The 461,373-nt window shown below is 41.4% G+C and carries 388 protein-coding genes, 18 tRNA genes, 1 other RNA gene and 13 pseudogenes (1 of these 420 only partly in view); 199 read left to right on the top strand and 221 right to left on the bottom strand.

All coding sequences use genetic code 11. From position 1 onward, the window contains the following. The 10 genes from P4S60_RS06125 to pyrC form a co-directional block, all read right to left on the bottom strand. Nucleotides 1-878 carry the 5' portion of a hypothetical protein gene (locus P4S60_RS06125; RefSeq protein WP_337115360.1) on the bottom strand. Its footprint begins 127 nt before the window's first position, so the window shows 878 of its 1,005 coding nt (coding positions 1-878); its start codon is at nucleotides 876-878; its stop codon lies off the left edge, out of view. A gap of 56 nt (nucleotides 879-934) precedes the next feature. After that, nucleotides 935-2,194: a tetratricopeptide repeat protein gene (locus P4S60_RS06120; RefSeq protein WP_063705917.1), complete on the bottom strand. Its 1,260-nt coding sequence runs from the start codon at nucleotides 2,192-2,194 to the stop codon at nucleotides 935-937. Between the two features lie 11 nt (nucleotides 2,195-2,205). After that, the gene (locus P4S60_RS06115) at nucleotides 2,206-2,823 is read right to left on the bottom strand and encodes an energy transducer TonB (RefSeq protein WP_063705919.1); all 618 of its coding nucleotides are present in this window, start codon (nucleotides 2,821-2,823) and stop codon (nucleotides 2,206-2,208) included. Beyond that, nucleotides 2,823-3,227: an ExbD/TolR family protein gene (locus tag P4S60_RS06110; RefSeq protein ID WP_054551557.1), complete on the bottom strand. Its 405-nt coding sequence runs from the start codon at nucleotides 3,225-3,227 to the stop codon at nucleotides 2,823-2,825. The genes P4S60_RS06115 and P4S60_RS06110 overlap by 1 nt, the downstream gene beginning before the upstream one ends. Nucleotides 3,228-3,241: 14 nt before the next feature. Then, nucleotides 3,242-3,766 carry a MotA/TolQ/ExbB proton channel family protein gene (locus tag P4S60_RS06105; protein ID WP_036967538.1) on the bottom strand — a complete coding sequence of 175 codons (525 nt, stop codon included), beginning with the start codon at nucleotides 3,764-3,766 and terminating at the stop codon, nucleotides 3,242-3,244. Continuing rightward, complete coding sequence (locus P4S60_RS06100) at nucleotides 3,766-5,130, bottom strand: MotA/TolQ/ExbB proton channel family protein (protein ID WP_063705921.1); 1,365 nt, start codon at nucleotides 5,128-5,130, stop codon at nucleotides 3,766-3,768. Before P4S60_RS06100 ends, P4S60_RS06105 begins: the two co-directional genes overlap by 1 nt. A 6-nt stretch (nucleotides 5,131-5,136) precedes the next feature. After that, nucleotides 5,137-5,907, bottom strand: coding sequence for a DUF3450 domain-containing protein (locus P4S60_RS06095; protein ID WP_063705924.1), 771 nt, complete (start codon nucleotides 5,905-5,907; stop codon nucleotides 5,137-5,139). Nucleotides 5,908-6,381: 474 nt separating this feature from the next. Further along, nucleotides 6,382-6,996 (bottom strand): response regulator transcription factor, encoded by a 615-nt coding sequence (locus P4S60_RS06090; protein WP_337115359.1) that lies wholly within the window; start codon nucleotides 6,994-6,996, stop codon nucleotides 6,382-6,384. 434 nt (nucleotides 6,997-7,430) lie between these two features. Next, a complete protein-coding gene (locus tag P4S60_RS06085) occupies nucleotides 7,431-7,640 on the bottom strand; it encodes a cold-shock protein (RefSeq protein ID WP_036967526.1) in 210 nt (69 codons plus the stop codon). Between the two features lie 340 nt (nucleotides 7,641-7,980). Further along, a complete protein-coding gene (pyrC, locus tag P4S60_RS06080; RefSeq protein WP_105173968.1) occupies nucleotides 7,981-9,027 on the bottom strand; it encodes a dihydroorotase in 1,047 nt (348 codons plus the stop codon). 190 nt (nucleotides 9,028-9,217) lie between these two features. On the opposite strand from pyrC, the gene P4S60_RS06075 reads away from it, so the two are divergent. Further along, complete coding sequence (locus P4S60_RS06075) at nucleotides 9,218-11,590, top strand: EAL domain-containing protein (protein WP_337115358.1); 2,373 nt, start codon at nucleotides 9,218-9,220, stop codon at nucleotides 11,588-11,590. A 58-nt stretch (nucleotides 11,591-11,648) separates the two neighbouring features. Here P4S60_RS06075 and P4S60_RS06070 read toward each other — a convergent pair whose 3' ends face one another. Beyond that, nucleotides 11,649-13,928, bottom strand: a complete 2,280-nt coding sequence (locus P4S60_RS06070; RefSeq protein WP_337115357.1) for an acyl-CoA dehydrogenase — start codon at nucleotides 13,926-13,928, stop codon at nucleotides 11,649-11,651. Nucleotides 13,929-14,096: 168 nt separating this feature from the next. Between P4S60_RS06070 and P4S60_RS06065 the strand changes: the two are divergent. Beyond that, a pseudogene (locus P4S60_RS06065) lies at nucleotides 14,097-15,948 on the top strand (M2 family metallopeptidase). A 56-nt stretch (nucleotides 15,949-16,004) separates the two neighbouring features. Here the strand turns inward: P4S60_RS06065 and P4S60_RS06060 are convergent. The 11 genes and pseudogenes from P4S60_RS06060 to P4S60_RS06010 all read right to left on the bottom strand — a co-directional run bounded on the left by P4S60_RS06060 (nucleotide 16,005) and on the right by P4S60_RS06010 (nucleotide 26,550). Further along, nucleotides 16,005-16,793, bottom strand: a complete 789-nt coding sequence (locus P4S60_RS06060) for a putative porin (protein WP_062564210.1) — start codon at nucleotides 16,791-16,793, stop codon at nucleotides 16,005-16,007. A 220-nt stretch (nucleotides 16,794-17,013) separates the two neighbouring features. Then, the gene (locus tag P4S60_RS06055) at nucleotides 17,014-17,388 is read right to left on the bottom strand and encodes a PH domain-containing protein (protein WP_054551567.1); all 375 of its coding nucleotides are present in this window, start codon (nucleotides 17,386-17,388) and stop codon (nucleotides 17,014-17,016) included. Nucleotides 17,389-17,390: 2 nt separating this feature from the next. Continuing rightward, nucleotides 17,391-18,299, bottom strand: coding sequence for an ABC transporter ATP-binding protein (locus P4S60_RS06050; protein ID WP_337115356.1), 909 nt, complete (start codon nucleotides 18,297-18,299; stop codon nucleotides 17,391-17,393). After that, nucleotides 18,296-19,114: an ABC transporter permease gene (locus P4S60_RS06045; protein WP_337115355.1), complete on the bottom strand. Its 819-nt coding sequence runs from the start codon at nucleotides 19,112-19,114 to the stop codon at nucleotides 18,296-18,298. Before P4S60_RS06045 ends, P4S60_RS06050 begins: the two co-directional genes overlap by 4 nt. A 114-nt stretch (nucleotides 19,115-19,228) precedes the next feature. Further along, nucleotides 19,229-20,407: a cystathionine beta-lyase gene (locus P4S60_RS06040; protein ID WP_054551570.1), complete on the bottom strand. Its 1,179-nt coding sequence runs from the start codon at nucleotides 20,405-20,407 to the stop codon at nucleotides 19,229-19,231. Between the two features lie 19 nt (nucleotides 20,408-20,426). Beyond that, on the bottom strand, nucleotides 20,427-21,344 hold the full coding sequence (gene nudC / locus P4S60_RS06035) for an NAD(+) diphosphatase (protein WP_337115354.1): 918 nt from the start codon (nucleotides 21,342-21,344) through the stop codon (nucleotides 20,427-20,429). Nucleotides 21,345-21,458: 114 nt separating this feature from the next. Then, nucleotides 21,459-22,253 (bottom strand): glucosamine-6-phosphate deaminase, encoded by a 795-nt coding sequence (nagB, locus tag P4S60_RS06030; protein ID WP_337115353.1) that lies wholly within the window; start codon nucleotides 22,251-22,253, stop codon nucleotides 21,459-21,461. Between the two features lie 210 nt (nucleotides 22,254-22,463). After that, nucleotides 22,464-23,595: pseudogene (gene nagX / locus P4S60_RS06025) on the bottom strand (transmembrane glucosamine N-acetyltransferase NagX). A gap of 63 nt (nucleotides 23,596-23,658) precedes the next feature. Next, nucleotides 23,659-24,771, bottom strand: a complete 1,113-nt coding sequence (gene nagA / locus P4S60_RS06020) for an N-acetylglucosamine-6-phosphate deacetylase (protein ID WP_337115352.1) — start codon at nucleotides 24,769-24,771, stop codon at nucleotides 23,659-23,661. After that, nucleotides 24,771-25,685, bottom strand: a complete 915-nt coding sequence (gene nagK, locus P4S60_RS06015) for an N-acetylglucosamine kinase (RefSeq protein ID WP_138601672.1) — start codon at nucleotides 25,683-25,685, stop codon at nucleotides 24,771-24,773. The genes nagA and nagK overlap by 1 nt, the downstream gene beginning before the upstream one ends. A gap of 370 nt (nucleotides 25,686-26,055) precedes the next feature. Beyond that, the gene (locus P4S60_RS06010; RefSeq protein ID WP_337115350.1) at nucleotides 26,056-26,550 is read right to left on the bottom strand and encodes a LabA-like NYN domain-containing protein; all 495 of its coding nucleotides are present in this window, start codon (nucleotides 26,548-26,550) and stop codon (nucleotides 26,056-26,058) included. A 155-nt stretch (nucleotides 26,551-26,705) separates the two neighbouring features. Here P4S60_RS06010 and P4S60_RS06005 point away from each other — a divergent pair, with 155 nt between their 5' ends. Both P4S60_RS06005 and P4S60_RS06000 read left to right on the top strand, forming a co-directional pair. Then, the gene (locus P4S60_RS06005; RefSeq protein WP_337115349.1) at nucleotides 26,706-27,320 is read left to right on the top strand and encodes a hypothetical protein; all 615 of its coding nucleotides are present in this window, start codon (nucleotides 26,706-26,708) and stop codon (nucleotides 27,318-27,320) included. Then, entirely contained in the window at nucleotides 27,317-28,069 is a 753-nt protein-coding gene (locus P4S60_RS06000; protein WP_337115348.1) for a DUF3307 domain-containing protein, read from the top strand. The genes P4S60_RS06005 and P4S60_RS06000 overlap by 4 nt, the downstream gene beginning before the upstream one ends. 53 nt (nucleotides 28,070-28,122) lie before the next feature. On the opposite strand, the gene P4S60_RS05995 is transcribed toward P4S60_RS06000, so the two are convergent. Next, complete coding sequence (locus P4S60_RS05995) at nucleotides 28,123-29,571, bottom strand: DEAD/DEAH box helicase (protein ID WP_337115347.1); 1,449 nt, start codon at nucleotides 29,569-29,571, stop codon at nucleotides 28,123-28,125. Between the two features lie 172 nt (nucleotides 29,572-29,743). After that, on the bottom strand, nucleotides 29,744-30,586 hold the full coding sequence (locus P4S60_RS05990) for an isopenicillin N synthase family dioxygenase (protein WP_054551580.1): 843 nt from the start codon (nucleotides 30,584-30,586) through the stop codon (nucleotides 29,744-29,746). 238 nt (nucleotides 30,587-30,824) lie between these two features. Between P4S60_RS05990 and P4S60_RS05985 the strand changes: the two genes are divergently transcribed. Beyond that, nucleotides 30,825-31,712 (top strand): MBL fold metallo-hydrolase, encoded by an 888-nt coding sequence (locus P4S60_RS05985; RefSeq protein ID WP_337115346.1) that lies wholly within the window; start codon nucleotides 30,825-30,827, stop codon nucleotides 31,710-31,712. A gap of 7 nt (nucleotides 31,713-31,719) precedes the next feature. Here P4S60_RS05985 and P4S60_RS05980 read toward each other — a convergent pair whose 3' ends face one another. The 5 genes from P4S60_RS05980 to aspS all read right to left on the bottom strand — a co-directional run bounded on the left by P4S60_RS05980 (nucleotide 31,720) and on the right by aspS (nucleotide 35,744). Beyond that, a complete protein-coding gene (locus P4S60_RS05980; RefSeq protein ID WP_337115345.1) occupies nucleotides 31,720-32,424 on the bottom strand; it encodes an alpha/beta hydrolase in 705 nt (234 codons plus the stop codon). Between the two features lie 28 nt (nucleotides 32,425-32,452). Further along, complete coding sequence (locus tag P4S60_RS05975) at nucleotides 32,453-33,040, bottom strand: GNAT family N-acetyltransferase (protein WP_337115344.1); 588 nt, start codon at nucleotides 33,038-33,040, stop codon at nucleotides 32,453-32,455. Between the two features lie 31 nt (nucleotides 33,041-33,071). Further along, nucleotides 33,072-33,662 (bottom strand): pentapeptide repeat-containing protein, encoded by a 591-nt coding sequence (locus tag P4S60_RS05970; protein ID WP_337115343.1) that lies wholly within the window; start codon nucleotides 33,660-33,662, stop codon nucleotides 33,072-33,074. Then, a complete protein-coding gene (locus tag P4S60_RS05965; protein WP_337115342.1) occupies nucleotides 33,659-33,865 on the bottom strand; it encodes a hypothetical protein in 207 nt (68 codons plus the stop codon). Before P4S60_RS05965 ends, P4S60_RS05970 begins: the two co-directional genes overlap by 4 nt. A gap of 109 nt (nucleotides 33,866-33,974) precedes the next feature. After that, nucleotides 33,975-35,744, bottom strand: coding sequence for an aspartate--tRNA ligase (gene aspS / locus P4S60_RS05960; protein ID WP_337115341.1), 1,770 nt, complete (start codon nucleotides 35,742-35,744; stop codon nucleotides 33,975-33,977). A 227-nt stretch (nucleotides 35,745-35,971) separates the two neighbouring features. Here aspS and P4S60_RS05955 point away from each other — a divergent pair, with 227 nt between their 5' ends. Both P4S60_RS05955 and P4S60_RS05950 read left to right on the top strand, forming a co-directional pair. Next, on the top strand, nucleotides 35,972-36,820 hold the full coding sequence (locus P4S60_RS05955; protein WP_166339428.1) for a DUF72 domain-containing protein: 849 nt from the start codon (nucleotides 35,972-35,974) through the stop codon (nucleotides 36,818-36,820). 22 nt (nucleotides 36,821-36,842) lie between these two features. Continuing rightward, a complete protein-coding gene (locus P4S60_RS05950) occupies nucleotides 36,843-37,337 on the top strand; it encodes a M48 metallopeptidase family protein (RefSeq protein WP_337115340.1) in 495 nt (164 codons plus the stop codon). Between the two features lie 118 nt (nucleotides 37,338-37,455). On the opposite strand, the pseudogene P4S60_RS05945 reads toward P4S60_RS05950, so the two are convergent. From P4S60_RS05945 to P4S60_RS05930, 4 genes and pseudogenes are all read right to left on the bottom strand, one after another. Then, nucleotides 37,456-38,471, bottom strand: a pseudogene (locus tag P4S60_RS05945) (DUF5924 family protein). 132 nt (nucleotides 38,472-38,603) lie between these two features. Beyond that, nucleotides 38,604-38,906 carry an immunity protein TriTu family protein gene (locus P4S60_RS05940; RefSeq protein ID WP_337115339.1) on the bottom strand — a complete coding sequence of 101 codons (303 nt, stop codon included), beginning with the start codon at nucleotides 38,904-38,906 and terminating at the stop codon, nucleotides 38,604-38,606. A 75-nt stretch (nucleotides 38,907-38,981) separates the two neighbouring features. Then, on the bottom strand, nucleotides 38,982-39,260 hold the full coding sequence (locus tag P4S60_RS05935) for a hypothetical protein (protein WP_337115338.1): 279 nt from the start codon (nucleotides 39,258-39,260) through the stop codon (nucleotides 38,982-38,984). A 244-nt stretch (nucleotides 39,261-39,504) separates the two neighbouring features. Then, the gene (locus P4S60_RS05930; RefSeq protein ID WP_054561772.1) at nucleotides 39,505-40,185 is read right to left on the bottom strand and encodes a DUF3334 family protein; all 681 of its coding nucleotides are present in this window, start codon (nucleotides 40,183-40,185) and stop codon (nucleotides 39,505-39,507) included. A 118-nt stretch (nucleotides 40,186-40,303) separates the two neighbouring features. Between P4S60_RS05930 and cmoA the strand changes: the two genes are divergently transcribed. From cmoA to P4S60_RS05905, 5 genes are all read left to right on the top strand, one after another. Beyond that, the gene (gene cmoA, locus P4S60_RS05925; RefSeq protein ID WP_058585302.1) at nucleotides 40,304-41,029 is read left to right on the top strand and encodes a carboxy-S-adenosyl-L-methionine synthase CmoA; all 726 of its coding nucleotides are present in this window, start codon (nucleotides 40,304-40,306) and stop codon (nucleotides 41,027-41,029) included. 27 nt (nucleotides 41,030-41,056) lie between these two features. Further along, entirely contained in the window at nucleotides 41,057-42,025 is a 969-nt protein-coding gene (cmoB, locus tag P4S60_RS05920) for a tRNA 5-methoxyuridine(34)/uridine 5-oxyacetic acid(34) synthase CmoB (RefSeq protein ID WP_337115336.1), read from the top strand. A gap of 201 nt (nucleotides 42,026-42,226) precedes the next feature. Beyond that, complete coding sequence (gene purM, locus P4S60_RS05915; protein WP_063705981.1) at nucleotides 42,227-43,279, top strand: phosphoribosylformylglycinamidine cyclo-ligase; 1,053 nt, start codon at nucleotides 42,227-42,229, stop codon at nucleotides 43,277-43,279. After that, on the top strand, nucleotides 43,279-43,926 hold the full coding sequence (gene purN, locus P4S60_RS05910) for a phosphoribosylglycinamide formyltransferase (RefSeq protein ID WP_337115335.1): 648 nt from the start codon (nucleotides 43,279-43,281) through the stop codon (nucleotides 43,924-43,926). The genes purM and purN overlap by 1 nt, the downstream gene beginning before the upstream one ends. After that, complete coding sequence (locus P4S60_RS05905) at nucleotides 43,871-44,674, top strand: DUF3108 domain-containing protein (protein WP_337115334.1); 804 nt, start codon at nucleotides 43,871-43,873, stop codon at nucleotides 44,672-44,674. The genes purN and P4S60_RS05905 overlap by 56 nt, the downstream gene beginning before the upstream one ends. A gap of 15 nt (nucleotides 44,675-44,689) precedes the next feature. On the opposite strand, the gene P4S60_RS05900 is transcribed toward P4S60_RS05905, so the two are convergent. After that, nucleotides 44,690-45,454, bottom strand: coding sequence for a class II glutamine amidotransferase (locus tag P4S60_RS05900; protein ID WP_337115332.1), 765 nt, complete (start codon nucleotides 45,452-45,454; stop codon nucleotides 44,690-44,692). 336 nt (nucleotides 45,455-45,790) lie between these two features. On the opposite strand from P4S60_RS05900, the gene fadE reads away from it, so the two are divergent. The 4 genes from fadE to P4S60_RS05880 all read left to right on the top strand — a co-directional run bounded on the left by fadE (nucleotide 45,791) and on the right by P4S60_RS05880 (nucleotide 51,633). Beyond that, nucleotides 45,791-48,247, top strand: a complete 2,457-nt coding sequence (fadE, locus tag P4S60_RS05895) for an acyl-CoA dehydrogenase FadE (protein WP_337115331.1) — start codon at nucleotides 45,791-45,793, stop codon at nucleotides 48,245-48,247. Nucleotides 48,248-48,446: 199 nt separating this feature from the next. Then, on the top strand, nucleotides 48,447-50,372 hold the full coding sequence (locus P4S60_RS05890) for a S9 family peptidase (protein ID WP_337115330.1): 1,926 nt from the start codon (nucleotides 48,447-48,449) through the stop codon (nucleotides 50,370-50,372). Nucleotides 50,373-50,675: 303 nt separating this feature from the next. Further along, entirely contained in the window at nucleotides 50,676-51,113 is a 438-nt protein-coding gene (locus tag P4S60_RS05885) for a SulA-like leucine-rich domain-containing protein (RefSeq protein ID WP_063706205.1), read from the top strand. A gap of 40 nt (nucleotides 51,114-51,153) precedes the next feature. Then, entirely contained in the window at nucleotides 51,154-51,633 is a 480-nt protein-coding gene (locus tag P4S60_RS05880; protein ID WP_062564233.1) for a YchJ family protein, read from the top strand. A 31-nt stretch (nucleotides 51,634-51,664) separates the two neighbouring features. On the opposite strand, the gene P4S60_RS05875 is transcribed toward P4S60_RS05880, so the two are convergent. Continuing rightward, nucleotides 51,665-52,495 (bottom strand): alpha/beta hydrolase, encoded by an 831-nt coding sequence (locus tag P4S60_RS05875; RefSeq protein ID WP_337115329.1) that lies wholly within the window; start codon nucleotides 52,493-52,495, stop codon nucleotides 51,665-51,667. A 2-nt stretch (nucleotides 52,496-52,497) separates the two neighbouring features. After that, the gene (locus P4S60_RS05870; RefSeq protein WP_337115328.1) at nucleotides 52,498-53,142 is read right to left on the bottom strand and encodes an alpha/beta fold hydrolase; all 645 of its coding nucleotides are present in this window, start codon (nucleotides 53,140-53,142) and stop codon (nucleotides 52,498-52,500) included. Nucleotides 53,143-53,504: 362 nt separating this feature from the next. On the opposite strand from P4S60_RS05870, the gene P4S60_RS05865 reads away from it, so the two are divergent. Further along, nucleotides 53,505-54,392 carry a LysR substrate-binding domain-containing protein gene (locus P4S60_RS05865; RefSeq protein ID WP_054551603.1) on the top strand — a complete coding sequence of 296 codons (888 nt, stop codon included), beginning with the start codon at nucleotides 53,505-53,507 and terminating at the stop codon, nucleotides 54,390-54,392. A gap of 55 nt (nucleotides 54,393-54,447) precedes the next feature. Beyond that, on the top strand, nucleotides 54,448-55,212 hold the full coding sequence (locus P4S60_RS05860) for a YdcF family protein (protein ID WP_337115327.1): 765 nt from the start codon (nucleotides 54,448-54,450) through the stop codon (nucleotides 55,210-55,212). Between the two features lie 6 nt (nucleotides 55,213-55,218). Here the strand turns inward: P4S60_RS05860 and P4S60_RS05855 are convergent, their stop codons facing one another. Beyond that, a complete protein-coding gene (locus tag P4S60_RS05855; protein WP_337115326.1) occupies nucleotides 55,219-55,971 on the bottom strand; it encodes a Nif3-like dinuclear metal center hexameric protein in 753 nt (250 codons plus the stop codon). Nucleotides 55,972-56,121: 150 nt separating this feature from the next. On the opposite strand from P4S60_RS05855, the gene P4S60_RS05850 reads away from it, so the two are divergent. After that, nucleotides 56,122-56,499, top strand: a complete 378-nt coding sequence (locus P4S60_RS05850) for a hypothetical protein (RefSeq protein ID WP_063706001.1) — start codon at nucleotides 56,122-56,124, stop codon at nucleotides 56,497-56,499. A 31-nt stretch (nucleotides 56,500-56,530) separates the two neighbouring features. On the opposite strand, the gene P4S60_RS05845 is transcribed toward P4S60_RS05850, so the two are convergent. Beyond that, a complete protein-coding gene (locus tag P4S60_RS05845) occupies nucleotides 56,531-57,007 on the bottom strand; it encodes an HPP family protein (protein WP_337115325.1) in 477 nt (158 codons plus the stop codon). Between the two features lie 98 nt (nucleotides 57,008-57,105). Between P4S60_RS05845 and P4S60_RS05840 the strand changes: the two genes are divergently transcribed. Then, nucleotides 57,106-57,648 (top strand): TetR/AcrR family transcriptional regulator, encoded by a 543-nt coding sequence (locus P4S60_RS05840; protein WP_337115324.1) that lies wholly within the window; start codon nucleotides 57,106-57,108, stop codon nucleotides 57,646-57,648. A 54-nt stretch (nucleotides 57,649-57,702) separates the two neighbouring features. Here P4S60_RS05840 and P4S60_RS05835 read toward each other — a convergent pair whose 3' ends face one another. The 7 genes from P4S60_RS05835 to P4S60_RS05805 all read right to left on the bottom strand — a co-directional run bounded on the left by P4S60_RS05835 (nucleotide 57,703) and on the right by P4S60_RS05805 (nucleotide 68,706). After that, nucleotides 57,703-60,885 (bottom strand): amidohydrolase family protein, encoded by a 3,183-nt coding sequence (locus tag P4S60_RS05835; RefSeq protein WP_337115323.1) that lies wholly within the window; start codon nucleotides 60,883-60,885, stop codon nucleotides 57,703-57,705. A gap of 106 nt (nucleotides 60,886-60,991) precedes the next feature. Continuing rightward, complete coding sequence (locus P4S60_RS05830; RefSeq protein ID WP_337115322.1) at nucleotides 60,992-61,816, bottom strand: M90 family metallopeptidase; 825 nt, start codon at nucleotides 61,814-61,816, stop codon at nucleotides 60,992-60,994. A 90-nt stretch (nucleotides 61,817-61,906) separates the two neighbouring features. Continuing rightward, nucleotides 61,907-64,444: a diguanylate cyclase domain-containing protein gene (locus P4S60_RS05825; RefSeq protein WP_337115321.1), complete on the bottom strand. Its 2,538-nt coding sequence runs from the start codon at nucleotides 64,442-64,444 to the stop codon at nucleotides 61,907-61,909. Then, on the bottom strand, nucleotides 64,327-64,812 hold the full coding sequence (locus tag P4S60_RS05820; protein ID WP_337115320.1) for a two-component regulator propeller domain-containing protein: 486 nt from the start codon (nucleotides 64,810-64,812) through the stop codon (nucleotides 64,327-64,329). Before P4S60_RS05820 ends, P4S60_RS05825 begins: the two co-directional genes overlap by 118 nt. Nucleotides 64,813-64,943: 131 nt before the next feature. After that, the gene (locus P4S60_RS05815) at nucleotides 64,944-65,600 is read right to left on the bottom strand and encodes a CatA-like O-acetyltransferase (RefSeq protein WP_442961474.1); all 657 of its coding nucleotides are present in this window, start codon (nucleotides 65,598-65,600) and stop codon (nucleotides 64,944-64,946) included. Nucleotides 65,601-65,736: 136 nt separating this feature from the next. Further along, nucleotides 65,737-66,777: a Leu/Phe/Val dehydrogenase gene (locus P4S60_RS05810; RefSeq protein WP_063706017.1), complete on the bottom strand. Its 1,041-nt coding sequence runs from the start codon at nucleotides 66,775-66,777 to the stop codon at nucleotides 65,737-65,739. 402 nt (nucleotides 66,778-67,179) lie between these two features. Further along, on the bottom strand, nucleotides 67,180-68,706 hold the full coding sequence (locus P4S60_RS05805; RefSeq protein WP_063706019.1) for a fumarate hydratase: 1,527 nt from the start codon (nucleotides 68,704-68,706) through the stop codon (nucleotides 67,180-67,182). A gap of 181 nt (nucleotides 68,707-68,887) precedes the next feature. On the opposite strand from P4S60_RS05805, the gene pabB reads away from it, so the two are divergent. From pabB to P4S60_RS05790, 3 genes are all read left to right on the top strand, one after another. After that, nucleotides 68,888-70,231 carry an aminodeoxychorismate synthase component I gene (pabB, locus tag P4S60_RS05800; protein WP_337115318.1) on the top strand — a complete coding sequence of 448 codons (1,344 nt, stop codon included), beginning with the start codon at nucleotides 68,888-68,890 and terminating at the stop codon, nucleotides 70,229-70,231. A gap of 17 nt (nucleotides 70,232-70,248) precedes the next feature. Beyond that, nucleotides 70,249-70,827 carry an NUDIX hydrolase gene (locus tag P4S60_RS05795; RefSeq protein ID WP_337115317.1) on the top strand — a complete coding sequence of 193 codons (579 nt, stop codon included), beginning with the start codon at nucleotides 70,249-70,251 and terminating at the stop codon, nucleotides 70,825-70,827. Nucleotides 70,828-70,927: 100 nt separating this feature from the next. After that, nucleotides 70,928-72,304, top strand: coding sequence for an L-serine ammonia-lyase (locus P4S60_RS05790; RefSeq protein WP_337115316.1), 1,377 nt, complete (start codon nucleotides 70,928-70,930; stop codon nucleotides 72,302-72,304). A 44-nt stretch (nucleotides 72,305-72,348) separates the two neighbouring features. On the opposite strand, the gene cysB is transcribed toward P4S60_RS05790, so the two are convergent. Continuing rightward, nucleotides 72,349-73,326 (bottom strand): HTH-type transcriptional regulator CysB, encoded by a 978-nt coding sequence (gene cysB / locus P4S60_RS05785; protein WP_063706027.1) that lies wholly within the window; start codon nucleotides 73,324-73,326, stop codon nucleotides 72,349-72,351. Nucleotides 73,327-73,624: 298 nt separating this feature from the next. Here cysB and P4S60_RS05780 point away from each other — a divergent pair, with 298 nt between their 5' ends. Then, on the top strand, nucleotides 73,625-74,383 hold the full coding sequence (locus P4S60_RS05780; protein ID WP_119852041.1) for a hypothetical protein: 759 nt from the start codon (nucleotides 73,625-73,627) through the stop codon (nucleotides 74,381-74,383). A 26-nt stretch (nucleotides 74,384-74,409) separates the two neighbouring features. Here the strand turns inward: P4S60_RS05780 and P4S60_RS05775 are convergent, their stop codons facing one another. After that, nucleotides 74,410-75,702, bottom strand: coding sequence for an NCS2 family permease (locus tag P4S60_RS05775; protein WP_337115315.1), 1,293 nt, complete (start codon nucleotides 75,700-75,702; stop codon nucleotides 74,410-74,412). A 121-nt stretch (nucleotides 75,703-75,823) separates the two neighbouring features. Here P4S60_RS05775 and P4S60_RS05770 point away from each other — a divergent pair, with 121 nt between their 5' ends. Beyond that, the gene (locus P4S60_RS05770) at nucleotides 75,824-76,288 is read left to right on the top strand and encodes a sel1 repeat family protein (RefSeq protein WP_119852042.1); all 465 of its coding nucleotides are present in this window, start codon (nucleotides 75,824-75,826) and stop codon (nucleotides 76,286-76,288) included. 23 nt (nucleotides 76,289-76,311) lie between these two features. On the opposite strand, the gene P4S60_RS05765 is transcribed toward P4S60_RS05770, so the two are convergent. From P4S60_RS05765 to dnaQ, 10 genes and pseudogenes are all read right to left on the bottom strand, one after another. Beyond that, nucleotides 76,312-77,034, bottom strand: a complete 723-nt coding sequence (locus P4S60_RS05765; protein ID WP_337115314.1) for a helix-turn-helix domain-containing protein — start codon at nucleotides 77,032-77,034, stop codon at nucleotides 76,312-76,314. A 216-nt stretch (nucleotides 77,035-77,250) separates the two neighbouring features. Further along, nucleotides 77,251-77,327, bottom strand: a tRNA-Asp gene (locus P4S60_RS05760). Nucleotides 77,328-77,377: 50 nt separating this feature from the next. Further along, a tRNA-Asp gene (locus tag P4S60_RS05755) sits at nucleotides 77,378-77,454 on the bottom strand. A gap of 31 nt (nucleotides 77,455-77,485) precedes the next feature. Beyond that, nucleotides 77,486-77,562 (bottom strand) — tRNA-Asp (locus P4S60_RS05750). A 37-nt stretch (nucleotides 77,563-77,599) separates the two neighbouring features. After that, a tRNA-Asp gene (locus P4S60_RS05745) sits at nucleotides 77,600-77,676 on the bottom strand. A 30-nt stretch (nucleotides 77,677-77,706) separates the two neighbouring features. Then, nucleotides 77,707-77,783: transfer RNA gene (locus tag P4S60_RS05740), tRNA-Asp, on the bottom strand. 41 nt (nucleotides 77,784-77,824) lie between these two features. Next, a tRNA-Asp gene (locus tag P4S60_RS05735) sits at nucleotides 77,825-77,901 on the bottom strand. Nucleotides 77,902-77,928: 27 nt separating this feature from the next. Then, nucleotides 77,929-78,005 (bottom strand) — tRNA-Asp (locus P4S60_RS05730). 98 nt (nucleotides 78,006-78,103) lie between these two features. Next, nucleotides 78,104-79,476, bottom strand: a pseudogene (locus tag P4S60_RS05725) (TIGR03503 family protein). Between the two features lie 30 nt (nucleotides 79,477-79,506). Next, nucleotides 79,507-80,197, bottom strand: a pseudogene (gene dnaQ / locus P4S60_RS05720) (DNA polymerase III subunit epsilon). A 68-nt stretch (nucleotides 80,198-80,265) separates the two neighbouring features. Between dnaQ and rnhA the strand changes: the two are divergent. Further along, nucleotides 80,266-80,733, top strand: a complete 468-nt coding sequence (gene rnhA, locus P4S60_RS05715) for a ribonuclease HI (protein WP_337115313.1) — start codon at nucleotides 80,266-80,268, stop codon at nucleotides 80,731-80,733. A 90-nt stretch (nucleotides 80,734-80,823) separates the two neighbouring features. After that, complete coding sequence (locus P4S60_RS05710; RefSeq protein ID WP_337115312.1) at nucleotides 80,824-81,687, top strand: MBL fold metallo-hydrolase; 864 nt, start codon at nucleotides 80,824-80,826, stop codon at nucleotides 81,685-81,687. Here the strand turns inward: P4S60_RS05710 and P4S60_RS05705 are convergent. Further along, nucleotides 81,658-82,416: a class I SAM-dependent methyltransferase gene (locus P4S60_RS05705; RefSeq protein ID WP_119852048.1), complete on the bottom strand. Its 759-nt coding sequence runs from the start codon at nucleotides 82,414-82,416 to the stop codon at nucleotides 81,658-81,660. The two genes, P4S60_RS05710 and P4S60_RS05705, sit on opposite strands and share 30 nt — an antisense overlap. Nucleotides 82,417-82,469: 53 nt before the next feature. Here P4S60_RS05705 and gloB point away from each other — a divergent pair, with 53 nt between their 5' ends. Beyond that, nucleotides 82,470-83,243 carry a hydroxyacylglutathione hydrolase gene (gene gloB, locus P4S60_RS05700; protein WP_337115311.1) on the top strand — a complete coding sequence of 258 codons (774 nt, stop codon included), beginning with the start codon at nucleotides 82,470-82,472 and terminating at the stop codon, nucleotides 83,241-83,243. 147 nt (nucleotides 83,244-83,390) lie between these two features. Continuing rightward, nucleotides 83,391-84,977 carry a LysM peptidoglycan-binding domain-containing protein gene (locus P4S60_RS05695; protein ID WP_337115310.1) on the top strand — a complete coding sequence of 529 codons (1,587 nt, stop codon included), beginning with the start codon at nucleotides 83,391-83,393 and terminating at the stop codon, nucleotides 84,975-84,977. Nucleotides 84,978-85,033: 56 nt separating this feature from the next. On the opposite strand, the gene speB is transcribed toward P4S60_RS05695, so the two are convergent. The 5 genes from speB to P4S60_RS05670 form a co-directional block, all read right to left on the bottom strand. Further along, the gene (speB, locus tag P4S60_RS05690) at nucleotides 85,034-85,957 is read right to left on the bottom strand and encodes an agmatinase (protein WP_063706052.1); all 924 of its coding nucleotides are present in this window, start codon (nucleotides 85,955-85,957) and stop codon (nucleotides 85,034-85,036) included. A 3-nt stretch (nucleotides 85,958-85,960) separates the two neighbouring features. After that, nucleotides 85,961-87,874, bottom strand: a complete 1,914-nt coding sequence (gene speA / locus P4S60_RS05685; protein WP_063706054.1) for a biosynthetic arginine decarboxylase — start codon at nucleotides 87,872-87,874, stop codon at nucleotides 85,961-85,963. Nucleotides 87,875-88,167: 293 nt separating this feature from the next. Continuing rightward, entirely contained in the window at nucleotides 88,168-88,596 is a 429-nt protein-coding gene (locus tag P4S60_RS05680) for a hypothetical protein (protein ID WP_337115309.1), read from the bottom strand. Between the two features lie 79 nt (nucleotides 88,597-88,675). Beyond that, complete coding sequence (locus P4S60_RS05675) at nucleotides 88,676-89,137, bottom strand: GNAT family N-acetyltransferase (protein WP_105174581.1); 462 nt, start codon at nucleotides 89,135-89,137, stop codon at nucleotides 88,676-88,678. Nucleotides 89,138-89,603: 466 nt separating this feature from the next. Next, nucleotides 89,604-90,581, bottom strand: a complete 978-nt coding sequence (locus tag P4S60_RS05670) for a transposase (RefSeq protein WP_337115308.1) — start codon at nucleotides 90,579-90,581, stop codon at nucleotides 89,604-89,606. A 311-nt stretch (nucleotides 90,582-90,892) separates the two neighbouring features. Here P4S60_RS05670 and cysZ point away from each other — a divergent pair, with 311 nt between their 5' ends. Beyond that, on the top strand, nucleotides 90,893-91,603 hold the full coding sequence (gene cysZ / locus P4S60_RS05665; RefSeq protein ID WP_442961498.1) for a sulfate transporter CysZ: 711 nt from the start codon (nucleotides 90,893-90,895) through the stop codon (nucleotides 91,601-91,603). 71 nt (nucleotides 91,604-91,674) lie between these two features. Here the strand turns inward: cysZ and rlmM are convergent, their stop codons facing one another. The 12 genes and pseudogenes from rlmM to hemA form a co-directional block, all read right to left on the bottom strand. Next, the gene (rlmM, locus tag P4S60_RS05660) at nucleotides 91,675-92,760 is read right to left on the bottom strand and encodes a 23S rRNA (cytidine(2498)-2'-O)-methyltransferase RlmM (RefSeq protein WP_337115306.1); all 1,086 of its coding nucleotides are present in this window, start codon (nucleotides 92,758-92,760) and stop codon (nucleotides 91,675-91,677) included. A gap of 9 nt (nucleotides 92,761-92,769) precedes the next feature. Next, nucleotides 92,770-93,138, bottom strand: a complete 369-nt coding sequence (locus P4S60_RS05655; RefSeq protein ID WP_063706069.1) for a DUF423 domain-containing protein — start codon at nucleotides 93,136-93,138, stop codon at nucleotides 92,770-92,772. Continuing rightward, nucleotides 93,135-93,779 carry an alpha/beta family hydrolase gene (locus P4S60_RS05650; protein WP_337115305.1) on the bottom strand — a complete coding sequence of 215 codons (645 nt, stop codon included), beginning with the start codon at nucleotides 93,777-93,779 and terminating at the stop codon, nucleotides 93,135-93,137. The genes P4S60_RS05655 and P4S60_RS05650 overlap by 4 nt, the downstream gene beginning before the upstream one ends. A 1-nt stretch (nucleotide 93,780) precedes the next feature. Beyond that, complete coding sequence (locus P4S60_RS05645) at nucleotides 93,781-94,677, bottom strand: transcriptional regulator GcvA (protein WP_063706073.1); 897 nt, start codon at nucleotides 94,675-94,677, stop codon at nucleotides 93,781-93,783. 100 nt (nucleotides 94,678-94,777) lie between these two features. Further along, complete coding sequence (kdsA, locus tag P4S60_RS05640; protein ID WP_337115304.1) at nucleotides 94,778-95,632, bottom strand: 3-deoxy-8-phosphooctulonate synthase; 855 nt, start codon at nucleotides 95,630-95,632, stop codon at nucleotides 94,778-94,780. 9 nt (nucleotides 95,633-95,641) lie between these two features. Continuing rightward, nucleotides 95,642-96,895 (bottom strand): DUF819 family protein, encoded by a 1,254-nt coding sequence (locus tag P4S60_RS05635; protein ID WP_337115303.1) that lies wholly within the window; start codon nucleotides 96,893-96,895, stop codon nucleotides 95,642-95,644. A gap of 15 nt (nucleotides 96,896-96,910) precedes the next feature. After that, nucleotides 96,911-97,738, bottom strand: coding sequence for a tetratricopeptide repeat protein (locus P4S60_RS05630; protein WP_337115302.1), 828 nt, complete (start codon nucleotides 97,736-97,738; stop codon nucleotides 96,911-96,913). A gap of 131 nt (nucleotides 97,739-97,869) precedes the next feature. Continuing rightward, the gene (locus tag P4S60_RS05625) at nucleotides 97,870-98,244 is read right to left on the bottom strand and encodes a SirB2 family protein (protein WP_337115301.1); all 375 of its coding nucleotides are present in this window, start codon (nucleotides 98,242-98,244) and stop codon (nucleotides 97,870-97,872) included. A gap of 21 nt (nucleotides 98,245-98,265) precedes the next feature. Then, entirely contained in the window at nucleotides 98,266-99,804 is a 1,539-nt protein-coding gene (locus tag P4S60_RS05620; RefSeq protein ID WP_337115300.1) for a DUF3369 domain-containing protein, read from the bottom strand. Between the two features lie 45 nt (nucleotides 99,805-99,849). Then, entirely contained in the window at nucleotides 99,850-100,692 is an 843-nt protein-coding gene (prmC, locus tag P4S60_RS05615) for a peptide chain release factor N(5)-glutamine methyltransferase (protein WP_337115299.1), read from the bottom strand. 2 nt (nucleotides 100,693-100,694) lie between these two features. Continuing rightward, a pseudogene (gene prfA, locus P4S60_RS05610) lies at nucleotides 100,695-101,779 on the bottom strand (peptide chain release factor 1). Between the two features lie 7 nt (nucleotides 101,780-101,786). Continuing rightward, the gene (gene hemA / locus P4S60_RS05605; RefSeq protein WP_063706087.1) at nucleotides 101,787-103,043 is read right to left on the bottom strand and encodes a glutamyl-tRNA reductase; all 1,257 of its coding nucleotides are present in this window, start codon (nucleotides 103,041-103,043) and stop codon (nucleotides 101,787-101,789) included. A 223-nt stretch (nucleotides 103,044-103,266) separates the two neighbouring features. On the opposite strand from hemA, the gene lolB reads away from it, so the two are divergent. The 16 genes from lolB (at nucleotide 103,267) to P4S60_RS05525 (ending at nucleotide 109,968) form a co-directional block, all read left to right on the top strand. Next, nucleotides 103,267-103,713, top strand: a complete 447-nt coding sequence (gene lolB, locus P4S60_RS05600; RefSeq protein WP_337115298.1) for a lipoprotein insertase outer membrane protein LolB — start codon at nucleotides 103,267-103,269, stop codon at nucleotides 103,711-103,713. A 2-nt stretch (nucleotides 103,714-103,715) separates the two neighbouring features. After that, entirely contained in the window at nucleotides 103,716-104,582 is an 867-nt protein-coding gene (gene ispE / locus P4S60_RS05595; protein ID WP_063706092.1) for a 4-(cytidine 5'-diphospho)-2-C-methyl-D-erythritol kinase, read from the top strand. A gap of 79 nt (nucleotides 104,583-104,661) precedes the next feature. After that, nucleotides 104,662-105,609, top strand: a complete 948-nt coding sequence (locus tag P4S60_RS05590) for a ribose-phosphate pyrophosphokinase (RefSeq protein ID WP_063706094.1) — start codon at nucleotides 104,662-104,664, stop codon at nucleotides 105,607-105,609. Between the two features lie 151 nt (nucleotides 105,610-105,760). After that, nucleotides 105,761-106,369: a 50S ribosomal protein L25/general stress protein Ctc gene (locus P4S60_RS05585; protein WP_337115297.1), complete on the top strand. Its 609-nt coding sequence runs from the start codon at nucleotides 105,761-105,763 to the stop codon at nucleotides 106,367-106,369. 19 nt (nucleotides 106,370-106,388) lie between these two features. Continuing rightward, nucleotides 106,389-106,973: an aminoacyl-tRNA hydrolase gene (pth, locus tag P4S60_RS05580; RefSeq protein ID WP_082874093.1), complete on the top strand. Its 585-nt coding sequence runs from the start codon at nucleotides 106,389-106,391 to the stop codon at nucleotides 106,971-106,973. 34 nt (nucleotides 106,974-107,007) lie between these two features. Continuing rightward, on the top strand, nucleotides 107,008-108,099 hold the full coding sequence (ychF, locus tag P4S60_RS05575) for a redox-regulated ATPase YchF (protein WP_063706100.1): 1,092 nt from the start codon (nucleotides 107,008-107,010) through the stop codon (nucleotides 108,097-108,099). 633 nt (nucleotides 108,100-108,732) lie between these two features. Further along, nucleotides 108,733-108,809 (top strand) — tRNA-Met (locus P4S60_RS05570). 60 nt (nucleotides 108,810-108,869) lie between these two features. Beyond that, nucleotides 108,870-108,954 (top strand) — tRNA-Leu (locus tag P4S60_RS05565). Nucleotides 108,955-108,990: 36 nt separating this feature from the next. Further along, nucleotides 108,991-109,065 (top strand) — tRNA-Gln (locus P4S60_RS05560). Between the two features lie 4 nt (nucleotides 109,066-109,069). After that, nucleotides 109,070-109,146, top strand: a tRNA-Met gene (locus tag P4S60_RS05555). Between the two features lie 87 nt (nucleotides 109,147-109,233). Beyond that, a tRNA-Leu gene (locus tag P4S60_RS05550) sits at nucleotides 109,234-109,318 on the top strand. A 40-nt stretch (nucleotides 109,319-109,358) separates the two neighbouring features. Then, nucleotides 109,359-109,433 (top strand) — tRNA-Gln (locus P4S60_RS05545). A 71-nt stretch (nucleotides 109,434-109,504) separates the two neighbouring features. Then, nucleotides 109,505-109,589, top strand: a tRNA-Leu gene (locus tag P4S60_RS05540). A 40-nt stretch (nucleotides 109,590-109,629) separates the two neighbouring features. Further along, nucleotides 109,630-109,704: transfer RNA gene (locus tag P4S60_RS05535), tRNA-Gln, on the top strand. 66 nt (nucleotides 109,705-109,770) lie between these two features. Then, a tRNA-Leu gene (locus P4S60_RS05530) sits at nucleotides 109,771-109,855 on the top strand. Nucleotides 109,856-109,893: 38 nt separating this feature from the next. Further along, nucleotides 109,894-109,968, top strand: a tRNA-Gln gene (locus P4S60_RS05525). A gap of 194 nt (nucleotides 109,969-110,162) precedes the next feature. On the opposite strand, the gene P4S60_RS05520 is transcribed toward P4S60_RS05525, so the two are convergent. Then, nucleotides 110,163-111,332 carry an FAD-dependent oxidoreductase gene (locus P4S60_RS05520; protein ID WP_337115296.1) on the bottom strand — a complete coding sequence of 390 codons (1,170 nt, stop codon included), beginning with the start codon at nucleotides 111,330-111,332 and terminating at the stop codon, nucleotides 110,163-110,165. Nucleotides 111,333-111,590: 258 nt separating this feature from the next. On the opposite strand from P4S60_RS05520, the gene miaB reads away from it, so the two are divergent. From miaB to lnt, 5 genes are read left to right on the top strand one after another with little or no spacing between them, the layout of a single operon-like run. Continuing rightward, on the top strand, nucleotides 111,591-113,036 hold the full coding sequence (gene miaB / locus P4S60_RS05515) for a tRNA (N6-isopentenyl adenosine(37)-C2)-methylthiotransferase MiaB (RefSeq protein WP_337115295.1): 1,446 nt from the start codon (nucleotides 111,591-111,593) through the stop codon (nucleotides 113,034-113,036). Nucleotides 113,037-113,085: 49 nt separating this feature from the next. Then, on the top strand, nucleotides 113,086-114,138 hold the full coding sequence (locus P4S60_RS05510) for a PhoH family protein (RefSeq protein WP_337115294.1): 1,053 nt from the start codon (nucleotides 113,086-113,088) through the stop codon (nucleotides 114,136-114,138). Beyond that, nucleotides 114,135-114,590: an rRNA maturation RNase YbeY gene (ybeY, locus tag P4S60_RS05505; protein ID WP_036967379.1), complete on the top strand. Its 456-nt coding sequence runs from the start codon at nucleotides 114,135-114,137 to the stop codon at nucleotides 114,588-114,590. The genes P4S60_RS05510 and ybeY overlap by 4 nt, the downstream gene beginning before the upstream one ends. 22 nt (nucleotides 114,591-114,612) lie before the next feature. Beyond that, nucleotides 114,613-115,497 carry a CNNM family magnesium/cobalt transport protein CorC gene (corC, locus tag P4S60_RS05500; protein WP_063706110.1) on the top strand — a complete coding sequence of 295 codons (885 nt, stop codon included), beginning with the start codon at nucleotides 114,613-114,615 and terminating at the stop codon, nucleotides 115,495-115,497. Next, a complete protein-coding gene (lnt, locus tag P4S60_RS05495; protein WP_337115293.1) occupies nucleotides 115,478-117,031 on the top strand; it encodes an apolipoprotein N-acyltransferase in 1,554 nt (517 codons plus the stop codon). The genes corC and lnt overlap by 20 nt, the downstream gene beginning before the upstream one ends. 38 nt (nucleotides 117,032-117,069) lie before the next feature. Here the strand turns inward: lnt and P4S60_RS05490 are convergent, their stop codons facing one another. The 4 genes from P4S60_RS05490 to P4S60_RS05475 form a co-directional block, all read right to left on the bottom strand. Next, on the bottom strand, nucleotides 117,070-117,996 hold the full coding sequence (locus P4S60_RS05490) for a hypothetical protein (RefSeq protein ID WP_337115292.1): 927 nt from the start codon (nucleotides 117,994-117,996) through the stop codon (nucleotides 117,070-117,072). A gap of 354 nt (nucleotides 117,997-118,350) precedes the next feature. Next, entirely contained in the window at nucleotides 118,351-118,827 is a 477-nt protein-coding gene (locus tag P4S60_RS05485) for an FKBP-type peptidyl-prolyl cis-trans isomerase (RefSeq protein WP_063702316.1), read from the bottom strand. Beyond that, nucleotides 118,824-121,226 carry a Lon protease family protein gene (locus P4S60_RS05480; protein WP_138624700.1) on the bottom strand — a complete coding sequence of 801 codons (2,403 nt, stop codon included), beginning with the start codon at nucleotides 121,224-121,226 and terminating at the stop codon, nucleotides 118,824-118,826. Before P4S60_RS05480 ends, P4S60_RS05485 begins: the two co-directional genes overlap by 4 nt. Nucleotides 121,227-121,295: 69 nt before the next feature. Then, nucleotides 121,296-121,754 (bottom strand): zinc ribbon-containing protein, encoded by a 459-nt coding sequence (locus tag P4S60_RS05475; RefSeq protein ID WP_054551664.1) that lies wholly within the window; start codon nucleotides 121,752-121,754, stop codon nucleotides 121,296-121,298. 186 nt (nucleotides 121,755-121,940) lie between these two features. On the opposite strand from P4S60_RS05475, the gene leuS reads away from it, so the two are divergent. The 13 genes from leuS to lipA all read left to right on the top strand — a co-directional run bounded on the left by leuS (nucleotide 121,941) and on the right by lipA (nucleotide 134,649). Further along, a complete protein-coding gene (leuS, locus tag P4S60_RS05470; protein WP_337115291.1) occupies nucleotides 121,941-124,529 on the top strand; it encodes a leucine--tRNA ligase in 2,589 nt (862 codons plus the stop codon). A gap of 1 nt (nucleotide 124,530) precedes the next feature. Beyond that, entirely contained in the window at nucleotides 124,531-125,019 is a 489-nt protein-coding gene (locus tag P4S60_RS05465; RefSeq protein ID WP_063702311.1) for an LPS-assembly lipoprotein LptE, read from the top strand. After that, nucleotides 125,019-126,059 (top strand): DNA polymerase III subunit delta, encoded by a 1,041-nt coding sequence (holA, locus tag P4S60_RS05460; RefSeq protein ID WP_337115290.1) that lies wholly within the window; start codon nucleotides 125,019-125,021, stop codon nucleotides 126,057-126,059. The genes P4S60_RS05465 and holA overlap by 1 nt, the downstream gene beginning before the upstream one ends. 12 nt (nucleotides 126,060-126,071) lie before the next feature. After that, nucleotides 126,072-126,707, top strand: coding sequence for a nicotinate-nucleotide adenylyltransferase (gene nadD, locus P4S60_RS05455; RefSeq protein WP_337115289.1), 636 nt, complete (start codon nucleotides 126,072-126,074; stop codon nucleotides 126,705-126,707). Nucleotides 126,708-126,763: 56 nt separating this feature from the next. Then, nucleotides 126,764-127,081, top strand: a complete 318-nt coding sequence (rsfS, locus tag P4S60_RS05450) for a ribosome silencing factor (RefSeq protein WP_063702304.1) — start codon at nucleotides 126,764-126,766, stop codon at nucleotides 127,079-127,081. Nucleotides 127,082-127,108: 27 nt separating this feature from the next. After that, the gene (gene rlmH, locus P4S60_RS05445) at nucleotides 127,109-127,579 is read left to right on the top strand and encodes a 23S rRNA (pseudouridine(1915)-N(3))-methyltransferase RlmH (protein ID WP_036967350.1); all 471 of its coding nucleotides are present in this window, start codon (nucleotides 127,109-127,111) and stop codon (nucleotides 127,577-127,579) included. Nucleotides 127,580-127,587: 8 nt separating this feature from the next. Continuing rightward, on the top strand, nucleotides 127,588-129,468 hold the full coding sequence (gene mrdA, locus P4S60_RS05440) for a penicillin-binding protein 2 (protein ID WP_337115288.1): 1,881 nt from the start codon (nucleotides 127,588-127,590) through the stop codon (nucleotides 129,466-129,468). Further along, nucleotides 129,465-130,571 (top strand): rod shape-determining protein RodA, encoded by a 1,107-nt coding sequence (gene rodA / locus P4S60_RS05435; RefSeq protein WP_337115287.1) that lies wholly within the window; start codon nucleotides 129,465-129,467, stop codon nucleotides 130,569-130,571. Before mrdA ends, rodA begins: the two co-directional genes overlap by 4 nt. Continuing rightward, the gene (locus P4S60_RS05430; RefSeq protein ID WP_337115286.1) at nucleotides 130,571-131,338 is read left to right on the top strand and encodes a septal ring lytic transglycosylase RlpA family protein; all 768 of its coding nucleotides are present in this window, start codon (nucleotides 130,571-130,573) and stop codon (nucleotides 131,336-131,338) included. The genes rodA and P4S60_RS05430 overlap by 1 nt, the downstream gene beginning before the upstream one ends. Nucleotides 131,339-131,392: 54 nt before the next feature. After that, complete coding sequence (locus tag P4S60_RS05425) at nucleotides 131,393-132,553, top strand: serine hydrolase (RefSeq protein ID WP_063702297.1); 1,161 nt, start codon at nucleotides 131,393-131,395, stop codon at nucleotides 132,551-132,553. Between the two features lie 182 nt (nucleotides 132,554-132,735). Continuing rightward, a complete protein-coding gene (gene ybeD, locus P4S60_RS05420) occupies nucleotides 132,736-133,014 on the top strand; it encodes a DUF493 family protein YbeD (protein ID WP_054551674.1) in 279 nt (92 codons plus the stop codon). Between the two features lie 19 nt (nucleotides 133,015-133,033). Further along, a complete protein-coding gene (gene lipB / locus P4S60_RS05415) occupies nucleotides 133,034-133,687 on the top strand; it encodes a lipoyl(octanoyl) transferase LipB (RefSeq protein WP_337115285.1) in 654 nt (217 codons plus the stop codon). Next, nucleotides 133,684-134,649: a lipoyl synthase gene (lipA, locus tag P4S60_RS05410; RefSeq protein WP_063702293.1), complete on the top strand. Its 966-nt coding sequence runs from the start codon at nucleotides 133,684-133,686 to the stop codon at nucleotides 134,647-134,649. Before lipB ends, lipA begins: the two co-directional genes overlap by 4 nt. 58 nt (nucleotides 134,650-134,707) lie before the next feature. On the opposite strand, the gene P4S60_RS05405 is transcribed toward lipA, so the two are convergent. After that, nucleotides 134,708-135,301 (bottom strand): TetR/AcrR family transcriptional regulator, encoded by a 594-nt coding sequence (locus P4S60_RS05405; RefSeq protein ID WP_337115284.1) that lies wholly within the window; start codon nucleotides 135,299-135,301, stop codon nucleotides 134,708-134,710. A gap of 175 nt (nucleotides 135,302-135,476) precedes the next feature. On the opposite strand from P4S60_RS05405, the gene P4S60_RS05400 reads away from it, so the two are divergent. Continuing rightward, nucleotides 135,477-136,496, top strand: a complete 1,020-nt coding sequence (locus tag P4S60_RS05400) for an MBL fold metallo-hydrolase (protein WP_337115283.1) — start codon at nucleotides 135,477-135,479, stop codon at nucleotides 136,494-136,496. A 126-nt stretch (nucleotides 136,497-136,622) separates the two neighbouring features. Further along, complete coding sequence (locus P4S60_RS05395) at nucleotides 136,623-138,248, top strand: M28 family metallopeptidase (RefSeq protein ID WP_337115282.1); 1,626 nt, start codon at nucleotides 136,623-136,625, stop codon at nucleotides 138,246-138,248. 62 nt (nucleotides 138,249-138,310) lie between these two features. Here the strand turns inward: P4S60_RS05395 and P4S60_RS05390 are convergent, their stop codons facing one another. From P4S60_RS05390 to fabB, 4 genes are all read right to left on the bottom strand, one after another. Then, nucleotides 138,311-142,807, bottom strand: a complete 4,497-nt coding sequence (locus tag P4S60_RS05390; RefSeq protein ID WP_337115281.1) for a FimV/HubP family polar landmark protein — start codon at nucleotides 142,805-142,807, stop codon at nucleotides 138,311-138,313. A gap of 321 nt (nucleotides 142,808-143,128) precedes the next feature. Then, nucleotides 143,129-144,145, bottom strand: a complete 1,017-nt coding sequence (locus P4S60_RS05385) for an aspartate-semialdehyde dehydrogenase (RefSeq protein WP_337115280.1) — start codon at nucleotides 144,143-144,145, stop codon at nucleotides 143,129-143,131. A 32-nt stretch (nucleotides 144,146-144,177) separates the two neighbouring features. Further along, on the bottom strand, nucleotides 144,178-145,299 hold the full coding sequence (locus P4S60_RS05380; protein ID WP_337115279.1) for a 4-phosphoerythronate dehydrogenase: 1,122 nt from the start codon (nucleotides 145,297-145,299) through the stop codon (nucleotides 144,178-144,180). A 145-nt stretch (nucleotides 145,300-145,444) separates the two neighbouring features. Next, complete coding sequence (fabB, locus tag P4S60_RS05375) at nucleotides 145,445-146,659, bottom strand: beta-ketoacyl-ACP synthase I (RefSeq protein ID WP_337115278.1); 1,215 nt, start codon at nucleotides 146,657-146,659, stop codon at nucleotides 145,445-145,447. A gap of 180 nt (nucleotides 146,660-146,839) precedes the next feature. Here fabB and mnmC point away from each other — a divergent pair, with 180 nt between their 5' ends. The 4 genes from mnmC (at nucleotide 146,840) to P4S60_RS05355 (ending at nucleotide 152,066) form a co-directional block, all read left to right on the top strand. Next, nucleotides 146,840-148,888 carry a bifunctional tRNA (5-methylaminomethyl-2-thiouridine)(34)-methyltransferase MnmD/FAD-dependent 5-carboxymethylaminomethyl-2-thiouridine(34) oxidoreductase MnmC gene (mnmC, locus tag P4S60_RS05370; protein WP_337115277.1) on the top strand — a complete coding sequence of 683 codons (2,049 nt, stop codon included), beginning with the start codon at nucleotides 146,840-146,842 and terminating at the stop codon, nucleotides 148,886-148,888. A 126-nt stretch (nucleotides 148,889-149,014) separates the two neighbouring features. After that, nucleotides 149,015-149,650, top strand: a complete 636-nt coding sequence (locus tag P4S60_RS05365; RefSeq protein WP_337115275.1) for an SDR family oxidoreductase — start codon at nucleotides 149,015-149,017, stop codon at nucleotides 149,648-149,650. A gap of 93 nt (nucleotides 149,651-149,743) precedes the next feature. Beyond that, on the top strand, nucleotides 149,744-150,580 hold the full coding sequence (locus P4S60_RS05360; RefSeq protein ID WP_337115274.1) for a substrate-binding periplasmic protein: 837 nt from the start codon (nucleotides 149,744-149,746) through the stop codon (nucleotides 150,578-150,580). A gap of 7 nt (nucleotides 150,581-150,587) precedes the next feature. After that, entirely contained in the window at nucleotides 150,588-152,066 is a 1,479-nt protein-coding gene (locus tag P4S60_RS05355) for a methyl-accepting chemotaxis protein (RefSeq protein ID WP_337115273.1), read from the top strand. On the opposite strand, the gene P4S60_RS05350 is transcribed toward P4S60_RS05355, so the two are convergent. Then, nucleotides 152,056-152,829 (bottom strand): sulfite exporter TauE/SafE family protein, encoded by a 774-nt coding sequence (locus tag P4S60_RS05350; RefSeq protein WP_337115272.1) that lies wholly within the window; start codon nucleotides 152,827-152,829, stop codon nucleotides 152,056-152,058. The two genes, P4S60_RS05355 and P4S60_RS05350, sit on opposite strands and share 11 nt — an antisense overlap. Nucleotides 152,830-153,034: 205 nt before the next feature. Between P4S60_RS05350 and P4S60_RS05345 the strand changes: the two genes are divergently transcribed. Further along, entirely contained in the window at nucleotides 153,035-153,751 is a 717-nt protein-coding gene (locus P4S60_RS05345; protein ID WP_337115271.1) for an enoyl-CoA hydratase/isomerase family protein, read from the top strand. Nucleotides 153,752-153,835: 84 nt separating this feature from the next. Here the strand turns inward: P4S60_RS05345 and P4S60_RS05340 are convergent, their stop codons facing one another. The 10 genes and pseudogenes from P4S60_RS05340 to ssrA form a co-directional block, all read right to left on the bottom strand. Continuing rightward, nucleotides 153,836-154,243, bottom strand: a complete 408-nt coding sequence (locus P4S60_RS05340) for a hypothetical protein (protein WP_337115270.1) — start codon at nucleotides 154,241-154,243, stop codon at nucleotides 153,836-153,838. Nucleotides 154,244-154,253: 10 nt separating this feature from the next. Further along, nucleotides 154,254-154,490: a hypothetical protein gene (locus P4S60_RS05335; RefSeq protein ID WP_337115269.1), complete on the bottom strand. Its 237-nt coding sequence runs from the start codon at nucleotides 154,488-154,490 to the stop codon at nucleotides 154,254-154,256. Continuing rightward, entirely contained in the window at nucleotides 154,456-155,793 is a 1,338-nt protein-coding gene (locus P4S60_RS05330; RefSeq protein ID WP_337115268.1) for a DUF2235 domain-containing protein, read from the bottom strand. The genes P4S60_RS05335 and P4S60_RS05330 overlap by 35 nt, the downstream gene beginning before the upstream one ends. A 330-nt stretch (nucleotides 155,794-156,123) precedes the next feature. Beyond that, the gene (locus P4S60_RS05325; RefSeq protein ID WP_337115267.1) at nucleotides 156,124-156,405 is read right to left on the bottom strand and encodes a hypothetical protein; all 282 of its coding nucleotides are present in this window, start codon (nucleotides 156,403-156,405) and stop codon (nucleotides 156,124-156,126) included. A 153-nt stretch (nucleotides 156,406-156,558) separates the two neighbouring features. Beyond that, nucleotides 156,559-157,038, bottom strand: a complete 480-nt coding sequence (locus P4S60_RS05320; protein WP_337115266.1) for a YagK/YfjJ domain-containing protein — start codon at nucleotides 157,036-157,038, stop codon at nucleotides 156,559-156,561. Nucleotides 157,039-157,408: 370 nt separating this feature from the next. Then, nucleotides 157,409-157,726, bottom strand: coding sequence for a hypothetical protein (locus P4S60_RS05315; protein WP_337115264.1), 318 nt, complete (start codon nucleotides 157,724-157,726; stop codon nucleotides 157,409-157,411). Nucleotides 157,727-157,735: 9 nt separating this feature from the next. Further along, nucleotides 157,736-157,963, bottom strand: coding sequence for a helix-turn-helix transcriptional regulator (locus P4S60_RS05310; protein ID WP_337116826.1), 228 nt, complete (start codon nucleotides 157,961-157,963; stop codon nucleotides 157,736-157,738). A 118-nt stretch (nucleotides 157,964-158,081) separates the two neighbouring features. After that, a complete protein-coding gene (locus tag P4S60_RS05305; RefSeq protein WP_337115263.1) occupies nucleotides 158,082-159,095 on the bottom strand; it encodes a hypothetical protein in 1,014 nt (337 codons plus the stop codon). Continuing rightward, a pseudogene (locus P4S60_RS05300) lies at nucleotides 159,088-159,859 on the bottom strand (tyrosine-type recombinase/integrase); the annotation flags it as partial. The gene P4S60_RS05305 and the pseudogene P4S60_RS05300, both read right to left, overlap by 8 nt. A 242-nt stretch (nucleotides 159,860-160,101) precedes the next feature. Then, nucleotides 160,102-160,460, bottom strand: a transfer-messenger RNA (tmRNA) gene (gene ssrA / locus P4S60_RS05295). A 278-nt stretch (nucleotides 160,461-160,738) separates the two neighbouring features. On the opposite strand from ssrA, the gene P4S60_RS05290 reads away from it, so the two are divergent. After that, nucleotides 160,739-162,364 carry a FapA family protein gene (locus P4S60_RS05290; protein ID WP_337115262.1) on the top strand — a complete coding sequence of 542 codons (1,626 nt, stop codon included), beginning with the start codon at nucleotides 160,739-160,741 and terminating at the stop codon, nucleotides 162,362-162,364. Here P4S60_RS05290 and rnt read toward each other — a convergent pair. Next, the gene (rnt, locus tag P4S60_RS05285; protein WP_337115261.1) at nucleotides 162,348-163,028 is read right to left on the bottom strand and encodes a ribonuclease T; all 681 of its coding nucleotides are present in this window, start codon (nucleotides 163,026-163,028) and stop codon (nucleotides 162,348-162,350) included. The two genes, P4S60_RS05290 and rnt, sit on opposite strands and share 17 nt — an antisense overlap. Nucleotides 163,029-163,244: 216 nt before the next feature. Here rnt and P4S60_RS05280 point away from each other — a divergent pair, with 216 nt between their 5' ends. Further along, the gene (locus P4S60_RS05280) at nucleotides 163,245-164,123 is read left to right on the top strand and encodes a flagellar protein MotY (protein WP_054561850.1); all 879 of its coding nucleotides are present in this window, start codon (nucleotides 163,245-163,247) and stop codon (nucleotides 164,121-164,123) included. Nucleotides 164,124-164,144: 21 nt separating this feature from the next. On the opposite strand, the gene P4S60_RS05275 is transcribed toward P4S60_RS05280, so the two are convergent. Next, on the bottom strand, nucleotides 164,145-165,050 hold the full coding sequence (locus P4S60_RS05275) for a DMT family transporter (protein WP_337115260.1): 906 nt from the start codon (nucleotides 165,048-165,050) through the stop codon (nucleotides 164,145-164,147). 406 nt (nucleotides 165,051-165,456) lie between these two features. Between P4S60_RS05275 and P4S60_RS05270 the strand changes: the two are divergent. Then, nucleotides 165,457-166,660, top strand: a pseudogene (locus P4S60_RS05270) (aromatic amino acid transport family protein). Between the two features lie 58 nt (nucleotides 166,661-166,718). Here P4S60_RS05270 and ggt read toward each other — a convergent pair. Both ggt and P4S60_RS05260 read right to left on the bottom strand, forming a co-directional pair. Continuing rightward, nucleotides 166,719-168,377 (bottom strand): gamma-glutamyltransferase, encoded by a 1,659-nt coding sequence (gene ggt / locus P4S60_RS05265; protein ID WP_337115259.1) that lies wholly within the window; start codon nucleotides 168,375-168,377, stop codon nucleotides 166,719-166,721. A 76-nt stretch (nucleotides 168,378-168,453) separates the two neighbouring features. Continuing rightward, nucleotides 168,454-168,999 carry a GNAT family N-acetyltransferase gene (locus P4S60_RS05260; protein ID WP_337115258.1) on the bottom strand — a complete coding sequence of 182 codons (546 nt, stop codon included), beginning with the start codon at nucleotides 168,997-168,999 and terminating at the stop codon, nucleotides 168,454-168,456. A gap of 49 nt (nucleotides 169,000-169,048) precedes the next feature. On the opposite strand from P4S60_RS05260, the gene P4S60_RS05255 reads away from it, so the two are divergent. Next, complete coding sequence (locus P4S60_RS05255) at nucleotides 169,049-169,417, top strand: hypothetical protein (RefSeq protein ID WP_054551695.1); 369 nt, start codon at nucleotides 169,049-169,051, stop codon at nucleotides 169,415-169,417. A 33-nt stretch (nucleotides 169,418-169,450) separates the two neighbouring features. On the opposite strand, the gene P4S60_RS05250 is transcribed toward P4S60_RS05255, so the two are convergent. After that, nucleotides 169,451-171,679 (bottom strand): TonB-dependent receptor, encoded by a 2,229-nt coding sequence (locus P4S60_RS05250; RefSeq protein ID WP_337115257.1) that lies wholly within the window; start codon nucleotides 171,677-171,679, stop codon nucleotides 169,451-169,453. 526 nt (nucleotides 171,680-172,205) lie between these two features. Between P4S60_RS05250 and P4S60_RS05245 the strand changes: the two genes are divergently transcribed. From P4S60_RS05245 to P4S60_RS05235, 3 genes are all read left to right on the top strand, one after another. Then, nucleotides 172,206-172,799, top strand: coding sequence for a helix-turn-helix transcriptional regulator (locus P4S60_RS05245; RefSeq protein ID WP_337115256.1), 594 nt, complete (start codon nucleotides 172,206-172,208; stop codon nucleotides 172,797-172,799). A gap of 204 nt (nucleotides 172,800-173,003) precedes the next feature. Beyond that, nucleotides 173,004-173,846 carry a VOC family protein gene (locus P4S60_RS05240; protein ID WP_337115255.1) on the top strand — a complete coding sequence of 281 codons (843 nt, stop codon included), beginning with the start codon at nucleotides 173,004-173,006 and terminating at the stop codon, nucleotides 173,844-173,846. Beyond that, nucleotides 173,846-173,998, top strand: a complete 153-nt coding sequence (locus tag P4S60_RS05235; protein WP_167350228.1) for a hypothetical protein — start codon at nucleotides 173,846-173,848, stop codon at nucleotides 173,996-173,998. Before P4S60_RS05240 ends, P4S60_RS05235 begins: the two co-directional genes overlap by 1 nt. Before the next feature lie 42 nt (nucleotides 173,999-174,040). Here the strand turns inward: P4S60_RS05235 and P4S60_RS05230 are convergent, their stop codons facing one another. The 8 genes from P4S60_RS05230 to rlmE form a co-directional block, all read right to left on the bottom strand. Continuing rightward, nucleotides 174,041-174,985, bottom strand: coding sequence for a general glycosylation pathway protein (locus P4S60_RS05230; RefSeq protein ID WP_337115254.1), 945 nt, complete (start codon nucleotides 174,983-174,985; stop codon nucleotides 174,041-174,043). 199 nt (nucleotides 174,986-175,184) lie between these two features. Next, a tRNA-Leu gene (locus tag P4S60_RS05225) sits at nucleotides 175,185-175,269 on the bottom strand. A 76-nt stretch (nucleotides 175,270-175,345) separates the two neighbouring features. Further along, nucleotides 175,346-175,693, bottom strand: coding sequence for a preprotein translocase subunit SecG (gene secG, locus P4S60_RS05220; protein ID WP_337115253.1), 348 nt, complete (start codon nucleotides 175,691-175,693; stop codon nucleotides 175,346-175,348). Nucleotide 175,694: 1 nt separating this feature from the next. Continuing rightward, on the bottom strand, nucleotides 175,695-176,444 hold the full coding sequence (tpiA, locus tag P4S60_RS05215; RefSeq protein ID WP_337115252.1) for a triose-phosphate isomerase: 750 nt from the start codon (nucleotides 176,442-176,444) through the stop codon (nucleotides 175,695-175,697). Between the two features lie 69 nt (nucleotides 176,445-176,513). Continuing rightward, on the bottom strand, nucleotides 176,514-177,869 hold the full coding sequence (glmM, locus tag P4S60_RS05210) for a phosphoglucosamine mutase (RefSeq protein ID WP_337115251.1): 1,356 nt from the start codon (nucleotides 177,867-177,869) through the stop codon (nucleotides 176,514-176,516). Further along, on the bottom strand, nucleotides 177,862-178,710 hold the full coding sequence (gene folP / locus P4S60_RS05205) for a dihydropteroate synthase (RefSeq protein WP_337115250.1): 849 nt from the start codon (nucleotides 178,708-178,710) through the stop codon (nucleotides 177,862-177,864). Before folP ends, glmM begins: the two co-directional genes overlap by 8 nt. Nucleotides 178,711-178,839: 129 nt before the next feature. Then, nucleotides 178,840-180,780: an ATP-dependent zinc metalloprotease FtsH gene (gene ftsH, locus P4S60_RS05200; protein WP_337115249.1), complete on the bottom strand. Its 1,941-nt coding sequence runs from the start codon at nucleotides 180,778-180,780 to the stop codon at nucleotides 178,840-178,842. 66 nt (nucleotides 180,781-180,846) lie between these two features. Further along, nucleotides 180,847-181,476 carry a 23S rRNA (uridine(2552)-2'-O)-methyltransferase RlmE gene (gene rlmE / locus P4S60_RS05195; RefSeq protein WP_337115248.1) on the bottom strand — a complete coding sequence of 210 codons (630 nt, stop codon included), beginning with the start codon at nucleotides 181,474-181,476 and terminating at the stop codon, nucleotides 180,847-180,849. Nucleotides 181,477-181,565: 89 nt separating this feature from the next. Here rlmE and yhbY point away from each other — a divergent pair, with 89 nt between their 5' ends. After that, nucleotides 181,566-181,862 carry a ribosome assembly RNA-binding protein YhbY gene (gene yhbY / locus P4S60_RS05190; RefSeq protein WP_105174620.1) on the top strand — a complete coding sequence of 99 codons (297 nt, stop codon included), beginning with the start codon at nucleotides 181,566-181,568 and terminating at the stop codon, nucleotides 181,860-181,862. 107 nt (nucleotides 181,863-181,969) lie between these two features. Here yhbY and P4S60_RS05185 read toward each other — a convergent pair whose 3' ends face one another. Continuing rightward, a complete protein-coding gene (locus tag P4S60_RS05185; protein WP_337115247.1) occupies nucleotides 181,970-183,121 on the bottom strand; it encodes a serine hydrolase domain-containing protein in 1,152 nt (383 codons plus the stop codon). Nucleotides 183,122-183,236: 115 nt separating this feature from the next. Here P4S60_RS05185 and P4S60_RS05180 point away from each other — a divergent pair, with 115 nt between their 5' ends. The 6 genes from P4S60_RS05180 to P4S60_RS05155 all read left to right on the top strand — a co-directional run bounded on the left by P4S60_RS05180 (nucleotide 183,237) and on the right by P4S60_RS05155 (nucleotide 188,989). After that, nucleotides 183,237-184,043, top strand: coding sequence for a hypothetical protein (locus P4S60_RS05180; RefSeq protein ID WP_337115246.1), 807 nt, complete (start codon nucleotides 183,237-183,239; stop codon nucleotides 184,041-184,043). A gap of 166 nt (nucleotides 184,044-184,209) precedes the next feature. Next, nucleotides 184,210-185,049, top strand: coding sequence for a MipA/OmpV family protein (locus tag P4S60_RS05175; protein WP_063700084.1), 840 nt, complete (start codon nucleotides 184,210-184,212; stop codon nucleotides 185,047-185,049). Then, a complete protein-coding gene (locus P4S60_RS05170) occupies nucleotides 185,039-185,440 on the top strand; it encodes a DUF3019 domain-containing protein (RefSeq protein ID WP_337115245.1) in 402 nt (133 codons plus the stop codon). Before P4S60_RS05175 ends, P4S60_RS05170 begins: the two co-directional genes overlap by 11 nt. A 13-nt stretch (nucleotides 185,441-185,453) precedes the next feature. Beyond that, nucleotides 185,454-186,161, top strand: coding sequence for a response regulator transcription factor (locus tag P4S60_RS05165; RefSeq protein WP_337115244.1), 708 nt, complete (start codon nucleotides 185,454-185,456; stop codon nucleotides 186,159-186,161). A gap of 12 nt (nucleotides 186,162-186,173) precedes the next feature. Next, the gene (locus P4S60_RS05160; protein ID WP_337115243.1) at nucleotides 186,174-187,463 is read left to right on the top strand and encodes a sensor histidine kinase; all 1,290 of its coding nucleotides are present in this window, start codon (nucleotides 186,174-186,176) and stop codon (nucleotides 187,461-187,463) included. A gap of 173 nt (nucleotides 187,464-187,636) precedes the next feature. Next, the gene (locus tag P4S60_RS05155) at nucleotides 187,637-188,989 is read left to right on the top strand and encodes a sodium-dependent transporter (RefSeq protein ID WP_337115242.1); all 1,353 of its coding nucleotides are present in this window, start codon (nucleotides 187,637-187,639) and stop codon (nucleotides 188,987-188,989) included. Between the two features lie 31 nt (nucleotides 188,990-189,020). Here the strand turns inward: P4S60_RS05155 and P4S60_RS05150 are convergent, their stop codons facing one another. Further along, a complete protein-coding gene (locus tag P4S60_RS05150) occupies nucleotides 189,021-189,461 on the bottom strand; it encodes a GNAT family N-acetyltransferase (RefSeq protein ID WP_442961497.1) in 441 nt (146 codons plus the stop codon). 66 nt (nucleotides 189,462-189,527) lie between these two features. Continuing rightward, a complete protein-coding gene (locus P4S60_RS05145; RefSeq protein WP_337115240.1) occupies nucleotides 189,528-190,271 on the bottom strand; it encodes a sporulation protein in 744 nt (247 codons plus the stop codon). Nucleotides 190,272-190,492: 221 nt separating this feature from the next. Between P4S60_RS05145 and P4S60_RS05140 the strand changes: the two genes are divergently transcribed. The 3 genes from P4S60_RS05140 to P4S60_RS05130 all read left to right on the top strand — a co-directional run bounded on the left by P4S60_RS05140 (nucleotide 190,493) and on the right by P4S60_RS05130 (nucleotide 192,982). Then, nucleotides 190,493-192,064 (top strand): cation:proton antiporter family protein, encoded by a 1,572-nt coding sequence (locus tag P4S60_RS05140; RefSeq protein WP_337115239.1) that lies wholly within the window; start codon nucleotides 190,493-190,495, stop codon nucleotides 192,062-192,064. 283 nt (nucleotides 192,065-192,347) lie between these two features. Next, complete coding sequence (locus tag P4S60_RS05135) at nucleotides 192,348-192,629, top strand: hypothetical protein (protein WP_063700098.1); 282 nt, start codon at nucleotides 192,348-192,350, stop codon at nucleotides 192,627-192,629. A 137-nt stretch (nucleotides 192,630-192,766) separates the two neighbouring features. Next, entirely contained in the window at nucleotides 192,767-192,982 is a 216-nt protein-coding gene (locus P4S60_RS05130) for a DUF3820 family protein (protein ID WP_062564309.1), read from the top strand. Between the two features lie 112 nt (nucleotides 192,983-193,094). Here P4S60_RS05130 and P4S60_RS05125 read toward each other — a convergent pair. The 6 genes and pseudogenes from P4S60_RS05125 to ilvY all read right to left on the bottom strand — a co-directional run bounded on the left by P4S60_RS05125 (nucleotide 193,095) and on the right by ilvY (nucleotide 198,601). After that, nucleotides 193,095-194,340 (bottom strand): annotated as a pseudogene (locus P4S60_RS05125) (ATP-binding protein). Between the two features lie 6 nt (nucleotides 194,341-194,346). Further along, on the bottom strand, nucleotides 194,347-195,039 hold the full coding sequence (locus tag P4S60_RS05120) for a response regulator (RefSeq protein ID WP_063700102.1): 693 nt from the start codon (nucleotides 195,037-195,039) through the stop codon (nucleotides 194,347-194,349). A 14-nt stretch (nucleotides 195,040-195,053) separates the two neighbouring features. Next, nucleotides 195,054-195,440, bottom strand: coding sequence for a DUF3019 domain-containing protein (locus tag P4S60_RS05115; protein WP_337115238.1), 387 nt, complete (start codon nucleotides 195,438-195,440; stop codon nucleotides 195,054-195,056). Between the two features lies 1 nt (nucleotide 195,441). Further along, complete coding sequence (locus tag P4S60_RS05110) at nucleotides 195,442-196,275, bottom strand: MipA/OmpV family protein (protein WP_337116825.1); 834 nt, start codon at nucleotides 196,273-196,275, stop codon at nucleotides 195,442-195,444. A gap of 168 nt (nucleotides 196,276-196,443) precedes the next feature. Next, nucleotides 196,444-196,997, bottom strand: a pseudogene (locus tag P4S60_RS05105) (GGDEF domain-containing protein). A gap of 701 nt (nucleotides 196,998-197,698) precedes the next feature. Continuing rightward, nucleotides 197,699-198,601 carry an HTH-type transcriptional activator IlvY gene (gene ilvY, locus P4S60_RS05100; RefSeq protein ID WP_337115237.1) on the bottom strand — a complete coding sequence of 301 codons (903 nt, stop codon included), beginning with the start codon at nucleotides 198,599-198,601 and terminating at the stop codon, nucleotides 197,699-197,701. A gap of 146 nt (nucleotides 198,602-198,747) precedes the next feature. Between ilvY and ilvC the strand changes: the two genes are divergently transcribed. The 4 genes from ilvC (at nucleotide 198,748) to P4S60_RS05080 (ending at nucleotide 204,399) form a co-directional block, all read left to right on the top strand. Beyond that, nucleotides 198,748-200,220 (top strand): ketol-acid reductoisomerase, encoded by a 1,473-nt coding sequence (gene ilvC / locus P4S60_RS05095; protein WP_063700109.1) that lies wholly within the window; start codon nucleotides 198,748-198,750, stop codon nucleotides 200,218-200,220. 143 nt (nucleotides 200,221-200,363) lie between these two features. Continuing rightward, nucleotides 200,364-202,277: a methyl-accepting chemotaxis protein gene (locus P4S60_RS05090; protein ID WP_337115236.1), complete on the top strand. Its 1,914-nt coding sequence runs from the start codon at nucleotides 200,364-200,366 to the stop codon at nucleotides 202,275-202,277. A gap of 84 nt (nucleotides 202,278-202,361) precedes the next feature. After that, on the top strand, nucleotides 202,362-203,546 hold the full coding sequence (locus tag P4S60_RS05085; protein ID WP_337115235.1) for a tetratricopeptide repeat protein: 1,185 nt from the start codon (nucleotides 202,362-202,364) through the stop codon (nucleotides 203,544-203,546). Beyond that, the gene (locus P4S60_RS05080; RefSeq protein ID WP_337115234.1) at nucleotides 203,488-204,399 is read left to right on the top strand and encodes a M28 family peptidase; all 912 of its coding nucleotides are present in this window, start codon (nucleotides 203,488-203,490) and stop codon (nucleotides 204,397-204,399) included. Before P4S60_RS05085 ends, P4S60_RS05080 begins: the two co-directional genes overlap by 59 nt. Here the strand turns inward: P4S60_RS05080 and P4S60_RS05075 are convergent, their stop codons facing one another. Then, the gene (locus P4S60_RS05075) at nucleotides 204,400-204,717 is read right to left on the bottom strand and encodes a GIY-YIG nuclease family protein (RefSeq protein ID WP_119852111.1); all 318 of its coding nucleotides are present in this window, start codon (nucleotides 204,715-204,717) and stop codon (nucleotides 204,400-204,402) included. A gap of 117 nt (nucleotides 204,718-204,834) precedes the next feature. Between P4S60_RS05075 and P4S60_RS05070 the strand changes: the two genes are divergently transcribed. After that, the gene (locus P4S60_RS05070) at nucleotides 204,835-205,197 is read left to right on the top strand and encodes an outer membrane protein assembly factor BamE (RefSeq protein WP_063700119.1); all 363 of its coding nucleotides are present in this window, start codon (nucleotides 204,835-204,837) and stop codon (nucleotides 205,195-205,197) included. A 42-nt stretch (nucleotides 205,198-205,239) separates the two neighbouring features. On the opposite strand, the gene P4S60_RS05065 is transcribed toward P4S60_RS05070, so the two are convergent. Then, nucleotides 205,240-205,566: an RnfH family protein gene (locus tag P4S60_RS05065; protein WP_063700122.1), complete on the bottom strand. Its 327-nt coding sequence runs from the start codon at nucleotides 205,564-205,566 to the stop codon at nucleotides 205,240-205,242. Then, nucleotides 205,563-206,003: a type II toxin-antitoxin system RatA family toxin gene (locus P4S60_RS05060; RefSeq protein ID WP_054551726.1), complete on the bottom strand. Its 441-nt coding sequence runs from the start codon at nucleotides 206,001-206,003 to the stop codon at nucleotides 205,563-205,565. Before P4S60_RS05060 ends, P4S60_RS05065 begins: the two co-directional genes overlap by 4 nt. A gap of 133 nt (nucleotides 206,004-206,136) precedes the next feature. Between P4S60_RS05060 and smpB the strand changes: the two genes are divergently transcribed. Continuing rightward, nucleotides 206,137-206,616, top strand: a complete 480-nt coding sequence (gene smpB / locus P4S60_RS05055) for an SsrA-binding protein SmpB (RefSeq protein ID WP_063700124.1) — start codon at nucleotides 206,137-206,139, stop codon at nucleotides 206,614-206,616. Nucleotides 206,617-206,669: 53 nt separating this feature from the next. On the opposite strand, the gene P4S60_RS05050 is transcribed toward smpB, so the two are convergent. Further along, nucleotides 206,670-207,275, bottom strand: a complete 606-nt coding sequence (locus P4S60_RS05050; RefSeq protein ID WP_063700129.1) for a peroxiredoxin C — start codon at nucleotides 207,273-207,275, stop codon at nucleotides 206,670-206,672. Nucleotides 207,276-207,556: 281 nt separating this feature from the next. Between P4S60_RS05050 and P4S60_RS05045 the strand changes: the two genes are divergently transcribed. Continuing rightward, the gene (locus tag P4S60_RS05045) at nucleotides 207,557-208,438 is read left to right on the top strand and encodes an NAD-dependent epimerase/dehydratase family protein (protein WP_337115233.1); all 882 of its coding nucleotides are present in this window, start codon (nucleotides 207,557-207,559) and stop codon (nucleotides 208,436-208,438) included. A 55-nt stretch (nucleotides 208,439-208,493) separates the two neighbouring features. On the opposite strand, the gene fadR is transcribed toward P4S60_RS05045, so the two are convergent. Continuing rightward, nucleotides 208,494-209,207, bottom strand: coding sequence for a fatty acid metabolism transcriptional regulator FadR (gene fadR, locus P4S60_RS05040; protein ID WP_054561887.1), 714 nt, complete (start codon nucleotides 209,205-209,207; stop codon nucleotides 208,494-208,496). A 268-nt stretch (nucleotides 209,208-209,475) separates the two neighbouring features. On the opposite strand from fadR, the gene nhaB reads away from it, so the two are divergent. Next, the gene (gene nhaB / locus P4S60_RS05035; protein ID WP_063700133.1) at nucleotides 209,476-211,056 is read left to right on the top strand and encodes a sodium/proton antiporter NhaB; all 1,581 of its coding nucleotides are present in this window, start codon (nucleotides 209,476-209,478) and stop codon (nucleotides 211,054-211,056) included. 75 nt (nucleotides 211,057-211,131) lie between these two features. Here nhaB and tyrA read toward each other — a convergent pair whose 3' ends face one another. The 6 genes from tyrA to ffh all read right to left on the bottom strand — a co-directional run bounded on the left by tyrA (nucleotide 211,132) and on the right by ffh (nucleotide 216,131). Continuing rightward, nucleotides 211,132-212,265, bottom strand: coding sequence for a bifunctional chorismate mutase/prephenate dehydrogenase (gene tyrA / locus P4S60_RS05030; RefSeq protein ID WP_337115231.1), 1,134 nt, complete (start codon nucleotides 212,263-212,265; stop codon nucleotides 211,132-211,134). A gap of 295 nt (nucleotides 212,266-212,560) precedes the next feature. Next, nucleotides 212,561-212,920: a 50S ribosomal protein L19 gene (rplS, locus tag P4S60_RS05025; RefSeq protein WP_063700138.1), complete on the bottom strand. Its 360-nt coding sequence runs from the start codon at nucleotides 212,918-212,920 to the stop codon at nucleotides 212,561-212,563. Nucleotides 212,921-212,953: 33 nt separating this feature from the next. After that, nucleotides 212,954-213,721, bottom strand: a complete 768-nt coding sequence (gene trmD, locus P4S60_RS05020; protein WP_063700141.1) for a tRNA (guanosine(37)-N1)-methyltransferase TrmD — start codon at nucleotides 213,719-213,721, stop codon at nucleotides 212,954-212,956. Beyond that, nucleotides 213,721-214,254 (bottom strand): ribosome maturation factor RimM, encoded by a 534-nt coding sequence (gene rimM, locus P4S60_RS05015; protein WP_063700143.1) that lies wholly within the window; start codon nucleotides 214,252-214,254, stop codon nucleotides 213,721-213,723. Before rimM ends, trmD begins: the two co-directional genes overlap by 1 nt. Before the next feature lie 17 nt (nucleotides 214,255-214,271). Beyond that, the gene (gene rpsP / locus P4S60_RS05010) at nucleotides 214,272-214,520 is read right to left on the bottom strand and encodes a 30S ribosomal protein S16 (RefSeq protein ID WP_337115230.1); all 249 of its coding nucleotides are present in this window, start codon (nucleotides 214,518-214,520) and stop codon (nucleotides 214,272-214,274) included. A gap of 234 nt (nucleotides 214,521-214,754) precedes the next feature. Then, nucleotides 214,755-216,131, bottom strand: coding sequence for a signal recognition particle protein (gene ffh / locus P4S60_RS05005; protein ID WP_337115229.1), 1,377 nt, complete (start codon nucleotides 216,129-216,131; stop codon nucleotides 214,755-214,757). 243 nt (nucleotides 216,132-216,374) lie between these two features. Between ffh and P4S60_RS05000 the strand changes: the two genes are divergently transcribed. The 3 genes from P4S60_RS05000 to P4S60_RS04990 all read left to right on the top strand — a co-directional run bounded on the left by P4S60_RS05000 (nucleotide 216,375) and on the right by P4S60_RS04990 (nucleotide 219,513). Continuing rightward, a complete protein-coding gene (locus tag P4S60_RS05000; protein WP_063700149.1) occupies nucleotides 216,375-217,178 on the top strand; it encodes a cytochrome C assembly family protein in 804 nt (267 codons plus the stop codon). 61 nt (nucleotides 217,179-217,239) lie between these two features. Then, nucleotides 217,240-218,508, top strand: a complete 1,269-nt coding sequence (locus P4S60_RS04995) for an HlyC/CorC family transporter (RefSeq protein ID WP_337115228.1) — start codon at nucleotides 217,240-217,242, stop codon at nucleotides 218,506-218,508. 165 nt (nucleotides 218,509-218,673) lie between these two features. Then, a complete protein-coding gene (locus P4S60_RS04990) occupies nucleotides 218,674-219,513 on the top strand; it encodes a mechanosensitive ion channel family protein (protein ID WP_063700152.1) in 840 nt (279 codons plus the stop codon). Between the two features lie 44 nt (nucleotides 219,514-219,557). Here P4S60_RS04990 and P4S60_RS04985 read toward each other — a convergent pair whose 3' ends face one another. Next, a complete protein-coding gene (locus P4S60_RS04985; RefSeq protein ID WP_063700155.1) occupies nucleotides 219,558-220,166 on the bottom strand; it encodes a transglycosylase SLT domain-containing protein in 609 nt (202 codons plus the stop codon). 135 nt (nucleotides 220,167-220,301) lie between these two features. After that, nucleotides 220,302-221,876, bottom strand: coding sequence for a glutamate--cysteine ligase (gshA, locus tag P4S60_RS04980; protein WP_337115227.1), 1,575 nt, complete (start codon nucleotides 221,874-221,876; stop codon nucleotides 220,302-220,304). A gap of 392 nt (nucleotides 221,877-222,268) precedes the next feature. On the opposite strand from gshA, the gene P4S60_RS04975 reads away from it, so the two are divergent. Then, complete coding sequence (locus tag P4S60_RS04975) at nucleotides 222,269-223,816, top strand: methyl-accepting chemotaxis protein (RefSeq protein WP_337115226.1); 1,548 nt, start codon at nucleotides 222,269-222,271, stop codon at nucleotides 223,814-223,816. Between the two features lie 60 nt (nucleotides 223,817-223,876). Here P4S60_RS04975 and clpB read toward each other — a convergent pair whose 3' ends face one another. From clpB to rluD, 3 genes are all read right to left on the bottom strand, one after another. Then, nucleotides 223,877-226,453, bottom strand: a complete 2,577-nt coding sequence (clpB, locus tag P4S60_RS04970; protein WP_337115225.1) for an ATP-dependent chaperone ClpB — start codon at nucleotides 226,451-226,453, stop codon at nucleotides 223,877-223,879. Between the two features lie 98 nt (nucleotides 226,454-226,551). Beyond that, nucleotides 226,552-227,274: a peptidoglycan editing factor PgeF gene (gene pgeF, locus P4S60_RS04965; protein WP_337115224.1), complete on the bottom strand. Its 723-nt coding sequence runs from the start codon at nucleotides 227,272-227,274 to the stop codon at nucleotides 226,552-226,554. A 5-nt stretch (nucleotides 227,275-227,279) separates the two neighbouring features. Then, nucleotides 227,280-228,257, bottom strand: coding sequence for a 23S rRNA pseudouridine(1911/1915/1917) synthase RluD (gene rluD, locus P4S60_RS04960; protein WP_239963327.1), 978 nt, complete (start codon nucleotides 228,255-228,257; stop codon nucleotides 227,280-227,282). A gap of 129 nt (nucleotides 228,258-228,386) precedes the next feature. Here rluD and P4S60_RS04955 point away from each other — a divergent pair, with 129 nt between their 5' ends. Further along, nucleotides 228,387-229,145 (top strand): outer membrane protein assembly factor BamD, encoded by a 759-nt coding sequence (locus P4S60_RS04955; RefSeq protein WP_054551747.1) that lies wholly within the window; start codon nucleotides 228,387-228,389, stop codon nucleotides 229,143-229,145. Between the two features lie 58 nt (nucleotides 229,146-229,203). Here the strand turns inward: P4S60_RS04955 and P4S60_RS04950 are convergent, their stop codons facing one another. Next, nucleotides 229,204-229,542 (bottom strand): P-II family nitrogen regulator, encoded by a 339-nt coding sequence (locus P4S60_RS04950; protein ID WP_054551748.1) that lies wholly within the window; start codon nucleotides 229,540-229,542, stop codon nucleotides 229,204-229,206. A gap of 138 nt (nucleotides 229,543-229,680) precedes the next feature. On the opposite strand from P4S60_RS04950, the gene P4S60_RS04945 reads away from it, so the two are divergent. Both P4S60_RS04945 and P4S60_RS04940 read left to right on the top strand, forming a co-directional pair. Beyond that, nucleotides 229,681-230,229, top strand: a complete 549-nt coding sequence (locus P4S60_RS04945) for a GspH/FimT family pseudopilin (RefSeq protein ID WP_337115223.1) — start codon at nucleotides 229,681-229,683, stop codon at nucleotides 230,227-230,229. A 72-nt stretch (nucleotides 230,230-230,301) separates the two neighbouring features. Next, nucleotides 230,302-230,841, top strand: coding sequence for a GspH/FimT family protein (locus P4S60_RS04940; RefSeq protein ID WP_337115222.1), 540 nt, complete (start codon nucleotides 230,302-230,304; stop codon nucleotides 230,839-230,841). Between the two features lie 6 nt (nucleotides 230,842-230,847). Here P4S60_RS04940 and P4S60_RS04935 read toward each other — a convergent pair whose 3' ends face one another. The 17 genes from P4S60_RS04935 to murJ form a co-directional block, all read right to left on the bottom strand. Beyond that, nucleotides 230,848-231,273, bottom strand: a complete 426-nt coding sequence (locus P4S60_RS04935; RefSeq protein WP_337115221.1) for a type IV pilin protein — start codon at nucleotides 231,271-231,273, stop codon at nucleotides 230,848-230,850. A gap of 152 nt (nucleotides 231,274-231,425) precedes the next feature. Continuing rightward, nucleotides 231,426-234,635 (bottom strand): pilus assembly protein, encoded by a 3,210-nt coding sequence (locus P4S60_RS04930; protein ID WP_337115220.1) that lies wholly within the window; start codon nucleotides 234,633-234,635, stop codon nucleotides 231,426-231,428. Between the two features lie 11 nt (nucleotides 234,636-234,646). Further along, a complete protein-coding gene (locus P4S60_RS04925; RefSeq protein ID WP_233999198.1) occupies nucleotides 234,647-235,159 on the bottom strand; it encodes a pilus assembly PilX family protein in 513 nt (170 codons plus the stop codon). Between the two features lie 431 nt (nucleotides 235,160-235,590). After that, nucleotides 235,591-236,235, bottom strand: coding sequence for a hypothetical protein (locus P4S60_RS04920; protein ID WP_337115219.1), 645 nt, complete (start codon nucleotides 236,233-236,235; stop codon nucleotides 235,591-235,593). A 155-nt stretch (nucleotides 236,236-236,390) separates the two neighbouring features. Further along, the gene (locus P4S60_RS04915; protein ID WP_337115218.1) at nucleotides 236,391-238,028 is read right to left on the bottom strand and encodes a pilus assembly protein; all 1,638 of its coding nucleotides are present in this window, start codon (nucleotides 238,026-238,028) and stop codon (nucleotides 236,391-236,393) included. Nucleotides 238,029-238,171: 143 nt separating this feature from the next. After that, complete coding sequence (locus P4S60_RS04910) at nucleotides 238,172-238,615, bottom strand: VWA domain-containing protein (protein WP_337115217.1); 444 nt, start codon at nucleotides 238,613-238,615, stop codon at nucleotides 238,172-238,174. A gap of 15 nt (nucleotides 238,616-238,630) precedes the next feature. Then, on the bottom strand, nucleotides 238,631-239,095 hold the full coding sequence (locus P4S60_RS04905) for a pilus assembly PilX family protein (protein WP_442961496.1): 465 nt from the start codon (nucleotides 239,093-239,095) through the stop codon (nucleotides 238,631-238,633). Between the two features lie 5 nt (nucleotides 239,096-239,100). Then, nucleotides 239,101-240,090 carry a PilW family protein gene (locus P4S60_RS04900; protein ID WP_337115216.1) on the bottom strand — a complete coding sequence of 330 codons (990 nt, stop codon included), beginning with the start codon at nucleotides 240,088-240,090 and terminating at the stop codon, nucleotides 239,101-239,103. 1 nt (nucleotide 240,091) lies between these two features. Beyond that, nucleotides 240,092-240,646, bottom strand: coding sequence for a type IV pilus modification protein PilV (gene pilV, locus P4S60_RS04895; RefSeq protein WP_188726661.1), 555 nt, complete (start codon nucleotides 240,644-240,646; stop codon nucleotides 240,092-240,094). 180 nt (nucleotides 240,647-240,826) lie between these two features. Next, entirely contained in the window at nucleotides 240,827-241,537 is a 711-nt protein-coding gene (locus P4S60_RS04890) for a LytR/AlgR family response regulator transcription factor (RefSeq protein ID WP_337115215.1), read from the bottom strand. Continuing rightward, nucleotides 241,534-242,559: a sensor histidine kinase gene (locus P4S60_RS04885; RefSeq protein ID WP_337115214.1), complete on the bottom strand. Its 1,026-nt coding sequence runs from the start codon at nucleotides 242,557-242,559 to the stop codon at nucleotides 241,534-241,536. The genes P4S60_RS04890 and P4S60_RS04885 overlap by 4 nt, the downstream gene beginning before the upstream one ends. A 38-nt stretch (nucleotides 242,560-242,597) precedes the next feature. Beyond that, nucleotides 242,598-243,527, bottom strand: coding sequence for a 4-hydroxy-3-methylbut-2-enyl diphosphate reductase (gene ispH, locus P4S60_RS04880; protein WP_337115213.1), 930 nt, complete (start codon nucleotides 243,525-243,527; stop codon nucleotides 242,598-242,600). After that, nucleotides 243,527-243,967, bottom strand: coding sequence for an FKBP-type peptidyl-prolyl cis-trans isomerase (fkpB, locus tag P4S60_RS04875; protein WP_188726664.1), 441 nt, complete (start codon nucleotides 243,965-243,967; stop codon nucleotides 243,527-243,529). The genes ispH and fkpB overlap by 1 nt, the downstream gene beginning before the upstream one ends. Then, nucleotides 243,964-244,464, bottom strand: a complete 501-nt coding sequence (gene lspA / locus P4S60_RS04870) for a signal peptidase II (RefSeq protein ID WP_188726665.1) — start codon at nucleotides 244,462-244,464, stop codon at nucleotides 243,964-243,966. Before lspA ends, fkpB begins: the two co-directional genes overlap by 4 nt. A gap of 9 nt (nucleotides 244,465-244,473) precedes the next feature. Beyond that, nucleotides 244,474-247,299 carry an isoleucine--tRNA ligase gene (ileS, locus tag P4S60_RS04865; protein ID WP_337115212.1) on the bottom strand — a complete coding sequence of 942 codons (2,826 nt, stop codon included), beginning with the start codon at nucleotides 247,297-247,299 and terminating at the stop codon, nucleotides 244,474-244,476. Between the two features lie 25 nt (nucleotides 247,300-247,324). Further along, nucleotides 247,325-248,251 (bottom strand): bifunctional riboflavin kinase/FAD synthetase, encoded by a 927-nt coding sequence (gene ribF / locus P4S60_RS04860; RefSeq protein WP_119853389.1) that lies wholly within the window; start codon nucleotides 248,249-248,251, stop codon nucleotides 247,325-247,327. A gap of 72 nt (nucleotides 248,252-248,323) precedes the next feature. After that, the gene (gene murJ / locus P4S60_RS04855; protein WP_337115211.1) at nucleotides 248,324-249,904 is read right to left on the bottom strand and encodes a murein biosynthesis integral membrane protein MurJ; all 1,581 of its coding nucleotides are present in this window, start codon (nucleotides 249,902-249,904) and stop codon (nucleotides 248,324-248,326) included. 243 nt (nucleotides 249,905-250,147) lie between these two features. Between murJ and rpsT the strand changes: the two genes are divergently transcribed. Then, nucleotides 250,148-250,408: a 30S ribosomal protein S20 gene (rpsT, locus tag P4S60_RS04850; protein ID WP_036967030.1), complete on the top strand. Its 261-nt coding sequence runs from the start codon at nucleotides 250,148-250,150 to the stop codon at nucleotides 250,406-250,408. Nucleotides 250,409-250,505: 97 nt separating this feature from the next. On the opposite strand, the gene P4S60_RS04845 is transcribed toward rpsT, so the two are convergent. Next, on the bottom strand, nucleotides 250,506-250,889 hold the full coding sequence (locus P4S60_RS04845) for a response regulator (RefSeq protein ID WP_054561914.1): 384 nt from the start codon (nucleotides 250,887-250,889) through the stop codon (nucleotides 250,506-250,508). A gap of 151 nt (nucleotides 250,890-251,040) precedes the next feature. Between P4S60_RS04845 and P4S60_RS04840 the strand changes: the two genes are divergently transcribed. The 4 genes from P4S60_RS04840 to smrA all read left to right on the top strand — a co-directional run bounded on the left by P4S60_RS04840 (nucleotide 251,041) and on the right by smrA (nucleotide 252,822). Next, nucleotides 251,041-251,229, top strand: coding sequence for a hypothetical protein (locus tag P4S60_RS04840; RefSeq protein WP_337115210.1), 189 nt, complete (start codon nucleotides 251,041-251,043; stop codon nucleotides 251,227-251,229). 23 nt (nucleotides 251,230-251,252) lie between these two features. Then, nucleotides 251,253-251,483, top strand: a complete 231-nt coding sequence (locus P4S60_RS04835) for a hypothetical protein (protein WP_337115209.1) — start codon at nucleotides 251,253-251,255, stop codon at nucleotides 251,481-251,483. 100 nt (nucleotides 251,484-251,583) lie between these two features. Then, nucleotides 251,584-251,829: a hypothetical protein gene (locus P4S60_RS04830; RefSeq protein WP_054551958.1), complete on the top strand. Its 246-nt coding sequence runs from the start codon at nucleotides 251,584-251,586 to the stop codon at nucleotides 251,827-251,829. Nucleotides 251,830-252,240: 411 nt separating this feature from the next. After that, nucleotides 252,241-252,822 (top strand): DNA endonuclease SmrA, encoded by a 582-nt coding sequence (smrA, locus tag P4S60_RS04825; RefSeq protein WP_337115208.1) that lies wholly within the window; start codon nucleotides 252,241-252,243, stop codon nucleotides 252,820-252,822. 72 nt (nucleotides 252,823-252,894) lie between these two features. On the opposite strand, the gene P4S60_RS04820 is transcribed toward smrA, so the two are convergent. After that, nucleotides 252,895-253,029 carry a hypothetical protein gene (locus P4S60_RS04820; protein WP_268237242.1) on the bottom strand — a complete coding sequence of 45 codons (135 nt, stop codon included), beginning with the start codon at nucleotides 253,027-253,029 and terminating at the stop codon, nucleotides 252,895-252,897. 97 nt (nucleotides 253,030-253,126) lie between these two features. Then, on the bottom strand, nucleotides 253,127-254,047 hold the full coding sequence (locus P4S60_RS04815; RefSeq protein WP_337115207.1) for a 2-hydroxyacid dehydrogenase: 921 nt from the start codon (nucleotides 254,045-254,047) through the stop codon (nucleotides 253,127-253,129). A gap of 123 nt (nucleotides 254,048-254,170) precedes the next feature. Between P4S60_RS04815 and P4S60_RS04810 the strand changes: the two genes are divergently transcribed. Beyond that, nucleotides 254,171-255,889 carry a lysophospholipid acyltransferase family protein gene (locus P4S60_RS04810; protein ID WP_337115206.1) on the top strand — a complete coding sequence of 573 codons (1,719 nt, stop codon included), beginning with the start codon at nucleotides 254,171-254,173 and terminating at the stop codon, nucleotides 255,887-255,889. Between the two features lie 55 nt (nucleotides 255,890-255,944). Here the strand turns inward: P4S60_RS04810 and dapE are convergent, their stop codons facing one another. Together dapE and P4S60_RS04800 are read right to left on the bottom strand one after the other, a co-directional pair. Further along, complete coding sequence (dapE, locus tag P4S60_RS04805) at nucleotides 255,945-257,123, bottom strand: succinyl-diaminopimelate desuccinylase (protein ID WP_337115205.1); 1,179 nt, start codon at nucleotides 257,121-257,123, stop codon at nucleotides 255,945-255,947. Nucleotides 257,124-257,193: 70 nt separating this feature from the next. Next, nucleotides 257,194-258,612 carry an MATE family efflux transporter gene (locus tag P4S60_RS04800; RefSeq protein WP_337115204.1) on the bottom strand — a complete coding sequence of 473 codons (1,419 nt, stop codon included), beginning with the start codon at nucleotides 258,610-258,612 and terminating at the stop codon, nucleotides 257,194-257,196. 234 nt (nucleotides 258,613-258,846) lie between these two features. Between P4S60_RS04800 and P4S60_RS04795 the strand changes: the two genes are divergently transcribed. From P4S60_RS04795 to P4S60_RS04750, 10 genes are all read left to right on the top strand, one after another. Next, a complete protein-coding gene (locus P4S60_RS04795) occupies nucleotides 258,847-259,500 on the top strand; it encodes an OmpW/AlkL family protein (RefSeq protein ID WP_105174647.1) in 654 nt (217 codons plus the stop codon). Nucleotides 259,501-259,833: 333 nt separating this feature from the next. Beyond that, nucleotides 259,834-261,816: a CapA family protein gene (locus tag P4S60_RS04790; RefSeq protein ID WP_337115203.1), complete on the top strand. Its 1,983-nt coding sequence runs from the start codon at nucleotides 259,834-259,836 to the stop codon at nucleotides 261,814-261,816. 239 nt (nucleotides 261,817-262,055) lie between these two features. After that, nucleotides 262,056-263,948, top strand: a complete 1,893-nt coding sequence (locus tag P4S60_RS04785; protein ID WP_337115202.1) for a hypothetical protein — start codon at nucleotides 262,056-262,058, stop codon at nucleotides 263,946-263,948. Continuing rightward, complete coding sequence (locus P4S60_RS04780; RefSeq protein WP_337115201.1) at nucleotides 263,948-267,061, top strand: poly-gamma-glutamate biosynthesis protein PgsC/CapC; 3,114 nt, start codon at nucleotides 263,948-263,950, stop codon at nucleotides 267,059-267,061. The genes P4S60_RS04785 and P4S60_RS04780 overlap by 1 nt, the downstream gene beginning before the upstream one ends. Then, nucleotides 267,048-269,312: a hypothetical protein gene (locus tag P4S60_RS04775; protein ID WP_337115200.1), complete on the top strand. Its 2,265-nt coding sequence runs from the start codon at nucleotides 267,048-267,050 to the stop codon at nucleotides 269,310-269,312. Before P4S60_RS04780 ends, P4S60_RS04775 begins: the two co-directional genes overlap by 14 nt. Continuing rightward, a complete protein-coding gene (locus tag P4S60_RS04770) occupies nucleotides 269,302-270,045 on the top strand; it encodes a hypothetical protein (protein ID WP_337115199.1) in 744 nt (247 codons plus the stop codon). The genes P4S60_RS04775 and P4S60_RS04770 overlap by 11 nt, the downstream gene beginning before the upstream one ends. Then, complete coding sequence (locus P4S60_RS04765) at nucleotides 270,030-274,304, top strand: hypothetical protein (RefSeq protein WP_337115198.1); 4,275 nt, start codon at nucleotides 270,030-270,032, stop codon at nucleotides 274,302-274,304. Before P4S60_RS04770 ends, P4S60_RS04765 begins: the two co-directional genes overlap by 16 nt. Continuing rightward, entirely contained in the window at nucleotides 274,294-278,142 is a 3,849-nt protein-coding gene (locus P4S60_RS04760; protein WP_337115197.1) for a poly-gamma-glutamate synthase PgsB, read from the top strand. Before P4S60_RS04765 ends, P4S60_RS04760 begins: the two co-directional genes overlap by 11 nt. Then, the gene (locus tag P4S60_RS04755; RefSeq protein ID WP_337115196.1) at nucleotides 278,087-278,374 is read left to right on the top strand and encodes a hypothetical protein; all 288 of its coding nucleotides are present in this window, start codon (nucleotides 278,087-278,089) and stop codon (nucleotides 278,372-278,374) included. The genes P4S60_RS04760 and P4S60_RS04755 overlap by 56 nt, the downstream gene beginning before the upstream one ends. A 246-nt stretch (nucleotides 278,375-278,620) precedes the next feature. After that, entirely contained in the window at nucleotides 278,621-279,865 is a 1,245-nt protein-coding gene (locus P4S60_RS04750; RefSeq protein ID WP_337115195.1) for a DUF642 domain-containing protein, read from the top strand. Between the two features lie 61 nt (nucleotides 279,866-279,926). Here P4S60_RS04750 and P4S60_RS04745 read toward each other — a convergent pair whose 3' ends face one another. After that, nucleotides 279,927-280,457: a thioesterase family protein gene (locus P4S60_RS04745; RefSeq protein WP_063700236.1), complete on the bottom strand. Its 531-nt coding sequence runs from the start codon at nucleotides 280,455-280,457 to the stop codon at nucleotides 279,927-279,929. Nucleotides 280,458-280,566: 109 nt separating this feature from the next. Between P4S60_RS04745 and P4S60_RS04740 the strand changes: the two genes are divergently transcribed. Next, nucleotides 280,567-281,055 (top strand): hypothetical protein, encoded by a 489-nt coding sequence (locus tag P4S60_RS04740; RefSeq protein WP_337115194.1) that lies wholly within the window; start codon nucleotides 280,567-280,569, stop codon nucleotides 281,053-281,055. Between the two features lie 67 nt (nucleotides 281,056-281,122). Here the strand turns inward: P4S60_RS04740 and tyrR are convergent, their stop codons facing one another. From tyrR to bcsE, 3 genes are all read right to left on the bottom strand, one after another. Beyond that, nucleotides 281,123-282,679: a transcriptional regulator TyrR gene (gene tyrR, locus P4S60_RS04735; protein ID WP_054561931.1), complete on the bottom strand. Its 1,557-nt coding sequence runs from the start codon at nucleotides 282,677-282,679 to the stop codon at nucleotides 281,123-281,125. A 95-nt stretch (nucleotides 282,680-282,774) separates the two neighbouring features. Beyond that, a complete protein-coding gene (gene bcsG / locus P4S60_RS04730; protein ID WP_337115193.1) occupies nucleotides 282,775-284,355 on the bottom strand; it encodes a cellulose biosynthesis protein BcsG in 1,581 nt (526 codons plus the stop codon). A 169-nt stretch (nucleotides 284,356-284,524) separates the two neighbouring features. Next, the gene (gene bcsE, locus P4S60_RS04725; RefSeq protein ID WP_337115192.1) at nucleotides 284,525-286,150 is read right to left on the bottom strand and encodes a cellulose biosynthesis protein BcsE; all 1,626 of its coding nucleotides are present in this window, start codon (nucleotides 286,148-286,150) and stop codon (nucleotides 284,525-284,527) included. A 121-nt stretch (nucleotides 286,151-286,271) separates the two neighbouring features. Here bcsE and bcsR point away from each other — a divergent pair, with 121 nt between their 5' ends. The 12 genes and pseudogenes from bcsR (at nucleotide 286,272) to P4S60_RS04665 (ending at nucleotide 306,155) form a co-directional block, all read left to right on the top strand. After that, nucleotides 286,272-286,499 carry a BcsR/BcsP family cellulose biosynthesis protein gene (gene bcsR, locus P4S60_RS04720; RefSeq protein ID WP_063700244.1) on the top strand — a complete coding sequence of 76 codons (228 nt, stop codon included), beginning with the start codon at nucleotides 286,272-286,274 and terminating at the stop codon, nucleotides 286,497-286,499. Further along, nucleotides 286,496-287,218: a cellulose biosynthesis protein BcsQ gene (bcsQ, locus tag P4S60_RS04715; RefSeq protein ID WP_063700246.1), complete on the top strand. Its 723-nt coding sequence runs from the start codon at nucleotides 286,496-286,498 to the stop codon at nucleotides 287,216-287,218. The genes bcsR and bcsQ overlap by 4 nt, the downstream gene beginning before the upstream one ends. After that, nucleotides 287,208-289,873 (top strand): annotated as a pseudogene (bcsA, locus tag P4S60_RS04710) (UDP-forming cellulose synthase catalytic subunit). The gene bcsQ and the pseudogene bcsA overlap by 11 nt, the downstream one beginning before the upstream one ends. Beyond that, nucleotides 289,870-292,119 (top strand): cellulose biosynthesis cyclic di-GMP-binding regulatory protein BcsB, encoded by a 2,250-nt coding sequence (bcsB, locus tag P4S60_RS04705; RefSeq protein ID WP_337115191.1) that lies wholly within the window; start codon nucleotides 289,870-289,872, stop codon nucleotides 292,117-292,119. The pseudogene bcsA and the gene bcsB overlap by 4 nt, the downstream one beginning before the upstream one ends. Further along, a complete protein-coding gene (bcsZ, locus tag P4S60_RS04700; RefSeq protein WP_337115190.1) occupies nucleotides 292,119-293,234 on the top strand; it encodes a cellulose synthase complex periplasmic endoglucanase BcsZ in 1,116 nt (371 codons plus the stop codon). The genes bcsB and bcsZ overlap by 1 nt, the downstream gene beginning before the upstream one ends. Continuing rightward, nucleotides 293,225-297,037: a cellulose synthase subunit BcsC-related outer membrane protein gene (locus P4S60_RS04695; protein ID WP_337115189.1), complete on the top strand. Its 3,813-nt coding sequence runs from the start codon at nucleotides 293,225-293,227 to the stop codon at nucleotides 297,035-297,037. The genes bcsZ and P4S60_RS04695 overlap by 10 nt, the downstream gene beginning before the upstream one ends. 244 nt (nucleotides 297,038-297,281) lie before the next feature. Beyond that, complete coding sequence (locus tag P4S60_RS04690; RefSeq protein ID WP_188726689.1) at nucleotides 297,282-298,712, top strand: peptide MFS transporter; 1,431 nt, start codon at nucleotides 297,282-297,284, stop codon at nucleotides 298,710-298,712. 116 nt (nucleotides 298,713-298,828) lie between these two features. Beyond that, nucleotides 298,829-301,552 (top strand): metallophosphoesterase, encoded by a 2,724-nt coding sequence (locus P4S60_RS04685; protein WP_337115188.1) that lies wholly within the window; start codon nucleotides 298,829-298,831, stop codon nucleotides 301,550-301,552. Nucleotides 301,553-301,867: 315 nt separating this feature from the next. Continuing rightward, complete coding sequence (gene hppD, locus P4S60_RS04680) at nucleotides 301,868-302,914, top strand: 4-hydroxyphenylpyruvate dioxygenase (protein WP_337115187.1); 1,047 nt, start codon at nucleotides 301,868-301,870, stop codon at nucleotides 302,912-302,914. A 155-nt stretch (nucleotides 302,915-303,069) separates the two neighbouring features. Continuing rightward, the gene (gene fahA, locus P4S60_RS04675) at nucleotides 303,070-304,383 is read left to right on the top strand and encodes a fumarylacetoacetase (RefSeq protein WP_063700260.1); all 1,314 of its coding nucleotides are present in this window, start codon (nucleotides 303,070-303,072) and stop codon (nucleotides 304,381-304,383) included. A 150-nt stretch (nucleotides 304,384-304,533) separates the two neighbouring features. Next, the gene (locus tag P4S60_RS04670) at nucleotides 304,534-305,685 is read left to right on the top strand and encodes a M23 family metallopeptidase (RefSeq protein ID WP_337115186.1); all 1,152 of its coding nucleotides are present in this window, start codon (nucleotides 304,534-304,536) and stop codon (nucleotides 305,683-305,685) included. A gap of 62 nt (nucleotides 305,686-305,747) precedes the next feature. Next, nucleotides 305,748-306,155, top strand: coding sequence for a bactofilin family protein (locus P4S60_RS04665; RefSeq protein WP_337116824.1), 408 nt, complete (start codon nucleotides 305,748-305,750; stop codon nucleotides 306,153-306,155). Here the strand turns inward: P4S60_RS04665 and P4S60_RS04660 are convergent. Next, nucleotides 306,152-306,628, bottom strand: a complete 477-nt coding sequence (locus tag P4S60_RS04660; protein ID WP_063700265.1) for a hotdog fold domain-containing protein — start codon at nucleotides 306,626-306,628, stop codon at nucleotides 306,152-306,154. The two genes, P4S60_RS04665 and P4S60_RS04660, sit on opposite strands and share 4 nt — an antisense overlap. 440 nt (nucleotides 306,629-307,068) lie before the next feature. Between P4S60_RS04660 and P4S60_RS04655 the strand changes: the two genes are divergently transcribed. From P4S60_RS04655 to P4S60_RS04640, 4 genes are all read left to right on the top strand, one after another. Beyond that, nucleotides 307,069-308,241: a multidrug effflux MFS transporter gene (locus tag P4S60_RS04655; protein WP_337115185.1), complete on the top strand. Its 1,173-nt coding sequence runs from the start codon at nucleotides 307,069-307,071 to the stop codon at nucleotides 308,239-308,241. A 223-nt stretch (nucleotides 308,242-308,464) separates the two neighbouring features. Next, nucleotides 308,465-310,306, top strand: a complete 1,842-nt coding sequence (locus P4S60_RS04650; RefSeq protein WP_337115184.1) for a S8 family serine peptidase — start codon at nucleotides 308,465-308,467, stop codon at nucleotides 310,304-310,306. Between the two features lie 98 nt (nucleotides 310,307-310,404). Next, nucleotides 310,405-311,037: a LysE family translocator gene (locus tag P4S60_RS04645; protein WP_063700271.1), complete on the top strand. Its 633-nt coding sequence runs from the start codon at nucleotides 310,405-310,407 to the stop codon at nucleotides 311,035-311,037. A gap of 8 nt (nucleotides 311,038-311,045) precedes the next feature. Further along, on the top strand, nucleotides 311,046-311,510 hold the full coding sequence (locus tag P4S60_RS04640) for a methylglyoxal synthase (RefSeq protein ID WP_337115182.1): 465 nt from the start codon (nucleotides 311,046-311,048) through the stop codon (nucleotides 311,508-311,510). Nucleotides 311,511-311,542: 32 nt separating this feature from the next. Here P4S60_RS04640 and yegD read toward each other — a convergent pair whose 3' ends face one another. The 6 genes from yegD to P4S60_RS04610 all read right to left on the bottom strand — a co-directional run bounded on the left by yegD (nucleotide 311,543) and on the right by P4S60_RS04610 (nucleotide 319,319). Then, a complete protein-coding gene (gene yegD, locus P4S60_RS04635) occupies nucleotides 311,543-312,910 on the bottom strand; it encodes a molecular chaperone (protein ID WP_337115181.1) in 1,368 nt (455 codons plus the stop codon). A gap of 67 nt (nucleotides 312,911-312,977) precedes the next feature. Then, complete coding sequence (locus tag P4S60_RS04630; protein ID WP_337116823.1) at nucleotides 312,978-313,817, bottom strand: DNA ligase; 840 nt, start codon at nucleotides 313,815-313,817, stop codon at nucleotides 312,978-312,980. Between the two features lie 62 nt (nucleotides 313,818-313,879). Next, a complete protein-coding gene (locus P4S60_RS04625) occupies nucleotides 313,880-314,536 on the bottom strand; it encodes an HAD family hydrolase (protein WP_337115180.1) in 657 nt (218 codons plus the stop codon). Nucleotides 314,537-314,585: 49 nt separating this feature from the next. Then, nucleotides 314,586-314,885, bottom strand: coding sequence for a hypothetical protein (locus P4S60_RS04620; protein ID WP_054551791.1), 300 nt, complete (start codon nucleotides 314,883-314,885; stop codon nucleotides 314,586-314,588). 109 nt (nucleotides 314,886-314,994) lie between these two features. Beyond that, the gene (locus P4S60_RS04615) at nucleotides 314,995-317,256 is read right to left on the bottom strand and encodes a TonB-dependent receptor (protein ID WP_063700278.1); all 2,262 of its coding nucleotides are present in this window, start codon (nucleotides 317,254-317,256) and stop codon (nucleotides 314,995-314,997) included. 368 nt (nucleotides 317,257-317,624) lie between these two features. After that, nucleotides 317,625-319,319 (bottom strand): mechanosensitive ion channel family protein, encoded by a 1,695-nt coding sequence (locus tag P4S60_RS04610; protein WP_337115178.1) that lies wholly within the window; start codon nucleotides 319,317-319,319, stop codon nucleotides 317,625-317,627. A 156-nt stretch (nucleotides 319,320-319,475) separates the two neighbouring features. Between P4S60_RS04610 and P4S60_RS04605 the strand changes: the two genes are divergently transcribed. Continuing rightward, complete coding sequence (locus tag P4S60_RS04605) at nucleotides 319,476-320,024, top strand: HdeD family acid-resistance protein (protein ID WP_188726699.1); 549 nt, start codon at nucleotides 319,476-319,478, stop codon at nucleotides 320,022-320,024. A gap of 23 nt (nucleotides 320,025-320,047) precedes the next feature. Here the strand turns inward: P4S60_RS04605 and P4S60_RS04600 are convergent, their stop codons facing one another. Next, a complete protein-coding gene (locus P4S60_RS04600) occupies nucleotides 320,048-320,920 on the bottom strand; it encodes a mechanosensitive ion channel family protein (protein ID WP_063700282.1) in 873 nt (290 codons plus the stop codon). A 198-nt stretch (nucleotides 320,921-321,118) separates the two neighbouring features. Between P4S60_RS04600 and P4S60_RS04595 the strand changes: the two genes are divergently transcribed. The 6 genes from P4S60_RS04595 (at nucleotide 321,119) to P4S60_RS04570 (ending at nucleotide 328,305) form a co-directional block, all read left to right on the top strand. Further along, the gene (locus tag P4S60_RS04595) at nucleotides 321,119-321,328 is read left to right on the top strand and encodes a hypothetical protein (protein WP_337115177.1); all 210 of its coding nucleotides are present in this window, start codon (nucleotides 321,119-321,121) and stop codon (nucleotides 321,326-321,328) included. 216 nt (nucleotides 321,329-321,544) lie between these two features. Next, nucleotides 321,545-323,683: a M3 family metallopeptidase gene (locus P4S60_RS04590; RefSeq protein ID WP_337115176.1), complete on the top strand. Its 2,139-nt coding sequence runs from the start codon at nucleotides 321,545-321,547 to the stop codon at nucleotides 323,681-323,683. 147 nt (nucleotides 323,684-323,830) lie between these two features. After that, on the top strand, nucleotides 323,831-325,258 hold the full coding sequence (locus tag P4S60_RS04585) for an amidohydrolase family protein (protein WP_337115175.1): 1,428 nt from the start codon (nucleotides 323,831-323,833) through the stop codon (nucleotides 325,256-325,258). Nucleotides 325,259-325,356: 98 nt separating this feature from the next. Further along, entirely contained in the window at nucleotides 325,357-326,214 is an 858-nt protein-coding gene (locus tag P4S60_RS04580) for a carboxylate/amino acid/amine transporter (protein WP_337115174.1), read from the top strand. A 35-nt stretch (nucleotides 326,215-326,249) separates the two neighbouring features. After that, nucleotides 326,250-327,479, top strand: a complete 1,230-nt coding sequence (locus tag P4S60_RS04575) for a glycerophosphodiester phosphodiesterase family protein (RefSeq protein ID WP_337115173.1) — start codon at nucleotides 326,250-326,252, stop codon at nucleotides 327,477-327,479. Between the two features lie 88 nt (nucleotides 327,480-327,567). Further along, on the top strand, nucleotides 327,568-328,305 hold the full coding sequence (locus tag P4S60_RS04570) for a dienelactone hydrolase family protein (protein WP_337115172.1): 738 nt from the start codon (nucleotides 327,568-327,570) through the stop codon (nucleotides 328,303-328,305). Here the strand turns inward: P4S60_RS04570 and P4S60_RS04565 are convergent. Next, nucleotides 328,302-329,213, bottom strand: coding sequence for a LysR family transcriptional regulator (locus P4S60_RS04565; protein WP_337115171.1), 912 nt, complete (start codon nucleotides 329,211-329,213; stop codon nucleotides 328,302-328,304). The genes P4S60_RS04570 and P4S60_RS04565 overlap by 4 nt on opposite strands. A gap of 134 nt (nucleotides 329,214-329,347) precedes the next feature. On the opposite strand from P4S60_RS04565, the gene P4S60_RS04560 reads away from it, so the two are divergent. The 3 genes from P4S60_RS04560 to P4S60_RS04550 all read left to right on the top strand — a co-directional run bounded on the left by P4S60_RS04560 (nucleotide 329,348) and on the right by P4S60_RS04550 (nucleotide 331,117). Then, complete coding sequence (locus P4S60_RS04560) at nucleotides 329,348-330,034, top strand: type 1 glutamine amidotransferase domain-containing protein (protein ID WP_337115169.1); 687 nt, start codon at nucleotides 329,348-329,350, stop codon at nucleotides 330,032-330,034. A 177-nt stretch (nucleotides 330,035-330,211) separates the two neighbouring features. Then, the gene (locus P4S60_RS04555; protein WP_337115168.1) at nucleotides 330,212-330,736 is read left to right on the top strand and encodes a rhomboid family intramembrane serine protease; all 525 of its coding nucleotides are present in this window, start codon (nucleotides 330,212-330,214) and stop codon (nucleotides 330,734-330,736) included. A gap of 21 nt (nucleotides 330,737-330,757) precedes the next feature. Beyond that, on the top strand, nucleotides 330,758-331,117 hold the full coding sequence (locus P4S60_RS04550; protein WP_337115167.1) for a 2OG-Fe(II) oxygenase: 360 nt from the start codon (nucleotides 330,758-330,760) through the stop codon (nucleotides 331,115-331,117). Nucleotides 331,118-331,163: 46 nt separating this feature from the next. Here the strand turns inward: P4S60_RS04550 and P4S60_RS04545 are convergent, their stop codons facing one another. Further along, entirely contained in the window at nucleotides 331,164-332,183 is a 1,020-nt protein-coding gene (locus P4S60_RS04545) for an endonuclease/exonuclease/phosphatase family protein (protein ID WP_337115166.1), read from the bottom strand. A gap of 8 nt (nucleotides 332,184-332,191) precedes the next feature. Beyond that, entirely contained in the window at nucleotides 332,192-332,566 is a 375-nt protein-coding gene (locus tag P4S60_RS04540) for an STAS/SEC14 domain-containing protein (RefSeq protein WP_337115165.1), read from the bottom strand. A 111-nt stretch (nucleotides 332,567-332,677) separates the two neighbouring features. On the opposite strand from P4S60_RS04540, the gene yghU reads away from it, so the two are divergent. Both yghU and P4S60_RS04530 read left to right on the top strand, forming a co-directional pair. Beyond that, nucleotides 332,678-333,517, top strand: coding sequence for a glutathione-dependent disulfide-bond oxidoreductase (gene yghU / locus P4S60_RS04535; RefSeq protein WP_063529842.1), 840 nt, complete (start codon nucleotides 332,678-332,680; stop codon nucleotides 333,515-333,517). Nucleotides 333,518-333,553: 36 nt separating this feature from the next. Then, nucleotides 333,554-334,870: an MFS transporter gene (locus P4S60_RS04530; RefSeq protein WP_337115164.1), complete on the top strand. Its 1,317-nt coding sequence runs from the start codon at nucleotides 333,554-333,556 to the stop codon at nucleotides 334,868-334,870. 15 nt (nucleotides 334,871-334,885) lie between these two features. Here P4S60_RS04530 and P4S60_RS04525 read toward each other — a convergent pair whose 3' ends face one another. Next, entirely contained in the window at nucleotides 334,886-336,808 is a 1,923-nt protein-coding gene (locus P4S60_RS04525) for an alpha/beta hydrolase family protein (protein WP_337115163.1), read from the bottom strand. A 266-nt stretch (nucleotides 336,809-337,074) separates the two neighbouring features. Here P4S60_RS04525 and P4S60_RS04520 point away from each other — a divergent pair, with 266 nt between their 5' ends. Further along, entirely contained in the window at nucleotides 337,075-337,461 is a 387-nt protein-coding gene (locus P4S60_RS04520; RefSeq protein WP_337115162.1) for a hypothetical protein, read from the top strand. A gap of 54 nt (nucleotides 337,462-337,515) precedes the next feature. Here the strand turns inward: P4S60_RS04520 and P4S60_RS04515 are convergent, their stop codons facing one another. Beyond that, nucleotides 337,516-339,438 carry an alpha/beta hydrolase family protein gene (locus tag P4S60_RS04515; RefSeq protein WP_337115161.1) on the bottom strand — a complete coding sequence of 641 codons (1,923 nt, stop codon included), beginning with the start codon at nucleotides 339,436-339,438 and terminating at the stop codon, nucleotides 337,516-337,518. Nucleotides 339,439-339,626: 188 nt separating this feature from the next. Here P4S60_RS04515 and P4S60_RS04510 point away from each other — a divergent pair, with 188 nt between their 5' ends. Then, nucleotides 339,627-340,226 (top strand): FMN-dependent NADH-azoreductase, encoded by a 600-nt coding sequence (locus P4S60_RS04510; protein WP_337115160.1) that lies wholly within the window; start codon nucleotides 339,627-339,629, stop codon nucleotides 340,224-340,226. A gap of 55 nt (nucleotides 340,227-340,281) precedes the next feature. Here P4S60_RS04510 and P4S60_RS04505 read toward each other — a convergent pair whose 3' ends face one another. Both P4S60_RS04505 and P4S60_RS04500 read right to left on the bottom strand, forming a co-directional pair. Next, nucleotides 340,282-340,743, bottom strand: coding sequence for a hypothetical protein (locus P4S60_RS04505; RefSeq protein WP_337115159.1), 462 nt, complete (start codon nucleotides 340,741-340,743; stop codon nucleotides 340,282-340,284). After that, nucleotides 340,740-341,027, bottom strand: a complete 288-nt coding sequence (locus P4S60_RS04500) for an EF-hand domain-containing protein (RefSeq protein WP_337115158.1) — start codon at nucleotides 341,025-341,027, stop codon at nucleotides 340,740-340,742. The genes P4S60_RS04505 and P4S60_RS04500 overlap by 4 nt, the downstream gene beginning before the upstream one ends. Before the next feature lie 169 nt (nucleotides 341,028-341,196). Between P4S60_RS04500 and P4S60_RS04495 the strand changes: the two genes are divergently transcribed. Continuing rightward, nucleotides 341,197-342,693 (top strand): cryptochrome/deoxyribodipyrimidine photo-lyase family protein, encoded by a 1,497-nt coding sequence (locus P4S60_RS04495; RefSeq protein WP_337115157.1) that lies wholly within the window; start codon nucleotides 341,197-341,199, stop codon nucleotides 342,691-342,693. Beyond that, nucleotides 342,683-342,847: a DUF2256 domain-containing protein gene (locus P4S60_RS04490; protein WP_337115156.1), complete on the top strand. Its 165-nt coding sequence runs from the start codon at nucleotides 342,683-342,685 to the stop codon at nucleotides 342,845-342,847. The genes P4S60_RS04495 and P4S60_RS04490 overlap by 11 nt, the downstream gene beginning before the upstream one ends. Here P4S60_RS04490 and P4S60_RS04485 read toward each other — a convergent pair. The 3 genes from P4S60_RS04485 to P4S60_RS04475 all read right to left on the bottom strand — a co-directional run bounded on the left by P4S60_RS04485 (nucleotide 342,821) and on the right by P4S60_RS04475 (nucleotide 351,591). After that, complete coding sequence (locus tag P4S60_RS04485) at nucleotides 342,821-348,769, bottom strand: DNA repair ATPase (protein WP_337115155.1); 5,949 nt, start codon at nucleotides 348,767-348,769, stop codon at nucleotides 342,821-342,823. The two genes, P4S60_RS04490 and P4S60_RS04485, sit on opposite strands and share 27 nt — an antisense overlap. A gap of 63 nt (nucleotides 348,770-348,832) precedes the next feature. Next, nucleotides 348,833-350,920 carry an SPFH domain-containing protein gene (locus tag P4S60_RS04480; RefSeq protein ID WP_063700320.1) on the bottom strand — a complete coding sequence of 696 codons (2,088 nt, stop codon included), beginning with the start codon at nucleotides 350,918-350,920 and terminating at the stop codon, nucleotides 348,833-348,835. Between the two features lie 56 nt (nucleotides 350,921-350,976). Next, nucleotides 350,977-351,591: a DUF1449 domain-containing protein gene (locus P4S60_RS04475; RefSeq protein WP_337115154.1), complete on the bottom strand. Its 615-nt coding sequence runs from the start codon at nucleotides 351,589-351,591 to the stop codon at nucleotides 350,977-350,979. A 245-nt stretch (nucleotides 351,592-351,836) separates the two neighbouring features. On the opposite strand from P4S60_RS04475, the gene P4S60_RS04470 reads away from it, so the two are divergent. After that, complete coding sequence (locus P4S60_RS04470; RefSeq protein WP_337115153.1) at nucleotides 351,837-352,265, top strand: OsmC family protein; 429 nt, start codon at nucleotides 351,837-351,839, stop codon at nucleotides 352,263-352,265. 126 nt (nucleotides 352,266-352,391) lie between these two features. Next, entirely contained in the window at nucleotides 352,392-353,183 is a 792-nt protein-coding gene (locus P4S60_RS04465; RefSeq protein ID WP_337115152.1) for a putative porin, read from the top strand. 65 nt (nucleotides 353,184-353,248) lie between these two features. Here the strand turns inward: P4S60_RS04465 and P4S60_RS04460 are convergent, their stop codons facing one another. Beyond that, nucleotides 353,249-354,739: a dipeptidase gene (locus tag P4S60_RS04460; RefSeq protein WP_337115151.1), complete on the bottom strand. Its 1,491-nt coding sequence runs from the start codon at nucleotides 354,737-354,739 to the stop codon at nucleotides 353,249-353,251. 156 nt (nucleotides 354,740-354,895) lie between these two features. Between P4S60_RS04460 and P4S60_RS04455 the strand changes: the two genes are divergently transcribed. From P4S60_RS04455 to P4S60_RS04435, 5 genes are all read left to right on the top strand, one after another. Next, complete coding sequence (locus P4S60_RS04455; RefSeq protein WP_138558837.1) at nucleotides 354,896-355,042, top strand: DUF2986 domain-containing protein; 147 nt, start codon at nucleotides 354,896-354,898, stop codon at nucleotides 355,040-355,042. 369 nt (nucleotides 355,043-355,411) lie between these two features. After that, nucleotides 355,412-355,963 carry a hypothetical protein gene (locus P4S60_RS04450; RefSeq protein ID WP_105181132.1) on the top strand — a complete coding sequence of 184 codons (552 nt, stop codon included), beginning with the start codon at nucleotides 355,412-355,414 and terminating at the stop codon, nucleotides 355,961-355,963. Then, on the top strand, nucleotides 355,963-358,830 hold the full coding sequence (locus P4S60_RS04445; protein ID WP_337115150.1) for a prolyl oligopeptidase family serine peptidase: 2,868 nt from the start codon (nucleotides 355,963-355,965) through the stop codon (nucleotides 358,828-358,830). Before P4S60_RS04450 ends, P4S60_RS04445 begins: the two co-directional genes overlap by 1 nt. An 85-nt stretch (nucleotides 358,831-358,915) precedes the next feature. Then, nucleotides 358,916-359,605, top strand: coding sequence for an AraC family transcriptional regulator (locus P4S60_RS04440; RefSeq protein ID WP_337115149.1), 690 nt, complete (start codon nucleotides 358,916-358,918; stop codon nucleotides 359,603-359,605). After that, nucleotides 359,493-359,774 carry an AraC family transcriptional regulator gene (locus tag P4S60_RS04435; RefSeq protein WP_337115148.1) on the top strand — a complete coding sequence of 94 codons (282 nt, stop codon included), beginning with the start codon at nucleotides 359,493-359,495 and terminating at the stop codon, nucleotides 359,772-359,774. The genes P4S60_RS04440 and P4S60_RS04435 overlap by 113 nt, the downstream gene beginning before the upstream one ends. Nucleotides 359,775-360,089: 315 nt before the next feature. On the opposite strand, the gene P4S60_RS04430 is transcribed toward P4S60_RS04435, so the two are convergent. Together P4S60_RS04430 and P4S60_RS04425 are read right to left on the bottom strand one after the other, a co-directional pair. Beyond that, nucleotides 360,090-362,222, bottom strand: coding sequence for a TonB-dependent receptor (locus P4S60_RS04430; RefSeq protein ID WP_337115147.1), 2,133 nt, complete (start codon nucleotides 362,220-362,222; stop codon nucleotides 360,090-360,092). A 104-nt stretch (nucleotides 362,223-362,326) separates the two neighbouring features. Beyond that, complete coding sequence (locus P4S60_RS04425; RefSeq protein WP_062565077.1) at nucleotides 362,327-363,178, bottom strand: universal stress protein; 852 nt, start codon at nucleotides 363,176-363,178, stop codon at nucleotides 362,327-362,329. A gap of 267 nt (nucleotides 363,179-363,445) precedes the next feature. Here P4S60_RS04425 and P4S60_RS04420 point away from each other — a divergent pair. Next, nucleotides 363,446-364,637 (top strand): annotated as a pseudogene (locus P4S60_RS04420) (MFS transporter). Nucleotides 364,638-364,676: 39 nt separating this feature from the next. On the opposite strand, the gene P4S60_RS04415 reads toward P4S60_RS04420, so the two are convergent. After that, on the bottom strand, nucleotides 364,677-364,868 hold the full coding sequence (locus tag P4S60_RS04415; RefSeq protein ID WP_054551820.1) for a helix-turn-helix transcriptional regulator: 192 nt from the start codon (nucleotides 364,866-364,868) through the stop codon (nucleotides 364,677-364,679). Beyond that, nucleotides 364,865-365,293: a hypothetical protein gene (locus P4S60_RS04410; RefSeq protein WP_105174683.1), complete on the bottom strand. Its 429-nt coding sequence runs from the start codon at nucleotides 365,291-365,293 to the stop codon at nucleotides 364,865-364,867. The genes P4S60_RS04415 and P4S60_RS04410 overlap by 4 nt, the downstream gene beginning before the upstream one ends. Before the next feature lie 238 nt (nucleotides 365,294-365,531). On the opposite strand from P4S60_RS04410, the gene P4S60_RS04405 reads away from it, so the two are divergent. The 4 genes from P4S60_RS04405 to P4S60_RS04390 all read left to right on the top strand — a co-directional run bounded on the left by P4S60_RS04405 (nucleotide 365,532) and on the right by P4S60_RS04390 (nucleotide 372,967). Then, nucleotides 365,532-368,780 carry an nSTAND1 domain-containing NTPase gene (locus tag P4S60_RS04405; RefSeq protein WP_337115146.1) on the top strand — a complete coding sequence of 1,083 codons (3,249 nt, stop codon included), beginning with the start codon at nucleotides 365,532-365,534 and terminating at the stop codon, nucleotides 368,778-368,780. A gap of 23 nt (nucleotides 368,781-368,803) precedes the next feature. Beyond that, the gene (locus tag P4S60_RS04400; protein ID WP_138556586.1) at nucleotides 368,804-369,175 is read left to right on the top strand and encodes a DP-EP family protein; all 372 of its coding nucleotides are present in this window, start codon (nucleotides 368,804-368,806) and stop codon (nucleotides 369,173-369,175) included. Between the two features lie 155 nt (nucleotides 369,176-369,330). Further along, nucleotides 369,331-370,311: a GGDEF domain-containing protein gene (locus P4S60_RS04395; RefSeq protein WP_337115145.1), complete on the top strand. Its 981-nt coding sequence runs from the start codon at nucleotides 369,331-369,333 to the stop codon at nucleotides 370,309-370,311. A gap of 136 nt (nucleotides 370,312-370,447) precedes the next feature. After that, nucleotides 370,448-372,967: a TonB-dependent receptor plug domain-containing protein gene (locus tag P4S60_RS04390; protein ID WP_337115143.1), complete on the top strand. Its 2,520-nt coding sequence runs from the start codon at nucleotides 370,448-370,450 to the stop codon at nucleotides 372,965-372,967. A 63-nt stretch (nucleotides 372,968-373,030) separates the two neighbouring features. On the opposite strand, the gene P4S60_RS04385 is transcribed toward P4S60_RS04390, so the two are convergent. Next, nucleotides 373,031-373,912 (bottom strand): dioxygenase family protein, encoded by an 882-nt coding sequence (locus tag P4S60_RS04385; RefSeq protein ID WP_063700341.1) that lies wholly within the window; start codon nucleotides 373,910-373,912, stop codon nucleotides 373,031-373,033. 231 nt (nucleotides 373,913-374,143) lie between these two features. Between P4S60_RS04385 and P4S60_RS04380 the strand changes: the two genes are divergently transcribed. Genes P4S60_RS04380 through P4S60_RS04370 form a run of 3 tightly spaced genes read left to right on the top strand, consistent with a single transcriptional unit; the run spans nucleotide 374,144 to nucleotide 376,966 of the window. Beyond that, nucleotides 374,144-375,661: an ATP-binding protein gene (locus P4S60_RS04380; RefSeq protein ID WP_337115142.1), complete on the top strand. Its 1,518-nt coding sequence runs from the start codon at nucleotides 374,144-374,146 to the stop codon at nucleotides 375,659-375,661. Between the two features lies 1 nt (nucleotide 375,662). Further along, nucleotides 375,663-376,358, top strand: a complete 696-nt coding sequence (locus P4S60_RS04375; RefSeq protein ID WP_119852195.1) for a response regulator — start codon at nucleotides 375,663-375,665, stop codon at nucleotides 376,356-376,358. 59 nt (nucleotides 376,359-376,417) lie between these two features. Then, a complete protein-coding gene (locus P4S60_RS04370; RefSeq protein WP_337115141.1) occupies nucleotides 376,418-376,966 on the top strand; it encodes a hypothetical protein in 549 nt (182 codons plus the stop codon). On the opposite strand, the gene P4S60_RS04365 is transcribed toward P4S60_RS04370, so the two are convergent. The 4 genes from P4S60_RS04365 to P4S60_RS04350 all read right to left on the bottom strand — a co-directional run bounded on the left by P4S60_RS04365 (nucleotide 376,963) and on the right by P4S60_RS04350 (nucleotide 380,409). Beyond that, a complete protein-coding gene (locus tag P4S60_RS04365) occupies nucleotides 376,963-377,871 on the bottom strand; it encodes a tetratricopeptide repeat protein (protein WP_337115140.1) in 909 nt (302 codons plus the stop codon). The genes P4S60_RS04370 and P4S60_RS04365 overlap by 4 nt on opposite strands. 63 nt (nucleotides 377,872-377,934) lie before the next feature. Then, on the bottom strand, nucleotides 377,935-378,672 hold the full coding sequence (locus P4S60_RS04360) for a hypothetical protein (protein ID WP_337115139.1): 738 nt from the start codon (nucleotides 378,670-378,672) through the stop codon (nucleotides 377,935-377,937). Between the two features lie 94 nt (nucleotides 378,673-378,766). Then, nucleotides 378,767-380,053 (bottom strand): Rid family hydrolase, encoded by a 1,287-nt coding sequence (locus P4S60_RS04355; protein WP_337116822.1) that lies wholly within the window; start codon nucleotides 380,051-380,053, stop codon nucleotides 378,767-378,769. Nucleotides 380,054-380,067: 14 nt separating this feature from the next. Beyond that, complete coding sequence (locus tag P4S60_RS04350; RefSeq protein ID WP_337115138.1) at nucleotides 380,068-380,409, bottom strand: hypothetical protein; 342 nt, start codon at nucleotides 380,407-380,409, stop codon at nucleotides 380,068-380,070. 107 nt (nucleotides 380,410-380,516) lie between these two features. Between P4S60_RS04350 and P4S60_RS04345 the strand changes: the two genes are divergently transcribed. Beyond that, nucleotides 380,517-381,416 carry a LysR family transcriptional regulator gene (locus P4S60_RS04345; RefSeq protein ID WP_337115137.1) on the top strand — a complete coding sequence of 300 codons (900 nt, stop codon included), beginning with the start codon at nucleotides 380,517-380,519 and terminating at the stop codon, nucleotides 381,414-381,416. Here the strand turns inward: P4S60_RS04345 and P4S60_RS04340 are convergent. After that, complete coding sequence (locus P4S60_RS04340) at nucleotides 381,413-382,765, bottom strand: magnesium transporter (protein WP_337115136.1); 1,353 nt, start codon at nucleotides 382,763-382,765, stop codon at nucleotides 381,413-381,415. The two genes, P4S60_RS04345 and P4S60_RS04340, sit on opposite strands and share 4 nt — an antisense overlap. 261 nt (nucleotides 382,766-383,026) lie before the next feature. Here P4S60_RS04340 and P4S60_RS04335 point away from each other — a divergent pair, with 261 nt between their 5' ends. The 4 genes from P4S60_RS04335 to P4S60_RS04320 all read left to right on the top strand — a co-directional run bounded on the left by P4S60_RS04335 (nucleotide 383,027) and on the right by P4S60_RS04320 (nucleotide 389,798). Continuing rightward, the gene (locus P4S60_RS04335; protein ID WP_337115135.1) at nucleotides 383,027-385,126 is read left to right on the top strand and encodes a cadherin-like domain-containing protein; all 2,100 of its coding nucleotides are present in this window, start codon (nucleotides 383,027-383,029) and stop codon (nucleotides 385,124-385,126) included. Between the two features lie 29 nt (nucleotides 385,127-385,155). Further along, on the top strand, nucleotides 385,156-385,785 hold the full coding sequence (locus tag P4S60_RS04330; RefSeq protein ID WP_337115134.1) for a hypothetical protein: 630 nt from the start codon (nucleotides 385,156-385,158) through the stop codon (nucleotides 385,783-385,785). Nucleotides 385,786-386,077: 292 nt separating this feature from the next. Next, nucleotides 386,078-388,735, top strand: a complete 2,658-nt coding sequence (locus P4S60_RS04325) for a porin (RefSeq protein WP_337115133.1) — start codon at nucleotides 386,078-386,080, stop codon at nucleotides 388,733-388,735. Continuing rightward, nucleotides 388,728-389,798 carry a cytochrome-c peroxidase gene (locus P4S60_RS04320; RefSeq protein ID WP_337115132.1) on the top strand — a complete coding sequence of 357 codons (1,071 nt, stop codon included), beginning with the start codon at nucleotides 388,728-388,730 and terminating at the stop codon, nucleotides 389,796-389,798. The genes P4S60_RS04325 and P4S60_RS04320 overlap by 8 nt, the downstream gene beginning before the upstream one ends. A gap of 36 nt (nucleotides 389,799-389,834) precedes the next feature. Here P4S60_RS04320 and P4S60_RS04315 read toward each other — a convergent pair whose 3' ends face one another. Both P4S60_RS04315 and P4S60_RS04310 read right to left on the bottom strand, forming a co-directional pair. Continuing rightward, nucleotides 389,835-390,833, bottom strand: coding sequence for a helix-turn-helix domain-containing protein (locus tag P4S60_RS04315; protein ID WP_337115131.1), 999 nt, complete (start codon nucleotides 390,831-390,833; stop codon nucleotides 389,835-389,837). Further along, nucleotides 390,817-391,734, bottom strand: coding sequence for a GGDEF domain-containing protein (locus P4S60_RS04310; protein WP_337115130.1), 918 nt, complete (start codon nucleotides 391,732-391,734; stop codon nucleotides 390,817-390,819). The genes P4S60_RS04315 and P4S60_RS04310 overlap by 17 nt, the downstream gene beginning before the upstream one ends. A gap of 284 nt (nucleotides 391,735-392,018) precedes the next feature. Between P4S60_RS04310 and P4S60_RS04305 the strand changes: the two genes are divergently transcribed. Beyond that, nucleotides 392,019-394,319, top strand: a complete 2,301-nt coding sequence (locus P4S60_RS04305) for a TonB-dependent receptor plug domain-containing protein (protein ID WP_337115129.1) — start codon at nucleotides 392,019-392,021, stop codon at nucleotides 394,317-394,319. 58 nt (nucleotides 394,320-394,377) lie between these two features. Then, nucleotides 394,378-396,318, top strand: a complete 1,941-nt coding sequence (locus P4S60_RS04300) for a phytase (protein WP_337115128.1) — start codon at nucleotides 394,378-394,380, stop codon at nucleotides 396,316-396,318. 58 nt (nucleotides 396,319-396,376) lie between these two features. On the opposite strand, the gene P4S60_RS04295 is transcribed toward P4S60_RS04300, so the two are convergent. The 3 genes from P4S60_RS04295 to P4S60_RS04285 all read right to left on the bottom strand — a co-directional run bounded on the left by P4S60_RS04295 (nucleotide 396,377) and on the right by P4S60_RS04285 (nucleotide 399,609). Beyond that, nucleotides 396,377-397,963 carry an L-lactate permease gene (locus P4S60_RS04295; RefSeq protein WP_337115127.1) on the bottom strand — a complete coding sequence of 529 codons (1,587 nt, stop codon included), beginning with the start codon at nucleotides 397,961-397,963 and terminating at the stop codon, nucleotides 396,377-396,379. A 93-nt stretch (nucleotides 397,964-398,056) separates the two neighbouring features. After that, the gene (locus P4S60_RS04290; RefSeq protein WP_337115126.1) at nucleotides 398,057-398,641 is read right to left on the bottom strand and encodes a YqaA family protein; all 585 of its coding nucleotides are present in this window, start codon (nucleotides 398,639-398,641) and stop codon (nucleotides 398,057-398,059) included. 59 nt (nucleotides 398,642-398,700) lie between these two features. Continuing rightward, on the bottom strand, nucleotides 398,701-399,609 hold the full coding sequence (locus P4S60_RS04285) for a GGDEF domain-containing protein (protein WP_337115125.1): 909 nt from the start codon (nucleotides 399,607-399,609) through the stop codon (nucleotides 398,701-398,703). A 235-nt stretch (nucleotides 399,610-399,844) separates the two neighbouring features. Here P4S60_RS04285 and P4S60_RS04280 point away from each other — a divergent pair, with 235 nt between their 5' ends. Together P4S60_RS04280 and P4S60_RS04275 are read left to right on the top strand one after the other, a co-directional pair. Continuing rightward, a complete protein-coding gene (locus P4S60_RS04280) occupies nucleotides 399,845-401,077 on the top strand; it encodes a TMEM143 family protein (RefSeq protein ID WP_337116821.1) in 1,233 nt (410 codons plus the stop codon). Nucleotides 401,078-401,218: 141 nt separating this feature from the next. Further along, nucleotides 401,219-403,258 (top strand): S9 family peptidase, encoded by a 2,040-nt coding sequence (locus tag P4S60_RS04275; protein ID WP_337115124.1) that lies wholly within the window; start codon nucleotides 401,219-401,221, stop codon nucleotides 403,256-403,258. 33 nt (nucleotides 403,259-403,291) lie between these two features. Here P4S60_RS04275 and P4S60_RS04270 read toward each other — a convergent pair whose 3' ends face one another. After that, a complete protein-coding gene (locus tag P4S60_RS04270) occupies nucleotides 403,292-404,422 on the bottom strand; it encodes an ROK family transcriptional regulator (protein WP_337115123.1) in 1,131 nt (376 codons plus the stop codon). Nucleotides 404,423-404,577: 155 nt separating this feature from the next. Between P4S60_RS04270 and fucP the strand changes: the two genes are divergently transcribed. The 8 genes from fucP (at nucleotide 404,578) to P4S60_RS04230 (ending at nucleotide 414,232) form a co-directional block, all read left to right on the top strand. After that, a complete protein-coding gene (gene fucP, locus P4S60_RS04265) occupies nucleotides 404,578-405,867 on the top strand; it encodes an L-fucose:H+ symporter permease (protein ID WP_337115122.1) in 1,290 nt (429 codons plus the stop codon). A 59-nt stretch (nucleotides 405,868-405,926) separates the two neighbouring features. Then, complete coding sequence (locus tag P4S60_RS04260; RefSeq protein WP_370626045.1) at nucleotides 405,927-406,298, top strand: hypothetical protein; 372 nt, start codon at nucleotides 405,927-405,929, stop codon at nucleotides 406,296-406,298. Next, a complete protein-coding gene (locus P4S60_RS04255; RefSeq protein WP_337115121.1) occupies nucleotides 406,298-406,726 on the top strand; it encodes a hypothetical protein in 429 nt (142 codons plus the stop codon). Before P4S60_RS04260 ends, P4S60_RS04255 begins: the two co-directional genes overlap by 1 nt. Nucleotides 406,727-406,761: 35 nt before the next feature. After that, nucleotides 406,762-407,517: a substrate-binding periplasmic protein gene (locus P4S60_RS04250; protein WP_337115120.1), complete on the top strand. Its 756-nt coding sequence runs from the start codon at nucleotides 406,762-406,764 to the stop codon at nucleotides 407,515-407,517. Between the two features lie 3 nt (nucleotides 407,518-407,520). Beyond that, complete coding sequence (locus P4S60_RS04245) at nucleotides 407,521-409,737, top strand: tetratricopeptide repeat protein (RefSeq protein ID WP_337115119.1); 2,217 nt, start codon at nucleotides 407,521-407,523, stop codon at nucleotides 409,735-409,737. A 149-nt stretch (nucleotides 409,738-409,886) separates the two neighbouring features. Then, on the top strand, nucleotides 409,887-411,770 hold the full coding sequence (locus tag P4S60_RS04240; protein ID WP_337115118.1) for an acetate--CoA ligase: 1,884 nt from the start codon (nucleotides 409,887-409,889) through the stop codon (nucleotides 411,768-411,770). Nucleotides 411,771-411,875: 105 nt separating this feature from the next. After that, nucleotides 411,876-413,543 carry an asparagine synthase-related protein gene (locus tag P4S60_RS04235; RefSeq protein ID WP_337115117.1) on the top strand — a complete coding sequence of 556 codons (1,668 nt, stop codon included), beginning with the start codon at nucleotides 411,876-411,878 and terminating at the stop codon, nucleotides 413,541-413,543. A 119-nt stretch (nucleotides 413,544-413,662) separates the two neighbouring features. Beyond that, the gene (locus tag P4S60_RS04230; protein ID WP_337115116.1) at nucleotides 413,663-414,232 is read left to right on the top strand and encodes a DUF2799 domain-containing protein; all 570 of its coding nucleotides are present in this window, start codon (nucleotides 413,663-413,665) and stop codon (nucleotides 414,230-414,232) included. On the opposite strand, the gene P4S60_RS04225 is transcribed toward P4S60_RS04230, so the two are convergent. Together P4S60_RS04225 and P4S60_RS04220 are read right to left on the bottom strand one after the other, a co-directional pair. After that, nucleotides 414,218-415,900, bottom strand: coding sequence for a sensor domain-containing diguanylate cyclase (locus P4S60_RS04225; protein ID WP_337115115.1), 1,683 nt, complete (start codon nucleotides 415,898-415,900; stop codon nucleotides 414,218-414,220). The genes P4S60_RS04230 and P4S60_RS04225 overlap by 15 nt on opposite strands. A 115-nt stretch (nucleotides 415,901-416,015) precedes the next feature. Continuing rightward, the gene (locus P4S60_RS04220) at nucleotides 416,016-417,329 is read right to left on the bottom strand and encodes a DASH family cryptochrome (protein ID WP_337115114.1); all 1,314 of its coding nucleotides are present in this window, start codon (nucleotides 417,327-417,329) and stop codon (nucleotides 416,016-416,018) included. 235 nt (nucleotides 417,330-417,564) lie between these two features. Here P4S60_RS04220 and P4S60_RS04215 point away from each other — a divergent pair, with 235 nt between their 5' ends. Next, nucleotides 417,565-419,220 (top strand): hypothetical protein, encoded by a 1,656-nt coding sequence (locus P4S60_RS04215; RefSeq protein WP_337115113.1) that lies wholly within the window; start codon nucleotides 417,565-417,567, stop codon nucleotides 419,218-419,220. Nucleotides 419,221-419,229: 9 nt separating this feature from the next. On the opposite strand, the gene P4S60_RS04210 is transcribed toward P4S60_RS04215, so the two are convergent. After that, nucleotides 419,230-420,522 (bottom strand): sensor histidine kinase, encoded by a 1,293-nt coding sequence (locus P4S60_RS04210; protein ID WP_337115112.1) that lies wholly within the window; start codon nucleotides 420,520-420,522, stop codon nucleotides 419,230-419,232. Next, nucleotides 420,522-421,202 (bottom strand): response regulator transcription factor, encoded by a 681-nt coding sequence (locus P4S60_RS04205; protein ID WP_337115111.1) that lies wholly within the window; start codon nucleotides 421,200-421,202, stop codon nucleotides 420,522-420,524. Before P4S60_RS04205 ends, P4S60_RS04210 begins: the two co-directional genes overlap by 1 nt. 124 nt (nucleotides 421,203-421,326) lie before the next feature. On the opposite strand from P4S60_RS04205, the gene P4S60_RS04200 reads away from it, so the two are divergent. Further along, nucleotides 421,327-421,863 (top strand): hypothetical protein, encoded by a 537-nt coding sequence (locus tag P4S60_RS04200; RefSeq protein ID WP_337115110.1) that lies wholly within the window; start codon nucleotides 421,327-421,329, stop codon nucleotides 421,861-421,863. On the opposite strand, the gene P4S60_RS04195 is transcribed toward P4S60_RS04200, so the two are convergent. From P4S60_RS04195 to P4S60_RS04155, 9 genes and pseudogenes are all read right to left on the bottom strand, one after another. After that, nucleotides 421,852-422,223 carry a glycoside hydrolase family 97 C-terminal domain-containing protein gene (locus P4S60_RS04195; protein WP_337116820.1) on the bottom strand — a complete coding sequence of 124 codons (372 nt, stop codon included), beginning with the start codon at nucleotides 422,221-422,223 and terminating at the stop codon, nucleotides 421,852-421,854. The genes P4S60_RS04200 and P4S60_RS04195 overlap by 12 nt on opposite strands. Before the next feature lie 9 nt (nucleotides 422,224-422,232). Next, nucleotides 422,233-423,863: pseudogene (locus tag P4S60_RS04190) on the bottom strand (glycoside hydrolase family 97 catalytic domain-containing protein); the annotation flags it as partial. A gap of 80 nt (nucleotides 423,864-423,943) precedes the next feature. Next, on the bottom strand, nucleotides 423,944-426,748 hold the full coding sequence (locus tag P4S60_RS04185; RefSeq protein WP_337115109.1) for a TonB-dependent receptor: 2,805 nt from the start codon (nucleotides 426,746-426,748) through the stop codon (nucleotides 423,944-423,946). A 186-nt stretch (nucleotides 426,749-426,934) separates the two neighbouring features. After that, nucleotides 426,935-429,901, bottom strand: a complete 2,967-nt coding sequence (locus P4S60_RS04180) for a carbohydrate-binding protein (protein WP_337115108.1) — start codon at nucleotides 429,899-429,901, stop codon at nucleotides 426,935-426,937. 101 nt (nucleotides 429,902-430,002) lie between these two features. Further along, entirely contained in the window at nucleotides 430,003-431,865 is a 1,863-nt protein-coding gene (locus tag P4S60_RS04175) for a glycoside hydrolase family 13 protein (RefSeq protein ID WP_337115107.1), read from the bottom strand. A 65-nt stretch (nucleotides 431,866-431,930) separates the two neighbouring features. Continuing rightward, nucleotides 431,931-433,208 (bottom strand): alpha-amylase family glycosyl hydrolase, encoded by a 1,278-nt coding sequence (locus tag P4S60_RS04170; protein ID WP_337115106.1) that lies wholly within the window; start codon nucleotides 433,206-433,208, stop codon nucleotides 431,931-431,933. A gap of 263 nt (nucleotides 433,209-433,471) precedes the next feature. Next, complete coding sequence (locus P4S60_RS04165) at nucleotides 433,472-433,945, bottom strand: VOC family protein (RefSeq protein WP_063700397.1); 474 nt, start codon at nucleotides 433,943-433,945, stop codon at nucleotides 433,472-433,474. Nucleotides 433,946-434,084: 139 nt separating this feature from the next. Next, nucleotides 434,085-437,645, bottom strand: a complete 3,561-nt coding sequence (locus P4S60_RS04160; protein ID WP_337115105.1) for an ImpA family metalloprotease — start codon at nucleotides 437,643-437,645, stop codon at nucleotides 434,085-434,087. Nucleotides 437,646-437,789: 144 nt separating this feature from the next. Then, entirely contained in the window at nucleotides 437,790-439,040 is a 1,251-nt protein-coding gene (locus P4S60_RS04155; protein ID WP_337115104.1) for an MFS transporter, read from the bottom strand. 251 nt (nucleotides 439,041-439,291) lie between these two features. Between P4S60_RS04155 and P4S60_RS04150 the strand changes: the two genes are divergently transcribed. The 3 genes from P4S60_RS04150 to P4S60_RS04140 all read left to right on the top strand — a co-directional run bounded on the left by P4S60_RS04150 (nucleotide 439,292) and on the right by P4S60_RS04140 (nucleotide 443,437). Further along, the gene (locus P4S60_RS04150) at nucleotides 439,292-441,661 is read left to right on the top strand and encodes a TonB-dependent receptor domain-containing protein (protein WP_337115103.1); all 2,370 of its coding nucleotides are present in this window, start codon (nucleotides 439,292-439,294) and stop codon (nucleotides 441,659-441,661) included. A 119-nt stretch (nucleotides 441,662-441,780) separates the two neighbouring features. Then, on the top strand, nucleotides 441,781-442,701 hold the full coding sequence (locus P4S60_RS04145; protein ID WP_337115102.1) for an alpha/beta fold hydrolase: 921 nt from the start codon (nucleotides 441,781-441,783) through the stop codon (nucleotides 442,699-442,701). A 43-nt stretch (nucleotides 442,702-442,744) separates the two neighbouring features. Then, on the top strand, nucleotides 442,745-443,437 hold the full coding sequence (locus tag P4S60_RS04140) for an ATP-dependent Clp protease proteolytic subunit (protein ID WP_337115101.1): 693 nt from the start codon (nucleotides 442,745-442,747) through the stop codon (nucleotides 443,435-443,437). 14 nt (nucleotides 443,438-443,451) lie between these two features. On the opposite strand, the gene P4S60_RS04135 is transcribed toward P4S60_RS04140, so the two are convergent. The 3 genes from P4S60_RS04135 to P4S60_RS04125 all read right to left on the bottom strand — a co-directional run bounded on the left by P4S60_RS04135 (nucleotide 443,452) and on the right by P4S60_RS04125 (nucleotide 446,368). Continuing rightward, nucleotides 443,452-444,819 (bottom strand): alkaline phosphatase PhoX, encoded by a 1,368-nt coding sequence (locus P4S60_RS04135; RefSeq protein ID WP_337115100.1) that lies wholly within the window; start codon nucleotides 444,817-444,819, stop codon nucleotides 443,452-443,454. Nucleotides 444,820-444,931: 112 nt separating this feature from the next. Next, complete coding sequence (locus tag P4S60_RS04130; protein ID WP_166339157.1) at nucleotides 444,932-445,585, bottom strand: hypothetical protein; 654 nt, start codon at nucleotides 445,583-445,585, stop codon at nucleotides 444,932-444,934. 15 nt (nucleotides 445,586-445,600) lie between these two features. After that, complete coding sequence (locus P4S60_RS04125) at nucleotides 445,601-446,368, bottom strand: MipA/OmpV family protein (protein ID WP_337115099.1); 768 nt, start codon at nucleotides 446,366-446,368, stop codon at nucleotides 445,601-445,603. Nucleotides 446,369-446,816: 448 nt separating this feature from the next. Here P4S60_RS04125 and P4S60_RS04120 point away from each other — a divergent pair, with 448 nt between their 5' ends. The 4 genes from P4S60_RS04120 (at nucleotide 446,817) to P4S60_RS04105 (ending at nucleotide 449,473) form a co-directional block, all read left to right on the top strand. After that, entirely contained in the window at nucleotides 446,817-447,713 is an 897-nt protein-coding gene (locus P4S60_RS04120) for a sensor histidine kinase (protein ID WP_337115098.1), read from the top strand. A 3-nt stretch (nucleotides 447,714-447,716) separates the two neighbouring features. Then, a complete protein-coding gene (locus P4S60_RS04115; protein ID WP_337115097.1) occupies nucleotides 447,717-448,352 on the top strand; it encodes a response regulator transcription factor in 636 nt (211 codons plus the stop codon). 88 nt (nucleotides 448,353-448,440) lie between these two features. Then, entirely contained in the window at nucleotides 448,441-448,911 is a 471-nt protein-coding gene (locus P4S60_RS04110) for a DUF4920 domain-containing protein (RefSeq protein ID WP_054551863.1), read from the top strand. After that, nucleotides 448,904-449,473, top strand: coding sequence for a PepSY-associated TM helix domain-containing protein (locus P4S60_RS04105; RefSeq protein WP_337115096.1), 570 nt, complete (start codon nucleotides 448,904-448,906; stop codon nucleotides 449,471-449,473). The genes P4S60_RS04110 and P4S60_RS04105 overlap by 8 nt, the downstream gene beginning before the upstream one ends. Nucleotides 449,474-449,530: 57 nt before the next feature. Here P4S60_RS04105 and P4S60_RS04100 read toward each other — a convergent pair whose 3' ends face one another. Both P4S60_RS04100 and P4S60_RS04095 read right to left on the bottom strand, forming a co-directional pair. Then, complete coding sequence (locus P4S60_RS04100) at nucleotides 449,531-450,340, bottom strand: hypothetical protein (RefSeq protein WP_337115095.1); 810 nt, start codon at nucleotides 450,338-450,340, stop codon at nucleotides 449,531-449,533. 98 nt (nucleotides 450,341-450,438) lie between these two features. Further along, the gene (locus P4S60_RS04095; RefSeq protein WP_054551870.1) at nucleotides 450,439-450,888 is read right to left on the bottom strand and encodes an Lrp/AsnC family transcriptional regulator; all 450 of its coding nucleotides are present in this window, start codon (nucleotides 450,886-450,888) and stop codon (nucleotides 450,439-450,441) included. 99 nt (nucleotides 450,889-450,987) lie between these two features. Between P4S60_RS04095 and P4S60_RS04090 the strand changes: the two genes are divergently transcribed. Then, nucleotides 450,988-451,578 (top strand): LysE family translocator, encoded by a 591-nt coding sequence (locus P4S60_RS04090; protein ID WP_337115094.1) that lies wholly within the window; start codon nucleotides 450,988-450,990, stop codon nucleotides 451,576-451,578. Between the two features lie 59 nt (nucleotides 451,579-451,637). Here P4S60_RS04090 and P4S60_RS04085 read toward each other — a convergent pair whose 3' ends face one another. Together P4S60_RS04085 and P4S60_RS04080 are read right to left on the bottom strand one after the other, a co-directional pair. Then, the gene (locus tag P4S60_RS04085; RefSeq protein WP_337115093.1) at nucleotides 451,638-452,819 is read right to left on the bottom strand and encodes a hypothetical protein; all 1,182 of its coding nucleotides are present in this window, start codon (nucleotides 452,817-452,819) and stop codon (nucleotides 451,638-451,640) included. Nucleotides 452,820-453,075: 256 nt separating this feature from the next. Further along, the gene (locus P4S60_RS04080; RefSeq protein WP_337115092.1) at nucleotides 453,076-453,747 is read right to left on the bottom strand and encodes a penicillin-insensitive murein endopeptidase; all 672 of its coding nucleotides are present in this window, start codon (nucleotides 453,745-453,747) and stop codon (nucleotides 453,076-453,078) included. Nucleotides 453,748-453,892: 145 nt separating this feature from the next. On the opposite strand from P4S60_RS04080, the gene P4S60_RS04075 reads away from it, so the two are divergent. The 5 genes from P4S60_RS04075 (at nucleotide 453,893) to dps (ending at nucleotide 457,403) form a co-directional block, all read left to right on the top strand. Next, on the top strand, nucleotides 453,893-454,546 hold the full coding sequence (locus tag P4S60_RS04075) for a hypothetical protein (RefSeq protein WP_337115091.1): 654 nt from the start codon (nucleotides 453,893-453,895) through the stop codon (nucleotides 454,544-454,546). Then, entirely contained in the window at nucleotides 454,531-455,040 is a 510-nt protein-coding gene (locus tag P4S60_RS04070; protein ID WP_337115090.1) for a GGDEF domain-containing protein, read from the top strand. Before P4S60_RS04075 ends, P4S60_RS04070 begins: the two co-directional genes overlap by 16 nt. A gap of 108 nt (nucleotides 455,041-455,148) precedes the next feature. Continuing rightward, a complete protein-coding gene (locus P4S60_RS04065) occupies nucleotides 455,149-456,159 on the top strand; it encodes a substrate-binding domain-containing protein (RefSeq protein WP_337115089.1) in 1,011 nt (336 codons plus the stop codon). 79 nt (nucleotides 456,160-456,238) lie between these two features. Further along, nucleotides 456,239-456,658, top strand: coding sequence for a CBS domain-containing protein (locus tag P4S60_RS04060; RefSeq protein ID WP_337115088.1), 420 nt, complete (start codon nucleotides 456,239-456,241; stop codon nucleotides 456,656-456,658). 226 nt (nucleotides 456,659-456,884) lie between these two features. After that, nucleotides 456,885-457,403: a DNA starvation/stationary phase protection protein Dps gene (dps, locus tag P4S60_RS04055; protein ID WP_063700453.1), complete on the top strand. Its 519-nt coding sequence runs from the start codon at nucleotides 456,885-456,887 to the stop codon at nucleotides 457,401-457,403. Between the two features lie 60 nt (nucleotides 457,404-457,463). Here the strand turns inward: dps and corA are convergent, their stop codons facing one another. From corA to P4S60_RS04030, 5 genes are all read right to left on the bottom strand, one after another. Next, nucleotides 457,464-458,420 carry a magnesium/cobalt transporter CorA gene (gene corA / locus P4S60_RS04050; RefSeq protein ID WP_337115087.1) on the bottom strand — a complete coding sequence of 319 codons (957 nt, stop codon included), beginning with the start codon at nucleotides 458,418-458,420 and terminating at the stop codon, nucleotides 457,464-457,466. A 121-nt stretch (nucleotides 458,421-458,541) separates the two neighbouring features. Continuing rightward, nucleotides 458,542-459,771 (bottom strand): serine hydrolase domain-containing protein, encoded by a 1,230-nt coding sequence (locus tag P4S60_RS04045; protein ID WP_337115086.1) that lies wholly within the window; start codon nucleotides 459,769-459,771, stop codon nucleotides 458,542-458,544. A 28-nt stretch (nucleotides 459,772-459,799) separates the two neighbouring features. Further along, nucleotides 459,800-460,414 carry a hypothetical protein gene (locus tag P4S60_RS04040; RefSeq protein WP_337115084.1) on the bottom strand — a complete coding sequence of 205 codons (615 nt, stop codon included), beginning with the start codon at nucleotides 460,412-460,414 and terminating at the stop codon, nucleotides 459,800-459,802. A gap of 31 nt (nucleotides 460,415-460,445) precedes the next feature. After that, nucleotides 460,446-460,658, bottom strand: a complete 213-nt coding sequence (locus P4S60_RS04035) for a helix-turn-helix domain-containing protein (protein ID WP_054560716.1) — start codon at nucleotides 460,656-460,658, stop codon at nucleotides 460,446-460,448. Between the two features lie 167 nt (nucleotides 460,659-460,825). Continuing rightward, on the bottom strand, nucleotides 460,826-461,209 hold the full coding sequence (locus P4S60_RS04030) for a hypothetical protein (protein ID WP_337115083.1): 384 nt from the start codon (nucleotides 461,207-461,209) through the stop codon (nucleotides 460,826-460,828). Nucleotides 461,210-461,373 lie beyond the last annotated feature (164 nt).

Genomic DNA, 461,373 nt, shown 5'->3' with positions numbered 1-461,373 from the left:
TGATAATGGATCCCCACATCAGTTTCCATCATTACTTGCCAAAAGTATTGCTCGCCTTCTGATAATTCACGTTTATTTTTCTGCGGATCAATGAATTCTAACTGCCAATCAAAGCCATCGTGCTGATGTTCTTGGGTAAAATAGCTCATTACTAATGGTTTTGTATGTGAATCAGTTAAAGGTAGTAAAAAATCAGCACTGTGAGGCTGCTTTAAAGCCAGTTGTATCTCGCTAAGCCAATCTAACGGTGGTTTAGTCACACCACTAAAGTAATTTAATTTACTCTGATACCAATCTTTCCCATTCGCCAAGCCAACCAACCCCAGTTTTGTGCGCGGCTTATATTGCGTTAAATATTGATTAAGTTTATTGAGCGCTGTTTGAACGTGGTTATCATTGTTATTTAAATGAGCTGTAACCATATTATGCAACAAGGTTAATTCGATTTTATTCAGTTTGAGATTACTTTGCTCAGCCGCGATTAAACGAGTTTCAACCAATTCTAACCAGGCAGCTAATCCCTGCTCACTGAAATCACCTTGTAGACGAGCGTTGCTAATAACATCACGTTGAATTGGCCATACAAAATAACGTTCAGGGTAACGCTCAGCAATGATCAGATAGTTCAATTGCGCTTGTTGAGAGTCAGTTAACTTTGTACCTTGTAGCCCTTTATAAGCTAGGTGTCGTGCCTGTAAATAGCTCTCAGAGAAAGGCCAACTTGTTACCTTGCTATGTTCATTTTGGTTAGATAATAAATTATTAATGTTACGAAGTTCTTGCTGTCCTTCGTGAACCGTGGTGAATTTTGTAGTTTGCTCAGAGCAAGCTATCAGCATCACACTGGCGACAAGTAATAATACGATCTGTCTTAGCATTATAAAATTCCATAAAAAAAGCCCCAAAGGGGCTTTTTAATTTAAAACAACATCAATTAGATTTTCACGCCATTACGGTTCGCTTTATCTTTGATGAAGGTTGACCAGCTCTTCGCGAATTTACGCGTACGCGGATCATCCATTGCTTTAGTGATAGCGTTGTAAGCTTGCTTATACTTCTCTTGGTAGTAGTAAGCTTCAGCTAAGTCAGAGTAGATAGTTCCTTTTTTATCAGAACCAAGCTCTAACGCCTTGTTCAAACGAACAACGGCTGCACTATAGTTTTGCGATTGTAAAAGTAATGAACCAGCTTTGCGGTAAAGCTCTGCATCGTCATCAAATTTAGCCGCTTCTTCATAGTATTTAGCTGCTTTTTCAATATCTTTTGAGCGGTGGTAGTTAGATGCCACTGCACTGATATTTTGCTTGTTACGCTTAACTTTGTTTTCGTTGATTGCCTTTTCAAGCACTACAGCTGCTTTGTAAGGAATATCGTTTAACGAATAAAAGTTAGAAAGTACTTTGTATTCAACTTCGTTTTCAAAATAGCCATTTTTATAGGCAACTTCCATGGTCGCAAGACCTTTCTTGAAGTCTTCGGTTTGTAGGTAATATTTACCTAAACCAACCCAGGCTTTTTTGTCTTCAGGCCAAACACGAACAATCTCTTCAGCTACTTCTACCATGTTTTTGTACTGTTTAAGTTCAAAATAGGCAGCTAGCTTTAATTGGTAAGAGGCTTTAGCAGGCTCTTTTGCCAATTCAATTGCTTTGTTTGCAGCAGGAAGTACGTCTTTATAAAGTTTTAACTCGTAGTTTGCTTGCGCAATACGTGTATAAACTTTGTCGTCTTCCTCACCTGTGAAGTCCATCCAAGCTGCATAAGCTTCTTTCGCTTTTGCATATTGCTCTGTACCTGCGTACATATCACCTAATAGTTTTAGGCCTTGCTCTTGGTCAGCAAAGTTTAAAACGTCAGGTTTAACAGCTGCTTGAACGTGCTTGATAGCTAACTGGTACTGCTCTTTTTGAGCGTACATTTGACCTAAATAACGGTCAACAGTCGCTTTGTCAAAGTCATCTGATGCATCAATTTCTTTAAGTAATGCAATCGCTTCGTCAAGCTTTTCTTCATTATACAAGTCAAACGCTTTAATTACTTTCTTACCAACGCGCTCACCCATAACTTTAGTTTTTGCTTTCTTACGCGCTTCAATCTTCGCGTAATCTGGCGCAGCTAAAGCAGGTGCAGTGAATGCCACACCTGATAGTGACATAAGAAGCGCAAGAGCAGTTACTTTAGATAAATTTCTCATTACTCGCCTCCTTAGTTGCCTTGGTTAAGTTTAAAGTCTAACTGAACCTGAAGACCCGGTTGTCTTTGTGGCTTACCATCAATAACTTTAGGACGGTATTTCCACTTAGATAACGCACGCTTAGCTTCACGGTCGAAGATACGTTTAGGATCAGCGTCGATCACTTGAATATCTTCTACACCACCAACTTCGTTGATAGTGAATGAAAGTTGTACCCAACCTTCTTTACCATCACGCGCTGCTTGCGTTGGGTATTTTGGTTCAATACGAACGATAGGTGTCGCGTCACCATCACGTCCAAATGCACCTGGACCACTTAGGCCACCAGCTGTGCTACCCACATCGATGCTTGGCATATTAAATGACAAACCACCAGTGTTCGGGTTGCTGTTTTCCGGCTGAGGCGGCTGCGGTTTAGGCGGCTGCTTTGGCGGTGGCGGAGGCGGAGGCGGAACACGCTTCCTCTCCTGCACCTTAGATTCAGGCGGATTCGTCATAATTTCGACTACGATCTGTTCTTTTTGTTCAGTCGCACGATCAGCTCCACCGGAGATGAGGTACGCCATGAAGTAGAACAAGCCGAAAGTAACTGCCCCACCTGCAATCAGTGAAAACAGAAAACGAATCATTACTGATCTCCAGCTATTGAAATTTTAAGGTTATCACCCGTCGCTTTGATCTGGTCCATAACTTTAACTACTACGCCGTGTTTTGCTTCTTTATCAGCTTGCAAAATTACAACTTCAGTAGGTTGTTCTGCTAATAAACTTTCAAGCTTAGCTGATACACGCTCAACGTCTACTTGTTGTTTATCAATCCAGATCGCACCGTCAGCACGGATAGCAACAAAAATGTTTGCATTTTTTTGCTTCGTAGCTGCAGCTGCTTTAGGTTTATTGACTTCGATACCAGCCTCTTTAACGAACGATGTAGTTACGATAAAGAAAATAAGCATGATAAATACGATGTCAAGCATTGGCGTCATGTCAACCGCTGCTTCTTCTTCTTCACGAAAACGTTGTTTACGTGCCATATTTAATTCTCTCTCTAGTGATGAGGCATGCTATCTACAAGTTTAGCTTTCGCCATTCTCGCTCTTGCCTCAAGGCGTGAGCTAAAGAATACTCCAGATAGTGCCGCAACCATTCCAGCCATTGTTGGGATTGTTGCCATTGAAATACCTGATGCCATTAAACGTGCGTTACCTGTACCTTGAGTAGCCATGGTTTCGAAAACCGCGATCATACCCGTTACAGTACCTAGTAAGCCGATTAAAGGACAAATAGCTACCAATGTCTTAATCAACAACATACGCTGATCTAATTTTTCAGACGCTTCAGAAATCCATGCTTCACGGATTCTGTGTGCGTACCAAGACGTAGTGTCTTGGCGGGCATCCCACTGAGCTACGATGTCCTTCGTCATACGAGGAAACTCAGCTAGTAGGAACCAATAGCGCTCAATCATTAAAACCCACATAAGAAAGAGTGCTATCGCGACCACGTATAAAACCTGGCCGCCTGTGCCAACAAAATCCCTGATAGATTCCCAGATCTCCATCAGGACTAGCATTAGGCTTTCTCCTTCTCCGCGTGAGCAGCGATGATACCTGCGCTTTGCTCATCAAGGACATGTAGAACCGACTTACTACGACCCGCAACGATTGAGTGAAGTAGGATAAGTGGTAGAGCTGCAATTAGACCTAACGCTGTAGTTACAAGTGCTAGAGAGATATTACCAGCCATGATCTTCGGATCACCTGTACCGAACAATGTGATTGTTTGGAACGTAAGGATCATACCGATTACCGTACCTAGTAGACCTAGTAATGGAGCGATTGCTGCCAAGATCTTGATAATGTTGATACCAGCTTCGATGCGAGGCGTTTCACGTAGGATTGCTTCGTCAAGTTTAAGCTCAAGGTTTTCAACGTCTTGATTCTTGTTGTCAGCGTAAACCTTAAGAATACGACCCAGTGGGTTGTTTGTATTCGGAGTAGAAAGGTTTTTAAGCTGGCTCTTAATCTTAGTGCTAGTAAGCGCAAGATCAATGAAACGAACGATGAAGATAAGTAGACCAACAACAAGTAATACTGTGATGATGTAACCTACTTCAGCACCTTGCTCGTAGTATTCCATTAACGATTTCTTCTGCGTGTTGATACGTAAGATCGCGCCACGAGTCGGGTCGATGTATACGCCAGCGTAGTTGTCTGCAGAAGTCTTTTCTAAATCGCTGATACCAGCTAGGATGTAGCTATCAGGTTGCTTACCTAGAGGTTGGATCGCTTTAGTTTCTGGAGAGTAGATTAAATAACCGTCGTCAGTTACTAAGTTGAAGTTACCGATACGCGTTACTTTCTTCACAGAAGATGAACCGTCAAGACCTGCAACTTCAGTTTCGAAAGTTGAAACTTTAGCTGATTCAGTCATTTCAGTTTGAAGAGAAATCCAAAGCTCTTCTAATTCACGTACAGTTGGAAGTTCTTTCGCTGCAGCTAGTGAACGAAGTACTTCAGCACGTCCTGGTTTTTCAGCAGAAACAAGTGATGCTTCGATTGAACCGATTGCATCAGCAGCTGCACGACGTACAACACCGAACATCTCACCTAACGTACCTTGAGCGTTTAAAAGAGCTTGCTCTTTTTCAGCTAAAGTATTTTCGTTTTGTGCATATTCTTTAGATAAACGATCACCACGTGCTTTTTCAGCAGCTAGGTCGCTTTTCGCTTTGTTAAGTAACGCTTGCTTGTCAGCACGAGCTGAAAGGAACTCTTGTTCACGTTGCTTGTTTAATTTGCCTTCAGAGATACGTTCTTGCTTAACTTGCTCAAGAATTTTGTCTAAAGCATCAGTGTTTGCGTGTGCATTAAGCGCGGTACCTGCAGAAACAGATAGTACTGCTGCAACAGCAAAACCTTTAAATAGTTTCTTCATTATTGATTACTCCGCGCCGAAGATTGGTAGTTTAACAAGTTCTAATGTCGCTTGTTTACGCGCCATACGGATAACTTCTTTAACAGGTTTTAGGTATTCTTCACCTAATTCTTTCCACTGCTTAGTGTTGTTATCCCACACCCACGCGTGCTTAAGGTCAAAAGACTGAGCTACGTAAGTGATACGACCTAAACGACCGAAGTCAACGTTGATGCTCTTACCATCGATCTCAAGAGTACCTTGAGAAGCAGTTACAGCTGAGCTGTATGCAGTTTCAACAGTGTAAGCTTCAAGAACTTGGCGGAATTTTTCAGATGTAGTAACTGATGCTGACGCCATGATGTCACGAAGTCTTTCAACACGTGTTAAACGGTTTTCAAGATTGAACGGAACGTCCGCTTTGATGAATTGCTCAAGCGTATCGATCATGCGATACATCAAAGGCACAACGTTTTGTTTCGTGTTATCGATAGTTGCGATTTGACGGTCAAACGATTCGATTGAAGCGTTTTGGTCAGCGACCAAACGTGCTACGTGATCGTTATAAACCTTCATTAGCTCAGTTTCGTCAACAACGCTACGGTACTCAGCGATTAGCTCTTGAGTTTGACCATATACATTGTCAATTTTAGTTTGAGACTTAACAGCAGCCTTTTGAATTTGTTGACCTGCATCTTGCACATCTTTCAAAGGATCTGCAATCACATTGCTGCTTGCAAATGCAAAAGCGCCAACCAACGCTGATGCTACAAGACTCTTTCTGATTTTAACAGACATAGTTCCCAACCAATTAAGTAATGTTACTTTTATAATTTAATTACCCTCCGAAGAGGACAACCCTGATATCTTTTAATAGATATCAACCCTCCAATAATGCTAAATGCATCAGAGTCTGTCAACTTGATGTTCGGCTTTCATCGGAAAAATTTGGTGACTCGTCGTTGAGATGAAAATAACCAAAACAACGAATTAACAAAAATATAACAGAGGTATTCAACTGCTACTTCTATAGCCCTTTACTGGCGAACATTGCATTCATGTTAGGTTCAAGCTTAAACATAAATGTAACATTTTATGAAAACAGAAAGAGCTTAAGAAAAATGAAAAAAAAATTCAGTTTATTCATCTAAAAAATCTATTTTGCAGAATTTTTATGCACCGAGCTTACATTACTGCTCAATATGCAGGCAAAACAGACATTAAACACAAGAATGAGAGAGTTGAATTCTCTCACCGCTATGGGTGAGAGAATTAAAATACAGCGCGGTCTTTTACCAGCTTTGCAAGTGAGATAATTGAATCAACTTCAAGCTTTTCAAATATTTTCGCTTTGTATGTACTTACCGTTTTGTTACTAATGAAAAGCTTTTCACCAATATCTTTGTTCGATAAGCCTTGGAGTAAATAATTCATCACCGCGAGCTCACGTTCTGTTAGTAACTCATCGATGTCTTTTTCAGAGGCAATAAGATGCTCTTGCGGAAAGAATGTATAACCACGCAAAATCATTTCAACAGCAGAAGAAATATCTTCAAGACTTTCAGCCTTATTAACAAATCCCTGTGCGCCTAGTTTCGCAGCTGTGCGGATGATGTGTTTGTCTTGCTTTGCAGATAAAAACAATACTTTGCCAGTAAAGCCACTACTGACTGCACGCTTATATAAGCTAAAGCCATCGGAGTCTTCTAACTCGATGTCTAAAATCGCTAGCGCTACATTATTACTTTTTATAAACTGCAATGCTTCCTTTTGACTTCCAACAGCTTGTACTTCATTCACCAGAGTAGACTTTGCAAGTACCATCTTAATTGCTGTTGCCACCATCGGGTGGTCGTCTACCAAAAGTATATTGTTTCCTATGCTCATCGATTAGCAAACCTTCATTATATTTCATCAAACAAGTATAAGTTACTCAGCATTTTTTCCACATGTGGATAGGTTAAGTTTAGCGGGTTATTTCTAGATTGGTGAAAAATAACTGTAAACTTTCCTTCGCGGTTAACTTTCATGTTTGATCAAAACTACTAACTAAACATAACAGCTGATGTCATGTTAAATAAAATCCCATCGGTACAGCATATAATACTTTAGTTATGGAGAGTAGCTTTTAGGGCATAGATCGTGAACTTCTAGCTTAAGGGCTGACTAAATTAGTCATTTTCAATGCCTTTGGAGGAATATAATTTCGGTACAATTAGAGTGATATATGGTGAAGGGTAAACGTGGGGTTGTTAGGTATTAAAATGAATTTTGGTGAAACAGAAACTGTTTCACCAAAATGCTAAGTTTCACATAAATAATTATGCTACTTCTACGTTCTCAGCTTCAGGGCCTTTTTGACCTTGTTTGATGCCGAAAGATACTTGCTGACCTTCGCTAAGAGTGCGGAAGCCTGTACCTGTGATAGCGCTGAAGTGTACGAATACGTCAGGGCCATTTTCTTGTTCAATAAAACCGAAACCTTTAGCTTCGTTGAAGAACTTAACTTTACCAGTAACCGTGTTTGACATACCAAATTTTCCTGTAAGTCAATTATTAAAATTCAGCCAATATGGCTCTATCCTCCCTGAGTGAATGCCCAATAAACTTGGGGTAAAGTACAGGAAGAACCAATAACCAAACCGGTAACCGTACAGCCGCACATTATCCGTAAATTCAATACGCAAAAACTCAAAGCAATTTAAGACTAACACATTAAATAGTTTTTAGCTCTAATAATCGAAAATAATTTTAAGGTCAACCGCCTAAACAAAAATATATGACAGTACTATTTATAAACAATTAATATTCAATGAAAAAAGCCCATCAAATTGATGGGCTTTTAATTCTAAATTTATCGCTTGCTAAAACTTATTTAACTTGCCAATCCATTTGCGCTTCAGCTTTGATTGGTACTACTTCTGAATCACCTAATTTATAGCTTGCAGGTACTGTCCAGCTCTCTTTTACCAGTGTGATCGTATCTTGGTTACGAGGCATTCCGTAAAAGTCTGGGCCAAAGTGGCTTGCGAAACCTTCAAGCTTATCTAAAGCACCGGCTTCTTCAAAAGCCTCTGCATAAAGTTCAATAGCTGCGTGAGCAGTATATGCACCAGCACAACCACAGGCCGCTTCTTTTTTGTCTTTATAATGCGGTGCAGAGTCAGTACCTAAGAAGAATTTTTTGCTACCGCTTGTTGCAGCACCAATTAGCGCTTGCTGATGAATGTTACGCTTTAGAATAGGCAAGCAGTAATAATGTGGGCGAATGCCCCCCGCCAACATATGATTGCGGTTATAAAGAAGGTGATGAGCTGTAATGGTCGCAGCTACATTCTCTGGTGCATTATTCACAAACTCAACCGCATCTTGTGTGGTGATGTGCTCAAGCACAATCTTAAGGCTAGGAAAGTCATTTACTACGTCCGCTAGAATTGTTTCTAGGAAGACTTTCTCACGGTCAAAAATATCGATTGATGAATCAGTTACTTCACCATGCACTAATAGCAACATACCCACTTCTTGCATTGCTTCAAGTACTGGGTAAATGTTTTTGATTGATGTCACACCTGAATCTGAATTGGTCGTCGCGCCAGCTGGGTACAACTTAGCAGCAACAATTTTACCTGTTGCTTTCGCTTTTTTGATTTCTTCTGGTGTTGTTTTATCTGTTAGGTATAGCACCATTAATGGCTCAAAGTTACCTTGCGGGCCCGCAGCTTTAATTCGCTCATAGTAAGATAACGCAGTGTCTGTACAGGTTGCCGGTGGAACAAGGTTAGGCATGATGATCGCGCGGCCCATGTATCGGCTTGCATCACGAACGGTATCAACGAGTTGCTCGCCATCACGTAAATGAATGTGCCAATCATCAGGGCGTGTAATTGTTAGAGTTTGCATCGAATTTAAATCTGACATTGCTGGTTTCCACGGCTAAAGTTAGGGGGATAGCGTAAACGTTGAGCAAATAACCTCGCTTATTCACTCAAGTCCATATTCAGGTGCCTAGTTTACACCAGTTCCAGTTTTTTTGAAAATAACTTTGTGGATAGTTTGATAGTAGGTTAACGTAATAAATTAATACAACATTTCGGTTACCTTTTAATCTATGCCTAAGAGTTTAGACGCTGCTTTTGCACTTGAGGTCAAAACAGACCAACTACATATTATTAATCAGTTTTCATCATCTGTGATGCAATTAGACACAGTTGAAGAATTGTTAGAATATGTCACGTCTGAAGTGGTAAGCCGCTTAGGCTTCATAGAGTGTGTCATTTACTTAGCAGACGATAAAACGCGTACCCTCAAAGAAATGGCGTCTATTGGCACAGCAAGCAGCCATGATACATATCATATTGACCGTACAGAAATCAGCTTTGATCAGGGTATTACTGGGTATGTCGCAAGCACTGGTAAGCCGTTAATGATTGGCGATGTCAGTCAAGATCCGCGTTATATCGCAGATTCTCGCCCTGCTCTTTCTGAGCTTTGCGTACCATTAGTTTACAAAGAAAAAGTTCTGGGTGTCATTGACTGTGAGCACCCACAAAAACATTATTACAATGATGCGCATTTAGAGATTTTATCAACAGTGGCGCATCTATTAAGTGCCAAGATAAATCAAGTTCGCACCGTAGAAGACTTACAGCAAACCGTGATGCAGTTAAACGACGCGCAAAAACTTGAACGCTGCATGCTGCAAATCGCTAACTTAACCTATCAATCAAGCGAGCTAGATAGCTTCTTTGAGTCTTTACATGGCATTATTACCTCTTTGCTGAGGGCAGATAACTTCTTTATTGGCCTATATGACAAGCAACTAGATGTGCTTGATTTAGTTTATATTATCGAAGAAGGCGTGCGTTCTAACGCGCATAAGAAAATATCGAAAGAACAACTAAAAGACACCGCATCTTATTATTTATTAAACATCGACCAATCCTTACTTTTTACGAAAGAAGAGTTTCAACAGCACATTGATGCAGGTCATTTTAAAATGGTTGGTCGTCAGGCCGAATCTTGGCTGGGTGTGCCATTTAAAGTAAATGAGCGTATTAGTGGTGTTATCGCTGTACAAAGTTATAGTAAAAGCTATCACTATGACGAACATGATCGTGCCTTACTTACGTATGTGAGCCGCCAAATTAGCATGGCGATAGACCGTCAATTATCAAGACAAGAGCTTGAGCACCGTGCTCTTCACGACGAATTAACCGGTCTTGCCAATCGCTCGTTGTTAATTGAGCGTATTAAACATGCCATTCTGCGTCTGGCAAGAGCAGATAAACGTCACCAACATGCCCTGCTCTATCTAGACTTTGACCGCTTTAAAAGTATCAATGATTCATTAGGTCATGAGGTTGGCGACCACTTTTTAGTAAAAATCTGTGAGTTGATCTTAGGTACCATTCGCAATACCGATACCTTTGCCCGTTTGGGGGGCGATGAATTTGCCATATTTATGGAAAACATCACCGATAAACAGCAAATTAATGATGCCCTTGAACGCATTCAACAGGTTCTCGCTGAGCCCCTCGATATTGATGGTCATTTATTGCAAGCATCAACCAGTATTGGTGTTGCGTTTTGTGAAAGCAGTCGCGATCAAGCTTATAAGCTATTGCAACATGCCGATGCAGCAATGTACGAGGCGAAGTCATCAGGTCGAGGCAAGGTTAAGTTTTTCAACAATACCATGCGTAAAAAACTTAAAAATCATGCTGATATAGAAAATGATTTACAACATGGTATTGAGCATAACGATTTTGAACTCTACTACCAGCCAATTTTTACCATTCAAGATGCACAGGTTGTTGGTTTTGAGGCGCTTGTGCGCTGGCATCACCCAAGTAAAGGCTTTGTCTCACCAAATGATTTTATTCCCGTTGCTGAAGACACAGGCCAGATTATTAATCTAGATTTACATTTGCTTGAGCTTGCTGCAAAGCAAATCGCAAAGTGGACGAGTGAAGGTAAAGCTTTCGGCAGAATTACCGTGAATGTATCATCACGTCATTTTGCAAGCCTCGACTTTGTGGCACAAATTCATGCCTTGTACTCTAAATACAGGCTTCCTTTGGGCTCGCTGTGCTTAGAAATTACCGAGTCAGGACTAATTGGTAATTTAGAGCTGGCTACAAAAATCATAAAAAGCCTTGAGCCTCTTGAAGTAAAACTATGTTTAGATGATTTTGGTACTGGCTACTCTGCGCTTGGTTACTTACACCAATTACCTATCCATATTTTAAAAATCGATAAAAGCTTTATCGATCATTTACATAAAGCACATAACCCCTTGGTTGATGCCATTTTATCGTTAGCCCAATCGTTAAAGCTCGATGTTGTTGCTGAAGGAATTGAAACAGAAAAACAATTAGCAATCTTAAAGCAAACTCAATGTAAGTTTGGTCAAGGCTTCTTAAAAGCGAAACCTATGCCAGCCAGCGAAGCAGAAAAAGTCATCACTCACGGATTGGTATAAGCTAATATAAAAAAGCCTTGCAAATGCAAGGCTTAGTTTATTTATACTTTACAATAAGTTACAGCTCGCCGGGAGCAAAGTTATCTACGGCTATTGCTTTTTTCCGTAGTTCATTGGCTTGATTCATACGCTCTGCAACGGTTTCGTTAATCAAGTTTTTCTCTTTTGCTTCGGCAATTGCGCCCTCAAGTTCAAGGTTTTTCGCAATAGTGCCTTCTTTTTGCCATTTACGAAGCTGCTTAAAGTCTTCATGAGTATCAATCATGGCTAAAAAGGCATTTTCCATGACACCCGTGCCTGCATTTTCATCGACATAACAAAGATGGGTTAATCTGTCTCTAAAGACCCCAGGTTTGCTCATGTGCTCACACATTGTTTGAGCTAACTCATCGCTTGGACGGTGGTAATGATTACCTAGTGGGAAGACAATACGTTTTAGTAAAAAATTAACCACAGGATTAGAGAAGTTTTTAAAGAAGCCATCGAATGCCTGACCAATGCAGAATAACGAATGCTCTACGGCATATTGCACAAAAGGTAGGTCCGCTTGCTGGCGTCCTTCATCTTCATAACGTTTCAGTACACATGAAGCAAGATATAAGTGGCTAAGCACATCACCTAAACGAGCCGAAATCATCTCTTTACGTTTTAACTCACCACCTAACACTAACATCGCAACGTCAGTACAAAACGCTAAACCACGGCTCATGCGGCTTAACTGTTTGTAGTAAACAGTGGTTGCGCCACATACAGGGGCTTTAGCGAAGTAACTGCGCGTTAAACCGTGCACAAATGCCATACCTGCATTACTACCTGCAAATAAAATATGTTGCAGCAGTAATGAGTCGAATTCTTTCAAGGCAACATCATGGTCTTCCATTGCAGCCGCTTCCATCTCTTTTAAAACAAACGGATGACAGCGAGTGGCGCCTTGACCAAATATCATCAAATTACGAGTCAGAATATTTGCACCTTCAACGGTAATCGAAACTGGGATCCCCATATAGCCATGGGCTAAATAGTTATTCGGCCCGACTTGAATACCTTTACCCGAATGAATATCCATAGCATCGTTCATAACTGTACGACCCATTTCAGTCATATGGTACTTAGCTATGGCGGTAACCACAGACGGACTGAGTTTTAAATCAATCGCCCCTGCAGTCATTAACCGTGTCGCTTCTAAGGTGTAAGTTAAACCACCTATGCGAGCAAGCGCCTCTTGAACACCCTCAAATTGGCCAATCGACACACCAAATTGTTGGCGTACGGTTGCATAGGCAGATGTCATTCTTGAAGCCAAGTGGCCAGTTGCTGTACTAAGTGCCGGTAACGAAATACCACGGCCAGCACTTAAACATTCAACTAACATACGCCAGCCTCGACCAGCGCCTTTTTCACCACCAATGATCCAATCAAGCGGAATAAACACATCTTTACCGTACGTTGTACCATTCATAAATGCCATATTTAAAGGGTAATGACGCTCACCTGTTTGAACACCTTCATGGTCTGTTGGAATAAGCGCACATGTAATACCAAGCTCTTTTTTATCACCTAATAAGCCCTCAGGATCGTACATTTTAAATGCAAGACCCAGCACGGTGGCAATTGGCGCAAGGGTTATGTAACGTTTTGACCAGTTAAGTTTTAAACCAATCACTTCTTCACCGTCATGCATGCCTTTACACACTACGCCTGTATCAGGAATACTGCCTGCATCAGACCCAGCCTCAGAGCCCGTTAATGCAAAACAAGGCACATCATCACCCTTAGCTAGGCTTGGCAACCAACGCTCTTGTTGCTCTTTAGTTCCATAATGAAGAAGTAATTCGCCAGGACCTAAGCTATTTGGTACCATTACGGTAACCGCGACGGTTAAACTCTTAGTGGCAATTTTCGATACGATGGTTGAATTTGCAATCGCCGAAAACTCGCGACCACCAAATTTTTCAGGAATGATTAACGCAAAGAACCCTTCTTTTTTTAGGTAGTCCCAGACTTCTTTTGGTAGGTCTTTATCTTTTTGCACGATTTGATAATCATCAAGCATGGCTAACAAGGTTTCGACTTGCTCGCCCATAAATGCGCGTTCTTTTTCGCTGAGTTCAGGTTTAGGAAAACGATGCAGTTTTTGCCAATCTGGGTTACCACTGAATAGTTCACCATCCCACCAAACATCACCCGCTTCCATAGCTTCACGTTCTGTTTGCGATAACGGCGGCAAAACTTTTTTAAACATACTAAACGTAGGTCGTGTGACAAGATTGATGCGAATGTCTTTCACCGCAAAAATTACAATCACAGCAACCAGTAACAGAATGATTACGGTCGTCATTGTGCAATCCTTTTATTTTAATTAACTGGTTCAAGTATGACTGATCGTGCCATAAATACAACGTAAGCGGCTCTTACCTAGGTTGTTTTTACCGATGCAGTTTGTTGTTTACTAAGACACTGCTATTATGCATGGGCAATAAATAACAATAAACTTCTAGGGAACGTTATGAAAAAGACTCCATTTAAGCTCAGCATGAGCGCACTTATGGTCGCAAGTGCACTAGCACTTACTGGCTGTAATGATGACAGTCGCGAGCACTAAAACAACGACTGCTGAAGTCAAATCAAGCCAAGTAACAGCACAAGATGCTGCTAAATTTATCACCGATACTGAAAAAGAATTAAGCGCGCTTTATTTAGAAGCAAGCCGTGCTGAATGGATTTATGCCAACTTCATCACCCATGATACTGCTGAACTATCTGCTGAAGTAAATCGCAAAATGACTGAAGCTGTTGTTCGCCTTGCTAATGAAGCCGCAAAATTCGATAGCTTAGAGCTTGATTACGATGCACGTCGTAAACTCGATAAACTTAAACTAGCGCTCACCTTACCTGCGCCACAAGATGCTGAAAAAACAGCTAAGCTCTCACAGTTAGTCGCTGAGCTTGGGGGTATTTACGGTAAAGGTAAATACTGTAAAGAAGATGGTAGCTGTTTAAGCCTTGGCGAGATGACTGCCAAAATGGCAACGAGCCGTGATTACAATGAATTGCTTGATTTATGGCAAGGCTGGCGTCAAGTTTCAAAACCTATGCGCCCGCTTTATGAGCAACAAGTTGCACTCACCAATGAAGGTGCAAAAGAGCTAGGTTATGCAGATACAGGTGCGATGTGGCGTAGTAAATACGACATGCCAGCCGATGATTTTGCGAAAGAACTCGACCGCATTTGGGGCCAAGTTAAACCACTTTATGATTCATTACATTGTCATGTTCGTGCCAAGCTAGGTGAAAAATATGGCGAAGATAAAGTACCACAAGACCAACCTATCCCAGCACACCTTTTAGGCAATATGTGGGCACAAACGTGGGGTAACATCTACGATGTTGTTGCGCCAGAAAATGCCGATCCTGGTTATGACGTAACTGAACTATTAGCTGAGCACGATTACGACGAACTTAAAATGGTACGTGGTGCAGAGAAGTTCTTTACATCAATGGGCTTTGCACCACTACCAGATACCTTCTATGAGCGCTCACTTTTCACTAAACCACAAGACCGTGATGTACAGTGTCATGCATCAGCATGGGATATCGATAGCAAAGATGACCTACGCATTAAAATGTGTATTCAACGTACAGGTGAAGAGTTCTCAGTTATTCACCACGAGCTAGGCCATAACTTCTATCAACGCGCATATAAAGATCAGCCTGTTTACTACCAAGAAAGTGCGAACGATGGTTTCCACGAAGCAATTGGTGACACCATTGCGCTTTCTGTTACACCGGGTTATTTAAAAGAAATTGGTTTATTAGACGAAGTGCCTGATGAGTCAAAAGATATTGGCCTGTTAATGAAAATGGCATTAGACAAAGTAGCATTTATTCCATTTGGTTTATTGGTAGACCAATGGCGCTGGAAAGTTTTCTCAGGTGAAGTAACGCCAGAGAACTACAACAAAGCGTGGTGGGAATTACGTGAAAAATATCAAGGTGTCCAAGCGCCTATCGCACGTAGCGAAGCAGACTTCGATCCAGGTGCCAAGTATCACGTACCAGGTAACACGCCTTACACACGTTATTTCTTAGCGCACATTTTACAATTCGACTTCCACAGAAGTTTATGTGAAATTGCCGGTAACAAAGAAGCGATTCACCGTTGTTCTGTATACAACTCTGCTGAGGCCGGTGAAAAACTAAATGCAATGTTAGAGATGGGCTCAAGCCGCCCATGGCAAGAAGCTCTTGCGACGATCACTGGTAAAGAAGAAATGGATGCAACAGCAATCTTAGATTACTTTGCACCGTTACAAAAATACCTTGATGAGCAAAATAAAGACCGCCAGTGCGGTTGGTAATGATAAAAACGAAAAAGCCCGCATTATGCGGGCTTTTTATACCATCAAATTAATGATTAAAACTGTAAGCTTACGTTTGCAAAGTATGCATCGTAATCTGAGTCATCCCAGTTGTTTGCATAACCAGCTTTTAAGCCTACGTTTTTGTTAAAGAAGTGCTGTGCACCAAAGCTGTAGTCATCTTCTTTATTAAACGTTACAAATGCTGACGTTGCTTTAGAGAAGTAGTAGTTAGAACCTAGTTCCCAAGAGCTACCGCTATCGTCTGTATCTGAGATTGTACCTTCAATTGTTAGGTAGTTACCTTGTTGAAGATCCATGAAGTATTTTGCATTTACTGCACGGTAATCAAACTCATCGTCAGCTGTGAATGTGAAGCCTAAGTAATCAGTGCTGTTAAGCTGGTGATTGTATTTAAGGTCGAACATTACAGTGTTGTCACCGTCTTCTACGTCGATAAATGTTGCTTTAAGAAGAAGGTTAGGATTAAAGAAGTAACCTGCAGATACATTGAATAAATCAGTATCTGAACCGTAATCGTAGTTGCTATAACCCGCACCAAATACAAAATCTTGTACGAAGTATTCACCACCGATGTTAGTTACATCACCAAAATCATCATCAGCGTACGAACCAAACACGTTGGTTGTTCTGTTGATGTATTCAAACTGGTCGTAAGGACCCATTGTTTTCTTTGGTGCGAAGTAATACGTTGAATCAACGCTTACTGTGTCGTTGCCATCGGTGTCCATGTACCCTAAATGGCTAATTGATTGGTAACTATCCGCAGCAGTCGCGGCAGTTGACAGAAGCATACTCGAAATAATAACTGCTAACTTTTTCATAAACAGATTTCCCTATTAACATTGTTTCATTGCTGTTGAAAACTAGCCTGATGGCTAAGTTGGGCACATGCTAACGCGAGAAAACTGAATGGAAACTTAACTAAGCGTTTGTTTTTACTTGATTAATTGTAATAAAGTGTCGGCAAATGTAAAGAAAAAGTTGGCCGAAACTTGCGTCTCTAAGCCAACTTTTAATAAAAAAATAAAGCTTGTCAGTACCTTATAAAGCGAATTGACTTATAATTCTATAAACCTCATTAATGTTATCTCCTGCTTTAAAGTCTTTGCTGATTGGCGTTGGATCTGAACCAACCCAAATTTTTAGTTCAGCATCCAGATCAAAATGCCCAGCACTTTCTTTACTAAACTTAGTAATTTTTGAGTAAGCAATACTCAGCATTTCAACTTTAGAGCCAGTAACACCTTGTTTATCAATAATAATTAATCTTTTATTGGTAAAGATGAACATATCACGAATGACTTTATAGGCTTTTTGTACTGTTTCACCATCAATCAGGGTATTAGCAAGCAGCTCTTCTAAATCATCATTATCGACTTCACTTGCGTTACCCATTAATCCGCTTAATAAACCCATAATTAGCTCTCCTTATTAAAAATTTGATTTTCGAGTGTGTGACCATTCACTAGTTGACGATACTGCCAACCTTGTTGATAACAAAAGTGTAGAAGATTGATATCAAAAGGCTCAGCGGTTTTTTCAAACTCGATCACATATTCTTTTGCTTGGCTCATATAAACATGATGTACATGGGCAAGGCTTGCAAGCTGTGCTTCTACATCATCATAGTTTTGATTTAACTGCAGTGTAATAAAGTGTTTATTATCTTGCGTGCTAGAACGGGCTTGATGCTCACTTAACACCCCTTTATCGAGGTGTAAAACCCCAGAGCATAAACGCTCAAGCTCAGTTAAGTCATGGGAGCTTAAAATAAATGTTGCTTCGTTACTTAAAGAACTTACCAGCTCCCTTACCTCACGAGCATGAATTGGATCAAGGCCTGCAGTTGCTTCATCAAGCATCACTATTTCAGGTGAACCAATTAATGCCTGTGCAATCGTCACTCGCTTACGCATACCATGAGAAAGGTCATCCGGTCGCTGCTTAGCCACTTCTGACAAACCAACCAGCTCTAAAACACGAGCCGTTTCTTTTTTACGAACTGCACCACTTAGCCCTTGTAATTGACCATAAAAGTTAAGTTGATGCGCAATACTAAAACGAGGATCAAGCTGAGCATCTTGCGGTAACGCGGTTAGCTTGCCAAATAACGCCGCGCTGCACGGGGTATGCCCCATTACCGATAGCTTTCCTGAACTTGGTAATATATAGCCACATAACAAACTGAATAACGTTGTTTTACCCGCACCATTAGGACCAACTAGCGCAACCGGTGCCCCTTTGTTTATCTCAAAGCTAACGTTATCGAGCGCTCGTTTAGCCCCGTAGTTTTTTGACAAGCCTTGTGCTTGAATTAAAACGGTCATAATGAGCTCCTCGCAAAAATTCGTTCACCAGCAACCAGTAGCACAGCCGTTTGTAAAACTGGTAAACCAAGAGCCAATGTGACACCTGCACGCTGACCTGCCATTAAATCAAGTTGATAGCCCGGAAATATGTAATTTAAAACCTCAAATGCAGGCCATTGCCATGTTAGTAAGCCAATCACAATATTACCGCCAGCAAAGAACAAAATAGCCAATACAAACGCAAGACGCGATGAACGGGCAAAGGTATTCAAAAAGCTCATCAAAGCAATAAATGGCATAACTGCAACAAGTAAATAAAATAACAACATAAAGCTTCGCGATAAGCCAGAAAGCAGCAAACTTGGATCACGATAGCCAAGCATTGCAACCGTTGCCATCAAGGTAACAAACAACAATGCTGCTAAAATGAGTAGCTGCCCTAAAAAGCGGCCAATGATGATTTCTGAACGAGTCGCTCTAAGTGATAAAAAGCGTAACGTACCTCGTTGTCTGTCGCCCACTGTTTGGTCACAACATAGAAACAAACAAAAGCTTGGGAAACTAAATAAAGCAATCAGCCAATAAACGGCAAGTTCAGATTCAGGCCAATCAAGTAATTTACTGATGCCAATGGCGCCAAATGCCTGCCTAGCAAAGTCGGCAAAATCAGGTGAGCTAATTAAGGTCACAGATTGGGCAATGGGATAACGTAAAATAAGTAGCCAACAAATGGCAAAAGCGGCAACCGCCAACAAACCACGTTTGGTTAGAAATAGTCGCACCAGCTCAAATTGGGCAATTTGTGCAAGACGTTTAGGATGTAACTGCGTCACTCATAATCCTTAATGAATTTTATTATTAGAATTACACTAAGTTGAAACAGCTTGAATTACCAGAAAAAAAGACCCGACAAGCGGGTCTTATGTAACAAAGTATAAACTTTTAATCTAGAGGTGGCTTTCGTACACTGCAAGCGCTTGGTCAAGATCGGCTAGTAAATCGGCCACATCTTCAAGGCCAATGTGAAGTCTTATTACTGGGCCTTGCGACCAACCTGTTTCAGAGCGAAGCCCTTTCATGCTCAGGTTTGCCGTGACTAAGCTCTCATACCCGCCCCATGAAAAGCCCATTTTAAAATGGTGCAAGCTATCTAAAAACGCATCAATCGCTTGTTGATTTCCCTGCTTCATTACAAATGAAAATAAGCCGTTGCTGCCATCAAAATCTCGTTTAAAGAACTCATGACCCGGGCACGTTGCAAAAGCCGGATGGCGAATATGATCAACCAATGGGTGTGTTTCAAGCCATTTAGCCACTTCGATAGCGGCTTGTTCATGCTGTTTTAAACGCACAGCCATAGTACGCAGACCACGTAGTGCTAAATAGGCATCATCCGCAGAGGTACATTGACCTAATAGGTATGAATTTTCGCGAAGGGTTGGCCAATACTTTTTATTGGCAACCGCCACCCCCATCATCACATCAGAGTGACCCACGATGTATTTTGTTGCAGCTTGAATACTAATATCAACGCCATGCTCAAGCGGTCTAAAATGCAGGCCATTACCCCAGGTGTTATCTAGCATGGTCATTACACCACGCTCATTTGCCTTAGCAACCATGGCTGGCACATCTTGCACTTCCATGGTGATTGAGCCAGGTGATTCTAAAAACAATACGCGAGTGTTATCTTTAATAAGCTCACTAATTCCTGCGCCAATTCCCGGCGGGTAATAGGTTGTTTCAATGCCTAATCCAGCCAGTATTTTGTCGCAAAAATCACGGGTCGGCTCGTAAGCAGTATCCACCATTAAAATATGATCGCCTGTTTTTACAAACGAGAGTAGCGCATTGCTGATTGCAGCCGCACCTGATGGATATAGCGCACAGCCTTCGCCGCCCTCAAGTTCAGCAATCGCTTCTTGCAGAGCAAAGTGTGTCGTCGTACCGCGGCGACCATAAAATAACGTTTTGTCACCTCGCTTCTTCGCCGCTGCTTTTAAATCAGCCACCGAGTCGAACACCACTGTTGATGCGCGTTGCACCACAGGGTTCACAACTCCTTGTGTATATGCTTTTTTACGCCCTGCAGAGACGATTTGGGTATTTTTATTTGTCTTTGTCATAATTTGTCCAAGCTGTGCTTTACAGGTTGCGCCAGTGCTCAACCAAAAATCGAGAAATAGAATCTTGTCGGGTTAGTTTAAGATGGCTGCCCTGCTCATGCCATTGGCCGAATTCATTAAGTTCAGCACGGCTAAACCATCTTGCATCGTCTAACTCATCTTTATCTACTTGAATATCTTCTGAAACCGCTGTGGCCATAAAGCCAAACATAATTGATGATGGAAATGGCCAAGGCTGTGACGCGATATATTGAATATCTGTCACTGCAACACCAGCTTCTTCCATAACTTCGCGGGCAACGGCCTGCTCTAGTGTTTCACCTGGGTCAACAAAACCAGCAAGAGTTGAAAAAACACCGTCAGGCCAGCTTGCCTGACGGCCTAGCAAGCAGCGTTCAACTCCGTCTGAAAAGGTTTTAGTAACGATCATTATCACGGCAGGATCGGTTCGCGGAAAAGTTTGATGCTGGCAAGTTTGGTTCTCACATAAACGTGAATGCCCTGCTTCAACCATGTTATTTTCATGACCACAACGACCACAAAAACGGTGCGTTGCGTGCCAAAAACACAAGCCCCTTGCCAGTGCGGCAATCGAACCTTGTTTTAGCTCAACTTGTGGGCCTAACTTGCGAATATCAACAAATTCAGCGCCATTGAGCATAGGGTCAATGAGCGAGTCTGAAACATGGCTGACATCTAAAGCAAAATGAGCCACATCATCGTCGTCTAAACCCAATAAAATGCCTTTTGATAAATCGAGATGATCCACTTGAGATAAGCGTAAATAACACACTTCAGGACTGTCTTTAACAAATAAACTTTGATTGTTATTGACCAATAACCAGCGACTCTGAGAATTCATTTGAGCCTTTAACCACTTTGGATCTTTACGGCGATTTGATGCACGGTCCAATGGCATTTGAGAGTAATTCAGCATGGCATTCCTTGAAAATAGTTTACTCGCTAAAACTACCATAAGCGGATGATAAACCCAATTTATTACAGGCATAAAAAAAGCCCAAACTGGGCTTTTTTATTCTCTCTCACAATTTTACAAGGTCGCTAGGTGCGCTTGTAGTTTTTGGTTCTCAGCTTCAATATGCTGATAGAACTCTAAATCTTCTAATTTACTTGCTGCAGCTTTATCAATGATGATCACCGCATCTTTATGAAGTTGCAGTGCTGAAGCTGGGCATTTAGCCATTAACGGGCCTTCCACCATGGCATGAACAGCATCCGCTTTACTTGCACCCGTTGCCAAAAGCACAACTTTCTTGGCTTCTAAAATAGTGCCAATACCCATCGTGATTGATAAATGTGGTTGATATTCGCCTTCATCAAAAAATCGCGCATTGTCTTCAATCGTCGCTTTCGTCAGTGTTTTTACACGGGTGCGTGATGTCAAACCTGATGAAGGTTCGTTAAAACCGATGTGACCATTACGGCCAATACCAAGTAGTTGTACGTCAACACCACCAGCGTCTGTGATTTTTTGCTCATATTCAGTACAAGCAACAAGCGGATTTACTGCATCACCCGGCGGTACATAAGTGTTTTGTTTGTCGATATCAACATGGTTAAACAGCTGCTCATTCATAAAGTAACGGTAACTTTGTGGATGCTCGCCTGTTAAGCCTAAGTATTCGTCTAAGTTAAATGTTGTCGCTTGGCTAAACGAAATATCGCCAGCTTTATTTTTTTCGATCAGTTGTTGATACAAAGCAACAGGTGTTGAACCTGTGGCAAGACCAAGAACCGAGGCTGGTTTTTTTAGTAATTGTTTCGCAAAGATGTTGGCACCATACGCTGCAACTTGGGCTGCATCATCAAGAATCACTATTTGCATATCGATTAGCTCTAATTATAAGTTGGAAAAAAATGGGACCTAAAACCCAACCCCACGTGCAATCGAGCTGGGTTTTAGATCAAACCACTGCCAGGATACGATGCAGTAGCTATAACCATTATGACAACGCTGTCATTATCACTTCTAGTTTTATCTTTGTAAAGTAAAAGTGAATAAAAAATTACTCTTTCTGTTAGTGTTTAATAATTATCAAACACTAACAAAGATCTTACGGCGATACATCCAATGCAATACAAGCATTTGTACTGCCAATAACGCAATGACCGCCATCAGGGGTTGCCACGCCTCTGGCACAGCTCGAACCACCCCACCAAATACGCTTTGGCTGACATAGCCCCAATTCACAAGACTTGACGCTAAATAAATAATAATCGAGTTTGCACCTATGATCACAAATGGATACGCGGCGCGTTGCCCCGGTAAAATATCAACCAGTGCATAAAAAACGGCGAGCAATATGGCACTCCAGCCAACGGTTACAAGCACAAATGAGCTGGTCCAAAGTTCTTTATTTACTGGGAACTGTAAATCCCATAACCAACCTAAGCATACACTAACCACACCTGCGGCGAACAATAAGGCGGTCATTTTCCACTCGCCAATTTGCTGAGCTCGAGCCACTAATTGACCTGCAAACACACCCATTAATGCATTGACTATCGCAGGGATATTCGACAACACACCTTCTGGGTCTACCACACGGTTTTGATAACTAATACCCGGTAGTAAGTGCGCATCAAACCATGCATTCCAACTTCCTGCCGCTGAAAGGTCGCCAGCACTGCCACCCGGCACTGGAACAAAACAAAGTAGTAGCCAGTAACCCACTAAAATAGCCAGCTGCGGTAATAATTTGTGTTCGTAAACTGGTATGCCAAACCAACATTGCACAGAAGAACCACGCAATAGCGATGCGGCCAAGCACACTGGCATAGCGAATTTCATCCAACGCCATTGGCATCCCTGTGCCCCAGCCGTGGTTATACAAAATACCTAATAAACACAATAGTAAAAGACGTTTACCCGCCTTACGGTAATACACTTTGCGCTCATCAAACGATAAATGGTCAATACGTTTTGGGGCTAACCCCATCGCCACACCAGATAGAAATATAAATAATGGGAAAATAAGATCGTAAAATGTGAAGCCATGCCAAACGCTGTGCACAGTGTGTGCTTCAAAAACTTTCCAGCCAGTCCAGCCAGTTAAAACGAAGAGCGGCGCGAATAGTGACTGTCCGCCTAATATCCAAAACATATCCATGCCGCGCAGTGCATCAAGCGATGCCAAACGTTTTCTTGTTGGTTGTGTTGTTGTCATTGTATTACCTTAAATAGAAAAAGCCCCGCGATACAACGGCGGGGTTTTTACCAGGGAAGCTTGTTATAGCGCTTTTCCAGCAATAAAGGTGGCTTGTACATTTTGCTGCGCGTCTAACACCACAAAGTCAGCGTCAAACCCGCTCAGTAAGCGACCTTTTTTATGTAAACCTAAATATTGTGCAGGATAAAGTGATGCCATACGTAAGCTCTCAGCAAGGCTAACATCCAATGTGTTCACTGTGTTGCGCACCGCACTTGCCATATCAAGTACGCTGCCTGCTAATTCACCGGTCGTTGAATTTAATCGATCGCCAGTACGAATAACTTTACGACCATCAAAGAAATCAAACTCCATGTCATCAGTCCCCACAGGTGGCATTGCATCTGTGACTAACATTATTTTTCCGCGCTGTTTGGTGCGAATTGCTAATTTTGCTGATGATGGGTGTACATGGTGACCATCAACAATTAAGCCGCACCAGCTGTTATCATCCCAAAGCGCAGCACCCACAACACCCGGCTCTCGTGATGTAAATGCTGACATGGCATTAAATAAGTGGGTAAAACCATCAGCCCCTGCAGCAAGTGCTGCATTGGTGGTCGCAAAGTCTGCATTGGTGTGGCCAATTGATACTTTTACACCACACTCAACCAAGCGCGCGATATCATCAGCACTGACATTTTCAGGCGCTAGGGTTACCATTTTAATCCCTAAGTCTTGGCGGGCATAAATTGCAAACTCTTGCTCTGTAATAGGTCGAATAAATTGCTCGCTGTGGGTGCCTTTTTTAGGTAATGAAAGGTGTGGCCCCTCGAAGTGCACACCCATTACGCCCGGAACACCTTCAGCAATTGCTTGTGCAGTGGCATCGGCCGCTTTTGCCATGACTTCGACTTGGTCAGTGATCAGGGTTGGCATAATCGCAGTTGAACCAAACTGACCATGTGCTTTGGCTATTCTATCTAAGCAATCTGGCGTTTGTTCAGCGTTAAAAAACGCCCCGCCACCGCCATTCACTTGTACATCAATAAAACCGGGGGCCACTAAACCCGTTAATGCAACGGCATTAGCATCTGCTTCAACACGCTTAAACACACCATTATCGACGCTAAAATACACATCAGATAAAAATTCGTCACCGGTAAACAATGAACTTGCATGATAAATCGTCATTACAAACTTACCTCTTGGTTTTGTTCAAGCACAGATTGCTGAGCAAAATACACAGCGCCCATTTCCGGTGGTTGAATAGGAGATTCAACGCGTTTCGCAATATCCTCTGCAAGCCACTTATTTAATGGCTCGGCTAAACCGCCAATCATAGATAACCGTGGCGGGTTATTCTCTAATAAACGCTGAGCTAATTTACTGACATAATCAGCACCCTCTTTAACAATCGAAACCGCAACTTTGTCATTGTTATTGGCTGCTTCAAATACATAGCGGGCTAATTTGGCAAAACTACTCGAAGGCTGACCAGACATTTGTTCAACAATCGCCATCGCATTGTCAGCTGCAAAATGCTCGGTGATCACGTTAGTTAGGTTTGTTGCTTCGCCTAGGCCATCAAGGTCTAACAAGGTCGCTTTTATTGCTTCAAGACCCATCCAGGCACCACTGCCTTTATCGCCTAGAGCAAAGCCATGACCGCCAAAGTTAGTTGTGCGACCATTTACACATGAGAAACCACATGAGCCAGTTCCTGTGATGATCACCGCACCATCACTCCCTTCGTGTGCGCCAATACAAGCTGTATGTAAGTCGGTGGTGAGGAACATTTGTTTGAATGGATGCTCCCATTCCATAATCTTGTCGTACAAACTTGGTAAGTTTACGCCAGCTAAACCTAAGCCGGCATAAAGCTGATGAACGGTTTCAAGCGGTAAACCCGCATCACGAAGTGCTAATTGTGTTGAGACCATAATTGATTCGAGAGTACGTTCCAAACCATGTAATGGATTTGCAGGACCACCTAGGCCAGTTCCTAATACACCTTGTTTAACAGAGTAGATAGTTGCTCGACATTTCGTTCCGCCACCATCGATACCAATAAACAATTGGTCCTCATTCACACTCTTCGCCATCATTTAACGACCCCTAGCCTTCGTTTAGTTTTTGTCTAAATCGCATTATTTTTCTTATCAGAATGCGAAATCATCTCAACCTTTGTTGATTTAATGTTACACAAGAAATGACAGCGTTGTCATTATATTTTTTATAAAAATTCGTATAACTTTCATATTTATTTTTAATTTATTGAATTAAAACGCTTTATTTAACAGACAAGAAAATTAGAAACCACATCAACAATGTCCTATAACACCTTTATTTATGCTTTTTTGCATAATTTAGTGCGTTGTGCGTGACTATTCCTTTATTTATCATCAAGTGTAGCTAATGTTAGCTTAGCCGAAATAATACTTTAGTTAAACATTTTATTTTTATAGGAATATTTTTTTACCTTGATAGTAGCAGTGAATCATCAATACAATGAAATTCAGCGGCAGCTTGCTTTAAAATATCAGCGGTAAGGTGCTCTGCTCCATAGACATCACACGGTAGCTGATACTTATTCGCTAAGTGACCAAGTAATAATGCAAAATCACCATCACCCGAAAGTAATACCATTTTATCGAGCTGCTTGGCATGCTCTAGCATATCAATGGTAATGCCAACATCCCAATCCCCTTTCGCACTGCCATCTTTACGCTGAATAAAAGGTTTTAGTTTTACCTCAAAGCCTATTGCGCGCAAAATATTTTGAAACTGCGATTGCTTTTCATCCCCTCGGTAAATTGCATACGCAATGGCGCAATCGATTTGGTAGTGTTCGCTCATTTGTGCCCAAAAGGCATTGTAATCAAAATTTTTCTTGTAGCTTTCTCTACAGGTGTAATAAATGTTTTGTACATCTACAAAAATACCGACTCTTGGCTTATCAACTGCTGACATAACTTTTCTGTTTTTAGTGATTTGTGTTCACTGTAGCATATCTAGGTTGATATTTACGAAAAAGTAACCTAAATTGGTTACATAAAACAAAGTAACCAAATTTGGTTACTTATCGCGATGTAACTAAATTAAGTTACTTAATCTAAGGGATCATAATGATTGCGGTGATCAGCGGTGATTTAATTAAATCACAAAAAATTCCACAGCAAGAATACGACGCCATGCTTTATCAGCTTGATCAAAGCTTGCGCTTTGTTGCAAAGCGCTTTAATGCAAGCTTTACCATTTACCGAGGTGATGCGTTGCAAATACAGCTAACAGAGCCAGAGCTTGTATGTCATGCAGCCATCTTGTTGTATTTGCAAATGAAAGCAGCCAATTACGAGCTGCGACAAAGCTTAGCCATTGGCTCACTCGACAACCCCCGCGCCGATATTAAAACAGCCACAGGCAGTGCTTATACCTTATCTGGCCGTGGTTTAGATAACATGAGCCAGCAACGCTTAGTGTTAAATATTGAAAATAACACCCTTGAAGAAGCCTTTGCGCTTAATATTGCGCTTGTCGAAGTCCTGCTTGAAAAAATGAGTCAAAAGCAGGCCAATGCCCTGTTTTATTATTTAACCGCCGAGAACAACAGCCATGCAGAGCTTGCCAAAGAGCTTAATACAAGCCGAGAGAATGTCACTAAGTTACTCAACCTAGCTCATTATCAACTTATCGAGCGCTTTATAAATTACAGCCAAACCACACTCAAAGGATTGTTATGACCAGTTTTGCTCTATTACTCACCGCATTAGTACTGGGCCACTTACTTGCAGACTTTTATTGGCAGCCGATGAGCTGGGTACAAGACAGAAACAACCGTCACTTTCGTGCTAGTAAACTCTATTTGCACGTATTAACACACGGCGTGACCTCTTTAGCTGTGCTCACACTGTGGGAATACACCTACGGCTGGCAAGAGCTCTCTCGTGTATTGTTAGCAACGGTTGGGATTATGCTAAGCCACTATGTTATCGACTTGGCAAAGTCATATTCAAGTAAAGGCGTAGTGCCGTTTTTACTCGACCAGTTGGCGCATCTTGTTGTGATTATAATGCTAAGCGTTTGGCTTAGTGATAAGAATGAATTTTATAGCTTAGCGTGGCAAAAGCTGATTGCCCTCGATACATTGTTTGTTATTGCAGCTTATATATTAGTGCTTAACCCAAGCTCTGTGTTTATTCGCATGATGCTAGAGAAAATCAATATTCAGATAAACAATGAAGGCAGTATTCCTGCCGCGGGACATTTTATTGGCTTGCTCGAGCGAGTGTTAATGTTGAGCTTTATCTTGTTAGGTGAATACGGCGGCGTGGGCTTTCTACTGGCGGCCAAATCTATCTTTCGATTCGGTGATTTAAAAGAAAGTAGCGAAAAACAACTTACTGAGTATGTCATGCTGGGCACTTTGTTAAGTGTCACCGTGACACTCTTTATTGGTGTCGCCACCTTATATTGCATTAAACTCGTTTAATCGCTTAGAAAAACAAAAAACGCGCAATTGCGCGTTTTTTGTTTTTACTGCTATTAACTATCCGCAGCAGGCTTACGTCTTGGGCGAGATGGCCCCGATACACGCTGACGATTACCCGCAGGTTTATTACCTGCTGGTTTGGTGTTATTTGATTTATTCCCGTTGTTAGCGCCTTTTTGGTTTTGGCTTTGCTCTTTACCCTTACCCTGCCACTTACCTTGTGAAGGACGCTTTTGCGATTTAGGTTTTGGCTTTTGTGCAGGTTTTGCTGCACCTTGACCATCTTGAGCTGGTGCTTTTGGCTTTTTCGGTTTCTTTGGCTTTTTCGGCTTGATTGGACGCGTATCTAGCGGCTTTTCAGCAACCGGTTTGCTTGGCTCAAAACCTGCTTCGGTTGCACGCGGAATAAGCTCACCAATAAAGCGCTCAATACCATATAAATCGTCGGCATCATCTACTGTTACAAACGAAATAGCATGACCTGATGCACCCGCTCGGCCTGTACGGCCAATACGGTGTACGTAATCTTCATAAATATTCGGTAGATCGTAGTTAACAACGTGAGGTAGCTCAACAATATCAAGACCACGGGCAACGATATCGGTTGCGACTAGTACGCGCACTTCACCCGATTTAAAGCCTTCGAGTGCTTTAACGCGAGCGCCTTGCGATTTATTCCCGTGAATGGCAGCGCCGACAATATCATCGCGTTCAAGCTGCTTAACTAAACGATTCGCACCATGCTTAGTACGGCAAAATACTAATACTTGCTGCCAATCGTTAGTACGGATCAGGTGGCTAAGCAATGCTGTTTTACGTGATTTATCTAGCGCATAAACAGATTGAGTAACCGTTTTAGCTGTGGTGTTTTTTGCCGCGACTGAAATTTCAACGGGGTCGTTAATGAGCCCTTTTGCAAGTTCACGAATTTCATCAGAGAACGTCGCTGAGAACATCAGGTTTTGACGTTTAGCAGGCAATTTAGCAATGATACGTTTGATGTCATGAATAAAGCCCATATCAAGCATACGGTCTGCTTCATCAAGGATCAGCACTTCTAAATCATCAAACTTAACAGCATTTTGATTGTGCAGGTCTAATAAACGACCCGGCGTGGCCACTAAAATATCAACACCTTTACGAAGGCGCATCATTTGTGGGTTAATTTTAACGCCACCATAAACAACAAATGAGCTAACATTTGAATGCTTAGCATATTGCTCAACATTTTCGCTTACTTGTAGAGCCAGCTCGCGAGTTGGAGCCAATACTAATGCGCGTACTTTGTTGCCACCCGCTTTAGGGCCCTTTGACAAACGCTCGATTAACGGCAGTGTAAAACCTGCTGTTTTACCTGTGCCAGTTTGCGTCGCGGCCATAACATCACGGCCTTCAATGATCGCAGGGATAGCTTGTGATTGAATAGGCGTAGGCGCTTCATAGCCCTTTTCTAAAACTGCATTTACTAAAGCTGGTGATAAACCTAACCCATCAAAACTCATACTATCTCTCTTTAAAAAATTCAGCCGATTCGGCGAAGTGCGCGCATTATACCTAGGATAGTCAATAATGCATGGAATTATTTGCAAACTAGTACTTAATAGTGAACTTAGCCGATTTATTTAAGGCATAAAAAAAGCGGCTCAAATGCCGCTTTATTCTTATAGCTAATCTTTACTTAACACCAAGTTCGCGTAAACGCTCTTGTAAGTAGCTGTCTGCTGTGTAGCGCTCAGAAAGCACAACATCAGGACGCGGGTGTAAGAATAGTGGTAACGAAATACGTGATTTTGTTGACGCTTTACCCGTTGGGTTGATCACGCGGTGAATCGTTGATGGGAAGTAACCACCTGACGCTTCTTGTAACATGTCACCAATATTGATGATCAGGTTACCAAAATCACATGGTACGTCTAACCAACCACCATCTGTTTTTTGTACTTGTAAACCAGGCTCATTTGCCGCAGGTAACACAGTTAGTAAGTTGATGTCACCATGCGCTGCTGCACGGATTGCACCTGGCTCTTCATCACCTGTCATTGGAGGGTAATGCAGAATACGCAGGAGTGTTTGCTCAGAGTTAGCAATCATATCTTTAAGGTCGATAGAGAACTTAGCACGCACCTCTTCTGGTGCTTCAGCTTGAACCCAGCTTAATAATGTTGCTGCAAACTCATTCGCTAAGCGGTAGTACTCACGAATTTCTTCTTCTAGCTGTGCTGGAACACGACCTTTTGGATAAACGTGGTAGTACTCTTTAATATCTTTAACGGTAAAGCCTTTTGCAACTTCTGACACTGATGGTGGGAAGTAACCATCTTGTGTTTCTTTTGAAAATAAAAACTCGTGCTTTTGCTCAGAATTAAAGAATTCTTGCCAATTTTTGTAAATAGACTCAACTAATGACTGAGGAATTGGGTGATTTTTTAATACACCGAAACCTGTGTTTCTTAGTGACTCAACAAATTGAGCGGCCGCATCGCTCGCTTTATAATCAACGGTAGGTAAATGTTGCATTTGTCTTTTCCAGTGAATAAGGTTCTAGAAGTCTGTGCTAAGCATAGCATTTCTTCATTATAGCGCTTCGCGAGGATAGAGAAACACAGGCAAAAACATAAGGACTTATGTCCGCCCTACCTTGCTTAGCTCCTTAACTTTGATGCAGATCAACTAAGCCTTTAAGTAGTATAATATGTACTATTAGCTAAACTTTGATATGGTTAGTTAGACACATTTCAACGCTAAAGGATCGCTAATGTTCAAAAGTCTGCAAATCTTACTTTTCAGTGCGCTCATATTCGTTACCAATCAGGCCATCTGTGCAGAACCAGCAAACTATAAAGTCGAAAATATTAAAGACAACGTATATCGCTTTAGTGCTGGCCATTACCACAGCGCTTTTATGATTGTTGATAACCTTGCCTTGGTGACTGTTCCTATTAATAGCGATGCCGCAAAATACTTAAAAAGCTATATCAAAAAAACCTTTAACGCCGATATCAAGTACATGTTGTACAGCCATAGCCATGTTGACCATGCAATGGGCGGTAATGAGCTAATCGATAACAACACAACGGTCGTCGCTCATCAATTTGCAGCTGAGGACCTTAAATTAAATAAAGTGCCTACTGCCCTGCCTGATCTTACATTTACCGATACACTCAAAGTCGATTTAGGTGATAGCTACGTGCAACTGAAATATTATGGGCCCAATAATGGCCGTGGTAATGTCAGTATGCGTTTTATGCCTGCCAATGTACTTTATGTTGTTGATTGGATTGTACTTGGCCGCATGCCATATAAAAATCTGATTGGTTACGATATTAACGGCATGCTGCATTCAACTAAAGCGGTGTTAAATGAACCCACATTTGCTGCATTTATAGGTGGCCATGCAGATACTGGCAACCGCGATGATGTTGTCTCGTACTTACACTATATTCAAGACTTACACACTACCGTGCGCGATGGCATGTTAAAAGGTAAGAACCTTGCGACCTTACAAAAAGAAATAAGCTTGCCACAATACAGCCATTTAAAAATGTACCAGCAATGGCTACCACTAAATATTGAGGGTGTGTATAACAACCTTGTCGAGATGGGCTATTTTAATTTTCGCACGGATATTAATGCCCAGTTTTAGCTGAGCATCAAAAGCGAGATAAAAACGCGTTAAGTTCTTTACTCATGCGTGCTACAAGCGCTTTTGGGCCACCATCATACATGTCGCTATGGCGCGAATCTTTAAGCTTAATTTGCGTCACTGGGTATACTGCGAGCTCTTGCGGCGTTAGCAATACGTTGTCATCTGCTGGAAAATCGCTACCGCGTAGTGTCAGTACAGCAATATTTTTGTTTCGCGGGATCAGCATACGGCGGTGATCAAGGGTGATCAGCCTAGCTACCTTAGCGGGATAAATAGCGGCATATAATGCTGCAATATCTCCCCCATTTGAGTGCCCAAATAAAGTGAGCTGATTAAAGTCATACGCAGGATAACGCTTTGCAAGTTCTACGGCTAAAAATTCAAGGGTTTGTACACCACGGTGCCAGTTTTCCATGCGTGTGGTCATGTAGGGTGGCTCAAGGTTTAAACTCGGATCACCTTTTAACTCATGAGCCACTTCAACCGTTAAATAACCATGCTGATGAAAGGCCTGCTGGGCAAATTGATAGTCTGTATGCGCCATGCCATAGCCTGCTCCAATAAACGCCACTGGGCATTTTTTCTTTATCGTGCATTCGCTATCGGCTACTGTAATGGTCATCGGAATATGGCGGGTGCGCTCAGTATCAAACAGTGTCTGTGTTTGATTTGCAAGGGCTGTTTGCCCGCTTAGAGTTAAAGCGAGCATTAGCGCCGCCTTTTTAATATCTATCATTTTATAACTGCGCTAATTTGAATTCTAGGCTACGTTTAACCATCGGCCACTCACCATCAATAATTGAAAACACCACAGTATCGCGGACGCATCCATCGGCCATAATTTGGTGATTACGAAGAACCCCATCTTGTTTCGCCCCTAAGCGAGCAATGGCATTGCGCGAAGCTTGATTATGCCAATGGGTACGAAACTCAACAGCAATCACATTAAGTGTTTCAAATGCATAACTCAGTAGCAGTTTTTTACACTCAGTATTAACCCCAGTTCGCTGAAAGCGCTTGGCATACCAGGTATAGCCAATTTCTAAACGGTGGTTTTTACTGTCGATATTACAAAAGCGAGTTGAGCCTATCACCTCATCGGTGTGTTTATCGATGACAGCAAATGGTAATGCGCGACCAAGTGACTGTTGTTCAAATGCCATACTTAAGTAATCGTCAACACGTTCTTCATTGGGCACCGAGGTAAACCACAGCTCCCAAAGCTTTCCATCTGAAGCAGCGTTTACTAAAGCATCACGATGTTCCAGCGTTAACGGTACTAATTTTACAAATTGACCTTCCAAAGAGATGGGACTTAAATCCATAACTTTCCTTAACCCTAATAAGCAAAAATAGTTAATCCACCAGCTCTATATCGAGCCCTGCTAATAAATCCAAAGCTGCATAACGTTCAAATTTGGCCTTGCTGATATTGTTTACTGTTACATCAATGGCGAAATGGCTGGCACCAATAAAATTAGCTTTACTGAGGTTGGTTTGTTGAAACAAGCTGTCACGAAAGTCCGTATCAGTAAAATCAGCAGATGATAAATCAGCATGTCTAAAATCAACATCTTTGGCTAAACAGCTACGCATTTTTAAACTCTTTAAACTAAGTTCAAAAAAGCTGCTGTGGCTAAGTTCACAGCCCACAAAACTCACTGGGGCACGGCTGGCGAGTAGCGGCCAATCAACATCAGTAAAGCGAACACTGGTTAATTTACACTGTTTAAAGCTTACTTCTTCAAGCGAGGTGTATCTAAGCCCAAGCGCAGCTAAATTACAGTTTTTAAACTCACACTCTATGAACCGACAGTTTTCAAACTGACTATTGCTAAAGTCACAGTCGATAAATTCACATTGCTCAAATTCACAATGCGAAAATGTTTGCCCTGCTAGGTTTACTTCAAAGGTGTGTTCAAAATAAAGCGAATGGCTTGCGATCACGCGGTGGTCTCAATATCTTTTTTAAGCGCAAGTACTGCAATAAAAATAAGACCAAACAATGGAATTAGCGCTAGTAACCCACCAATAACGGCCACCACGATTGGTGTTGAGGTTTTGCGCTTACCTAAGTAATAGCTAATAGCGGCAAACAGTGGGATTAAAATAACAATTATTTGCCCGATTAAAGTTCCACTAATATTCATTTTCTCTCCTTGAAGAACATACTAAATATTTATTTAAACACAAAAAAACCCTAAGGCATACACCTTAGGGTTATTATTCATTAAGTCTTATAATTCAGGTTATTATGAATTATTCAGCGTCTTTCGCTACAACATTAATTGCAAGCTCAGTTAATGCATCTGCATTTGCTTTGCTTGGTGCATCTGTTAATAAACATGATGCTTGAGTTGTTTTAGGGAAAGCAATAACGTCACGAATGTTATCAGTACCGCATAACAGCATAACTAAGCGATCAAGACCAAACGCAAGACCTGCATGCGGTGGTGTACCGTATTTAAGTGCGTCAAGTAAGAAACCAAACTTGTCTTGTTGCTCTTGCGATTCGATACCTAAGATTCTGAATGCTGTTTCTTGCATTTCTGCATTGTGAATACGTACCGAACCACCACCAACTTCGTAGCCGTTTAATACCATGTCGTATGCATCTGATAGTGCACCAGCTGGGTTTGCTTCAAGCTCTTGGGCAGAAATACCTTTCGGTGCAGTGAATGGGTGGTGAACCGCATGCAATGTACCTTCGTCGTCTTCTTCGAACATCGGGAAGTCAACAACCCATAATGGTTTCCAGCTATCTAGATCAGTAATGCCTAAATCAACACCAATCTTAAGACGTAACGCCCCCATTGCTTCGTTTACAACGTTGCGCTTGTCAGCACCAAATAAAATGATGTCGCCAGATTGTGCGTTAGTACGCTCAAGTAATTGGTTGATCACTTCTTCGTTTAAGAACTTAGCGATTGGTGATTGTACACCTTCAACGCCCGCAGCACGGTCGTTCACTTTCATCCATGCTAGGCCTTTCGCGCCATAGATACCGATGAATTTAGTGTAATCGTCGATTTGTTTACGAGAAAGCTCAGCACCGCCTGGTACAGTTAATACCGCAACACGGCCTTTTTCGTCATTAGCAGGACCAGAGAATACTTTAAACTCAACGTCTTTTACTAAATCAGCAACGTCAACAAGCTGCATTGGGTTACGTAGGTCTGGTTTATCAGAACCATATAAACGCATTGCTTCGCTGTAAGGCATTACTGGGAAGTCGCCTAAGTCAACGTCTAATAATGATTGCCACATTTCACGGATCATTTTTTCAGTCATTGCACGCACTTGATCAGAGCTCATGAATGACGTCTCTAAATCGATTTGTGTGAATTCAGGCTGACGGTCAGCACGTAAGTCTTCGTCACGGAAACATTTAACAATTTGATAGTAACGGTCAAAGCCCGACATCATTAATAATTGTTTAAATAACTGTGGTGACTGAGGTAAAGCGTAGAAGCTACCTTTATGAACACGGCTAGGTACTAAGTAGTCACGAGCACCTTCTGGTGTTGCTTTTGTTAATACCGGTGTTTCGATATCTAAGAAACCGTTGTCATCTAAGAAACGACGCACAAAGCTGCTCGCTTTTGCACGAAGTTTGATACGGTCGCTCATTTCAAGACGACGTAAATCTAGGTAACGGTATTTTAAGCGGCGCTCTTCAGAGTTTTGCTGATTAAAGTCAAGTGGTAATGGCTCTGAACGGTTGATGATAGTTAAGCTTGTGCCTAAAATTTCAACTTCACCTGTTGCCATGTCTTTATTTACTTGACTATCAGGGCGTGCGCGAACAACACCTTTTAACTGCACACAAAACTCTTGACGTAGTTTATTCGCAGTATCCATTAATCCTTCTACTTCAGGATCAAAAACAACTTGTACTAAACCTTCTCTGTCACGTAAATCGACGAAGATAAGGCCACCAAGGTCACGGCGTTTGTTGATCCAACCACATAGTTCAACTTCTTGATCTACGTGAGATTTATTTAGCTGTCCGCAATATATAGAGCGCATAGTATTCCTGTCAGTTAAAGACTTATAGCCGCCTGCTCTTAAGAGTTCGCTATTTTGAGAGCAAAAGCCACTATACAAAGTAATCATTTAAGGCAGAGCATTATACCCAAACCATCTCAAAATGCGAGTGCCAGCAGTGCCTGTCGGGGGCTAAATATATACCCCGACTTCTGAGCAAACATTTCTTTTGATACACTAGCTAAAGTTTAAATTTATTGGTTGATTTAATGCTGTATTTAGGTTGTCCGCAGTGGTCTAGCACCGCATGGAAAGGAAATTTACTCTCTAGTCACTGTAAAAGCGCCGACATGCTCAGTGAGTATGCGCAATGCTTTAACTCAGTCGAAGGCAACACCAGTTTTTATGCTGACCCAAGTCATGAGTCATTATTGCGCTGGCATGATGCGGTACCTGAAGACTTTAAATTTACTTTTAAGTTTCATCGGCGTTTTAGCCACGAATTACAACTGACGAATATAACTAGTGAGCTTAATGCATGGCTAAACTTATTTGAGCCAATTTTTGCTAAAACGGGGCAAATCATGTTACAGCTACCCCGCGCCTTTGGACCAGATGCCCTACCCCTTCTTGCTAATTTTATTGCACAACTCCCCAAACAACTTAGTTACGGTGTAGAAGTACGTCACCCCGGCTTTTTTAATAAAGATGATGCTGAGATTCGTTTAAATCAGCTGCTAATTGAAAATAATATAGATCGCATCAGCATGGATACCCGCGCTTTGTTTGCTGTTCCCGCCGATACCGATGCACTCATTGATGCGCAAAAGAAAAAACCTTATTTACCTGTGCATGCCATTGCAACAGGAAATCAGCCTATGCTGCGCTTTGTGATTGCCAGTCTTGAACATGAATACAAGTCGTATTACCAGCCATGGCTGAAAAAAGTAAAGCAATGGCTTGATGAAGGTAAATCACCCTATTTGTTTTTTCATACCGCAGATAATCGCCAGTCACCACTTTTAGCAAGACAGTTTTGCCAAGATTTAGGTTACAATCACCCCGTGCTTGCGCCTTTTATGGGTGAACGCGAAGCAAGCCAAAGCAGTTTATTTTAGCGCCCGATTTATCAGAGAAAACATGAAAGATTACAGCCGTTATTTTCAAGGTTACCCGCCCCACATCATTGAGCAAGTGTTACAGTTATTTAATGGCGACAGGGCCGCAAAATACCTAAAGGGCAAATACCCTGATGCCCATAGCATTACCAGCGATAAAGCTTTATACAATTACGCCACTGAGCTGAAAAAGCGCTATCTTAAAAATGCCCTGCCATTTGGCCGTGCTGCATTCAAAAAACAAGGCGATATGGTCATGAATGCCTTAGGCACCCATACTTTCCGTATGCAAGGTAAAACCCGAAAACACGACCTTGCCATTAATAGCGACCTACTTCGCGCACCTGAGCCACTTCTCAAAGCACTCGTCGTACACGAGCTAGCTCATTTTAAAGAAAAAGACCACAACAAAGCGTTTTACCAATTATGCTGCCATATGGAGCCGCAATACCATCAACTAGAACTGGACTTAAGAATATTCAGTGTGTTGGTAGGTGAAGGGAAGAATCCGTATTAAATCTATCAGCTATCCAAAACATAAACCTGGGGAATGAATGTTAAGCTCTTGTTGTTCAAAACACTAATAACTATCCCCCATCTCGATCAGCTAAAAACTGACGGCTGAAAGCTGACAGCTAAACTTCTGAAACCTCAAACCTTCTTTGCCCTATCAGCTGCCCAGACTCGGTCACCACTTTAACGACCCATTTTCCTGCAGCATTAGCAGGGAAATTCGTTTTATGGCTCCACGCTCGATAGCCCTCTTTACGACCACCAGAAATATCCAAGGCTATGCGGTCAACTTCTTTTCGATTATGCACCCAGACGTGGAAGATTTTTTCATTTAAACCTCGCGGTGCTTTTACCGCACTAAAACTATATAGACCGTTTTCATGCAAGCTATGCTCAGTGAGTTCTGTTATTGGCGAAAGCGGTTTACGAGCTTGTTCATCAAGCTGATACGACATGCTCATATCGGTTAAACGCAGTGCCGCAGGTGGCACAAAGCTACGTAATTGCCAAAGCCCAGCACCTAATGCACAAAGCAATAACACCAACAGCGGGAAACGCCACCATTTTGCATTCGGCATCAAATTGCCAAGACTAGGGACCGTTAAAATAACAGCCGTGATCAGTGCAATTTCAAAACTTTGGCTGGTTGTTAACTTTAATAAAATAGGTAAGGTAACCGATAGCACGACAAACAAAGAAAAGCTATGAAACACACTAAACCAGACACTGTGCCTTGCAAGCTTTTTGTAATAGAGGGGTCAACAACAGAAACGAACGCACAAAGTATAATTAAGGCGGTAAACGCGGCCTGACCATGGTCCCAAGTAGTCACCGCCAAGAAAAATGGTAAAGCAAAAAACAAACTTTCTTGCTGCACAACTTGCAGCGCAAATCGCATCACGTTGGGCGACACCGCCACACCAAAACGCTCCTCTACTTTATCTCTTAGCCAGTTATCTATTAACAACCACAACCAAGTGACTAATAACAAAATAGAGATAAGCTGCGAAAACGATTCTTTTCTTTCAACAAAGACATAGCTTGCCACACCACTGCAAAAAGCTAACACCGCCATCAACCCCGGCCGCTTCTGCATCATGAAAACAAATTTAGTTATAAAGTTTTTTAAGTAATTCATGTAATCATCAAATCCATTTAAGGCTTTATGAGTAAAGCATAAATTGGATGAATGTAGGCTTTAAAACGAGCTTTAAGTTCAAAGCTTTAAACTGTAAGTTTTGAGCCAAGACTAGTTACTCAACTACATCGATTATGAAGGTTCGTAAATAACAATTTGACTCAACCACCAGTTAAGTTCATCGTCAATTTGCCATGCCTCACATGAATTCAGATGTTTTAAAATTACCAGCTTATCAGACTGACAACTAACTGCTTTTAATACAAGGTTACCATTTTCCCAAAGTGTTGCCCTTGCTATAAGGCCATTGCCCTTAATTTCAATGTATTGAGCTTTAGTTGGCTCACCCAATTGAGCAGAAAAAACCACCTTGAGATTTTCAATTGTCAAAATTTTAGATTTTGAATTTCTCCAATTTTCTAATTCTTGTAGCACTATTTTCCTCAACCTAAGAATGTAAGCAATTGCTACCAAGCACTATTTTTTATACCAAGGTAGCTTACAAGGCCCTTAACCTAATGAGTCAAAGCAAATTTCCGTGTAACTCTCATGTGAAATACCAAGGTTAAATTTTCCATACTCAGCTTGATTAGATTCGCTATCTTCAAGCCAAAGTTGTTTTGCCTCTAACAAATCAGAAATATTATCAATCTCTCGGACTCCATTAAGTACAACATGTAAAGTCTCCGATTGAGTTTGGAATGTCACAAACACTTGAAACTCACTCCCAGTGCGTTTTAACTTTACTTCATCGACTATAACATCTTGATATATTCTATTAAATTTCAATTCAACTGCCTATTGAGTTATTTCAATAAATTAATCTATGTATTACACACCAAAACATTAACTTAACGAAAGCTGCAAACCATATTTCAAACTTAGGGCTTAGTCCCCTCAATTGAATTTCAGCGTTGAAATAAACTCAACATAAAACACTAAGTTCTATAGCCTTTTAAAAACAAAAAAGCGCGGTCTGACCCGCGCCTCTGTTTTATCTGACGGCTGATAGCTGACAGCTCAAGTCGTTAGGTTACAAACCAAGCTCTGCCATAAAATCATCATCTGCATCGTCTGCTTGTGATGATGCTTTTTGCTTTTCAGCTTTTTGTTTGGCTTCGTTTTCGATGATGTCATCTGGGTCAACCGCTTCTGAAATATCAAAATCATGTAGTTTGATAAATTCAGTTTTATCCATTGCCAGTTCTAGATAGAAGATATTTTGCTTCGCTGTAGTGAAGGTCACACGGCGTGCTTGTGGTCTATCCATAGTGGTATCGACAGAGATTTGCACTTGCTTATTAATCGCCATCATCTTCGGTTGGTTTTGCGTGATTGAAGTATGCAGCTGGTCGCGTACTTTTGACGTAAAGTCACCAACGATTTGGTTCATCAGCTCGCCGAGTACGTTTGCCACATCATCTGATAAATGGCTTTGTGCAATTTCGTCCTCAGGCATACCCATGTTACGCATATAGTCATGGTAAATTTCCATGGCTGCTTGCGCTGTGAAGTTTGTTACCACAAGACCGGTAAAGCCACCATCGAACAATACAAAACAGCCAATATCTGGGCGCATACAGGTGCGGGTGATTTTTTGAACCATAGCAGAATAACTAATACTGTTACCGCTTGCTGAAGACAGAACTCCAGTCACTGAATGACACAGAGTTGATAAGATATCTTCTGTACTGATCACTTTGCTTTTTGTCATTAAACTTCTCTTTTTTGTACTTGTTATTGATAATTCTAGCCAAGCTACTGAATTTATCACTGACTATCCAGTTAAAAATGCTAAAATAGCGGTATTATTTTTTAAAGAGACTGTTCACGTGACGCAAAAAGACAGTATTTATGCCACTGAGCAAGCGGTTAAAGACTTTAGCTTTGACCAACATGTAGTAGAAGTTTTCCCTGATATGATCCAGCGCTCGGTGCCAGGTTATGCAACTATTGTTAGCACCATGGGTAAGCTGGCTGGTGAGTACGCGCAAAGCAATTCAAACCTATACGACTTAGGCTGTTCTCTTGGTGCTGTAACGTTAAGTATGCGCCGTAATATTCGCACTGATAACTGTAATATTATTGCCGTCGATAACTCAGAAGCGATGGTTGAGCGCTGTAAATTACATTTACAAGGTTTTCGCTCTGAAGTACCAGTCACAGTTACACTAGGTGATATCAACGATTTAGCTATCGAGAATGCCTCTGTGGTCGCGATGAACTTTACACTACAGTTTATTCCACCTGAAAAGCGCCAAGCGGTGCTTGAAAAGATTTACGCAAATTTAAAACCAGGCGGTGTTTTGCTGCTGAGCGAAAAAATTAGAGGTGAAAATGAGCAATGCGATAATTTGCTCATTGATTTACACCATGATTTTAAACGTCATAACGGCTATTCGGAGCTTGAGATCAGCCAAAAGCGTACGGCTATCGAAAATGTCATGCGCCCTGATCATTTATCTACCCACTTAAACCGATTAAGTGAAATTGGTTTTAGCCAAACACAAGTGTGGTATCAATGTTTTAACTTCTGCTCGATGATTGCAATCAAGTAATCATCACAACGATATAAAGAGTATTTCATGTCTCAATGGTTTAACCAATTTTACGTCGCGATTGCACAAAGCCCGCTTAGTCACTGGCTCGAAACTTTGCCTGGTCAATTAAAGCACTGGGAACTCGAAGCCAGCCACGGCGATTTACCAAAATGGCAAAAAGTGCTGAAAAACTTACCTGAAGTAAGCACAAACCATGTAAACCTTCAGGATAAAGTACAAATTGGCACCGGTGATGAGCTATCTGAAGGTCAGCAAAAACAGTTAACGCATTTATTAAAGCGCATGATGCCATGGCGTAAAGGGCCATTTAGCTTACACGGTATCGAAATTGATACTGAGTGGCGCAGTGATTGGAAATGGGATCGTTTACTGCCTCATATCGAACCCTTAAAAGGCCGCACAGTGCTTGATATTGGCTGTGGCTCGGGTTATCACTTATGGCGCATGCGCGGTGAAGGCGCTAATTTTGTAGTGGGCATTGATCCATCCGATTTGTTCTTATGCCAATTCCAAGCGATAAAGCATTATCACCAAGATGAAAACGTGCATTTATTGCCGTTAGGTGTTGAAGCTCTGCCTGAGCTAAAAGCATTCGATACAGTATTTTCAATGGGTGTTTTATATCATCGTCGCTCACCTATCGACTTTTTAGCGCAATTAAAAGCACAGCTTCGCCCAGGGGGTGAGTTAGTCCTTGAAACACTGGTTGTTGAAGGTGATGAGCACACAGTTTTAGTGCCAACTGACCGCTATGCGAAAATGCGTAATGTATGGTTTATCCCAAGCACCGCGGCATTAAAACTATGGATGGAGCGCGTTGGCTTTAAAGATGTACAAGTTAAAGACTGTGCAATCACAACGCTTGAAGAGCAACGTAAAACCCAGTGGATGGAAAACGAATCACTGGTCGACTTTTTAGACCCAAATGACACCAGCAAAACCATTGAAGGTTACCCTGCCCCTCTTCGCGCTATTTTAACAGCGAAAGCCTAACAAATAGTAAGAAGTTTCTAGTTACAAGGTAGAAGGGTCATTTGCTTGATACTTTTGCCTTGTTACTTGAAAGCAAAAAAACCGGACAACTGTCCTTGTCAAGTCGGTTAAAGTGATTTTTCAACTAGCCGCGCCAGTGCAATTGTTGTAAAATACGCGCGTTTCTAAGCAACCCACATGCAACTTTTTTGAGGAAAACCTGTGAGCGAACAAAAACAGTCTCTTAGCTATAAAGACGCGGGCGTAGATATCGATGCCGGTAATGCACTTGTTGAGCGTATTAAAGGCGTAGTTAAAAAAACCAGACGTCCTGAAGTAATGGGCGGTATCGGTGGTTTTGGCGCACTTTGCGAACTACCAACTGGCTATAAAGAGCCTGTACTGGTTGCTGGCACTGACGGTGTTGGTACAAAACTACGTTTAGCAATCGATCTTAAAAAGCACGACACAGTGGGTATCGACCTTGTTGCTATGTGTGTAAACGACCTTATTGTACAAGGTGCAGAGCCACTATTTTTCCTTGATTACTATGCAACGGGTAAATTAGACGTAGATACTGCGGCTGATGTTGTAACAGGTATTGGTAAAGGCTGTGAGCTTTCTGGCTGTGCATTAATCGGTGGTGAAACTGCTGAAATGCCAGGTATGTACGACGGCGAAGACTACGACATGGCTGGTTTCTGTACTGGTGTTGTAGAAAAATCAAAAATTATCGACGGTACTAAAGTTGCTGCAGGCGACCAATTAATCGCTCTTGCATCAAGTGGTCCTCATTCAAACGGCTTCTCATTAATTCGTAAAGTTCTTGAAGTATCTGGCGCAGACACGAGCGCTGAGCTTGAAGGCAAAACACTTGGCGATCACCTTTTAGAGCCAACTCGCATCTACGTTAAACAACTACTTGAGCTATTCAAGCAGGTTGACGTACACGCGTTATCTCACATCACGGGTGGTGGTTTCTGGGAAAACATCCCGCGCGTACTTCCTGAGTCTGCAAAAGCAGTGATCAAAGGTGACAGCTGGGAATGGCCTGTAGTTTTCAACTGGTTACAAGAAAACGGCAACATCACAACACACGAAATGTACCGTACATTCAACTGTGGTGTTGGTATGATTTTAGTTGTTCCAGCAGACAAACTTGAGCAAAGCTTAACAATTCTTAAAGATCTTGGCGAAAATGCATGGCATATCGGTGAGATCCAAGATGCGAAAGCAGGCGAAGAGCAAGTAGAAATTTTAGGTGGTCGTGACTAATGACCCCTTGTCGTCTTGTTGTATTAATTTCTGGTAGCGGTTCTAATCTTCAAGCCATCATCGACGCGTGTGCGCGTGGTGAAATAAAGGCCGAAATCGCCGCTGTAATTAGTAATAAAGCCGACGCCTATGGCCTTGAGCGAGCAAAAAATGCAGGTATACAAACACGTGTACTTAGCCATAAAGATTTTGACTCGCGCGAGGCCTATGATGCTGAGTTAATGGACATTATTGACAATTTTGAACCAAATCTAGTTGTATTAGCTGGTTTTATGCGTATTCTTACACCTAGCTTAGTGCAAAAATTTAAGGGAAAAATGTTGAACATTCATCCTTCTTTGTTGCCTAAGTACCAAGGGCTGAATACCCACCAACGAGCGATAGATGCAAACGATGACGTTCATGGTGTTAGTGTTCACTTTGTCACAGAAGAACTAGACGGCGGTCCCGTTGTTCTTCAAGCCAAAGTGCCGGTACTCGAAAACGATACCGCAGAGACACTCGCACAACGTGTTCATCAGCAAGAACATATAATCTATCCATTGGTGGTCAAGTGGTTCAGTGAACAACGACTCAAGATGGAAGCAGATTATGCAGTTTTTGACGAAAAGAAACTTCCTGCACACGGCGCGCACTACCCAGAATAAAAATCTAAGTGCCCTACTCGCTTGTGTGGGCACTTTATTACTTCCTACCAGTGTTTTAGCTGGCGACCTCACTCAATATGAAGCCAAATACGATGTACTTCGTAAAGGCGAAACCCATGGTAAAGCAGTACGCGAGCTGAAAAAAGCCGCAGACGGTAACTACGTGATCACTTATCACAGTGAAATCGAATGGATGATTTTTTCAGACTCACGAAAAGAAACATCTAAATTTACGTACCATGATCAAAAAATTTCTCCACTAAGTTACACCATGGAACGTTCGGGCACCGGGCCTGATAAAGAATACAGCTTAAAATTTGATGCAGCGCAAAAGCAAGTTCAAAGCAGCGAAAGTAAATATCCATTGAAGCTGGATTGGTCAGATGATTTTCAAGATTCTCTGTCTTACCAAGTGCAAGTACGCGAAGAGCTAAAGCAAGGTAAAACACAATTATCGTATCCATTGATTGATAAAAAAGGCAACCTTCGCAATTACGACTTTGAAGTTATCGGCACAGAAATGATTTCGCTACCTGTTGGTAATGTAGAAGCAATTAAAGTTAAACGTTTATACGATAACGATAAACGTCAAGCACTTGCTTGGTTTGCCCCAGAAATGGACTACATGCTAGTTCGTATGTGGAAAGGTGAAAAAGGCGTAGAGCAATTTGAAGTGCAACTTAATTCATTTACCGTGACCACGCCAGTCGCCGTAACAAATGAAGTGAGTAACGAAGCGCCTGAGTAGCGCTTCATCTTTTATTTAAATCTTTTCGCCCATTTTAAAAAGTGAAAACTCACCGGGCTCCATTTTCTGCCAGCGTTCATCATTGGTGAGTGGCCTTGTTGCAATCACAGTAACCACATCGTTCGGTGTGGTTTCTTTTTGAAAATCAATCACCATGTCTGCATCAATTAATGTCGCTTTGCCAAACGGTGCACGGCGAGTGATCCAATGTAAGTTATTGGTGCAATAGGCTAAAACATAAACTCCATCAGTAAGCAGCATATTAAATACGCCTTTTTCACGCAGTGTGTGGGCAAGCTTGGCAGCATAACGAAATACAGACGCCATATTCGATGGGCGTTTAGGGTATTTTTCGCGAATTTTATCGAGCAGCCAACAAAACGCCAGCTCACTGTCGGTATTGCCAACAGGTCGATAGTAATCTGGTTTTAAATCATGATAATTCGATAGTTGCCCGTTGTGGGCATACGTAATCTCGCGTCCCCATAACTCACGAGTAAATGGGTGGGTGTTTTCAAGGCACACTCGACCACGGTTTCCTTGGCGAATATGGCTTATCACTGAAATACTTTTTATTGGATACGCTTTAACTAACTTGGCAATTTCTGATTGGCAACTTGGCTCTGGATCTTTAAATGTACGACAGCCTTTACCTTCGTAAAAAGTGATGCCCCAGCCATCTTTATGCGGGCCAGTATTACCACCGCGTTCTAATAATCCTGAAAAACTGAAACAAATATCCGTTGGTACATTGGCCGACATGCCAAGCAACTCACACATAGAACTCTTAACCTATAAAACTAATCGAAGGAAGGCATGATGGGCTGATCCCTGCCTGTGCTCATTGTTAAACATAGCGTTAAAGATGGCAACTGCTATGCTGAGATTTTCAGAACTATCTGAGCAATTCACAACTAATCGCCAGTATAACGGCGCTGATTATAAGTAATTACTCAACAATTCCTCACTCGCTGTAAATGTTTTTGCACTGATAGCCATTTTTAAATGAATAAAACTCGTTACACTGACTGTTTTAATCCCTGTTCCCCTCTTGATAATTCGCTTTTCAAGCGCTACTCTAAAAGAGGTGGTCTGACCTCTATTAAGGAATAATCAATGACTCTCATATTTTTACTTGGTTTACTCGTGCTGCTTAGTATTGCGAGTTACCACAGAGCAAGCTGGAATACCTGCTTAGGTATTGCCGTTGCGACTTTACTTGTTGGCACATTTGCTGGCGCGTTTGGCGCAATTAGTTGGCTACTATTCTTACTTATCGCTGTGCCACTTTCTGTGACTGGCGTTCGTCAACAATACATCATCAAACCTATCTTCGCTGCTTTCAAAAAAGTAACCCCGACGATGTCGGAAACTGAAAAATCAGCAATCGATGCCGGTACTACGTGGTGGGAAGCGGATCTATTTTGCGGTCGTCCTGACTGGAACAAATTACACCAATACCCAGCACCTAAACTGACTATCGAAGAGCAAGCGTTTATTGATGGTCCAGTTGAAGAAGTGTGTAGCATGCTAGATGACTGGCACGCAACTCACGAACTAACTGATTTACCGCAAGATGTTTGGCAATATCTAAAAGATAATAAATTCTTTGCCATGATCATCAAAAAAGAATACGGCGGTTTAGAGTTTTCTGCTTATGCACAATCGTGTGTACTACAAAAACTAACAAGTAAATCAACGTTACTTTCATCTATCGTAGGTGTACCTAACTCATTAGGTCCGGGCGAATTACTTCAGCACTATGGTACTAAAGAGCAAAAAGATCATTACTTACCGCGCTTAGCAAGTGGTCAAGAAATTCCATGTTTTGCTTTAACATCACCAGAAGCCGGTTCTGACGCAAGTGCAATTCCTGATTACGGTGTTGTTTGTAAAGGTCAGTGGAATGGTGAAGAAGTTGTCGGTATTAGCCTAACATGGAACAAGCGTTACATTACTCTAGCTCCAGTTGCGACTGTACTTGGTCTTGCATTTAAACTACAAGATCCTGACGGTTTACTAGGTGATGACAAAGAGCCTGGTATTACCTGTGCGCTGATCCCTACAGATACTCCTGGAGTAGAAATTGGCCGTCGTCACTTCCCGCTAAACGTTCCATTCCAAAATGGTCCTACTCGCGGCAAAGACATCTTCGTACCACTTGATTACATCATTGGTGGCCCGAAAATGGCTGGTCAAGGCTGGCGTATGCTTGTTGAATGTTTATCTGTTGGTCGTGCAATCACCTTGCCGTCTAACTCAACAGGTGGCATTAAAACAATTGCGCTTGCAACAGGCTCTTACAGCCGTATTCGTCGTCAATTCCGTTTACCAATTGGTCAAATGGAAGGTGTTGAAGAATCAATGGCAAAACTTGCAGGTTACGCATATAGCTCTGATGCTGCTGTTAGCATGTCTACAGGGGCTGTTGACCTTGGTGAAAAACCATCGGTTGTATCTGCGATTATCAAATACCACTTAACTGAGCAAATGCGTGAAGCGACTATTCACGGCATGGATGTTCATGGTGGTAAAGGCATCATGCTTGGTCCAAACAACTACTTAGGCCGTGGCTACCAAGGTGCGCCAATTGCTATTACCGTTGAAGGTGCAAACATCTTAACACGTAACATGATCATTTATGGTCAAGGTGCAATTCGTTGTCATCCATTCGTGTTAACTGAGCTAGGTGCTTGTGCAATTGAAGACCGTGAAGAAGCGCTTGCAGTATTCGATAAGGCGTTAATGGGTCACGTTGGCTTTACTATTTCGAATCTTGTTCGTACTAAGTGGTTAGCACTAACGAATGCTCGCTTCACAAGTACACCATACAAAGACGAAACCGCTGAGTTTTATCGCGTTGCGTCACGTTTCAGTGCATCATTAGCATTAATGTCAGATATCAGCATGGCGGTATTTGGTGGTTCACTAAAACGTAAAGAGCGTATCTCTGCACGTTTAGGTGACTTACTAAGCTACTTATACCTTGTATCTGCAACACTTAAACGTTACAACGACGAAGGCCGTAAAAAAGAAGATTTTGCGCTTGTTCAATGGAGCTGCCAAGATCACCTTTACCACTGCCAACGTGCACTCGCTGACTTAATCAATAACATGCCATCTGCACCACTACGTGCAATGCTAAAAATCATGTTATTCCCATTCGGTCGTCCAGTTCGTAAGCCTACTGATAAGCTTGAGCATAAACTTGCTCACTTATTACAAGTACCGAGCGAAACTCGTAATCGTTTAGCTAACTACATTTACCTTAAAAACGAGCCGCTTAACTTAGTTGGTCGTCAAGAGCAAACGCTGAAAGACATTCTTGAAGTTGAGCCTCTGTTTGACAAGGTATGCCGTGAAAAAGGCGTGAAACTGCCTTTCTTCCAGCTTGATAAAGTAGCGCAAATGGGCCTAGAGGCAGGTATTTTAAGCCAAGCTGAAGCCGACAAACTAGCTGCTGTTGAAAAAGCCCGTCTTGACGTTATTAACGTTGACGACTTTGACCCAGCAGACTTAGTTGCAGGTAAAGTAGCCCGCGGCGAGAGCAATAAAAAAGCTGACGCCGCTTAAGATAGCAAAACAATTCCAATTGTTATGAAAAACCAAACCAGCGCAAATTGCGCTGGTTTTTTTGTTTATAAACCCTCTAGCGCATTCCTTGTCCCTAATTAGTTACATGATTTGTAACAAATATCGAACTGGTAAAACTTGCGTTTATATAATGAACAGGCAAGACTCTATAGCGAAAAATAGATAAGGAATAATTACAATGAAACCGAGTTTTCAACTAGCAGCCGTGGCATGTGCACTCAGCCTTGCACTTGCAGGATGTTCACAATCAACCCAATCAACTAGCACCACCGAAAGCGTGCAACAAAGCCAAACTGTTAAACAGTATGATGCTGAAACCTTTTTTGATACAACCTCAATTATGGGCAGTAGTTTTTCACCAAAAGGCGACAAAATACTCGTTAGCAGTGATGAAAGCGGCATTTATAGCCTGTATGAAGTAGATATAAAAACCGCCAAAAAAACCCGCTTAACAGACTTTGAAGACAGTACTTATGCAGTGGCTTATTTCCCTAAAGATGAGCGCGTACTATTTACTAAAGACTCTGGCGGTAACGAGCGTTATCACATCTACGTTCGCGAAACAGACGGCACAGTTAAAGATCTTACGCCAGGTGAAGAAACCCGTGCAGGATTTGCAGGCTTTACTGAAGATGCGAAACACTTTTTTATAACCAGCAATCAGCGTGATGCTAAGTTTATGGACCTATATCGTGTTGATGCTAACAGCTATGAAGTAACGCCTGTTTATCAAAATACTATGGGGCTAGATGTCGGCGCAATCAGCCCTGACGGCCGCTTTATTGCTTTATCGAAAAACAATTCGAACAAAGACAGCGATGTGTTCATTCTCGATACGCGTAAGAAAACACTGAAACCAGAGCTTATTACCCGTCATGACGATGACGCTAAGTATGGCCCAGAAACCTTCTCAAGAGACAGTAAATCATTATATTACTCAACCGATGCCAAAGGTGAATTTGCAGAGGTGTGGCGCTATGACTTAACGACCGGCGAGCACAGCCCTGCCCTCAAAGATGAGTGGGATGTGAGTTTTATTTACTTCTCTAAATCTGGCCGTTATCAAGTAAGCGGTGTTAATGCTGACGCAAGCACTAAAGTGTCGATAATTGATACCACCACAGGTAAAGGTATTGCCATGCCATCGCTGCCTGCTGGTAACTTACGTGGTGTGAACTTTTCAGCTGATGAAAAGACCATGGCGTTTTATTTAAATTCAGATACCTCGCCAAGTAACCTATTTGTGTGGCAACTCGGTGAATCAAAAGCTAAACAATTAACCAACACATTAAGTGATGCAATTGATCAAAATGACTTGGTTAAAAGCACTATTGTGCGCTTTAAAAGCTTTGATGGTTTAGAAATCCCTGGGGTTTTATATAAGCCTAAGCAAGCTAATAGCAACAACAAAGTACCAGCTTTAGTTTGGGTGCACGGCGGCCCTGGAGGCCAAAGTCGCACAGGATATAGTGCAATGCAGCAGCATCTAGTCAATCATGGTTATGCCATTTTTGCAGTTAATAACCGTGGCAGCTCAGGCTATGGTAAAACCTTCTTCCATTTAGATGATAAAAAACATGGCACTGATGATTTACAAGATATCGTATACGGCAAAAAGCATCTACAAAGCCTCGATTGGGTCGATGCTGACAAAATTGGCATCATAGGGGGTAGTTACGGTGGCTTTATGACCGCCGCCGCACTTGCCTTTGAACCTGAAGAGTTCAAAGTAGGTATCAACATCTTTGGTGTAACAAACTGGGTTAGAACCTTAAACTCGATTCCACCATGGTGGGAAAGCTTTAAAAAGGCGCTGTATGACGAAATGGGCGACCCTGCTACAGACGGTGAACGTCACCGTGCAATTTCGCCACTATTTCATGCTAAAAACATCACCAAGCCATTAATGGTGATCCAAGGTGCTAACGACCCTCGCGTTTTACAAGTTGAAAGCGATGAGCTCGTTGCCGCAGTGAAAGCAAATGGTGTGCCTGTCGAATATGTATTATTTGATGATGAAGGCCATGGTTTTACTAAAAAGGAAAACCGCATAAAAGCTTCAAACGCATATCTTGAGTTTTTAAATACTTATTTAGATAAGTAGCAAGATTGCAAAGATAAAGAGCCGGTATTTATACCGGCTTTTTTATGCAAAACACTTGTATAGAAGAAAAATGTAGCGTCTTATACAGTACTGTACAAAACACTGTATGAGTTAGATGCTAAATTTTTTAGCTTTTTCATTCTGCAATCCAAAACCATAACTAAATGTTTAATAAGAACTAAATTATTTTAATTAAAATAAAACTGAATCATTGGTTAAAAAATAGCAAAAAAGTACTTGCGCAAAAACACTGTATAAACTACTGTATACACATACTGTATAAACAACCAGTGAGTGAAAGTTATGTTACAGCCAATTACCTTAAGAACAGTTAAAAGCTACCAACAAGATAACGACAAAGCGTCTGTTAATTTAATTCAAATTGAAGACGAAATATCAGCAACCTTTGAGCTATTAAAAGTATTACATCATTACAATAGCCAAAATGCATGGACACTATTAATTGCCCCTGATCATGTTCCTAGCAAAGCATTATTAGATTCGTGTTCAATTGATACCAGCAAACTACTTGTGATCAGACAAAAGCATTTAGTAAACCTTGAGTACGTACTTAGCTCAGCATTACATAACGGTAACTTTGCTGCTGTGATCACATGGACAGATATTGTAAACAATCATCAACTTGATTCGATGAACTTAAACCTTGATCAGGCATCAGCTAAGTTTTATTGCTTTACAAAAAGCGCTCAATTAAACAATTTAGTACCGCAGCCACAATAGGCTTGTTAAAATAACAATTTACATTTTTAGGTAAGTTGTTATGACATCACTCACACACTCCCTTTGTCCTTGTGGCAGCGAATCGACTTACGAGCTTTGCTGCCAGCCTTTTCATACCGGTGCAAGCCAAGCTGATACCCCAGAGCAACTTATGCGTTCTCGTTTTAGTGCATACGCGCTAAAAGATGCAAAATATGTATTTAGTACTTATGCACAAAGCCAACAAGCCGCGAACCCGGTTCGCGAAATTAAAGATTTTGCTAATAGCTGCCGTTTTACCAAACTCAGTGTTTTAGAGACTGAACATAACGAGCAAGAAGGCTTTGTAGAATTTAAAGCAAATTACTTTTACCAAAACTTGTATTGTGAGTTACACGAAAAGTCGCGTTTTATTAAAGAAGATGGCTTATGGCGTTACCTAGATGGCGATATAACACCAGTTGCAGATATTAAAATTGGCCGTAATGATGAATGCCCTTGTGGTAGCGGCAAAAAATATAAAAAGTGTCACGCTCTTTAATTGCTCTTATACCAATCCGCTTACTTAAGTATTATTGCGGGTTGGTATTAGTCTGGTAAATCCAGTCTAAGGCTTGGGTAATCGTTGTTGGGAATGCAGTTGCATGGCGTGCCTGAGGGATAACAAATAAATTCGTTGTAACCAGCGCGCCACTTTGTTTATTAATTTTAGCTGCTAATTGCCTTGCGCCCGACACCATTTGTTCACCTTCGCTTTCTTCAAGTTCACCCACTGCGATGTAAACTTTTGTTGTGATGGCAGCTGGTTTTACAGCCATAGCTAATATTGAGTTTTCTTTAAACCACACAGAAGGACTGCCGATAATATAATTTGAAAAAAGCGAAGGCTCAGTAAATAAAGTATAGGCTGCAAATAAACCGCCAAGCGAGTTACCGACTAACGTGCTTTTTTGGGTTGTTCTGAAGTCAGCCTCAATATAAGGTAATACGGTATGTTTTAGGTAATTTAGATACTGACTTGCTCCGCCAGTTTTACGTTGCCAATTTTTATCTTCAAATGGCGTGTAGTCATAAATACGGCTATTAAGCCCCGGCACACCTTTTTGATACCCTACTGCTACGATAATCACTTCTTCCATCACCCCCGAATTCATCATGAAGCGACTGACGCCAGAGGCAATTGGCATACTGTAGTTTGCATCTAACAGGTAAACAACGGGGTAGCGCTTCTGGTTTTGCTTTTGGTAGCTGCGTGGCAATTTAATCGTAATAGGGTATTCGTTTTCGGTATGTTTATCTTTAAGTAACACAGTATTAGTACGTGGCAAAGTAAACGGCTCAGCATGACTTACAGAACTCACGCTCAAAACACTGATCACAAAAACGAGCAATATATAAGGCATAGTTAATCCTTTAGCCACTTCTTAATTGGTAACAGCCACTCATCTTTTGGTTTATAAAATGCGCCATGGGAGAGCCCTGTATTAATGCTTATTTCTTCGAACTTAGTTACGTCACTTCTATCAATTAAAAATTGGCAAGAGCCAACCTGATCTGAGCGCTCAAAGATAGAATACACCTTGCCATAAGCCTTAACTGATGTGTGATCTTTTATAAGGCCTGCACAACCTGCCAATATAATTAAGTTGATATTTGTACGTTTAAGTTCATTGGCTGCTAGGATCGACAATGCCCCACCCCGTGAAAAACCGACCAAACTAATGTTCGACTCAGCAACACCGGCACTGATCAATGCTACAACATCTGCAGCGAGCTTTTTCGCAAACGTAAATGGCTCAGTGTCTTTTGGCCTGTGATAGGCAATTAAATGATAGCTCTCATCTGCCAGTGCTTCTTTTACTGCAATAAAGTCATAAACACCAAAGGTTTTGTGAACAGGCTTAGGGTTTGTCCCTTCAACAATAAAACCATGTGAATAAAAAACATAGTGACCATGCGGGTCAATCTCTGTTGGAAACTGACTGTAAATAGTACCCGCAAAAGCAGGAAAAACCCAACAAGCCCAGAGTAAAAGTACAGTTCGTAACACAAGCATCCCTTTAAAAAATCACAATACACTCATTAGAAGATACTAACATGTTAAAAAATAATACCTTAGTGAAAAGTCAGCCCTATTTTTAGTCATTAGAATCCAGGATTAAATTAATGACCAGATGCTTTAAAACATTTAAAACAGCAAGTTTCAACTTGAGGTAAATTCATGGAATTTCAAAATCAACCTGCAAATATTTTTATGACAACGCTGTCAATTAATTATAAAAGGGCGTATTGTAAAAAAGAAGATAAAATAACCATCACTTTTAGACGTCTAGACGTTGAAAAAACAAATTCTAAGGCGTAGTATGTTCGTAATCTGAGTTGGACTCACATTTTTCATGAGATTTTTTAAAGATGATTGATATAAAGCACCTAAAAACCATAGCGACCCTCAAAGAAACAGGCTCTTTAGTCAATACCGCCCGTGAGTTATTTTTAACTCAATCGGCTTTATCGCATCAAATTAAAGATCTTGAGAATAAGTTAGATTGCCAACTGTTCGAACGTAAGACACAGCCTGTGCGTTTTACTCCGCAAGGTATGCTACTTCTTGAGCTCGCCAATGAGGTGTTGCCACGAGTTGAAGCGACAAAGTGTCGTTTAAAAGAAAGCCTTAACCAACCAATTTCAAATTTACGTTTAAGTGTTGAGTGTCATGCCTGCTTTCATTGGTTGCTACCAACCATAAAAGAATTTAATAACTTTTGGCCTGATATTAAAATTGATTATGAGCGCGGCTTTAGTTATGACGCCATTCCAGATTTAATTAATGATGAGTTAGATCTTGTGCTGACTTCCGATATTCGTGAACCCGATCAGCTTGAGTATGCTCACCTATTTGATTTTAAATTAAAACTAATCGTTGCACCGGATCATGAATTGGCAAAAAAAGCCTATGTCACCGCCCTTGATTTAAAGAACGAAACAATTATTTCGTACCCTATTCCGCGTGAGCGCCAAGATATATTCAAACATTTTATTCAAAATGCACGCTTTGATGGCACGCTTAAAACGGTTGACCAAGGCTTATTGATATTCCAATTAGTGAGTGCAGGTATGGGGGTTGCAGCATTACCAGACTGGCTAGTCACTCCTTATGAAAGCCAAGGACTCATTAAGTCTATTCCGTTAGGTGCGCTAGGCCTTACTCGCCCTATGTATTTAGCGATGAAAAAGAATATGAAAGATAACCCTGTTTATCGTCACTTTTTAAATACGTGTAAGCAAAATAACGGTCGCTAAAACAAGGCAAAATAACTAACATAGCTGCATCTATTACAAACAATAATGTTGATACATGTTTGAAATTAAAAAGATCATTGGCTCTTTATTAATGCCCTTGCCGTTGCTCGGGCTGCTTACTTTAGTGATGGTATTTTTAGCCATTGCCCATAAACGCAAAGCACTCTATTTTGGCTTTGTTAGCATTTTAACTTTAATGCTGGTAAGCACGCCATTTATTGGCCAGTCACTGATAGCTGCAAGCAATAACCCTGCATGGCAATTTAACCAAGCAAAACACCCTAAACTTGATAATATAGTGGTACTTGGCTGCTCTATAATGCCCAACTCGCGCCTTCAAGCAAACCACCAGTTAGGCGATTGTGCGCTTGCTCGATTACTTGAAGGTGTTAAACTTGCCCACCACTACCCAAATGCCACCCTCTATGTATCAGGAGGCGGCTTTGCTAATGCCACCAATAGCCAGCTCATGTTTGAGACAGCAAAAGCGCTTGGTATATCAGCAACTAGAATTAAACAAAACCCTCTCGCCATGGACACCGCAGAAGAGGCGAAGCGACTTGCCATTTATTTAGTCGATAGAAAAACAGCGCTTGTCACCTCAGCCAGCCACATGCCGCGAGCGAAAGACTTATTTAATGCACAAGGTGTTGACGTAATCCCAGCGGCAACCGACTTTCAAGATTTTAGTCAGTATCCAACATATAAGCAGTTTATACCTGATGACAATGTACTTGTTGCCGTTACCAGAGTCGCTCATGAAAAAATTGGCAGTGCTTGGGTGAGTGTGCGCCGCTGGATTGATCCAGAGGCGCTGTAGACTTAATCAGACTGGATTGTCGATATCGATAAACGTTACATCAAAACCATGCTGTTCAGCTAAAAGCTCGCCTAAGGCTTTAATGCCATACCGCTCAGTCGCATGGTGCCCTGCTGCAAAAAAATCGATACCTTGCTCGCGTGAGCTATGAATTGTTTGTTCAGAAGCCTCACCAGTGAGATAAGCATCAATCCCTTGGGCTGCCGCTAAATCAATATACCCTTGTCCGCCACCGGTGCACCAAGCGATGGTGTCGATTTTCTCTTTTCTTACCAAGCTTGTTAATGGTGCACGATTAAGTACTTGGGTAATTTTGTTGGCAAACTCTTCACCACTTAATGGGGTTTTTAAGCGCCCTTTTACCGGCACACTATTTGGACCTGATTCAAGCCCAGCAGTGAATTCAATATCAAGTAACTTTGCCAGTTGCGCGTTATTACCAATTTCAGGGTGTATATCTAACGGTAAATGATAGCCATATAAGTTAATATCATTATTTAAAAGCGCAGCAATGCGGCGCTTTTTCATCCCCGTGATTGGCTGCGACTCGCCTTTCCAGAAATAGCCATGATGCACCAGAATTGTATCTGCATTTTCTGCAATCGCAGCATCAATCAATGCTTGGCTTGCTGTGACACCTGTCACTATTTTTTTTACTTCACTCGCCCCTTCAACTTGTAATCCGTTTGGACAAAAATCAGCGATTGAATCAGGTTTAAGAATGTCGTTTAATAATTGAGTAAATTGTTTGCGTTGCATATGGAAATCGTCCTTCAACCCTTTATTTTGTGCAAATTTTGGCGTTTATGGGTGAAAAATGGAAGGAAAATCGCAAAAAATTGAAAAGTAAGCTGAAAATAGGTATAAATATATATTCTTAATCTGTGTTTACAACGTATAGGGTCTCTGATGAGCAAACTAGACAAAACAGAAGTGTTAAATGCCTTCGAAGCAGCATACGAAGCAGCGAATGGTAAGAAACCTGAAATCACTACAAAACCTGGTTGGTATAGCATCGATGGTGGCAAAAACTTGCGCCTTGCTGATGTTGCAGCGCTGACTGAAGAGCTCACTTCTGGTAAAACAGCTGAGCCTAAAGCAGAAGAAGCACCAAAAGCACCAGCGAAAAAAACCAAAACTAAAACCGCTGCACCAGCTAAAACAGCTAAGAAAGCACCGTTTACTGTTGTTACAGCAAACGATGATGGTTACAAAGCTGAAGAGCTTTGGATTGTTAACCTAGCTGAAAAAGACCACGATTGTCGTTTACCGCGTGGTGTTGTGTAATTTAATTACACTCATTCATTTTAAAAAACCGCTACTCGTTAGCGGTTTTTTTATGGCTGTTCACTTGGCTCGTTATAATCCATTGACTAAAGCTGCCAAACAACACAATAAATACCGTTCCAATTAATACGGGCATCACTAAAAAATCCCAGCTTTGCATAGATTGCATTATCAAAATTGGGTTTGCGCCTGCCGCTGGATGTACGGTATCTGTCAACATCATTAGGCTAATTGCCAGTCCTGTTGCTATAGCAATTTCAACAGGCCCTACACCGACATAATTTACAAATACAACACCGATTAATGCAGTCAAAAGATGCCCACCAATAACATTTTTCGCTTTCGCAAGCGGACTGTGTGGCACACCAAATACCAACACGGCAGTTGCACCAAACGGTGCCATCAACCACACACCGTAATGTCCTAGTTGCTGTAAATAGGCCAACACAAAAATTGCCATACAAGCAAATACACCCGCGATTGCCGCTTTAGTTACTTTATTATCCATTACACCCCCAAAGTAGACCGATCTGTCTACCTTGCAAATGGTAGATAATTCGGTCTACTTCTGTCAAGCTATCATTAGTCACCCAATGAGGCCTTGTTATGGATAAACGAACACATATTATTATGACCGCCCTGTCACTTTTTTATCAAAAAGGCATTCATAGTGTGGGAATAAACGAAATTATTAGTGTGGCCGGTGTCGCTAAAAAAACCATGTACCACCATTTCGCAAGTAAAGATGAATTGATACTCGCGTGCCTTAGTGAGCGACATACCCGATTTTTAAATTGGTTAACGCATGCCACCAGCAAGCTAACCACTGTTGAAGCATTTAAAGTAGCGTTGATAAGCTGCCATGAAGCTTGGTTTAACTCTGAAGTAACTGAATTAGGTGATTTCAATGGCTGTTTATTTATTAACACTGCTGCTGAGTTTGCTGATCTGGCCAGCCCAATTAACCAAGCCTGCAAAGAGCATAAAATGGCAGTCCAGCAGTTAATTAAACAGCGTTTATCAAACTGTAATAACATGGAAAGTTCGCAGCTAGACTCGCACAGCCACTATTTGATGACGCTTGTAGAGGGCATGATCTGCCAAGCAAAGCTAGTTGGAATTAAACATTTTCCTCATTTAAAACAATAAATTAACAATAAAAAAGCGGCACAATGGCCGCTTTCAGTTTAGATTTACGCTATGTTAGATTTTTTCAAAATATAACTTTTCGCGTTTTTTCTCACCCACTTCGTTCATGGTGGCAGCATCAAATAGACGACCATTGATCATGGTGTAATCGATTTTATCTGTATCACGAATGTTAGTTAGCGGGTTACCGTCAATAACGATTAAATCGGCAAGTTTACCCGGTTCAAGAGAACCGATGTTGTTATCAAGACCAATGTATTTAGCAGGATCTAACGTTGCTGCACGAATTGCTTGAAGTGGTGTCATACCACCTTGCGCAAACATCCAAATTTCCCAATGTGCCGCTAAACCCTCACGTTGACCATGAGCACCTAGGTTTACTAAAACACCTAAGTCTTGCAGCTCTTTGGCAACACGCGCATTGTTAAAGTGGTTATAGTGATGATCGGGCGCCTTAACACGACGCATTGAACGAGGTAAAAGCTGATTCTTTGGTACAAACTTACTTAAGCGTGGGTGATTCCACACATCCGTCTTGTCGTACCAATAATTTTCACCCCAAATACCACCGTATGCAACACCCAGTGTCGGCGTGTAACCTACATCACTTTGTGACCAAAGCTGGCGAATATCATCGTAAATATTGGCAACAGGAATTGAGTGTTCAATACCCGTATGACCATCAACGACCATAGTTAAGTTGTGTTGCAGTAATGAACCGCCTTCTGGCACAACCATCATTTCAAGTTCACGACCTGCTTCAATAACTTGCTGGCGCTGTTCACGGCGTGGTTGGTTATAGGATTTAACGCTAAACGCGCCCACTTTCTTTAAGCGCTCAAGATGGAACTTAGCATCTTCTAACGAATCAATATGCGACGTGTAACCTGGCATATTCGCACCATATAAAATGGTACCCGTTGAGAAAATACGAGGAGCGACAATCATGCCCGCTTTTTGCATTTCGCTTGCAGCAAAAATCTCAGTGGTGTCGTTTGATGGATCGTGAATCGTTGTCACGCCTAACGCTAAGCCCGCTAAGTTCTTCCAGTTTTGCTGTGGAATAATCTCATCGCTACCTTGCGAGCCGTGAGCATGCGCATCAACAATACCCGGCATAATCGTCTTACCAGTTACATCAATTACTTCTGCACCTTTAGGAATAGCAACACTGTCTTTACTACCAACCGCTTTAATATGCTTACCATCAGTAACAATAACGCCGTTTTCAATAACCTGCTCACCGTTCATGGTGATAATGCGTGCGCCAGTTAATGCAAATACTGATTTAGGCTCCGCCATGGTTTTTGTAAAACCAATGTTATCGCCACTTTTAACTTTAAAATCAGTCTCAGCATTTTGGTTAATATCAAATAAACCCGCTAGGCTTGCATGATATAACTCAGGGCCTAAGCTCCAATAAAGTTTATCGCTTGTGCCACTCCAGCTGATATTTTCACCCGCACGAACAGAGAGCTGCTCAATTGGGAATTGGCTATCTTTCGGGCCAATATTAATGGTTTTACCACGCTCAACAAATGGCGTAACAAATACTTTGAAACGCTCTGCAAACGCTAAGTACTCACCATCTGGTGATACTCTAAACTCTGTTGCATGCTCTGACTCATAAAGTTTGCGAACTTGTTTTGATTCAAGCTCAACAACGCTCAATGTTGGTTTTGGCCAAGGGCTCATCACATAAATACGGTCGTTTGCTGCACCAAATTGCGGCTGATAACCTGATTTAGTGATAAGTGTTGAATCACCGCCTATGGCACTTACTGAGTAAATACCCGGCTCTAATGACCATGTTGGGTTAAGAATACTGCCGCCGGATGCTTTACGATAAACAACTGTTTTACCATCTGGGCTAAATGTTGGCTCTACGTATTTACCCGGCTCTTTGGTAAGGGTATCGCCACGGCCACCGCGTGAAGACACAACACGTACAGAGCCCTGTTCGTTATCATCCCATGTGGTGTAAACAATCTTCTTACCATCTCGAGAGAACTGCGGGAATAATTCAAAGTGGTCGTCTTGCTTAGTCAGACGCTTTACTTTGCCAGACTCTAAATCACGCTTATAGATATGACCAAGCGCTTCAAAAATAGCCGTTTCACCATCAGGTGAAATTTGTACATTACGCAGCATTTTCACATCAAAATTATCGCTGTCGATGTTTTGTGTAAAACGCACGGCTTTTTGAATTTGCTTATTAGTTTCAACTTTAAATGGAATAGTCGAGACAGACTTATCATCCACATCTAGCTTATGAATTGACCCACCCGCCCAAAAGACCAGTTGTTCGTTATCTGGTGTCCAAGCAATTGTTGGGTATACACCATGAATAGCCCATGTCTCTTGCATATCGCGCTCAAGCTCGCCATACAGCTTGGTATGCTCACCAGTGTGAAGATCATATAAGTACAAGCTTGTTTGGAAATCATCGCGCTTGATATACGCAAGTTTTTTACCATCTGGTGAAGGTGTCGGTCGAATAGCCCCACCCATGCCATCAATAATTGTTTCAATCTCGCCGGTTTCACGGTCGTAGCGTTTAATTTTATAAATGCCCGCTACAGAATCTTTAGAGTAATGGAATGTTTTACCCGGCGTTGCATCATGCGAGAAATAAACATAACGACCATCAGGTGAGAACATCGGCTCGCCTAAGTCTTTTTGGTCGTTTTCACGTGCAGTTAGCTGTACACCTTTACCACCCGCTTTGTGGTAAAGCCATACTTCACCAGCACCTAAAGAGCGGCTTGCAGTAAAGTGCTTACGTGCTACTAAGTAGTCGCCATCAGGGCTCCAAGCAGGACTATTTAACAAACGAAATGTTTCGTTCGTGACTGCTTTTTGGTTTTCACCGTTTAAATCCATAACCCAAATGTTGTCGCCGCCACCTTGGTCTGAAGTGAATGCAATGTGCTTACCATCTGGGCTAAAGCGTGGTTGCATTTGCCATGCAATATCACTGGTTAATTGCGTTGCAGTGCCACCTGACATTGGCATTGTATAAATATCGCCAAGTAGGTCAAACACCACTGTTTTACCATCAGGGCTAATATCTACGTTCATCCACGTGCCCTGCTCAACACTAATTTTAGCGTCTAGGAATTGGCCTTTTGGTGCGTCCACCTGCCATTTGTCATCATTTGCTTGCTCTGCTACTACTTGCCCTGTAAGAGCAAGTGAAATCGATACAGCCAGCACTGTATGAAGCATTTTCTTCATTGAAATCTCACTTATTATTGTTTTGCTTATATGCACACTTTTAGGATTGCACCAAATAGCATAGCAAGATTCCAGCAATTCGTGTTAAACAAACGTAAATAGTCGACTAATGCCACGCAATTGGATCAAACTGATAAAAGCCAACCAGTAAATGATAAATTTCAGGGTCAAACTGCCTGAGTTCGGCGGGTTTTTCTAAAAAGGTTTCGGTAATAACAGCAAAAAACTCTGCTTCGTTTGTCGCACCATAGCTATGAATAACATGAGGCATACCATAAGCTAAATGGGTTTTGAGTTGATTAAAGGCACGGCTAAATACTTTCGCCCACTTTTGGTAATCTTCGTTACTCGAAAGTAATGGCGTGCCCGTGGTTTTGCCGGTTTCTTGGTCGAGCTGATGGGCAAATTCATGAAATACCAAATTATGACCATCACTTGGTAAGCGGTTTCCCTCAAGTACATCATGCCAGCTCAATACCAAGGTTCCGCCTGGCCATGATTCACCTTGGCGAACGGTATTGTGATAACTGACAAGCCCAGCATTATCACGGGAGGTTTGCGGGGCATAATACGCACTGGGGTATAAAAGGATCTCTTTTACATTACGATACAATGGCCACGGTTTATTGAGCACTAAAACACAGGCATCGGCTGCTACAATCAACTTCATTGCATCATTAAGCTTAAGGCCATCACAACCAATAAAGCGTTTTTCATTTAAAAACCAAACGATATGACGTTCTAGCTTTTCGCGGTCGGCATCCGTCATCTTTCGATAGATGGGCATATAGTTTAACAGCAAATTTTTTTGCTGAGCATTGAGGGTATTATTGAGGTATTTTTTCTGCCAAAAGTGATTACGGATGTCGTCCCAGCGCCAGTAACACACAACAAAAATTATTAAAAAAAGTATCAAAACCAGGTTAAGCATTACTATCGCCTAAAAAAACAATCTTGATACTTTAATGTGTGCAAACAAAAAAAGATCAATTGTTTACACACATTTTTATTTTAACGCTGATTATTCAAGCGCAATACAGCCTTGATTATAAATAAAAATTTGGTTTCGACCGTTATTCTTCGCATTGTATAAAGCGTTGTCAGCATGTGATAGCAAGCGGTCATAATCAGCAACTTGCGTATTATCCGCTACACCAAAACTCACCGTCACAGAGAGTCCTTGCGCTAATTCGGAGAAATCGTAACCCGCTATCTCTAAACGGATAATTTCGCACAGTCTTGCGGCTTCTTCAGCGTTTTTGTAAGGGAACAACAGGGTAAATTCTTCACCGCCCCAACGCGCCGCATAGCCTTCATCAGGGAAATTCATACGCAGCAAACGAGCGATTTCACAAATCACTTTATCACCAATCAAGTGCGAGAAATTGTCATTAATCAGTTTGAAGTGATCAATATCCATAATCGCAATACTGAGTGTTTTATTATCACGTTGGAACTGATTAAAGTTTTCAGACAACCACATATCAAAAGCACGTCTGTTCGGTAATTGCGTTAATTGGTCATGATTCGCTAAATGAGCAAAGGCATCGGCTTGCGTTTGCAAATCATGCATTTGCTGTTCAACTTTTTCAGTTAACTCAATTTCAATGCGCTTGTAATGATATAAGCGGTATTTATAAATCACATAAGCAGTAAAGAGCACAGCAATTAATATAAATAACTTAAAGCTGGTTTTTTGCCAAAAATAAGGGGCAATTTTAAAACGCAGTACTTGCTCATTATTTTGCCAATCACTATTTGGGTACCCTGCGCGCACTTTAAAGGTATAGTCACCCGGCGGTAAATTGGTGTATTCGGTAATGGCCAAACGTCCCCTGTCTACCCATTGTTGATTGTAACCACTTAATTGAGTTTGGTAGTTTAACCGCCCCGGCATGATAAAACTAAGCCCTGCGTAATTAAACGAAACTCGAGAAACACCAGCAGGTAAGCTCAATACTTCATTGCCAACGGGTAAAGTCATAGGTTTGCCATCGACTTCGAAGCTTTCAATAACCGTCGATAAGCGTCGTCTACTAGCTTCTTTTAAGCGCTCTGGTGTCGCAATAGCGACACCTTTGGCTGTAGCAACCCATACTTGTCCATCTGAATGAAGTACAGCAGCAGGGTTTGAACCGCCATTCGCTTGCGCGCTTAGCATGCCATCGCCTTCATCATAAAGCTGCATCGAAACACTCATTGGCTTAATTTTTTCAGGGTTATCTAATAGTGCAACCAGCTGAGCTTTGTTCACTTGAATTACACCACGGTTACTGGTTAGCCACAATGAATCACCTTGCTCAATAACTTGGAACAGCTTATCAACCGGTAAACCTTGGTCTCGACCAAACAAGCTCATTTTATCTGTACTGAGATTGTAACGAACAAGGCCTCTATCGGTTGCAAGCCACATTTTATCGCCATCTAAGTAAAAGCCGAATGCATACTCAGTGCTGAACTGCTTTGGAAACTCAAGAGTTTTAAATTGCTTAGTAGCCGGGTCATAAATGGACACACCCACTCCCGTGCCGACCCACAACCTGCCATGGTCATCCTCGACAAGGGCCATAATAAAATCACCAATTAAGCCATCTTCTGTGGTGAATAATTCAGTTTGCCCAGCAGGGTCAATTTTGGTTAAACCACCGGCCGTGCCTATCCATAAGTTATCCGCTTTATCAAAAAACACAGCGCGAACTTCGTTGCTGATCAGTCCATTACTGCGGTTTTTTACTGGGTAAATTTGTCCATTAACCACTTTCATTAAACCCGCAGTGTAAGTACCTACCCATACTCCGCCCTGCTTATCTTCAGTTAAACTTAATACGGATAGCGGATCTTTTTCATAGGCTTGAATAAGGGTGGTGAGCTTGCCATTTTCAATACGATTTAAGCCATTACTACTGCCCACCCATAAGCTGCCATCAGAATGTGATAACACGGTACGCACATAGTCAGATGCAAGCCCACGGCTTTGACTCCAGTTTGTAAATGGCGCTTCACGCAAGCGAAATAATCCCGCATTTGTACCAACCCAAATACTTTTTTCGCGGTCTTGCAGTAATGATAAAATACGGTTGTTGGGTAAGCCATCATCTGCCGCTAAGTTTTCAAGGCCTAAACTGCTGAGTCTGAACACCCCTTTATTGATGGTGCCAAACCACAAATCGCCCTGCGCATCTTCCAGTAAGCTGGCAATTGATTCGTTGTTAAGGACGGGGTTAATAGCAACAAACTTATCGTTTTGCTTTTGCCATGCCCCTTTTTCAGTGCCGACAATTAAAGTGCCTGACTCAGTTAGTAATAAGGTAAACACAGAGGCATTTGGAAGCCCAGAGTATTCACTGACCTTACTAACTTGCTTATTCTTTATTCGATAAAGACCATCACTGGTTGCAGCCCAAATCACGCCAGTGTTGTCTTGTAAAAGACGATAGGCGCTTAGCTTATCAAGCAGTTTTTGCTCAGTGGCAGTTTCAGAGGCTCGATACACAATACCTTGTCCTTCAAGTGCCAGCCATAGCTCACCTTGTTCAGTAACGAGCGCGTGATTAACCATGGCTGATGAACTTGGTAATGCTCGCCACCCCCTTGTGAACGAAGCGCAATACCGCCACGAGCACCCACGATATATAAATCGCCATTCTCCATCGGGATCAGGCTACGTAAGCCAGAATCAGGTAAGCCAGGAATTTCTGTTCGAGTAAAAAGTTTAAACTCACGACCATTAAAACGGGCAAGCCCTTCCCAGGTCGCTATCCAAATGTAACCATCTTTGGTTTGCGTAACGCCATTAATGCTATTGTGAGGAAGGCCAGCGCGCGTACTCCAAGTCTCGGTAAAATAATCACTTAAAGAAAGGCGTGCAGAATCAGCAAAAGCGCTGAAACACAAGAAAAGAAAAATACAACTAACTACCCGCACCATAAAACTAAAACCCTGATATTTATTATCGTTCTATTCAGTGATGTAGCTCTGTGAAGCCAAAGTCATCCCTAACTTCAGATAATACTACATTAGTTGCAATTCTTACTCACTTTAATGACATTTAGCAACAATCAATTACAAAAATTCGCAATTTTTTCTTGCAAAATTTTCACAAATCTCGCTACATGTAAACCATCCATTAAAGCATGATGCACATCAATTGAAAGCGGCACTTTGCCAGTTTGTGAGTCATACTGACCAAACACAAACTTAGGAATACCAAGGCCATGCCCCTCACTCACCGCATGGGTAAACCCAGTAAAGTTTAACCATGGAAGTACTGAGATATGAATAAGATCAGGCTGTCCTTCTGTTGCAGCAAATGCATCAGAGAAAAATGGTTTTGCTTTACTTGTTTTACCCACAGCAATCGCGTGTTTAGAAAAATCTTCCATCGACGCCTGTTTTTCAAAATAACTAAAGCGAAATGTTTCATCTTCTGCAAGCTCTACCACACTGCCTCTTACAGATGACAGTTGTACCGGCAACGAATCAATTATACGTTGGCGCATTGGTGCATAGTCATGACATGCTTCAAGCGTTAGGTAAACATAGCTGTGAAAGAACGAATACGGTTCTGCTTTGCACTTGTTGTAAAGAGCCGCCATGTCGAGTGAAACACATACATTAAAATATGGCAGAGAAAATTCTTTGAAAAAAGCGAAATGCTGTTTACGAGGCCAAGTATCAAGATTGATTGGGGTTATTTCACAAGGCTGAGTTTTCATTAGGCGTCCTCGAGATTTAAAAACCGAGTGTACCGAGATAGTGAGCCTTCGTCATTTTGTTGCGATAAATAACAGAGACAAAAAAAGGTGCGATCTGCGCACCTTTTTTAACTGTAAATTTAGCTGGTTTACTAAATTATAAGCCGTTTTCGATGATTTCTAATGCTAGTTCATCGGCAATTAAATGCGTCGATTTTTGTTCTTTTTCAGAACGTGCGAAGATTTCAGTTAACGTATCGTAGATACCTTCAACGTGCTTAGTTGATGCTTCTGCACTATAACCTTCTGGTGCTGTTTCGTAGTAAACGTTGATGATACCACCTGCGTTAATTACGTAATCTGGTGCGTATAAGATACCTTTTTCGCGGATGATCTCACCGTGACGAGACTCTGCTAATTGGTTATTCGCACAACCAGCGATAATTGTTGCTTTTAGACGCGGGATAGTCGTGTCGTTTACCGTTGCGCCAAGAGCACAAGGTGCATACACATCAACGTCTAAGTCGTAAATTTCATCAATACCCACAGCCGTTGCATTGAAATCATTTACAACGCGCTCAACAGCTTGCTCGTTGATATCTGTCACAAATAATGTTGCGCCCGCTTCATGTAGGTGTTTACAAAGGCCGTATGCCACTGCACCTAAACCTTGCACAGCTACTTTGATACCAGCAAGGTCTTGATGACCACGTTGATGTTGTAAAGCTGCTTTAATACCTAAAAATGTACCATACGCTGTAAATGGTGAAGGGTTACCACTTTTACCTTCAAGACCTAGCACATAGTTCGTTTCTTTATTCATGATAGCAACATCATCACAGGTGATGTTTACGTCTTCAGCTGAATAGTAGCTACCGCTTAAACGCTCTAATTGACGACCAAATGCACGGAAAAGTTGCTCTGATTTAATTTCTTTTGCATTACCGATGATCACTGACTTACCACCACCAAATGGTAAACGTGCCACAGCATTTTTGTAGGTCATACCTTTTGATAAACGAAGTGCATCAGTAACAGCATCTTCATCAGTTGTGTAGTCCCACATTCTGCAGCCACCAACCGCTGGACCTAACTTGGTATTGTGAACCGCGATAATAGCTTTTAGGCCTGATTCTTTATCTGAACAAAACACCACTTGTTCGTGGTTATCAAAGTCGACTTTATTAAATACAGCCACAGTTAAATACTCCGAAATTTTCTTACCCTAAGGGGTGTGAGCGCTGAAAGTGCCGAGACTTTATCACTTCGCATGCTCGCTTGCTACTAAATGAGATGATAAAACTAAGCAAAGTTCTCAGGCCGAAATAACAACTCAAAAACCAACACTTTATGGAAAAAATATACCAGTCAATGTACGCATTAAGCATTGTTAATTCAAAACAAAATATTAACACCACAAACTTTATTACGTGAACGTAAAGGTAAAGTATAGCGTAAAGAAAAAGTGACAAGAAAAATGTGCCGAGAAAGCCAAGTAAAATCGGCTTTTAAAGAGATGTTGGAGAAATAGCTGAGACTGGTCAGATCAGAAAAAAACGGCGCAGTTGCGCCGTTTTTTATTAAAAGACTTACAAAATGGTTATTTTAATTTGCCATCAAGTTCTTCGATTTTTGCTTTCCAAATAGCTGGGCCTTGCGTATGCGCATTTGCACCTTCACTATCAACAGCAACCGTTACTGGCATATCTTCTACTTCAAACTCGTAGATTGCTTCCATACCTAAATCTTCGAATGCGACAACGCGTGCTTTCTTGATTGCTTTAGATACAAGGTAAGCTGCACCACCTACCGCCATTAAGTAAATAGACTTATTGTTCTTGATTGATTCTACTGTAGCAGGACCACGCTCAGCCTTACCAATCATACCGATGATGCCCGTTTTTTCTAACATCATATCAGTGAATTTATCCATACGCGTTGCAGTTGTAGGGCCAGCAGGACCTACCGCTTCATCACCCACTGCATCTACAGGGCCAACGTAGTAGATAAACTTGTTATCAAAATCAACGCCTTCAGGTAAACCTTCACCTGATTGAATCATATCTTGTAAACGTTTATGTGCGGCATCACGACCCGTTAAAATAGTACCAGACAGAAGAACCGTTTCACCCATCTTCCATTCTTGCGTGTCTTCTTTAGTCAGTGTGTTTAAATCAACGCGACGTGTACCTTCACCTACTTCAAATGTAACTTCTGGCCAATCTTCTAGTTTAGGCGCTTTAAGATCAGCAGGGCCTGAACCATCTAACGTGAAGTGTACGTGACGAGTTGCTGCACAGTTCGGGATCATTACCACTGGTTTTGATGCTGCGTGAGTTGGTGCCGTTTTGATTTTCACATCAACTACGGTTGTTAAACCACCAAGACCTTGAGCACCAATACCTAACTTATTAGCACGTTCGAAGATATCGATACGCATTTTTTCTTCAGTTGTTTCAGCGCCACGCTCAATCAGCTCGTGAATATCAACCGGATCCATTAATGATTCTTTCGCTAGTACCGCGGCTTTTTCTGCAGTACCACCAATACCTATACCTAGCATGCCAGGTGGACACCAGCCCGCACCCATCGTTGGTAATGTTTTCTCAACCCATGCAGCCACATCATCAGATGGGTTAAGCATAACCATTTTCGTTTTATTTTCTGAGCCGCCGCCCTTCGCTGCAACCATTACCTCAACTTCGCCACCTGGCACTAAGTCGATATGAACAACTGAAGGTGTATTGTCTTTGGTGTTTTTACGCGTACCAGCTGGGTCTGCAACAATTGATGCGCGTAACGGGTTATCTGGGTTTAAGTATGCGCGACGTGTACCTTCATCAACCATTTGCTGTACAGTCATGTCTGTTTTATCCCACTTAACATCCATACCTACTTTTACGAAACAGGTAATGATACCTGTATCTTGACATAGCGGACGTTTACCTTCAGCAGACATACGAGAGTTAATTAAAATTTGCGCAATGGCATCTTTTGCCGCTTTGCTTTGCTCTTTGTTGTAAGCTTTTTCTAAGGCTTGTACGAAATCGAGAGGGTGATAAAAAGAAATGTATTGCAATGCATCTTCAATGCTATCAATGAAGTCTTGCTGACGAATTGTACTCATTACGGGTTCCTTAAGTTTTTATCGCGTAGCGCTGTACGTGATCCTGAGTAAACCGGTGACGAAGATTTACTCTACGGGTTAGTCATGGCATCACTATAAAGGAAATCATAACGCTGCCAATCAAATTTAACTTATGATACCCTCCTCGCCCGTTTCGGGCTAGTTATTCAGGGCAATGTAGATGATAAACGATGAAAATTTGTGCATTAAATTAGATTTAAGCGGTGATTGTATCGCGCTATTTAGTCATTTTGCTCATTTACCCCATGCTGTGTTGCTCGATTCAGCCAATAGCGAGCATGTAAATAGCCGCTTCGATATCATTGCCATTGCGCCATTAAAGCGATTAGAAGTGCGTGAAAATACATGCTTTGTCGACGGCAAGGCGCAATCAAGTGATTGTTTTAGCTTGATGAAAGCAGGTCTTCAGGAATTTAATCACACAGCAAACCCTAACAGTCTGCCTTTTACAGGTGGTTGGCTTGGCTATTTTGGTTATGACTTAGGCCGCGTGATTGAAACTATGCCAAATCATGCCGAAAACGACATTAACATGCCGCAAATGGCTGTTGGACTTTATCCTGATGCTCTTATTTTTGATAAGCAACAGCAAAGCTGGTTTTACGTTTGTCAGCCAAATCAAAATCGCTTAGCGCTATACCAGCAGCACCTAAACGAAACGCCAGCAAGTGCAGAGTTCGCGCTACAAAGCGACTGGCAGTCAAATATGAGCAAAGCCAGCTACAGCGAAAAATTCGAGAAAATTCAAGCTTATTTAAAAAGTGGTGACTGTTACCAGATCAACCTTGCGCGACGATTTAAAGCCGAATTTTCAGGTTCAACATGGCAAGCCTATAAACAACTTCGAGAAGCGAATAAAGCCCCATTTTCAAGCTATATAAATCACCCAAATGGCGCTATTTTATCTATCTCCCCTGAGCGCTTTATTTCTATAAATCAAGGTCAAATAGAAACCAAGCCCATTAAAGGAACACTCCCTCGTTTGGCTGACCCTGAACAAGACCAAGCACAAGCAACCCGTTTACAACAATCTGAAAAAGACCGCGCAGAAAATGTCATGATTGTTGATCTGCTGCGCAACGATTTAGGCAAAGTGGCTCGTCCAGGTAGTGTCACCGTACCCTCGCTATTTGCCATTGAAAGCTTTCCAGCTGTACATCATTTAGTAAGTACTGTGCGCGCAGAATTAGCGGATGGCAAAGATTCCGTTGACCAAATTCATGCCGCTTTCCCGGGTGGTTCAATTACCGGAGCACCGAAAATTCGCGCTATGGAAATTATTGAAGAACTCGAACCACATCGCCGTAGTGTGTACTGCGGCTCAATTGGCTATTTGAGTGCCTGTGGCAACATGGATACCAGTATCACAATTCGTACTTTAGTGTGTCATCAAGGTGCAATTTATTGCTGGGCTGGCGGTGGCATTGTGGCTGATTCAAAGGTCGACTTGGAGTACCAAGAAACTTACGATAAAGTAAATAAAATACTGCCTTTATTAAAGTAAAAGTTGAAGTCACAACCTTGAATAGCCAGCAAATAATTGCCCGTTTTAGTTTAAGTCAAACCACAGAGCCCCCAGCGACCATTCGCTTTAATGCCGAAAAGCGTGCCAGTGCCGTGATGTTACCTTTGCTAGATATTAATGACGAAGCGCATTTGTTGCTGTGCAAACGACCAAGTTATTTACTTCATCACCCTGGGGAAATTTGCTTACCAGGTGGAAAGTATGAAGAGCAAGATGACACGTTAATGCACACAGCCCTTCGAGAGCTCAATGAAGAGCTTAATATTGGCACACATCAAGTGACTGTCCACGGTAAATTACACCAGTACGCGACCCTGACTGGTTTCACTATTGAGCCTTTTGTGTGTACCCTCAGCAAAGGGACAACATGGCAAGCAGATCCCAACGAAGTTGCTGCCAGCTTTTTACTGCCTTTATCTTATTTGAGTAACCAACAAAATTGGCAGCCCCTTCCCTTTGAGCGAAATGGTAAAACCATTACATTGCAAGGTTTGATGACCCCCCATGGCCTGCTTTGGGGAGCAACAGCGAGCATTATTAATAACTTTATAAAACAGCTCGCCCTACCAGTTTAATTATCCTGCTTTTAGGGTTACACAGACACGTTTAAACGTTATTATGTGGCACCGTTCAAAGGCAGGTAGTATGCCGTTAAAGGAAAATGAGTAGCAAATTATGATCAGTGCATTCGATATGTTTAGTATTGGTATTGGCCCATCGTCATCTCACACTGTTGGCCCAATGCGCGCTTCGCGTTTATTTGTAAACGAATTAGAAGAAAAAAACTTACTTGCAAACGTCACCGATATTAAAGTTGAGCTGTTTGGCTCACTCGGTCAAACAGGTATTGGCCACGGCTCAGGTAAAGCCGTGATCTTAGGCCTTGCCGGCTATGATCCAGAAACCATTGATGCTGATTTAGTTGACGATATTCTGGCAAAAATCGAAAAAGAACAGGTTATTTACTTAAACCAAAGCCATAAAGCCAATTTCCCTAAGCAAGGTGCGATTGTATTCCATCGTCGTAAAACACTACCAAAGCACTCAAATGCGATGGAAATCATTGCGAGTCAAAATGGCGAAAAGCTATTCAGTAAAGTGTATTACTCAATCGGCGGCGGATTTATCGTAACTGACGAAGAATTCGAGAACGAAAAACAAAAAGCACTCGAAATACGCGAGGAAAATCCTGCACCTTATCCGTTTAACACAGCTAAAGAGTTATTAGAGCTATGTCGTGAATCAGGGTTTAGTGTATCAACACTTATGATGCACAACGAAAAAACCCTGCGCGGCGAGAAAGACATCAAAGATGAGCTGTTTAATATTTGGCAAGTAATGAAAGCCTGTATTGAACGTGGCATGCGCACAGAAGGGATTTTACCTGGTGGTTTAAAAGTAAAACGCCGTGCACCTAGCCTCCACCTTAAATTAAATATTGAGGTAAACAATGACCCACTACGTGCGATGGACTGGGTTGATTTGTTTGCCCTTGCAGTAAACGAAGAGAACGCGGCCGGTGGCCGTGTAGTTACCGCACCAACCAATGGTGCTGCGGGCATTTTACCTGCGGTATTAATGTATTATCACACTTTCATAAAAGAAGTAGACCGTGATATTGCGACCCGTTACTTATTAACAGCTGCAGCCATTGGTATTTTATATAAAAAGAATGCGTCAATTTCTGGTGCTGAAGTAGGTTGCCAAGGTGAAGTGGGCGTTGCTTGCTCAATGGCAGCGGGCGCCCTAACTGAAATCATGGGTGGTAATGTTGTGCAGGTTGAAAACGCCGCTGAGATTGGTATGGAGCACAATCTAGGTCTAACCTGTGACCCAGTAGGTGGCCTTGTGCAAGTACCATGTATTGAACGTAATGCGATGGGCGCTATTAAAGCAATCAATGCATCACGCCTTGCAATGCGTGGTTCTGGCGAGCAAAAAGTGACCCTTGATAAGGTAATTAAAACCATGCTCGACACTGGTAATGATATGAAAACAAAATACAAAGAAACCGCTCGCGGTGGCTTAGCAGTTAATATCATCGAGTGTTAATTTTCCGCACAATAAAAAGCCGCTTTAAAGCGGCTTTTTTATTTCTATTTTACTGGTAACTCTATGTTTTCGAAGAGCTTATCAACATCTTCTTGGTTGCGTAATAAGCTTGCTCGCTCAACCAGCTCTTTGGTTAAGTGTGGTGCAAATCGTTCAATAAAATCATACATATAGCTACGTAAAAAGCTGCCTTTTCTAAAGCCAATCTTGGTTGTGCTCGCTTCAAATAAATGGCTTGCATCTATACACACTAAATCAGTGTCTGTTACTTGGTCTATTGCCATCGATGCGACAACGCCCACACCTAGGCCTAAACGCACATAGGTTTTGATTACATCAGCATCCGTTGCAGTAAATACGATATGTGGCTCAAGCCCATGAGCATTGAAAGCTTTATCTAATTCAGAGCGGCCAGTAAAACCAAACACATATGTTATCAGCGGGTATTTAGCCACATCGGCAACCGTTAAGTTATCAGCCTTTTGCGCAAGTGGGTGTGTTTTTGCCACTACGATACTGCGATTCCAGTGATAGCACGGCAACATAACTAAATCAGAGTATAAATGCAGTGCCTCAGTCGCAATGGCAAAATCAGCGTCGCCTCGTGCTGCTGCATCAGAAATCTGCTGTGGCGTACCTTGATGCATATGCAAAGACACTGCCGGGTACTTTTTCATAAAGCCTTGAATAACATTAGGTAATGCATAGCGTGCTTGTGTGTGCGTGGTCGCGATATTTAGTTTACCTTGATCCGGTAAGGTATGTTCATTGGCAACCGCTTTGATACCCTCAACCTTTGATAGTATCTCCCGAGAAATATTAATGATTTCGTTACCAGCACTAGTTACATGCGTTAAGTGTTTGCCACTACGACCAAAGATCTGCACACCAAGTTCATCTTCAAGCATACGAACTTGTTTCGAGATCCCCGGTTGCGAGGTAAATAAACTTTCTGCTGTTGCAGAGACATTCAATTTATGATTTTGGACTTCGACTATATATCTGAGTTGTTGTAGTTTCATGGCTGCATTGTAAACGTTGTTATTGTTTATTTATAAAGGCTGCAAAGCACAATGCCAAGTGATATTTCATCGCGCTATACATTTATATCGATTGTTTCTAAGGCTAACACATTAAATTACGGCTCGGTAGCCGTGTTTACACGCAAAATATTCAATAAAGGTGCTAGTTTAGCGCTATACTCATTATAAAGTAGTAACCATCGGAAGTTTATTCTAGATAACTAACCGCAAAGCTGTTCAGATCTAATCTTTTTAATGTAATATAAAAAAATTAGATAGTTAAAACTGAGATTTAGTAATGATTGTTTCTATCATCATCATGCTCATTGTTGCATTAATCGTCATTGCACTGTGGGTAAGTGCGGTGCAACAACATAAAGAAAAGCAAGAAGCAGAGCGCCGTAAAGAGTTAACAAAGTTAAAGAAAATCATTGAAGAAGCAGAAGATGTTTTGCTTAACAGTGCTAATATTCCTATGTCTGAAAACATCCTGCGTATTCTCCAGCGTCGTATTTATGATGCTCTAGCAGGTATGGTCGAACTTTCTCCAAGCTCAAAAGAGTTAAAAAATCGCTTAAAAGAATCTAAAGAACGTTTAACCTCGCCAATAGAAGCAAATAACAGTGAGGCACTGGTGTTACCGGATAACGACAAGCAACTGATCGCCTTAATCCAAGGTATTAAAAAATTACGAGCAGTACTTCGCTCAGAGCATGGTAAAGGTAAAGTTGATAGCCAAGTATTTGTTGCAGAAGATAAACGCCTTGAAAAATTGCAGTTAAGGATCAATGTAGAAAGCCAAATCAAACGTGGTTTATCTGCTCGATCGGCAAACATGGTGGGATCAGCTAGACAATATTTTGAAAAGGCGCTTGCTACCCTATCGGGTGTAAGCTACAGCGATGAATATGTGAGTGCGAAACGACAAGAAGTTGAAAATTACTTAGAAGCGATTAGCTCTGAATTGAAAGCATCTAATGCAACGTCATTGAAGAAAAAAGCAGAACAAGAGCAAGACGATTTAGACGTGTTATTCGCACCAAAGAAAAAGTGGTAAACCACTTTTTCTTTGCTTTGAGCTGATTAAGATAAAAACGCAAACTTAACGATAAATAATGCTGTTAATACCCACACACTTATACTGATTTCATCTTTTTTACCACATACCAACTTCACCGCAGTATACGAAATAAAACCCAGTGCAATACCGTGCGCAATCGAGAACGTTAACGGTGTCATCAATAATACCACACTCACCGGAATGGCATCTGTCATATCATCCCAATTGACCAGCTTTAAGTTTTGCATCATTAAAACCGCAACATACAAAATCGCACCTGCCGTTGCATAAGCTGGGATCATACCGGCTAGTGGTGCAAAGAACATCATTAACAAGAAACAAATGCCTACAACCACCGCGGTAAGACCTGTACGGCCGCCCACAGATACGCCTGCTACTGATTCAATGTACGACGTCGTTGTTGACGTACCAAGCATTGAGCCTGCAATGGTTGCTGTGCTGTCTGCACTTAATGCACGACCTAAGCGAGGCATTTTACCTTGCTCATCAGCAAGCCCTGCTTTTTGCGTAACAGCAACTAAAGTGCCTGAGGTATCAAACAAATCAACAAATAAGAAAGCAAAAATCACTGTTAGCATTGAGATTTCTAATGCTGATGCAAAATCTAATTGCATAAAGGTTGGCGCAATTGAAGGTGGCATTGACATAATACCTTGGTATTGCACAAGGTCTAAACCAAGGGCGATAGCCGTTACCAATAAAATACTAATTAGCACGCCACTTTTCATGTCGCGATATAAAAGAGCCGCAATCACAAAAAAGCTAAAAATGGCGAGTAAAGGACCCGGCGCTGTGATGTCGCCTAACTGCACTAGCGTTGCAGGGCTTGCTACGATAATCCCCGCATTTTTCAATGCAATAAGCGCTAAGAAAGCACCGATACCTGTGGCAATGGCACGCTTTAATACCAGTGGAATGGCATCAATGATCCACTCTCGCACCTTAAATAGGCTTAAACATAAAAAGATACAGCCAGACATAAATACTGCGCCAAGGGCAGCTTGCCAAGTGTGGCCCATCCCAAGCACGACACCATAGGTAAAGAAAGCGTTTAAGCCCATACCTGGCGCCAATGCTAATGGGTAGTTAGCCCATAAACCCATGATAAAACAGCCGATTGCAGCTGCAATACAGGTTGCAACAAATGCCGCACCTTGATCCATTCCTGCTTCTGCTAACATGGCTGGGTTAACAAATACAATGTAAACCATGGTAATGAATGTTGTAATACCAGCAATAGTCTCGCGGCGCACAGAGGTGTTGTTTTCAGTGATTTTGAAAAGTCTTTCGAACATGTTGAACTTTAAGTTGAGATTAATTGGCTAATTTTATCATATTTTATCTCAATAAGAGGACATTTTACCTTGCAATGTTCTAAACTAATAAGGTCTTTTATTTCAAGAAAATAACTAAACTATGTCTGATAATTCGCCAGTAGGCTTAGATTTAGAGCAACAGCTTGATAATGTACTTGCCTTTATTACCCAACCCGATAAAGGGTCGGCGCCAGATAAAAGTACTCAATCTGTTGAAAACGTACTAAACAAAGCTTTATATTATTTAAAAAATGAACAGCCTCCCCTTGCTGCGAAATGGATGCGCCTCGCTGCTATGGCAGGTAACCATAGAGCACAATTTTATATGGGACTGTTTTTCATCAAAGGGCAAGGTGTTCCACACAGTGTTTTTCATGGCGCGGTGTGGCTAAGTCTGGCAAGTAGCCAAGGTTATGAACCTGCAACCGCTGCACTTGATGACCTGAGAAAACACATCAGTACGCGCAGATTACATGATGCGCAAAGCTATGCAGCGACCTTATACGAACAAATCCACCAGCAACAGTTTGCGCATTTAATTCCTCGCGATCCTGACGCCAGCTAACACGCGTCAGGTTCTACAACTCATTAATGCTGTCTTGTCAGTTTACTCTCAAATGTGATGAGCCCTGCACCAACTACAAGCAATAAGATACCTATAAACTCAAGCCATACATGGCCTTTATGAGGCTTGATAACGGGTGTTTTTGAAGTCAGGCTATACAAACGCCTTCCTTGCTCGTCAGATTCTACAAACGAAAAACCTTTATAATCCGCTGAGATAATAAATTTAAAATCATGCCTGCTAATCATTTCTCGGCGTTTTGCATCTATTTTCTCGCTGCTTTGTTCTACGAGTAGCGTTCGCCAATCATGAAAAATGCCATCTGGTTCATTATCTTTCACTACACCATATGATTTGTACTCATAGAACTTTGTATTGAATAGCTTTTCTTGATGCCCTAAATAAAACATGGCACAGCCTAGCGCACTTAATAGTATGGCAATATAGATCAATGAGCGCTGTTTAATGAATTGCTTATTACTTTGTTGCTTATACCAAGCTTCAATGTCAGGCACATTAATCAATCTCGCTTTATCTACAGAATGTTTTAATGGCTCCATAAAGTCGCAAATTGTTAGATTGAGCGCCGTTAATATTGAACGAAATGTGTCATTAGAAGGCACTGATTTATCGTTCTCAAGTTTTGAAAGGTAACTTTGCTCTATTCCAACTTGCTCTGCAAATTCTGGTTGGCTTAGTTTCAGCTCACTGCGATAGTGTCTTAGTTGTGTTCCGAATGTACTCATAACGCATTTCCTTTTTGTTGTGGAGCCGCCATTCTTTGCTATTCATTCAGATATAAAAAGCTGAATAAATAGGAATAATGAAGAATATTAGCAAGATAGGATGAAAGATACGAGATACGAGATACGAGATACGAGATACGAGATACGAGATACGAATAAGAAAATAGTAAGGTGTAATGTAAAGACTTATCTAATCATTTGCTTGAGGAAAACAAATGGCGGAGTGGACGGGACTCGAACCCGCGACCCCCGGCGTGACAGGCCGGTATTCTAACCAACTGAACTACCACTCCGCAGTGGTATGTGCATGGGGTAATGCACTTAATTTGTTTATGATATCAAATGGCGGAGTGGACGGGACTCGAACCCGCGACCCCCGGCGTGACAGGCCGGTATTCTAACCAACTGAACTACCACTCCGCAGAGATATCATTGTTATTACTTAATTTGTTGGCGGAGTGGACGGGACTCGAACCCGCGACCCCCGGCGTGACAGGCCGGTATTCTAACCAACTGAACTACCACTCCGCGATACAAATTTTGTAATAAAATAGCGCTTAAATAGTGGCGGAGTGGACGGGACTCGAACCCGCGACCCCCGGCGTGACAGGCCGGTATTCTAACCAACTGAACTACCACTCCGCAGTATCTAATGCTATTTATTTTTCCTATTGGCGGAGTGGACGGGACTCGAACCCGCGACCCCCGGCGTGACAGGCCGGTATTCTAACCAACTGAACTACCACTCCGCAAAGGAAAATGTTTTACAACCATAAGTTGTGCAAGTAATTGGCGGAGTGGACGGGACTCGAACCCGCGACCCCCGGCGTGACAGGCCGGTATTCTAACCAACTGAACTACCACTCCAGCGCATACTTACAAATTGTCGAAAATTGGCGGAGTGGACGGGACTCGAACCCGCGACCCCCGGCGTGACAGGCCGGTATTCTAACCAACTGAACTACCACTCCGCATTTTCGTTGCTGACTGAGTCTCCCCTGACAGCGGCGTGAATAATACGAATCACCCTCTAGTTCGTCAAGGGGTTTTTTGTATTTTTACAGGTTTTTTAGTCATCTGACATCGAAAGGTTTAAAATTTCACCTGATTTGTCATTTTTTGAGCCGTTTTTGCCAACTTCATTTTCATTCGTTGCTTGCTCATCATTTTCGGTTTGATTTTTTTCTTTAAAAACGGTAAAGAGATTTTAAATTTCAGTGGTTTCTTCTGAACAAAAATTCTAATTGCCAGCCAACCCAATAAAAGTACGGTTAAATTTCCAACAACAATTAAGATCACCATGAGCATGGTGGACGCTTTTTGTTCTTCTTCAATAATTCGTTGTTGCTCCGCTTGCGCTTCTAAATCGATTTCAGGGCGAACAATTTCTGGTACAGCTTCAATTGGTCGCTCAATTTCAAATTTATACGTCGGTAACGTAGCCATAAATTCACGGTCATTTATATTGCTACCAAATACAGAAAGCTCAACACTGTATCGTCCCCAATCATAGTTTTTAATAGCAAGCTCTCGTGTTTGCGATTTATCTGCATCTAAAGAGAACATTTGCTCTTCATTATTGGGGTAATAAATTTTCCCTTGAATGAGCACGGTTTCTGGTTTGACGATTTCAGGGTTCAGCGAGATTGTTAAAATATGATCATCGTCATCTTGCTCAGCAAGTGCTATTTCATAATCAAAAGGCGGCTCATGCACCACAATTGGCTTTTGTACTACGGTACGCTTTAATATAGGCGTTTCTATATAAAGCTCTGGCTGCCACTCCCCTGCCGGAAAGACCAGCTTAAATTCACCAGTAAACACCCCATCAAGCGGACGCTCATCAAAGCCACGGCCATCATCTTTAAAGTCAGTGACACTTTGCGTACCGGCACCAAAGTTTGCGAAATCACTGTTATTAGTGCTGACAAAATCAACATGCAAACTGATTACATCACGAAACTGGCCAACTTTAATCGGTTCACCGTCATTTAATACACGGCCCGTCAGTTTTATAGTCTCACCACGAAACAGCATAGGCGGGAGTGGATCAACATTAAGCTCTATTTCACCCAGCACCATAATACGGCTATCTGGTAAGATACTGCCGACCACTTGCCAAGGGCCAGGCATAGGATTGCTAATGGTGATCAAGTCATAGCTCAGTTCATCATGCCAATCGAGGTCATTATTTTTAACTGAGTCAGTCGCGTAATACTTAGTACCATCAGGGCGAACTAACACCACAGCAGGGGCACCGCGCTTACGAAAGAAGAGTAAGGTAACTTTATCGATTTTATGATCGATACGAAAACGGTTCTCTAGCAGGGGAATTTCATTTTGCACTCCATCACGTTCTAATGGGGTTATTTTATCTTGCTCGTTGGCAAATCCCGTGAAGGGAATTAAACACACTAATCCTGCTAGCAGCTGTTTTCTCATTTTATTACCTTATTCTGCACGCCATAGGCATTAGCCACCCTTTGCAACCAAGTCTAAACGCTCTTCGTGAGCGGCGTGCTCTTGTTCTGTTGCTCTTAATACCACAAGCGGTGCTCTATCTGCACTTAGTCGGCGAATACCACCCAGTTGTTGAGTTGAGCCTTCATCTTTATTTTGATTAAGATTCAGCTTTACTTGCCCACCGGTCATTGACAGGTAAACATCAGCTAGGATCTCGGAATCCAGTAATGCGCCGTGTAAAGTACGCTTTGAGTTATCAATATCGTAACGGCGGCAAAGCGCATCAAGGTTATTCTTTTGACCAGGGTGCAAGTCACGCGCCATTTTTAATGTATCAAGTACACTACATACATCGGCAGTATTCGGAAAACCTTGATTTAACAATGCAAACTCATTGTCCATGTGGCCGATATCGAACAGCCGCGTTATGAATAACAAGCTCTGCACCACGAATATACTCTAAAAACTCATGGGCAATTTGGTGGTACAAAGGTTTATCACGCAAAAATTCATTGGTGATACCATGTACGTCTATTGCTTCTTCTTCTATTTCACGTTGCGGATTGATATACACATGAAAGTTGTTGCCAGTTAGACGGCGATTTACAAGTTCAACACAACCGATCTCAATGATGCGGTGGCCTTGCTTTGGGTCAATACCCGTGGTTTCTGTATCTAAAACTATTTGTCTATGTGCCATATCGTCTTAAGCCTGACTCTGGTATCTTTCTATATTCACTTTATTGTACACAATATCAAGGTAAAACAGTGCAGAAAACCGTAGAGATTTACACCGATGGATCATGTTTAGGAAATCCAGGGCCTGGAGGGTATGGCATCGTGATGCGATACAACGGCCACGAGAAGCAATTAAGTCAAGGCTATACCCTAACAACAAATAATCGGATGGAAATGCTCGGAGCTATCGTTGCACTAGAAACCCTCACCCGCTCTTGTCACGTCATTCTGACGACCGATAGCCAATATGTGAAACAAGGTATTGAGTCATGGGTTGAAAATTGGAAAAAACGCGGCTGGAAAACTGCGGCTAAAAAACCAGTTAAGAATGTCGATTTATGGAAACGACTCGATGTTGCCTGCCAACAACACAGCGTAGAATGGCGCTGGGTAAAAGGCCATAGCGGTAATAAATACAATGAGATTGTTGACGATCTTGCCCGTGAAGCAGCTGGCAGCGATCAATTACTTGAAGACACAGGTTACGACGGTAATTAAAAGTACCTTGAAATAAACTTGGCGCAGGCCGTTTTATATTTTTGTTATATGCTATAAGATTTGGCTATAACGAAATATAAAGGATTCATTATGGCTCTGCGCATTCACTCTTTTTTTCATCAACAAAGCGCCACACTCTGCTACTTAGTATGTTGCGAAAGCACTAAAAATTGCTTATTGATTGATGCGCCAGCTGATTTTGATATGCCAAGTGGTGAGTTAAGTTTTACCACCGCCAATGAGATCATCAGCTATATAAAGACCGAGCAGCTGACATTGCAATGGCTCCTTGAAACCCATGCCCATGCTGACCATATCACCGCAGCAAGTTATATAAAGCAGCAATTACAAGACACACATCCTTGTAAGCTCGGCACGGGTGAAGGCATCACTCAAGTGCAACAGCACTTTAGCCAGCTTTATAATCTTGATATGCCATGTAATGGTGAACCTTTTGATGCTTTATTTGCTGATAAAGCACAATTTCAGTTAGGTGATTACACAGTAGATGTGATTGCCACACCGGGCCATACCCCTGACAGCGTGTGTTTTCACATTGATGGCAATGTATTTGTTGGTGACACCTTCTTTATGCCAGACAGTGGCACAGCCCGTTGTGATTTCCCCGGCGGTAGCGCGAGCGAGCTATATGATTCACTACAACGAATTTTAGCGTTTCCTGACGATACGCTACTTTGGATGTGTCATGACTACCAACCTGATGGGCGCCCGCTGGCGAACAAAACCACGGTTAAAGAGCAGCGCGAGCAAAACATTCATTTAAAAGGCGATAAGCAACGTTTTATTGAAACTCGGGAAGGCCGCGATGCAACCTTAGCAGTACCAAAGCTGTTGCACCCTTCTATTCAATTAAATATTCGTGCAGGCCAGTACCCAAGCAAAACAGATACGCAACAACACTATTTAGCCATCCCGCTCACAGTGCTGCTTTGATGTTTGCCTGAGCCCAGCTCCTTTTACCGGCGAAAATTGCGGCCTTGCATGCCATTTAGGTTTAATTGGTGTAAGCGGGGCCACACGTTTTCGAGCCACCAGCAAATACACACTGCCCATTGGCTTTAAATATTGTTGACCAAAACTGCGCCACGCAGCAAAACGCGATAAACGGTTACCTCTTGCAAGCGATGAATGGATAAATCGCTCATCCGAAATAATTTCAAAACCCAATAGATTCAACCAATCTTTTACTCGCGATGGTGTGAAAAAGCGCCCTGTCCACGGTAGCTTTTGGCGGCTAAAAGGTAATAATTGCGCCAATCCACATAAGCTAAACGGATTAAAGCCTGTGATCACGATGTAACCACCGGGGATCAAAGTACGATGCGCTTCGCGTAAGATATGGTGCGGATCAGAATGATATTCTAAGCAATGCGATAATATGCAAGCATCAACACTGTGCTCATAAAAAGGCAGCTCATCGACATCCGCAATTACACCGGTAAATAACCCCTGCTCTGCGACACAAACTTGATGCTTAATAGGACTTTCACTGGTGGCCAGCTCGCCACTTAAATTACCAAGTTTAAGCATGTGATAGCCAAACATACGTGGCAGCCATGGCGTTAGCTTACGTTCAATTTCAGCACGTAAATAGTCACCATGAGGGAACTGCTGCCAAGAGTATGGCTTAGGACCTTCTTGAAAACTAAGGGCTGGTTTCATTTTCTGAGCTCGTTATACTGTGTGTTAACTGTCACTTTATAGAGCAATTAAACATGGTGCAAGTTAAAGCAATTAAAGCCTTTTCTGATAATTACATTTGGTGCATCAGCAATGAAGCTGAGCAAACAGCCTGGGTCGTTGACCCCGGTCAAGCTGAACCCGTTTTAAATTATCTAAGCGAACATAACTTAACACTTCGCGGTATTTTGATAACCCATTATCACTATGATCACACTGATGGCGTGGCTGCACTGGTAAAAGCATTTCGTGACGTTCCCGTTTACGGACCAAGACACAGCCCTTTTAAAGGCATTACTTATGGTGTATCCGAGGCGGATAAAGTCACTGTGTATGATTACACCTTTACCGTGCTTGCGACACCTGGCCATACCCTAGACCATGTTTGTTACATTAATGACGAATTAAGCTTTACTGGCGATACCTTATTTAGTGCTGGCTGCGGACGATTATTTGAAGGCAGCGCTGAGCAAATGTGGCACTCGCTCTGTAAATTAAGAGCTCTGCCCGATGAGTGTAAAATCTACTGCACTCATGAATACACGCAGGCTAACTTAGCTTTTGCAAAGGCCGTTGAACCAAATAACGAATACCTTCTCAGCTACAGTGATAAAGTAGATAGACTGCGAGAAAGCGGCAAAATAAGCTTGCCAACTCAATTAGGTGTTGAAAAACAAATAAATCCATTTTTGCGCAGCAACGTAGTAACGATTACTGATGAGCTACCAAATGAGTTAAAAATTAGTTTGGATCTGAATGAACCTTGGCAACGCTTTGCAGGTCTCAGAGCCTGGAAAGATAAGTTTTAAAAAAACGTAAATGTCAGCAGTTACAATTTTGTATATTTAGATCAGCATCTTGCAATAATAAGCTGACATAAACTGGTCATAAAGTGGCAATATGTTCTCAGAGCAGGTAATATTCGCCGAGTTTTTTTACCTGATGTATGGGTATATATGTATAAGTCTCCTTTAGTTTTATCACTTGCGCTGATTTTAAGTGGCTGTCAATTAACAGCTTCTGATTCAGCAAGTACAGATGTTGCAAGCAATAATGTTGAGCAACAATTAGACGGCGCAAGTCCGAGCGACATCAATGATGCATTGATGATCAACGCTCAATATCAACAATTAACCGATATTGATGAGCCGCCTCCTGTATTTGATGATGTATGGGAACGTATTCGTTATCAGCTTTCGATTGATGTGCCACAAAACCGCCCGGTTGTTGCTGAGCGTAACTATTATGCGCGTCATCAGGCCTATTTAGATCGCATCTCTAAGCGTGCTGAGCCTTACTTATACTTTATTGTAGAAGAAGTCGAAAAGCGTCAAATGCCTATCGAAATTGCGCTTTTACCTATTGTTGAAAGTGCGTTTGACCCATTTGGTTATTCACACCGCAGTGCCTCTGGTATTTGGCAATTTATGCCACAAACCGGTGAACGTTTCGATTTAAAGCAAAACTGGTGGTATGACGGTCGCCGTGACATTGTGCAATCAACCCGTGCAGCGCTTGATTACTTATCATATTTACACAAAACCTTAGAAGGCGATTGGTTAAATGCCATTGCGGCCTATAACTCAGGTGAAGGTCGTTTACTGCGTGCGATTAAAAAGAACCGTAAAAAGCATTTACCTACGGATTTTTGGTCACTTGATTTACCAAAAGAAACAACCTCATATGTACCTAAACTGTTAGCCCTGTCTGATCTAGTTAAACGCGACGATGAGTTTGGTGTAAAGTGGCAACCAATTATTAATGCTCAAGTTGTTGAAGCGGTTAATGTAGGAAGCCAAATAGACTTAGCACTTGCCGCTGATATGGCAGATATTAGCTTAACAGAGCTTTATCGTTTAAACCCTGGTTTTAATCGCTGGGCGACAGATCCGAATGGCCCACACTTTTTATTATTACCGTCTGATAAAGTTGAAGCGTTTTCTGACAAACTAGCTAAAACCGAGCAAAAAGACCGCCTACGCTGGCAGCAATATGTGGTCGCTCGCGGCGACAGTTTATCTGTGATTGCGAAGAAGTTTTCGACAAGTACAAACGCGATTAAAACCCTGAATAAGCTTTCATCGAATACTATTCGTGTTGGTCAGCAATTACTTGTGCCATTAAGCGACGGTGAGATAAATAGCCAGCATTTACCAAAATCAGTGCGTATAGCGGCTAATAAAGCAACACGTAAAAAACTTAGCCATAAAGTGGCAAGTGGTGATACATTGTGGGATATCAGCCGTGAGTACGATGTGACCATAGCTGAACTTGCAACATGGAATAAGCTGAAAAAAGACGCTGTACTGCGTGTTGGTCAAAAGCTAACTGTGTACAAAGAAGAAAAGTCACAACTTGCTGCTACACAAATCAAAGAGCGCACCATTACTTATAAGGTTCGCCAAGGTGACTCATTAGCACGCATTGCCGCTAAGTTTAATGTGTCTGTAGAAGATATAATTAAATGGAATTCATTAGCTGGGCAAAAATACATTCAACCTGGGCAAAAACTGAAGTTAAAGGTTGATGTACGAAGCGCATAATTGCTTCATCCAATATCAAAAAAAGAGCGCCTAATGGCGCTCTTTGTCTCTCTCATTTAGTATTTATGCTTCAATGCCCATAAGTGTAATAACTCATTAGCAATGGTCGCTGCAGCAATCGCTGTTAGTTCACTTTGATCATAAGATGGTGATACCTCAACTACATCCATACCGACCATATTAATGCCCTTCAATGCACGAAGAACTTTGAGTACTTTATCGCTGGTTAAGCCACCACACACTGGTGTGCCTGTCCCTGGAGCGAATGCTGGATCAAGGCAGTCAATATCAAAGGTTAGATACACAGGTAAGTCACCCACGCGCGCTTTGATTTGCTCAGCGATATCTTGTGCAGGTAAATCATTTGCAGCCATTGCGTCAATCACTGCAAACTCATGTTTGCTCTGATCAAAGTCAGTACGAATACCGATTTGAATACTGTGATCAACATCAATCAGCCCTTCCATCGGCGCATGATAAAACATGGTACCGTGATCATAGCGCGAGCCATTGCTATAAGTATCTGTGTGGGCATCAAAATGAACTAATGCCATTTTACCGTGTTGCTTAGCATGGGCACGCAGTAGTGGTAAAGTCACAAAGTGGTCACCACCTAAGCCCAATAATGTTTTACCTTGACGAAGAATTTGCTCAGCGGCTAATTCTAACTGCGCGGTAAAATATTCTGGGTCACCTACTGGGTAAGTAAAATCACCTGCATCAGCTAATTTTAAACGCTCAAACAACGGAAACGTCCACGGGTACTTGGTTTCTTCCCATGCTAGGTGCACTGAGGCACGACGAATTGCGTCAGGGCCTAAACGTGCACCAGGACGACCTGAGGTCGCCAAATCAAAGGGTAAACCTAACACCACTACATCGGCATCGATTGCTGTGATGTTCTGCACCATCGGCTGACGTAAAAACGTCATTCCGTTTGAATATAATGAATGATCTGTGTGGTCAAACAATGTCGACATTGCTTATAACTCTTCTAAATAAGTGTAACCATTTAAGCCAGTTTGCAGCTCATCTAATACGCTTTGCTGTTCAGTTTCTGGCAGTTTTGCCGCCACCAGCTGGGCGTAAGACTGCTGGAAGCTTTCTACATCTAAATGTACGTAACGCATCATGTCAGCAACGGTATCACCTTCGTTGATTTCGGTGATTTGCGCTTGACCTTGCTCATCCATTTTCACAATTGCACTGTGCGTGTCGCCAAATAGGTTGTGCATATCACCTAAAATTTCTTGGTACGCACCGACTAAGAAAAAGCCCATTAAATACGGTTTTTCTTCGCTAAATGCTGGCACAGGTAATGTGCTTTCAATACCTTGACCGTCAACATAGTGCTCCATCGCACCGTCTGAATCGCACGTAATATCAAGTAAAACGGCACGCTTTTGTGGTGCTTCTGTTAAGCCACTTAACGGTAAAACAGGAAACACTTGGTCAATACCCCATGCATCCGGTAATGACTGAAACAATGAAAAGTTCACAAAAAACTTATCGGCTAAACGTGCATTTAATTCATCAATAATCGGGCGATGAAAACGGTTTTTGTTATCCATATGTTTGTTAAGTTCATAACATACACGTAAGTTAACTTGCTCCGCCCATGCTCGCTCTGTTAAATCTAACAAACCAAGTGCAAATTGATTATGTGCCTCAGCTAAATCGCCTTGGCTATCATGATAAATTTCGATTAATGCACGGTCGTCATTGTCATCACTTAACTGCTGCCATGATGTCCACATGTTTTTTAATAATAGTGGTGCATCAGCGGCTGGTGCTTGAATGTCTTCTGGTACATAGCTTTCGGTGCCAATAACATTCGAAATCAATACAGCATGGTGCGCTGTTAACGCACGACCTGACTCAGAAATAATGCGCGGCATTGGCTGCTCATATAACTTACAGGTATCACCAATGGTGTATACGATGTTATTAGCGTATTCACTTAGGCTGTAGTTCATTGAGTTATGTGACTGGCTACGAGTGCCGTCATAATCTACCGCTAAACCGCCACCCACATCTAAGCAATCAATTTGTGCACCTAACTTGCGTAACTCACAGTAAAAACGCGCAGCTTCACTCACACCTAAACGAACATCGCGGATGTTTGCCATTTGCGAGCCTAAGTGAAAGTGTACAAGTTGGATCAGATCAAGTTGATCAGACGCTTTAAGGCGATTAACCACACTGAGTACTTGCGATGCCGACAAACCAAATTTTGATTTTTCGCCACCACTTGCTTGCCACTTGCCCTTACCTTGCGACGCTAAACGTACGCGAATACCAATACGCGGCTTTACGTTTAACTCTTTAGCTTGGCTAAGCACCATGTCTAGCTCAGACAGTTTTTCAAGAACAATGTAAACCTTGTGACCTAGCTTTTCACCAATCAGTGCTAAACGAATGTATTCTTGGTCTTTGTAGCCATTACACACAATGACAGCACTGGTTTTTTCTGCCATTGCTAGTACAGTCAATAGCTCAGGTTTACTGCCCGCTTCTAGACCCAATTGCTTCTTTTCAATATCAGCTTGGCTTGCAACAATTTCTTCAACAACTTCACGCTGTTGGTTTACTTTAATTGGGTATACAAGCAAATAGTCTTTCGGATAACCATAATTTTCAATCGCCGTGTTAAATGCCTGACATAAGCTATGTACACGATGATGTAAAATTTGTGGAAAACGAACCAACGCAGGCAAGCTTAAGCCTTTGTCTTGTAATTGCTGTGCGATATCGATTAGTGCAATGGTTTGCTCTGGGGCATGGGCCTTTGGCGCAACATACACATCACCTTGATCATTAATACCAAAGAAACCTTGGCTCCAATGACGAACATTGTAACTCGTGCGAGCTTGTTCTAGTGATGTTGTCTCTTTCATCTATCTTTCTCTTTTATTTTAGTAGTGCCGAATTCGGCAAGGGTTGTTGCCGCGCATTAAAAGGAAAATAGTGATTCAAGTCCAACAAGAATTTTTACTCGTAACGAGTGATTTTTGATGTGAAAAACTAATCGATAAACCCCCAATTTTATTAGGGTTTAATTTAGTTGTTAGATTTTAAAATTCCTCTAGATGGACAGGCACTTAATATGGCAAATGAGCAATTTTTTAAAGGACAGTCACTGTAAAAATATATGTTAGTGAAATCCATCTTCATTTCAGTGGACTGCATTTCAGTGGACAGGCACTATTTTTGTGATTTCATCAGCCTTTGAAGAGTTTGACCCTAGTTGCCTCCACGCTTCATATTGCTCATTGTCATGCCACGTAATACCGATGTACTCTTGCCAATTTTCGAAGTCTGTTGTGCGGTATTTTTCAACACCACAGCCTCCTGCGCCAAAAGCAGTACGGCAAATTTTTACTGTAAGATAAGTACCGTCAAAATTCAGCTGTGATTGCTTATTGTTGCAAACACTCAAGGGACGTGTAGGAAATATAAAAATTACTTTTGTTTTGATGGTTCCATTATGATTCAAGACACCATTGACGGAATGACATGAGTTTAAGTAGAGCTTAGTACTACCAACCGTAAGGTCGGCTTGCTTATGCTGAGTAGTAATGGATTCCTGTGATTTATCACCACAAGCAGCAATCAACAAAGCAGTAGCAAAGCATATGATTTGTAAGGAGTATTTAAAAATTATGATGTCCTCACTAAAACATGGCTTAGTAGCTATATTACTGGTTAAGCCCTAACTCCATGAATAAGCTTTGTGGGTTTTCGCTGTAATTACCAAACGGACCACAACGATTGAAACCTAAGTTTTCGTATAAGCTGATTGATTCTGTTTGCTTAGGACCTGTTTCTAATCGGATTAACGGAATTTGCTGCTCACCAGCGTGATGCAAGAGTATTTGCATAATTCTACGTGATAACCCTTTACCACGGTAACTTGGTTTTACATATAGACGGCGGATTTCACCGTATGGAGGATTGCCTTCTTGCATCACGATAGCGCCACAAGCAACAATACCATCTTCATTTTTCAAGCCAATAGCATATACATTGGGTTCAGCAAGTTCTTCAACACTTAAGGATTGAGCGGTGGCAACAGGATATAATGAGTTTATGAGTCGGTCTATATCAGAAAACACGTGTACTACTTCTGGATCATGTGGATTTAAATCGACTAACTGCATAAAACTCCCATTTTTATATGTCGCTTTTGTTAATGATGTTAACAATAATATAGGATCTTAGTCTGATCCTCTACTGTTGTTTTCAATATTCATTTTTATAGGTACTTTCAGACCGCCATACTATCGCTTAGTTCAACGCTATGTAACTGAAAAAACGCCCAGTTGATAAAAATTAAAGTCCAACCTACACCATCCTATTGAGGATTAATGCTTTCTCCTGATAAATTTTATCAGGACAGTCATTTAAATTTTTAAGGTAACTAAAAAGGACAGGCACTTAAAAATAAAAGCCTTAGAGTTGAAATGAAGTTCATCTAAATTTCAGTTGAAAGTGACTTTGCAGAACCGCTTATTTAGAAAGTAATGATTTATTCTAAAACTTTAGGACATATTCCAATATGTATTAGCAATTCTAGACATACCAAAGCGGTGAACTTCAATCCACCTTACAAAAACGACATAGAAATTAGCTAGCAAACAATAATCGACTATTTGTACAATTACTTCGTCGCTTACGAGCAGTTTTACTGCAATAACGTTCAATAGCCCCGACTCGACCTGCAGCTCCATGAAATAAATTTTCAAACTGAGTTGTGAGCGTTAACCATTTTTCAGATTCGAAATTCAGCCTTTCAAGGATAGGAGGTAAATTGTGTTCAATATATCCAGGCTTATCCATGCTAATACAACGCCCTGTTTGCTCCACGAGTAACAGGTATGACTTTAACTCAAAAGGTATTCCCTTTGATTTATACTTACTCATACCACCAATAAAACGAGCTAGTAATTTAGGTTGCTTTGACTCCTTCGCGCTCTGGCATCGCTTTTTAAAGCTGGTATAGTCAGATTGTTCTGGGGTGCTCGCAGCTTTAGCACGAACAGGGTTTAAATCAACATAAGCCATGCAGGCTAAAAGCGCCGACTCATCAAGTAATGCTTGGCTCTTAAATCGCCCTTCCCAGAAATGACCTGTACACTCGTCTTCTTTATTCGCACGCCTGGCAATATATTCATTAAGCATTCGCATGAACCAACTAATGCTCGAAAGACGCGCTCTGTATTCTGCAACCTCTTTCTTTAAGAAGACTTGTTGGCCGTCACTTAACGGTTGACCATAGAGGAATTTTCGACCTAAAGGCGTTGCTTTATTGAGCTTAAACCAACGCAAAAGAATGGCCTTATCAGATAACCTATTTGCTTTTTTATCATCAACATAAAGCACAACATGAGTATGATTGCTCATCACCGCATAAGCACATACATCTATACAAAATACCTTCGCAAGAAAAAGTAGTCGCTCTTCGACCCATCCTCGGCGGTGTTCATATGATTTACCTGTGAGTGCGTCTTCCCCACAAAGATAAGCGCGTCTAACGCAACGGGAAACACAATGGTAATACTTGGTGTTCGACAAACAGATTTGCCGCTTCCTTGCTAAAGCCATCGTCCACTCCTTGAACTGATAATTTGAAATGCATTAGCTGTAACTAAAGTGTAGACAAAAAATTTTGTGCTGCAAGGGCACTTAAATCTAGAGACTATCTATTTAAATTTACTGCAAGAACACTTAAATATAGTGGCTGTCCATTTAAATTTACTCCACTAGATTTCAACTGAGAACTGGGCTTAAAGTGACTGTCCATGTAAAGAGTTAAACACTTTGTTACGGAAAAAAGCTGTTCAAATATCGTCAAAACCCTATACTGCGAACAACAAGAAAAAAGATGAGGTTTTCTCGTGCAGTTCACTCAAGGTATGGAATACTTCTTTTCTGGCTTTAAATTAATTAGCCAAAAGGGGTTGAAACGTTTTGTACTTATTCCTTTAACAATCAATGTCCTGCTTTTTGGTAGTTCGCTGTTCTTTTTGTATGGCTGGCTCACCGATGGCTTTGCTTACATGAACTCGTTATTACCCGAATGGCTTAGCTGGCTCGAATGGTTAATGTGGCCGATTGCCGTGTTGGTAATTTTATTCAGTTACAGCATGCTCTTTACGGTTATAACGAATTTTATTGCGGCCCCATTCAACGGCCTGCTCAGTGAAAAAGTCGAGCTTTACTTAACTGGGCAAAAAATTAATGACGACAGCCTTTTCGATACAATGAAAGATGTGCCACGTATGCTCGGCCGTGAGTGGACAAAACTGTGCTATTACCTGCCACGTGCCATAGGCTTTTTTATTTTACTGTGGATTTTACCTGTGATCGGGCAAGTTTTATGGGTGCTATTCACCTGTTGGATGTATGCGGTGCAATACGAAGACTATGCGTTCGATAACCATAAAATTAGCTTTAATGAAATGAAAGACGACTTAAAGCAAAAGCAAACACTTTCTTATGGTTTTGGTTTAGCTGTCATGATTTTAACTGCTATCCCATTCGTAAACCTAATTGTTATGCCCGTTGCTGTTTGCGGTGGCACACGATTATGGGTCGATAATTACCGTAGTAAATACCGCTCGTAAATTCGCTGTTTAGATACCTAATAAAAAGGCCAATAGCTCACACTATTGGCCTTTTTAATTTTGAACTAATGTTAACTGTAAAGGCTCTGTGGGACCTTAGTTACATTTAAATGTACCGTGACTTCTTCACGGTCATGGTATAAATGTTTGGCTTGTAATTCGTAACTTACACCATACTTTTCAAGCTCTTCTTTAATCATTTTTAAACACTCATAAACACTATCAAAGCGCTTTTTCATCGGTAATTTAAGATTAAAAATAAGCTCTTTAGCGAAAGCGTTCACCGCCCAATCAATCATTAAGTTTGTCACTTTTGCCGGCTTTTCCACCATGTCACAGACTAACCAATGAATATTGCGCTTTTCTGGGCGATATTTAAAACCATCTACCCTAAAGTGTTTAACCTGCCCTGTTTCCATCAAGTCATCATTCATTGGGCCATTGTCAATTGCACTTACAAACATGCCACGGCGCACCAGTTGATAAGTCCAGCCACCTGGGCAAGCACCTAAATCAACCCCTCGCATTCCTGGTTGCACACGGTCTTCAACTTCATGGGGTGGAATAAATACGTTAAAGGCTTCATCAAGTTTTAGCGTCGAGCGGCTCGGCGCATCACTCGGCATACGTAAACGCGGAATACCCATAAAAAATGGCGAGTTATTAAATGTATACGAGTAGCCAACATAAGCACTGTCGTTTGCTAAAAATAACACATGCATAACAGGCTTTTTCTCAGCAATTTCGCGTGTCACTTTAGAGCGTTTTTCAAGTGACTTTTTCAGTGGCGTTGAAATCTTTTTACAAAACTTACTCAGCTCTTTACCTTCGTTGGTATCGGGTGTTTCTACACGTAAGTCGCCACACACAGGAAAGTCGACGGCAGCATCAACAATGGAACTAACGCGGTCTTCAAGTGGCATGTTATCGACTAAGGTGCCAGTAAACCATTGGCGCGCAAATACCATATTTTTGAAATCTACTTTTTTGATGATTTCATCGCCGTGACTCGCATCAAAGCATTCGTAAACAACAATACCCGTATTTGGTTTTGTTTTTACGTAACCTGCAAATCCTTGTTCAGCAGCCTGAAAAGTAATTTCAGCAGCGGCATCATTTTCAAAACCACTGCGACAATAAATAACTACACTCGACATAGATAACCCTTAAAACTTATATCGTGCGGCTTGAACTAATAAAATAGCCCAACCAATAATAAAACAAACGCCGCCAATTGGGGTGATAGGCCCAAGCCATTTCATGCCCGTTAATGCGAGTAAATACAAACTACCGCTAAATAACACGGTACCCGCGATAAAAAAACCACCAGCCCAATTTAAGTTCATGCCCCACTTAATTAAGATAGCAATTGCTATCAATGCAAGGCCATGCACCATTTGGTACTCAGCGGCGGTTTTAAAAATTCCAATCGCATACTCAGAAACACGGCTTTTTAAACCATGAGCAGCAAAGGCGCCAAGCATCACCGAAAGCATGCAAAATAAGCTGCCAATCATTAAATATAGTTTGATCATTGTGCATCTCCAGCCACTAAATTCATAATAAACTGCGCAGTATAATCCGCAGCTTGCTGTAAGTTTTCTTGCTCTGTAATGCCACTTTTTTTACGTGGTTTTAATGAGTGGTCACCATCTTTGAGAAATTTAATCTCTGGCGGGTTAACCATTTCAAGGTCAGCCAGTTCTTGCTGAGAGCCAAATGTATCGCGTTCACCTTGCAGAACTAAAAATGGGCATGGCATATCAACAAAATGCTCTATGCGCAGTTTTTCGGGTTTACCTGGTGGATGAAACGGATAGCCAAAAGCCACAACACCAGTAATATTAGCCAAACCCTGTTCAGTACAAAGCATTGAAGCCATACGTCCACCCATAGATTTACCACCTATAAATAGCGGTAGCTCTGGTTGGCATTCAGCTAAAACCTCTGCAAAGTAGGCAAGTAGTTTAGGAGCGCGCTCGGGTGGTCTACGCTTGCCTGTTTCTTTTGCAATTTGCATATACTGAAAATCAAACAGCGCTACATCAATATCATGCAGACTAATCAAGTTAGCCATTGTTTGCATAAACTCAGAATCACTGCCTGCCCCTGCACCATGGGCAAATATAAACTGTGCACGCGCCTTGCCCGTTGCACTTTTAAACCACTGTAACATGTTAATACTCTTGTTCTTGCTCTACTAAGCTCAACATCCAGTCTTTGAAAGACACTATTTTGCCAAGCTCTGTTTGCGATTCGCGGATCACTAAATAGTACGCATTTTTACTTTCTAACGAGTGATTAAATGGAATGACGAGTCGACCCGCATCAATATCTGGTTTTGCTAAAACGCTATTACCAATCGCAACACCCTGCCCATGCACCGCAGCTTGTAATACCATCGATGAGTGACTAAAAATTGGCCCTTGGTTAACTTGTACATTGCGCACACCTGCTGTTTTCATCCACGTTTTCCAATTTTTACGGGTGGTATCATGCAACAAGGTATGATTTGCCAAATCGCTGGGTTGATTAAGCGGCTTAGGGCCTGTTAACAACAATGGGCTACATAATGGCACTAAGTATTCAGTGTGCAGCTTATAAGTCTGCACGCCACTCCAGTGGCCACGGCCATAATAGATAGCAATATCTACATCGTCAGAAAGTGAATTTTCATCCTGATCTTGTGCTTTAATTCGCACGTCGATTTCTGGGTGTAATTCATTAAATAAACTAAGCCTGGGTACTAACCATTGAATTGCAAAACTTGGCGTTAAACTTACCGTGAGTGACCCTTTCGCACCTCGGGCTAGTAGTTTTTCTGTGGCATCAATCAGCTGAGTAAAAATTTCTTTTATATCTAAAAAGTAGCCTTGGCCCTCTTCGGTTAAAAGCAAAGAACGATTCTTACGTAAAAACAGCTTTAAACCTAAATGCTCTTCAAGGGTTTTAATTTGGTGGCTCACCGCGGCCTGCGTTACATATAGCTCTTCTGCCGCTTTGGTAAAGCTCAAATGGCGGGCAGCGGCTTCGAATGCTTTTAATGCATTTAAAGGAGGTAAACGACGAGACATAAACACCAAGCTTAGAATTAGTTTTTCTTATGCGTCGATTATAGCGATACAAATAAAAAAAGGCGACCATGGTCGCCTTTTTCATACTTAAATACTTATATCATAAATCGCTTGCTCTGGTATCGAGTGGTGCAAAGCTCTTAACTAAGTCATCAACCGCTTTCATTTGCGATAAATAACCTTCTAGCTTGCTTAGTGCTAGTGCACATGGACCGTCACATTTTGCTTCATTCGGATTAGGGTGCGCTTCAATAAATAAACCTGCAATGCCTAATGCCATACCACTGCGAGCAAGTTCTGCAGCTTGTGCACGGCGACCATCTGCAGAGTCAGCACGGCCTCCTGGGCGTTGTAATGCATGCGTTGCATCAAAGATAACCGGCGCCATAGGCTTCATGTCATCCATACCAAGCATATCAACCACAAGGTTGTTATAACCAAAGCTCGTACCACGCTCACACAGTGCAACATTGTTGTTGCCCGCTTCATTAAACTTCTTAATGATATGACGCATTTCGTGTGGTGCTAAAAACTGTGGTTTTTTCACATTGATGATGGCACCCGTTTTTGCCATAGCAACAACTAGGTCAGTTTGACGAGCAAGGAATGCCGGTAACTGAATCACATCAACCACTTCAGCTACAGGAGCAGCTTGATGCGGCTCATGTACATCAGTGATCAGTGGCACATTGAAAGTAGATTTAATTTCTTCAAATATTTTTAAACCTTCTTCCATACCCGGACCACGGTATGAATTAATTGAAGAGCGATTCGCTTTATCAAAAGACGCTTTAAACACGTATGGAATGTTTAGCTTTGATGTTACTTCTACGTAATGCTCAGCAATACGCATCGCTAAATCACGTGATTCAAGTACGTTCATACCGCCAAACAAGACAAATGGTTTATCGTTGGCTAATTCAATCTCGTTAATTTTAATTAACTGGTTGTTCATTTCTATTCCTTAAGGTGCAACAGCTTGTAGCATTAATCCACAAATATAAGCCATATAGGTACCAACACCATAGCCCAAAACAGCCAGTAATACACCTACTGGCGCAAGAGACGGATGGAATGCTGATGCAACAACAGGTGCTGATGCTGCGCCGCCTACATTTGCTTGAGAGCCTACTGCCATATAAAACAGCGGTGCTTTAATTAGTTTCGCGACGATTAACATTAGGCTTGCATGGGTAATCATCCAAATCAGACCCAGTACAAAGTACATTGGTGAATCAAAAATCGCAGTGATATTCATGTGTAAACCAATTGAAGCAACAAGAATATATAAAAAGCTTGATGCTACTTTTGACGCGCCAAAGGCTTCAATATGGCGAACTTTAGTAAACGATAAACTAATACCAATTGTGGTTGAGATAACGATTAACCAAAAGAATTTACTGTTTAAACTATACTCTTGTGCCCAAGGGAAGTTAGCCCCAAAAAACGGACCTAAAAAGTCGGCACAAAAGTGCGCAAGACCCGTAATACCAAAAGCAATCGCGATAATCGTCATGTAGTCATTCAAGGTTGGCATACGCGCATGCTCAGCATGATATTTTTCTACGCGTTCTTTAAGCTCTTCAATGGCACGCGTATCTGCGCCCGTTTTTGCATCAATCGCTTTATGGTTTGCAGCCATTAATAACAATACGGCCATCCATAAATTCGCCACAATTACATCAACGGTGACCATTGCAGAGAAAATATCACCGCCTACTTCAAACATTTCTTTCATTGATGCTTGGTTTGCACCGCCACCAATCCAACTACCAGCAATAGTCGTCATACCGCGCCAAACCGCATCAGGGCCATGCCCACCCACCGCTTCTGGGTAAACGGCACTCATCACTAAAATAGCAAGAGGTCCACCAATAACGATACCCATGGTACCCGTTAAAAACATGATTAATGCTTTTGGACCCAGATTAAGAATCGCTTTTAAATCAATACTGATGGTAAGCAATATTAAGCAAGCTGGCAGTAAATAGCGCGACGCCACAAAATAAACATTTGAAGAGTGACCATCAACAATACCAAAGGTATTGAGTAACGAAGGTAAAAAATAGCAAAGCAATAACGCTGGTACATATTTATAAAATTTTTGGAACGCAGCATTATTACTGTGAGAGGTTTTAAAAATAAACCCCAAAATAACGGCAAGCAAACCAAGTACGACTGCGTCATTGGTAATTAGCGCACTGTGGGCGTCAGTCATAAATGTTCCTTTAAATTAGTGGTGTGTATTATTGTTGTCTTCAATTTCAGCAATTTGATGCTGAATAATCTCAATTGCGGGATCATCTGGGCACTCATTAACAAAGTACTGCAGATCATCACGCGCCATTTTTGGGCAATCTAACTGATTAAGTAAATAGCCTCGGTCACGACGTTCGTACGGATCGTCACCTAACAATTCCATCAGCATTTCAACGCAATGCAACGCATGGCCAAATTTGCTTTCGCTGATAAACGACCATTTTTGCTGAGCTAAATACAGTTTATACAGCTCTTCATCAAAAATAAGTTCTAACGGCTCTTGCTCATCACCATTTTCTTCACAGGCATTCTCTGGCGTTATGTACCAACTCTGCTGACCTGTGCTTGGCTCAATTAAGTAGCCTTCTTCATCACTCATACCAACATGCACATGCACTTCGCCTTGGCTAAGCGTGACAGTGGCATCCAATTCAGCATGCTGTAATAAATGACACAGTAAAATCGCCAGCGTGGTTTGCGTACCGCCGCGCATGGTAATGGTGTAGCTAAAGCTATTTAATGTGTACTCAGGCACTTTTAAGCTAGATGAGCTAAACAGCCATTGCTGGTAAAAGGTATCAAGTAAATTATCGAGACGCTCATGGGGTTCTTTAAATTCAGCACAAAGGGCTGTTACCCTGTTCTCAAGCTCATAAAGCGTGTCATAACAGGCTGTTAAATCAGCTTGTTGATCCCACTTTAATTCTGCGTCGATACAACGATAAAGCACTTTAGAAGAAAATGTGTCAAAGGCCTCTTCTTGATAGGGTTCATTTTGATCTTCAAACCAAGGGGTGGTCATTTATACTGCTACATCTCTTTCAAAAACGAACAGCTAGTTTACCTACTTTTGCCCTAAGTTACCAATACTGAGCGATGAGATATAAAAAAGCGGTACGACAGCACAGGCCATCAAATACCGCTGAGGGATTCTTATAAAAGAAGTGCAGTTTTAGCAGACGCTAAATAACCAATTGCTAATAAAATAAGGGTGGTTATAGCAAGTAGTACTACTTTCGCGGTTTGTGCGCTCTGCTTAGCTGCAACAATGCCCAGCACAATATAAGCAATAACTAAGATTATCTTTTCTAATAACCAAGATTGCTCAAGTGGGTTAAACCCTGCCATCACAATCAATACAACTGCCGATACTAGCAATAAAGTGTCGATACTGTGACTACCAATAAACACCACTTTATTTTTTGCCAGAGCGCCCGTCTTTAAACGTGAAAATGAACGAACGTAAAATAAGATAATACTCAACACGGCAAATAACATGTGAGTATGTTTTACTGCTAAATAATCCATATGCCCCTAATTTTATTTTAATTAATCTGGATAACGTACAAGTACGTCTTCTATTTCTTTCACGCGCTGATTAAACACGTCAATCAGCTTAGGATCAAATTGTTTGCCCTGTTGTGAGTTAATTTCTTTTACTACATCATCAAGAGACCATGGTTCTTTGTAGCAGCGCTTATGACGTAGTGCGTCAAACACATCGGCTAAAGCCACAATACGACCCGCAATAGGAATATCCTCGCCTTTTAGACCTTTCGGATAGCCTGAACCGTCCCAACGCTCATGGTGCGATAATGCAATAATAGCCCCAGTATTAACGATGTCACGATTTGAGTCTTTTAAAATTAAATGACCTTTTTCAGCATGCTGTTGCATGATAGCCCATTCTTCACCAGTCAGTGGCCCAGGCTTATTTAAAATGGCATCCGGAATACCTACCTTGCCAACATCATGCAGTGGCGCTGCCAAGCGAATAAGTTCGGCTTCGCGTTTAGTTAAGCCATAACCCATCGCCAGCTCGTAACAAATATGCGAAACGCGTTTTACATGGTTACCTGTTTCTGTTGAGCGTTGCTCCAGCGCTTCGCTCAGTCTAAAAACTAATTCTTGTTGTGTTGCTTCTATTTCAGATTGTAGCTGCACATTTTCATAGGCCAACTGTACATTTTGCGAGAAAATTTCAATTAAATGGCGCTGAGTATCGGTCAAATGCTTCGGAATACCTGAAATAAATAACATCGAGTTGTGGTTACATTCACTACAGCAATAAGCAAATAAATAGTTTTCACGATAAACAATGGTTTTTTCGCTCAGTGCTTGTTGGCAAGCTTGCAGCTGCTCGTCGCTAAGTACTTCTTCAATTGCTTTACCTTCACTGCGCTCAAACTCACCACTACCCGAAAACACGACAAGCTTTTTTTGGTTATCCAACGGATTACTCGCAACTAAGCTTGTTGCATACATGGCCTGATCGACAGTACCCAGTAATGAGGTGAGTTGTTGCATCACCCCTTCAATAAAGCTTTCAAGTGAATGGGTCGAGAAAATATCGCGCGATGCTTTAATAATTTTTTCAAGGCCTTGGCGAGATTGTTCAATCGATAAAATATCGCGATAAGAACGTAAGCTCGACATCACCACAGTGAACAGTTTTTGTGCTGTCAGTTCAGTTTTTGATTTGTAGTCATTGATATCGTAATTAACGATAACTTGACGCTCTGGCGCTTGCCCAGGCTGGCCTGTACGAAGAATGATACGAATGTGATTATTTTTTGCGGTTTCGCGAATAAACTTAGCGACTTTGAGGCCTGCATCGTCGGTTTCCATAACCACATCGAGTAGTACGATAGCAGCATCTGGATGCTGTTGAATAACCTGCTTAGCTTCTTCACCTGAATAAGCACTAATAAACTCTAAACGTTTATCTTGAAATTCAAAGTCACTCAACGCAAGCTTTGTTACGGCATGTACTTCTGGCTCGTCATCGACGACGATGACTTTCCAACTACCCTGAACCACCTCATTTACTTCATCAAGTGCTTCATCCGAAAACAAAAAATCATCCATTGTATGGGATCCTCAAAGGCTATGTACGCACAGTGCACTTCATTATTATTTAAGCCATTGTGCTAACGTTACACGGTCATTACCGCCAAGATCTTTAATTGTAAGTATATGGCTATACGACATTTGTGCAAAAAAATCTTGAACCTTCACACTTTGTTTGTAGCCATGTTCAATTAAAAGATAGCCATTTGTTGCTAAATAGTCACGCGCGATAGTAATAATTTGTTTAATATCAGCCATACCGTCGTCATCTGCAACTAATGCAGAGAGCGGTTCAAAGCGCACATCACCTTGGTTTAAGTGCTCATCATCCTGTTCTATATACGGTGGATTGCTGACAATTAAGTTAAACTTTTGCGTATTTACGGCGCTAAACCAATTACTCAAGGCAAAATTAGCATTGTTGATTGCAAGTCGCTGTTTATTTTCTTTAGCTAATTCGACAGCATCAGCCACCCTATCAACCCCTGTCACCTGCCAATTTGGCATTTCACTGGCCAATGCCAAGGCAATTGCCCCTGTCCCGGTGCCCAAATCAAGCACGTTTGCATCAGCAGGTAATTCAAGACCTAAAGCATATTCAACTAACGTTTCGGTATCGGGTCTTGGAATTAAAGTCGTTGGGTTGACCTTTAAAGGAAGGCTCCAAAATTCACGAAAACCCACAATATGCGCGACAGGTTCACCATTTAAACGGCGCTGGCATGCTTGCTCAAAATCGAGCTGTTGCTGTTCGGTGAGTTGTTTTTCTGGCCAGGTAAATAAGTAACTGCGAGGTTTATCTAGAATGGATAATAACAGGACTTGTGCGTCTAGTTTTGCACTGTCGCTGCTTGACGTTAGTAACGCCGTCGCAGCAACAATGGCTTGTTCGATGCTTTGTGGCACGATTATTCATCGCCCATCGCAGCAAGTAAGTCAGCTTGGTGTTCTTGCATCAGTGGTTCAATTACACAGCCTAAATCACCCGCTACCACTTCATTTAAGCGATAAATGGTTAAATTAATACGGTGATCGGTGATACGACCTTGCGGGTAATTGTATGTACGAATACGCTCAGAACGGTCACCACTCCCTACGAGGTTACGACGCTCTGATGCTTCAGCCGCTTGGCGCTTTTCATCTTCAGCTTGTTGTAAACGTGCACCAAGTACAGACATCGCTTTAGCACGGTTTTTATGCTGTGAACGCTCGTCCTGACACTCAACAACCACACCTGTTGGGATGTGAGTAATACGAATTGCCGAGTCCGTTTTATTCACGTGCTGACCACCGGCACCCGATGCACGGAACGTATCGACTTTAATATCCGCTGGGTTAATCTCAATTGCTTCTGCTTCAGGAATTTCAGCCATAACTGCAACTGTACAGGCTGATGTATGTACACGGCCTTGCGACTCAGTCTCTGGTACACGTTGTACACGGTGCGCGCCCGATTCAAACTTCAAACGACCATACACACCTTCACCTGAGATATGTGCAATCACTTCTTTGTAACCGCCGTGTTCACCTTCGTTAGTACTCACTACCTCTACTTTCCACTTTTTAGTTTCTGCGTAGCGGCTGTACATACGGAATAAATCACCTGCGAAGATAGCGGCTTCATCACCACCGGTACCCGCACGAACCTCTAAATAGACGTTATTATTGTCTTTAGGATCTTTTGGCAGCATTAGAATTTGGATTTCGTCTTCTAAAGCGGTAATTTGTGCTTTTGCTTCTTTATATTCTTCTTGCGCCATTTCACGCATGTCAGGATCAGAGTCTTTTAGCATTTCTTCAGCCGTAGCAACATCATCTTGTGCTTGTTGGTAAGCTAAAAATGCTTTTACGATTTCTTCTAATTCTGAGTATTCTTTAGATAAGGCACGAAAGCGATTTTGGTCGCTGATCACAGAGGGTCGCTTAGCAGCGCTTGCACTTCCTCATAACGCTCTACTAAGGTTTCTAACTTTCTATAAACAGACTCTTTCATTTAACGACTATTCCTGATCAATACCTAACATTTTCTTTAATTGGCTTAACTCGGCTGCTTCACCTTTTTTAGCAGCATCTTGAATGGCACGGGTAGGTGCGTGCATCAAGCGGTTGGTCAGTTTATTTGCCAACTCGAGTATAACTTTCTCTGCCTCTTTACCTGCTTGTAGCTGGCCAAGGGCTTTTTCGACAAGTTCTGACTTAATATCTTGTACATCGTTGCGATAATGGCGAATTAAATCCACCGAATCGAGTGAACGCAACCACATAGCAAATTCATCGGTACGTGAGCGAATAATAGCTTGCGCTTGCTCAGCAGCCTGCTCACGGGCGGCGATATTCTCGCTTACTATGGCTTGTAAGTCATCAACTGAATACAAATAGGCGGCATCTAGTTCGCCTACTTGGCTTTCGATATCACGCGGTACCGCAATATCAATAAATAACATTGGCTTGTGGCGGCGCTTTTTCAGCGCTTGTTCTACCACCCCTTTACCAATGATTGGCAAAGTACTAGCGGTTGAACTAATAACAATATCAGCGTCGTGTAAACGCTCAGGTAGCTGTGCAAGTGCAATAACATCCGCATTAACGTCGCTTGCTAGGGTTTTAGCGCGTTCAATGGTGCGGTTTGCCACCGTTATTTTTTGTGGATCGTTTTGGTATAAATGCTTAGCAACCAATTCTATGGTCTCACCCGCACCAATCAGCAGAACATTGGTTTTATCCAACTTGCCATAAATGTGCTTAGCAAGATTAACCGCAGCATAAGCAACCGATACAGCACTGGCTCCTATGTCGGTTTCGGTACGCACTTGTTTTGCCACTGAAAAGGTTTTTTGGAACAAGCGATCAAAGGTCACACCAATGGCATCGTGAGTTTTGGCATTATGGTAGGCTTGTTTTATTTGCCCCAAAATTTGCGGCTCGCCGAGTACTAACGAATCAAGCCCACATGACACCCGCATTAAATGGTTAATTGCTTCATTACCTTCATGGTAATAGGTGTTACTGCTCAGTTCTTGTTCATCCAAACCATGGAAACTGGCTAACCAGTGCAACAGGGTTTGGGAATTACGCTCGGCAAGGCTACAATAGATTTCAGTTCGGTTGCAGGTCGAAACAATAACCGCTTCATTAAAATGCGCGTGACCGCTTAATTGCTGTAACGCCTCAGACATTTGCTCAGGCGAAAACGCGACTTTTTCGCGTAATTCTACGGATGCGGTTTTGTGATTTATACCAAGTGCTACGATGGTCATATGTACCAAATATTGCTAAGCCCAGCTGTAAAGGCATTAATTTTACCAAAAATCAGCGGAATATGGAAAGTAAGGAACGACATTTGATTAAACAATATTTGATTTTATTCATGTTTTTTTATTTATTGGTGGTTGTGCGCAAAAAATTTCAACCGTTGATTACATTTATCCTGACTGGAAAAGCCGATTAGAACAACATGCACAGTGGCAAGTACAAGGAAAAATGGCGTTTATTAGTACCGAACAACGTCAATCGGCCAACCTAAACTGGCAGCATGATGAACAACAAAGTGACATGGTGCTTACCAGCTTTATTGGCACCCGTATTTTATCTTTAAAACAAAATGCCAACGGTGCCGAGCTTGAATATGACGGCGATGTGTATACCGATCGCGATGCCTCAATGTTGTTATATCGGTTAACCGGTTTTTCAATTCCTCTAGATAATGCCGCAAAATGGCTAAAAGGCACCGTCGAAAACGACCAAGCCAGCTATGATGAGCAAGGTCGATTAAAAAGCCTTATTTGGCAAGCTCACAATGGTCAAAAGTGGCAAATCACCTACTCAGATTACATTAAGCAAGATGGCTATTGGCTTCCTGTTAAGCTCAGCCTCAAAAACCAAAAAATCCGTATTAAAATTCAACTTAATGATTGGCAGTTAAATTAACCATGACGCACGTATCAACCGCTCCGCTAACATTAATAGCACCAGCAAAACTAAATTTATTTCTTCATATTAATGGTCGCCGTGAAGATGGCTATCATGAACTTGAAACCCTGTTCACTTTTTTAGAGTATGGTGACGAGCTTACATTTACTGTCACTAACGACTCAGAAATTAAAGTAACAGGTGATACAAACGGCATTGAGCTTGAAGATAACCTTATATATAAAGCCGCTCGTTTATTACAACAGTACGGTGATTGTAAACACGGCGTGCGTATCGAATTATTAAAGCGCTTGCCGATGGGCGGTGGTGTTGGCGGTGGCTCATCCGATGCAGCAACAACCCTCCTTGCCCTAAATAAGCTATGGGGCTGTGATTTAACGCTGACAGAATTAGCAGAACTTGGGGTGAAATTAGGCGCTGATGTGCCGGTATTTATTAATGGCCACACTGCCATAGCCCACGGTATTGGTGAGCAACTCGAAAATGTTGAGTTACCACCAAGCTGGTTTTGTGTCATTCATCCTGGGGAGCATGTTAGCACCGCAAAAATTTTCACCCACCCTGATCTAAAACGCGATACACCTAAGCTAAAAGCAGACTGGCAAACAGAAAATTTAGGCAATGATTGTGAGGCTTTGGTTAAAAAGCTCTGCCCCGAGGTTGAAAAAGCCCTGCAGTGGTTGCTAAAATACGCCCCGTCAAAGATGACTGGTACAGGCGCTTGCTGCTTTGCTGAGTTTTCAACCGAGGCACAAGCACAACAAGTTTTAGCTCAGTTACCAGAAAAATGGACAGGTTTTGTTGCAAGTAGTGCTACACTTTCACCTGCTCATACAGCATTAAATGCTCACTTTGAAATGAAGTAACGTACAAGTAAATGTTAACCTGCTTTGGTGCCTACCATAGCCTGTTAGTCCCAAAATTCAGTGCCTGAGGAACCCTACCGTGCCTGACATGAAGCTCTTCGCTGGTAACGCAACACCTGAGCTAGCTCAAAAAGTTGCAAAACGTTTGTATATTGAATTAGGCGATGCTGTTGTTGGCCGTTTTAGTGACGGTGAGATCAGTGTTCAAATTAATGAAAATGTTCGTGGCTCTGACGTTTTCATCATTCAATCAACCTGTAACCCTACTAACGATAACTTAATGGAGCTTATCGTTATGGTTGATGCCCTACGTCGTGCATCTGCTGGACGTATTACCGCAGTTATCCCTTATTTTGGTTACTCACGTCAAGACCGCCGCGTGCGTTCTGCGCGTGTACCAATTACAGCTAAAGTAGTTGCAGATTTCCTTTCAAGTGTTGGTGTTGACCGCGTTCTTACGGTTGATTTACACGCAGAACAAATCCAAGGTTTCTTCGACGTACCAGTTGATAACGTATTCGGTAGCCCAGTACTACTAGAAGATATGAAAGAGCGCGACTTCGAAGACGTAGTTGTTGTTTCTCCTGATATCGGTGGTGTTGTTCGTGCTCGTGCAATCGCTAAGCTATTAAACGACACTGACCTAGCAATTATCGACAAGCGTCGTCCACAAGCAAACGTTTCACAAGTAATGCACATTATTGGTGACGTTGAAGGTCGTGACTGTATCATCGTTGATGACATGATCGATACCGGTGGTACTTTATGTAAAGCAGCAGCGGCGCTTAAAGAGCATGGTGCAAAACGCGTATTTGCTTACGCTACTCACCCAGTACTTTCAGGCAATGCAGCTGAGAACATCCGTAATTCAGTGATTGACGAAGTTATCGTGACTGACTCAATTACACTGTCTGATGAGCTTAAAGCAATTGATAAAATCAAAGTGCTTACGCTTGCAGATATGCTTGCTGAAACAATCCGTCGTATCAGCAACGAAGAATCTATTTCAGCGATGTTTGAACACTAATCAACATCACTGTGATACTGAAAAAGCACCGCCTAGGTGCTTTTTTTGTAGTCGTTATTTATTTTCCCCGAAAGGGGTGGTATGATAGCGCGCCTTTTGGCTAGGGACCTTGGTCGCAAAGGCCCTAAGACTATTAATTATTGGAGACATTATGTCAACTTACACATACAATGCAGAATTACGTACAGAAACAGGTACTGGTGCGAGCCGCCGCCTACGCCGTGAAGATAAAGTTCCTGCAATCCTTTACGGTGCTGACAAAGAAGCTGCATCAATCGTTCTTGCACACAAAGATATGATCAAAGCGCAAGAAGACGAAGGTTTCTACACGCACATCCTTACTTTAAACATCGGTGGCGAGTCAGTTGAAGCTATCCTTAAAGATATTCAACGTCACCCGTTCAAGCCTAAGATCACTCACTTAGACTTCCAACGTGTAGATGCTTCTCACAAACTTCATACTAAAGTGCCAGTACACTTCATCGGTGAAGAGAAAGTAACTAAAGCAGGTAACACTGTTGTTCACCAATTAACTGAAATCGAAATCACGTGTCTTCCTAAAGCACTTCCTGAGTTCGTTGAAGTTAACGTTTCAGGTTTAGTAGCTGGTGATTCAATCCACCTTTCTGACCTTAAACTTCCTTCAGGTGTTTCATCTGTTGAGCTAGCTAAAGGCGCTGATCACGATCAGTCTATTGTTACTGTTAAAGCTAACAAAGCTGCTCCTGCTGAAGAATCTTCAGAAGACGCTGCAGAATAATTTTTAAGGTGTAAACACCTTGAATTCTATTCAAATGCTTGTGGGCCTGGCTAATCCAGGCCCCGAATACGCAAACACACGCCATAATGCAGGTGCTTGGTTCATTGAAGAACTGGCTGCACGCTATAACTGCACACTCAAACATGATCCTAAATATCACGGCCTCACCGGCAAAGTGATTATTCAAGGCCAAGAATTTAAATTACTGATCCCTACAACTTATATGAATTTAAGTGGTAAGGCGGTGAGTAGTCTCGCAAATTTCTTTAAAATCCCTGTAGAAAACATTCTCGTTGCTCATGACGAAATGGATCTTGAACCTGGGGTTGCAAAACTTAAAAAAGGTGGCGGCCACGGCGGTCACAATGGTTTAAAAGATATTATTGCGAAAATGGCAAACCAAAAAGATTTCATGCGCCTTCGCATTGGCATTGGTCATCCAGGTCACCGAGAAATGGTAACCGGTTGGGTACTTGGTAAAGCTGCGAAAGATGATCAAGAAAAAATGGACGCCGCCGTTGACGAAGCAGTTCGTTGTATGGAAATACTTGCAAAAGATGGTGTGTTAAAAGCACAAAACAGACTACATTCATTTAAACCTTAATCCGTTTTAATGAAATTACACAAGGTATCTTACTATGGGTTTTAAATGTGGCATCGTTGGCTTGCCAAACGTTGGTAAATCAACACTATTTAATGCACTAACTCAAGCGGGTATTGAAGCCGCTAACTTCCCTTTCTGTACCATTGAACCAAATACAGGTGTGGTACCGGTTCCTGATGCGCGCCTAAATGACTTAGCCGCTATCGTAAATCCTCAGCGTATTTTACCAACGACAATGGAATTCGTTGATATTGCCGGTCTAGTAAAAGGCGCATCTAAAGGTGAAGGTTTAGGTAACCAGTTCCTAGCAAATATTCGTGAAACAGATGCAATTGGTCACGTGGTTCGTTGTTTTGAAGACGAAAACATTGTTCACGTTGCTGGCACAATTGACCCTGCTGATGATATCGATGTAATTAACACCGAATTAGTTCTTGCTGATATGGACAGTGCTGATAAAGCACTCGTGCGTAACGCTAAAAAAGCGAAAGGTGGCGACAAAGACGCTAAAGAACAAAATGCAGTGTTAGAAAAAGTAAAAGCGCACCTAGATGAAGGTTTAACGTTACGTTCATTAGCACTAACAAAAGAAGAAAAAGCGGCGATTAAGTCTCTTAACTTCTTAACGATTAAGCCGACGATGTACATTGCTAACGTGGCAGAAGATGGGTTTGAGAATAACCCTTACCTAGATAAAGTACGTGAAATTGCCGCTGCTGAAGATGCCGTTGTTATTCCAGTATGTGCTGCGATTGAATCTGAGCTGTCTGAGCTTGAAGAAGAAGATAAATTAGAATTTATGGCTGACTTAGGCTTAGAAGAGCCAGGTCTTAACTTAGTGATCCGTGGTGGTTACGAGTTACTTAAATTACAAACTTACTTCACTGCTGGCGTTAAAGAAGTACGTGCATGGACAATCCCAGTCGGTGCGACTGCGCCACAAGCCGCTGGTAAAATCCACACTGACTTTGAGCGCGGCTTTATCCGTGCACAAACAATTGCTTTTGACGACTATGTCGCGTTTAAAGGTGAAAGTGGTGCAAAAGAAGCGGGTAAAATGCGTCAAGAAGGTAAAGAGTACATCGTTAAAGACGGCGATGTGATGAACTTCTTATTTAACGTATAAGCCATTCGCTTATTCGATTTTAAAAGGCTCGTTTTTACGGGCCTTTTTTATTGCCTAAATATTCCCTAAAGCTCCCTAAAACATGATGGGCGATGCCTCCTTGCCTCCAAACGCTCTCTTTCATGATGCAGCGTGAATTTATGCAAAACTGTAAATCGTATTTTTAAACAGCCTAAAGAATAATGAGTGATCACGACAGTTAATAGAGGATAGTTTTCAAAGCTCACAACCCATTTTGCAAACTGCTAACTGCTCGATTAGCAAATTGTGGGTATTTTAGAAGTAAAAACTAGGCCGATTAATCGCAAATTTGCCTGTATAAAATCATTCGCTTTTCATTTTTTGCAGTTAAACACGTTAAAAAAACACACTTACTAATTTTGAAACTTGATTTTTGTATGAGAATCAAGCAACTTTAAATGTGCGTTTTAAAACTCTTATTATGCATTTGGGAATTAAACTCATAAATTGCAGTCAAAAAAACAGCAATTTAAATGAAATTTAGCCACTTAGCTTAATTTTAATGCAAACAAACACTGATAAGCATTTTTTTGCAAAAAAGGTGTTGACGGATTTAGGTCATATCAGCATAATACGCCCCGCACTCAGCGATGAAGTGCTAACAAAAAAGATGGCTAAGTAGCTCAGTTGGTTAGAGCACATCACTCATAATGATGGGGTCACAGGTTCAAATCCCGTCTTAGCCACCATTCTTTTTGTTGCTCAATGAAGAGTTTAAAATAACTACCAGTACTTTTAGTACGAATGATGCGGGAGTGGCGGAATTGGTAGACGCGCTGGATTTAGGTTCCAGTAACTTCGGTTGTGAGAGTTCAAGTCTCTCCTTCCGCACCATGTTCTTGATGAGAACTAAAACTATCAAGCTTTTGTTGGGATATCGCCAAGCGGTAAGGCAGCAGGTTTTGATCCTGCCATTCCCAGGTTCAAATCCTGGTATCCCAGCCACGATGGCTAAGTAGCTCAGTTGGTTAGAGCACATCACTCATAATGATGGGGTCACAGGTTCAAATCCCGTCTTAGCCACCATTCTTCTTTTAGAATGGCTCTGCAGGAGTTAAAGCTGCGCTCAATGAAGAGTTTAAAATAACTACCAGTACTTTTAGTACGAATAATGCGGGAGTGGCGGAATTGGTAGACGCGCTGGATTTAGGTTCCAGTAACTTCGGTTGTGAGAGTTCAAGTCTCTCCTTCCGCACCATGTTCTTGATAAGAACCAAAACTATCAACTTATTCTTTGTTGGGATATCGCCAAGCGGTAAGGCAGCAGGTTTTGATCCTGCCATTCCCAGGTTCAAATCCTGGTATCCCAGCCACTTTCTTAAAGTGATAAAGAATGCTCAATGAAGAGTCTAAAATAACTACCAGTACTTTTAGTACGAATGATGCGGGAGTGGCGGAATTGGTAGACGCGCTGGATTTAGGTTCCAGTAACTTCGGTTGTGAGAGTTCAAGTCTCTCCTTCCGCACCATGTTCTTGATAAGAACCAAAACTATCAAATTATTCTTTGTTGGGATATCGCCAAGCGGTAAGGCAGCAGGTTTTGATCCTGCCATTCCCAGGTTCAAATCCTGGTATCCCAGCCACTTTCTCTACCAAGAAAGTGAATAAGAAAGCTCAGGCTAAGAGTTAAAATTAGCAAACCCTATGATGCGGGAGTGGCGGAATTGGTAGACGCGCTGGATTTAGGTTCCAGTAACTTCGGTTGTGAGAGTTCAAGTCTCTCCTTCCGCACCATGTTCTTAAGTAGAACTAAAACTCTTCAAGTTTAGCGTTGGGATATCGCCAAGCGGTAAGGCAGCAGGTTTTGATCCTGCCATTCCCAGGTTCAAATCCTGGTATCCCAGCCAACTACTTACTTCCCTTTCAAGTTTCAAGTTTCAAGTTTCAAGTTTCAAGTTTCAAGTTTCAAGTTTCAAGTTTCAAGTTTCAAGTTTCAAGTTTCAAGTTTCTCAAAGTATATTCGATAGTTTTTAGCATAAAAAAAACGGGCTAATTTTCATTACCCCGCTTCTTTGTCTTTTGTACGATTAATTTTTTACGATTAACTTAATGTTCCGCTGATCGCATACTTTAAAACCCAATTTTTTGCAGGGCCTGTGTTATTAGCAAGCTTTAGAAACTTACTGCGAACCCAACTTAATGGCTTTATCTCGTTTGAAAAACCAAAATAACACGCATCCATCATGCTCATCATTAGTAAATTAGCGTGACGGCGTTTTTTCTCGTAGCGTTTTAATAACGCTTGCAGACCAGCATCAGGTTGATCTACCAAAATATCTGCCAGTGCTACAACATCTTGAAAGCCTAAGTTCACACCTTGCCCAGCAAGCGGGTTAATTGTGTGCGCTGAATCACCCACTAAAACTAAACGTCCGTGCGAATAATCATTGGCGTGTTGGCGTGCAAGTGGAAAAACAGCATGCTCAAGCAGTTCAAAGTCGCCCGGTAGTTCAGGAAAATGCGCAATGAGGTTTGCTTTGAGTTGCTCATTCGACAATGTTTGCCACTGCTTTAAAACCGCAGCATCGTGATAACAAATTAAATTAGCATAAGGCGCTTGCATCGGTAGAAACGCTACGGGTCCGGTTGGCGTAAATTGTTGCCACGTTTTTACTTGCTGCGTGGCATCTAACTTAATTAATACGCCCATGCAGTGCTGACCATATTGCCACCCCGTCACACCTAAGCCAGCTTTGCTTCGCAATTGTGACTGTCCACCGTCTGCTGCAACAACTAAATCGGCGGAATATTGAGTATCGCCATAATGTAAGGTGATTGAATCAGCCGTTTGTGTAATATCCGTGATGGCTGACGTTTGCTCTATCACTTCGATGTTGTATTTTGAAAATTGCTGCCAGAGACTTGCTTGAATTAAATTATTTTCGATTAAATGACCTAAGTGCGTTTCGCCAATTTCATGGCAATCAAACAATAAATTCTCACCTTGTTGTTGGTAGGCTTCAAGTTGTTGATAAGGCGCAATGCGATTTTGTCTTAGCAATGGCATGGCACCAAGGTCATCGAGTAAATTTTCTGAAAAACGATTAATAGCCGAAATGCGAATATCTACCTTATCTGAGCTAAGAATATGATCGGCATCGATAAGGTGCTTTTCAATTACGGTGACATCCCTACCCTGTTTTGCCAGTTTTACCGCTGTAGCAGCACCGACCATGCCACCACCGACAACAATTACCTTATTTTTATTCATTTAATATTCGCTCATTTGGCTATTTAAATACGCGACAAATTGTAACGTAATTCAATAATCAGTGTCAGTGCATTTACTGCTTAAGAATTTCAAAACAGTGACTTGTTTGATTTCACACCACAAAGATAAAAACTATACTTGGATCTGTGCGGGTATCCAGCTAAAATACGCGTCCTTTAAGTCGGCATACTTGCCACTTAATCCTGTTTCTAACACATTTTTGTGTCACTACCGAATTGAAAACGAGGCTATATTTCAATGAGTAAAAAGCTGCATATTAAAACCTGGGGTTGTCAGATGAACGAGTACGACTCTCAGAAAATGGCTGATCTACTAGATGCGACTAACGGCTATCAGTTAACTGAAGAAGCTGAAGACGCTGACGTGATCCTACTCAATACCTGTTCAATCCGTGAAAAGGCACAAGAGAAAGTATTCCATCAGCTAGGCCGTTGGAAACTATTAAAAGACGACAAACCAGAGTTAATCATTGGTGTTGGTGGCTGTGTTGCATCGCAAGAAGGTGACTCAATTCGTCAACGTGCGCCGTTTGTTGATGTAATCTTTGGCCCGCAAACATTACACCGCTTACCTGAAATGATTAAGCAAGTACAAAGTGGCGATAGCACATCGGTCGTTGACGTTTCATTCCCAGAAATCGAAAAATTCGACCGCCTTCCTGAGCCAAAAGCTGAAGGTCCTTCTGCATTTGTATCAATTATGGAAGGTTGCTCTAAATACTGTACATTCTGCGTGGTACCTTACACTCGTGGTGAAGAAGTAAGTCGTCCACTTGATGACGTTTTACTTGAAGTCGCACAACTTGCAGAGCAAGGTGTACGTGAAGTAAACCTACTTGGCCAAAACGTAAATGCGTATCGTGGTGAAACACACGACGGCGAAATTTGTTACTTCTCTGACTTATTACGTTATGTAGCAGCGATTGACGGTATTGACCGTATTCGTTACACCACTTCACACCCTGTAGAATTTACACCAGATATCATCGATGCTTATGCTGATGTGCCTGAGCTTGTTGATCACCTACACTTACCAGTGCAAAGTGGTTCAGACCGTATTCTTAACCTTATGAAACGTGGTCATACTGCAATAGAGTACAAATCGACAATTCGTAAGTTACGTAAAATTCGCCCTAACCTAAGCATGTCATCAGATTTCATCATTGGTTTCCCTGGCGAAAGTAAAGCTGACTTTGAAGCAACTATGAACCTTATCAATGATATCGGTTTTGATATGAGCTTTAGTTTCATCTACAGTGCGCGACCTGGTACGCCTGCTGCTGATTTACCAGATGACGTAACAGAGCAAGAGAAAAAAGAGCGTTTATACGTATTACAAAACCGCATCACGCAAATGGCGCAGCAAATTAGCCGCCAAATGTTTGGTACTGAGCAACGTATCCTAGTTGAAGGTCCTTCTAAGAAGAACCCAATGGAATTACGTGGCCGTACTGAGAACAACCGCGTAGTTAACTTTGAAGGCCCTCATTCAGTGATCGGTCAATTCGTTGATGTTCGTATCACTGAAGCGCTGCCAAACTCTTTACGTGGTGAATTAATTCGTACAGAATCAGAAATGAACTTACGTCGCGATGTGGCACCTTCAGCAATTCTAAGTAAAGCAGCTGAAGCAGAGGCCGTCGCGGCCCCTAACGAAATTGGCGTTGCTACTTTCGTACCTTAGGGTGACACTTGGTGCAGGCACCGCCTGCACCCATCAATAGGAAGCAATTTTGAGCAATCAGTTAAAAACATTAGAGATTTATTTAGAACCCGCCGACAACAAACGCCTTTCATCTTTATGTGGTCCGTTTGACGAGAACATTAAGCAAATTGAGCGCCGCATCGGTGTCGAGATTGCTCACCGTGATAATTTCTTCAGAGTAACCGGTAAACTGCACCTTGCAGCAGCGGCTGTTGAGATACTAAAAAACCTCTATATTGACACTCAACCGATTCGCGGCCTGATTGGCGAAATTGAACCTGAAGCAGTGCATTTGGCTATTAGCGAGTCAAATGCCTTAGAACAAGATGAAAACCCAGGTGTATACGGTAAAGACATCGTCATCAAAACTCGCCGTGGTGTAATTAAACCACGTAACGACAACCAAGGCGTGTATGTCGCGAATATACTTCATCACGATATAACATTTGGAATTGGCCCTGCTGGTACAGGTAAAACCTATTTAGCGGTTGCTGCGGCAGTTGATGCCTTAGAGCGTCAAGAAATTCGCCGTATTCTACTCACCCGTCCGGCGGTTGAAGCAGGTGAAAAGCTAGGCTTCTTACCGGGTGACTTAAGTCAAAAAATCGACCCGTATTTACGCCCTTTATACGATGCATTATTTGAAATGCTGGGTTTTGAGCGAGTCGAAAAACTGATTGAGAAAAACGTGATTGAAGTAGCGCCCCTTGCCTACATGCGTGGTCGTACACTCAATGATGCGTTTATCATTCTTGATGAAAGCCAAAATACCACTGCTGAACAAATGAAAATGTTCTTAACCCGTATCGGTTTTAATTCAAAAGCAGTGATCACCGGCGATATCACGCAAGTCGACTTACCGCGCGGTGCTCGCTCTGGCCTTCGTCATGCTATCGAAGTATTAAACGGTGTGGATGAAATTAGCTTTAATTTCTTCCAATCACACGATGTCGTGCGTCACCCGGTTGTTGCCCGTATCGTTGAAGCGTACGAGCGCAATGATGAAGCAGAACGATTAAAGCGCGCTGAAAAGCAACGTGTTAAAGAAGCACAAGCAAACCAACAAGAAGCAAACTCGTGACTGAATTAGATTTACAAATAGCCTGTGAGTTTGACAACTTACCAAGCTTTGAACAATTTCAACTTTGGGCTGATAAAGCCCTCAGTCATTATCGTGAAGACGCGGAACTGACTATTGTGATCAGCGATGAAGCACAAAGTCAGCAGCTCAATAATGATTACCGTGGCAAAGATAAACCGACTAATGTCTTATCTTTTCCATTTGAAGCACCACCGGGTATTGAGTTACCTTTAGTGGGTGATTTAATCATTTGTCCGGCCATTGTTTTAGCCGAGTCAATTGAGCAAGAAAAGACCTTTCACGACCATTTTGCCCATATGGTTATTCATGGATGCTTGCATTTACTTGGATTTGACCATATAAAGGACGAAGATGCACTCGAAATGGAAAGCATAGAAAAGCAATTACTTGCCGATCTGAACATCGCTGACCCATATCGAGACGATATTTAAATTTACGGAGCAATTAGACGCAATGAGCGACGACAACTCGCAAACTAGCCAGGGTTCTTCTGGCAAAACGTGGCTGGGCCGCATAGCCCAAATGTTGCAAGGGGAACCCCAGAATAGAGAAGAGCTGGTAGAAGTAATTGCCGATGCGCAAGAACGCGACCTTATCGACCCTGAAACCAAAGAAATGATTGAAGGGGTACTAGGTGTATCAGAGCTAAAAGTGCGGGATATCATGATCCCTCGCTCACAAATGGTAACCTTAGAGGTTGATACACCTTTAGAAGAGCTATTACCTATGATGGTTGACTCAACACACTCACGCTTTCCTGTGGTGTGTGAAGACAAAGACCATGTAGAAGGTATTCTCCTAGCAAAAGATTTATTACCGCTTATCTTAAACAAAGATGAGCAGTTACCTTCATTACGTGGCTTTCTACGCCCAGCTGTCGTTGTGCCTGAAAGTAAACGTGTAGACACGCTGCTTAATGAGTTCCGTCAACAGCGTTACCATATGGCTATCGTTATTGATGAGTATGGTGGTGTGTCTGGCCTTGTGACCATCGAAGATATTCTCGAAATCATCGTGGGTGAAATCGAAGACGAACACGACGAAAGCGAAGAACAACAAGATATTCGCCAAGTTGCTAAACACGTTTATGCGGTGCAAGCACTAACAGAAGTTGACGACTTCAATGAATATTTTAAAACCGGTTACAGCACTTCAGATGCTGACACCATAGGGGGTATTGTTTTACACGCATTTGGTCATATGCCAAGCCGTGGTGAAACAATCGAGGTAGAAGGCTTACAGTTTAAAGTCACTAACTCTGATAACCGCCGCATCTTACAATTGCAAGTCACCATTCCAAAGGCTGATGATAACGACAGTGAAGAAACTGCTAACTAACCTAAGCCACCTTGCAAAAGATAAAAAAGCCTGGCTCGCACTTGTTGCGGGCCTCTTTTTAACCTTAAGTTACGCTCCCTATAACCTTTGGTTTTTAACCTTTCTATCTCTTGGTGCTCTACTCTACTGTATTAATCCACTGGCAAACGGTAAATTAGCCGCAAAACAAAGTGCTAAATATGGCTTTTTATTTGGTTTAGGCTGGTTTGGTGCGGGTATTAGTTGGGTGCATGTCTCTATAGCAACCTTTGGTGGCATGCCATTAATCGCATCGATGTCGTTAATGGTGTTGCTATGTGCTTATTTAGCTCTGTATCCTGCATTAGCCGCTTGGCTGACTACACGTCTTGCTAAAGGCCCATACAGCTTTATCTGTTGGTTACTTGCCTCTGTAGCCACTACAGAGTACTTACGTGGCACATTGCTGACAGGCTTCCCATGGTTGAGCTTTGGTTACACACAAACCGATAGCCCACTCAATTTTTTAGCCCCAGTAATTGGCGAGTTTGGTATTACGCTGGTATGCGTGCTTATTGCTTTTGCTTTATATCGCCTAGCTAATAAAGATGGCAAACCTCTTATCGCCTCTGTAGTCCTCCTAGCAGGCTTATATGCGATTGCAAGCAGCACTCAGCTACATCACCAAGACAAAACCATAAAAACTGTACTGGTGCAGGGTAATATTAAACAGCATCTTCGCTTTGAGCCGTCTGAGTTTTGGACGACGATGAGCAAATACCAAGATATGACTCGCCTGCATTGGAATGCTGATTTAATTGTCTGGCCAGAAGCTGCGGTTCCAGAACTTGAAGCATTATCAACCGAGTATTTAACCGGCCTTGATAGTGCTGCCACGTTTAATAACACCGCACTTATTACCGGCATTGTTGACTATCAATACGACACGCGTAACATTTTTAATACACTAATCGTGCTGGGTAAAAAAGAGCATGATGACAGTGAAGGCCACTATCAATATTTAGGTAAAAACCGCTATCAAAAGCATCAGTTATTACCCATTGGTGAGTTTGTGCCATTCCAAGACTTCTTACGCCCTATCGCACCACTGTTTGATTTGCCTATGTCATCCTTCACTCGAGGTGATGAAGTGCAAAACAATTTACGCGCAAATGGCCTAAATATCTTACCGGCTATTTGCTATGAAATTGCCTTTGCTGATTTAGTTCGTGGTAATTATCGCAGTGACTCCGACATCTTATTCACGGTGAGTAACGATGCATGGTTTGGTGACTCGCATGGCCCGCATCAACATATGCAAATAGCGCGTATGCGCGCCCTAGAGTTACAGCGCCCGCTAATTCGCGTGACGAATAATGGTATTAGTGCCGTTTACGACCCCATCACTAAATCACAATTGGCTATGTCGCAATTTAAAGCGGATGTACTCGAAGCCAATATCTCGTTAATTAAAGGCGATAGCATTTATAGCCAATATGGCAATTGGCCGGTATGGATTGTAGTGATATTACTCGGTGCTGTTGGTGTGCTTGTTAGGGTTAAAAACAACAAATAAAAGTTTAGACGACAGTTAAAGTGTGGTAACTCCACTCTTTAACTTATAACGCTAGCATTGATAAGTGTATATTTTGTTATTTCCCTTCGTTTTGGTTTCCACAACTCGGCAACTAACTCCCCCTCTAGTGAACTGGAGTATCTTTCAAACTTGGCGTGTTCATTTCTTTCGCTCTCATTTTTATCTTCGCTCTTAGCATTGGCAAATATAAAATCATGACCACTAATTTCGTCGTGGTTCAAAGGAATTGAGTTTTTAAATCCATCTCGCCCACCTAAAATATTAAATGACTTAATTACTGGATTTAGTGTTACGCTAATAAAGCCATTTAGGCTTTTAGCAAAATCATCACTATAAAAGTTTATACGAACATATAGCTTTAACTTATTCATATTTGGAAACTTAATTGTTCCCTTAGTTGGTAATAAAATTTTTGCTAAAGCTGATGTCTCACCCGCAAAATAAAAGTCATAAACATCATTTCTAAAATAACTGGCAAGCAAAAAGTCATAGGGACTTCCCTTGACTTCAATCTCCTTTCCTAACGGGGAATTATCATTTGCATTGGTATTAGTTTGTTTAGGGGTTGATATATTACGTTGAGAACTTTGCCCATTTTTAAGCATACTCTTTTCAGAAGCACGCGTTATTACACGTACTAACTCTTTGCGGTATTCATAGAGAAGGTCTAAATCAAAAAGTTCATCATTACTAAGCTCAGACAAAGAAACATTAACTATTGGCTCATCATACCGATCTTCAATGTAGTGAGTATCATATTTTAATGCTGTCTCATTAATCATATCGACTACAATAACAGCTTTAGTATCAGAGTTAACGATTAGCCTTGCAATCTTGTCTGTTTGATGTTGAGAGCAATTATTGCAGATTTCAACTTCTGCCTGACCAAAAGCAGACAAAGATATTCCCGAAAAAATAATAGACAATAATATTAGTTTGTACATTCAAAAATCCTTTTATTAATGCAACTTTAAAATAACTAATTAAAAGAAATAACCTCATTTTCAGAAGGTTTTCTAAGGGCTATAGGAGTTCATTTTAAAAAATGAGATGAGGCTTTACTACTTCAACATAAACGAAAAACCCAAGAAAGGTACATTTAAGTTTGTACAGCTATTGAACAATTTTGTCAACGCAAGATTAGCTAGCTATTACACTGCAACGTGCATGTTCGAAAGAGCAAATTACTTTAAAAGTTTCAGCACTTTACCTTCAATAATGTTTGCGTTGAGGTTAATCTGTTCAACTACTTTAGCAGGCAATTAAAAAAGGCTTCATGATGAAGCCTTTTTTACATTTTAAGATTCTATCTTTATCAGCTCTACATCAAATATCAGTAGCGAGCCTGCTGGAATGCTGCCTGCACGTTTACGGCCATATGCAAGCTGTGGCGGGATATAAAAGGTAAACTTATCCCCTTCGCTCATAAGTTGTAAGCCTTCGGTCCAGCCTGCAATCACTTGATTTAAACCAAAGCTAATTGGCGAATTTCTTACCACTGAGCTGTCGAAAACACTGCCATCCATAAGCGTGCCATGATAGTGAACCTTTACTTTACTGGTTGCACTTGGCTTTGCGTCATTACCTGAACTTTGCTCAATTTTGTATTGCAGCCCAGATGCGGTTTCATGAACATCATCGGCTTTGCCATTATTCGCTAAAAAATCCGCGGCAAGCTTCTCATTTTCAAGCGCTTGAAGCTTCGCTTTTTTACTATTTTTAAAAATTAAAAAGCAAAAAATACCAATGATCAGTAAAAGTATTAAATTAATCATTCTGCGTCCTTCTCATCATCATTATCGCCATTTACGATATCCGCAATATTGGCAAGCCTTGCTAACGCAAGTGCATTAATAGAGCCTTCTGGATAACCTTCTGCGGTCATTTCGCCTGCATCTTTATCCATTAATAAACTCAGTGCTTGATCAACGGTTTCAACGGCATAAATGTTAAAGCGCCCTTTTTCAACGGCATCAATCACTTCATCATCAAGCACTAAATTAACTTGATTTGACTTAGGAATAATCACCCCTTGCTCGCCGGTTAGGCCACGCATTTTACAAAGCTTAAAGAAGCCTTCTATTTTCTCGTTGACGCCACCAATTGATTGCACATCACCATGCTGGTTAATTGAACCAGTCAGTGCAATAGATTGGCTAATAGGTAAGTTCGTAATAGCTGATATCAGCGCGCATAGCTCTGCTAATGAAGCACTATCTCCATCAATATAGCCATAGCTTTGTTCTATCGCGATATTGGCACTGAGCGTTAGACTAAATTGCTGAGCATATTTATTGCCTAAGTAACCGGTTAATAGCATCACCCCTTTTGAGTGAATGGCTTTACCCAGTTCAGCTTCTCGTTCAACGTCAATTACGCCATCTGCACCTGCGTACACAGTGGCGGTAATACGTGCAGGGGTACCAAATGAAGTATCACCAATGTGCAGCACAGTTAAACCATTTACTTTCCCCACTGCATGTCCTTCGGTTGCAATTAAAATTTGCCCCTCTTTGATATCACTCAGCATGGTTTCTGAAATTTGTCCGGTGCGGTATTGCTTGCCTACAATGGCTTCATCTATGTGATGAGCATCAATCATAGTTTGCCCATCTTGCTTGGCATAAAAACTCGCTTCTGCCACTAATTCCAATACATCAGCAAAACGAGCTGAGAGCTTATTGTGATGCTCAGCTTGGCGGTAACTAAACTTCAATAGTCTTGCCATCGCTGCTTCATTTGCAGTGCAATTAAGGGTTTGCTGGCAATATTCAGTCACCTTGGTAATGAACTGATATTGCAGTTTATCGCTACTTGGCAAGTAGTAATCAAAGTCAGCAAGGACACGGAATAACTCAGCAAACTCTTCGTCATATTCACCTATCGTGTAATAAAGGTCGCGAGAGCCTAGCAGCACTATTTTTACATCAAGAGGTATAAGCTGCGGACGTAGCGTAAAACTACTTCCTACAGAGCTGTCTTGATAGGGTAAGTCGTTTTTAATTTGATGCGTTTTTAAAGACAGTTTTAGGCCATCCCACACTTGTGGGTTCGCCATGACTTTCTCGGCATCCATAATCAAATAGCCACCATTGGCACGATGCAGTGCTCCAGGCTGAATTGAGCGGTAACTGGTAATAAGCGAGCCTTGCGAAGTCGCATATTCAATTTTACCGAAAATGTTACCAAAGGTTGGGTTCGGCTCATACACCACAGGGGCTGCATCGCCCTCTTTGTATTCCACGAGAATATTTGGCGCGAAGAAGTCCGTTAGCATTCCTTTACGGTCAAAATCTTCTTTGTTTTCGTCGTTGTCATCGTCGTCAAGCCACTCAAGAACTGCATCAATAATTTCTTCGCGGATGTCTTTTAAGTAACGTAATACACCAATATGCGTGGCGTATTTATGCTCAAGGGCTTTAATAAGTGGTTTCGTAGCAAGCTCTGCGGTAGATTTTTTAAGATTACGCAGTTTTTCAGATGATTCACGTTTCCAACGAGGTAGCTCTATCAATGCTTCGATTAATGCGTCTTCAAGTTTTTCAATAACCTCATAAAACTCAATACGTAGAGGCTCTTCTAGGGCTGAAAATTCATTGTCGCTCAGTTGTTTACCATTAACTAAAGGCGCAAATCCAACAACACCGTTTTCTTCAATCAGCGCAACACTTTGCTCAAGAGCAGCAATTTCAACAGCAGTAATTGCCGCATCATAGGTATCGTTAAACTCACGGTCGATTGATTTTTTCTTGCGCTGATAACCCGGGTTATCAAAAGCTGCTGGGAATGTATCGAGTACTTCGTCGATAAAAGAGTCTATATCGTCAGCTAATTGCTTCGATTGACCGGCTTGCATAAATAACGCGATTGGCTCACGGTGGTCGTCATAGTTATTTACATATAACCACTCACTAGGCGTTGGTCGGTCTTTTGAATGGGCGGTCAGTTTGTCTTTTACTAAAGTGTATCGACCGTGAGCAGCTTCACCCATCACATAAACATTATAACCAGGTAACTCCATGCCCAGTGAAAAGTCGAGGGCACTTTGCGCACGTTGCTGGCCAATAAATGGCAACGCTTCTGGATATGGGTTTTGCATACACGTGGCAACATGACTCGCCGCAATCTCAGGTGCTAACGCAGAAACAGGTAGTGGGATTAGTTTTTTTGTCATTCTAACTTCTTATTTCCCAGTCTTGACTGGGCATTATAGGTAACGCCCAGCACAAGCTTGCGTCACTGATTAAGGTTGTAATGCCTTACGGCGAAAATAAATACCGCCACATTCAGTACAAGGAGTAATTTGCGTAGCATGGTAAACATCGTAACTATGTTGACAATTTTTACATACTAATGTGCCCATGGCTATCCATTCTCCTTCCTGATAAACACCATTGTGTTGAAAATCTTGGTTTAAGGCTTGCCATTCGAGCTGAGTTTTATCTTCAATGTGCGATAACTCGTACCAAAGCGACTCTTTAAGCTCGAGCCATGCGAGTGAATCATAGTGACTGTCGTTTTCTTTGATGTGGTCGATATCGCGTTGTAAATAGTCACGATACTGATTTAATTTTTCTTGCCCTAAATCTTTAAGTGCCTGCTCTGATTCAACAAATTTCTCCATTGCATCCTTGAGCTCATGATCTTTTACGTCTTTAAGCCAAGCACTCAAATCACTCAGCCAAGATTTATAATCTGCCATCGTTTACTCCTTCAAAAGTGATGAAAAATCAACCGTTATTCTAGTTGAGTATAGGTTAACCTGCCCTGAAAATATATTTCCTTGGAAAATTAACAAAAGCGCCTATTTGCCGCTGTGATTAGCATGTATTTTGGGTTATCCTTATCGACAATTTTTTATTAATTTGCAAGAAGTCTGGAATCGTAGATGCAAGAGCAATATAACCCGCAAGACATTGAGTCAAAAGTACAAGCCTACTGGGAAGAAAACCAAGTATTTAAAGTCACTGAAGATGAGAGCAAAGAAAAGTATTACTGTCTATCTATGTTCCCATACCCAAGCGGCCGACTCCACATGGGTCACGTTCGTAACTACACCATTGGTGACGTAGTATCACGCTTCCAACGCTTGCAAGGCAAAAACGTAATGCAACCTATGGGTTGGGATGCGTTTGGTCTACCAGCTGAAAATGCTGCAATCAAAAACAACACGGCCCCTGCTAAGTGGACTTACGAAAACATCGATTACATGCGTAACCAGTTAAAGCAACTAGGTTTTGGTTACGACTGGGATCGTGAAATCGCAACATGTCACCCAGAATACTACAAGTGGGAACAATGGTTCTTCACTAAGCTTTACGAAAAAGGCTTAGTTTACAAAAAGATGTCAACAGTTAACTGGGATCCAGTTGACCAAACAGTACTTGCTAACGAGCAAGTAATTGATGGTCGTGGTTGGCGTTCAGGTGCGATTGTTGAGCAAAAAGAAATTCCACAATGGTTCATCAAAATCACTGATTACGCACAAGAGCTATTAGACGATTTAGATAAGCTTGATCACTGGCCTGAGCAAGTTAAAACCATGCAGCGTAACTGGATTGGTCGTTCTGAAGGTTTAGAAATCGAATTTAAGCGTGCTGATAACGAAGACACATTCAGTGTTTATACAACGCGTCCAGATACCTTCATGGGTGTGACGTATGTAGCGGTTGCTGCCGGTCACCCGATTGCACAAGAAGCCGCTAAAAACAGCGACGCTGTAGCAATGTTTGTTGATGAGTGTAAAAACACGAAAATCGCAGAAGCAGACATGGCGACCATGGACAAAAAAGGCATTGCAACAGGCTTTTATGCAATTCATCCATTAACAGGTAAGCAAGTACCAATTTGGGTCGCTAACTTCGTATTAATGGATTACGGCTCAGGCGCTGTTATGGCTGTTCCGGCGCACGACCAACGTGACTACGAGTTCGCAACAGCGTATGGCCTTGAGATTGCTCAAGTTATTGCGCCAGCTGAAGGTTCAGAAGAAAGCGTTGATTTAGACAACCAAGCATTCACTGAAAAAGGCGTGTTAGTTAACTCTGGTGAGTTCGACGGCCTTGAGTTTGAAGCAGCGTTTAATGCCGTTGCAGACAAACTAGAAGCATTGGGTGTAGGTGAGCGTAAAGTGAACTTCCGTCTACGTGACTGGGGTGTTAGCCGTCAGCGTTACTGGGGCTCTCCAATCCCAATGTTAAGCGACGAAAATGGTAATGAGCTTGCTGCAACAGAAGACATGCTACCCGTTCGCTTACCAGAAGACGTGGTAATGAATGGTGTTACTTCACCAATCAAAGCTGATCCTGAGTGGGCTAAAACAACTGTAAATGGCGCGCCGGCATTCCACGAAACAGATACCTTCGATACCTTCATGGAATCGTCTTGGTACTACGCTCGTTACTGTAGCCCACGTTTTGACGAAGGCATGATTGAACCAGGTGCAGCAAATTACTGGTTACCAGTAAACCAATACATCGGTGGTATTGAGCATGCGATCTTGCACTTACTTTACTCGCGTTTCTTCCACAAATTATTACGTGACTTTGGTTTAGTAACCTCTGATGAGCCATTTGAGCGCTTACTATGTCAAGGCATGGTATTGGCAGATACTTTCTATCGTAAAGATGAGAAAGGCGGTGATATCTGGATTTCACCAACAGACGTACAAACTGAAACAGACGACAAAGGTCGTGTTGTTAAAGCGTGGCACAAAGAAGATGGCGAGCCAGTATTCTCTGCAGGCATGAGCAAAATGTCGAAATCGAAAAATAACGGTATCGACCCACAACAAGTTATCGCCCAGTACGGTGCAGATACAGTGCGTTTATTCATGATGTTTACAGCGCCACCAGAGCAAACTCTTGAATGGTCTGATTCAGGTGTTGAAGGTGCAATGCGTTTCTTAAAACGTATTTGGAAATACGCTGTTGATGTTGAAACAGTAGGTTATCAAGTGCTTGATAAATCAGCGTTAAATAACGACCAAAAAGTACTTCGCCGTGAACTTCATAAAGCAATTGCAAAAGTGACTGATGACGTTGAGCGTCGTCAAACATTCAACACTGCAATCGCTGCAATCATGGAAATTTCGAACAAGTTACTTAAAGCACCACTTACAGATAAGCAAGATGTAGCAATTGCTAACGAAGCACTTGAAGCATTACTTATCATGCTTGCGCCTATCACACCGCACATGTGTCACCAATTATGGCAAGACCTTGGCAAAGAAGGCGATATCTTAGATGCAGCATGGCCAGCAGTTGATGAATCAGCACTTGTTGAAGATGAAAAGCTAATCATCGTACAAGTTAACGGTAAGCTACGTGCTAAGCTAACAGTGCCTGCAGATGCAACTAAAGAGCAAGTTGAAGCATTAGCATTTGCTGAAGAAAACGTGACTAAGTTCACTGATGGCGCGACTATCCGTAAAGTAATTTACGTACCAGGCAAACTACTTAACGTGGTTGCTAACTAAGATGGCAGCGCTTCACGCACTGAAAAACGGACTAGCCCTTGCGCTAGTCTGTTTACTGCTGACAAGTTGTGGCTTTCATTTAAAGAAAGCCTCTAACTTGCCTGACGACTTAAAAGTCATCACCCTTGTTGGCGATGATGAAAAGTCAGCGCTTTTCGAATTAGTTGAAAAAGAGCTTATTGCGAGCAAAGTTGAACTTAACCAAGGTGGTAAACACCCTGAGTTAAAGATCCACAAAGACCGTTTAGAGCGTCAAATTTTGTCATTATTTGATAATGGTCAGGTTGCTGAGTATGAACTTGCCTACAGTGTAAGCTATACCTTGAAGCGCCCAGGACAAAAAGCCATTAATCAAAGCTTTGAATTGTATCGTAACTACCAAGACGACCCAGACAATGCCCTTGCCAAAGCAAAAGAGCTTGATTTGCTATTAAGCGAAATTCGTAAGCAAGCAAGTCGTCGTATCGTTCGTGAGTTATCACAACTGTAATGCGTTGTTATGCAAACCAGCTTCCTAGCCAGTTAAAAAAAGGCTTAGCGCCTTTTTATATGGTATTTGGTGAAGAGCCTTATCAAATTGCGCAGTGCGTCATGCAAATACGCCAAGCAGCTAAACAACAAGGCTTTGACGAAGTCATTAAATTTACCTTAATGCCGGGTTTTGACTGGCAAGAAATTGTTGCTCAATACCAAAGTATGTCACTATTCAGCGCTCGTACCTTAATCGAGTTTGATTTAAACGAACAAAAACCAGGTACGCAAGGCAGTCAAATCTTTAAGCAACTTGTTGAGCTTGCTAATCCCGATACTATTTTGGTTTTAAAAGGTGCCAAAGCCAGTCAAGATATACAACGCGCCGCTTGGTTCAAAGCCTTAGATAAACAAGGTTTATTTGTTCCGTGTTATCCGCTTACGGGTAACCACCTAAGCCGTTGGTTAGATGAACAGTGTTATCGTCTAAACTTAAATCTTCACAACAACGCAAAACAAAGCTTACTTGATGCCACTGAAGGTAACTTACTTGCCTGCCACCAAGAATTAGAAAAACTGTCTTTGCTTTATGGTAGCGAACTGATTGACCAGCAAGCTGTGATGCAAGGACTACTTAACCAATCAAAGTTTGATATTTTTGATTTAAGCGATGCTTTATTGAGTGGTCATGCTGATCAAGCGGTTAAAGTGATGACAAAACTGGCTGCCGATAACACTGAAGCCATGAGTATTTTTTGGGCCATTAATAAAGAAGCTGCTAACTTACTGGCAATGCAACACGGCCGTTTAAACGGTGCCAATATGGCTGATTTATACAAGCAGTTTAATATTTGGAAAAACCAACAAGCCGCTGTGCAGCAAGCTTTAAATCGCTTAAATATTAATACCCTCGAACAAATAATAAAGCATTTAGCGCAGTTTGATGCGGCGTATAAGCAAGGTAATTTGGTTGCTCCTTATCAAGCATTAATGCAAATATGCTTAGTGTTTTGCCAACCTGTGGCAATGCCATTACCTTGTCATCCGAACCTTGATTAAGAGTAACCATTGATGATTGCTATTTTCGGTGGCACCTTTGATCCAATTCACTTAGGTCATATTAATATGGCCGAGCAATGTGTTCAGCAGTGTCAACTCGATACCCTTTATTTTATGCCTTGCGCTATTCCTGCCCATAAAGCAAAACCTGGGATCAGTGATGAGCACCGTATTAACATGCTAAAGCTCGCCATTGAAAACAATCCACACTTTGCCATCGATTACCGTGAGCTAAACCGAGAAGGTGCGTCGTACTCGCTATTAAGCCTTGAAGAACTGCGCGCAGAAAACCCATCAGCACCGATTATGTTTTTAATTGGTATGGACTCATTCAATACCCTAGATAAATGGTTTAAATGGCAAGAAATTGTCAAGCTTTGTCACCTTGTGGTGTACCAGCGTCCGGGGCAACACTGCCAAGTAGATGGTGAACTCGCTGCCTATAAAGCTCATGCCTTTACGGAGCAGCTCAGTCAACTACAACACGCCCCTGCTGGTAAGTTATTCTTTTTAAATGGCTTACAAGTAAATGCTGCGTCTAGTGAAATCAGAAAAAAGTTACAATTAAATGCTACCGCAGCGGAACTTTTACCTACTGCTGTCAGTCAATACATTGCGCAGCATCATCTTTACCAAACAGATGAATAAATACTGCCTACGTGATAAAATAACAAATTACGATTATTTATTTTTGAGAAAACACTTTGGATTCTAAACAACTACTCGCATTTGCCCTTGATAAAGTCGACGATATGAAAGCCCGTGATGTGGTTCAGCTTGATGTTCGTGGTAAATCTGACATTACCGATTACATGTTAGTATGCTCTGGTAACTCTAAACGTCACGTGCAATCAATTGCAGCTCACGTTGCTAAAGAAGCACGCCATGCAGGTGAAGAACCTCTCGGTTACGAAGGCCAAAACGAAGGTGAATGGGTGCTTGTAGACCTAGGTGATGTGGTTGTGCATGTTATGCAAGACCAAACTCGCGACTTCTATGATCTAGAGAAACTTTGGGGTTAACCCTTAGCAAGGACATAGGTAACCATTTTGAAAATACAATTGATTGCTGTTGGCACCAAAATGCCAGCATGGGTTGAAACCGGATTCACTGAATATCAACGCCGTTTTCCGCGTGATATGCCTCTTGAACTAATTGAAATCCCCGCAGGTAAACGTGGTAAAAATGCGGATATCAAACGTATTTTACAACTTGAAGGCGAAAAGACCCTTGCTGCTATCCCTAAAGGCAACCGCATTGTAACGCTAGAGGTAACCGGTAAACCAATGGATACCCATCAGCTGGCAAAAAGTATGGAAAAATGGCAACTTGATGGCCGTGATGTCAGCTTGCTGATCGGCGGCCCTGAAGGCTTAGCGCCTGAGTGTATCGCAGCCTCAGAGCAAAAGTGGTCATTATCCAACCTAACACTACCGCACCCTTTAGTGCGTATTATTGTTGCTGAAAGCCTATACCGTGGCTGGAGCTTGAATAACAACCACCCTTATCATCGCGAGTAGTAAAGCCAATGCGAAAACACAGACCCACAATTCGAGATCACTCGGCTGAAGCTAATTTATTTGCCCGCCGAGCATTTGTGGGTTTTGTGTTTGTTACACTGTTAATTGGCGTGTTGCTATCAAATTTATACAACATCCAAGTTATTGAGCATCAAGATTATCAAACCCGCTCGAATGATAACCGAATCAAAGTCATTCCTATCGCCCCTAACCGTGGCCTTATCTATGACAGAAATGGCGTGTTATTGGCAGAGAACAAGCCGGTTTATAATTTAGAAGTGATACCCGAAGAGGTTGATAACCTAGAACAGGCACTGAGCGAAGTTGAAAAGGTTATTGAAATTAGTGAGCAGCAAAAAGCTGACTTTTTAGATGACATTAAGCACAACCGCCGCTTTAAAAGCCAAGTATTAAAAGCCCGTTTAGATGAAACCGAAGTTGCAAAATTTTCGGTTAATCAGCATAAGTTTCCAGGCTTTAGTATCGAAGCGCGTCTAGCTCGCTATTACCCATATGGTGATACCCTCACCCATGCCTTAGGTTATGTGGCCAAACTCAACAAAAAAGAGCTCACCAAACTGGAAGCAGAAGACCAAGCAACCAACTACCGCGCAACGCACGACATTGGTAAGCTAGGTATCGAAAAATATTACGAAGAACTCCTTCATGGTGTGGTTGGCTCACAGCGCGTTGAAGTTAATAATCGCGGTCGAGTAATTCGTACTTTAAGCCTCACTCCTCCAGAGCCAGGTCACGACTTAGTACTAACTCTGGATATTGGCCTACAGCAAATTGCTCAGCACGCATTGAAGGATATGCGTGGCGCCATCGTGGTACTAGACGCTAAAGATGGTGGTGTTTTAGCCATGTATTCCAACCCAAGTTATGACCCTAACTTATTTGTGCATGGCATCAGCAGTAAAGATTATAAAGAGTTATTAAATCCTGACCGACCACTTATCAACCGGACTACCCAAGGTCGCTATGCCCCAGCCTCAACGGTTAAGCCTCATATGTCAATTCTTGCCCTTGAAGAAGGATTGGTAACCGAGCAAACACAAATATGGGATCCGGGCTTTTTCCAAATTCCCAACGTAGAGCACAAATGGCGTGACTGGAAACGTTGGGGGCATGGTCATGTTGATGTTTATCGTGCCATTGAAGAATCATGCGATACCTATTTTTATGATGTAGCTTATCGACTTGGTATTACAAAAATCAGCGACTTTATGTCGCAGTTTGGCTTTGGCGAGCTATCGGGTATTGATATTCATGAAGAAACTGCCGCCATTATGCCTTCTAGAGAATGGAAAGAAGCACGTTTTAGAGAATCATGGTGGCGCGGTGATACGATTTCAGTGGGTATCGGCCAAGGCTATTGGACCGCCACACCGATGCAAATTGCTAATGCTACCAACATCTTAGTGAATCGAGGTTTAGATCACCCACCACATCTTGTGCAGGTAGCGAAAAAAGAAGACGAAGTAACACAGATCAACAATGATGAGAAACCACCTTTGGTACTCAAAAACCCTCATCATTGGCAAATTGCACTAGATGCCATGCACAACACCGTGCATAAAGTCACCGGCACCGCCCATAAAGCATTTAAAGGAGCAAATTACGACCCAGCAGGTAAAACGGGTACTGCTCAGGTTGTAAGTATTGCTCAAGGTGAGCGTTATGATGCTAAGTCACTTAAAGAGCGTCAGCGAGATAACGCTATCTACGTTGGCTTTGCTCCTTATAAAGACCCACAAATTGTGGTCTCTGTGGTGGTTGAAAACACCGGTGGTGGTAGTACGGTTGGTGCGCCAATTGCGCGTCAATTGATGGATTACTACTTTTCAGCTAACCCAATACAAATTGCCCAGAGTGATGCGCCATGATCCCATTAAATAAAAAGCGTTCAATATGGCAGCGCCTACACCTAGACTTACCGCTACTTCTAGCTCTGATGACGATGATGGTAGCCAGCCTTGCCATTGTATACAGTGCCAGCGGCCAAGACTCAGCGATGATGATACGCCACTCAACACGTATGTTTGGCGCTATCCTAGGCATGTTTATACTCGCGCAATTTTCACCTAATACATTAAAAAGCATGGTTATCCCTCTTTATTGCATCGGCCTTTTGATGCTCGTAGGGGTGTTGTTATTCGGGGTAAGTTCAAAAGGTGCTCAGCGCTGGCTTGATTTAGGTGTGACCCGTTTCCAGCCCTCAGAATTAATGAAAATTGCCGTGCCTATGATGGTTGCTTGGTATATTGGTCGCAACCATTTACCGCCTCGACCGCTGCACTTAATTATTGGTTTTGTGATTGTGATGGTGCCCACCATTTTAATTAAAGAGCAACCCGACTTAGGTACATCTATCTTGATTGCCAGTTCAGGTATTTTTGTATTGTTTTTATCTGGTCTTAGTTGGCGCTTGATTGGCTTTTTATCAGCCACAGTGGCATTAGCAGCTTGGCCGTTTTGGCATTACGTGATGCTTGATTATCAAAAGCAACGAGTATTGACCTTTTTAGATCCTGAAAGCGATCCGCTTGGCTCTGGTTACCACATTATTCAATCGAAAATTGCAATTGGCTCGGGAGGAATTGAAGGGAAAGGCTGGCTGCAAGGTACGCAATCGCAACTAGAGTTTTTACCTGAGCGTCATACCGATTTTATCTTTTCTGTACTAAGCGAAGAGTTTGGCCTGTTTGGGGTCTGTTTATTATTGTGTATGTACTTATTTATCATTGGTCGTGGGTTGTATATCGCAGTGAACGCTCAAGATGCGTTTGGTAAACTACTTGCTGGCGCATTAACACTGACCTTCTTTGTTTATGTATTTGTTAATATTGGCATGGTATCGGGTTTACTACCGGTTGTTGGTGTTCCGTTACCTCTGATAAGTTATGGTGGCACCTCAATGGTGACCTTAATGGCCGGATTTGGCATTATCATGTCAATCGCCACCGATAAAAGGATGCTTTTAAAATAATGACACAGCGAGTCAACTTCTTACTTATTGCGTTATTTTCTGTGCTGCTAGCAGCATGTAGTTCATCTTCGCAACAAGGCCGTTATGCCATGGAGCATGATGCAGCCCCGCTTCGAAAACCGACCGAGTTGGAAATGCAAGATGCGATTGTCACTGCGGTTGTTAAAAGTGCAAGCGCTAGCCGTCCTTACGAGGTTCGCGGTAAACGCTACACGCCGATGCTAGATGAAACTGGCTATGCAGAAGAAGGCATTGCTTCGTGGTATGGTCGAAAGTTTCACAATTATCACACCTCAAACGGCGAAGTGTACGATATGTTTGCGATGACAGCCGCCCATAAAACGCTGCCGCTACCAAGCTTTGCCAGAGTAACAAATTTAGATAATGGAAAATCAGTGATTGTTCGCGTCAATGACCGGGGCCCATTTCATGATGACCGTATTATCGATTTATCTTATTCTGCGGCCTATAAATTAGGTTATTACCGACAAGGTACAGCCCGTGTTAAGGTTGAGGCTGTTACCCTTGCCAGTTCTGCCCCTCGTTTAAGCTACATACAGGTTGCAGCGGGAAGTACTCTTGCTAATGTTGAGGCGCTCGCGTTTCAACTTCGTCAGCAATATCATGTGCCAACAAACATTGTTGAAAAAGACGGGATCTATCGATTACGTCTCGGTCCAATAAAAGATGCCGCAGAAGCACAAGCAGTTTTAGAGAAGCTAAAACAAAACCAATTTCAGAACGCGTTCTTGCTTTACAGTGAGTAAGGCCTTTAGAATAGGTCAACGCGACATGTTTAACTTTAACCATTAATGAGTACGATGAAATCTATAAAATATAAAATCTTAAGTGGCGTTTGTGGCCTTGTTTGCACTGCTAGCGTATTTTCAGCAACAGCCCAAATCATCCCTGCCCCACCTCAAGTTAATGCGAAAGGTTACTTCCTGGTTGATTTCACCACAGGTAAAGTGATTGCCGAAGGCGAAGCAGATACCAAATTAGCACCGGCTAGTTTAACCAAAATGATGACCAGTTATGTAATTGGTACAGAAATCAAAGCAGGCAATATTGCGCCAACTGATATGGTTACTGTAAGCGAAAAAGCGTGGGCAAAAAATTTCCCTGAGTCATCAAAAATGTTTATCGAAGTGGGTAAGCAGATCAGTGTTGATGACCTTAACCACGGTATTATTATTCAATCAGGTAACGATGCTTGTGTCGCAATGGCTGAGCACATTGCTGGAAGTGAAAGTGCATTTGCTGATTTAATGAATGCCCATGCAGAAAAGCTTGGTATGACGAATAGTCACTTTATTAACAGCCACGGCTTAGATACTAACGAGCACTACACAACACCACGCGATATGGCAACATTAGGTGCGGCTCTTATTCGTGATGTTCCAGATGAATATGAAGTATACGCACAAAAATCATTTACGTTTAATGGCATCAAGCAATACAACCGCAACTCATTGTTGTGGGATGAAAGCATGAATGTTGATGGTATTAAAACAGGCCATACATCAGAAGCAGGCTACAGCTTAGTTAGCTCAGCAACAAAAGATGACATGCGTTTAATCGCGGTAGTGATGGGCACAGAAAGCGAGCGTGCACGTAAAGTTGAAAGCAAAAAGCTATTAAACTACGGTTTCCGCTTTTTCGAAACAATCACACCATACAAAGCAGGCGACAGCTTTGCTGAGCAACGTATTTGGATGGGTAACAAAGAAAACGTATCGCTAGGTATCCTAGAAGATACGCCAATTACTATTCCACGTGGCCAACGTAAAAACTTAAAAGCGAACTTCGAGCTTGATAAAACATTAGAAGCACCGCTTGCTAAAGGCACGAAAGTAGGCACGCTTTTCTTACAACTTGAAGGTGAAGAAATTGCACAATATCCACTAGTTACACTAGAAGAAGTGGAAGAAGGCAGCTTCTTTAGCAAGATTTACGATTACCTACGTTTACAAATTCAGTAATCAGGTCATAAAGTTTATAAACGCCTTGCATCGCAAGGCGTTTTTTTTGTCTGAAAAATGATAGAATGCGCCCCATATCAGTCGCGCTGGGTCGAGTGCGTCGTAATCTAAGTTTGCTTAATATCAAGAAATGGTAGAGATCACTTCTATTAAGCACACGCATTGTTTGAGGAGTCACCGTCGTGGTTCAACCTGTAAAGAATACTAAGTTTGACGAGTATTTAGATTTCCCTTGCCCATTCACATTTAAAATCATGGGCTTAGCAAACGTAAATCTGACGGATCAGATCCTAGAAAAGCTGCAACCAATTGCACCGGGCGACTATGCGCCAAAGGTTAAACCAAGCAGCAAGGGTAATTACGAATCTGTAACGCTTGTAGCAACTGTTACAAGTAAAGAGCACATTGAAGAAATTTATAACGTGATCAGCAACATCGATGACGTACGTCACATGCTATAGGCCGATTACGGAGTAACTCGTGAGCGAAAGAGAATTAATCGTTCGTCAATTAGGGCGTCAGCGTTACATGCCAATTTGGCAAAAAATGCAATCTTTTACTGACACCCGTGATGAGCACACTGCCGATGAAATTTGGCTTGTAGAGCACGAGCCTGTATTTACGCAAGGCCAAGCTGGTAAAGCTGAGCACTTATTAAATACTGGTGATATCGAAGTCATCCAAGTAGACCGTGGGGGTCAAGTAACCTACCACGGACCGGGTCAGCAAATGATGTATGTGCTGTTCAACTTACGCCGTTTAAACATTGGTGTAAGAGAGCTGGTAACCTGGCTTGAAGAGTGCATTATCGACACGTTAAAAGACTATGACATTGATGCCTACGCAAAAGCAGATGCACCGGGTGTTTACGTTAACGATAGCAAAGTTGCTTCATTAGGTCTTCGCGTTCGCCGCGGTTGCTCTTTCCACGGTTTAGCACTTAATGTAAACATGGATCTAAGTCCATTTTTACGTATTAATCCATGCGGCTATGCTGGCATGAACATGGTGCAAACAACAGACCTTAGCGGTCCGCAAAACCTCGAGCAAGCAGGTGCAGGGCTTGTAAAACACATGATTAAAAAGCTTAATGCTACTGTGGTTAAGCACACTGAAGGGTTTGAAAACGAATGAATAAACCAGTCAAAATGGAACCGGGCGTAAAGCTGCGTGATGCAGAAAAAATGGCGCTGATCCCAGTTAAAGTTTTACCGACTGAAAAGAACGAAATGCTGCGTAAGCCAGAGTGGCTAAAAATTCGCTTACCAAAATCAACCGAGCGTATTGATGGTATTAAACAAGCGATGCGTAAACATGGTTTGCACTCAGTGTGTGAAGAGGCATCATGCCCTAACCTATCTGAATGTTTCAACCACGGTACAGCGACTTTCATGATTTTAGGTGCAATTTGTACTCGTCGTTGCCCGTTCTGTGATGTTGCCCACGGCCGTCCATTAAAGCCAGATGCAGCTGAGCCTGAAAAGCTTGCACTGACTATTAAAGACATGAAGCTGAGCTATGTTGTAATCACGTCAGTAGACCGTGATGACTTACGTGATGGCGGTGCACAGCATTTTGCTGATTGTATTCGTGAAATTCGTAAGCATAATCCAAATATCACAATTGAAATCTTAGTACCTGATTTCCGTGGTCGTATGGACAGAGCCCTTGATATCTTAATTGAGACGCCACCAGATGTATTTAACCACAACCTAGAAACAGCACCGCGTTTATACAAATTAGCGCGTCCAGGTGCTGATTATAAGTGGTCACTTGAGCTATTACGTCGTTTTAAAGAAGCGCACCCAAATGTGAAAACGAAGTCTGGCTTGATGGTGGGTCTTGGTGAAGAGATCAGTGAAATCGAAGAAGTGTTACGCGATTTACGCGCACACAACGTTGATATGCTTACCGTAGGTCAATACTTACAACCTTCTAAGCACCACTTGCCGGTTAAACGCTACGTGCCGCCAGCAGAGTTTGATGGACTAAAAGAGTATGCAGATGAAATTGGCTTTACACATGCAGCTTGTGGCCCATTTGTTCGCTCAAGCTACCATGCTGACCAACAAGCAGCTGGTAAAGAAGTGAAATAAGCCTTCTTACAGATGTCAAAAAGCCCGCATTAAGCGGGCTTTTTTATGTTCCAAAATATCAGCGCCCATAACGCGCTAAGAACATTTTCACGGTTTCGCTTATCACTTTGTTGTCTGAGTCACCTTCTTGGCGCTCAAAGCCATACAACAACGGATAAAAGATCAGCGACTTTAACTGATAAACAAACTGTTTTGCCGCAAACTCAACATCATCAATCGTTAACACCTGCGCTTGCACACCCGCTTCTAAAAACGCCACCAGATCTTGCATACAGCCCATGTTATTACTGGCTAATGATTTTGCTAAATCAGGTTGCTGTAACATTTGCATAAAAGCGACTTTCGCTACTTTTAAAAACTCTTCAGAGGTGAGTAACGCGACTTCTTGTTCAGCAATGCGTGTTAATTGCTCAGCAATTGGCAAAGCAGCATCAAACACCACCGCTTGCTCTTGGCGAACTTTTTCAAACATAAACACTAGAATAGCTTGAAACAACACATCTTTATTTTCAAAGTGATTGTATACGGTGCGCTTTGAGGCACCCGCTAAGCTTGCAACCTGATCCATACTTGTATGCTCAACACCCTGCTGAAAAAACAATGTTTCAGCTGCATTCAAAATATCTAATCGTTTTCTCTGTGATAATTTCATGGACCCCTCCGGTAAGGGTTACTAGTGTAACGCAAAAATAAAAAATGCACTAGATAGTTTACTTTTATAGCAAACCATGAAAAACTACACCGTGTAGTTTACTTATGGTGACGATATGAAATTTCTAAAATGGCTCGCAATCGCCACTCTATGCATCGTGATAGGAGTGTTTATTATGAATAATCAATTAGCCGCTGAAGGCGTGAGTGATAACAGCCACTCTGCGCAATTATCTGATGGCAAGTTCCACAATAGTGCTGAAGTAGAAAGACCAAGCTTTAAGAAAACGCTAGGTATCTTCAAACGCTTTATTACTGAAAAGAAAATTGATGCAGAGCCAAAGGGCGAGCTGCCTATGCATTCTATTTCTCACGCTCAGCTTGAGCGTTTATCAAATGACACAGTGCATTTTGTAAAGCTAGGTCACTCCTCTATTTTAGCGAAAGTGTATGGCGAATACTGGCTATTTGATCCAGTATTTTCAGAGCGCGCTTCGCCTTTCTCATTCATGGGTCCAAAGCGCTTTCAGCCAACACCTATCAGCATTGCAGAGTTACCTAATATTGCCAAGGTGTTTATTTCACACAACCATTATGACCACTTAGATAAAGCAGCAATTAAACAGCTTGTTGATAAAACAGATTCTTTTTATGTGCCTTTAGGAGTCGAAAACGACCTGAAAAAATGGGGCGTTGATGAACAAAAAGTGCATAGTTTTGATTGGTGGCAAGAGCAAAATATGGCTAATAGCCAAATTGTATTTACACCAACCCAGCACTTCTCTGGCCGAGGTTTAACAGACGGCAATAAAACCCTTTGGGGCTCTTGGGCTATTAAAGTAAATGACAAGCGCTTTTATTTTAGCGGTGACTCTGGCTATTTTGCTGGCTTTAAAGAAATTGGTCATCGTTATGGGCCATTTGATATCACCTTTATTGAAACCGGCGCTTACGACAAAGATTGGGCTGACATTCATATGACACCAGAACAATCAGTGCAAGCCCATCTCGATTTACAAGGTGATGTGATGGTGCCAGTGCATAATGGAACATTTGATCTCGCCTTTCATGCTTGGTATGACCCACTTAAACGTGTCGCTAAAAAAGCAGGACAGGAGCAAGTATCGCTGAGTACTCCGCTAGTTGGGGAGGTTTTTAAGATTCAAGATACCGCGATTGATAAAGCGTGGTGGTAAAATTGTCAGGGTGAAAGGTGCATTATTATCCTTTCATCCTGAATAATTAGTTATTTGTAGACTCTTTCTGGACAGCCCCCTTCTCGTCCCATATAGTGAAACCCTGTGCAATCAACCAGAAAAACTATGACAACTCACCTTAAGTATGCAAGTTTAGCACTTGCAGTTGGTTTATTCGGTTGCTCTGAGCAACCAACATCAAGCGCTGATGCAACAAGCGCAAGCAGCCATGAAACCGTTAACATTGCCAATGTACGCTCACATATTAAAACCCTCGCCTCTGATGAATTCTTAGGCCGCGGCCCTTTAACTGAAGGCGAAACACTAACCATTAATTATTTAGCCGACGAGTATAAAAAACTCGGCTTAAGCGGCAGTTTTAATGGCGAGTTTTTACAGCCAGTTACTATGGCAAAACTCACTCCAGATCAAAACATGACCTTAAAAGTAGGTGATTTAAGTTTTAATGCTGGCAGTGATTTTACCGCCCGTACGCAGCAAATTAACCCTGAGATCAATATCGATGGCTCTGATGTTGTGTTTGTTGGCTACGGTATTAATGCACCTGAATATAACTGGGATGACTTTGCAGATATTGATGTAAAAGACAAAACAATCATTGTACTTGTTAATGATCCAGGTTTTGCCACCCAAGACGACGCGCTTTTCACTGGTAACGCTATGACCTATTACGGTCGTTGGACTTACAAATATGAAGAAGGTGCACGACAAGGTGCAAAAGCGGTATTTATCGTTCACGAAACAGCTCCTGCCGCATACCCTTGGGGTGTTGTAGAAAGCTCAAACACAGGTAGTAAATATACCTTAATCGACCAAGATAAAAATGCTTCTGACATCCCTGTAATGGGCTGGATTGATGAGCAGGCGGCAAATGAAATTTTTGCTCAAGCGGGTCTTGATTATCAAACCGAAAAAGCCAACGCACTAAAAGCTGACTTTAAACCTGTCGACTTAAAAGCCAAAGCAGCCCTAACACTGAAAAGCGATATCTCTCAAGCGCAATCGCATAATGTTGTTGCAACGCTTAAAGGTAGCGAAACCCCTGATGAGTACATTGTGATTGGTGCACACTGGGATCATTTTGGTACCAAGCAAACTGATGAAGGCGTGAAAATCTACAATGGTGCTGTTGATAACGCATCAGGTAGCGCAGCAACGGTAGAAATAGCCCGTATTCTTACTGAAATGCATAAGAAAAAACCATTTAAACGCTCGATTATCTTTGCCAACTTTACGGCTGAAGAAACTGGGCTTATTGGTTCTGAGCAATTCGCTACTGGCGAAATTGTACCAACCAAGCAAATGGTCGCACTGCTTAATATTGATGGTATGAACGTACTTGATGGCGTTGACTACATATTACAATACGGTAAAGGCATGTCTGAAATGGAAGACTACCTTGCAGATGCAGCGAAAGCACAAGGTCGTCATGTAAAAATGGACCCTCGTCCTCAAAATGGTTTGTTCTTCCGCTCTGATCACTTCTCTCTAGCTAAGCAAGGCGTGCCTAGCTTACTATTTATGAGCTTAGGTGATACAGATCCTGATTACATCGCCCATAAATATCATAAAGAAGCTGACGACTATTCAGCAGATTGGTCTATGGGCGGTGTTGAGCAAGATATTGAACTGATTGTTGATATTGCTGCCAAACTTGCTAATAACGGCGATTGGCCTAAGTGGAAAGCCGAGTCGGATTTCAAAACTCGTCGCTTACAAGACAAGCAATAATATTCGCTTAGATATAAAAAACCGAGCTAGATGCTCGGTTTTTTATTGGTTAGTTTTACTTATTACTCGTTAATTTTAGCTTTAAGTGATTGTGCTTCTTCTTGCACTTCCTCTGGGCCATTGGCAATAACATCTTCAATGGCTTGCAGTGCTGCATCAAAGTCATCTATTTCGATATATGCTCGTGCTAAATCCAGTTTTGCTGAGTAACCACCACTTTCGGCATCAACATCAGTTGGGTTATCGCCGGCAAGTAAATCATTAAAATCACTTAACCCTACATCCATATCAATATCATCATAAGGTTCATGGTCGAGTGCTTCATCATCACTTTGCTCAAGTAGCGAGTCGATATCGACAAACTCATCATCAGTAGGTTGTTGCGCTTGTTGCGCCTCTTCTATGTGCTCTACTTCAGGTTCAACTGGCTGCTCGCTTTCACCCTGTAAATCTTCATTTAACAGCGCATTAAAATCAACATCGAACTCACTGGCATCACTGATATCAGCTTCGTCTGGCTCTGCTAATTCATTTAACAGCGCATCAAAGTCGGTTTGAGTTAAGTCAGCCATAAAATCATCATCGATTTCATCGTCTGACATTTCACTCAAGTCAGTCTCATCGGCTAAATTTGACTCTAAATCAGCAATTGTTTGCTCAGCTGCTGTCGTATCATCAAGCTCAATATCGTCTAATTCGAATTCTGGGAAATCCTCTAATTCGTCTTGACTATCAGCCACTTCAGCATCAATCGGCTCTTCAGTCTGTTGTACTGATGGCGCTTCGTTTTCTGTAGAAGAGAGTAAATCATCTTCAGGATCAAGCATATCTTGTTCTGTGAATTCATTATCAAGCAAGATCTCATCATCAAAATCATCGTCTAGCTGATCAAGCTCATTACCCGTTGCTAATGAATTAGCAAGGTCTTGCTCTGCCTGACTTAACTGTAATGGTGCATCTTCATCTAACTCACTAGAAGTGGCTTCATCAGACTCATCCAATTCAAAACCAGCTTCATCTAGCTCAAGCTCTGGGTACTCTTCTAACTCTTGGCTAGGCGTTACCATATCTTGTTGCAGAGGCTCCTCTTCGCCTGCTAAATCAAACTCATCCGTTAAGTCTTCATCGGCTAGCGGATCATCGCCTAAATCAATTTCAACCTCTTCAATATCTTGTTCAGGCTCATCAATTGACCAATCTGGTGCTGCGACATAATCGTCTTCTTCACCGATTTCACTTAATAACTCATCGACGCTTTTCAGTGATGGATCATCAAATTCATCAAGACTGTCATCTTCATCTAATAGCTCGTCGCTATCTTCGTTAAATTCATGATTTAGTGCCTCATCAATATCAACTTCGTCAGTATCATCTGCTTCATCAACTAACTCTGAGGCAACTGATTCAACATTTAAGTCATCAATTGCTTGATCTGCGTCGGCTAAATCTTCAAGAGACTCTTGCAGGTTTTCATCATGCTCAGTATTGATGTTCTGCTCGTGGCTTAAATCAGAAATTTGCGCTTCGGTATCTTGTTTCAGCTCATTTGTTTGTTGAATAAGCTCTTCAAGCTCGTCATCAGAGTCTGAATCGTGTTCATCAATAGAATCTTCTTCTAATAATGAATCAATATCAGTCACATCTAATTCATCATCTTGCTCAAGCATGTCTTGAATATCATTGTCATCAACATCTAAGCCATCTTCATCCAAAAGTTCAGGCTCTTGCGGCTCTGCACCAACATCGTCAAGAAGTGAGTCGATATCCTTGGTATCGAAATCATCACTTAGCTCATCTTCGTCGATTAAATCGTCTGCGCTTGGCTCTTCTGCTAATTCTTCAGTTAATTCTTCAACAACCTCTTCAGGTTCTTGTATTTCTTCAGGCTGATGCTCTTCTTGTGCTTCATCTAAGAGTGAATCAATGTCATCTGCATCAAGCTCGTCTTCGTCGATTAAATCGTCTGCGCTTGGTTCTTCTGTTAACGCTTCAAAAAGCTCTTCAGGTTCTTGTATCTCTTCAGGCTGATGCTCTTCTTGCGCTTCATCTAAGAGTGAATCAATGTCATCAACATCAAGGGCATCATCAAGCTCGTCTTCGTCGATTAAATCGTCTGCGCTTGGTTCTTCTGTTAACGCTTCAACAAGCTCCTCAGATTCTTGTATTTCTTCGGGCTGTTGCTCTTCTTGCGCCTCATCTAATAATGAATCAATGTCATCAACATCAAGGGCATCATCAAGCTCGTCTTCGTCGATTAACTCATCTGCATTTGGTTCTTCGACTGATGCTTGTTCTTCTTGAACGTCATCTAATAACGAGTCAATGTCATCAACATCCAGTGCATCATCAAGATCATCATTTTCTAATGCATCGTTCTCTTCAGCTGCTGGCTCTGCTACTTGCGCTTCATCAATTAAGCTATCGATATCAAGATCATCTTCATCAATGAGCTGATCTGCACTTGGTTCTTCGACTGATGCTTGTTCTTCTTGAACGTCATCTAATAACGAGTCAATGTCATCAACATCCAGCGCATCATCAAGATCATCATTTTCTAATGCATCGTTCTCTTCAGCTGCTGGCTCTGCTACTTGCGCTTCATCAATTAAGCTATCGATATCAAGATCATCTTCATCAATGAGCTGATCTGCACTTGGTTCTTCGACTGATGCTTGTTCTTCTTGAGCTTCATCTAATAACGAGTCAATGTCATCAACATCCAGCGCATCGTCAAGATCATCATTTTCTAATGCATCGTTCTCTTCAGCTGCTGGCTCTGCTACTTGCGCTTCATCAATTAAGCTGTCGATATCAAGATCATCTTCATCAATGAGTTGATCTGCACTTGGTGCTTCGGCTGATGCTTGTTCTACTTGAACGTCATCTAATAACGAGTCAATGTCATCAACATCCAGCGCATCATCAAGATCATCATTTTCTAATGCATCATTAAGATCTGAGGATGGCTCTTCGGTTTGCGCTTCATCAATTAAGGTGTCGATATCGAAATCATCTTCGTCAATAAGTTCAGCTTCAACGTTCGTGGCTGATGCGTCATTATTTTCATCAAGTAAATCATCGATATCGTCTAGATTAACGTCTTGATTAGAATCAGTATTGTTTTGCTCATCAATTAAGCTATCAATGTCAAAATCATCTTCCACATCATCTTCTGCCAGCTCTTCACTAAGCGCTGCCATTTCATCATTAGCGTTATCTAACGAGTCATCGTCAGTATCAAAAAGGTCGTCAATGTCATCAGCACTTAAAATATCACCAGACAAATCTGCCTGTGGCTGTTCAACATCTAGGTCTATTTCATCACCTAAACTGTCATCATCAGTTTGATCGAAATCTTGCTGTAAAAATGCATCTAAATCATCATCGTCGCCAGCCGTAGTTGATGATTCATCATTAAATTCGATGTCATCACTTAATAAACCCTCTAACTCATCTTGGTTTAAAATACTGTCATCTTCATCAAAGCTATCATCAATGCTGTCATCGAAAATAATGTCGTCATCTGGCAGCATATCTTGATCTAAGTCGTCATCTAAACGCACACTTAAATCATCGTGGTCTTCAATTGGTTCAGGTACTAGAGGGTCGGTTTCGACCATAGGTTCTAAATCGTCATTAGCCTTAAACGTTGGGCTTTGAGGTAAAAACTCATCGTCATCGCTGGCACTCGTATCATCACTAGAGCTATTGCGTTTTTTCAAAAACATTACAACGGCAGCAATGATCAGTAATGCAGGAATAAACATTAATGCACCGAGAACAAATGGGTTGCTCAGTAAACTCGAAATGCTAAACCCACTGTCCTCTTCAATCTTTTTTGCTTTTTGCTGCTCGATAATTTCATTTTGTTTAGTGATCAGCTCTTTCAGTTGCTTTTGAATTTCACTGTCTTGACCAAGTTGGTCTCGAACAGTTTCAAGCTCTTTAGAAATACCGGTAAGTTGCTTTTTTAGCTTGTTGTTCTCAGCTAAGATTTCTTCAACGTTTTCAACCGATGATTTAAACTGCTTTTGAAGCTCTACTAGTTGCGTGCCCTGCTCTGTTTTAATGGTGTTGATTTCTTGTTTAAGCTCTTGTTTTGCTTCGTCTACATCAACTTTGCGAGCTTGAGTTACTTTCTTTTGCGATTCATTAATTTCAGCAGTGGTCAGTGTGCCGTTTTTCTTTTTCTCCCATAGCTCATCATCTTGTTCAGAACGTGCTTTTGCTAGCGTCGGATTGACCGCTCGAATCTCGGAAATAGTTGGGATTTTTAGGTATGCGCCATCACGCATGTGATTCAAGTTTTGGTCTAAAAATGACGATGGGTTTTTTTCATACAGAGCTTGCATGACCTGATAAATACTGACAGAGTTGTCTGGGCGAATTTTAGCGGCAATGCGCCATAGTGTATCGGTCGGCTTAATTGGACCAATTGAGCGCCCCTGCGCACCGTAATCGACACCTTTAGGGCCTTTAAGTGTGGAGCCTTCATCAGAGTATGTCGGTGTTACCACCAATGCAGACGCTAATATGAAGAGTGTTGCTAAACCGCGCATGCTGATCCTTTATGTTTTAAATGTTAACGCAGCAACCTTGGTTGCTTAAACATCAAGTAATTCTTGCAGAATTGATTCTTAATTATGCTTTCTTGCAAGCTCTATTCCAGCTGCAAACTATAACTTAGTTGCCTTGCAATATCTATTGCAACACCTTGATAGTAAATAGCTTAAATATTAGCGGCTGAGAGACTTTTTTATTGTTATCGTTAAGTTTATACGCTTTTACAACGTATGCGGCAATAATTTGGCAGTGAATTCACAAAAAAAGCGGCAAATTGCCGCTTTCTGTCAAAATTAGCTCAGCCTAAATCATCAGATTTATAAATAATTTGCGATTAGCTCTTCAGCAATCTGCACACTATTTGTAGCTGCACCTTTGCGCGTATTATCACTTACAACCCACATATTTAAACCATGTGGATGCGAAATATCAGCACGTAAACGACCTACGTATACAGTATCGTTACCACTTGCATCTGACACAGCCGTTGGGTAATCCGCTAAGTCTTCGATAAACTCTACACCAGGTGCATCGTTTAATAACTGTTTAACATGTTCGATATCTACTGGCATACGCGTTTCAATATTAATCGCTTCACTGTGACCAAAGAACACGGGAACACGAACACAGGTAGGGTTAACCACAACACTGTTATCACCTAAGATTTTTTGTGTTTCATTAACCATTTTCATTTCTTCGCGGGTATAACCGTTATCTTCAAAGCTGTCGATTTGTGGGATCACGTTAAAAGCAATTTGTTTAGGGAAAACGGCATTATCCATTGGGCGCGCATTCATTAAGTTTGCTGTTTGCTTGGCTAGTTCATCAACCGCTTCTTTACCCGCACCCGATACGGCCTGATATGTTGATACGTTAATACGGTCAATGCCATAAGCATCATAAATTGGTTTTAACGCCACCAGCATTTGAATCGTTGAACAGTTAGGGTTTGCAATGATGTTGCGATTTCTGAAATCCGCCAAGCTTGATGCATTCACTTCAGGAATAATGAGTGGCACATCGTAGTCATTACGAAAGTGTGAGGTATTATCAATGACTACACAGCCGGCTTCAGCCGCAATCGGTGCGTATTTTTCAGAGACACTGCCGCCCGCTGAAAATAAACCAATGTGAGCTTGGCTAAAATCAAAACCTTCAACATCGATTACTTCAATGCTCTCACCGCGAAATTGAATTTCTTCACCAGCACTACGGCTGCTTGCAAGTAAAAATAATTGGTCTACCGGAAACTTACGATCTTCTAAAGTTTCGATAATTTGACGACCCACTAAACCTGTGGCACCTAATACGGCTACATTAAATTTTTGCGACATGTGTTTTCCTCTTTTGAATAAAGCAAATGGCTTTATTCGTTAATTCTAAATCCCAGTGCAGCTAATGCGCCTTCACATGCACTGTTGGCAGCCACCGACAACGTACTAAACTCGCGTCGTGGCGGGTAATTCTTACGTAAACTATCAAAGCCTTCGCTTGCTAATTTACTTCGTAAAATGCCATCGTCGCGACGCACATCATAAATCAAGTGCACTAAGCGACCTATATCGTTTAGGTTAAAGGTTTCACCTAACGTGACAGAGTGGCTAATTGGCTCAGGCAAAAAGTCGTCCAGAGACTTAAGCGCCGCGATACCTTCAAGCTCACACACTTGCTGATACAGTATTTGTGTACCGCGGGCTTTGCCTTCAAGTGTATGCCCTGCAATATGCACACTGGCATAACGTACATAATCAAGCAGAGGTGTCAGTATATTGGGTTCGTTTTCCCAAACATCAAGCACGCAGTCTAATTTTGCGCCTTGTTTAAACAATGCAAGCAATGCTTGGTTATCAATCACATCTCCACGGCTTGCATTGATAATCGTCATGCCCTGCTTAAGCGCTTTTAAGCGCGTTTCGTCGAGCATGTGCAAGGTTTTATGCGGCCCTTGCTTAACTAATGGGACGTGAAAAGTCACAATATCAGCTTGAGCTAGTAATGTGTCTAACTCAATATGCTCTGCAAGCTCACCGGCTTCATATTTGGGTGGATCACACAACAGTACATTCATGCCAAGCAAGCTTAACTTATCACGTAAACAGCTACCAATACTGCCAACGCCCACTATGCCGATGGTTTTGCCTTGTAATGAATTGGCGTTTTCTTGGCTCAAGGCATATAAGCTACTAATTACATATTCCGCTACCGCCACAGCATTACACCCTGGGGCGCTGCTAAATGCGATATTTCGCTCAGCAAGTAACTCGGTATCAATGTGATCAACACCTATGGTTGCTGTGCCCACAAATTTTAATTTATCTGCTTGAGTGAGTAAGGCTTTATCTACATTGGTAACAGAGCGGGTTAACAAAATATCGACCCCGACTAGCTGCTCGGGTTGAAGATTACGGCCATCAAATCGCTCAACATCACCAAAATCGGCAAAGTACTGCTCAACCAATGGCATATTTTGATCTGCAAGAATTTTCATTTGTGTGTCCGAGAGGCAGAAAGTGGCGCTATTGTAGCGAATTTATCAGTATTCGGATAGGTAACAACTAAGACGATTTTGGGGTAATTTATAACAAATGAAAAAGCCGAGCTATTGCTCGGCTTTAAGCAAATACTGGAGAGGTTTAACCTTTATATTTGCTCATTACTAATGTGGCGTTAGTGCCACCGAAACCGAAGCTGTTAGACATAACTGTATTTAGTTCAACGTCTTTACGCTCAGTTACGATATTTAGACCTGCAGCTTGCTCATCTAGTTCATCAATGTTGATAGATGGAGCAACAAAGTTATGCTCAAGCATTAATAGCGAGAAGATTGCTTCGTGAACACCTGCTGCACCTAAAGCGTGACCTGTCATCGCTTTGGTTGCACTGATCATTGGCGAGTTACCACCAAATACTTCTTGAATAGCACCTAGCTCTTTCACATCACCAACAGGTGTTGAAGTACCGTGAGTATTTAAGTAATCAATGCCGCCTTCAAGACCTTGCATTGCTTGCTTCATACAACGTACAGCGCCTTCACCTGATGGAGCTACCATGTCGTAGCCGTCAGATGTTGCACCGTAACCTGTGATTTCTGCATAGATGTGCGCGCCACGAGCAAGTGCATGCTCAAGTTCTTCAACAACAACAATACCGCCACCAGCAGAGATAACAAAACCATCACGGTTTGCATCATAGGTACGTGATGCTTTCTCAGGTGTTTCATTGTACTTAGTAGACAATGCACCCATTGCATCGAATTCCATTGCGAGTGTCCAGTGAAGCTCTTCACCACCACCTGCAAAGATGACGTCTTGCTTACCTAGTTGAATTTGCTCAACCGCATGACCGATACAGTGTGCAGATGTTGCACATGCAGAACTTAGCGAGTAGTTAACACCTTTGATTTTGAATGGTGTTGCAAGGCACGCCGAAGTCGTGCTCGCCATAGTACGTGGTACCATGTAAGGACCAACACGTTTTACGCCTTTTTCACGTAAAATGTCAGCGGCTTCAACTTGCCACTTAGATGAACCACCACCTGAACCCACTAATAAACCAGTGCGCTCGTTTGAAACTTGATCTTCACTAAGGCCTGCATCTGCAATCGCTTGTGCCATAGAGATATAAGCGTATGCCGCTGCATCGCCCATAAAGCGCATAGCTTTACGATCAACAAACTCTTTAACATCAATATCGATTTTGCCAGATACGTTACTACGTAGGTTGTAGTCAGCAAACTCTTGGTTGAACGCGATACCACTACGGCCTTGTTTTAATGATTCTAATACTTCTTCTTTGTTGTTACCGATGCTTGAAACAACACCGATGCCCGTAATAACGGCTCTTCTCATGGGTAATTACCTTAGCTCTATACTAAATTGTGTTCTATTTTACGCTGAAATTACTCTCGAAGTGGTCAGCTTTCTAGCGTACACATGTACTCTGAATGTCTAGCTTATAAATAACGCCAGACTATTTCAAAGAAAACACGTAAAATAATGAAAAAAAGTTTGTAGTTAATTAGTTAAACCATGATCAAAAACGCACATATTCATTTTAATCACCTTGGTACCCCTGTCGCCGATCAGTTTGACGATGTTTATTTCTCTAATGATGATGGCTTAGCCGAATCACATTATGTGTTTTATCAACAAAACCATATCCCGCAACGATTACAAAATCATGACCGTAACCACTTTGCAATTGCTGAAACAGGCTTTGGTACCGGGCTTAACTTTTTAAATACATGGCAACACTTTGCAGCTCACCTTGATAGGCAGCATGCAGAGCAAAAAGTTCAAAATCAACACGACCATAGTGGTAAAAAAAGTGTTACCCGCCTGCACTTTATCTCTTTTGAAAAGTTCCCTATTAAGCGTGATGACCTAGCTCAAGCACTCAAAGCCTGGCCTAATTTAACTGAATATAGTGAGCAACTAATTGCTCAATACCCAATTAATTTGGCCGGCTGCCATCGCCTTGAATTTGCAGGTGGCAAACTAATACTCGACCTTTACTTTGGTGACGTGCAAGACAGCATTGATGCCATGAGCTACCCAAGCGAAGGGGTTGTTGATGCGTGGTATTTAGATGGCTTTGCACCAAGTAAAAACCCAGATATGTGGCAACAGAGTTTGTTCAACAAGATGCGTGCTATCTCAAGAGAAAATGCCACACTCGCCACTTTTACGGCCGCAGGCTTTGTCAGAAGAGGACTCATCGAAGCAGGCTTTAGCATGAGTAAAGCTAAAGGCTATGGTAAAAAACGCGAAATGCTGATTGGCGAGCTAACTGAGCCTAATGAGCAACAATCAGGGCCTGCCTATTTTGCTCATCAGCAAAGTGAATTGAGTAATGTGGCTGTTATTGGCGGTGGTATTGCCAGTAGCAGTGTACTGTATTCACTGGCAAAAAGAGGCCTAAAAGCCACGCTTTTTTGCCAAGATGAAGCGCTTGCCATGGGCGCTTCTCACAATGTACAAGGGGCTGTTTATCCACATTTGCAAGCGAAGAACTCACCGCACAGTGAAATGTTCGCTCATAGTTTTTTATATGCGATGCGTCTATACCAACAATTACTTGATGATGGTTTTGACTACCCTCACCAGTGGTGTGGTGTATTACAACATGCGGTTAAACAAGGCCTAGCTGATAAACATCAAAACCTTGCCGATAAAGAACTTTGGCCAGCTGAATTATTGCGTAATGTAAGCGCCGAAGAAGGCGACGAAATTGCCGGCGTGGATACGGGCTACTCAGGGGTATTCTTTGCAAAAGGCGGCTGGGTAAATCCACCAGCCCTGGTTACTGCACTATTTAATGCGGCAAATTCGTTAACTGCGACTACCAATAATAAAATGGACAGTCACTTTAATTGCCATATTGAAAAGCTCGAGAAAACCGCTGATGGCTGGTTATTACACACAAAAGAGCAAACATTCGGACCATTTAGTGATGTGATTAATTGCACAGGTGAACACAGTGACCAGTTTAGCCAAACTCACGCACTGCCTGTTGTTGGTGTGCGCGGCCAAGTCTCGCATGTGCAAGCAAGCGAGCAGTCAAAACGCCTAAAGACCGTGCTTTGCCATAAGGGCTATTTTACTCCTGAATATCAGGGCCATCATTGCATGGGCGCAACCTTTGAAAAAAACTCAAAAAGCCGTGAAGTTAAAGAGCAAGACAACCACACCAATCGCGAACAACTATTAAGTTTTTACACAGACAGCGAGTTTGCAACGACCTTAGGTGAAATAACAGCGGCAAAAGCAGCTGTAAGATGTACCTTCATCGACCATCTACCTATGGCTGGTGAGTGGGCTGAACAAAGTGATTATGTAAGTGCGTTTGCTAATTTAAGATTAGGTAAGCGATATCAGTACCAAGCGTTATCGAAACCTCAGCAAGGCTTGCATCTTCTCACTGGCTTTGGCGCAAGAGGCCTGTGCAGTGCCCCTCTATGTGCTGAGCATTTAATTGCTTGTTTAAACAATGAACCAAGACCATTTAGCGAACGCGTGAACCAAGCTATCCACCCCGGCCGTTTTATTGTTCGCGACCTAATTCGCAATAAAGTTTAAGGATTGGATGGGGCTTTAATTAGCCCCGTTATTTTTCTTGATTACAATTTCGTTTTTAGTTTCCCCTTTAAAAATAAATTCACACCCCAAGGTCTTTAGTAACACAGCAATTAGAAGGAGTTTGATATGAAGACCTTAATCATTGGCGCAACGGGCCAAATAGGTAAAATGACCACCGAAAAAATGCTGGCAAGCGGTCATGATGTAGTGGCTCTGGTTCGAGATAAAAGCAAACTGAGTACACTTGAAAGTAATAATTTAACGATTGTAGAGCAAGACCTCGAAAACGATTTTAGTCGAGCTTTCGAGGGTGTTGAACAAGTGATTTTTAGCGCGGGTTCTGGCGGCGCTACAGGTGCAGATAAAACCTTACTGATTGATTTATGGGCTGCAGTCAAAGCGATTAATTATGCGGTAGATGCCAAGGTTAAGCACTTTATTATGGTCAGCTCTATTGGTGCTGATGCCCCAGATAATATTGAAAGCAGTATAAAACCGTATTTAGTTGCTAAGCACATGGCTGACCAACATTTAATCAATAGCGAATTAAATTACAGCATTGTCAGACCGGGCACGCTATTAAATGATGCAGCCACGGGGCTATTAACCACCACGCGCCCTGCAACGCGCCAAGATGCGGTGATCAACCGTGAAGATGTAGCAGATACCCTGCTATACCTTGCTGAACATACACCGAAAAAACCACAAGTGTTTGAATTGTTTAATGGTGATAAGTCAATCGACAGCCTGCTAAGCGATTAATTAGGTATGAATACGTATGCATAAGAAATAAGATTGAGAAAGCGCGTAAAGCACTTTAGTTTATTGTTTACATAATAATAACAAAGGTGCTTTATGCGTCATTTTGCTTTTCTTTTTTGCTTTGCTTTTACGTCGGCTTGTTTTGCCGCGCCGGTAAAAGTTCAAAGCTACAGTGGCGATACCTCCCTTCCCCACAAATTATTGATCAGCGCCATTGAACGGGCTGACTTAGAGTATGTTCACCCTTACGAAACCAATAAAGATATCTCTAACGCACGTATCTTAAACGATGTAAAAAACAACCAGCTGGATGTGATGTGGAGCATGACATCAACTCAGTTAGAGCAAGATTATAAAGCCGTTTATATACCTTTGTTTCGTGGCTTACTTGGCATGCGAGTCGCGATTGTGAAAGCACAAAATCGCGAACTGTTTAGCTCGGTAACTAGCTTACAAGATTTAAAACGTTTTACCGCTGGGCAAGGTAAAACCTGGCCAGACACTAAAATATTAAAAGCAAATCAACTACCCGTTGTTACCACATTAAAATACCCTAATTTGTTCCCAATGCTTGAAGGCGAGCGCTTTGATTACTTCCCACGCGGTGTTAATGAACCTTGGGATGAAATTGCCAATCACTCAGAGCTTAATCTCACTGTTGAGCCGCACTTGGTGATTAAGTACACCGCACCACTTTACTTTTTCGTCAACAAAAACAACCACACGCTACATAAAAAGCTAAATGATGCCCTAAACGAGATGATTGCTGATGGCACATTTAACGCCATGTTTTTGGCAGACAGCCAAGTACAAACGGTTTTATCAAAAGCCAACTTAAGCTCGCGTCGCGTAATTGAGCTAGATAACCCAACGTTATCGTCGAACACACCTAATAAAAATAGCCCTTTGTGGTTTAACCCATTTCAATGAGCGCACAATGAAATCATTAAAATATAAAATGACCTTGGCACTGTCTTTGTGCCTTTTACTGAGCGTGATCTTCGTGATCAGTGCAAACTACCTGCTCGCAAAGTCGAGTCAAACAGAACAATGGCAAGACGACATCAAGGCCCTTAATGAGCAAATGCAGGTTATTTTAGCCGAGCCGGTATTCTCTTATGATGAGCAGTTAATCAATCAGATTATTAAAGCCTTTTCGCAAAACAAACATGTACATAGCATTTCAGTGACAGATCATCGCAATAAGCCACTGGCCGCTATTACAAAACAAAGCAATAACGCATCGGTTAGCAAAACTATTGATTTGCACTATTTAGATAATTTAATTGGTCACATAAAAATTGGTTACTCACAGCAAGCACTGCATAGCACCATTGCTGAGTCGACACGCACCATGTTTATTACCTTGCTGATCTCTTTTATCGCCTTGGGTGCGGTGATTATTTATATCGTGCGACTGTTGGTGATAAAACCAATCGATAGCGTAAATAGCCTTGTTGATGAAATTGTCAAAGGTGAAGGCGACCTTACAAAACGTATTAGCTACCAATCTAATGATGAAATTGGCTATTTAGTTGATGGGTTCAATCGATTCATAGCGCAAGTACAAGAAATCATCACTGAGCTAGGCAGTACAGCCAGCGAGCTTGAAATGATAGCCAGTACAGTAAACGAAGCATCTGTGCGCTCTAAAAACGAAGCGGAGCTTGAATATAACCGCACTGATTCAGCAACCAATGCGCTTAGTCAGTTGAGTGAAGCAACCAAAGAGATTGCGCAAGGAGCCAATCAAACTGCGCAGCAAACCACCGACGTTCATCGCTTATGCCAACAGGGCGAACAAAATATGAATGCAAATGGCAACATGGTTGACGAATTAGCTGCACAACTCGACCATACATCAAACGTAGTTAAACAATTAAATGCCAGCAGTAATGAAATTAGCCAAGTGCTCGATGTTATAAAAAGTATTGCTGAGCAAACCAATTTACTGGCTCTAAATGCTGCTATTGAAGCGGCTCGTGCTGGTGAATCCGGCCGTGGCTTTGCTGTAGTAGCCGATGAAGTAAGAGCGCTTGCTAGTAAAACCTATGATTCAACGTCTGAGATCGAGTCGATTATTGTATCGCTACACAATAATACCTCTGATTGTGTAACCGCAACGGAGCAAAGTAAGTCACTCAGCGATAAAGTGAGCCAAGCGAATCAAAAAAGCCAAGCGGTGTTTAAAGATATTGCTAAACAAATCAATACCATTAATCAAATGAACGAGAGCGTTGCAGCAAGTTCTGAAGAGCAAACCAGTGTTACCGCTGATATCTTAAATACTATGCAGCTTATTAACCAAGGCGCTAAGAGCCTATCGCAGGAAGCTCAGCACCTTGATAACACCATAGGCCAACTCAATGAATTAGAACGCGGCATTGTTGCCAAACTGGGGTTGTTTAAATACTAAAAGTCATGACTCCCTGCCACGCAAGTTGCAGGGAAAGCACCGTTAACACTAAACGAAAAATCTTTTTAAATTTATCTGACGAAATGCGGTGCAATAACTTAAGGCCAAGCCATGTACCTATAGCACCGCTCAATATCATGAGCATAACCAGTGGCAACCACTGCCAAAATGCAAAGCCCACAGCCCCATATAAAATTGCTTTTAAGGTATGTTGTACTGTCATGCAGCTTGAAAAAGTGGCGGTAAATTTAAGCTTATTATAATTATTGACATATAAGCAGCTGCCAACCAAAGGTCCACTTGCCCCTACAAACATCGATATAAACGTAGTCCAAAGCCCTGCGAGAACGCGCCATAACTTTGAGGTTTCTCTGAGCTTTGGCGTTACACCCCAAAGTAAATAGAGCACAAAGGCAGCGACCACTATTTTCATTAATTCAAGGGGAATTGATGTGACAATCGTTGAGGCAACCAGCGCACCTATGACTCCTCCTAAAGAGAAGTACACGAACATAGCACCATCAATATGTTTAAACGTAAACAAAAAGCGGTTTGCATTAGAGCCTAGCTGCACTAACCCATGAACAGGAATAACCACACTCATAGGAAGCATAGATGCCATGATCACCAGCAGCATTAATCCGCCACCCGCACCAAAAGCTGCTGAAATCATTGATGTAAAGCCCGCAACCACAATGAGCATGATTGCGCTGATCGGACTTAATAAATCTCCACCCAAAAACTGCCAACTGATCAAATCCATTGTTACGCTTAAAATAGTGTGTTTGAGCTAACGCTATCATGGCTCGCCACTATTAGCGACAATTCGAAAAGCCCTTTCGACTAAAAGACCATATCAACCAAAAGAGAAGTGCCCCTAAATTTACAACTGGTCAGACTTGTGGTTTATTTTGTTAAACCTATGGGTTATAACTATGCCCACAACACAATAAAATTGAAGGCACAGCATGACACTGATGAATGTAAGTACACAAGGATCTGTTGCTATCTTAACTATGACAACAGCTGAAAATCGCCATAATCCTGCTTTTGCAGAGGCTTTTTTAACTTGCCTTGACGAAATCGAACGTAATCCTGAACACAAAGCACTCGTGATCACTTCAAGCAGCGAAAAATCATGGAGTTTGGGCATAGATACAGATTGGCTTATGCCGGCATTAAAAACACAAAAATTTGCAGAAGTAAGTGGCTTTATGCACTCGATGGATGCGGTATTTAAACGCTTATTACTGTTCCCAATGCCAGTAATCGCGGCGATAAATGGCCACGCATTTGGTAATGGCGCCATTTTATCGTGCGCTTGCGATTTTAGGTTTATGCAAAGCGATCGTGGTTTCTTCTGCTTCCCAGAAGTCGACTTATCAATCCCGTTTTTACCAGGTATGCTCGCCTTTATTAAAAAAGCCATTCCAGACTATCGTTTTAACGAGATGATGCTAACAGGCCGCCGCGTTACCGCAGGCGAACTTGCCACGGATCATGTAATTGAACAAGCTTGCCCAAACAACGAGGCTTTATTTAATACCGCCCTCGAATTTGCCAGCCAGTTCGATAAAAAACGCGCTATTTTCGCAGAGCACAAAAAGCGCCTACACAAACACATCATCGACACCATTGATACCGAAAACAAACCGATTATTGATGCCGTTCAGTTGATTGTTTGATAAATAAAAAACCCTTAAGTTACAACTTAAGGGCTCTTATCTTAACCTATTATATTAAGTTACTTTTTAAGGCCTAAGTAATATTTAGCCTTTATCATGTTGCTTAAGTTTGAGCCTCGAATACGAGACTACTAAAATAGCTAAAGTAAACGTAATAACAACAAAAAAATAAAACAGCGAAATATCTAACACAGGGCTGACTTCCAGATAGTCAAGATCATAAGAACAGGCCTTTTCATTATATCTTTCGGCTAAAATAACTAGGAATTTGTGCCCATCAATCAATGCTGTATAGTTGCCCACACAAAAAGCTAAATAACCGATTACAATTGCTATTGGCTCTGTGATTGTTCGAGTCGCTTTCTCGTTACCTATAGTAAATCCTGCAACAGCTAGACTAACGATCCCAAAGTAGTTCCATAATTTATCAACTTGAGAGTATTGGGCCTGAAACATTTGGAAAATTTCTACCATATTAACTGAATTATCCATTTATAACCCCTTAAGCAACACGCGTTACTTTAAGTTGAATACTTCCTTGGTTATTAAGGTACAGAGACCAAACATCATTTGGAAAAGCATAAAAATACCCTGAAGATTCAACTTTTAAAGCGTTAGGTTTATTTTGATGCCTAGGAAGCGCAACATACTGATGCGGATGAGGACTACCATCATTTGGTACTGCTTTTTCTTGGTTTGAATCATTAGAAATACAGCCCACAGCTATAAACCAAGGCATATGCTCTACACGCTTGGTTCCCCAAAAATCTGTAGATTCTATTTTCTGTTGCTTGCTTAAATTTGCGCTCTGTCATCCCCCAAATAGACGATGCAAATCTAATAATATCGCCAGCTGTTAACTTGCCATCTTCTGTCCCTAACCAGTCGCACACATCTTTGCTATCTTGCCAACATCCTTCAGATTCAAATATATATTGCTGCCCTTTTTCCATATAAATATAGGTAGGAGTCCAATGCTGTTTTGCAAAGATATTTACTTGTGAAGATTCATTTTTTGCTAATTTTATTGTTGGCCAATATTCAGGATGCTCTATAGGCGAGACTGCTTGTCGTTGAAACACACTTTCATGGAAGTACGCTTGGTTTTCAGCAACAACACAGTCTATATTTCGAGGTCTTGATCTAAACTTAGCAAAAATGCCTTTATAAGAGTTGTGTAGCACACCTGCGGGATTTGGCTTCAATTGCTCAAATATGCCGTCTCTAAAAACTAATCCAGCTTCGGCTGCTTCGGTTAACATCCATTCAAGTGTTATATCTGATAAGTCAGTATTGCTGTATCCACCACCCACATCAGAGTGCACGCCCGGAAACCATTTTTCTTTAACGTCACGATCACTTGCATACTCAGTCCAGCGAGTAACACAAAAGCTACTCCTTTTTTCATCCATAGCCATTGCATGCCTTGCAATATTTATATGTTCGCCAAGCGTAGTATCGTGGAAACGCCATGAGGCCGGATTATCTAATAAGTTAAAAAGTTCCATATCATTAGGAATACCTAGCGCCCCTACGGTATCCCATACACCCATAAAATGAATCGGTAGAGCAGCTTTCTGATTTAAAAACTGGCTGGGTTTAATAGTTTCAACACCTGATTTATAGTTATCAAAATGCTTATGAACATACTCCCATTGTTCCTCACTTTTTTTGATTTTGCTAAAATCAAGCAAGCCTTTGTTAAGTAGCCCACCTAAACTTCTTGCTGTAAATGCGCCGCGACTAAAACCAAATATATAAACCTTATCACCATCGCAATAGTTATTTGCCAACCAGTAATAAGCACTACAAATATGGCGTTTAATGCTTTTTCCTAACGCTCCATCAATAATCGAATCTTTTAAGCCGCTCTCTTCACCACCAAGCCCTGGGTGGTAATATGTTTTTTGTGAATCCCCCATGCCATCTTCTTTTGCTAGAGCATGGTAAAGCTTTACAACATTTGTAGGTGCGGGTATGCCGTTATCTTCTTGGCGAGGGTTATTCCAAGTTCCATCACAACAAATAATTAAATTAGCCATCAGTACATCCTTGTATGTTCATTTGTCTAACTTATCTAGGCAACGGCCTCTATAAAGTCAAAATTTAACCACTTCAATAATGTAATTTAGGAATTTTCTGAGAAGGTACTTTTATGAGGAAACAGTTTCACATTCTTAGTTCAACTGTTGTAACCGGTTGTTTTTTTGGAATAAAAAAGGCTGCTCTGAGAGCAGCCTTTTTCATATGCTGGGGTCATCCAAACCAACAACATAAACCATTAACTTAAATGATTTTTTATTTATAGATAAATAAAGTGTTACTTAGGGTGGTACATTAACTACGTTAAAGCCGTAAAGTTGTATTTAAAACTATTCAGAATCTACGCATTTAAATGTTAATTCAGCATTCAATGGCGTCCATCCTCTAGCCCCATGTGTTTCCCAACTTATTTCTTCCATAGTTTTACTAGTAGATGCGCAATACTCTATTGCCTTTTTAATTGATAACTCCTTTACATCAGACCAGCTTGGGAATTGCCCTCCCATTTCCGAACTAACTCTAAATTGATTTTTACCAACAGGAAGCACATTACTAACTGAAGAACAACCTACAACTGTCAGTAAACAAAAGATAGCCATTGAGAGTCTCATATTTTTTCCTTTTTAAAAGCAGTATCCATAATTCTCACATATTATCCAATAAAGACCTTTTATTAAAGTCATCAAAAAACCATGAAAACTATTCACAATAGTTCATATCCTGTCTTTTATCTGTCTTTTACTGAATTTAAAGAACGTTATTATTTATTTAAATCTTAACCGACTCGTTCCATAATTTTTAGTCTGACTAGGTTTATACCCCTTACCTCTTGTCTTTGCCAAGTAGGAAATACGCCACACAGCGAGTTGAATAGATGTATTACAATCTCGCTTTAAATTGTAGTAACAGCGCTTAGGCGTGTATTCAGAGCCTTGTAAATTGGTTTCCCATACGTCTTTCACTTTAATGAGTATATCGTGAGGGTGACGCACTTTGTGACCATCTAGCATAAGGGCATAGTGATAATGTTGCTGCTTTGCGGTTTCCATTTCACGACACCAAACAAAGCCAACACGTTTAAGATTATATTTACGCTTTAGCCACTTAAATAATATCCGATTGAATTTGCTCACAACCTCATTATTGTCAGTGTATTTGTATAATCGGAGATCAAAACGAATTAAATGTACTTTGCTGTGGTAGTTGAGCATAGCATTTACTTGCCCAATCATCCGTTTTGCCATGTGTGAATATATTCCACTATGTTTACCATTGACCCAAAACACTCTTTTATTCACTTCAAGGTAACGGGTATTCATTATGTAAGGCATGGGCTTCACTAAAGGATATTATTAATTACCTAGTGGCAAGTTAGTTAACACTATCATGTTAAGTAAGGCTATTTGTTAGGATTAATTGAGTAGCTTTCATTATTCTTGGGTAAAAATCCTAGAAATGACGTTTTATAAAAGCTTTTTAATATTAAACCTAATACCTTATTGAAAGTGCTTACTAACATTGTTGTTAGGCTGGGTAATAGCGTTTATGATAAAAAAGCTGGTGGCGCAATGTCGAAGTTAAGCCACCAGCTGGATTAAGAGAGTCGCTTAGAAATTAATTTTCTTGGTGGCTTCTTTCATTTTTATAAGCTTCAATTTGCTCATAGCTCATAGATAAAATATCCACGGGGTGAGAAGGTATTTTACCTGTAAATGGACAAGGTACTCGGCCATGTTCTAACGTAAATTTATACCCTTTATACTTGAGTGTTGAAATAAGGCTGTGTAGGTTGTGAATACCAACATATCTCGCTAAACGCGTATTTAGCTTTATGCCTTGAGTTATTACACATAACACATAACTTAGCTGATTGTGATAGCTTTCAGGTGCTGGTAAACCAAGCTCAATACATTTATCGGCATGTATCATCATAGTAACCTCCTAAAATTTCACTGAGCGATTGGCAACGAGGTCATGAACCAAGTCTTTTAGTTGCTGTTCAGAGTAACCAGCAATCATAGCTTGTATGATCTTGTTACATTCGCTTTCAACAAATCCTACTGTTCGTGAACCAAGGCTAATTGGTGAAGGGAATAAGCCTTCATTTAGGCGGTTGTAAAGTGTAGATTTAGACCAACCCGTCTTATTCAATACTTCTGGACGACGAATAATTTTAAAAAGTAATTTGTGCTCATTTGGGTATTCCTATGTTTATTGAACCCCTACAGAATATCCCTGAGCTTAATTAGAAGGGTGGCTAGCCAATTATTTGTTTGGCTAGCCATTCTTAGATTTTATATTTTTTTATCAAGTGCCTGTATGCTGTTGTGATATCTCTATCTAAATTACTAATAAGCAATTTGTTCTCATTTTGATCAATACCTAAATCATCAACCAAAGTCTGTATAGCTTCTTTGATTTGATAAGAGTTTGGTTTATTAGCTCTTTCATATATTGTAGATTTTTTAGAGAGTAGTAAGGCCATAAGTCCAAGCGAATCAATTAGTGATTGCTCTGGGGTTCTGAGCTTAAGTTCTACCGATTGCTCTGATTCATCTTTATCACCCACCTCCAAAGAACTTAAAAACCTGTTAATCTCTGATGTTCTAAAAACAAAATCATAATCGTGTTCATCTAACCCTCCTGATGGATAATAGTTTGATTTAGCAAACTGATCTCGGGATAAGAACTTTCTTCGCTTTTCTTTTAAATCGTTTCTAAAATCATCTATTTCATCAGACGTCATATTGGATTTATCTAATGAGTCTTCAGCCTTTTGACAATATATTTTAGAACCTTCCATGTATTCGTTTAAATCAAAGCTAGTATGTAGTTGAGCGAGGACACCATTTTTTTCAAGGTAAACACCTTCCAAACCGACTAAAGTAACCTCTAACCCAGACGTCATTTTTTGACAATAAAACTCTAAGTCGATAGCTTCAGAGCCGGCTAATGTTAAATCCCACACACCGCTAATATTTTGTATTTTTGTGTTATCTATCTTTATAAACTTGTCATCTTCAAAGTAACTTTCCCCATTTTCTGGAGCAATATATGGCTGCTCTAGCTCTTCACCAATTATATCTTTTGTGAAAGTAATCAAAGATATGTCTGCTTTACTGATAAATTTACCCAAACAAGCTTGTGCCCCATTTACTAAGTTGACAGAAATTACAATATGCTTATCTAAAGCCAACCGAAAGAGGTCAGGAATGGTAACAGGTTCATTTAGTGATTTTGAAATATAGTCAACAGTCTCGTTCAACGTTAGCCATTCCTTTAACTTAAATAACTTACTCATTAAAATTCATCACCTTGTGATCGTTATAATAGTTTTTTACACTAAAACCAGCTTTATGTGATATGTGGTTACTCCACCACTCCATCATTACACGCCTGCGCTCTAAATAATCAGCACGGTTATAAGCTCGCCTAACTTCATTTTTATCAATATGGGCAAGTGCGGCTTCTACCACATCAGTATCAAAGCCATGTTGATTTAGTGTAGTGCTGGCTAATGCCCTTAATCCATGCGCCACCAGCCGCTTTTCATACCCCATTCGATTAAGCGCCATATTCGCTGTTTGCTCGTTTATATGGCTACGTGGGTTTCTATCTGCTGGAAATAAGTATTCTCTATGGCCGCTTAATGGCTTTAATCGCTCTAAAATCTCTAAAGTTTGCTCAGTAAGTGGTACTAAGTGTTCACGTTTTTTCTTCATCCGTTCGGCTGGGATTGTCCAAAGCTTGTTATCAAGATCTATTTCAGACCGTTTAGCGCCTGCTGCCTCGCTTGGGCGCACCATGGTATGTAGTTGCCATTCAATTAGGTAACGAGTCACAAGCTTAATACTGGCATAGCTAATATCTTTCATTAACTGTGGCAATTCTTCAGGCGTAATCGTTGGCATGTATTGTTTTTGGGGCTTTTGAAAAGCAGAGCGTATACCTGCCAAAGGATTCGCATGTATAAGCCCCGTATTAACCGCAAAAGTCATTATTTCGTTAAGCCTTTGGCTTAACAGTCTCTAAGCTACCCTTGGCGGCTATGGGCTTTAATACCTCTTATTATCCTTTGCCTTTGCTTGCTTTACTTGCGTATCCGTTAGCGGTGTGACTATTTTTGGCATCTTTGTACCACCAATTTTGATTTAAAAGCCCTTGTGGTACTTCCGATGGTACATAAAGTTGTGGATTTTATAAACTGTTAAAAACCCTTACTGGAACTACATGTAGGCTATACAGTTGATTATCAGTGAATTTTAGGCAAAAAAAAGACGCCTAAAAGGCGTCTTAGTTCTTTGAAATGGTGGAGCTGGGGGGATTTGAACCCCCGTCCGAAAAGCCTCGACCTTTGGTACTACATGCTTAGTATCGTCTTTTAGTTAACCTTATACAGCTCGGACGAACACGATCTGCAAAGGCGAGGCCGCTTTGTTTTAGCCCTTCAACCCCGGCCAGGGTTTCCGTAGCGAGTCCGTGTAGGGTGACACTTCAGAACCGGGTCCACAGACATACACCGGAGAAGTGCTAGCGGGCTATTATGCCGCTAGAGCGTAGTTATCGTCGTTTGCGATTACTTTAAATTGCGGCTTTTTTACGAGGCCAACCGCACCTCGACATGCACCTCGGGCGTCTTGAATTCCGTCGAATCCTAATCAGCCCCTGAATTTGGTATCTCATTCAGAGTGTTCGTGCAGTATAACTGAGTAGCCTATTCAGACTCAAGGCATTAATCAGGAAATTTTTGCTAAGTGCCTTTGAATGCTGAATTTTCAAGCAAGAAAAATCAGTTTTTATACATATTTTTACATTTAATGCATACATTATCTTAACATAGTACAAAAGTTGTGCTGAAATAGGAAACGTTGTTACCCTTCTTCAAAAATAACCTGTAACAACACATAACTATAATAACAGGCAGTTTTTTACAGGGCTTTTCAGATGTCGATGTTTTCATTCGATGAACAAAGTGGCTATGTCTCTTTGTGTGAGCATCCTCGGGATGCGGGTTTTCCTACTACGAGTTCTCAGTTAATTGAACTACTTGAGCAGTCTCCTTATGCCTGCTACGAATATATTGATGCCAATATCGGTAAGTTATTTATACCTAGCAGCCAATATCAAAGCCAATCTTTAGTGGTTGCTAAAGCGGTTGATGCTCACCTCGAAGTAAAGGTCGATGCTAAAAACATGGTGGTTGAAGCAAGCCTAACAACAGCCCGTGGCGGTAAGATTGTCAGCATGGATATGGCGCAAGAGGTGCTTGCACAGGCGGGGGTGATTAAAGGCATTAGTTTACGTGCACTCGATACCTTTTTAGGCCAACAATTTAAGCAACCACCCGGCGCCCATTACACCGCAATTGTTGCCCATGGCAGAATGCCTAAAGAAGGCACTGACGCTAAATTCGTGCGCTTATGCTCAACAGCACAAGACCGCGTTCTTAGCCCGCAAGCGACCTCTGGCGGTAAAGTCGACATGCGTAATTTAGGTGCCATTATTACCGTTAAACCTGGCACGCCATTAATGCAACGAGTCCCTGCAACACCCGGAGAAGATGGTTTTACGGTGTTTGGTGATGTGATGGCTGCTAAGCCTGGTAAAGACTTACCTCTTGAGCCATTCGAAGGAACGCGCATTGATCCAAATAATAGCGATATGTTGATTGCCGATGCTAAGGGCGTGCCTGTTGCCCTACCCCGCGGTATGCGCGTGGACGACGTATTGTGTTTTCATCATGTAGATGTGAGTACGGGCCATGTCGAATTTGATGGCAGTGTTATTATTAGTGGTGATGTAAAAGATGGTATGCGCGTCAAAGCAACGGGTGATATCACGGTATTAGGCTTTGTTGAATCAGCCACAATTGAAAGTAAAAGTGAAGTCACCGTTATGCTTGGGGCTGTTGGCAGAAAACGTGAAAACGTCGAAAACTTTACCTGTAACATCACGGCTTCGCGCACTATTTCAGTGGGTTATGCTCAATACTGCCATATAAAAACAGAGCAAGATCTATTCATTGAACGCCAAGCTTTGCATTGTGATTTAAGTGCTCGCCGCCTTATTCGAGTTGGTAAAGCCAATAATCCACGGGGCAAAATCATTGGTGGTAATATTTTAGATGCGATGCGAATTGAAACCGGTGAGCTCGGTGCGCCATCAGGCACTAAAACACGGGTTTTCATTGCTCAGTACTGGCATGATTTACGCCAAAAGCAGCAGCAAATTAATGACTTTGAAAAGTTGTTAGCGACAAAAGCAGCAGCTCTACAACAAGCTCGCAAAAAGGCCAATAAAATACCTGACCCAGCCCAGCGTGCGCATTATATTAAAAAGATAACTGCCAGCGAACAGCAGATTAAAATTAAAACAGCCAGCACGAAGAAAAAGAAACACTTAGTTAAAATTAAGATTGCGCGCTTATTAGCAACAAGCCGCTTAAAAGTGAATGAATTAATGCATCCAGGGGTGGAGCTTAAGATAGCACAAGAGAGTAAACAGTTTTCACGTATTTACCCTCCTAACATGGTGCGTTTTTTTGAAGGTAAGATCACTCAGTCGTTTTAGCGGCTGAGTCTTGCTCTTCTTCACTTGCTTCAGTTTCAGGCAATGGCCAACCGCCGAGTTGTTGCCAGCGATTAACGATTAAACAAAACAGTTCTGCTGTGCGCTCGGTATCATAAAGTGCTGAGTGAGCTTGCTTATTGTCAAACTCAATACCGGCTGTTCTACATGCTTTAGCTAGCACTGTTTGTCCTAGTGCAAGACCCGCCAATGATGTGGTATCAAAGCTAACAAATGGATGAAATGGCGTGCGTTTAATTTTACAACGCTCAATGGCGGCATTTAAAAAGCCGTGATCAAACGCGGCATTATGTGCTACAACCACTGCACGCTGACAACCTGCTGCTTTTTGTGCCTTGCGCACGACTTTACAGATTTCTTTAATCGCTTCTTCTTCAGGCACTGCACCACGCGCCGCAGAGAATGGATCAATACCATTAAACTCAATGGCCGCTTGTTCGATATTCGCGCCTTCAAATGGCTCGACATGAAAATGCACTGTATGATCAATACTTAACACGCCGTCGTCATCCATTTTAAGGACAGATGCAGCAATTTCTAATAACGCATCGGTCTCTTTATTAAAACCTGCGGTTTCAACATCAATCACAACAGGAAAAAAGCCACGAAAGCGTTTTGCGAAAAGAGTTTGTTCAGTATTTTCCATAGTCTTCTTGGTTTGCCAGTGTAAGCTGGCTATTATGTCAAAAACCACGGCTACTCTGCTAGAGTAAATAGTGTGAAATCGCAGATTCTTACTGAGTTTTTAGGCACATTACTTGCTTTATATTAATCAGCTAGCCCTGTGTTTGGTATGCTGATGCAATTAAACACAAAAATTGCCAATTATTTGGCATTGATGATTTGTTGGAGAATTACCGTGATGAAGCTTTCATTACTTCCTTTAAGCCTAGGCCTATTAACCTCAGTTGCAAGTATAAATGCGCATGCAGCCATGCGTGAGTATACTGCTAATGCTGATATGTCGAACTGGCAAATGGTTAAAACATCTCGCTTAGAATGCCAATTAAATCATGAAGTTCCTTACTATGGTGAAGCAATTTTCAGCACCACTGCCAGTAAAAATAAAGACGTAAACTTTAACCTTGATATGGTTGTACGCCCAGACAACTACAGTATTGCTGGTCTAAAAGCCGTACCACCTAGTTGGCGTGCTGGTATGCCTGCTCGAGACTTAGCGAATATGAAACTATTACGCAAGTTTGACGGCGAGCTTGGCAACAAAACTGCTTGGGAAATGCTGACCGAACTTGAAAAAGGTTACCAACCGACATTTTATTACCAAGACTGGCAAAACAGTGCCGATAAAATTGCCGTTGGTTTATCGAGTGTCAACTTTAAGCAAGCCTATTGGGCGTTTTTACAGTGCCGAGATGCAATGCTGCCTTACAGCTTTGAAGATATTTCGTTCACAGTGATGAACTATGAGCCTAATACCAGCAAACTGACTAAATCATCACAAAAACGCTTAGATAAAATTGGCGAATACTTAAAGTACGACACCAACATCGAATCTATTTCAATATCATCTTACACCGACAGCTACGGTGGTCGCTGGAACAACCTCGAATTATCAAAAAAACGCGCTAAAGCGATTAAGGATTACATTGTTAGCTTAGGGGTTGATGAAAGCAAAGTAGATACCGATGGTTACGGTGAAAAGCGCCATGTTGCCAGCAACGACAACATTTTAGACAGAAACAAAAACCGTCGTTTAGTCATACAAATTGCAAAAATGTAGCCGCTGCAGCGGCTACTAACCTTAACTCATTTCTACCGACTTCACGCCTTTAAAGCGCTTAAGCCACTTATCGCCGAACTGAAAAAACGCGAGGCTAATCATAATGATGGTCGCGCCAACAATCAGAGCTTGGTCAATGGGCTCATCATTAAACAAACCACCTAAAGCAATTGCAAAACTTGGTGTGATCAAGGTTGTTAATGCGACCGTGCTCGCGTTCAATTTCTGCAATACATGAAAATACGCCAGCGCACCAATTAATGAACCAAACACGCCTAAGTAAACAATTGAGTACAGTGATTTTGCACTCCACATCTGGCTATTTAGTTGGCCATCTACAAGCAACCAAGTAATAAAAAACAGTGGGGTTACAAAAACCAACGCACCAAATGTGGTGGCCATTGGATGAATAGCAATTCTTACCCGTTTGATCATCACACCGCTCAAACTAAAAAAGCACACCGCCATAAATACATATAACAGACCACTAAGCTGCTCTACCCCACCTTGAATATGGCGTTGGCTTACTAAAAATAAACCGATTAAAGCACAGCCAAGTGCGCCAAGCTTAATGGCGCTAAACTTAGGTTCATTCAAGATCTTTTGCGCAAGTAAGCCCGATAAAATTGGCGCAAGGCCAAACATCAGTGATATTAACCCTGAAGGCACTGTTTTAGCAGCCATGTAGCTTAATAACATGCCGCCAAAAATACCTATGCTTGAATAGCCATAAAGGAATAAAGCACGGCGATGCCAAGGCACTCGGATATTGGCAACAGCAACGACAAACGAAGCCAACACCAGCCCCACCAGCATGCGTAAAAACACAGCCAGAGTCGGCGCTACCGTTTCACTACTCCAAACAATACCCAGTGGGGTTGTTGACCAAATCACCACCATTAAAAAATATGAGGCTTTAACAGGCACAAGCTTATTCCTTTAAAAAGGCGAAAAAAGCGGAAGAGAATTTAAAAGGGAAATAACCAACCGCTTAGAACGCGGTTAGTAAAACTTACTTAATTAACCGCAGCACATAACAGACCATACGACTGATGAGGTCAGGCGCATACAATTGTTTGTTGGTCGTTGGTTTAGCTGCATCATGGCATTTAATAAAGTAAGTTGAAGAAGCTTAAGAATCCGCCTAAATGATGATTTTGTCAACACGAATACCCATGCTATTTGGCAAAAAATTTTTTGCTGATTTCAACAGCCTGTTTGCACATGTAAATCATAGGTTACATTTAATTTCTTTGATTTATAACAAAACTATTTAAGTTTTGTTAAACAAGTTATATCTTGCTTGCCTCTCACGAAGTTTAAGGGGCAAAAAGTGCTTAAAAATAAAACAATAGGTAGCATGTTAATTGTTGCTGGCACCACCATAGGTGCAGGGATGCTGGCATTGCCTATCGCCTCCGCAGGGCTTGGTTTCACAACAGCGATATCACTTATCTTACTTACATGGGTTTTAATGACCTACACAGCATTACTGATGTTAGAGCTACATCAATATGCCGACAGAGATGCAACCCTCAATACGTTAGCTAAATCATGGTTAGGTAAACGTGGGCAATGGGTCGCTAACTTTTCAGTAATGTTTTTATTTTACGCATTATGCGCTCGCGTATATCGCAGGTGGCGGTGCGCAATTACAAGAAAAGCTCAACAATGGTTTATCGCTTTCTTTAGCGCCGCAAGTTGGTTCAATTATTCTGGCTATTGTGATTGGTACTGTGGTGACACTTGGAACCAGCAAAGTCGATAAACTTAACCGCGTACTGTTCACGATTAAAGTGTGCGTATTAGCCAGCTTATTTTATATGCTGACACCTTATGTGCATGGCCAACACTTACTTGAAATGCCGATTGAACAAGGTCTAATTTTATCTGCAATCCCAGTGGTGTTTACCTCGTTTGGTTTTCATGGCTCTATTCCGTCGATTGTGAAATACGTGGGTTTAGATATCAAAACACTTCGTAAAGTAATGGTAGCAGGTGCGGCGCTGCCTTTAGTAATTTACATTTTTTGGCAATTACTTAGCCAAGGTATGATGAGTCAAAGTGACTTACTACAAAGCCAAGGGTTACCCGGTTTTGTAAGCAGTGTTGCTAGCATTGCTCACAGCCCACACGTTGCCACTGCTGTGAACATTTTTGCTGATTTAGCATTAGCCACGTCTTTCTTAGGGGTGAGTTTAGGTTTATTCGACTTTTTTGCTGATGCATTTAAAAAAGGTGATGGCAGTAAAGATCGTATCAAAACAGCCTTGATCACCTTTATTCCACCGCTAGGCTTTGCGCTATTCTATCCACAAGGGTTTATTATGGCACTTGGCTACGCCGCCATTGCGCTGGTTATTTTAGCGGTGTTTTTACCGGTTGCTATGGTCTATAAGCAACGAAGCAGCAAACCTGATGCGGGTTACCAAGTTAAAGGCGGTAATATTGGCTTAGCACTGGCCGCCCTGTTTGGTGTGCTTATTATTAGTGCTCAAGGTTTACAAATGGCGGGGCTTATTCCAGCGATTGGTTAAACAGCTCATCAAAAAAAGCACCCGAGGGTGCTTTTTTTGTGTCTGGTTTAAAGCTTAATTAAAACACCATCGCCTTACCACGGCCAGATGCTTCAGAGGCCGCATCTAACTTACCGTCTTTATTGATGATCACATGCATATCACCAAAATGGCGTTCATCAAGTGTATAACCCATCTTCTCAAGCGCTTTAACAACCTTTGGTTCAAGACCTGTGTGGTATCTAATCACATTTTTAGGCCATAACTGGTGATGAAAACGTGGGCTGTCTACCACTTGTTCTGCAGTCATATCAAATTCAACCGCATTTAAAATAGACTCATACACAGAGCTAATAATCGTGGTGCCACCCGGAGAGCCAGTTACCATTTTAACTTTATTATCTTGAAGTAGAATGGTCGGTGTCATTGAGCTTAACATACGTTTATGTGGCTGAATTTCGTTAGCTTTGCCACCAATTGCACCAAATACATTCATCACACCCGGCTTGGCACTAAAGTCATCCATTTCATCATTCAAAATAAATCCTGCGCCCGATACAACCACGCCGCTACCAAAACTTAAGTTGATGGTCGTGGTATTCGCTACAGCATTGCCCCACTTATCTAGAATAGAAAAATGCGTTGTTTGCTCACTTTCGTGTAAACCTGGTTTGATGTTCTCAGTTGTCGAAATGGCATCTGGGCGAATTGTACTTGCACGATTGCTAAGATAATCATCTGCAAGTAGAGCTATTTTTGGCACCTCATAAAAATCTGGGTCACCTAAATATTCAGCTCTGTCGGCAAATACGCGTTTACCTACTTCAGCCAAAATATGAACATAGGTGGTCGAGTTGTGCTCAAGTGTTCCTTTCGGCTTTGCCAAGTCATACATTTTTAGCCATTGTAAAATAGCAATACCACCTGAACTTGGCGGTGGCGATGTGAGCACTTCGTAACCGCGCCAATTACCTTTAATCGGTGTACGCGATTTAGCTTGATAAGCTTTTAAGTCTTGCTCAGTAATAATACCGCCGTGTTGCTTCATAAACGTCGCAATGATCTTCGCTGTCTCACCTTCGTAGAAACCTGCTTTACCTTGATCACGAATACGTTTCAGTGTGGCGGCAAGTTCCGGCTGTTTAAATACCTTATTTGCTTTGGCATCAGCAAAGTAATCGGCAAAGTTAATGTTTACCGATTTTTTGGCCATTCGCGTAATGTAACGCTCGATACTCGCAGCTAGCTTAGGATGCACAATAAAGCCCTGCTCGGCTAATTTAACCGCAGGCTCTAGCAGGGTCTTCCACTCTAAACTGCCGTGCTTTTGATGTGCAAGCCACATACCAGCAACACTGCCCGGTACACCACTTGCGTGAATACCGTACACTGACATGTTATCAATAACATCGCCTTTATCATCAAGGTACATATCGCGATGAGCGGCTGTTGGCGCCGTTTCGCGGTAATCTATAAAATCACCTTTGCCATCTTTTTGGATCAGCATAAAGCCACCGCCACCGATATTTCCGGCTTCTGGTAAAGTAACCGCTAATACAAACTGTGCCGCTATTGCCGCATCAACGGCGTTACCGCCTTGCTCTAAAATAGCCCGTGCCGTATCACTGCTGTAGCTATCTGGCATAGCGACGGCCGCTTGTTTTGCAAAGCTTGCCGGATGAAAGAATATTGCGGTTACGATCAACAGATGTGCCGCGTATTTGACTAAATTTGCCATGGTACTTCCTTTTTCTTGATGTTATTTTGACCATTTAGACATGTGTAACCCTTAAGGTCAATTAGTTACGATTAACTTAGCTAAGCTGCTCTTTAGGGCATGAATAAAGTACTGCAGGTAATTCACCATGCTCATCTTTATGGTTGTAGTTTTTTACAAACTTAAGCCCCAGCTTTTCCATCACCTTTATTGAGCCCAGGTTATCTTTAAGTGCTGTGGCACTGAGCGACTTTACTTCCTCTGGCTCGCTAACTGCTTTGGCAATGGCAAGTGCGGCCTCTGAAGCATAACCTTTACCCCAGCTCATTTGTTTAAAGCGCCAGCCAATTTCTAAATCACTAAAATCAGGCTGTTCAAAAAAGCCCATGGGCCTGACTAATACCCAGCCTATAAAAGTATTGCTCTCGATGATATTTACTTGCCAAAGCCCCCAGCCTTTTTGCTCATTTCGATACGCATTCAAGCGTGGAATAAACACCTCTTTAATGCTCTGCATAGTGGATACTTTGCCGCGAGTGAGATGTTTCATAACTTCAGGGTCGTTATCGAGCTCATAAAGTAGCTCGGCATCATTTTCATCCATTAACCGAAAACTTAATCGTGCTGTTCTAGCTATATTCATTTTTTATTGCTTATACTGCTTAAGAGTTGATTAACCATTAGAGAAAAATATGAACAAATTAGCAAGCTTAGTTTTATTAGGCTGTATTGCCTTAACAGGTTGTGATGACGCAGAGCAAGCCAAAAAAGATGCCAGCGAAGCAAAAGAGGAAGTAAAGCAAGCCCTAAATGATGCTTGGAGCGACGTAAAAGACGCCACCAATGAGTTTAATGACGACTCACTGCAAGAGTTACTCGAAGAGAGTAAAAAGATGGGCTTAAGCATGTATGATGATGGTAAAGAAATTGCCTTAGATGCATGGATTGAGAGTAAAGAAGCGGCTGGTGAGCTTTCTGAAAAAACCAAGCAAAAAGCAAAAGAACTGGCTGAAGAATTAAGAGAAGCGCGCGAAAAACGCGAGCAAGAGAAAAACAATTAAAAAGAAGGGCAAGTATTTACTTGCCCTTTTTTGTTAGTGATTAAAGCTCAAATTCTTTTTGAATTTTAAGCCAAATTCACTACGGTCATTGCTGCGCATTACGCCAACAAAACCTGATTGTTGTAAACGACCAACATCGTATACTTCGTTTAACACGTTCTCACCGTAAAGAGTCACTTCAAAGTCACCGTTCGGGTTTAAGTAAGAGATGTTGAAACCCACTAATTCACGCGAGTCAATATGTTCACTTTGGTTGTAAACTGATTGACCTTGCATATCGTCGCGGTATGAGTAGTTAGCGTTTACTGCCACTGTGCCACCGTTACTTAAATCAATGAAATAAGAAGGTGCGACCATCACAGTCCAACGTGGTGTTAGTGCTGGTGAATCACCTTTACCAATACCTAATACGCCGTCATCTACTTCTGTGATTTCTGAATCTAAATAACCAATTGCGCTACGTAGCGTAAAGTCATCTGTAAACGCAATCGTTGTCTCAAGCTCGATACCTTGTGCTTTAGACTCACCCGCATTTTCTACGATAGTAACGAAACCGCCACCTGCAGTTGGATCTGAGAATGGTAATGCCAGGTCTGTGTAGTCAGTAACAAACACCGCAAGCATCATAGATACATCTTCATGTACCTGACCTTTAAGGCCTAGCTCATAGTTAATAGCTTTTGTTTCATCGAAAGAAACAAATTGATCAGGACCACCAAATGGACGCGGTGGGAAACCGCCTGTTTGATACCCTTTTTGGATTTGGCCATACACGTTCATGTTATTGCTAAGCTGGTACGATGCATTTAAATCCCATGTTACCGCATCAAAATCAGCACTTACGTATTTACGTGTCGCAAACGTTGGGAATAAGGCATCGGCCTCTTTTTTATCTTTCGAATAACGTAGACCACCGCCCACAGTTAAATCGTCGCTTAGGTCATAGCTTGCATTGATGTAAGCCGCGTATGAGTTAGTCTCTTGGTTGATATCAAAGTAACCGTAATCACCAAAAGACGCAGTAGTACCGTCATTCAAAAGGCCATCTGGTGTGTTGAATGGGCTAAATACAAACGGACCAGAACTTGTGAAGCCATCTTCATTAAAGAAGTATAAGCCAGACACAAAGTCCATGTTATCGAAGCTACCATTTAACTGGATTTCGAATGAATATTGATCTGCACCGCCTTCTTCTGGGAATTCAGATAAGTTAAGGGCAACAGCGTCATCATCAAGACCCCCTTCATATTCTGAACTACGGTAGCTAGTGATGAACTTAGCTGTATAGGTGTTATTGATATCCCAATCAGCGGTTAAAGACGTACCCCAGCCTGAATAAGCCGTCGACTCAATACCCTCTACTGTTGTTGCTAAATCATCAGGATCGCTTGGTAACATGTTTTCTGTAAGTAATGGGAAATCACCATTGAATGGGTCATTCGGGTCAAGTGGCGCTGTTAGTTCAATTGTGTATGGTGATTGGCCTGATTCGTTATCAACTCCATCAATTGAAAACACAAAAGATAAATCGCTGCTTGCTTGCCATTTAAGCGCCATACGACCGCTTAACTCTTGCTCTTCACCAATTTCTTTTTCTGGATTAGCAAGGTTAATCGCTTCACCTACACCATCGCGTTGCTTATATGACACGCTAGCCGACATGCTTACAGTGTCGGTAAGGCTGTTATTAAAGTAAACGTCACCGGCTAAACGACCACGGCTACCTACTTTCGCCGTTGTCGTTACAATGCCTTCGTCACCAGGTTGCTTAGTAATAATATTTACTGCGCCACCTAAAGTGTTACGACCATACAAGGTACCTTGTGGACCACGTAACACCTCTACACGCTCAACATTTGGTAATGATAAGTTTGAGCCCATTTGACGACCAAGGTATACACCGTCTAAGTAAACACCTACACCCGGATCTGTTGTTATCACATGGTCTTGTAAACCAATACCACGAATAAATACTGATGCATGAGCCGCATTACCTACACCATAACGGGTGATGTTTAGATTAGGTACGTATTTACCGATGTCTTCTAGGTTGCTCATGTTTGCTTTATCAATCAGGTTTTCACCGATTGATGTCACCGCTGTTGGCGACTCAAAAATGCTTTCTGTACGCTTGCGCGCTGTTACTTCGATTTTTTCGAAAGCATCTTGTTTAGCAGAGGTTTTTTCTTGCTCAGCAAAGGCTGAAGTAGATAATGCAGCAACAATAGCTACAGTTAACTGTGAGAGATGACGTAATTTCAATTAAAACTCCAAAGGATACCGTGTGTGTGTATTTTTACCCGTAAATTTCAGGCATAAAAAAAGACGCTTAGGTATAAGCATCTTTCCTCTGGAGGGGTATTATATGTCAGTTTTGTGAAAATATGTATAATTATTTTAATTTTTATCAAAAACTGTATAAATAAACCACATCACCTCCGTATTTTCGAATTATAAGCTACTAAATCCTTTGCAAATTAGTAAATAAAAATAAATGTTTAGCTCTGTATTACCGCTATAAACTTACTTGTTAACACAATTAAAATGAACAAAAAGTGAACGTTATTTTTGTTGTTTTACAATAAAGTAGAAACAAATTTCAGAAATTTCTCAGCTTCCAAAGAGTACCTACCTCAGGTAATGTTTAATATCGTGCTGCCAAGTTAGCAAAAGCTAACTAAACAAAAATGTGCGCAAAATTTTCCTCTGTTGGAATTTCATTTTTTAAACGTAATAATCAGCAACACAATTTACTTGTTATCATTTACCGATAGTTTTTGGCGTGAATATGGATTTTCTTTTTAATAAAAACGCGGCTGATTCTCTGTCATCAGCTTCAATTCTTCCTTACTGTATTGCGAATGATGAGAGAACATTGTTGCTCAATTACGACTCTTTAGACACACTGACCAATCGCGAATTAATTAGTGAGTTTATGAAAACCCATGGTTACCACCACCTCGTTATTTTTAATATGCCTCATAGAGCCGATGTGCTGCCCTTAAAAGATTGGCCCAAACTAAAAGGGTTATTTTTTAAAAACACCAAAACAGATATTTTTGAACAAGGGCTGCAAGAAATTAAAAAGGGGTCACTATGGTTTCCAAGAACGGTGAGCGATAAATGGATGAGAGAAATGCTCGAAACTGAGCAAAAAAATCAAATTCAATCAAACAACTTAACGTTTAAAGAATCTAAAGTACTGCACTTGCTTTCTTCTGGCGCGACCTGCCCTCAAATCGCCGATACTTTATTTATTAGCGAAGCGACGGTGCGAGTTCATTTGCACAAGATTTACCAGAAGATTAATGTCAAAAACAAACAAAAAGCCTTACAGTGGTGCGAAAGAAATATAGATAAACTCAATAAGCTTGCGGGCTAAATTGCAATTAAGTTGTAACTTGGTACAGCCTCATAATTCTGTTTCCATCCTTGCTCCTAAGTTACTCTATACAGCATTGCTTAAAGCTTTAAGTATTTTTGCAAAATAAATTTTAACTCTTAGCCTTTTGAGATAATAGTTTTTGATTGAATAATAAATAATGGTCTATGCTTTTATTTGACCCCATTTTGCAAGGAGCAAACTTTGAAATTACTCACCCCCTTACGTGCTGCAATTTTAATGGCAGTCACAGCGGTCTCATTGACTGGTTGCCAGCTTACCTCAAGTGAACTACCTGCTATCAGTAATTCAGGAACAAAAAACTCAGGCCACGTTGTGTGGCATGATTTGATCACACCTAATTTGGCACAATCTCAAGCATTTTATAGCAGCGTGTTTGGTTGGCAATTTCAAGCCATTAACGACAGCTACACGCTAGCATCATTAGACGGAAAATTAATTGCTGGTATGGCAGAACTTGATAATAAACAAAATGCCAGCCATTGGCTGAGCCTTATCAGTAGCAAAGATATCGCTGCTGTCAGTGAAAAAACTATCAAAGCCGGAGGTAAAGTATTAGTAAGCAGTACCGAAATTAAAGGGCGTGGCACTATTGCTGTATTAGAAGACCCACAAGGGGCTGTGTTTTCACTGATCAATACTGTAAATGGTGACCCTGAAACCGAGCAAACTGATAACGGCTGGATTTGGCAAGAAGTATGGAGTGATAACCCAGAGCAAAGCAAAGCCTTTTACCAATCACTTGGTAATTATTCTGCACAAAGTAAACCGCTAAATAATGGCAATTACAGTTACCTAGCCTTAAATGGCACACCTGCGATTGGCTTTGTAAAAAAACCAGATGCCGAGATTGGTAACACATGGGTGAATTACATTAAAGTAGCCGATGTTGATGCAACCCTATTAAAAGTAACCGCCGCAGGCGGCATAGTCCTAATGGCACCAAATGACAAAATAAGAAGTGGCAGCGTCGCCATTATTCGTGATCCAGCAGGTGCTGGTATTGTAATTCAGGAGCAAATGTAATGAATAAAAAAATGATTCGCTTAGCTGCTCTTGCGGCTGCAATGTTAGCTTTAAATGCCTGCACTCCCTATGCAAGCCTTGATATTAATGCGCCGTTTAAAGTGGGCCCTGTGTACGTTAACCCAAGTATAGGCATTGGCGGTACACTCTAATCAATTTCAGGGCGCTGGGTTTTAAGCAAAGCGCCCTATTCATTAGTGTTTTAATTTTAAGCGCTGTACCTGAGTCAGCACATCTTCAGCCTTGGCACCTAGATATACATAGATTGCAAGAGCAACTAATAAACCAACAACAGCAAACATCATTAATACAGCAGGTATAACGTACTCAGTTTGCCCGAGCGCTGCTTTAAACATGGTTAGTAAGGCTTCTATCGATACTGCAATCAAAATTGTTGAGATAAAGCGTGTGATCGTACGTCTCGTTGAGCTGTGGCGAAAAATATCCTTATGCATGAGAATTTCTTCTTCTAGAATAGTTTTGCCTAAATCGAAAATGGCCAACGCTAACGTAACAAAAATAATAATGGTAAAAGGTTTAAGCGGATCAGCCTGAGTATCTTCGCTTAAGACTAAGTCCACCATTCCAGCAAATACTTTATATAACAAATAGAACACCAAACAGAATAAGCAACCAACAATCAAGCCATAACCTACCTTAAAGTACGGTGTCATTCGTGCTCGCTTTATGTCCCCCATAATAAATTCAATCAGTTCAGTTAGACACACATCGATGACTAAGAACTGCTGCTGATTATTACCTGCAGGAATTGTTTTAATAACTGAAATACACAGGTGCTTTGTCGCCGTGGAAATATACGGCGATGTAAAATGTGGTTCCGGCGTAGCAGAAGCGAGTAAAAAATAAGGTCGAGCGCTTAAATCCTGCCCTGCACCAATATGACTGAGTTTCTTTTTATATTGACGTTTAAAGCAAACATTATCACCTTGTTGAATACCTTGTTCGTTTAAACAATATTGTAATTCGAGAAATGGATATTGATTGACTAACTGTTGATATTCTTGCTTATTAGTTAAAGACGCTTGAACACTGGCGAGTATAGAAAGCAGTAAATTATGAATAAGCACTTGTTGCTCTTCATAGCGTTCTATAGCACTTAAATAACTCATTCTGGCCATTTTGCTTCCTTAAAGTAATGGGATACCAACTCAAGTTAAGCAAGGAAGACTCCAAGTTTGATTTTCAATATAAATCAACAACTTGAATTCAGGCAGGCAAATAAAATTAGAATAAAAGCACTATAAAGGTGCGTATTGCATTTTATATGGCACTAAAACGAAAAAAGCCGTAACTCACTGAGTTACGGCTTTTTAATTTTGGTGCGGATGGGGGGACTTGAACCCCCACGGCCGAAGCCACCACCCCCTCAAGATGGCGTGTCTACCAATTCCACCACATCCGCATACAATTCTGTATGTTGTTAAGCTTATCGTTTACCTGAGGAGTGAAAACTGCTTAACAGTAATTAGCAAAGCTAATTACTTAGGTACGTCAGACGCTTTTTCTTCTGTTGCAGGCACATCAGTTTGTGCTGGCGTTACAGATTCAACAGCTGGCGCAGCTTCTAGGTTTTCCCACTCATCAGTCTTTTTAATTTGACCTGCTGTAAGGTTACCTAGAACAATACTTAGTACGAAGAAGATCGTTGCTAAGATTGTTGTTGTTTTAGTCATGAAGTTACCAGCACCCGATGAGCCAAACACTGTTGCAGAAGCACCTGCACCAAATGATGAACCCATATCTGCGCCTTTACCTTGTTGGATTAAAACCATACCAACTAATGCTAAAGCAACGATTAAATAAACTACTAATAAAATTTCGTACATCTTATACGGTCCCTTTTGCACTTTCACAGATAGCAGTAAATGAATCTGCTTTAAGACTTGCGCCACCAATAAGGCCGCCGTCTATATCTGGTTGTGCAAATAATAATTCGCTATTTTTTTCATTCACGCTACCACCATATAAGATGGTTAGTTGCTGTGCTATATCGCTATCCACAGAAGCAATTTTCTCACGGATAAACTTATGTACAGCTTGCGCTTGCTCAGGAGAGGCAGTCTTACCTGTGCCAATGGCCCAAACGGGCTCGTATGCTACCACAGAATTCTTCAGTGCTGCTACACCTAATTTGCTAATTACAGCATCAATTTGTGCTGCAACCACTAATTCAGTTTCATTTGCTTCACGTTGCTGTTCACTTTCACCCACACAAAGAATAGGAGTTAAGCCAACTTGCTGCGCTCGAGCAAATTTATCTGCAACAACCTCATCTGATTCACCGTAAATGCTACGACGTTCAGAATGTCCCACTAACGTATAAGTTGCGCCTAAGTCTTTTACTAACTGAGCATCTACTTCACCCGTAAATGCACCGGCTTGATTTTCAGAGACTGTTTGCGAACCAAACGTAACGTTTTGCTGCTGCAAAGAACTCAACAATGGGAATGGTGGAAACACCACTATATCCAGTTCATCCGATTGAACATTTTTGATAGCAGTTGATAACTGTCCAACAAGCTCTAAAGAGCCGTTCATTTTCCAATTACCTGCAACCATCGGCTTACGTGTTGCCATAATTCCACTCCACATTAGAAAGCGGGCAAGATACTAACTCGACTTGCCCTAAGTTACAAGAGGTTATTGTTATACCTGAGTTTGTTTGCTCACAGTTTCGACAACTTCGGCTATTTTACGTGCGCTATCAAGAACGACTTTCTCCTGTTCAGCTTCAACCATTACTCGCACAACAGGTTCTGTACCTGATTTACGAAGTAATACACGACCTGTATCACCTAGCTGCTCTTCAACGTGCGCTACCATATCGATAACGGCTTGGTCTTGCGTTGGATCAGTCCCTTGAGGGTAGCGCACATTAATCATTTTCATTGGGTACTTTGTAAAACCAGCCCCGAGGTCTTGCAACGTTTTATTTTGTGCAACCATCGCAGCTAACACTTGTAAGCTTGAGATAATGCCATCACCGGTGCTGATCAAATCAAGGTTTAACACGTGACCTGAGCTCTCACCGCCGATTTTCCAGCCTTTTTCTTGCAGTAGCTCCATCACGTAGCGGTCACCGACCTTACTACGAGCAAATTCAATTCCTCGGGCTTTTAAGGCATTTTCAAGGCCCATGTTTGACATTACCGTACCAACGACACCACCCCCTAACATATCGTCATTTGCAGCTTGGCAAGCAATGATATAAACAATGTCATCACCATCAAATACACGGCCATTATGGTCAACCATCATTACGCGGTCACCATCACCGTCATAAGCAATACCGACATCCGCATTGTGTTCTAATACCTTACGCTTAAGGGTTTCAACGTGGGTTGCGCCACACTCAAGGTTAATATTTACCCCGTTTGGCTCGCAGGCATGACAGATAACATCTGCGCCAAGCTCACGCATTACAGAAGGTGCGATGTTATAAGTGGCACCATTTGCACAATCGAGCACAATTTTTAAGCCCTCAAGCGATAAGCCTTGTGGGAACTGGCTTTTACAAAACTCAATGTAGCGGCCATCTGCTGTCTCTAATCGACGAGCTTTACCAAGCTTATCAGAAGCTACACAGGTCATTGGCTCATCCATCATAGCTTCAATTTCAAGCTCGACTTCATCTGCAAGCTTTAAACCTCGACCACTAAAAAACTTGATACCATTATCATGGTAAGGATTATGAGATGCACTGATAACAATGCCTGCTTCAGCACGGAACGTTTGCGTAAGGTAAGCCACTGCCGGTGTCGGCATAGGGCCTAATAATACAACATCAATACCCGCGACGATTAAACCTGCTTCAAGTGATGTTTCGAGCATATAGCCAGAGATACGAGTATCTTTACCAATAATGACTTTTTTGGTACCAATTTTTGATAAAACACGGCCTGCAGCCCAACCTAGCTTTAGAGCAAATTCAGGAGTGATTGGGAACTCCCCCACCATGCCACGCACACCATCTGTGCCAAAATACTTTCTTGTGTTACTCATTTGAAATTCCTCGTTCACATGCTTGCCAAACCGCTAGCACGTCAGCTGTTTCTTGTACGTCATGAACACGAATGATTTTTGCACCATTTTGTGCTGCAATCAGTGCACCAGCAAGGCTTCCTGCTAAGCGTTCATTCGTGTCTCTATTTAATAAATTACCGATCATTGATTTACGAGAAAGACCTGCTAAAACTGGTAAATTGAACTCATTAAATAGATTAAATTCTTTAAGTATTTGATAATTATGAGCCAAAGTTTTACCAAAACCAAAACCTGGGTCTAAAATAATACGTTGTTGCTGAATACCCGCTTGCTCACACGCGGCTAAACGCTCGGCGAAGAACTCATTAATATCAGCAAACAAATCATCATAGTGTGGATTACTTTGCATCGTACGGGGCTGACCTTGCATATGCATTAAGCAAATTGTTACCTCTGGGTATTGGGCCAATACCTCAATCGCCCCTGGTTCTTGCATTGCTCTAACATCATTGATGATATCAGCTCCTGCAATAATCGCTTGGCGCATCACTTCGCTTTTGCTGGTATCAATAGAAATAATACAATCGCTGGTTGCTCTAAGGGCTTTAACTAATGGAATAACGCGTTCGAGCTCATCTTCAAGAGATACATCAGGTGCTCCAGGGCGGGTTGACTCACCACCTATATCAATTATTTTTGCGCCTTGATTTAATAACGTTTGAGCTTGTTTGACAGCGCTGTCTAGTTGGCAATAACTACCACCATCAGAAAAAGAGTCTGGAGTGACATTTAAAATCCCCATCACGACTGGGGAGTCGAGGTGTAATGTACGACCTCGAGGTAAGTTAAGAACGGTCATTGAACACCTATGCTATTAATTAGCGTCAATTGCGCATTTATTATTCTAGATAACAGTTTGAAAATTGCGCATTTTTATGTAATAAAAAAGCCCCGACTAGCGGGGCCTTTCTGTGTCTAATTGTACCGACTATTCGGCTTTGTCATCAACATTTGTTTTTGTTTCTGACGTTTGTTCTGACTCTTTTGCCTCACTTTCCACTACTTTAGAAGTAGATGTGGTTGGCTTTTTATCATCAGAACGACGATCATGAACATCACGTGGCTCACGTACAGGCTGACGTGCCATTAAGTCATCAATTTGACCCGCATCAATCGTCTCGTACTTCATCAGTGCATCTTTCATCGCATGTAAGATATCAATGTTATCTTTAAGGATTTGCTCTGCACGTTGATAGTTACGGTCTGAGAATAAGCGAACTTCACTATCGATTACTTTTGCAGTTTCATCAGACATGCTCATAGCACGGCTACCGCCGCCACCCATGTACATTTCGTTTTGATCTTCAGCGTAAAGTAATGGACCTAGTTTTTCACTTAGACCCCACTGAGTAACCATTTTACGAGCAATATCTGTTGCACGTTCAATATCGTTACTTGCACCTGTGGTAACTTTATCATCACCGTAGATAAGAGCTTCAGCAATACGACCACCGTAAAGGCTAGAAATCATTGACTCTAAAAGCTCTTTAGAGTGGCTCACACGGTCTTGCTCAGGCAAGTACATAGTTACACCAAGTGCACGACCTCGAGGAATGATAGACACTTTATAAACTGGATCATGTTCAGGCACCATGCGACCAACAATCGCGTGACCAGCTTCATGGTAGGCAGTCATTTCTTTTTCTTGCTCACTCATCACCATGGTCTTGCGCTCTGCGCCCATCATGATTTTATCTTTTGCAGCATCAAACTCAGCCATGCTTACAACGCGTTTGTTACCACGTGCTGCGTACAAAGCGGCTTCATTTACTAAGTTTGCAAGATCAGCACCAGAGAAACCTGGCGTACCACGTGCAATTACCGCTGCTTCTACATTGTCGCCTAACGGCACTTTACGCATATGAACTTTAAGAATTTGTTCACGACCACGGATATCAGGAAGACCAACAACAACTTGACGGTCAAAACGACCTGGTCGTAATAACGCAGGGTCTAATACATCTGGGCGGTTCGTTGCAGCAATTACGATAATACCTTCATTACCTTCAAAACCGTCCATTTCAACAAGCATTTGGTTAAGTGTTTGCTCACGCTCATCATGACCACCACCCATGCCTGCGCCACGTTTGCGGCCTACTGCATCGATTTCATCGATAAAGATGATACAAGGTGCTGCTTTTTTAGCTTGTTCGAACATGTCACGTACGCGTGATGCACCGACACCAACGAACATTTCTACGAAATCTGAACCAGAGATTGTGAAAAACGGCACTTTTGCTTCACCGGCTACCGCTTTAGCAAGCAAGGTTTTACCGGTACCAGGAGGACCTACCATTAACACGCCTTTCGGAATGCTACCACCCAGCTTCTGGAACTTAGATGGGTCACGTAAGAAGTCAACCAGTTCAGTTACATCTTCTTTCGCTTCATCACAACCCGCTACGTCAGCAAAAGTCGTTTTAACTTGGTCTTCGCTCATCAGGCGCGCTTTACTCTTACCGAAAGACATCGCACCTTTACCGCCACCGCCTTGCATTTGACGCATGAAGAAAATCCATACACCAATAAGCAGTAACATTGGGAACCAAGAGATTAAAATGCTGGCAAGGAAAGACTGCTCTTCAGGCTTAACACCTTTAACATTTACATTGCTTTTTAAAAGATCATTCAAGATGTCTTTGTCATACATTGGCATGATAGTTTGAAAGCGCTCACCATTTGTTTTGGTACCCGAAATCGTACCTGTGGTGCTCTCAATAGAAACTTCTTGAATAGCGCCACTACGAGCGTCGCTAACAAATTGAGTGTAACTTGTTTGGCGATCAGCTTGATCACCACCGTTAAAGCTCTGAAACACTGACATTAGCACTACTGCAATGACCAGCCAGAGTATTAGATTTTTCGCCATATCGCTCAAGGAGTTAACCTCTTGTATCCAATTAATTTAAATTCTACTTAACGCAGCACAACTGTACTACAGTTTGTAGCCTGTCGCCACTATATAAACTTCGCGAGAACGGGCACGCGATGCATCAGGCTTTCTAATTTTGACCGCTTTGAAGCTATTACGTACTTCTTGCAAGTATTGATCAAATCCTTCGCCTTGGAAGACTTTGACACAAAATGCACCATTTTTCTTTAGAACTTGGTGGCACATGTCTAATGCCAATTCAACTAAATACATGCTACCCGCTTGGTCTACCGATGTATTACCGCTCATATTCGGTGCCATATCTGAAAAAACTACATCAACATTTTTCCCATCGATGCGGGTTAAAAGTGCATCAAGCACAGCTTCTTCACGAAAGTCACCTTGTAGGAAATCAACACCTGCGAGTGAGTCCATAGGTAAAATATCACAAGCAATAACTTGGCCTTTATCACCAACCTTTTCAGCTAAATACTGTGACCAACTTCCCGGCGCAGCACCTAAATCAACCACTGTCATCAATGGTTTGATTAATTTATCTTTGTTTTGAATTTCGTCTAATTTGAATACCGCACGAGAACGCCAACCTTTCTTTTGCGCTTCGTGAACATAAGGATCGTCGAAATGTTCCTTCAGCCAACGCTTAGAACTGGCTGAATGTTTTTTATTTGCCATAAAATTAATACGTAACTAATTAGTAATATTCTCTAGATGGCGTTAGAATACCCTTAATTCAAGCCATATTCAGCAAAATTTGTAACATCATGAAATTATCGAACAAACAAAAGCAGTTTTTAAAAGGTCAAGCACACAGTTTAAAACCTGTTGTTTTACTTGGTGCAAACGGTTTAACCGAAGGCGTTTTAGTTGAAATTGAAAACGCGTTAAATATCCACGAGCTAATCAAAGTAAAAGTACCTACTGACGAGCGCGAAACTAAAGCATTGATTTTTGATGCGATTGTTCGCGAAACTGGCGCAACTAAATTACAAACAATTGGTCACACAATTGTATTGTATCGCCAAAGCGAAGAGAAAAAGATTCAATTACCACGCGGTTAACTTTCGCCTGAGTAATCCCTAATCATAAAAAAGCCAGCTAAAATGCTGGCTTTTTTATTGGCAAAAATAATTTTGCACGAATTTGTAACTAAACGTTTTGACTCGCACTATTTTTGTTCTCGGGTGTACTTAAGTACCCGGTTGATAAACTCGGTAGTTAATTCATTGATCAAACCCGTTTCTGCATTTAGCACTAAGCTAAAACCTATATTCAGATGCGGAAATACCACAATATCGTCGCGATACCCCTGTACCCAACCACTATGGTAATACAGCACTTCATCATCATAGTTATATACACGCCAGCCTAGCCCGTAATAAGCATCTTTAACATGTTCACGCCAAACTCTACGACGAGTCTCTTTTTTAGTGTGGGTATAAGGACGTGTTTGTTTAATTAATGCTTCTAACGGTAATACATCTGGGTACTGCCCTAACTGCGCATTCAACCAGATAGCCATATCATTTGCGCTAGCATTCACTCCCGCAGCTGCGGGGACTTTGTAATAGTTCTTCTTTAATCGTGATGTATACCAACGTTTTCGGCCGCGTACATGAGGGTGTGCGTAGTTATCGTCTTTAACCATCTCATCAAAGCCTACACTGGCATCGACCATTTTCAATGGCGCAAAAATATATTCAGAAATCCAATGTGAGTAATCCATCTGAGTTGATTGAAAAATGACAGAGTCAATCAAACTGAACATCACATTTTGATACCCATAGCATTCGCTCGGTTTACAGATAGGCTCGACGGTTAATAGTTGCGCAACGATATCTGGGTAACTCATCCGCGATTCGATTAAGTTATCGTACGCATTAGGGACCAAGCCACTAGAATGACTGAGTATATGGTAAATTTTTAAATCATCTTTATAAGCAGTGTTAGCAAAAGCGGGAATAAACTTACTAATAGGATCATCAATATTAAATTCCCCTTGTGCAGCCAGCTTTGCAGTTAAAGAACCCGCAAAGGTTTTTGAAACTGACGCTAACCGAAACCGGGTATGCTTATCAACATTGCGACCATTTTCAATTTTTGTTCGCCCGATGCCACGAATAAAATCATCCTGACCAATATTAACAATTGCCAGAGATCCGCCCGGAATTCCTTTACTGCGTAGTTTACGGGTAAGGTGTTTATTGTAATCAGCAACGAAAGTTTGCCATTGTTTATCACTCGAAGCAGCTTCACTACTCATTGAGAGCAGTAATAAAGAACAAAGGAAAAAAGGTATTAAAGATAAGCTGTACTTCATTATTTATTTTTTTAAGTCTGATTAGGAAGTTTCTGATCACATATTATCATGAACTTTTGTCTCGACTAACGTACAATACGCTTAATCTTAAATATTTATGGGTAGATTAATCTTTATGCGCTTATTTGTAGTTTTGTTTTTTACTTTAATTTCAGCTGGTTGTGCTCTAAAACCTGAACCTGCGCCATTACTTGCTATGCCAAAAAAACCTAGCTTACAGAGCCAACGTTTTCAAGTTGAGTATCAAACAGAGCATGCGGCGCCTAAAGTAAAGTCAGTACAATTACCTGCACATGCTGTAAGTAAAAACCAAACTGTGAGCATCGTTGCTGATAAAACCAGTGTCACTGATACACTTTATTCGCAAATCACTGAAGCACTGACAGCAAAGCAATTAAAGGTTGTCGCTGAAGGCGTACAAGCTGACTATACCCTATCAATTCATCAGTTAGACCTTGAGCTCATTGAAGACACAGAATACAAATTGGTGAAACCCGAAAAACCATTGCCTTTATTCGAGGAAGTGGCAAAACAGTTCCCTGTTCAGCAATGTGCAACGATTTTAGGTCAGGTAAGCATGCGCCTTACCCACAAAAAAACCGGTGACGTTGTTTGGTTTGCAAAATCATCAATAGATAGCGCAAGCTTTCACCGTGAACCGTTAATTTATAGCTTTGAACAACAGCAACTAATAAAGAATGAATTAGAAGTTGCGAGTTTTGTGCACGAGCAAAACTCTGAACAAGCTCGTATGGCGCGTGTTAATCAAGACGTAACGATTCCAGCTTACCAAACGATTACACGAATGAACGCCTTTAAAAAAGAGCAAGGTCCCTGTAACCGAACAGAAATTAGTGCACTTACACCTATGATGCAGTATTACTTGAGCAGCATTTTAATCGATAAAATAAAAGTTCAGTAGTTTGAATACGCTGTTTGTCTGCCCATAGGCAAGCAGCGCCCCTCTTTGAATTCGTAACACTTTCTTACACTTCCAATTTCTGCCACTACATTTTTTTACAGATTACAGGAACTCCTTAACAATATACTATAAGCTATTACCCTTTCTCACAGACAAGGATGCAACGTTGCGAGTTTACAGTGCCCTATTATTGACGTGTTTAACCCTGCTTAGCGCTACAAGCCAAGCAAGTAACCGCTATTATGCAGACAATACTTTAGAACCAAGCCAAGGCTTTGCATGGGACTGGGGCATAGGTTTAGGGTACTACATTGAAGATTCTTACCTTGTAGGCATGGACTCTTACAATGATGGCATAGAGCCAGACGTTCACCTCGCCGTTTCTTACGACAGCTTTTACCTCGATTACGATCAAAGCCAACTCAGTGGTGGTTTAACCTTAGGTTACAGCGTTATCGATAAATTTGAATGGGGCTTAGATATTGTCGGTACTAATATTCAATCAGGCTTTGATGAAACAGGCTTAAACATTTACGGCAATGATGTCATTAAAGAACTCGAAGGTATTAGAACGCGCGACTACGATTTTGATGTAGGTCTTCGTTTATCGCGCCGTTTTGAAAACTCGCAAATTTCATTTGAGTACTTACATGACGTGTCGGGGGCACACAATGGCTGGGTAATGAATTCGTTTTTTAGCCAGATTATCCCTTGGCGGAATTGGGAGTTTCGCTCTGGCGTTGGTTTAAGTGCCTACTCAGAAGACTTTACAAATTACTACTTTGGCATTTCAGACTCTGAAGCCTTGGCCACTCGCCCTGTATATAGCCCAGATACCTCTTACAGTCTTATTTTTGAATTTCATGCAGAGTACCCAATTAACAGACATTGGGTGTTTTTAACTGGTTGGTTATCGACTTGGTTTTCAAACGATATTCACCAAAGCCCTATTATCTCTCAAGAGTATCAGCATAAAGCCAAGGTAGGCGTGCGTTATGTTTTCTAAGTATTACTTGTGCTTTACCTTATTACTGTCAGGGCCATTGCTAGCAGGGCAACAGCCAGAAGGTGAGAAAAAAGCTGAAAATGCACTCATTGCCCTGCCCGATACGTGCGTTGCACTACGAGAGGGCAGAAATTGCTATGCTGAGGTTGATATAACTTGGCATCAGCAACAAATTGGCAATTACTGCTTACGCAACGCACAGAGCAAGCACATAATGCAATGTTGGTTGATGCAACAAAAAGGCTTATTTAGATACCAATTTGATTCAGCAGAAACCATAGGTTTTGAACTTATAAGCAGTGATAACGGTAAGGTTGTCGCAAGCACTGAAATACAATTACAGTGGGTCTATAAAAATCGTCAGAAGAAACGTCGTTGGCGACTGTTCTAAGCAGGAGTAAATAATGGAACATTACGGAACTATCTTATTAGTTGAAGATGATATCTCCCTCGCCAATTGGGTTGCGGAATATTTAATTGAACAAGGCTACCAAACAACAATATGCCAACGTGGCGACCAAGTCGTTGAGCAGGTACGTAAAACAAACCCTGACTTAGTGTTGTTAGATATTATGCTTCCGGGTCAAGACGGTATAAGTGTGTGCCGTGATTTAAGACAGTTTTATCAGGCCCCGATTATTATGCTCACCGCACGTGATGATGAAATGGATGAAGTAATTGGCCTTGAAGTAGGTGCTAGTGATTACATGATGAAGCCCGTTCGCCCTCGCGCTTTATTAGCACGTATAAAAGCAGCTCTTCGCTCTAAGTCAGATACACACGAATCAAGCACAAACTCTGAGCTTATCAATGTAGGTAAGTTATCAATCAATACGGAGTCACGCACAGTTTACCTAGCAGACGAAGAGGTCCATATTTCAAGCGCTGAGTACCTTTTACTCCACTATTTAGCAAGTAATGCAGGACAAGTGGTTTCTCGTGATGCGGTATTTAAGGCAACCAAAGGGCGTGAATATGATGGCTTGGACAGAAGTGTTGATGTGCTGATTTCATCATTACGAAAGAAGTTTAATGATGATCCACAGCACCCTGAAAAAATTAAGACCATTTGGGGCAAAGGCTATTTACTTGTTGCCACCGCTTGGCAATAACGACGCGCGCCTGTGAAAAAATTTTATATTTCGCTACTCGGTAGTGCTTTGCTTTCAATCATCGTGTTGGGTTGGCTAATTGATGCTTTTAGCCAACAAACCCAAACACCTCAAGATGTGTTTTCTAGCGAAACACAAATGATTAAAGGGTTTGCAAAACAACTCGCTAAGCTTGACGCTAAACAGCGCGAGCAAGCTATCACGGATATTAATCAAGACTTTGCAGTGCAACTTGAATATCGTCCGACACAATCGCTTGCACTTCCCCATTCACTATTATCACAAATAACCCAACCGAGCGGTCTTATCCTCGAAGATCAACAAGGCTACTATTTACTTTACAGTGATGCAGCACTTAATACGCACCATCTAAAAATGCGTTTAGATAAAGATTTAACGCATGAGCAAGGCAACGATGTTTTACTGACATTGTTGTTCTATGCAGGGTTATGCATATTTATGGGCTTTATTATTGCGCCACTCGCCAAGCGTTTAACCGTTTTGAATGAAGCAGCAAAGCGCTTTGCTAAAGGTGATTTAAAAAGTCGTATTCACGTATCTCACTTTACCTATATCAAAGATGTTGAGCTGACATTTAACCGCATGGCGAGTCAAATTGAAAAACTTCTTGATGAGAATAAGTTGATGGCATCGAGTTTATCTCACGATATCCGCACACCTATCGCTTGTTTACGGTTTGGCCTAGAGGCAGCGCAAGATTGTAGCAATGACGAAAAGCGCCTTGAGTATCTTGCACGAATGGAAAACGACTTAGATCAAATGGAGTCAATGCTAAAAAGCTATCTAGCATTTGCAACCCTTGAGCAAAAAGCGAATCAGCTGACCTTTAATCATTCTGATCTAGAAACCTATATTTTGACTTTAATCCATCAGATTGAGCCTAAGCTTGAGCAACAGGGCTTGCGTATTAATCACCACGTTGAAGGCGGTGATATTTGTGCTGATTTGCACTGGTTAGCTCGCGCCATTGTTAACTTATTAAGTAATGCTTGCGACTTTGCTGAATCAGAAATTTTACTCAGTACTACGATTACCAGTGGGTCCGTTATGATTAAAATTGAAGATGACGGCCCGGGTGTCAGCGAAGAGAACTGGCAAAAAGTATTTAGTCCATTTTTCCAAGAACAAACGCATCGCAATCGAGATGGCGAAAGCTACGGGCTCGGGCTTGCTATCGTTGCGAAAGTGGTTGATTGGCATCATGGTACGGTGGAAGTATCAAAAAGTAAGCAGCTAGGTGGCGCGTGTTTTAGCATAACAATCCAAAATAAAAGCCACTAAAGCGGTTTCAATTGTGTTAATTGTTTCGTATTGTAATGCGCAATTGCACGAATTCTACGCTGACAACTCGCACATAACGAAGAACAACGAAAATGCGGATGATTAACCCTTTTTATTTAGTGTTAATTCAAGTAGATTGTCAGCGCCGTCACAAATAGAGAAGTAACAATAATATGAGCGCATCACGTGGGGAGTTCAGCTCCCGCTTTGGATTTATTATGGCTGCAGCAGGCTCTGCTGTTGGCTTAGGAAATATTTGGGGTTTCCCAACGCAAACTGCAAGTAATGGCGGTGCCGCATTTTTAGTGGCTTATTTAGTGTTAGCATTTTGTCTTGCTTATCCTGCTTTAATGGCTGAGTTAGTAATTGGTCGTCATGGTCAAGCTAATGCCGTCACTTCACTTCGAAAAGTAACAAATCAAGCATGGCAAAAGAAGTTTGCCTTCATGGTAGGTTTTGGCGGTATTATTTGTGCGGGTTTAATTTTAAGCTTCTATGCTATCGTCGCAGGCTGGATGCTGAGTGCGACACTCGAACCCGTTGCGCAATTAGCGGGGCAAGAGCAAGCTGGCACTTGGCTTAGTGAGCAGTCACTATCAAGAAATCTAATATTTACTGCCGCATTTATTATTTTAACCGTTGCAATTATCTCTAAAGGCGTCGAAAACGGCATTGAAAAATGGTCTAAGCGCTTAATGCCTGCCCTGTTAGGCATTTTATTTATGCTAATCATCTATGTAATGACTCAAGATGGCGCAATGGAAGGCTTAAAAGCGTATTTAGTGCCAGACTTTTCATCGATTTTAAACCCTGAGTTATTAGTGAATGCGTTAGGACAAGCATTTTTCTCATTATCGCTTGGTACTAGCGTAATGATCATCTACGGCTCATACATTAGCAAAAAAGAAAACCTAGTATCACTAGGTGCTTATGTGACTTTAATCGATGTGTTCATTGCCTTTGTAGCCGGTTTACTTATTATTCCTGCAATGTATGTAGCACAGGCACAAGGCGTACAAATTTTTTCCGCCGAGGGTGCACTACTTTCTGAAGATACGCTTGTATTCCAAGTACTACCGGCGCTTTTCACTAGCATGGGCAATGTTGGTATTTTTGTTGGTTTTGCTTTTTTCGCGTTAATGAGTATTGCAGCGTTAACCTCATCAATTTCGATGCTAGAAGCACCCGTTTCTTATGCTGTTGAGCGTTTTGCGCTAAAGCGTGTACAAGCGACTTGGATCATTGGCGGTATTATTGCCCTGATTAGTTTTACAATTGTCTTTAACTTAGGCACGCTATTTGGTTTTGTGATCACTTTAACTACTAAGATTGGACAACCTGTTCTTGGCTTGATGTGCTGTATTTTCGTTGGTTGGATTTGGCATCGCGCGTCGTTACTAAAAGAAATTCAACAAGGATGCCCGGAAGCTGCAAATAGTTTCTTCTGGAAAGTATGGCCATGGTATATCAAGTTTATTTGCCCACTAGCCATTTCGCTCGTATTTGCTAACTCTCTGTTAAGCTAAAAAATGTTTATGTTTGAAGTGGCCATTTAGGCTACTTCAAACACATATCTTGATGTGGAATGCCATCTTCTAGGTAATCATCGCCCACATTTTCAAAACCAAATTGCTGATAAAACCCTGTTAAATAACACTGAGCACCAATCATAATCGCTTTGTCAGGCCAATGCTCTTTACATGTATCTATCGCGGTTTGCACCAGCTTGGTTGCGAGTCCTTCACCACGAAATTGCTCTGCAACCAACACTCGACCAAATGCGCTAAATTGCTCATTCTTTTTATAACATCGTGCATAGACTGCCACCTGCTGACCTTTAAACAAGAACACGTGTTGGGTCTGCGCATTGTTATCCACTTCGTCAATTTCTGGGTAAGGGCAAGTTTGCTCTACCACAAATACATCAACCCGCACTCGTAAAATGGCAAATAACTCATCTTTACTGAGTTCGTTATAACTTTTAATAGAAAACATAATGCTCCTTAATGAAGACAAAAAACCCAGCCGTAGCTGGGTTTTAACTCGCTATTCAGTCGTTAGCCTTTAAGCAAATAATCGTTCTAGCTGATCACACAGCTGCGATAGATTTACATGATCATGCTCAATGGTTAAATCGACGTAACCATCCCCTCTAAAGGCACGATCAAGCTCAATGAGTACATGGGTTTTATGCGCTTCAGGCACAAACGACAACTCTATCTCTTGTAAGCCAAACAGGCTTCGGCTATTTGGACGATACTCAAGCTCTTGATAACAACCCGAATGTGACTGGAATGTCGGCGCTCTTAAGAAGCCTTTTTCAACATCCGCTTTGACTAAGCTAAAGCCAAGTCTATCCATCGCTTCCATTAACGTGCTCACGGCATCATTAGGATAAATGTGAAGTGCATCACGATCAGTGGGATCAAGGGCTAAATCAATATCTAGGCCTGTTTCAAGCCACACATGTGATTGGTTATAACCAGCGTTAATTTCGGTGATCGGTGTTTCTGAATGCAGTCGCGCTTCAAATGGAATATGTTTTTCAGCACCTGCTGCAATCGTGCCGATATCTGTAATTCGCCACTTCTCAATCACATGGTTTGTAAAGTACTCACCATCTTCACTTTCAACTTTAACACGCGTCATCAGTGCTAAGTCTAAACCCGATATGTCTTGATCAACATCGCCGCCTTTAATAACAATAACGGCATTAAATTTTTGACCCGGTTGTAAATGCTCTGTCTCAAGTACAGTGTCAACTTTTGCTGCACCAATACCTACTGATGCAAGGATTTTCTTAAACATCTTTTCTCCTTAAGCCAGCTTCTAACCTATGGCTTAAATTCCTTTGTTAATGCATCTTAACCACAATTAAAAGCTAATGTCAGCGAAAAAATGATGCTTTTGGTGGATTAATCAATAAATCATGTATAAGTGCTTATTTTTTGAACTCTTACTGTCTGATATTGTTTTCCAACAACAAATATTTCGCTACACTTCTAGCAAATGAAGTCAAAAGAAAAACTATGGAACTAATTTACTTTGCTACCGCGTTCGTTTGTGGTTTTGCTGTTTACCAGCTAAAGCTGCCTCCTCTTATCGGCTTTTTATTAGCAGGTTTTGCACTCAACCTATATGGATATAAGACAACCGAGCTGCTAAATACGTTGGCAAGCTTGGGTGTTACTTTGTTATTGTTCAGCATTGGTCTTAAGCTCAAAGTATCTAATTTAATGAAACCACAAGTTTGGGCGCCCGCCTCAATGCATATTGTTTTAAGCAGTACGCTCTTTAGTGGTTTTATGTTGTTGCTAGGAGCCCTTGCACTGCCTTTATTTAACGAACTTAGTTGGCAAAGTGCATTGTTAGTCGGTTTTGCATTTAGCTTCTCAAGCACCGTTTTTGCTGTAAAAGTACTTGAAGAACGCGGTGAAATGGCAAGCCTCCATGGTAAAATCGCCATTGGTATCTTAGTTATGCAAGATATCTTTGCCGTCATATTCCTAGCCATCAGTACTGGTAAAGCCCCGAACATTTGGGCTTTGGCATTATTGGTTGGTTTACCTATTTTACGCCCTGTGATGTTTTGGGTATTAAATCGCTCAAAGCACGGTGAGTTATTGCCCCTGTTTGGCTTTTTCTTTGCGCTAATTATTGGTTATCAAGCCTTCGAGTTTGCAGGCCTTAAAGGTGATTTAGGTGCGTTGATCATCGGTATGATGTTCGCGTCGCATAAAAAAGCCGGTGAGCTATCAAAATCACTGCTTAATTTAAAAGACGTATTACTTGTTGGTTTTTTCTTAAATATTGGTTTGAATGCAGAGCTGACCAGCAACGCTGTGATTGTTGCACTCATCGTAATTTTAGTCTTGCCATTAAAAGTTGCACTTTATTATGTGCTGACAAACGCTTTCAAATTGCGTGCTCGTACTTCACTATTAAGCGCGTTTAGCTTAGCTAATTACAGTGAATTTGGCTTGATTGTCTGCGCTGTTGCAGCCACTAGCAATCTAATCACGTCTGAATGGCTCGCTGTTATGGCTATCGCTGTGTCAATCACCTTTATACTCGCATCACCTTTAAATAAACGCTCGAATGAAGTGTATGTAAAAATTGAACATTGGTTGCTTAAATTTGAAAGTAACAGCCGTCTTGCAGAAGAGCTGCCGGTAAATCTAAATGACACTAAAATCGTTATATTTGGTATGGGCCGCATTGGTACGGGTGCCTATGAAACAATCAGTCAAACACACCCAAATCTCGTTGCGGGCATTGATATCAAGCCAGATGTGGTTGAAAAACACATAAAACGTGGCCGCCGAGTGTTACTAGCCGATGCCACTGACCCAGACTTTTGGCAGCGAGTGAATCACTCCCATGTGGGTATGGTGATGCTTGCTATGCCAAAGCATATGCAAAATATATTTGCGTTGGAACAACTTCGAGCTTCAGGCTATCAAGGTCAGGTTACAGCTATTGCAAACTACCCAGATCAGCAAAAAGAACTAGAAGATATGGGGGTTGATTCCACATATAACTTCTATTTAGAAGCTGGTAGCGGCTTCGCAGAGCATGTAAAACAAAAACTTTTCTCTTAATGTAAAAAATAATTCTCGGTACCTTTTCATGGTACTGAGAATTATTTTCACTGTATTCAGTTAGTTGGCTAACTTGTTTTCTTAGCAAATCAAATCAGTCCCTCTATTGGGTCAAGCTTATTTACAAAGCTTTACATCCAGATTAGCAATCAGGCTAAAAAAAGAGTAGAATTAATTTCAAGATGCTTAGCTAAGTATCTATTTTTAACACAAAAAAGTTTAACAGTGTTGTTGTACCGCTGTTTATTTCACAGCACTTGTTAGATGGATTGAGGTTGTTTAAATGAAAAATAAGTTTACCAACGAGTTTTTAGCAAACACGGATGATGCACGTACCGGGAAACTTTCAGATATTCAGCAGCAACTTGATGAGTTACAAAAGAATGGCATGACTGCAATGGATATCAGAACGGTGCTGTTCAACAAGATGCTCGATGTATATCAAGTACCAAGTGATCATTTTCTTCGTGACAGTGAAACACCTGAGCGAATTGACGACCCGACTATCGTCGTTAAGCTAAAACAGCTTGGCTTTACGAAAAAGCGTCGTTACCAACTACACTAAACTGCTGTAATCGATTTAGTGGTTGTAATTTAGAGGGCCTACATCCCTCACTAAATAGGCTGTTTCTTGCCCGTCACAGCCTATTTTCTCTCCCCTTTTACCGTATTATCTGACTTTAAAATTTCTTTGAGATAAAGATGGATACAGCTCAACTCAAACGCGCCATAAATACCAAGATGCCATTTGGAAAATACGCTGGTCGCCCTTTATTGTTGCTCCCTGAACCTTATTTAGTGTGGTTTAAACAACAAGGATTTCCTGATTCTCAGTTAGGTGCACAACTGGCGATGATGTATGAAGTGAAGCTCAACGGTCTCGAAAAAATGCTGATGCCATTATTAGATGAAAAATAATTAAACTTTTTTCGAACTTTTATATTTAAGTGCGGTCTATTACTTTGCTACTTGTTTATTTTTGGTTTTAATCTTTAAAAAGCGCCCTAGGCGCTTTTTTTATGCCTGCAATTTATAGCGAGTTACTTTTAAACAAATGAATAGTAAATTTAGCTCCACCTAATGGTGAGTCACACACCTCAGACTGCCCTTGATGCCAGCTAACAATTTTAGCGACAATGGCAAGCCCTAATCCAAAGCCGCCGGTTTTCTTATCACGACTTTTATCTAGGCGAGTGAATGGCTTAAAAATACTTTGCCACTCAGATTTCGCGATCCCAGGACCATCGTCTTCAACACTTATTTGTATCGAATCACCCAACTCTTCAAGGCTAACATTAATTTTATGATTTGCGTATTTTTGTGCATTACCTAATAGGTTTTGAATACAACGCGCCATAAAATGCTCGTCACACTCGTAGTAAAGCTGCTTAGGAGCACTCACTGCGACCTCTATATCTGTAGCAAACTCAAGTTTATTAACCACACTGTTAATAAGCGCTGTCAGGTCACAGGAACGGGGCTTTAAGCTTGGTTGGTGTGAATCAAGTCGCGCGTATTCAAGCATTTCTGACACCAGTGCTTCAAGCTCTGCAATATCTGCCTGCATGTTATCAATGTAAGTGTAGGATTTTTCATTCTCGATTTGCTCTTCAAGCATCGCAACAGCGAACTTTAAACGCGCAAGGGGTTCTAAATTCATGCGAAACGGAAGAAGTCAGCTCTTGCTGCGCTGCCAGAAGGTATTGAATGCGCTCTTGCATCGCGTTGAGTGTATCCGTAATCGGCAGAAAAAATGATTTAGAGGCATCGTGAAGTTCAAAGTCTTGTGCCCCTCCTACTGCCTCACAAGCAAGAGTAAGTTTATTAAAATCGCGCCACAGCAATAGGCTCCACAGCCCAATTGGCACGCCAATCACGGTCAATAACAAGAAGTAGGGCCAAACAGAGCTAAAATTAGGATTGGCTACAGACAAAGGGCCTACATGTAAAAGCTGAGTGTCATTAAGAGCTATGTACCAAACCACTTTTTGCTCTTGATTAAACAAATACAGGTAATGGTCATTGTTGAGCTGTGTTTTTAGGTCATCAGGGAGTGCTAGATCAGTGAGATTTATGATCTCACTTGCAAATTCTTGCTGAAGTTTTGCTAAGCCATTTTCAGTTTGGCTTAATAACCACAGAGATTTACCAAATTCTTGGTCAAGGGCTATTTGTTGTTGGGTTTCTTCGTAGGGCCATAACTGCTCTATGACCCCACTAACAAGAAACAGAGAAACTATTATATAAAGATATAAGCTAGCAAATAGTTTCCCCATTAATAATTACATATCCCAAGCGTCAGATACGAAAAGGTAACCTTGTCCCCAAACTGTTTTAATTCGATATGGCTTATCACTGTTATCACCTAATTTCTTACGGATACGTGATACACGTACGTCAACGGTTCGGTCTAAACCATCATACTGACGACCAATCATATGTTGATGAACATGCTCACGACTTAACACTTCACCTGCATTTGACGCAAGCAACCAAAGCAGCTCAAACTCATGAGAAGTCAGTGTAATTTCATTACCTTTAAGTGTAACAATGCGGCTGGTTTTATCAATGCTTAAATCACCAAAGCTCAGCTCTTCAGGTGCTTTAGTGCTAGCCTGTCCACGGCGTAACAACGCATTAATGCGCGCTAATAAAACGCGTGGTTCAGCAGGCTTAATAACATAATCATCTGCTCCGAGTTCTAGGCCAATCACTTGGTCAAAGTCCTCACCTTTGGCTGTCAGCATTAAGATAGGTAAGCTAAATTTGTCACGTACCTGACGGCAAACACTAAAGCCATCTTTACCCGGTAACATGACATCTAAAATCATTAAATCAACTGGGTTGTTTTCTAGGTATTCAAATACTTCGTCGCCGCGTTCAAGGACCGCAACATCCAACCCATTATGTTGAAGGTAATCACGTGTTAACTGCTGTAAGCCGAGATCATCTTCAACAAGTAAAATCTTTGCCATTGGTTGCTCCTGAATTAAAAAAAGCTCCACGGTGAGCGTAACCTACGCCTCGTTGTTTTTGCTTCGGTGCTTTGCACTTCGACTTTTGCGGTCGCAATTTTGCTCCCCGTGTGCGGATTGACTAAGGAGTATATTGTTTCAACCTGAACCCGCGCTTTATGGCTGTATAGCCCTTTTTTGCTGTCGTTCCAGCATTGAATTTGTTGGTTATTTTGAAACAAACACACATCTTGAGGCAGCTGTGATTGCCAGCTGATTTTTAACTCAAGATCACAAAATTCGTGCTGTTGTAATACAACACACACTTTTGGCGTGATATCAAACTGAGTCGCTTGCGCATGGCTTGGGGTAGCCCAAATAACAGCAGCAAACACACACAGACTAAAAACAAAATACTTCATATTAAAAAATATGATTGAATCCTATAAATGCAGTCATCGAGTACGTGTGTTCAAAAAGCGGACTGTCATCCACGGCTGAGTAGTCATAATATGCTAAATGAAAACGAAGAGAATTAGCCTCACTCAGGGGCCAACGGGCGTCGATTTTAGCATAAGGTTGCCAGCTACTGCCAACATCTATTTCCCCATATGAGGACTCTTTAGCCGATAAACCATAAAAATAATCATTTAGTCTGGCTGATTTGTACCAAACCCCTAGGCTAGGTGCGACAGATAGGTTTCCTATTCGATGATGTGACTGCCATTGTAAGGCACTACGAAGACCTTTATAAACGCCCGAAACATCGGCTAATGCCTGTAAAGAGATCACATGATTATTATGAATATAGTGATAGCTTAAGCCAGCATCTAATGCCCAGCGCCTTTTTTTAATATCGTTCGTCGATACCGACTTTTCTGCCAGTTCATTACTGGTGGTCGATTCAACAATAAAGCTATTCGATGTTTGCAGTGCAAAAACATTGCTTGGGTGAAAATCAATAAAGAAGCGAGTCTCAGGGTTGAACTCGGTAACGAAATTAACAACATGAGTATCACTTTCTTGGAATGAATAGCCTAAACGGCCATTATCAAAGAACCATTTTTCACCATAAAAAGCGATTTCAGGCAGTACGATTAAAGGTAAGTTATCACCTCCATGAAGGGGATTCGTGATCACCCCTGCTCCCGTATTAATACTTAGGTGCCACTGCTGGGTATCAATCTGTTGATTTGCCACACGGCTTTCACGTTCAGTGCGCGTTGAATCATCAGCGCTTGCTTGACTCAATAGCATGCCAAACAAGGCATACACCACTACGCACATCCTGATCGTTTGAGATTTCATTGTTATTGTACGACCAAAGAGATTTCTGCAATAAGAACATAATACCAAGATGTGAACAAACTGTCGTTGCAAGGTTACAACTATTCACAAATTTGATACATATATCGATTAAGTTTGTTACTCTTCGACGATTTCTATGCGATTTCTGCCATGCTCTTTGGCTAAATAGAGCGCTTTATCAGCTTTTGCTATGAGTTGTTCTGGGTTACTATTTTTAGCTTTTATCGCAATACCAAAACTGGCAGTTACTTGGCTTAACACCTTGTTAGATTTAGGATCTTTGATTTGTAATTTGGTTACAGCTTGACGTAGTTGTTGAGTGAAGTTGGTCATATCACTGATGCTTGCAAACTGCGCGGTGAAGCAAAACTCTTCCCCCCATAACGATAAGCTTGACCGACACTTGAGACATGTTTAAGGAGTTTTGCAGACACTGCACGCAAAACTTGGTCTCCTTTTTGATGGCCAAATGTATCGTTAAATTGTTTAAAATGATCGATATCAACCATAGTAAGGACAGCGACTTCAGCTAAGTCATTGGTTTGGCAAAACCGCGTGATATCTTCATCAAATTTACCGCGGTTATAAAGCCCTGTCAGAGGGTCTTTTTCTGCCTTACTTCGTGACCTAACAAGCTCTTGTTTTAGTTCTGTAATTTCAGAGTAAGCCATCGCAAGCTGATTTTGAAAATCCTGAGCTCGACTTTGCAGTGCCGCCGATTCATCGCTTAAGCGCTCAACACAATCCAGCACATCATCAAAACCACTCTCTTGGCTGATGTCTGCTTTATTTAACGTTTCACGGCACTCTTGTAGAGCCTGATTAAATTCAGCGGAATAAGCTAGCGCCTCATTGATATCTTGGTGCACTTTACCCACCACATCGTTAAAACCGCTAGAGAGTTGATAAAACAGATTTAGATCGTCTTTGGAAAGGTATTTATTGAAAAGTCGCTTCGCTTGCTCATGATCACAAGTTTTATATTTTTTAATAATACTATCAAGCTCTTTATTTAAGTCTTGATTTTTTTCACTCACATAGCAATACCAAAGCGCGTAATTGAGCGGTGTAATTGGCATTTTGTACTTTACCATTAGAGGAATTGCGAGCTTCAAACAATGGCTCGAGTAGCTTAAAGAATGGTCGGCTTGCGCTGTGAGTATCATGAGTCTAGGCCATGAAAATTTTATTATTTTAAAATACGGTATCAACCCCTTTAAAAAAATCAATGAAAAAGGATTTTGCAAATGCAAAACCAGCAAAAACCACGAACTTTTTTTACAAAAACCAATACTAAATACCTAAACGGAATTAGGATATTTGTATCAATATAATATTGTTCACAATAAAGTAGTGGTTACGAGAAAGTAAGTTAAATCGCTTGCTGAGTAAGCGATTGAGCAATACTCCAAATTGCATTGAGTGCCGGATCGTGGCGCTCTTTATTAAGAACAGCGAGGCCAATTTCGAAACCCGTAATCGTCTGCTCTGCATCACTGACTATTTGTACTTTATCTTTAAGTGGGCTGTTATCCAGTACAATTTTTGGCACCATGGCAATACCTAAGCCCAAGCTCACCATAGAAACCATGGCTTCATGGCCTGCAACCTGTGCGTAAATTCGACCGTGAATATTTTTTTTACGCCACCATTGCTCAAGCCGCTGCCTTGATAAACCTTGCTCTGCAACAATAAATTCTAAATCTGACCAATCAATTGGCTCACTTGCTGAAAGCTTATCGCTAATTGGGCAAGCAATTTTGGGTGCAATCAAAACCAAAGGCGAATAGCCAATACTGGTGAACGCTATTTGCCCAGGTAACTTAATAGGTTTTGCGGCAATCGCCATCGCTTCATGACCATCTAATACGCGGTTTATGGCAAGAGCAGGATCACCGGTATTGAGGGTAATCTCTATATGTGGGTGCTGCATTCGCAGTTGCTCGAGTATTTGATGCAAAAAGCTATATGAGGCTGTCACGGAGCAATAAATACTGACATTGCCATAAATATGTTGTTGCGGCTCTTGTACATTTGCTTTGAAACGATGCCAGTTAGCGAGCGTCGCATTGGCGTATTCAATAAATGACTCTCCCTCACGAGTTAATTTAACCGTACGATTATCACGATTGAACAGTACTACCCCAACCTCTTCTTCGAGTTGTTTGATGTTACGGCTCAAGGTTGGCGCACTGATATGGCAAAGCTCACTCGCTCTGGCAAAGTGCGGCGTCTTAGCTAATGCTAAAAAATAATTAAGATGTTTATGATCCATTTGGCCACCATTTCACTTTATGAAATACTTTAATTCAAATATATCATTTTACGCAAGGTTAAAAATTGCATAGTGTTAACACATACAAAGAACACTACGTCGGTTCTTTGATTTTCTAACAAACTTGTATTTATAGGACACTAACAATGGCGAATTATTTTAATACTCTTCCTTTAAGAGAGCAGTTAGCGCAATTAGCGCAATGTGAATTCATGGACCCATCAGAATTTGCTGATGGCGTAGATGCTTTAAAAGGGAAAAAACTCGTTATTGTCGGTTGTGGCGCACAAGGCCTTAACCAAGGTTTAAATTTACGTGACTCAGGCTTAGATGTTTCTTACACATTACGTGAATCAGCGATTGCTGAGCGTCGTCAATCTTTCTTAAACGCATCTGAAAATGGTTTTACCGTAGGCACTTATGAAGAGCTTATCCCAACAGCAGATGTAGTATTAAACCTAACACCTGATAAACAACATACGGCTGTTGTTAATGCTATCATGCCGTTAATGAAACAAGGCGCAACACTTGCTTATTCGCACGGTTTCAACATTGTTGAAGAAGGCATGCAGATCCGTGAAGACTTAACAGTGATCATGGTTGCACCTAAGTGCCCTGGTTCAGAAGTACGTGAAGAATACAAACGTGGCTTTGGTGTACCAACATTAATTGCTGTTCACCCAGAAAACGACCCTCAAGGTCATGGTTTAGCGCAAGCGAAAGCATATGCAGCAGGTACCGGTGGCCATCGTGCGGGTGTACTAAAATCATCATTTATTGCAGAAGTTAAATCTGACTTAATGGGTGAGCAAACGATTCTATGTGGCATGTTACAAACAGGCTCACTACTTTGCTTTGATAAAATGGTCGAAAAAGGCATTGATGCAAGTTACGCGTCAAAACTAATCCAATATGGTTGGGAAGTGATCACTGAAGCACTTAAGTACGGTGGTGTAACTAACATGCTTGACCGTTTATCAAACCCAGCAAAAGTGAAAGCATTTGAATTAAGTGAAGAGCTTAAAACAATAATGCGCCCACTTTATAACAAGCATATGGACGATATCATCAGCGGCGAATTCTCACGCGGTATGATGGCTGACTGGGCTGAAGATGACGCAAAATTACTAGCATGGCGCGCAGAAACAGCTGAAACTGCATTCGAAAAGCAACAAAATACTGACCAAGAAATCAGCGAGCAAGCATTCTTCGACCAAGGTATTTTAATGGTTGCCATGGTTAAAGCAGGTGTTGAACTTGCATTCGAAACCATGACTGCAGCAGGTATCATCGCTGAATCTGCTTACTATGAATCACTTCACGAAACGCCGCTTATCGCAAACACTATTGCGCGTAAGAAGCTTTTCGAAATGAACCGAACTATTTCAGATACTGCAGAGTATGGCTGTTACTTATACAACCACGCGTGTTTACCGCTTCTACAAGACTTTATGAAAGACATCGACACTGATGTGATTGGTAAAGGCCTCGATAGTGCTAGCAACCAAGTTGATAACCAAACCTTGATTGCCGTGAATAAAGCACTACGCGAGCACCCGGTTGAAATCATTGGTAGCAAGCTACGTGGTTACATGTCAGCAATGAAGAAAATTGTTTAACCCTGGAAAGTAAGTTTCGCTTGTTAGAAACCAAGCCCAATTGCTTATATGCTTTGGGCTTTTTTTTGTCCCTACATTGATTCGTCATCTATAAAGTGTATGCTAAAATTACTGACTTAAATGTTGTAAACTAAGACACTTTCATGGCGTTAAATCAACTCACCATTACTAAAAAAATTACACTGCTTGGCAGTTCAATTGCGCTCATTGTTGCTGCGTTAATCGGCGCAACAGCGATATACAGTGCAAAACAAATCATCGAACAACGAATGATTGAATCTGAGCTACCTAGCAAACTTCAAGCAATTGTTAACTATATTACTCACGATATAAATCAAATGATCAGTGCAGCTGAGCAACTCTCTAGTAACGAATTTGTATTAGAGTGGGCGCGTTCAGGCAATAATGATGATAAAACACTGCTAAAAGAGCTTAACCGACTTGTTAAGCAATACGATTTAGCAACTGCTTCGTGGGCTAATCGTGAAACGGCACAATATTGGAACCAAGACGGCTTCTTACGTGTTTTAACGCAAGAGCAAGATGGCTGGTTTTTTGCGTTTACCAAAACTGCGCAGCCTTTTTCTATCAGTATTTATCAAGAATCACCCACTGATGTAAAAATGTTTGTTAACCACCAGCAAACTAACGGCATTGGTTTAGCAGGTCTTGCTAAAAGCATTGACGATATGCAGGCCATGCTAAAACGCTTTCAAATTGAAAAAACAGGCTTTGTATTTGTTGCAGACAAAAACGGGCTAATTCAACTTCATAAAGACGAGAACAAAGTCGCTAAAGCTAAATTGGATGACGTTTATAAAACAGGCATCACGCGTACACTGCTAACGCAAAGCGACTTCAATTTACAAGAAATTGATCTTAATGGTGAAGCAACCTTAGTGGCAGCAAGCCCAATTCAAAACACTGATTTATTTGTTATTGCCCAAGTACCTAAGCATGAAGTGTTTTCGAGTATCCAAGTTTTACAATGGCAAATTATTAGCTTTGCAATCGTCATTGCGCTGATCGCAAGCTTTGCCGGTTTAGTGCTTGCACGCACGCTTTCATCGCCACTGTCGAAAATGGCTGAGTTATTTACGCGTTTAGGTTCAGGTGATGCAAACTTAGCATATCGTTTACCTGCTTCCGAGCAGCCTGAACTTGCTAACTTATCTGCAGGCTTTAACCAATTTATCTCTAAGATTGAAACTGCAATCAGCCAAGTTGCCCAAGAAAGTAGTGAAATCCGACAAAGTGCAGCGCATGTATTTAAACAAGCACAGAAGAACTCTGAAGCGCTAGATAATCAAAAAGAGCAAACTATCTCGGTTGCCGCGGCGATTAATGAAATGGGTGCGACAGTGCAAGAAATTGCCTCAAGCGCGACGAACACGGCTAAACTCACGGAGAATAGTAAGCAGAACACTGAACAAAGCCATACTCAGGTAACGCAAAGTAAAGAAGCAATTATTGAGCTGGCATGTGATATCGATAATATCACCGAGCAAGTAAACGAGCTGGCAAACAAAACGCAAGCTATTGCTAGTATCGTTGACTCTATCCGAGGGATTTCTGAGCAAACTAATCTATTAGCACTTAATGCGGCGATTGAGTCTGCTCGTGCCGGTGAGCATGGTCGAGGCTTTGCTGTTGTCGCAGATGAAGTAAGAGCACTTGCAAATCGCACGTCACAGTCAACAACTGAAATTCAAACCATGATCAGTGAGCTAACGAACACGTCTGATTTAGTGGTTAATCACATCAACCACTCGAAATCGCAAGCTCAATTGAGTGTTGATGCAATGCAAAGTTCAGTTGAATTGCTCAATGCCATCAACGATGCTGCTAATGAAATAAACGATATGGCGACATTAATAGCAACTGCTACCGAAGAGCAAAGTAACGTAGTGGCAGATGTGGGCCGTAACATTGAGCAAATAAGTGATATTAGTGACAATGTTATGCGTGAACAAATCGACAGTGAACAAGCAATCAAAGACTTAGCGAACAGTGCGCAAACCCTTGACGACCTTGTTGCTACCTTCGATAAACGCTGACACGTTTTGTAACAGTTAACACTGACCCTTTTGCATTCACGGCCTATACTTAAAAGGTATTAGGCCAAGAATTAAGAGGGTCAGATGAAATCATTTACCATCGTTTTAGTATCAAGCTTTTGCTTATTAACCGCGTGTAGTAGCACAGAAAATAAATCAGCACCTCCCCCACTAGCTTTAACGCAAAGTACTGAATTCAGTCCAATTGAGGTTGAAACTCAAGAAGAGATCTTTGCTCTGAGCGAACATGTTCGGACACAACTTGATAGTGCCTTTCCAAAAGACAGTCGGTCATTGCAAAGCACTAAGCGTTTGCTGAAGTTCCTGTTGCAAAATGGTGATGCTTCGTTGTCTTATCAATCTGGTGCTACCTTAACCGCTAGTCAAGCCTACTCAAATTTAAACGCCAATTGTTTATCGTTATCGATTTTAGCCTATAGCCTTGCTGACTACCTCGGCCTTGAAGGACAGTTTCAAAAAGTGCATATCCCAGAATATTGGGCACTTGATAATGGTTTTAATTTACTCACAGGCCATATCAACTTAAAAGTAAGTGAGGCTCAAAAGCTCGTGGTAAATAGAAAAGTCATTTACCCAGAAGAACGTTCTTTAGTGATAGACTTTGACCCTAACAGCCGCCAAGAAGCGTTTAAAACCAGCAACATCAATAAAGCCCGCATCACAGCAATGTTTTATAACAATAAAGGCGCAGCTGCGATGCTAAAACATGATTATGATACTGCTTTTAGCTATTACAAAGCGGCAGTTGATATTGATAGCAACTATTCAGGTGCATGGGGCAACCTTGGGGTATTATTCAGATTAACGAGTGACTATGAAAATGCTGAAACGGCCTACCAATACGCGATTAGTTTAGATCCAGATAACAACACCGCATTAGGCAATTTAGCAAGGCTCTATAACCTCACTGATCGCCAAGATCTCGGCCAAGCAATATTAGCCAAGCTTGATAAAAAGCGCCAAGCAAACCCCTATTATCATATTTCTTTAGGTAATGACGCCTATACAACGGCCCGTTATCAAGATGCCATTAAGCACTACAAAAAAGCCCGTGACTTAAACCCTACTCTGCATGATACTGATTTTGGTTTAGCACGTACCTATTACCAATTAGGTGACCTAAAGCTTGCTAAAAAGCACTTAACATTAGCAAACGACAAAGCAGACTTTGATCATGATAAACAGCGTTATGAAGGTAAATTACAAGCGCTTCGCTCGCATACAGCTAAGCTTACTCATTACCAGTAGTGCCCTGCTGCTTCACTGCGGGCAAGCTTTTGCCAATACAAACTTAGAGCAAGACGTCGTCACGCTAACATCAGCTCAATTTGCAGGGCGAAAAACGGCGACTCAAGGCGCTCAGTTAGCCGCTGAGTTTATTTCTGAGCGCTTTATTTCACTTGGTTACACTGTTGATGAGCAAACATTTGCTTATCAGTCAGGGCTCTTTGGCAAGGCTTTTGGGCGGAATGTTGTTGCGACCAAAAGTAGTCATTGCGAGAAGTGTGAAAAAATCATTTTTACAGCCCATTATGATCACTTAGGGCAAAAAGGAAGTCGGCTTTACCCGGGCGCCAATGACAATGCCAGCGGTGTTGCTGCTTTATTGTATTTAGCCAGTTACTTTGCAGAAAAGCCTAAGCAATATCAGTTAGTTTTTGTAGCAACCGACGCAGAAGAAAATGGCCTGCACGGTAGCGAATATTTAGTATCAACGCTTAATAAAGACGAGATAAAACTTAATATCAATTTAGATATGCTCGTTGTGAACCCACGAAAACCGCGTATTTATGCGTTTTTAGATAATCAATCATTAGCGCAATATCAAACTGACATTAAAACCCTATCGGATAAACAAATAACCTTTATGGCAACAAGTTCATCTGCAAGACTAAATCGGTTATTTGACCTCAATGTCGATTGGCGCAGAGCAAGTGATCATTATTCATTCGCTAAGGTGGGGATCCCTTACATTTACTTTGGCATAGGGCATGACAAACACCACCACCAAAGTACCGACACTACGGCGCACATGGACTTTACTTTATTTGAATCTGCAATGAAAAAAATAGCTGAATTTGTCGAAAAACTACCTAGCTAGTTACTTCGGTAGTTCAGATGTTAAAACGAACTGCTTCTTTTGCGCTTTATTGAGCTTTTTTACACTAATTTCTAATCTAGTTGCTTCACTTCGGTTGCCCACTTGTTGTTGATAGACAAGTGTTAAAGGCCCTTTTCCCTTTAAATTTTTAGCTCCTTTCCCTGCTTGATGCTGCATAAAACGCTTTTCAACATTGGTGCTGATCCCAGTGTACCAATGACCTAAACGTGTTTGCACTATATACAAATGCCACAGAGTCTCTGAATTATCGTTGTTTTTTATAGGCTGCTGTAAACTTTCTGGGTTTGTTGTGGTCAAATCTGTGCCTCGTGATTGTTAATCGCATTTCAGTAAAAACAATTACTGAAAAGGGTTTTACCTTCTGTGACTAATCGGTATCATGCAGTGTATAAAAAATAAGGATTCAAACAAATAATGCAGTCGTTTAAAACTTTTTCTTTTTGGTTAGTACTTACCCTTACTTTAAGTGCTACAGCAGGGTGTTCAAGCTGGGTTTACCGTATCAACATTCCACAAGGTAACTTCTTAGAGCAATCAGATGTAGATAAGCTACGTGTTAATATGACTCGCGAGCAAGTTCTTTACGTACTAGGAAAGCCTGTCGCTGAAGACTCTTTCGATAACAATACTTGGCATTACCTGTATGTATTTAATATCGACCGTAGTAACGAACAGCGTAAATCGCTCGTTATTAACTTTGAAAATGATAAGCTTGTTTCATTATCGGGTGATTATGAGCAACCTAGCGAATTTAATACACCGTTAGAACAAGAGTAATATTAATTCGAATTAATTAAGGGTAGCCTAAGCTACCCTTTTTTATGCCTTATTAAGTGGGCGCCCGCCTGTAATTTTATTAGCTCGGCCTTCTTCTTTTGCTTTTTCTGCTCGGCGTCTACGTGCATCCTTCGGATCCGCAATAAGAGGTCGATAAATCTCAATACGATCCCCTTGCTTCACTTCTTGATTAAGCTTACATGTGCGATTCCAAATACCCAGAGTTAAATCATTTGCATCAATTTCAGGGCACTTCTCGATAATACCAGACTTAATAACCGCCTGCTCAGCGGTAGTACCTACTGGCACTTCTACTAATAAACTGGTTGCTGTTGTTGGTAAAGCAAACACTACTTCTACCGTTATCATGGGCGAACTCCGTATACCGTTTTAGCGCGTTGTGTAAATGCATTAACCATGTTCTTAGCCACTTCGTTAAACACTTTGCCAAACGCAAGCTCAATGAGTTTACTGGCAAATTCAAACTCTAGGTGAAGCTGCACTTTACATGCTTTATCGTCCAGCGGTAAAAAGTGCCATTTACCCTGCAACTTTTTAAAAGGGCCATCAACTAAGCGAAGGGCAACCGTTTGTTCGTCAATAAAAGTATTTTCCGTCGTGAACCACTTTTTTAAACCCGCTTTTGAGATCTCCAAACTGGCCGTCATGCCACTGGCTTGCTGAGTAATGATTTTTGCATCTGAACAATGTGGTAAAAACTCAGGATAAGCATCAACATCATTCACTAAATCAAACATTTCTTTGCTGCTATACATTACCAGCGCACTTTTTTCTATCTGCGGCATATCCACTCCCAACTTTGTCGGCGAATTTTAGCAAGCTTTAGCTATTTCCCCAAATTTTAGTGACGCGAAAATTTCTGCAAAGCCTTAAAAAAGCGATGTAAAAACGCTGCTTTTACGTATAATATGAGCCACTATGGCTAAGAAAAAATCATCTAAATCGACAAGTAATACCATCGCGCTTAACAAAAAAGCGCGTCATGAGTATTTTTTACACGATAAGTTCGAAGCAGGGGTTGAACTACAGGGCTGGGAAGTAAAAAGTATCCGAGCTGGTAAAGTAAACATCTCTGAGACTTATATTCACATTAAAAACGGCGAAGCATTTTTACTTGGCAGTCAAATTCAGCCTCTCAACAGTGCTTCTACTCATGTAATCTGCGATCCACTTCGTTATCGTAAGTTACTTTTAAATAAGCGTGAAATCGATCGTCTTATCGGTGCAACAGAACGCGACGGATTTTCATTAATCGCGACTGCAATGTACTGGAAAAAATGCTGGGTGAAGTTGGAGTTCCACCTTGCTAAAGGTAAAAAGATGCACGACAAACGTGAAGACGGAAAAAATAAAGATTGGGCGCGTGAAAAAGAACGCCTAATGAAGCATAAAGCTTAAAACAAAAAACCCGCCAATTGGCGGGTTTTTTAATTCTTTAACTTAGGCCTAAATTATAGGTCGCCTTCGTTTTCAGAAAGGAATTTAGCAACACCTGCAGGGCTTGCGTCCATACCTTTTTTACCTTCAGTCCAACCAGCTGGACATACTTCACCGTGCTCGCTGTGGAACGCTAGTGCGTCAACCATGCGAAGCATTTCGTCGATGTTACGGCCTAGAGGAAGGTCGTTAACTACTTGGTGACGTACGTTACCTTCTTCGTCGATTAGGAAAGAACCACGGAAAGCAACACCAGCTTCTGGGTGCTCAACGTCGTATGCTTGACAGATTTCGTGTTTAACGTCTGCAACTAGTGCATATTTAACTTGGCCAATACCACCGTCAGCAACGGCAGTGTTACGCCATGCGTTGTGTGAGAATTGTGAATCGATAGAAACACCGATTACTTCAACGCCACGCTTTTGGAACTCTTCAAAACGTTTGTCAAAAGCGATTAGCTCAGAAGGACATACGAAAGTGAAGTCTAACGGGTAAAAGAAGATAACTGCTTTTTTACCTTTGATAGTTTCTTTTAGGTTGAAGTTTTCAACGATTTCACCGTTACCAAGAACAGCTGCTGCAGTAAAGTCTGGTGCCTGACGGCCAACTAATACACCCATTTTTATCTCCAAATATTTGAGTTTATTTCCAATTGCCTATGCAATACTCACTTAGATATGGTTACTAAATAGCAAAAACCAAGAGTAAGCATTGATAATTTGCAAGATAGTTTAATGAGGTTACAGACAAATGAACAATCGAAAAAAGCGATATGCTCAATCGGAAAAATTGATTCGTAACCATATTGAGCGATTCCCAAAATAGAACAGTAGCCAATAGCTGCAAAATCAGCGGCTAAGATCTGATAAAATATGCATGACGCGAATAACTAGGTAGAAAAATGAAAATCCTGATCACAGGTTCAGCAGGTCGTGTTGGACGTGCAATCTATATTAAGTTAATGACAAATTATGATGTGGTTGGTTTAGATAAAACCCCCTGCTCCACTGCTGATTATGTGGGGGATATACGTGATCATGATTTAATTAAACAAGCGCTAGATGGCGTAGATGTGATAATACACACAGCTGCTTTACATGCCCCACATGTTGGCTTGCACTCTGATGATAATTTTTACACTATAAATGTGGACGCGACCGAACAACTTGCACTGTTAGGAATAGAAGCTGGTGTAAAACAGTTTATTTTTACCAGCACCACAGCGCTTTATGGTTCAGCATCCACACCATTAGATAAAACAGGCTGGATAACCGAACAGGTTATACCAAAGCCAAAATCTATTTATCATAAAACTAAAATTGCCGCAGAAGCCAAACTTGAGGCGATTTCAATAAAGCACACATTGCCTATCACGGTTTTACAAATGTCTCGCTGCTTTCCTGAAGCTGCTGATATTATGGCGCTATTTCGCAATAGTAGAGGTATAGACGCGCGTGATGTTGCTCATGCACATTTATGTGCGATTGAGAAAAAACTCAATGGTTTTAATCGCTTCATCATTTCCGGTGTTACGCCCTATTCAAAAGAAGATTGCCAGCAATTATATAGGCAAGCAGATAAACTCATTGCAGAACGGATCCCTACTTTAGCAGATGCTTTCAAGCAGCGAGGCTGGCCATTACCAACTTGTTTGGACCGAGTATACGATTCAACTAAAGCGCAGCAGCAACTAGGCTGGTACCCCAAACATGATTTTAACAGTGTTTTAGCGATGCTTGATGATGAAAGCGCTGAAGTACTTCCGGTGCTTAAAAATAACTAAAACAAAAAACCCAGCTTTCGCTGGGTTCTTAAAATGATAGATCAATATTAGATACTTAGTCCATGATATCTTCAGGCATGTCACCACGGATCTGCTGCCAGATTTCACCTGTTTGATGACCGTATTTACGCATCATAGAAATCGCACCGTCATGTTCACGACGCTCTGCCAATTCGGTTAAATCTTTATAAAACTGACGTGCTAATTCACGTGTACGTGAATCAGAGAAGTAATGACAGCCAATTTTTGAATAGAAGCCTTTAAAGCCATTTAAGATAAGCACGTAAATGCGGTTATTACCTGCGACAGCCAGTTCGTGATGAACTTTATAATCGTAATCAGCAAATGCTTGAGCACTGTCTTCAAGCTCTTCACTTTGCGATAAAATTTCAATAACGCGCTCTGGCGCTAGCTTGATTGCTGCACGAGTGTAAATCGCGCTGATATTCGTACGTGCCGAAAGTAATTGATCAGTTAGCTCTGGCATTTTGTCTTCATCTAGACGTGCTAGCGTTTCTAGAATGTTAAGACCTGAAGTTTCCCAGAAGTTATTTACCCGAGTTGGTTTACCATGTTGGATTGTTAACCAACCGTCACGGGCTAGACGCTGAAGTACTTCACGTAACGTTGTACGTGTTACACCAATCAGTTCTGACAATTCACGTTCAGCAGGAAGAATTGAGCCAGGCGGAAAGTCACCATTCCAAATAGATTCAACAATGTATTCTTCAGCAAAACCTGCTGGGCTTTTCGCTTTAAAAATTCTCATTCAATTTCCACTTGAGTTAGCAACTACTTTTACCGCCTTTGGCGATCAACCCACTGATTGTACCAGATGATCAGCAACTAACAAGTAAACTAACTCTGGTGTGCATAAAAATCTAGAAGATCTAGGTAAATAAATGACCTTTTGGCTTAAAAGCGCACCAAACCACAATACTTTAGATATACTAAAATATTAAACAGTATCTATTTACAGCTAGAAACATCTGCATTAATTTAGCATTAATAATAAAGCTCAACCTTGGGGTACATCAATGCAACAAAGCATTTTGACAGCAATATTTAAGAATTTTTTGGGTACAGCGCCACAATGGTATAAATACACCATTGTGGCTTTTTTACTGATTAACCCTATTTTATTTCAACTTAATCCCTATGTTGCTGGCTGGGTGCTAGTTTTAGAGTTTATATTCACATTAGCAATGGCACTGAAATGCTACCCTCTCCAACCAGGAGGCTTGTTAGCAATAGAGGCGTTGTTTATTGGGATGACGACCGCCGGCCAAGTTGAACATGAAATAGTTCAAAATATCGATGTAATACTGCTACTTATCTTTATGGTTGCAGGCATTTACTTTATGAAAGATTTACTCTTGTATATCTTTACAAAGCTTGTTGTCTCGGTGCGTAGTAAAACCGTGTTATCGCTGTCGTTCACCATTTCAGCCGCATTTTTATCTGCTTTCTTAGATGCGTTAACTGTAATGGCTGTGGTCATTGCGGTCGCAATGGGTTTTTACAGCATTTATCATAAGGTGGCATCTGGTAAAGACTCAAACAGTGAGCATGATATTAATGATGACAACCAAGTGCGCCCTGTAAACCGTCAAGAACTTGAAGAGTTCCGTGCTTTTCTACGTAATTTATTAATGCATGCATCAATCGGTACAGCTTTAGGTGGTGTATGTACTATGGTGGGTGAGCCACAAAATTTAATCATTGCTGAGCGAGCTGGCTGGTTATTCGGCGAATTTTTCTTCCGTATGCTGCCAATCACATTGCCTGTGATGATTGCCGGTATTGCTACAACCTTTTTACTCGAAAAGACTAAAGCATTTGGTTATGGTGCAAAACTACCTGCACCAATTCACACGATTTTAGCTGATCACGCTAAAAAGCTTGAGAAAAAACGCACTACACGCGATAAAGTGAACTTAGCTATTCAAGCTTTTATTGCTGTTTGGTTGATCATTGGTCTGGCCCTTCACTTGGCAACAGTTGGTTTAATTGGTTTATCTGTAATTATTTTTGCAACAGCCAGTGCAGGTATCATTGAAGAGCATCAGCTTGGTAAAGCATTTGAAGAAGCCTTGCCATTCACAGCCTTACTGTGCGTATTCTTCTCGATTGTTGCGGTGATTATCGACCAACATTTATTCACGCCTGTAATATCTTGGGTTCTGACCTTTGAGGGTCAGCTACAACTGGTGATGTTCTTTATAGCCAACGGTATTCTGTCGATGGTCAGCGATAACGTTTTCGTCGGCACAGTGTATATCAATGAAGTGGCTGCTGCATTACAGGCAGGTCAAATTACCCGTGATCAGTTTGATTTGTTAGCTGTAGCAATCAATACCGGTACCAACCTGCCAAGTGTTGCCACCCCAAATGGACAAGCTGCGTTCTTATTCTTGCTTACATCAACGTTAGCCCCTGTGTTAAGGCTATCTTATGGCCGCATGGTTTACATGGCGCTACCTTATACCATCGTGTTGACGATAGTAGGTCTAAGCATGACCTTATTCAGCCTATCTGATATGACTGACTTACTGTATCAATGGGGCTTAATTAACCACCACACAGGTGCGTTACCCGGCTCAGTAAGTGGACACTAGATTGGTGAGACTTAAGAGAATTTGAAATTATAAAAAGCCCGCTTAGTTGCGGGCTTTTTTATCGATTAGCACTATTTAATCGAGTACCTTTGCGTCATTTGCTTTGTTGAGTAAGCTGCGGCTTTGCGTTAAGAAATGTGCTGTCGCATCTGAGAAGTATTCTTTCGCATCAGCAAAGGCTGCAATCAATGATGCTTTATCCCCTGCTTTAAGCTTTTCGAGCGTTTCAGCAAAGGTTTCTTGGTAATTAGCCAACAGTGACTCTACATCATCGAATTGTGCCAGCATAATGTCAGAGTAAAGCTCAGGTGACTGGGCAAATAAGCGCCCTACCATCATTAACTCGAGCTGATATATAGGTGATGAACAGCTACGAAGCTCTGCGAGTGTATGACTTTGCTTTGCAAGAAACTGCCCGTATACAAAAGTCGTTAAGTGGCGCATTACCTGAATGATCTGCATTGCTTCATCATGTTTTTTAGCATCCATTTCAACAACTTGACAGCCCCACACCTGTAATTGTGCCAATAAACCTTGCGCTACTTCATGATTGCGTCCCTCACAGACAACGACCGTTTGCTTAACCCAATGCGAAATATCTGGACCAAACATGGGGTGTAATCCCACAACAGGACCGTTATGAGCTGCCATAAGTGCTTTTAAAGGCTTTTGTTTAACCGAGGTAATATCAACTAACAAACAATCATCATCAAGCGTCGGTAATGCTGCAACAACTTGCTCAAGCGCATTAATTGGCACACTAACAAGAACCAATTTAGCCCCTTTTAATATCGCTTCACTTTGTGCTTGTTGTGCTTTATCTAAAATACGAACTTCATAACCAGAACGTGTAAACTGCTGAGCAAACAACTGGCCCATTGCCCCTTCACCACCAACAATCACTATCGGCGATAGCTGAGGTGCAGCACAAGCAAGGCTACCTTGCTGATTTTGATATGCTTCACGCATCATACGGCGAAGTATATCTTCCACTAACTCAGGATTAACCCCTTGAGCGACGGCTTCTTGTCGACGAGCTGCAAGTAAATCTGCCTCACGATCAGGCGCATGTAATGGTGCGCCAATTTGTTGTTTAATTGCCCCAATTTTTTCTGTTATACCATTACGTTTAGCCAGTAATGCCACCAATTGCGCATCACATTCATCTATTCCAGCTCTTAAATCAGCTAGCTCATTCACTGTTACCACGTTATTACACCTCAACCCCTAAAACGTAAATTTATATATACAAAAAAGTAAAGCTTTCAATACGAATTATAGTAACAGGATAAAGACTGAAGTACAAAGGGGTAGCAAGATACAACACTAATGTACCGGCTGCTAATCAATAACAAAATGATTTATATAGAATGCTGCAAAAGACGAAGTGTTTACAGAGATGCTATAGAGAAGGGAGTGATGAGAAATTTTCGCTTTAAAAACCAAAACGGGTTGCAACCAGAAGCTGCAACCCGTTTTATTTTGCGTAGTAAAAACGCGCGTATTAGTTAAGTTTCTCTTTAATACGTGCAGATTTACCAGAACGCTCACGTAGATAGTAAAGTTTCGCACGGCGAACAGCACCGCGACGTTTAACTGAGATACTATCGATAAGAGGGCTGTGCGTTTGGAATACACGCTCAACACCTTCACCGCTCGAAATTTTACGAACTGTGAATGCTGAGTGAAGACCACGATTACGCTTAGCGATTACAACACCTTCAAAGGCCTGTAGACGCTCTTTCTCGCCTTCTTTAACACGTACCTGTACAACTACTGTATCACCAGCGCCGAATGCTGGTACGTCTGATTTAAGCTGCTCTTCTTCAAGCGCTTTAATAATGTTTTGGTTTACTTTTGCCATTATATTTCTCACTTTCCTAGGTGTAACTGTCTTCTAGCCACAAGCTTGTTGGTACTCTTGCTTGAATTCTGCAAGTAGTGCCGCTTGCTCCTCAGTCAGAGCTAGGTTATGCAACAAGTCAGGACGACGAAGCCAAGTTCGACCAAGTGATTGCTTTAAGCGCCACTTAGCGATTTCTTGGTGGTTTCCACTGAGTAATACAGCAGGCACCTGTTTATCATCCAATGTCTCTGGCCGTGTATAGTGTGGACAATCAAGCAATCCATCCGAAAATGAATCTTGCTCTGCTGACTGATTGTGACCTAACACACCTGGAACTAATCGTGCTACTGCATCAATTAGCGTCATAGCGGGTAATTCACCACCACTCAGAATAAAATCTCCAATTGACCATTCTTCGTCAACGTATGATTCTATGATTCTCTCATCTATACCTTCATAGCGACCGGCAATTAGAATCAACTTTTCTGATTGTGCAAGCTCAGTTGCACCTTGCTGATCTAATTTGCGCCCTTGCGGGGACATATAAATTACTTTAGCGCCATCACCTGCCGCCTTTTTAGCGTCAAGGATAGCTTGTTTCAATGGTTCTACCATCATTAACATACCAGGACCGCCCCCGTAAGGACGATCGTCCACAGTTCTATGCTTATCAGTCGCATAGTCACGTGGATTCCAGCAATTAAAGTCGATTAGACCATTTTTAACTGCGCGACCAGTAACACCTTGGGTGGTAATCGCATCAAACATGTCCGGGAAAAGGCTAATAACCCCAACCCATAGTGAACTCGTTTGTGACATTAAAACCCTGGGTCCCAGTCTACGGTAATTTCTCTCGCATCATGCTTAACTTCTTTGATAACAGAATCTGTTAAGAAAGGAATTAAACGTTCTGCTTGGCCAAATGCATCTTTTTTGTTTGCTTTCACAACCAAAACGTCATTTGACCCTGTCTCCATTAGGTCATCAACAATACCTAAGTCATAACCTTTATCGGTTACAACAGACATGCCGATGAGATCTCGCCAATAGAATTCACCTTGCGGTAATTCTGGTAGCTGCGCTGCATCTACTGAGATTTCTACATTGGTCAAAGCCATTGCTTCGTCTCGGTCGTTTACTTGCGCAACTTTAGCGATAAAGCCTTTGTTGTGGCGACGCCAGTCGACCACTTCTAAGGTCTGCCATTTACCTTGTTGCCCTATCAACCATGGGCTGAAATCGAAGATCCCTTCGGGATCATCAGTAAATGAATGCACCTTAAGCCAGCCCTTTATACCATATGGGGCACCGAGCTTTCCTACTGTAATAATAGAGGTGTTCTCTTGACTCATGGTTACACTTACGCCTATTAAGCCGCTTTACGAGCGTCTTTAACTAACTTAGCTACGCGATCTGTAAGAGATGCGCCTTGACCTACCCAGTGATCAACACGAGATAAATCTAAACGTACTTTTTCTTCCTGACCTGCAGCGATAGGGTTAAAGAAACCTAATTTCTCGATGAAGCGACCGTCACGCGAGAAACGGCTATCCGCAACCACAATTTGATAGAAAGGGCGTTTTTTAGCGCCACCACGTTGCAAACGAATAGTTACCATACCGTCCTCTACATAGATTGACTGTTTTCATTAATAAGATTTACTTCCCAATATGGGAAGCCGGGGAATTGTACGAGTTTTTTGTAATATTGCAAGTAAGAACTGCGGCAAAATGTAAGTTAAGTTGATTAAACACTGATCTGAGCGTTAGATATTACATCAGCGTAACAATTATGCATAATTTATCCATTGAAAAAGGAGCGATTTGCTCCTTTTTAATGAAAGTATGGATGCTTAGAACTTAGGACCGCCGCCTAACATTCCCGGCGGAAGCATTCCTTTCATGCCGCGCATCATTTTCATCATGCCGCCTTTACCTTTCATCTTCTTCATCATCTTCTGCATTTGCGTAAACTGTTTAAGCAGTTTATTGATTTCTTGCACCTGAGTACCAGAACCTGCAGCAATACGTTTTTTACGAGAACCTTTGATGATTTCAGGACGTGCACGCTCTTTAGGTGTCATAGAGCTAATGATTGCTTCCATTTGTACAAAGGTCTTATCGCTCATCTGGCCTTTAACAGCATCAGGCAGGTTTTGCATGCCCGGTAACTTATCAAGCATCGACATCATACCGCCCATATTTTTCATCTGACGAAGTTGCTCAGCAAAATCTTCTAATGTAAAACCATCACCTTTAAATACTTTCTCTGCAACTTTAGCCGCTTTCTCTTTATCGACTTTCATTTCGACTTCTTCGATTAATGAAAGTACGTCACCCATGCCTAGGATCCGCGAAGCGATACGGTCTGGATGGAATGGTTCAAGTGCATCAGTGCGCTCACCCACACCCATAAATTTAATTGGCTTACCAGTAATGTGACGAATTGATAATGCAGCACCACCACGGGCGTCACCATCAGTCTTGGTTAAGATCACACCACTTAGCGGCAGCGCTTCGTCAAATGCTTTTGCAGTGTTTGCAGCATCTTGACCTGTCATCGCATCAACGACGAATAAAGTTTCGATTGGATTAATTGCACTATGTAGTGCTTTAATTTCATCCATCATGTCGCTATCAACGTGTAAGCGACCTGCGGTATCGACTAGCACTACATCAATAAATTTCTTCTTCGCATGTGAAATAGCATTCGTCGCAATATCAACCGGCTTTTGTGAAATGTCACTTGGGAAGAACTCAACACCCACTTCATCAGCAAGTGTTTCAAGCTGCTTGATTGCTGCCGGACGATAAACGTCGGCACTCACAACTAATACAGATTTCTTTTTACGCTCTTTTAAGAATTTAGCTAGTTTACCAACACTGGTGGTTTTACCCGCACCTTGTAAACCCGCCATCATCACGACCGCTGGCGGCTGTGCATTAAGGCTCAGTTCTTCGTTAGCTTCACCCATGGCTTTTTCAAGTTCTTCACGAACAATCTTAATAAAGACTTGGCCTGGGCTTAAGCTTTTTGTTACTTCAACACCTACGGCGCGTTCTTTAACTTGCTTAACGAATTCACGAACAACAGGTAATGCTACGTCCGCTTCCAAAAATGCCATGCGGACTTCGCGTAATGTATCTTTTATATTGTCTTCAGTTAGGCGTCCGCGGCCACTGATATTTTTTAAGGTTTTACCTAAGCGTTCTTGGAGATTCTCAAACATGTAAAGGTTCCGATAAAACGTGTTGCACCTGCAATGTACATAAATCAAACAAGTTTGGCGACAATACAGGCAATATTAAAATTTAATTCCTAGCAGTATACCGTAAATGGTGGTCGACAATACAGTGTTCAAGTGTGCAGTTTGAGTTTCTTTTTACAAACTCTATGCTTTTTCCTTGCTATAAAATACAATGGCATCAAAGAGACAAGGATTTATCGATATAAATTAAGTGGCCAAAACACGATGATTATTAGTTTAACTATTATTGCTAGTTTGTTTTATGTGTTAGCAACGTCGCATGTGCTTTCACGTCTTTTCCACAAACAAGGTCCAAGCCAAAAACTCACGGTGATACTCAGCACTGTGGCTATCCTTGCTCATATGTTATTGCTGGTTAATTCTGTATTTCGTGCTGACGGACAAGATTTGAGTATCGTCAACGTTGCACTATTAACCTGTTGGGTCATTGTGGTATCCGTGACGGCAGTATCCCTTAAATTCCCTGCTACATTATTATTGCCCGTAGTTTATGGCTTTGCAGCCATACTAACTTTAGCCAGTTTATTTATACCGCATCATGTGATTTTACATTCAATCGATGTCGAACTTGGCTTAGTCACTCACATTTCGTTATCGCTGTTGGCCTATTGTGTGCTGATCATATCAACACTCTACGCTGTGCAGTTCTACTTTATTGATAAGCGTTTAAAACGCAAAGACTTGGCAATTGTACACAGCCACTTACCTCCATTAATGGTGGTTGAGCGTCAGCTTTATCAATTACTCACACTCGGCACTATCTTGCTCACTTTTGCACTTCTTTCTGGATTTATCTTTTTAGAAGGTATGTTTGCGAGTGAATTTATTCATAAGACTGTTTTATCGTTAATTGCATGGCTGATTTTCACGGTTGTTACTGTGGGACATTTGCGTCAAGGCTGGCGTGGTAAGCCTGTGGTGTTTTCGATCATGATAGCCGCTTTTATCTTATCACTTGCTTATTTTGGCAGCCGTTTCATCCAAGAAGTGATTCTAAATAAGTTTTAACTTGACTCAGCAAGCTGTCTCTAGCTTAATATGCACTGATTTATAAAAAAAGGATCCATCGTTGGACGACATATCGACTAGTTCCCTGTTTATTATACTGGGATTATTGATACTTATTTCTGCTTATTTTTCTGGTTCTGAAACTGGAATTATGTCAATTAACCGTATTCGCTTGCGCCATCTTGCTAAAGAAGATCATCGTGCCGCGAAACGTGTCAGCAAACTTTTAAGTCGCCCTGACAGACTCATTGGTCTGATCTTGATTGGTAACAACTTAGTTAATATCGCTGCAGCACAGGTTGCGACGATTATTGGTATTCGCCTATATGGTGATCTCGGTATTGCCATTGCAACCGGCGCACTTACCTTAGTGGTTTTAATCTTTGCCGAAGTAACGCCAAAGACACTGGCAGCGCTTTATCCAGAAAAGGTCGCTTTCCCAAGCTCAATTGTATTAAAAGGCCTTTTGAAAATTCTTTTCCCATTTGTGCTTGTCGTAAACTGGATGACCAACGGCATGTTACGCTTGTTTGGTATCACAACAGCACAAATTGAAGAGCACAGCTTAAGTAAAGAAGAATTAAAAACCGTGGTAAATGAATCAGGTGCACTATTACCTGCTCGCCACCAAAGCATGCTGACTTCAATTTTAGATTTAGAACAAGTCACCGTTGAAGATATCATGATCCCGCGTAACGAAATTGTTGCTATTGATATCAATGATGATTGGAAACTTATTAGCCGTCAGCTTACACATGCACAGCATACTCGCGTACTATTGTATCGAGACCAAATAGATGATGCTGTTGGCTTTATTCACTCACGTGATGCACTGCGCCTATTAACGAAAGAGCAGTTCGATAAACCATCACTGTTACGTGCTGTTCGTGAAATTTACTTTATTCCTGAAGGCACATCATTAAACACGCAATTACTTAAGTTCCAGCAATCGAAAGAACGAATTGGCTTAGTGGTTGATGAATATGGTGATATTCAAGGTCTGGTAACGCTTGAAGATATTCTTGAAGAAGTAGTGGGCGATTTCACAACAACGCAAACGCGTACACCGAGTGAAGAAGTAACAGAGCAAGATGATGGCTCAGTACTTGTTGATGGCGGTGCTAATATTCGTGATTTAAATAAAGAAATGGGTTGGGAGCTACCGATTGATGGTCCGAAAACGCTAAGTGGTTTAATTGTTGAATACTTAGAGGACATCCCAGACTCAAACCTAAGTTTGCGTATTGCCGGCTACCCTATTGAAGTTATCGAGGTAAAAGAAAATATGGTGAAGTTAGTTAAAGTTATTCCAAGTAAACGTACTGAATAGTTTTCAACTTAACCTAAACAAAAGGAGTAGCTAGCTACTCCTTTTTTGTTACTTATAGCTGAATTACCTCTGAAGATTCACATTTTATTAGCTATCCCGCACAACCAAACACGAATTCCTCTACTATTATTTTCTTTTGCATATATTGATATAAAAGGGAAAATAATGGACGAAATATCAATCGAAAAAATCTATAACCAAGCTATCGAATTGCTCATGCTTTACGGGCCAAAGTTTATCCTCGCAATCCTAGTTTTAATTATAGGTTGGTGGTTAATTGGTAGAATTGCCAATATGGCCGAAAAATCAATGAATAAGGTCAAGTTCGAAGTTGGCCTTACGCACTTTTTAGTCTCCTTTATCTCAGTCATTCTAAAAGTACTATTACTGATATCTGTCGCGTCGATGATTGGTATAGAAACAACCTCATTTATAGCTATGCTGGGTGCAGCAGGCCTAGCAGTGGGCATGGCATTACAAGGCAGCTTAGCTAACTTTGCAGGTGGCGTGCTTATATTGTTCTTTAAGCCTTTTAAAGTCGGCGATGTTATCGAAGCACAAGGCTACATGGGTAAAGTGGTTGAGATTCAAATTTTTGTCACTGTTTTACTCACCTACGACAACGAAAAAATTATTATCCCAAATGGCACGCTATCAAATGGCTGCGTTAAAAATAAGTTTGCAGAGCCCACTCACCGCGTTGCTATCGAATTTGGTATCAGTTACGGCGATGATGTGCATAAAGCCCGTGACGTGCTAATGAGCGTGCTTGATGATTATGATTTGGTATTAAAAGACATTGAAGATAAAAAACCAACAGTCCATGTTAGTCAACATGGTGAAAGCCATATTGGTATGTTGGTATGGGCGTGGGTTGAGTCAGATAACTACTGGCCGGTGTATTTTGGCTTGTACGAACGCGTTAAAATTGCCTTTGACGCCGCTGATATCACGATTCCATTCCCGCAAAGGGATGTTCATATTCACCAGTTCCCTGGTAAATAGCTAGTAAAAAGCCCGCTAATTGAAGCGGGCTTTCTACTTAGGCATTAACTAAACAAACGCTGGAACCAGTTTTTATCTAAATCGGCTTCACACTTTTTAAGTTGTGCACCATAACGACTAGCTCGATGCTTTACTTTATTTGCCACATTCATCAGCCATTTTTTGCTTTTATAGGTACCCCGTTTATAGCCGCCCCACCCTTCATGGTAGTTTAGGTACTGAGCGTAGGCATCCCATTTAGATACCCCATTTACTTTATGTGTTTTGTAAACAAACCACGCCATAAAGTCGATAGCATCGTCAAAATCGTCCCTATCCGCACCACTGTTACCTGTTTCACGGATGTAATCTGACCACGTTGGTGTTTTTGCTTGTGAATAACCATAGGCAGAGCTTGCACGACCGATTGGGATAACCCATAAGAAATATTCCATTGGCGGCGCTGCATCATGACGAAATGAGCTTTCTTGATACATCATGCTCATAAGCACATGTTTAGGTGAGCCCCACTTTTCTTGTGCATCACGTGCATCGTAATACCAATCAGGCTTTTCTTCAAAAATCTTACATATATCATGAGGTTGCTCTGGCGGAGCGGTTGCACAACCAGCCAGTGATGCGGCCAGCGATAAAATAATTATACTTTTTTTCATTTTTTTATGGATCTCGCTGAACTTTTTCTTATCAGGTCAGTCTGAACTTATGAATGCAGCAGTATAGCATTGTTTCATCCCTGAAGAATCTTTGACGCAGCCTCCTTAGGCTGCGTTTTTTTATGCCTCACCTTACTAAGCTTTAGCAAAATAGTCATCTAAAAATGCAGTAAAAGACACACTGTCAGCCGCTTTCACTTCACGTTCTTTAAGTACAGAGTCAGATGCCTGTTTGGTTAAAAAAGCATGATCATAAAATTGATATTCAGCATCAAGATGATTTTGTTTATATTGCTCTGCAAGTGCTAACGCGAAATGCCCATTATCTTGATTTTTGCTTGCCAGTGCTCCGACATATCTGCCAGAGAAGGTTTTAGTAGGGCTGTTCACCCAGGTTGCAAGCTCAGCAATGGTTTCGCTGTAATAATTCACGCCGTATGCACTATCCATGTAACGCGCAACGGCTGTTAAATCATTAAAAATTGCCCCAGCCCAGTCCGTCAAACGAACCATACTGCCTTGTTTGTTGAGGGTTAGCTCTGGGTCTCGACCTTCATTAACAACGGCATCAAGGTTAGTTGTGCTTAACTTTTGTTCTTGCCAATCCATTTCTGGAGAGTCGTTCAATAAGCAATATGTTAAGAATACATCTAAGAAGCGAATTTGCTGTAAATCGATACCGGTTTCACTGAATGGGTTTACATCAAGCGCACGAACTTCAATGTACTCTATACCGCCACGCAGTAATGCATCTGTCGGGGTTTCGCCCGATGCAGCATTTCGTTTAGGACGAATTGGAGAATAAAATTCGTTTTCGATTTGCAGAATATTTTTGTTTAACTGTTTTGGCTCTGCGCTCGTGTAATCGTCAATATGGCTGTAGATATCAGATGAGGTATGAATCGCTTCTTTTAAACCTGCTACGTATTCTTCTAATGAATTATACATAACACGTAAAGACGATTGTGCGCTGTTGGTATAGCCTAAATTACCAAGACGAAGTGCAGTCCCTACTTCTAAATAAAGCGTACCTTTACCTAGCTTTTTAAAAGGTAAGTCAGTTTCACGGCCTTGCAAGAAAGAGTTACACAATGCTGGCGATGCACCAAACAAAAAGCTGATCAACCAAAGTTCGCGCTTAAAATTGCGGATAAGGCCCAAATAGCCACTTGAAATAGAATCAGCGAGTGTTCCTTCACTCCCATTTAAGCTATACAGGCTTTGCCATAAGCTCTCAGGAAATGAAATATTAAAATGCACACCGGCAATCGCTTGCATCATGCTGCCATAGCGATTTTTCAAACCTTCACGGTAAAGTGTTTTCATGCGGCCGATATTTGAATCACCAAATTGCGCCAATACAATATCATCTTGATGTTCAATAAAGCATGGCATACTGATAGGCCATAGCAGCTCATCGCCCATATGAGAAAGCGTGAACTTTTGCAGGTCTTTAAGCTGAGCGAGGGTTTGCTCTGCTGAGGTACTAACTGGTGTAATAAATTCTAAAAGCGATTCAGAAAAATCGGTGGTGACGTGATCATTTGTTAAAGCACTACCCACGCCTTGTGGATGGCCTTGTTGTGAAATAACACCACTTGGTTTGATCCTTAAAGCTTCTCGCTCGATACCACGTTTAATCCCATTAATTGCGTTAGGAAATTGTGCCGTTAACGCTTCTAGCGTTTTATTTAAATCATGTTTTATCAAAAATGCTTCCTCGAGCCGCGTGGCTGTAATCCTAAGTGTATGGGGGCAAAAAATAATTACTCAAGAGCGAAAAATCAGTTTCATTCAGTACCTATACACTTGAAGCTCAATCTTGCCATTGTGGATGCTATTATACAATTGCTTTGGTGGCACTTCATTGATGCTAAAATCATGAAAAATACAATTTAGGCTTATTTCTTGAGGATATTAGACCTTTTAACTAATATAAAAGACTGAGGCTAAACATAATAATTCAGGCAAGATATTGTTTTAGATCAAAGGGAAGATGAAATTATTAAAAGTTTCACCGTTAACCATATGTTCCCCCTTCCCTTACATTTTTCTGAGACTATAATCCGCACACCATAAAAAAGTATATTTCGAGGACTCATATGCGTCGTGGGCAAGAAATCATCAATCAAGAAGTGACATACTCCGAAAAACAGGAGTTGGTCTCTACCACAGATTTACGCGGTGTAATCACATACGTAAATAAGGAATTTTGTACTATTGCAGGTTATACCGAAGAAGAGCTACTCGGAAAAAATCATAATATTGTACGCCATCCAGATATGCCTAAAGCGGCATTTAAAGAGATGTGGGATAAATTAAAGCAGGGTCACTCATGGCGTGGCATGGTAAAAAACCTCTGTAAAGATGGTCGCTACTATTGGGTCGATGCGTTCGTTACGCCTATTTATGAACATGGCCAATTAGTTGGCTATCAATCAGTGCGTACCAAGCCATCTGAGCAATTAAAAACCCGTGCGATGGCACTGTACACTAAAATTAATGATGGAAAATCTATCTCATCATTTCGTGAGAATATCTCGCTCAGACAAATATTGTCTGCGATTTTATTGGTTGCTGGCGTGGTTGGATTAGCGCTGACTACCTCGTGGATGGTTACCTTAGCTAGCTGTGCCCTTGTCGTCCTGCTTTTTGCTTTAAATTATGACGAACTCGTTGTTACACCAAGCCATTTAAAGCAGCAACGTGCTGAATTTGATTCTGTCTCACGTTACGTCTATTGCGGTTCACACCCTTTCAGTATTGCTGCCTACAATCAGCAAATGCTGTTTGCTAAGCTCAGAACTGTATTAGGTCGTGTGAAAGACTCTACGTACTCGTTTAAAGATATCGCCACTAACTTAGACAAACAATCGTCATTGACCGAACAAGGTATTGCGGCACAAGGACAACGCTTGAGTGACATTGCTACAGCAATGACACAAATGAGTGCAACTATTGGTGAGATTTCGGCCAATACACATCACACTGCTGATAAGGTTAAAACGACTTACCAAAGCTGTAACGATATCAAACTGCATATTGAAGATAATAGCAGCATGGTGACTGATCTAGCTAACCAGGTAGAGCAAGCAGCCACTACCGCGAACTCTCTTGCTAGTGAAGCTGACAAAATAGGTCAAGTAATGAGTGAGATTGAAGGCATTGCTGAACAAACAAACTTATTAGCACTGAATGCCGCCATTGAAGCAGCACGTGCAGGTGAGCATGGCCGTGGTTTTGCGGTTGTAGCAGATGAAGTACGCGCACTTTCTTCACGTACTCAAAATGCGACAGCACAAATTCACAGCTCAATTAAAGAGATTCAAGATACATTATTTAGCTGGTCTAAAGTGATGCAATCAACAAAAGAGCAAGCAGACTCGTGTGTTGATACCACCGCCCATACACAAACTGAGCTTGCGAGCATTTTTGCACAGATCAATGAAATATCAGGTCTTGCCACTGAGATCTCAACAGCCGCTGAAGAACAACAAGTTGTCAGCGCCGATATTCGTGAAAATGTTGAAAGTATCAGAGGTCATAGCGAAGAAAACTTAAAGCATAGTTACAACGTAGCGAAAGATGCAGCGGGACTTGTTGAAGGCTCACGCAAAGTAAACGATATGCTATTAACCTTTAAAGTTTAAAGCTGATTAATACAAAAAAGCCGCATCATTTTCGATGCGGCTTTTTGTTTTTAATGCTAATTATCGACTAGAGAAAACGAGACCATTCTCGTCAGCATCAATATGGATGATAGCACCCGGTTGATAATCCCCACCTAGTAAGCGCTGTGCTAATGGGTTTTCAATGGTATGTTGAATAGCACGTTTTAAAGGCCTTGCCCCATAGACTGGATCAAAACCACTTTCAGCGATGCGATTTAGCGCTGCATCCGTTACTTCAAGAATGTAGCCTTTTTCTGTTAATCGCTCACGTAACTTACTTAACTGAATATCAGCAATTTCTTTAATGTGCTCGTTAGCAAGCGGATGGAATACCACGGTTTCGTCGATGCGGTTAATAAACTCAGGGCGGAACTGGCTCACCAATACACCCATCACTTTTTCTTTTAACCCAGCATAATCATTTGAACCCGCTTGTTCTTGGATAATATCTGAACCCAAGTTAGAGGTCATAATGATCACCGTATTTTTAAAATCAACGGTACGGCCCTGACCATCCGTTAAGCGGCCATCATCAAGAACTTGCAGTAAGATGTTAAATACATCAGGGTGCGCTTTTTCGACCTCATCCAATAAAATAACTGAATACGGACGACGGCGAACCGCTTCTGTTAAATAGCCACCCTCTTCATAGCCAACATAACCCGGAGGTGCACCCACTAAACGTGCCACCGAGTGTTTCTCCATAAACTCCGACATATCAATGCGCACCATGGCATCTTCAGTGTCAAACATGAAGCTGGCCAGTGCTTTGGTCAGCTCAGTTTTACCTACCCCTGTCGGGCCTAAGAATAAGAATGAACCGATTGGGCGATTTGGATCAGCAAGCCCTGCTCGAGAGCGACGAATTGCATTCGCAACAGCTACAACGGCTTCATCTTGACCAATCACTTTATGGTGTAATTGATCTTCCATTTGCAGTAGCTTCTCACGTTCACCTTGCAGCATTTTCGATACAGGAATACCTGTCCAACGCGATAAAATCTCTGCGATTTCGTCTTCACCAACTTGGTTTTTAAGCAAGCTCATTTCTTGCATTTCTGCTTGTGAAGCAAGGTCGAGTTTGCGCTCAAGTTCAGGGATACGACCATATTGCAGTTCAGACATGCGCTGTAAATCGCTGGCACGGCGCGCCACGTCTAAATCTAAGCGTGCCTGCTCAAGCTCAGCTTTAATAACTTGCGTGCCTTGTAATGAGGCCTTCTCGGCATTCCACACTTCGTCTAACTCGCGGTATTGGGCTTCAAGTTCAGTGATCAGCTCTTGCATTTCGGTGCGGCGCTTTTGACTCGCTTCGTCTTTTTCTTTCGCCAACGCGTTATCTTCCAGTTTTAACTGAATAATACGACGCTCTAGCTTATCTAATGACTCTGGTTTTGAGTCAATTTGCAAACGAATCGAAGAACCCGCTTCGTCAATTAAATCAATTGCCTTATCTGGTAATTGACGGTCGCTGATGTAACGATGCGACAGCTGCGCCGCAGCAACAATGGCCGGATCGGTAATATCAACTGAGTGATGTAGCTCATAACGCTCTTTTAAACCACGTAAAATCGCAATGGTGTCTTCAACCGATGGTTCATCAACAAACACCTTTTGGAAACGACGCTCAAGTGCAGCATCTTTTTCGATGTATTGACGATACTCATCAAGGGTTGTAGCACCGACGCAGTGTAACTCACCACGGGCAAGTGCAGGCTTTAACATATTGCCCGCATCCATTGCGCCGTCTGTTTTTCCTGCGCCTACCATAGTATGAATTTCATCTATAAAGAGGATGACTTGGCCTTCTTCTTTGGCAAGTTCATTCAATACTGATTTTAAACGCTCTTCAAATTCGCCACGGTATTTAGCGCCAGCAACCAACGCACCTAAATCAAGCGATAATACTCGCTTGCTTTTTAAGCCTTCAGGTACTTCACCATTGATAATGCGTTGTGCAAGGCCCTCGGCAATCGCTGTTTTACCTACACCCGGCTCACCAATTAACACCGGATTATTTTTAGTTCGGCGTTGTAAAACTTGGATAGTACGACGAATTTCGTCATCACGGCCAATTACAGGGTCAAGCTTACCTTGCTCTGCACGCTCTGTTAAATCGATAGTGAATTTTTTTAATGCCTGACGAGTTTCTTCTGCATTTGGGTCGTCAACCTTCTGGCCACCACGAATCGCCTCAATAGCCGCTTCAATTTTGCTAGAAGTAATATTCAGCGCTTTAAAAATATCGCCTAATGGACCTTTATCGTCACACGCTGCAAGGACAAATAACTCACTCGAAATGAATTTATCTTTTCGCTTTTGAGCATATTTATCGCATAAGTTAATTAATGAAATCAGGTTATTTGACAGCTGAACATCGCCACCAATGCCTTCAACTTTAAACAGTTTTTCGATTTCTTGGGATAACTTGGTATTTAACTCATCAGCACTCACACCTGCTTGTGCAAGTAGCGCACGCACGCTTGAACCATTTTGCTGAAGCAATGAATACATTAAATGCACAGGCTCAATAAATTGATGATCGCGCCCAAGTGCTAATGACTGCGCATCTGAAAGCGCAGATTGAAATTTACTTGTAAATCTATCTAAACGCATAAGGGTTTACCTATTAAAAAATCTAATTGCTTAATTAATGGGTATGCTTAGTGATTTGTTCAAGTAAAAGAAGAAAATTTAATCGCAAAAAAGGCGTATTAATTGCGCCAGATCAAGCTCGCCATACGACCTGTTTGCCCGTCGCGGCGATAAGAGAAAAACTGTGATTTATCAGAGACAGTACAGTGATCTCCACCATAAATATTGAACACGCCTAATTGTGCCAATTGCTGGCGTGCTAGTAAGTAGATATCAGCCATGTATTTTTCATGTTTAGCTATAAAGGCTTGTTGATGCAGCGGGTTTTGCGAACAAAAACAGTCTTTTACTTCTTGCCCGACTTCAAATTGCGAAGGACCAATAGCAGGGCCTAACCAAGCAATAATATCGCTCGCTGGCGCTTGAAAATGCGAAACGGTGTTTGCCACTATACCTTGTGCTAAACCACGCCAGCCACCATGTACAGCGGCGACTTCATCGCCTGAACTCGAACAAAGTAGTACCGGCAAACAGTCTGCAGTCATTATAGCAAGCGGCTGCTTTACTAAACGGGTGTAGAGCGCATCAGCAGAGCGCACTTGTCTTAAATCAGACTCTTCATCAATCACGACTACATCGCTGCTATGTGTTTGGTTTAACCACACAGCAGGGTTTGGCATTTGATTTGTAAGTAACGCGCGATTTGCAAGCACGGCTTGCTCATCATCACCAACATGTAAACCCACATTAAAACTATCAAAGGGTGCAACTGATACACCGCCCTCTCGGGTCGTACTCAGTGCACTAACAGTGTTTGGGGCAGTCCATGCTGGTGTGATCATAACGCTTAAAACTCAATATTTGGGTTTGCTTTTGTATCAGCGCGTAATGCTTCTGTCATAGCTGCCATATCATCTGGAATTGGCGCTTGCCAGGTCATTAACTCACCAGTGATTGGGTGCGCAATTGATAACTTAACAGCATGTAATGCTTGGCGTTTAAAGTCGCGTAGCATTTGAAACAGCTCTGGTGTCGCGCCTTTTGGCGGACGCGGACGACCACCATAGAGTTGATCGCCAACTAATGGATGGTTTAAATAAGCCATGTGTACACGAATTTGGTGAGTACGACCTGTTTCTAAGCGTAAACGTAAACGAGTATGTGCACGGAACTTTTCTGCAACACGATAATGCGTAACTGCTGGTTTGCCCATTTCGTGCACGGCCATGTGAGTACGTTTTGTTGCATGGCGACCAATTGGTTTTTCAACCATGCCACCTGCTGTCATTGTGCCATTACAAATTGCTTCGTATTCACGGGTGAAGTTTTCACGCTTTTGTAATGCAGATACTAGATGTGTTTGTGCCGGAATTGTTTTCGCCACCACCATTAAACCTGTGGTGTCTTTATCTAGACGATGCACAATACCTGCACGAGGCACATTAATGATGTCAGGGTAATGATGTAGCAAAGCATTTAATACCGTGCCATCTGGGTTACCCGCCCCTGGATGTACTACTAATCCCATAGGTTTATTGATCACCAAAATATCATCGTCTTCATAAACGATGTTTAATTTGATATTTTGTGCCTCGTATTCACGAGGGGCTTCGATGGTTGTTTCAACACTCACCGTTTCGCCACCGAGTAATTTTTCGCGCGGTGTGTTTAATATTTCGCCGTTTACTGTGATTTTATCATCCAAAATCCACGTTTTTATGCGTGAACGAGAATAATCAGGGAACAATTGCGCTAATACTTGGTCTAGACGTTTACCGCCAAGGTCAATTGGAACCTCGGCTTGGAGAGAAATTTGCTCTGACATTAGTAACTTTACCCAATTTACCAGTGCAAGCTGTGCTCGACTGGGTTAGAATCGCTTTAATATAATACGTATAGTTTACTCGGTTTTCCTCACTTGGCCTAGCCGAAGACATCGAAGGTAAGAAATAAAATGATAAATAAAATAGGGAAACGTGCGTTCGCCATAGTTTTTTCAGTATCTGTACTTGGCTTAGGTGCCTGTTCATCAGCACCGGATCAAGAAGATATCCAACGCGTTCCTAATAAATCTGCGCAAGCTTTATATGAAGATGCAAAACAAACATTAGATTCTGGCTTATATGCCCGTGCAATTGAGCTATTAAGCGCTATTGATTCTCGCTACCCTTTTGGTCCTTTATCAAAACAAGTACAAATGGACTTAGTGTATGCGCATTATCAAGCAGGTAATACTGAGCAAGCACTTGCAACAATCGACCGTTTCATTCGCTTAAACCCAAACCATAAAGATTTAGACTACATGTACTACATGCGTGGCTTGGTGAACATTAAAGCGGATGAAAACGCTTTCCAAGAATATTTTGGTGTAGACCGTGCCGACAGAGACGCAAATCGTACTCGTGTCGCATTTACAGACTTATCAACGCTATTAAAACGTTTTCCCAACAGTGCTTATGCGCCAGAAGCGAAAAAACGTTTAGTATGGTTACTGAACAAAATGGCTCGCTATGAGTTAAAAGTTGCTGAATACTACTATGAGCGTGAGGCATACCTTGCTGCAGCAAACCGTGGTAAATACGTGGTTGAGCACTACTCACAAAGCAGCTACCTTGATCAAGCACTCGAGATAATGGAAAAAAGCTACAACAAGCTTGGTTTGCCTGAACTAAGTGAACACGCTAAAGCAACACGTGAAGCTAATAAGCGTTAAAATAGACTAAAAGCAAAAAGGCGCCAGAGGCGCCTTTTTTAATGTTTGCGGATTAGTATTAAATCGCGTCTTCATCTTCTTCAGCGGTACGAATACGTACGACACGCTCAACGTCAGTGACAAAGATTTTACCGTCACCAATTTTACCTGTTTGCGATGTTTTAACGATAACATCAATAGCACGGTCAACATCTTCATCGCTTAACACGATATCTAATTTTACCTTAGGTAAAAAGTCCACCATGTACTCAGCACCACGATAAAGCTCGGTGTGCCCTTTTTGACGGCCAAAGCCTTTTACTTCGCTTACCGTCATACCTGTGATACCGACATCTGACAATGCTTCTCGCACATCATCAAGCTTAAATGGTTTAATAATTGCTTCGATTTTTTTCATTTTCGGGTTACTTATTATTTCTCGATTGCCTCGATTTTAGACAATCCCATTGCTGATGGCAAACAAAGCTATGAATTACGGTGATTAAACCAGCAATCATGATATTATTAAATAAAGTGATTCAAAATAGAGACAACAATGAAATCATTACAACGGGGTTTTACATTATTGGAGCTGATGGTCACGCTTGCCATTGTTGGTATAGTTGCCGTTATCGCTCTTTGGGATAGCTCTGACATGCTTGAAAATGATCGAGCTGAGAGCTACTTATTAGAATTAAAACGTACTTTAAGTTTTGCAAGGGCAAAGGCGACGAGTAGTGACGAATTAGTTATAGTGTGCGCAGGTGATACAAAAGCAATTGAACAAAATAAATATGTATTTTGTTCAAGGGACTGGAGTCAAGGAAGTGTTTTTGTGTTTGTAGATAAGAGCCCAAATGGTACTTTTAATCCTGGCAGAGGAGATATCATTTTGCGCGTAATGGCAGAGATACCTGAAAACAGCTCACTTCGTTTTTCTGAATCTAGAGTTATAAGATTTGAAACTAGCGGTATGATTAGGACTGACCCAGGCACATTTGTTTATTGCCCTTCAAAGAGTAGCAATGATAACAATAAAGCCTTATCTATTTCAAAATCTGGCACCGCAATGTATGAAGGAACAACAACAAAAACATGTAATTAGTCCTATCTAATTGACAAATACCGAGCACCTATTACAGTTTAATTAATAGTCGCAATTTTGGAGTCTTCAAGGATGAAGGCACTTACAACTCTGCGCAGCTTCAACGGAGCAACGTTAATTGAAAGCCTAGTAGTGTTATCAATTTTATCTCTCCTGCTGCATTTCGCCTTGTTTGAATATAAGCCTCTTTTGGCCAAAAACCGTTTAGATAGCAACATGCATACGGTAAAAAGAGCACTACAATTTACTCGCCTCAAGGCGCAAACAAATGATGCCTATGTAACCTTTTGCGCGTTAAAAAATAATCGTTGCAACAAGGAAGTATGGCATAAATCGTTAACCGTTTTTGTAGACAAAGGCGAGCTAGGTGTATTTGAAAGTAGCGATACCAAGTTAATGGAAATCGAAGCGATTAATAAATTTGATATGCTGACTTATCCACGTCATTCAGTCACATTTAGCCCATCAGGCATGCCGATGGGGCTAGGTAACGGGAAATTTATCTACTGCCCAGAATATAGTAAAGCAAGCCTCAAAGGGCTTGCTATAAGTGTTAGTCCAATTGGACGGGTCAGGTTAATTGATACTGATAAATGTCAAACTGATAATTGATAAAGCTTATTTACCCCAACACGTGCTTGAATCAGCAGACCCTGTTGATGTTTTTAAACCCGTATCAGATATAGATAATGTTTTACACTCGGTATCTTGTAACGGTGGGCCTGATTTAGGTGTTGCTTTAAATGCAAATGTACCCGCACTATTGTCTACTTCTACAGTGATCGTATAAAAGTTACTTTCTGTAGAGCTAGAAACACCTAAATCAGCAATTGTGCTTGTATATTCACGATTATCGACAAAGTATTGCTCTTGTTTATTAGCTGCATCTAATAACGAAGTAATTGCCTCTGTTCGCGCTGTACGTTTTACGTGCTCAAAATAACTAGGAATAGCAATACTCGCGATGATCCCCAAGATAGCTACAGTAATCATCAGCTCGATTAGCGTAAAACCATTATGACTCTTTGTTCTTATAAAGTTCATTTTTTAAAACCTATACAATTGTTTTTTAGAGGAATTACCTCTATTTCTACTTATCTTAGATGGCTAACAATAATTATGCAATTAAGGCTAGTATTCAAATAGCTACCACATGCTCTGCCTTAACATGTAAGGCAGAGCAATCGCTTAGTGCTTTATTGGCTATTATCGTTTCGCTCTTGCTTATAGATGAAGGTTTGCTGTGTTTTAAAACCAAAGCCAATAGGCACTGCATCACTTACAAGTTTAATTTTACCATCTTCGATAACTAAACCTGGACCTTGGATCTCTTGTACTTTCAGTGGATTTTGCTCACCTTTGATACCTGGACCAATGGTTAAAAACTGGCTTTGCTCTTTAACCTTTTCATCTGTGTTGTCATCACAGTAACCATCGCTATTACCATCAACACAGCTGTCACCTACACCAAAATAAAGTTGAGGCGTATCTGGCACATCATTCGAGGTGGTAAATTTTAAGCTGTCATACACCTTTGTACCGTAATGTAAGTGGAAAGCATATAAACTTCCTGAGCCGCCCGTCAGTGAGCACTGATTAGCCGTTTCTGTCGCTGAAGCAGGCGTATACGTGGTGAAATAAGCAACACCGCCAATCACAGTGCTTGCTGCAAGGGATTTTTCACCAGCAGAAGATAAGTTGTAATACCAACCATGATACTCACCTAACTCAATTTCTAAGTCAGTAAATTTATCCACGTCGTCTAGTGCATTGCCAAATGGATCTGAATCCATATTCATCAAGTCAGCTTGTGTAATGGTTGCTGGTACATCATTACCTAAAAAAGGCTGAGTAACTGTATTGATATCACGGATCATGAACAGCTGATCATTAGTGACTGTACCCGTTGGTTTAGAACGGTTACCACTGCCTATCAGCACAGCATCAAATGGTGTATCAATACGGGTAGTTACTGTTTCACCATTGACAGATGTTTCTGATACTTTGCTAAACATGGTTCTAGCAATCAAAGGCTTATAGAAGAAACGGCGATCTTGCGTTGAAAGCGCACTCCCTAAACTTGCTAATTTAAAATGTGTCCATGGGTTTTCTGAATCTGTTGGGCTATCAGAAGGCATATCAACACGCCACACATCACCGCCCGTATCCGTTGCATATAGCCTATCAATGTAACCATCATAGTCAGAATCTAAGATACTGATATCTGATGCAATACTATGTTTTCCTAAAAAGCCATTCTCACTCGGCGTTAATGCCCACACTTTTTTGCCTGTTTGCGCATCAACAATAAAAATACCACGTCCATGGGTATCATCTGTACGAATAACATTGTCTTTGTTTGTATCATAACCCGCACCAAAAATAAGCACTGGTCTGTCTTTATAACCATCTAGATTCACATAAGTAACTGAAGGTTTAGACCAGGTTTGCCCTAATTCTTTATAGTCACCTGTGCCACCTACAATTGGCTGATCCCACAGCAGACTTGGTGAATCTGGGTTAGTTATATCGAGTCCGTAGTAGTAATTACCACCGCGTCTTAGGCCAAAGAATGCCCAAACACGGTCTGATCCATTTACGATGCCATCACTATTTTTATCATCAAAAAATACAGAGATTGGCCCGTCAACACCATAAACCTTGGTATCTGCTTGGTTATCACGAAGTGGCTTTATTATTTTATACAAGCTTCGAGGGATAAACGCCCAGCTTTCGCTCAGTACATCGTTTTTATCTTGGAACATATGCAAGTATCCTGCATTAGTACCAATTAAAACTCGGATATCGTCATTACCATAGTCAATTGTTACAGGTTTTGAATGTAGTGGATCACCGAAGATGTCTTTACGCGAATCCGTTTTCGATCCATCTTTGTCTTCATCATCAATATCTAGGCCTCTTGACCAGTTAATAAGGTCTTCAACTTCATCCGGATCAGCTTCAAAATCAACGGCAGCCTTGTCTATAGTCCCATAATGGAATACAACCCGATAACGGGTAAAGTTAAGCATGCGGCCGTTGACATTTGTTAGTACTTTGCGTCCTTCATTTGGCACGCTCGAAGAGTTAGTTAAATACAGATTTACACCACCTAACTCAACTGAATTACCATCAGCGCTCTCACCGCTAGGCAGCCAAAAAGTTTTTGCATCTTTATCAATTAAACCATCTTCATTGAGAGCTTGCTTACCATCTCTATCGGTAATTTGGTCGCCGGATACTTTTAGCTTTTTCAGATTTCCACGCCAACGAGCACCTGTTTTAGGGTAAAACATCGCATAATAAATCGATTCGCGACTACGAGTTTGGTCAACATTGTTACTTGCAATTGATGGTGCCGTGAACGTATCGTTCACTTCTCGAATTTGAGTAATGGTATTTTTAAGGGCCTCAGAAAGTTGTTCTGCAGTATTAGCATGAAGGTACTTACCACCACCCTCTGACGCCGTTTCAGATAGTAAGCGCTTACCATTATCACTCATACCACTACCAAAACCTATGGTATAAACTCGTCCTGTTTCGTGAATGTCAGTCGTCGTTGGCCTTAAATCCACCTCTACATCATCAGTACCGTGAATAACTTTTGCGAGCTTGTGTAAATACACACCAGCAATTTTATCATCATCACTTAAATAGCTACCAAAGTACGACTTGTGTAATGCACTAATATTAGAGTCCTGTTCATTATCAGAGCCAGCCGACGGATCACCATCAGTCATATAGATAATGTTAACCGAGTTATCACAGCGTTTTACTTCTTCTGAATTATCAAATGGTGAAATATAGGAATAGGTATACTCAATACGTGGCTCGTACCAACAAACTTTACTCCAACCTTTACCAGAGCAGACTCGCACTGATGTTGTATAAGGCGTGCCTCTTTCTATTGTAGTATCACGAAGAGCAGCATTAACCTTTTCGCCGTAGAAGAGACTTTGCCCTGTTATATAAAGATAAGCTTCCCATAGCGTTTCGGTCAGTGGTGTCCCGCCATCGGCAGGAAGACCCGCAATTGTGGTTTTCAAGGCCGATATTTGTGAACCAATGCCAGCTAGCACATAGCCACCATTAGTGCTATTAAAACGCATTAAGCCAAAATCGATGTCATCGTTACCATCAACCAATTTAGTAATAGCGTCTTGTGCAACCCCAAGGCGACTATCTGAACATGGGATATATAAACCATTTGAGAAGCCACAGCTGTTACCAGAGCTGGTTGAAAATGCCATACTACCTGAGGTATCGAAAACTATAAGAACTCGGGGTTTTTCGTCCAAGTTAACATTGTGGTTTACATATAACTCAATATCTTCGGCGTGGCCCAAAAAACTAATGACTGCTAATGAAGATAGCAGTATTCGTTGAGTAATTTTTTCTATATTCATCACTTTCTCCACTAACCGCCCGTATTTAGGCTAGCCATTTCTTGGGCAACACCTGTGCTGATCGTTAAGGTATGTTTACTCTTAGTGCCATAAGTAATCGTTGTATCGACTTGGACCATGTTACAAGACACACCAGCAGTGAAGTTAAATTTACGTGGGCAAGGTAAATCTAGCGCACCATTATTTAAATTTGTCATAGTGTTAGATGCGCCATCCATATCCCCCATGCCATAACCGCCTTCAGGTATTTCAGATGCTTTCATTAAAAAAGCACTGTTGCCACCTGCTGCAGCTTCATTAGCGATAACTTTTTGCACCGTACCAATTAAGCTATTTTCTGCCGTTTCACGCTCTTGCGCTGAGTTCGTTATTTTAATATCTACACTGCTGCTGTTCATTAAGGTCACTGCAATACCAGTCACCGCAACAACCATTATTAGTGCAATAATCAAAACAACACCTTTTTGTTTGTGCATACTTGAAACACTGTGTTTTACATTTTGATTAATTTGATAGTTTTCCATAGCAAACCTTCGCGTGATATTTCATCTACATTTCGCCTAGTAATAATTTAAGTCAGCATAAAAAGACAGGTAAAAAGTGTTTTTAAATTTAAAACATACAACCAATTCAGGCTAACTAATAAGTATTATAATAAATATACAATATCATTCCACTTATTTATTAAAATATCTACCAATTAAAAACAAGAAACCAGATAAGAATGAAGAAATAAAAGCCATTAAAAATCAAATGATTAACAGCATGGAAAAGAGAGGCGTAAAAAGCGATTTATATACAATAAGTTAATTGTAAATATTTCAAGACAACATTATAAAAAATATTATAAATAAAGGCAGCGCACAGTAAAAAGAATTAAAAATATCAACCCAGAAAAACTGGGTTGACAAAGATGGATTCAGTTAAAATTAAAATAAAACAATAAATCAGTTAATCACTGGCTATTATCATTTAGTTCTTGCTTATAAATATAACTTTGATGAACTTCTAATTTAAGTGGCTCCTCATCATAAAGCTGAACATTGCCATTTTCGTCAACGCTAGGAGTTGGCCCATTAACTACTTTAGCCTCAATTTTCTCACAGTTTTCAGTACAATTTGGGTCTTTATTTGGTAATGGAAATATATACACATCACCATTTTCAACATACATAGTTGGTGTATCTGGTAGTTCTGACGCTGTTGGGGTTCTTAACCAATCATACACTTTGGATCCATAGTGAAGATGAAATGCATAAAGATAACCTTGCCCTTCAGCAATTGAGCACTCTAAATCCGATGAAGAACTGGTATCTGGTTTATATGTAGTAAAGTAAGCAACGCCTCCTAACACGGTAGCCTTCGAAGTTGCCTTTTCACCCCACCCTAAATTATAAAACCAACCATCTTTTTCAGCTAAATCAGCTTCTAATTCAACAAAGTCTTCCAAACTGTCAATAACTTTGGCAAATGGGTCACTATTTACATTCATTAAATCTGATTGCCAAATTAAATCAGGTATTTCTTCCTCTTCAAAGCTTCGAGTTACTGTATTTACATCTCGAATCATATAGAGCTTATCAGCAACTTTTAAATTCAATGGATCTGTGCGATCACCACTACCAATCAGTACTGCATCAAATGGGGTATCAATTCTTGAGTAAGTTGTTTCATCATCAAGTGTTGTTTCTGTTACTTTACTGAACAGAGTTCTTGAAACATATGGCTCATAAAAAAAGCGGCGGTTATTATTACCTAATTTTGCAAGTTGAAAGTACGTCCAATTTTTTTGTTGTTTGTTGCTAAGTCAACTCGCCAGATCCCACCGCCAGTATCACTTGCATACAATCTGTCAGTGTAACCATCGTAATCAGAATCAAGTAAATGTATGTCTGACGCTATACTGTGCTGCCCTTTAAAGCCACCTTCTGAGTTTGTTAACGCCCAAACTTGTTTTCCAGTTTCTGCATCAACAATGTATAAGCCTCGCCCTTTAGAATCTGTTGAGATTGAATTATCTTTATTCGTGTCGTAGCCAGCACCAAAAACCAATAGCGGTCTATCTTCATAGCCTTTAAGGTTGATAAATGTAATTTGAGGTTTAGACCATGTTTGTGCTAGTTCTAAAAATTTTCCATCACCACTTTTTAATGGCCCTCCCCACATCAGAGAAGGTGAATTAGGGTTAGTTATATCTAAACCGTAATAGCTACTACCACCTCGACGTAATCCGAAAAATGCCCATACCCTGTCATCATTATTAACGATGCCGTCTTCGTTTTTATCATCAAAATAAACGGTTATTGGCCCATCCACTCCATACACTTTTGTGTGTAACTTTTTATCGCGTAATGGCTTAATAATTGAGTACAGTTCCGCAGGCATAAATGCCCAGCTTTCGCTTAAAACATCGTTCTTGTCCTGAAACATATGTAAATAGCCCGCATTAGTACCAATAAGAATACGAACATCATTGTAGCCGTAATCTATCGTAACAGGCTTAGAGTGCAGTACATCACCAAAAATATCATGGCGAGAATCGTCTGTTGAACCGTCCTGATCTTCATCATCAACATCAAGTCCACGAGACCAATTAATAAGATCAAATACTTCATCTGGGTCTGCTTTAAAATCATCGGCAGCCTTAAATCGATTTACATAATGGAAAATAACTCTATAAACCGTAAAATTGAGCATTCGACCGCCCGATAAATTTGTGATTACTTTTCGGCCATTATTAGGGATACTCGATTGTTCAGCTAAATAAGCGTTTACGCCTCCTTTTGCAACGGAACCACCATCAGCAATGAGGTTGCTATTAGATTGCCAATATGTTTTTGCTGTTGATAAAATCGCCCCATCATTATCAAGGGCAGAGTCAAGGTTAGCATCAACTACGACACCATTAGATACTTTTAGCTTTTTAAGGTTCCCTCGCCATCGAGCATCGTTTGAAGGTAAAAACATAGGAAAATAAACTGCATCACGATGCGATAATTTATCCGAATTATTTGATGCTACCGCTGGCGAAGAAAAAGTTGAGTTAACCTTTCTTATATTGTCGACAACATAATCAAATGCCTTACTTAACTCTTCTGGAGACTCTGCGAAAATATACTCACCGCCACCATTATCAGCAGTTGCCTGTAAAATATCTCCTGCTTTTTTAGCTAAGCCTTTACCAAAACCTATTGTGTAAACATTTGCGCCATCTACAACACTTGTTTCAGGGTATATATCCCTATTTTCATTCTTTTTACCATGAAGAATTGTTGCCATTGACGGTAAATGACTCTTACCAACTGCTTCAGGTTTAGTACCATAAATACTTTTGTACAAGCGTTTAATATAGTCATCTTGATCAACATCCCAATAAGGCTCACCGTCTGTCATCAATATGATATTAACGCTATTATCACAACGAATTGGATCACCTGAGTACTGCTTGAATGGAGAAATATACTTACCACTTTGTTCTATAGAAGTATCACGTTCAACGGGGTCTACTAAATTAGCATAGGATATTTCATCGCCCGTTAGGTATCGCCATGCTTCTGTAATGGTTTCAACAAGGGGGTCCCTGCCTGTAACGACGTTACATCCCAGTTTCTTATGGTATTTTTAATCGTTTTATGACTTGTACCAATCCCATGAATAACATATCCACCTGTGCCTTTAATGAGCCGCATTAAACCAAATTCAATATCACTATTGTTATTAATTAATTTAATCATCGCCTCTTGTGCGACTTCTAAACGACTTCCTTCAGGACATAGTATTAGCTTTCCTTGATTTCTACAGACTTTGCCCGTTTCTATAGAGAATGCCATGCTATTTGATGTATCAAAAACAAGTAAAACTCGTAATTTTTCGTCTTCCGCTACTTCATAATTTACATATAGATCAATATCTTCAGCATAAAGGCTTTGGCAGAATACACATGCAAAAATAAAAAATAGGCTGTTTAACTTCATTTTCATACTCGCCTTACTCCATTAATTTCCACTATTTAAGCTCAGCATTTCTTGAGCGATCCCTGTTGTAATAGTGAGGTTGTGCTTACTTTTAGAGCCATATTCAATCACTGAATTTATTTCAACCATATTGCATCTTAAACCTGCAGTATCATCAAAACGTCTTGGGCATCTCAAAGCCAAAGGGCCTTCATTTTTGTTAAACATGGTGTTCGATGTGTCATTTGTATTGCCAAGATCAAGACCAGTTTCAGGAACTTGCCCTCGACTAAAGAAAAACCGACTGTTACCCAATTTTTTTGCTTCATTAGCAATGACGTTTTGTACATCACCAATTAATTCATTCTCTGCCGCTTCTCTCTCTTGAGCGGCATTTGTGATTTTAATATCTACACTACTGCTACTCATCAAAGTCACAGCAATACCGGTTATCGCAATAACCATGATCAAAGCAACGATTAATACAACACCTTGTTGCTTATGCATCAAAGTTAAATGCGCCACAAGTTTGCCCCAACATTGTTCAAGCGGATAGTGGTCGTAAATAGTGCGCGTCGGTAGTTATCGTCAAATGTAAGAACGCGGCTATTCGCATCTTCACCCAATGTATAAGTTTGATTTTTTAACTTAAGGTTTGAATCTGGTAAAAGCGATCTCACAAGTAAGAATACTTGCACTGTCAAAATACCACGGCGATTTTCCCAATCAGTGTTGGTCATCTGGCTGATACTTTTGTATGTATCAACACGACTGTTATTAGTGGTATCTAAGCCAAACACAAAGTGCATATTTTCTACCCCTTCCATAACCGTTTCAGTTGTCATGCCCCCATTCGGAGTTAAGCGTTTACGTCGAAGTAGAGGAACAGACACTCTTTGGTCATTAATGGTGTAAGTTTGCTTGGCGATGTAATAAACATGATGTCGATAGCGCCAAATCGTGGCATTGCCATTTACAGCCGCTGCCGCGATTGGGCCGCGCTGAAACTCAGCAAGCTCTTGCTCGGCGATGAAATAGTAATAGCTATCGCTAGTATTAGCAGGTTGAATTTGTAAGCCCTCTAAAAACTTAATTTGCAGTACATCTGTATTTTTCTCAACATTGTTAATACAGCCAAGTGCTGAGTTACCGGTTGTTTGCACTGCGTAAACCGAGCGAAAGTTACTGGTTGCAGCTGTATCAGGAAAGCTGCCATTATTAAGGCCTTCTGAACAATCATTACCAGGATTTCCTAAACTGTTTGTATTTGCACCTGAGAAAGAGTCTTCATAAAACGTGCCCCAAAAACCAATTTGTTCAATATCACGTTGCATGATATTCATTGCTAATCTGCCAGTTTCTTGCAGCTCACCGATTGTCATCGTGTCACGAGTTGTTGATTTCATGCTTATATAGGTAAACATCACTCCGCCGAGCACTACACCTCCGATGAATAAAGCAACCATCATCTCGACAAGAGTAAATCCATTATGCTTTTTCATATCAAGACCTTAAATAAATATAGCTTTGTAGAACAATCAAACGTCGCTTATCGCTTTTAGAACCACAATCAATTGCAGCGGTATCTTTATTAGCACTAAGCTCTTGACGGCCTTGCCAACTGATCACAACCTCAATATTAAATTCACTGGCATTGCCTGCAGCGACGGGAGTACTATTAATACATACAGTTGCATCGTCTAAAGCACCGGTGTTTTCACGAGCCTGAATTGCACGCACCCACTGTTGTTTGTCTAAAGCTGCTAATTGTTGAGCACTACATGCTGAGTTATAGCAACTCAAACTTGTGTTTAGAGCTGTATCACTATCGAAAGTGCCATTATATAACGCAGCAAAGCCAGGTGAGTCGTTCGCTCGCATACGCTGAATAATGTCATTACCCAGTGCTACAGCAGCTGCACGCTGCATAGAATCAAAGCTTGCCTGCTTGGCTTTTGCTTGTAAGGCAACCGCGCCTAATAAGCCAAAACTTAAAATAACAAAGGCAATAAGTACTTCAATAAGCGTAAAGCCTTGCTGCTCAGAATGTCTAATCATGGTGAAGTTCATGGATACTTTTACATACAGTAAGAGTATTACGACACAAATAAATAACAATCTGTATATGGACGAGCGGTCAAAATGCGCGATAAACGGTACTTAACCTTGCTCAAAGTTAGATAGTGGCTACTAAAGAAAGAGGATATTGAAGCTAAGATGCTGCAATGAAGGTTTTTATTATTTACCCATCACAGCTTTAACATTTTTTAGCTCTCGGCGACTAACTGCCAAAGGCTCTTCAAGCAGCTTCATCGTGACTGTATGCCCACCTGATGGCGGACTATTAAGGCTTACAATATGTTGCTTATTGACAAGGGTATTTCGGTGAATTCTAAGTAGCTGCAGCGAATAGCTGTGCTCTAGTTGTTTTAAACTTTGCTCAACAAGCGCCTCGCCTTTAAAAAATACGACCCGCGTGTATTTCTGTTCTGCGATACAGCAAACCACTTCATCTATATTGACTCGTCGAATTACACCTGCAAGTTGATAGCTAATGTAATTATTTTCAGGGAGGCTTATCTGAGTACGATTTAATTTACTAAGTTGTGCCATTGCTTTAGCTAATGCTTGCTCAGACACAGGTTTAACTAAATAGCCATCAACAGCGAGCTCAAAAGCCGTTAATGCGTGCTCTGAATGGGCAGTTAAAAACATAACTGCAGGCGGGATCGAAAACTGTTTTAGCTCTGCAGCCACCTCAAGGCCAGACTGCTTAGGCATATTGATATCGAGCATCACTAAATCGGGCTGGAGCTGCTTACAAAGCGCTATTGCTTGCTCACCATTACTTGCTTCACCAACGACAATGTAATCTTCATTTGCAGCTAATAAGCGTTTTATTCGTGCCCTTGCTAGTGGTTCATCATCAGCAATCAAAATTTTTATCATGCATCCCTCTGCTTTGGTATTACCAGCTTCACTCTAAATACATCATCACGAATTGTGGTCGTCAGCTGTGCTTTTTGATGATAGAAAAGTGCCAAGCGCTGGCGAATATTATCCAGTGCCATCCCATTCCCTGTTCGTGAGTTATTCACCTCTGCAGCTACAGGATTAGTTATAATGAAGGTATAAGCTTTATCCGATTGATGCATCTCGACAGAAATATTGCCCTGCTCTGCTGGCTCGACGCCATAAAATACCGCATTTTCAATAATCGGCTGTATTGTTAAACACGGAATATCAATCTCTGGCAACTCGTCAGGCAATTTCCAGCTTAATGCTAGGCGTTCGCCATAGCGCCAACGTTCAAGAGCCACATACTGCTGGCATAAAGTGATTTCATCAGCAAGCTTTATGGCTTTACCGTCGCGCATAGCGGCCTGTGAAAGTGCCGCTAGCGCCAAAATTGCTTGTTCAGCCGCCTCAGCATCATAATGTGTCAGCTCAGCAGCAGTGTTTAAACTATTAAACAAAAAGTGGGGGCGTATTCTGGCTTGTAATGCATCAAGTTCAGCCTGCGCTAACGCTTTCGTTTGTTGCTCTTTTTGATTATGAATAAGCAGGAATTGGCTGAACAACGCGGTGACCAAAAATATGATCAGTAAATTACTCACAATAAAGTTAGCTCTCGACTCCATAGCGAACACATCTGAAAACACGGACAAAAACAGCCAGCTAAAAACAGACGTTAATGCCAGTAAAGTAGATATCAAAATGAATAGCTGTTTAGGGTGCGACAGTTTTGTGAGTAAAGCTCTGCACATATACAGCAACGATAAACTTGAAAGAAAGATAAGATGTAAAAAGCAGCTAAATATAGCTAAGCGTAACCAAACATCCCCTAAACTCATGGGTGAAAAAGCGAGTAAAATTGCTATGACTTGGCTGACGATCAGTGTGGCAAGGACACCACGAGATTGAAAAAGAGCCGCAATCAGCAAGCCGTTTGAATTTGGCTGTTTGCTCATGGGCTCCTCTTTTAACTGTTGACTACTATTTGCTTAGATTAGCGTAGCTCAACAGGAACGGCAAATACTATGTTCTCTTCTTCACCAGGATTTTCAACAACTTGATTACCACCCAATTCTTTTAGACGAGTAATAACCTGTTGAACTAAAACTTCTGGTGCAGATGCACCTGCAGTTACACCCACGGCATTTACACTGTTAAACCAACCCGCTTCAACATTACTTGCATCATCAATCAAATAAGCAGTGGTGCCCATTTTATCAGCAAGCTCACGTAAACGGTTTGAGTTAGAGCTATTTTTAGCCCCAACAACAAGCAGTACATCCACTTTATCTGCTAAATCACGCACAGCATCTTGACGGTTCTGCGTAGCATAACAAATGTCATCTTTACGCGGGCCATCAATCGCCGGAAACTTAGTACGAAGTGCATCAATCACATCTGCCGTATCATCTACAGATAACGTTGTTTGGCTACAGTAAAACAGGTTTTCTGGGTTTTTAACCGTTAAGCCTGCAACATCTTCGGGAGTTTCTACTAAGTAAATACCACCCGCTTCGTTGTCGTACTGCCCCATTGTGCCTTCTACTTCAGGATGGCCATGGTGGCCAATTAACACGCACTCAGTGCCTTTACGGCTTGCGCGTGTTACTTCCATATGCACTTTTGTTACCAGTGGGCACGTGGCATCGAACACTTTTAGGTCTCGTCGCTTTGCTTCACTACGAACAGCTTGAGAAACACCATGTGCGCTGAAGATAACGATGCTATCGTCAGGAACCTGATCTAGCTCTTCAACAAACACAGCACCACGATTTTTTAAGCCATCAACAACATATCGATTGTGAACGACTTCATGGCGCACATAGATTGGCTTTTCAAAGATATCGAGTGCGCGCTCCACAATACTAATTGCACGGTCAACGCCAGCACAAAAGCCGCGTGGATTCGCTAATAAAATATCCATTAACCTGTTACCTCTAAAATATCAACTTCAAAGGTTAAGCGCTGCCCTGCAAGTGGGTGGTTAAAGTCGATCGTGACTGACTCACCTTGAACTTCACGAACAAGACCTGGTAACTCTGTGCCATCAGGTTGAGTAAAGGCAATAATATTACCTACTTCAGCTGGGGTCTCAGCACCAAACTTGCTGCGGTCAACATAATAAATGTTATCTGGATTTGGTTGACCAAATGCATCTTCAGGCTCTAATGCAAATGACTTGCTGTCACCAGCCGATAACCCGAGTAAACACTTTTCAAAATTTTCTGTCAGGCTACCATCACCCATTCGCAATTTTGCAGGTTTATTATGTACCTTCGTTGAATCGGCTGCTGAGCCATCTTCTAACTTAATTGAGAAATGAAAGATCACTTCAGAGTTTTCACCAATTACAGCTTGGCTCATGCTTGTTGCTCCTTAGGACTTTCGCCTGTGAAGGCATCAAATAAAAGTAATGCGGCACCGATACAAATCGCACAATCGGCAATATTAAAAACAGGAAAGTGCCAGTTTTCGTAATATACATGCAGGAAGTCAATGACATAGCCATAAGCGATACGGTCATATAAATTGCCAATCGCACCAGCTAATACTAACGCATAAGCAGAACATAATACTTTGTTAGACGCTGGCAAGCGTTTCAGCCACCACACTAAAAGCACACTGATCGACACTGCAATCAAACTAAAGAACCAGCGCTGCCAGCCACCTGAATCACTTAAAAAGCTAAAGGCCGCACCATAGTTATGTACATAAGTGAAATTAAAAAACGGCAGAATATCAATCGACTCTTCGTAGGCCATGGTACTAACGACAAGTGTTTTTGTCGCATGGTCTACTACTAAAAGTAGTAGACTCAGCCATAACCAAACCAAGCCACTTTTTCCGGCTAGTTTGCTCACAAACAACTCCTATGCGAACTGACGCTGTTCACCATCGCCGTCAACATTGCTTACACAACGGCCACAGATTTCAGGGTGAGCAGGATCAGCACCTACATCATCACAGTAGTGCCAACAACGCTCACACTTTTCAGCGGTTGTTGCAGCAACTTTAATGAATAAGCCATCAATCTCTGTCGATTGAGTACCTTCAGGCTGTGCTGTCACAGTTTCAACTGTCACACCTGACGTTAATAGTACAAAGCGCAATTCATCACCTAATGCAGCTAGTTTCGCGCTTAGCTCTTCACCTGCGTAAATGCTTACGTTTGCTTGTAGAGTTGCACCAATAACTTCTTCTTTACGAGCGGCTTCTAGCACACGGTTTACTTCATCACGCACGTTTAGGATTGTTAACCAATCATCGTTGCTGAACTTACCTTGTGAAGAAGCTTGTAAGCCATCGTACCACACTGAAGTGAATACAAACTTGTCACGCTCACCTGGTAATGCTTCCCAGATTTCTTGCGCAGTGAAGCTTAAAATCGGCGCCATCCAACGCGTCATTGCTTCAGCAATATGGTAAAGCGCAGTTTGACATGAACGACGCGCATGGCTGTCGCTTTTCGCTGTGTACTGACGGTCTTTAATAACGTCTAGGTAGAACGAACCAAGCTCACCAGTACAGAAGTTCATTAGCTTTTGCGTCACAAGCAACATTTGATACTTATCGTAAGCTGCTAAAATTTCATCTTGAAGTTCAGCTGCACGGCCCACAATCCAACGGTCAAGCTCAACCATGTCTTCAATAGCAACTTGATCCGTTTTAGGATCAAAACCATTTAAGTTCGCAAGTAAGTAACGGCTTGTGTTACGAATACGGCGGTAACGGTCTGCAGAACGTTTAAAGATTTCATCAGATACAGTCATTTCAGCTGTAAAGTCAGTTGATGCAACCCATAAACGTAAGATGTCAGCACCTAGTTTGTTCATCACGTTTTGTGGAGAAATGACGTTGCCAAGTGATTTAGACATCTTGCGGCCGTTTTCATCAACCGTGAAACCATGTGTTAACACTTGCTTATATGGCGCATGACCATTGATAGCAACCGATGTCATCATTGACGACATGAACCAACCACGGTGTTGATCTGAACCTTCTAAGTAAAGATCAGCAGGACCGGTTAAATCGTCACGTGCATCAACCACACATGCGTGTGTTACACCTGAGTCAAACCATACATCCAACGTATCTTGTACTTTCATGTACTGCTCAGCATCATCGCCAAGTAAAGCTGCTGGCTCTAAGTCATACCACGCTTGAATACCTGATTTTTCAACCAGTTTTGCAGCTTCTTCGATAAGCTCTTGTGTATTCGGATGAAGTGCACCCGTGTCTTTATCAACGAATAATGCAATTGGCACACCCCATGTACGTTGACGTGAAATACACCAATCAGGGCGGCCTTCAACCATGTTTGCAATGCGGCTCTCGCCCCACTCAGGTAACCACTCAGTCTTTTTGATTTCTCTTAATGAATCTTGACGAAGGTTAGCTTGATCCATACTTACGAACCACTGTGGCGTCGCACGGAAGATAATTGGCGTTTTGTGACGCCAACAATGTGGGTAGCTATGTGTAAGCGCATGGTGATGTAATAACGCATTGTTTTCCGTTAATACGTCAATAACGCTCGCATTTGCTTTAAATACGTGCTGACCAGCAAACATTGGTGTGTCAGGTAAGTAAACACCGTTAGCACCAACTGGGTTAGCCACTTCTAAACCATAAGCAAGACCTGCCGCGAAATCCTCTTGACCGTGACCAGGTGCAGTATGAACAACACCAGTACCAGAATCAGTCGTAACGTGATCAGCAACAATCACAGGCACTGTGAAGTCATAGAATGGGTGAGCAACCTGTAAGTTCTCAAGTGCCGCACCTTTCACATAACCTAGTACGTGGTAATGCTTAAAGCCATAACGGTCCATAGCATCTTTAACTAGCTCAGAACCTAAGATTAAACGCTGCTGTGCACCTTCATCGTCAACTTGAACAAGGGCATATTCAAGCTTTTCGTGAACTGCTACTGCACGGTTAGCAGGTAGTGTCCAAGGTGTTGTCGTCCAGATAACAGTACTCACTGCACCAGTACCTGTATGGCCTTCAGCTAGTTCAAACGCATTGATTACAGCATCTTGATCAGCAAATTCGAAGCGTACATCGATTGCTGGAGACTGTTTATCTTGATATTCAACTTCCGCTTCAGCAAGTGCTGAACCACAATCTGTACACCAGTGAACAGGCTTAGCACCTTTGTGTAAGTGACCATTTTTAATGATACGACCAAGAACACGAATCGCATTCGCTTCAAAGTCAAAGTTCATTGTTAAGTAAGGCTTGTCCCAATCACCAAATACACCTAAACGTTTAAAGTCTGTTTTTTGACCTTCAACTTGCTTTTTAGCGTATTCACGGCACTTTTCACGGAACTCAGCAGCAGACACTTTCACGCCCGGCTTGCCTACTTTCTTTTCAACCATTAATTCAATTGGTAAACCGTGACAGTCCCAACCAGGCACGTAAGGTGCATCGAAGTCAGACAGGGTTTTTGACTTAACAATAATATCTTTAAGAATTTTGTTTACCGAGTGGCCTAAATGGATATCACCGTTTGCATACGGAGGGCCGTCATGCAAAATGAAGGTTTTTTTACCTTTTTTAGCGCCGCGAATTTGACCGTAAAGATCGTCTTCATACCATGTTTTAAGCATGTTTGGCTCACGTTGTGCCAAATTGCCGCGCATTGGAAACGCTGTTTCCGGTAAATTCAAAGTATGTTTGTAGTCGCTCATTAATCCTACTTTCCGTATCGGCTACCTAATTTAAACCAAAACACTGTTTAGCGGCGGTTACATCATCTGCAATCTGCGCCGTCAATTGTGTTAATGTCTCGAATTTTTTCTCATCGCGAAGCTTCTTGATTAGCTCCACGTGCATAAATTGTCCATAAATATCTTGCGCAAAGTCGAAAAGATGAACCTCTAACAATGCGCGTGTTCCATTAAATGTGGGTTTGTTGCCAATATTTGCAACCCCAAATAATTCTTTTTCACCAACGGTTGCTCGCACTGCAAATACGCCATTTACAGGGCATACTTGGCGCTTCAACGCAATATTGGCTGTTCTGAACCCTAATTCACGACCTTTTGCCCAGCCATGAATAACACGTCCAGAAATTGCATAACCATGGCCTAACATGGTTTTTGCATCTTCTAATTGCCCTGCAGCAAGCGCATGGCGAATAAGGGTACTGCTCACTCTATCATTGAGTCTACGAAAACTTGCAGTACTTTTCACATCCATATTTAGCTCAGCGCCCATTGTTTTTAATAGCGCAAAATCACCACGACGACGTTTCCCAAAGCAAAAGTCATCGCCTACTGTCAGCGCTTTAACGCCTAACTTTTCAACCAAAACTTGGCTGACAAACTGCTCTGCTTCCATATTGGCAAATTGCTGATTGAAGCTAATGCAAATCACCCGCTCCACGCCTAATTTAGCAAGCAAACTGAGCTTATCACGTAGTCGAGTTAAACGCGCGGGGGCATTATCTTTAGCAAAAAATTCTTGTGGCTGAGGCTCAAATAACATCACGGTACTTGGTAGTTGATGCTTTTCTGCGTCTTGCAGCAAGCCTTTAATCACTTCTGCATGACCTAAGTGCACGCCATCAAAATTACCAATGGTCAACACACAGCCATAATGCTGCGCGCGAATATTGTGAATACCTCTAATTAACTCCATGCCACCTTTTTGCCTTTATCAGCGAGCCCAAAACATTGATATCGGGCTTGAAGCGCCGATTATAATCTTTTTTTAGTTTGATTCAGTAGTTGCAACACTTTTTATCGTATTTAGTCGCACACCTAAAATGAACAAGGCTGCAAAGTACACAAAAGCAGCAAGTGCCAATAACCCCGTCAATAGCACTACCTGCTCACTAAAGTGCCATGTTTGCCACGTAAATTGCTGGCCAACATACCACACCGACGCAGCCATTAATAAACTTGAAAACAAACACTTAAAGGTAAAGCTTAGGCTCATCGCAGAAAACTGATAGACGCCTTCTTTACGTAATTGATGATACAACAAATAGGCATTACAACTGGCCGACATCGCGGTTGCTAACGCTAACCCCAAATAGCCAATAAAGGGGGCCAACATAATGTTAAACACCATATTTAACACCAGTGTTTTAATACCTATTTTCACAGGGGTTTTAGTATCTTGGCGTGAATAAAAACCCGGTGCTAACACCTTGATTAGCATAAAGCTAACCAATCCTACTGAGTAGGCCATCACTCCGTAACTGACCGCTTTCACATGATCAATTTCACCGTCCTGAAACGCGCCATGGTCAAATAAAACCGTAATTATGAGCGGGCTAATCACCATTAATCCAAACATGGCAGGCAAGCCTAAGAAAATAACAAAGCGCACACCCCAATCAAGGGTTAGCTGAAAATCTTTTGTGCTATTGGTGCTATGTAACTTAGACAGTGCGGGCAAAATGACTGTCGCGATACCAATACCAAATAAGCCAAGAGGAAACTCAATTAAACGGTCTGAGTAGTAAAGCCACGCGATAGAGCCGGTCATCAACATTGAGGCAATCATGGTGTCGAGCAACAGGTTTATTTGACTGATAGACACACCAAACAAGGCAGGTAGCATGAGCTTTCGAACTTTCTTAACGTTTTCATCTTGCCAGCCCCATTTAGGGCGGCTCAACATACGGGCACGATACAAAAATGGCAACTGGAACAATAACTGTACTAAGCCCCCTACAAACACGCCGATGGCAAGCGCATATGCTCCCACCGAAAATTTATCGTGTAGAAAAACAGCACACGTGATAATTGACACATTCAACAGCACTGGCGTAAATGCAGCCACAGCAAAGCGATTATATACGTTCATAACCGCGCCACTCAGGGCAACCAGGCTCACAAAAAATAAATAAGGGAAAGTCAGTTTTAACAGCGCACTGGCAAGTACGAACTTTTCGCCGTTTTCGCCTCCTTGCCACCAATCGATAAACCAGCCAGTTCCGAATAAGGCCGCTATCACAGGGGAAGCAATCACCCCAAACAGGGTGACAATCAATAAAATGGTGCCTAAGGTGCCGGCTGCTTGAGCCACAAACAACTTCACCTTATCGTCACCTTGTTGCTCTTTTATCTCAGATAAAACCGGTACAAAAGCTTGGGCAAAAGCTCCTTCAGCAAACAAACGTCTTAAAAAGTTAGGAATTCGATTGGCAAATAAAAACACATCGGCTGCGGCACTGGCCCCAAGCAGATTAGCCACAACAGCATCTCGTACTAACCCTAAAACACGTGAAATCATTGTCATTGCACTGACAATCATTCCAGAACGAAATAATCCTTTTGCCACCTTAAACCCATTATCAAAAAACCTTTAAGATGGGCGATTATGCCTAAAATATCTTTAAAGCACTAGGCTCGAACCCGACCCTTTGTTACAATGGCGATATTAACTGCTAAAGCGGCAAATTGATGTTCGTTATAAGGAGCAGTTTTTCTTGAGATGTCAAAATTTTGTTGACATTCATGATAAAAACAGGCATATTCCACGGCCTTTAAATTAAGCTTATTTTAAGATTGTTAGGAGCAAACCTTGGCTAACATCAAGTCTGCAAAAAAACGCGCTATTACGAGCGAAAAAAATCGTCAACATAACGCAAGCCGTCGTTCAATGATGCGTACTTACTTCAAAAAAGTAGTTGCTGCAATTGAAGCGGGCGACAAAGAAGCTGCACAAGCAGCATTCGCTGTTGCAACACCTATCCTAGACCGTTACGCAACTAAAGGTCTTATCCACAAGAACAAAGCAGCTCGTCATAAGAGCCGTTTAGCAGCTAAAATCAAAGCGCTATAATTTGTTTTTGATGAATATAAAAAAACCGGCTTATGCCGGTTTTTTTATCTGTAATTTAACAAGGCACGTTTTAACTATGCCTCATTAAACCAGTTAGCTAGACAATTTCGAGTTCTGGGTAGAACTTTTTCAGCATAGCGGCAATTTTCTTAGGTGTGAAAGGTTTTACTACAAACCCTTTAGCGCCCTTCTCAATCGCTTCTTTAACGTTTTCGACCGTTGAATGAGCCGAAACCATCACAACATTCGCTTCAGGCGAAATTTCGTTGATTTGCGAGATAATCTCTTTGCCGTCACCATCGGGTAATTCAATATCTAAAAAGATAATATTGAACTCTTTTTCTTTACATGCGCTTAAACACTGCGCGGCCGTAGATGCCTCACGCACATTATCGATACCTAGGTGCATCAATGTTTGATTTAAAAAACTGCGAACTGTGCCTACGTCGTCCACAATAAGAATTGAAAGCTGCGTATCCATACTATTCCTCTTAAACTATGAAGATAAACACTCATTGCACTGTAGAGTGTAACGCATTTAAGCTATAAGTGATTTGAATTTGACTATTATATCAAAAACTTCGTTATAATCTCATTATAGAGACCTATGTTTAAAAGGCCAGATAAGCTTTATGTCTAACAAAATAAAAAAACAATCTTTACTTGGTAAAGCACCTGCACGAAAGAAACCAACGCAAGCAAAACGCCAAAGACCCTTAAATCAACAACAAGCGCGCGCACAAGCTGGGCAACAAGCCGCACCTGAAGTCGAACTAAAAAAAGCAAAACACGTTGGTATACACTTGCCGCGGTTGTATTAATTCTACTAATTACGCCAAAGCCCGTGCTAATCACTTATGAAAAGCTTGGCATGGTCTCACAAAGTGTATTTTGGCCTGGCGTATTTGGCTATGGTGCAAACTTATTTGATTCAACCCTAAACCCCCGCGCAGACCTTAGCCGCAACGTTATTTACCTATGCCAAGATAAGCGTAACCCAGATACCTGTCAGAAGTATCGTGTGACAGAACAAAGTGGATTTTTTGCTGCCATGAAAAAACTGATAATGGATTAAAAAATCTAATCCGAAAATTAAAAATTACTTGGTTGAAAGCTGTGTAAAAGATCACCATAATGGCGCTCCTTTTTCAACACAGACACGATCAGATACGACCATGCTAAACGAGCTAGATTGGCTTTTAAACTTAACGTTACTTGCACTAGGATTAGGTGCATTTTTTATTAACCAGCTTACATTACTGCGTTTTGCAGCAATCAGCGCGTGTAGTTTATTATTTTTATCGTTTAGTCTAGATCTGATGTCATCAAGCGTTATCTCAAATATGAGCTTGGTGTTGATCAACACATTTTATTTATTCAAGGTCTACACATTTGGCCAGTTGAATATCAATCAAGGTTAATCTTCTCCTAAGATAAATTGATAGAATAGGCTATCCCATCTATCAGCTTTTATGCCCGAGCAGCCCTCTGCTTGGGCTTTTTTTTACTTACAAAATGATTGAACTGAGATACCATAAACGGCGTATATATACCCAAGCCACCTCAAGATGCAGAATTCAGCGTTTCACAGGTGCTTAATATCAAGGCGTTACTTTGCAAGAATGGTGGTCCCTTTTAAGAAGTAACAACGATGAGAGTAAGTGCCTGTGAAACGCCCAGAGGGTTGGTTTAAAAGCGATTTATACTGCGTTATTGATTTTAACAATAGAACCACTATTATTTGCAATCAATGCCTTGCCTAAATCGCTTTTAATTCCAACTGAAACTCGCACCTTGAGGTGGTTTGGGTATAGATAATTTGGAGGAACCTTATGTCATTAAACGACTTCGACTTATTTCTTTCATCAATGGAAGACGTAAAACCTCTCAAACATGACACTGTTCAATTTGATTCTACAAAACTAGGCCCTTCTTTAGCCCAGCAAGAAAAACGCAAAGCAGCTGAGTGTGATTTAGCAATTGACGAGAATTATTTACGCAGTGAATTCGTTGAGCTATTAGATCCCCATGCAATACTGGCATTTAAAAAAGATGGCGTACAAGGCCAAGTATACAAAAACCTTCGTTTAGCTAAGTATCAACTCGACGCCACACTTGATTTGCATGGTCAACCTCTCAATCGAGCTCGCAGTACGTTATTTAATTTTATTGATGACTGCCACAAACGAAATATTCGTGTCGTGCTTATTCGTCATGGGATTGGCATCAAAAACAAATCTCAACCGGGCATATTAAAGAGCTACACCAATAAGTGGCTGCAAGAAATACCAGCGGTTTTAGCCTTTCATACTGCCCTTAAGCACCATGGTGGTGGCGGTGCAACGTATGTGATGATTAAAAAGTCAGACGAGAAGAAACACGAGAACAGAGAAATCCATTCAAAAAGAAGTTAGTTGAATAAGCAATTGAAGTGCAGCATTTAAACATGCTGCACACACGATGATAAGTTGGTTATGATTGGCTAGTTATGATTGGCTAATTACGTTCTTTTGAACTGGTAACTCCGATGCATTCGCTTGATTAAACCATGCAGAAACACCAAGAACGATAACTGACACTACGACTAGACTAAATTTAGCTCCACCTTGATTAGATTTCATAACGCCTCTTTTTTATTATTGTTTTTTTATTGAGCAACACCAGAATAGCAAAGTTACAGATGTTAACAAGGTGTTTATTAAACTAATTTACAATGCCTCAATAACCTTTTGTTCTATCAACCTGATTTATTAGATTTTTACCTTCAATTAATCTTTTGACATTACCCGCAATTTGCAAAGTTACAGTCTCTAAATCTGACAATGCAGCACAGTGAGGTGTTAAGGTCACCTTTTCATGAGACCAATAAGGATGCGTTTTAGGTAAGGGCTCTTCGCTGAACACATCAAGGGTAGCGCCACGTATTTGTCCACTATCAAGTGCCTCGAGCAAGTCTTCATCGACAACATGTTTACCTCTGGCAACATTAATAAGCACCGCATGATTTTGCAATTTACTTAGCAGTGATTTGTTAATGATACCCTGAGTGTGTTGGTTAAGTGGCAGCAAGCACACGAGATAATCAATTTGACCAAGCATGTCATCTAACCCCTGCTGTGTGTAATAGGTACTTACTTCAGCATCGTGTTTTTCACTATTAGACCAAGCACTCACTCTAAAGCCATTTGCGAGTAAACGCTTTGCACAGGCTTTACCTAGTTCGCCATAACCTAAGATACCCACATGTTGATGTGAATACGCTCGCTTTGGCTTCCAAGTACTGGCTGATTGTTTTAAATAATATTCTTTAAGTCTAAGCTTGTGTGCTAATACATGGCTCAACACATACTCTGCCATATCATTAGCAAGGTTATCATCAACAATTCTAACAACGGGAACACGCGCTTCTACCTTCGTTAAGTCGATGCTATCAACGCCTGCACCAAATGAAGAAACCGCTTTTAAATTTACCAGCTTAGGCCATAAATCAGCGGGGGCATTCCAAGCCAGTACAAACTCAACAGCTTGGTAATCAGTACACTCGGACCAAAGCTGCACGTCAACCTCTGGTAATAACGCTTGTAATCGAGCAATTAATTGGCTGCAATCTCGACCTGTTACAGCTACAAGTAAAATCATTGTCTTCTCCATTTTGCCCCGTACTCGAAGCGCTCTTTAAAAAGTCACACAACTGCAACCTAACTGTCACAGCGAACTCTTACCCTAACCTCATCGCTGAATGCGTTTATGTTTGAGGTTTGTATGATCAGTGTTGATAAAGTAATAGAAGCAAATTTACCACAGTTAGAAAATTCACCAAAAGTAAAAGGCTTAGTAAAGAAAGGCCTTGGTTATTTATTACATGAGCAAGAATTTGTTGCCTTTGGTGATGCATACCCACACTTACAAGGACTTGAATTTGTAGAGCAAGTACTTGATGAGCTAGACTTTGACACGCGCTACAAGCCAAAGCAAATGGAACATATCCCTAGTGAAGGCAATATCGTCATCGTGGCTAACCACCCTATTGGTTCACTCGATGCATTAGCACTAATCAAAGTCTTATCAAGTGTACGCCCTGATTTAAAAGTCGTTGCAAACCGCATGCTGATGTCTATCACTCCGATGCACTCGTTACTCCTTCCCGTAGATAACCTATCTGGAACAAGTAAAAAGAAAGAACTGGCTAATATCCAACAGCACTTAAAATCAGACGGTGCGTTATTAATTTTCCCCGCAGGTGAGGTATCCCGCTTAAGTCCAACGGGAATTAAAGACTGTAAATGGAACAGTGGCTTTTTACGTATGGCAAAAAAAGCCAATGCCCCCATCTTGCCTATATACATCAAAGCGAAAAACAGTCCGCTATTTTACGGCACCTCAATGATCTATAAACCATTAGCCAGTTTGCTATTAGTCAAAGAGATGTTTAAACAACGACAAAAATCATTAGAGTTTGAAATTGGCGCATCTATCCCACCTGAGTCATATTTAATCGAGAATTTAAAAGATAAAGAGATAGCTCAGCTGATAAGAAAACAGTTGTATCGACTTATCACTAAAAAACCTCTGCCATTAAAAACGCAAACTCCCATTGCCAGTCCAGAAGCAACGAAAGACCTTAAAAAAGCCATTGAAGAGTGTGAACTATTAGGTGAAACCTCTGATGGTATGAAAATTTACTTATACCAATACTGTGGTAGCTCACCGATTTTCCGTGAGCTAGGACGACTTCGTGAAATTGCGTTTCGTGCAGTCGGTGAAGGCAGTGGTAAACGCCGTGATATCGATAAATACGACATGGATTATCAACACCTTGTATTGTGGGATGCTAAACAACTTGAACTAGTTGGCGCATACCGACTTGCCTGCGCACAAGACATTATAGAAAAACATGGCCGCAAAGGTTTATACACCGATAGCCTATTTAGCTACAGTGATGATATGACTCCGTATTTTGAAAAAGGTATTGAGCTTGGTCGCAGTTTTGTGCAACCCAAATACTGGGGTAGAAAAAGCCTAGATTATTTATGGTTTGGCATCGGCGCATTTGTTAACCGATACCCGCAATACCGCTATTTGTTTGGCGCAGTCAGCGTGTCTAACGCACTCCCTGAGCAAGCAAAATCACTCCTCGTTCATTATTACCAACATTATTATGGTGCTAAACAAGTGTTAGCTATCCCCAATAATGAATATCGCCATACCGAATCACAAAAAGAGCAATGTGCTCAGTTATTTGCTGGGGATGACATTAAAGAAGACTTTGTTGAACTTAAGCATGTACTTGCCAATATTGGCGCGCAAGTCCCTACCTTATTCAAACAATACACGGAGCTTTGCGAACCTGGTGGCGTACAGTTTTTAAGTTTTAGCATCGACCCTGAGTTTAATAACTGCATTGATGGATTAGTGCTTGTCGACTTAGATAAAGTAAAAGCGAGTAAGGCCAAACGGTACTTAGGACAGGCACGCGAATAGTCGTTATAAAATAACTAAAAGGAAAAAGTCGGCATATTCGCCGACTTTTTCATTTTTAACTAAATATATTTCTAAGCGCAGCTGAATATATTTGCTCAATGGTGATTAAGTCTGCGATTGGGACATGCTCATTAACTTGATGAATGGTATGGTTTCTCACGCCACATTCAATCACCTGAGTGTGCTCATTAGCAAAAAAGCGGCCATCAGATGTGCCACCACTAGTACTAAGCATCGGAAAGCTGCCAGTGATTTCATGCACGGCTTGTTCAAGCTGCTGCAACAAGCAATTGCTGGCTTGATGCAGGGTATAAAATGATTCGCACGGGCGCTCCCAAACAAGCGTTAGCTGGGATGCTAAATCTGCCAACGCAAACTGAATTTCTTCTTTAACGTCTTTACTTTTGTAGCCATGGCTATAACGCACGTTAAACGTTAGCTCACACTGAGCAGGAACAAGATTATCCACCACATTGGCTATATTAATGCCGGTTACTTGTAGTGTTGTTGCCGAACCGGCTTCATCTTTGTGCCAGCTAATTGCCGTTAAGCGCTTTACAACCTCTGCACTTAAATGCGCCGCGTTTATGGTGTTTTCTGGATAAGCAACATGGCCAGCTTTACCTTGAATAGATAATCGAGCCGACAACGCACCGCGTCTACCATTTTTAATGGTATCACCAACCTGCAAATGACTCGTCGGCTCGCCTACTAGGCAACCATCAAGCACAACACCTTGTTTGGCTAAACGCTCAGCAATCAGTAAAGAACCGTATTCAGCCTCGCCCTCTTCATCAGAGGTAATTAACCAGTAAAATGTGCCGCGTTTATTGCTCTTTTGCGCTAGAAAACGTTTTGTTGCGCAAAGCATAGCAGCAACGCCGCCTTTCATATCTGCTGCGCCGCGGCCATAGACATTGCCATCAACTATCTCGCCACTAAAAGGATCAACTCGCCAATCACCCTGCGCGGCGGGTACTACATCAATATGGCCAGAAAAAGCAACGATAGGGCCTTCACCAAAAGTGATTTTAGCAATTAAATTAGTAACATGATTAAAGCTAAATACCTCACAATCAAAGCCGAGCTGGCTTAAATTACTTTCAAGCCAATCAATTGCACCAGCTTGAGCAGGTGTGACCGATTTAAATCGGAGCAAGGTTTGTAATGTTTCAACTACCTCAGATTGCACCGACTGATGCATTGCTAACTCTGCATTTGATATCAAACTCATAATAACCCTAGTCATTTAGAAAGCTTGGGTTATTACAACGAGAGTTTATTACCGCAGTGTGAAACTTAAATTAATGATTTCCTTCTTCAATAAGGGTTTCTTGGGTCACCTTGGCTATGTCTTTATCTTCTTTGGTTAATTGTGTTCGTTGCCAACGACCTGCTGCGAACCAAAGATAAGTAATGATCGCCACAAGTACATTGGTGATAGCAAAGGAATACCATATGCCCTGTGGTCCCAGTGAAGTATGCTTAGACAAAATATACGCGGCAGGAAATTGAATAACACATTGCGAAAGCAGTGACACAACCATCGCATTTAGTATGTTTCCTGAAGCCCTAAATGCAGCGACTACGCAAAGCTGCACGCCTATCCCGCCCCAAGTTAAGCACATGACGCGAATAAACTCTGCACCACCAGCAATCACAGACTCATCATCAGGAATGAAAAAAGCCACCAAGTATTCAGCAAACAAATAAGCAATCACGCCCACGGATGTCAGGCCTAGTAACCCCCAAAGCGAGGCTAAGCGTGTTATTTGTGCCGCACGTCGCGGGTTTCCTGCTCCCATGTTTTGACCAACCAAGGTCGAAACAGCCATTGAAAGGCCCATTGCAGGGATCATCACCATTTGCAAAATATTAGAGCCAACACCATAAGAAGCAATGGTGTGCGTACCAAAGCTGGCAACCAAAAACGACATTATGATTAAACCAAATGCTCTCGTTGAAAGTTCAACCGAGCCAGGTGCCCCTAAAAAGAAGGCTTGTTTCATATATTGCCAGTCTGGTTTAAAGCTTGAGAGTTTTAGTTGAATTCCATGACGCCCCCGTAAAAATACCCAGACACCAATGACAGCCGCTAAGCTTTGAGTGATAAGTGTGGCTAATGCAGCGCCCATTACGCCAAAACCAGAGAAATCACCAAACCCAAAAATCAGTAAAGGGTCAAGCACAAAATTGAGTAATACAGTACCGCTTACTATATACAGTGGCACCTTGGTTTGCCCGATACCACGCATTAAGGCTTGGAACATGGCATAAATAAACACAAACACAACGCCAATAAAAGATACATGCATAAATTTAAGGGCATCACCAAACACTTGCTCTTCAACGCCTAACAAAGTCAAAAAGTATGGCGATAGCACATAACCCGTTAAACCAAGCATCGAGGCTGTTAGCGTCACCATTAACATGGTTTGCGCAGCAACATGATTAACTTTATCTTGCTGGCCAGCTCCCATGTACTGAGCAGATAGAATAGCCCCCGCCATCGCTAAACCGGAACCAATTGCAATCACTAAAAAGGTAACTGGCATACTGACAGAAACGGCCGCTACTTGCTCCGCCCCTAAGCGCCCTACCCAAAATGCATCTGTTAATTGATAAGCAGACTGCAAAATATTGATTAAGATGATCGGGATACCTAATTTAAGTAACGCTTTTGAAATCGAGCCATGAAGAAATAAATGCTGAGGATCAGCCATGTAAAACACCTAATAAGCAAACAACCCCTTTAGTTTAACAGCCGTAACTGAATATAGAGTCAATAACAGTCAATCTTTTTTTCGCCGTACCTGTTTAAAAACTTAATCTAAATCAATAAATGACTTCACTGTGTTCAAACATTTTTGAAACTTTGATCTAGAACAGGTTTTGTCCGCTGCAACTTGGTAATAATAGCCTCAACCAAATCAGACAAGTAGTTCGCGGAGAACAACATGAAAACTAAATTAAGCATTGCATTACTTACTTCACTATTAGCACTCTCTCCTGTTGCAAACGCAAACTTAAGCGTGAACGTAGGTGCAATTAATGTAAACCCTGATAACGACAGCTCAAAAATCAATGAAGCGCCAACGTTAGGCCTACGTGCAGATGATGATACTCAGCTAGGTATTACTGTAGATTACGCGCTTGATGACAATTGGGTAATTGAATTAGTAGCAGCAACACCATTTAGTCATGATGTTCAAGGTGCAGGTGGTTTAGCTGGTAACAAAATCGCGACTATCAAGCATTTACCACCAACACTTTTAGCGCAATACCACTTTTTAGACTCAACGTATAAGTTCCGTCCATTTGTGGGTGTAGGTCTTAACTATACAACTTTCTTTGATGAGCAACCTTCTGCGGCTTTAAAAGCAACACTAGGTACTGACGATGTAGAAGTTAAACTAGATGACTCTTTCGGCATTGCAGCTCAAGCAGGTTTTAACTACATGATGAGTGAAAACTGGGGTCTACATGGCATGGTTTCACTTATTGATATCGAAACTGACGCAACTGTTTATGCAGACGGTGCAAAAGCGCTAACTTCAACAGTAAAAATTGACCCAGTTGTTGCTATGTTTGGTGTGAAATACAAATTCTAACTTTCATTTTGTGAAAGCCCATACGCACAAAAAGGCCATTTATTGGCCTTTTTTATTTTCGCTCGCTTCCTAGTACCAAATTGCTATTTATCTAAATTCTAAGACAAATTCCTCCAACCAATAAAATTGAACTACACTTACTTACTAAGCTACACCTTTATCATTGGTTATTAAGTCGCCAGTACAAAATATCGTCGAAATCATGCCGAAGAGCAGGCAATATCTGAATTTTCAGAGCTGGTCAATTGTTGTACCTATTAGCCAGCAATTATAAAATAACCATAATAATTTTGACGTATAGAATGTAAATTGCGTGATAACGAGGGGCGTTAGTTGAAAATATTTTTTAATTCTTTAGTTCTGCTTACGTGTCTTAATTTAACAGCATGTAAGGTAAAAGACCCGAACGAAGATAAACCAGATGAGCAAACGCAGGTCGCAATCAGCGATCGCGAAAAGCTGCTTGCGGGTAGTGCAAATATTTCTTTTACGATCACCGATGAAAATCAAACACCTCTTAGCAATATCAGTGTTACCTTAGCAGAGCAAACCTATCAGTCTGATAGCGATGGTACAATAAGTATTCGTAACCTTGCTTATGGCAATCATGCGATTATGGTTGAGCAAGCGGGATATTTTCCGCGAGCAAGTATTGTCGTTAATCAACCTGACTCATCAACAAAGACAGTTCAACTCCAAACTAAAGCATCGAGTAGTAAAAGCCTTTTATTTGCTGGCGATACCATGTTTGGCCGTCGTTATTTAGATCCCAATTTAAAAACCATGGGCACGTCTATTCCCGACGTAACTGATGCCTTGATCCACCCAGATACAGCAGGGGCAGACAGCATTGCAATTACTGCGGATGTCGCGACGTTATTTCAAAATGCTGACTTTGCGTCTGTTAATTTAGAGTCGCCAGTGACGACTAATCCTATAACTGTACATCCAACCAAAGAGTTTAGCTTTTTTAGTCTACCAGACTCACTACAAGGGCTCACTGAGATAGGCATAGATTATGTAGGTCTTGGTAATAACCATATCTACGATTACTTGCAATCCGGCTTAGAAGATACCCTCATTGAAGTAAGCAATGCAGGTTTACTTCATAGCGGTGCAGGTCTTGATGAGAGTCAAGCAATGACTACCGTCAGTAAAACGCTCGATGATGTAACTCTGGTGTTATTTGCCGCTACCTCGATTACAGGTGAAGAACATGAATATAGTTATATTGCTGATTTAACGAAAGGCGGGGCTGCAAATTTAACCAACTCGGATACCGTTAAATCATCATTAGAAGAACAAGATTCTTCGCAATTTATCATTGCCCAAATGCACGGTGGAGATGAATACACCTATTCTCCTTCAAGCTATATTGGCAGCCGCTTTGAAGCATTATCAAAACAAAATACAGATCTCCTTATTGCCCACCACCCTCATGTGGCACAAGGTTTTGCTGTTTATAACGATATTCCAGCAGTGCTGGGGTTGGGTAACTTTGTCTTTGATCAACCACGCCTTGATACCTTACTCGGTGTTGCAGTAATGATCGATTTAAATACCGATACGCAAACCGTCAATCGGGCTTTTGCTTATCCTATTTTTGTCGAAGATTATAAACCACGGTTCACAACAGGATTTTTAACTCACTACTTATTAAGACGTCTTGCTGAGTTTTCTGATGACAATATCACGCTAATTCCTCGTGATAATTATGGTGAAGTCTATTTCAGCCAAAACCAAGCAACAAAGAGCACAACCGACGTTACGATTGAGGTAGATAGCAGCAACGACATTATTGACTTACGACAATACAGCCCTTCATCGGCGGCATTTTTATCAGCAATCAAAGTAACCAGCGGCGAGCTCAGCAGTGTGGTATTTGGACGCGATATAATGGTGTTTGGTGATTTTGAAGATTGGGATAACGACAGCGAAGCATTTGAAGTGAGCCGTTGGGATCATACCAGTGACAGCGTATTTCCATGTACAGATAAACCATATGCGGGTACTCAAGCACTGTGCTCTAGTAGAGATGAGTTCGATAATACGCCATCGATAATACCGTTTAGACACACAATGCGAGTGATGGAACTCACTGATGAAAATGGCGATCCACTACTGAGTAAAGACTTCTCTTTTTATGGTTATTTACAAGCAGAAAACGGTGGAAAAATTGATGCGCTTTTGAGTTATACAACCGAAATTGACGACCTTACTTTTTCACAGCATAAAATTGATGTAAGTGAAGGGGTGATCAAGCATGGCACGCTTTTAGCCATGACTTTAGTTTACCGTCAGATGAATTCACTATAGGACCAAAAGAACTTCCACCAAGGGGCGTAAAACTACAATTTAGGCATTACGCACCAAGTAACGGTGAAGCAATATCTCGCTTAGATAATGTTGCACTAATTAGCTGGCAAGATGCTATCAGCTTAGATAATGGACTATGGCAAACCGAGAAAATGCACGGTTTTGACTTTTTAAAAATCTCAGCAAGTAATGATACGAATGTAAAACTTACATTCACAATACTTGATTAAGGAGGAGATGTGTCTGCTGTTCAACAATTGTTGCGTTTAAAAAACGTGCGCGCTTTTTGGCTTACTTTAAGCTTATTTAGTGTTGTCTTGTTAAGCAATGTGTTCAACCTTTTTCAGGCGAGCAATGCTTTTTTCTATCAAAATTTAGAGTCACTAAGTCACACTCAGCAAACCAATGTAGTCCTGATCAGCAGCGCAAGTTTAACTGATAATCACCAGCAACTCGTTGAAAAATTAGTTGAATATAAGCCGCGTGCGATTGTAGTGCTGGCTGATGAACCTTTAGTTGCAGCACAACAAAAAAATGTTTATTACCCTTACGCAGGGAGCGAATTTTGCGTACCAAAAATTGATAATTGGGCTACTTATCAAATGCGCATTCCGCAATCAAATGAGCTTGAATGCAAAAGTATTTGGCAGCAGATATTTAATTATGATGCAGAACACGTACAACTTATCGACTTTGATTTAGCTGTCACTGCGCTGCCAAAATTTAGTGCTGAACGAGTGCTCGATGTAGACGTAATGAGTGAGCAACTTGAAAATAAAATCATTATCGTTGGCCAAAAAACGGCCGCTTTTAATGTCTTCATTCATGCCCCAAAACTCGACGGCCTAAATGATCCTTTATTACTGATAGCCTACCTCGCTGACAGTATTGATAAACAAACGACTGTAAAACAGTTAAATAGCTTACTGACTATTTTCGTTGAGCTTGCGCTTGTTCTTGTACTGCTTTTTAGCTTTCAAAAGCTGTCGCTTATTTACTCTTTTATTATTGCCTTAAACAGCGTATTGCTATGGTGCTTAATAGGTTATGTATTCATTGAGATGAACCAACTTTTCATCCCTATCGGGCAATATATCGTACTGACGTTTATCACTTTATTTTGGGTGATTATTGTTAGAAAGATGTCTGAAGATAATGAACTGAACACCGTTGTAAACAATATTCAGCAAAAAATGATGGGTCGTTTTATACCACAAAGCTTTATTGAGCAAGCTTCGCCATGGGACCCAATCATTCAATTAATTAGCCAACAATTAGACTTAGAAAAATCAATTTTCCTTGCTCGAAAAGAAGATGATCATCGCGTTGTTGAAATTCGTGCGATTAATTGTAATTTAGATGATATTCAAGAAATGCGCCGTGATTACAAGCGCACACCTTACAGCAAGGCTCTAAAATCATTAGGGGTTGTACAAATTACCCGCCCCTTCTTTACACATATTAAAGAAGGTGAAATCGAATTTATGGCGCCCTTAGTTTATGCCGGTGACGTACGTGGTTTTTGGGCATTATCTGTTATCCCCAACCAATACTTCAACCAGCAAGCGTTTGAAAAAAACGTCAATAAATTCGTCGCGCAAGTTGCTGAATTACTTTTCCATTATCATATATTTAAAACGACTCAAGCGAGTAACAATAGCTTATTAAATCAGTTACTAACCTTAAAGCTTCATGAGCCGATTAGTGAGCAGGTTAAACAATCTATTAATGAAATGGAGCAAAAGCTAACAACCTTAGAAATGGTGTTTAATCACACCCGCTCTGCAACCGTGCTATTTAATTTGTTTGGTCAAGTGATTCAAACAAACGCATCACTTGAGCAATTTGCCAAACAGCACCAACTCGCCATTTTTGAAATGACAGCACTGGATTTACTTTGCAAAAGCTGTGACTTAGATGCTGAAATTGCTAAGGGCAAATTACGTTATATCACTCTAAACAAAGCAGAAGTAGCGTTACCCTCAAAGTTGGGAGAACAAAGTTACACCTTAAATATTAAAGCCCTTCATGCTGATGGCTCGCAAGCAGCTTCCGGTGAGCCTTTCCAAGTATCAGGTATTTTATTCGAGTTTATCGAAAACCATGTAGCTCGCAATGAGGGGCAAGCTTAATGGACTTTGTGTTAGCACTCTTCCCTGCGGGCAGTGGCCTTGGTCAATCTGTTATTACAACAGTTTGGGTAGGTACCGCAGTGGTATGCTTGCTCAACTTGCGCTTCGGTTTTCCATTAACAGGTCTTGTTGTACCAGGTTATATAGTCCCCTTGCTTATCATCAGCCCGACCTCAGCAGCAGTTATTATCATTGAAGCTATTGTTGTCTATGCCTTAATGCGTTTCAGCGCACACTATATGATGGAAAAGTTTGGCTACAGTCAAATGTTTGGCCGTGACCGTTTTTTTGCCATCATATTGTTAAGTATTCTAGTCCGTGTCTGTATGGACACTTTATTTTGGCCAGTGATTGCTAATCAGTTAAGTCGCTGGGATATCACCTTTGATTATGCTTCACAGCTCTATTCGCTTGGTCTTATCATTATCGCCTTAACAGCAAATGTAATGTGGAACGGAGGCTTTAAATATGGCTTAAAAGTAACCTTTATTCAGTTACTTATTACATTTATTCTCGTACGTTTTGTACTTATGCCTTTTACAAACTTTAGTATTGCTAATTTGGGTATTATGTACGAAGCCGTCGTCGCGTCCATCATTGCCGCCCCAAAAGCCTATATCATTCTTGTCATTACTGCTTTTCTAGCCTCTCGCGCAAATATTAAATATGGCTGGGAGTTCAACGGAATTATGTTGCCAGCTCTGTTGGCACTGCAACTAACTCAACCTAGTAAATTACTGACTTCATTTGCTGAAACCGCCATAATTTTAGCAATCGGTGGCTCGCTTATTCACTTTACCAGACTTAAACACGCCAATATTGAAGGTGCCAGATTATTAATGCTGTTCTTCACTATCGGCTTTATTTATAAACTAATCCTTAACTACATTGTGGTTTGGTATTTTCCTACCATAAAAGTGACTGATACCTTTGCGTTTGGCTATATGTTAGCAACGTTACTGGCATTAAAGATCTATCAAAAGAATGCGTTAGGTCTTGTTGTCAGAGCAACATTGCAAACCTCTATCGTGGGCGGGTTACTTGCGATTATTGTTGGTTTTATCGTTATGCTTCTACCCTCGATGCTCTCTGGGCCGAGTCTTAAACCAGAAACTGAACAGATGCATGTCATTACGCTAAATCAGCAAGTTAGCCAATACAAGAGTTACCTATATACAAGCCGAAGTAATAAAGTAAGCGTCAGTAGCTATAAAGCGAATCAAACGGTTTCTGAGTTTAAATATGCTGTGTATAAACTTGATCAGGCAATCATTGAGCAGCAAGGTATTGCTGATCTCACGCCTTTATTTACAAGCATAGGCTTTTTACTACAAAGTGACAAAAACTATATTTATCTGATTGATACAATTGAAGATAGGCAGCGAGGACTGTTTGTTTTAAACAAACATCCTAAAACCCCTTTATTGGTCACCGTGCCATTTCCGATTACTGAAAGTTTAGCCAGTGACTCTGCAGGTCTTATTTTCGAACAACTGCAAAGTAAGGCCTTGGTATTCGGCACAAGTAAAACACCATTAAAAACCTTGGCAAAAGAAAACCAACAAAGCCCATTTTATCAGGCTTTTATTTCTGCATTAGAAGGTACGGAAATACTACAAATTAGAGAGGCTAACCGCCATACCTCAGCGTTGTTTTCAGATGCTGCCACACAAGCAAGCAGTCAATATTGGATTTACAACCAATTACCTCATTCCGTTAGTCAGCGCGAGCTACACGACTTTGTAGGTAGTGAAACAACCTTCTTTGGTACGGCAACCAGTAGCAGCCTGCCTTCTTCAAATTTTTCTGGCTCAATGTTTGAAATGTTTCTAGATGGCGATAATTACACCAACATTTTGGCCAGTATTTACCGTGAGAATTTCCATTACAGCAACCTACAACTCAATGAATTAAATGAAGAAATCAATCAAATAGTAGATGAATTTTCTGCCCATATAAGCAAAAAAGGCAGTTTTGACTATCAACCACTTTCTAAAAGTCAGGTAGCGCTTTGGGAGTTCGAGGTCTTAACACCACTTTATAAGCTAATTGATCGCATCGGAAATGATGCGCTGAATGAAGATATGCTAAATCAGCTAAAACAAATTAATGGCACCGCACAGCTTTTAAGCTATCAATTGAGGCTTGTGAAAAACAACAGTGGACGTTATTTACTATTGAGCCCGCTAGATACTCCTGTAGCATTACAACAAGGCCAAGGGATTTTCTTGTTTAATTTAACCGAGCACGAAGCAATTACCTTAAGTGTCCCTAGACCCTTGTTTGAAAGTAATACGTTAAGCTTTGCGAGTGAGTTATTTGCCAGAGCGAATGCTGCAAACTTACTCGTCGCAGGTGCGCACCCTTATGCTCATCCACAAGCAAATGTATTAGCTGCAGATAATGTTGACTCTTTATTCAATATCATTCACCAAAGCTTCTTACGTTTTACTCAAAATCAGCCTAGTTTGAATGTTCAAATTCGCAGTCATAGTGCACCTTCATGGATTCGCCCAAATGCGATTGCATTCTCAACAACACAAATATGTGATACTGCGATTCCTTTAATGAAGCAGCTTGATAATGAGCTCATCGCTTTAGGTGTCAATTATCAAACAGTCATGGGACAACAAGCCACACGAGGCCTTGAGATTGGCAGTTCACCGCAATCTGGCTATCAGCAATTTAATGCTAACAGTGAGCTGGCAACCTTGTGGCTTGCTTCTGATTTTAAACAACAGTTTTCGATGGATCAAAGTAGCGTGTTGCAGCGTTTATTAGCCATATCTAGTAACTCTAAGGTCAAGGTAATCAACCTTGCTACTTTATCGCCTTATAACTGGCAACCATTGGACGATAATAAAAACCAACAGCTACAAACACTTGTAAATAACTATGTCGCTAATCAACGCCTCACATCATTGCGAGATCTTTGTCACCAAATAACCGCGTGTAGTTTACAAACCATCAAACTGGAACACCTTGATAAATTCGCGCTAATGATAAAGCAAAACAATAGCATTCTTGCCATCTACAACCCGACGAATAATCAACTAATTGATGTTCATGTATTTAATCAGCTAATGGGAGGAGGTCAACGTGTATTTAATTAAACGTTTATTCGCCCTAATGCTTATTTTGTTATTACTTTTCACATTGTTGTTTGCAGGGCGTAGCTTTTTAGTGTGGTTAGACTCAGCGGAACCCGTGGATGCGCGTAGCAATACGGAAACACGTTCTAATGTACAGTGGTTAAGCAGCGAAAAACCACTGCGTTTTACATTTTCTAACCAGCGTACTCATTCATTACGAATTCTATCGAATGCCGTGTTTGACCAATCTGTGTTTCTTGAATTACCGGTAAATTACGCAATTAAATACGTTCTTTATGACGATAAAGGTAATGTGATTTTAGATAAAATTTACCATCACGCTTCAAAGCTAGTTAACAATAGTGAAGAGCAACAGATCAAACAAATTATTGAGAATAGGCAATCGCTTAATGTTGCTTCTGGACAATCTTTTTATCTGCCAATTACTCATTACCCCAATGCAAAAACTTTAGATTTAACACTAATCCCAGAAGAAAAATCACTACAAGGTGTGGTTGTTCGTGTTCATGCCAAAACGCCTGAACAAAGTATCGATCCTCTCAATAGCTGGCTTAAACGCCCTTTAGAAAGAAGAAGACGCGCCACTGATTATCTTACTATGGGCGAAAACACACTTACCAACGCCGAAATTAGTAATGCAATGGCATTTTGGTGGCAAAAAATTGCACCTCAAGGGATCCCTGGGATCGACTTTAAATCTGACATTTTGTATGAAACTCTGCCATACAATGTCACGACCTATGACTTTAGTATGCAGCAGCACGACTTAGGTGCCTATTACACGGAACTTGGTCTATGCGCCAGCATTAGCCTAGATGTCACTGATAGCCTTATTTTCACAGTCAATTCAAATCAGTATTTACCATCGCTAACTTGGCACGATAAGCATCAATTTAAAGCGCCAACACCGATTAGTTTCGCGGTAACTGATAACAACAATAATTATAAAACAGAACTGATTGATGCTGGGCTAGTCACTATTTGCAGTGAAGAGCCATTACTAACTAGTTGGCGAACCGCATCAGGCAGCGCAATTTTAACAAGTTATGCAGGCAGCTATTTGGTGAATGAATTTGCCAGTGTAAATTTTGATATAGAGCCAAGTAGCAATCTCAATATTGATGTTCGTGCCTTACAAACGAATCAGCTCAGCGTGATCATTTATGATGAACATAACCTGGCGATTGAGCACTATAGTGTCACTTTAAAAGGCGACGTATCCGATTTTGATCGCGTGATCAACGATAATACACAAAGGCAGCGTGTTGGTATGCTCAACAGCTACTATTTACGTACCCCTGATAATGCGCATCACCTGAAAATTAGTGCCGAGAAAGATGTCTACGTTCGATTAAAATCTCGATTTGCTGATTTTAATTATCAACGAGCAATTTCTCATCAATTTTTACCTGAACCGATAAATGGCTTTTACGATATTGCCGCTTGGTATGAGCAACGAGCTGCAAATCATTATGAGTTAACGCAGTTAGCACACTTTACTAATATTCGTACTTTTACTCCGCCAAAAGAGCCGGAGTTAGTGACAACTTTTTATCAATCTAAAGAGCTATTTGACAAACTGCCTCTGTCAAATGTCGCTTTAGTATTAAGTCCTGATCGCTATTTTATGCCCAAGTTGCCACCACAAGTATTTAACTATGGTTTATACAAAAAAAATAACTACTCACCTTATAACGATTCTGAGGACAACAACTTAGTTTATCGCTTATCTAACAACAGCAGTAAAGAAGTCACAGTGTCTGAGTTATCGGTGGAGACATTGCAGCAATTGCAATCACAGGCGAAAACGATCTATCAAAACTGGTATGGAGAACGCCCTTGGATTAAGCAACGTATTTACCAGCTTGATAAAAGTGCGCCTTTGACACTTGAGTTTACAGCACAACAGCGCCCTATGAGCGTAGTATTTAAAGTGTTTCGTACAAATAGCAGCGAACCGGTTGAGTTATCGCTCACACAAAATGCTGACTACAAGTCAGGGCTCACCAGTGAATACAGCATCGCCAAGCAACGTTTTATGCTGCACCAATCTGCATTACTCGATGCATTTTTAATTCACCCAAAAAATAGCCAATTAACAAGTTATCCGAGTATTACTCAAACAATCACTAATGACATTGCTGAATTACATTCACTAACACTACAAGCAACTGACACAGTGTGGATTTCTGTACTTGAGGAATACCCTCTGCAAGAGCAAAAGGTAAGGTGGTGGAACCATGAAAACTAAAATGATGCTGATTGCAGTGTGGTTGTTTGTATCCGCATGCCACGCAACACCTAGTTTGAATGAACTAACCTTGAACTTAAAGTTATGGCTTGCTGAACAGCAATATCCTCTTGCGCACTTCACTACCAAACAAGGTGCTCTAGTTGCTAATGAATCTTTAAATTCGGGCGGCGAAATTCATTATAGACAGCAAGGTGAACAATGTATTGCTTATGCACCTCATCGCTTCTATGACAAACATACTCATACTATTGCAAAGGCACTATTTAATCACTGCCAAGTTTTTTTAAGCAACACAAAACACCGTAACACCCGTGATGAACATGGAGAACTTATTGACTTTGGAAAGTATAAACAAAGCGCGAGTAATGCCTTTATTCTTGCCTACGCTGAACATGTTGAATCATTCTCTATTTATCAAATACATGGTTTTGCTAAAGAAAACAGAAAAACGCCTGAGGGTAAAAAGGCAGATGCCATTATCAGTAATGGTCATGTAATACCTAGCACACGGACGATTGCAATAACAGCCTGTCTGAACGAGCAGCTAAAGATCACTGCGATGGTTTACGGCCTTGATGTTAAAGAACTCGGAGGTACGACAAATATTCTTGCATCACTGGCCCCAAAGAACAGCCAATTTTTTCATATCGAGTTAAGTCGCCAGTTGCGTGAGCGATTAGTTTCTAATAACCAGCTATTAAAGTTGTTTAACCAATGCCTTATTTCATAATTGCTATCATTTTACTGCTGCTTTCAATGCAGCCTACATACGCTGTTGATATTAATAGAGGTGTTCTTGAGCCTACAATCTGGCTGCAAACTTCGCCTAAGCTCGCTCCCTTTACCACCAGCCAAGATATGCGTTTTAATGCCAAACAGCATCACTACCTTTGGCTTCCTAAAGGGCATTGGCTAGACATTGCTCCTGAGCACCTTAATAAATTTATTATTAGTGCGGGGAATACACAATACATACAACAACGCTTGCAAGTGCATCGTGACTTACTTTGCGATACGAAACGCTGCCAATTGCCAGCTATGGGCCATAACCGAATAGTCGCCATCCAAAATCATCTGGATGAAGATGCTACATTCACAGCCATGGTTGGTCATATACCACAAAATGTAGATAGCTTTAGACGTGCTTTATCGCTTGCTAAGCCCTCCGTTGTAACTAAAAATCGCCGAGGTAGTGAGCGTTATTATCAACTAAACAAAGATGACAAAGTTACCTTGTTTTTCTCTGCGGCGAAAAAACTTAAATTATCTGTTCGTCAAAATATGCAACAACCTGATGAAAAAGGTGTTGTTTATGCGTATGTCGATAAACAATTGGTCGCCAAAATAAATACCATTAACAGCCAAGCCTTAGAATATAAAGAGCAGTCGCTTGGCCTTGAAAATACAGAGTATCTTGCAATCGCTGCAGGGCAATACTTAACGATAAAAAGTAAAACCGATGCTTTTATCAAACTAGAGCAAAGTCATCGTGCGATTTATGATGATAATGTTGCTGAAAAAGAACAAGAAAAACACTTGCTACCTTATTGGTACCAAGTCGCAAATGATGCCATTTCAGCGGTTTATAACGACCACTCATTACACGTATTTAGTGATGATGTATTTACAGCAAATAACCCTCTTGCCACTAAACGTCACAATAACTTGCTATCAATGATGACTGGGCAATCTCAACTTTGGGGTAGTTACCGCACTTTTAGCGCAGTGGAGACTAAAAGTCGTATGGTTTCAGAACTCGTTGAACAACGCTTAGTTGACGATCAGTTTTATCCACGTATAAATCAACAGCTTCGCCTCATTTCCACTTTAAATCAGTCAGCACAGCTATTTGATTTATCAAGCAAAAAACGTGCAACACCTTGGCTAACCTTAATTGCTAAAAGCACTAAAGATAGCCAGTTAAAGCTGTCTTCAGGTGAAAATAGCTGGTTAGTAAACCTAAAAGCAACAGAAGATTTTCAATCATTAATAATTTCAGTGCCGCTTAACAGCCAATCTTTGACTATTCAAAGCCTAAGTAGTCAGTCGAATCAAATTGAATTTGCGCTCTATGCAAGAACACTGACCGATCTGCCTAGTGATGAAGTGATATATCAACAAGCAGTCAATACTAAGAATCTACGCCCAGCGATATCAAAATTGATTGCAGATGACCTGCACAAACAACATGCCGATTATTTAGCGGCCATCGAGCCCTATGCGCCAGCACGTAAAAACGTCACGGCCTTTAATGCCGAACAATCATTGCTCACAGCCAAAGACTTAGCAACTAGCGCCCCACTCGATGCCTTAGCATTTTTAAAGCCTCTGACACAAAATGCTGATACAGCAATTGCAGAACAGGCTTGGCAACTTCGAGTAGCAATTTTACGTGAACAAAAGCAATTTCATTTAGCGAATAGTTATTTAGAAGGGCTATACAAAAGTACACAGCAACTACAACTGAAACAATTTGCCGCACAAGCCTTAATAGATAGTTATCAAACAGAACATCAAGATATTAAGCTATTTGCACTGTGTGCAGGTAACTTAACAACTATAAAAGAGTGCCAGCCTATCTTGATTAATTTAGCTGTAAAACAGCAAAAGCATCGTTTGGCTGCGTGGCTTGCTTACTCATCAACTGTGCCAACTAAAGTCTCTGAAAGTTTTAAAGCCCTGAACTATCAGACTTTAAGTGCACACCCCTTTGTTGATGAAGCTCGATATCAGCTAAAAGCGGGCTCGCAAGAAACCTTTATTAACAGCCAAGGTAAATTGCAAAATACCGTCATCACAGAAGCAATGCCGTGGTCTTTTAATGCCCAAACGCCTATTAATTTAGTTATTAAAGCACGCACATCAGCCAAGCAAAACGGTGAGTACCAAACGGCTTGGCTTATGGCACAGAGCCAATATCAGCATAAACTCATGCCAATTTTTAGCGATATACCGGCAACCACCTTATTTGTTAAAAACCAACAAGCAGCCTCAGTGGCAGCCACTCTGGTAGTACGCCTTCAAGCTGGAGAAGCGCTAACAATAACAGCTGACCATACGAGTTATCTTGATGTCAGTTTCATTCCTGAGTCTTTATTTAACCAGTTCGATTATGTATCTGATGCAGCAAATAAATCTACATCAAACGATATTATGTCGCTCATTTACTCGGCTGACGCAACACAAGCAGACCTGCTACTAAATGGGCTTTACCTACTCAGTAAAAAACGCCTTACCAATAACCAATACACACAACTTCTACAGCGCTTAGAAACCTTAGATGCGGATGCTAAGTCAACCTTTTTACAAAATAGAATAGAAAGTTATGGTCAATGGCAGCCATTAGATAGTTTGCTCGACTTTGCTGGTACGCGATTATTTGATATGCAAAGTACTGCGCAAAGCAGTTTTGCCGATCGTTTTACACTGCTTAATACACAGGCAGGTTCCAATGAAGGCATTCTACTGCGCCCTTTCCACACATTAAACATTGATTTAGCACAAACTGAAGGGCAACAGATCCGTTTTAAATTTAACTTCTCTACTGCTGAGTTGGCGCGTGAAAATGTTGCTAACCTGTCATTGCAATTAGCAAATGTTCAAAAGATTTGGTCAGTCACTGAACAGCAAAGCATTCCTTTCACATTTAACAAACGTGAATTGGATAACAATATCATTTCGCTCAGGTGGTTGAACCCATATCTATCGCAGCATCTAACAATTGAGGCTGAGCAATATATTGCGGGTCGCTGGCAACACTTGGCACTGCCAACAACGTTACTCTTTTACACTGTGACACCTGATACGCCATTAATGGCCAAGTTACCTGCTGACAGACTCATTAAGTTAGAAGAAATGGATGAATTTAAGCGCACAGAAAGGCGGTTCTTCCACCCTGCGGGTAAGGTTGAAGTCACTGCTGATACGTTGCAGTACGTACGCCTATATAGCTGGCAGCTGAGTGAGCAAAGCAATAAAATCTCGCCTTATTCACAAGCAAAAACCTTGTTGCCTGAACTAATCACTTATCAAGCCCCAGAGCAGCCATCTATCATCAATGAGCAGGTAAACTTGCATAGTGATGAATTAAATTGGCAGGGATTTATTCGCTACGATCAGCAAACTATTTTCCAAAGTGCCGAAGATATTCCTGCCCGTGAAGAAATAGATATAGGTGCCCGCTTACGACTCAATGATGATAACCACTGGTATCAATTAGAAGGCTATTACTCACTGAGCGATACTCAAGCTGATATTTTTGCCCTAAATGGATACCACTCTTGGCAAGATGAAAGCAGCCCATGGTATATCGACACGCAAATCAACTCACGTTGGCAACCTAGTCATGACAGTTTTGATCTACAGTATGCATTAGATGCAAGTATCAGTATTGGTCAGTCTTGGCAGCGCGATACCGTGCACCGTCACCAATGGCAAGTAACACCTTATATTCGCTATAGCAGCGCAGATTTAGATGATTACCTAGCAGATGAGCAACTCAACTCGAGCATTTTCAACTTCTACCGTGAAAATCATGCATCTGGCTGGTTGAGTTATTACCAGTACCGTTATCAACCTTGGGTTGATAACTACCTTAATTTTGGCGTCTCTTCTGGTTCTAATGATGATTGGTTAAGTCTCGATTACTTAAAATTCAACTCAAGTTGGAATCAATATTATCATGGCCACATTTTTCAAGTTGGCCTTGATAGCTACTATCGCTTTGCTGACGATCATAGAGCAACTGCGACGTGGCAATACATCACTCGCTTTGCATGGCAAAAACAAGTTAATTTAGGCAGTTTCACAAATGGCTGGCTGAAACTTAGTTGGCAGCAAGACTGGGTCTGGAACAATCATAATATTAGTGTCGAGTTTTCATCAGGTAATAACCAGCACACCGGCTTTGCACCTTTTGCTCATGATGAAATTATTTTCCCTGCACTTCAACTTAACCATTTGCTAGAGCACAGTGATTATGAGCAGTAAACAACTTAAACAACGTCTAGAAACATTGCTTTTTGCGGATATTGCCAGTTTTTGGTTAGATTTATACCGTCAAAAATATCGTGAGCTGGTTGATGAATTGAGCCAATGGGAGCTGATACAAAACCAACCTGATGACGACGATGAAGATGATTGGCTTTTGCTGCAAGCAATTGCCTTTTTGACACACAAAATTGACACTTTACAGAATCAGCTGCTTAAACTTGATACCGATCATCGCCGTTTTGTAGAGCGCTTAAGCCATGCCGAGTTAAAGGCCGAGCGTGAGTTTCACATTCTTGATTACGCATATATTTTAGGTGCAGACCGTATACAGCTAAAAAAAGATCAAGAGGCTTTTCAGCGCTGGTTTGACGAAGGTGCAATGATTAATCGCTACCAAGATAAAACCTCCGAACTTGAACAATCACTGAAATTTTTAATCGGTAAACTCGGCGATTTAGCAAATCGATATTTGCGCATTCATGCTGACGAAATTGCACAGTCATGGCTGAACCTGAATTTAGAAAGCTTCTTCCTATCGTTATTAGAAAAAACGGACAATGAAGCAATTCGCAATTCAATTTTTCGCGCTTTGGCTAATCAAGTGCAACTACTCAGTGAATATGTGGATGATCCTGACTTTAATGCAGATTTAGTTGAAAACCTGCTGCGCTCTCTTGAAAAGCCTACTACGCCGCATGCAGCAAAGGTCGATATTTTAGAAATCTTAATTAATTTAAGGCCAACATTCACACGCTACTTTATGCGCTCTCATATCGATTTGGAGTTACCTGACAGCGCGCAAATTGACCGCAGGCAATTATTTTTACTCAGTGCCTTTGCTAGCATTATTAGCAAACAACTTAACCTCAGTGAGGTTAACGTTAAACTATTATTTTTACTTGCAAAACATCCATACCCAAGAGTAAGACAAAGTGTCTACGAGCAATGTGCAATATTACCTTGGTCATGCTCACAACAGCTTGTTTTAGAGGGTTTTCAACATGAAACACAGCAAGCTGTTAGATTAACGCTTATTAAACAATTAGCCGATCCACGGTTTAGTGAACATCGACAAGGGTTTCAAATTTGGCAGCAACAATTAAAAGCAACAGCTAGCTTTGCTGAAAAGCGTTTGTTACTCGAATTAAGCCCTCGCATCATGTTTAATCTGCAAGTGGATTGTCAAACAGAGCAGCAAACGAATAGCCTATTTAAATCGTTTGTGGAATTTTTAAATCAGCGCCTAGAAGATGAGCCGAACCTCGCTATTCGTCGAATTATCAGCCGAGTACGGGAACAACTTGTCAGCTTTATGCACCAGCAGCAAGTGGCTCAGTTGGAAGTCGACTTAAGCGCCCAAAATAATCTAAATTTAGCCGATTGGGATGAACAACTTCTTGGTCGGCTATTAAGCAATCAGGCACAAAGTTACGAAGCCTACAATGTCAATACGCATAAGAAATCATGGCAAGTGCAGCATGGCTACAAGCGTGGCTTTCGTTTTTGGCGACTATGGCATGAATTCAAAACATCCAGTACTGATAAACGCCAAAGCTACAATCACTTACAAGCAAGAAAACCGAGTGCATTTATGCATGTGCCTAGCAGTATAGTGGCTGAAATTAGTCAAACGGAAGTTCCTGGCGAACCACGTTTTGATGAACAACAATTTAGCGCTCGTGAACACTTGCCATTACTCGACTTTCTATTAAGTAGCCTCTCTCAAGACCACATAAAAACGTCGGCAAAAACTTATACCCCCGATGGTATTCTAATAGTCACGCCACCAAAGAGTCTATTTAAACGACTTTACTGCTATAGCTGGATATCGTTTAACTTTGAAAAATTAAACGAGTTGCGAAATGGCTCTGATGTTGAACAAAGACACTTTTTAGAAATACTACAAAATAAAGGGTTTAAGCTTGAATTTCAGCAATATGGCAGTGTGCTAGATGTCACCTTCCCCGTTGAAGCAAGCATCAGTAGTTTATACAACAAGCTCGCAATTACACCTTTTCTGGTTAATATTTGGTCTAGCTTTAAAGAGTATGCGTATTCGATTTACCAAAATAGCATAGGCCAGCTTATATTCTTTGTGCTTAGTTTTATAACCTACTTTTGGGCAAGACATGTGAAGATAAGCCGCCAAATCAAATCTGATAGAGCTCATATTCCTGTTTCAATTGGGGGTTGGGGTACACGAGGAAAATCAGGAACTGAGCGTTTAAAAGCAGCGTTATTTAGTAGCCTCACATTAAAAGTCGTTAGTAAAACGACGGGTTGCGAGGCAACCATGATCTATGCCAGAGCCAGTGGTGAACAGTTCGAAATTCCCCTGTTTAGACCTTTTGATAAAGCCAGTATTTGGGAGCAAAGTGATGTCTTACATTTTGCTAAAAATGTACAAGCTGATGTTTTTCTGTGGGAATGCATGGGCTTAACCCCACGCTATGTGAGAATTTTACGCAATTGGATGCAAGACAACTTTTCAACTATCACCAATGCATACCCAGATCATGAAGATATATTAGGGCCAACAGGTATTGATGTTGCCAATGAAACAAGCCATTTCATTGGGGAGAACAGTTTAGTATTCACTAGCGAACAGAATATGGCGCCGCTACTTGATACTAATGCAAAACAGAAGAATTCCAACCTAATTCAAGTACACTGGGCTGATGGTTTACAAATTACTGATGATATTCGGGCGCTTTATCCATACCAAGAGCATCCAGCAAATATTGCTTTAGTGTGCAAAATGGCCAAACACATTGGCCTCAGTAAAGACTATGTATTTAAAGAGACCTCTGCGCGAATTATTCCTGACATCGGCGTATTACAACACTTTCCTCGCGCCCCTATAAACACTTTAGAGCAGTCTTTTGTAAATAGTATGTCTGCTAATGAACGTTTGGCAACGCTCGAAAATTGGCGAAGACTTGGCCTTTATGGGCTCAATGATTGCCCCAAAACACAAGTCATTGCATTAATTAATAATCGTAATGACCGTGTAGCACGTTCAAAAGTATTCGCGAATATTTTGAGCCATGATTTACGTTTTGACCGAATTGTAGTGATTGGCAGCAACGTTGATGGCTTTTATAGTTATTTTATTCATGCCTTAACAGAGCGAATTGATAAACTTATTGAAAACAATGATATTGAAGAACTCGAAAACCTACAGGTGCAACTTAACTTACTCACAGCAGAGCAACTCCAGGCCCGTTTTGCGCATGCTTTTGGGCACGCTAATGCAGATAAATTAATGTCGTTGAGTGAAGGGACACTAAATAAAGCCTGTGTAAAAGAAATTTTGGGTGATATTTCAGACTCACAAATAAGTGTTATTTTGTGTAATTTTCGCCACCTGTTTCAACGAAACGCACTGACTACTTTGCAAGAAAATATGGCTGATAATGCAAATGAAATAAAAGGGCGCTTACTAACTATTACTAAATCTAAACTAACAGTACATGAAAACAGCAATTTATCTGCTGATGAACTAACAACTTCAATCGCTGATTTAGGTCTGCCAAATACGCATCAAGTTATTGTAGGCATGCAAAATATTAAAGGTGCGGGTTTAAACTACGTGTATGCATGGCAACAATGGCAGAAAATACATCAAACCATACGCCATTTATTTGATGAACGCTGCTCAGCTAAAGAATTTCGTACAGCACTCACCACGCTAAACATGATTGTTGCTTTCAACTTCATAGATATAGACTACATGAAGCAACAGTTAGCCGTTTTAAAGAAAACTCATCTTGCGCAAAATGAGTTTTGCCAGTGCAGAAATATCAAGCCTAATAGAAAAGCTAGAAGAAGATGAATCAAGTCAACAACAGGAGCAACAGCAATCATTACCTGTTAAATACTTTAATCAACTAATCGAATCATTTTTAGATGCTGGCGCTGCCGTTAAACGCAAAAAGCGCGCAAATCAAATTTATCGTGATATTGCAGATCAACGTATCACTTTAGAAAGAGCGATTAAGCTACTAGGTAAACTTAGTCGCAATCAAAAGTCTGGATGGTTCGCGAATAAGTCAAACCAGGACTAACTTTAGAATTAGAGCAAAAACCAAACCCTAACACTTAAGGGTTTGGTTTTTTTGAGCTATAAAAAAATCTTGAAAAATCAGAAATTTCCGATCAAAAAACAAGCTTTTACAAATCATAAAGTTAAACGATTAAACGTAAAATCACCGCAAATCCGGCTTGTTCCTTAATTGAACAAAAGCCATTTAAAGCAGTAAAATTATACTATTCAATATTAATTTTATGTTAATCACATAACGGAGAGTGTCATGAAAAGCTTGGTTACTAAACTAGCATTATTACCTTTAGCTATTGCGTCAGGTATTGCAATGGCAGGCACAAATTTAGTAGAAAACGGATCATTTGAAAATACAGATACAGTGACCGATCACAATGGTCAATGGCAGTTATTTGATGCAATTCCTGGTTGGACTCGTAGCGCTAACGCTAGATTTGAAATTCAAACCAATAAACTTGGGATTATTCCAGCACAAGATGGTGAGCAGCACATTGAGCTAGATTCAAGATCTAACTACAGCATCACACAAGCTCTTGCGACAACAGCTGGTAAAAAGTACGAATTGAGCTTCTATTACTCTGCGCGTGTAGTTGGTAATGAAGAAACAAACAAAGCAGAAGTTTTATGGAATGGTGAATCATTAGCCGTTGTCAACAGCAGCACAAAAGGCTGGACTAAATACAGCTTTACAGTTGAAGCTGACAGCGCAAGCTCAGTGTTGAGCTTTGCAGGCGCGGGTACATCTGATTCAGTAGGTGCATTCATCGATAACGTCGTAATGACTGAGGTACCTGAACCATGTGCAGTTGTAACCGGTTTATATGGTATTAATAACTTTGGTTCTGAGACTGAAGGCTATGTGTATCACTTTAACCCAGAATCAAGCGCTGTAACGGTTGTTGCAGGTCTTAACAATACAGCATCAAATATTGCTAGCAAAGACGGTATGCTGTACTTCATGGAGCAGCTTGATAGCAGCAACAAAGCGTCAAAAATCTATAGCTTAGATTTAGCTACCGACACGCAAGCTGAAGTTGCCGATGCGACATCATTCCCAATTTACCGCTCAACAGTGACTGCAGATGGCCTGTCATTACGTGCGACAAGCAAAACATACATGTATGATTTTGACCTAACTACAGGTGAGAAAACAGTATTAGGTAAGCTTTCTTATGACGGTGACACATTCTCTGATGGCGACATCGCTTATTCAAGTGACTACAACGTACTTTACGTGTTGACTGGTAAAGCGCTTTACACATTAGATGAAGGTAGCCTTGAATTAACCCAAATCGGTGAGCACGGTATCAACTGGGCGTCAGGCATTGCGATTGCAGATGACGGTACAATTTACATTTCAGGTAGAGAAAACGGCGAAAACGCTAAAATTTATACCTTAGATCAAAATACTGCTGAAGCGACATTCGTAATGGATGGCCCAGCACACGTAAACGACTTAACGTTTGTTAGTGAAGCAGTTTGCGCAGCAGAGTAAACTGTTTATAAAGCCATAAAATGCCAGCTTAGCTGGCATTTTTTTTAACTAACCTGAGGTATCACTTATTTGTGAGTTTCTTCTGTTCTAACATCTCTTTCCAGTGCATCACTTCTGCGGGCAAAATAGGTGCTACGCCACTAAAACCTGCAACTTCAAGCATCTCTTCAACGCTGACAACACCTTGTTTACGTTTAAATACACCGCGCACATAAGCAATCGCATGTAAGCCTCGTTCAGAGTGAAACTTTTGCTCAATGTAAAAGTATTTATGATCCCAACCAACCAAGCGTGTACTAACGGTGTACTTTTGCATTGGTTTAATATCACGAATGTAGGTAATAGCTGTCGCGTTAACGATTGGGAACCAGCGGCGCTTCATAATGTGCTTTAGCAAGCCCACTCGCTCAGTCATCCAAGTACGGGCAAGATCCATCATTGCTAAGTAGCGAGAATTGGTCAGATGAAAGTTAATATCGCAATCGGTCGGTAACGCTTTGAATTCAATATCAATCGTGTCTAATAATTGTTGATAATCACGATTACGTTTAATTTTAAAAAACAGCAGTATTAGTCGAAAATAGAGGTTCACAGTAAAGGTCTAACCAGTTGATAATGAACAAAGTGTATCACAGCATATTGCTAAGGCGAATTTTCTGCTCTAATCTGTGCATATATTAGTATAAAAAAAGAATAACCTAATGAAATTATTTAGTTTGGTAACTTTGTTCACTGCAAGTTTTTTCACCAGCTCAGCATTTGCTGACTTCAACTTTCCAGGTGACGGTACTTTAAAATACCCAACGGGTGTTGAAAAAGCCTTTAAATTTGGCTTTGCTTGGCAACAAGATGCTGAGAAGTTCACTATTGGTGATAAAAGTTATGATATGTCATTACCTGAGTCATACTCAGTGGCGATTACACTCAGCAAAGACGATCAACAAGTATGGATTCAGGAGTTCAACAATGGCTTTATTGAAGGCTTCAACTGGCAGATTGCTGATCACACCCTAAAACTCGAAAAGCGCAAATTCAGCGATTCAGTCAAAGGTGATTATGTTATCAGCCTTGATAATCGAGACTACTTTTTTGCCCGTAATAACATCAGTGTTGTTATTAAGTTCGACGATGAGGGTATAAAAAGCATCGCCATTGATGGTGTCACCAAAGACATGGGTACCAAACAATAGTTTTTAATCGAAAAGAAAAAGGCTTAGGTTTTACCTAAGCCTTTTTTTGCTTAATTAAACTATATAATTAAACCTTCACTGTCTTACGGTTAATGCCGTAATCGCGAAGCTTATTTGCCACTGCAGTGTGACTCAAACCTAATCGCTTAGCGAGCTGGCGAGAGCTTGGATAAGCGGGGTAAAGCTTGCGAAGTAAAGTCGCCTCAAAACGTTTTACCGCTTGGTCTAAGGTTCCTTCAAAGTCAGACTCAAGATAACCTAAATCATGGGTAAACGTTGGTAACTGCAAGTGCTCAATACGTAATTCGTTATCATCTAACAAAGATACCGCACGATAAATCGCGTTTTCTAATTGGCGCACGTTACCCGGCCATGGATAGTCTTGTAAAAAACGTAAACAATCTTCAGACATCACTGGCACAGAATGACCATTTTGCTGGGCATACTTTTGAATAAAGTGCTCTGCTAACGGACCAATGTCAGCTTTTCTATCACGTAATGGCGCAATTTCTAAGGTCAAAACATTAATTCGGTAATAGAGATCTTCTCTAAATGTCCCCTCTTGCACCATTGCGGGTAAGTCTTTTTGTGTTGCAGCTACGATACGCACATTTACTTTTACTTCGTTTTCATCACCCACTTTTCGGAAGGTACCGTCTTGTAAAAAACGCAGTAACTTAGTTTGCAACTGAGTCGACATTTCACCAACTTCGTCTAAAAACACAGTGCCACCATCAGCTTGCTCTAAAACGCCACGTTTTGGTGCCGCGTTTTCTTCATAGCCTGCATAACCAAATAACTCAGACTCAGCGACATCATCAGGCAATGAAGCACACGACAGAGCGATAAATGGTTTTACTGAGCGGTTTGATGCGTAATGACATGCACGAGCAAGTAACTCTTTACCAGTACCGGTTTCGCCAGTAATCAGTATCGGCGCTTCAAGCTGTGCCATTTTACGCGCTTCACGAACCACACGGCGCATTGCAGTACTAAAATTATGGATGGTTGCAAAGCTTTCTTGACCATAACGACGAAACGCACTGACTTGTTGACCTAGACGACTTTGTGATTTGATATTGATTACGGCGCCGGCTAACACATCCCCTTCAGCACCTTGTGGTACTGAAATAGGCAGAATATCGGCAATAAAGTCCTCACCTGCGACTTCAACTCGGGTAGTTTGGCCAAGCACTTCTTTGCCTTCAAGCCAACGCGTAAAGTTAAAACCTTTAAGCAAGTTATTGATGTTAGCGCCAATCACTTCGCTTTCAGATAATTGCAGATCACGACACGCAGCATCATTACATAAACGCACCCAGCCCTTAGCATCGATAGATATAACACCATCAGGTAAGGCACGCAGTAATGTATTTAACTCATTATGCTCTCGCTCAGAAGGTAAGAATGCAGTCGTACGAACGTCTTTCACACCATCTATCAGACGGATAGATGGCATGATTTTTTGGAATTGTTCAAATTCAATAGGCGGAAAGCTGACGTACATTCGACAATTAACCGAATCTACTTCGATGCCTTTTAAATCAACCTGGTAACTCACCAAGATATTGAGAATCTCTTGTGCGATACCTATTCGGTCAGCACAGTGGATATCTAAACGCATTACATCCTCAAAAAACGGGAACCTATAGTATGAGAATAATACGCTAACTCCCTGCAACTGGGTAGTCTATTGTAAACAATTTTGGACAAAAGAACTTAATTAGTCGGATACTTAGTCCATTCTCCCCCATCCAGCTGAATGTAAGGCTGCCCTTTTATGTACATCATAACCGTATCTTGATTCTCGGCGACCTTGGCTGAGGTCGGTAAATTATCAAGCACGCGATTAATGGGTACCGTCCCTGTGAACAAATCGAGCTTCATCGTGTTATTGATTAATTCTGAAAGAGAAAAATAGCTCATTGTCTCATCAACAACATTAAGCCCATTATGTTTAATGTCAGGCCCGATGAACTTTACAGCCGTAGGCACCGACACTATCGATGGACTCGGAATTTCACGTAATCCAGAAAATTGTAGTTTATCGCCTTGCAGTGCCGCACCATGCTCTGGCACAACCACCAACAGCACGTTGCGACCTTGCGCTTCTAACTCAGTTATAAACTTATCAATATCGCTAAATAACCGCTGCTGTCTAAGCGGATAACTTGCTAAGCTATTCATCCGTTCACGACCCGCAATTTGGTTGCCATCGTGTAAGCTAATGGTGTTGTAATAAAGAGCTCTAGGTTGCTCACTAGAACCCTGCTTTTTCAACCAATTAGTTAGGATATCTGCATCAGAATAAATCGGTTTGCCGTCAAAACCATATTGCGCGGCACTAAATTGACTAAAATCCAGTTTCGGCACAGAAACACCGCCGTACTGCCTGATCAAACCTATAAAGTCATCAAAATGACCATCGTGGTTTAGCGCCACACTGGTTTTATAGCCAAGTTCAGCAAGATTAGTAAATAGTTGGCATTGCTCATCAACAGGTTTGAATAATTGCTCTTGACTTGTCTGCCCACAACTTGCTCGCAATAAACGAATTGCCGCAGGACCACTGTACGATGTTGCTGAGTTAAATTGGCTAAACAAAATATCAAAATCAGCAAACAGGTTACGAGGTTCGACACCGATTGCGTTTAAATCTGCCGTCGCTAACGAGCAAATATTCAGTACAACGACATCAAATGGTTGACCATTAAATGCATTTGGGAACTGACTTTGTAATAAATTTTGCTGCTGGTAAAAGTCTTGTAACTGTTGATCCGGCGTCATTTGCGCTGCAGTGTCAGAGACTAAAACGGGAACTTGTTTTTGTACAACGTGGCTATTGGTTGCAACCTGAGGTGTAACCTCATTATCTGCAGCTGCCCCACCGAGCCAATACGCATAAAGAAAACCAATAATAGAAATACTGGTATAACGTAACCACTTTACAGTAAACCAATAAAAAACCACCAAAGCGAAAAGCGCAAAAATCAAATCAAAACTAATAACGCGCGACGTGATCTCAAAAAAATAGCCGATGCTAAAATCTTGTACATTGCCAGCTTGCTTGGTGAGCCGAGAAATCGGGGGCAACCATGAATCGTGATACAACAAGGCAGCACCAATTACCACACTCAGAATCTGCTTAATACGAGCCAACCAAATATGTTGAAAAGAGATAGCGAGAAAAGCAAAAAAAGCTAAGTTTGCAAATAAATCAAAAGAAATATCACCTCGGCTATACAGAACAAACTTAACTAAAAAATATAAATTCCAAAAACCTAATCCTGAAAGCCTCACTTGTTATCCTTTTTGTGTCGTCTTGGCGTATAGGGCGTTAATAATACATGCCTAAATGTTAGTTTTCGGTATAGCACGACTGCTTTTTTAAACAATATCTTACCTGTATTACTCAGCAGAATGCCGATTAACATTGCGATGATAAAAGTTATAAAAAACTGATTTAAGCTCATGATAATTCACCTTTTAAGGTCACTTTTACTGGCTCGGATATAGGTCGAATCACTTTTTTAAATTCCGGTGTTTCAGTGTTTAAACTTGCTATATCTGATGCTTTCGCGTCAAAAATATAGCTTACATTTTCTTGTAATTGCTGAGTAAAGTCTGTTATTTCAGTATTAGCAAAATGACGTTGCATGCGGCGACATTCTTGCTGAATATAAAAATGATCAGCAATGACATTTTTTGACATAAAGAAGTCACTCACCTGTAATTTAAATAAATGCTTAATTGCACTTTCAACATCGTGTTCTCGACAAGCATGTAGATAAAGATAAACCGTACCATCAGCAAAACTAAAAATATCCCCTTCGCGCTTTACATGGAATAAATGCAATGGGTGTATCGCATCAATACGTGGCAAAAGCTGCATCAAAACAAGTACGCCGCTTACGCCAAGGTTGGCAGCAGAATCACTATGCTTCGCAACCTGCTCTGCGAATTTAACAGGAGGTAAATACCCTTTAGCCAATACATTTTCACTGTATTTTAGAACATCATCAATCGATTTTGGTAGGGGTCTTGAAAACTGAAACCCTTGAATTGACTGAATTTGTGACAGTAATCGCGAAGGCTCAGAATAACTATATAAAATAAGATTAACCCCTAAAGTTAAAAATAGGCACTCATCTTGATGGCGAATAATGCCATCAACATTTTGAATAACCAATTTCAACCGACGACCACATTTTTTACGAAGAGAGAAGCAATCTTTGGCTAATGCTTTTAAATCAGTGTAGCGGCTAACGGCAAATACTAAGGTCGCTGACTTTTTAGTTAGCCCTTTAGAAAAAAGAGCATCATTGTCATCAATAATTTTATAAAAAACAGGGAGCTTTGTCCCCTCAGGCACAGCACTGCGAGTGAGCCATACTTCATCTTCATCAAAGTCTTGGGCCGTTGGCTGCGACTTTTCATCGGCTTCTTGCTCTTCTTCGATTAATGCAAGCTGACTATCATGAAGCTGCAAATTGACTGAGCGTCCAGCAATGACACCTTCTTTATGGCACCAATAATCATACTCAAGGGTGCGGATAGATGCTTCTTGAGTCATGTAAATTAAGCCGTCAAAGAAACGGTTTAAAGCTAACAACTGGCGCCTCAATTCACTGACATGGGCTCCTGACATTAAAAACACTAATGTGACATTTTTTGACTGTGACAAAGCCAGATAGAGCTTGAGTTTTTCACCAAGCTGTTGCTCATTCAAGGAAACTAACTGCTCTGAATCGACATGCACGATAACGGTGCTGTTTTTAAGTTGCTCATACTGTTTTATTTCGTTAATAACACCACGGGAAAATTGCAAACTTTTTGATACATTTTCATTATGATGTAAATGGAAAGGACGTAGTACCCCTTGTTCGAACAAAGTGAACAATAACTCGTTACCCTCTCCTTCAAAGAACAACTCGACTTGTTCAGAAAGCAAAAAAGCCGGGTCTTTATGATTGGTTAAAAGGTGCCTTGTTAACTCTAATAGCTGATTGTCTAACGGGGCAAGTAAAGCATAGTTTGCGCCTCGCTTAAGCTCAGAGAAAGCTACGTTTAGTCCTGTGATATTTAAATGAGGCACTAACAAACCCTTAAAAAAGATACTTTAGTACTAGTTTTAAACGCTATTCTATATATAATGCAAATTATGTCCATGGATCGTGAACATTTTTAAGCTAATTTTTCTCATTACGGTTTTTTAGATGAATGACTTTGCAGTAAAAAATTCACACACATTAACTCAATATGATATTGAGAAGTTATTACGTCAATTTGGCGGCAAAGAAACAGATTATGTTGAAATTGTTGATGTCGAAAAAAATCGCAAAACAATTGAAAAATACCCTTTGCTTAACGATATTGCATTAGCAACGACACAAACACAGAGCACTAAAAAAATTAACAAAAGCGCAATAAAGACTCATAAATGAAGCGAATTTTTTTAAAAGGAATTAAAGGCGGGACAGGTACAACATCGATTGTGGCCAACCTTGCTTGCGCCTTAAGAAAGTCAAATGTGCCTGTGTATGCCATCGATTTAGACCCTAAAGGCGACTTAGGCCTACACCTTGGACTTGCCTGGGAGCATCTGCTTGGCTGGAGCGATTACCCAGACTTCGCTTCAGCATGTGAGCAGTTCCACCAAGATAACGATGGTGTAAGGTTTTTACCTTATGGTAGCCGCTCGAACTTAGGCTTAGACTTTTCGAGCATTATCGAGAGCTGTCAGCAACTTAATGACAGCGATGACAGCTGGTTTTTGTTTGACTGCCCTGCCCATGTCGATGTGCATCGCTACCCGCTAAATGAAGACGATATATTCCTTGAGATTATTAATTGTGATGCTATTTGTCACAGCTTTGCTTTCAAGCGTTTAAACACACTTAAACAGGCAGAGTCATCATGGCAGCATTACTTTTTAACCAATAAATATAACTCTGCCTCTGAGCTTGAATCAGATCTATTGCAGCTTTGGCAAAGTGAACTGCCGTTAATTGCGCCCTTATATATCAACAAAGATGAAGTGATCAAAGAAGCCACCGCGTTTCGCAATGTGGCGATTAACTGTGCACCGTATAGCGTTGCTAATGACGATTTTGAAACGCTAGCAGGTTGGCTTGTAAGCCGTGCGAGTCAGAATGAGCAATAAAATAAATTCTGTAAGTGTGCCGCAACGCTTATTAAAAGTGCTATTAAGCTTAGTTTTAACCAAGCCGCTTGTACGGTTTATATTTATTAAGTTTTATGGTTATTACAATCAACATAAAATGAGCTTGTTAGCTGCGTTTTTACTGCCTTTCTTTGTGCTTTTTTTGTCATTATTTATTAAATTAGATAACAACAAAAAACGAGAAATTAAACATAAATTACAGCGTTTATACCCCCATGTATCTCAACCTGTTTTGACACCGAGTAACTGTGTTCGAATTGTATTGCAAAGTATTTATCTTGCGCTGTTCAACACCACCACAACCTCACAGCAGCACATAACTATTGAGCAGCGTAAAACTTGGCGTACAGTAACACGTTCAGCTCGTTTATTAAGACTGGCAGACAACAAGCTTGTGCGCTCATTTAAAGTGCTTTGGTTAGCTGCAAGAAAACAAACCAAAACTAAATCGTATAAAGCGGTGAGTCGCTCATCCCTTTGGAAAAATAGCACCCTAAAAGTCGCGTTTTTAACCCTACTTATTTTTGCTGTAGCGATTTTTATCACCGTACCATTTAGTATTGAAGCACAAGCGGTGTTCATTAGTTTAATTTTGGTGGTTGCTTATTCACTCAGACGTGTTGAGGGACAAATAGCGACCATTGTGATGATCACCCTGTCTGTAACAACGTCGACACGTTATCTATGGTGGCGCTACACAGATACCCTGAACTGGGGTGACCCGTTAGCCCTTGCACTCGGGATTGGTTTATTGCTTGCTGAAAGTTACGCTTGGTTAGTTCTGATCTTAGGTTTCTTCCAAACTATCAATCCACTGCACCGTAAGCCCATCGCATTAGGAAAAGACACTGCAAATTGGCCAACGGTTGATATTTATATTCCGACTTATAATGAGCCATTAGAGGTAGTAAAGCCCACTACGATTGCTGCGCAAAGTATCGATTGGCCTGCAGATAAGCTAAATATTTATATTTTAGATGATGGTAAGCGCCCTGAGTTTGCAGAATTTGCAAAGCAAATTGATGTTGGTTATTTAACTCGTCCTGATAACAAACATGCCAAAGCCGGTAATATGAATCATGCGATGAAAGTAACGAATGGCGACTACATTGCTATTTTTGACTGTGATCACATACCTGCTCGCTCATTTTTACAGATGACAATGGGACAGTTCATCAATGACAGTAAAGTGTGTTTAGTACAAACACCTCACCACTTTTTTCTGCCGATCCATTTGAGCGCAACCTCAAAAACCATCGGAAAATCCCAAATGAAAATATGTTGTTCTATGGCTTAATTCAAGATGGCAATGATATGTGGGATGCAACCTTCTTCTGTGGTTCGTGTGCTGTGTTAAGGCGTAGTGCCCTTGAAGAAATTGGTGGTTTTGCGGTAGAAACCGTCACAGAAGACGCCCATACCGCGCTAAGAATGCAGCGCGCTGGCTATAAAACAACGTACATTAATATCCCGCAAGCTGCCGGCCTTGCCACTGACAGTTTATCCGCCCACGTTGGCCAGCGTATTCGTTGGGCACGCGGCATGGCACAAATATTCCGGTTAGATAACCCACTGTTTGGTAAGGGCTTAAATATTGCACAGCGATTGTGTTACTTAAACGCTATGTTGCACTTTTTATCGGGTATCCCGCGGATTGTGTTTTTAACCGCGCCGCTGGCATTAATTTATTTCAATGCGCAAATTATCTATGCACCGTTTGTTGCCATTTTTCTTTATATTGTGCCAACGCTGTTACAGGTAAAAATCACTAATTCCCGAATTCAGGGAAAATACCGCTATTCATTTTGGGGCGAAGTTTATGAATCAGTACTTGCTTGGTATATTTTAAAACCCACCACAGTTGCGCTTATCAACCCGAATAAGGGCAAATTTAACGTGACCGAAAAAGGTGGCTTAAACAAGCAAGATCACTACGACTGGACGATTTCAAAACCCTATATCATCTTGTTACTGGTTAACGTGTTAGGTATGACCTATGGCGTGTTCAGGTTGTTCTTTGGTGACAGCTCACAAATAGGTGTTTTACTTATCAGCATGTTATGGGCGAGCTACAACGTGGTAATTTTAGGTGCAGCGGTGGCCGTTGCCGCTGAAGCGAAACAAGTACGTAGCTCACATCGAATCAAAGCAAATTTCCCTGCGGCTATTCGCCTAGCCAATGGCCGTACCATTAAAGTGAAAATTACGGACTACTCAAATAATGGTGTTGGTCTTGAAACTGAGCACAATCATCTTTGCCGTGTAAACGATAAGGTAGAGCTGCTAATGAGTCGTGGCTTCAAACAGTTTTCATTCCCGACCTATATCTGTAACACCCGCGATAAACAGTTGGGTCTGACCCTCAGAGATTTAGATTTAGAAAAACAAAAAGCCTTTATTCAATGCACTTTCTCTCGTGCTGATGCTTGGCTAGATTGGCAAGAAAACTTTAAACATGACAAGCCTTCGTATAGCTTTTCTCACGTTTTTTATACCAGTCTTAAAGGCTTTAAGAACTTGATTTTCCATGCCCCAAATGAATTAAGACCCGCGATTGCGTTTGCATCAAGAGTCTTGTACTTTGTGGCGTCGTTATTACCCCAAAAACCAACAAAAGTACTAAAAACACCATGATAAGAACTTTTTTAACCTTGTTATTTGCTGTTATCACACTCAGCTTACCTGGCTGGGCGATAAGTGCTGAGCCTCTTTCTAATAAAGCGATTTTTGATGATGGTTACCCAGAGCAAGCGCCAATTGAAAGCATGACGCTAAGCTTTGAAAAGCTTGGATTAAGCAAGTTTAAACTTGATGGTGTGAGCAATAGTACCCGCGTTGATTTTACGAACCGTCTTGATAAGTTAGGTAAAAAACTAACCCTCGATTTTTCATATACCACGTCACCGTCACTGATAGGTCGTGTGTCACATTTAAAAATTTTCTTAAATGAAAATCTTGTCACTGTATTACCTATCGATGATAAGAACACGCCTATTGGCACTGTCGCTGAGCGTAGCATCGTGCTTAACCCTAAGTTAATTAAAGACTTTAACCAAATTCGTTTTGAGTTAGTGGGTTATTACGACATGGTTTGTCAGGATGATTATAGTAATGCAATTTGGGCTGAGCTGAGTAAAAGCAGCCGTATTTCTATTGACCGTCAAGCACTGGCACTTGAAAGCTTGCTAGAGTATTTCCCTGCACCATTTTTTGACTCTCGCGACTACAATAAGGTCACTTTGCCATTCGTTTTTGCATCACAACCCGATGAAAATACGTTAGAAGCTGCCACAACCTTATCAAGCTTCTTTGGCGCGCAAGCAAAATGGCGCAAAGCGCAATTCCCAGTGCAAATTAATGCAACACCAACAGAACATAGTGTCGTATTCGCAACAAATGACAATAAACCTGATTTTTTATTGAATTACCCTGATGTTGAAAAGCCTACCGTAGAAATCATCAGCAGCCCGACTCAGCGTTACGCAAAAATACTGCTTGTTTTAGGTAAAGACACCGCGCAATTGAAAGAAGCCGTTGTTGGTTTAGTCTTTGGCTATAAGGTAATGACAGGTCGCAGTGCAATCATCGAAGCAATTAGCAACTTACCACTTAGAAAAGCATACGATGCACCACTGTGGGTACGTTCTGATCGTCCGGTAAGCTTTGATGAGTTCATAGAATACCCAACCCAATTACAGTCAGAAGGCTATCGCGGTCTGCCAGTTCGTTTAGACTTACGTTTTGCACCCGATTTATTTACTTGGCGTGAAAATGGTATTCCGATTACCTTGAATTACCGCAACACACCTGTTGAACAAAACATGTTGTCGCGTTTGAACATGCTGATCAACGGTAAGTTTGTGGATGGTTTTATTCTTGATAACGAAGGCGGTAAAACAATAACAACCAATACGTTGTTGCCGCTTCTATCAGATTTTAATCCAACTCAAACTCGTCAAGACTTTGAATTAACAGGGTTAGATTTAACAACAAATAACCAACTGACTTATGACTTTAACTTTGCTGTTGTAAAAACCGGTGAGTGTAGTGCCATTCCAGCCGGTGGTGAATTTGGCGCTATTGACGGCAGCTCTACGATTGATGTGAGTGACTTCCATCACTATATTGCCATGCCAAACTTACGTGCCTTTGCAAGTGGTGGTTTTCCATTTACAAAATATGCCGATTTACACCAAAGTACTTTGGTGATGGAAGCTAACGCCTCAGTTAACGCGATTAGCTTATTACTTAATTTTGCTGGTCATTTAGGCGCTATTACCGGCTACCCTGCGCACCGTTTAGAGATTCAATTCCCAAGTAACCAATTAGCGCTAAACGATAAAGACATTATTATCATTGGTAAGGCTGATTCTTTCTTAACATCCCTTGCCAAAGACAGCGCCCTAAGTGTGCTTATCAACAACAACCAACGCATTGTTGATCAAGCTATCTACAATGGTGCATACGACACAAAAGGCGCTGAAAAAATTAAAGTAAACATCAGCAGCATTGGTCGTTTAGCCGTGATGTCAGGATTTCAGTCACCCTTCGATTCAGACCGTTCAGTGGTGTCTTTAATTGCCAGTAATGAAAGTGCATATGCGCTACTCACTGATGCCCTATTAAATGAAGATAAAACTGCTCAAATAATGGGAGGCTCCGCCATTATCAATAGCCAAGGCATCAAAACGATTAAAACCGATGAGCAGTATTTTGTCGGTCATGTGCCTATCCATACACTTATTTGGTTCCACTTTTCAGACCGCCCAGTATTGTTAGCGATTCTGTCGCTACTTACACTACTACTTATTTCATTTATGTTGTGGCGAGTGCTTGCGCTGCTGACCAAAAAACGTTTATCTGAAGGAGATCAGGCATAATGAAAACTATCGCTTCTTTACTATTCGTTTTTGTATTTTCAAGCAATGCCTTAGCTCAATTAAGCTGTAGCGCATGGCCGCAGTGGAATAACTTTAAAACCCACTTTATTACACCAGAAGGACGTGTAATTGATTTAGGCAGTGAATACAGCATCACCACCTCTGAAGGGCAATCTTATGCGTTATTCTTTGCTTTACTTGCCAATGATAAAGCCAGCTTCGATAAGTTACTTGAGTGGACTGAAGTACACCTTTCTGAAGGTGATTTAAGTACCCGTTTACCAGCATGGCAATGGGGCATTAAACAAAGCCAAGGGCAAATCCTTGATTCGAATCCAGCTTCTGATTCAGATTTATGGATTGCTTATACTCTGTCACAAGCGGCTATTTTATGGAATGAAAGACGCTATGCAGTGCTAAGCTCAGTGCTTGCTGAGCGCATTATTCGTGAAGAAACCGCACAAATACCAAACCTTGGCCTAACCTTGTTACCGGGGCCATCAGGCTTTGAAAAAGACAGTAGCTGGAAATTAAATCCAAGCTATGCACCGCTATTTATTTTTGCGCAATTTGCGCACCTATACCCGCACTCGCCTTGGCAAGCATTACACGATAACTCGGCGCAGTTGTTAATAGATACAGCACCAAAAGGCGTGAGCCCTGACTGGGTTAATTACAGCGTGGAAAAAGGCTTTTATCATGATAAAAGCACCCCTACAAAAGGTAGTTATAATGCAATCCGCGTCTATCTTTGGGCCAGCATGATGGCTGAAGATGCACCCTATAAAAAAGCTCTCACAGATCAGTTTAAACCTTTTGTTGATAGCATTGTTTCTTCAGGCAAAGTGCCATTAGAAACCAATGCAGTCACGGGCAAAACAGCCGGCAATGCCCCAAGTGGTTTTGTTGCAGCTTTATTACCACTGCTTGCTGAAGATAATGCATCACAAACTGTGACAGCTTTACAACAGCAAATTATGATGGATACCCGCTTTACCACCAGCCGCTATTACGACAGCGTGTTGTATTTATTTGGTAATAGCGCATTGAACAAACGTTTTAATATTGATAAAAACGGCGCCTTAACAACTAACTGGAGCAATGAATGCCGATAAAGTGGCTACTTGCTGCAGTTTTAGCAAGCTCCAGTGCATCCGCAGCAGTTAACAAGGACCTTGATAGTCAATCAATTGATTGGTTAATTAGCCAAGTGCAACTAGGTGAAATTGAGCGTGATAATCAATTGATGAGCGACAGCTTAGAAAAGCTGCAAAGCATTGCACCTAAAAACACCCAAGTGCAATGCGCAGAGGTGCGTGTTTTATATAGCCTAAAAGAAGTCGATAAAGCCAATGCACGTTTAGCAGAGCTCAGTAAGATGTCGCATCCGTGCGTAACAAGCTTAACTATGCTTGCACGAGTCAATAATCAAGACAAAGAAGTGGTTCAACAAGCCAGGCTTCGTGCCAGAGCTGGTCAGTACAGCGAAGCAGTGCAAATATACAACCGCCTATTTAAATCCGCTTACCCTAATATTGAATATGAGCTTGAGCACATCAACTGGCTTGCTCAAGATTCAAGTCAGTATCAACAAGCACTGCGCGGTTATCGTTCTTTAATGAAGCGCTACCCTCATAGTGGCCGTTTTGAGCTTGCCTATGCAAGGCATCTATTAAAACAGAACCCAACGAATAAAGAAGCCATTAAGCTACTTAGTCACTATGCACACAGCAATCAATATGGTGTCGAAGCCGAATTTGCTTGGCTTGCAGCGCTTGAAAACATGCCGCTTAATAAACACACTAAGCTTGCTTATCAAGACTACTTTGCTGCCTACCCTAAAAGCAGTAAAGGTCAGCTGCAATTTAGTGACTTTAAAAAAGCACATTTGGCTGAGCAAAAAAAGCAAGCGGATCCTGCTTATCAGGCATGGCTCAAAGGCAGTGTCGAACTTGAAAAACGTCACTTTGATACGGCAGAAAAGCTCTTCAATAAAGCTCTGCGAGGGCGTCCTCAAGATCCTGAAATATACAATAGCCTAGGTTTATTAAACTTAAGACAAGGCAGGAATGCCAATGCCTACCAGCACTTTAAAAAAGCACAACAATACAGCATAGATGCAAACCGCATAACGGTATTAAAAGGTCTCGCCAATACCGCACGTTTTTGGCAATACATAGATGAAGCTAAATCGGCCATTAGTAGCAATGAACTCAAACAGGCTGCACTTAAGCTTGATTTAGCAGATACGTTAAATGAAGACCCTAATACCGTGTTGTTTTACCGCGCTGAACTTGCCAAACAAGCTGGGCAATACCAAAACGCGATGAATCTCTATAAGCAAGTGCTAAATGACGATCCTCTGCAACAGGCAACTTTGCGTGCCATGCTTGAATTAACCGCCTCAGATGGCAATTATGCTCGTAGTCATCAATTTTATAATAGCTTAACTGGTCAGCAACAAGCGCTACTGACTGAAGATTACACCCTATTACAAACACAGCAACTGCGAGCCCGTGCAGATGAGCTTACTGCTGAAGGTAAACTTGATGAAGCAGTTGATGTGCTACTTATGGCAATCAAACAAAGCCCACGTCAAAGTTGGCTTTACTACGACCTTGCAAATTTATATCAACAACAAGGTTTAGTTGATCATGCCAAAGCACTTTATAAAAAAACCTTGTGGCAATTTCCGCTAGATGCAGATTTACGTTATAGCCATGCCCTATTTTTACGTTCGTTGAATGATTACCAAGGAGCACTGGCAACTTTAGATTACATTCCTAATAACGCGCGTACAGAACAAATTAATGTGCTTACAGAGCAGCTTAGCATTAATACCAAACTTGAAAGACTCTCTGCCAACAATACAGCTACGAATAAAGCCACGGTGATTTATAAGCTCACCGAGTTAGAGGCACAGCCATTAACACCTTTAATGCAAGCTGAGCTTGCCAGCCAATGGCAACAAATTAATGAGCAGCAGTATGCAATTAGACAACTGAAAAAAGCCCTTACTCGTGACCCAAGTTTGAGCCCTTATTGGCATATGACTTATGCTAATTGGCTAATTGAAAGCAACGATAAAAACGCTGCTGATAGCTGGTTTGCAGACTATCACCTGCCGAGTAACTCAAACGATGCAGAGCAATCACAATGGTTAGCACTGCAAGTAAACTACGTTAATCGCTTTAGTGATAGTAACCTTAGAGTTGCTAAGCTCTCAGAGCTTGCAACACGCTACCCTGATAACCCAGAGCTGTCAGAGTCGCTGATCAATGCTCATATCGAGCAAGGCAATAGTAACCAGGCTATTAGCCGCTTTGAGCAACACATCGCAAATGGGCAAACTGTCTCAACAGATACTGCTTTAGCTATTGCGACACTCGCTCGTCAGCAGCAAAGAGATGATTTAGCAGATCGCATCATTGCTGGACAAATTAATCAGGTTTCAAATGAACAAAGCTATCGTCAGCAGCAATTAATGACCGCACTTGAACAATTTGAAGATACGCAAAGTGCCATTAATCTAGCTGAACAATTACTGGCTAAATCAAACAATAACCAAGAACTCTATTATCAAGCGGCAGCGGTTGCACAAGCTAAGCAACAAACTACGCTTGCTCAAAACTGGTACCGCGCGGCAGTAGATCCAGATACTGCAACGAGCAACTTAAGCGATGAGCAGAACTATGAGCTGTATGCCCTTGATGAAAATGAAGCATGGTATGTCAATAATGCCAAGCGCCAATTACAAAGCATCGAGCGCGATGAACAAGCCTATATCACTGCCGCTATCAACTTAAGTAGCCAAACCAGCACGCAAAATGAGTCAACCCTCGGCGCTGGTGCAACACCTATCGAAGCCGGTTTTCCACTGTGGGGTGGCACTGGGATTGTGAAATTAGACCCAATGACGATATCGAGCCAAGAAACCCGCTTTGATGAAACCTTTGCTGGTAGCCGCTATGGTCAAGGGGCCCTTTGTATTTTTGACTGCCCACTTTTAAGCATAAAACCAAAGCAACAAGGTATGGATATTGGCCTTGCTTGGCAAAACGAGCAATGGCGCATTGATGTTGGTACCACTCCACTTGGCTTTTTAGTCGAAGATATCGTGTGGGGCGTTAATTACAAAGGTGATTTAGGCGACTTTGGTTATGGCGTCACGTTTAATAAACGCCCAGTCACTAGCTCTGTATTATCTTACGCCGGACTTGAAGATGTCTTTACTAACCAAGTATGGGGCGGTGTTAGAGCTACGCAATTACAACTTAGTCTATCTCATGACCTTGGCCTAGATTGGGGGTTTTGGGGCAGTACTAACTACCAAATCTTGCAAGGTAAAAACGTAAAAGACAATCAAAGCTACAGCCTAATGGGTGGCAGTTATTATCGTTATATTCGTGAAAGAAACACCGAATTAAGCCTAGGCCTTAACTTATTACACTGGTCGTATAAGTATAATTTAAGTGAAGAAACCTGGGGACATGGTGGCTATTACAGCCCACAAAACTACTTGGGCGCTGCATTACCTGTGATTTTTGATAAGCGAGTTGGTCATAATTTTGTATACCGACTGCGCGCTGGCGTATCTTGGTCAACCACCACCACTGACGACATTGCGTTTTTCCCGAACGACCCTATTTTGCAAGGCCAAGCAGAGGCTCAAACAGCTGTAACGGGTGTTGTGCCTTACTTTGAGGGCGATACCAGCAGTGGCTTATCGTATAACTTAGGGGCAAGTTTTGAGTACCGATTCACGCCTCATTGGTTCTTTGGTGGTTACGTCAACTTAGATAGAGCCGATTTTTACGAGCCGAATTATGCTCAGTTGTACTTCCGTTATTACTTTAATCCGGTGTATAGCGAGCTGGCATTCCCGGGGAAACCTGTTGTGCCTTATGCAAGCTACTAACCATCGCATCACAAGGGGCAAGTGTCGCAAGATCTTCCCCTCACCATAAGGTCTATGTATACTGTAGCGCACTTGTAGCTAGGATAAGGGTGTGTCTCTTACCTTCAAGTTTAAAACTTGAGCAACAAACCATTATCTTAGCTGCATCAATAAACATGGCCGCCCGTTCACTAAATAAATACATAGAACGACCAAAGCAAAAACAATAAGGCCTCAAATAAAAACTTAGAGTTAGGAAGTAAATATGAGTTCATTACCTAAAGCAGGTGACTTTTTAGGGCATCCTAAAGGGTTATTCCTGTTGTTCGGCACAGAAATGTGGGAACGATTCGGTTACTACGGCATGCGCGCCATTTTAGTTTTATATTTAGTAGCGCTTGTACAAGAAGGTGGTTTTGGTTGGTCAAATGCAGACGCATTAAGCCTTTATGGTACCTTCACTATGGCTGTATATATCACACCACTATTCGGTGGTTGGTTAGCCGATAACGTCTTAGGACAACGTAAAGCAATTATCCTTGGTGGTTTATTAATGGCTGCAGGCCATTTCACTATGGGTATTCCTCACAGCTATTTAGCTGGCCAAGAAGAAAACGTTTTCTATATTGGTTTAACACTACTTTGTTTAGGTAACGGTTTATTTAAACCTAATATCTCAACCATGGTAGGTGACCTTTATAAAGAAGGTGACCAACGTCGTGATGGTGCGTTCACTATCTTCTACATGGGTATCAACCTAGGTGGTGCATTAGGTCCTCTAGTTGCGGGTTATGCTGCTGCAGCAATGGGCTGGCAATGGGGTTTCATCGTAGCTGGTGTAGGTATGGTGATCTCAGTTCTTCTTCAACTTGCACTAAGTAATAAATACTTAGGCGAAATCGGTGTTGTTCCTTCGGCTAAGCTTTCTCAAGCACAGTCTGAATCAAATACTAAAGAGCCTTTAACGAAAGTCGAAACTGACCGTATTAAAGTTATTTTCACTATGAGTGTATTCAGCATCATCTTCTGGATGGGCTTTGAACAAGCGGGTGGTTTAATGAACCTTTTCGCTAACGATTACACTGACCGTATGCTATTTAACTTTGAAGTACCTGCTTCTTGGTTCCAATCTTTAAACTCAATTTTCATCATTGTATTTGCACCTTTAGTTGCCATCATTTGGTTGAAACTTGATAAACGTGAACCAAACTCTCCGGTTAAGTTTGCTATTGCACTTATTTTCTTAGCACTTGGTTTCATCACGATGATCCTAGCGCTAATGACACAAGGTCAAGGTGAGCACCTACAAATCAGCATGATGTGGTTAGTTTTATTCTACTTATTCCACACATTAGGTGAGTTATGTTTATCGCCGATTGGTTTATCTATGGTGAGTAAACTTGCACCTCTACGTTTAGCTTCAATGCTTATGGGTATCTGGTTCCTATGTACAGCGGTTGCAAACAAAATTGCAGGTTTCGTAGGTTCATTCCTAGGTGAAGGTGAAGAAGCGTTAGACAACGCGATGGGTATCTTCATTGGTTTAGGCGCAACGGCGGTTCTTTCTGCAGTGATCATGTACTTACTAAGCGACAAACTAGTCGCTTGGATGCACGGTGCTGAAGGCCAACACGAGCCACAAACGACTGAACACATCCTAGCTGAAGAGCTAGAAGTGTCTGCTGAAAAGCAATAATACTTATTCCCCGTAGCGCCCGGCGCGGGGAATTTCTCTCTCCCCTATTCCCTCTGCGTCCTTAAAACTGATACTATATTCTGATATTAATTTGGTTTGGCAAAGGAACTGAGTAAGTGCGCTTTAACACTCAACTACTGGTCATTATTCTGACTAGCTTATTACTGACAGCATGTGGTGGCGATAAAACAACAAAAGAAGTCGCAACTGTTCCTGATCAGTCTGGTTTAATTATTTCCGTTGAAAATGGTTTATCGGCTGAATTTGCACAGGGCGATGTCATACTTAATGCAATAAGTAACACGGTTACGACAGACACCACATTTACTTATACAGAGACAAGCGCTTCAAGCACGGATATCGAGCAAGGTATTGTCTCGAGTATTCATACCTTTCGCCCCAATAACCTGATATTTGCTGAACCATTAAGTTTAGCGATTAAGTTACCAGACGAACAAACCAACCTTGCCTTTAGCATAGTGCAGTTAGTTAATGAGCAGTGGCAAACTCTCAGTACTGAACAAAGCGATGATGGATTTGCAGTCAGCGCTATCACAGAGTTTGGTAGTTTTGCTTTAATGTCTCGCACCGTTCCTGCAGCCAGTAAAACCATTGGCGAGCAATGTAATGACACAGCCAGTAACCAAACAGTACGCTTTATTCATGTTGCTGATTTACACGCGCGCTTTGGCTTTAAAGAGCAGTTATTCAGCCGTATTCGCAGTTACTACGACAAGGCTAAACTTGAGAACCCTAACACCTTATTTACCAATGGCGGTGACGATTATGAAAAAGGCACCGTAGCTGAACAAACATCACAAGGGTTAGCCACTGTTGAAGCTATAAAAGCCATGGCCTTTGACGTACGTGTGATAGGTAACCACGATTATGCATGGGGACCTGAGCAATTGCTGGACTTTGCCGATGACGATAATGCCATCGTACTCTCAAGTAACACAGACTATGATGGTAGTAGTGATACGCCGTTTGCCGGTGTCGATTTTTCTGTTGTCCAAGTCGGTTGCCTTCGTATTGGCTTTTTTGGCATGACTTCAGTGCCTTGGAATGAACTTGATGAACCTATCGAAGACGAGCCAATTCCTGATTTTATCGCTAACTTCAAAATGAATTGGCAGTGGCAAGAAGTGGCTGAGCAGCTTGTAAACCAATACCGTCAAGATGTTGATTACATGGTCATGGTGAGTCACTTAGGTGAAGGCACTGACACCCGTATTGCACAAAATGTTGAAGGGATTGATTTAGTGCTTGGTGGGCATACTCATGGCGGTGAAAGTTATCAAACCTTAGATAACGGCAGCATTGTTATTCAGCCAAACTTTTTTGCACAAGGGCTAACTGATCTTACCTTAACCTTTAACCTTGAAGACAAAACTCTTGCAGATGTTGATTACAATACTGTCGCAACCACCAGCATTACGACCCAAGATGAAAGCACTAAAAACGCCATTGATGAAATCATGGGCCGCTATGCCCCAGATGCAAACACCGAAATTGCCGTTTCGGAAAATTACCCTTCTGCAGAAGAGCTCACCACGATTACAGCCAAAGCTGCTATGCAGCAGTTTCCCGAGATTGATGCCGTCTTGCTTGATGCAAGCCAAGTACAAGATCGCTGGCTACCGGGTACGTTAACCCAAGAAGACTTCCATGCTGCATTTAAGGTTGAACGCCAACCATCAAACACCCCAGGCTTTAATTCAATTTATCAAGTTTCGGTGACTGGCAGCCAGTTAAAAAGCATGCTCGAAAGCCAGCCAGAATGGGTCTCTTTAGTGCCAGGTAACATTGATAATGCAACCACTTACCACGTTGCTCTATTTAAAGGCCCAGCGCTAAATCGCGAGTTGTTCTTCCCTGCTCTGCCAAACTTAGAAGCGCACTTGGTCGCAGAGAGTTGGTGGCTGCTTGATAACTACGCGCGAGCACGCACCAGCCAATGTTTATATATCGATACCGATAACATGCTTAATGCCTGTAAAACAGATGATGCAGTCACAGTATGGAATTTTAACAATCCTGAGCAAGGCTTTAACAGTGACTTTGGCCCTGCAACACTCAACTTTTATGACCCTGAAGACAAAAACTGGGGGCCAGAAGATAGTCAATTTGCCACCACTACAGAGCTTGAAATTGCTGATTTACCAACGGGTGCCTCAGGCGTGCTCGCCTTTGCTCGCCATAGCCCAACGCAAGGCTTAACCTTAACGGCTAATAGTGCCGCAAACGGTGATTACCAAACAGAAGGCCTTATCGCTGATTACACCTTAGTGATGGATATTATGTGGCCAGAACAAAGCACCAATGAGTGGCGCTCTTTACTACAAACAGATCTTACCAACAGTAATGATGCAGACCTTTACGTCAGCCGAGATAACGCCATTGGTATTGCCACCAGTGACAGTGGTTACTTTGGCGAGCTTTTGGCAAACAGCTGGCATCGTATTGCCTTTGTGTTTTACGCTGCTCCAAACAATGGCGCACTGAAAATTTATCTTGATGGCGAGCTGATTGGTATTAAAGACGAAGGTGAAATCAATGAGCGCTGGGCAATCAACAATGCGGCCTTACTTTTAACCGATAATGACTACGAAACTAAGCCGGGTTACTTAAACGCCTTATTATTTGCTGGTCGTGCGATGACTGATGCTGAAATTGCTAATATGGGTGCTGCACAGCAGCAACTTAATTTTACGCAATCAACCCGTACCTTAAACCAACTAGTTGAGCGCCATTATCAAGCTGCACCACAAATTATGAATAACCCGTGGTTACAACAACGCAGCAAGTTTTTTAACAAAGCGCGCCAAACCGTAAACTAAACTATACAATAAACTTAATAAAAAAGGCCGTTTCAGGCCTTTTTTATTGCCTGAAAAAAACTAAAATTTATCATTAAATACATATAGATAGATATAAAAAAGGATGACATCTTTTAGTCAACCTAGTGACTTGCTCATTGCCATTGATAGTGCAATTGCTGAAATTAAAATCATTGTCCCATTTAATTTACAAAAGGGGCTTTGGCTAAATAGTGCGGGGATCTTCCCCTTATCAAGTTTCTGGTTAATCATCCGCTCATTACAGAACAATAATTCTTTTTTAGCGCAGTGCTTATAATTGCGGGAGTAATGACAATGAGCGAAGTAAATAATCCGTTAGGCCTAGTGGGCATTGAATTCACTGAATACGCAACACCTGATGCAGATTACATGGACAAAGTGTTTACTGATTTTGGCTTCTCAAAGCTAAAAAAATTCAAAGGTAAAGACATCGTTTACTATAACCAACATGACATTCATTTCTTACTAAACAATGAGCGTGATGGTTTCTCTGCTGAATTTGCTAAAAGCCACGGCCCAGCAATTTGTTCTATGGGTTGGCGTGTAGAGAATGCGCAAAAAGCATTCGAGGTTGCTGTTGAGCGCGGTGCAAAACCTGCGACAGATTCAACACATAAAGATCTACCTTACCCTGCTATTTACGGTATTGGCGACAGCTTAATCTATTTCATCGAGCAATTTGGCGACAAAGGTTCTATCTATGAGTCAGATTTTGAAGATTTAAGCGAGCAAAACATTGTTGAAGACAAAGGCTTCATCCGTATCGACCATTTAACCAATAACGTTTATAAAGGCACGATGGAAACATGGGCTAACTTCTATAAAGACGTATTTGGTTTTACTGAAGTTCGTTACTTCGACATTAAAGGTCAAAAAACAGCGTTATTATCTTACGCACTTAAATCTCCGTGCGGTACTTTCTCGATTCCAATCAACGAAGGTAAAGATAACAACAACAACCAAATCGATGAGTACTTAAATGAGTACAATGGTCCAGGTGTACAGCATTTAGCATTCCTTACCAATGACCTAGTAAGCTCACTTGATAAGCTTGACCAATCAACGATTGCCACGCTTGATATCATCCCTGAGTACTACGACACTATTTTTGACCGTGTGCCTTGGGTTAAAGAAGATAAAGAGAAGATCCGTGAGCATCAAATCCTAGTAGATAGCCAAAGCGAAAATTGTTACCTACTACAAATCTTCTCGAAGAACCTATTCGGTCCTATCTTTATCGAGATGATCCAACGTGTAGATGACGGCGGTTTCGGTGAAGGTAACTTCCAAGCCCTTTTCGAATCAATCGAACGTGATCAAGAGCGTCGTGGTGTAATCTAGTTCATCATGATGAATAAAAAGCAGCGTGTGGTTTGGGTAAATTCACACGCTGCTTTTTGTCGTTTTAAATTCTGTTTTAAACTAACTGTTTAAATTGCGTTGATTGCCTCCATATAGATAACTAATAAATCAGCGCGAACAAATAAGGAAAGAGTATGAGCCTAATTAACGAAACCCACGATATTAATCTAAAAAGCTGGGTTGCATCTGCTAACGAAGCGAACTGTGACTTCCCAATTCAAAACCTTCCTTTTGCAGAAGTACGTCGTAAAAATTCAGACGAAGCGTTCCGTGGCGCTGTAGCAATTGGTGATCAAGTTATCGATTTAGCGAAAGTAAATGAACTTGGTTTATTCTCTGGTGATGCACAGGTTGCCGTTAAAGCCGCAAGCCAAGCTACATTAAATGAATTTATGGGTCTTGGTCAGCAGTATTGGTCTGCACTTCGTCTTGCTCTATCAAAAGCACTCCGTGAAGGTGCCAGTGAGCAAGCACAATTAAGCGAAGCGCTTATCGCTCAAGCAGACATCGAATTTGCGCTGCCATGTCGTATTGGTGATTACACTGACTTTTATACGTCTATTTACCACGCAACAGCGGTAGGTAGTTTGTTCCGCCCAGATAACCCACTTCTACCTAACTACAAATGGGTACCAATCGGTTATCACGGCCGCTCTTCGTCAATTGATGTTTCTGGTCAAACGTTCCACCGCCCTAACGGTCAAACTAAAGCGCCAGATGCAGAAGTCCCTTCATTCGGCCCTTGTAAACGCCTAGACTACGAACTTGAGTTAGGTATTTACCTTGGTAAAGGTAATGAATTAGGCGATGCGATTGCCATTGAAAATGCTGAAAACCACGTATTTGGTTTCTGTGTATTTAATGACTGGTCTGCACGTGACTTACAAGCATGGGAATACCAACCGCTTGGTCCATTCCTTGCGAAGAACTTCGCTTCGACTGTATCTCCTTGGATTGTTACAACAGAAGCTCTGGCACCATTTAGAACAAACTGGACACGTGACGAAAACGATCCACAACCAATGGACTATTTAGAGTCAGCTCATAACCGTGAGTTTGGTGCATTCGATATCAAAATGGATGTACAAATCGAAACAGAAAAGATGCGTGCAGCTGGCGAAGCACCAACACAAGTATCTAAATCAAGCTTCAAGCACTCTTACTGGACCGTTGCGCAAATGGTCACTCACCACACTGTAAATGGCTGTAACTTCCAACCAGGCGACATGTTAGGTTCAGGTACGCAATCGGGCCCTGAGCACGAAGAAGCGGGTTCATTATTAGAACTTTCTCGCGGTGGTAAAGAAAAGATCACGCTAGCTAATGGCGAACAACGTACTTTCTTAGAAGACGGCGACAACGTAATCATGCGTGGTTGGTGTGAAAAAGACGGTTTTGCACGCATTGGTTTTGGTTCAGTCGAAGGTACAGTATTACCTGCCAAATAAAAATAACTCGCTATTTTTATTTCCAGAACAACGATTAAGGGCATTTTTTGCCCTTTTTTTGCATTTTTTTCAGTTGAGTTACAATTTTTTGCTGGCTTTTTTAAATGAGATTGCTATCTTAGCTCGGTTATTAGTCAAATTTTGTACGCCATGTTAGTTAAACTTAAGTCTTTTTATCGCACGTTTTTTCCAGCTCGTCAGCTGTTGATCCGTCAAAATGGCGAAGTAAAACACTTAGTATTAGCCCCTTGGGTGCAATTAACGACCTTACTAGTCATTTTAACCGCTCTTGTTTGGTTAAGTATTTCGACACTGCAAATCATTTCTCAAGCTGACAAGATCACTAGCATCGAACAAACTCAGCTAACAAAACAACAAGAATGGCAAAAACAGCATTATCAGCAACAAGCTGTTTATGAAAAACAGCTAGAGCAATTGGCAGTCCTTGAACAAAAACAAGCGCTATTGCAAAGCATGATTGAATCGCTTCCAGAATCAATGAACAAACCTGCACTGCCAACCGACGCAGAGCCATTACTTTTGCCTGTTCAGGAGCACGCTGAAGAGTTTCACGCACCTTTAGAAGATGAACAGCAACCTAAACAAGTAAAACGCTTAGAGAGTATTTCTGAGCGCTTAGCGCGTCTTGATGCTGCTTATAACAACAGTTTTATTGTATTAGATGAGCAAATTAAGCTTCGTCACCAAGAAATTGTTGCCATGTTAGAAGGTGCAGGCCTTGATAGTAGCCTTGCTGACGGTTCTGTTTTAGACGGTAGCGAAACGGCACAAGGTGGTCCATTAGATTTATTTGACGAATCAAAAATTCCCGCTGAGTTTTTAGCGATTGCCGACAAATTGCTGGCATTAAATAACCTTGAAAACTTACTCAGCGAATTACCACAAACACTTCCTGCTGCCGATTACTACATTTCAAGTAGTTATGGTCTTCGAAAAGATCCTATGAATGGCCGCCGTGCTTTTCACAAAGGCGTTGATTTAGCAGGTTGGCATAAAACCGAGATTTTTGCTCCCGCTGATGGCACCGTTTTACGTGCTGGTCGTAATGGCGGCTATGGCAACTTTATCGAACTACAACACAAAAATGGCTTCGTTACTCGCTTTGGTCATCTTAATAAAATTAAGGTTAAAAAAGGCCAAACAGTGACTAAAGACGATGTCATTGGTTTAATGGGTAGTACTGGCCGTAGTACCAGCACTCACCTACATTACGAAGTTTTAGTGAATGGCAAACATGTCAACCCGGTTAAAATAACAAAGGCGCTTTCTCGTGTTCGGTAAAAAAACAATCAGCAGCTAGCTCGTCTGGCTCATCTTTAAAAAGAACCAACCACACTCCTTCTATTATTTCTGAAGACGTTCGTTTAACTGGCGGCCTCAGCAGCCAAGGTGAAGTTCAGCTTGATGGGCGCATCGAAGGCGATTTACGTGTTAAACATTTAGTGATTGGCCACACAGGCATGATTGAAGGTGTCATTGAGGCTGATAGTGTTATCGTCAAAGGTAAAATTATCGGTTCACTGATTGCCAATAAAGTGACGATTGAAAGCACAGCACAAGTTCATGGTGATGTTTTTCATGACACACTGAGCATCGAAGCCGGCGCAATCATTGAAGGTAATTTAAAACATCGTCACGAAGAAGATAATGTGGCGCCAATTAAGCCTGAAGAACAAACAAGTTCTTCATTACTGGCTGATGACGACAACGACTTGTCGTTTGTTAACAAACAAGCCGCTGATAAGTCTTAACGTTTTTTAGCGGTTACATACATTGTGATATCCGCGGTGAAAACAAGTTCATCGCGGCTATTATAAACCTTGACGGGTACTAGCAAGTCCTGCTTTTCTAACCACTCACTCGGCACTTCTATTTCTGCAACAGCACGCATATCCGTGTCAATTTTCGCTAAATAACTCACGGTCATGCCTTTTGGGATCCAACGGTGCGTTTTTGCCGGCACAGTGGCATCAACCATTAAACCTGCACATAACTCAGCGACATTACACTGTGCAATTGCATGAATAGTCCCTATATGATTGTGGATTGCTCGGCGGTTTTTAACGGTTGCACTGCAATGCCCAGCAGTTAAATGTGTGATCAATGGCTTTATTGACCCAAAGTAAGGGGCTTTAAAACACACGGCTTTACTAAACAACCAGTTACCCTTTGGCAGTGACTGACATTTCGTCCAAATTTTTAATAATGATGATGGTGAGCTCACGACGTTTATCCATTATTTTTATGATGTGAGATAAAAAACTAACACATCAGACCAGATAGCGAAATGGAAAGTTTTTGTAAGCAGTTTTAATGATTACGTAAGTATACCCAAGCCTCCTCAAGATGCAGAATTCAGCGTTTCACAGGTGCTTAATATCAAGGCGTTACTTTGCAACAATGGCAGTCCCTTTTAAAAAGTAACAACGATGAGAGTAAGTGCCTGTGAAGCGCCCAAAGGGTTGGTTTAAAAGCGATTTATACTGCGTTATTGATTTTAACAATAGAACCACTATTACTTGCAATCAATGCCTTGCCTAAATCGCTTTTAATTCCAACTGAAACTCGCACCTTGAGGTGGTTTGGGTATATTTCACTTTTAGCAACCTGAACGCTTTTCTTTTCCTTTAGGGCCACATAAAATACCGTTTTAAAGGAGAGCGAATGCAGTCACGCCAGCACAAAAACCTCAGCTTACTATTTATTCTTGGCCTTCTGGTTATTTTTAGCCCGTTAGCAATTGATATTTACTTACCCGCATTTCCTACCATTGCAGAACAATTTCACGCTTCAGAAAAGCAAATTCAGCAAACCGTCGCTATTTTTATGCTTACCGTTGGGCTTGGACAGCTCATTGCAGGGCCATTAGCAGATAAGTTTGGTCGTAAGCCAGTGGCAATTACCGGTGTGACAATTTATGGTTTAGCGGCTTTTGGGGCGTATCTGGCACCTGATTTTGCAAGCCTGATGATGGCAAGAGCACTGCAAGGTTTGGGCGCCTGTGCCACGTTTGTCGTGGCGTTTGCGATTGTAAGAGATCGATTTGGTAGTGAACGCGGCGGTCAAATTATTACTTATCTCAATGGTATCGTCTGCTTTATCCCTGCCCTAGCGCCAATTTTAGGAGCTTGGCTCACAGTGCAGTTTGGTTGGCGCATGAACTTTTTATTCATGGCAGCATTTGCACTTATCGGTTTATTCATAACCTTGTTAATGTACAAAGAAACCCGCCCTGCCGATAGCGTCTATAGTGGTCATATTCTTGACCTACGCCGTTTTATGCCAATCATCAGCACGCCATTGTTTTTATTCCATAGCTTAATTTGCTTGGTAACTATGTCGGCTATTTTAGTCTTCGTTACGCTAGCGCCAGGCTGGCTTATTACTGAATTAGGTGGCAGTGTGACCGACTTTACTTTCTGGTTTACCTGTAATGCAGTATTGAGCATTGTCGCTAGCTTTATTATGCCACTGTACATCAAACGCCAACCAAAACGCGCGTTAAAAGCAGGACTCTTGTTACTTGTAATCGCAGGTGCCTTAATGTTGGCCTTTAGCCAACAACGTACTGCGCTTGCGTTGATGTTTCCGATGTTTATTGCTGCGTTTGGTTTTGCACTGACACTTGGCTCATCAGCAGGCCGTGCATTAAGTTTATTTCCTAAACAAGCTGGCACCGCTTCCGCACTTATTGGTTTGATGCAAATGAGTGGTGCAAGCTTATTAGTGTTTATAACGCAATTCTTAAATTTGACTACCCCGGTATTAATTGGCGTGCACTTTTTAATGCTCATCCCATTTACCTACTTATTGTTCAAACATAAGCACTTGTCATAAAAAAGTTTTATCATACTTTTCGTCATGACGGGTAAATGAGAATCGTTATACTCTATTTACCCGTTTAGACATCCTGTTATTTCCTACCGTTATAAAAAGTATCTTTCTAGAATAATTTGTTCCAGTTTTGTGGATTATTTTGCTTGTACCTATAGCGCCATTAAACTATTGTTTACTCACTTTAACATTTAGTTAACTCAACAACATGTTTGGGATACGAATTATGAAAAAGAATAAATTAGCATTAGCACTTATCATAAGTGGACTATGTGCTGCAGGAACTGCAAATGCAGCAAACGATCGTTACATCATCCAAGTAGACAACAACAATAAAGGCGTAGTTAAAGCACTCGCTAAAAAACTCGGTGGTGATATTAAAGTTGATGGTAATGGCTTTATCGCGACGCAATTTACAGGTTATGATCTTGCAAGTGTAAAAGGCTTACTGAACAACCCTCATATTAAACTAATTGAAGAAGATCAAAAGCGTGTACCAATGGCGCTGTATAACGATGACGCCGGTAATGCAATGCAGCAACAATTAACGCCGTATGCAGTTTATCAATCACAAGCAGATCAAGTTACCTTCGATGCGAACGCTGGCATGAAAGTCTGTGTAATTGACTCAGGTCTAGATGCAACAAACCCTGATTTCGTTTGGGGTAATATCACAGGTGATAACGACAGTGGCACTGGCAACTGGTACGACAATGGTGGCCCACACGGTACTCACGTAGCAGGTACAATTGGTGCGGCAGACAACAATGTTGGTGTGGTTGGTATGGCACCGGGTGTGGCAATGCACATCATCAAAGTATTTAATGCTGAAGGCTGGGGTTATTCTTCAGATTTAGCACACGCGACGGACTTATGCTCTCAAGCTGGTGCAAATATTATCAGCATGAGCCTAGGTGGCGGTGGTTCAAATAGCACCGAATCTAACGCGTTTGCTAATTTTACTAACGCCGGCGGTTTAGTGGTTGCTGCAGCGGGTAACGATGGTAACAGCGTGCGCTCATACCCTGCAGGTTATTCTTCAGTCATGATGGTTGGTGCAAATGATGCGAACAACCAAATTGCAGATTTTTCGCAATTCCCTAGCTGTACAACGGGTCGTGGTAAACGTGTAACTACCGATGAAACTATCTGTGTTGAAGTAACAGCAGGCGGTGTTGATACACTTTCGACTTACCCAGCAGGTATGGCAACGTCAGCTAGCTTAGCAGCTGATGGCACAGGCTTTGCTACTTCATCAATGGAAAACGCGGGTAATGCATCAGGCACGGCGTATTACATGGGTACTGCTGAAAGTGTTGATTCTGGCGCGACGGGCAAAATTTGTATGATTGACCGTGGTAATATCTCGTTCTACGACAAAGTAAATAACTGCGAGAACTCAGGCGGTATCGGCGCTGTTATCATCAATAACGAAGCAGGTATGCTATACGCTACATTAGGCGATACTAACGATACAACAATTCCTGCTGTCGGTGCGGCACTTGAAGACCGCTCAGCTCTACTTTCAAGTACAACAATTGATATCGCAATTGGTACCAGTGATTATGGTTTCATGAGCGGTACATCAATGGCAACGCCTGCTGTTTCAGGTATCGCGGCGCTAGTTTGGTCAAACCATCCTGAGTGTACAGGTACAGAAATTCGTGATGCGTTAAAAGCGACAGCACAAGACCAAGGTGCTTCTGGTCACGATGTTTACTTCGGTTACGGTATTGTTAAAGCAGCTGATGCAGATGCATACCTAACAGCCAATGGCTGTGCAGGTGGTGGCGATAATGGCGGCGGCACAACACCGGGTAGCGATGACATTAGCCTTTCTACTTCAGGTTATAAATCAAAAGGCACTGCGTATGTTGATTTAAGCTGGAGTGGCGCTGCTACAAGCACTGTTGATGTGTACCGTAATGGTAGCAAAGTAGGCTCAGTGGCAAACACTAACAGCTATACTGACACTATCACAACGAAAGGTGGTGGCACTTACACTTACCAAGTATGTGAAGCACAAAGCACAACTGTTTGTTCAAACAACAGCTCAGTGACATTCTAATACTTTCCCCAACCCAAATCAGCGGGCATTGATTGCCCGCTTTTTCTTTTTCTAGAAGCTTGTTAAAATCAACTACCTAGCTTTTTATCTTTGTGCCGATGATCAATCCAGAATCGTTGCTGTCGTTTTTAGGCGCCAGTTTTTTAATTGCCGTGGCTCCCGGCCCTTCTAATGCATTTTTAATGGCACAAACCTTTGCCAATGGCCGTAAAGCAGGAATGCAAAGTGCATTTGGTTTTGCCCTAGGTGGTGTGGTCCATACTTTTTTTGCGGTGGTGGGTTTAACTGCTATTTTAAAAGCATCCACAGTCGCGTATACCACAGTTCAGTATTTAGGTGCAGCGTACCTGTGCTATTTAGGCATAATGACCTTAAAAGACACCTTCACACAGCCTGAACCTGACTGTGATGAAAAGCCTCATGTAAGTACCAGTAAAAAGCAAAATGTGATGTTTCAAGCAATGATGACCGAGGTACTTAATCCAAAAGTCGCGCTATTCTTTATTGCATTTATTCCGCAGTTCGTCGATCCGAGCTTGTCTTCAACGACCTTTCAACTCGCTTTTTTTGGCTTACTTTACCCGCTTTTTGCTTTTCCAATCGACTGCACGTATATTTATTTCGGCGATAAGATAGCCAGTTATTTTCGTGATCACCCACAAACCCAAATTTGGATTGATCGGATCACGGGACTGGTGTTTATTGCATTAGCAATTAACCTATTGATATAAGAGCACTTATGGAACAAAAACAACAAGCCTTACCAGCCAAAAAGAATATTGCCCTCGTAGCCCATGATGGCAAAAAAGCAGCTCTTCAGACGTGGTGTGAAAAGCATCAAGCTATTTTAAGCAAGCACACGCTGTATGGTACGGGTACAACCGGTCATTTAATCGAGCGTACTACAGGGCTTGAAGTGATTAAGCTGCTAAGCGGCCCTATGGGTGGCGATCAGCAACTCGGTGCTAAAATTGCTGAACATGAAGTGCACATGTTAGTATTTTTCTGGGATCCACTTGCATCGCAGCCACACGACCCTGATGTAAAGGCATTACTACGTTTAGCTGCGGTTTGGAATATTCCTGTTGCTTGTAATGAAGTCAGTGCTGATATGCTATTAAGCTCACCTATGATGGAAACGACGCTTTGCCGCACGTTACCAGATTATGAAAAATACCTCGCAACGCGCCAAGTGACTCTTTAATTCTTAAAGTCAGTATCTCAAAGTGGGGGCGATTAGCTATAAAGCTTATGCGCCCACTTAGTTAAGCCAGCAGTTACACTTCCAAAGTGGTCCCCGTTCAGCATAGTAATATCCCCTAAATGGGCCTGTAACGCAGCCTTGATAAGCGGTGATTGCGCACTACCACCCGTTAAGTAAATGACATCTGGCGTTGTGCCTGCCTCTTTAATCGCTTGTTTCGCTAAGCCCACTATCTGGCTTATCGAGTCATCAACAGCTAAGGCTAAATCTTTCAACGTTAAACACTGTGTTAGTTCTGAATCTAAGAAATGCAAATCAGTAGTAAATTCATTCGCTGACGACAATGCAATTTTTGCCGCTTCACCTTGCTGCACTAATTGGTGACCTTGCTTATTTTGCTGCAATTGAATTAAGCGTTTAAATAGTCCTGGCTCTTTAACTTCACGCAGCTGGGTCAATAACTCTCGATGATGAGCATCACTATAAAACTGGCTTTGTAGGTTCACATCATTGATTTTACACGCTTGCCAAAACGGTTGATTCGGAAGTGGAAGACCCGATTTAAACTCTGTGCCTAAACCAAGCAATGGCATTAAACCATGAAAGCTCAGCGCAATATCTAAATCATTCCCTCCCACACGCTTACCACTGTGGGCTAAAAAGTCATTGTCACGGCACTGTTTTGCACGGAAGCTCGGCCCCATTTGTACAAATGAGCAATCGCTAGTACCCCCGCCAATATCGACAACTAACACTTTTTGGTCTTGCTGTAATGAGGTTTCATAATCAATTCCCGCCGCTAATGGCTCATACAAAAATGAGACCTCTTTAAAGCCTGCACGCTTTGCCGCTCGCTCTAATATGCCGAGCGCTTGTTGATTAGACTCTTCACCACCGACTGATTGAAAGTTTACCGGTCGCCCAATTACCGTTTCGGTTAATGACTCATGCAGTGAATGCTCGGCGCGTTGTTTTATTTTTAAGATCATCGCCGTCGCAATGTCTTCGAAGAAGTTAATTTGCCCTTGCTTTAAGCCCACGGCGCCAAAAAATGATTTAGGTGATTTTACAAAGTAACCTTCTTCAGGAAATTGCACGTATTCACTGATCGCTTCTCGCCCAATAAATAAGGTGTCATCACCAGCTTGAATATCTAAATCGGATTTAATGCGAGGGATGGTATTTAAAAGCGCTTGACGTTCAGTTTTAAAATCCTGCTCAAATGGACTGCCAGCAAGGTGTTTTGCTACAAAATCAACCACTAAAGCACTGTGATGAGTATAGAGTGTTGATGGTAAATATTGTTTGCCTTGCTCAAGGGGCACTAAAGACACTTGTTGCTCATTATCCATTACACCAATTGCACAATTTGAGCTACCGTAATCAAAGCCTGCAAACATTCTAACACCTATACATCAATAAAAAGGCCGCGAAATTTACCACAGTCGCAGCCATTTTTGAATGACACTATGGCCTTTCATGTAAAAAGCTTGCAAAGCGTGGCAAACCATTTTTAGTAAAACCATGATATTTATAGGTAATGGTACTTCCAATTGCGGGAGGTGATGTTCTTTGCTGATCGGTAAATCCCGAACCAATTTTAAATTCTAGCCCGTCACTGTTTCGAACTTTGAGTGCACCAAGCATATTTTTGTACTTTCCTTTTCCAGCGATGTAACCTACCACAACCGCTTCGGCATCAAGGTAGGGCTTTAATTTTAAAAGAGCATCACTGCGCCCTGCACTATGCTTAGCACTGGCTAGATGCAGCATTACACCTTCAGCACCTTGTGCGATTAGCTCATCCATAAATAAGCTTAGTTGCGTGTTCTCGTTAAAGTGCTTTTGCGCAACGGCTTTAATATGCTCGCTGTTAAGCTGACTGACTAACCTTGAGTAGTTTTCATAGCGCTGACTAAACGGCTTTGTGGCATCCGGCATATCAAATATCATGTAACTGACGGTTTGCCATTCAGACTCTACAGGTGTGACTTTACGAACGATACCGCTTAGGTTGGCAAAGTCTTGGCGCTTAGTCCAAAGTTCTCCATCAAGCCAAACCCCTGGCAGCGGCGCGGTAAACCATTTAGGTGCATAAATTGGGTTACCGTTTCGGGTTACTAATTGACTCCCCGTCCAAATAGCCCGAACGCCATCATATTTTTCACTAACTAAATAGTCGCTTACATTAACCTTTTCGGCTTCATAAACGTTCGCTAAGAGGACTGAAGGAGCTTGTTGTGCTTCGGCTGAAAAGCCGATAAATAAAGTGATTGCGCACAGCAGCGCGCGAGTGAGTATAACCATCATTGCTTCCTTGCAAATGTGTGAGTATGAGTTGGCAATTACTGCTTAGAATAGCCACTTAATTATAGTTTAGTTTGTAGCCATTTGAAAAACTCGCTCAAATCAGCAAACACACCTGAGGCTTTACTAAAATCATGCTCTAACGTGAAATGATTCGGCACCGCATACACAGCAACTCCAGCATTACTCGCAGCAGTGACACCGGTGAAAGTATCTTCGACTGCGACGGCTTCATTAGCCATGATATTTAATGTATCAAGCGCTAATTGGTATGGATCGCCAGCAGGTTTGGGGTTGTTAACATCATCTTTAGTAACGACACAATCAAACCAATCAAAAATGCCATAGCCTTTTAAAATAGGATAGGCTTCATCTTTTGCACTGCCTGTTACTAATGCCATTTTTAAACCACTGGCTTTGACTTGCTCTAGCACTGCTTTTGCGTGAGGCATGTAGGCGGGTAAATTAGTACTAACAAAACGCCCAAACGCGCCGTACTTATCATCCGTTAACTGCTCTGGGCTGATAGTAAGCCCATAATTTGTAACAACCTCTTTAGCGGCTTCAAGGGTGGGTCTACCAGAAAAGCGTTGGCAAAACGTGGCTTCATCATATTGCACGCCAAAAGGGGCTAATAAATCATTCCAAATATTAAAATGCACACTTTCAGAATCCACCAAGGTGCCATCCATATCAAACAATACTGCTTTTAAAGTCATCCTCATTCCTTCAAAGTAAAAAAGGTGCCAAAGGCACCTTTAATTATGATTATTCTGTTAAACCCGCAGGTGGCTCAGCAAATGCTTCTTCGCCGGTTTCAACATCAACCAGCTCGTAGCCACGTTGCTTTCTTACCACTTTTAAAATCGGCTTAGAAAACGCTGTTTTTAAACGATCTGCATCTGCTTCAAGTTCTTCGACTGTATTACCAAATGGTGCGGCACCGGTTTCTGACCAATTAGTCACTTTACCATTTAAGTTATATTCAACTTCGTGAATTTGATATTGTGCTGCTTCATCTTTTGTTGCTTCACAAAAAATTACACGGTAGTTCCAAAATCCAGCCATAGCTATTCTCTTTCTCTTAAATTAATCCTGCCACTTTAGCAGTTACCAACGCGATTATAAACGAAAAAACCCGCTATACAGCGGGTTTTAATAGTACTTATCTTTCAGCTTAGAAGAAGCTTACTTTGAACTCAGCACCGATGTAACGCTCTTCGTTCACCATTGCTGTGTTGTTATTGAAGTCGATAGCACCGATTGATTGCTGCTCGTCGAACATGTTACGTACGAATGCTGACACTTCATATTCGTAGTCACCTTCAGCCCAAGCATAACCTGCACGTAGACCTACTTCAGTTAATGGCTTGCCTTCAAACTCAACTGACTCGTATAAGAAGTAGTTGATTTCGCTACGATAAGACACGTCAGCGTAAGTGAAGAATTCACCGTCAGCAACTTCGCGGCTATAACGTAAAGTTAAGTTTGAGATCCACTCAGGTGCGTGCGGTAGGCTGTTACCATCAAGAACAGCTTGACCTGCGCTGTTTAATGAGTTTGTAACAGTACACTGTGCACATACGTCAACGGCTAAGTCTTTATCTTTAAGCTCAGTGTTGTTGTAGCTTAAGTTAAATGTAGCGTTTAGGTTGTCAGTTAATACCCACTCAGTGTCTAACTCAAAACCGTAACCAGTTGTCTTATCAGCATTAACTAAACGGTTGAAGTTTGCACCACCACCTACAGCTGTTAATTGTTGGTCATCCATTGTGTAGTAGAACACAGTTGCATTTACACGACCTTGGCCGTCAAGTACGTCTGATTTGATACCTGTTTCGAATGACGTCACAGTTTCAGACTCAGCAACAGTTACTTCGTCACCGAATAAGATACGACCTTGAATACTTGGTGCACGGAAGCTGTTAGCAACACGTGCGTACCAGTTTACGTCATCGTTAATCTTGTAGTTAGCAGATAAATCCCAGCTAACGTGGTCGTCACTTGGGTTTTCTGTAAGGTATAACGCACTACCACCAATTGGACTTAAAGTACGGTCTGCTGAGAACTCTTTCTCATCATCTGAGTAACGAAGACCCGCAGTGATTTTTAAGTCGTCAGTGATTGTGTAATCTAATGAACCGAATACCGCCCATGCTTTAGTATCTTGTTGCTGGATAACATAGCCGTTTAACTCACCTGGCGTTGAACCATAAGTGTCGTAGCTGAAGTTTTCGATTGTTAGCGCTTCGTCAAAGTAGAAAACACCTACTTGGAAGTTTACGTCGCCAGCATAGTTGCTAGATAAACGAAGTTCTTGCGTGTATTGGTCTTGATCTGGAATACCGTCAGCACTTTCAGAGTAGAACGGGATAAAACCTGGACCCATGTCTGGTAAGTAGCTTGCACCGTAACCACCGTCGATGTCAGCGCGAGAATAGATTTCAGCGCTTTCCCATGCAGAGATTGACGTAAGAGTTAAATCGTTGATATCCCACTCAAGCTTTAAGCTTGCGCCTTGAGATTCAACTTGCTGTGTCGCACGAGAAGCAGCATCGTGGTAAACCACATCATGCTCGTAGTTATCAGCTAAATCGTTTGTGCCTGCTTTGATAGCGTTACCACGGAATGCGATTGGCGTACCATCCATATCACGTACGTGGTAGTTGAAAAGACCTGTGAAATCGTCACCTTCATATAAGAACTGAACACGTGCCGCTTTTTCAGTGTAACCACCTAATACGTCGTCTTGTTCAAAACCAGGTGCACGGTTATCGATGTAATCGTCTTTTTCTTGCCAAAGTACAGAAACACGCGTTGATAAACGGTCTGTTAAGCCACCGCCAACAGCACCTTCAAAATCAACTGCGCCACGGCTACCGTAAGATACTGAGCCATAGCCTTCAAATTCTTGTGATGGTTTTACTGTATCAAATTTAACAAGGCCAGCCGGTGTGTTACGACCGAACAAAGTACCTTGTGGACCACGTAGAACTTCTACACGTGCAACGTCAAATACAGGGAAACCTTTTAAGATTGCGTTCTCTTGAACAACTTCATCTACAACTAGCGAAACTGGTTGAGAAGCATTTAGGTCAAAGTCAGTGTTACCTAGACCACGAACATAAAAGCGTGGGAAAGAACGACCAAACGAAGATTCGATTGATAAGCTAGGGATTTTCGCGTTCATGAAACGAATATCCATACCAGCTGAGCTGTAAGCATCTAAGCTGTCACCTTGTAATGCAGATACAGCTACAGGTACTTCCTGTGCGTTTTCTACACGTTTACGAGCGGTGATTTGAATAACTTCTAGTTGGTTGCTTTTTGCTGCTGGTGCTTCGTCTGCAGCAAGAGTTGAAAATGAAGTACCTGCTACGGCAGAGAACAACGTTGCATTGATAAGTGTTGCTAACGTAGATCTTTTCATTGCTTTCATGTCGGGTTTTAACCTTTTTTATGCACTCTTATTCAACGGTGATGATGTTGCGTCAATTCATTTGACGGGCTCGGCCAATTTTTCGCGCCTTGTAATAAGCTGCGCGGACCTCTAGTTCGAGAGTGCAAAACGAGATAAAGAGGCTGAACGAACGCTGACGATTATAACACTTTATGACACTTTTACTGCATTAAAAATTAGAAACATACAAATTTTTTACAACAATTAGCGGCAACATCGCCGCATTTAGAAGATTTTATGCAATTATTTTTCATCAAAGCGGACATATGTCCTGTTCATATAGTTACAACAATGTGTAGACATTATGTACACATGAGAGCCGCTTTCATTTACCCCTTTTTTAGCAACTAATCAGTCACACGTGCGAATTCTGGGTTAGCTAATTCACATTCATGCTCATTTAATAAGCCTAAGATTGCTAAGTTTAACTCTTCGATTACTTCCATATAAAAAGCAAAGTCGACAGTCTCTACGTAGCTTAGTACATCCACCTGTAAAGCCCAAGGTGTGAAGCCTTTAAAGCGAACACGACAAGGCTCAAAGGCGATGTGCTTATGTTGTTCTAAAAGCTCTCTTAGGGCTTGCATAAACGACATTAGGTTTTGTTGCTTAGTATTGGCACTGAGCATCAATTTAGGTCGATAAGAAATACGCTCTCGTTCCGAGACATTCTCAAGCTGCATATCAACAAACTTTGCATTCGCCACATAGATAACCGAGCGATCAAGGGTTCGAATTCGCGTTGCTCTTAGCCCTATTTCTTCTACCGTGCCTAACTGGCTGCCAAACTTACATAAGCTACCTATTTTTACTGGTGCAGAAATATATAGGGTGATTGCTGCAATGATATTCTCAACGGTTTTTTGCGCTGCAAGGGCAATTGCAAGGCCACCAATACCTAAACCAGCCAACAAAGTAGTGGCATTAAAGCCTAAGTTTTCAAACCACATGAATAGCAACGAAATGACAATCAGGGTTTTGGCTACATTACTTATAGGTCGTAATAAGAATACTGCTTGTGGCTTGTCTTGTTTGATAAAACGCTGACTTAATCTGTGCTTGGCAAGATCGACAGCCCTTAAACAAATCCAACCCCATGCAATTAATAATACAGTTGCACCATGAAATAGCGCCATCACTGCTATGGTGACATTAGATTGGTCGTTCAGTGAGCGCGCCATAAGCACTGCAAGCAACAGGCTGATCGGGCCATTAATAAAACCAATGACATCTTTTTCTACAGGTACTTTTAAGTGTGCAAGAATAAACGTAATTAAACGGGTAATAATAATCGCGATTGCCAAAAACAACACAAAAGAGAAGGCAAAATATATCCACTGCCAAAGCATCACACCTAAAAACTCAATATCGGGCAGATTATCGTACAGCCACTCACCGACTCGGTTATAACCATACTCTTTGGTGAGCAGAGGGATTTGACTCACCGTTGCATTCGATATCTTCCAGATCCGATTACCTGTTTTATCATCCGGCACGATTTGCAATAAAATTTGTACCTTACCTTGTGATGTACTGATTTCTCCAACTAGATCACGATAACTAGGTACGCTTTCTTTTTGTTTGCCTTTAGGCTTGTTACTCAAGCTATCAACATCAACCCATAAGGTACGGTCCAGCACCACAGATAAGTTTTCTGCAAGCTGAATTTTGCCAAGCGCCTCTACTTCTTTTGGTAAGTTACGGTAATCAAGGTATTGGCTGGCACGTTCAAAATCGCGAGCGCGGGTTGCTTTTAAGTAGCCTTGCATGGAGCTGCGAGGCGTAATACGGTCAAAGGCATCATAGGGTAAGTCATCTTCGAGAGGTTCCTGCACCTTTTCTGTTGCTGCAGATGTATTCGTTTCATGTTCTTGTTTGGCCGACTTTTGTTCCGCTTGCTCTTCCTTGTTATCTTTATCAATTAAGGATTTAACGGTCACTTCTGGGGTGGTTGTTGCCCATAAAGGCGCATTAAACAACAGTAAAAAACACACTACTAACGTGCTAAATTGCAATGAAAACTTAGTCGTACCACTGTTCACACTTAATTCCTTGTCCGAAAAAACTTTTTAATGCTGAAAAAATCATCTAATTAAATTAGAGCATGGTTTGTGTAACTGTACAAAAAATAATTAAAAATCTTTGCAAGTAAGCGCTGAAATGTTAGTTATAGAGAGACTTAAGCAAAGGATACTATTATGCAAATCTCAAGTTCACTGATCCCCCATTGGTCATCATTAATGATCCACGGTGCCATCGCCATCATTTTTGGCTTGTGTGGTTGGTTCGCCCCTGAAGCCTCATTAGCGATTCTGATGTTTATATTTGCTGCTTACTTTTTTGTCGATGGTGCCATTAGAACTTGGTTAGCTATTGCTTCAAAAAATGAAAATCCACTTTGGTGGATGCTATTAGTGGGTGGTTTAATCTCGATTGCCGCAGCCTTTGTTACGCTATTCGCCCCGAATGTAACGGCCATATTAATGCTTTACTTTATAGCCGCATGGGCCATTGCTATTGGGGTTATTGAAATTGTTATTGCCAGTAAACTACGAAAAGAAATCACTAATGAGTGGCTATTGATTGGCAGCGGTATTATTTCGATTATCTTTGGTGGTTATCTGATATTTAACCCTGGCGCGGGTATCATTACTCTACTGTGGCTGGTTGCAACCTATGCCATCGTATTTGGCATAATGATGGTGTTGCTTGCCTTAAAGCTGAAAAAGCTCAATGAACAAGCATAAAAAAAGCGGCTTAGCCGCTTTTTTTATTTTTGGCTGTTACGCCTTGTTAAAGCTATCTCACCATCGATATGAATATCGCGCTGTGGGAATGCAATAGTAATGTTATTTTCGGCAAATACCTTATAAATGCTAAAACGCAGCTCACTGCGCACTTGACGAAGCGGTGCTTCTGATTCAGCACACACCCAGAAAATAGCACTAAAAGTTAAAGAGCTGTCAGCAAAGTCATCAAATAACACAGATGATGCAGGTGTTTTTAAAATAGCAGGATGCTCATCTAGAATTTGCTTCATCAGCTTCTCAACAAGCACAACGTCTGAGCCATACGCAACACCAACATTTACAAACGAGCGGGCATTACGGTCAATTAAGGTCCAGTTAGTGACGGTATTTTCTAATAATTGGCTATTTGGTACCAGCATATGCACACCATCGTTACGACGGATACGCGTTGAACGGGTATTAATTGTCTCAACCACTCCTTTAGCTGTACCTACTTCTAAAAAGTCACCAATTCGAATTGGACGCTCCCACATTAATATCCAACCACTAATAAAGTTATTGATAATGTTTTGCGCACCAAAACCAACACCGATAGCAATGGCACCTGACACAAATGCAAACGCTGTTAGCGGAATGTTGAGTACCTCAAGCGAAGTAAACACAAGCACAGCGATGGTCACTACAAGGTAAATACGCGTGAATAAATGAACCGTATCTGGGCCTAGGTTTTTTGCCAGTAATGCTTTTTTTATTAATCGACCAATCCAGGTGACCACAAACCACATTAAAAACAGCACCAAAGGCACTTGAATTACTTTAAGTACGGTAATTTGCACATCGTTATAGGTGAACAATACAAACGATAATGCAGATTGCAGATCAGCAAGGGTCATAAATTAACATTCCTAGTAAAAAATGAGTTTGATTCAGTTGTGACTAAGTTTAGCACGGCATAATAGGTGAAAACTTGGTAAATACTAAGTTCTTTATGCGCAATATGCGCTAATTATTAACTGTTTTAGACCATAACTGCTATATACATAAAGAGAGCTTGAGGTTTCACAGGCTTTGAATAGCACGAGGAGAACACAATGTCACAAATGACACTCACACAAAAACTTGCAACTTTACAACCTTTGGTTGATCTTAACTTATTTGAATCAAGCTTAGAGTATCGTAACCGAATCCTAAATTTACTTACTGAGCAAGAGCACTCACTGACTTTAATTAACAAAGAGTTTGGTAACGCCATGCCAGAAAACTTTGGCTCAGAGAAAAAATTTGTATTGGGTTACAACTAACCTATGGTGATTTATTACCAGCAGGATTTAAATTGGCAGTGTGCGCCACTTTATTACTAAGCAAGCCATTGATACACAATTGATGGCTTTTTACACATTTTTATCCCTCAACAGCTTTATTTGCGTTCAAATTCCCCATTCAGACGACAAACTTGATTGTTTCTAGCCAAAAATTTGGTAAGTTAAAAAAGATTTATCCACTTTTTTGGAGCTCTCATGCGTAAGACCTTAGTAGCAACTACAATTGCTAGTGTGCTTTTATTATCTGCTTGTAGTTCGCAACAAGCTGACACTCAAACTCAAGTTGAAACTGCCGCTGAAACACAAACAGCCAATGTTGAAAACGTTCTTTTCAAGCCAAGCCCTTTACAATATATGGCTCCTGAGTTTGATAAAATTTCAACCAAAGACTACGAGCCAGCGTTTGAAGCAGGGATCGCTCAGCAAAAAGCTGAAATTGCAAAGATTGCAAACAACCCAGAACCAGCAACATTCGAAAATACCCTTGTTGCAATGGAATTATCGGGTGAGTTACTAGACCGTACTTCTGCAGCATTTTTTAATTTATCGGGTTTAATCTCTGACAACGAGTACCAACGTATCGCCGCAAAAATGGCACCCGTTATGTCTGCTCACACAGATGATATTTACTTAAACAAAGCATTATTTGCTCGCGTACAAAGCATTTACGACAACAAAGCGTCATTAAATGCTGAAGATCAACGCCTTGTTGATTATTACTACAAAAAGTTTGTTAATGCGGGTGCAAAACTAACTGAAGCTGAAAAAGCAAAAATGCGTGAAATCAACGCAGAGCTTGCCAAGCTTTCAACTGAGTTTTCACAAAACATCTTAAAGTCATTCAAAGAAGATGTGATTTTAGTTAAAGATAAAAGCGAGCTAGCGGGTTTATCTGAAGGCGAAATCGCAAGCCTTGCGGCCGCTGCAGAAAAAGCAGGCAAAGAAGGTTACATGATCACACTCGTGAACACGACTCGCCAACCTATCTTACAAAGCCTTGAAAACCGCAAGCTTCGTGAAAAAATTTGGACTACATCGGCAACACGTGCGCAAGCGACAAACGGTCCTATCATCATCAAAGAAACCAAGTTGCGCGCAGAAAAAGCAGCATTACTTGGCTACAAAGATTGGGCTTCATATGTAATGACTACACGTATGGCGCAAACAACTGATAACGTTTACGGTATTCTTGATGACTTAGCGCCAAAAGCGGTTGCTAAAGCAGAAGCAGAAGCAGAGCAAATTCAACAAGTAATCAAGAAATCAGGTAAAACGTTTGCGCTTCAACCTTGGGACTGGGCGTTTTACGCTGAAAAAGTTCGCCAAGAGAAGTACGACTTAGACCCAGCTTTAGTTAAGCCTTACTTTGAAATGCAGTCAGTGATCCACGACGGCCTATTCTTTGCGATGAATAAACTTTACGGCATTACCTTTAAAGAGCGTAAAGACCTACCGGTTTATCACGAAGACGTCATGGTATTTGAAGTATTTAACGAAGACGGTAGCGCTATCGGCCTATTCTACATGGACCCTTATGCACGTGAAGGTAAACGTGGTGGTGCGTGGATGAGTGCCTATGTTAGCCAAAGCGGTCTAAAAGACACGATGCCTGTGATCTACAATGCACAGAACATTCCTAAGCCAGCTGAAGGTCAGCCTACACTCATGACTTTCTCTGAAGTAACAACGATGTTCCATGAATTTGGTCATGCTGCGCACGGTTTATTCTCTGATGTTAAATACCCCAGCTTAGCAGGTACAGCAACTGCTCGTGACTTTGTTGAATTCCCTTCACAAGCAAACGAAGACTGGAATATAGAACCGACAGTACTTGCAAACTACGCCAAGCACTACAAAACAGGTGAACCAATTCCAAAAGCGTTACTTGCGAAAGTACTTGAATCACAAAAGTTCAACCAAGGCTTTGATACAACTGAGTACTTAGCGGCGGCACTGCTTGATATGGAATGGCATTCATTTGGTGTTGATGCTGATATCACAGACGTACAAAAGTTTGAACATGATGCATTAGACAAGCACGGTATCGCGTACTACCCAGTACCACCACGTTATAAGTCTTGCTACTTTAGCCACACTTTTGCTGGGGGTTACTCAGCGGGTTACTATGCTTATCTTTGGACTGAAGTATTCGCAGCAGATGCGTTTGCACACATGACTGAAGAAGGTGGTTTAACACGCGAAAATGGTGACAATTTCCGTAAAGAGATTTTATCTAAAGGTAACAGCCGCGACTTAATGCAAAGCTATATTGAGTTCCGTGGTCAAAAACCAACTACAGACGCACTATTAAAGCGTCGTGGTTTAGTTGAATAATCACACCGTTATTTAAAGTATGAGGGGTAACCCTCATACTTTTTAGTTGTTAATTTAATTTTCACCCCGCTTTTATTCCTATTCACCTCAAAGCAATTGTCAGTTAACTCGTTTTTGCTAATCTCAAAGAAAAACACGAGTTCACACATGAAAAACGCTTTACTTTTAGGACTTTGCTCAGCTTTAGCTGCATGTTCATCAACCCCAGATGAGCGCGCCGATATCGTGATAGAAAACGCCCAAATTATTGATATGCAAACTGGGGCTATCACAGCAAAGCAATCACTTGCCATTCGCGATGGGATCATCATCAAACGTAGTGATAAACCTTTAAGTAGCCAATATCAAAGCTCAACATTTATTGATGCAAAAGGTCAGTATGTCATGCCTGGTTTATGGGATATGCATGTCCATTTTGGCGGTGGTGATGAGCTTATTGAAGAGAATAAACAACTATTGCCACTGTATTTAGCCTACGGCGTAACGACTGTTCGTGATGCTGCAGCTGATTTGAGTGAATCTGTACTTAGCTGGCGTGAACAAGTAAAACAAGGTCAGTTAGTGGGCCCAACTATTTTTACCTCAGGCCCTAAATTAGAAGGTAAAGGGTCTATTTGGCCAGGTGATTTAGAAGTAGAGACAACTGAAGAAATGCATGCTGCAATGGATCTGTTAGACGGTTTGAATGTTGATTTTATCAAAATTACCGACAGCGCATTAACTCCCGAGCTTTACCTAAAAGCCGTGCATGAGGTTAAAAAGCGTGGCTATCAAATTTCGGGGCATATTCCATTTTCATTGTCTGTGACTGATGTCTCCAAGGCGGGTCTTGATGCTATTGAGCATATGACCTATATGCTTAAAGCTGCGGCTAAAAACGAAGCTGATATTTCCGCAAAGGTTGCCTCAAAAGAGCTGAGCTATCGCACTGCGCTGCCCATTATCACCGAGCAGTTTGATGAACCAACAGCCATTGAGAAGTTTACGGTTCTTGCTAACAACGACACCGCCGTGGTGCCAACCTTGATTGGTGGCAAAATAACGGCTTACATTGATGAAGACAATCATCAAGACGATGCCTATTTAGATTATTTAGGTAAAGGTTTAAAAGCGACGTATCAATGGCGAGTTGATAGAGCTAACAAAGACACCCCTGCACAAATCAAACAGCGCAAAGAGCGTTTTGTTAAAACCGCACAGTTACTCCCTATCGCCCAACAAGCAGGTGTGAGCATTATTGCAGGCACAGATGCAGGCTTTTTAAATTCGTATATTTATCCGGGGCTTTCTTTACACCAAGAACTGAGTATTTTTACTGAATATGGCCTAACACCACTGCAAACGCTGCAAGCTGCAACACTCGCGGGGCCTAAATTTTTAAATAAACAACAGCAATACGGTGCACTTAGTGAAGGCAAAGTAGCCGATCTCATTTTGCTTTCAGAAAACCCGCTTATTGATATTCGTAATACACTAACGCTAAAGGGTGTTGTCTCGCACAGCACGTTTTACGATAGCAACGCACTCGAGCTATTAAAGCAACAAGCAAAAGCCTTTGTTGCCAGCCAACCCTAACCCTCCATTGCCCATGACCGCGTATTATCCGTCATGGGCAATTTTAATTTTCAGCCATCTCATATACACTGCCCTTTTTTGCACATAACTCGAATAACATGACCTACTTATTTGCTGTAACCCTGCTTTGGGCCTTTTCGTTTAGTCTTATTGGTGTTTATTTAGCAGGCCAAGTGGATGCATGGTTTAGTGTGTTAATGCGCATTGGCTTGGCAACTTGCGTGTTTTTGCCCTTTTTACACTGGCGTAAAACGCCTAAAGGCTTAGCACTAAAGCTCATGGCAATAGGCGCAGTACAACTTGGTGTGATGTACAGCTTCTATTACCATTCGTTTTTGTACCTTAGCGTGCCCGAGGTACTGCTATTCACGGTAATGACGCCACTTTACATCACTTTGTTAAACGATTTGCTTGAAAAACGTTTTAATGCCAAGTTTTTATTCGCCGCTATGCTAGCTATTTTAGGCGCCGTTGCTATTCGCTATGAAGGTGTCGATGAAAACTATCTCATTGGTATGTTAATGGTGCAGGCTGCTAATATTTGCTTTGCCACTGGGCAAGTAACTTACAAACGTTTAATGCAAGATGAGCAACTCCCCCACTCTCGGGTGTTTGCTTGGTTCTTTATTGGTGCTTTAATTGTCGCACTGATTTGTTACGGTTTATTTGGTGATACCAGTAAGCTACCCACCACAACGACACAATGGGGCGTGTTAATTTACTTAGGCACAATTGCTTCAGGGCTTGGTTATTTTGCTTGGAATAAGGGCGCGACCATCGTCAATGTAGGTGCCTTGGCTGTCATGAATAACCTCCTGATCCCAGCAGGGATCATCGTTAACATTGTGATATGGAATCGTGATGCCGATATCATCAAGCTTGCCATCGGCGCGGCGATTATCTTATTAGCACTTATTATAAATCAGAAACTTAATAAAACTGCCATGGAGCAATGATAGGCTAAACTCTATTAGATTAGAGGAATGCTGTTATGCGCGCACTGGTTTTATGTTGTTTAGTTTTCATTATTCAAGGTTGTAAAAGTCTGCCTGAGGAGCAGGCAGTGCAAGTGGGTGCTAGGCCTTATTATTTAATCGACAAGATGACAGATGGACCTTTAAAGCAGCAACTTACGGCATGCGGTAATGGCCCTTTCTATAAAACTGATTTTGTAATTGGTCATCGTGGCGCCCCTATGCAGTTTCCTGAGCACAGCAAAGAGTCATATTTGGCTGCTGCAAGAATGGGCGCTGGCGTACTTGAATGTGACGTCGCCTTTACTAAAGACAAACAACTCGTGTGTCGACATTCACAGTGTGATTTACACACTACTACCAACATTTTAGCGATTCCTGAGCTCGCTGCAAAATGCAGCCAACCTTTTACCCCGGCCAAAGACGGCCAACCAGCTCAGGCTAAATGCTGCACCAGCGATATCACCCAAGCTGAGTTTTTAACCTTAAAAGCTAAAATGGATGGTGCCAATGCAAATGCCAAAACGGTCGCAGAATATATGCAAGGCACACCAAGCTGGCGCACTGACTTATACGCAAACAGTGGCACCGTAATGACCCACCAGCAAAGCATTGAGTTATTCAAATCACTGGGTGTAAAAATGACACCCGAGCTAAAAAGCCCAGAAGTTAGCATGCCATTTAACGGTTTTAGCCAGCAAGATTATGCACAAAAAATGCTAGATGAGTACCGAGCTTTAAGTGTGAATAGCCAAGATGTTTATCCACAATCATTTAATCTTGAAGATGTGAAGTATTGGCTAAACAATCACCCTGAATTTGCAAACAACAGTATTTATCTTGATGGCCGAGATGAGCAAGCAGACTTTGATGCCATGGATGACACCACCTGGCAGCCATCAATGCAAGCTCTATATAACGATGGAGTTCGCATTATCGCACCACCAATGTGGATGCTTTTAAGCCTTGATGAGTCAGGTGCAATCGTGCCTTCCCTTTATGCTATTAAAGCTAAACAAGCAGGGCTGAACATCATTACTTGGAGTTTAGAGCGCTCTGGTCCATTAACTAAGGGCGGTGGTTATTATTACCAGTCGATTGCCAGCGTGATTAAACAAGATGGGCAAATGATGAATGTGATAGACGTCCTTGCTAAGCAAGTGGGTGTGATGGCTATTTTCTCTGACTGGCCTGCTACCCTTACCTATTACGCAAGCTGTATGCAGTACCCAGCCTCAAATAATTAACTGAGCATCAATATATTTCAATGGCTTTGACTCGTCCAAAAGGTGGAGCTGAGGTATTATTAGCTAAACCGATTTTACAAGGATAAACATGATTATTCAGCACCATAGCCACGACATAGCGACCAACACAGGTGTAATGCGCACCAGTATTTATCGTCCTGTAGAAGAAGGTAAATACCCGTGTATTATCTTCTATTCTGAAATTTTCCAAGAAACAGCACCAATTGCACGCTCTGCGGCAATACTTGCTGGTCATGGTTTTGTCGTGTTAGTGCCAGAAGTTTTTCATGAGTTAAATCCTATTGGGACAGTACTTGCCTATGATGATGCTGGTAAAGACAAAGGCAATGCCGACAAATGGGCAAAACCGCTTGAGAGCCATGACTCAGATACTGACGCCTTAATTGCATTTGCACGTCAGCAAGATTACTGCACAGGAAATGTAGGTGCGATGGGCGTATGTATTGGTGGTCACCTTGCATACCGCGCTGCATTAAACCCAAGTATCAAAGCCGCTTTTTGTTTATACGCGACAGATATACACAGCGATACTTTACCAGCACAAGCAGGTAATAACTCATTTGAGCGCATGGCAGATATTAAAGGTGAGATCCACTTTGTTTGGGGTAAACAAGACCCACATGTACCAAAAGAAGGCCGCCTTAAAATTTACCAGCAAGCGGTGGCAACAGGCATTAATTACCAGTGGCAAGAAGTGAACGCCCAACATGCGTTTATGCGCGACGAAGGCGACCGATACGACCCAGCTCTTGCCATCAGCATGTATCAACAAGCAGTCGCTTTATTTAATCGCACACTTGTTTAAATCGTCATAGTGGCTACTTGATTAGTAAAATAATCCTTCAAGTAATCAAGTAAAACCCGCAGTTTTTTACTTCCCGCCGCCCCTGGCGGGAATACGCCATAAAGTTCAATATCGGCAGTTTTGTAATCATCTAATATTGTGCGTAACAATCCCGCTTTGATCCTGGGTAGTGCATCATAAACAGGGATTTTCGCTAAGCCATGCCCAGCTTCAACAAAGGCAGTTCGCGCAGCAGCGTTATTGGTACTTATGCCACCACTAACTGCCACCTCAAAGCGGCGTTTATCTTTTTCGAGCGTGACAACAGCACTACTTGGTTGATACACCACCCATGTATGCTCTGCTAAATCGGCGATGCTCTTTGGTATAGGGTGTTTTGTAAAGTAATCGACTGAGCCACATAAGCAAGTAGCCATACTTGCAAGTTTAGTGGCTTGTAAGTTTGAGTTTTCAAGGGCCACGCCTCTAATCGCTAAGTCGTAGCCCTCTTTGATGATATCAACCACATCATCGCTGAGCTGTAAATCGATATCTATTTTCGGATACAAACGCTTAAATTGAGCAAGTGCCGGTACAACTAGTTGCAAGCCTACATTCACCGGGCAACTCAATTTAATGACCCCAACCGGTTCACTCTTTAAGTTCTCAAGGTGTAAATTAGCAGCCTCAGCGTGCTCGGTGATAGCCTGACAACGTTCATAATAAGCCATACCCGCTTCGGTCAGGGTCATGGTACGCGTTGAGCGATTAAGTAACGTTAGCTTTAATTGCTGTTCTAATTTCTTTAAATGATAACTAACTACAGCCCTTGATAAACCAAGTTGTTGAGCCGCTTTAGTTAAGCTGCCTTGCTGCACAATGTGGGCAAACACCACCATACTTTTTAGCTGCTCAAACGATACTTTCATACAAACTCCTAATCTAACCTGAATCATTGTATCAATTATTAAACCAATGAAGTCAAATTTATCTGCGTTGTTTAACCCTATTTTCACCCCTATAGTGTTATCAACGATGTTTAATACACAAAAAGGGATTCACTATGTCAGCTAAGAAAATTTTAATGGTACTTACTTCACACGATGAGCTTGGCGATACAGGCCATAAAACAGGCTTTTGGGTTGAAGAATTTGCCGCGCCCTACTACGCCTTTATTGATGCTGGTGTAGAGGTAACTTTAGCTTCTGTTAAAGGTGGCCAACCTCCAGTTGATCCAAACAGTGCAGCTCCTGATGCAGCAACCGATGCCACAAAACGTTTTGAGCAAGACAGTGCGGCAAAAACTTTAATGGCTAACACTAAACCTCTGGCTGAAGTTAAAGCCGATGATTTTGATGCGGTATTTTACCCAGGCGGCCATGGTCCGTTATGGGACTTAGTTGATAACCAAGATTCAATTAGCTTAATTGAGCAATTTCTTAACTCAGATAAGCCAGTCGGTGCAGTGTGTCACGCCAGTGCAGTATTACTGAATGCGAAAAATGCAGCTGGTAAATCTGTGGTATTTGATAAAAAAGTAACCGGCTTTAGTAATTCAGAAGAAGATGCAGTACAGCTTACCAATGTTGTGCCATTACTTGTTGAAGATGAGTTAATCAAACAAGGTGGTCAGTATCAAAAAACCGATGATTGGGGCGAGCTTGCGATTGAAGATGGCCTACTAATCACGGGGCAAAACCCTGCAAGTTCTGAGCTTGCTGCGAAAAAACTATTAACCAAATTAGGTTAAAATAGGTCAACATGCCCTAGACCTTTAGTAAACACCTTGCATATCAAGGTGTTTACCTTCACTTTTAATAAGTTATACTCATTCGGTCACATTGATTTAAGAGCTTCTCATCATGACTGAAAAAAAGCTGTCAAAATTCCTCCTATCAGTAGTAAGCGATTCGCAATTTTAGGCATTATGCTAGTGTGCTTGGTACTGCAAATAATTAATACCCTACCCGGCATAAACTTAAACGGTTTAGGTATTTTGCCAAGACAAATGTCTGGTTTATCGGGGGTGTTTTTTGCGCCATTTTTACATGGTGGCTGGACGCACATTTTTAGTAACCTAGTGCCATTTGCTATTCTCGGCTGGCTAGTTTGCCAATTTAGCATAAAACGCTTTTGGCTGGTGTTTGCAGGAACAGCGCTCATTGGTGGATTACTAGTATGGCTATTTGGCCGCAGCAATATTCATGTAGGGCTAAGTGGTGTTATCTACGGTTTATGGGGCTACCTAATTAGCTACGGCATTATGCACCGCTCATTCAAAGCCATTTTAATCAGTATTGCGGTTGTTGTGTTATACAGCGGCCTGATTTGGGGTGTCTTCCCGCGACGCATTCATATTTCATTCGAAAGCCATTTATTCGGCGCAATTAGCGGCGCATTCATCGGCTATATTATGGCAAAGCGTGATAAACAAAAGAGCCCTAAGCTTTAAACTGAGAGCTTTGAAATAATAATGACCACACCTTCGATATTTAAAAAGCTCTTTCGATTTGAAAAAGGCCGGCAGCTTTCAGGCTACGACAAAATGCTAATTTGCACAGCTCGCTGGCCAATTAAATTTGATATGTATATTTTGCGTTTTCCTGAGGGCAGTGAAATAACGGCTCACACCGATAAAGTCGCTAATGGTAAACATTTCAGGCTAAATATTGTACTCAAAAAAGCGCGTTCGGGTGGGGAGTTTATCTGCTCTGCCCCACTCTACGAAAGCTCACGAATCAAATTATTTCGTCCTGATATCTGCGAACATCAGGTAACGCGGGTAACGTCTGGCAGCCGATATCTTTTAAGTATCGGCTGGGTAAAAAATTAACTGATTTTCAACTTGGAACTTACGACTTGCAGCTTAAAGCTATAAGTTAGTCTCTTAACTTCATTGTCACCATCACAACGCCATGATCGGTACTTTGATCATCATAGGCAAACTGTGGGTTGATTAAGTGCTGATCATAGGTGTGATAATCAACCACCTCAAAAAAGCTGCCCTGAAACCCGGCATCAAACTCACGGGATAACAAAATATAATCAAATACTGAGCTGCTACTGCCAAAATAGTGGGTGGCTTCTCTGTCGTTCTCGGTGACAACATGGCGCTGATAGAGTTGCCAACTATCTTGTAGTTTGAACTCTGAACGAGATGGGCTATTTTGCCTATAACCGCTAAAACGAAGGTGGTCAGCAATTAAATGGTTAAGCACACCATCGTGTAACTCATTATTAAAGTCCCCCATCACAATCACAGGGTTATTGGTGTGCGCTCTACGCTTAATGATTTCTACGAGTAACAGCGCTGCTTCACTGCCACGCTGCATGCTTGATGCCCAGCGTCCAAGAGCTTGCGATTTTAACTGCATAACTAAGTTTTGCTGTTCGCTGTGGCTTTCATCCTCTAGGTGATGGAGCATGCTGCGCTTTGATTTAAAATGCACTACATAGCAATCGACGTGTCCAAAGTGAGGTACTTCAAGTGTCGCGCGAATAATACTGCGGCTAAAGTTGAAACTATCGCTCAAGCCCATCGCTAAAATATCATCTTGCTCTGCCTCAACCTGACTGACAGCAACAACTTTATAGCGTGAGGCAATGGCCACAACCGGATCGCGATAAATAAAGTCATCAATCACCGTTGGCTCATCAACCACTGCAAAATAAGGGTAACCCTGTGCGTTAACTTGTTGTTTTAGTTCATTGATACTGAACACTTCTTGAAAGCCAATAATATCTGGCTGCTGATTTTTAAGGTAATCGGCCAACCAGCGCTGCTTTTTGGCCCACTGCTCAGCGCTATAAATGCGCTGAAAATCATAAAAGGCGTCAGGTGGCGCTAAATAATTATATAAATTAAACGTCGCCACCTTTAATTGACTGTTTTCTATCACTTAATTCCTTATTCGTGTAACCACTCAGTGGCAATAATCGGGTCTTCAAAGTATTTCACTTCGCCACTGATAAACCAGTTACCCACTTTACTTGCAACTTGTTGCCAGTTTTTGTTACCAAGTACTGCTATACGGCAAAATTCTTTATTGTGTTTAAGGCCTAGCTTAAAATCATCCCACGCCGCTTGTAACTCCCAGCCTTCTAACTCTGTAATATCAACATAGGCTCTTATTTTTGCACTCGGAACTGCCGCTACAGCATTATCGATAAGAGGGGTGAGAGTTTTGTAGTCGTCATGGGTGAGCTTCCCCACGATTTTCATTGTGAGATAAAAAGTCGTGCCAGTTCGCTCAAGGCCAATGGCTAAACCATGCTTTTTCATGTCATCCTCCTTGTTATTCATAATTAATAACTGTACTTCCCTTGCTCTATCTGATCAACTAGGATGGTAGTCTCGTAATGACATTCATTAAAGCACAATTTAGGAGTTTCAATGAGTAATACCGACAGTTATACGCCACCTAAAGTGTGGCAATGGGATGCAGAAAACGGTGGTGAATGGGCGAAGACAAATCGACCGGTCTCAGGTGCAACCCACGAGCAAGACTTGCCCGTTGGTAAACATGATCTTCAACTCTACTCGCTTGCTACACCAAACGGCCAAAAAGTAACTATAATGCTCGAAGAGCTATTAGAGCTTGGTATTGATGAAGCCGACTACGATGCATTTTTAATTAAAATTGGCGATGGTGACCAATTCTCTTCAGGGTTTGTAAGTGTTAACCCTAATTCAAAAATCCCAGCCTTAATGGACCACAGTACCACGCCTGTTACTCGCGTGTTTGAGTCAGGTGCAATTTTACAATACTTGGCTGAGAAATTTGATGCGCTGATCCCAAGCGATCACGCCAGTAAGACAGAATGTCGTAATTGGCTATTTTGGCAAATGGGCTCGGCCCCATACTTAGGCGGAGGCTTCGGTCACTTTTATAGTTATGCCCCTTTCAAAATGCAGTACCCAATTGATCGCTTCACCATGGAAGTAAAACGCCAGTTAGACGTATTAAACCGTCATTTAAGCGACCATGACTACATGGCTGGTAGCGAATATTCAATTGCCGATATCGCTATTTGGCCTTGGTATGGCAGCTTGGTACTTGGCAATTTATATGATGCAGCTGAATTCTTAGATGTTGAGTCATATAGCCATGTGATGCGCTGGGCAAAACAAATTGAGCGCCGCCCTGCAGTACAACGAGGTCGCAGAGTTAACAAAACATGGGGTGATGAAGCTGAGCAGTTAGCAGAGCGCCACTCTAAGGAAGATTTTTAAGGGCTTAAGTGCCCTTTTTCATAACCTCTAAACCCTATGAAAAAGCTCAGTAAAGAAGATATCTACCAACGCCTTAGTAACACCGAAGACGCCCGTGCCTGCAAAGCGATTGATGAAGCTGCTTGTAAAGTGGTGCCCGGCAATTTTCTTACCTTATTAGTAAGCCAACTATTTAGTAAGTTTGCAGATGCCCTGTTAAATCCTAAAGTGACCCTACCTTGGCTTTTACAAAGCATTAATGTACCAAGTAGTTTTATTGCTTGGCTTGTGCCTATTCGTGAGTCAGGCTCAATGCTGCCACAACTGGCCATCGCCAGTGCCATTCGCAAGCTCCCAGTCAGAAAGTGGGTTTGGGTGATTGGCGCAATTGTGCAAGCCTTGTGTATTGTTGGTATGCTGATTTGTGCTTTAACACTCCAAGGTGCAACTGCAGGGTTTGCTATCATCGCGATTTTGATTGTCTTTAGCCTAGCCCGTGGCTTTAATTCCATTGCTGCAAAAGATGTATTAGGCAAGGTTATTCCAAAACAGCAGCGTGGTAGCATTAGCGGTCTTGCTGCGAGTTTTGCCGGATTTGCAACGCTCACTTTTGGTCTTGGTTTATGGTATCTACAAAGCCTTGGCTATGAAAATGGGGTGTATGTTGCATTGATGCTGGCCGCTTTAATGTGGCTGTTTGCAGCACTCAGTTATAGCCGCATTCAAGAATACAAAGGCGCAACCGAAGGCGCTGAAAACGGCTTTTTACATGCTTTATCAAAATTAAAACTGCTTTACCAAGATAAGCAATTTGCTCATTTTATTATCACTCGTGCGTTGTTGCTATGTTCTGCTTTGAGCGCCCCGTTTTATATCGTTCTTGCTAGTGAACAGGCTTTCGACTTTTCACTACTTGCTACGTTTATGGCGCTTTCTGGGCTTGCCAGCTTAGTCTCTGCGCCGATCTGGGGTCGACTAAGTGACTTATCGAGCCGCAAAGTATTAGTATTTGCTGCAATGCTAGTCACCCTCAACGGTTTTGCCGTTTATTTAGTTGCTTACCTGAGCCCACAAACGCTCAATGAATTTTGGCTATTACCGCTCTGTTATTTTTTACTCACCGTAGCTCATCAAGGGGTTCGCCTTGGTCGTAAAACCTACCTTGTTGATATGGCTGAAGGAAACAAGCGCACAGACTATGTCTCTGTTAGCAATACGGTGATCGGGGTTATTTTATTACTGCTAGGTAGTGTTGGCTTACTAAATAGCTTTTTAACAACGGCTGAATTAATTTTTTTCTACAGTATCTTAGGCTTACTTGGTGCAATTAGTGCTTGGTTTTTAGAAGAAGCTCAATTAAAAAAGGCGACCTAGGTCGCCTTTTCCCTGCTAGTTTTTCAGGTTTTTATCGAAGAACTCTAAAAACGCTTTCAATGTTTTAATCCGATACGGCTGATACGATAAGTAATGATCGCCATCCTCAAGCTCAATATATGTAACATCTTTGCCTTCGTTTTTAAGTTCATCATCCATTTCACGGCTGTGATAGACAGGCACCACGTTATCATCTGAGCCATGGACCAATAACACCGGACGATTGATTTGCTTCGCAAAATTAACAGGTGACACCTTTGCTAGTTTATCGCTATCAGTACCTAATTGCTTACGCACAATTTCTTTATTAGTGAAATGTCGCGCCTTACTGACAATACGCTCCAGATCAGTAACACCGGCAAAGCTTGCTGCACATTTGAATGTTTCTGGGTGCTTAACCACCGCCATTAATGCGGCATAACCCCCATAACTTGCTCCACCAATGCAGATTTTATCTTCATTAGCGATACCTTCCTTAACAAGCCAATTAGCCGCATCTTGCAAATCATCCTGCATTTCTTTACCAAAACCTTGAACTGCAGCCATCTCAAATTCATGCCCATAGCCACTCGAACCACGAAAGTTTGGTTGCAATACTGCATAACCATTGTAGGCAAGTAATGCAGCCCAATAGTCAAAACCAGCATAATCACGAGCCATAGGGCCACCATGCGGGAACACAATAGTGGGTAATTTATCCCCTTCTTTGTAACCCACTGGTAAAGTTAAATATCCTTCAATAGTTAAGTCATCACGGGCTTTATAACTGATTTTCTTTTTACCACTATAAACTGTGTCATCGATATTCGGGAATGCCGATACAAACACTTTTATCTCGTTAGTATCACGGTTACCTAACATATAGGTTCCCGGAATTTGCTCACCTGTAATGTAAACCACATATTGACGCTGGTCTTTACTGGTATCAACAATATCAATATCAAACTTATCTGCTGGTAATATAAGTCGTAAGCTATTATAAAGATTGTTTAAATCTTCATCCCAGTAACGGATCCCCTCATCTAATTGTGAGTGAGTAAACCCTGCCACTTCACCTGTAAGAGATGAATAGAATATATGACCATCAAAATCATAGTTATCATCACTAAACACTAACTCTTTTTTTAATGTTGTTAGGTCCATTTTATAGAGCGCATCATAGCCATCTTTAAGTGCTTTGAAATAAAGAATATTAGGGTCTTTATCAAAGCCTAAAATAGTCACGACATCAGGACTAAATGCTTTATATTTGAATAACGTTTTACGTTTATCTCTATCTTCGTCATAAAGAATATATTCGAATTCGTCTTCATCCATTTTAAGAGCAATACGTACGTTACCTTGGCGATCGATAATCCAATCAGTAACCTTGTTGAATGAACGCTGCACTTTCTTTTTACGAAGTGTATTTAAATCAAGTTCATAAACACCAGGTGCATTAGCATAGTCAAAATCACCTTGAACTAAGACTTTATCTTTTTTATTCGGTAAAAAACTGATGACTTGATCGCCAAATTGCGGTTGGCGCTTGTCACGATTAATATCAACTTCATTGGCTGATCTAACTTTGCCTTTATCATTAATATTATAGGCATACATAAAAGTTGTTGAATACTTAGGGCTACCAAATTGACGTTGAGTACGGCGAGCACCAATTAACAAAACATCATCATTAGCCCATTCATACCAATCAAAGAAAATAGTGTGGTTATCTGAGCGAACCAGTGAATTAACTTCTTCTGTTTTACGATTATACAGCGTTAAAACCAGCTCTCCGTTTACATTTTGAATAAACGATAAGTGGGTACCATTTGGTGAGAGTTTTACTTGGTTAAAAGCCCGTAAAGAGGCAAATGATTCTACAGGGAGTTGGGGGTTTTCAGCAGCTCGAGGCATTAAGCTCAACACTATAAAAAGTGTAAGCAGTAAGTACTTCATAATAAAGTCCGTTTCTTTTTATTGTCCCGGTTAGAATAACATCAAATTACAAAAGAAAACCAGCTGGCAAATGAAGGTACTACCATTCGTGTAATAGTATTATCAATTTATTTTTGCTGATTATAACAACGGCTGAATTAATTTTTTTCTACAGTATCTTAGGCTTACTTGGTGCAATTAGTGCTTGGTTTTTACCTGATACCTAGACCCTACCTTAAAAAAAGCGCATAATCTTGCTGTTTTTTATTCCCAAAAAAGGACTTACTATGAAAAAGGCAGCTTTTGCACTTTTAACGCTACTTACACTTTCTGCTTGTAGCACCAGTGTGCCTATTCGTAACTTTGACGCAAACCCTGTACCGCAAATGGCATCTGGTAAACATGACCTTGAAAGTATCAAAACCAATATTTTAAAAGCATGTATGAAACTAGGTTGGACGTGTCGTTCAAACGCTGAAGGTCAAATCTTAGGTAAACTTGATATTCGTAAACATCAATTACGCGTTGATATTACGTTTAACGAGCAAGAATACTCGATTGAATACAAAGATTCGATAAACCTTGATTACAATGGCAAAAAAATCCACCGCCAATATATCAACTGGGTTACCAACTTAATGCGCAATATTGATGCTGAATTAGCTTATAAATAAAATTGACGCAGAATCAGGTATTAAAAAAGGCGACCTAGGTCGCCTTTTTCTTTGCTAATTTTTCAAGTTCTTATCGAAGAACTCTAAAAACGCTTTCAACGTTTTAATTCTATACGGCTGGTGCGATAAGTAATGGTCGCCATCTTCGAGCTCAATGTAAGTAACATCTTTGCCTTCGTCTTTAAGTTCATCATCCATTTCACGACTATGATAAACAGGCACTACATTATCATCAGAGCCATGAACCAATAGCACCGGACGATTAATTTGCTTTGCAAAATTAACAGGCGACACTTTTTCTAATTTATCGCCATCAGTTCCAAATTGCTTACGCACAATTTCTTTATTAGTGAAATGTCGCGCTTTACTAACAATACGCTCAAGGTCAGTAACACCAGCAAAGCTTGCTGCACATTTAAATGTTTCTGGGTGTTTAACCACCGCCATTAATGCAGCATAACCACCATAACTTGCCCCGCCAATACAGATTTTATCTTTATTTGCGATACCTTCTTCAACAAGCCAATTCGCCGCATCTTGCAAGTCATCTTGCATTTCATTACCATAACCTTGAACTGCAGCCATCTCAAATTCATGGCCATAGCCACTCGAACCACGGAAGTTTGGTTGTAGTACTGCATAGCCATTATAAGCAAGTAACGCAGTCCAATAGTCAAAACCAGCATAATCACGAGCCATAGGCCCGCCATGCGGGAACACAATAGTGGGTAATTTATCCCCTTCTTTGTAACCCACTGGTAAAGTTAAATACCCTTCAATAGTTAAGCCATCACGGGCTTTATAACTGATTCTCTTTTTACCAGTATAAACTGTGTCATCGATATCCGGGAATGCCGATGCAAATACTGTTAACTCGTTAGTATCACGATTCCCAAGCAGGTAAGTTCCTGTGCTGTCGTCGCTTGTCAAATAAACCACATATTGACGCTGATCTTTACTGGTATCAATAATATCAATATCAAACTTATCTGCTGGTAAAACACCACGTAATGCAGTGTATAGTTTATTCAAGTCATCATTCCAATAACGAATGCCATCTTCTAAATGCGAATGAGTAAAACCGGCTACTTCACCGGTAAGTGGCGAATAAAAAATAGAGCCGTCAAAATCATAGTTGTCATCGCTGAACACTAACTCTTTTTTCATGGTTGCTAGGTCCATTTTATAAAGCGCATCATAGCCATCTTTAAGTGCTTTGAAATAAAGAATATTTGGGTCTTTATCAAAGCCTAAAATTGTCACGACATCAGGACTAAATGCTTTATATTTAAATAACGTTTTACGATTATCTCTATCTTCATCGTAAAGAATATATTCAAATTCATCTTCATCCATTTTAAGGGCAATTCGTACATTGCCTTGGCGGTCTGCTGTCCAAGCAATGACTTTATTGCGTGAGCGCTGAATTTTTTTCTTACGAAGTGTATTTAAATCAAGTTCATACACGCCAGGCGCATTGGCAACATCAAAATCACCTTGTACTAAAATTTTATCTTTATCATTAGGTAAGAAACTAATGACCTGATCGCCAAATTGAGGTTGGCGTTCATCACGGTTATAGTTTGGTTCATTGGCTAGTTTCGCCTTGCCTTTATCGTTAATATTGTAGGCATACATGCGAGTCGATGAATATTTAGGACCGCCAAATTGACGTTGAATATAGCGCGCACCTAAAAGCAGCACTTCATCATTTGCCCATTCATACCAATCGAAGAAAATAGTGTGATTATCTGAACGGATAATAGAATCAGCTTGTTTAGTTTCACGGTTATAAACCATCAAAACTAACTCACCATTTACATTTCGAATAAACGATAAATTTTTACCATTTGGCGAAAATTTTACTTGGCTAAAAGCCCGTAAAGAGGCGAATGATTCGACAGGGAGTTGGGTGTTTTCAGCAGCACGGGGCATTAAGCTTAGTACTGCCAAAAGTATAAGCAGTAAGTACTTCATAATAAAGTCCATTTCTATTTTTATTGTGCCGGCAATAATAACATTAAATTATAAAAAAAGACCAGTTCGCGAATTCAGGTACATGGTTCATTCGTTTAAAGCGAACATAATACTCGATTAATAGCATTATTAATTTATTTTTTGCTAATTATAATGGCTGCACAACTTCAGTTTTCTTAGGTGACATGATGAAAAAGGTACTTGTGTTAAATTCATCTTTAAATGGTGAACAAGGTAATTCAACCAAACTTAGCCAACAATTTGTTGAGCAGCTTGCTAACAACCAACAAATTTCAGTAACAACTCGCGATTTAAGCGACAATGTGATTGCTCACTTAACGCAGACAGAAATGGCTGCTTGGATGACTGATGCAAACGAGCGCGGCGATGAGCAAAAAGCACTTGCTGCAATTTCTGACGATTTAATTGCTGAACTTAACGATAACGACCTGATTGTTATTGGTATGCCAATGTACAACTTTGGTATTCCATCAACATTCAAAGCTTGGATTGATCGTATTGCTCGTGCTGGTATTACATTTAAATACACTGAGCAAGGCCCAGTAGGTTTAATTACAGACAAAAAAGTAGTGGTACTTGCTGCACGTGGCGGTATGTATCAAGGCACAGAGATGGATACACAAACTAAATACTTAAAAGATGTACTTGGTTTTGTGGGTATGACTGATGTTAACTTTATCTATGCTGAAGGCCTTGCGATGCCGGGGGCAGAGCAAAGCTTAGAAGCAGCACAAAACGAAATAAAGGCTTTCACCGCGTCACTTTAATATGTGATTAATAAAGCTAGATATAAAAAAGCGGTCATCATGACCGCTTTGTGATTTACGCTGTGACCGATAACAGCGAATCACCTTCAGATAAACCAAACTTTTCTTGCACAGAGGCTAGAATCGCTTCTTTATCTTCTTCTCCCAGTTGATCAGAATATTGCGCTAACAACTCATCTAAATAACTGACAACTTCTTCAGTATCAACCTGCTCGAGTGAGTTACCACTTGGCGGTGGCGGACCAGGCGGACGCTCACCTTCAGGACGACCTAATTCACCGACTTCAGCGGCATCAAAGCCCGCTTCGGCCATAATTGCTTCCATTTCTTGACCCGGTTGAATACCTGCGTCCATAAATGTTTGCATAATAGATTGTGCATCTTCTGCAGTTAAGTTTTCAGGATCAAACTGAGCTAAGGTTTCATTCATTAACTCTGTTTGTTCACTGGTTATCGGCTCTGCTTGCGGTCGTTGCATGGGCTGAAAATTCGCACCCGATGAAACACTGTTGATCATCGTTGATTTTCCTTACGTTTTGGTGGTTTATGGTTGTTGAACTCGTCTTCAGTTACTTCACCATTTTGATCAGCATCCATGTCATTAAAAATGGTTTGCAGCATATCTTCTGGCATAGGCTGTTCACTAAACTCAGTAAAATCAATCACCCCATTGCCATCAATATCAATCGTCGTAAAGTCAGGTCGAGGAGGTGGACCGCCTTGATGGTCGCGAGCAAAGCTAGCGGGCGCTGTGGCTAACAACGAAATAGCTAAAACAGAAAGTGCAGATAAATGCTTCATAGCGAACCTCTAATGTCATTCAATTAACCGTAAGCATAATCTGAATACCATCCAAAAGTGTGTGGGCAATATGCTACAAATGTGGAAACTTTGTGGATTGCTTTAGCAATTAATCGAAGTTGTGACTTGTTACGTATAAAGAGCAAAGCAATTTTCCAACACAACGATTATGGCAGGCTCAAAAAAGCAAAAAGTGAATCTTGTTTGGTTTAAACGTGACCTAAGACTATCTGATCATCAACCACTTGCCAGTGCGATTGCATCAGACCTGCCTTGCATACTGATTTATAACTTTGAGCCCCTATTACTCGAAGATCCCCATTACAGCTTAAGGCACTGGCGTTTTGTTGCTCAGTCACTCAAAGACATCAACCAACAACTTGAAAAATACAACGCTGAAATTGCCATTTATAATCAAGAAATGATTACCTTGTTAGAAACCCTTAGTGAAGATTTTGATATTGCAGGGGTTTATAGTCATCAAGAAATAGGTCTATACAATACCTTTGAGCGAGACTGGTTGGTGAAGAGTTGGCTAAACAACAAAGCGATTCCATGGCACGAAACGCCACTTGGGGGCGTTAAACGCGCGCGACCAAAACACTTTGACTGGCAAACTTATTGGCATGGCGTGATGAACCAGCCACTTGTAACGCCAAATTGGCACGCTTTTAATGCAGTTCTGCCTAATAATTACCAAGCAGCGACCTGTGTTGATGATTTTCTAGAGCACGACCCGCAGTTTCAATATGGTGGCCCTCATGTAGCCAGAGCTTGCCTACAGAGCTTTGTAGAAAAACGAGCGAAAAGCTACCAAAGTGGCATTTCAAGCCCATCAAAAAGTAGAGATTCATGCTCTAGGCTTTCGCCTTACTTAGCCTTTGGTAACCTGAGCCTCAGACAAGTTTATCAAACTCTAAAATACTATTTAGCAAAGCAGCCTTTAAGCTGGCGTCGTTCATTACATGCTTTTGAATCTAGGCTTCACTGGCATTGTCATTTTATGCAAAAGTTCGAAACTCAATGCAGCATGGAGTTTGCACCGCAAAATGCTGGCTACCTACACTACCCTTATCGCGATGATGAACTCGTTGCAGAGCACTTAAAACGCTTTGAACAAGGTCAAACAGGCATTCCCATTATTGATGCGTGCATGCGCTGCCTCGCAGCAACGGGTTACATTAATTTTCGAATGCGCGCTATGTTAGTCAGCTTTATGACTCATCATATGAACATTCATTGGCAATCAGTCAGCTTTATTTTATCGCGTTATTTTTTAGATTTTGAACCGGGAATTCATTACCCACAAATTCAAATGCAAGCATCGGTCACAGGAACCAACACGATTCGATTATACAACCCAATCAAGCAATCTGAAGACAAAGACGCAGATGGCATGTTTATTAAAACATGGTGCCCTGAACTTAAAAATTTACCTATAGAAGATCTCCACCAGCCATGGCAACAGCCGCCAATGGAAGCCTTATTTAATAATTTTAAACTCGGTGAAGACTACCCAGAGCCCATGGTCGATATAGAACAGGCTGCCAAGCAAGCACGTGAGCGATTATGGTCATTTCGAGAACGTGATGATGTAAAGCAAGGTGCCAAGGTCGTGCTGCACCAGCATGTTACAAGCCTTAAAAAGCAACGACATGGCTCATAAAAAGCTTAATCTACCTAGTAAAACCTGCCCCGTTTGCGACAAGCCATTTATGTGGCGTAAGAAGTGGCAACGCGACTGGCAGCATGTTAAATACTGCTCAGAGCGTTGCAAGCGTGAAGCGAAGTTATTACAACAAAGTTTGTCTAGGCAATGAGCTTGTAACCGTTTCTTTTTCAATAACGCGGGCTGGTTGATTTTTAAGTTCATTCAACAAAGCCTCAAGACGTTCAGCATAGTCTGAATTAAATTCAGCCTGCACTTTATTTTGTTCGACTATTAACGAAAGTAAATCGCGATTATTTGATGCGGCTAATTGTTCAGACAACTGCCCTAATAACTCCGATTGTGAGCTGTTATCTGCAGACGCTTTGAGTGCAGCTAAAATTGCATGCAGCGAATCATCTTGCTGATTATCAGTAATGAGCTTTTCCAATTGCGCTGTGAAATGCTGAAGTTGTTGCTGTGACGCTGCCAATAGACTCATTTTTAACTCCTCAATCGCGACTTTAGGTGAATGAACTTCTAAAAGTTGCGCGATATGAGCTAACTGGTCTTGATGGCTTACTTGTTGAGTATGCAAATTCAAGGCATCTTGTAACCCAGCAAAACTTTGCTTAGTGTTATTTCCATTAATAGCTTTAGTAAGCTGCTCAGCCAAATCAGCAAGCTGACTCTGCGGGTTTGATTGTTTTACCACCTCGGTTAACTCCGTTAACTCATTGCGGCTATCAAGCTTGGCTAGCTGCTGTAAAATTGCATTTAATACAGCCCGATTATCGGTGTCTTTGACTGCTGACGTTAACTCTCCTAGCTGTGATTGACACTGGGTTTGCTTCAGCGTTTCAATTAGCTCTTGTAGTTCTTTACGGTTATCAAGCTGCCCGAATTGTTCTGCCAAAACAGCTAAAGGCTGTTGATAATTGTGGTTTTTTAATATCGCAATTAATTCATCAAACTGTTCAGTCGTATTGCTTGTTGCTAACAGCTGGTTTAACTGCTCAAAACTATCTTGATATGGCGCTTGCACAAAGCCCTGTTGAATCGTACTTTGCAATGAATGTAGAGCTGGTTTGGTATCTAATTCTTTTAAATTGATACCTAGGCTACTTAGTAATTCACTATAATCATGGCTCAAATTAGTCTTACTTAACTTGCTCGCAATGGTCTCTAAAGACTCGTTTAAAAATCCCATTTGCTCGACAGCCATCATGGCCGGACTACCAGCCCCATCTAACTTATTCAGACGACAAAAATCAGTTTTGATTTGAGTAAAACGAGTCTGCTCCTGCTCAGTTAATGTACCTCGTAATTCTCCTAATTTAAGCAGGTTCTCCTCAGAGCCCTTACTTAAGGTCTGAGCTTCACCACGGTAATGATCTCGGATCAGATTCTCAAGCTCTTCTTCATTCATGGCTGCAACGACTTTTTCAGCCATTTTATTCATGTTCCGATAACTACCCTGTAGTTTAAATGACGGTTCTGTTCGGTAGTTATTGTCTTGTGCAGCAGAAGCGATGTACTGAGCATTCACTTTCAATACGGTGTCGCGAACGGTCATCAAGCGAGTTAATACGGCCTTTATTTCATTCGCTTCAGCTTGTGAATAGCCGTACTCAAGTTCATTTAAAGCTATATCTTCACCTTGGCAGATACGAACCAACTTATACAAATCTTCCATATTACGATTTGCTAACGGAGCAAGAACGGCATTAGATGTTAACGCATTCTCAATAAAACTCATGGCAAACTCTTGCTCGCAACCTGCTAGCGTGTCGCCTAAGTTATAAATATCAGCACGGTTAGCTAACATATCTGGAATTTTGAAGCTTTCACCTGATTCTGTATATGGGTTACCTGCCATCACAACAGCAAACTTCTTACCTCTTAAATCATAGGTTTTACTTTTTCCATTCCAAACACCATCAATTCGGCGTGAACCATCACATAACGAAATAAACTTTTGTAAAAACTCAGGGTTTGTATGCTGAATATCATCAAGATAAAGCATGACGTTATTACCCATTTCAAAGCTTTGATTGATTTTTGCTATTTCTTTTTCAGCGGTTGCATTTATAGCTTGGGCAGGATCGAGCGATACTTGATCGTGTCCAATTGATGGGCAATTCACTTTTACAAACGTCAAGCCAAGACGGTTCGCAACATATTCAATCAGGGTTGTTTTACCATATCCTGGCGGCGAAATGAGTAATAGCATCCCCATTAAATCACTGCGCTTATCTTTACCTGCAGAGCCAATTTGCTTCGCTAAATTATCGCCAATAATTGGAAAGTACACTTTATTGATCAGTTGATTTCGAACAAATGAGCTTAATGGACGAGCTTTAAACTCGTCTAGCTGAAGACGCTCTTTTTGCTGATTTAAAATAGTATTTCTCAACTGGTGATACTGTTCAAATGCTGGAACTTGGCTGGTTATATAGTGGCGAGTTCGTGCATAAAACTCCGCATAATTAACGTCCATTGCTTGCTCAACAACGCGCTTATGTTGTCCCATTAAATCCGTAACAGCTGTATTAACCTGAATATCCAAAACCCTGTGCTTGATTGGCGTATTATCACTTAAGTGTAAATAGTTAGCGGCTTCTAACTGCACAGCCAATGGCATACTCGGTTGATGTTGGCAGTAAGCACTTATCCAGCTTAAAAATAACTGCGCACGGTCATTTAGATTACTTACATTCTCAGATGCTTGATTTAAATCAGCAAAGTACCCCTTCGCTTTTGCATCACTTGCAAACTGTTTAGCTAAGTTTAAAGCTTGCTGCGTTAGTACAAATTGAAGCTGTTCTGCGCTTTGTTGTTGCCCTAATTGCTTAACTAAATACTCAGCACTTAGTTCACATGAGAAATCCGTTAATTGTTGGCAAAAGCCTAACATTTGTTGACTAAATGCATCGATAAGTTTGCTTATTTTCATCATCAAGGTTTCAGCAAAATGTCCCGCATTAAAGTGCTTCTCCATCAGCATTGCATTACTTGCTTGATGGTAAAAAGTATTTACATCCTGTGTTGATAACTGCGCACAAAATAGTTGCGCCATCACCCGACAGCTAGCCGGATAGATAAGTAAATCGAGGGATGTTTTTTGCTGCAAAAGTGATTTAATAATTGCATGCGCGTCGTGGTCATGGATACCTTTTTCATAACCTTCTTGATAACGAGGCTCAGCAAACTTTTGTATCAGTTTAAGTAAAGAGCCATTTTGTTCAGCTTGTTGAAGCTCATCAAAACTCAATGGATGTTCAGCGTTTTCACAGGCTAGAATCATTTGCGCAGCAAGGTATTCAGCTCGATAGACAAGATCACTTTCAGATACGAGCGTTTGCTGCCACAGGTGCTGTGTTTTAGCTAAAACGTTAAGTGATTGCTCATCACTAATTGGTTCAAAATAGTCAGTCCCAGTTAAGTGCAACATCAGCTGCTCATCACGGGGCAACAAGGTTAAATCTAACTGTTGTTTATTAACACTAAATGCATGCTTACCAATACTTACTGTGCTACCACCGTCACTGTAAATATCTTGTTTATCGCGCAGTGCACGTATCCCTTGATCTTTACTGGCTTTAAGTTTTGCTTGAATATCATCAGCACGAACTTCATCACCAATGTCTTTAAGCTCATTACACAACGCTCTTAGTTTGCTGATCATAGGATCTGATGCAAAATAAGTATTCAGTTTATCTAACTCAGAAAAGCTCAGCGCACGGCGATTCACACCTTGTAAAATCCGCTCAGCCGCATTGGCTAAATTTAGTGCGCGTCGCTGTCTTGCATCAATAAGGCTTTGCTTGTGTGCCTCGAAGCTTTCGTAGACATCGTCTCGCTTAGCAATAATTTCCGCAAGGTACTCATCAAAGTCACTAAATTGTGATTCCAATTCTTCAAGCTGGATAAGCAAACGAGAAAGCTGCTCATCACACGCATCTGGTGTTTTCGCATTGTTTAGGGCATTCGTTATGCTTTGTGAGAACAATTTAAATCGAGCCGCAAACTCAGCTTTAGCTTCCACACTGCCCAAACTCTTCTGGCGAATTTCAATACTTGCTTTTGCACGGTTAACTAGCGCATATACCGCACTGATATCTTCAAGTATTTGTGTACGCACGCGACTATCAGCGATATCAAGATCAAGCATGGTGTGGTTAAGTAAATCAAGTTCGCTACTTTGAGTATCTAATTGCTCAACATACGATTTTAATTCTGTAACACTCTCACTTTTATTACTTAACGCTTCAAGTTCAGCCAGTGTTTTATGGTAAGGTTCAAGGGCGGTATCTTTTTGTAAAAATTCAGCAGTTGCTTGGCTTAGCTGTTCTAGCTTTTCATCCGTTTGCTGTTGTAGCTGAGACAACGCCTCAACATCAATGTATTTAACATCTTCAAGGCTGATTATTTGTCCCTTTAGAACCTTCAGCGCATCAATACCTTGGACAAATTCAGGTGCTAATTTGAAACTATCTGGCCTAATTTCACGGCTTACTTCTGTAAATTGCGAATTAATTTCAACTAAGGCTTGCTTGGCCTTATTTTGAATTTCAGTCACCTTTTCAAATTCGTCTAAAACTTGTTCAGCCGTTTCAAAAATTGAATGTAAAGAAGTAGCAATGTCTGCAAAATCAGTTTCATTCAACCAATGGTAGCGGTCGAAGATATTGCGGCTTAATGCAATCAGATCCTCATAATGATAAACATTAGGATTCTGCTCGTTTATAGACTTACAGACACTGTATAAATCAGAAATACCTCGAACTAATTCTGGGTTACCTATTTTGCCGAATAAGCTAGTTGCAGGCGGTGCATTTGCTGCAAATTCCGATGAAACAAAAGGACTTTGCCAAATTTGAATTGGATGAACACGTTCGGCTTCGTCTTTATCAGCCTTAAAAGTCAGTGTTAAACCGTTACCATAGATACCATAGCCGTGACAGTAGATTGGATTTTGTAGGTTTTTCTCAATAATGTTATAGGCAAATAGCGCATAGCGCCCTTCGCTTGGTTCATAAAACACATATAAAACGTCTTCACCATTGGGCGCTTTAACTTGACGATGAAAATCTAAGTCCTTAATTTGCTCTTCAAATGAACGAGCTTGGCCTGACTGTAAGTAATAACCGCCAGGAAAGATAATGCCATGATCCTCAGGTAAACTAACGCAGGCACTACCAATTGCATCTTGTCTTATCACTTGCTGAGTGCGCGTGTTAAAAATAAAGTATCGCCATTGTTTTTCACGATACGGAAGTATCTTTAATAAAATTAGCTCACCAACTTGCGCGTATTCAATATCACTATCAGCAAGTGACTGGTTCTTATCATCAACGGGCTCAAAGTAGATACCTTCTCCCGTATCCGTACTGTTTTCAACTTTGATGGTTAATGTGCCACCTAACGTTTCTACAAATACTTGATCATTGATATTAACGTGGGCGTGTCGTCCTTCAACGTGATGACTTCGGTCTGTTTTTAACCATTCAAAATCGTAGTCATGGGCATTTTGAATATCTCGTTCGCCGCGGTTATCGATGTAATTAATTGTGTTATCTGGGTGAATTTCCCAGCGAAATACCCTTACATCCGTTAACTTGTCACCAATTTGGAATAGTGCAAACAACTTACCATTTTGCTGGTAAAGGTGCTGAAGACTTGTTTGCTTGTAATAAGTATAGAGTTCCTCAAAATCGCGAATAAATCGCTTATCCGTTAAAAAGCGAGTGTGCTCAGGATAAGGTTCAACTTCATAATGTTCATCCTGCTCAATTAACTTATGGACACTGAAAACATCACTGATAGACGTTTCTTTTTTCAGACCAAGTGAAACGTTGTAAGCAAAAATAACTTTATCGCCAACAATCGCAATATCGCGTGGTGTACAGTTTTGTTCGGTGCGAACTCTTACCCGCCCTTTAACTTGTAACTCGGTGCTACCAAACTCCACAACTCGTTGTTTATTAACGTTATCGACTTGTGTTTTTAAGCTACTACCAAAATTATTTAAACGGCGTTTAATTAAATCGTACGAGCCCTGCTCTAATGCTTGTTGTGTTTGATCCGTCATGCAATCAGTCCTGATGTTTAAAAGAAGTTAGCCGCAGCAAATGCATGCTACGGCTAAAATAGGCTAGTCTTTAGACTCGAGTTCTGCTTTGGTGCCTAAATTACCTAACATGCTTAATAGCTGACTTTTTTCTGCAGCTGTTGTATTGCTCAATTGTTTAAGCAATTTACTCATGTTGTAGTTCTTTAGTGTTTCTGCCGAACCATTTGCCCCCGCTAACACCCCTTTTAAATCCTCAATTAAATTGCGGTCACCATTTAAATGATCTTTAAAGATAGTTTGTACCGTTTTACTTTCATCAACGATACCATCGATTGATTTACCTAAACTTATCGCACTCATGAACTGATTAAAGAACTGACCATCACCACCCATGATATTAATATCAGCATCACCTAACGCTTTAGCCATTACATGAGCTTGGTGCTCTGCAATGTCTTTGCTTGCTGATAGTTTTGCTAATACTAATTCTTTTTGTTGATTTAGCTGTAATGTAAAGCTCTCATAATCACGTGCATCTTGATTCATCGAGTTAAGTGCTTGTAGTTTCTCTTCAAGACCTTTCGCCTCTGCTTGCATCTTACGTTCAAGGTTAATTGCTTCAACTTCACCTTGCTTCTCATTAGCCTCAGCCATTGCACTTTGAACCTGTGCCTGTGCTAAGCCAACTTCACGGTTACCCTGTGCTTCAGCTTCAAGTTTTTGACGAAGAACTTTAGCGTCTGCCTCACCTTGCAGTGCATTCGCTTCAGCTTTTGCTTTTATAACATCAGCTTCAGCAAGCCCTTTCGCAGCAGCTTCAACTTGCTGGGCTTGAGCGAGAATTTTCTTCGACTCGGCTTGTTGATTAGCAATACGAAGCTCTGCATTGGCCATTGTTTCTAGCTCTTTTGCTTTAAACTCAGCCGCTTGCTCCTGCGCTTTTGCTGCTTCAATATCTTTCACCAAGGCTTCTTCGGCTTCTGCTTTCGCACGAATTATGATGGCTTCTTTAGAACGTTCCGCATCGGCGAGCACTTTAACGTCTTTAATACGCTCTTCTTCTTCAGCAACTGACTTTTCAACAATCACACGGTCACGAATAACATCGGCAATTTCTTTGCGCTCAACTTCCAGTGCTTTTTCTTTGTTGATCCGTAAGATTTCAGTCTCTCGTTCGCGCTCAATAACCTCGATTTCACGAGCTCGTGAAACTTTTTCTTCTTCAATAGCAAGCACACGAAGACGATTTTGCTCTGCAATATCAAGCTCACGCTGTTTGTTTTGTTCGCTGATACCAATTGCTTCATCGGTTAGTAAACGTGCTTGTTCTGCTTTTAAGCGTTCTTCTTGACGAACTTTTTCAGCTTCTGACTCTTCACGAGCTTTAACGGTTTCAATTTCACGTCTTTGACGAGCAACGGCATCTTCACGTTGACGTTCAATCTCTAATGATTTTTCAGTTGCTTCTTGATTCTGAACTTCAATTTTTGCACGTTCATCACATTTCAATTGGTTGGTCGAAACATTTTGTATTGCAGTCATCTCAGTGATACGGCGAATACCTTCTGCATCGAGAATGTTTTGAGGATCAAGCTTTTCAATAGAGGTTTGTTCTAAGTAGTCGATAGCCACATCTTCAAGGGTATACCCTGATAAATCTTGGCCAATGACTTCTTTGATATTATCGCGAAACTCATTTCGGTGAGTGAAAAGCTCAACGAAATCCATTCGTTTGCCCACTGTTTTAAGCGCTTCTGAAAACTTAGCTTCAAATAACTCTTGCAATGTTTCATGCTCAGATGCCCTTGCACACCCCACTTGCTTAGCTACACGTAAAATATCTTCTTTGTTTTCATTTACACGAATATAAAACGTAATCGCGATATCAGCACGAATATTATCTTTACAGATTAAGCCGCCTTTATCTTTTCGCTCAAGAACCATACGCTTAGTCGAAATGTCCATTACTTCCATTTTATGGATGACTGGAAAAACGATGCCACCGGTTGTAGTTACATCGGGCTCGTTCTTCATTTTATTGATAATAAGCGCTTGACCTTGCTCTACTTTTCGGTAGAACTTACCGATGATTAATAGAATTGCGAAAATAACGACGATCGCTATCCCCACAAAAACCAATATTGGTATTAAGTTATCTAAATATTCCATGTTATGTCCTAACGTGATTATCGATTTTATTTTGTATTACTTCTTAAAGCCTAGGATCACCAAGGCTTTGCGGTAATGATGTAACAGTGTTTATCTTTGATGTGCTCAAGCAACACGGCAGTGTCACCAGAAGAGAATTGCTCATTATTTTCTGCGCGAACTTCAATCAATTGCTCTGTACCTTGGTACTTAACGCGCGCTTGACCAAATGAGTCAGTCACTTTACCTGTGGCAACAACACATTCTAAGCCGAGTAGATCTGAACTTTGTGATGCACTTTTACTCGCAAAAAAGCGTCTTAATGGGCGTAATAAAAGGGCAGAAGTAGGGATAGCGACCAAAAGGCTAATAAGTAACAACAAACCGCCAAGCACATAAAAAACAATGCCATTGCCAAGTACACTTGCAAAAAACTTGTGTGCATAAATGGTAATTAACCAGCTGGTCATCACCAACACACTTGCCGATACAGTAAGTGGTGCATCACCAAATCCTAATGTATGCCAAATGCTTCCTGAGCTTGCTTGTGATACATCACTATCGACATCGGACTCAAACATATCAATATCTGCGAATCCGAGCAGTGTGATAGCCCAAAATATAACTACAACAAAAAGTAGAGCGGATAAAATAACCGAAGGAAAACTAAAAGCGAGGTTCAAAAATTCCATATTACTGCATTCCATTTTTATAATTATTTAGCGCCAATCAAGACCCTTAAATAGGTAAATAATTATCACTGAATTGACTTCACCTATTCAAGTTTCATTTATATATACAACAAAATTCAGCAACTATTAAGCTTTTTCATACAGATTGGCGTTTAAGTTGCACTTATATCGTTAACTCACAGTTTTCGGCACAAAACCCTGAAAGCCTTTCACGGTCGTCGAAAAAATTTACAAAGGAGATGACGATGACGATTAAAAAATCTGCACATACGAGTTGGTCGGGTGATATTAAATCTGGCAAAGGCTACATTTCTAGTCAAAGTGGCGCGCTTGATAAACAGCCATTTGGCTTTAACACTCGCTTTGAAGATAAGCCAGGTACTAACCCTGAAGAACTCGTTGCAGCGGCACACAGTAGCTGTTTTAGCATGGCGCTATCGCTGGCACTAACAGAAGCTGGCTTTGTCGCTGATGACATAACGACCAAAGCAACAGTGAGCCTTGATGAAGTTGATGACGGCTTCGAAGTGAGCCACATTGCACTTGATGTTAGTGCAAAGATAAAAGAAATTTCGAGCGAAAAATTTGAGCAACTTTGTGAACAAACTAAACAAGGCTGCCCTATTTCTAAACTGATGAATGCCGAAATATCACTTACCACAACGCTTAATTAAGCTTTATGGGCCAAGCACTGCTTGGCCTTTTCACAAACTAACAGACCCACAACACTTTATTACAATGTAAGTACCTGCTTGTTGTATTATCTTTATGAAACAAAACCAAATACAACAAGGATATGTATGTTTAAACAACTAGCCCCTATTGCTCTGGCAACACTTGCTTATTCAAACTGCTCTATCGCAACAGAACAACAGGTGAGTAAACAATGGTTCAATAGTATCGACTATACGCACATAGAGAATCACAGATATAGTTTTAATGCTTACCAATTAGTGAGCCATTACTACTTTGAGGAGCAGCAAAGCTCTGGGGTACTTGATGATTATGGCTACCTAGATACAGATTCAAACATTCGAGTGAATTACTTTAATAGCGATTACACTGATTATCTCGGTATGTTTGGTGAAGGATTTTATAAAAACTGGTTTGTTACAGGTGAAATTTACGATGTTGATGATACTGATGACTATACCTTAGGAATAGGCTACTTATTTGCCGATGCCTTAAAAGTCTCTGTAAATAGGGATGTGGGTGAATATGGTGATGATTATTTCCGCTTGAAAGCGCAGTATAACCTCCAAATCAACGATAAGGATTACCTTGGTTTTAGCGCAGAAACAGATGATGAACTCGACGTTTGGAATGTCTCTGCCAGATACTTTAATCATTTAAGCGGCAGCCATTACATTACCGTCGATGTTGGCCACCAAGACAGCCTTTATGAATCAGCAAGTAATGCCATGATCAGCTACTACTTCGGCGATCACTATGCCATAGGTGCAGGGTTGGATGATTCTGAAATCGTTTTACAAGGTAAGTACTTTATTAACGATCGCTATTATTTAACCGCGAATTACACTGAAAGCGGCTCTGCTGAACTTTATAACCTTAAGTTTGTTGCCCAATTCTAAATAGGAATGAGTCACCAGTTTTAAACAAAAACGCCGCTATAAAGCGGCGTTTTCAGTTTATAGAATTACATATTACCTAGCTTCATCATCATTGCAGTGTACATTTTTAAGTTCAGTGCTAACTGCTCTTCAGTAATAAACTCATGCTCTGAGTGGCCTGTGTACTTTTTACCTGGCATTGATGGACCGAATGACACCGCATTATCAAATAGCTTAGCATTTGTGCCACCACCAATAGACACAAAGCCCGCGTCTTTATCGCCAGTAAAGTGCTTAAAGATATCGAGTAATGCTTCTGCATGAGGCGCACCATCTAAAAGCATTGGCGTACCAATTACCACTTTAGTGTCTTTTAAGGTGACATTATTAGTGGTTTGCCAAGCGCTAAGCGCTTCATTAATTTGCTGCTTAAGCACAGCTTCTTGTTTGCCTACCGGACGACGCATATTAATCGACAATTTAATGTCGTTACCGTCACGGCTTAATAAGGTTGGCGAAACAGTCATCGGGCCCATAAAGTCATGCTTGTAACCAATTTCACCGAATTGCGCGCCGTATAAATCAAGGCCGATTAGCTGATTGATAAACTCAATTGCTTGGCCATCGCTATTGTTCTCAAGATCAATATCTTTAAAGATTTCTGCAAGGTGCGCAATGGCATTTTCACCCGCTTCTGGCTCAGATGAATGCGCTGAAATCCCCTTCACTTGGACTAACAAGCCATTGTCTTGCTCTGTCATCGCCACTTTGACGTTTTTAAGCTGAGCAACATTGTCGTGTAATTTAGCCACTGTCGCCGCATCAGCGTTATGCACTAACACGCTGGCATCTTCAGGGATTTGGCTAACAAAGGCGCCGCCTTTTAAGTCACTAACATACAAGCCTGTTTGTGCTGAGGTCGCAGAGAAAGTCGGCGCAATTAAGCTCCAGCCTTTTTCTGCAACAACCACAGGGTATGAAGCATCAATAGTGACAGCATATTTAGGTTGCTGATAGGTTTTCATGAACTCTTCGAGTGGTGCCCAGTCAGATTCTTCTGCAAGGTAAACCATTAATTCAATACGGTTATTTAAAGTAATACCGTTATCTTTAATCGCCTTCATTGCATGCAGTGCAGTCGCAATTGCGCCTTTATCATCTTCTGTACCACGTGCAATTAGCTTTCCTGGCTCAGAGGTTTTATCCATTTTAAATGGGCTTTGCTGCCATTTACTGGCATCTGCAGGTTGCACATCACCATGGGTTACTATGGTTACTTTGTCAGCTTGGTTACCCATACCAATTAACACTGTGTAGCCTAAATCTTGATAATCAAAACCAAACTGCGCCGCTTTCATTTTTAAGAACGACTTAAAGCCAATGAAATCTGGGTTATCAGGAGTCGCTAGACCTTCTTTATTTACCGTTGGATACGAAACTAAATTCTCTAAGGTATGAATTTGCGCTTGTTGATATTGCTCTACCGCGTAGTTAGCCAGCTTTTCACTTTGCTCAGACACAGCTGCCTGACTAGAGAAAGCACTTAATAAAAATGCAGCAAGTAATGAATGTTTCAAGATAAGCTCCAGAGTTTAAGAAGGTTTTTAGAAAGTCACCTTGATTGTAACGCTTATAACGCCGACATAACATCTCTAATTCAAGCAAAATAGATCGCTTAAAAATACCAACAAGGTACAATAGCCACTCACCCTATTAATTCGTTTGTTAGACTCATGAACCGCAGAAAAAAGATCTTCACTAAACTTAAGCAAAAAGATAAGCGTGCCAATGCAAAATTGCATAAAAGCAATAAACCGGCCTACATCTCAAAGGCAGATCGCGAAAAATTAGCACAGCAAGAAGCTGAGCAGGAAAATTAAAATACCTAGCGGTCAGCGGTAAGGTTGTAGGCGTCAAGCTTGCTTGGCGCGTCTCAAACGCCACCACAAAACAAACACCCTCGCGCGAAATAAATTTCACGCCTACAACACCTCAATTCACATTTGTATCAGACACGTGATCTGACTCGCTAACTTTACTCTCGTAGCTAGATACTCTGGTTTTTAATCTGACAGCTAAAAGCTGACGGCTCGTCATTTTCTTTTCTTTGTGCAATCGGGTTTCGCACGTAGAAATTTCACGCCTAGCAACTCAGCTCTTTTCACACTCATTCACAAATTGTGCTTCACATAGTTCCGATTTTTAAGTATTTTAAAATTAATAAAATAACAACAATAAGATACAAGGGAATGAGACGTTTATTGCTGCTTAGCTGTGCGCTTTTGTTAAGTGCATGCGCATCTAAAGTTACCAACATAAAAGAAGACCGAGACACACTATCTAAAGCCGATGAAGGCTACCTACTGATTGGCATTGAAACTAACCGCAGTTTAAAAGCCATTTATATTGATGGTCCAAAGTCGCTTGTTCTTACGGCTAAGGACATTCGAAGTGGTAGCAATTATATTTTAGCGAATCTACCATTGGGTGATTACACCATCACACGCTTGAACTTAAGTCATTACTCATTTCTCAAATTTGATAACGATGAAGAAAGTTGGCAATTCACACTTGCCCCTAACAAAGTTAATTATGTTGGCCATTTAGACATAACAACTGTAGGTTACTGGAACACACGCTCTCATATTGTTTTAGAAAACCGTAGTTCTGAAGCACTGCAATACATGGAACAAAACTTCCCAACGATTTTGTCTGGTCGCTCGCTAAATTATGGCGGCCCTGGGGAAGACTCATTCTTTGATTATTTGGAACAAACATTTTCGCAGCAGGAAGCAAAATAATGAAAAAGCTACTTATCTTATTATTTTTTATTTTTCCCTTGCATGCTGAAATGTTATCGAGTGAAGACCTAATGTATTCGCCCGATCAAAGCCAAGTGAAGGTTTCGCCCAGTGGCCGTTGGATCAGCTTTTTAGAAGCGCAAGAAGATAAAACCAAAACTCTCAATATCATCGATATGGATTCGATGAAAATGTACTATATCGTCAAACTCGACGAGGATAATGATTTTTATAATTATCAATGGTTAACAGATGATGATATTTTTATCAGTGTAAAAAGTCGCGATAGTGACGATTTTGAAGTCGTCGTGAATGTTATTGAAGGCGAAAAAAAACCAAAAATTGAACAGCATAGAGTTAAAGCAAAAGGCTACATTGTAGATAGATTACTCAGTGATCCTGAACATATCTTATTTGCTAAACCAGATAAGAAAAACACACTGCTTTATCAAGTGCCCTTAAAAGCCTTATACAGTGATGATTACAGCACTTATACTCCCATCGAGAAAGGTTTAAAAGGTGCCTTTAGCTACTTCTTTGACGAGCACAAACAACAGCTTTTTACTGCGAAATTTGATGAAGACGAAAAGAGTTTACAGTTCTTCTATAAGGTTATTGGTGCTAATAAGTGGATCCCGATTTTTACTCTCACTGACGCAGATTATCAGTTTTTTCCAATTGGATTTACTGACCAAGATCACCTTGCCGTCATTACCAACAAAAATACCGATAAGAGCCAGGTGAGCCTTTTTAATATTAACACGCAAGAAATCACCGACACACTTTATCAACATCCAAAATATGACATTCAGTCCGCCGAACTTGATGATAATGGCAATCTTATTGCCGCCTCGTATATCAAGCATGGTAAATATACTACCGATTATTTTATTGACGCCTACGAGCAATTGCATAGCAAAGTTGCGGAAGCTTTAGGAGACGAACAGTTTTTTTGGGTTGATAGCTCTATCGATGGTAAAACACAAATTTTATTTAGTCACTCAGCCACAGTGCCTGGCAAATACTATTTATACCAATCAGAAACAAATCACATAGAGTTACTGTTTTCTGTCGCCAAAAATAAAGACGCAACGTACGCTAAAACAACGTTTTTTAACTTTAAAGCCTACGATGGAACTAGTCTTGAAGGTTACTTAACCAAACCTATTAACAACGATAAGCAGGTATTATTAGTGATGCCACATGGTGGCCCAATAGGTATTCGTGAAAGTGATGAGTTTAGCCCTGAAGTGCAATACCTTGCCTCTCGAGGCTTTACTATTTTACGTGTTAATTTCAGAGGCTCAGCAGGGTTTGGTAAAGAATTTTTAGAAAGCGGTGTTGGTCAATTTGGTAACCTTATCGAACAAGACATTTCTGCCGCAGTGGCTCATATTCGTTCACAATATAGCTTTAAACATACCTGCTCTATTGGCGCAAGCTATGGTGGTTATTCTGCGGTGATGCTGGCAATTAAACACCCTGATATTTATGAATGCGTGATTGCAAGTTTTGGTATTTATGACTTACCTCTACTTTATAACGCAAGTAATATCGCTTTAACTAAAGATTATCAAGAGCTTATAGAGCGCACGGTTGGTGAATATAGCCAAGATTTAAAAGATATTTCCCCCGTCTATCAGGCTACATCTCTAAAAGCCCCTGTTCTTATTATTGCTGGTAAACAAGATGAAATATCGGGCTTTGAGCAAAGTAATCGCTTGTACTATGTTTTAAAGCGTTTAGGTCATGATGTTGAAAAAGCGTTTTTCGAGCGCTCTGGGCATGGCCATCAGATTTGGTATTACGATCAAATAGAAGCAGCTTTAGCTAACGACTTTCTTGAAAGAAAACTTAATCTAAACAGTACATTGACTAATTATACTGAATCAGAAAAGAAAGCGGTTCAACGTGATGCCATATTGTTAGCAGATACTTTTGACAGTAAAACAATAGAAACTGATCGTAAAAAAGAAAGCTTTGACTACTACCAATTAGCTGCCAACTTAGATCATGACCGAGCAATGTTTAATGTCGGTAGTTATTATCATCGTGGTGATAATAGACCAATCGATATTAAAAAAGCTATTGAGTATTACACTCGAGCGGCAGAATTAGGCTATAAGCAAGCGCTGGAGCGTTTAGGCTATATATACTCTGTGAGTAAGCTAGTTAAACCGGATTATCATAAAGCAAAAGAGTTCTTTCAAACAGCCTTTGATAAAGAACATAGTATTGATAATGCATTTAACTTAGCCTCTATCTATTGTATCGCTGATAATGAAATCAGAGATGTAGATAAGTGTTTATCTATGCTTAATAGCTATGCAAATAAAGTTGATAATGAATCTCGCCAACATGTTCGAGAACAAATATCAATCATTATGCAAGAAGGAAACTACTCCGAGAATGAGCTAAAAGGTCTTCACAGTGTCTTAGCTAAGCTTTATGGCTTGAATTACCCGAATGCTATTTTGGAGTTAGAACGCAAAGGCTTATTTAAACTAGTACTTTCCGATAAGTTTAACGGTGAACCTGAAATAGAACAGCTATCAAAGCAATTAGATTTCATCTATAAACTCGATGATGAACAACGCTTTGGCATAGAGTTTTACATGAATCGTGATGGCCTCGATACTCGTAGAGATCGACTTGTTGTGTTTACCAAATGGCACTTCACTCCTGACGATAAAGCGCTCACTGATTTTGTTTACTATCAGACTCTGTGGGGCGACCCAATTACCGAATGGTCTACCTACCGCACTTTAGATGAAACATCGACGCCAGGTACGTGGACATTAAATGTAATGGGCGCAAACCAACAATTGCTCTATCAAAACACCTTTAAAGTGACTGCTATCAACTAAACTCAAAATGCGCAATTTCAATCAGGTAACGACTTAGGGGCCATGGCAAACTGGCCCCACTTCTGAAAAGCATTAACGAGTAACCATGAAAACGAAGCAACAACAACGCATTGAGCTGGTCTGTGACTACATTAGCCAGCATCTTGATGAACCTTTATCACTGGAGATACTCAGTGAGGTGGCATGTTGTTCGAAATATCATTTTCATCGTTTATTTGTCGCTGGAGTTGGCCTAAGCGTTACCAAATATGCGCAGCTTGCGCGTTTAAAGCGTGCCTCATTTCGACTTGCATTTGAGCATCAGCTTAAAATTATTGATGTTGCATTAGAAGCGCAATTTGATAGCCCAGAAGCATTTAGCCGTGCTTTTAAACGCACCTTTACGCAATCGCCAAGCGAATTCAGAAGCAAACCAAACTGGCCTAATTGGCACTCACAGTTTGAATTTTCATTACCTGACAAAAAGGTTTGCCCTATGAATGTAAACATTGTTGATTTTAAAGCACAGCCAGTAGCTTTATTAACCCACCACGGCGCTGCAAATACCCTGATGAATACCGCTGCACAATTTATTGAGTGGCGCAAAGAATCAGGCTTTTCACCTGTTAAAACCAGTAACACGTATGGGATCCCGTATAGCGATCCGGCCACCACTGAAGACCATGCGTTTCGTTTTGACTTTGCAGGCAGTATCACCTCACCGATTACTGAAAACCCGCAAGGTGTGCGAAATGGTGAAATTCCAGCAGGACAGCTGCGCCGTAGTTCGTCATAATGGCTCTCATGACACCATTAGCGATACAGTTTACTACTTATACCGTGAATGGCTGGTGCAAAGCGGCGAAGAAGTCCGAGACTTCCCTTGCTTCTTTCATTACCTCAACCTCATCCATGAAGTTGATGAATGTGACCTGCAAACGGATATATATTTGCCGATAAAATGATTGCGAGGTTCGAGGTTCGAGGTTCGAGGTTCGAGGTTCGAGGTTCGAGGTTCGAGGTTCGAGGTTCGAGGTTCGAGGTTCGAGACAAAGATTGTAGGCGTGATTTTACATCGCGCAATATAAAAAGATAACGCGCGAAATAAATTTCACGCCTACGACAGCTCATTTCACATTTGTATCGGACACGTGACCTGACTCGCTAACTTTACTCTCGTAACTAGAAACTCTGGTTTTAATCTGAAAGCTGACAGCTCTCTTTACTCTTTCCCTTAGCAACTTGCTAACTTTACTCTAGCAACTCGCTAACTCCCTTCCCTAAAACCTATAACTCACACTGGCATTATACGAGCGGCCTTGTCCGGCAAGTTGCTCAAAACCATTGCTCATATCTTGCTTGTAATTAGCAATGCTTACACCGCCAAGTGGCTGTTGGTAATATTCATCAAGTAAGTTGGTAATTGCTAACTTAAAGGTTAAATTTTGCCACGTTTTCTGGCTTGAGATAGCCAATAGCTGATAACTGTCGGTTTGGTTTTCTAAACGGCGCTCATCAACATGGGTTTTACTATCAACCCATTGCCAGCTCAGTGCGTTTTGCCAGCCTTTGTATTCGTGCTCTAGGCTCAGCTCAGTGTGCAGTGGCATAATTTGATATAAGTCTTCATTGCTATCATCACGTTCGCCATTTGTACTGGTTAGTGAGCCTTTTAGCTGCCACTTTCCTGCTTGCTTTGTGTTGTAAAGCTCTACCAAGCCCGCCAGTTTTGCACCGTAAAGTGTCGCATCTAGGTTCGTAAAAGTAAGAATATTACGCTTGGTATGCGCCATGTCAGTGCGATTAAAGCTCTTAGTCACTTCAGCATCAATATAATCATTTACTTGCGTGTACCAAACATTTGCCGTTACTTGCCAGCTATCGTCTTTGGCAAGTTTGGTGTAGCTAGAGCTCAACGTATGAGCTGTTTCTGCTTCTAAATCTGGGTTACCAATATAACCATTACCATCGCCAAACCAACCAATCATGGTGGTTGCCATCGTACCTACACCCCAGCTATAGCGCTCATATAAATTAGGTGCACGGTTTTTACGAGCTAAACCAAATTGCAGCTCATCGTTGTTCGATAATTGATAGCGAGCAAGTAAACTAATATCAACTAAGGTGTCGTCACGTTTACGGTCTAATTGGTTAAATTCCATCGCAGCTTGAGCGTCGGTTTTTGACATATCCATCATTGAGCCCATATTAGCCATACCGCTCATGCCACCTTCGTTATAAGCCTGCACTTCGCCAGTATCTGTGGTGACTTGCTCAACTCGAACACCTGCCGACACCCACCATGCTTGGTTTACTTGGTTTTGGTACTCAGCAAATGCAGCAAGGCGGTCACGTTTGCCATCGTTAATGTTTACGTATTCATTTGGGCCCATCATCATTGACCCTGCAACCGCCGGCCACCAATCATCAATTCGATAACCGTAATATTCTTGCCCTAGCATTAATGATGACTGTTTTGATAAATCAGTGCGCCAATAAACTTGATAACTGTAATCTTGTGCATCGGTATTCATTGGCATCATGCCGGTTTTCTCATTACTGAAAAAACCCATTTCGTGTTTTACATCATGCGCATTCACTTGCACCTGCAAATCACCATTTTCAAGCTCACGTTGATATTGAGCAACGAAACCATAGCTGGTGTTATCGGTCATATCCATGTATTGATTTGCAAAGCCTTGGTAAGGAATTTTTTGATGCGTCAGCTTAACTACAAGCTGTTGTTTCTCATCACGAATAGCGCCCGTTAAAGCATGATTTTGCACTCGATATAAGGTATCAAGTACACGCTCACCATGCCCATCATCATAGCTGTTAGCATCTTCAAAGCTGCCTTGGTAAGACAAGCTAAACTGTTTGCTCGCAAGGCTGGCACCTAGCGCGTATGCTTGGCTATCGTTAACGCTTTTGTACTGGGCGGTAACATAGCCTGCGCGCCAGTTCACTGAGTCTGAATCACTAAATTCAGGGGCAATCGTATTAACTCTAATAACGCCGGCAATATTATCACCGCCACTGCTTACCGGTGATACACCAGCAACAACACTGTAAGAGGCAATTTGGTTTGCCGACACATAAGAGAGTGGCGGGTTCATTTGGTTAGCACACGCTGCTGTAACATCAGCACCATCGACTAAAACTTTAACTCTATCGCCCATCATGCCGTTCATCACCGGCAAGTTAGACACCCCTCCGGCCGCTGAAAAATCAACACCTAAATCTTTCAGTAACGCGTCTGCTGAGCCAACTAATTGATGGTTATTTTGGGCATGACCTTGTACTTCTATCACTTCAATAGAATCATCAGCAAAGGCCGAAATACTTAAAACACAGCTAAGTGCTGCAGCAATTTTAGAAAATAAAAAACCAGGGCGAGAAGATTGCGTGTTCATAACTCTTTTAAAATCAAAGCAAATAATTAATGACGCCGATTATAAAACTCATTAATTAGTCTGAACACGTGACATATTGTCGCACCCTGTCACAGGTGAATAACTTAGCGCAGCACCACTAAAGGAATACGGCTATCTTCAAGCATTTTTAAGGTCGTGCTGCCTAAAAAGAACTGCCGCCATTTAGAGTGACCAAATGCGCCCATCACCATTAAGTCAACGGCGTGGTCACTTTTATATCGCCACAGCGCTTGGTAAACATCGCCATCGAGCATGCGCGCTCTCACATTAAAGCCGTTTTCAGCCAGCCTTGCTGAGGCAGTATCAAGTTTGTCTTGGCAGTGACCGTCTTGTTTGTCAACCATCACCAAGTGGCAATCTAAGCCGGATAAAATCCCGCCATTGATAATTTGTGTAATCGCTTTGTCGGTACTTTCGCTGCCATCATAAGCCAGCATAAAATTTGTAGGCTCATGAAATTGCGGCGGCACAATCGCAACCGGGGTATGCACCTGACGGATCAGCGTTTCAATATGCGAGCCCAGTACTTTAAAATCATCGTAATGGCCTTTACCAGAGCGGCCAATAATCATCACACGGGCATTGTCTTCATGTTCAAGTAAGGCATCAACAAGACTCATTGAAAGCTGCTGTTGCTCAATCTCGGTTAGGCCTGCATGCTCGGCTTTTTTCATTGCTTCATCTAGCAATAATTGACCGTGCTGCGACGCTACTTTGTTGCGCTCTTGTTCAAGTTTTGCCAATTGCTCTAACAATGAGGTTTGCGAACCTAAACCAATAATTGCAGTTAAATCATCACTGCCCTGCGGCAAAGGTGGCTCTAAAGCATGCAGAAAATTAATTGGATGGCTGGAGCGCTTAGAAATCCAAATAGCCGCTTCTGTCACCGCATCGGTCATGCATGAACCGTCGATACAAGCAAATATCTTTTTCATTACACTCTCCTTTAAACCAATTTAATTAACCAAGTATAGTTGGCTTTTTCTCTGTATTTATTTTGAACAGCAAAGACTTAAGAAGTTCAGGTTATTTTCTTATAGCAAACAAATATAGAACGTTCCAAAAAGTACTGTATCAACCCCATTAATTTGTATTACAATAGATCTGGGCACACATCTCTACTCCAGAACAAAGTATTTGTTGCTGGCACTTTCAATTATCAAAAATCTATTTTGTTTTTAAATTTATTTTAAAGGAATTACATGACTAACGTAGCCAACTCCCAAGGCAACGCAAGCACGTTTACCATTCTGATAGTATTAGCTTTAGGCACATTCATTTTAGGCCTATCAGAATTTTCTATGATGCCAATGTTGCCCCTGATCAGCGAAACATTTTCGTCTACGCCAGCGCAAAGTGGTTATGCCATTAGTGCTTACGCGATAGGCGTAGTCGTCGGTGCACCGCTATTTATGATCACAACCGCCAACATGCGTAAGCGCAATGCCCTGTTGATGTTTGTCAGTATGATGTTTTTATTCAATGGTTTAAGTGCTTTTGCAAACTCGCTTGAACAACTTATTTTATTTCGCTTTTTAAGTGGTTTACCACACGGTGCCTACTTTGCCGCTGCTATTTTATTGGCAGCCGACATTGCCCCTGCCGATAAACGCGCAAGCTTTATGTCAAAAGTATTTATGGGTTTAACCATTGCTACTATCGTTGGTGTGCCCATGGTCACCCTAGTGGGTCAAAACTTTAGCTGGCGTTATTGTTTAGCAGGTACCGCTGTACTTGCATTAGTTGCCTTGGTATTGATAGTGAAATACGTACCTAACGTAAAAAATACCGCGCCAACATCGATTCTCGATGAGCTAAGTGTATTAAAGAACAAGCTCGTATGGACTATTCTGGGTATCATCATTATTGGTTTTGCTGGTGTATTTTGTGTTTACACTTACATTGCCGACACTATTTTAGAAGTCACCCATACCCCTGCTTACACTATCTCTATTGCTATGATCATGTTTGGTATTGGCTGTACTTTAGGTAACTACGTATTAGGTAAAGCCGCCGACCACTCACCGCTGAAAACCACAGGCGCAGCTGCTGATTGGCGCGGTGGTATTTGCAGCCAGTTATGTAAGCGCAAGCCATAATATTTGGCTGTTATACGCGGTGATTTTCTTTATTGGTTTTAGTGTTGGTTTAGGTACCGTGATCCAATCGCTGTTAATGGATGTATCACCACAAGGGCATGCCATGATTGGTGCGCTAGTACAGTGTGCGTTTAATACAGCCAATGCGATTGGCCCTTGGCTTGGCGGCATGGCTATTGCCGAAGGTGCACTCCCTAGTCAAACAGGCTATGTTTCGGCGGCACTATTCTTAGGTGGTTTTTTAATGTGGTCGTTAAGTGCGATGCAGATGAAAAGACAAAGCTGTAAGCCTTAAGCTCTCAGTCTGATCGCTGAAGGCTGAAGGCTATCAGACTTACTCATCCTGAAATATCTCTTCGATACTCAGGTTAAATAAACGCGCGGCTTTAAATGCTAGTGGCAAACTTGGGTCAAATTTACCTTTTTCTATCGCATTAATAGTTTGCCTAGACACATCCAAAAGCTCTGCGAGTTTCGCTTGGGTGTAGTTGTGCTCAGCACGAAGCACTTTCAAGCGGTTTTTCATTCTTCGCCCTCGTCGTTTAACTGCTTATTCATCATTAAAAGACTCACTAAATAGGTTAAGCCCATAAAGAGCACGAGGTGTGAAATATCTTCTTTAAAGCTTATTAAACCGCTTGATTGCACCACCGAATAAGCCAAACCAAATACTAAGCTTGCACCCAAGGTAATGGCCATTGCATTAAGGTGCATACGCTGCTGCAGCTCATCCATTCCTTGTAGTTGTCGTTTGTTAGATAAAATCATCATGATACCAACTACTACATTAATTAAGATTGCTACAACACTAAAAACAGCCTGCTCTTGCCATAAAAAATGCGGCCCAAATGAGGCAATTGCTAAAGTAATCACCCATGCTGATGTCCATTTCGCGAGGTTTAGCGTGTTCTGCTTATTACGTTGTTTAAAGGTTAATCCTGTTTGATTCATTATTCTCACCTTAAAAGTAAAGTAAACTTGACTAAAGATTAACCTAGCAACACAAAAAGTCAAACAAACTTTACAAAAAGTTTTATATACACGACATCAATATGATTTTCTAATGTCAGAAAAGGCAAGGCGCTTGCTGTTAATCTCATAATATTGTATTAATCAAAGAATTCCGTAATCTAATATAAAATCGGTCCAATCGGACTGCGTTTCTAACAATAAAAATGAAGATAACACTATGAATACGGCACTGTTTTTCGTTGGCGAATGGCAAGTTACTCCGGCTACTAATTCAATCAGACGCGGTGAACAAACAAAGCATCTTGAACCCAAGGCGATGGATGTATTACTGCTGCTATGCGAAAAACAAGGTAAGCTACTAACAAGTGAAGAAATTATCAGCCATTGCTGGCCAAATGTAGCGCTGGGTGACAACCCTCTACATAAAGTGATCACCCAATTACGTAAAGCCTTTGACGATAAAGCAAGTGATCCGCATTACATAGAAACCATTCGTAAACGCGGTTATCGGGTTATTGCCGAAATCAACTTTCCACTCAACGAAGAACAAAAAGCCAGCCAAACCAGTTGGCAAGGTGATTCGCCCTTTGTTGGCTTAAGTGCGTTTGCACCTGAGCAAGCCGATGTGTTTTTTGGTCGTAACAAACAAATTGCTACCTTGTTACAGCGGGTATCGGCTCAAATAGAGTTTGGTCGCGCATTTTGCTTAATTTTGGGCGCCAGTGGTTCAGGTAAATCGTCGTTAGTTAACGCAGGTGTATTGCCCGCTTTAATGTCGAGTAATGGCTACGATGGCATTAGAGTACACAGTTACTGCCAACTCGACTTTGCCGATGTCAGCAAAGAGCGCTTACTGCTTGATTTAGCCTCAACCTTGCTCGATTTAGAAATAAACGACGCACCTGTACTCAGCGATATAAGCGCCGATGCGTTGGCTGAATTGTTATTAAAAGACCCAGAACAGGTTATTTCTCGCTGTAAAGCAGCACTTGCAGCGCTAAATAAAGAGCGCACTACGCCCTATTTATTTTTATTTATCGACAGGCTCGAAGTGCTATTGTCATCGCCGCTATTTAGCGATGACGAGCGCAACCAGCTGTTAGCACTTATTGAGCGCTTAGCAACAAGTGGCTGCATGATCATTTTTAGTGCCTGTCGGAATGACTTTTACCCGCAAGTAGTGAGTCAACCAAGTTTAATGGCGGGCAAAGCCAATGGCGCACATTTTGACTTATTAGCGCCAACTCGCTCTGAGCTTAAGCAAATGATCCGTTTGCCAGCACTTGCAGCAGGCTTAAGTTGGCAACATCACCCAGAGCATCACACACCGCTTGATGAACAACTTTGTAACGACACTGCCAATAACCCAGATGCATTGCCAATGCTGCAATACACCTTGCAGCAGCTTTACTTGCAGCGCAGCCCAGACAACGAATTATTGTTTTCTGAATACCAAGCGCTTGGCACCATCGAAGGAGCCATCGGCCAAAAAGCCGAACAGGTATTTTGCCAATTACCCAAAGACCAACAAACTGAACTTGCCGCAGTCCTTTCTAAGCTGATCACTTTAAACCCAGATGGCGAAACGCTCACCAGCCGTGCAGCACGTTGGAGCGAATTAACCAGCCCTGCTGCGACCAAGCTTGTTCAGGCTATGGTCGATAGCCGCTTGTTTGTGTCGCACCTTAAAAATGAGCAAGCCTGCTTTAGCCTTGCCCACGAAGCGCTGCTGCGTCATTGGCAACGCGCCATAGATTGGGTGCAAGAACACCAACAAAGCTTAGCAATTCAAAGCCGTGTGCAACTAGCCACCGAGCGCTGGCTGCTTGAACACAAACACAGCGACTTTCTACTAGCCCAAGGCAAACCGCTGCAAGAAGCACAAAGCCTAGTTAAAAACCCTATGTTTAGCGTATCGAGCGACGAACAAGCGTTAATTAAAGCTTCTAACAATAAAGCCAAACGTAAAAAACGCATGTTACAAATAACGGCGGCTGCACTTGTTTGCTTAACCTTTATTGCCACATTTATGAGCGTGCGTAGCTACCATGCAGAGCAAGTAGCAAAACAAAAACGCCAAGAAGCTGAAAGTTTATTGGGCTTTATGGTTGGTGAATTTGCCGACAAACTCAGAAGCGTTAAGCGCATGGATTTACTGGATGGTATTAGCAACAAAGCCCTTGAATATTTTTCCAATCAAGACGAAGAAGCGGCCTCGTTGTTTGACTTTAGCGATAAACAAGACCAGTTTAATAACCGTTTTCAATACGCTCAAACCTTAGAGGCCATGGGCGAAGTAGCGTATTCGCGCGGCAAAACCGACGAGGCCTTCACCGCCTTTGAAAATGCGCGAACGCGCCTAGAATCTTTACTAAAAATTCAACCCAACAACCTTGATTTACTAATGCTCGCAGGGGCCAATGCTTTTTGGCTTGGTAATTTAACTTATGAGCAAAGTAATTATTTAGCGACTGAGCCAATGTTCAAACGTTACTTGGCTTACAGTGAAAAAATGTATCAGCTTGCCCCTAATGACTTTAATTCAATTATGGAGCTATCTTACTCACACAATTCACTTGGCTCGCTGTATTTAAAACAGTTTAATTACGCACTTGCAAAACAAAGCTTTACTGAGTCTTTAAAACTTAAAAACCAAGCCCTTGAGCTTAAACCTAATAACAAAAATTTATTACGCGATAAAACAGACACCATTAGCTGGATTGCAAGCACAGAAGAAAGGCTAGGAAATTTAAGCGAAGCATTGACCATGCTTGAGCAAGCTATTAATCAATTAGATTCTGTCCTAAAAATAAGACCTGATGATGCCAGTCTTCTTAGCGACATTTTTAATATTTATATGCAACAAAGCTACCTTTTAAGTTACTTTCCAGATAAACAAGATGCTTATAGAAAAGTAGAAAAAGCATTGTTTGCAATAAACAAAGCACGTTTACAAGATCCTGAAAATGAAAATTTCAAACGCAAATATTACAGGGCTCTTTCATTTCAATTAATGTTATCAAAAGAAAGTAAAACAAATATCGATGAAATAGTTAACTACACTGATAGCAATGGCTTTGAAAAATCTCAAATTATTGAAATCCAATTAAATATCATAAATTACTTAATAAACGTAAAAAACTTCTCCCTAGCAGAGAACCTCTTACTAAAACTTGAGAATAATACTGACTATAGGGAAAGAGAAAGTAATAAAGAAAAAATAGAAAGTAACATTGATTTTATAAAAGTAAGTTTAATAAAAGCAAAACTATCAAAAGATAAACTAGTTAAAAGTTCTATTTGCCGAGATATCATTACTTCAATAAATGAAAAACACTACCGCAGTAAAAGCATAAGAATAACTCACCCCCTTATACAAGCTTACACATGTTTGAATAAGGAAAGTGAAGTCAACACAATTAAAAGTAAACTAATAGAGTTAGGTATTACTAACTTTGATCTATAAAAAACAACTAGAAGGTAATAACAATGAGCGAAAGTCAAACTTACAACTTTACAGTGAATGTTACACTTAACACTGAAAATGAAGCTGTATTCACATACTTCCAAGACGGTCAGCAAGTTTCTGGTGGCGGTACTGTCAACGAAAGAAACAGCCTAGGTATTTATACACTTGATGACGCAACTGTTGATGCTGGCTTTCAATTTACAGGTGCTAAATTTGCAAACCTTGAAGGTGATTGCGAGCAAGACTTTAGCTTTAAAGTCACTAATGATGGTCAAACAATTGAAATAGCGGATACTGATGAAAATAGCGGCACTGCGTGTATGATTTTCATCGTTGAGTGCAATGGCACAAGCTATGAAAGTGCCGATCCGCAAGTAAAAAATGAAGACTAAAACTAAAAAACTTAATAAAAAGCTCCTTTCAAGGAGCTTTTTTACATTTAAAAACAAACAATTAAAACCAGAAGATTACCAGAAGGTTAATTTGCACTTTTTTAAGTAACTTTATAGACACCAAAATCGTTTGCATCGGCAAAAAGGAAACAAACGTGTCTACTAATAAAAATGAACAACCAAGCACTGCAAAACCAGAACCGAAAAACGCACTTACTCAGTCTATCAATTCAGAGCAACTTGCGCTGATTGCCCAAATGTTTCAGAACATTCCTGAAGGAGTGTTTATCATTAATGGTCAAGGCTCGTTTGAATTTGCAAACCCGATGGCGGCTCAGCTTTTAGGTGACAACCAAGAAGCGTTAATCGGGCAAAACATTTTACATTACCTACACGACACCGACCGTGATAAATACATGTATACCCTACTTAGTTGGTTAGACCATAAAGACTCGCCGATAAGTCTTGGGCCAAACGAAGTTAAAATAAACCGCGCCGATAGTAAAACCCTTGAGGCGGATTTATGTATATCGAGCCTACCAAAAAACATTGCCGTTGCAGAAAATTTATTTATTTGTGTATTACATGATTTATCATCACACAAAGAGCAATATAATCGCTTAATAAAACAGGCTACTACTGACCATTTAACTGGCCTTGCAAATAGATTAACTCTTGAAGAGTCATTAAAAGAGCATTGGCAAGAAAGCGTACAAACTAATCAAGCTATTAGCACTATATTAATCGACATTGATTACTTTAAATTATTCAATGACCGATTCGGTCATGTAAAAGGCGATAAATGCTTACAAAAAGTAGCAACTATAATCGCAGAATCACTCCCTTCTCGTGATTGTTTAGCAGCCCGTTATGGCGGTGAAGAATTCGCCATTATATTACCCCGCTGTCAAAAAGATACGGCCGCCGCCATTGCTAAACATATTCAAATAAAAGTAAATAACATGCCATTTACTGATATAGGTTTACCAAGTGATTTTAGAATAAGTGTAAGCCAAGGAATTGCCTGTGAGTTTAATAATCAATATCGTACTTCAGAGGCATTAATTTGTGCAGCAGATACTGCTTTATACCGAGCAAAAACAGAGGGTAGAAATAAAATAAGCATTAGCGCATAACAAAGTTAATATAATGTAAACACTGTGAGCTAAATAGCTTGTTTAGATAATCATATAGTATACTTTTATGTTATTTGTTTGTTCCTTTTTTATTGATAAACTGCGAAGCGAAATCAACGTCAGAAGGGATCCAATAATGACATTTTTTAAAAAAGTACCTTTGCAACTAGCAATTGCAAGTACACTCGCTACATCAGTGACTGCAATCGCTGCTGAGCAAACAACTGACAACACCGCTCAAGATGTTGAAGTTATTTCTGTTACTGGTACTCGCCGAAGCCTTCGTAGTATTTCTGAAAGTACCGTGCCTGTCGATTTATTAACAAGCCGCGATTTATCAAACACAGGCCAGCTTGATATGAGCCAAGTATTGGCATCACAATTACCAAGTTTTAACTACCCAAGTGCCACCATTGCTGATGGTACTGACCACGCAAAACCGGCTGTTTTACGTGGCCTTGCTCCGGATCACACATTAGTGCTGATTAATGGTAAACGTCGCCATGCCGGTGCATTATTAAACTTAAATGGTACGGTTGGCCGTGGTTCAACGGCTGTAGATTTAAATAATATTCCGACTTCTGCAATTAAACGTGTTGAAATTCTGCGTGATGGCGCTGCAGCTCAATACGGCTCTGACGCGATTGCCGGTGTGATCAATATTGTATTAAAAGATGCCGATGAAGGCGGTAGCGTGAGCTACACATACGGTGAATACGACACACAAATGGCTGGCTCTCCTCAGCTACTAAACACTACAACAGATAGCGAAGGCAACTTAAGCTTTGAAACTGGCAGCGACCGTGAAGTAAACGACGGCATTACGCGCACAGCAAGTGCTAATGCAGGTTTCGCACTAGGCGATAATGGTTTTATTAACGTGTCAATTGAGTCACGTAATAACGAGCCAACAAACCGCTCTGGCTTTGATGCACGTGAGCAGTATAGCCGTGATGAAAATGGCGATTTAGATTCGCGTGAATTTGACTTCGACCGCTATAACCACCGTTTTGGTAAAGCCGATATCGAAGACTTCGCGCTCTTTTATAACCTAGGTTACGAGTTTGATAACTCGCTATCGCTTTACTCATTTGCTAGTTACTCAAACCGTAAAGGTAACTCAGGTGGTTTTTATCGTCGTGCCAACGATTCACGTAACTTAACTGAAGTGTACCCTGACGGTTTCTTACCGCAAATTGATACCGATGTAGATGACTACTCATTTGCAATTGGCTTAAATGGCGAAACTAATGATTGGGCTTGGGATGTAAGCACCAATTATGGTCGTAACGATTTTGGTATTGGCGTAAGCAACAGCTTAAATACCTCGATGGGTGTTAGCAGCCCAACAGAATTTGATGATGGCTCGCTTGTGTATGAACAATACTTAGTAAACATGGATGCTAGCAACACACTAGATTTAGGTTTACCTGATGATGTGTTTGTTACTATTGGTGCTGAGTATCGTCACGAAAACTACCAAATCAAAGCAGGTGAAACAGCCTCTTACCTCACTGTATTAGATGACGATGGCAACCCAGTTGCTGCCGGTGGCGCGCAAGTGTTACCTGGTTTCTCACCAGAAAGTGCAACAGATAAAAGCCGTCATAACATTGCGGTATTTGCAGAGTTTGATACTTACCTAACTACAGATTGGAACCTTGTATTAGCAGGTCGTTTTGAAGATTACAGTGATTTTGGTAGTACTTTTACCTCTAAACTTGCTTCACGCTACAGCATTAACGAGTCGCTGTCGCTACGTGGTGCAATTAGCACAGGTTTTAGAGCGCCATCACTTGCCCAAACTTCATATAAATCAGTAAGCACTGTCTTTGAAAATGGTGTGCCAAATGAAGTGGGCTTATTCCCTGTTGATGAGCCAGCAGCGCAAGCTTTGGGTGCACGTGAACTTGAAGCAGAAGAATCAGTAAATATGACAGCGGGTTTCATCTTTACGCAAGGCGGTTTTAGCTTAACCCTAGATGCGTATCGCATTGAAATTGACGACCGTATCGTTTTGTCTGAAAACTTAAGTGGCTCAGAAGTTGAAGCGATTTTAGCCGAAGCGGGCGAAGTAAATACGCGACGCGTTCGTTACTTTACTAATGCCATTGATTCACGTACGCAAGGTGTTGATATTGTTGCGACCTACTCACTAGGCTTAGAAAACTATGGTGATTTACGCTTAAGTGCAGCGGTTAACTTTAACGACACTGAAGTAACACACGTTAAAGAAAATCCACCTGAATTAGAGGCGCTTGGCGATAGCTACGAGTATTTCTCTCGTCGCGAAATCACACGCTTTGAAAAAGGTACTCCAGCCGATAAATGGAACCTATCTGCAACATGGGATTATGAAAACTTCCAAACAACATTACGAGCAACTCGTTATGGTGAAGTAGTTGATACTGCAAGCAGTGAAGATGGTGATGAAGTACTTGATGCTAAATGGATTGCAGACTTAGAAGTGGCTTACCGCCATGATGAGCAGTGGAAGTTTGCATTAGGCGCCAATAACCTATTCGATCAGTACCCTCAAGATACTGTAAGTAATATTGGTTACAGCGATTTCAACCAAATTTTCCCTTATAGTGGCTTTGCGCCATACAGCTTAGATGGCCGTTTTATTTACGGTAACATCACTTATAGCTTCTAAAAAAATAGGGCGTGAAAGCAGTAATTGCTAACACGCCCTAACCTACAATGATGAGTGAATAAATTAACTAATTTGAATAGTGTGATACGCCAATAAAGTGCCATCACTATTTTGTGCTGTGTTTAAAATAAACTGCTCATAATCACTACCAAACACGTTATCGATGCTAGCAAGAGTTGTATCTTGTTCACCACGTGATTTGTAATCGCTGTGAGTGGTACAAATTTCTTTTGCAAACGCATCAGTAAAACAGAACTGGCTAATTACATAGTCGTTATTGTTGTTTGCTACTTTAAAGTGAATATGAATAGTACGGCCAGAATACCAACCAGGGAAATGCGTTTTAAAGTTCACACGGCCACTGCTATCTGTGATCAATGAACCACGGTACCAAGTACTTGCCTCAGCTTCGGCATCGCCATCTGTACAGAAGTCACCCGCAAAACGTGAGCTATCAGAACTACTGCTAGTATCGCCCGAGTAAATACCGCTGGTATCACAGTGCCAAACCGAGATTTCGTAATTTGCTAATGGGTTACAGTCGCTATCAATTAACTGTAAGCACAGCATCATAGGTAAACCGGTTAAACCATCCGAAATATCTTCGTCTGAATCAGCTTGGAAGTAACATGGGCCTTCGGTTGTTGCCTCAGTAAGTGCTAACACACATGCGGTTGATGTTTCAAAAATACTGTCATCAGGAAAGTCATCGGTAATAAGCGCTGTTGTGCCCGATACATAATCACTGTCGTTCGTGGTTGTTGTATCGCCTGTATCAGTGCTGGTGTCTGTGCCTGTTGAAGTGTCTGTATCTGATGTTGTATCTGTTGACGATACTGTATCTGAGTTACAGCCTAAAAATGCCAACATAGGCACAGCAGCAACTGAAACACCTAATGTTTTTAGCATTTTTCTACGAGTATAAAGTTCAGGTTTTAAAGTCATCTTGTGCCCCTTCGCTAACATGAGTAATTAACGTCGAGTATAAAGAACAAATGTAGAGACTTTGTGTAGAAAAAGTGGTGCTTTTATAGAGTGACTAGGATGCACATGCCAAAAAATAGACATTTATAGTATATTCAATATTGGCTATTACATTTTACTATTATATCTATGAAGTTAATTCACAAACTCTTAATTACTAATCTTATTATTACGTTATTACTGGTATTGACCATGTTTGGCCTGAATGCAATTACCAATAAGCGTATGCTCAATAATGTGTTTGAAGATATAGATAACGAAGCATTTAACCGTATAGCCACTGAAATTAGCCAGCAGTATCAGCAAACGGGTTCGATTGGCATGTTTATCGATTCTAAAGCGCTGTGGTATGAGCTAATTAACCGCAATTTTCATTCAAGCCGTTTATTATTTTCACCCAATAGCCCAAAGCTAAGAGAGCCCGGGCCTTTTACACAAGATGGCCCTCCCGAAAAGCATATGCAAAATGAGGTTATGCCACCCCCGGATGATTTTGGGAAGCCACCATCGTTCGATCAAGCACCTGAATTTGACCCATCAACTGAGTTTAACGAGCTTGCAAACTTTGCTGACATGCGTGAGCCACCGCCTCGCAATAAACCCATGGCTGATGACTTTATACCCTTTGAAAAACGCCTAAGTTTACTTGATGCAAAAGGCGAAATACTGATTGCTGGCAATACCGAAACTGAGGTCGTGAACGAGCAAGAAATCACTCACAATGGTGACGTTGTTGCAGTGCTTCAGCTGCATGCTAACCGCAGTCATGTTAGCGCACTGACTCAGCATTACCTTAATACCCAAATTAATATCAGTTTGTGGACAGCAGGGATTGGTTTATTAATTGCGTTATTGTTTAGTTACTTACTCGCACGTCATTTTACTAACCCAATTTCGCAGCTGAAAAAAGGCGCAAAAGCCCTTGCAGAACGAGAGTTTGAGACCCAAATAACTGTCAACAGCAGTGATGAATTTGCTACCTTAGCGGATGATTTTAATCGTATTGCCACAGAGCTCAGACGCTTTGAGTCGCAGCAAAGCCAATGGATCATGGATATTTCTCATGAGCTGCGCACGCCTTTAACTATTTTAGAGGGTGAACTAGAGGCTATTAACGATGGCATTATCGAACCAAACCAAAAAGCAATAAGCTCACTTCAAGAAGAAGTGGCGCTGTTAAGCCGACTTGTCAACGACTTACATAAAGTCAGTTCACTCGACAGACACAGCTTTAACTATCACATGGAAGCCATTGATTTTAATGCCTTAGTGGCCCTACAAGCGCATAAGTATGCGTTTAAATTTCAATCCAAAAACATCACGCTTAATGCCACCTTACCAGAGCAAACGGTAATGGTTTTGGCCGACCAAAATCGTATTACGCAAGTACTACAAAACATTTTAGAAAATAATTTACGCTATACAGATGAACAGCAAAAAGTCTGGTTAGATTTAACCGTGTCTAACCATCATGTATTTTTGTCGATAGAAGATTCAGGCCCCGGTGTTCCTGATGAAGCCCTTGAAAAACTATTTGATCGTTTATATCGCACCGATAGCTCTCGTAACAGAAAAACCGGCGGTTTTGGCTTAGGCTTGGCAATTTGCCAAACAATTGTTGAAGCCCACCAAGGAAAAATAAATGCAACTAAAAGCCGTTTAGGCGGTCTGTGTATAACGTTAAAACTCCCGCTTGCAGAGGCGCACTAATATGTCAGAAACCTTAGCTAAACAGCATATTCTCGTTATTGAAGATGAAGTTAAAATTGCCGAATTAATAGAAAAGTATTTATATCTTGAAGGGTTTAAAACAAGCCTAATTCACGATGGCAACTGCGCACTGGATGCTGTCAATGAGCTAAACCCTGATTTGATTATTCTCGATATCATGTTGCCAGGCACAAATGGCATCGAGTTGTGCAGCAAGATAAGACAATACAGTGATGTGCCTATTATTATGCTTACAGCACGGGTCGAAGAAATTGATCACTTAATTGGTTTTGATGTGGGTGCCGATGACTATGTTACTAAACCATTCAAACCAAAAGAGTTAATGGCGCGTGTGAAAGCCATTTTAAAACGACGCCGAATGCCAACTAACAAACCGAGTACATTCACAGCAGGCAATATTATTGTTGATCCGAGCGAGTATAAAGTACTGGTAAAAAATGAAGAACTGAAACTTACAATTAATGAATTTAGTTTATTAAAAATATTAATTGCCTCACCTAATAAAGTTTTTTCACGCCAAGATTTACTGACCATGACCCAAGGGAAGTACTTTGAGAGTTACGAGCGCAGTATTGATTCACACATTAAAAACTTGCGTAAAAAGCTGACTCAAGCCGACCCTGATAGCCATTACATTGAGTCAATTTATGGTGTGGGATATAAATTTAAAATTTAAACAACCTTTTTCACACTTGCGACGACTAACTAAATAACATAACCCATTAGGACATCATTATGAATTTAGTACGCATCAGCGCAAGTGCACTCTTAATCACAGCCACTACAGCGTGTATCGGCCTCTCAAATGCCAGTACAGCAAACAACCAAGGTGATTATCGTGTTATCACTTTTAAAGACTGTAAAAAGGTAAGCGAAAGTACCCTCAATAACGAACAGATTGCTGCATACCTAGAGCTTGAACGTGAGCAGGTAAAACTAGAAGCGCTAGAACAACCTATTAGTGACATTGAGCTACAAGTTACTGAGTACTCTGAGCAAATAGAAGCAATCACTGAAGAAGCAGTGATTGAAGACGAGAACCACTTGCGCATTAATAAAACCTTATTAAAAGAGCAAGATAAGTTGGCTAAAGAACTCAATAAACTTATGGCTGCTCATGATGCCGATTTTAAAGCACTGGAACAGCAAGCAAAGTTAATTGAACATGCTGCTAAGCAGTTTGATAAAACTATGAAGCCTTTGATGGAACAAGGTGAGTCAACCCATTTACAAATTTTAGCGCCGGGTGAAGACGAAAAACCAGGGTGTTTTTACACTATCTAAAGTACGTTACCAAGATGTGCATAAAGTTTCGCATGTGATTGACGAATGTCTTCTTTATGCACTTGCTTATACCATTTTAGAGCCTGCTCTGGCTTGCCTGCTTGCCAATTAATTTCAGCTAGGCGTAACGTATAAATGGCAATCACATGGCGATCTGAGTCTAAGTCCATGTACTTAAGAGACTGAGTATAAACAGCGTCAGCTTGCTCATAATTTGCCAGCAGTTGGTGGGTACGCGCTAAATTACCTAAAGCGACAGAGATTTTGCGATTATGGTTGGTTTTTAAAATCCAATCAGCGGCGATTTGTCGGCTTGCAAGTGCGCCATCTACATCACCTAATGAATGAAAAACATTGGCTTTATTCGAAGCCAGTTCAAAGTGAAAAATGGGATCTTTGCTTTTACCAAAGCGGCGCTCTGCCCTATCAAGTATATGCAGTGCCGTTTCTTTGTTGCCAAACACGTATTGCAAATTAGCCAATTCAACCATGCGCATAGGGTTACCAAAAGAGTCAAAGATTGCTTGCAGTTTTTCAAATGCTTTAGTGGCATATTTACGACCTGTTTCAAAGTCGCCTAAATAATGCATTGATTTAGCGTAATAAAAGTAAACTTGCACTTGAAAGACAACAGGCAATTCTTCACTTGAAATGAAGGGCTCAGTGCTATCTTTCAAGGTCTGAAATTCCATTTTGTCGTAGAAATAATCAAACTGATAAGATTTAATCTCATACCAACGCGCAGAGCCCAACTCACTGCTTGCAAGCTGCTGATTAATGTAATCTAAGCAACTAATTTGTGGTTGTTGCTCACAAAACATCTCATGATCACTAAAGTTTTCAGAGGCGCTGACATTAAGGCTAGATAATCCTAGTAATAACAAGGCTAACTTTTTTTCATTCACTATTTTCTCAGTGATAACTCACTCAGAAAACTAACAAAATTTAATGCTTTGTAACAGTATTTTTTAATTAAATTGATAAGTGTAACCCAGTACTAAATTTTGATCTGAGCCGTAATCACTGTCTTCTGTTGCAGCGAATAGCCTGAAACTTTGTTGTTTATCAAATTGATAACTTGCACCAATGGCTGCAAAATAACCTGAATAATCGTTTGACCCCACCGAATACGTCGCGGCAGTCATTAATGTCCATTTTTCGGATAATGGCTTTAAGGCAAATGCGCCTAAATAACCACCATCACTGCTATTTGGAATGAGCACCCAGCCCTCAGGGCCTGGGATCTCTGTTGTTAAACACGCTCCTTGTCCGGCTAAACAGGCAATTTCACCATTAACATGGCTATAACCACCCATAGCAAAAATTTGCCATCCATAAGGTGCAATATCAAAGTAACTCAGTGGCATAAAGGTGCCAACACTGTAGGTTGTACGCTCAGCTCCTTGATCATAACTTTGCTTACCAAAGTTAAAATTAACAATGCCAATATCAAATAGCCACGAGCCTCCAACACGCCACTCATCACCATTAGCACTCACACTAGCATTAAGCTTTTTTACAGCACCTAAACTCAGCGAACCGGTGATCCTTAATTCATCAGAATAACTGGCGCCAAACTGAGTGACGACCTTGGTGGGATCTTCACTCAGTTTAGTTTGTTCACCCGAAGCGGTTTGTGCCGCTGATGTGCTAAACACTGAAAATACTGATAAAGCAGCGAGTGCAGCTTTCTTACCTAATGCCATATTAACGTCCTTTTAGTTTGACTGAGTCACAATTCATAATAACTGTGTATTAGGTAAATAAAAGTGTTTATTTTTTGTTCTTTAACAATATTAGCTACAACGCAGCAATACACTCCACTTCAACCTTTGCGCCAAGTGCCAAGCCGCTGGCTGCAAAAGCACTTCTGGCGGGTAACTTAGTAAAAAATGGCGTGTAGGCTTGATTGGCTAAAGGCCAGTCTTTTATATCTGCCAACATAAGGGTGCATTTAACAACATCGTTAAAATCTAAATTGTGATCTTGCAAAACAAAGCCAATATTTTTCATTGCCTGCGTCATTTGGGTGCTGATGTCATTGCCAGCCAACGCCATGGTGGTTGGCAAGTTGCCTAATTGCCCCGATAAAAATAATAACCCAGCCGCTTCACGCGCCATCACAAACGGTAATTTATCATTATCACCCAAATGAATAAATTGGCCATTTTTAATTACATGAACAATGTTTTGGCTATTGGTGATTTCAATACTTGGATCACTGTTAAGTACCACAAGATTCGCCGTTTTACCTGCCCTTATTGAGCCTGTTTGCTTTTCAATGCCTATCACTTTTGCACCATTAATGGTTGCAGCCTGTAGAGCTTCTAAAGGTGTTAAACCTGCCCGTTCAACTAATAGCTTCATTTCATGGTGCACCATAGGCGTTACAGTATTAAACCTATCACTGGTCACATCGGTACCTGCTGCAATAGTTACACCGGCTTGATGAGCCAATTGTGTAAACAGCCCGCCCCACTCATTAAGCAATAACCCTTTTTCACCACGAGAGGCTTTGGTTTTATCAAAGACCGTTAAGGTTGAGTCTAGAATTGTGCCCTTATTTTTCATCTGTTTTATGAGTGTTTGATAAACTTCTAGTTGCTTTGCATCGCTTTTTTGCTGCTCTGTTAAGGCGACATTTTTACGACGCATATCATAGAAATTTTCAATTACTTGCGCGGCAAAATCGGCAGCATGTGAAATTGTTTCAACCCCACCATTAACCGCTTCAAGCGGTGTTGCTGGGCCAATAAAAGCATGCGACCACACCTTGAGATCATGTTTTTTAGCAGCTTGAGATAACTTTGCTACCACTGCTCCTGGCACATTTGCATAAATTTTGATGCCGGTTGCCCCCAGCCCTTTGCTACGCAGCATAATGGCATCAAAGTCACTGTGTTCATCAACGGCACGCATCCAGTCCACAGCACCCGGGATTTCACCTTTTGCAGAGGCGACTGTGCGGGGGTCAGAAAAGAACGCTTTACCACCAATAATCACAGAATAATAGATATCCGGTGATTGAATAATATCGTTATCGGCTCGTCTTTTAAGTGAACTCAAAGCACGGGTATCGCCGCCCATATCGCGCACACTTGTTACACCCCCTGTAAAAGCTGACGCAAGCGAATGCGTGTGATTTCATCGTTATCTGAATCATCAGGCGAAGTAGCATGGTGCACATGAGTATCGATTAAACCGGGTATTACATACTTACCTGCTAAATCGATTTTAATGACATCATCGGCAAAGCGACGAGAGTTTGCAGGAACAATTTGTTTGATTTTGTCATCTTCTATGATGATGGTTTGTGCTTTATTAACCGACAAGGCTTCGACGTCGATTAGGTTCACATTTTGTAATGCAATGGTTTGTGCCATCACCGACGACGATAAAGCCAATGCAATGCTGGCAAGTAATGTGTTGATGCCCGATTTCATAATCACCTCTTATTCTTGTTTTAACTCCCAACTTACACCTGAATTGCTTGGTTTTACATCTCACAAAAGTTTATAGTGTATAAACTTATAGTTTAAAAATAATAACAATGAACAAACTAGAAGCCGTTAGGGCCTTATGCTTAGTTGCTGAATATCAAAGCTTTACGCAAGCTGCTAAGCAGATGCAGTTGTCTACCACCATGGTTAGCCGCTACGTTAAACAGTTAGAGCAAAACTTAGGCTGCTTGCTGTTAAAACGAAACACCCGCAAAGTTTGCTTAACCGATGCAGGCCAAAACTATGTTCTGCAAATGAAGCCATTGCTGAATAAATTTAATGAAGTTGATGCAGAGCTAAGCGGGCTTAGCCAAACGCCTAGCGGCAAGCTGGCTATTTCAGCCAGTATTGAATTTGGTTGCCAATATTTAGCACCTTTGGTTAGTCAATATCAGCATGATTTCCCGGATGTGAAATTAGATATTGTATTGTCTAATACGCCTGTTGATTTATTTGATAGCCAAATTGATCTGGCATTTAGAGTTGCTCCTTCATTACCTGATGCCAGCCACATAGCGCAGACGGTTTGCCACTCATCATTATCTTTATGGGCCAGTCCTGCCTACTTAAAAAAACATGGTACGCCAACAGATATTGAGGCTTTATCTGAACATAGATTACTGTTTTTCAGTCATCATATTCGTCATGATCAATGGATTTTTTTGCTAGATGGTCAGCATGTTTGCCGCAAGTTTAACTGGGCAATGACCTCTAATAATGGCCGATTTTTAAATGAAGCAGCGGCAGCGGGTGATGGGATAATTCAAGCGCCTCGTTATTCAGTCGCCCCGTTTATAAAGTCAGGCGAATTAGTCGAGGTGTTAGCAGAGCACACCCTCAAACCATTAACGATTGCTGCGGTTTATCCGCATAGGTATGCGCTGTCAAATCGGGTCAAATCATTTGTTGAGCTGGCTAAACACTACTTTAGCCAGCATCCGATCCCTTAAAGAAGGAGTAAACTACCTAAACCTAGGAAGGTAACAAAACCGACGATATCGGTGACTGTGGTCAGAATAACTGAGCCTGAAAGGGCTGGATCGATTTTAAGCTTATCTAAAATCGATGGGATCACTACCCCTGATAATGAAGCAGCAACCAAGTTAAGTAAAATAGCGATAGTAATTGTTAGACTTAACATGCCATCGTTGAACCAAAAATAAGTAAGCACACCAATCACAAAGGCCCAAACACAGCCGTTTAACGCCCCTACTCTAAGCTCTTTTTTCAGCAGCGCTTTGCGGTTAGAGTCGGTAACCTGACCGAGTGCCAAACCGCGTACAATAACCGTTAACGTTTGACTACCTGCAATACCGCCCATAGAAGCGACAACCGGCATTAATACCGCAAGCGCAACCACTTGCTCGATAGTTGCCCCAAACAAACCGATAAACCAAGACGCTAAAAATGCTGTTGCGAGGTTAATACCAAGCCAAATACCGCGGTTTTTTGCCGACTTAGTGACGCTTGAGAACAGATCCTCGTCTTCACGTAGACCACCCGCTTTTGCAGCAGCTTCGTCGGTCACTTCTTGACGCAATTCATAAGCTGATGACACTGACAATCGGCCTAATAGTTTGTTGTCGGCATTCACAACTGGCATTGCCATTTGTTCACTGTGAATAACCACTTCAGCGGCTTCGTACAGGTCGTCATCAGCATGTAAAACCGACACATCTAGGTTTGCGTAATCCAGCAAGCTGTCGTTATCATTGGCTTTAAATAATGCATTAATTGCCACTTCACCAATTAATGTACCTTTGCGACTGACCAAATAAATCACTTCGGTGTATTGCGGTAAGCCTTTTTGAAAAATTTTACGCGCGCCAGCTACAGTGAGTTTTTCTGACACTTTTAGCGCATCAAAATCGAGCCAGTGACCTAACTGCTCTGGGTTATATTGTTGTGCTAGTTCGTATCGTTTAGTTTGAACTTCATCAAGCTGTCTGCGAGCATAATCAACAAAGCGCTCAGGAATAATTTCTTCAAGTTCAAGTAACTCTTCTACGCTCACTTCGTCAAGTAGCTTAAACCCTTCAGCTTCATCTAGGCTTTGCAATAACCAACGACAGCTATCGCCACCTAGGTTAATGAAGATTTCATGTTGTGTATCTTCATCAAGTAATTGCCATATTTCTAAACGCTGTTCTTTAGGTAACGCTTCGAACAATAACGATAAATGTTCAGTAGAAAGCTTTTCTTTAGCATCAGCAAGTAACTTATTTTTGCGTGTTGTGGTATCACACTGAAGCAAGTCATCAATTAACTGGGGAAGTTGGTCAACAGGATACTCAATCATTTGAGACCTCGGTTAATTACATCAATAACAATAGTCTAACGCAGCTGGCAAAAAATAACTGCTCTGAAAAGGTATATTTTTTTGAAACCAAGCAATTACCCCCTGCTCTAAAACATCGTTTTTAAATCACTGTTCAAGTTAGAGAACCACAGTTGCACAAAAAAGCACAATCAAACGCAATTAAGATCTATTATCATTCGCATTATAATGATAACATCTCAACCCTCCTTAACTTTCTCAATAATAAATACGGGTATCAGCATGAAAAACAGAATAAAGTATTTACCACTTGTGATTGCATTTGCTCTCACTGGATGCGGTGGTTCAGATAATAATGATGCACCTGAGTTCACCAGCAACTTAACATTCACATTAGATGAAGACACATCTATTACGGGCCAAGTTGTGGCAGCAGATGATGATGCTGTTAGCTATACCCTAGGCTCTGCAGCAAGTAACGGACTATTTGCTTTAAATGCTGATGGTACATTTACCTATACCCCAAAAGAAAATTTTGCAGGCCAAGACACAGTAACCGTTACCGCCACTGACGGCAGCTTAAGTACTGATGCAGTACTTACTTTTACGGTTAACAACGTTAACGATGCACCAACGCTTACAAGCCAGTCAATCACTGTAACCACCTCAACAACAACTGAAGGTTCATTAACTTTTAATGATGCCGACGGTGACACTGTAACTGTCTCTTTAGTAACGCCTCCTACCAACGGCGCACTTACTTTAGATGAACAAACGGGGGCATTTACATTTACCGCAGAAACGCTGTCAGAAATTAACGACAGTTTTGTTATTGAATTTACCGATGGCAATATTAGCTCGCCTATCAGCGCAACCATTGAATTAAAACCTTCGTATGTTACGAACGAAGATAAACTTAATTACTACTACAGCTCAGATAAGTCTCATTTAAAACAAGCCCAAGCGATTAGTGAAAATATCAATGACGATATTTACATGGACGAAGTAAACACACAATTAGCTATTGGTTACCTTATTGCAGGCTTTGCTGAGAAAGCAGACGAACACTTCAACAAAATTACAGCAATAGACACAAAAGCAAATGCCTATTTAGATGCAGCTAAATCTCTTGATTTAATAAATTTAAGTGAAAAAGCTTTAACGTTTAGACAAGATGCTGCAACTCTTTACAATCAATACCTTGCTGAAAAAGGACTGGATAATATCAGCAGCTCAGATCCGGGCTTTTATCTGACTTTAACGAATCAATACAACGCAGCTGGCCAAACTGAGGCCGCTCAAGCCATGTTAGACACACTAAAACTTTATGCAAGTGAGGTTTATACAGAAGAATATAATGCGACTTATATTAGGTTCATATCTGCAATCAAAAAAACCGTTGAATCTTCTAAAGAGCAATATGCTGCAACCCACAAAGAAACAGTAAGAAATGAAGGAGTAAAAGTCACTCAAGCCATGGCCGAATTAAGTGAAAAAATCGGTTACTTTATACAAAAGTCAGGTGACTACAAAGGCCAACCAACTGAGCGTATGCGGGCACTTTACATTGCATGGTCTGCTCAATCTTTTATACAACTCAATGAAGTTGATTTGGCAAAATATTATACGAACTTAGCGCTTTCATATTATGGTGTTGTTGGTTTTGATAATACATATAGCTTTACTGCAAGCCCATATGCAGAAGCAACTTTAGCTTCATACACCTATCCATTAGAAGTTTTAACAGCAAATATTAAAGCTTTATATGATGTAGAGCTTTCAAATAATCCCGCTTTTGCTTTACTCACAGATCAAGATGACAAAGATGATGCTGTTGAATTTTCTTTTGCTTATGAAGTAGCTAACAAGCTACAAGCAGGTATCACCATAGATGATGCAGTACAAAACGCGAAAGAATACTTTATGAGTGGCGAATCACCTAATGCAACAAGCTTCTATCAAACACTTATAACTTCATCAGGCCAACCTGGTGCAGCTGATATTCTTCGAGTTCGAGGTGAAAATGAACTTGGCCTAATTCTGGCGGATTACGCCGCAGATATACTATTTTCTGAAGACTATGTTTTAAGCCAGACTAGAATTACTTACATTACTGACCGGTATGGTTGTGCTGGTCTAGTCGATCTTGCAATAGCATTAGGTAATGAGCAACAAGCTAAAAATTACGCACAGCGCTGTTCAGATATTATAGATACTTACTTTATTGAAAATAATACTAACTTCACTACCGACGCAGCTGCTTATGCATTGAATCACCAGCTAGCTACTTTCGGGCTCGTATCTCAACCTGAATCAATAGCTATCACCGCAGAAAAACTTAACACTCTAATTAATTTGTTTGAAAAAAACAAACACAAATAGAATGGCGATTAAGTTCACTCGGATACCTAGTGCAAGCTGGGCTAATTGATATGGCGCTAAATTGGTTAGATATCAGCTTGACCACACTTCAATCAGAACAATCAAACCTTGATATTAATGACTATAAATCTCTACTTACTCAAGCACTTTACGCGACACTTAGCACTGGCAAAACAAGTGGTGGACTATTCGAAAGCTATTCCCTCACCTCATCATTAGCCAGATTTCAGGTAAATAACGAGCAATATGCCTCAGCTTATGCTGAAACAATTGAGATGTTAAAGCCATTTGTAGCCAATGCAAATACGTTTGTACTCTTACAAGACGATAAAGTTATACAAAGTAATCTTGAATCATTGCTTACTTTTCAGACCCTACTTGGCAATGATGCCGCGGTAAAAGAATTAATTGCTCACTCAGTCAATGCTGAGGCAGATAAGATATCACTTACAGCCCTTTATGCTAACTTAGTCGCTCAAAGAGATGATTTCCCTACATCTTCGATCGCAAGTATCGATACAGACCACGATGGCAAACCCAACTTCTTCTTATCAGGCGCATCAGAACAAGCAATTGCTGAATCGGGCTTAATTGCAGATACCGATGCTGACAATGATGGTATTGAAGACAGTATCGATGTGACTCCTTTAGGAGAATAACCCATTCATAATACGGCGAGGCATTTCAGCCTCGCCCGCCATGTTAAAACCCCAAAAAATTCAAAATATATACAAACAAAGGAATTTAATATTCCCTGCAAAGCTAAAAAACAACAAAATACAATTGAGATCTATTTCTATTCGTATTTTTAATTGATACAATCACCCACTCTTACCTTTATGCAAAATACGCAACAAATAAAGCAATTAATTTAATAAAGGTAATTAACTATTGCCAGCTCTTATGCGGCCTTCTCTTTAATCTAATTGGTACTATTTCAGGAGTTTTACCATGCAAATGCGCTACTTATCAGCGTGTTTGATGCTTTTACTTAATGCCCCTATACACGCTAATGAAGTAAAGCAGCAAGCAACAGATCCTCAATGTAACGATAAGAACAACAAGCAATGTACCGATAAAGAGATAGAGCGCATTACTGTTAAAGGGCAATACATCGGGATTGAAGTACCTGAGGTGATAGGTCGTGCCTATTTAGATAGAAACTTTATCGAAGCGACTCCAAAAGGTAATGGTGATATCAACGAATTGATTGCCTTACTGCCGGGCGTGCAATTAAGTGAAGACCACTACTCGATTGATAACCTTGCTGAAATTAGCGCCCCTGAAATAAGTATCTCGGGTGCAAAGCCTTGGCAAACAGTGTTTATGATTGATGGCATGAATTATAACAATCGTCTTGATCCTGCCAGTGCGAGCCGTATTGGTGCCTCTGAAAATGAGGTGTCAGGCGGTGTGCAGAGCATGAACATTAACAGTCAAATTGTTGAGTCGATTACTGTTTACGATCATAACATTCCTGCAGACTTTGGCGATTTTTCTGGTGGCGTGGTCGATGCCGAAACGATTTCACCTTTTTCTACAGATACTCGTGTGAGCTTTGGTATTCGTGGTAACCGCAGTGACTGGGGTGAATACCATATAATCGATAACGGTGAGTCTGATGACACCGCAGAGGGCAAAGACGACCTTGAGCCACCAATCTATGAAAAAACGAATATCGATTTTTCAATCCAAAAAAAGCTAAATGATAAACATGCTTTTTTGATGAGCGTGAGCTATTTAAAAAGTGATATTTCGGATATTTCGCTCTCAGCACAGAAGGTCGAAAGTAGAGAAAACATTAACGCCTTACTGAAATACAGCTATCGCGATGGCTGGGTTGATTCACTTGATTTAAGTGTTATGTATGCTCCTTATACTTCAGACTCGTACTTGAAAGACGTGCTCAATAGTGACTATCAAGTTGAGGGTGGCAGCATTGGTTTTACTGCAAATTTAGCTGAAGAAACCCGCTTTGGTCACTTCAGCAGCAAATTCAATATGAGTCAAAGTGATAATAACCGTACAGGGCCTGCGCACTTTTATACTTGGCTTCAAGCTAAAGGCAAAGAATGGGGTCAATTAGCCGATCAAAGCGTCGACTCAATTCCTGTTTCAGAGTACGGCGGCTATGGCAACCTTGATAACACGCAAACCACCTTTAATTGGCGAAATACCCTAACACTTGAGCGTAAAAAGTGGGGCAATACTGAACATGCAATTCGCGTGGGCACTGAACTCAACCATCAAAATTATGAGCGAACTCGCCAACAAAACTATTATAAGTATGACTCACCAATTCAATACTCATCAACCAACGCACAACTAAACTGTAGTGGCTATGCCCTTGATTGTGTTGAGCAAAGTTTTTATGTTGATTTAGATACCCTTGCCGAACAATTAGGTGGCAGTATCGATTTTAATAACCCAGAGCACTTACTTGCCTACTCTAATAACGTAGCAACAACAGCCCAGTATTTTAACTCCCGTCTTGTCACGCCACGTGAAAAAATCGATGTAAGCTTAAATAAAGCGGCACTGTATGCAACCGATGTGATCACTTGGAAGCAGTTTGATTTTCATTTAGGCGTTAGATACGACTACGATGATTTTTTCAAAAATCACAATATCGCGCCACGATTTTCAATGGGTTATGACGTATTTAACGATGGCAATACACTACTGACTGCGGGTTTAAACCGTTATTACGATGCAGGCCTACTTGGTTATAAAATTAAAGAGCAACAAAAGTTTGCTTACCGTGAGTACCGCCCTATTCAAAGTGGCTACTTACAAGCTTGGCTTCCTTCTTCTTACACAGGAAACTTTCGTTATATTTATGACGATGTGAAAAGCCCTTACGATGATGAAGTTGCGTTAGGTCTTCGCCATGCTACCGAGAGTTTCGGTAACTTTGCAGTGAAATACGTACATCGCGACAAAAAAGACCAGCTATCCAGAAATGAAGAAACCAACCTAAAAAACGACGGTTATCAATATATTACTATTTATAATAATGGTACTGGCGAAAGCGAGCGTTACTCGCTGTCTTGGGATGCCAAATTTGGCGACCATTCAATTTGGGCCAACGCATCTTATAGCCAAAATAGTGAAAGCAATAGCGACTACACCGCGACTCCTGACAACACCCCTATCGAGACACTGGTTTACTATGAAGGTGAGCTCATGAGCTTATCTGAGTTAGATACCCTCAAAGCGAATTTTGGTCGCCCAGTAACTGCTAACTTTGGTTGGAATACCAACTGGACTGATACGTTTTCAACTGGTTTAACAGCAACCTACAGCGGCAGTTACACAACTGCAATTAAGTCTAGCAGCGATCAACAAATTGGTATTGCTAGTGAGTGTACTACGTGTGAAGCAGTTGAAATATTTGTACCAAAATACGAAGCACATACCTTTGATTCTCGCATTATGTTTGCCTTAAGTAGTCGTTGGAATTATCAAATAAGTCAATCTCAATCTGTTGAGTTCCGTCTTGATGTCAGCAACTTACTCAACGCACGTAGCCATGCTATTACAGAAGGAAACTCAGGTATTGAACCCGGAAGAATGTTTTGGTTAGGGGTGTCTTATAACTATGAATAAGTGGTTACTTCTCTTTACGTGCAGCATTTTTACAGCGAGCGCCTTTGCGCAAGAGCAGTCATTACGAGAATTATACGCAAAGCCCCAGGATGAGTGGCCAGCGATTATTAGTAGTAAAGATGTGCCAGCTGCACCGCTTAAACCTTTAAAAGCCAAGCCGATTAAGCAAAGTGATGAGATCATCGCATTAGGTGAAAAACTATTTAACGATACCCGTTTGTCGCGAGATAACACGGTAAGCTGTGCAAGTTGTCATGAGTCTCGATTGGCGTTTTCAGATAGGCGTAAACTAGCAGTCGGCATTGACGGTCAAGTCGGCACACGAAACACCCAAGCCATTATTGGTATTGATCATTGGCAAAGCTTCTTTTGGGATGGCAGAGCTAAAACTGCAGCTCAGCAAGCATTAATGCCTATCGAAAACCCGATAGAAATGGGCAGTTCGGTTGAGCTTGTGCTTAACAAAGTAAACAGTGCTGAGGACTATAAAAACCCAATATTTAATGCCTTTGGCAAAGAAACGCTTAATAAAGAGCTATTGGCTCTTGCACTTGTTGCCTATGAACGCTCATTTGATATTCCTGAATCACTTTTCACGCGCTTTATCGATAAAGCACAAACAAACCCTAGTGAAGCTGTCGCACTTTTAGACGATCAACAACTTGAAGGATTACATCTATTTAGAACCAAAGCGAGATGTATGACTTGCCATGAAGGTGCTTTACTCAGTGACAATGAATTTCATGTTACGGGGCTGCATTATTATGGTCGAAAACTTCAAGATTTAGGGCGTTTTGATGCCACCCAAGACCCCGCTGATATAGGCAAGTTTAGAACCCCTTCTCTTTTAGCATTACAACAAAGTACGCCTTGGATGCACCATGGTGGCTTTCAAAGTTTGCTGGGGATAGTCAACTTTTATAATGCAGGTGGAGCAAGGCCAAAACCGAGCAAAAAATTTAAAGATGATCCAAACTACCCACAAACAACTGAGTTACTGCATAAGTTAGCACTCAGTAAAGATGAAAAAAATGCGCTTATCGCATTTTTAGAAACCCTTTAACTGCACGCTCGCTCTTAGCAATAAGATCGGGCTCTCTTACCCCTTTAATTGACTTGGCGTAAGCCCGGTCCAGCGTTTAAACGCTCGTCTGAAATTAGCAATATCATAAAATGATAAGCGCATGGCGACTTGCTCATTGCATTGCTCGCGCATGGCAAGTAAGTAAATCGCTTTGCGCTTACTTTGCTCATCATACAAGGTAGAAAACCGCACGCCATGAGCTTTTAGTTTACGCTTGAAGGTTGCAGGGCTCATGGCAAATTGGCTGGCTACTTGGTCTAAATTTAAGGCCGGAGTTTGATAGATTAATCGGCTTACAGCTTCCACAAAAGTGCTATTTGCTGAATTTAATGCCGCCAGTTGCGAGTTAATTTGTGAGAACCTAAAACTACTAAACGCGGGGTTAGTGAGCCTAAGCGCGTGTTTATTCAATACCCAACGGGTTATAGGCTTTTCAAAAGCGACTTTAAGGCCCAAGTGTTGTTCGTATTCTTGACTATGTCTGGCGCGTTTATAGGCAAACTCAAACTGACAAGGGACTCGCTCACCTGCCACTTTTTTTAGAACTTGGTAAAACGCGGCGCTGTAAATTTCCATTACGTACTGGCTTATTTCATCATCCAAGCCCACAGCATTTTGCAGCACAATGTAATACTGCTCGTTATGCACATAACTGTAACTAAATAACAAAGGTGCCAGTTGCATGCGCAAATTGTGTAACTGCTTTAAAGCTTGGCCGATGTGCGCTGCATGAAACACGCCTTGGGCGGCAACAGAGGTATCGTTCGCCAGCTGACTGCCTAATAAAAAGCCGCTGTCGGCAGATTTCATCAATTGCTTAAACTGCGTCAATAAGCGTACTTGCTGCGAAATACTAAACTGATGCTGCACACTCATTAAGTCTTGCTCAAACACCCCAGTGCCTCTGAGTAACTTATGCAGTGCAATGCCGCGGCTTAAGGCCAGCTCCACCAGCGTGGTGATCAGCCCCTGTGCGGTTAGGTATTTATCATCTTGGTTAAGATACGGCTTCACAATGGCTGACTCTTTGTTGTTTTTGTTGTTGTAACTTAGCGTGTAAACGCGTGCTTAAACTTTGTGGTGTATCGCCTTGCATACTACCCACTAAGGCCGCTGTTACATCTTGAAACTTTGCGTGTTTTTCGCCTTCGACCTTAAAAGCACAATGGCTCAGCGCAGAGGTAATTTGCGCCACCAGCTCTTTCGCTTGTACTGCGGTAGTGTTTGGCATTAGCACCATAAAGCAGTCTCCTGCATAGCGGCACACGACATCGCTAAGGCGGCAATTCATCAATAAAAGTTCGCTTACTTCACCCAGTAAGCGGTCGCCTTCGATAAAACCAAATTCAGCGTTAAAATCAGCAAAACCACGAATATCAATGGCGGCCAGTTGCAGAGGCTGTGGCTCACATAATTGATCTTTTAGCACTGCTTGTAAGTAATCAGCCTTATACAGCCCTGTTATTGAGCACACTAATTCATGCTCACGATGCTGTGCTTCACGGCGCTTTAACTGCCTGTTAAGTACGTATTGCTCTTGATGCCACTGATACAGCCCAAGGCTTGTGAAAATCATGCCAATCGGCGCAGGCAATGATTCAATCCAAGTAAGCCACGTGTTGGTTGGTTGATGTAACCACTCATCAAATAAATCAAGGGAAGCTGAAAACATAAAAAGCCCAAGCCCAAGCACTAAAAAGCTGGTAACTTTGCCGGGCGGCCTCGAAATAAGCAGCGCAGCTATCCAAGTCAGGGTCATTAGCACAATGCCCCCCTCGCCTAAAATATCTAACCATGCGATGTCAGCAAGAGGCTTTAACTCTCCTGCTTGCGCGCTTAGCAAAAAGGCAATCACAAACAAAGCAATAACGGCATTAGTTAAAAATCGATGATGAGTAAAAGGGTTATATCGCATTCTCAGTCCCTAACAATAATTCACGCTGCCATGCTAACTCGTTAGCGTTTAAAGCAGCAGGGTCATATTAGCTCAATGATGTGACAGCAAAACGACAGTCACACCTTGTTAAACCCTTTAAGTACTGTATTTACCTTAAAAAGATGGGGTTATTGCAGCTCAAAAGCACATTTAAAACCCGCTAATCACTTGTTTTTACTGGCTGTTAGCGATTTTCTGTCACATTTGCGTCATTTAAGCTGCGTACTTTGCTCGTCAAACCAAGGACAACCAGGAGCAACCCCATGAAACAATTTAAAACGAAGGCGTTAGTAAGCGCCCTCGCCTTATGCCAATTTGCCGCTTACGCACAAGACGAACAAAACAGCGATGAGAAAAAAGTAAAAGTCTCTGAAGAGCTTGTCGTCTATGGCGAGATTGGTTATCGCAACCGCTCACAAGAGCTGGCACCGACGCTTGAATACTCACAAGAATACTTTCAACGTTTTGAACCACTTACTGCTGGTGATGCATTAAAACGCGTACCGAGTGTGACGTTTTTATCGGATGTTTTAGAGTCTGATGGCGCGCGTATGCGTGGCTTAAGCCCGGCTTACACAAAGGTCCTTATTAACGGTGAAGAAGTACCAGGTGCAGGCGCAGACCGCTCATTCTTTGTTGACCGTATTCCTGCTGAGCTAATTGAGCGTGTAGAAATTATTCGTGCTTCAAGTGCAAACCGCTCTGCCGATGCCATTGCCGGTACGCTAAACATTGTATTGCGTGACGGTTACAGCCTAGATGGTGGTTACCTTCGTGCGGGTGGCCTGCGTTATGATGATGGCGAATTAAAAGAAAGCTTTGCCGGTGTTTACGGCACTGAGTTTGCTGGTGGCCGTTTATTACTTGGCGCTAACTTACAAGGCCGTTATAACCCAAAACAAAAATCAAGCCTACGCTATGGCGACAGCCCAGAGAATAACGCCAATTACAAAACCGAAGAATTCGATAACCGTGAAGACCAAACAGACACCCGCGATGGTGACGACACCTCACTAAATGCCAGCTACGAAATAGCCTTTGATAATGGCAGCAAGTTTGATATCAGCGCAATTTGGGTTGATACCGACCGAACTGAAGATGAGCGTTCATTCGAATATGACGACCCAACAGCAATCAATAATTCAATTGTTGAAGGCGGTAATCTTGAAACCGACAACGCCAATGTGTCTTACATTGATCAAACCAACTACAACATCAACTCGGGTTATGAGTTACCCCTTTTTGGTGGCACCAGTAAATTCAAGCTTGGTTATGCAAGCTTTGAAGAGTCTGTTTACGAGCAAGAAGTAGAAATCGATACCTCTGAGCTACCTATGGTGTTTGAGGAAGAAGAAGAAACCGTAGACCTTGATGACAAAGAATGGTCATTACAATGGCAACATAGCTTGTTTGCAGGCGAGAACAAAACGATTCAATTCGGTGCCTTTGTGCAAGGTAAAGAGCGCGATACTGCGGTTTATCAAGCCGAAGGTGAAAGCGAACAAAGCTTTACAAGCTGGGATCAGTTTAGCCAAACACCAATGTCACTGGCAGGCTTTAACAACGAATTTGAAGCAGCCGCTGGTGGCGTAAATAAACTCGAAGAAGACCGCCTAGATGTATTTGCACTAGTGAAGCACGAAGACCAAGACTTCTCGTGGGAGCTGGGTGTGCGCTACGAAACAACCGACTCAACTATTACAGACAAAGCAGAAGGTGTGAGCGCTAAAAACGATTATGACTTCTTCTTACCATCAGCACATTTACGCTACAACGTCTCTGAAAACGGCCGTGTTAGTGCCTCGGTTGCACGTAGCTTACGTCGCCCTGACTTTGACTACATCACCCCAGCTCTACTTGAAAAAGAATTAGGCGATAACGACTTTTTAGGTAACCCAGACTTACAACCAGAATCATCGTGGGGTATGGACTTAGGTTATGAATATCGCTTAGGTAAGAGTGGCGTCGTTGGACTCAACGTGTTCTATCGTGATGTCACTGACCTTATCGAAATAGCTAATACAGGCCAACAAGGCTCAGAAGGTGATGGTACTTACATATTGCAACCGCGTAACACAGGTGATGGCAATGTAAAAGGTATCGAGCTTGATTTATCAACGCCGCTAAGCGCCATTAGTATGCCAAACACCGGGGTATTCTTTAATTACTCATGGCTTGATTCAGAAGTAGATGACACTTTCGGTAGCCGTAAATTCAACGACCAATCTGACTACGTATTTAACATTGGTTTTATTCAAGACCTACCTGATTTAGGCGCTTCGTTCGGTGCAACTTACCGTAAACAAGGTGATGCGTATGGCCGTATCGTAGGTGAAGAAGTGACCACACACTACGGCGCAGACCTTGAAGTATTCGTAGAAAAACGCTGGCAAGACGTCACGCTTCGTTTAGTAGGCTCAAACCTACTTGATGCAAGCAAAGACGAAACCTTTAACAAATTCGACACGGTTGATGACCAAATCAACCGCGACTTTGACGAGTATGAATTGGAGTCTGAAGAAGCAGGCCCTGTTATTCAGTTAATGCTGCGCTACGCGTTTTAATACACATAAGAGTTATTAAGGCAGCGCATTGCTGCCTTGTTGTATATTTGGGGATCCCATGAATTTTAAAAAACCACTTAATCTTGTTGCCAGTGCAGTGATACTAAGCACCCTAACAGCGTGTAGCCAAACAACGGCAACCGAGGCACCTAGTAAAAACCAATTAACAGCCTTTGGCACAACTGAAAATATGCAAGGCTCACAAGCAGCAGCCGTTGCTGATGACGCTTGGCTCTTAAGTTCACAAAGCCAAGGTCTGCAACTTATTGACGCCACTGGTAAACAGCACGCATTACAAAAAGGTAATTTCGAAGCGCTATCTGTTAAGGCGATCAACACAAACAGCTACCTTGTTGCTAGCATCGACAACGAAGCCGACCAAGCGGTGATTTTTAGCTTACAAAAAGCAGCTAAATGGCAGCTAACTGAAATTAGCCGTATCAGCCCACCAAAAGCAAAGCCTGAGGCAGTGTGCTTATTTGCCAACCCGACCACTCAGGCTGTGTCGGCATTTGTGGCAGATGCTCGTGGTCTTATCCGCGAAACACTGGTGTTTGATATGGCAAACAAACGCGCGTTAAACCTTGAATTACGTGAGTTTGCCGGCGTAAGCGAAACATCAGGCTGTGCGGTTGATGATATCAGTAAAACCCTTTACTTAAGCGAAGGCGAAGTGGGCATTTGGCAAATTAACGCCGACGCTGAATCGCGCGCTGATAAAAAGCCCCTTGCTATGATGTCGCCATTTGGCAGCTTAGCGCTTGAAGTTGGTGGCTTAAGCACAACAGAAGATGGCAGCTTATGGTTTACCACTTCTGAAGATAACCAATTACATCGCTACGAAAATAACACAAAGCGTTTTAGTAGCTGGCAATTTGCAGGAGAACTAGCTATTGAATCTGGCGCAGTGCGCTTTAACAATAATCAAGCTGATATTGTGCTATACGATGATGAATCAGGTCATTACCTCAAAGGTCAAATCGAGGGGCAAGTTAAAGCACAAGCCAAGCAACAAAATAGCGCTAAAACAGCGGCTGTTACTTATATCAATGCACAAGCGCAAACCGATGCGGTACGTGCTTTTGGTGATGCCGCCGATGACCCTGCTATTTGGGTAAACCCTCACAATGCAGCAAAAAGCTTGATCTTAGGTACCGATAAACGCCGTGGTTTAATGGTGTATAACCTTGCTGGCAAAGAGCTACAAGCGCTAGAAACAGGCCGTTTAAATAATGTTGATGTGCGCCAACATGCAAGTATTAACAACGCAAGCAATACGTGGATCACCGCAAGTAATCGTACTCATAACAGTATCAGTGTTTACAGCGTCGATACTCACAATCAAGTGCAACATCTTGCTGAGCTGCCAACGACTCTAAACGAAATTTACGGTATGTGTATGTACTCATCAAACACAGGCAACTATGTGTTTATGAATGATAAATCAGGCCTATTTCAGCAATACAAACTAACTGGTAATAATGAGAGCGTATCAGCACAACTAGTACGCGAATTTAGTGTTCCGAGCCAACCAGAAGGTTGCAGTGCAGATGATAAAACCGCACAGCTATTTTTAGGTGAAGAGGACGAAGGTATTTGGTTTATTGGCGCTGAGCCAACAGCTGGAAATAAACCTGTAATGCTGCAAACTGTGAACGATTTACTCGTTGATGATGTAGAAGGCATGGAAATCTACCACGCAAAAGATGCCCGCTATTTAGTGGTTTCTAGCCAAGGTGATTACAGCTATGTGCTTTATAAAATTATTGATGGCAATACCCCTAGCCTTGAGTTTACGGGTAAGTTTGCAATCAGCAATAACCTTGAGTTAGCAATAGATGGCGTATCAGAAACCGATGGCCTAACGGTAACACCGGCTGCACTACCGGGCTACCCTGAAGGGGTGTTAATTGTGCAAGATGGTTACAACCGAATGCCACAAGCACCACAAAACTTTAAGATTATTGACTGGCGCGAAGTAAAAAAAGCCATTCAATAAATTACTCCGTAAAGGTGCTTGGTTTACCTGGGCACCTTTTTTATCTGCACATGTTTAATCAGTAAAATAGATAACTAAAACATCCTACAATTGCACCGTAAATCAGCATAGGCAAAAAGGTTTTCTTAAGCACGGGCCCTTCTTGATTATTCACTCCAACAATACTGGCTACAGCAATAATATTGCTAATGCAGATCATATTCCCCATCGCCGCCCCCGTTGATTGCAATGCAAGCACTAAGGTTTCTGATAAGCCCACTTGCTGTGCAATACCATATTGAATACCGCCAAAGGTAAGATTAGACACGGTTGCCGAACCTGAAAAGAAAGTGCCGAGTGCCCCCAAATACGAGGCAAATAACACCCAGTGCTCACCGCTTAAATCAGCAAAGGTGCTCGCCATATAAAATATGGGCGCATTATGGCCGCCTTGCATTAAAACATTCACCATCACCAGCGCCCCGATTAAAGCGATACATGGCATAGCGATACGGCCTAAGGTATCGGAGCACATTTGCTTTACTTGTGGCTTGCTCATTTTAAGTAACGGCACACAGATCAACACCACCAATACAAACGGGATCAACGCTGGTACAAACAAGGTTTTATACGACCATCCCACTGAGGTGCCAAATATCTCATGTAAAGATAAAATCAGCGCTTTGCTTAATTCAAATTGTGCAAAGCCCAAATGAATACTCAACCAGAGCGTTTCGTCATTAAGCAATGCTTTAATACCCAACTGATGAATACGGGTTATGACCAGCACAACAATCAAAAGTAATAACGGGAATAATGCTAAAAATAGCGCTTTGGGTGTGATTTTAAAGTCACTTTTCGAGCTTTGCATATTTGTAGCTGATTTATCTAAACCCACTCCCCGACTTGCTAAATAAATAGTGACTAAAAGCCCCACTGCACCACCTATCAACGATGGAAATTCATAATTCCACTGGGCAAACAACCAATAAGGCAAGACACATGAAAACACACTTAAATAAATGAATACGCTATTTTGACGCACCTTTTTTAGTGGCAGCACAAGGCACAGCGCAATCATAGGAATAACCAAAGCAGCAACAACATGACACAGCGCCGTCCATCTTGAGATAGCCAACACTTGCCCATCATCTAATTGTAGCGCCGAAAAGCCAAACCATGTTGGTGTGCCTACAGCACCAAAAGATACGGGAACCGAGTTTAAAATAAGAGTGAAAATAATCACTTTAAAAGGCGAGAAACCAAGCCCGACCAAAATAGGCGCGACGATGGCCGCAGGCGTGCCAAACCCCGATGCACCTTCGAGCATAAATGCAAATGCCCAACCTATGATCATCAACTGGGCAACCTGATTACTGCTAATAGATTCGAGCCAGTGTTTAATCGTGGTTTCTGCCCCAGATATTGCCAACATGCGGTTAAGTAAAATAGCCCCTGCAATAATCGAAATGGGGGTCATGACTGACAACACACCAGCAAACGAATTAGCAAGCAACAGCCTTAAATCAGCTTGAAAGTAAAACAGTTGCAATAAGGCTGCGAGTAGCGCTGTTATGGGTAAGGCAATATAAGAAGCAATGGGGCTGCGTTTTACCATCATCCAGATCAGCACCAAAATAGGCAGTGCAGCCACTAGGGTATTCATGGGTCATCCTGTTGTTTTATTTAGCGCTTTCCTTATTTCAAAGTATAGACAGAATAACCATAATCAGTATTTTTTATTTGTTAAATGAGTGTATTAAATGAGTGTACTGAGCCACCAAAGTAATAGTACTATCACAGAAATAGCCACTAAGGCCTTGGATTTGTGCTTTTGAATAATTCGCTCAGCCTGATTACCTGCGTAATAAACAACGGCAGCAAGGGCAAAGTACCGAATTGAGCGAGCAATGACCGTAGCCAGCAAAAAGAGAAAAATTGAATACTTAGTTGCCCCAGCGGCCAGCATGGCAATTTGAAATGGAATAGGCACAATACCGAGCGTCAATACAAACCAAAAGCCTTGTGCTTGCATGTTTTGTTTAACTTGCTCGAATTGCTCAGGGTTTGAGAAGGTATTAATCACCCAATCGCCCACTACATCAAACAGATAATAGCCCAGGGCATAACCAAAAATAGCACCGATAATACAGCCAATGGTCGCCATTAATGCAATTAACCAGAGCTTTTCGCGGCGTGCTTGCATTAACGGAATAAGCACAGCTTCAAGGGGAATGGGCACGATGGTTGACTCTAAAAATGATGCCACCGTAATCGATTTAAGCATATGTTTAGAGTCGATAAACTGCCGTGTTTTTTGCTTTATCTTTTTAGCAATTGCCATTGTTCATCCCTTGGAGTTTTGTTGCGCTTTAGGTTACATCAAAAATCCTTAACCGTCCCTTACGGTTTGTGAATATAACGGCTACGACCTTGGTTTTTGGCCAAATAAAGCGCTTGGTCGGCACGTTTCATGGTGTTGCTAAATGTCTCTGTGGCACGCTTAACCGCCGAACCAACACTCACGCTGAGCGTTTTACTTGGTGTCACCATCACATTATTGGCAAGGCTCAGCAGTTGCTCACAGGTAGCACGTAACTCATCAGCGTCGTCGGTGGCTACATACAGTGCAAACTCTTCACCGCCGATTCGTGCAAATAAAATGCTTTCATCTAACGCTTGATGGCATTGATATACAAAATCTATCAATACCTGATCGCCAACATCATGGCCATATTCATCATTAATCGCTTTAAAATGATCAATATCTGCAATCACTATACTGTGCGGCTTATTTTGGTTTTGCTGCACATAATGATAAAAATAACGACGATTGTACGCCTTTGTTAATACATCTGTTTTTAGCTCTTCTTCAAGCTGCTCGCGGGTTTTCGCTAAATCAGTCAGGGCAAGATAAAGACCAAACCCCGTTACTAGCATCCCTAAAGTGCGGGTAATATCTTCGATATAAATACCAACCCAAATTGGTTGAAATACCAGCTCGTCTAAAAAATCAAAAGTCAGCCCAACGCTCCAAAGGAAGATACCCACACTTAAAAATAAGTAACTGCGCTTAGCAACCACTGAGGTTTGCACAAAGGCAAAAATACAAATCAAAATAAGCAAATTGATGGCATCACTTAGCACACCATTTAAGTAGATATCATTTTCGAGTCGATTAAAGTAATACAGATAGGTGATCACTATCAGCAACAAAAAGACAATAAAAAAACTAATAAAGAACTGCTTTATTATGAGTGGCACTGAGTTTAACTCAGCCTTTATTTCTGGAGGAGAAGACTGTTTATTCATAACTAATCACGACAACATACTGCAATGACTTAAACATTAGCAAAGCAAATTTAAAAGTGCATGATAAAGCCGTTTTAAAGGGCAAAAACCAGCGTTTTTACTGGAGTAAAAAGTCTAAAAATAAGCCGTTTTAGTCAGTAAAAAAGTCTAAGTTCATGCTATTTGCCACTAACGGTCGCAATTCTGCTGTGTTTTTTTATCATCGCTGACAATTTAAATGACACAGCAAGAATCAATGAGCGACGCACGATTTATTCCATTTCGAAAACACGACATCATCAACCTTTGCCAAGCCTATTTAGGTGAACCGCAATCAGGTTCGTTTTTGGAGTTTGCTACACTTTTGCAAAGCGTGACCCATTATCAATATCACGAGCTTCTGGAGTCATTAAAAAACAACTATGCGCCATTTGATCCAAATAGCGACACCTGCACTCTAACACCGATTACTAACGAGCAACGTGCCAGCTACCAGTCGGCCTTTGCAAAAGACTTTGCCACCGTACTCAATGCTGCCAATTTTGAAACCATTACCAATCAAGACTTACAAGATGCGCTCAATGAAGAGTCTTTATTTAAAGTGCGTTTAGCCGTTGAGTTTGATGACTTTGCAGAAGTGGTCTTTTACCGTCGCGGCGAATCGCAAAAAACCGAGACACTACGCAGCTTTTGGGGCCTTAAGAAAAAGCAGATTCAATTTACTAACTATGATCGCGTTGCCATTTTCATCCGCTTTAAAGACGAGCAGTACTTTTTAGAAAAAGGCAAAATGCCAGTGGGCTTTGAGCCAAACTCTACCATCGTCAAATTATTCCAGAATGTGCCAAAAGCCGATTTAGAAATGCTGTTTCCGAATAGCGAAGTAAAAATGCGTCCAATAGATAAACTGATTATTGGTTCATCAGCACTGATTGGTGGTGCTGTGGTATTGGTAACTAAATTAGGCGCATCAATTTTACTCCTGATTGCCATGCTTGCCTTTTGGGGTGGTTGGCGCAGTGAAGAAGTGCACATGAGTCAGCAGCACTTTATTACCTTTGCAATTGGCATGGGGGTGTTTGGCAGCTTTATTTTTAAAGAATGGAGCAAGTTTAAAAATCGTAAAATTCGCTTTATGAAAGCACTGGCCGACAACTTATATTTTAAAAACCTCGATAACAATGCGGGGGTTTTTCACACTCTCGTTGATGCAGCTGAAGAAGAAGATGTTAAAGAGGCGCTGCTCGCCTACACCTTTTTACTAAAAAGCGAGTCTGCGATGACTGCACAGCAATTAGATAGTCAAATTGAACAGTGGTTTAACGAGCAACATAATTGCCAGCTCGACTTTGAAATTGATGATGCTTTAGACAAACTCATCAAGCTTGAGCTAGTTAATCAGCAAAATGATCTTTATTCGGCGGTTGATTTAGCTAAGGCCAAACAGCGCTTAGATAGTCGTTGGGATGACTATTTTAAGTTTGCCTAAGCCTTTAAAATCAGGTACTAGCCAGCATAAATCGAGTTTGAGTCAATTTAACTCTCGTTACGGCTTTTTGGTCTCAATGTGCTTGCGCAGTAAATGGTCTGCTTTTAGGATAAAATTTTACGGCTAAAAAAAGACCATTCCATGCAATTAAAAAAAACAATCCTTATTGGAGCTAGTTTGCTGTGCGCAGCAACGACTGCTCAGGTATATGCTAGCGACAAGTTTGTCTCTGAAGATATTTTTCAACTTGAATACGCAGGCGACCCACAAATAAGCCCAGACGGTAAAAAAATCGTTTATGTTCGCGACGGCTACGACATCATGAAAGATGGCAACAAACGTAGCTTTTGGCTGTACGATTTAAAGTCTGGTCAACACACGCCACTGTTTTCTGATGAGCATAACTACAGTCAACCAACCTGGTCTCCAGATAGCCAAAAAATTGCCTTTACCAGCAACTCAAGCGGCTCAAATCAGCTTCACGTTTATTGGTTAGCGCAAGACAAACAAGCACTTTTAACGCAACTACCAAAATCAGTCGGCAACTTAACGTGGTCGAATGACTCAGAGCAAATTGCCTTTACGATGAGTATTCCTGAAGGTAAATCTGCGTTCGCAAAATCTGTAAAGCTGCCAAAAAAACCAAAAGGTGCTGAGTGGTCAAAACCTGTTAAGGTTATTGAGAAAGCGCGTTATCAAGCTGATGGTGCAGGTTTCTTAGAACCTTCATATCGTCACGTTTTCGTTATCCCCGTTTCGGGTGGCACGCCGCGTCAGCTAACCTCAGGTGATTTCCAGCACTATGGCCCACTGGCTTGGAACGCGAACAATAGCAAGCTTGCTTTCTCTGCTGATCGCAATACTGATTGGGAATACCGTACAACAGAGTCTGATCTTTATGAAATCAATGTAAAATCAGGTGAGCTTACGCAACTAACTGATTTACCAGGTAGAGAAAGTAACCCGCATTACGCTAAAGACGGTGATGAACTTGCCTTCATTGCTCGTGATAACGCCCCTGTGCCTTATATCAACTCAACCTTGTCGTTACTTGATCTAGATAACAAATCAGTCAAGCATATTACTGAAAAGCTAGACCGCTCTGTGGCTGATTATAAATGGTCAGGCGATGGCGACTTTGTTATTCAATACGATGATTTTGGTAAGCGTAAGCTCGCTAAAGTAACAAGCCGCGGTAAGGTCACTGATTTAACTGATACCGTGTCGGGCACTTCTATTGGTCGCCCATATGTCAGTGGTAGTTTTAGTATGGCCAATAATGGCGCGATTGCTTACACCACAGGCAGTGAATACCGCCCAGCTGATTTAGGCTACCTATACAAGGGTAAAAGTAAAACACTGACTTCATTAAATGAAGATGTATTAGGCCATAAAAAGCTTGGTAAAGTGCACGAGCTGAATGTTAAGTCGCAGTTTGACGGCCAAGCCATTCAAGGTTGGTACATCACGCCGCCTGATTTTGATGAAAACAAGCAATACCCATTAATGGTTGAAATTCACGGTGGCCCACACCTAGCCTATGGCCCAAGCTTTACTGCTGAATTACAACGTTATGCAACCGAAGGTTATGTGGTTGTGTATGTGAATTACCGTGGTTCAACAAGTTACGGTAAAGACTTTGCATTACTGCTAGATGGTAAATACAGCTCTGAAGAAGACTTTGCTGATCATAACTCAGCGGTTGATGCGATGATTGCTAAAGGCTTTATCGATAAAGATAACTTGTTTATTGCTGGTGGTTCAGCAGGTGGTATTGCAACGGCTTATGCGGTTGGTTTAACAAACCGCTTCAACGCTGCAGCAATTACCAAGCCGGTGATCAACTGGTTAAGTAAAACACTGACTGCCGACAGCTACATTGGTCAAATTCGTAACCAGTTCCCTGGTATGCCATGGGATAATGTTGAGCACTACTGGAAACGTTCGCCGCTTTCATTAGTGGGTAACGTAACCACGCCATCATTGATCATGACAGGTGAAGAAGACCGCCGTACGCCGATTTCAGAATCAGAGCAGTTCTATCAAGCATTAAAACTGCAAAAAGTCGATACAGTGCTTATTCGCGTACCGGGCTCACCACATGGTATTGCGGGTCGTCCATCACGTATGATTTCGAAAATTGAATACACGCTTGCGTGGTTCAAACAATATCAGAAGTAATGAATTAAGCAGGATTGAGGCACTCACTCCTGCTTAAAAGTAATGATGACTAAGCGCAAGTTGAGCAGATCCTATCGACTGCGCTTTTTCCCCGCACACGCCTAAACTCACTTCACAGCTACGTAGTCCACGACTATCTAAACGTGCAAATGCTGCAATTGATAACTGCTTGAGCTGTTCAAGCGCTTTACTCGGTAACGGCGAATCAATAATCACAGCTTGCATATCTAATAAACTTAAACTGTTATGCATGGCAATACTGATAGTGTCAGCAGCTTTTTCAAGCCAAGGCTGAACTAGCCGTTTATGATCTGAAAACTGACTGTCGGTAAGCTCATACACAGATATACAAAGTTGCTGCTTATCAAACTCGCTTTGCAATGATAGTAATGAACATTGGCTAAGTAACTGCTCCCGATCAGCGTTTAGCATTGAGCCTATAGCACCGGCATTACCACTTTTACCTTCGAGAAGTTGGTGGTTAATCACCACAGCCCCGCCTAAAAAAGCCCCCAAATAAACATACAAAAAATCGCTGTAGTTATTAGGGTTACCAAGGCTTAATTCTGCACAGCAGGCAGCGTTATTATCGTTACTAATATAGACTGGTAAATTAAACTGAGTTTCTAAGTAACCTTTTAAGTCGAAGTTTTGCCATTGGCTAAGGATATTTGTTGCAGAGTCTGAAGCGGCTTGCCATTGCCAAATATCAAACGGCATAGCGACCCCAAGCCCACACACATGTGAGCGCAGTTCAGGCTCTAATTCACTGATTAACTGTGGAATATGTTTTTCTAAGAATGATTTGAGCTCATCAACCGATGCTTCATTCACCTCAACAGATACCGATGTTCTTTGCGTGCTTTGTAAATCAACGAGTATCAGGTCGAAGCGTCGTCGCCCGATTTTCAAACCAAAGCTAAACGCGCCATCTGGATTGAGCCTGAATGGCACGCTTGGTTGCCCTACTCGTCCTTTTATAGGTGCATCACGAAGCAATAGCTTATCTTCTTCGAGCTTGTTGATGTTCACTGTTGCAGCTTGAGCAGACAAGGCTAACGCTTTTGCTATTTGTGCTTTAGGCATGCTTTGCTGTTGCCTAATTAAACTTAAAATTGCGCGCTCGTTCTTGCTTCTTGGTGCTCGCGATAAACTGCTCTTCATAACATCCTTCTTGGTACAAGCTTGATAAGCGGCCTATTAGACCTTTTTAGAGTACTATCTACCAGTTAAAATAATAAATCAACTTGGTTGATTTATTATTTATAGTCGTGAATACTGTCGGCCACAACAATATGAACACATAAATCTGGTGAACTATGCAAACACAGTCCGCTATTGTATCGCGCCAAATGCTTTGGCCTTTTATTCTGCTTACAATTTGCTTTGCTGCTTGGGGTACTGCGGCGAATATGACAGACCCATTAGTGAAAGTTTTTAGCAAAACATTTTCGATGAGTGCGTTGCAATCAGCACTAGTGCAGTTTAGTTATTACGGCGCATATTTTTGCTTAGCTTTACCGGCAGCCATGATCAATAGACGATTTAATTATAAAACGGGGCTGTTAGTGGGTTTAGCCATGGCCGCCTGTGGTGCGTTATTGTTTTACCCTGCTAGCCAAACCATGCTCTATAGCCACTTTTTATTGGCCCTGTTTATTCTTGCAGGTGGCTTGTCTATTTTAGAAACCTCTGCCAACCCCTATGTCATGCAGTTAGGATGCGAGCAAACAGCCACCCGTAGACTCAACCTAGCACAAGCTTTTAACCCTGTTGGTACTAATATTGGTGTGTTTTTAGCGGCGACGTTGATTTTACCGAACTTAAATCAAGCTGATAGCGCAAGCCGTGCCCTGATGAGTGAAGCGCAACTAAAAACCGTTGTGAGTGCAGAACTAGATGCTGTGATGGTGCCGTATGTGGGTATGGCCTGTTGCTTAATCTTGCTATGGCTATGTATCTTTTTTAGTCGCTCTCCTGCCACAGCAACAAAAGCCGCCACGCAGCCGCGTAAACTTAAAAAGACCTTTCAACATTTGTATCAAAATAAGCACTACCGATTTGGCGTGCTGGCACAGTTTTTTAATGTTGGCGCCCAAACCTGTGTATGGACCTACACCATTGGCTACACCATGGAAGCACTTAACACAACAGAAGTTACCGGCGGCCAAGTCTTACAATATTCTATGCTGGTGTTTTTAGTATCTCGTTTCATTATGACTTGGCTAATGCGCTTTATTAGCGGCGCTAAATTACTGCGTTTTATGGCTTTAGTTGCAGCCGTGCTTTGTTTTATTGTTACCACCCAAGTTAATTTAGTGGGCGTAGTCGCACTTGTTGCTATTTCAAGCTGTCTATCTTTGATGTTTCCAACCATTTACGGCACAGCACTTGAAGGCCTCGGCGAAGATGCAAAAGTGGGTGCGGCAGGTTTAGTAATGGCAATTTTAGGGGGCGCATTTTTACCTCTGATCCAAGCTGCAACCATAGATGCCTTTAACACTGCGGTTTCGTTTGTTGTACCACTGGTTTGCTTTTTAATTGTTGCTTTATATGGCCACCATACCAAAGTAGCAGCAATACCTGCCAGCGCGCAGTTGCAGGACTAAACGCATCAATGAGATAATGCACCTCGTTTACCTACTTAAGCGAGGTGTATCGTCAATTAATGGCACATATTACGTTTTTCATGGTCAAGTTTTTGGCCTTTTCTGCTGGCTGTTTTGCCTGTTTTTTACTTCATGATCAAGCCCATGTTGCCCTTGTATTATCTGCCGCTGTTACCGGGTTAGTTGGCACATTTATTCCTTTTCCTGCTCGTTTTGGTAACCACCCTTATGCAGCCATTTACGCTGGCAGCTTTGCTGGTATGTGCTCATCAAGTTTAATCAACAGCTACTGGGAGCTGAGCTTTATCTCTTTAATTGGTGCCAGCCTTTACGTATTAACTATGAATCTATTTGCAGGTTTTGGTGGTCGTCTTGGTAGTGTTGCTTTTGCCAGTGTGGCGCTTTACATGCTTGCAAAAGGAGTCTTTTAATGGATTTGTTTATTGCTATTACCGCTTTACTAGGCGCCTACTCTACTTACTTTTTAGCGCATCATAATCACTTTGATGGCATTCGCGCCTCAGCCGCCACCAGCATTATTGCATTTGCGATTTTAAGCCTACTCCCTATTGATGTAGAACTTTACAGCGTGGCGTTTTTTGGGGGGACTTTCATTGGCATGAGCGCACCAAAACGCTTTGGCATTTTTACATTAGCCATTGCTTCAATATTGTTTGCTTTGCTGTTTGAATACCTTGTGCCGCGCTTGCATGGCTATGGCGGTGCACTGGGCTTAAGTGCTTTTCTATCTGTCTGTGTTTGCCATATCGGTATCTTGCTAGGGGCACCCGCAGTAAAAAAAGCAACTAAATCTGACTTGGCAATTAAAAACCTATACCTTTTCATTAAGATTCTTTAGTATGTTAATTACTTGTTTAAGGATAAAGGATCTTTATGCTGTTTCGCTCATTACTGATTGCTACCCTGCTTTGTTTCATCAGTTGTGCAACGGCTGCGAAAACACTGACCTTTATTGCTGAAGATCTCCCTCCTTACCATTTTAAAAACCAACAAGGCGAAGCCGATGGTGCGCTTGTTGAAGTAGTAAAAACCGCCTTAACACACGCAAACATCCCCAGCGAATTCGAAATTATGCCTATGGCGCGTGCTTTTCATGAGCTCGAAAACAATCCAAACATGTTAATGATTTCGCTACTAAAAAACCCAGCTCGTGAGAGTCGCTTTCAGTGGTTAGCACAAACCTATTTTTCAGACGCGTACCTTGTTGACCTTACCAGCAAAAGCCACAATATAATTAGCTTAAAGCAAGCTCAGCAATACCGTGTCGCGACTATTCGAGGCTATTCAAGTGAGCATTATTTGAAGCAAGCTGGATTTAATGAAGATAAAAACTTGGTGCTAGTCAGTCATTACCATCAACTTTGGCAATTGCTTGAAAAAGAGCGCATCGACTTTGTACTGACCAACACCCTGACCTTGCAAAACGAACTGGCATTATCTGGGGTTGATCCGAGTGATATTCATAAAAGCCTGCACTTAGATGACTTTCCTTCTGGTCTTTATTTAGCTGCAAATCTTAATTTAGATAAACAACTCGCGACGCAATTAAGTAACGCGATTGAAGCGTTGAAGCAAAGTGGTCAATACCAAGTAATTTTACAAAAATGGCAGTTGCCTTTACCCAAATAAAAAATGAAAAATACTCCATTATTTTACAAAAGCTTAGCTTTAGCTTGTGCACTTAGCTGTTTATCGCTCAGCGCCTTTGCAATAACCTCTGAACAAGCGTTAGAAAAGCTAAACGAAGCACAATCATTACGTAACAGTAACCCAAACCAAGCCACTGAAATATTTGAGCAGTTAACTAACGATTCAACCCTTGTCAATGAGTCTAACATCATACAAGAAGCGCTTGAATCGCTGGCATTTCTGAATGTCAGCAGTGGTGATTATGACCAAGCACTGAACTATGCAGAGCAGCTGCTGGAGTACGGACAAAAGCAAAATAATCAGGCTATCACAGTACGAGCAATGCTTATTCAGGGCTACGCACAAGGTAGAAAAAGTAACTTTCTAACAGCAGAGCAGCACTACCGAGATGCATTATCTATTGCCAAGCAGATAAAAGATTCTGTGCTGATTGCCCAATCCTATGAGCGATTAGCAGCCATTTTGCGTTGGCAAGATAAATACATAGCCGCCCTTAATGAGGCACAAAAATCTGTTAATATCTTACATGAATTTGATGATGACAAATCGTATGCATCGGCATTACTAAATCTAGGAATAATCGAAGCCATTATTGGCGATCACAATGCGGCGCTCGCAAGTTTAACTCAATCATTTTCTTTGCATCAAAAGCTTGATGACAAAAAAGGCATTGCCGATTCGCTTTACGAAATTGGCGAAGTTTATCGCCGTATGGGCGACAGCGCTCAATCGTTAAAGCACTTTAAAATGTCTCACGTGTTAGATTTAGAAATTGGCTCTAAAGTCGACATCGGTAACAGTGCCATGAAAGTTGGCTATGCTGCGCTAAAACAAGGTGAACTTGCTACAGCCACAGACTACGCAGAAAAGTCGATTAGCTATTATCAGCAATCATCTTCAAACACAGGGCTATGTCGCTCGTATAATTTAATGGCATTAATTGCTTTAAAACAAGACAACATCAGCGAAGCGCAAGCCTATATCAACCGCGCTTTAGCAATCGCTACTGACTATAATTTTCGCTCCCATTTAGTCTCTTTAGGGATCACCCAAACACGTATCAATCAAGCCCTAGATGATCACGCTGAAGCAATTAAAACCGCAGAGCAGGCTTTACAACAGGCTGACGAACTGCAAGATGTTGAAGATCAAATTACCTTAAATAAGCTACTCACTGACTCATACCTTGCATTACAACTGTATAAACAAGCATTTGAGTCGCAAAGCCACTATCAAACCCTTGAAGATAGTACTGGTAAAAATCAGCACGACTTAACTGTGGCCGCGATGCAAAGCCAAGTGGCTTTTATGCGAAATCAGCAAGAAATCAATCAATTGAGTGCTGATAAGCAAATTCAAGCGGCCCAACTAAGCGAAAGTGAATGGCAATTTAAAGCGTCGTTATTGGGCCTAAGCTGCGTGATTTTACTGATATCTGGCTTTGGTTACCGCTCATTTAAAAAGCGTAAACTTGCCAGCGAACGAGCACAGCTACTCCAAGAAGTCGTTGATAAAAAGAACCGCTTACTAGCCGATGTATCTCATGAAATTCGCACGCCACTCACTGCACTGCAATTGCAAGTTGAAGCATTGCAATACAATATCGCCAAAGACGTAGATGCCTCTTACGATGCCATTAATCGAAAACTTACCGATATCAATGTACTGATCCGTGATATCCATCAACTAGCACAAGCAGATTCAGATAGCCTATACCTGAACTTAAAACCCTATTTACTTGCTGATGTATTATCCGTTTGGCAGCAAGACTTTACTGCTTTTGTAGAAAACAAAGGCTTTGAATTTACCAGTAACATTCGCGTTGCTGCTGATATCAAAGTGACATGGGATATCGATAAAATTAAGCAAGTACTGACGAACCTTTTATCAAACAGTACTTTTTATACTGATAAACCCGGCAAAATTAAATTTATAGCAACGGCCTCAGAGCAGAGTATTACTTTTAGTATTGAAGATACCCCACCCGGCGTTACCAATAATCAGTTAGTTGAAATATTCGAACGCTTATACCGCGTTGACAAATCGCGCAGCCGTCAAACAGGCGGCTCAGGCCTTGGACTGGCGATTTGTAAAAGCCTGATTGAAACACACAAAGGCACTATAAAAGCTGAGCATAGTGAGCTAGGTGGCGTTAAAATCTTCATTTGCTTACCGCTTATTAGTGAACAACAGGTTTAATTAGCATCACGATTCCCTAAAATCGCCCCTAAACAGGGCAATTTCACTACATTTAGCTCAATTAATGCCGACCAAGGTCGCATATTATTTAATCAAAAAAACACCTACATTTTTTAGGGTCTCTCACTAAAAAGTATAGGAGCCTCACAATGGCGGGCGAATATCAACAACAATACCAACAGTTCCAGCGCGATCCGGGTCAGTTTTGGCTTGAGCAAAGTAAACGAATTCCTTGGTTTAAAGAGCCAAGTGCCCCTTACCAATATGACGATAATGATTTTTACCATTGGTTTGCCGATGGTCAGTTAAACACTTGTTACCTAGCCCTCGACCAACATGTCGAAGCAGGCTATGGCGACCAAACAGCACTGATTTACGACTCCCCTGTTACCAATACCAAACAACAATACACTTATGGCGAGTTACAAACTCAAGTTGCTAAATTTGCAGGACTCATGCAATCCCTTGGCGTAAGCAAAGGTGACCGCGTAGTCATTTATATGCCAATGATCCCACAAGCGGTTATTGGTATGCTGGCGTGTGCGCGCCTTGGTGCCATTCACTCCGTTGTATTTGGTGGTTTTGCACCGCACGAACTCGCTGTGCGTATTGATGATGCAAAGCCTAAGCTTGTGCTTACTGCGTCTTGCGGGGTCGAGATCAATCATGTCATTGAATATAAGCCACTGCTTGATGAAGCACTCGAAACTGCAAAGCATGCTGTTGAACACTGTATTGTATTTCAGCGTGAACAAGCCATTGCCGACATGCAAGATGGCCGAGACATCGATTGGCAATCAGCCTCTGATGCAGCAAGTGCAGTTGATGCAGTGCCTGTTGCAGGCGACGACCCGCTTTATATTCTTTACACATCAGGCACCACAGGCACACCTAAGGGGGTGGTTCGAGAAAACGGTGGTCACGCAGTTGCAATGCATTACAGCATGGAAACCGTGTATGGCATGAAGCCCGGCGAGGTATTTTGGGCTGCCTCTGATATTGGCTGGGTGGTTGGTCACTCATACATTGTATATGCACCGCTCATATATCGCTGTGCCAGTGTACTTTATGAAGGCAAACCCATTAGAACCCCAGATGCCAGTGCGTTTTGGCGAGTTGTAGAAGATTATAAAGTCACTGCTTTATTCAGTGCTCCAACTGCGTTTCGCGCAATTAAAAAAGAAGACCCTACCGCCGAAGGCTTTAAACAATACGATACCTCAAGTTTAAAACGTTTATTCTTGGCCGGCGAACGCCTGGATCCACCCACTTATGAATGGCTGAAAGACAACACCGGCTTGCCTGTACTCGACCACTGGTGGCAAACAGAAACAGGTTGGGCAATTGCGTGTAATCCAATTGGTATTGAACAACTTGCTACTAAGCCGGGTAGTTCGACGGTGCCAACACCGGGATTTGATGTACAAATTCTTGATATGAATGGTGAGCAGTGCGCAGCAAACGAAAGTGGCGCTGTGGTTATTAAACTACCTTTACCTCCTGGCTGTTTACCAACAATTTGGCAAAACAATGAACGCTTTCAAGCGGGCTACTTAAGCGAGTACCCGGGTTATTACCTCTCTGGTGATGGCGGCTATATTGATGACGATGGTTATCTATTTATTATGGGTCGTACCGACGATGTAATTAACGTTGCGGGTCATCGCTTATCAACCGGTGAAATGGAAGAAATTGTAGCAGCCCACCCTGCTGTTGCTGAATGCGCAGTATTTGGTGTTAACGATGCACTTAAAGGGCAATTACCTATGGCGATGATAGTGCTCAAAGACGATTACCTTGGCGATAGCAAAGAAGTCGAGCAACAGTTGGTTCACTCGGTAAGAAATCAAATTGGCGCCATTGCCTGCTTAAAGAATATTTTGCATGTTGAGCGCTTACCAAAAACCCGCTCAGGGAAAATACTCAGAAAGAACTTACGTCAATTGGTCGATGGTGAAGAACTACAAATTCCATCCACCATTGATGATGCAAGTATTTTTGATGAAATCAACCAACAACTTAACAATCGCTGATCAGCTTTTGTAATGTTACCCAAAGGCCTTGTTTAAGGCCTTTATTCGTTTTGGCCTATGGCTTGCAACTTTACATGTAAGTTAGCAAACGAAAAGGTGGTTAACATGGCTGTTATCGCAGGTTATATCCAATTCAATGAATTAGGCAAAACAGAATTTCATTATATTAATCAACTAGCTGATGTATTTAATCGCTATAAAAAAGCAGATGTTCAGCGCTTTGATTGTGATAATGGAGCTATTTTTCATTATGACTTTGATGCTTACCAACAAGCGAGTTGGTTGCAAACTGAGTCGCAAATTGCAACGCTGATTGGTCACCCTTTACTCAGCAGCTCGCGCAGTGATGATTTAAAAGCCATGGCCAATACAGCTTCGCTCAACACCTGCTTACAGCAATGTGAAGGGGTATTTAGCTTTTGCCAGTTTAATAGCCAATTAGGCAGCTTAGTACTTGCCACCGACCCACTTGGCTTAAAACCATTTTACACCTTAAAAACGGCGCAAGGCTTACTGTTTTCAACCAACTTGGGGATATTTAAACAGCTGAGTATTGAGCTTGAAAGCGATGCCGAAGCACTCACAGAGCTTGCTGTGCTTGGTTACCCGCTATTAGATCACACGCCTTACAAAAATATTAAATGCTCATACCCAGGCGAAATATTACGTTTTGATGCCAGTCATGGCGTGGTAAAACAACGTTACTTTGATTGGGTCGCCCTTGCCAAACAAAACCGAGAGGTGACCGATGCAATTGAAGGCGTTACTCGGGCTTTTCGCAGTGTGGTAACAAAAGCGATGCACACCGATAAAAAAGTGCTGAGCACTCTGTCAGGTGGCCTTGATTCACGGTTAATTAACTGCGAGCTATTACGCCAAGGTGTTGAGCTTAAGTCGTTTAATTTTTCGCAATCAGATAGCCAAGATCTCTACTGCGCAAAACAATATGCTTCGCAAAATGCCCTTAAACTTGAAGTTGTACAAGTACGCGACACGCAAAAGCTCTCTGTTGAACAGCGCCTTGGCAAATACTGGCGAAAAGCACATCATAATGAATATAAAACCGTTTCAAGACCACAAATTAGTTGGTCTGGTAATGGAGGCAGTGTTGGTTTAGGAGCCGTGTTTTATGGCGACGCTATTTATGAGGCGGCAAAAGAAAACAATCTTGATAAGCTCATTCAAGCTTATTTAGATCAGCAGTACGCTTATTTGCCAAAGTCAGTGGTTCATAATGCGTCTATGCTGCAACAAAAACTAATTGATAACCTAAAACTTAGTTTTAAACCCTTGGCTGAATTACCACTGGAAAAAGCATTTCAATTGTTTTTACTACTCAATGATCAACACCATCATTTGAGCATTCCGAACGAGCACGTATGCGAATTTAAAATGGAGTTCTTCCATCCGTTTTATTCGTGGAAAGTACTGCAATATCCTCTAGCGGTCCCTGTTGAATATGTACGTAAACACCGCTTTTATCAGCGCTGGCTGAAAACCAGTTACCCACGAGCTATGCTTGCACCATGGCAAGCTTATCCGGGTCATATGCCTTGCCCTATCAAGGTAAATTACCAATCACAGTGGCAATTTAATAATAACAATCTGATGCGTTTTGGCGAGCTATTTAAGCTGTGGTACGAGATCATGCGCTTTGACCGCCATCAATTGATAAAACGCAGTCACTTTACCGCGTTATGCTTATTACAGTTAGCTCACTTAAAGAATGCCCAGCCAAATATTCGCATTGCTCAGCGGTTCTGTCAGTGGTAATTGATAGTCATAATGCCCTCATCTGAGGGCATTATTATGAAATATAAAAACAACTTTCTAAAACATAATATTACAGGCTAGAATCAAGTTAGTTATTAATAATTTAAGCTGAGACTTTAATGAGAAAATGGACACTTCCTCTACTGCCATTAATCGTATTAGCAGGCTGTACCTCAGTCAGTAAAGATGAATGTTTACAAGCCAATTGGCATGGTATTGGTTATAAACATGGTGCAGATGGCACTGAGTATCGTGATGGCATAGATGCCTTATCACAATGTGGCGAGTATGGCGTAAGTGCCGATATTGCAGAATATAAAGTGGGATACGATCAAGGTCTGGCAGTGTATTGTGAGCCCGAAAATGGCTTTACTCTTGGCATGCAAGGCGCATCTTACAATGGCGTTTGTAATAGCACAGCGTTTCGTAAAGCATGGCAAGAAGGTAACGACAGATATCAAGTGCAGCAAAGGCTGATATACATTGATGACCGAATTGACGACATAGACCATCGCCTAAAAGATATTCGTGCAGAGCTTAACAGCAATCAGCTTGATAATAGCCAGCAAAAAGCACTATATCGAGAGCGTAAAGATTTAGAAAACGAGCGCAAAGACTTACGCAAAGAGCGCGCCTTACTGCCGCTTTTAAATAAATTGCCGAGTGTCGAAATATCAACCGAGTGGTGATGCTTTATGTTTAAGCTTCATCTTATACATTTGCTCGTCAGCTGTGGCGAGTAACTCTTTGGCGTTTTTACCATCTTCTGGGTAAAGCGCGATACCAAAACTAGCACTCACAGGCACTTTTGTTGCGTAGCGCTTTGCTGCGCCCTCAACCGCTTTTTGGCAGCGTCCAGCAATGTCTTGGCAAACAGAGAGTTTTGCTAACGTTGGCAACACAATCACAAATTCATCGCCACCAATGCGCGCTAATATGTCTTTATCACGCAGCTGAAGTGAAAGCTGCTCACTGATTTCAAGAAGTAGATTATCGCCCTGCTCGTGACCAAAGGTATCGTTCACCAGTTTAAAGTTATCAAGGTCAACATAAATCAGCGAAAACTGGTTACCTTCATTCGCAGCAAGATGAGAAAATGAATGTAACTGAATATCCAAACCTCGCCGATTTAACAGCTTCGTAAGAGGGTCTTGATTGACTAATTCGTCAAGCAGTTGGCGCTTTTCTACTGCCTGCGAAATATCATCAAATGCACCAATGTAATGACTCACTTGGCCATGTTCATCATACATGGCATCTATGGTTAACAACTCAGGAAAAACTTCACCGGTTTTGCGCTTGTTCCATATCTCCCCTTGCCAGCGACCATTGTGTATTAAACGCTCCCACATCAACTCAAAGAACTCTGTGGGTTGCTGCCTAGCTGAGAGTATAGATGGGTTTTTATCAAGCACTTCTGCCTTACTAAAGCCTGTAATTTGCTCAAAAGCAGGGTTAACATCCACAATTTTAGGCTCAGGGGTGGTTATTAATATACCGCGACTTGTTGTTGAGAAAACGGCTGTAAGCAGCTGTATTTTTTCGTTGCTTTTAACTTCTTCAGTGACATCTTCTGAATAACCATTCCACTCAACACTGCCATTAGCACAGGCTTTGGGTGAGGATTTTCCTTCAACCCAAATCATCCCTTTAGTTGGATGATTAACTCTATAAACCTCATGCCAATCGCATAATTCTACTCGCGATTTTTCAATGCTTTTAACAACTCGCTCTAAATCATCTGGATGAATCGTTTGCATGATTAAATCTGCAGAATTTTTTATATCCTCTGCTGTGCAGCCATAAATATTGAAGACTTTGGAGCTGGCAAAAGGAAAATATGCGGTGCCATCTTTTTCCACCACATACTGATAAACAAACCCCGGTAAGTTATCAGTAAATTTTTGCAACTTAGCATGTAAAAACTCAATTTCACGCTCTTTTAACCACTGTTCAGTAATATCGATATGAACGCCTAGCATCCACTCCGGGTTGCCATTTTCATCCCAACTTTGCACTTGGCCTTTATCGAGCACTTTAACCCAATGCCCTTGTTTATGCTTCATTCGCGCTTCGCAAATATAACGCTTAGAGTCACCTTTAAAGTGAGCGTTTAATAGCTGTTCCGATTTTGATAGGTCGTCAGGGTGAGCAAAACTCATCCACGTTTCAATTGAAACTGGCAATAATTCTTGCAGTGTGTAACCGATAATATCGGCCCACTTATCATTGAAAATGGTTTCGCCTGTTTGTACATTCCAAAGCCATACCCCCGCATCCCCACTGTCGAGAATTAGCTGAGCAATGTCTAAACCAAGCTGCGATTTAATCGCGTCATACCCTTCACTAAATGCCATAATTAGCCTTGTTAACTAGCTCACTCAGAACAAAAGTAAGCCTTAATCATTATTTTAGTTAACAAAATAAAAAAACACTAAAAATCCGTGAAGAATATTGATCTAACGCAGGCTATTACATTTTTGGCCAATCCACCTCATCAACACTGTCGATTGTGCTTACGATGGTTTGATCTCCTTGCCATTTTCGAATGTAACGCGCCAGAGGATCATAAAGCGCTGTTTGCTTATTAATATGAAAATGTCGCCCGCCTCTAGGATCAACGCCGACACCCGCTATATATTGCCAATTACCCCAGTTTGCAGCCACGTCATAATCAATGAGTTGCTGTTCGAAATACGCTGCACCATAGCGCCAATCAAGTTCAAGCTCGTTAACTAAACAACTTGCCGCAATTTGCCGCGAGCGGTTAGTAATATAGCCTGTCGCATTAAGCTCATGCATTATTGCATTAACCAAAGCAAACGGCGTGCAGCCTTGGCACCACGCATTAAAGCGCTGGCTGTTAAAAGTAGTCAGCGGTGCACTGTGCTTTTGCCCTTTAAACTGGAAGAGTGTTGCGCCAGAGCGCATTGCATGCCACTTAAAATATTCGCGCCACAGTAATTCAAACTTTATCCAATAGCTCGACTCATTCGCACCGTTTTGTAGCTCATACACTTCCACTTCTCGGTATAGCTGTTTTGCGCTAATTGTGCCACCAGCGAGCCATACACTGAACTTAGTACTGTTGCTAAAGCCGTCTAACTCATTGCGTGTTTCTTTATAACTGCTTGGCGCCTGAGATGAGAAGTACGCATTACAATGCTGCTGAGCTGCAAGTAAACCACCTTTAAAAACGCCCGATTGAGTTGCAACATCAGCAATAAGGTTGTCAGGGCATAGTTGTACAGGATGAGGTAAGTGGCTAACCGCTTGCTGTGGCGCGGCTATAAAGCTTGGCTCAGCTTCGACCAGTTTGCGAAAGGCTGTAAAGTTTTTAGGTAAGTTATCAAGCTGAAAAGGCAAGTCTGCTGCTTTAAACAAGGTATCTTGCTGATAGGTTTTTACCGTCACTTGTGGGCACAATGCGTTGATTTTTCTTAGCTGTTTTTGCTCATAAACGCCAACTTGCTCGGTACAAACCAATGTTTCAATATCATATTTTTGCAAACGCTGACTGATTACTTGCTCAGGCTCACCTGTAATCACATGAAGTGTTTGCCCGAGTTGCTCAACGGCTTGTGCAAATGCGGCGAGGCTCTCACGTAAAAAGTGGTATTTATGCGTCCCATACGGTTTTGATTGATAGTTAGTTTGCCTAAACCAGCGCGGCTCAATCACAAACACTAAATCAAGCTCGCCATCAAAATCAGCTAACTCAGATAGAATTTCATTGTCGACTAGGCGTAAATCATTTTGCAGCCAATATAAAACACGCTTTTTCATTATTTACTCTATTAGAAACCTTAAGAAATCATACGTAGGCCAGCTATTTTTCGATTAACTTCGCCACAGTTAGTTAGCATAACGTTTATTAATCATGAACTTACAATCTTCAATGAAGTTTAAGTTTTAGTTAAGTTTTTCTTAAGTTAGCGATTTTATGCTGATAACTGTAAAGAATTTAAAGGTTGATTAAGCCAAACACGCTGCATCTCCTTGGTATTTAGTAGGCATAATAATGATGAATAAAATAACACCAGTTTTATTAATAACATGCACTGCTACAGGGACTGTTTATGCAAACGAGCCTTTAAGCTTAGATGTGGTTTGTGAAGTAAAAAGCAAAGCCACTGCACAATTAAACGAAAACAAAGTAAGCGAAGACAAAGACATCACTGTTGATAAACTCAACATTGATACGCATACGATTTTCGATCCTAATGACCCTGAAACAACCGCCCTACATCGCTTTATCAACTGGCTGCACATTGATACCAAAAACAAAGTTGTTAGTGAGCAAATTACCTTCAAAGAGGGTGATCAAGTCAGTGAGCGTCAGCTACAAGAAGCTGAGCGTATTCTGCGCAGCAAAAAATACTTAAGAGATGCCAAGGTTAGCTATACAAAAGATTGCCTTGAAGATGAGCCCCGCGTGGTGCAAATCGATACTTGGGATACCTGGAGTTTATTGCCAACCATTAATTTTGGCCGTAGTAGCGGCAATAATAAATACAGCTTAGGTTTTAAAGAAGAAAACTTTTTAGGCTACGGTATTCGCGCATCATTAAAGTATAAATCAGATCATGAACGCTCAGGCTACCACTCAGTGCTGCAAATGCCAGTGCCTTGGCAGCCTCATGCAACCCTCACTTTACAAGCTGATGATTACGATGACGGGCAAGTCTTTTTAGTGGATTATCATCAGCCTTTTTATCAACGCAGCAGTGACGCACTTATGCGCTACTTTGCTAAATCACAAAAGCAAAAAAGTTATATCTATCAAAATGGCATGACTCGTTCAGAGTTTTTTACTGATGAATTAATCGCCCAGTTTGCTTACGGCGGAATTTTATCGCAAGACAGTCAGCAAACCTTTCACTGGCTTGCTGGGATTGATTACGAAGATGTCAGTTACCGCCCTTTTGAAACAGAGCCTTTGCTTTCAGGCCTGAACGATTACACCATTGCAGCGCCTTGGGTCGGATTACATTGGCTAGAAGACAATTACGCCGTATTGCACGATATTGACCTAATAAACCACAACGAAGACGTAAACCTCGGCTGGGAGCTAAATTCAAAGTTTGCCATCGATACCGTAAATTTTGGCCAAGGCTTTTTATTTGATACAAACCTTACCAAAGCGTGGTTTAACAATAACGCCTTGTATCGATTTGCCGCTGGAATCAAAGGCAATGTCGGAACTGAGCTTGATGACCGTTTAGCGCTTTATTCAAAAGCACAAATGAACTATCGCTGGTCAGACTCATTTGCCTTTTATGCGCATCTAAATGGTCATTGGCAAAACCATGAATTTGCTGACAAACCACTGGCTGTTGGTGGTGAAGAAGGTATGCGTGGCTTCCCAGAAAGTTACCAACATGGTACTTCAAGCGTACAAGCAACGGCGGAACTAAGAATGTACCCTAACATCAATCTGTATCAGTTTGTAGATGTAGGCTTTGTTGGCTTTGTTGATGTAGGCCAAGCTTTTGGCAGCACTGAAACTGCGAATATTTCAGATTCAATGCTAACCAGTGCAGGCGTTGGTATTCGCCTATATTCATCGCGCTCAAGTAACGACAATGTGATCCATATCGACTTTAGTACGCCTCTGGGCAGTTACCAAGACGTGGATTCTTGGCAAATAGGAATGTCGGTTGAAACAACTTTTTAGCTATCAGTGCTATTCTGGCAATGTTATTTGAACTGAACGGCCAGAGTCTAATCCGTCAACATGATAAGCAAATTGTAGTTTGTCGAGTATTCGCTCAACAATGATAAGCCCAATGCCAAAGCCAGTTTGAGTTTGCTGGCCTTTCAGCGGAGGCTCATTCTGATTGGTGATTGTAAAACTTCGCTCATTTATTGCTACAGTAACTTGTCCTTGCTCTGTATTTTGAAACGCATTACGGATTAGGTTATTGCAGGCAATTTGTAGTAGTGTTGGGTGACTTATGAAGCTCAAATCGCCCCCAACGATCACCACTTTAACTTGTTCATGATTTAAGTAAAGCTGATTTTCTTCCACTGATTTAGCAACAATTTTCTTTATGCTACACATTTCAGTGACAAGGTCTTTCTCTGTTTCCTTACTTAGCCATAGCAGCGCTTCTGTCTGATATTTCATATCTTCAATTGCACTTAACATACGGTTTAAAACTCTTCTTTCTTGTGGCTTTAAGTCATTCATTATCAACTCAAGTAACTCCATATTTGCAGATAAAACTGCTACTTGAGTCCGTAATTCGTGGCTGCTGAAACGCGCAAATGCGTGCTCTTTTTCTAGAATATGACTAAACGTATCTAAGCTTTTATTGATTGTTTTAGCTAAATAATTAATACCGCCAGATTTCATTTTAGGTGGGGCTATAGGTTTTCCAGCTGAGACAGTATCAGCCCAGTTAGCAAGTTCAAACACCATCGAACTAACACGACTTATTTGAAACAACTGAAAAATAAATAACGCAATTATCAATGCTGACGCTGTAATGATTGCTGGTTGCATCTTATCGGTCAGAAAGGTCTGTAATTCTAGGTCATTAAATCGAGTATTATTATGAAAATAAGCATAATAATCTTCCCCCTGATGGTGAATTCGATAAATTAAAATCACTTCAGAGACTGACCATAAACCACCAAATTGATTGATATAGAGGTTAACCTTACCAGTGTGAATGTTTTGTTCTATAGGGACATTATTAAGATGAGTACTTAATTGCTGATAACTGCTTACAAATTGCATTCGGTCATCGCCTAAAATAGTTGCATCATCGCCTTTATACAAGTTTGGGTTAGTCTGTAAGCGTGTCATAGAACGCTCAGCAAACCCCTGTAAAACATCTATTTTTCGAGTAATGTATTCTTTTTGATAACTGAAAGAGCTGTAACTTAAATATATGAAAATAAAAGCAAACAATAATAAAGCAACAATTAAGGTGGCCTTAAATTGCTTAAACTGTAATTGTGAAAAATCCATTAAGAATGGACTCGTTTTAATACCGCATTGCCATTCACCACATGCAGTAATGGTTCAGAAAACGGCTTATCAATTCGTTGTCTGAGACGATGAATATGTACCTTTAGGGCTTCACTGTCTGGTACATCATCTCCCCATATCGTGTGCTCAAGCATTTGCCTATCAACACAATTTGGGTAAGCTCGGGCAATGACTTCAAGTAACTTCCAGCTCGATGGTGTGAGTTTTAATAAAATACCCTCTCTGAAGGCTTGTCGCTCACCTAAGTTGAGTTCTAAACCTAACTCTTGAATAACAAGCTTTTGGGCATTACCACTTCGACGCTTAGATAGCGTTTTGATACGTGCAAGTAACTCTTTTAACTCAAAAGGTTTTGTGAGGTAGTCATCTGCACCGCAATCAAACCCTGCCAGTTTGTCATCTAAATCATGAAGCGCTGTTAGCATCAGTAAAGGTGTGTCTATGCCTTGCTGCCTGAGTTTCTGACACATACCTAGCCCGTCTAATTTTGGCATATTAATATCGCTAACAATCACATCGTATTGGTTTTTTTCAGCTAAAATGACACCTTGCAAACCGTTATCACAGTAATCACAAACGAGCCCCATTATTTCTAAAAATTCGATGACTGTTGCTGCAAAACGTTTGTCATCCTCAACATATAGAACTCGAATACTCATTGTGTTCACCTCTAACAAAACTACATACGTATGCAACAAAAAATCATCAAAAATGATTGGGGTTATTAATTAAGCCAGTTAACATACTGTACATAATTTAATTTTACTTTTGTATATATTTGTCATGATGAAATCGTACCTACTAGTTGTTTTTTCAATATTTTTTATTAGCGCGTGCGATTTCCATTATACCTTTTCAGAAACTCAATCAGTGCCGCTTTCACAGCAAGACTTTGTTAATAGCCCGGGTTTTAAGCTTGACTACGAGGTGCACATCCCTAACTCATTCACAAGCTGGAAACCGAGTCCTGAAAATCAACTTGTATACAACCCTAAGACCCAAAGCTACATATTGAAAAACCTAGACATCACAGGCCAACAAATAGATAGTTGGGGAGCACGGTTCAAAATTGCGAGCGCCGACTGGGCACATGAGTTTGCTTTTGCCAAAGCCCATGACACTCCCGAGCAATCTAAATTTGGCATCAAGCAGGATGGCAGTGTCGTGAAGTTGAAACAGATTTTTTATGCATCTGATATTTACTTTGAACTCCCCATCAACAGTCACGCTCAGTATTTACAAGTGGAGTTTAAAGTCACAAGTGACACTGAGCAGCCTGATGCCTTACTCTATATTTACTTTACTGATTCAATCATTTAAAGGCTCAATAATGATCGCTGCACCGCCTGCTGCTGCAAGCGTCAGATGAAGCCTAGTTTCGTTATCAACCATTTGCGTTACAACTTGATATGCTTCAGGATTGCTTAGCCAATCAGTGTCTTTCGCATCTTGATAAATTGTTGCTTGATACTGCGTATTCGCTGTTAAAAAATCGAGTTTAAAGCTAACTTCCCTCGCATCCTTATTCGTAGCGCTACCTATAAACCAACGCTGGTTAGCGCGTCGTGCCACCGTGATATACTGAGCGACTTCTGCATCAATAATTTTTGTATCATCGTAATCAACATCAAGCGCTTCGATGAATTTAAAAGCAGGATGACCTTGGTAATTCTCAATCATATCTGCAGCCATCTGCAGCGGGCTGTATAGCACCACCATGTTTGCCAATTGTCTGGCTAGTGTGGTGTGTACTCTGTAGCCAGCCTTTTGTTCTTGGCCCTGCCAGTCATAACGCTGACCATCGAAGCGACTAAAATCAACATCAAATATACCTGGGGTGTAATCCATTGGCCCTGCCAGCAAACGTGTAAATGGGAGCGTCATTGTGTAGTCTGCAGAATTTCCTTCACTCCAAGCATTGTACTCTCCTCCCTAGCCCCTTCGCGGGTCATCATGTTTGGCCATGTTCTGCGAATACCGGTATCTTTGATTGGTTCATGGGCATTCAACATAATTTTATATTTGGCAGCTAATTCAACAATTTTGCGATAATGATTAACACCAAATTGTCCTTGATGATGTTCACCATTACTAAAACCTTGCTCAGCCACATACCCCGTTTTAACCGTATTGATCCCCAGCTTGGAGTAAATAGAAAATATGTCTTCAACATGACTTTCATAGGCCGCAATATTCCCACCCGTTTCGTTGTGACCAATAATTGCAACCCCTTGCTGTTTCGCATAATTCGCGACTTGTTCTAGATCAAAATCATCACTTGGCACAAGGTAAGCTTCGCGTGTTCCCCATTGCTCCCAACCCTTATTCCAGCCTTCGAATAGCACACCTTGAATATTATGCTGTTTAGCAAAGTCAATGTATTGCATAGCACGTTCAGTGGTTGCGCCATGCCTTTCGCCTTCTTTCCATGTGTGAACACCTAAATGAATACCCCACCAAATACCAATATATTTCATTGGTTTTATCCAACTGGTGTCGGTTAACTTGCTTGGTTCATTTAAGTTTAATAACAAATCAGATGCCACTAATGACTTGGCATCATTCGCTATTTGCACTGTGCGCCATGGCGTTCTAAACGGTACCTTGGCTTTCACTTTAGAACCATCTTGCCAAGGCACGAGCTCGGCGGTCAGCTGACTACCAGTTTTATGCTTCAGGGTCATACTGGCATAATCAGTTAACGCAGCCTCATGAATACTTAGCAAAGTACCGTCTTGATTACGCACTGTAAAAGGGGTTTGTACTTGCTTTATTTCGGCAACCTGAGTTTGCTTATAAAGCTTTTCATAGCTGTCGTAATCAGCTTCTATCCACCAGCTCGTTGCGTTTTCAGCTAAGTTAAAATCTGTTTTTTCATCCATGATGACAAACCCATTTAATGCTTTTTGCTGGGGAAACTCAAAGCGAAACGCCACACCATCATCATATGCCCGCAGCCTTAAATTCATTTTTCGCTCACTGCGTAAATCCTTTAATGAGACGAATAATTCATTGTATTCATTGCGTATATTTTTACGTTCTCCCCAAGGAGCTTGCCACTGTTTTTTATACGATTTAACGTTGGCACTGAGCATTTCAAATTGCTCAAGTGGGGCTTGCTTTTGCAACGTGAAGCCTAAATGAGAAGGTAAAATAAGTGGTTTTGTTTTATTGTTTACCGAATAACTTAGCTCACCACTTTTAGTTAATTGCACTAGCGCGTGCAATTGATTATTTGGAGAACTCACTTTACCAACCGAAAGCTCTGTAGCGCATGCCTGACAGAGCCAGACAAGTAAAATTAAGGCGAAAACTCGCATACTTATCCCTTAAAATAAAAAAAGAGCCAAAGTATGCAGCTGGGAAAACTGCATAACTTCAACTCTTCCGACAACTCGGTTTAGAATTTATAACTTGCTGATAGTAATAAACTACGACCATAAACTTGGTAATCACTTACCAGCGCTTTATTTTCAGCAACGTAGGCTTTGAATGGCTCATCCGTTAAGTTGTATGCTTGCAGCATGACCGTTAACCCTTGCAGTGATTCAATACCTGACTCTGAAAAGTCATAGCCAATTTGTGCATCAACAAGCGTGCTGCCCACTATCACTTTTGCCGCATTGTTGTACCCTAATGAATCTGGGTACTCATCACGTTTACGCATACTGGCTCTAATTTGCCAACCATTGCTTTCATAAAACGCGGTTAAATTAAAGATTGAATCAGAAAGACCCGGCATACGTACTTCGCCCTTTTCTTCCACCTCAACTTTTGCATCAAGGTAGGTTAGGCTTGCAACAATACCAAAGCCATCTAAAGCATCTGTTACAATATGCCCTGGTAGTGTCGCAGACAGCTCCACCCCATTAATTTGCCCATTACCAGTTTTGCCCCATTCGTATAAATAACCTTGGTTATAGTTAATAGTTTCATCTGGGCCGATATTGGCGTATTCACTGTACTCGCTGAAATCGATAGCTCGTGGCACAACTTCTTGCCAATTCGGCATATCTTTGTAGAAACCCGCAACAGAGATATAACCATCGGCAGCAAAGTAGTACTCGTACGATAGATCCCAGTTAATTGCTTCAAGTGGTTTTAACTTTGAAGTACCTGAATAAGCACTCCAAGGTGTTCTATCAAGGCTAAAACCTTCTTCACCTGGATCTTGGTTAACTGTGTTATTGAAATTGATCTCAAATGCTGGGCGAAGCCTATCCATTCGTGAGCGCGAAATTGTTTTGGCGACTGAAAAACGTAAGTAATGATCGTCATACATATTCAGGTTAGTGCTGAATGAAGGCAAAGTCTGACTATATGAAGCACTGTCGTTGATGGGATCACGCTTAACATAGCTATCAATAGGAAGGTCACCTTCATATGGCACAGTAGAGCCGATATAACTTAAGCCATCTTGCTCAGTTTTGATGTACTGCACACCCAAGTTACCATTCAAATAAATATTTGATGTAAGCTCTTGTTCAAAATTTGCTTTACCATAAAAGGTAAGAACTTGCTCACCGATAGTCCAACTATTGGTGGCGCGCGACATTTCAGTCAAGTCACTGACAAACTCATCATAATAGCCTTGATCGTATAGCCCTTTTGAGTCATAGCTAACCATGTTACCTAAGCCTAAAAAGTTCATAGAGGTCGGTGCCAGTAATAAATCGCTCGGGATATCAACCATATTTGGGTAATCTTTAAGAGTGAGATAACGACCAGTATCAAGCTTGGATTTTTCACGGTCGCTGTAATTCACACCAAAATCAATTTGAGTAATAAAGCCGCCTTCTAACACTTGCTTTGCATTGAGTCTTAACGTGGTTAGCTCATCATCAATTTCAATAATCGATAAAAAGCCGTCCTGATCATCACTTGCGGCATAAAGTGGATTACCACCACCCCAGCTTAATGGGCCACCCAATTTATAAATATCGGTATTGCTGTAATCTTGGTCTGAATCGAAGACAACACCTTCGTTTGAGTCTTTCATCCAAAACTCTATGTTTTCCATCGCACCAACACCATCACCACGACCTGCTCCAGCGTAGGTTTCTAGCTGCCACTTATCTCGCTTAACTTGTGAATAGCTGGCATCAAAGTTTAAAGAAAACGTATCAGTAACTTGAAAATCTATATTTAAACCGTATGCCTGCAATTTTGATTCTTCAGATTGGTAATCTCCATGCAAAACCGATTGTGTATTGCCAATTATGCCGTGGCTGACAACCCCATTTTCAGTTTCTAGCACCTGCATATTGGCACCACTCCACGCGGCTGGTGTTTCAATGCCTCGTTGAATTTGCTCATCTTCAAAATCAATGTATAGAGCATCAGCAATAATATGGAAACGCTCTGTCGGAGTAAGCTCTAACACCCCCATTACTGTGTCACGGGTTTGTAAGGTAGAACGGACGCGTGGGTTTGCACCGCCTAAAATATAATTAGACTCACCGTCAACATCTGTGCTTGGCCACGCATCATCGCCCCACGCTAACCACTTTTGTTGCTGCGTAGGTGAAGTCATATGGTTAAATGAAAGCGCTAGGCCAACGGTGTCATCAGCATATTGATCAATATATGAAAAATTAAAGCGCTTACCCGTATCATCGCCATCTGGATTAAGGTTGCCGAGGGTGTTTTTCTCAAAGGTGGCGCCCACTTGAATATTTTGCTCGCCATATGCCAATGGCTTTACTGTTTGTAAGTCAACTACACCTGCAATACCTTGCGTCATTAAACTTGCATCAGCGGCTTTATGAACCACCACGCCAGACATTATTTCTGCGGGATAAATAGAAAAATCTACACCGCGATTATCATTTAAGGTAACTTGTTCACGCCCGTTAAGGGTGGTTGCTGAAAAGTCTTGGCTTAAACCACGAATTGATATCTCGCTTGCTTTACCATTAATACGCCTTGCTGCAATCCCTGGTAAACGCGTGATGGTTTCAGCAATACTTGGGTCTGGTAACTTACCAATATCTTCGGCTGTGATCGCTTCAATGATTGATGTGCTATCTTGTTTTACTGCTTGTGCTTTAATTAGGCTGCCGCGAAAACCTTTTACCTCAATAACTTCAACGTTATCTTGGTCGTTCTCTTGAGCTTGGGTTGCGTCTGCGGCATTCACGTTTACAGTAAATAAGCCTGCAGCTGCGAGTGCGAGTGTTAGCGAAGTCGGTTTAAAAGTTTGCATTGAATGCATCTCCAAAGTTTTTATTATTTAATTAAGTCGGTAACTTCTTAATGCCGTGATTTGCACTGTATTGCTTTGCAAGTTACAAAACGGTTACGTGCCCCAAAATATCTCAATCACTGCACCAAAATAGATAGCGAGTCTGTAAAAACAAACAAACTCGCTGTTAAAACAGTAAGTTAACTACTAAAACCCACTATTCCCGCTGACCTTAATTAAACTAAACTCAGGCCATACATTGACACCTGATGCACCATTTGTGACGGTAACATCTTCAAAGTACGCATTACCTTGTGCTTGAAACTCCATGCTAAAGTCACTCGCAGTGCCGTTAGCCTGAACCCCATCAATATGCACATTTTTAAATAACAAATTTTCGACACGCTTTTGCCAGCTCACTAATATCGCCTGATGAGTACTGTCGATAATATCGACATACGTCACTTCAATAGGCGCGGTGATATCGGCTGAGTCAGCATAAATCCAAATAGCACCTAATTGCGCTTGCCAATTTGGTTCATAGCCACCTGTACGAAGTAATGTCGTGTTTTCAACTCTAGTTACACCTGCAAGCGGCACAGGGTTAAAACGAGTGCCAATTGCAACCCCTGCTGAGCCCGTTAAAGTATCAGCAAATAAGTTATTTAAAACGGCATTGTCTGTACCACCGTAAATGCCGGCACCATTGCCAAGTAAAGGCACCTGTACAGTGTTGTGGATGAATGCGGCGCGTGTAACTGGTGAACCTGATGACCACATTGCTAAAGCATCATCACCAGTATTACGGATCATTGATTGCGTAATATGCGTATCTTTAATATCGGTGTGTAAATTCACACCATCTGCAAAGGTGTTACGGATCCTAAGACCAACGGCCAGTAATCCATCGGTTCCTGCCGATCCCCATAAACCAACCTTAGTATGTTCTACCCAGATATTTTGTAATAAAGAACCTTTGCCAAAATTACCCTCTAATGCTGCATGAAATGCCGCGTCGTCACGATAACGTACATCGCCATCAATCATTAAGTGAGCTATCGTGACATTGTCACCAGTCGCATAAAAGCCACCTTTACCATTAAGACCTGCGATCACCGAGTACCAAGGCCCAGCACCAATAACGCTAACATCAGATAGATTAAAGCGGTCACTAACGATAAAGCGCCCTTGTGGGATCCATACACCTGTTCCTTGTGCTTTAGCATCTGCAATAGCAGTTTGAATAGCATATAAGTCATCTTGACCATCGTCAGCGACAGCACCGAAATCTGTAATTGAAACAAAGCCAGTTGGCTTAGCTCTTGGCGCTTCAACAAGCTCAGTTTCAAGCAAATCAATGTCATAGTAATTTGCTGTTGAGTTAGCATCCTTTTCGAAACGCAGCACTGTGCCAACAGGCAATGTTTGCCCTAGCATCATGCGTGAACCATCAAAGAAACGTTGTGCAGAGCCTTGTGAGGGGTTATTACCGTATGGGTAACTGCCATATACCCAGCTGAATAAACTAGATACTTGATGATCAGCCAATTTAACACCATCGGCAAAAACGGCTAGTTGATTAATTTGGCCCGTACCGCTGCTGTTATCTGGAATTGAACTGCGTAGCACAAAAGCATTCGCAGCTTCAGTTAAAGTAAACTCTACAAAATCGCCAGTGTTGTTCAAACGAACGGCTTGACGGCCTGATGCTTCTGCCGCGACAGAATGAAACACGCGACTTGGTGCAAGAACTTGTGCATTTGTCTGTGCATTTTCAGCTTCATAGGCTTTATATGGGGCCGTGGCACCACGAGATTCTAATGGCAAACCTTGTTCTAAACTAACATTGTCAATTGCATACTCAGCTGATGAGTCACTATGCTGGGCAATAGTGAGTGTTCCCACCCCTTTATGTAAATTTAAATTGTAAGCTTTAGTTGTGAAACCCGTTGTAGGTTCAAAAGTCATTTCACCTGCATCGATACCATCAATAAACAAACGGGCCTTTTGTGTTATGCCTGAGCTATTGTTATATCTAAAACCAACTGTTTGCAGGCCAGTTTGACTTGCATTAACGGTGGCAATAATGCGTGATGAATTAGCCGTACTTTGCACTACTGCGCCTTCTCCTTGCGCACCTGTTAATGAAGTAGAAATATAAGCGCCACCGGCATAAAAGCCGTCTTCGGCTTCATAAGCATCACTATTTATTGGTGGCTCAACGGGGGGATCTGTCGGATCGGTTGGGTCGGTTGAAACCTGACTCAAAGCAACCGAATCTAAGTTAACATTACCACTATCATTATTACCGAAAAGATAATTTAACTGATGGGTGCCTTGGGTTAAATCAAAGGTGTGACTTACGCTTGCCCAGCTATCCCAATTATTTGTTGCTGGTAATGTAATAGTTTGAGTTGATTGCTCTGTATTAAAACTAATTGTGCGATCACTACCTGTACCATTAGCATAGCTGAGTGTTAGCTGATAACTACCCGCTTCGCTAATATCAACATTAAATGCACTACTTGCTTGGCCTTTATTACTATCAGTGAAGCCACCTACAAAGCCATTACCGCTAAAACCCGTGTGATTTGACTCTGCAACAGCACCGCCAGTTAATAATGCATCTTCGAGTTCAAGCTGTTGATTAACATTTAAAGCTGGCACAGTTTGCTGGTTTGGACTGGTAACAGTAAATGCATCGAGATTTATATTACCACTGTCTTGATTATCAAATCGTAGACTAATCGTATGACTGCCAGAGGTTAAGTTGATAGGGTTTGTTTGGCTAAGCCAATCAGCCCAGTGGCTACCAGAATTAAAATACACTTGCTGCACATACTGATTATCAATATATAAGCTAAGTGATTTAGCACTCCCTGTGCCATTGGCATAACGAGTCGCTAACGTATATTGCCCTGACTGGGGAACACTCGCCGAAAAACTAACCGCGGCACTTCCCTTATTACCATCAGTGAAACCGCCTAGATAACCCGTTCCGTAATAACCTGCATGTTCAGTTTCAAAAGCGGCCCCGCCACCCACATTTGCATTTTCGGCTTCTTGTTGACTAATAGTTTGCGCATAGGCTGGATTTATGAGTGTATTAAGTCCTATTGCCGAAGACATTAATACACAATATTTTAGGCTTACGAGTAAATGTTTTGCATTCATTGTTAAGCTCCTTTTTGTGTGTTTTAGGTTGTGTGCAAGCTATGCACACAACCAAGCTACATACATAAAAGTTACTTACTGGTTACAATTAATACTCAAAGCTAATTTACTCTGATAATTGCTCCGCTTTTGGCTGAGAGGCTAACTACTAACTTTTTATCTAAACCCGCATAATCAGCATCGCCGTACAGTAAATCAGGCTTTTTATTATTTAGATACGACAAGCTAATCTTTTGATTTTCTGTTGAGTTATTAAACAAAACCCAAAAGGTACCGGTATGATGCTGGCGCTCAAATACAAACACATTCTTCGTATCATCAGCGAGCATGGTTTTATAGCTACCAATACTCAACGCAGGGTTCGCATTTCGAATTGCTATTAATTGTTTGTAGGTCTGTTTTAGGGATGTGTTAACAGTTACTTCGTCAGGGCTACGCACTGAGCCATCAGGGTTGTAGCGCTCAGCTTGGTACTTAATATCTGGCCAAATCATTGGTTTACGACTATCAGGATCATTCGCTCCCCACATACCCACTTCGTCGCCATAATAAAGCATAGGCGCACCAACGTAAGTCATTTGTAATAAAGCAAATAATCGTTGCAGTTGTAAGTCATATGAGGTGGGTTTCGAGACCCTATAATCTGGGTTTATCACCGCTTGTGACGTAGTAAAGTAGTCTTGCCAATCACGAAAATTAGCAATACCACGATTGACAATATGTGAGCCAATGCGATTAGAGTCATGACTACCAAATAAGTTTTGTACCACATAGGCAACACCCTGAGGGTATAAGCTACGAAGCTCAGCTAGTTTGCTATCGAACTCGGTTGGTGAAATCGCCATCTTCTCAGGATTAAAGAAAAACTCAGCTGCAGTAAAAGCAAAGTTATAATTCATTTCACCATCGAATTCATCGCCTTGCATATAAGGCTTAACATTTTCAGGAGTATCAACAATTTCAGCGGTTAAGTAAGCTTCAGGATTAATTGATTTAACAAGCTGACGCCAATCTTTCCAAAAGCCGTGAGCAATGCAATAAGCAACATCTAATCGCCAACCATCAATACCATATTGACGACCTTTACCTTTTGGGTTCATCCAACGTTTTGTGGCAGCAAAAACATATTGCTTTGGTCCTGTGACTAACCCGTGTTCATCTTCTTTAAATTCAGGCAGTGACTTAACACCAAACCAACCTTGATAATCAAATTCAGTGCCTTGTCTTTCGTCTTTAAAACTGATCACTGTAAACCAGTTTTTATAGTCTGAATTTTCTTGGTTTTTTGCTAAGTCTTGAAATGCAAAGCTGTTAATCCCCATGTGATTAAACACCCCATCGAAGATTATACGGATGCCTTTTTGATGGGCTTTGTCTATAAGCTCTAAGGCTAACTCATCCGCTTTGGTCCAAATCCAAGTTTTTGGATCAAGTGGGTTCTCTTGTGCCATTAATTTTCGATCGCCTACAGGATCTGGGCCGAAGTTTGGGTCTATGTGGTGGTAACTTGCAGCGTCGTATTTATGTAACGATGGAGAATCGAAAACCGGATTCAAATAAATAGCATTAATACCTAAGTCTTTTAAATAGTCGAGTTTATCAATGACACCTTGTAAATCGCCCCCATATCGGCGACGTAGCAAATGAGTACTTATCTCATGCTCATCATTAGCGGCTTTATTTACACGTTCATAATCTTGCAGTTCATACCAATCACTGCCCCATGGATGAATACGCCACTGCACTGGCTGTTTAATTGGATCAGCCCCTTTAATATCATCTACTTTTGGATCATTGCTTGGATCACCGTTGCGAAATCGCTCTGGAAATATTTGATACCAAACAGCTTTCTTAGCCCACTGAGGTACAAATTCGTTTTTATTGTTATCTTGAGAATATGCTTGCGTAACAGCTATTGCATTGACAGATAAAGCCAGCAAGCTCATTTGGAAAAACCGTTTCATTGAAAACCTTAAAATCATCACACTATCTCAATTAGGGTAATGATTTTAAGGTTACAAAACGGTAACTATTGTTCGATAAGTATTTTAAATTGCCAAGGTTCAAGCATGACACGTTGCTGCTTTGAAATTGTTTCAGGCTTGCCGCTCAGTGCGTTTTTATAACGACCTGCTGCAAAGTCAGACTTAAGGGTAACAGCCTGTGTTTCGGCTGATAAATTAAACACAGCAAATACCTTATTATTTTTATTTTCTCTGATAAAACTAAGTACAGACTCACTTTGGCTATTCTTCACTTGCACCATGGGTGCGCCCCATTTACCGTTAAAAAGGGCTGAATTTGCTTTTTTTATCGCGAACAGCTGTTGATATAAATCGCCTATCGGGTGTGGTCGCCAATTAATGGGATCTCGTGAGAAAAACTTTAATCGCTTTTCGTTCCCAGCTTCTTGGCCATTGTAGATCATCGGAATACCGTCACTGACAACTGAAAGCGCGATTACTGCCTCAAGCGCATCGCCAAATGCTTCAAACTGAGTTGCTTCCCATGCATTTGCATCATGATTACTAACATAATTTAAGCGCATAGCATTTTCAGGGTAGTAGCCAGTATTCCATGAATAATACTCATAGAGTTTACCGAGTCCGGCTTTTCCTTTTGCAATATCGTGAACAGCCTTCCACCAACTCCAGGCATAACTGGCATCAAATGCCTGATAATGAAAATCTCTTCCTTCCCATTCTGCAAGCATAAAGACAGGTTTGATCTGTTCAAGTTCTTGTCTCACATCTTGCCAAAATTGTAATGGTACTAAGCCAGCGGCATCACAACGAAAGCCATCAATTCCTGCTTCTTTCACCCAAAACTGCATGGCTTTAGACATATATTTGCGAAGTTCAGGCTTTGAGAAATCTAAATCGATAATATCATCCCAATCAAACCAAGGTGTTGATGTGAAATTGCCCTCATGATCTTTCATGTACCACTGTGGGTGCTGCTCCTTAATTGGGTTATCCCATGCAGTATGGTTGGCTACCCAATCCAAAATGACATACATATTTTGCGCATGTGCCGCGTCGACAAACTCTTTAAGGTCAGCAAAAGAACCAAGCTCTTCACTCACCCCAAAATAATCTTTAATTGAGTAAGGGCTACCAAGCTCGCCTTTGCGATTTTGCTCTCCAATTGGATGGATTGGCATTAACCAAATAATGTCTATGCCTAATGTTTTTAATCTTGGCAACTGATCTTTAGCGGCTTTTAGTGTGCCTTGTGGCGTGAACTGTCGAGTATTAATTTGATAAATAGTGGCACTTTTAAGCCACTCAGGATTCTGAACAGTCACCAAGGAAGACACTTGATGAAGCTGCCTGTCCACGTTGCTAACATTGGATTGGCAGCCAACTATCAGTACTGCCAATGTAAAAATCAATACTCTAAAAGTCATTGTTCTCTCAGTCTTATTTTTATAAACCTTGTTGCAGTATATTTATAAGATTGAAGAAAACCGCATCCATTCGTATTCATTGATAAAACTGTGAAAACAGCGCTTTTTGTAACTGTTCAGTAACTTAGCGAGCAATAAAATTGTAATGGGCACATTGCTTTTTAAGCATCCTGCTCTTTACTCATGAGCTCTCCCATGCGCTCAATTAATTCTTGTTCAGTTAGGTCTTCTTTATGTGTCGCGATGTTCCATATATGGCCAAATGGGTCGGCTAACGTGCCCGACCTATCGCCATAAAATTGGTCGTGCACAGGGCGTAGCTCTTTCGCCCCAAGCGACAACGCTTTGGCAAAAACAGCATCGACATCTTCAACATACAGCATCATATTGACCGGTGTACCGCCAAGCTGCTGTGGAGATTTGTATTCCATTTCAGGGTAGGTGTCAGAAAGCATGATGTAGGAGTCGCCTATTTTTATCTCGCCGTGCGCCACCCCACCATCAGGCATTGGCATTTGCATTACAAGCTCGGCATTAAAAGCCTGCTTATAGAATTCGATAGCTTTTGTTGCGCCATCAATAATCAAATACGGGGTTACCGCATGGAAACCTTTTGGGATTGCAGAAACAGCCATGTTACACCTCAACGTTAAATGTGTGAGTTATAAAGGTAGCAGCTGTAGCTAATTTCACTAATCTAATGGTAAAAACGCCAGCGACATCTTTCGCTGGCGTTTTAGATATAAATACTAATCGACTTAACAAAGCGGTGTATTATTCAGGCCAACTTTCTGCCCCATCAATTGCAACCTCTGTTTGATTTAACGTGGTGCAATAACCTGTGGCAGATGATGCATAGTAAACATCACCTAATACCGTGTAGTTTTTTGCTTTAACCTGCTGTTTTGCTTTGTCTGACGTTGCCATGCCCCACATGCTGAAATAGTTGCTCAAATCGAGCTCGGTTGCTTCTGAAAGCGCGATTAATAGCCAATCATTGTTGCCTATGCTTTGCGCCTCCGACAAGCTGTAGCTTGAAAAGCCAAGTGCATCTTTTTGTGCCTGCCAATTAGACTCGCTGTTATCAGCTAGATTAAACGCACGCTCCAAAATGTGTAAGCGAGGGTATAAATGCCAGCCGTTTTCAAGCTTATTGTGTGCCTGTGCGGCCATCATTATTTGTAAATATATAGCGTGACTTTGCGACCACTGAGACATTGCTAAACCTTGCATATAAGCAAATGCATCTGCGCTTTGTTTACTGGCTTGTAAATGATCAAACAAGTTCTCGAATGGTAAGTTTTGGCACGATGCCGAAAAACCAGTTTCATCTTCAAACTTTGACTTACTGTAGTAGGAGTAAAAATTGGTATTTGAATGGCCACCAAATCCTTCGATACGAAAGCGCCCTTTTTCAAGTCCATGTCCTAATTCATGGATATCGCCATGCCCAGTTGGATTAAAATTCCAACCTACGTCATACGGATTACCAGAACAGCCCCAACCACAGGTCGGTTGGTCTGCATTCATATGTTTTACAATATCAATTGTTTGTACTTCGATATTGCGTGCACTCGCAAAGTCATGAATTTCGCTTACCACATCGATGCCCGGCCCTTTAAAACCAGCAAGTACATGCGGATAGTTATGAGTATAACGCTCTACTGCATGGGCGAAGTCAGACGCTACAGGCCAATAACCATCGTTAATTGAAATACGCATTTTCTCGAGCTTTGAATGCACTTCAAAGCCACCGGTTGCGACCTCAGCCCAATCATAATCGCCCTGTTCCAGCAGTGCAGCAAAGCGCTCATCGTCACTGCTGCTTCGCCAATAAGGGTGCTCACCTACATTGCTAAATTCAAAGCTGACATCTAAATCATTTTGATCAAACTCAATTTGAATTGGCCCACCATAAGGTGACGTAAAATAGACTGTTTCATTTGTCTCTATAGGCACATGAACCGACTGCAATTTAGCGGGTCGATTATAGCCATTGCTGCTCATGTAATGTGTTGCGCCATCGCGCAGAGTATTAACAAACACCTTGGTATTCACTGCTTGATTATCGGTGCGTTTGATAGCAAATGTTTGCCCCGGCAAGGCATACACACCCGTTGAGCGAAAATACGCCTTACTCTGCATATTCACGGTGACGGTTTTAGGTGTTACATGACTAAAATCACTACGGCTGAAATTACCCATATCAACTTGAAGTGGATTAACTTTACGTATATTTAATACCGCATGATCAGTAAACAGTCCGCGAAAGAAGCTTGTATTATCGGTGCTTAGCTTATCCATCGGGAAGCTCACAACTTGGCGATAATGATCTGCAAGCAGCACCAGTAACTGGTAAAAGCGATAGCCCTGCTCAGTAAAGATATCTGTTTTCGCTTGGTCAAAACCTCTAAAAACCGAATTAATGATAGTTGCCGCATCACTAAACTGTTGCTGATATTGGCTTTCAGCTGGGCAACTACGGTTATCACAAGCACTTAAATCAACACTAAATTCGCTGCTTTTAAAGCGACTAAGTAAGTCTTTAATAGTTTGCGCATCGGTTGGCAAGCTGTCGTTAATAGCAATTGGGTTCCAATTTGCCAGTTCTAATCGGTGCCAGTAGTTATCACCTGCAACGCTCACATGGAGTAATTCAAATAGCGCTCTACCTAGTGCAGTTTGGCTTCCATCACGCTGAATATAGATCACTGCTATATCATTTGCTTGCGCTTGCTTTACTGCAGCCACAACATTATCAATATTTAATCCTTCACGCTCATGCTGAGAGATAATCAGTACATCCGTGTCAGTTGTTAAGCACGCCGCTAAAGCGTCGTTGTCACAACTTGTATTGTCGTTATAGCTCACCATGCCTTCATATTGACTATCAAACCACTCTCGCGTTTTGATCCTATCTTGAAAGTAATAGCTTTGATCAAGTTGCGCTAATACAAGTTTGAGTGGCTGCTCTGCGGTTATTTCTCTACCAGCTAACCAGGTGGTGCTGTTTTTCAAAAACTGAGTCATTTGCTCGTTAATGGTATTTCTATAAGGGTTACTACCAAATACCAAGTAACGGCCCTGCTCACCATCACTAGTCCCGACTACAGCAAGATTTCTGATCTTTGCCTCGTAACCATCTTGCCAACTATTGTTGGTAAGTAGTACCGGCTCATTGAATGGATACGTAGCAGTTAATAGCGTTGCATCCCATGTTGGATACCAGCTTAATTCATCAAGGGCGGAGCTTGAGCCAAAAGCAAATAAGCTATTTTTAATGCTTTGAAAGCGCGCTTTGTGGCTATCAATTTCATTAAGCGCAGCATCAAGTAGCAATTCACTGTTTGGCACAACTAGCGCATTACCTGTTTCTAGTGCCTCAGCTACATAGCTTTGAGTAATGTTTAACACAAACTCGAAGCTTGCTTGTACACGTGAGTCAGAGGCTGTGATTGTGAATTTATGCTCACCAAGATCTTCATTACTCGCGGTGCCAGATAAGATGCTAGTTTGCTCATCAAAACTTAGCCACGTTGGCAACCCTGTTACGGTTAAGCTCACATCATCGTTGTCTGCATCGGTGCTGATTAACTGCACACTCAATGCCTGCTCAGCACGCGCTTCACTACTCAGTGGAGACACCACAGGCGCCGAGTTTGCTCTAGCAGAGATGTTAAATGTTTGCTCTGCCTGCTGCGTCACTTCGCCATCTGAATAACGAAAACGAATTTGCTGTTCGCCCGTATTCGCAAACAAGGGCGTGCCGCTAAAACGGAGGTTATTCGCATCAAAACTAAGCCAATCAGGTTTACTAACTTCACCTACTACAACAGTGTCATTTTGTGCATCAGTAAATGTTAACTGGTAAGTATAAGCTTGGCCTTCATTGCTATCCGATGGGGTGGACGTGAGCGTTGGCGGCGTATTTTCAATAAGTTTGGCTTCTACATTAATATCAATCAAAAGCTGGGCAGAGAGCTGACCATCAGTGACTGTAAACTCAATGTTGGCATACTTACCTGCTTGCTCTGGTGTGCCACTGATACTTGCTGAGGCTTCATTAAAACTTAGCCAACTTGGTAAGTTTGTTACAGACAAAGTAAGTGGGTCATTATCTGGATCAGAGACTTCAGGGCTAAAACTCAAGGTTTCACCAACCCGTAAAGTCTGTGATTGACCACTGATTTGCGGCGCTTGGTTTTGCGGTGCTTCAGTTACAGGCGGTGTTGTTGTTTGTTTTTCATTTGAGCCTGAGCCGCCACAAGCAGCAAGTGTTAGCAATACAGCCGAGCATAATAGCGAGCGTTTGCACAAAAAGTAGGGTGCGTTCATTGAGTTCTTATCGGTATGGTAAACAATTTTTTAACATTATAAGCCGATACTACAAACTAATATCTCGGAAAAAATACGTAAATTGATATCGCTGTCATTAATTGTTTAAACCATAAAAAGCCCCATGAAGGGGCTATTTAAAGGTTATGACGGGTTTGCAAAATCGGGTCTGGGTAACTTTTCGAGTATGGCGTATAAATAAATCACTACAAGGCAAAGGCCTCCCGTCGCGAAAAATAACGTTGGACCGTTGTAATAATCTAAAATTAAACCACCACCGAGTGGTGCTAAAGCAAACCCTAAATCATAAAACGAAGCCGCGCCAAAGTACGCACCACGAAGATGAGAAGGTGCGAGCCTATCAAGGTGTACGTTCATCGTCGGAAACAAAATAGTTTCGGCCAAACTCATCACCACTATCGCACCAATCCAGCCCCAGAATAAATCGATTGGATTAAGTGCTAGCCAAAACTGCGACACCATTAATAGTACCAAGCCAATTTGAATGCGCACCGTTAGGCTAAATCGCGCCATCATTTTTAACAGCAGAAATTGACTTGAAATGATCACTAACGCATTGGTAAAAATCAGTGCAGAAATCAATGCAAGTAGGTCGGGAGCCTCTGCCCGAGTTAGGTATTGTATGAGTGAACTATCCATTTGCGCATAAATAAACATGCACAAAATATTGGCTAAAATTAAACACTGCAGCAGCTTATCTGCAAATAGAATACGTAAGATTTGCTTGCCCTGTACAGCTGGTTTTTTCTCTTCTGGCTCATCAATCGTCGCGGTATTTTTTGCTGCTTTATCACTAAAATTAAAGCCCCAAACAAGCAGCACCAATAAAATAGCAAATGCCCCTGCGGTAATATAAAAGCTCGACTGCTCACCGGTTAAACCTAGCCATACCCCTGCTAATGGACCCACCGCACAGCCCACATTAACAATAAAGTACAGCGACTGCATGGCCAGCTCGCGAGTTTGTGAATCCTCAATAATATCGCCAATCGCCGCACTGGTTAATGGTCGCCAAAGTGCAGTCGCAATCGAGCATAAGGTCATTACAATCACATAACCGGCCACGGTTTCTACCTCAGCTAACAGCGAGAAAGAAATGATATACAGCACGCCGGTAATGTACATCAGCGTATGCCGGCCCACTTTATCGGATAGGCTGCTGCCAATAAAACTGGTGAACACTGAAATCACCGCGGCACTGGTAAGTACCAAACCGACCTCTGTCGCCGATAAAGCAAACTTTTCGTACAAGATCACCGCAAGAAATGGCCACACCATGTAATAGCTACCACGGGTAATAAATGAGCCAAATAGGAAGATCCACATAAGCACTGGAAACTGCTTAAAGCGCGCTAAAGAGATATCTGAATTCATTATTTTAATTTTTATGATGATGTTTAAAACACTATACAGGAACTGAATCTGCCTTGGGTATTTAATCTAAAACTTGTTTGTAACAGCCTATTAATTAGCTAAAAAGCAAACGCAACTTAATTGTGAATAGTTTAAGCCAACTTGAAAAAGATTAATCTAAATAAGAATAGTTATTGATCGTATTTTTCATTTCTGTAGTATACGCGACGTCCCTCAAAGGGATAACCTACAAAAAGAACTGGAAACCTACAATGAAATCAATAAAACCAAGCTTACTGGCACTTGCCATAGCAACACATTTTTCAGCCTTTGCTGATGACGCTAAGCCCAAACAAGATATGGAACGCTTAGTTATTACTGCAACAGGTTTTGAGCAAAAAGTTACCGAAGCACCTGCAAGTATTTCAATTATCACTAATGAAGATATTAAGTCTCATGCCTTCACCTCAGTACTTGATGCGGTGCAATATTTAGAAGGGATCGACATTGGCACAACTCGTGATAAAACTGGCCAAGGCAGTGTAAGTATGCGTGGTTTAACAGGTGAATACACCCTGTTACTCATTGATGGTAAACGTCAAAATAACCATGGTGACATATACCCAAACAATTTTGGTGGCAACGCGTTTAACCACGTACCACCGGTTGATGCCATTGAACGTGTTGAAGTAATTCGCGGCCCTGCATCAACGCTTTATGGTGCAGATGCATTGGGTGGTGTAATTAATATCATCACTAAAAAGCACACTGATAGTTGGAGCGGTGCAGTGTCTTTTAGCCGTTCATTACAGCAAAACGATGATTTTGGCGATGACATTACCACTGACTTTAGTGTGATGGGTCCACTTATTAAAGACGTATTAAGTTTAGGTGTGCGCGGCAGTGTTTACGAGCAACAAGCATCATCGCCAACATTTGAACCAGCAACCGATCCAAATGGTGTTGTTCATACTCGTTCATTAGGTTTTGGTAGTGGCGGTCGTACCGTTGATAACACAAACGAGCAGTATGGTTTTACTCTAACTTATACCCCGTTTGAGTCGCATCATTTACGTTTTGATTATGATAATTCAAGCCAAGTGTACGACAACACGCCAAGCTACGACATCGAATCAGGCACCATTACTTACCCGCTTGGCACTAAAGATAATATTGAATCAATTTGGCAAGACCGCCGCGGCCAAGTAAACCCGCGCGCAGGTTATGCTGCAGACCAAGAGTTTGACCGTGAGTGGTGGTCAATCAGCTACGATGGCGAGCTTGATTGGGCAACGCTGAAGGCTTCTGTTTCTTATGTTGATACGCAAAATAATGGCCGTACTCTACCGCTCAGTGTTAGCGAGCGCCTAGAGCTGCAAGCAATGTACGACGGTACTGGCGAATACGAAGGAATGGATGAGCAAGCACGTAAAGACTTAGCCGAAGAAACATTCCTACCGCGCCCTGCTCGCCCACTTGAAAGCAGTCAATATACCTACGACTTACGTTTTGATATTCCAATCACAGGTAGCTTTGGTAGCCATAACCTAGCAATTGGTGGCCAGCTTATCGACGGTGAATTAAAAGACGGTGTATTTGGTCTTGAAAGTGATCAAGCTGGCAAAGTACAAGAGCAAAACATGTACTCAATCTTTGCCGAAGATAACTGGATGGCAACGGACAACTTTACCTTCACATTAGGCGCTCGTTACGATGACCATGATGTATTTGGCAGCCAAGTATCTCCGCGCGTTTACGGTGTCTATAACCTCTCTGACACTTGGACGCTAAAAGGGGGTGTAAGTACGGGTTATAAAACACCACAAACCACAGACCTTTATGACGGTATTACCGGATTTGGCGGTCAAGGCACAAGCCCGTTTGCGGGTAACCCAGACTTACAACCAGAAACCAGTGTGAACTCTGAAATCGCCCTTTACTGGACTTCGCTTGATGGCGATCACAACATCAATGTGACTTACTACAACACCAAGTTTGAAGACAAAATTGCCAGCGGCGACACTATTTTAAGCTGTGAGCAAACTAACGATGTACGCCCTTGTGTGAACTTAGGTCAGTACGATCAACTTGGCTACGATAGCTATAGCCAAAAAATCAATATCGACGAAGTAGACCTACAAGGTGTTGAAATTGCAGGCCAATATACTATCAGCAAAACAGTGTCTGTTAACGGTAACTACACCTGGACTGATAGCGAACAAAAGAGCGGCCCTGAACAAGGTCAGCCACTAACGAACTCAGCTGAGCACATGGCAAACCTTACCCTAAACTGGGAAGCGACTGACTTTATGAACCTATACCTACAAGGTGTATATCGTTCAGACCGTTACCGCGGCTGGGATAACGTGCACGACAAAGCGCTGTACTACAAAAATTACAACCTACTTAATTTAGGTGCGCAGTTTTATGTAAATGAGTACGTGCAAATCAATGCCCGCGTAAACAACCTATTAGACGAAGATTTCACCTCGTATAGCACAAGCTATACCGACCTAAATGGCGATGGTGAGTATGAGTACCTAACAGGTCGCGGTGTAATTAGTGAAGTCACATTCACAGACGACTACAACGTTAAAGATAAAGGCCGTAACTTCTGGATTGGCGTTACCGCTTACTTCTAAGAAAACTCCCTGAAAATAGACAGCATGCAGTCATGTGCTGTCTATTTTTCTTGCTGTCACTAAACTGCCAACTTCACACACTAAGCTGATGATACCTGCGTAAGCTTATTTGTCAGTCTATGGAACATATCCTTACAGCCAGTGGTATCAGTATTAGTTATCAAGATGAAGGCGATGAAAATGCGCCTGTGATCATCTTGATTATTGGCTTAGGTGCTCAATTTACCGTTTGGCCAGAGTCGCTTTATTTTGGCTTAGTCGAAAAAGGTTTTCGGGTTATTCGTTTTGATAATCGTGATGCAGGGCTATCCTCATCGTTAGATGAGTTAGGCAAGCCGAGTCTTGTAAAGCATTGGCTTAGCCGTCGATTACCCATTCGTGCAAAACTGCCCTATTCGCTCGATGACATGGCTCGCGATGTAAAAGAATTAATGGATGCACTGGCTATCAAAAAAGCGCACTTAGTGGGGGCGTCGATGGGTGGCATGATTGCGCAAATTGCCGCGGCAAAGTATAAAAAACGTGTGCTGAGCTTAACTTCAATTATGTCGAGTAGCTCGCCGTTATCGTTTTCGGGGTCAAACATAAACCTATTAGTAAAGCTCGCTAAAATACGACCCCGGAGCAGTAATAAAGAAGCCGCGATTGATTACAATGTTAAGCTCAACCAACTCATTGGCAGCCCAGCCTATCCACAAGATGAACACGCTTTATACGCCAACGCACAGCGCTATATTGAGCGGGCCCACACAAATCAAACAGGCTTTAAACGTCAGCTTGCAGCCATTGCCGCAACGCCCTATCGTGAGCAACTTTTAAAGAAGATTAAAGCCCCCACCTTAGTGATCCACGGCAGTGCTGATCCTGTTATGCCACTGTCTGCGGGTATCAACACCGCAATCTTAATAAAGCGTAGTAAGCTAAAAGTTGTGCCCGGAATGGGCCATGATTTTCCACCCGCCTTAATGAAAAAAATGACTAAGTGGATTGCCAAACACGCCGCTAAAGTCAGCGCCAAAAAAGCCGCTAAAAAACCCTAAAAGCATGATAGAATTATCATACAATTTATAAGGTTAGCGTTTTATGTTGCGTGTATTTTTTAGTCTATTTTTAATCATCCCTTGGTTAAGCTTTGCCGGTGTGTCACTAAGCGAGCAGCGCATTATTTATCAGGGCGAAATTAGTGCCAAAAACAATCAACATGTTGCACAGCTTTTGGCTGAGCAGCCAAACATAAACAGCATACAAATCACCAGTGGTGGCGGAAACGTTGATTTAGGTATGGATCTCGCCGAATTAATTTTGGCGCATAATTTAAAGGTTCATGTAAAACAATTTTGCTTTTCGTCGTGTGCTAATTATGTATTGCTTGCAGGAAACCCTACTACCATAGCTAATAACGCCATTGTCGGTTGGCACGGCGATGCCGCTTCAGCTCGCTGGCGAGATAGCGATATTGATGCCATGGTAAGCCATTTAAAAGAGCCAGAAAAAACAACCAAGTGGCAGGCTTTACGCACTCAATACGACGAAATAATCGCAAAAGCCGTGGCACGTGAAAAAGCCTTTTATACAAAACGCGGTGTTAAGCATGAATTGCTAACCATTGGTTTATCTGAAGAGCTAAAACGTGCAGCTGTGGCACAAAAAGCCAGAGGCTGGAGCTACTCAAAAAAAGCACTCAATACACTGAATGTGAGTAATATTGAGTTTGCAGATTGGCAGCCCCGCTCGGCAAAGAACTTTCCGTTACTAATAATTGATGAATTAGAGTAAAGCTCTTTTATTTGTTAAACACTAAACTGATGCCATGGGCCTGTTATAGCAAGTGTTTTTGACGGTGAGTAAACGTTCACAAACAAAGTGCTACCATCTGGTGAAAAACAGGCACCTGCCAGCTCGGTTTGCGCCACTAAGCGGGCAAAATTATAAACTTGCCCTTGGGGTGTCACACCGCGAAGATGATTATCAACCACATCGGTGTATTGGTCTTCACAAACAATTAAATGACCATTAGGTGACACGGTAAGGTTATCGCCAAAGTTGTAAAAGGTTTTGCTGGTACTTTCTACAAACAACGAGATTTTACCAGGTTGCTGTGCTTCTTTATCTGTGCCCTCAAATTCTGATGGCTGATATTTCATAACCTGACCAAGTTGTTTTTTACCACCATTGGTACAGCAGAAATAAAGCTCTTTATCACCCCAGTGAATACCTTCACCGCGAGCAAACAATGCTGCGCCTTGTTTGTAGCCACGTAGGCGTAGGTCGTCTTTCGGGCTTTCAGGGTTATCTAGATTGACCCACTCAACCTCAAGCTCTTGATGTAGCCCCATGGCTTTATTATTCCAGTTACGGCTATCGAATTGTGGCTTACCTTTTACCACCATAGCTTGTAATTGCCCGCCTTTATGCAGCTTGCCATATTCATTTGGAATAAAGCGATAAAAGACGCTATCACCTTTGTCTTCTGTTAAATAAACAATGCCTGTGCGCGGATCAACGGCAGCCGCTTCGTGGTTAAATCGACCCATGGCTTTTAATGGCTCAGGTTTAATTAAGCCTTTGCTATTTGCGGGTACTTCAAAAATATAGCCGTGGTCTTGGTTAAATCCATCGGCTTTGGTATCTGTGGTTTCTTCGCACGTAAGCCAGGTGCCCCATGGCGTGATACCGCCAGAACAGTTACGAATAGTGCCGACCAATGACAAGTATTCTTGCTCTTTTTGATGGGTTTTTAAGTTATACACGATATGACTTGTGCCACCCGGTAACGCCACACCGTCACTGTTAGTATCAAAAGCCAGGGGCGTTTTATGGTTGGCAATACTTGCCTCAGCTTTCGCTAAATCTTTTGGTTTTAGCTCATGGTTTCGCACTAATGCAACGCGGTCATTACCAAGCGCTAGGCAACCCATGCCATCGGCTTTATCGGGTACCGTAAACCCATCAGACATTTTCTCACCTAGGCTTGAAACTACTTGATAACTAAAGCCCTCAGGTAAGTCGAGCAATTTATCTGTATCAGGAATTAACGGGCCAAAGCCGACAGCCGTTGTTTTTAAATCACCTAACGACACTTTACCTATGGCACTTTTTGATAATCCTAAAAAGGCCAATGTGCCCGCCCCTACTAAAAATTCTCGACGTGAAACCATGCTAACTCCAAGCTAAAAACCAGCTTTATCATACAAATAAAAAAGGCATTATAAAGCAATGAAACGATAAAAAGTTACATTATCACAATATTCACGAAATTGTCATAAAGCACTACTCTTTGATGATTGCTAGTTGCTCATTAGGTAGCAGCACAATTAAGTAACCACGCTGCTCTAAGTTACAAAAATCAAATTCAAAACCTGCAATTTGTAAGTCACTAGCGCAATGAGTTAGCGGTATATAAGCTGTTGCTGTTGCTTCAGTTAATTCACTATTAGCAAGTTTATAGCTGTAGTTCGTATTGCCGATAAAACTAACCAGCCTAACCACAGGGTAATCACCACTATCTACAGCCTCAGTGCGTGCTAAAAAAGCCAGTTTCAGCGTTTCGCCATCCATATAACTGATCACATAATTAGCTATATCACTAACAACCCACTTTTGTAGATGAGCTTTTATTTCAGCATCATAAAAAGCTGCAAAGCCAACCTTTCCGACCACAGAACGCTTAAAGTTAAGCTTTTCAAAACCACCGTAGCCATCGATTGATTGTTGAAAGTTCTGCTCCTTATAAATTGCGCTTGTTGGTGTGTTGTTTCGTAGGTTCATCATATAAAAATCAACCGGGTACTCGCTAAAGTTATAAACATAATAGTCACTTTCATAGACACCTTGGTATAAATCGTCTTCGTCAAACACTTCTTCTTCAGCGCTATTGCAACCAGTTAGTAAGAGTAAAATGCATAATCTCAGTAGATAATTCATTGCTCATCCCTTTTTCTAAAAACGATAATTTATAGTTGCAGTGAATTGCTGCTTGGCAGTTTCTCCCACTAGCGGGCTTTTTTTGATAGTTGAGTCAAGTTGCTCATACCGCACGCTCGTAAAAACAGACCACTGCTTATTAAAAACATAAGTCAGGTTTAGCGAGGTGAATGGGTTAAGGGCTGCACTTGGCTGATATTCATATCTGCCAAACTCAGGGGCGATATTGCCATTAGCTATGCCATACAGGTATTGAGTGTATTTTTTATCTTGCCAATAAAAACCGAGATCAGCACTTAGCTGTAACCCTAATCCTTGGCCATAAATCTGTAGGTTATAGCGGGCAAGAAACGTAAGTCCATCGGAGTGATTCGAAATATCTTGCGCTAAACGAACAAAAAGCTGCTTATATTGCAGCTGGGTTCTGAAGGTTAGCTCACCTTTGCCGTCTTTATAGTCAGTGAAAACCTCATCATCCGACAACTCATCACTAAAGATTAAACTGCTATCGTAGGTTTCATCTCGGAAACTAAGCCCCATTGACGCTTCAAATTCTGCGCCTTGTAAAAAGGCATATTGCACTAAGCCATATTTAGGCCCAATGCGCCAGTTGCCTTTTCGGGCGTTGAAGTATGGCAAGACCATGGTTTGAATATCATAATCTCGCCATGCTGTATCAATGGCCAATTGTGCAGCACCGACCTCCATTTGCCATTGCTGTGATTGCTCATCGGCCTTGGCATCATCAACAAATAATGCAGCTAAACAATAAGCTGCTATCAACAGATAAGAAAAAGACTATTTCGCAGAAATTCATGTTTGGTCATGATAATGTCCCTATATTGGTGTTTTAATGCAGTTTAACGCCTCACCATTAGGGCTGACTTGCTGCAAATGTCACATATTTAATCGTGACATTTGTCATATACATAAACGAATAATTGCGGATTAAATTAAACGTATGAACAAACTATTGCAAACGTTGATACATCGAAGCGATTTCATACTCTCAGCAATCACCTGGGGGTTTGTGTTTATTTATACTCTGCACGCTTGGTCGCAAAGAGCAGAATCGGCGCAGCTAAGTTTTAGTACAATAAATACGGTTTTGATCAGTGTGTTATTTATAAGCTTTTTTGCTTTTTTAATTTATTTTGAGTTTTTTAGAATACGATTTAAGCACTATCAAACCCATATTTTGAACTTCACTATCGCTAATGTTGTGCTATTGATGTGGCTATTTAATATTGGCTTTGTTGCAATTCTATTGATCATCTTCTTAGTTAAATTCAGCGATTACGAGCCAAACAAAGCCAGCCTCTATTTACTCATTTGCCTGCCCTTTTTGATGGCGCTGACGCTTCACTATGGCTTTGATAAGCAATTTGTATTGCTCAACGGGTTGGCTTTCACTTTATACAATAGCTTTGCCTATCGCTTTGCTACTCGGCTTATTTCTGAGCGTAAAGCCAAAGAACAAGCAGCCCATTTATTACGTGAATTAAAAGCAACTCAAGCACTTTTAAACGACACCGCAACTCGCGATGAACGTATTCGTATTGCCAGAGATTTACATGATACCCTTGGCCACCACCTTACGGGACTAAGTATTCACCTAGAAGTCGCCAATCATTGTGCTAACCATGAAGCACCAAAACACATAACTAAAGCACAACAAATTACCCGCTTGTTATTAAATGATGTGCGTGACTCTGTCTCGTCAATGCGCGAAAACCAAACCATTGATTTACATGCATCGCTTAATTCACTGTGCAGCCATATTACAGGCTTAAATGTCACACTCAATTACGATGAAAATATAAAAATAAGTGATACGTTATTGGCACAAACGTTATTTCATACTGTGCAAGAAGCGATTACGAATTGTATTAAACACAGTGATGCGACCGAGCTGTCGGTAAGCTTAGACCTCCAAGCTGATTCAGTGCATCTCACTATTTATGATAACGGTGGCGAAATGCCCAAGCTGAACTTAGGCAATGGCTTAACAGGTATGCAAGAGCGCTTAGCTTTAGTGCGAGGAGCAATCGAGTTTGAACAAAATAATAATGGGTTTGCGATTGCTGCAACGCTACCTCATAAACTTAATCCACATACTTTGGCGTAAAAAATGATTAGGGTATTACTCGTTGATGACCAAACATTATTAAGAGAAGGCTTAAAAAGCTTACTCGCCCTTAAAGCAAATATTCAAGTCGTGGCTGAGGCTGACAATGGTCAAACGGCTCTTGAGATGCTCAAGCAACATTCTATTGATGTTGTACTCCTTGATATTCGCATGCCTATTCTAGATGGTATTGGCGTACTGAAAAGTATGCAAGCACAACAGCTGAGGCAACCAGTACTGGTACTCACGACCTTTGATGATAGTGAACAAGTGCTAGAATGTATTCGCTATGGTGCTAAGGGTTATGCGTTAAAAGATATTAATTTAGAGCGCTTGGTCAGCGCCATCGAAACACTTGCTAAAGGTGGCTCAGCGCTAGCTCCTGCGATCACCGAGCGAATTTTGAATAAGCCCACTAAAACAACCGATACTTATTTAGCAACTCCTGATAAATTAAGTAAAAGCGAGCTTAGAGTGCTCAATTTAATCGCTGCAGGCTATTCAAATAGTGAAATCGCCGAGGCACTTTATAAGTCTGAAGGGACTATCCGTAATCAAGTGTCTTTTATTCTCAGAAAGCTAGATGTACGTGATAGAACCCGTGCAGCATTAAAAGCAATTGATCTAGGTTTGATATAATTGCAAATCATTTTTAATCTCATTAAGCTTTTATCATACAAGTAAATCGCTTAAACTAAGGCTTAATTTTTTTAAAGAAGCAACCGCTATGTTCCTAAAATCAAAAACATTTATTGCATTTTCATTGGCGCTTTTAAGCTTTAGCCAACACGCCTTTAGCTTACAGTTTGGCAATCAAGTCGACAGTGACAAACTCATTAAAATTTCGACAGTTATGGCCTCACCAGACGATTACCTTGCAAGTCCAATTACCGTGGAAGGGACTATCACTGGGGTTTGCGAAAAACGTGGTTGCTGGATGACGCTTGCATCTGACAAACGCTTTGAAAACTTACGTATCAAAGTTGAAGATGGCGACATGGTATTCCCGATGACGGCTAAAGGCAGTAAAGCTATCGTAACTGGTAAGCTCGATAAAATTCAGCTTAGCCTTGGCCGCACTAAAGCGCTACTAGCTCACAAAGCACAGCAAGCTGGCGAAAGCTTTGATGCAAACTCAGTGACTGAAGCAATGGCTATTTATCAGCTCGTACCGAGCGGAGTTGAAATCATTGAGTAACAAATCAAGTATCAACTGGTTTAAGTTAAACAGAAACTTACACCGCGATATTGGTTATTTTTGTGTTGGTTTAGTAATTATCTTTGCGGTTTCTGGCATTGCAGTGAACCACAAAGATGATTGGAACCCAAACTACAAAGTAAGCCACCAGCAAATCAGTGTGAGCGATGAAACTTGGCAATTAGATAATGACGCGTTGCTGATTGAGCAAATTATCTCTCATGCTGATGTAAGCGAGCCGGTAAAGGCCTCTTATTGGGTGTCGCCGCAAGAGTTTAAGGTGTTTTTAAAAAACGGTAACAACCTCAGCCTTAAACTCAATCAAGATATCATAAACTATGAAGCCATTGAGCCTCGTCATGTATTTCAAGCATTTAACCGCTTACACTTGAACGAGACAAACGCTTCGTGGGTGATTTTTTCTGATATTTTTGCTGGGCTATTGCTGTTTTTAGCGATCAGCGGCTTATTTATGATCAAGGGTAAAAATAGCCCATGGGGTAGCCGCTCTGTATTAGTCATTAGCGGTATGCTACTCCCCGCTGCTTATGTGTTTTTATAACAATCATTACAAAAAAGGCACTAGCGATTGCTAATGCCTTTTTTCGAAAAGCCGAACCTAGAACCTAAATTCAACGTTTACATTTGCTGCAGTCTCGCTTTCACTGCGATCAAACCAATTCATCGATTTATAAACTGCTTCACCTGTAATAGCGAACCAATGTGTAAATGCATATTCAAGTGCGATGCTGACACCTGCATTATGACCGTCGTGATCAGCACTAAAATCAAGGCATTGCTCTGGCGTATCACTACATGCTCCCGATAAAAATACATCACCTTCCTCTGTACGGTAATACATCTGGGTATAATCAACATCAATAGAGCCTTTTTGATAAAAGACACTGCCGTATAGCAAGGCTTTTGAGCTTAAACGGTATCCTGAAATAAGTGCAATATCATAAGTATCGTGCGACAAATCCCAATCATAGGTATCGTCTTCATAATTACCCGCTAATAGTGGACCATACCCCGCATCTTCACTGCGAATATAGCCTAGGCTGACGGCCATAGAGAAGTTTTTCTCGGCGGCCGATTCTAAAGGGCTGCCATAAAACTGATGCTTAATAGCATATTTTTCATAATCATGATCGCCACCAATACCAGCCCCTAGGGTAAGCTCAGTCGAATAACCTAAGGTCATACTCATCGAAGTCGTTATCGCTGTACTCGTTGATGTACTCTCGCTGGTATCTTTCGCAATGATCTTGCTTGTATCTGTACCGACGGTTGCACGAAAATGAAAGGGATCACTGTTGATCTCTGGGCTCTCAAAGCGTGCCATCGATACACCTGTTTCGGTTGTAGATTGACAGCCAGCTAATAAACCTAAAGCTATAAACGCCAAAAAAGGTTTAAACGTTTTCACGTAATTTCCTTATATATTATTATTTTAACGCGAAGATTCTAGACTAAGGCCTTATAGCTCGCAATAAATTAATAACAAAAAAGGTACAACCTCTATTATTAAGCGCGTTCGTCCTTCGGTGATTCCATCACGACATGAGTTGTAATGGTTCGTACTTGTGGGATTGAGCCTAATACATCAGCATGAAACGCTTTATAGGACTTAAGATCCGCCGTCTCAACCCTCAGCAAATATTCGAACGAGCCAGTTACATTGTGGCACTCTTTTACTTCATCAATAAATTCAAGAGCATGTTCGAATGCTCGCTGAGAGACTGTTGAGTGCTCATTTAAACCAACCCCAACATAAGCGATAAACCCTAGGCCAACGGCCTGATTATTAATAACCGCCCGATACCCTGCAATAACCCCAAGCTTTTCTAGCTCTTGCACTCTACGAAGGCATGCCGATGGCGATAAACCCACTTTATCTGCCAGCTCGGCATTGGCAATTCGGCCATTGCGTTTAAGCTCATGCAATATTCTGTCGTTAATTTTATCTTTTTTCATTTTTGATTGTGAACTTTAAATATACAAAACAATATTAAGCGCAAAAATTGCGCGCATTACAACTTATAATTGCATATAAATTCAAATGGAGAGATAGCGATGAGTTTTGAAATTTTAACAGCCTTGGCATTATTTGCTTTGGTGTCATCAATTACCCCTGGACCAAATAACTTAATGTTGATGAGCTCTGGTGCTAACTTTGGCTTTAAAAGAACCACACCACACTTACTTGGCGTGACGCTTGGCTTTATGTTTATGCTGGTTTTGGTGGGCCTTGGCATCATGCAGCTATTTGACTTGTTCCCACCAAGCTATTTAATATTAAAAGTATTTTGCATTGCTTACTTACTCTATCTGGCATTTAAAATTGCCACAAGTAACGCACAACAAAAAGCCAGTAGTGAGAGTAAGCCGTTTACTTTTATTCAGGCTGCACTATTTCAATGGGTAAACCCAAAAGCGTGGGCAATGGCATTAAGCGCGGTAAGCTTATATGCCCCAGACAAAAACCTCACCTCAGTGTTAATCGTAAGCCTCGTATTTGGTTTAATTAACCTGCCATGTGTCAGCTCGTGGACACTACTTGGCGAAAAGCTACAACACTGGCTTGCCAGCCCAAAGCGCTTAAAAGTATTTAACTACCTAATGGCAATACTATTAATCGCTTCAGTGATGTTTAGTTTGTTTTAAATGATTATTAAGATTGAAATACCAATTCACTTGATTAAGTGAATTGGCTTGGAGCTAAACTACATAAATTCAAACTGCTCAACAGTTGCGAGCTTTAATTTGTCTATGTCTTTTTTGGCCGCTTTACAATGACGACGTAACTTTGAAGGAACATCTTTATCTGCAACAAGGTTTTTTAGCATAGCTTGGTAACGCATCGATTGTGCATTGGCAATAATTTTACAATAGTACGCGACACCATCTAGCATACGCCCATCGACAGTATATTTATTTTGCCATAGCTTATTCGCTAATGCGTCTAGGTATTGCTCTTTGTAAACACCGATATTATAAAATTTCTTACCAAGGATTTGAGTTTCGGTACCATCAGCTTGGTTCACTACATCAACAAACTGATAATGTTCTTGGCTATTAACATTATAAGTTAACTTTGAATAAAACTGCCCATCTGCAGGTGACTTAACCATTTGAACACTGCCAAGATCTGTAAAATGAAATATTTGCATTTCAGGCTGGTTATTAAAAAAGCCTTTTTCAACATAACGAATATGATCAGGCTCACCTAACTTCTTAATAATAGCTTCCGCGCTTAGCCCCTGTTCAAGAAAAAACAATGGGTTATCAAATGACTCTGTTGTAATAGCAACCTGCTTTTTAATAGTCGCTTGCGTTTTTGGCGGCTCGGGAAGTACAACTTTACCCTTAACTAATTTGGCGATTACAGCTTCACTCTTATCAGGATCCCCTTTTAAAACAACAGCATCAGATACTTGCTCACCAGCGCTATTTACAAGCCAAACAGAAGAAAAGTCACTACTCAAATACCCCTTAACTAAATAACTTTGCCCTGCTTCTGGAATAAAAGATACATCACCTGTAACAATGTAATTCGTTCCTGAGTTAAACATATAGTTAATAGGTGCGGCATGATGGACCTGCGCTACTAGTGTTAGTATCATTTCCTCTGCAGGTACTTTTCGACTAAACCCAACAGGTGACAGAACCATACCTTGTCCATAAGTAGCTTGGTTGGTTGCCCTAATAGCGTTATTGACATCTTTGCCATTCACTTTACTCAAGTAAAAAAACCGTCCTGTACTAGTTGCCATGGTTCTGAAGGTGTCATCTATAGTTGCAGTTTCGCCCTGATACCCTTTGGGAACTGGGTTATAAGTTGTCATACAAGCAGTTAAAGTTGATACAAAGAATAAAGTAGCAAAGATTTGTATTAATTTTTTCATATTTTTTAATTCTAATTATTTAATAGTAAATTCAATTTTTAAGAGCTTAAACTATGTGCATAGTGAGGCTTTAAGCATATTAAATACAAACAGAGGCATGATTCTATTTTTCTTAAAGAAAACGTGAGGGACTTAATGAAAAGTGGCACAAGTTGAAACATCCATGTTTTGCGAAACGTACTTTATCAGCTTTTAGCTGCTTGTTCATTAAAACCGTATAATCTAATAAACAAATCTAACTGTAATGAATTGAAGACTATTTTTCACACGGCACTAAAAAATCAACATGGTAATGCTCATCATGTCGCACCCAGGATGGTTTAGTCGAAAACTGAATATGCTCTTTTAAGTAGTCTGCATACTTGGTTTTATAAAGCCCAGCTTGCAGGCTTGGGTCAAAGATCACGCGCCAAAGATCGTAACCTTTTGCTGTTGCCGATTTATGTAGCTCAACAATATGAGCTGCTAAAGCGGTGTAATCAATCTTAAACTGTTCAAACCGGCCTGGTTTATCAAATTCAATATCGTAGCCAAAACGATTAAATACATGTGTTGGCAAATGAACTGATTGCCCCTTTTCGTTAACAACAGGTGTCATAAAATCAACCGACAAGCCATTTTGATGGGTTTTATGTGGGCTAAACTTCCCGCCATTTTCTAAGCCCGTTTCAGCGTATTTGTATCGTTTATCTGGATGGGATTTCTGGAGCGCTTGGTAGGCATCAACAATGATGTTTTTTACCTGCGAATGAACATACGTACGCCCTGCCAGCTCAGCCACTTTGCTGTAGCTGGTAAAGTTATCACCCTTGCTGGGTAGCTTTACTGCATTACGTACATAGCCATTGGCAGTCGTTCCACCACAAACGCTATTAGCCAAAACCGACCCAGAGCAAAATAATAAGGCTAAAACTAAACATGTTTTCATTGTAGTAGCTTCTTTAAAAATTTAAAGCTTAGCTATTAATAAATGAACTAATGATTAAAGCATTTTTGAATCACAGGTAGGATTTAAAGGTGAGTAATTTTTCCTGTGCTAAGCTTTATTTACCTAGAGCTTTTCAGTGCGACTCATGGCTAGTAACGTAGAGAATTACTTTTACCACGGCTTTTTTGTTTTCTTACTCATTACGGTAGTAACCTGTTCCATTATAGCCACGCGCCTGATGCGCAGTAGTTTTAATAACCGCTCGATTTGCTTATTTAACCTGTTTTTTTACCTCGGTGTCATTGGCTTTGCATGGCTGTGGATCCAAGACTTATTAGACCTTGAGCCAAGTTTTCGCTCTGGCGTGGTGATTTATATGATTTCCATGACGTTGCTACAATTATCCATTTATAACCACGACGAACCCAGCCGATTCAATAAGGTAATAATTGCACATGGTGCTATTTTTTCTGTGTTTGCTCTCCTCACTCAAAATATAAATCAACTTGCCCTTGTCGAAGCCTGCTTTACATTAAGCGTGTTACCCGCACTTATTTACTTCACTACTAAACGCGCTGTATGTGAAAAGAATATTGGCAACACTGTGTTGTCGATGGCGCAATGTATTTTACTATTAGTGCCCATTTCACAGCTAAGTATTATTACCCATGAACATAACTTAGCAACCTTGTATTCGCTGACCGTCATTGCCCATGCAACCGTGTTTGTTATGACTGGGCTAGGTCTCATCACCACCCTGTTGGTGGATGAAAAAAGCGTTATTTGGAATTGTCTCTAAAAGACCCGCTTACCGGGCTCTACAATCGCCGCGGGCTGCAATTCATTATTGAACAACAGCAGCTATTCAGCCCAAACCAAACATCTAGTTTATTTGCCTGCGTTGTTGATATTGATTACTTCAAACAAATTAATGATAGCTATGGTCACGATGGCGGTGACCTAGTCCTAGAAGTGTTCTCTGATCTAATGAAACACCATTTGAATAAAGGTGACTTATGTTGCCGCCTTGGTGGTGAAGAATTTTTACTGTTGTTCTTTGCTACCGACATCAGCTCGGCTAAGCAATTTTTAGAGGGCCTACGTAAAACATTTGAAACCAGTCAAATAGCTTATCGAGAACATCGTATATCGGTTACCGCTAGTTTTGGTTTAACCAATTGGCAACCAAATGATAGCTTTGAAAGCTTAGTAAACCGCGCAGACAAAGCTGTTTATGCAGCGAAAAATAATGGCCGTAATCGCATAGAAACCAACAGCCAAAACAAGGAATAAATAACTAGACAAACAAAGAAAACAAATACCTTTCTATCAATCTTGTAAATTCTAACTCTGTCACTATAATTAGCTCGTGCTTATACTTAACTTGCAATATGTTGTGCTATGTCTTTAAAAGTATTATTAAATTTTAAATTAAACTGGGTGTTTTTGTGCGCCAGTTTTTGGCTTTTTGCCCTGCCAATTCAGGCTAAATATGTGGTGGCTGTTGTGGGTAAAACTAAAAACGATAGCTTTTATCAGCAAGCCTTTAAAGGGTGTGAGCAATTTGCAAAACAGCATCTCGATTTTGAATGTATTTACGACGGCCCCAAAGATTTTCAAGATATACGCACGCAGGTATTGGTGATCACCGATCTTGTTCGCAGAAATAATATTAGCGGTTTATTAATCGCAACCACAGATTCCAATTACCTTGTTGAAAGAGCTTTAAAAAAGTTACACGACAACCAGATCCCAGTGATCACCTTTGACTCTGATCTACTCGAAGAAGATCAGCAGTACCGTTTAGCTTATGTGGGTACCAATAATTTTGATTATGGGGTGGCCTTGGGGAACGAATTAAAAAAATTCACCAACAAGGCAAATAATCAAGTTTGTATTCAATCAGGACATTCAACAACGCCTAATTTAAACAAGCGTATTGAAGGTGTTCGCTATGCCTTATCAGGGCAAACAGAAAAACGTTTAAGCGGTGAAAATGGCTGGAGTGAATTTGACCGTTGCCCTTTATATAGTTTAGGTAAGCGAGAGGTGTCACTCGGTCAACTCGACAAACTGCTTAACCTTGAAAATCCACCACTATTTCTAGCGGTAGCCGGTTTTGCTCAATTTAACCCTAACTATGCAAACGTGATTGCTAAACATAAACAACGTATTGCCAATCAAGAAGTGGTGATTGTTTCTGCCGATACTGAGCAAATGCAATTAGCAGTATTACAGCAAGGATTATCATCGGCCAATATTGGTCAAAACCCTTTTGAAATGGGCCGACTTTCTGCCGAGTTGATGTATCAATACCTCACTAAAGGTGAACGCCCAGCTAAGTCTCACTATTATTTAGACTTTCATTATTGTCAGCAAAGTAATGCAGGTACTTGCACAGTTAATCACTAAAACTTTGATCTCACTAAAGTGCAATTAACTCGATAAGCGCTAGACTTACCACAACTTGATTAATTGTAAGGATGTAGCCATGACACACCTAGTTAGTGATTTGATGACGCCAGACCCATTCGCCATTAACGCGCAAAATACCCTGCATGATGCTCATAATCTAATGAAAGAGAAAAATGTCCGTCATATCCCAGTGATTAATGAGCACGGTGGTTTGGTTGGCATGTTAACGCAAAAAATCATGATTGCTCAGGTAATGAATATCATGGCTAATTACAGCGCCAGCGCCCTTGAACGCAAAGAAAAGCAAACTAAAGTGGTTGATATTATGGCAACCGATTTTACCAGTATCTCCCCAAATCAACCGCTACACGAAGTTGCTAAGTTTTTTGTTGAAAACCGTCATGGCTGCATGCCGGTGGTTGATAAAGATAACAACCTAGTGGGAATTCTAACTTCATCAGACTTTGTTCGTTTAGCGGCGGCATTACTTTCTTAACTCGTAACTTTGTATCTGCACACTGAATTTTTTACAGAAGGTGTGCAGAGTTTTCATACTCCCTCATAACCACAACTACTCCAGCCCAAGACAAAATCAAATTAACCATTTATATTCAACACCTTATAGTTTTATGATTATCAGGCACAACGCTTGCTTCTATGTAATTACACATGCTTTTTAGATTAAAAGCGAAAGGAAATTTACAGATAATCTCGGAGGAGTAATGAGTAATTCATCATCAAAAGTCGCAGAATTTACAGCACCTGGTGTTAAAGACCAAGCTGCAGCGGACACGATTGCTATTCTAGACCAGCGCATGGTCGCTTTAATCGATTTACACCTCACTTTAAAACACATTCATTGGAATGTTGTTGGCCCTAATTTTATTGGTGTTCACGAAATGCTTGACCCACAAGTAAGCGCAGTGCAAGAGATGACTGACACGATTGCAGAGCGTATCGCAACCATGGGCGGCGTACCTGTTGGCACACCTCAATCAATTGTAGAACGCCGTACTTGGCAAGATTATTCAATTGGTAAAGGCTTAGTGACTGACCACCTAACAGCGCTTGATAAAGTGTACAACGGTGTTAATAAAGACCACCGTGCAGCTATCGATAAGCTTGGTGAGCTAGACCCAGTATCTGAAGATATGATCACCGGCCAACTGGCTGACTTAGAACAATTCCAATGGTTTGTTCGTGCACATATCGAATCGTCTACCGGCGAATTGAAAGGTTAAACCCCCTAGGTCTATCCGAAGACCCCTTGCCCAGCATTTGCTGGGCTTTTTTATGCTTTGTTACAACCAACCTTTATGTTTAAAGAACAAGTAAGGTGCAAAGCCAGACAGCAACATAATGCCAATTGCAAACGGGTAACCCCATGCCCATTGCAGTTCAGGCATGCTGTTAAAATTCATCCCATAGATACTGGCGACAACGGTCGGCGGTAAAAACACCACTGAGGCAATAGAGAAGGTTTTTATAATTTGGTTTTGTTCGATGTTAATAAAACCCTGAGTCGAGTCCATTAAAAAGTTAACTTTATCAAACAAAAATGTACAGTGAGACATAAGGGTATCAATATCGAGTACAATTTCACGTAGTGATTCGCGGTCTTCTGTCGGCGCTCCTAGGTGGCGCAGTAAAAACGAGATATTCCGGCGCGTATCCATCAAACATAAACGCACTTTACCGTTATTATCTTCAAGGCGCGAAATTCGACTAACAGCTTCTTCTAAGTCTGAGTCATCCTCTTCAAGTACATAGGCACTGAGTTTTTCTAATTGGTGATGCATGTCTTCAAGCATATCAGCATGGTTTTCGACTTTTTGGTCAAATAAAGTCACCAAAAGTTGCTTTGGATTATCACACGCTACCTGCCCTTTCCGAGCACGTAGTCGTAATAGACGAAAATCGGCTAATTCATCATCGCGGATTGTCAGCAAGCAGTTGTCTTGTAGCAAACAAGCTACGGTTACCGTGTTAAAGCGCCCTTCATTTGGAGACATGAAAAGCGCATGCACATGCAAGCCTTCATGGTCGATAAAACAACGGGAAGAGGCCTCGATTTCTTCAACATCATCAGCACCGGGTAAGGTGATATTAAGCGTGCTTGCCAGCGCTTGCCGTTCTTCTTCAGTCGGATTTATGGTATCAATCCAATGAGCATTTTTTATGGCGGTTGAAAGAGGCGTATCAGCAGCTGGCTCAGTTTCTGTGATCACACCTTTGTCTATAGAAAAAAATCGTAACATGCGCCCTACCCTGAATAATCAATGTATAGCAAATACTATAGCTGTTCACGTTAATGAACAATGACAATGCTACTAATTACCGGGTAAAGCAGAAAAATAATTTAAACCTAACATCAATTGCTTATTTCGCTTTTTTGAAGCGCACCACAAGCATACCTATCAAGATGATGCCAAGGCCTAATAAGCAGGGTACAAAAGCACTTTGCAGGGCAACATCAAACGCTAAAAAGTCGGGGTAACCGGTTTGCCAAAGCGTCCATTCATACCCGAGTTTTGATGCAATATGCTCACCGCCGCTACTAAGTACGATGATTGCATCATTGTTATCTGGGTTAATACGAAGCGTGCTATTTATTGCCGGTTCATTTGCGCCGTCATGGCCAAACACAAAATCTCCCGATGCTGTTGGCGCATAAAGCATGGTACCTAGCCCCCAAATTGGTGCGCCTAAGCTAATAGCTAATGGCTCTCGCATGGTACTGATCATTTGCGGGCTTAACTGCCCTGTTTGAGGTGATGTTAATGCTTGCACTAAAGCGATTAAGTCATGGCTACTTGCCAGTAAACCTGTTGCTGCTGCCGATGCGTATTGAAAATGCCCAGCAGCTTGCCCGCTTTTATCATAAGCAGGTGCGATATTGTCTAACTCAGTTAGTACATCGTAACTGGCATCCATCATATCGACTGGCTTAAAAACGTTATCAGCCATCCAAGTTGTAAAGCGTTGATTCGTTTTCTCTTCTACCAGCAGCTCAAGCATCAAATAGCCGCCCCCAGAATACTTAAAATCGCCCACAGGCTTGGTGACTTTTATTTCACGCACACCCGTTGATGATAGCGGCTTGTTGAGCGACTCAAGCAAGCTTGGTATGGTTTCATTTAGCTCAATATCAGCAAAGCCTAAGCCATCACCAAGCCCCGCAGTATGAGATAACAGATGAGCAAGGCTAACGGTTTGATTATCAAACTCTGAATCAGGTAACTGCCACCCCGTCAGTTGCTCATTAATCGCGTGATCTAAACGAATTTGTTGTTGCTCTGCCAGAGTCATCACGCCATAGGCAGTAATAAATTTACTGAGTGATGCCACTGGGAACAAAGTATTTGCGGTTATTTCATCTTTGCTTTTTGAGTAATCTTGAAAAACCACTTGGCCATTTTCAATCAAAACATAAGCGATGTTTGCTTGATTGTTGGCAATCAGCACCTGACTATTAGCAATAAACTGCTCAGTGTTGCCCGTTTCGGCAATAGGTTTTAAAAACCAGCCACTGACACCACCATATACGCAGGTAGCAGCCCACACAGATGACAAAAATAGCGTTAACAAAATCGTTTTAAACCAGCTCATACCCTATTCCTTGTATTACAACGCGTTGTTAAATCACTTCGATTTGTTCAGGCTTTTTGATAAAGAACACCATTAAAATTAATAATGCTGCTGGGAATAAAAACACATTTAAATAAGCAAAAATCACCGTTAACTGTAAGATGCACATTAGCAACAATAGGATAGAAAACACCGTTAGCAACGATGACATACCATGGCGTTTTGTTAGTAATAACGCGGCTGTTATCAAACCCACTAACGCATACAAGCCTAAACTCCCAGCAGAGACCACCATGGCAATAATTGAAATACTTTCTACTACATCACTCGATGCTTTATCACCTGCAACAGCAAGATAAACATCGCATAACACAGTGGCATGAAAAGCTAATACCAGCACCGCAAGCACACATAACAGTATGCGTACACCTTCAACATCGAACATATCTTTTAATGCCTTGCGTAAACTCAGATACACGTAAATTTCAAGTACACCGATGAGCACGAACACAAGGTCTGAAAAGTTTAAGCTTTGTAAATCAAGCTTAAGCGCCTCTCCTAAGCCATCAAGTGTTTCGCCAAAAACTGAAATCCAGTACATGGGAAAAATCACAGCAAGTAATCCTGCTGCTATGCCGGGTAGTAAATAGTCACGGTTGAGCATATGCCCTCCAAAATCCTGTTGCGTTGTAAAGTTATTCGCTATCGCGTTCGTACACCAAAATATCGCCGGGTTGGCAATTAAGCTCTTCACAAATAGCTTCAAGGGTACTAAAGCGGATCGCTTTCACTTTTCCGTTTTTTAGCAATGATAAATTGGTCATAGAAATATCAATGCGCTGAGATAGCTCTTTCAGCTGCATTTTGTTCTTTGCCAATTCTATATCTAGGTTGATTCGTATTTTCATAGTCTAAAAAGTACACAACAGATTTATGACTGTCAAACTTTACTTTACGATTATCATAAAATAAAGAATGAAAAACATAATAACTCAGTAAGTAATTAAACCCATATTTTGACCATTTCAGGCATAAAAAAAGCCAGTAAATACTGGCTTTTCGCTCTATTTATAAGTTAGACATTGGCTTGGTAAGCAGGGATAGCTATCGCCGCTACAATACCCAATAAAAACATGCCGCCTATGATCAACACGCCCCAAAATGACCATTGTTTTTGTACTCGTTGAAAATGCTCAACACTATCCCAACGTTTATTTTGCCATGCCATTTCTCGGCCTTTAAAGCCCAAATACACCGATACAATAAAACCAACATAAGGCACTAAAGCCAATAAGCCAATCCAAGTGCTGTTGCCAATTGCCCAAATCCAACTTAGCAAAAAAGCGCCCCAACTAAAGCCTTTAATGCCCTCGGGTAAATCGTCTACCTTCCCCTGCCCTGAGTTATTTTCAGATGCCATTTCAAGGCTTGCTTCAGGTGGAGTGTAATTATCTGCCATAAATTTTTCCTTATTATTAATCAAACAGAAACCCTAACTTATAGTACTGGGTGTATTTTAAGCAAGCTAAAGATAAGTACCTAAAGCAGATAATTGTTACCTGATGTGTTTTGTAACATTTATCTCGTTTCCTTTTGATTTTAAATCACCTAATCTGGGCACAT

Origin of the sequence: Pseudoalteromonas sp. Hal040 (assembly GCF_037162425.1) — a bacterium.
Lineage (GTDB): Bacteria > Pseudomonadota > Gammaproteobacteria > Enterobacterales > Alteromonadaceae > Pseudoalteromonas > Pseudoalteromonas gelatinilytica.
The sequence above is the reverse complement of the archived record's forward strand: the minus strand, read 5'-3'. Positions and strand labels throughout refer to the sequence as shown.

Excerpts from the sequence above, each read along its gene's own strand:
- P4S60_RS04690 (WP_188726689.1), top strand. The coding sequence starts at position 297,282 with ATGAGTTCATTACCTAAAGCAGGTGACTTTTTAGGGCATCCTAAAGGG.
- P4S60_RS04140 (WP_337115101.1), top strand. The coding sequence starts at position 442,745 with ATGTTGCGTGTATTTTTTAGTCTATTTTTAATCATCCCTTGGTTAAGC.
- P4S60_RS05080 (WP_337115234.1), top strand. The coding sequence starts at position 203,488 with ATGAAGGTAAATTACAAGCGCTTCGCTCGCATACAGCTAAGCTTACTC.
- P4S60_RS04355 (WP_337116822.1), bottom strand. The coding sequence starts at position 380,053 with ATGGGCGGCGATACCCGTGCTTTGAGTTCACTTAAAAGACGAGCCGAT.
- P4S60_RS04160 (WP_337115105.1), bottom strand. The coding sequence starts at position 437,645 with ATGAACGCACCCTACTTTTTGTGCAAACGCTCGCTATTATGCTCGGCT.
- P4S60_RS05880 (WP_062564233.1), top strand. The coding sequence starts at position 51,154 with ATGACATCACTCACACACTCCCTTTGTCCTTGTGGCAGCGAATCGACT.
- secG (WP_337115253.1), bottom strand. The coding sequence starts at position 175,693 with ATGTACGAAATTTTATTAGTAGTTTATTTAATCGTTGCTTTAGCATTA.
- P4S60_RS04455 (WP_138558837.1), top strand. The coding sequence starts at position 354,896 with ATGAACCGCAGAAAAAAGATCTTCACTAAACTTAAGCAAAAAGATAAG.
- P4S60_RS05070 (WP_063700119.1), top strand. The coding sequence starts at position 204,835 with ATGCAGTCGTTTAAAACTTTTTCTTTTTGGTTAGTACTTACCCTTACT.
- P4S60_RS04990 (WP_063700152.1), top strand. The coding sequence starts at position 218,674 with ATGGACGAAATATCAATCGAAAAAATCTATAACCAAGCTATCGAATTG.
- mrdA (WP_337115288.1), top strand. The coding sequence starts at position 127,588 with ATGCGAAAACACAGACCCACAATTCGAGATCACTCGGCTGAAGCTAAT.
- P4S60_RS05395 (WP_337115282.1), top strand. The coding sequence starts at position 136,623 with ATGACAACTCACCTTAAGTATGCAAGTTTAGCACTTGCAGTTGGTTTA.
- P4S60_RS04585 (WP_337115175.1), top strand. The coding sequence starts at position 323,831 with ATGAAAAACGCTTTACTTTTAGGACTTTGCTCAGCTTTAGCTGCATGT.
- P4S60_RS04350 (WP_337115138.1), bottom strand. The coding sequence starts at position 380,409 with ATGAAATCGGGCATCAACACATTACTTGCCAGCATTGCATTGGCTTTA.
- P4S60_RS05350 (WP_337115272.1), bottom strand. The coding sequence starts at position 152,829 with ATGGATTTGATCAGTTGGCAGTTTTTGGGTGGAGATTTATTAAGTCCG.
- fkpB (WP_188726664.1), bottom strand. The coding sequence starts at position 243,967 with ATGAGCCAAGCTGTAATTGGTGAAAACTCTGAAGTGATCTTTCATTTC.
- P4S60_RS05135 (WP_063700098.1), top strand. The coding sequence starts at position 192,348 with ATGAAAAATAAGTTTACCAACGAGTTTTTAGCAAACACGGATGATGCA.
- P4S60_RS04340 (WP_337115136.1), bottom strand. The coding sequence starts at position 382,765 with ATGATTGAGTATCCTGTTGACCAACTTCCCCAGTTAATTGATGACTTG.
- P4S60_RS05875 (WP_337115329.1), bottom strand. The coding sequence starts at position 52,495 with ATGCCTTATATATTGCTCGTTTTTGTGATCAGTGTTTTGAGCGTGAGT.
- P4S60_RS05145 (WP_337115240.1), bottom strand. The coding sequence starts at position 190,271 with ATGTTTAAGAAAATCCTTGCATCAGTAGGTATTGGTGCAGCAAAAGTT.
- nagB (WP_337115353.1), bottom strand. The coding sequence starts at position 22,253 with ATGCAAATAGTGATTCTTGATGATGCAGCCCAAGTTGCAGCGTATGGT.
- P4S60_RS05950 (WP_337115340.1), top strand. The coding sequence starts at position 36,843 with ATGAAAGATTACAGCCGTTATTTTCAAGGTTACCCGCCCCACATCATT.
- P4S60_RS04630 (WP_337116823.1), bottom strand. The coding sequence starts at position 313,817 with ATGGTTATACTCACTCGCGCGCTGCTGTGCGCAATCACTTTATTTATC.
- P4S60_RS05675 (WP_105174581.1), bottom strand. The coding sequence starts at position 89,137 with ATGCAGTTAGTCGATTTAAATCCACATGATCCAGAAGTAGTACACGTG.
- P4S60_RS04780 (WP_337115201.1), top strand. The coding sequence starts at position 263,948 with ATGGACTTTGTGTTAGCACTCTTCCCTGCGGGCAGTGGCCTTGGTCAA.
- P4S60_RS05110 (WP_337116825.1), bottom strand. The coding sequence starts at position 196,275 with ATGCTATTGAGTCAAGCAAGCGCTGATGATTCAACGCGCACTGAACGT.
- P4S60_RS06075 (WP_337115358.1), top strand. The coding sequence starts at position 9,218 with ATGCCTAAGAGTTTAGACGCTGCTTTTGCACTTGAGGTCAAAACAGAC.
- P4S60_RS06120 (WP_063705917.1), bottom strand. The coding sequence starts at position 2,194 with ATGAGAAATTTATCTAAAGTAACTGCTCTTGCGCTTCTTATGTCACTA.
- P4S60_RS04890 (WP_337115215.1), bottom strand. The coding sequence starts at position 241,537 with ATGATAAAAATTTTGATTGCTGATGATGAACCACTAGCAAGGGCACGA.
- P4S60_RS06105 (WP_036967538.1), bottom strand. The coding sequence starts at position 3,766 with ATGCTAGTCCTGATGGAGATCTGGGAATCTATCAGGGATTTTGTTGGC.
- P4S60_RS04840 (WP_337115210.1), top strand. The coding sequence starts at position 251,041 with ATGTCTAACAAAATAAAAAAACAATCTTTACTTGGTAAAGCACCTGCA.
- P4S60_RS04180 (WP_337115108.1), bottom strand. The coding sequence starts at position 429,901 with ATGAATGCAAAACATTTACTCGTAAGCCTAAAATATTGTGTATTAATG.
- P4S60_RS04485 (WP_337115155.1), bottom strand. The coding sequence starts at position 348,769 with ATGACGGATCAAACACAACAAGCATTAGAGCAGGGCTCGTACGATTTA.
- P4S60_RS05630 (WP_337115302.1), bottom strand. The coding sequence starts at position 97,738 with ATGACCACCCCTTGGTTTGAAGATCAAAATGAACCCTATCAAGAAGAG.
- P4S60_RS05905 (WP_337115334.1), top strand. The coding sequence starts at position 43,871 with ATGCAGTTTTTGACGAAAAGAAACTTCCTGCACACGGCGCGCACTACC.
- P4S60_RS05385 (WP_337115280.1), bottom strand. The coding sequence starts at position 144,145 with ATGTCGCAAAAATTTAATGTAGCCGTATTAGGTGCCACAGGTTTAGTG.
- P4S60_RS04915 (WP_337115218.1), bottom strand. The coding sequence starts at position 238,028 with ATGACAGACGGTGAGCCTTATTGGGATGTTGATCAAGATGACTATATT.
- P4S60_RS05345 (WP_337115271.1), top strand. The coding sequence starts at position 153,035 with ATGACACTGATGAATGTAAGTACACAAGGATCTGTTGCTATCTTAACT.
- P4S60_RS04195 (WP_337116820.1), bottom strand. The coding sequence starts at position 422,223 with ATGATTGAGAATTACCAAGGTCATCCTGCTTTTAAATTCATCGAAGCG.
- P4S60_RS06070 (WP_337115357.1), bottom strand. The coding sequence starts at position 13,928 with ATGACGACCGTAATCATTCTGTTACTGGTTGCTGTGATTGTAATTTTT.
- P4S60_RS06000 (WP_337115348.1), top strand. The coding sequence starts at position 27,317 with ATGACCAGTTTTGCTCTATTACTCACCGCATTAGTACTGGGCCACTTA.
- P4S60_RS05825 (WP_337115321.1), bottom strand. The coding sequence starts at position 64,444 with ATGGTTAATCACGCGCTCGTTACTGAACAAGGTGAGCTATGGCTGGCA.
- P4S60_RS04235 (WP_337115117.1), top strand. The coding sequence starts at position 411,876 with ATGGCTGTTATCGCAGGTTATATCCAATTCAATGAATTAGGCAAAACA.
- P4S60_RS04225 (WP_337115115.1), bottom strand. The coding sequence starts at position 415,900 with ATGGCATTTAGTGAAGGGTATGACGCGATTAAATCGCAGCTTGGTTTA.
- P4S60_RS05255 (WP_054551695.1), top strand. The coding sequence starts at position 169,049 with ATGAACAAATTAGCAAGCTTAGTTTTATTAGGCTGTATTGCCTTAACA.
- P4S60_RS04750 (WP_337115195.1), top strand. The coding sequence starts at position 278,621 with ATGAAAAGCTTGGTTACTAAACTAGCATTATTACCTTTAGCTATTGCG.
- P4S60_RS04210 (WP_337115112.1), bottom strand. The coding sequence starts at position 420,522 with ATGGATTTTTCACAATTACAGTTTAAGCAATTTAAGGCCACCTTAATT.
- P4S60_RS04570 (WP_337115172.1), top strand. The coding sequence starts at position 327,568 with ATGATTATTCAGCACCATAGCCACGACATAGCGACCAACACAGGTGTA.
- P4S60_RS04035 (WP_054560716.1), bottom strand. The coding sequence starts at position 460,658 with ATGAAAATACGAATCAACCTAGATATAGAATTGGCAAAGAACAAAATG.
- P4S60_RS04115 (WP_337115097.1), top strand. The coding sequence starts at position 447,717 with ATGATTAGGGTATTACTCGTTGATGACCAAACATTATTAAGAGAAGGC.
- P4S60_RS04150 (WP_337115103.1), top strand. The coding sequence starts at position 439,292 with ATGAAATCAATAAAACCAAGCTTACTGGCACTTGCCATAGCAACACAT.
- P4S60_RS05245 (WP_337115256.1), top strand. The coding sequence starts at position 172,206 with ATGGATTTTCTTTTTAATAAAAACGCGGCTGATTCTCTGTCATCAGCT.
- P4S60_RS04815 (WP_337115207.1), bottom strand. The coding sequence starts at position 254,047 with ATGATTTTACTTGTAGCTGTAACAGGTCGAGATTGCAGCCAATTAATT.
- P4S60_RS04600 (WP_063700282.1), bottom strand. The coding sequence starts at position 320,920 with ATGACCCTTGCTGATCTGCAATCTGCATTATCGTTTGTATTGTTCACC.
- kdsA (WP_337115304.1), bottom strand. The coding sequence starts at position 95,632 with ATGAACAACCAGTTAATTAAAATTAACGAGATTGAATTAGCCAACGAT.
- ribF (WP_119853389.1), bottom strand. The coding sequence starts at position 248,251 with ATGGAGTTAATTAGAGGTATTCACAATATTCGCGCGCAGCATTATGGC.
- P4S60_RS05000 (WP_063700149.1), top strand. The coding sequence starts at position 216,375 with ATGATTATTAGTTTAACTATTATTGCTAGTTTGTTTTATGTGTTAGCA.
- pilV (WP_188726661.1), bottom strand. The coding sequence starts at position 240,646 with ATGATTAGACATTCTGAGCAGCAAGGCTTTACGCTTATTGAAGTACTT.
- P4S60_RS04770 (WP_337115199.1), top strand. The coding sequence starts at position 269,302 with ATGAAAACTAAAATGATGCTGATTGCAGTGTGGTTGTTTGTATCCGCA.
- P4S60_RS04935 (WP_337115221.1), bottom strand. The coding sequence starts at position 231,273 with ATGAACTTTATAAGAACAAAGAGTCATAATGGTTTTACGCTAATCGAG.
- P4S60_RS04400 (WP_138556586.1), top strand. The coding sequence starts at position 368,804 with ATGAGCGAAAGTCAAACTTACAACTTTACAGTGAATGTTACACTTAAC.
- P4S60_RS04110 (WP_054551863.1), top strand. The coding sequence starts at position 448,441 with ATGTTCCTAAAATCAAAAACATTTATTGCATTTTCATTGGCGCTTTTA.
- P4S60_RS04045 (WP_337115086.1), bottom strand. The coding sequence starts at position 459,771 with ATGAGCTGGTTTAAAACGATTTTGTTAACGCTATTTTTGTCATCTGTG.
- P4S60_RS04955 (WP_054551747.1), top strand. The coding sequence starts at position 228,387 with ATGATAAATAAAATAGGGAAACGTGCGTTCGCCATAGTTTTTTCAGTA.
- mnmC (WP_337115277.1), top strand. The coding sequence starts at position 146,840 with ATGATCAAAAACGCACATATTCATTTTAATCACCTTGGTACCCCTGTC.
- lolB (WP_337115298.1), top strand. The coding sequence starts at position 103,267 with ATGGCGTTTATTAGTACCGAACAACGTCAATCGGCCAACCTAAACTGG.
- P4S60_RS05710 (WP_337115312.1), top strand. The coding sequence starts at position 80,824 with ATGGCTCTGCGCATTCACTCTTTTTTTCATCAACAAAGCGCCACACTC.
- P4S60_RS04800 (WP_337115204.1), bottom strand. The coding sequence starts at position 258,612 with ATGGCTGATCCTCAGCATTTATTTCTTCATGGCTCGATTTCAAAAGCG.
- P4S60_RS06085 (WP_036967526.1), bottom strand. The coding sequence starts at position 7,640 with ATGTCAAACACGGTTACTGGTAAAGTTAAGTTCTTCAACGAAGCTAAA.
- P4S60_RS05930 (WP_054561772.1), bottom strand. The coding sequence starts at position 40,185 with ATGACAAAAAGCAAAGTGATCAGTACAGAAGATATCTTATCAACTCTG.
- P4S60_RS05170 (WP_337115245.1), top strand. The coding sequence starts at position 185,039 with ATGTTTTCTAAGTATTACTTGTGCTTTACCTTATTACTGTCAGGGCCA.
- P4S60_RS06040 (WP_054551570.1), bottom strand. The coding sequence starts at position 20,407 with ATGACAAAGACAAATAAAAATACCCAAATCGTCTCTGCAGGGCGTAAA.
- rlmM (WP_337115306.1), bottom strand. The coding sequence starts at position 92,760 with ATGTCGAGTGTAGTTATTTATTGTCGCAGTGGTTTTGAAAATGATGCC.
- pabB (WP_337115318.1), top strand. The coding sequence starts at position 68,888 with ATGATAAACGATGAAAATTTGTGCATTAAATTAGATTTAAGCGGTGAT.
- purN (WP_337115335.1), top strand. The coding sequence starts at position 43,279 with ATGACCCCTTGTCGTCTTGTTGTATTAATTTCTGGTAGCGGTTCTAAT.
- P4S60_RS05635 (WP_337115303.1), bottom strand. The coding sequence starts at position 96,895 with ATGACTGACGCCCACAGTGCGCTAATTACCAATGACGCAGTCGTACTT.
- P4S60_RS04200 (WP_337115110.1), top strand. The coding sequence starts at position 421,327 with ATGATGAAATCGTACCTACTAGTTGTTTTTTCAATATTTTTTATTAGC.
- P4S60_RS05305 (WP_337115263.1), bottom strand. The coding sequence starts at position 159,095 with ATGAGTAAGTTATTTAAGTTAAAGGAATGGCTAACGTTGAACGAGACT.
- ispE (WP_063706092.1), top strand. The coding sequence starts at position 103,716 with ATGACGCACGTATCAACCGCTCCGCTAACATTAATAGCACCAGCAAAA.
- smrA (WP_337115208.1), top strand. The coding sequence starts at position 252,241 with ATGTCATTAAACGACTTCGACTTATTTCTTTCATCAATGGAAGACGTA.
- bcsQ (WP_063700246.1), top strand. The coding sequence starts at position 286,496 with ATGAAGCGAATTTTTTTAAAAGGAATTAAAGGCGGGACAGGTACAACA.
- P4S60_RS04390 (WP_337115143.1), top strand. The coding sequence starts at position 370,448 with ATGACATTTTTTAAAAAAGTACCTTTGCAACTAGCAATTGCAAGTACA.
- P4S60_RS04285 (WP_337115125.1), bottom strand. The coding sequence starts at position 399,609 with ATGAATAAACAGTCTTCTCCTCCAGAAATAAAGGCTGAGTTAAACTCA.
- P4S60_RS04270 (WP_337115123.1), bottom strand. The coding sequence starts at position 404,422 with ATGAAGAGCAGTTTATCGCGAGCACCAAGAAGCAAGAACGAGCGCGCA.
- P4S60_RS05325 (WP_337115267.1), bottom strand. The coding sequence starts at position 156,405 with ATGAGACTCTCAATGGCTATCTTTTGTTTACTGACAGTTGTAGGTTGT.
- P4S60_RS06005 (WP_337115349.1), top strand. The coding sequence starts at position 26,706 with ATGATTGCGGTGATCAGCGGTGATTTAATTAAATCACAAAAAATTCCA.
- fucP (WP_337115122.1), top strand. The coding sequence starts at position 404,578 with ATGCAAACACAGTCCGCTATTGTATCGCGCCAAATGCTTTGGCCTTTT.
- P4S60_RS04450 (WP_105181132.1), top strand. The coding sequence starts at position 355,412 with ATGAGACGTTTATTGCTGCTTAGCTGTGCGCTTTTGTTAAGTGCATGC.
- P4S60_RS05180 (WP_337115246.1), top strand. The coding sequence starts at position 183,237 with ATGCGCTTATTTGTAGTTTTGTTTTTTACTTTAATTTCAGCTGGTTGT.
- P4S60_RS04145 (WP_337115102.1), top strand. The coding sequence starts at position 441,781 with ATGGAACATATCCTTACAGCCAGTGGTATCAGTATTAGTTATCAAGAT.
- P4S60_RS05060 (WP_054551726.1), bottom strand. The coding sequence starts at position 206,003 with ATGCCGCAGATAGAAAAAAGTGCGCTGGTAATGTATAGCAGCAAAGAA.
- P4S60_RS05780 (WP_119852041.1), top strand. The coding sequence starts at position 73,625 with ATGATTGTTTCTATCATCATCATGCTCATTGTTGCATTAATCGTCATT.
- P4S60_RS04525 (WP_337115163.1), bottom strand. The coding sequence starts at position 336,808 with ATGAAGTACTTACTGCTTACACTTTTTATAGTGTTGAGCTTAATGCCT.
- P4S60_RS04615 (WP_063700278.1), bottom strand. The coding sequence starts at position 317,256 with ATGAAAGCAATGAAAAGATCTACGTTAGCAACACTTATCAATGCAACG.
- pgeF (WP_337115224.1), bottom strand. The coding sequence starts at position 227,274 with ATGATCACACCAGCATGGACTGCCCCAAACACTGTTAGTGCACTGAGT.
- P4S60_RS04335 (WP_337115135.1), top strand. The coding sequence starts at position 383,027 with ATGAAAAACAGAATAAAGTATTTACCACTTGTGATTGCATTTGCTCTC.
- P4S60_RS04845 (WP_054561914.1), bottom strand. The coding sequence starts at position 250,889 with ATGGATACGCAGCTTTCAATTCTTATTGTGGACGACGTAGGCACAGTT.
- P4S60_RS05980 (WP_337115345.1), bottom strand. The coding sequence starts at position 32,424 with ATGCTCGCTTTAACTCTAAGCGGGCAAACAGCCCTTGCAAATCAAACA.
- cmoB (WP_337115336.1), top strand. The coding sequence starts at position 41,057 with ATGTCTCAATGGTTTAACCAATTTTACGTCGCGATTGCACAAAGCCCG.
- P4S60_RS04185 (WP_337115109.1), bottom strand. The coding sequence starts at position 426,748 with ATGCAAACTTTTAAACCGACTTCGCTAACACTCGCACTCGCAGCTGCA.
- fadE (WP_337115331.1), top strand. The coding sequence starts at position 45,791 with ATGACTCTCATATTTTTACTTGGTTTACTCGTGCTGCTTAGTATTGCG.
- ffh (WP_337115229.1), bottom strand. The coding sequence starts at position 216,131 with ATGTTTGAGAATCTCCAAGAACGCTTAGGTAAAACCTTAAAAAATATC.
- P4S60_RS04085 (WP_337115093.1), bottom strand. The coding sequence starts at position 452,819 with ATGAAAAAATTAATACAAATCTTTGCTACTTTATTCTTTGTATCAACT.
- P4S60_RS04820 (WP_268237242.1), bottom strand. The coding sequence starts at position 253,029 with ATGAAATCTAATCAAGGTGGAGCTAAATTTAGTCTAGTCGTAGTGTCA.
- P4S60_RS04590 (WP_337115176.1), top strand. The coding sequence starts at position 321,545 with ATGCGTAAGACCTTAGTAGCAACTACAATTGCTAGTGTGCTTTTATTA.
- P4S60_RS04795 (WP_105174647.1), top strand. The coding sequence starts at position 258,847 with ATGAAAACTAAATTAAGCATTGCATTACTTACTTCACTATTAGCACTC.
- P4S60_RS04240 (WP_337115118.1), top strand. The coding sequence starts at position 409,887 with ATGGCGGGCGAATATCAACAACAATACCAACAGTTCCAGCGCGATCCG.
- P4S60_RS04605 (WP_188726699.1), top strand. The coding sequence starts at position 319,476 with ATGCAAATCTCAAGTTCACTGATCCCCCATTGGTCATCATTAATGATC.
- P4S60_RS04595 (WP_337115177.1), top strand. The coding sequence starts at position 321,119 with ATGTCACAAATGACACTCACACAAAAACTTGCAACTTTACAACCTTTG.
- P4S60_RS04405 (WP_337115146.1), top strand. The coding sequence starts at position 365,532 with ATGAATACGGCACTGTTTTTCGTTGGCGAATGGCAAGTTACTCCGGCT.
- P4S60_RS05830 (WP_337115322.1), bottom strand. The coding sequence starts at position 61,816 with ATGCTTAACCTGGTTTTGATACTTTTTTTAATAATTTTTGTTGTGTGT.
- hppD (WP_337115187.1), top strand. The coding sequence starts at position 301,868 with ATGAGCGAAGTAAATAATCCGTTAGGCCTAGTGGGCATTGAATTCACT.
- P4S60_RS05465 (WP_063702311.1), top strand. The coding sequence starts at position 124,531 with ATGGCAGCGCTTCACGCACTGAAAAACGGACTAGCCCTTGCGCTAGTC.
- P4S60_RS04380 (WP_337115142.1), top strand. The coding sequence starts at position 374,144 with ATGTTTGGCCTGAATGCAATTACCAATAAGCGTATGCTCAATAATGTG.
- P4S60_RS04950 (WP_054551748.1), bottom strand. The coding sequence starts at position 229,542 with ATGAAAAAAATCGAAGCAATTATTAAACCATTTAAGCTTGATGATGTG.
- P4S60_RS04930 (WP_337115220.1), bottom strand. The coding sequence starts at position 234,635 with ATGAATATAGAAAAAATTACTCAACGAATACTGCTATCTTCATTAGCA.
- P4S60_RS05520 (WP_337115296.1), bottom strand. The coding sequence starts at position 111,332 with ATGAATAAAAATAAGGTAATTGTTGTCGGTGGTGGCATGGTCGGTGCT.
- bcsR (WP_063700244.1), top strand. The coding sequence starts at position 286,272 with ATGAATGACTTTGCAGTAAAAAATTCACACACATTAACTCAATATGAT.
- P4S60_RS04260 (WP_370626045.1), top strand. The coding sequence starts at position 405,927 with ATGGCACATATTACGTTTTTCATGGTCAAGTTTTTGGCCTTTTCTGCT.
- P4S60_RS04325 (WP_337115133.1), top strand. The coding sequence starts at position 386,078 with ATGCAAATGCGCTACTTATCAGCGTGTTTGATGCTTTTACTTAATGCC.
- P4S60_RS04830 (WP_054551958.1), top strand. The coding sequence starts at position 251,584 with ATGCTAAACGAGCTAGATTGGCTTTTAAACTTAACGTTACTTGCACTA.
- P4S60_RS04975 (WP_337115226.1), top strand. The coding sequence starts at position 222,269 with ATGCGTCGTGGGCAAGAAATCATCAATCAAGAAGTGACATACTCCGAA.
- P4S60_RS05650 (WP_337115305.1), bottom strand. The coding sequence starts at position 93,779 with ATGTTACAGTGGTTTAAAAGTGCAACGGGCAAGGCGCGTGCACAGTTT.
- P4S60_RS04090 (WP_337115094.1), top strand. The coding sequence starts at position 450,988 with ATGAGTTTTGAAATTTTAACAGCCTTGGCATTATTTGCTTTGGTGTCA.
- P4S60_RS04205 (WP_337115111.1), bottom strand. The coding sequence starts at position 421,202 with ATGAGTATTCGAGTTCTATATGTTGAGGATGACAAACGTTTTGCAGCA.
- P4S60_RS04495 (WP_337115157.1), top strand. The coding sequence starts at position 341,197 with ATGGCAGGCTCAAAAAAGCAAAAAGTGAATCTTGTTTGGTTTAAACGT.
- P4S60_RS04075 (WP_337115091.1), top strand. The coding sequence starts at position 453,893 with ATGGCTAGTAACGTAGAGAATTACTTTTACCACGGCTTTTTTGTTTTC.
- holA (WP_337115290.1), top strand. The coding sequence starts at position 125,019 with ATGCGTTGTTATGCAAACCAGCTTCCTAGCCAGTTAAAAAAAGGCTTA.
- aspS (WP_337115341.1), bottom strand. The coding sequence starts at position 35,744 with ATGCGCTCTATATATTGCGGACAGCTAAATAAATCTCACGTAGATCAA.
- ychF (WP_063706100.1), top strand. The coding sequence starts at position 107,008 with ATGGGTTTTAAATGTGGCATCGTTGGCTTGCCAAACGTTGGTAAATCA.
- P4S60_RS04445 (WP_337115150.1), top strand. The coding sequence starts at position 355,963 with ATGAAAAAGCTACTTATCTTATTATTTTTTATTTTTCCCTTGCATGCT.
- P4S60_RS05425 (WP_063702297.1), top strand. The coding sequence starts at position 131,393 with ATGAAATCTATAAAATATAAAATCTTAAGTGGCGTTTGTGGCCTTGTT.
- P4S60_RS04245 (WP_337115119.1), top strand. The coding sequence starts at position 407,521 with ATGAAAAATACTCCATTATTTTACAAAAGCTTAGCTTTAGCTTGTGCA.
- tyrR (WP_054561931.1), bottom strand. The coding sequence starts at position 282,679 with ATGCGTTTAGATATCCACTGTGCTGACCGAATAGGTATCGCACAAGAG.
- rluD (WP_239963327.1), bottom strand. The coding sequence starts at position 228,257 with ATGTCAGAGCAAATTTCTCTCCAAGCCGAGGTTCCAATTGACCTTGGC.
- nagA (WP_337115352.1), bottom strand. The coding sequence starts at position 24,771 with ATGACGATTTATCATGCAAGTTCATTGTTTACCGGTGACGAATTTTTA.
- P4S60_RS04510 (WP_337115160.1), top strand. The coding sequence starts at position 339,627 with ATGAAAAAGGTACTTGTGTTAAATTCATCTTTAAATGGTGAACAAGGT.
- P4S60_RS06060 (WP_062564210.1), bottom strand. The coding sequence starts at position 16,793 with ATGAAAAAGTTAGCAGTTATTATTTCGAGTATGCTTCTGTCAACTGCC.
- P4S60_RS05860 (WP_337115327.1), top strand. The coding sequence starts at position 54,448 with ATGTTTGAAATTAAAAAGATCATTGGCTCTTTATTAATGCCCTTGCCG.
- P4S60_RS04215 (WP_337115113.1), top strand. The coding sequence starts at position 417,565 with ATGATGAATAAAATAACACCAGTTTTATTAATAACATGCACTGCTACA.
- P4S60_RS04580 (WP_337115174.1), top strand. The coding sequence starts at position 325,357 with ATGACCTACTTATTTGCTGTAACCCTGCTTTGGGCCTTTTCGTTTAGT.
- P4S60_RS04925 (WP_233999198.1), bottom strand. The coding sequence starts at position 235,159 with ATGGAAAACTATCAAATTAATCAAAATGTAAAACACAGTGTTTCAAGT.
- P4S60_RS05855 (WP_337115326.1), bottom strand. The coding sequence starts at position 55,971 with ATGCAACGCAAACAATTTACTCAATTATTAAACGACATTCTTAAACCT.
- P4S60_RS05900 (WP_337115332.1), bottom strand. The coding sequence starts at position 45,454 with ATGTGTGAGTTGCTTGGCATGTCGGCCAATGTACCAACGGATATTTGT.
- dps (WP_063700453.1), top strand. The coding sequence starts at position 456,885 with ATGAGTAATTCATCATCAAAAGTCGCAGAATTTACAGCACCTGGTGTT.
- P4S60_RS05120 (WP_063700102.1), bottom strand. The coding sequence starts at position 195,039 with ATGGCAAAGATTTTACTTGTTGAAGATGATCTCGGCTTACAGCAGTTA.
- P4S60_RS05090 (WP_337115236.1), top strand. The coding sequence starts at position 200,364 with ATGGCGTTAAATCAACTCACCATTACTAAAAAAATTACACTGCTTGGC.
- ispH (WP_337115213.1), bottom strand. The coding sequence starts at position 243,527 with ATGGATATTTTATTAGCGAATCCACGCGGCTTTTGTGCTGGCGTTGAC.
- P4S60_RS05770 (WP_119852042.1), top strand. The coding sequence starts at position 75,824 with ATGTCTGATAATTCGCCAGTAGGCTTAGATTTAGAGCAACAGCTTGAT.
- P4S60_RS04625 (WP_337115180.1), bottom strand. The coding sequence starts at position 314,536 with ATGACTTTAAAAGCAGTATTGTTTGATATGGATGGCACCTTGGTGGAT.
- cysZ (WP_442961498.1), top strand. The coding sequence starts at position 90,893 with ATGGAATACTTCTTTTCTGGCTTTAAATTAATTAGCCAAAAGGGGTTG.
- clpB (WP_337115225.1), bottom strand. The coding sequence starts at position 226,453 with ATGCGTTTAGATAGATTTACAAGTAAATTTCAATCTGCGCTTTCAGAT.
- P4S60_RS04065 (WP_337115089.1), top strand. The coding sequence starts at position 455,149 with ATGTCTTTAAAAGTATTATTAAATTTTAAATTAAACTGGGTGTTTTTG.
- P4S60_RS05955 (WP_166339428.1), top strand. The coding sequence starts at position 35,972 with ATGCTGTATTTAGGTTGTCCGCAGTGGTCTAGCACCGCATGGAAAGGA.
- ftsH (WP_337115249.1), bottom strand. The coding sequence starts at position 180,780 with ATGGCGAAAAATCTAATACTCTGGCTGGTCATTGCAGTAGTGCTAATG.
- ggt (WP_337115259.1), bottom strand. The coding sequence starts at position 168,377 with ATGGCAAATTTAGTCAAATACGCGGCACATCTGTTGATCGTAACCGCA.
- rimM (WP_063700143.1), bottom strand. The coding sequence starts at position 214,254 with ATGAGTCAAGAGAACACCTCTATTATTACAGTAGGAAAGCTCGGTGCC.
- P4S60_RS05790 (WP_337115316.1), top strand. The coding sequence starts at position 70,928 with ATGATCAGTGCATTCGATATGTTTAGTATTGGTATTGGCCCATCGTCA.
- P4S60_RS05805 (WP_063706019.1), bottom strand. The coding sequence starts at position 68,706 with ATGAGTACAATTCGTCAGCAAGACTTCATTGATAGCATTGAAGATGCA.
- P4S60_RS04370 (WP_337115141.1), top strand. The coding sequence starts at position 376,418 with ATGAATTTAGTACGCATCAGCGCAAGTGCACTCTTAATCACAGCCACT.
- P4S60_RS04410 (WP_105174683.1), bottom strand. The coding sequence starts at position 365,293 with ATGAATCAAACAGGATTAACCTTTAAACAACGTAATAAGCAGAACACG.
- P4S60_RS04385 (WP_063700341.1), bottom strand. The coding sequence starts at position 373,912 with ATGACTTTAAAACCTGAACTTTATACTCGTAGAAAAATGCTAAAAACA.
- P4S60_RS05480 (WP_138624700.1), bottom strand. The coding sequence starts at position 121,226 with ATGACAAAAAAACTAATCCCACTACCTGTTTCTGCGTTAGCACCTGAG.
- bcsB (WP_337115191.1), top strand. The coding sequence starts at position 289,870 with ATGATAAGAACTTTTTTAACCTTGTTATTTGCTGTTATCACACTCAGC.
- P4S60_RS05990 (WP_054551580.1), bottom strand. The coding sequence starts at position 30,586 with ATGCAACATTTACCTACCGTTGATTATAAAGCGAGCGATGCGGCCGCT.
- dapE (WP_337115205.1), bottom strand. The coding sequence starts at position 257,123 with ATGAGTTTGATATCAAATGCAGAGTTAGCAATGCATCAGTCGGTGCAA.
- P4S60_RS04320 (WP_337115132.1), top strand. The coding sequence starts at position 388,728 with ATGAATAAGTGGTTACTTCTCTTTACGTGCAGCATTTTTACAGCGAGC.
- P4S60_RS05985 (WP_337115346.1), top strand. The coding sequence starts at position 30,825 with ATGTTCAAAAGTCTGCAAATCTTACTTTTCAGTGCGCTCATATTCGTT.
- P4S60_RS05835 (WP_337115323.1), bottom strand. The coding sequence starts at position 60,885 with ATGAAGAAAATGCTTCATACAGTGCTGGCTGTATCGATTTCACTTGCT.
- P4S60_RS04220 (WP_337115114.1), bottom strand. The coding sequence starts at position 417,329 with ATGAAAAAGCGTGTTTTATATTGGCTGCAAAATGATTTACGCCTAGTC.
- P4S60_RS05355 (WP_337115273.1), top strand. The coding sequence starts at position 150,588 with ATGAAATCATTAAAATATAAAATGACCTTGGCACTGTCTTTGTGCCTT.
- P4S60_RS04550 (WP_337115167.1), top strand. The coding sequence starts at position 330,758 with ATGACCACACCTTCGATATTTAAAAAGCTCTTTCGATTTGAAAAAGGC.
- P4S60_RS05625 (WP_337115301.1), bottom strand. The coding sequence starts at position 98,244 with ATGGATTATTTAGCAGTAAAACATACTCACATGTTATTTGCCGTGTTG.
- P4S60_RS05850 (WP_063706001.1), top strand. The coding sequence starts at position 56,122 with ATGAGCAAACTAGACAAAACAGAAGTGTTAAATGCCTTCGAAGCAGCA.
- P4S60_RS06110 (WP_054551557.1), bottom strand. The coding sequence starts at position 3,227 with ATGGCACGTAAACAACGTTTTCGTGAAGAAGAAGAAGCAGCGGTTGAC.
- P4S60_RS04255 (WP_337115121.1), top strand. The coding sequence starts at position 406,298 with ATGGATTTGTTTATTGCTATTACCGCTTTACTAGGCGCCTACTCTACT.
- P4S60_RS04275 (WP_337115124.1), top strand. The coding sequence starts at position 401,219 with ATGCAATTAAAAAAAACAATCCTTATTGGAGCTAGTTTGCTGTGCGCA.
- ilvC (WP_063700109.1), top strand. The coding sequence starts at position 198,748 with ATGGCGAATTATTTTAATACTCTTCCTTTAAGAGAGCAGTTAGCGCAA.
- P4S60_RS05235 (WP_167350228.1), top strand. The coding sequence starts at position 173,846 with ATGAATAAAAAAATGATTCGCTTAGCTGCTCTTGCGGCTGCAATGTTA.
- P4S60_RS04080 (WP_337115092.1), bottom strand. The coding sequence starts at position 453,747 with ATGAAAACATGTTTAGTTTTAGCCTTATTATTTTGCTCTGGGTCGGTT.
- P4S60_RS04515 (WP_337115161.1), bottom strand. The coding sequence starts at position 339,438 with ATGAAGTACTTACTGCTTATACTTTTGGCAGTACTAAGCTTAATGCCC.
- P4S60_RS04480 (WP_063700320.1), bottom strand. The coding sequence starts at position 350,920 with ATGGAATATTTAGATAACTTAATACCAATATTGGTTTTTGTGGGGATA.
- fahA (WP_063700260.1), top strand. The coding sequence starts at position 303,070 with ATGAGCCTAATTAACGAAACCCACGATATTAATCTAAAAAGCTGGGTT.
- P4S60_RS05165 (WP_337115244.1), top strand. The coding sequence starts at position 185,454 with ATGGAACATTACGGAACTATCTTATTAGTTGAAGATGATATCTCCCTC.
- miaB (WP_337115295.1), top strand. The coding sequence starts at position 111,591 with ATGAGTAAAAAGCTGCATATTAAAACCTGGGGTTGTCAGATGAACGAG.
- rodA (WP_337115287.1), top strand. The coding sequence starts at position 129,465 with ATGATCCCATTAAATAAAAAGCGTTCAATATGGCAGCGCCTACACCTA.
- speA (WP_063706054.1), bottom strand. The coding sequence starts at position 87,874 with ATGAAAGAGACAACATCACTAGAACAAGCTCGCACGAGTTACAATGTT.
- fabB (WP_337115278.1), bottom strand. The coding sequence starts at position 146,659 with ATGAGAAGAGCCGTTATTACGGGCATCGGTGTTGTTTCAAGCATCGGT.
- P4S60_RS04430 (WP_337115147.1), bottom strand. The coding sequence starts at position 362,222 with ATGAACACGCAATCTTCTCGCCCTGGTTTTTTATTTTCTAAAATTGCT.
- P4S60_RS04640 (WP_337115182.1), top strand. The coding sequence starts at position 311,046 with ATGGAACAAAAACAACAAGCCTTACCAGCCAAAAAGAATATTGCCCTC.
- P4S60_RS05335 (WP_337115269.1), bottom strand. The coding sequence starts at position 154,490 with ATGCCTTGGTTTATAGCTGTGGGCTGTATTTCTAATGATTCAAACCAA.
- rlmE (WP_337115248.1), bottom strand. The coding sequence starts at position 181,476 with ATGGCAAATAAAAAACATTCAGCCAGTTCTAAGCGTTGGCTGAAGGAA.
- P4S60_RS05765 (WP_337115314.1), bottom strand. The coding sequence starts at position 77,034 with ATGAGTACATTCGGAACACAACTAAGACACTATCGCAGTGAGCTGAAA.
- P4S60_RS04095 (WP_054551870.1), bottom strand. The coding sequence starts at position 450,888 with ATGAAAAAAGATAAAATTAACGACAGAATATTGCATGAGCTTAAACGC.
- P4S60_RS04740 (WP_337115194.1), top strand. The coding sequence starts at position 280,567 with ATGAAATTATTTAGTTTGGTAACTTTGTTCACTGCAAGTTTTTTCACC.
- P4S60_RS06050 (WP_337115356.1), bottom strand. The coding sequence starts at position 18,299 with ATGACCGTTTTAATTCAAGCACAAGGCTTGTCAAAAAACTACGGGGCT.
- P4S60_RS06010 (WP_337115350.1), bottom strand. The coding sequence starts at position 26,550 with ATGTCAGCAGTTGATAAGCCAAGAGTCGGTATTTTTGTAGATGTACAA.
- P4S60_RS06095 (WP_063705924.1), bottom strand. The coding sequence starts at position 5,907 with ATGTCTGTTAAAATCAGAAAGAGTCTTGTAGCATCAGCGTTGGTTGGC.
- ilvY (WP_337115237.1), bottom strand. The coding sequence starts at position 198,601 with ATGGATCATAAACATCTTAATTATTTTTTAGCATTAGCTAAGACGCCG.
- P4S60_RS04230 (WP_337115116.1), top strand. The coding sequence starts at position 413,663 with ATGAGAAAATGGACACTTCCTCTACTGCCATTAATCGTATTAGCAGGC.
- P4S60_RS04540 (WP_337115165.1), bottom strand. The coding sequence starts at position 332,566 with ATGAAAAAGCATGGTTTAGCCATTGGCCTTGAGCGAACTGGCACGACT.
- P4S60_RS05845 (WP_337115325.1), bottom strand. The coding sequence starts at position 57,007 with ATGGATAATAAAGTAACTAAAGCGGCAATCGCGGGTGTATTTGCTTGT.
- P4S60_RS05695 (WP_337115310.1), top strand. The coding sequence starts at position 83,391 with ATGTATAAGTCTCCTTTAGTTTTATCACTTGCGCTGATTTTAAGTGGC.
- P4S60_RS04165 (WP_063700397.1), bottom strand. The coding sequence starts at position 433,945 with ATGGCTGTTTCTGCAATCCCAAAAGGTTTCCATGCGGTAACCCCGTAT.
- P4S60_RS05705 (WP_119852048.1), bottom strand. The coding sequence starts at position 82,416 with ATGAAACCAGCCCTTAGTTTTCAAGAAGGTCCTAAGCCATACTCTTGG.
- P4S60_RS05475 (WP_054551664.1), bottom strand. The coding sequence starts at position 121,754 with ATGGCAGATTATAAATCTTGGCTGAGTGATTTGAGTGCTTGGCTTAAA.
- P4S60_RS04695 (WP_337115189.1), top strand. The coding sequence starts at position 293,225 with ATGCCGATAAAGTGGCTACTTGCTGCAGTTTTAGCAAGCTCCAGTGCA.
- P4S60_RS04670 (WP_337115186.1), top strand. The coding sequence starts at position 304,534 with ATGTTAGTTAAACTTAAGTCTTTTTATCGCACGTTTTTTCCAGCTCGT.
- ileS (WP_337115212.1), bottom strand. The coding sequence starts at position 247,299 with ATGAGCGACTACAAACATACTTTGAATTTACCGGAAACAGCGTTTCCA.
- P4S60_RS05140 (WP_337115239.1), top strand. The coding sequence starts at position 190,493 with ATGGAACTAATTTACTTTGCTACCGCGTTCGTTTGTGGTTTTGCTGTT.
- P4S60_RS04555 (WP_337115168.1), top strand. The coding sequence starts at position 330,212 with ATGCTAGTGTGCTTGGTACTGCAAATAATTAATACCCTACCCGGCATA.
- P4S60_RS05230 (WP_337115254.1), bottom strand. The coding sequence starts at position 174,985 with ATGGCCAGAATGAGTTATTTAAGTGCTATAGAACGCTATGAAGAGCAA.
- P4S60_RS04945 (WP_337115223.1), top strand. The coding sequence starts at position 229,681 with ATGAAATCATTACAACGGGGTTTTACATTATTGGAGCTGATGGTCACG.
- P4S60_RS04620 (WP_054551791.1), bottom strand. The coding sequence starts at position 314,885 with ATGGCTGGATTTTGGAACTACCGTGTAATTTTTTGTGAAGCAACAAAA.
- P4S60_RS04470 (WP_337115153.1), top strand. The coding sequence starts at position 351,837 with ATGACGATTAAAAAATCTGCACATACGAGTTGGTCGGGTGATATTAAA.
- lipA (WP_063702293.1), top strand. The coding sequence starts at position 133,684 with ATGAATAAACCAGTCAAAATGGAACCGGGCGTAAAGCTGCGTGATGCA.
- P4S60_RS05840 (WP_337115324.1), top strand. The coding sequence starts at position 57,106 with ATGGATAAACGAACACATATTATTATGACCGCCCTGTCACTTTTTTAT.
- P4S60_RS04425 (WP_062565077.1), bottom strand. The coding sequence starts at position 363,178 with ATGAAAAAGATATTTGCTTGTATCGACGGTTCATGCATGACCGATGCG.
- P4S60_RS05390 (WP_337115281.1), bottom strand. The coding sequence starts at position 142,807 with ATGCGCGGTTTAGCAACACTCTTCATATTAGCGTCTGCATTGGTGGTA.
- P4S60_RS06115 (WP_063705919.1), bottom strand. The coding sequence starts at position 2,823 with ATGATTCGTTTTCTGTTTTCACTGATTGCAGGTGGGGCAGTTACTTTC.
- P4S60_RS05655 (WP_063706069.1), bottom strand. The coding sequence starts at position 93,138 with ATGATCAAACTATATTTAATGATTGGCAGCTTATTTTGCATGCTTTCG.
- P4S60_RS05965 (WP_337115342.1), bottom strand. The coding sequence starts at position 33,865 with ATGAATATTAGTGGAACTTTAATCGGGCAAATAATTGTTATTTTAATC.
- P4S60_RS04300 (WP_337115128.1), top strand. The coding sequence starts at position 394,378 with ATGAATTTTAAAAAACCACTTAATCTTGTTGCCAGTGCAGTGATACTA.
- P4S60_RS04280 (WP_337116821.1), top strand. The coding sequence starts at position 399,845 with ATGAGCGACGCACGATTTATTCCATTTCGAAAACACGACATCATCAAC.
- P4S60_RS05670 (WP_337115308.1), bottom strand. The coding sequence starts at position 90,581 with ATGGCTTTAGCAAGGAAGCGGCAAATCTGTTTGTCGAACACCAAGTAT.
- P4S60_RS05320 (WP_337115266.1), bottom strand. The coding sequence starts at position 157,038 with ATGGCAAAACGGATGATTGGGCAAGTAAATGCTATGCTCAACTACCAC.
- yghU (WP_063529842.1), top strand. The coding sequence starts at position 332,678 with ATGAGTAATACCGACAGTTATACGCCACCTAAAGTGTGGCAATGGGAT.
- rplS (WP_063700138.1), bottom strand. The coding sequence starts at position 212,920 with ATGGCAAAAGTAAACCAAAACATTATTAAAGCGCTTGAAGAAGAGCAG.
- P4S60_RS05430 (WP_337115286.1), top strand. The coding sequence starts at position 130,571 with ATGACACAGCGAGTCAACTTCTTACTTATTGCGTTATTTTCTGTGCTG.
- P4S60_RS05490 (WP_337115292.1), bottom strand. The coding sequence starts at position 117,996 with ATGTACAAACTAATATTATTGTCTATTATTTTTTCGGGAATATCTTTG.
- P4S60_RS04565 (WP_337115171.1), bottom strand. The coding sequence starts at position 329,213 with ATGAAAGTATCGTTTGAGCAGCTAAAAAGTATGGTGGTGTTTGCCCAC.
- P4S60_RS04310 (WP_337115130.1), bottom strand. The coding sequence starts at position 391,734 with ATGCGATATAACCCTTTTACTCATCATCGATTTTTAACTAATGCCGTT.
- P4S60_RS04810 (WP_337115206.1), top strand. The coding sequence starts at position 254,171 with ATGATCAGTGTTGATAAAGTAATAGAAGCAAATTTACCACAGTTAGAA.
- P4S60_RS05085 (WP_337115235.1), top strand. The coding sequence starts at position 202,362 with ATGAAATCATTTACCATCGTTTTAGTATCAAGCTTTTGCTTATTAACC.
- P4S60_RS05995 (WP_337115347.1), bottom strand. The coding sequence starts at position 29,571 with ATGAGTTTTGATGGGTTAGGTTTATCACCAGCTTTAGTAAATGCAGTT.
- P4S60_RS05115 (WP_337115238.1), bottom strand. The coding sequence starts at position 195,440 with ATGAAGTATTTTGTTTTTAGTCTGTGTGTGTTTGCTGCTGTTATTTGG.
- P4S60_RS04435 (WP_337115148.1), top strand. The coding sequence starts at position 359,493 with ATGCGTTTCGTTTTGACTTTGCAGGCAGTATCACCTCACCGATTACTG.
- P4S60_RS05065 (WP_063700122.1), bottom strand. The coding sequence starts at position 205,566 with ATGATAACGGTAGAAGTAGTGTTTGCTTTACCAACAACAGCAACCAGT.
- pyrC (WP_105173968.1), bottom strand. The coding sequence starts at position 9,027 with ATGTCAGATTTAAATTCGATGCAAACTCTAACAATTACACGCCCTGAT.
- P4S60_RS05645 (WP_063706073.1), bottom strand. The coding sequence starts at position 94,677 with ATGTCTCGTCGTTTACCTCCTTTAAATGCATTAAAAGCATTCGAAGCC.
- P4S60_RS04655 (WP_337115185.1), top strand. The coding sequence starts at position 307,069 with ATGCAGTCACGCCAGCACAAAAACCTCAGCTTACTATTTATTCTTGGC.
- P4S60_RS04905 (WP_442961496.1), bottom strand. The coding sequence starts at position 239,095 with ATGCATAAGCAACAAGGTGTTGTATTAATCGTTGCTTTGATCATGGTT.
- P4S60_RS04650 (WP_337115184.1), top strand. The coding sequence starts at position 308,465 with ATGAAAAAGAATAAATTAGCATTAGCACTTATCATAAGTGGACTATGT.
- P4S60_RS04465 (WP_337115152.1), top strand. The coding sequence starts at position 352,392 with ATGTTTAAACAACTAGCCCCTATTGCTCTGGCAACACTTGCTTATTCA.
- bcsZ (WP_337115190.1), top strand. The coding sequence starts at position 292,119 with ATGAAAACTATCGCTTCTTTACTATTCGTTTTTGTATTTTCAAGCAAT.
- P4S60_RS04375 (WP_119852195.1), top strand. The coding sequence starts at position 375,663 with ATGTCAGAAACCTTAGCTAAACAGCATATTCTCGTTATTGAAGATGAA.
- leuS (WP_337115291.1), top strand. The coding sequence starts at position 121,941 with ATGCAAGAGCAATATAACCCGCAAGACATTGAGTCAAAAGTACAAGCC.
- P4S60_RS04560 (WP_337115169.1), top strand. The coding sequence starts at position 329,348 with ATGTCAGCTAAGAAAATTTTAATGGTACTTACTTCACACGATGAGCTT.
- P4S60_RS05365 (WP_337115275.1), top strand. The coding sequence starts at position 149,015 with ATGAAGACCTTAATCATTGGCGCAACGGGCCAAATAGGTAAAATGACC.
- P4S60_RS04530 (WP_337115164.1), top strand. The coding sequence starts at position 333,554 with ATGAAAAAGCTCAGTAAAGAAGATATCTACCAACGCCTTAGTAACACC.
- smpB (WP_063700124.1), top strand. The coding sequence starts at position 206,137 with ATGGCTAAGAAAAAATCATCTAAATCGACAAGTAATACCATCGCGCTT.
- P4S60_RS06090 (WP_337115359.1), bottom strand. The coding sequence starts at position 6,996 with ATGAGCATAGGAAACAATATACTTTTGGTAGACGACCACCCGATGGTG.
- P4S60_RS04940 (WP_337115222.1), top strand. The coding sequence starts at position 230,302 with ATGAAGGCACTTACAACTCTGCGCAGCTTCAACGGAGCAACGTTAATT.
- nhaB (WP_063700133.1), top strand. The coding sequence starts at position 209,476 with ATGCAACAAAGCATTTTGACAGCAATATTTAAGAATTTTTTGGGTACA.
- P4S60_RS05185 (WP_337115247.1), bottom strand. The coding sequence starts at position 183,121 with ATGAAGTACAGCTTATCTTTAATACCTTTTTTCCTTTGTTCTTTATTA.
- P4S60_RS04505 (WP_337115159.1), bottom strand. The coding sequence starts at position 340,743 with ATGATCAACAGTGTTTCATCGGGTGCGAATTTTCAGCCCATGCAACGA.
- P4S60_RS05380 (WP_337115279.1), bottom strand. The coding sequence starts at position 145,299 with ATGAAAATTCTTGCAGATCAAAATATGCCATTGGTTGAGCAGTACTTT.
- P4S60_RS04030 (WP_337115083.1), bottom strand. The coding sequence starts at position 461,209 with ATGGCAGATAATTACACTCCACCTGAAGCAAGCCTTGAAATGGCATCT.
- P4S60_RS04135 (WP_337115100.1), bottom strand. The coding sequence starts at position 444,819 with ATGGTTTCACGTCGAGAATTTTTAGTAGGGGCGGGCACATTGGCCTTT.
- P4S60_RS05815 (WP_442961474.1), bottom strand. The coding sequence starts at position 65,600 with ATGAAAACTCAGCCTTGTGAAATAACCCCAATCAATCTTGATACTTGG.
- P4S60_RS04885 (WP_337115214.1), bottom strand. The coding sequence starts at position 242,559 with ATGAGCAAACAGCCAAATTCAAACGGCTTGCTGATTGCGGCTCTTTTT.
- P4S60_RS04575 (WP_337115173.1), top strand. The coding sequence starts at position 326,250 with ATGCGCGCACTGGTTTTATGTTGTTTAGTTTTCATTATTCAAGGTTGT.
- P4S60_RS04345 (WP_337115137.1), top strand. The coding sequence starts at position 380,517 with ATGAACAAACTAGAAGCCGTTAGGGCCTTATGCTTAGTTGCTGAATAT.
- P4S60_RS05290 (WP_337115262.1), top strand. The coding sequence starts at position 160,739 with ATGTCGATGTTTTCATTCGATGAACAAAGTGGCTATGTCTCTTTGTGT.
- folP (WP_337115250.1), bottom strand. The coding sequence starts at position 178,710 with ATGACCGTTCTTAACTTACCTCGAGGTCGTACATTACACCTCGACTCC.
- P4S60_RS05330 (WP_337115268.1), bottom strand. The coding sequence starts at position 155,793 with ATGGCTAATTTAATTATTTGTTGTGATGGAACTTGGAATAACCCTCGC.
- tpiA (WP_337115252.1), bottom strand. The coding sequence starts at position 176,444 with ATGGCAACACGTAAGCCGATGGTTGCAGGTAATTGGAAAATGAACGGC.
- P4S60_RS05260 (WP_337115258.1), bottom strand. The coding sequence starts at position 168,999 with ATGAATATAGCTAGAACAGCACGATTAAGTTTTCGGTTAATGGATGAA.
- P4S60_RS05585 (WP_337115297.1), top strand. The coding sequence starts at position 105,761 with ATGTCAACTTACACATACAATGCAGAATTACGTACAGAAACAGGTACT.
- gloB (WP_337115311.1), top strand. The coding sequence starts at position 82,470 with ATGGTGCAAGTTAAAGCAATTAAAGCCTTTTCTGATAATTACATTTGG.
- corC (WP_063706110.1), top strand. The coding sequence starts at position 114,613 with ATGAGCGACGACAACTCGCAAACTAGCCAGGGTTCTTCTGGCAAAACG.
- glmM (WP_337115251.1), bottom strand. The coding sequence starts at position 177,869 with ATGAGTAACACAAGAAAGTATTTTGGCACAGATGGTGTGCGTGGCATG.
- P4S60_RS05340 (WP_337115270.1), bottom strand. The coding sequence starts at position 154,243 with ATGGATAATTCAGTTAATATGGTAGAAATTTTCCAAATGTTTCAGGCC.
- P4S60_RS04415 (WP_054551820.1), bottom strand. The coding sequence starts at position 364,868 with ATGAAAAACCGCTTGAAAGTGCTTCGTGCTGAGCACAACTACACCCAA.
- rpsP (WP_337115230.1), bottom strand. The coding sequence starts at position 214,520 with ATGGTAACTATTCGTTTGCAACGTGGTGGCGCTAAAAAACGCCCTTTC.
- P4S60_RS05130 (WP_062564309.1), top strand. The coding sequence starts at position 192,767 with ATGGATACAGCTCAACTCAAACGCGCCATAAATACCAAGATGCCATTT.
- P4S60_RS05865 (WP_054551603.1), top strand. The coding sequence starts at position 53,505 with ATGATTGATATAAAGCACCTAAAAACCATAGCGACCCTCAAAGAAACA.
- P4S60_RS05045 (WP_337115233.1), top strand. The coding sequence starts at position 207,557 with ATGAAAATCCTGATCACAGGTTCAGCAGGTCGTGTTGGACGTGCAATC.
- P4S60_RS05820 (WP_337115320.1), bottom strand. The coding sequence starts at position 64,812 with ATGGTGCGGGTAGTTAGTTGTATTTTTCTTTTCTTGTGTTTCAGCGCT.
- P4S60_RS05975 (WP_337115344.1), bottom strand. The coding sequence starts at position 33,040 with ATGGATTTAAGTCCCATCTCTTTGGAAGGTCAATTTGTAAAATTAGTA.
- P4S60_RS05885 (WP_063706205.1), top strand. The coding sequence starts at position 50,676 with ATGTTACAGCCAATTACCTTAAGAACAGTTAAAAGCTACCAACAAGAT.
- speB (WP_063706052.1), bottom strand. The coding sequence starts at position 85,957 with ATGTCGACATTGTTTGACCACACAGATCATTCATTATATTCAAACGGA.
- yhbY (WP_105174620.1), top strand. The coding sequence starts at position 181,566 with ATGAAATTATCGAACAAACAAAAGCAGTTTTTAAAAGGTCAAGCACAC.
- P4S60_RS06100 (WP_063705921.1), bottom strand. The coding sequence starts at position 5,130 with ATGAAGAAACTATTTAAAGGTTTTGCTGTTGCAGCAGTACTATCTGTT.
- P4S60_RS04130 (WP_166339157.1), bottom strand. The coding sequence starts at position 445,585 with ATGAATTATCTACTGAGATTATGCATTTTACTCTTACTAACTGGTTGC.
- P4S60_RS04500 (WP_337115158.1), bottom strand. The coding sequence starts at position 341,027 with ATGAAGCATTTATCTGCACTTTCTGTTTTAGCTATTTCGTTGTTAGCC.
- P4S60_RS05775 (WP_337115315.1), bottom strand. The coding sequence starts at position 75,702 with ATGTTCGAAAGACTTTTCAAAATCACTGAAAACAACACCTCTGTGCGC.
- P4S60_RS06055 (WP_054551567.1), bottom strand. The coding sequence starts at position 17,388 with ATGGGTTTATTAAGCGGATTAATGGGTAACGCAAGTGAAGTCGATAAT.
- P4S60_RS05050 (WP_063700129.1), bottom strand. The coding sequence starts at position 207,275 with ATGGGTGTATTAGTTGGCCGTCAGGCACCAGACTTTACTGCAGCAGCT.
- P4S60_RS04155 (WP_337115104.1), bottom strand. The coding sequence starts at position 439,040 with ATGAATTCAGATATCTCTTTAGCGCGCTTTAAGCAGTTTCCAGTGCTT.
- P4S60_RS04755 (WP_337115196.1), top strand. The coding sequence starts at position 278,087 with ATGAGTTTTGCCAGTGCAGAAATATCAAGCCTAATAGAAAAGCTAGAA.
- P4S60_RS05360 (WP_337115274.1), top strand. The coding sequence starts at position 149,744 with ATGCGTCATTTTGCTTTTCTTTTTTGCTTTGCTTTTACGTCGGCTTGT.
- P4S60_RS04295 (WP_337115127.1), bottom strand. The coding sequence starts at position 397,963 with ATGAATACCCTAGTGGCTGCACTGCCTATTTTGGTGCTGATCTGGATG.
- P4S60_RS05890 (WP_337115330.1), top strand. The coding sequence starts at position 48,447 with ATGAAACCGAGTTTTCAACTAGCAGCCGTGGCATGTGCACTCAGCCTT.
- yegD (WP_337115181.1), bottom strand. The coding sequence starts at position 312,910 with ATGTTTGCAGGCTTTGATTACGGTAGCTCAAATTGTGCAATTGGTGTA.
- P4S60_RS05400 (WP_337115283.1), top strand. The coding sequence starts at position 135,477 with ATGAATAATCAATTAGCCGCTGAAGGCGTGAGTGATAACAGCCACTCT.
- P4S60_RS04910 (WP_337115217.1), bottom strand. The coding sequence starts at position 238,615 with ATGAAAATGAAGTTAAACAGCCTATTTTTTATTTTTGCATGTGTATTC.
- P4S60_RS04175 (WP_337115107.1), bottom strand. The coding sequence starts at position 431,865 with ATGAAACGGTTTTTCCAAATGAGCTTGCTGGCTTTATCTGTCAATGCA.
- nudC (WP_337115354.1), bottom strand. The coding sequence starts at position 21,344 with ATGCTGAATTACTCTCAAATGCCATTGGACCGTGCATCAAATCGCCGT.
- nagK (WP_138601672.1), bottom strand. The coding sequence starts at position 25,685 with ATGATGGCGAAGAGTGTGAATGAGGACCAATTGTTTATTGGTATCGAT.
- trmD (WP_063700141.1), bottom strand. The coding sequence starts at position 213,721 with ATGTCACAAACGAGTTCACTATGGGTTGGGGTTATTAGCCTTTTCCCG.
- P4S60_RS04645 (WP_063700271.1), top strand. The coding sequence starts at position 310,405 with ATGATCAATCCAGAATCGTTGCTGTCGTTTTTAGGCGCCAGTTTTTTA.
- P4S60_RS04060 (WP_337115088.1), top strand. The coding sequence starts at position 456,239 with ATGACACACCTAGTTAGTGATTTGATGACGCCAGACCCATTCGCCATT.
- P4S60_RS04360 (WP_337115139.1), bottom strand. The coding sequence starts at position 378,672 with ATGGCATTAGGTAAGAAAGCTGCACTCGCTGCTTTATCAGTATTTTCA.
- P4S60_RS04120 (WP_337115098.1), top strand. The coding sequence starts at position 446,817 with ATGTGGCTATTTAATATTGGCTTTGTTGCAATTCTATTGATCATCTTC.
- P4S60_RS04900 (WP_337115216.1), bottom strand. The coding sequence starts at position 240,090 with ATGAAAAAGCATAATGGATTTACTCTTGTCGAGATGATGGTTGCTTTA.
- P4S60_RS04520 (WP_337115162.1), top strand. The coding sequence starts at position 337,075 with ATGAAAAAGGCAGCTTTTGCACTTTTAACGCTACTTACACTTTCTGCT.
- P4S60_RS04440 (WP_337115149.1), top strand. The coding sequence starts at position 358,916 with ATGAAAACGAAGCAACAACAACGCATTGAGCTGGTCTGTGACTACATT.
- P4S60_RS05315 (WP_337115264.1), bottom strand. The coding sequence starts at position 157,726 with ATGATGATACATGCCGATAAATGTATTGAGCTTGGTTTACCAGCACCT.
- P4S60_RS05485 (WP_063702316.1), bottom strand. The coding sequence starts at position 118,827 with ATGATTAATTTAATACTTTTACTGATCATTGGTATTTTTTGCTTTTTA.
- corA (WP_337115087.1), bottom strand. The coding sequence starts at position 458,420 with ATGTTACGATTTTTTTCTATAGACAAAGGTGTGATCACAGAAACTGAG.
- rnt (WP_337115261.1), bottom strand. The coding sequence starts at position 163,028 with ATGGAAAATACTGAACAAACTCTTTTCGCAAAACGCTTTCGTGGCTTT.
- P4S60_RS05620 (WP_337115300.1), bottom strand. The coding sequence starts at position 99,804 with ATGGATGATTTTTTGTTTTCGGATGAAGCACTTGATGAAGTAAATGAG.
- cysB (WP_063706027.1), bottom strand. The coding sequence starts at position 73,326 with ATGAAACTACAACAACTCAGATATATAGTCGAAGTCCAAAATCATAAA.
- P4S60_RS04305 (WP_337115129.1), top strand. The coding sequence starts at position 392,019 with ATGAAACAATTTAAAACGAAGGCGTTAGTAAGCGCCCTCGCCTTATGC.
- P4S60_RS04765 (WP_337115198.1), top strand. The coding sequence starts at position 270,030 with ATGCCTTATTTCATAATTGCTATCATTTTACTGCTGCTTTCAATGCAG.
- P4S60_RS04290 (WP_337115126.1), bottom strand. The coding sequence starts at position 398,641 with ATGGCAATTGCTAAAAAGATAAAGCAAAAAACACGGCAGTTTATCGAC.
- P4S60_RS04985 (WP_063700155.1), bottom strand. The coding sequence starts at position 220,166 with ATGAAAAAAAGTATAATTATTTTATCGCTGGCCGCATCACTGGCTGGT.
- P4S60_RS05405 (WP_337115284.1), bottom strand. The coding sequence starts at position 135,301 with ATGAAATTATCACAGAGAAAACGATTAGATATTTTGAATGCAGCTGAA.
- P4S60_RS05280 (WP_054561850.1), top strand. The coding sequence starts at position 163,245 with ATGAAGCTTTCATTACTTCCTTTAAGCCTAGGCCTATTAACCTCAGTT.
- P4S60_RS04250 (WP_337115120.1), top strand. The coding sequence starts at position 406,762 with ATGCTGTTTCGCTCATTACTGATTGCTACCCTGCTTTGTTTCATCAGT.
- P4S60_RS04040 (WP_337115084.1), bottom strand. The coding sequence starts at position 460,414 with ATGCTCAACCGTGACTATTTACTACCCGGCATAGCAGCAGGATTACTT.
- P4S60_RS05155 (WP_337115242.1), top strand. The coding sequence starts at position 187,637 with ATGAGCGCATCACGTGGGGAGTTCAGCTCCCGCTTTGGATTTATTATG.
- fadR (WP_054561887.1), bottom strand. The coding sequence starts at position 209,207 with ATGAGAATTTTTAAAGCGAAAAGCCCAGCAGGTTTTGCTGAAGAATAC.
- hemA (WP_063706087.1), bottom strand. The coding sequence starts at position 103,043 with ATGACCATCGTAGCACTTGGTATAAATCACAAAACCGCATCCGTAGAA.
- P4S60_RS04760 (WP_337115197.1), top strand. The coding sequence starts at position 274,294 with ATGAGCAGTAAACAACTTAAACAACGTCTAGAAACATTGCTTTTTGCG.
- nadD (WP_337115289.1), top strand. The coding sequence starts at position 126,072 with ATGATTGCTATTTTCGGTGGCACCTTTGATCCAATTCACTTAGGTCAT.
- P4S60_RS04490 (WP_337115156.1), top strand. The coding sequence starts at position 342,683 with ATGGCTCATAAAAAGCTTAATCTACCTAGTAAAACCTGCCCCGTTTGC.
- P4S60_RS04475 (WP_337115154.1), bottom strand. The coding sequence starts at position 351,591 with ATGGAATTTTTGAACCTCGCTTTTAGTTTTCCTTCGGTTATTTTATCC.